Raw genomic sequence first — 461,373 nt, 5'->3', positions numbered from 1 at the left:
TCAACTCGACAGGCAACTGGATTCCATGACGCCTGAGCAGATGATGACTCTGCTATACACGATGAGTAAGTTGGATGGCCCAATGACCTCACTGGCCTCCATGACCCTGGCGCAGGACTTTGATGTCGTTAATCTTACGCATGATAAGATTCAGCATCTCTATTACATCTATTCGGTGATTTCAATCTTGCTGATTACGATGTGTATCACTCTTGGCCTATTGATGCTTCGACAAAATAACAACTTGCGTCGCGCGCATGTGCGAATGAAGCTGTTAGCTAATGATTTACAGCTGTCGAAAGAGAAACTTCAGGTACAGAACCGCCGTTTGCAGTATGACGCTTATCACGATTCGTTAACAGGTATGCCTAATCGCCTCTCTTTCTGGCAGAGGCTACAGGAAGTGGTTAATCACGTGAAACCTTATAATGGTTGCGCAGTGGTTATGTTGTTTGACCTCGATAATTTTAAAGATGTTAATGATACCTTAGGACATGATGCCGGCGATAAGTTGCTGCAGGAGCTCGCCAGCCGTCTGTCGTTCTTTCGTAAAACATCAGAGACGCTGTACCGCCTTGGTGGCGATGAGTTTGCCCTGGTATCGCAGGATCTGAGCGAAGAAATGGCGCTGGAGCGGGCGGATGTGATCCGCGAAAAAATCAGCCAGCCGTACTATATCTACGATTCGTTAATTAACATTGGCGCTTGCATCGGCATCGTTATCTCCGATGGTGAAAGTCGTACTGATTACTTATACAAATGTGCCGATTTAGCGTTGTATGAAGCGAAAAAGTCGGGCGCGGGCAACGTGGAGATTTTTCGTCCCGGCATGTTACAACGTTTACAGGAAAACAAATCCTTTGAGGACGATCTGCTACATGCACTGGAAAACGACCAGTTCAAGGTTTACTACCAGCCGATCGCCGACACGGTGTCGCGTGAAATCTACGGTTACGAAGCGTTGGTGCGCTGGTTTCATCCACTGCGCGGTATGGTGCCACCTACGGAATTTATCCCGGTGGCGGAGAAAACCGGCCTGATTAACCCACTTGGTGAGTGGGTGCTGAAGACCGCCTGCGAGGAGGCGGCTCGCTGGGAGCAACCGCTGAAGGTTTCGGTAAACGTCTCACCGATTCAACTTATCAATACCTCACTTACAGACACGGTAGCGGCGGTGCTAAAGAAGACCGGCCTCGACCCGCGGCGCCTTGATCTTGAGATTACGGAATCTGATGTATTTAACGAGAATACGCGCTCGCTGGAGATCCTCAGCCAGTTGCGCGAGCAGGGGATTCAGATCTCAATTGACGATTTTGGTACCGGCTATTCGTCATTGTCGCGGCTGAGTTATTTCCCTTTTGATAAGATCAAAATTGACCGCTCGTTTGTGGTCAATATACCTATGCAAAAAGATGACCTCGATATCGTGCGCCTGATCATCAGTATGGGGAAAAGTTTACATATGCGCATTGTCGCCGAAGGTGTTGAAACCGAGGAACAGTTAACTTCGCTGCAACAATTAGGTTGCGATCTCGTTCAGGGATATTTAATCGGGAAGCCGGGGCTTTTAAATAACAACTGAAAAAAGATAATCTTCGGTCTTTAAACTGTCGCCTGTGAACTATCACAGGCGCTTTTTTATATTTTAAATAAACCTAATCCGTAATGGGTATAAATAGTGGTAGATAAAATAGGATCAAAAAAATAATACCCTTAACAATTAAAAGGGGTATATGATATGCAATATATCGTTTCATTCGCGGCGCTATTTCACGGCGCGGAAAGAGAGGCAAATCATGCAGCGAATCATTATACCTACCCATTATGTTCAGACCCGCTCCACCCCCATGTGGACCAAGGAGACCGCGCCCGCGTCCATCTGGAAGCGCCATCTTGATGCCGGTACGCGACAGGGCGTCTATCCGCGTTTATCGGTGATGCAGGGTGCAATACGCTATTATGGTTATGCCGATGAAACGAGCCCAGACCCTGTTGAAACGATGACTATTGAAGCGGGGCAGTTTGGTGTCTTCCCTGCGGAAAAATGGCACTGCATTGAGGCATTAACTGACGATACCGTATTTAATGTCGATTTTTACGTCGACCCTAAAATTCTGATTGAGGGATAAGCTGAGTCTATGAACAGTGAAAATAAAGGTTACTCATTAGCGATAGCCAATAACAACAATAATGAAAAAAAAGAGAAAATTTATCTGAAGCCGATGGCGCTTTATGTCCCTGATATTGCGGTTCAGGCAGTAGCGGAGTTGCTTCAGGATCTTTCTGCCGATAACGCACAGGGCAAAGGGTTCAGCCTGGTGGTGACTAACAATAATAATGGTGTATCGGTAGATAAAGATTTCGCCTCAATCGAGGCGCTTCAGGATCCACTGCATGCCGCTGACGCGGTGAAAGAGCTCATCAATATTGTGCGCGGTTATGAATCTGACGAAGAGACTAACGTCTGCGGCTGGTAACACACCGTCTGGCAGATATCGTCCGATATCTGCCTCTTTCTCCGGTTTCAACTCATCGTTATCTGCTGCAGTAGCCAGTCCCGCAACGCGCTGATATCGCCGCGCTGGGCTAACTCTTGTGTCGCCACCAGATAATAGTTTGCTCCCGGTAAGGACATCTCAAATGGCGCCGCTAATACCCCGCGTTGCAACAGATCGCGCGCCAGCAGCTCGCTGGCAATCACTACGCCTTGTCCTGCTACCGCCGCCTGTAGCGCATGCGTCTCATCGCTGAAGGTTAACCCAGCATCGATATTCAGCTGCGGTGGCCCGTAGCGACGCTGCCAGTTTTCCCAGCCCGGCGAATCAGCCGGAACGTGACGATGTTCAACGTGGAACAGGGTTGCGTGATGCAAATCCTCCAGCCGTGTAATACCCAGCGTTGGGCTAGCGACGACGATAAAGCGGTCTTCATGTAGCAAGGTACAGTGCAGTTCGCGCTCCGGCGTTTCACGATAGCGAATCGCGACGTCAACGCTGCGCTGGTTGAGATCCACCCGCTCGACGCTGGTATGCAGCCGCAGGTCAATAGCGGGGAATTCCGCTTTAAATGCTGCCAGCCGTGGTACCAGCCAGTGAGTTAGAAAGTTGGAGGTGGTGGTGACGGTGAGTGACGGCGGCTGGTGTGAGCGAACAATTTGTGTAGTCGCTTCTTCCAGCGCGCTAAAGGCGCGTTGAGTCCCTGCATAGAGAATTTCACCGCTGTCGGTAAGGCTGACTCCCAGGGCATTGCGTTCACAGACGCGGCACTCCAGCACAGATTCCAGTAGTTTTATCTGGTGGCTCACTGCGGTAGCGCTCACCCCAAGCATATCGGCGGCGCGTTTAAAACTGCGACAGCGGGCAACGGCATGAAAGGCGCGTAGCGCGCCCAGCGGCGGGAGGCGGGTTTTTCTCATGGCTGAGTTTTTCTCATCTATTGCTGAAATTTATGCGTTTGCCGTACTTATTATACAGAGGATAGCCTACTGATATGTGAAATAGACACTGAATTAAATTCATCAGTGTTTGCGATTATCAGGAGTGAATAATGAATATCTACCGTAATCAGCGAGCTGGTGGGGCAACCACTTGCGAGGCCCCGCTCACGCAAACTATCGCGCTAAGTGGCGTATTCGCGGCGGGGGCGCTGCTATTGAGCGTTTCCTCCATGATTGGCACTCTCGGTACTCTGGCGTCGCTGCTGACGCTGACGGGAGCTTTTGCTGTTGGCTATGCAATCGCGCGTTGGCAGCTGTGGCCAGCGCATTATAGCGTTAGGGTATCGTGCTACGCCTTTGTGCTGTCCGCTATGGGCTGGTTAATGTTACTGGTGCTGTGGAATAGCGGACACGGTTGGCTATCTCAAATTCCGGGGATCGCCTTTGGTGGATTAGGTGCGGGTATTGTCTGGAAAAACAATGCTACAGCAAGATACTCGTCGGGCATGATGGCGAACATCCCGATGACAACAGGTATCGTTATTATTATCCTGGCGACTCTGCTAACCAATCACTATGCGGATTCGGGAAAGGGAGGTTTTGTCTACGCACTGGCGGTCCTGGTAGATCTGGCATTGCTGGGAGCGGTGCTGATGAAAATTAGACAGCAGGAAATGTCGTAAATCGGCCCGTTATTTACCATAGCAAATCCTACCTATCATCTACGCAAGCGTAACACCACGACGACTTTGGTTCTGGCGTGGCGCCCGTTATCCTCTGTTTGTCAGTGAATCCATTAAATATTATCGTGAACGCTTAGTTATTTTAGTGACAGCAGAATTGAGAGAAAAAGCGGGGTTTTATGTAACGCGGCAACATGTGAAGTGGCTTACATTTTTGACTTTCATCACACTTTATAGTTACGTCATTCTTGGTCGACGCAGTTATTTACTATGGCATCCATTAAAGACGTAGCAATAAAAGCTGGAGTATCTACCGCTACGGTCTCACGCGTGCTGAATAATCATCCCAGCGTGGCGCCAGAAACTCGCAAAGCAGTTCGTGAGGCAATGGATTTCTTATGCTATGTGCCTAGCAAGAGTGCGTTTCAATTGAGTGGGAAATGTTCTGGGCTGATTGCAGTTGTTCTGCCAAACCTTGTCAACCCACATTTTTGTGAACTGCTGGCGACATTTGAAGAAGAGGCAAGATACATCGGTAAAACGGTTATCGTCAAAACTCATCAGAATCAACCGCAGCTAGATAAGCAAATAATATATACGCTTATTAGTATGGGTATTGACAGTTTGCTATGGGTGCCAACAGAAGCCGAAAGCGAACTTGCAGAATGGCTCATCGCGACTAATATCCCCGTTGCAGTGGTTACGCTGGTATCGCGATTTTTCAATTCTGTTTCTATCGATCAAAGTAAAGGGGCGGAAGTTATAGCCGAGCATTTTATTCAGACCGGTCATACCACGTTTGGATTTGTAGCGCAGGAAGGCGCGGATAACCGAAAGGTTTTTTCATGGGCAAAACGAATTACCGCTCAGGGATTGACTATAGATAAAGAGAATCAGTTTTGGATAGCGAAAGGCGAGGGTGAGAAAACATCAGGGCATATTAGTATACTCGATGATATTATTGTCAGGCTAGCCGAGAGAATAAATCATTGTTCATCTCTCTGGGTCTATAACGATGTGGCTGCTAGTTATATTATTGATGGCTTAAAAGAAAAAGGAATATCTGTGCCTAAAGATATTGCCATCGCTAGTTTTGATAATACTTTACTGGCACAAACTAAAAAAATCACTAGTGTGGCGCAACCGATAAGTGAAATCGCCCATCTGGCATTTCAAATGATTAACAACGAAACAAAACAAGAAAGTATTGAAATGCACGAAATTGTCTCTCGGTTAATTATACGGGAGAGTAGCGTGAGTATTAATATTACTTTGCTTTAATCTACATACGCCGTTATCAACTTATAAATATAAACTAACATTGGTTTACTAACCTCTGTTGAACACTTATGACTGTATACTCTAGAGGTCTTCTATGTCTGCAAACTCAATCGAAAGGCAAGGTGTTTACGGCAAACTGCGTTTAAAAGAAAAAATTGGTTATGGAATGGGAGATGCTGGTTCTTGTATGATTTGGAGTGTACTGGCGTTATATCTAACATGGTTCTACACGGATGTTTATGGTTTAGCTCCCGGTGTTGTCGGTACCTTGTTTCTGGTCATTCGTATTTTTGATGCCTTTAGCGACCCGGTTATGGGGGCGATTTGCGATCGTACTCGTAGCCGATGGGGTAAATTCCGACCATGGTTATTATGGATGGCATTGCCATTTGGTTTGGGAGCAGTACTAATGTTCACAACGCCCGATTTAAGCATGAATGGAAAAATTGTTTATGCCTGGGTGACATATCTGGTTATGTCATTAATCTATACTGCTATCAATATTCCATATTGCTCAGTAGCCGGTGTGATCACGCTAAATCAGAAAGAGCGTTTAGGCTGTTTGTCATGGCGATTTTTCCTCAATGGATTGGCGACGCTAATTGTCTCTTCTTCAATTTTACCCTTAACAGACTGGTTAGGTAACGGTAACAGAGCGGCTGGTTTTCAGTTGACTATGGTAATCATGGGAGGAGCTGCGACACTAATGTTCTTCTTTTGTTTTGCCAGTATCAAAGAACGTGTTACTGCAATTAAAGTTAATGACTCTTTAATAAATGATCTAAAAGATATCATCAAAAACGATCAATGGTTATTGATGATTTTTATTACTTTCCTTAATGTTTTTCCGGCGTTTATTCGTGGTGCAGTGACTATTTATTATGCTACCTATGTTATGCAAGCCTCCGTCGGATTTACTACGTTTTTTTTGGCTCTTGGCGTTGCATGTAACATGCTAGGTAGTGTTATAGCGAAACCACTCACCGATCGTTTTGATAAAATTAAGCTGTTCCGTTCGATTAATATCGTTCTTGGCTTCCTTTCTTTAGCTCTATGGTTTGTCGATCCCAGGTCTTTGCTACCACTACTTACACTATTTATCATCATTAACATCCTGCATTTGATTCAATCAGGGCCAATATTATGGGCCATGATGTCCGACGTTGATGACTACGGAGACTGGAAATACGGTAAACGCCTTACCGGTATTTCATTTGCTGGTAATTTGTTTATGTTAAAAATGGGTTTAGCAGTTGCTGGTGCGATTGTTGCGTGGATATTATCATTGACGGGTTACATCGCTAATAAACCTCAACAAAACACAGAGACTATCGAAGGTATCATTATTATGTTTTCTTTACTGCCAATGATTACCTATTTTATTAGCGCATTCGTAGTTAGATACTTTAAATTGAATAACCACTTTCTTGAACAGATTAAAGTGGAACTCGCTAAGCGTGAACTCAATAACGGTTCTTCACCGCATCATGACATCGAGCGAGATAGGACCACAGTGGTTAATCATTAGTTAAAACTCTCCTGACAGAAATCAGGGTCATTATTAATTATTATAATATTCAGAGGTTAATAGAATCGTAATATCTACCTATCCTAATAATGTAGAGGAAAATAACGCATGTCGAGTGAAAATTATTATGATGTAACAGAGTGGAGTGAAGGTAATCCTTTTGAAGATATCGGTTTAGTGATTAATAGTATTATTGCCGATATTAAAAATCGGCAAACAGACACAGATGTAAATGATGGTGGAAAGCCGGGGGCTGTTATCTATATCCCGCCAGGAGACTATCATTTGCTCACTCAGGTAGTAATAGACATCAGTTACTTGAAAGTTAAAGGAGACGGACATGGGTTTACCTCTTCAAGTATCCGTTTTAATACTCCGGAAAGTGATTGGGCAAGCTGGCATGAATTGTGGCCAGGCGGTAGTCGTATACTTGTTGATATAACACCATCATCTACGACTCCGGAAGCGGAAGGGGCGGCTTTTTATATTGAGCGTAGCGGTGACCCAAGAATAAGCTCAGTTGAGTTCGCGGATTTTTGCATTGATGGGTTACATTTTGTGGATGACGGTTCGGGAAGTAACGACCCTGAAAACACCTATCTCAATGGTAAAACGGGTATTTATATTGCCAGTGCGCAGGACTCATTCCGCATTAGTGGAATGGGATTCGTATATCTTGAACACGGCATCACTATATATAATGCCGATGCATTGGCGATACATAATAACTTTATTGCTGAGTGCGGTAATTGTATAGAACTCCGTGGGTCGGGACAGGCTTCAAAAATAACCGATAATTTGATAGGTGCCGGTTATAGAGGATATTCCATTTATGCAGAGAACTTTGGTGGCCTTCTGGTTACAGCAAACAACATTTTTCCCCGCGGTAAAAGCAGTATTCACTTTTCTGGTGTCCTCCGTTCTGCAGTTAGCAGCAACAGATTTCATTCATTCTATCCAGGGATGCTGGTTTTTGAGAATAGCTGTTCAGAAAACCTGGTGACGGCAAACCACTTTTTCCGTGAACATGAACCTTGGGAACCTATGCAGTCCTATAGTAATGGTTTAGATGACTTGTATGGGTTGCTATATATAGAAGGGGAGAATAATTCGATTATTGCTAACCATATTTCTGAATCGATTGATAAACAGTATATCGTTCCTGCTGGTGCGACACCTGTCATAATACGGTTGGCATCAGGAGATAGTAACTATATTTCTGACAATCATATTGTTGCTACCACCGATACATCATTGTTAAAAGGTCATGCAGAATCTTGTTTCTCTGCACAAGTTAGAGCGCTGCTGGCATTAGAGGGGTTGGAAGTTCTCGACGTGACGACCGTACAGGTCGACGCAGCATCTCAACGTAATACCATACTTGATTCCGGAAGCGACGATCAGGTTGTGCTTGATAAAGCGATCAATGCGTTTAGAGCGACGCCGGTACCCGGCTTGTCATAATAGAAAAGCAAAAAGCCTGCTCGTAAGCAGGCTTTTCTAAATCTGGCTCCTCTGACTGGGATCGCCTTTGCCAGTAACAGGCTAATTCATAAGCTAAACTTGAATTCACTTGTTGTCAAGACCACCAGAATGACCACCATTTCACTACGGGACTAATGACATATTTAGGCACTGACTTTAGCCAATTGAACACCAGCAAACCGCGCCAATTATGGTGCAGGCACAATAGTATCAGCTCCGAACCAATTCCCAAGTGTTGCAAGTGCCTCAGGAGACAAAGCTTGTGTAAACAAGATTGCAAGGCGCTTTTGAGGTCTGGAGCAGGCCACGTAAAACAAATTTCGGTTACGCTCAAATGAATCTTCTTTTCCTGCTGGGAGCATTTGCTCTCCAGCAAAGCCCAACATTTCACCAAAGTTATATTGGTTCCACCCTCGTCCAACAACTACCAAGACATTTTCAAATTCAGCACCTTTCACACCATGTTTAGTCTCAAAAGGGGAATGACCATCAAGATAACGGCGAAGTGACTTTACTTCGGAATAGGGAATATCTTTCAATTTTTCCAGTTCTTTTAGCCTTCGGGGTATTTCCGCACCAGCAGTCCTGTCATAATTGCGTAATTCCTGCTCGTGTTTTTCAACATTATCAGGAAGTCTGGGCTTACGATGTGTACGCAAGAATTCAACCACTTCACCGATAGTTCCTGTTTCGCGTATAGCAAGCAACTGCATCATTGCATTGTGCCAACTTTCCTTATCTGAATGGCTACGTAATTGTGGTGTAGCGCCACCAAAAACTTCAAACATCGCACCATATTTACGAGCCTCAAAGGCGTCGCAGGCAGGTTCAAGCTTGTCGATAAAGAAGGCTATATGCTCGTTTTCTTTTTTCGTAAAAGATTCGTTATATCGAAACGTTGCTACTATATTCGAGTAACCTTGCTGATTGGCTAAAAGTCGATGAGTCAGCATGAGAATTTTGGTATGTGCGGGAGAGAAATCCCAACCATCTTGTTGCAACGTTTCTTTGACACGTTCCAGAGTAGCTTGCCCTTCTGCTAAAGGGAGATCTCCACCCCAGTGCAAACCTTTTTGACGTACCCCTTGCCAATTGTTTGTATGGAAAACCCGTACCTGACCTTCAGCTTCGGGGTCTTTGACACACTGCGGTAGCTCAGGCCTCATGAGATTGAGGGCATCGACAATTGTCTTATCCGAACGAAAATTGGCCTCCTTACCTATCCCAACCACATCTGGATGTTCCAGTTTACCACATCCACCACCATAGATTTTTTGCCAATGGTCGCCGAAAAAACCAAATAGAGGAGCTCCAGTTTGCCCAAGAAAATGTCTTTTAATTGCCTCAATCCAGTCTTTGTCTGTGTCCTGGTACTCATCGACCAGAATGATCGGGAAGCGTTCTGTAATCACTTTGCGGAACTTATCGTGTTCCATGAGTGAGATAGTTAAAGAAAGGACATCGTCATGATGAATCGTTATACGATGGTCGCGGATGGAGCGATGTCCAAGATTATACTCAACACTACGATTACTAAGGCTTCCACCAGCCTCTTCGAGCTTTTCTCTCCACTCTGGCATTGCTTCAATCAGTTCTCTCAACGGTTTTTGAAAGCTACTGATTAACGACCAACAGAACGCATGATTGGTATCACAAAAAACGATGGGGCTTCGATCTGTTCGCGCGACGATTTCATCCTTCGCCACGTTAGTAAAGGTAATGCAGGCAATTTGCTGGCTATGTTTTTCAAATAAATCCTTATTTCGCTCAATCAAGAATCGAAGTGCCTTAATAAGGGAATATGTTTTACCCGCACCAGCGCCAGCTTCCAGCCGGAAGCTTCGTCCTTCACTGAGGCAAGCATACATAGATTCCAAAGCTCGCTGGCTAGCAGCTTCGGCGGGCGAATGGATCTCAGACATCAGCGCTGGCTCCTTCTTCAATATTAGTTGTGGCCTCTACAACCTGCGCCAATACTGGATCTTGTGTCATAGGCTCATTGCTGCCAGCTAACCAGCGAATTCCATCGACGATGTATTTGGGGGCGTTCCATTCTGTCTCTGTAATCGCGTATTTCAATGCAAATTCTGATTTTTTCCACTCAGCCGCTTTATCACGGGCTTCTATTTCAAGTTCCTGAGTATTTCTCCCTACCAGCCCGAATAGAACCGAGTTTGCAAGGATAAATGCATCTTCGAATGTGCGTCCGCAGGGGCCATCTGTCACTTCTGCACATTGATAGGCAATACGATTTCCATTACGAGCTTTATCATCGTCACTCCTTGCAATCAAACCAGCTAATGTGAAAGGAGTATCTTCAGAGAACCATGCTTTCAAACAAGCATTACTGGAATATGTGCCAAGATGAACGGCGCACGCTTTACCCCGAGGAGCCAGAACGGCATCCAGATCAGTTATGATCAGGCTCTGAAGTTCAAGAAATGCTAATAACTCGAAGAACAAATGAGCGTAAGCACCACCGACTTCCATCACCGTTGCGTACTGGCTCGACAGCTTCGGTCTTTCTGGTTCGGCTGATTCTAGTTTTTTGATGATAGCAGGAAGCAATAATCGCTCGCTCAATCCCTCGACGAGAATAGCTTTATCTGCGAAAAAGAGATCGCAACGGGTCAGCGTCATGTATTGATGAAGGAAATTTCTATCTTCCGTTGGAATATGTCTAAGCCCTTTACGCAAGTCTTTGATTTTGGTTGTACGAACTCCTTCCTGAGTTCCCTGCACTGTAGCACCGAGAAAATAGCGAATGCTCTCGAAACCAGCTGCGTTGGCAATGTGAGATGAGTGTGTAGAGACAACAAACTGGACGGGCCAGGGGCTCCTGTCCTCAGTGCCGTCAACCAGTTGTTGCACAATCTTGGCAAGTTGACGAATAAAGACCTCCTGCATTTGCGGGTGCAGATGGGCTTCAGGCTCTTCAATGAAGATCAGATGTACACCCGGCTCAGTAACTTCAGCGCGAAATGCCTTATAGAAACCAGCCAGCTGCAGCAGAATAAATATTAAATTACGAGTGCCAAGACCGTTGTACGACTCTGGTAGTGTGACACCGCTATAACCCGAATACCGAACCTTAGTGAAGTTTGATAGTAACTTGCGCACGTCGAGCAATGTTTCGGTGTGTAATTCTTGCCCTCCCAGTCCGGGATATCCAAACGTTTTCAGCGCAGGAATCAGGCTTTTCAGTTGGCTACCAAAGTTTGTGTCAATCTGAGTCTGAATATCTTGAACTGCACCTTTCAACGCATCGGCAATTTGCTTATCTGCTGTATCCGCAGAGGCCGAGGACGCTGTTGCGAAAAGATGTTCTACCGTTTTAGCCAGTACATCCGATTCTCTGGATGTCACATCATCGAGTCCCCGTTGAGCGTTGATAAAGCCCGACTTGACCAGACCGCGCAGTGCGCTAGATTGTAACTCGCGACGATTTTCTGGATCATTGGGATCTTCAGCCCATATTTTTACGCAAAAATCGTTGGGAATACGTTCCCGTAACGCCCGGAAGAAGGCAATCCGAGTCTCCTGAGTTAGTTGTTCTGTGGGCTGTCCTTCGAGAAACCGTGCCAGTTGGCCATCTTTCAATTCATACTTGACTACCACGAGCGCTTCGGTACACGCCGGATCCAAATCAATCACGAAGGGGCTCAATGGGCCTAATTGAGGTTGCGTGGAGTCGTACTGGAATTTCAATCGAAGCTCAATAGCTGGGACGAGATCACGAATAACATGATCCTCTTCCCCTTCGTTTAGCGCTTTCAGTGCATCACAAAAACGGTCATAGCAAGAACTGGAAAAGTCTTCGAGTTGAAAAGTCGCACTGCCGTCTGCTAAAAATCTGCGTATTATCTCTGAGAGCGATGTTTTCCCACTGTTGTTTCGACCAACAATGACTGTCGTCTGTTCCTCTAATACAAGCTCCACGTCAGCTAAAAGTCGGAAATTCTTTATTTGAACCTGATGAATGCGCATACGTCCCTCAATCTGTGTATAGGATATCGACAAAGCTGATGTTATTACATTGCATGTGAACTTCATTCTTCTAATAGCTTAGTTGTTCACAATGCCTCAGGTCCTATATTATTACCTGAGGCATTGAAACTTTACTCTGTCAGTGATACATCACGCACATCATCCAGCTGAACCTGACATTCCTTCCATCGACGCACAAGCGTAGCCACACAGGGATTGCCCGCTAGTTGATTCATTCTGACCCAATCAACATCAACTAGTCCGGCAAGAAGTTCGGAATTAAGTTCACCCTGCAATGCATGCCATTGGCGAATACTGGGTTGACGTTGAATAATAGGTTGAGGGGAGGAAAGACTGCCAACAATGACGTAATTTTGCTCTGGATCATGCCAGAGTCGTGTAATACCTGGTACGTTCTTGAGCCAGTTGCGAGGATCGCCTAAAGGTAAATCGAAGACACGAGATAATAATTTATTCCATGATGCTATTAATGATGTACTGGCTCTTTTTACTGATTTTTTAGCGACTTCCACCATAAGCGCATTTTTCTTTTCAGGCCATTGGGAAAAAACATAATTTTTTAAAACATCATAAGTGACATTGAATTTATTGTCGGAGTAATATTTTCTTAAAGCACATTTCCATAGGTCACACAACAACTCTAGTTCACGAAGTAACGTATTTTTATTTGTATCGGATAATTCACCTTCTTCAGTAAGTTGGTCAATATGAAACATTAGTTCATCCATTTCAGGTAATAACCATTTATTAAGAGGGAGTTGTTGCCGTTGAGAATCCAGAATAGTCATTAAATCGTTTAATTTCTCCGGAAGCATATGAGGTGCTCCATATTGTGGATCCTGAAGGAGGATAGTCACTTCTTCAGTTTTGTGAATTATCACCGTCAACCGATTAATAAATCGGGTCAACTTCTCTGCTTCATTCCAAATCCCTTGTGTAATATCTTGGGGGCGATAATGGTAAGGCCACTTTTCGTTAAGCAAAGCGAGTAGTGCTGTTACAGAGGTATCAAATGAGCAGAGTATATTATCACAGGCCGAAACAGCATCTGGCATAGCTGGGTGGAAAGGTAATATTATTGGGCGGTCTTGTTTAACAGTAAACAAACAGCCATTAGTGATTACAGCGAGACTGCTAGTGAGTAGAGCCTTCTGCTGCGGAAGCGTCACACTAATTTTGGTCTCATTGCATAGCAGCAAATGCTTCAGTGCTAATTCTTTATATACAATTTCAACATTACGTGCCAAAGATTCTTGAACCGCTTTTTTCTCAAAATCACTGATACTATAATCATAGTAACGAGAATCTGTGGCAGGAATAAGCCTCGTGTCACCGTCAGGGGTAGACTGTTCTATTAGTAAGTTATCAGTAATTGGGTCGACTGTGAGATCAAAAGGATTAACATTAATATGCTGGCAGGCAGCTTTTGTTCTTAATATTTGTGTTAATGGATAGCGATCGTCAATGATACCCGGAGTCTGATCCAGCAAAACAAGTAGACACTGTGATCCATCAATTTCTATGTTCACAATCTGATCCGGTTCTATATCAGGTAGTAATGACATGTGTGCATCAGGATATTTTTCATTCAGCAGGGACTGAATGTTATTAACAATGTATTGTGGGGATACATTTTTCGAAAAACGTAGATCAAGAACCTTTATCTCTTGGTCAAGCTGTACACTTGGGAATTTAGCCTTGTCAGCTGTTTTGAATTTTGTTTTAAGCGGTAAAGGGCGTAACTTAAGTACTACTGGAGATAATCCGAAGCCAAATTTTCTTGCTTGCTCAATAAATTCATTTTGAACGGGTTGAAGGATCCAAGGCCAGCTATTTTTGAGTGAGGTTGAAGACGAAAGGTCGAGAAAAGGGCGTAGCTTGCGTTTATCTTTATTTTTGGTTACTTCCCGGTAAATTTGAGATTTAGGTTTTGTCTTTTTTTCCGCTTTCCAGCGGGCAAGAACATTATTTTTATCATAAATCCATAATGGTTGATGAATATTAAATAATTCGTCTTTTATATCGACTGGACGTAGTGGAACATTTTTATGAAATAATATAACCTCAGTGATATTTTTATCTCTTCTTTGTTGAGTGCGACAGTCCAGACTAATTGCATTGATACCGCAACTATTCTTACTTTTCCAGACGTCAGTCTGTAGTAATGGGCATCCTAGTGTATGGCTACCTTTGCAATGTGAACCAAAGGCGGAGACTTTACGCATGATAAGTCGGATCCATACTGGATTCAGCATAGCCTCGTAATGGACACGCGTTGGCTCAACAATAATCCCATCACCATTTTTTATTATTGGTGGCTTGTCTTGCTCTGAGTCCAAAGCAACGTATAGTCCAAATTGATCCTTATGAGATTTCATCAAATAAGGATAATAACGACTGCCTAACTCATCATCAATTCGGCTTTGCCATTCATTCCAGCGATAGTTTTTACTTAACGGATAATGATAGACAACTAGTTTTTCAGCTTTCTCCCGATCGATCTCGTTGTCCCGGTAAATCATGTGTGAAAGAGGGAGAGAACGGATTATTTCGTCATTACGTTTCGCCATGATTTTATGCTCTTTCCATAATGTTTTGATTGATAATTTTTTTGAGTTGCCCGAATCCGGGTGTTTCCACTGAAATGGTGTCTGGGGTCACGCATCCGCCGAGAATCAGAATGTCCGCCTCATAAGGATTTTGAACAGGGGTTAATTGGTGAGAGAAACCCAGTAATTGACTATCAGCATGTGGAGCAACAAAGTTGGCGATAACCAATTTGGTTTTATTACCCTCGATAGCGCGAATTTGTGCCAGTTTTTTACTCAGACCCAGAGGGGTATGCTCTTGATTTGCGCCAGATGACAACCATTGTTGATATTCTTCATCTGCCTTATCGAGAGTATCTTGTCTCCAAAACTTAGCATCCACACGATAATCAGAATTTTTTATGCTGAAATCATACTGCTCAAAAAGCCGGTGATTGCTCACTTGGCTGGTGGTAATGATGCTCTCTGAATAAAGAAGTGCCCGGATAGCTTCTTCTCCCAGACGTCCCATCAGTAGGCGTTGTATAACTAGTGGATGGAATGCGTAACGCTCTTCCAAATCGTTCGCGAAGGGCATAATAGACGTTCTGTAACCCTTACGGTTGAACCAGTCAGTAATGACAGGATGACGTTGGATATACTGATACAGTTTCTGAGGGTTGTATTGGCGCAGCCCTTCTGCTGTTTTGTCAAAAAACTGCCATGTCTGTGGGGAGTACCAGATTTTGCCGTCAGTATTAGCTAATTTCGGTTTTTCAAAGCAAGCCCATTTATATAATTCAAGATCAATGTCGAAAACGTTTTTTCCCGGTTTCCAGGCTAAATCATGTTGAAGTACTGCTTTACCGAGTTGTCGCCAGAGTAATGGGATGTCATCTCTTGGTGTTGACTGTTCCCGTAACAACCGAATAGCCGGAACTAGTCGCTGATCGATATAATCCACTGCTAGTTTTCCCGGCTGTGTCGGCGTCATGAGCTGGCTGAAGAAATTATTCTGTGTCAGTTCATCACGCTCCCGAAGTGTATCCAGTAATTGACGATTGAGTGCCGAAAGCTGTCGACGATTTGATGTATAGATAGGTAATGAAGCAAAGCGGGACAGGTCTTTTGCTAGTTCAGCATCAAGGTGAATCTCAGCGTTGGGTACTTCGCACCAGGCTCTCTCAATACGACCAACCTGCTGTTGAACATTGGCTGCCGTATTTTTTATATAATCGCTGGTTTTCTTATACTCTCCGTTTAACCGGGAGATTTCGTTCTTCCTGTTCAACATCAGTGGCAGGATGAAGCGCTGATGCTGTTTACGTGAAATTTCCCCTGCTCGTAGTAGTTTTTCCAGATTGCGTAACTGGAAGCCTGCATGTGCCATATCATCATTGCTATCTGCACTGGTCTGGAAAGCGGAAAAGTAAAAATGCCGTGATTCCAGTAAATATAAACAGGTCAAATCCATATTTTTGCCGGATTCAGGCAGGCTGAAATCCAGATTTATACCGTTGGTGGCAGAGGCAGTTTGTGTCAGCACAATAACAATACGTCGGGAAGCAAATGCAGCCTGATAGGCATCACTGAAGCCCTTTTTTTTCTGACATTCTGCGGTTAACAGACAGATTAGTGCGGGCTCGTTATGTATAGTCAACGGGATAAATACATCAGTAAAATTCTTTAGCAGAAGATTGTCGGATAAAGGCGGATCCAGCTTTAACCATGTGAGGCAATCTCTACTTTGTGTCGCTATTGCAGCGGTTAGCCATTTTCTTAAATAAGATATGGAATTAACAAAAGCCAGATGCCCTCGGTGCTGAGGCCTTTTTCCTGCTAGATCCAGCACATCAAGCAGTTTAAGTAGAATATTCTGGCGATACTCTGATTCGAAATCTGTTGAAGGTTCATCATCATTCTGGAAAAAATCGGGGGGCAGAGAAGCGAGAAGATCGGCTGAATGCGGGCTGTTCTTTGTTCTATTAAAATCATGGATCTCAGTATTCAGTTGTGTCTTTCTGATGCTTTCCTTGCTGCTATTGATTTCTTCAATCGCGGTATTTTGTAACTGAAGGTCATCATCGGTCTGAACGTAGGGCATCGGTTCTTTAAACCAGGAATCAGGTCGGCTTTCAAAAGTAGTTCCGAGAAAGCTTTTCGTAACTGTAGGGTTACGTGCTTCTGCAATATAGCGTAAGGCTGAGTTTATCCACCGGACATCAAAGTGGTTGCAGGCTCTTTCAATATATGATGTGGCCGACAGTGCAAAAACGAGATTACGGCTGGCTAGTGACAGTAGTAAACCTTCTGCTGTTGTTGGCAAGAACGCACGCTTGATCTGTATTCGTAATGGATCGATATCGGTATCCACAACATTTTGTTTCAGCAACCAGTTAGTTAACCCAAAAATACTGGCATGTGTATTGGGCAAAATATTACTTTTTCTTAGTTCCCGCAGTTCAGGCAGATCGGTACGTGGTAACAAAAACCGAGACATATTTGGCAGGGTTGAACCATAATATGACGGTCTGTAGTCATTAACCGGGTCGAACAGAAGTCGGGTTAACTTTTTGATGTATTCATACGTTTCATCTTCGCTGGCTGTCAGGTCCGTTAACATCAGACTGAACTTTCGAATAAACTTTTCCATCAGGCGCAAAAAATCACTGATGTCGATAGCCTGATCGTTATCCTGAAATGAGGAATCTGGTCTGATAATTTCGTAGCCATGTTCAGCCTGTCGCATGATAAGGCGCTCACTGGTTACCAGTTGATCGGAGCGAAATAAATAATGTTCACCGAAGGGTTTATTATCCAGATATCTTTGCAGAGGAATTACTAGCGATCTGGCATGTGTTAAATCAATTTTTTTTCCTTTTAAGGCGTCATCCAGTTCGTTAAGAAATGTCCCAAGACGTTCACGGATCATCGGTGCAGGTGCTGTTTCAACATACTGCATTCGTTGCAGTAATCTGCGTCCCCCCTCGAGTAACTGCCCCAAGCATTCAGGCGGTTCCTGAACCCATTGAGCTTGCGCCAGATATTCCTGTAGTACCTCAGCCTGATAATCAAATTCATCAATAAAAATGACATAATTGCGCAGCTCTTTGCTGGACATTCGTACTTTGCGCCGCCCATCGTAAAATGATGAAACGAGCTTTTGGGTTGTCATAATCAGCAGGTGTTGTTTTTCGTCGCGCCAGGCGATGGCGGGCAGAATGCGTCTGACCCAGGCATGACGACGGAAGTCATCAACTCGTTGCTTGGCGGCCTGCAAGAGTTCATGTTCTTCACCATATTTTTCTTTTTGCTTCCTGGCTTCTTTTTTCAGCAATTTGATATTTTGAATTAACGATATCTCAACTGCCGCACATGATTTTATTAACGCCTCTTTTTCACTGGCGATAGCTGTACGTAAATGTGCCGGGTATCCTTTCAATAATTTATTGATATATAGGATATTCCTGCAATTCTTACGCAGTTTGTCTGCAATATCTGGGTCGACAAATAAGTTTTTTCCCTCAAGTTCGTTGATGGAATTAAAGGGATCAGGGAGTGAATCTGCGGAAATATCTTTCTCATGAGGTAGTGGCGTAACCTCGATTGCAGAAACAATTTGTTCATCCTGCGCATAAAGCACACTAACGTTAAATGGTTTTCCATTGCTGTCTTCATGTGAACCTGTTTTTTCGTAAATGTCGTGGAGTATATTCCAGCGATGGGTAACCAGTATGGCCTGAGAGCCTGATTTTTTTATTGTCTCCAACGCCGGAGGGACGTTATCGGCGAAGCCAGAACGGTAGAGAGCGCTAGTTTTTCCACTGCCCGTGGGCCCCTGTAACTGACAAAAACCGGCAATGTGTTTCGTTGTTCTGGATTTTTTTGCTTGGGATAACGTATGTTCGATAACGGCATTATAGGAACGCAGTAAAGGGGGATTCACATATCACCTCATCTATCTCGACTTTTCGACGACTAATATTTCAACAATTTATGTTACGCCGCTCGGATGACATTGCAATAGTTGTGGTTAATTTTTCTTTATAAATCAATGAGCATGATATATTTTGTAACGTTATGATTAGTCTTGATGCCATATTGTTACTTTAGGTCATATGTTCTCTGTAAACGCGTGTTCGTCCTTTTTTCTCTTGCCTAATTGCCGGGTGTCACATCTGAACTAATTTGGCCTTTGCGCTATCGCTGATACTTCTCCGAAGAAGGTCCGTGTCGGAAGCTGCGCCGCATTTCGTTTATCTGATCCGCCATAAACCTTTGAACCGCAAAAACAGTTTTCTATTATCGGCTTTCTTACCACGAACTAAGCTCCCGCCTGCACAAAATGCTTCATGACCTGGAAGAAGCGCCTGATGTATCAGGATGGTCGCCGTTTTACCGGTAATGCAGCCTTTGAAAACTGCCGGATCTGTCTTAGGACGGAATAAGGCCTCCTTTACGCTTAGCCACACTAAGGAAACCATAATGAATCTGACTAAAAATTGCGCTCCGCCAGCCATTGATGTTATATTAAAATATAATATCCGGAGGTGCTCTATGTATACCACTCGCCTGAAAAAGGTTGGCGGATCCGTCATGCTGGCGGTTCCTCCCGCCGTGTTGAAAACGCTGGCTCTGTCGACAGACAGCGAGGTGGGAATGACCATTGATAATGGCTGCCTGATTATTGAACCCCAGAAACGGCCTCGTTATTCGCTTGAGGAACTGCTGGCACAGTGCGATCCGCACGCCGAAATGAGCGACGAGGATCGGGAATGGATTGATGCGCCTGCGGTGGGCAAGGAGATCCTGTAAATGGACAGAGGGGAAATCTGGCTCATCTCACTGGATCCTACAGCCGGACATGAACAAAGCGGAAAACGTCCGGTACTTATCGTTTCTCCGGCATCATTTAATAAGTTCACCCGGCTACCCATTGTTGTTCCCGTCACCAGCGGCGGAAACTTTGCCCGCGCAGCCGGTTTTACCGTCTCTCTGGACGGGGTGGGAACCAAAACAACGGGCGTTATTCGCTGCGACCAGCCCAGAACGATTGATATGGGTGCCCGGAATGGTAAGCGTCTGGAACGTATACCTGACACTGTAGTGAATGAAGTTCTGGCCCGACTGGAAGCCATTCTGAGCTGATATTTTTTATGTAACTTGAACGAGGGCGCTGTCACATATGGCGCTCTCTTTTTTATATCGACAATTGATTGAAAACCCTTTTGCAGATAAAAACAGTTTCTTCTTCCCGCGCAGTCGCCCCTGAATTAAACTCTCTCCTGCACAGAAAGCTTCATGGCCTGAAAGAAGCGCCTGAGGAACTCAGGATGGCAGCCCCTACCGGTGAATACCTCCGCAAACGCCGGCTCGCAGTTGACTGCGACAGAGGTCAAATTTCACGCTTATCCTTTTAACTGCACCAGCCTGCTGGTGAATGTTCTTTCACGCCGAAGTAATCCGGCCAGTCTGTATCTGCTGATAGTCATCAATACGCCGGAGCAGTTCAGGTAATTGTTCCAGTGGCAGGGCAGGATAATGATTTTTTACCGGCGGCGCGGTGACGCCTTCCAGATGCAGCGCCGGGTTGTTTTCGGTCAGTCCCTGCTGAACGGCGTAACGCATGATGTTGCAGAGTTGCTGCCGGGTACGGGACGCGACTTCCAGAAAGCCTTTATCCTCGATAACTTTCAGTAACGCCGTGAAATGTTGCGTTTTCAGCAGTGTGACGGGCATGTGACCAATTGCCGGAAAGATATGGTTTTTCATACTGGCAAGGATGCGCTCTGCATAGTCAGCCGACCACTTTTTGTTGGTTTTATGCCATGCCACCGCAACGGCCTCAAAGCATTTTTCCGGTGATGCGGCGGCTTTTTCAGTCATGCGTTGTTGTGCTGGATTGATATTCTGTGCCAGCAGTTTACGGATACCGTCGCGCTGTTGGCGGGCCTCAGCGAGAGAAACCAGTGGATACGCGCTCAGACTGACGCGGGACTCTTTGCCATTGAAGCGATATTTGAGATACCAGATACGTGAGCCGCCGGGATTAACCAGAAGATACAAACCGTGTGAATCAGACAATTTTACGGGTTTGGAAGGGGACTTTAAGTTACGGATTTTTGAATCGTTTAAAGACATTTGGGGGTCACTCCAGAATCGAACCAACCTGACCCCAAATCTGACCACCAAATTAACCGGATGCGGAGGGAAAACTGAAAACGCATCGGGAAAGATTTTTACGCTAACTTATTGAATAACAATCGAATAAGTACTCATAAGGAAGCGTAAGAATCGGAATTTGGCTCCTCTGACTGGACTCGAACCAGTGACATACGGATTAACAGTCCGCCGTTCTACCGACTGAACTACAGAGGAATCGTGTGAACGGGGCGCATGTTAGCGAGTGAGTAACGGGATGTCAAAGGAGATTGCGCCATTTGCGATTGTTCGCTGGTAAAATCATCAGTAGTAGAGGTTTTTTCAGCACTGAAGCGAAAATTTAAGCAATAAAAAGGCGAGGGGGGCACTAGCAGATCCGAAAAACTCTGCCTTCAGTGGTTGCTGCAAAGAGTCATTTGAACGGTGAATGTACAATCGTCATCCGGTTACACCTGTTTACAACGCAGGTGTAACTTTAGAAGTGAATGGATTATTTTTCATCGGGTTCTGCATTTAGCAGCCAGGGCTGCAAATGACCATTTTTAATTTTGGTCAAATAATCTTCAATTAAACTCTTGGTTTGCGGGGTGAGGGTATAAAATTCATATAACGTACAAGCTATATTAGATTGTAAATCTATAGTGCCGGAGATATCTTCAGGAATAAAGTACATTTGGCGGTTTGTCATGGTTCTAATGTATAATCTTTTGCCAATAATAGGATTGTCGCCGAATAAATTAACGCCAATTTCCATGGCGCCGTCTATAGGGAAATATAAAACGTACCACTGTGTTTTGTTATGGTTGTTAATTAAAGATTCAACCATTTCGGTAGCAGATAGCCGTTTCAAATTATCAACACAACGCAGAATGTATCGGCGCATTACAAACTGTTTTAGTAGCGCCATGAACATCCCGGATAAAAATAAAAGGGTAAATGTCGATGCTATTACTACTAAAAACCATAGTCCTGTTGATAAAGCCGAAAAGGAAGATGCGATAACTAAACTTATTATGAGCGAAAAGATAAACATTAAGCTTTGTAATTTATATTTGTCTTTTGCTAATTTGAATAAGAAATAAGTCAGGAAAAATCCAGCCAGGCAATAAAAAAATAATAATGATCTATCCATGTATTTAATCCTGGTATGTATGTGTTAACAATATTTTCTCAAAGCATCTAAATATTTCAGACTAACTTGATTCTATGCTACCACGAAGACAGTAAACCTTGCTATTCCTGTTGGCGCGTAAACGCACCAGGCAATATTCATTTCGACTTTGCTCAACAGGTTTTGTCGTTATGTTTGATGTCTGTGGAAGACGCGAACGAACAGAAGAGGGTAGAAAGCAAAAAAGCAGACGTCGCTGAACGTCTGCTTTTCTTAAAACTGGCTCCTCTGACTGGACTCGAACCAGTGACATACGGATTAACAGTCCGCCGTTCTACCGACTGAACTACAGAGGAATCGTGTGGAATGGTATCTTAGCGGCGAAAAAATTTTTGTCAAATATCAATTCAGTTGTGGCGAGCCGCTTGCTGCATCTATCGACAATTTGTCGTAATTGCCAACAAATTACCAGGAAAAATACTTTGCAGGATTAGCAGTTCTCAATCATCATTTGAAATGTTGTTTCAACTCTTCTCACTAAGGTCTCCCTTGAACGTCACTTCAGCAGTACGCCAGGCCGTAGCGCGCACGTCCTGGTTTAAAAAACGCAAGAGCTATCGGGTGCTCTACTGGCGTGAAATTAGTCCCCTTGCCGTACCGATCCTGTTGGAAAATGCCTGCGTGTTGTTGATGGGGGTTCTGAGTACTTTCCTTGTTAGCTGGCTCGGTAAAGAAGCGATGGCCGGGGTGGGCTTAGCCGATAGCTTTAATATGGTCATTATGTCGTTTTTTGCCGCGATTGACCTGGGCACCACCGTGGTGGTGGCCTTCAGCCTCGGTAAGCGCGATAGAAAGCGGGCGAGGGCGGCCGCGCGTCAATCGCTGGCGATCATGACCTTGTTCTCGATCGTGCTGGCGGCGATTATTCACGCCTTTGGTGAGCAGATTATCGATATCGTTGCCGGCGACGCCACGGTTCAGGTTAAGGCACTGGCCCTAACCTATCTTGAGCTGACAGTGCTGAGCTATCCGGCGGCGGCGATTGCCTTAATTGGTAGCGGCGCGCTTCGCGGCGCGGGGACCACCAAAATCCCGCTGTTAATTAACGGTGGGATGAATATTCTCAATATTATTATCAGCAGTATCCTGATTTACGGCCTCTTCTCCTGGCCGGGGCTTGGCTTTGTCGGCGCCGGGCTGGGGCTGACTATTGCCCGCTATATTGGCGCATTGGCAACCATCTGGGTTCTGATGACAGGCTTTAACCCGGCGCTGCGCATTTCGCTGAAGAGCTACTTTAAGCCGTTTAACTTTGCCATTATCTGGGAGGTGATGGGCATTGGCATCCCGGCGAGCATCGAATCGGTACTGTTTAATGGCGGCAAGCTGCTGACGCAGATGTTTGTTGCCGGGATGGGGACCAACGTCATCGCCGGGAACTTTATTGCCTTCTCGGTGGCTTCGTTAATTAACCTGCCGGGTAACGCGTTGGGTTCGGCCTCAACTATTATTACCGGAAAACGACTGGGGAAAGGGCAGGTCGGCCAGGCGGAACGTCAGGCCTGGTTCGTGTTCTGGTTGTCGACTATTATCCTGACGCTTATTGCCTGGGGCACCGCACCGTTCGCAGGCCTGATCGCTTCGTTCTACACCAGCGAAGAAGACGTAAAAGTGGTGGTTAAAGAGTTATTGTGGCTCAATGCCCTGTTTATGCCAATTTGGTCGCTTTCCTGGACCTTGCCCTGTGCCTTTAAAGGCGCACGCGACGTGCGTTACACCATGTGGGTTTCGATGCTGGGTATGTGGGGATGCCGGGTGGTTGCTGGCTATACGCTGGGGATCATGCTGGGCATGGGCGTCATCGGTGTCTGGCTGGGTATGGTGCTTGACTGGGCGGTGCGCGGCCTGTTGTTCTATCGCCGGATGATCACCGGCCGTTGGCTGTGGAAGTACCCGCGATTAAAGGCGCGGCTGGAAGAAAAGTCATGAATATCCTGAAAAAGTGTTACTTTTTAGTCGAAGTGAGGAATAAATCGGCAAACGGTCGTTATTATTAAAAACATCTTTGACATGGCTGAGCGTGGTCGTTAGTATTCGCCCCGTTCACACGATTCCTCTGTAGTTCAGTCGGTAGAACGGCGGACTGTTAATCCGTATGTCACTGGTTCGAGTCCAGTCAGAGGAGCCAAATTTAAAAAGCCTGCTTTCGAGCAGGCTTTTTGCTTTTCTGTATCCGTACAATTTTGCCCTACGCAAATAGCGCGCAGGGCTTGCCCGGGATTAACGGAACGGTGGTTCGTTGAAGGTACGTAGCTTGCGGGAGTGCATGTGGTCGCCCTCGGCGCGCAGCAGATCGATGGCGCGGATCCCTATCTGCAGATGCTCGGAAATCGCCCCTTCATAGAAGCGGTTTGCTTGTCCCGGTAGCTTAATCTCGCCATGCAGCGGCTTATCGGAGACGCACAGCAGCGTGCCGTAAGGTACGCGGAAACGGTAGCCCTGCGCGGCGATGGTGGCGCTTTCCATATCTATGGCTACCGCCCGGCTGAGGTTAAAGCGCAGCGCCGAGGCGGAATAACGCAATTCCCAGTTGCGATCATCGGTGGTCACCACCGTACCGGTACGCAGACGTTGTTTGACCTCTTCCCCCGGCATGCCGCTAACCTGTTTAGTGGCGTCATACAGCGCGCGCTGCACTTCGGCGATACTCGGGATGGGAATATCCGGCGGCAGCACCGCATCCAGTACGTGGTCGTCACGTAAATAGGCATGCGCCAGTACATAGTCGCCTATCGACTGGCTCTCACGCAGACCGCCGCAGTGGCCAATCATCAGCCAGACGTCAGGGCGCAGCACCGCGAGATGATCGCAAATATTTTTGGCATTGGCCGGGCCGACGCCGATGTTGATCAATGTAATGCCCTGACCGTCGTTAGTGATTAGGTGCCAGGCCGGCATCTGGTGTTTTTTCCATGCCAGATCGGAAATCGCCTCTTCCGGTGCCTCCGTGTCGGCGGTGATCCAAATTCCGCCCGCACAGGAGAGGGCAATGTACGGGCTATCCGGATCGAGGATCTGGCTACAGCCCCAACTGACGAATTCATCGACGTAACGGGTGTAGTTGGTAAACAAGACATACGGCTGGAAGTGCTCAACCGGCGTGCCGGTGTAGTGCTTCAGGCGTGCCAGCGAAAAATCGACGCGGCGGGCGTCAAAATGCGACAGCGGATAATACTCGGTGGCGTGGAACAGACCATCGGCGGTTTCATCGCCAATTTGCGACAGTTCGGTGGTCGGAAAATAACGCGTTAATCCGGCGCTCATCGAGCGATCCAGCGTCAGCGCAGAGCCATCAATCACGTAAGGGAAGGGAATTTCGTGCTGCGAATTGCCGACGCTAATATGCGCGCCGTAATCCTGATACAGCAGAGTTAATTGCTCCAGCAGATAAGCGCGAAAGAGTTTTGGATTGGTAATGGTGGTGGTGTAGCAGCCTGCATGGGTGAATCGCCCCCAGGCTCGGGTTTTTAAGGCTTTGTGCTCGGCGCCATCCCACGAGACAGACAATTGAGGATAGACGAATAAGCCTTCAGCACGGGCTATTTCATCAGGAAGAATATTGTGGTGAATGTACTCGCCAATGGCCTTACGCAACGCGTTAACCGCTCTTTCATACTGCGCTTCCAACTGGGAAAGCGCCTGCTCCGGGGTCAGACTGACGGCCTTCTGGTTCATCATTCGCTCCTTGTTTCAGGTCTGCTGATACTGTCGATAGTATGCTACAGCGTGAAAATGGCGAAGGAAAATTACTGTCCCGGATAAATATTCAAACTCGTTGATAATAAAAGCTTAGCCACCCAGGATCAGGCAGTCTGTGCCCAGCGTTCGGCGCTAAAATTACTTGCGCTTACCACTCTTAATGTCGCCGCGTCGTTATTGTTGATGTAATAAAGTGCATTAGGACCAGGCGTTAGCTTATCGCCTTCCTGTAGTCTGCATCGGCTTTCGATTTCAGCAATTACCACGATCTGGCCACTCTGTAGAACCACGCAAGTTGTTGCTGTAGAGGAATTTTTCCGTACTTTCTTGACCCACCACTCCATGTTTTCACCCAGGCTTGTTACACTCAGAATGATAATTGACGCGTTAGTGCTTTAAAGACAACTGAAACTACCCATTGGTTTAATTTACGTTTAGCTGAAGTTGTTAAATCTTAACTCTGCGATGCAGCGGGACAGGCAAATACCACCTATGGCTTTGATGCGATTTAACAAGCTTCTGAATCAATCTGGATTAAGGATAGTCTCGCTGGCGAAAAAAGCGCTGGCAGCGGCGGTTATTGTAGCGGTGGTATTTTTCATCGGACGAATATATGAATCGGAACGTGGCCCTGCATTGCAGCGCTGGCATACCTGGTCTGGGGATGAGATGACCGCTGATGAAATCGACCGAGCCAGTTTTGCCAGCTATCTCAAACGGGAAGATAAGATATTTGCCGATTTGCGGCGTGAGGTCAGCGACCAACTGCCTGCCGCTGACAAAACGCCGATAAATCGCTTTTATCGCGACAGTCTGGTCTATCCGCAACGTTTTACGCCAGACTGGAATCGCTCCTTTATATTACTGCCATCCGGCAAACCGCGTGGTGCGGTGGTGTTGCTGCATGGATTAACCGACTCCCCCTACAGCGTGCGCTATCTGGCGGAAGAGTATCAACGGCAAGGTTTTGTCGCGGTGGCGCCGCGCTTACCCGGCCACGGTACCGCGCCGGGCGCATTAACCCGCGTTGATTGGCAACAATGGCTGGCGACAACCCGCCTGGCGGTTCGGGAAGCGATGCGACGTGCCGGTGGGGATGTGCCGCTACATCTGGTGGGATATTCTAACGGCGGCGCGCTGGCGCTGAAGTATGCGCTCGATGAATTGACCGATAAATCGCTGGTCAGGCCGCAGCAGATAATACTGTTATCGCCGATGATTGGCGTAACCGCTTTTGCCCGGTTCGCCGGACTGGCTGGCCTGCCTTCGATATTTCCCGCCTTTGCGCGCGCGGCGTGGCTAAACGTCGTTCCGGAGTTTAATCCCTATAAATACAATTCCTTTCCGGTAAAGGCAGCGCGCCAGTCGTGGCTGCTGACCCAGGCCTTGCAAAAACAGATTATCAAGGCGGCGCAGAGCCAGCGCTTAGCCTCTCTCGCGCCGGTGTTAACTTTTCAGTCGGTGATTGATTCTACAGTCAGTACCCGGGCGGTGGTTGATTCGTTATACCGCTATTTGCCGGACAACGGCAGCGAACTGGTGATTTTCGATATTAATCAGGCGGCGAACCTGCGGGCGCTGTTTCGCCCGGCGACTTATTCGGCGGTGAATACCTTGTTACCTCCGGCGCCGCGTCCGTACTCCACGACGATCGTGACGAATGCGACTCCGCACACCCTCGATACCGTCGCGCGCCTGACGCTGGCGGGGCAAACTGCCGAGAGAACGCAGGCGCTGCATCTGGCCTGGCCGCAGGATATGTACTCGCTTTCGCATATCGCGGTGCCGTTCCCCATCACCGATTCGCTGTATGGCCGCGAGCCGACGGAGAAAAACCTTAGCGGTATTAGCCTTGGCACCATTTCGCTACGCGGCGAGACCGCGACGCTGAGCGTCGGCCTTGATACGTTAATGCGCGCTACTTCTAATCCATTTTTCCCCTACCTGCTGCAGCGGGTTAATCAGCGTCTGCCGTCGTTCTCAGAACCACAGGATGTGCAGTACCGTGCGCAGCGCAATACCGATGAGGGCGGCAGGGGCGACGAAGCGGAAAAGACGCACAAATCTTGAGCTGACGCCAAGGAAAATGCCGATGCCGGGTAGGTCGAAGGTCTGGATGAGCAGCCCCGCGGAGGCGTTAATCTGACTGAGCGTCACTTTACCCTGCTGCGCCAGCTCGGAGATAACCCCGAAATAGGCGGTGCCGCCCGCCACACATTTCACCAGCGCGGGCAGGACGAAGTTTTCGGGGATATGTAGCCATAGCAGCAGCGGCATCAGTACGCGCTGCAGCATCTCGATGACGCCGGCCGCCTGCATCAGGCCGACGATGGTCAACGATAAAATCAGCATCGGCACGGCGCCAAGCGCCAGACGGATAGCGTCGGCGCCGGCGCTATTGATCACCGCAATCAGCCCGTGATTATTTTGTTCGCTTTCCGGGAGCGCTTCTGCCCGGCTGCTCTCGACAATGGATAACTTACGTCCGGTGGCGTACCAGCAGACCGCTGCGGCGCAGAGCCCGCCGATAATAGAAATGGCGATCGCGGCCAGCCAGTGCAGGCCGAACGGCGTTAAGGGATAGAAAACGTTGCCCTGACCCATGGCGAAGACCATCGCCAGGGTGGCGGCCATTTGTCGGTCAGAGACGCCGCGTTTATCCATAATTGCCAGCGTGGCAAGTGGGGCCGCAAAGCTGACGAAATTTATCTGAATCAGCGCGAAGGCGCTCATACCGGTCAACCCAAAGGGCTTCAGCAGCGGCGCCAGCCAGCGCACGATGATGTCGAGAATTCCGCGGACTTCGAGATATTTCATTATGATCAGCATGACGACCATAATGGGTAACAAGGTATAAAGCGCTACGTCGACGGAGGATTTTCCCGCTGACATAATGATGCCGATGACATCCATTTATCTATCACTGTATGCAGGTCAAATAGTTAGCGTCATCATAATCCCGAAGTGGCGAAATGAACAGCTAGCGCAGACAGGTAAGAACAGTGCCTTCACTGAAGTAATACTCGCCGCTGAACTGGCTACCTGCGGGGAAGGCGTCGCTGAGGGTTTTATTAAGGCGCAACGTGAAACGCTGATTTGCCGGGTCGAGAGCGACCATGGCGGCGGCATCGAAATCAAACATCTGCTGCACGCGCGGATAAAGCGCTTTGAACAGGCTTTCTTTGGCTGAGAAAGCCAGCAGCAGTGCCCATTCCTTATCCAGGCCGCAGCAGGAAAGCAGCGCCTGTTCCGTTCTTGAGACAAACATATCGGCGCTTTCCAGCATGATCTCCGGTTGCAGATGCTCGATATCGACCCCTGGATGCAGGCCGTCGTCCTCGGCGCTAACCACCGCGATGGCGATATCTTCGCTATGTGAGACGCTTCCTCGCCAGCCTGCCGGCCAAATTGGCGCGCGGTCCGCGGCGATTAACACCGGCTCTAAGCAGCCGGCTTGTCGCAGCAAATAGTGCGCGCAATAGCGCCCGGCCAGATATTCGGCTTTACGTTTGGCGACGGCGCCAGTAAGAGAAGGCGGGAGCGGGATGGCGTACTGGCTAAAAAGAGCGTCCTGTAGTTGCGACCTGGCGAAACGTACCCGACAAAATTTTAACGCCGGGTCAGCGCGAAGATAGCCGCACTCGGCATGCTGAATAAAGGGTTGATCGTGAAAGGTGTCGGTAACGATAAACATGCAGGCTCATCAGGCAAAACAATTATGGCGCTACCATATCGCAGGTGATGAACGAAGCAGAAGAGTTATGTGAAATATAAAGCAAAAAGCCCGCTCGAAAGCAGGCTTTTTAAATTTGGCTCCTCTGACTGGACTCGAACCAGTGACATACGGATTAACAGTCCGCCGTTCTACCGACTGAACTACAGAGGAATCGTGTGAACGGGGCGCATATTATCGATGACTTGCGGTGTTGTCAAAGGCTGATTCGACATAAAACGTTCGACTGCTGACAATTTCAACAATCAAAAGCCTTTTATGGCAAAGCTCGCTGGAAATGCACCACGATGGTGCATTTATACCCCTAATGGGGCATATCATGCGCTCATGGAAGCCACCTGTATTATCACAAACCCTTATTTTGCCGCACCGGAAGGGCAATGGCCCAACGACGTAAAACCTGGCAAGCATCTTGCAAAATCCCTGTAACTTAATGGCCAGTAGTGGCATTCCCTTACAGGAGGCAAAATGAACTTAAGACGACTGAAGTATTTTGTGAAAATCGTCGATATCGGCAGTCTGACCCAGGCCGCTGAAGTCTTGCATATCGCACAACCGGCGCTGAGCCAGCAGGTAGCGACCCTGGAAGGTGAACTGGAGCAGAAACTGCTGATCCGCACCAAACGCGGCGTTACGCCAACCGAAGCGGGGAAGATTCTCTATACCCACGCGCGGACCATTTTACGCCAGTGTGAGCAGGCGCATCTGGCAGTACATAACGTTGGCCAGACGCTGAGCGGGCAGGTGGCAATTGGCCTTGCGCCGGGAACGGCGGCTTCGGCGATCACCATGCCGCTGTTGCAAACGGTGCGTAATGAACTGCCCGAGGTGAACGTATATCTGCAGGAGTGCAGCGGCAGCGTATTGAATGACAAGCTGCTTGGCGGCCAACTGGACATGGCGGTGCTGTATGAACGTTCGCCGGTGGCGGGCGTGGCCAGCCAGCCGCTGCTGAAAGAGGATTTGTATCTGGTCGGCACGCAAAACTGTCCGGGACAAAGCGTTGATCTTTCAGCCGTTGCGGAAATGAGCCTGTTCTTACCCCGCGACTATAGCGCCGTTTGCGCACGAGTTACGGAGGCTTTCACCTTACGCCGCCTGTCGGCTAAAGTGATTGGCGAGATCGAATCCATCACCACGTTAACTGCGGCAATCGCCAGCGGTATGGGCGTCACCGTACTGCCGGAATCGGCGGCGCGCGCGCTGTGTGGGACGGCTAATGGCTGGATGGCGCGCATCAGCACGCCGTCGATGAGCCTGTCGCTATCGCTGAATACTTCGGCGCGCGGCGGCTTATCTCCTCAAGCGCAGGCGGTCAAAGATATCCTGCTGTCGCTGGTCAGTCGTCCGTCCCTGGAGAATCGTGAATTACAGCTGGTCAGTTAGGTTATATTCTTTTAAGGAATAAGTTGCTGGTTTTTATTATTTGTTTGCCGGGTAAACAGACTTTAACAATAGACATTATGTTATGTCTGAAGACCTGGGGGAAAAGGTGAATTTCCAGCAACTTAAAATTATTCGCGAGGCGGCCCGTCGGGATTACAACCTGACGGAAGTCGCTAACATGCTGTACACCTCGCAATCTGGCGTCAGCCGCCATATTCGTGAGCTGGAAGAAGAGCTGGGGATAGAAATCTTTATCCGCCGCGGTAAACGCTTGCTGGGGATGACCGAGCCCGGTAAAGCGCTGCTCTCCATTGCCGAAAGGATCCTCAACGAAGCCAGCAATGTCCGCCGGCTTGCCGATCTTTTTACCAACGACGCTTCAGGCGTATTAACCATTGCCACCACGCATACTCAGGCACGTTATAGCCTGCCACCGGTGATTAAAGGTTTTCGCGAACTGTTCCCCGATGTGCGGCTGGAGTTAGTGCAAGGAACGCCGCAGGAGATCGAAGCGCTGCTGCACAATGGCGGGGCGGATATTGGTATCGCCAGCGAGCGCTTAAGTAACGACCCGACGCTGGTGGCATTCCCCTGGTTCCGCTGGCACCACAGTTTATTAGTACCGAAAGATCATCCGCTGATTGAGGTTACGCCGCTGACTCTCGAGGCGATTGCGCGCTGGCCGTTAATTACCTACCGCCAGGGCATTACCGGGCGTTCGCGTATTGACGAAGCCTTCACCCGTAAAGGACTGATGCCGGATATCGTTCTCAGCGCCCAGGATTCCGATGTCATTAAAACATACGTGGAGCTGGGGTTAGGGGTGGGGTTGGTGGCGGAGCAATCCGGCGATGCTCGCGAAGCGGATACTTTTACCCGGCTGGAAACACGCCATCTTTTTGATGCCAATACCGTTTGGTTGGGGTTAAAACGCGGTCAGTTACAGCGTAACTACGTCTGGCGTTTCATTGAACTGTGCAATGCCGGGTTGTCATTGGATGAGATTAAGCGCCAGGCGATGGAGCCGGAGGAAGTGGCTATCGATTATCAAATCTGAGTGCGGGCAGCAGGCAAGCGGGAGGCGTCAAAGCAGCTATAATTCATTCACGTGAGTCGCGACTGAGGAAGGGAAAATGATGGTGCGGCGTATGAAGTTGCTTTGCTCTCTGGTGATGATGTTGGCCAGCTACAGCGCGTTGGCGGTAAGTTATCCGTTGCCGCCGGAAGGGAGTCGTCTGGTTGGCAGTCCGATTAAAATCAGCGTGCCCGAGCGTAATACCCAGCCGTTGGAAACCTTTGCCGCGCAGTACGGGCAGGGGCTGAGCAACATGCTGGAGGCTAACCCCGGCGTCGATGTCTATTTACCCAAATCCGGAACTTCGTTGATTATTCCGCAGCAATTGATCCTGCCTGCTACCGTGCGTAGCGGTATCGTGATAAACGTCGCCGAGATGCGGCTTTATTATTATCCGCCTGAGGGCACTACCGTCGAGGTGCTACCGATCGGTATTGGCCAGGCGGGGCGCGAGACGCCGCGTAACTGGGTAACGACCGTGGAACGTAAGCAGGAAGGGCCTACCTGGGTACCGACGGCGAATACCCGTCGTGAGTACGCTAAAGAAGGTAAAACCCTGCCGGCGATGGTACCCGCCGGGCCAGATAATCCGATGGGGCTGTATGCTATCTACATCGGCAGGCTGTATGCCATTCATGGAACTAATGCCAATTTTGGCATTGGCCTGCGGGTGAGCCAGGGCTGTATTCGCCTGCGCAACGATGACATTAAATACTTGTTCGATAATGTACCGGTCGGCACGCGAGTACAGATTATCGATCAGCCGGTGAAGTACACCACCGAGCCGGACGGCAGCCGCTGGCTGGAAGTGCATGAACCGTTGTCGCGTAATCGTTCGGAATTTGAGTCAGACCGCAAAGTGCCGCTGCCGTATACCCCGGCAATACGCGAGTTTGTGCAGGGAGCTGGCGTGAACGTCGGGCGCGCGGATTCAGCGTTACAGAGACGTTCCGGGATGCCGGTGAATATTAGTAGCTCAGCGGTGGAAGCCAGTTTTTAACGGCATGAAGGCTAAAAAGCAAAAAGCCTGCTTAAAAGCAGGCTTTTTAAATTTGGCTCCTCTGACTGGACTCGAACCAGTGACATACGGATTAACAGTCCGCCGTTCTACCGACTGAACTACAGAGGAATCGTGTGAACGAGGCGCATACTACTGGCCTCGCATTTTGGTGTCAACACTAAATTTAACCAGCTGATTCAATTGGCGAAATTTAGTTCAAAGCGTGTTTTTAATGAACAACCCGCACGTCGTCTTCATCCAGCAGATCGTTTTGCCGTAAACGTTGTAGCGGATCCTGACGATAGAACTGGCAGAACCGCTGCCATAGCGCCGGGAAACGGGGGGCGAATAGCTCTGGGGCGCTAAAGAAATATTCAGATAGCACCGCAAAGCACTCTGCCGGGTCGGTTGCCGCATAGGCATCAATGCTGGCGGCGCTTTCGCCGACCAAATCGATCTCATCCTGAATGTTGTTCATCGCCGCATGTAGATCGTGCTCCCAACCAGCGACTTCACGCAAGGGAATGAAAGGAACCCCGCTGGCGCGATCGCCGTTACGCGAATCCAGCTTGTGCGCGACCTCATGCACGATCAGGTTAAAACCGGAGGCATCGAAAGAGTCCTGGATATCTAACCAGTTAAGGATAATGGGACCCTGCTGCCAGCTTTGGCCGGACTGGACAACGCGTTGATTATGCACCAGGCCGATGTCATCTTCCCATTCGTCATCAACGACAAAGGGGGCAGGGTAGATCAAGACTTCATGGAAGCCATCTAACCATTCAAGGCCGAGTTCAAGTACCGGCAGGCAAAAGAGTAGTGCGATACGCGCGCTGTGTAGTGGGGTTAACTCAAATCCCTGTAACGGCACCAGACGTTTTTGCTGTAAAAAACGAGCTGCCATTTGGCACAGCTGCTGCTGTTCCTGTTGAGTGAGGTTTGCTAAAACCGGAATGGCAACCGCTTGTTGCCACGGGATTTCGCCATTACCTGTCTGTTCTTCTGCTTTCCACGGCCATTTAAACATCATATCGCTCGCAAAGTCGTCACTTGAACTCAATTTAAGGGACTGGAGCTATTAAAATGCCAAAGAACCTGGCATTATAGCAACCTCAACAGCGGAGAGATGCCGGAGCGGCTGAACGGACCGGTCTCGAAAACCGGAGTAGGGGCAACTCTACCGGGGGTTCAAATCCCCCTCTCTCCGCCACTATTCAATCACTTACGCCAATTCCCTTCAACGACATCCATCACACTTGGTATACTGTTGGTATATTCCGTTGCTATATTTTTATCAATAATCATCTTCTGAATCCTCGATAATTGCTACACCGGGTGTGGGCGAAACGTTGCCTATCTTTGCTCGAACTCTCCTGTTATGAAATGCCTTTCGCTTTCAAGGTTATTTTGAGTTTACGCCCTAACCATTCAGTAGCACCTCCGTGATCCTTTTCACGGCAACCCTAAGAGGCTTCAGTATGGGGAGCAGGTTTGCCGGCAGGCACATGAAAGAGTGTGGTCAGTAGCCCACCTACCGGTATAGAGGTGGTGATGATGAACACATCTCGTCCCGAATCGCCTTGAGAGGCAGTTTACAGTAGCAAAGTTCCATCTGGAGTGGTGCGGTGATAATAGTTCTGCAAAAAGTTATTCACGGAATTTACTGTCGTAAATAGACGATCTTGATAAGTCAGTGTGACGGAATGAATGGACTAACATAAAAAGTTGCAGGTAATCGAAGCTTCAATCCCTGCAACTACAAAATTACCTGATGTATCAATAGCCAGTAAGAAAATTTATTGGCGAATAAGTATACTCCTCCAGAATTCTTCTGTTGTGAGCTTGTTAGTCACTTCTGAGTATTTTTTTCTCTGTGTTCTCGATGCAAGGATTATCTTTAAGGTATTAAACAATATCTCAATAAAACCTGATGCCTGCTGTTTTTTTGATGCCTCAGCAATATAGCCTGTTTTATTGCCGCGGTCGTAATAAAAAACCTTTTTGTACCTGAAAATCTGTCTCAGTGACACGCCTGATGTCTTTTCCTGATAAATGATTTTGTTTTTTGAAGGCGCCAGAAATCCATTTAACGTAATAATTCTGAAAAGTCGCCGTGATTTTGTTTCGAAATTACACTTAAACTCTACGCTGTTATCTGGAGGAGATATCGGTTTCATTTTTTCATTAAAAGTTATAGCATTTAATGCTTCACGAACATCCTTCATGTCTGCATTATTTTTCCAAAAGTCGGGATCGCCATAGACATGTTTGAAAGCTAAATTGATGGCGGCTGCACTACCATATTGATGAGCAAGCAGGCTTTTCAGATGAAAGGAAATATATGTGCCGATTATGTCTTTAACTGGTCGGCCAAAAAATAACATATTTACAAGATGATTGCGCGTATCAAGGTAGGCCGTCAACGGTGAGGTCTTAGAAGAGAAATCTTCCTCCGCATAACAAGCAATGCCATTTGTTGTTAATATATCAAAGTCGTTCATCATGCCGAATAAGATATCATCACCGCGAACAAAAAAAGGAAATGCAAAACTCTTGACGTGATTTATCGGGAATGCAAAGAACCACCACGCGCCATAGTTAGGAAATTGCATGAGGGTTTCTGTTTTTACCAGGGATTCCACATCATTTAATCGCCACCCTGAGTAAATTGGATGACATACCCTATCAAAAAATGCACCTTTTTCAACTAAAGCATCGGGGCGCACACCGGTAAATAATGAACCAGAAACCGCAGCGTTGTCGTTTAATGCATAACTCAGTACAGAGTATGTCTTTTTGATGCATTCGGCTTCGCAACTTGCATCATCATCCATGAATAATGTGTGGGTGAAATCACCTTCATCAATGTAATGAAGTAGACCTCTCATAAATCCACCCGCACCACCAGTATTCTTATTGGGAATAACCCTAATCCCATTAGCCTCGCGAGCCGTTATATTCTTTGAGTTATCAATAACGGTAAAGTCAATGAGTCCGCGATAGTCATCATTTTCTAGTATTTCTCGCTTTATTCTCATCATTGAGGGGATGACATATTTTTTTCTGTCAAAATGTGTTATTGATATTCCGAGCTTTACTTTTCTGCGGGGAGATTGATTGGTAAACCATTCGCCGCTATTAAGGGAGACAATCCCATTTATCGGAGTTATTTCTATATATATAATGCCGCGATTGAGAGTGTCAGCCAAATCCAGAGTGAATATTTCTTGAGACAGGCTATTGAGGGACACGGTTGCTGATGCCAGTTCATATCTTGACATTTCTTCTGTAATAAGCAAGGCGCTGATTTTTGCTAAGCCAGTGCCTGATGCATTGAATGCAAGATCGTGTATTCCGCATTTTTCTTTCCAGAGAATAGTGGAAAAACCATTGTAATAGGTATCAAAAGAAATTTTCCCTCCGGGAAATACGGTAATAATATTTTCCGAAAATGAAAAAAGGCTCCCTCTGATGTACATGCTTTCAGATGCACCAAACCTGGCGTTTGGCATAACCAACCGCTGTAAGCATTTTGCTGTTTCCATTATTCCTCTTTTTATTATTTAATGCCTGGTGAAATTTAATAGGATGGTTGACAACTAACCGAGATTATTATTGGCAAAGCTGCCCGTGGCTATCGCAACCAAATGGCATACCTGAACAATATTATTGACCATCCGTATTAGTCGCTAGTGATATCGCAATTTTAAGAGAAAACGAATCCCATAACTTTCTTCGCTTGCCATGGGATTTTACATGGCATAGCCCTTATCCATGTTAGTTTGAGACGTTTTCCTGCATCGCGGCTGAAATTTAATGTCTCTTGTCATACATGTATTTGCTAACTTTAGAACAACAATCATCACAGAGACGATCCTTCTCAGCCATTAACCTTTCGAAAAACCTAAGCTTCTTACCGCAGCGCATGCAGTATTTACATTTAAATAATTTCACTGTGTAACTATACCAATTTGTTGTTTTTTCAATCAATGCATTTCAGACAGCTAAACCTGCTGTAGTCATGCTCTCATAAGGGTTTTTACGTGTTGTGAAGCGACACGACAAAGCTCCTCACGCTATAAGCTAGCTCGGTTATTACCTGTTTAAGAGTCACAAAATGTCCTTCCCTGTGAAGGGGATATTTTAAAGGCGTATTTTTCATGTGGATAATTGTTATGACAGATCGATTTTGTTAAATCGATCGGTTAAAACGATCGTTTTTGTAAGGGTATTCCGTTCTGGTACTGGAGTGGGGGGGAGATGTAGGGAGTGTAAGAGAGAGGGTCACCCGGCAACCGGAGGGCAAATATCCTGCCTTCTGTGCCAGAGTATTATTGAGCCATTCCCATGACAAAAGTTTGAATTACTTCAGTGGATTGATATATGCCGATGCCGCGAAAAGCTGATCGTTAAAACGAAAAAAGCCTGCACGTGGCAGGCTTTGATAATGAGGGGATATTAGAACTGGTAGACCAGGCCCAGCGCGACTACGTCATCTGTCGCAATGCCGTTGGCGCGGTAGAAGTAGTCGTCTTCGTCCAGCAGGTTGATTTTGTAATCAACGTAGGTAGACATGTTTTTGTTGAAGTAGTAAGTCATACCCACATCAACGTATTTAACCAGGTCTTTGTCGCCGCTGTTGTACAGGTCTTTACCTTTAGACTGCAGATAAGCGACAGATGGACGCAGCGGTAAATCGAAATCGTCGAACTGATACTGGGCAACAACTTCGAAGTTCTGAGTCTTGTTGGCAATACCGCCGCCAAGATAGCTGGTGGATTTACCGAAGGAAGTCATGTTGCGGGTTTCCGCGTACATTGCGGCCAGGTAGATGTTGTTAGCATCGTATTTCGCGCCCACGGTCCAGGCATCGGCTTTATCGCCGCCGGCGTAAGCGCTGTTGGCCGCTGCGGCCACCTGATTGTTGGTACGGTCAGAAGAAGCATATGCCGCGCCGAAGCTGATGCCCATGCCGAGATCGTAGGAAGAGGAGATACCGAAACCGTCGCCATTTTCACGCGCCAGTTTACGACCACCGCCGTTATTGGTGCCTTCGCCGGAGCCAGCGTTTTCGTTATTACCCTGATACTGCAGGGCAAAGCTCAGGCCATCAACCAGGCCGAAGAAATCGCTGTTACGATAGGTCGCCACGCCGTTGGTACGGCCAAGCATGAAGACGTCAGTTTGGGTGTAGCTGTCGCCGCCGAATTCCGGCAGTACGTCGGTCCACGCTTCGACATCATAGATAACGCCGTAGTTACGGCCGTAGTCCAGAGAACCGTAGTCAGCAAATTTCAGACCCGCGAAGCCCAGACGGGTCCAGGAGTTAGCGCCTTCACCTTCAGTGGTGTTAGCCTGAATGTTGTATTCCCACTGGCCGTAGCCGGTCAGCTGATCGTTGATCTGCGTTTCGCCTTTCACGCCTAAACGCGCGTAGGTTTGGTCGCCATCTTCGGAAGCGTCGTCGGAGAAATAGTGCAGACCGTCAACTTTTCCGTAGAGGTCAAGCTTGTTGCCGTTTTTGTTATAAATTTCCGCAGAGTGCGCCGCGCCTGCTGCTAATAACGCTGGCAGCATAATAGCCAATACTTTTCTTTTCATTATGTATTCCCTTTAATCATAATTAATATGAATTGTCTAATTCCCTGTGGAATGACGAATTGATACTAGCCGCTTAAGTTCATTTTTAATTAAATAAAAAATGTAATAAAAGTATATTAAAATATTTCAAAATATTTATTTTATATTCAATATATGTATTTTATATTCTTTGGGTAATATATATTCTCGTGGCTTATTGATGTTTTATTTTGTTTTTTAATGTCGGTCGGTTTTTAATTTCCGGTGATAATGATATCTATGCTGTAAATGACATTACAATATCATCGCTTATAATGTGATAAGTTATATTATTAAATAATTTTGTTTGATAATGAATATCGTTGGATTTCATCAAATCGTCTTATTTAAAAGCATGGCGATATCCGTAGTATATAAAGGTGCTGACCCTAACCAACATTCGTGGATGGCAAAACACGCCCGGTACCATACTCATGCTTCCAGATAAGCACGATAATTGTATAATGTGATGTGCGTCACAGATGTGTGGTTGGCGATGATGCGCTGTGGTTGATATAGGGAGAAGGATTTAATGGACGCTAAAGCGAAACGGGGCCCCGGTGGAAAGCTGGCGTTATGGGCTTTTTACGCCTTTTGCGGTTATTTTGTGTGGGCGATGGTACGGTACTGGTGGATAGTGGGTCGCATTCAAAGCGTCCCCGGCGTCAGCATTGATGGCGAATTGGGGTCAACGGCGGGCAAATGGATTGGCGCGCTGCTGGGTTTTTTGGTGCTGGGAGGAGTGGGGGCAATCCTTGGGGCGATAGCCTGGTACACGCGTCCCCCTATTCAGGTACATGAACAGCGCGATTAAAGTTGCTATGCTCGAGGCTAGTCCAGACATCAGGAAACGCTCATGTTATTAGCTGAATGGCAACAACGATTTGAAAACTGGTTAAATACGCATCATGCGCAGGAGGATGCGGCTCATGACATTTCGCACTTTCGCCGCGTCTGGAGTACCGCGCAGCAGCTGGTCGGCGATAGCGGCGCTGACGAGTTGGTTATCCTGACGGCCTGCTACTTTCACGATATTGTCAGCCTGGCTAAAAACCATCCTCAGCGTCATAACTCTTCGCGGATGGCGGCAGAGAAAACGCGGTCTATCCTGCAAAGCGCTTTCCCCGACTTTCCCGCCGACCGTTATCCTGCAGTTATGCATGCTATTGAAGCGCATAGCTTTAGTGCGGCTATATTACCGCAAAGCGTAGAGGCGAAAATTGTGCAGGATGCGGACCGACTGGAAGCGCTGGGGGCGATTGGTCTGGCTCGTGTTTTTGCCGTTTCCGGCGCGCTAAACACTATCTTGTTTGATGCTGACGATCCCTTTGCTGACCAGCGCGATCTTGATGACAAGAAATTTGCCCTCGACCATTTTCAGTGTAAATTGCTACGCCTGCCTGAGACCATGCAAACGGAGCAGGGGAGAGCGCTGGCGGTGCATAATGCCCAATTTCTGGTGCAATTTATGGCGAAGCTGGGCGCCGAACTGCGTGGCGACCCGTTGTCGTTGGATGAAGCGGTTTTGCGCCGCTTTGCGCCTGCGGTTTAAATCCGTTGCGACTATTTGTGGTACTCTCTGCAAAAATTGTCCGTGCTGGTTGAGGTTATGCCGCAAAAATTATCCAAAGAAAATCTCCTGTCTGAGCCGTCAGGGGAACACGCGCAGGCGTTATTGCGCCAGCTGATGACGATCTATGATGTCAAAACCCTGGTCGCGCAGCTGCTAGCGGTTGGCGATCAGCACTGGAGCCCGGCGATACTCAAACGGGTGGCGACGGTGAGTCATGCGGCAAGCAGGTTAACGAACGCGGAGTGCGCTTTTCTGGCGAGCCTGTTACCGTCTCCGCCGCGCCACCATCCAGACTATACGTTTCGTTTTATCGATCTCTTCGCCGGCATTGGCGGTATTCGCCACGGCTTTGAAGCTATTGGCGGGCAGTGCGTATTTACCAGCGAGTGGAATAAACACGCTGTACGTACCTATAAAGCTAACTGGTATTGCGATCCGCATCAGCACAGCTTTAACGCCGATATCCGAGAAATTACCCTCAGCCAGCGCACCGATATCAGTGATGAAGAGGCGGCGAAGTCTATCCGCGAGGCGATCCCGCAACATGATGTACTGCTCGCGGGCTTCCCCTGCCAGCCCTTTTCCCTGGCCGGGGTATCAAAGAAGAATGCCATGGGGCGCGCCCATGGTTTTGCCTGTGAAACTCAGGGAACACTTTTTTTTGATGTTGTCAGAATTATTGCCGCCCGTCGTCCGCCGATCTTCGTGCTGGAAAACGTCAAGAATCTGAAGAGCCACGATAAAGGCAGAACCTTTCGCATTATCATGCAGACGCTGGATGAGCTTGGTTATGAGGTGGCGGATGCCAATCATGTAGGCGCCGATGACCCCAAGGTTATCGATGGACGTCATTTCTTACCCCAGCACCGTGAGCGTATTGTGCTGGTGGGTTTTCGTCGCGATTTACAATTGCATGAAGGATTTACGCTGCGCGATATCACCAGTTTGTATCCGCCGCAGCGGCCAACCTTCGGCGAGTTATTGGATCCCACTGTCGATGCTAAATTCATTCTGACGCCGGTTCTGTGGAAGTATCTCTATCGTTACGCGCGTAAACATCAGGCGCGTGGCAACGGTTTCGGTTACGGTCTGGTCGACCCGACCAATCCAGGCAGCGTCGCGCGAACGCTATCTGCGCGCTACTACAAAGATGGCGCTGAGATCCTGGTCGATCGCGGTTGGGATAAACCATTGGGCGAAAAGCATTTTGACGATCCACAAAATCAACTACGCCGCCCGCGGCGTTTAACACCGCGCGAGTGCGCAAGATTGATGGGCTTCGAAGCACCGGGAGAACACCGTTTTCGTATTCCTGTTTCCGATACTCAGGCCTATCGCCAATTCGGTAATTCGGTGGTAGTCCCGGTGTTTGCCGCGGTAGCAAAATTGCTGGCGCCGCGGATTGCCGAAGCGGTAAAACTGCGCGTTGCCGGAGATAGCGATGGCGGACGTTCACGATAAGGCCACTCGTAGTAAAAATATGCGCGCTATCGCAACCCGCGATACGGCAATTGAGAAGCGGTTGGCGGCGCTGCTCACGCAGGCTGGATTCACTTTTCGCGTTCAGGAAGCATCGCTACCCGGGCGGCCTGATTTTCTGCTGCCTGACTACCGCTGCGTTATCTTTACCCATGGCTGCTTTTGGCACCATCATCACTGTTATCTGTTCAAAGTACCGGCGACCCGTACCGATTTCTGGCTGAAAAAGATTGGCGCTAACGTGCGGCGCGATCGCCGTGACCTGGCGATGTTGATAGAACAAGGCTGGCGGGTGCTTATTGTCTGGGAGTGCGCGCTCCGCGGGCGGCAGAAATTAAGCGATGAGGCCTTACGCGATCGTCTGGAGGAGTGGATCTGCGGCGGTGGAAATTGCGCGCAGATCGACACTCAGGGCATCGGTTTTATCGATCCGATTGACAAGGAGTAACGGTTGAGCGGGCAGGGAAGAGATATTTACCTAGCGTCACTAATACGACGGCGAAAATAATCACCGCCAGCGCCAGCCACTCGATCATGGAGAGGCTTTCACCGCCAAACCCGGTCCCCAATAGCACGGCGACCACCGGGTTGACATAGGCATAGCTGGTAGCAACCGCCGGCGTCACGTTACGTATCAGATACATATAGGCGTTAATGGCGATAAGCGAGCCAAAAATGGCCAGATAAGCAACGGCCAAAATACCGGACCAGGACGGCATTTGAGTGAGCTTCTCCCCTGAGAACCATGATGCCGCGGAAAGCACAATCCCTGCCGCCAGCATTTCAATCGCGCCAGCCATCATCCCGGTTGGTAATTCAATACGCGAGCCGTAAACCGAGCCAAACGCCCAGCTCAGGGAACCAATCAGAATCAGCAATGCTCCCCAGGGGTTGCCGCTGAGATTGCCGCCGCTATTGAGCATCACAATTCCCGCCAGGCCAATCGCGATACCGAACCATTCCAGCTTGCGCGTGACAATGCCAAAAAAACGGCTGAAGCAGAGCGTAAATAGCGGGACGGTGGCGACCATCACCGCGGCGATACCTGATGGTACATGCTGATGTTCTGCAAGAGTAACGAAGCCATTGCCGACGGCAAGCAACAGGATGCCTATCAGCGCCGCATTAAGTAGCGGTCGTCGGGCCGGGAGTTTATGACCGGTGGCCAGTAAATAGATAAGCAACACGCCGCCGGCAGAGAGAAAGCGGATCCCGGCCATCATCAACGGCGGCCAGCTGGCGACGCCAATAGCGATAGCAAAATAGGTTGACCCCCAAATGATATACAGCGCAAACAGCGCGCCGATAAGGGGTAACAGCTGACGGGTAGACATACTTCCTCGCGACGAAAAGAGATAGAAAGGGAACATATAGTTAACGTGAAAACTAACGTGCTGGCGAGCGCTTTCAATGTGATTTTTTTGTTATATTTTTGTTGACTAATGACATCTCTGGGCGAGAGGGCGCTTTTGCCTCATACTCTATGTTTCATAAACAGAAATTGAAGGAAGCACATTTTGGCGGGAAGTAGTCTTTTAACCTTATTGGACGATATTGCCACGCTGCTGGATGATATCTCCGTCATGGGAAAACTAGCGGCTAAGAAAACGGCGGGCGTACTGGGCGATGATCTTTCTCTCAACGCGCAGCAGGTTACTGGCGTAAGGGCTAACCGCGAGCTCCCGGTGGTGTGGGGGGTAGCAAAAGGCTCGTTTCTGAATAAAGTGATTCTGGTGCCGCTGGCGTTACTTATCAGCGCATTTATTCCCTGGGCTATTACGCCGCTATTGATGCTGGGCGGCGCTTTTCTCTGCTTTGAAGGCTTTGAAAAAGTGCTGCATAACCTGCATGCGCGCAAGAATAAGGAAGACCCGAAACTGCGCCAGCAGCGCCTGGAAACGCTCGCCGCCCAGGACCCGCTGGCCTTTGAACGCGATAAAGTAAAAGGGGCGATCCGTACCGATTTTATCTTATCAGCTGAAATCGTCGCGATAACCTTGGGTATTGTAGCTGATGCGCCCTTGCTTAATCAGATCCTGATTTTATCCGGTATCGCCATTCTTGTGACCGTTGGGGTTTACGGTCTGGTAGGCGTCATTGTCAAGCTGGATGACATGGGCTATTGGCTGGTAGAGAAAAAAAGCGTACTGGCGCAGGGGGTAGGAAAAGCCCTCCTGGCCATCGCGCCGCGGTTGATGAAAATTCTGACTTTCGTCGGTACCCTGGCGATGTTTTTGGTTGGCGGCGGTATTGTGGTTCACGGCGTAGCGCCGCTGCATCATTTCATCGAAAATCTTGCCCATGGACTGAGTGGAATGTTGGCATCCACATTGCCTGTAGTCGCTAATCTGGTGCTAGGATTTATTATTGGCGCTATCGTTTTTGGCGTTGTTAAAGCTATAGCCGCATTACGCGGTAACGCGAAATAAATCCCTGCTTCGGTTACGCAAGATGGGCCGGCGTCGTCTAAGGTGAAACTGTTTCTTCCTGATACCGGAGGCAAAAATGGTCTTGTTGGTCAGTGATGAAGTCAGACGGAAAAGCGGCGGGCCGCGAATGGTCGTCACCGGCATTGCCGGCGACATGGTCGAGTGCCGGTGGTATGACGGTCACGTCGTACAGCGTGAAGCCTTCCGTGAAGATGAGTTGGTCCGCGGCGAAGGGCAACGTTCGCAGCATAATTAGATGTGCAGCGCCCGCTGGTGCGGGCGCTTTTAATATTGATTACGTTCGGACAAGGAGCGTTGATGTTGTTGGTTTCTTTGACCGTACTGCGAGTGAATAATGGATAAGCCGCTGTGGCTAAAAAAGTTCCGTCGCCTCTTCAATCCGGGGCGTGTGGTCAATATCTGTTTCATCGTGGTGCTGTTCTTTTCAACGTTACTCATCTGGCGAGAGATCCGGGTACTGGAAGAAGCGTACGTCGCCAACCAACGTAATAATCTTGAGAACGTGGCCCATGAAATGGATGGGCTGTTGCAATTTAATCTCAACCGGCTGCTCTTTTTTCGCAACAGTATGCAATCGGCGCTGGAGAATCCGCTGGATTTCGCCATCCTGCGCCGGGCCGAGCAGGAGTACATCAGTAAACGGCACGATCCCATCTGGTCAGTCGAGCTAAACAACCGGCGTACTCTGACGGTATACGGAGTCTCCGATTCTTTTGTCGACGCTGACGACTTGTTGTCGCGTAACAATCCTCAGGCCAGCAATGAATTGATGGCTACCCTTGAGCTTGGCTATCTTCTGCGTTTGACCAACAATAACCGAATCTTCAGCGAGCGCATGTCCTACGTTTCTCGTAGCGGTTTCTACACCACCACCGATGCTCCGCGCAGCTCCAGCCAGGTGCTGGCGCAGTTTTCGCGAGATACGGGTTCAGCATGGTTTATGCGGCAAACCCAGCGTGATAATCCGGGGCGAGGGATCCTTTGGCAAACCACTCAACAGGAAGACGGATATACGCAACCGCAGGTGGTTACGGCCTCGATTCCCCTGGACTATGAGCACTACTGGCTGGGCGTGCTGGCGATGGATTTTTCCATCCGCGACCTGCAGAATTTTCTCGTCAGTGCGGTAAAAGGAGGGCAAATGGGCGAGTATCAGCTGTATGACAAGCAGCTCAATTTGCTGGCCTCTTCGGCGCCGGATGATGTGCTGACGCCGCTCTCGCCCACGGAACAAGAAAAACTTCGCTATGCGTTGGCCAATGATAACCATGGCGGCATACGCCAGTTAACTCGCTATATCAGTTGGGAAAAGATCCGTAACTTTGACGGCGTACTTTTGCATATCCATACCCTTAAGGAGGGGGTGCGTGGTGATTTCGGGACCATTTCCATCGCCCTGACCCTGATGTGGTTAATGTTTACCCTCATGCTGATCGTGTCCTGGCTGGTTATCCGCCGCATGGTCATCAATATGAGCGTGTTGCAGGCGTCGCTTGAATGGCAGGCCTGGCATGATGCATTAACACGGCTGTTAAATCGCGGCGCCCTGTTTGAGCGGGCGATTGCGGCGGCACGAAGCTGCTGGCGGAATAATCAACCCATATCCGTCATTCAGCTGGATCTGGATTATTTTAAAGGTATTAATGATAAACACGGACACCAGGCCGGGGACCGTGTTCTGACCCTGGTGGGAAGCACCATTATGGGGCAGATTCGCGAGGAGGATATTGCCGGACGCGTTGGCGGGGAAGAGTTCTGTATCGTTTTACCCAATACGCAACTGTCGCAAGCGCGCGCGATTGCTGAGCGTATTCGTCTGCGTATCCATAGCCGGGAGATATTGCTGCACAACAGCGTTAGTTTACGGATCAGCGCCTCATTGGGGGTCAGTAGTAGTGAGACATCAGATGAGTTTAACTTTGAGGAGCTGCAGTCGATTGCCGATCATCGTTTGTATCTGGCAAAGCAGAATGGACGCAACCGGGTATGTTCGGCCGGATAGACTTTGGTAAGGTGAGAACGCTCACCTTATCTGCGGCGTTGATGTTCTTCGGTATAGGAAAATTCTTAAAAAATACACCGCTTCGCCGCACCGTTCGTAACAGAACGATAAGGGGCAGGCCTTGTCACGCTTGGGTTATTAAATTGGTTGTACATATAAGCCGCATTTCTCAATAATTCTCATCATCAATACTTCTTGTCATGCAAAATAATTGAGGATAATGTCTTCCATGCATCGGATTTCCCGGTGTAACGAATTTTCAAGTGCTTCTTGCATTAGCAAGTTTGATCCCGACTCCTGCGAGTCGGGATTTTTTTCACCTATGCTTAGCGATTGGCTTCAGTAACGCTAAAGTCATGAATATCAAGCTCAAAAGCTTCAGCCAGCTCGCGCCAGGTGTGTTCGTTACGACCATCGATACTGACATGGTGCGGATCATCTTCGCTACGATGCACTTCGCTTTCGCTTATCTCATTGATCGCCGCCAGTAGGGCATCGACATTAACGTCAATCCCGTCTGTATTCGTCACACCGCGGTCTTTAGCGGATTTCATCATCACTACCTCGCTCGGCTCTGATAGGGCCTCTTTAAGTATAGACGGTCTATAAAAACGGCAGTCACGCTGGCTGAACGCTGCGTGATGACGGGTTTTGTTCTACACTGGCTCAAAACGAGAGGAGGCGAGTTATGCAGGTAAACGATCGTGTCACGGTAAAGACCGACGGTGGCCCACGTCGTTCGGGGGTAGTACTGGCAATTGAGTCGTTTAGTGAGGGAACCATGTATCTTGTTGCGCTGGAAGACTATCCGCTTGGGATCTGGTTTTTCAACGAAGTGGGGCACCCGGACGGCATTTTTGTTGAGAAAGCTGAGTAGGTCCACAGGCAGAAACTGGCGGGTATCGCCGCCAGTTTGCTATCAGCGCATATTGACGTAAATCCCGGAAGTAATGTTTTCAGCCAACCGAACAATATGGTAAATCACCTGTTTATTATGCGTCTGGATTTTTTTCTTAATATTACCTTTATGTGACGACACGGTTTTTGCTTTGATATTCATCTGTCTGGAAATATGTGAGGTCGCGTGTCCGGCCATCCACATCTGCAGCATATTCGATTCTGCCTGACTGAGCGATAAAGTAGGAATGCGGGTGCGTAACTGGTTTAGATGATTGGCGGTATCGGTTTGCAGACAATTACCCAGAATGTTATCAAGGTCTTTCGGTGTTAGCGATTTTGAACTGATAAGTAGATTCTTGCGCACAAGTAAGTAGTGGTCAAAATGGATGTTTGCCAAAGACATAAAAATAACAAATAAGGTATCAGGGTTGGTGGTAATGATGTCGCGGATAAGTTGATTGCTCTCATCGTGATGTATAAAACAGTCCTCGTTGAGAAACACAACCGCCGGACGCAGTGATTCGCAGCGCTCCTTCAAACTAAGTGCGCTACGCACCTCAATGATATCGCGCTTCTTTATTCCCCGGCTTGCCAGATATCCGGTTAAACCTAGCCGGGTATAGCTGCACAAATCCATGATAATCGTTGACATGACCCATCCTCAATCAACACGTAACGATAATTCATCTGGCGCCTGGCCGTGTGATGAAGTCCATTTTTATAACGCCTGACTTTATGCGGAAAGCATTAGCCAGACTAAACTATTCGCTAATAATACTCATAATTTGCCAGGAATATTCTTAAAGTAAAGCCATGAAAAAAGAATAAACAGTTCCTGACAGTAATAATGCCCGGCGCTGGGCCATGGCGTCGCCACGATTTCAATTTATTTTCGGATTATCCTTATGGGGCGACCGCCAATTAAATTGGTGCTGTCTGTATTTTATTCAAAAAATGTATTTTTCATTCATGTTTAATACGGCTAATAATAATCGATAAGCGTAAATGCTGAGATTAGCGGCGAGCCTAAGCAACCTGGGCATCGCGTAGGGGTGGCGGCCTTAACGCTTTAATGCCACAATACTTTTTTATCGGTTTGTGGGATGGATGATGAAAAAGATTGTTATGGCTGGCGCGTTGCTTGCTCTGTCCGGATGCGCACAGGTTGATTCCTATCAGGCAGTGGTTAAAGCGCCAGCGCCTGCAGGATTGGAAGGGTTCTGGCAATCGAAGGGCCCGCAAAGCGCGATGGTTAGCCCTGAGGCGATAGCGACGTTGATCGTCACCAAAGACGGGGATACCCTCGATTGCCGTCAGTGGCAACGGGTGATTGCTGAACCGGGAAAATTAATGAACCGCGACGATCAGGTTTATAATGTGACCAGCAGCCTTGATATTTATCCTATTGAACGTAATGGAAACACGCTGGAATACGATCGAATGACGTTGACCCGCGTCGAACGCTTAACGCCGGAGTGCGAACAGGCCTGGAAAAAGAATCAGGCGGCGAGTAAAACCGCACAGTAATCTATTTTGACGGGCCGGCGAAAGCCGGCCCGTTTGCTTTACAGTACCTCTTCAATGACCCACACGCTGACGCTGCCGGCATTACAGGTAAATACGGCATTGCCCTCGTCATCGGTTTCAATTATCTCCTGGCGATTATTAAGAAAATCCGTCCAGCGTTTATTGGCGTAATTTTCGCCAAGCGGGAGCGTTTTCTCGCCGTCATCGCCGTTAGATAGCACCACTACGCAGCCAGGATGTTCATCGGTACCGCTGCGGCTGAAGGCAATACAGTTAGGATGATCGAACCACAGAGTTTGTACGCCGTGAGCAAAACGCTGACGTGCGTCGATGAGTTCATGAAGTTGCTCGATAACCGGCATTTCGATGGCGTAAGTCTGGCCATCTCCGCCGGTATCTTCATAACTGGCGCCGAACAGATCGGCGTAAAATACCGAGGGAACCCCGTTTTCACGCAGTAAAATCAGCGCATAGGCTAGCGGCTTAAACCAGGCTTCGACCGGCGCTTCCAGCGCCTGAAGCGGTTGGGTGTCATGATTCGTGACCAACGTAACCGCATGGAAGGGATCGGCTTCAACCAGCGTGCCGGTGAATATTTGACTCATGTCGTAATCGCGCCCCTGACGTGAGGCTTCGTGGAATTTCATCTGCAGCGGCGCATCGAACAGCAGGGTATTACCGTCAACAAGGTCGATATACTGCTGTAGTTTATCCACTTCGTGCGACCAGTATTCGGCAACAATAAAGAGTGGTTTTTCGCTGGAGCTCTGTACGTGCTCAATCCACTCTTTATAAAACCATGCCGGAATATGCTTGACGGCATCAAGGCGAAAACCATCGCAGCCAGTTTGTTCAATGACCCAGCGGGCCCAGTATTTTATCTCCTCGGTGACGGCATGGTTCCGGAAATCGATGTTTTCGCCCATGAGATAGTCGAAGTTGCCCATTTCATCGTCGACCTGATCGTTCCAGCCGTCGCCGGTGTAGTCATTAACCACTTTGAATACGCCATCTTCATCGGGGTTTTCGATATGGTCGATGCCGCTAAAACATTTATAGTCCCAGATGAATTGTGAATATTGTCCACCACGGGCCGGGAAGGTATAGCGAGTCCAGGCTTCACATTCGATGATCTCTTCCGCAATTTTTGTTCGATCCTGTTCATCAACGCGTTGTACGCGAATGCGCTCTTTCTCATCGGCACCCATCTTATGGTTTACGACGACATCAAGTAGGACGGCAATTTGATGCTCTTTAAGCGCATGTATCGCCGCTAACAACTGAGCCTTATCGCCATATTTGGTGGCAACCGATCCTTTCTGATCGAATTCACCAAGGTCGAAAAGATCGTAACTATCGTAGCCAACCGAATAACCGCCGGAAGCGCCCTTATAGGCTGGCGGCAACCAAATCATATTAATGCCGATTTCATTGAGATTTGGCGCAAGGGCTTCTACTTCCCGCCATAGCTCGCCACCTTCCGGGTAATACCAGTGAAAACATTGCAACAACGTGGGATTTTTCATCTTCCATGCTCCTGGCGTCATCAAGCTGACCTTTGCAGTATGGGAGATAACTGGCAAATATGAATAATTTCGTTGCTTTTTCGCTATACCCTAAATGGCTGCATATATAATAAATTGGCATAAGATGTAGCGGATAGATGTTGGTAGGCTGCTGCTAAACGCCTTACACTACAGGAAAATCTCATCATATTCGGGGTATCTATGAAATTAGCACTTCTGGGTCGCCAGGCGCTGATGGGCGCAATGGCCGTAGCATTGATGGCTGGTGTAAGCGTGAAAACCTTTGCCGCTGAAAATCTGCTTAATCAGGTCAAAGAGCGCGGCACGCTGCGCGTTGGCCTGGAAGGCACATACCCGCCGTTTAGTTATCAAGGCGATGATGGAAAATTGACCGGTTTTGAAGTCGAGTTTGCCAATGAACTGGCGAAACACATCGGTGTGAAAGCAGACCTCAAACCCACCAAATGGGACGGTATGCTGGCTTCTCTTGATTCTAAACGTATTGATGTGGTGATTAACCAGGTCACTATTTCCGACCAGCGTAAGAAAAAATACGACTTCTCCACCCCGTATACTATTTCTGGTATTCAGGCGCTGGTGAAGAAGGGTAACGAAGGCGTAATTAAAACCGCGGCGGACCTGAAAGGCAAAAAAGTCGGCGTTGGCCTGGGCACCAATTATGAAGAGTGGCTGCGCCAGAATGTACAGGGCGTTGATATTCGTACCTATGATGATGACCCGACAAAATACCAGGACCTGCGCGTAGGCCGTATTGACGCTATTTTGGTCGACCGCCTGGCAGCGTTGGATTTGGTGAAGAAAACCAACAATACCCTGGCTGTAACCGGTGAAGCATTCTCCCGTCAGGAATCCGGCGTGGCGCTGCGTAAAGGTAATGAAGATCTGCTGAAAGCGGTGGACACGGCCATTGCAGATATGCAGAAAGATGGCAGCCTGAAGGCGCTTTCAGAAAAATGGTTTGGTGCAGACGTCACTAAGTAACGTCTGCAGATGAAAAAAGGCGCTGATAATGGCGCCTTTTTTTATTTAGCGCGCAACTGCGTGCATAATAAGGATAACTGAGTCTGGAGGTGCCATGTCACTACAAAATTTAACGCGTTTCCCGCGCCTGGAATTTATTGGCGCGCCGACGCCACTGGAATATCTACCACGCCTGTCCGATCATCTCGGGCGGGATATTTTTATTAAACGTGATGATGTGACTCCAATGGCGATGGGCGGTAATAAACTGCGCAAGCTGGAGTTTCTCGCCGCTGATGCGCTACGCGAAGGCGCTGATACGCTGATTACCGCAGGAGCCATACAGTCTAACCATGTGCGTCAGACGGCGGCCGTCGCCGCGAAACTGGGCCTGCACTGCGTCGCGCTGTTGGAAAATCCGATAGGCACTCGTGCTGAAAATTATCTGACCAACGGTAACCGCCTGTTGCTGGATTTGTTCAATACCCAGGTCGAAATGTGTGATGCGTTGACCGATCCTAATGCGCAGCTTGAAGAGCTGGCAACCCGGATTGAAGCGCAGGGATACCGTCCTTATGTCATTCCGGTCGGCGGTTCAAACGCCCTTGGCGCGCTGGGTTATGTCGAAAGTGCCCTCGAAATCGCCCAGCAATGCGAAGGGGCGGTGGAAATCTCGTCGGTAGTGGTCGCCTCCGGTAGCGCAGGCACCCACGCCGGGCTGGCGGTAGGCCTGGAACAGCTGATGCCGAACGCGGAATTAATTGGGGTGACCGTGTCACGCAGCGTTGCCGACCAGTTACCAAAAGTGGTTGCGCTGCAGCAGGCCGTTGCTAACAGCCTTGAACTGCAGGCCAAAGCGGAAATTACTTTGTGGGATGATTATTTCGCGCCAGGCTACGGTACGCCCAATGAAGAAGGCATGGAAGCGGTCAAACTGCTGGCACAACTGGAAGGTATCCTGCTGGATCCGGTTTATACCGGAAAGGCCATGGCCGGGCTGATTGACGGCATTAATCAGAATCGCTTTAAGGATGAGGGGCCGATTCTGTTTATCCATACTGGCGGCGCGCCAGCGCTGTTTGCTTATCATCCGCACGTCTAATGTAGAAAAACAGAATGCAAGAAAGTATCCAACTGGTCATTGACTCCGCGCCTTATCTGTTGAAGGGCGCGGTTTTTACGTTACAGCTGAGCATCGGCGGCATGTTCTTCGGCCTGCTGCTGGGCTTTATCCTCGCATTGATGCGCATGTCGTCAATCTGGCCGGTCAGATGGCTGGCGCGGATGTATATCTCTATTTTCCGCGGAACCCCGCTGATTGCCCAACTGTTTATGATCTATTACGGCTTACCGCAGTTTGGCATTGAGCTGGACCCGATCCCGGCGGCGATGATTGGCCTGTCGTTGAATACCGCGGCCTATGCGGCGGAAACGCTGCGAGCGGCAATTGCCTCTATAGATAAAGGGCAGTGGGAAGCGGCAGCGAGTATTGGCATGACGCCGTGGCAGACTTTGCGGCGGGCTATTTTACCGCAGGCTGCCCGCGTGGCGCTGCCGCCGCTCTCTAACAGCTTTATTAGCCTTGTCAAAGATACTTCGCTGGCGGCGACGATTCAGGTACCGGAACTGTTCCGTCAGGCGCAGTTAATTACCTCCCGTACGCTGGAGGTCTTTACGATGTATCTGGCCGCCTCGCTTATCTATTGGGTGATGGCGACTGTGCTATCGACGTTGCAGAATTATTTTGAAAATCAGCTGAATCGCCAGGAGCGTGATCCAAAATGAGTGCGATTGAAGTCAAAAAACTGGTGAAGAAATTCCACGGGCAGACCGTGCTCCACGGTATCGATCTCGAGGTTCAGGAAGGGGAGGTGGTGGCGATTATCGGTCCGAGCGGATCCGGTAAGACCACGCTGTTGCGCAGCATTAATCTGCTTGAACACCCCGAAAGCGGTACCATTCGCGTGGGCGATGTGACAATCGATACTTCGCGTAGTATTAGCCAGCAAAAAGGGCTAATCCGCCGTCTGCGTCAGCATGTTGGCTTTGTGTTCCAGAACTTCAATCTATTTCCACACCGTACGGTGCTGGAAAATATTATTGAAGGACCGGTTATCGTAAAAGGCGAAGATAAGAACGAGGCCATTTCTTTGGCGCGTCAGCTACTGGCAAAGGTGGGACTATCAGGAAAAGAGAATAGCTATCCGCGTCGTTTATCCGGTGGGCAGCAGCAGCGTGTGGCAATTGCCCGTGCGTTAGCAATGCGTCCGGACGTTATTCTTTTTGACGAGCCGACTTCTGCGTTGGATCCTGAGTTAGTGGGTGAAGTACTCAACACCATACGCCAGCTGGCGCAGGAAAAGCGGACTATGGTTATTGTTACCCATGAGATGAGTTTCGCTCGTGATGTCGCCGACCGCGCCATATTCATGGATCAGGGACGTATCGTCGAACAAGGTAAGGCCAGAGAGCTATTTGCTAACCCGCAGCAGCCGCGTACTCGTCAGTTCCTTGAGAAATTTTTAATGCAGTAAATTTTACCATTCTGGCGCGGCCGACCCTAACCGGCAGGGCGGTCGTGACCAGATAATTGGCGTACCTGCCAGGCGGATGGGGAATTTTAGCCGTTCAGCCAGACCAAATGTCGACCACTCCATCGCAGATTGAAAATCACGACGTTGCAGCGGCGCGAAAGGCATCTCATGTCGTGCGCCTGGCCACTCCATCAGGCTGGCGGCGACGCGAGCCAATGACAGCCGCGCATGATAACCTTTGCCGCTCTCTATGCGTTTCTCTATCCCTTTTAGTACTGCTGCAGCCATCAGATAGCCCGTCGCGTGGTCTAACGCTTGTACCGGAAGCGGGATGGGTTTATCCGCGTCGCGCCAGCGTTGACCGGCATGAGCGATACCACAGGCCATTTGTACCAGGCTGTCGAAACCGCGTCGGTTTCTCCATGGCCCCTCCCATCCCCAGGCATTTAGTGAAACATCAACAATTCCCGGCGATAGTGCGGCTCGGGTATGACAATCAAGACCTAGCGCATCCAACGCATCAGCGCGGTAACCGTGAACAATGACGTCGGCTTGCGAGATTAACGTGATTAAACGTTGCTTATCGGTTTGTGTTTTTATATTCAATCGGGCGCAGCGCTTACCCAGCGTAATCTCTTCTTCGAGCGTTGATTCTTGCCAGTCGACAGGATCAATACGTAATACATCAGCGCCTAACCCTGCGAGAAAACGAGTTGCGACGGGGCCGGCAATAATCCGGGTTAAATCCAGTACCTTGATACCGAGCAAAGGACGTGAGGGGGGGAGGGACCAGGCAACCGACGGCCCCGGCGGTGAATCGGCTTCTATCAGCAGCGGTTGCCGACTGACGGCGATGCCCTGCGGGTGTGTTCGCCACTCTTCCGCGCTGCGCATCGCCGCCGCGCAACCGCCATTTTCCACCACCGCTTGTTCCAGCGCATGCGAGCGCCATTGACGAACTTGTTGAGCAAGTGTTTGTCGCGTCGCATGTTGTCCCAGAATCTGCGCCACGGCGAGTCTGTGATAAGGGGCATTCGTATGCAGTCGGATCCATCCATCTTCGGTTTGATAATCTCCCGCTAATGGATCCCAAAGCTGCTGTGCTGGACGATTATGCGGCTTGGCGCTGGCTGAAAACCAATATGACGCCAGCCGGCGATCCACTATGGGCGTGGCGGATGTTGAACATAAGCGGGCAAGGTAAGCGGCGGCGATCCCCATAGAGGCGGCAGCAAAATCACTGACTGCAAAGCAAGAAGATAAAGCCCCTGGGCGGCGGAAATCGATTGGCGGGACAGCGCTTGCGCTAAAGTCTTGCCACATCCGGGAAAAGAGCTGCATAGACGAGGACGGCGAGAGCATATTTTCCTCCTGAGTTCGATAAATAATCGTCATCGAAAATCGAATAATGCGATGGCTACGTTATTTTATACATATAAATAAGATTTATGTGTTAGTTTTATGTATTTATAATAATGATTATCAATCAGGGGTTATTTGGTAGGTTATGAGGGACATTGATTTTTTCAGCTGGCGGCGGGAAATGCTGCAACAATTCCAGTCAACTCATGATGGGGATTCGGTTTATAACCTGCTCCAGCAGCAAACAGAGGCTCTGGAATACGACTACTACGCACTCTGTGTGCGCCATCCGGTGCCTTTTACGCGCCCGAGACTCACGCTGCAATCAACTTATCCTCAGGCCTGGATGTCTCATTATCAGGCAGAGAATTATTTTGCTGTTGATCCCGTATTGCGCAGAGAAAATTTTCTTCGTGGGCATTTACCGTGGAATGACCAGCTCTTTTGTGATACGCCGGAATTATGGAACGGCGCGCGCGATCATGGTTTAAATAAAGGTGTGACGCAGTGTCTTACCTTACCAAATCATGCGCTGGGATTCTTATCGGTTTCTGCAAAAAATACGCAACCGGGTCCTTATCAGGAGGACGAATTAGAATTACGCCTGAGAACGCTCACCGAACTTAGCCTGCTGGCGTTGCTGCGCCTGGAGGATGAGATGGTAATGCCGCCGGAGATGAAGTTTAGCCGGCGCGAGCTGGAGATTCTCAAATGGACCGCGGAAGGGAAAACTTCGGCCGAGGTGGCGATGATATTGTCTATTTCAGAAAATACGGTCAATTTTCATCAGAAGAATATGCAGCGCAAATTTAACGCGCCCAACAAAACGCAAATCGCCTGTTATGCCGTCGCAACAGGATTAATTTGAGCGAATCATTCGTTCTGCGTGTCAGACGTGAAACCGGCTGTCAGTGATAACTTTCAGCCGGTCCTTTCTTACTGACGGTAAGCTTGTTTAATTTGCTTAACGGTGCTGGAGAATACGGCAGCCTGAGCCTCATCTTCCATCTGCGCGATTTGTTTTTCCATTTTAATAATCACGCGGCCTGCGTCCGCCTGGCCCATAGCCTGAAGCATTAGCGTCAGTAGCGCTTTCAGGCAGGAGACTTCCTGCGCCAGTTGCTGATTATTTTCTGCAGTGGAAAAATCTGGTGTGCTCATCGATATCCTCGTTTGCTATCGGCGCTGTTGCGCAATACTAAATGTTAAGGCGGCGCAGTATACCACAAGCAGTAGAAAAAAAAGGAGCGTGTGATTTATGTTCCTGGCTTCGGGCGCTGAGCGGTTAAATTTACTGAATAATATCTGTTCATCTTAACGGTCGTCGTTAATTTTTGCCGCGGTTTTTGGGATAAGTTAATTATTGTTACATCCTTCGAAACGTATTTATCTGCGGGCTGTTCTGTTGCTTTTTTTGCTCCTTCTGTAGGGCGAATGTTAAAAAAGAAACATAATCCAACTATATGTTCTGTATAGGTTTCCACCTGGTGTGGAGACAAATTGCCATAAATGGGAGAGAAATCTTCTCCAGGACACTTTTTGGGCTTTTAAAGTTACGATAAAACCCGGTAATATATGTGAGATAAACTATCAGTAGCGTTATCCCTAATTCTGGAGATTATTCCTTTGATCAACGTACTTCTTGTTGATGACCACGAACTAGTGCGCGCAGGGATACGACGCATTCTGGAAGATATAAAAGGGATTAAAGTTGTCGGTGAGGCCTGCTGCGGCGAGGATGCCGTGAAGTGGTGCCGTGCGAATCCTGTGGACGTGGTCCTGATGGATATGAACATGCCGGGTATCGGGGGGCTTGAAGCAACGCGTAAAATTGCGCGCGCTATTGTCGATACCAAAGTGATCATGTTGACCGTACATACTGAGAATCCGCTGCCTGCTAAGGTCATGCAAGCTGGCGCCGCCGGTTACTTAAGTAAAGGCGCAGCCCCGCAGGAAGTGGTCAATGCGATTCGTTGCGTTGCTTCGGGTCAGCGTTACATCGCTTCCGACATCGCCCAACAGATGGCGCTCAGTCAAATTGAACCGGAAAAAACGGAATCGCCGTTTGCCAGTTTGTCTGAACGCGAATTGCAGATTATGCTGATGATCACCAAGGGCCAAAAGGTCAATGAGATCTCAGAACAGTTAAACCTGAGTCCCAAGACGGTGAATAGCTATCGTTACCGAATGTTCAGTAAACTAAACATTCATGGTGACGTGGAGCTAACTCACCTGGCAATTCGCCATGGCCTGTGCAATGCGGAGTCGTTAGCAAGTCAGTGAGTGATGTTTTTGACGCAAAAGCTTTCCTCAAGACGGTTACCAGCCAACCGGGCGTTTATCGTATGTATGATGCCGGCGGTACCGTCATTTATGTTGGTAAAGCTAAAGATCTGAAAAAGCGGCTTAGCAGCTATTTTCGCAGCAACCTGGCTTCGCGTAAAACCGAGGCTCTGGTGGCGCTGATCGCGCAAATTGACGTAACCGTTACCCATACCGAAACGGAAGCGTTATTGCTTGAGCATAACTACATCAAGCTATATCAACCACGTTACAACGTGCTGCTGCGCGACGACAAATCTTATCCTTTTATTTTTCTCAGCGGCGACACCCATCCGCGACTGGCGATGCACCGCGGTGCTAAACACGCCAAAGGCGAATATTTTGGTCCGTTCCCTAACGGTTACGCAGTTCGCGAAACGCTCGCGCTGTTGCAAAAAATCTTCCCCATTCGCCAGTGTGAAAACAGCGTCTATCGCAACCGTTCGCGTCCTTGTCTGCAATATCAAATCGGTCGTTGTTTAGGGCCGTGCGTCGCCGGGCTGGTGAGTGAAGAAGAGTATGAGCAGCAGGTAGAATACGTAAGGCTGTTTCTCGCGGGCAAAGACGACCAGGTATTGACGCAACTGATTTCCCGGATGGAAAAGGCCAGCCAGGCGCTGGAATTTGAAGAAGCCGCCCGTATTCGCGATCAGATCCAGGCGGTACGCCGGGTGACTGAGAAACAGTTCGTTTCCAATACCGGCGACGATCTGGATGTTATCGGCGTGGCTTTTGATGCCGGAATGGCCTGCGTGCATGTGCTGTTTATTCGCCAGGGCAAGGTGCTTGGTAGCCGAAGTTATTTCCCGAAAGTTCCGGGTGGTACCGAGTTGGGTGAGGTCGTGGAAACCTTCGTGGGGCAGTTCTACCTGCAGGGCAGCCAGATGCGAACCTTACCGGGGGAAATTTTACTCGATTTCAACCTGGGCGATAAAACCCTGCTTGCCGATTCGCTTTCCGAACTGGCCGGTCGTCGGGTGAATGTGCAGACCAAACCCCGCGGCGATCGCGCGCGCTATTTGAAGCTGGCGCGCACCAACGCCGCCGTCGCGCTGACCACCAGGCTTTCACAGCAATCAACGGTCAGCCAGCGTCTGCAGGCGTTAGCAACGTTGCTGAAACTACCAGCTGTAAAGCGGATGGAGTGTTTTGATATCAGCCACACCATGGGGGAGCAAACCGTCGCTTCCTGCGTGGTGTTCGATAGCAATGGTCCGCTGCGGGCAGAATACCGCCGCTACAATATTACTGGTATTACCCCTGGTGATGATTACGCGGCAATGAATCAGGTGTTACGCCGCCGCTACGGTAAAGCTATAGAAGAGAACAAAATCCCTGACGTTATCCTGATCGACGGTGGTAAAGGCCAGCTTGGCCAGGCCAAAGCCGTTTTTGCCGAACTGGACGTACCGTGGGATAAAAATCATCCTCTGCTACTGGGAGTGGCGAAGGGGAGCGATCGTAAAGCCGGGTTGGAAACCTTATTCTTTGAACCAGAAGGCGAGGGCTTTAGTCTGCCGCCGGATTCTCCTGCTTTACATGTTATCCAGCACATTCGCGATGAATCGCACGATCATGCTATCTCAGGGCACCGTAAAAAACGGGCGAAAGTGAAAAGTACCAGTACTCTTGAAACGATTGAAGGCGTTGGCCCGAAACGCCGACAGATGTTGTTGAAGTATATGGGCGGTCTGCAGGGTTTGCAGAAGGCCAGTGTAGAAGAAATTGCGCAAGTACCGGGTATATCTCACGGACTGGCAGAAAAGATCTTCTACTCGTTGAAACATTAGGGGCTCTGTAGCACCATAGGGCTAATTTACACTTACAACATATAGTTACCTGTTACCATGCAATTTAATATTCCGACGTTGCTCACTCTGTTTCGCGTTATTCTGATACCGTTTTTCGTGCTGGCGTTTTATCTGCCTTTCAGCTGGGCACCTTTCGTTTGCGCGTTAATTTTCTTTGTGGCTGCCGTTACCGACTGGTTCGATGGCTATCTGGCGCGTCGCTGGAACCAAAGCACGCGTTTTGGCGCTTTCCTTGATCCAGTGGCGGATAAAGTAATGGTGGCGATTGCCATGGTGCTGGTTGCCGAACACTACCACACCTGGTGGGTGACATTGCCGGCAGCGACGATGATCGCGCGTGAAATTATTATTTCTGCTCTGCGCGAGTGGATGGCAGAGCTGGGTAAACGCAGCAGCGTAGCCGTATCATGGATTGGTAAAGTGAAAACGACAGCTCAGATGGCGGCGCTGGTCTGGATGCTGTGGCGGCCGAATATGTGGGTGGAGTGGGCAGGTATCGTTCTGTTCATGGTTGCTGCGGTGTTGACGCTGTGGTCAATGCTGCAATATTTGAACGCTGCACGCGGCGATTTGCTTGAACAGTGATCGTTTCGACGCAAATTTCAGCAAACGAGACGAAGTTGCGAAAAATACCGTTGACTCACCGCGTGAGATAAGTAGAATGCAACGCATCGAACGGCGGCACAGTCTTCCAGACGATAACAAAATCAAGTGATTACCTAATCTACTTGATGATGCGGGAATAGCTCAGTTGGTAGAGCACGACCTTGCCAAGGTCGGGGTCGCGAGTTCGAGTCTCGTTTCCCGCTCCAAATTGAAAGCATCGGCAGTAGCGGGTGTTTAGATATTAAAGGCGCGTTAGCAAAGCGGTTATGTAGCGGATTGCAAATCCGTCTAGTCCGGTTCGACTCCGGAACGCGCCTCCACTTTATATCCCGAGCCCGGATGGTGGAATCGGTAGACACAAGGGATTTAAAATCCCTCGGCGTTCGCGCTGTGTGGGTTCAAGTCCCACTCCGGGTACCATTGGGATAAAGTAGAATAATCAAAGCAATAAGCAGTGTCGTGAAACCACCTCCGGGTGGTTTTTTCATTTCTGAATTGTCCTTTTTTGACATCCTTCCCACCAGCCGAGTTAGGCTTTGAGCGCTATAAATCGGTCATGAATACGCTGAAATCTACCGCGTTTCCCTTACCTATTTTTATCAGGAAATTTGCAAACCATTTAAGGTAATATATCACTGACGTTAATGTTAACGCTGTATTGATATCCTTTGGGTATGTGACGCCTTAATGGCAATGATAATTATATATGAGGGATCTTATGGCCACGTTGCTTGAAAGCTACGGGAACTGTTTTCGAAAATACGCCACTTTCCGCGGCCGCTCCGCGCGCCAGGAATATGTGGTTTTTACCATTGCTAACTTTATATTGTCCGCGATCCTGGGATTGATCCCCGTCGTTGGCGGTATCTTCGGGTTAATTATTATCATTCCGGGGATCGCGGTTGCGGTGCGTCGTTTGCACGATCTCAACAAATCCGGCTGGTGGTTGCTGGCGCCCTACGGCATTATGCTGATCGGTCTGATTGGTATTGCCGCTACCGTCGAAGAGGGCAGAGCCGCAGTATGGGTATGGGTGATCGCGCTGGGCGGCCTGGCCGCGTTGATAATGTCGATTTGGATGATTTTCACCCGTGGCACCATTGGCAGTAATCGCTTTGGTGAGGAACAGAACGATGACAACAGCGGCGGTAATACGATGGGCCAGAGTTCTGCCGCGGATGATGTCAGAGAGCGCCTGGCACAGGCTAAGAAAATGCTCGATGAGGGCGTTATAAGCGCAAGTGAATACGAAGTGATGCGTGCTAATATCATTAAAGATATGTAATTGATGCGCCGCCGGGTCTGCCGGCGTTAATAAATTCACCTGTGTGAGCGAGAGCGGGTGGTTTTCTCCTCCCATTTTCGCTACTGTAAGCGCCATTTTTCTACCATCATGAGCCTGTAATGAAAACCGGACCCCTGAACGAAAGTGAACTTGAGTGGCTGGATGAGATCCTGTCGAAATATGCCACCGAGGGCGCCATCCTTGATGTCTCCGAACTTGATGGTCTGTTAACGGCTATCTTATCCGGGCCGAGCGAAATCGAACCCGCGCAGTGGCTGCTGGCTATCTGGGGTGGGGCGGATAACGTGCCGCGCTGGGCTAACGATCGTGAACGCGATCGTTTCGTCAACCTGACGCTGCAGCATATGAGCGACATCGCCGAACGTTTGGCCGACTACCCGGAGCAATTTGACCCCCTGTTCGGCACCCGCGAGTTTGAAGGCCAGGAGCTGACCATCGTTGAAGAGTGGTGCTTTGGCTATATGCGTGGCGTTGCGCTGTGCGACTGGTCGACGTTACCTGCAGAACTGCAGCCACAGCTCGATGCCATTGCGCTGCACGGAACGGAAGAACGTTTCGAAGCGCTCGATACGCTGACCGCGGATGAATTTGTCGAAAGCGTTGATAGCATCAAGCCCGCTGCGCTGGCTTTATATAATTACTGGATGGAAAATGCTCAGCCGACGGCCGTGCAGCAACCGGTAAGAAATGAGACCAAGGTGGGGCGTAATGATCCTTGCCCCTGCGGCAGCGGCAAAAAGTATAAGCAGTGTTGCTTAGCTAAATAAAAAAGGGGCCAAATGGCCCCTTTTGTTATCCCACCGCGGGGAGTAATCCCGCCACAATGCCGAATTGAATGGCCACAATCGCCACTCCACAGCCCAATACCAGCCATAGCGCAATCGAGCCGCCCGGTACACGCCATGTCGCCTGCGGGTGCAGTTTTCGGCTCTTCATTACCAACAATGATGGCAGCATCAGCGCCAGTACGGCGAGCGCCACGCCGGCGTACCCCAGCGCCATCACGAAACCTTGCGGATAAAACAGGGCGAACGCCAGCGGCGGCAGGAAAGTGATGACGCCGCTCTGAACACGCCCGGCAGGCGTATTTTTACGTTGGAACAAATCAGCAAGGTAATCAAACAAACCCAGTGCGACGCCGAGGAAAGACGTCGCCAGGGCGAAATCGGCAAACAGATGTACCGCCACCTCTACATGCGGCGAGGCGACAACATCGCGGATCGCTGCCAGTAGGCCGTTCAGGCCGGAGTTCTTCGCCAGCACGGCGGTAAAGGCCGGAGAGTCAATGCTGCCAAGCGTGGCGAGTTGCCAGAAAATATAGGCGACCAGCGGAATAAAGCTACCGATGATAAACACGCGGCGCAGTTTGCGAATATCGCCATTCAGGTAGCTAACGATGCTGGGAATACTACCGTGAAAACCAAACGAGGTGAAAATCACCGGAATAGCGGATAGCGCCAGGCCCTGCTGTAGCGGCAGCGTCAGAAGATTTATCTGGTGAATATGGGGCAGCAGCAGCACCAGCATCACCGCGAGGAAGATAATTTTGGCGCTAAATAAAAAGCGGTTAAACAGATCGACCAGAGAAGTACCGATGCACACCACCGCGCCACCAATGCCGGTAAAGAGCAATACGCCAGCAGAAGGCGGTAGGCTCCAGTTCAGCCACTGATTAAGACTGGAGGCCAGCAGCTCTCCAGCGCCGCTGATGTAGGCCGCCGTTAGCGCATACATCAGAAAAAGCATACAGAAACCGGTAATCCATTGACCGTAACGGCCGAGATAGCGTGCCGCCAGTGAGCCTAATCCCATATCCGCAGGGACATGTTGATAAACCTCCAGCAGCAGCAGGGCGGTGTAGCACATCAGCGCCCACAGCGAGATCAGTAATACCAGGGTGACGCCAAAACCGACTCCCGCTGAAGCGAGCGGCATCGCCAACATACCGGCGCCAATGGTGGTACCGGCAACGATTAAAATACTACCCAGAGTGCGGTTCTTCACGCTTTTCTCTATCTATGAAGGAATGAACGAATAATTATGTCGCGCAGAGTATGTGAAATGAGTGATTTCGTCAAATGATGGTTACAAGTGGTGTAATTATATCTTTACATTTATGAAGGCAGAAAAGGCTGCGTTGGCGCAAAGCCGCCAGGCGCATGCTGATATATGCTGCACGCTTTACAGGAGGAGTTATGTCATCTATTCATGGTCATGAAGTACTGCAGATGATGATCGCATCGGGCGAGTCGTACAGCGTTGCCAGTCTCGAAGCGGCCATTAAGAGACAATTTGGCGAAGATGCCCGCTTTCACACCTGTTCGGCGCAGGATCTGGACGCGGCGCAACTGGTGACGTTTTTGCAGCGGAAAGGAAAATTCATCGCAGTTGAAGAGGGTTTCAATACCAGCGAGAGTAAAATTTGCCGTCATTGAGCGCGCGGCGGCCGGGGAGGCCGCCGCTGTGGGAATTAGTTTTGCGTATCGAGGGTTGCCAGTTCTTTATCGATAAAGTACAAGCCTTCACCGCTTTTACCGGCAAGGGTCAGTTTATCAATAACAGATTTGAATAATTTCTCTTCTTCATGCTGTTCTGCTACGTACCATTGCAGGAAATTAAAGGTCGGGTAATCCTGGTTGGTCATTGCCGCATGCGCCAGTTCATTAATTTTTTGCGTAATTAACTGTTCATGTTCATAGGTCTGGCGGAACAGTTCATCCAGCGAAGCATATTCGGCAAACGGCGAACTAATGGCATTAATGCGCGGCAGGCTGCCGGTATCGGTCAAATAGTCGAACAGGCGCTGCATGTGCGTCATTTCTTCCTGCGCGTGGCGGCGGAGAAAGGCGGCTGCACCTTCAAAGCTATGGTAGCTGCACCATGCGCTCATCTGCTGATAAAGCAAAGAAGAATAAAGCTCAAGATTCATTTGCTCATTAAGTTTTTCGATCATTTCTGCTTTCAGCATGGCGTCCACTCCGGAAATAAAGATTAAATCATATTGTGCCGTCACTATAATTTGTTAGTAATTTATTTGCAAAAAGTAAATTAAAAAAATCAATTAGTAAAAATGCAAATGGGAATAAAACGCATTGGCAATATAATAATAAATGAGAATGGTTTTAATTTGATATTTATTTCGTAAATTATCGCGCAAAGAGAAACTACAAATATTAAGTGGTGTGAACATGGAACGGTAGGGTCGGGCCGAGTGAGGCTGGAAGTGTGAAGCGCCATGTTTTTTATAAAACACCTTTTCATAAAGTTTGAAAAAGCATTTATGAAGTAGTAGAGTCCTGATAACGCTAACACATATCGGGCAGCGCCCGGACAGTATTCAGGAGAGTTCAGCATGAAAATCGCACTGATGATGGAAAACAGCCAGGCCAGCAAAAATGCTATCATTCTCAACGAGCTTAATGCCGTTGCCGATGAAAAAGGCTTCCCGGTTTACAACGTAGGAATGAGCGATGAACAGGATCATCATCTCACCTATATCCATCTGGGTATCATGGCCAGCATCCTGCTGAATTCCAAAGCGGTCGATTTTGTGGTGACCGGTTGTGGAACCGGGCAGGGGGCGCTGATGTCGTTGAACATCCATCCCGGAGTAGTCTGTGGTTATTGTATTGACCCGGCGGATGCCTTCCTGTTTGCCCAAATCAACAACGGTAACGCGTTGTCGCTGCCTTTTGCTAAAGGCTTTGGCTGGGGGGCGGAGCTTAACGTGCGCTTTATCTTCGAGAAGGCCTTCACCGGCCATAATGGCGAGGGCTATCCGCCGGAACGTAAAGAGCCGCAGGTTCGCAATGCCGGGATTCTGAATAAAGTGAAAGCGGCGGTGGTGAAAGAAAATTATCTTGATACCTTACGAGCTATCGATCCGGAACTGGTAAAAACCGCCGTTTCCGGGCCGCGGTTCCAGCAATGCTTCTTCGAAAACTGCCAGGATAAAGAAATCGAAGCTTTCGTACGCCAGATTATAGGCTAATAGGGCTTTTCAAACAGGCCTGCATCAATATGCGGGCCTGTTTGTTATGGTCGTGCTTTACTGGATACCGTGCTACCGGCATCTCGCGTAAGTCGCAGCGTATCAATCATCCCTATCAAACAAATCAACGCGATAAAGACAAACGCCAAACGGAAATCAATTCCCGGTAGCGTCGTCAGGTTAAACCACTCGCTCAACTGTTCACCGATGCGAATGCCGATAGCGCCGAGAGTGATTCCGAGCCCAACCGCCAGCTGTGAAGCGGTGCTGAACAGCGTATTGGCATAACTCATCTGGGCGGAAGGAACGTCGGCAAAAGCGAGCGTACTGACGCCGGTAAATTGGATGGAACGGAACACCCCGCCAAGATAGAGGATCAACATTATCAGCCATACCGGCGTTTGCGGCGTTAACAGCGCGCAGGCAAGTAGCGAGGCGACATTCAGCGCACCGTTAATCAGCAATAAGCGGCGAAACCCCAACCAGCGGATGAGCGGCGTAGTTGCGGGCTTGATAGTGAGATTGCCGACAAAAACGGCCAGCACCAGTAGCCCGGAATGAAAAGCATCCATACCGAACCCTACCTGGAATAGTAGCGGAAGCAGAAACGGGACGGCGCTTATCGAGGCGCGAAATAGTGAACCGCCGTACATGGTTACCCGGAAAGTAGGAACCCGCAGAGCGTCCAACCGTACCATTGGCCAGGCGGCGCGGCGGAAATGACGTAGCGCAAAAGCCATACATCCAATACCCGTCGCCAATAGCGCCAGCGTTTGCCAGCTTTGCGGCTGTTGGTCGCCGAGTCGTTCCATCGCCGCCACCAGGCTTATCATTGCCAATGATGTCGCCACAAAACCGGGTAGATCGAAAGGGCGACGTTCTTCTTCACGGATATTGGGAATGATGCGTAGCGAAAGCGCCATCGCCAGTAGCCCGAGCGGAACGTTAATAAAAAAGATTCAGTGCCAGCTGGCGTAACTGGTAATGAAGCCCCCGAGCGGCGGGCCGATTATCGGTGCGACCAACGCCGGCCAGGTTAGCGTGGCGATTGCTTTGATGAGCTGATCTTTGGGCGTGGTGCGCAACACCGCCAGTCGCCCGACGGGGACCATTAGCGCGCCGCCGACGCCCTGTAGAATGCGCATTGTCACAAAGCTTTCGAGGTTGCGCGATAAACCGCAGAAAACGGAGGCGAGGGTAAAAATGGCGAGTGCCAGCGTAAACACTTTCCGCGCGCCGAAGCGGTCAGCAATCCAGCCGCTGGCCGGGATCAGCACCGCGAGGGTGATCAGGTAGGCGCTGATGCCAATATTGAGCGCGACCGCCGCTACGCCAAACTCCTTCGCCATATCAGGCAGGGCGGTAGCGATGACCGTGCCATCGAGAAACTCCATAAAGAAAGCGCCAGCCACCAATAATGCCGGGGCGGAAAAAGCGCCTTTTTTCGGCGTAATTGTTGTTGTACCCATTGATTCGTTGCCATAGCAAAGTGAATAAGTATCTTTGCGGTACGTTTTCTTTTCGCCGCTCCCGCACATGTTTTTTTATCTGGTGCGATTTAGGTTACTATTACGCTCCTGAAAATAGGAGTAAAAAATGTCTCAACCTTTCACTGAACAAGATGAGTTGGTATCCGATGTCGTCGCATGCCAGCTGGTCATCAAACAGATCCTCGATGTGATTGACGTTATCGCCCCGGTCGAGGTGCGCGAAAAAATGGCGACGCAGTTAAAAGCGATTGATTTTGCGAGTAACCCTGCTTCGGCGGATCCGGTGACGCTGCGCGCAGTGCAAAAAGCAATTGCGCTGATTGAGCTGAAGTTTACCCCGCAGGGTGAAGCGCACTAGATTATCTCTGAGAAGTTGATTGCCTGGCCGTTGCAGTCTGAAACGGCCAGATTCAATTAGTGCTGTTGAGGCGAGATGAGATTGAGAAGTCGGCGGTCCGTTTGCTCCATACCGAGCCCGGCTTTATCAGCAGTCCGTATTTCTTCAAGAACGGTTTGTAGTAACAGCCCATCTTGCTGCTGCTCTTTCTCCAGCAGCGTCAAAAAACGCCACGTCGTGTCATCGCGCTGCGCTTTGGCTTCCTGCGCCAGACCGGACAGCATGCTGCTACGTTGCTGATACTCTTCAAGGGTTTTGGCAAACACTTCTTCAAGCGTTGTGCATTGCGGGGGATAGCTTTCATCGGCTTTGACAATTGGCCAGGCGCCGGCCTTTTTCATATAGTCAAAAACCTGCATCATTAACGTCACGCTTGATTGAGCTCGGGTACGCAAGAAGGTAGCGGTGCCGTTGAGACGCTGCTGCGCGCACCATTCGCCTAAATGTAGATAAACATTTGATGCGTGAAACTCGAGATTAATCTGGGTATTTAATTTCTGAACCATTCCTGGAACTGCCATAACAATATCCTTATTTATCCGCATGGGAAGTATGACGCGCTACCATCGCCTCACAGGCGAGTTTTGCAAGCGCAACGCAATAGGCAGGAAATAAAAACGGTGCATTCCATTTGCACGTGACTATTTATTTATATCTGCCGATACATTAAGAATACCCTTAGATGTCGAATAAGAAAACTCTCAACATGCGTTATTTACGATTTGTTACAACATCGGTTTTACTGCTTGTTTTTATTGTCTTTTTTGTGGTTTTTAAATCGTAACGAATTGAATTTAAATGGTTATATTTAATAGTTCGTAGAGCTAGTTAATTTGTATTAATGAAGGTGATTTAACGGTAAATTCATATATCGATCATAGCTTATTCATTATTCGGAAATAGCGAGATGATAATGAACTTGTGATAGATCATTTTTTGTTAGAAGTGGAAGAATAACGTATAAGCTGACGGAGAATCGAAGGGTAGAGTAGCCCGGGATGGCGTTAGCGAACCCACAAGGATAAGTCTGCTGGTGATATGGACTATTGTGCCACACATAACGCTAATTGTCTGACAATTAGCGTTTTTTTTATGTCATTTTTTGCTGAATTTATGTACGCAATTACTGTAATTCTGCGGTGTGATGACGCTCTCGTATGGATAAATAATTTCCAGTTAAAACTATTTTAACAACGGCAATGTTGATTGCGTTTTTTCTAATGCCTTGTTTTAAGACTGATAAAAAATTTAAGTCCGATTTTTCCCTACAGAAAAGCGAATTAAAGCTGGAGTTTACCATGCACAAATTTACTAAAGCGCTGGCGGCCATTGGTCTCGCGGCGGTTATGTCACAATCAGCTATGGCTGAAACCCTCAAGCTCGGTTTCCTGGTGAAGCAGCCAGAGGAGCCCTGGTTCCAGACCGAGTGGAAATTTGCTGATAAAGCCGGCAAGGATTTGGGCTTTGAGGTGATTAAAATCGCGGTGCCAGATGGTGAAAAAACGCTTAATGCAATCGACAGCCTCGCCGCCAGCGGCGCGAAGGGATTTGTCATCTGCACCCCGGACCCAAAACTGGGGGCGGCGATTGTTGCCAAGGCTCGCGGCTATGACATGAAAGTTATCACCGTCGACGATCAGTTTGTTAATGCCAAAGGTAAGCCGATGGAGAGCGTGCCGCTGGTTATGATGGCCGCCAGCGAAATCGGCGCTCGTCAGGGGCAGGAATTGTATAAAGAGATGCAAAAACGCGGCTGGGACGTGAAAGATACCGGCGTGATGGCGATTACCGCCGATGAACTAGATACTGCCCGCCGCCGCACCACCGGCTCGATTGACGCACTGAAAGCAGCGGGGTTCCCGGAAAAACAGATCTATCGCGTGCCAACCAAATCCAATGATATCCCAGGGGCCTTCGATGCTGGCAACTCCATGCTGGTTCAGCATCCGCAGGTGAAACACTGGTTAATTGTTGGTATGAACGATAACACCGTGCTGGGCGGCGTACGGGCAACTGAAGGCCAGGGCTTTAAAGCGCCGGATGTTATCGGCATCGGTATTAACGGCGTCGACGCGGTGAACGAGCTTTCGAAAGCCCAGCCGACAGGGTTCTATGGATCTCTGCTGCCAAGCCCGGATATCCATGGCTATAAAACTAGTGAGATGCTCTACAACTGGGTGACCAAAGGTACCGAGCCGCCGAAATTTACCGCCGTGACGGACGTGGTGCTGATTACCCGCGACAACTTTAAGCAAGAGTTGGCTAAGAAAGGGCTGTAAGGCCGGGTTCATTCTGCCTCCCGCACTGGCGGGAGGTTATGCGTAGTTGAGCGGAGTCGTTATGCAACAATCTACCCCTTATCTCTCATTTCGCGGTATCACCATGACGTTCCCGGGCGTTAAAGCACTGTCTGACATTAGCTTTGACTGCTATCGCGGGCAGATCCATGCGCTGATGGGTGAAAACGGCGCCGGGAAGTCCACTCTCTTAAAAATTCTCAGCGGTAATTACATTCCAACCGCCGGGCATTTGCAAATTGATGGCCAGCAAATGGCATTCACGAATACTACCGCTGCGCTGAATGCTGGCGTAGCGATTATTTATCAGGAACTTCATCTGATCCCGGAAATGACCGTGGCGGAGAATATCTATCTGGGCCAGTTGCCGCATAAAGGCGGCATTGTGAACCGGTCATTGCTGAACTATGAAGCGCGGCTGCAGCTGGAGCATCTGGGGCTGGATATCGACCCGGAAACGCCGCTGAAGTATTTGTCGATCGGCCAGTGGCAGATGGTAGAGATCGCCAAGGCGCTGGCGCGTAACGCGAAGATCATCGCTTTCGATGAACCTACCAGCTCACTCTCTGCACGCGAAATCGACAATTTGTTTCGCGTCATCCGCGAACTGCGTGAAGAAGGGCGGGTGATTATTTATGTCTCGCACCGTATGGAGGAAATTTTCGCCCTCAGCGATGCCATTACCGTGTTTAAAGATGGCCGCTACGTGCGCACCTTCGATGACATGCGGCTGGTGGATCACGATGCCCTCGTGCAAGCGATGGTAGGGCGTAATCTTGGCGATATCTACGGCTGGAAAGCGCGTGAATATGGCAGCGAGCGGTTACGACTGGATCAGGTTAAAGCGCCAGGCGTCAGAATGCCGATCAGTTTATCGGTACGCAGCGGCGAAATCGTCGGCTTGTTCGGTCTGGTCGGGGCCGGACGCAGTGAATTAATGAAAGGGCTGTTTGGCGGCAGCAGAATTACCGGCGGTCAGGTCTATATCGACGGTCAGGCGATAAACATTCGCAAACCCGCGCAGGCGATTCAGGCGGGAATGATGCTGTGTCCGGAGGATCGCAAAGCTGAGGGCATCATTCCGGTACATTCGGTGCGCGACAACATCAATATCAGCGCGCGACGTAAGCATATTCATGCCGGCTGCCTGATTAACAACGCCTGGGAAGCGAGTAATGCCGAACAGCATATCAAATCGCTCAATATCAAAACCCCAGGAGCTGAACAGTTAATTATGAATCTCTCCGGTGGTAATCAGCAGAAGGCTATTCTTGGTCGCTGGTTGTCGGAAGAGATGAAGGTCATCCTGCTTGATGAACCGACCCGCGGCATCGATGTTGGCGCAAAGCATGAAATCTACAACGTTATCTATGCGCTGGCGGCTTCTGGCGTGGCGGTCGTTTTTGCCTCCAGCGACCTGCCAGAGGTGCTCGGCGTCGCTGACCGCATCGTCGTCATGCGCGAAGGTGAAGTGGCCGGTGAATTGCTGCATGAAGACGCGAATGAACAGCAGGCGCTGAGCCTTGCGATGCCTAAAGTCAGCCAGGCCGTAGCCTGATTAAGGAGTGAATGATGTCATCTGTAACTACGCCCAGCGCCGCACGATCCTCTTTCAGCTTCGGCCGAATCTGGGATCAGTTTGGTATGCTGGTGGTCTTCGCCGTGTTGTTCATCGGCTGCGTGATCTTTGTTCCTAACTTTGCCTCTTTCGTCAATATGAAAGGGCTGGGGCTGGCGATTTCCATGTCGGGAATGGTTGCCTGCGGTATGTTGTTCTGCCTGGCCTCCGGGGATTTCGATCTGTCAGTCGCTTCGGTCATTGCCTGTGCCGGTGTGACGACAGCAGTCGTTATTAATCTCACCGAAAGTCTGTGGATTGGTATTGCCGCCGGATTACTATTGGGGGCGGTCAGCGGGCTGGTGAATGGTTTTGTTATTGCGCGTTTGAAAATCAACGCGCTAATCACAACTCTGGCTACCATGCAAATCGTCCGCGGGCTGGCCTATATTATTTCCGATGGTAAAGCGGTTGGCATTGAGGATGAACGTTTCTTCACCCTGGGTTATGCCAACTGGCTTGGTCTGCCGGCGCCTATCTGGCTGACGGTTGCCTGCCTGATCGTCTTTGGGCTGCTACTGAATAAAACCACCTTTGGCCGCAACACGCTGGCCATAGGGGGCAATGAAGAGGCGGCGCGCCTGGCGGGGGTGCCGGTTGTTCGTACCAAGATCATCATCTTTGTTCTTTCAGGTCTGGTATCGGCGGCGGCGGGGATTATCCTGGCTTCGCGCATGACCAGCGGGCAGCCTATGACCTCAATTGGTTATGAACTGATTGTGATCTCGGCCTGTGTCCTGGGCGGCGTCTCGCTAAAAGGCGGGATCGGTAAGATCTCTTATGTGGTGGCCGGGATCCTGATCCTGGGTACCGTGGAGAATGCGATGAACCTGCTGAACATCTCGCCATTCTCGCAATATGTGGTCCGTGGGGTAATATTGCTGGCAGCGGTTATCTTCGACCGTTACAAGCAAAAAGCGAAACGTTCGCATTAATTGCGCGCAACTTTTAAGTCTACTCCTAATGTCCCGCCGGCGCCCGCTGCGCTGGCGGTGACTATCAAAAATGGCGAGGCTGGTCACACTGTCTATACTTACATGGCTAACAATTAGTTAACAACCAGCATAACGCTGGCCATGATAAGGAGGAACACAGGGTGGCTGACCAGATATCTGTACCGCCTGAGCTAACCGGAAACCACGCTTTTTTTCTGGATCTTGACGGCACGCTTGCCGATATCAAACCTCATCCCGATCAGGTTGTTATCCCCGAAGACGTCCTTCAGATGTTGCGATTACTGGCACAGCAGCAACATGACGCTGTGGCATTGATTTCAGGGCGCTCACTCGCAGAGCTCGATGCACTTACCCGTCACTGGCGATTACCGCTTGCCGGCGTCCACGGGGCTGAACGCCGCGATATCAATGGAAAAAGACATGATGTATCACTACCGCCGGCGCTCAGCCGTGAAGTCGGCGAAGCATTAACGTCGGCGCTCCAGACGTTGCCTGGCAGTGAACTGGAAGATAAAGGCATCGCTTTTGCGCTGCACTATCGCCAGGCGCCACAACACCAGAGCGCCATCCTGGCATTGGCGCAGGAAATCGTACAGCGTTATCCGATTCTGGCCATTCAGCAAGGGAAGTGTGTCGTAGAGATCAAGCCACGTGGCATCAACAAAGGTGAAGCGATTGCCGCGTTTATGCGGGAAGCGCCTTTTGCGGGACGAACGCCGGTATTTATCGGCGATGACCTGACTGATGAGGCGGGTTTTACTATGGTTAATCAATTAGGCGGAATATCGATAAAAGTTGGACAAGGCGACACACAGGCGCGCTGGCGGCTGGCAAATGTTGCCGCCGTACATCAGTGGTTACGTCATGTCGTCGACAATACGCAATGCCTGGATGTATTCACTAACGGGAGGGATGACCATGGGTCGTTTAGTCGTAGTATCTAACCGTATTGCAACGCCGAATGATAAAAAGGCCAGCGCAGGCGGCCTGGCGGTGGGCATTTTAGGTGCGCTGAAGGCGAGCGGCGGCACGTGGTTTGGTTGGAGTGGGGAAATCGGCGATGATAACCAGCCGTTGAAGAAGGTGAGTAAGGGGGATATTTCCTGGGCCTCATTCAACCTGAGCGAAGAAGACCACGAACTCTACTACAATCAATTTTCCAATGCGGTGCTATGGCCCGCTTTTCACTATCGTCTCGACTTAGTCAATTTTCAGCGTCCGGCCTGGGATGGCTATTTACGCGTTAACGCTGCCGTGGCGCAAAAGCTGCTGCCGCTGCTAGCCGACGACGATATGATTTGGGTTCATGATTATCATCTGTTGCCATTTGCCAGCGAATTACGCAAAAACGGTGTGAAGAACCGCATCGGCTTTTTCCTGCATATTCCGTTCCCGACGCCTGAAATATTCAACGCCTTACCTCCACATGCGGAGCTTCTTGAACAGCTTTGTGATTATGATTTGCTCGGCTTTCAGACCGAAAATGACCGACAGGCATTTGTTGATTGCGTCGCCCAGCAAACCACCTTATGTGAAGTGGGGCATCAGCAATACCGCGCCTGGGGCAAGACGTTCCGTACTGCCGTCTATCCGATAAGCATTGAGCCTCAGGAGGTCGCGCGCAGCGCCAGCGGGCCGTTGCCGCCGAAGTTGGCTCAATTGAAAGCTGAACTAAAAGGCGTTAAGAATATTTTTTCCGTTGAGCGGCTGGATTACTCCAAGGGGTTGCCGGAGCGTTTTCAGGCTTACGAGGCGCTATTGGAAAACTACCCCCAGCATCGTGGGAAAATTCGCTATACCCAGATAGCGCCCACTTCGCGGGGTGATGTTCAGGCGTATCAGGATATCCGCCATCAGCTGGAAACGGCCGCCGGACGAATCAACGGCCACTATGGTCAACTGGGGTGGACGCCGCTGTATTATCTGAATCAGCATTTCGATCGCAAACTGCTCATGAAGGTATTTCGTTATTCCGACGTGGGGCTTGTCACGCCGCTGCGCGACGGCATGAACCTCGTAGCCAAGGAGTTTGTCGCCGCACAGGATCCCGCAAACCCAGGGGTGCTGGTGTTATCGCAGTTCGCTGGCGCGGCTAATGAACTGACTTCCGCGCTCATCGTCAACCCCTACGATCGCGATGAAGTGGCGGCGGCGCTGGATCGCGCACTTACGATGCCGCTTGCCGAGCGAATTATTCGCCATGGCAAAATGCTCAAGGCGATCGAGAGTAATGATATTGATAACTGGCAGGCGCAGTTTGTTGCCGATCTAAAGCGGGTAAAGTCGCATGAAGATAGCTGCCAGCAGTCAACCGTAGTTACTCCCTCCGCGTAGTCAAAACGGCTGATGCTTCGGCATCAGCTTATTCCAGGGAAACCAACAGCACATCAACGCCGCTGCTGCCGACGATATTCTTCGCTGAACAGGTCGCGCGGGAAAACAGGCTCTGGTTATGGTTGCCGCAGATCACCAGGTCGACGTGATGCTGACGACAAAAATCCTTCACGTGATGACAAAGCTCGCCGCTGGCGATAGTCATTTTGCTGATGGGATACTCCGCCTGGGCGGCGAGTTCATTAAGAAAGCTACGTGTCTCCTCCTGCATAATCTCACGCAAATTCTCCATCATCGGCGCGGCGAACTGATTATACATCTCCGGATCTGTCGCCAGCGTGATCAGGCTGACCTGCGCATTGAACGGACGTGCTATAGACACCGCTTTATTGACCAACATGCGGCTTTCCGGCGTTGGGGCGACGGCGACTAACAGATGAGAGTAGGGCATCTAGCCTCCTTGAGATACGCAACGGGACCTTTCTACTTTCTTTACTCCTAATTCCATTTTTCCACAAGGGGTATTCGCGCGGTTGAAAACGCCTTTCTGCGAACGTGTGGTATCAGATTCTGGCAGCTGACTCGCAAAAATGATTCCCTCTTTTGCTTTAAAAGAAACGCTGTTTTATAAATCGGTGACGCATGTTGCCCGGCCCTTTGTTTTTTTGCCACTGAATGATTGGTACTGGCAAAAATGCAAAGGTAAGCCGGTTTTCATGATCTTACTGTAGCCATGTATCCGCAAAACTTCGGTATAGCCCGTGGTAAGACCGAAGTTATCTAATAAAAAAGAGACAGGATTTACGGCGATGAAAACACGAAAAATCGGTTTGGCTAATTATCTCGCCTATGGTTCCGGCGATTTTCTCGGCGCGGGAACCACCGCGCTAACCGCAGCATGGCTACTCTATTTTTACACCACCTTCTGCGGGCTATCGCCCATTGAGGCGACGCTCATTTTCGCCACCGCGCGCGTGCTCGACGCGGTCGTCAGCCCGCTGATGGGCTTCTTAACCGATAACTTTGGCTCTACCTGGCTGGGTAAGCGGTTCGGCAGACGCAAATTTTTTATTTTGCTCGGGATTCCCTGCGTTTTTAGCTACTCAATGATGTGGGTAGGCGATATGGGATTCTGGTACTACCTCGCAACTTATCTGCTGTTTGATATTGTCTATACCATGATTCTGGTGCCTTACGAGACGCTGGTGCCGGAGATGACCGATGATTTCAAACAGAAAACCAAATTTTCCGGCGCGCGTATTTCCATGGCGCAAATGTCGGCGATTTTAGCCTCGTTTTTACCGGGGATCCTGCTCACCCAACTGGGTAAAGATAACGCCAGCTCATTTTTTTACGCAAGCCTGGTCTTTTCGGTGCTGTGCGCGCTAATGCTGACCTTCGTCTGGTTTTTCACCTGGGAACGCCCGCGGGAAGCGTGGTCTGAAGCGGCGCTACGTGCGGAAGAAGAAAAGCGCAACTTAACCCTCGCGCAGAGTCTTAATCGCCTCTTTATTGAACTCAGCTCTACGCTGCGCATTAAAATCTTCCGCCAGCATCTTGGTATGTATCTGGGCGGCTATATCGCGCAGGACGTGTTCAACGCCGTGTTTACCTATTACGTGGTCTTTGTGCTGATGCAGGACGCCTCTGTCGCCTCTAACCTGCTCGGCACGATGGCTATCTTCCAGTTCATCGCGGTTATCGCCATGATCCCGCTCTGCATCCGCTTTGGCCCGGCGCCTTCATACCGCATGGTAGTGGTGCTGTTTGGTTTGAGCTCTCTCTCTTATGCCGTGCTCTATTACGCGGGGCTGAGCGACGTCTATTCATTATTACTGCTCATTTCCGCGATCGCGGGCCTGGGGCGCGGCGGCATTAATTACGTGCCGTGGAATACCTACACCTATATTGCCGACGTCGACGAAGTCATTACCGGCCAGCGTCGAGAGGGCATTTTCGCCGGTATTATGACGCTGACCCGCAAAGCATCCCAGGCGGGGGCGGTGATGCTGGTTGGTATCATCATGCAATTATCGGGCTTTGTTTCCGGGCAAAAAATTCAGCCGGAAGGCGTTAGTCACACCATTCTGTTGATCCTTAGCGTCGGTACTTTAGTGGTGCTGGCCTGCGGCTTCCTGGTCTCCCTGCGCTTTAAACTCAACTTACATACGCACAGTGTGCTCCGCGCCGAGACGCTGGTGATGCGTGATATCGGTTACGCACAGCCCGAGCAGGCGACGGCGGAAAACCGTGCGGTAGTTGAGATGCTGGCGGGAATGCCTTACGACTGCCTGTGGGGTAATAACAACATTGGCTACCTGAATCGCAATAAACCTGCCGCCCCGGCGCTGAATCAGGGCGGCACTTTGAATTCGACATATACCAGAGGTTAAGAACATGAAAGTTTGGCCGGTCAAACATAGCCCATTATTGCGTCAGCCTGAGCGCTTTATCGCTCGCAGTGAGCTTCAGACATTGATCCGTAATGTGACGCAAAACCTGGTGAATATTAAGGATGAAAGCGGGCAGTTTTTACTTCGGCTGGACGACGGGCGGGTCATCGATACCAAAGGCTGGGCCGGTTGGGAATGGACCCACGGCGTTGGGCTGTACGGCATCTACCAGTATTATCAACAAACCGGCGATATCGCGATGCGCGATATCATTGACGGCTGGTTCGCCGACCGCTTCGCCGAAGGGGCTACCACCAAAAACGTCAATACCATGGCGCCGTTTCTGACGCTGGCTTATCGCTATGAAGAGACCGGGCGTCAGGAGTATCTACCATGGCTCGATAGCTGGGCCGAGTGGGCGATGCATGAGATGCCGCGCACCGAGCAGGGAGGCATGCAGCACATTACCCTGGCGGAAGAGAACCATCAGCAGATGTGGGATGACACGCTGATGATGACGGTGCTGCCGCTAGCCAAAATCGGTAAATTACTAAATCGTCCGCAGTACATTGAAGAAGCAACCTATCAGTTTTTGCTGCACGTACAGAACCTGATGGATAAAGAGACTGGCCTGTGGTTCCACGGCTGGAATTACGACGGTCGGCACAACTTTGCGCGTGCGCGCTGGGCGCGAGGTAACAGCTGGCTCACCATCGTGATCCCGGACTTCCTTGAGCTGGTGGATTTGCCAGAGGGCAGTGCGTTACGCCGCTATCTGCTACAGGTGCTGAATGCGCAAATTGCCGCGTTAGCGAAATGTCAGGATGAGAGCGGGCTTTGGCATACCCTGCTCGACGATCCGCATTCCTATCTTGAAGCGTCAGCGACGGCGGGCTTCGCTTACGGCATCCTGAAAGCGATACGCAAGCGTTATGTCGGGGCGGAGTACACCGAGGTTGCCGAAAAGGCGATACGCGGGATTGTGCGACATATTTCACCAGAGGGGGAACTGCTGCAAACCTCGTTTGGTACCGGAATGGGCTCCGATCTCGATTTTTACCGGCAAATTCCGCTCACCTCGATGCCGTACGGCCAGGCGATGGCGATTCTTTGTCTGACGGAGTATCTGCGCAAATATTTCTGATAGCGGCATTGATTCCCCGGCCGCGCTGTGCGGACCGGGGCGACGAATAAAACAAACCCGGCTTTCACCGGGTTTGTTTTTACATCCGCTCTACGGTCTCAATACCCAGAGTATCGAGGCCCAACTTCAGCGTCTTCGCCGTCAGCAGCGCCAGTTTCAGGCGGCTATTACGGGCCTCTTCGCTTTCGGCGCTGAGGATCGGGCAGTGTTCGTAGAAACCAGAGAACAGACCGGCCAGATCGTACAGGTAGGCGCACATTACGTGCGGAGTACCTTCACGGGCGACGACGGCCAGCGTTTCTTCGAACTGCAGCAGGCGGGCAGCCAACTGCGCTTCGCGATCTTCACTAATAACTACCGGCGCGGCAGCCAGCGCGCTTTCGTCGATACCGGCTTTACGGAACACCGACAGCACACGGGTATAGGCATACTGCATGTAAGGCGCGGTATTACCTTCGAACGCCAGCATGTTATCCCAGTCGAAAATGTAATCGGTAGTGCGGTTTTTCGACAGATCGGCATATTTCACCGCGCCGATACCCACCGCATTGGCCAGTTTTTCCAGCTCATCGGCCGGCATATCCGGGTTCTTCTCGGCCACCAGGCGGCGTGCGCGCTCCAGCGCTTCGTCCAGCAGATCGGCCAGTTTTACGGTACCGCCGGCGCGTGTTTTGAACGGTTTACCGTCTTTACCGAGCATCATGCCGAACATGTGATGTTCCAGCGGTACGGACTCCGGTACATAGCCGGCTTTACGGACAATAGTCCATGCCTGCATCAGATGCTGATGCTGACGAGAGTCGATGTAGTAGAGCACGCGGTCGGCATGCAGCGTTTCATAACGGTATTTTGCGCAGGCGATATCGGTAGTGGTGTAGAGGTAGCCGCCATCCTTTTTCTGGATGATGACGCCCATCGGTTCGCCTTCTTTGTTTTTGTATTCATCAAGGAAGACCACGGTCGCGCCTTCGCTCTCGACGGCCATGCCTTTTGCTTTCAGATCGGCAACGATCCCCGGCAGCATCGGGTTGTACAGGCTCTCACCCATCACATCATCGCGGGTCAGAGTGACATTCAGGCGATCGTAGGTGATCTGGTTTTGCGACATGGTGATGTCGACCAGTTTGCGCCACATCTGCAGGAAGTACTCGTCGCCGCCCTGCAGCTTAACCACGTAGCTACGCGCGCGCTCGGCGAAGGCTTCGTCTTCGTCATAGTGCTTTTTCGCTTCGCGGTAGAAACCTTCGAGGTCGGCCAGCGCCATTTCGCCGGCGTTTTCCTGCTGCTGCTTTTCCAGATAAGCGATGAGCATACCGAACTGGGTACCCCAGTCACCGACGTGGTTGGCGCGGATAACGCGATGGCCGAGGAACTCCAGCGTACGTACCGAGGCATCGCCGATGATGGTTGAACGCAGATGGCCGACGTGCATCTCTTTCGCCACGTTCGGCGCGGAGTAGTCAACAACGATAGTCTGCGGCTGTGGTTTCGCCACGCCCAGGCGCTCGGACTGCAGCGCGAGATTGACGTTTTCCGCCAGGAAAGCTGGATCGAGGAAAATATTGATAAAGCCCGGTCCGGCGATTTCGACTTTATTGGCAATGCCGTTCAGATCGAGATGAGACAGTACCTGCTCTGCAAGTTGTCGCGGCGCCATGCCCAGTTTTTTGGCCACCGCCATCACGCCATTGGCCTGATAGTCGCCGAACTGAACTTTTGCTGACTGGCGGACCTGAGGTTCGCAATCGGCAGGCGCGCCTGCCGCGATCAGGGCCTGGCTGACTTTTTCTGAGAGAAGAGCCTGAATATTCACCGGAATACCTTACTTTTAAGGCGCGAGAACCCCTGTGGGGCGGCGCCGGAACATGGACAAATTAAGGCGGGAGTATACTGCATTTGCGCCCAGCCGTCAGCACCGCGCGCAAGTTGAAAATCAGCACGCTTAATGAATAACCATTCGTCATCCCGGCGCGCGGATTGGCGGTTGGTCGGGGCGGCGAAACAGGATAAATTAGCCTTTTTAGCGATCACCGAGGCGCAAGATGGCAAACTGGCAGCAAATTGATGAACTGAATGATATTTCGGCGGATTTACCGCGTTTTAGCGATGCCATACTGGCGCTGGCGGTTCGTCTGGGGCTGGATATGACACCGCTGGACGCCGATCATATTTCGCTGCGTTGTCATCAAAATACGACGGCGGAGCGCTGGCGGCAGGGGCTGGAGCGTTGCGGCACGTTGCTATCGGAAAATATCATTAATGGCCGCCCCATTTGCTTATTTAAGCTTGCCGAACCCATTTGTGTCGCCCACTGGCGCTTTACGGTTGTGGAGTTGCCCTGGCCGGGTGAAAAACGTTACCCGCACGAAGGCTGGGAGCATATCGAAATCGTTCTGCCGGGCGAGCCGGAGACGCTGAATGCCCGCGCCCTGGCGCTACTTTCTGATGATGGACTCAGCCAGCCGGGGATTTTTGTGAAAACCAGTGCGCCGAAAGGGGAGCGTGAACGTTTGCCGAACCCGACGCTGGCGGTCACGGACGGCAAAGTGACCATTAAATTCCACCCCTGGTCGATCGAGCAAATCGTCGCCAGCGAGCGATCCGATACTTAACAGTGTGAAGCCGCGCGGCGTCTGTGAGGATAAATCGTGACATGCTGTGTTGCCCGTAATGAAAATGGAGAAGGGAACGATGTTGCTGGAAGTCTGCTGCTATAGCATGGAGTGCGCGCTGGAGGCGCAGCGTTGCGGCGCCGATCGCATTGAACTGTGCGCCGCGCCGCAGGAGGGCGGATTAACGCCGTCGCTGGGCGTGCTGCGTTCGGCGCGAGCGAGTATCTCGATTCCGGTTCATCCGATTATTCGCCCGCGCGGCGGCGATTTTTGTTACACCGAGGGCGAATTTGCCGCCATGCTGGATGATGTGGCGACGGTCAGAGATCTGGGTTTTGCGGGTCTGGTGATTGGCGTGCTCGATGCTGACGGCCAGGTGGATATCGCCCGCATGCAAAAAATTATGGCGGCGGCGGGGCCGCTGGCGGTGACCTTCCATCGGGCCTTTGATATGTGCGCCGACCCGCGTCAGGCCTGGCATTCGCTTGCTGAACTGGGCGTTGCTCGGATCCTCACTTCCGGTCAACGGCCAACGGCGGAACAAGGTCTTGCAAAAATTATGGAACTAATTGCCCTGGGTGATACTCCAATCATTATGGCCGGAGCGGGAGTGCGGGCTGCCAATATGCAACAATTTCTGCAGGCAGGCCTCAAAGAGGTGCATAGTTCCGCGGGGCAGTGGTTGCCATCGCCGATGCGCTTTCGTAATCCGGGGTTATCGATGTCCACCGACGCAGATGCCGACGAATATTGCCGCTATGCCGTTAACGGCGAGGCGGTGGCGGAAATGAAACAGATTATTTCTGCCGCGCGGGGTTAACCCGCGAAGATGACCGTTTTTTGCTGCACATCATGTCGCCCAATATGATGATTGCCCGTACCAGGCCCCTGCAATTTCAACAGGGGCCTTTTTTTATCCCGCGAGCGCCACCAGTGGTCGGCTGAGGTGAATTACGCCCTGGCCGCGGCCGCTTTTTTGGCCAGCGACTGCTGCGTTTCTGGTTTAGTGGCGACGATCACCGCACGCAGCGGCGCGGGGTAACCTTCCAGCGTTTTGCTGCTGTCACGCGGATCGAGGAAATCGGCGAGTGATTCCGTCGTCATCCATTCGGTGCGGCGCTGCTCTTCGCTGGTGGTCACACAGGTGTCAACAATGCGCACATCGATGAATCCGCACTTCTCCAGCCACTGTTTCAGCGCGGCTGCGGAAGGAATGAAATAAACGTTACGCATTTGCGCGTAGCGGTCACCGGGCACCAGCACCGTATTTTCATCGCCTTCAACGACCAGTGTCTCCAGTACCAGCTCGCCGCCGGGGGCTAGCTGATCTTTGAGCTGCCACAGATGATCCAGCGGGGAACGGCGGTGATAGAGCACGCCCATCGAAAAGACGGTATCAAAAGCTTCCAGCGCCGGCAGTTGTTCGATGCCGAGCGGCAGCAGGTGCGCGCGCTGATCGTTGCCGATGAGTTTACGCACTGCTTCAAACTGGCATAAGAACAGCTGGGTTGGGTCGATACCGACCGCCAGATGCGCGCCGGCGCCGATCATTCGCCACATGTGATAACCACTGCCGCAGCCGACATCAAGGATAGTACGACCGGTGAGATCGGAAAGATGAGGCAGCACGCGTTCCCATTTCAGGTCGGAACGCCATTCGGTATCGATATTAATGCCATACAGCGAATAAGGGCCTTTACGCCACGGCATCAGGTTTCGCAGCAGATTTTCAATTCGCAGCTGGTGGCCTTCGCTGAGTGGCGTTTCGCTTTCCGCCGTGACGCTATGCAATAGATCAAGACGCCAGGGCGACAGTTCGGGCAGAAACTCAACGGCGCGTTCCCATTCACGAAACTTGCCGTGTAGCGCTTCGCGTTGCCAGGCCGCGACCTGAGCGGGCAGGGTTTCCAGCCAGTGGGAGAGCGGCCCTTTCGCGATCAACTGATAAAAATTACTGAAGTCGATCATGACCGATCCCCGGACTTTACCGCCACCAACGAACCAAAGTTAAAACACTGGAACCACAGTTCGGCATGTTCAAACCCGGCCTGGCGCAGACGCGCTTTGTGGGTTTCCACCGTATCCGTCAGCATCACGTTTTCCAGCATGCTGCGTTTCTGGCTGATTTCCAGTTCGCTATAGCCATTGGCGCGTTTGAAGTCATGGTGCATGTTAAACAGCAGTTCGCCGACGTTGGCGTCTTCAAAGCTGAATTTTTCGGAAAGCACCAGCGCGCCGCCAGGATTTAGCCCCTGATAGACTTTATCCAGGATCGCCTGACGTTCGCTCGGCTCGAGGAACTGAATAGTGAAGTTCAAGACGACCATCGAAGCATTTTCAATGGCGATATGGCGAATATCGCCCTCAATAACCTCAACCGGCGTCGGTGCTTTATAGGCATCAATATGACGACGGCAGCGTTCCACCATCGCCGGGGAGTTATCGATGGCGATAATTTTGCATCCCGGATGCGCGATATTGCGACGCACGGAAAGCGTCGCGGCGCCGAGCGAGCAGCCGAGATCGTAAACCTGTGTATTTGGCTGAACAAAACGCTCAGCCAGCATGCCGATCATTGAAATAATATTGGAGTAACCAGGAACGGAGCGCTGGATCATATCCGGGAAGACTTCGGCTACCCGTTCATCAAAGGTCCAGTCGCCGAGACTGGCAATCGGCGCGGAAAAAAGCGTATCGCGGTGAGACATAACGTTAAACCCGAAAAAACGAAAACGGCGTATTGTGCGCTAACGCAGGGAGAAAACCAACTCCCAGGGCATATACCACAGGTTAGCCAGCACCATCAGCAACAGCGAGCACCAGGTAGCGCTCATTCCGGAACGCCGCCAGCGGAACAGGCGATGATGGAAACCGTACGAGTGCATCAGGCGTCCGGCAATCAGCAAGATACCGCAAACGTGCACCATCCAGGTTAGCGCGCCGTTCATTTCCATGAACAGCAGCAAGATAAGCCCAATGGGGACGTATTCCACCGCATTGCCATGAACGCGAATAGCGACCTGTAGTTCGCTAAAACCACCGTCGCCATAGCCGACGCGATACTGCATGCGCAGACGTACCACATCGAAGGAAAACTTGATTAACAATAACGCACCCAAAACCGCATACAGCGCGCTGACCATACCCAAAACTCCCTTTAATTATGTCAGGTGGCTCCGACTATCATAGCAGGATATCAGAAAAGCGAGGATTGCTGCGGAATTGACGGCGCCGCGCCGACGCCCGGCAGCACCGCGCGTAGATCTTCCCATAAGGTATCTACCAGTTCAGGCGCCTGGGCGATATCCGGGGTATGTAGAAACAGCCATGGCGTGGCTGACTGATGCCACTTTGGCAGCGTCTGTAACCAGACGCGAAATAATTCGCGATTCTGCGCCATATCGTCGCTGCCGATAAAACGCACCATCGGCTGCTCCGCGGTCATGACCGCGTGAACCGGAACTTTGGGTTTCTTTTTTTGCGCGTCAATCATCGCCGGGTTGCGCGCGACGGCGCTATGTACCGGGCGGCTATCGAGGATCACGCGGTTGGCGTTGCGCTGGTGCAAGCCACGATTAAGCTGTTGTTCAGCATCGCCTTTGGCGAAAAACTCAGGATGGCGAACTTCAACGCCGTAGGTGAAGTTTTTCGGTAGCGTATCGAGAAACTGCCACAGGGCAGGGAGGTCTCGTGGCCCGAAGGTGGCGGGCAACTGCAGCCAGTACTGGCCGATGCGCGATTCCAGCGGCGCCAGACGAGTAAAAAATTCGTGGCTTAAGTCGTCGCAGTCGCGCAGCGCCGCCTGATGCGAAATCGTGGCCGGGAATTTAAAACAGAAGCGAAAATCATCGTGAGTTTGTTGATACCAGCGATCGACAATCTCGGCCTTTGGTAAGGCATACAGGGTGGTATTACCCTCCACGCAGTTAAAATGGCGGGCATACTCTTCAAGGCTGGTGATGCCAAGGCGCACCCATTTAGGGTGCGACCATTGCGGAAGCCCGATATAAATCATAAGGCGGCGAGAATGTCCTCGGTGCTGCGCACGCGGGCGATGCGCGGGAAGATATGCGTCATACTGCCCTGGTGCTGCTCGGCGGAAGCGGCGCTGCACGCATCCTCGGCAATGACCAGATTAAAACCGAGTTCCCAGCCATTGCGGGCGGTGGATTCCACGCCGATATTGGTGGAGATACCGCAAAGAATAATGGTGTCGATACCGCGGCGGCGAAGCTGCAGTTCAAGATCGGTGCCGTAGAACGCGCCCCATTGGCGTTTCGTCACTTCAATATCGCTATCCTGTTTGCCAAGCGCTGGCGGATAGACCCACCAGTTTTCAGGCAACTTCGCGGCGCCAGCCTGGGCATCCACCGGCTGTTTTAACGCTTCAGCGAAATCGGCGGACCAGCCGACGCGAACCATGATGACGGGCGAATCCTGTTGACGACATTTTTCAGCCAGCTTTGCCGCGCGCGCCACCACCTCGTCGGCGCGGTGCGGGCCGCCGGCAAAGGGTAAAATGCCTTCTTGCAGGTCAATAACGACCAGCGCGGTTTTTTTCGCATTGAGTTCTAACATGGTATCCCCGTATCTTGTTCTGTTGTCAGGCCGCTACAATACCGTTGCTAATTCGGCTCAAGGGTAACAAATTTTGTTAATTTATGTGAGCACAAGCAATAAGCGCGCAGCAAAGCAGCGTACAAACTGCGTCGGGCTTATCGTCAGACAGAATTTCCAGTATAATAGCCGCCTTTTTTCATTCAGTAGTGACATTCAGCAAAGCTGCGACCTCGTCGCCTGCAAGGCAGGCAACATCCGCCTGCGGCTAAGTTAAGGGATATCTCATGCGTACAGAATATTGCGGACAGCTACGTCAGTCCCACGTGGGGCAGCAAGTGACCCTGTGTGGTTGGGTCAACCGTCGTCGTGATCTCGGTAGCCTTATCTTTATCGATATGCGCGACCGTGAAGGCATCGTGCAGGTGTTTTTCGATCCGGATCGTGCGGATGCATTAAAACTGGCTTCCGAACTGCGTAATGAGTTCTGCATCCAAATCACCGGTACCGTGCGTGCGCGTGAAGAGCGCAACGTTAACCGCGAGATGGCCACCGGCGAAATCGAAGTGCTGGCGTCTGACCTGACCATCATCAACCGCGCGGAAGCGCTGCCGCTGGACTCCAACCACGTCAACACCGAAGAAGCTCGCCTGAAATACCGCTACTTGGACCTGCGTCGTCCGGAAATGGCTCAGCGCCTGAAAACCCGCGCAAAAATCACCAGCTTCGTGCGCCGCTTCATGGACGATCACGGGTTCCTCGATATCGAAACCCCGATGCTGACCAAAGCCACGCCGGAAGGCGCGCGTGACTATCTGGTGCCGTCGCGCGTCCATAAAGGTAAATTCTACGCGCTGCCGCAGTCTCCGCAGCTGTTCAAACAGCTCCTGATGATGTCCGGTTTCGATCGTTACTATCAGATAGTCAAATGCTTCCGCGACGAAGACCTGCGTGCCGACCGTCAGCCTGAATTTACCCAGATTGATGTTGAAACCTCGTTCATGACCGCGCCGCAGGTGCGTGAAGTGATGGAAGATCTGGTACGCAAGCTGTGGCAGGACGTGAAGGGCGTAGACCTTGGTCAATTCCCGGTGATGACCTTTGCCGAAGCAGAGCGTCGTTACGGTTCCGATAAGCCGGACCTGCGTAACCCGATGGAGCTGGTAGACGTAGCCGATCTGGTGAAAGCGGTAGAATTCGCCGTCTTCTCCGGCCCGGCTAACGACGCCAAAGGCCGCGTTGCGGCCTTACGCGTGCCGGGCGGCGCGGCGCTGACCCGTAAACAGATTGATGAATACGGCAAATTCGTGCAGATCTACGGTGCGAAAGGGTTGGCCTATATTAAAGTGACCGAGCGTGCGAAGGGCCTTGAAGGCATCAATAGCCCGGTGGCGAAATTCCTCAACGCCGAAATCGTTGAAGCTATCCTTGAACGCACCGGCGCGCAGGACGGCGACATGATCTTCTTCGGCGCTGACAACAAGAAAGTGGTTGCCGATGCCCTCGGCGCGCTGCGTCTGAAGCTGGGCAAAGACCTGAATCTCACCGACGAGACCAAATGGGCGCCGCTGTGGGTTATCGACTTCCCGATGTTCGAAGACGACGGCGAAGGCGGCCTGACTGCGATGCACCACCCGTTCACCTCGCCGAAAGATATGACCGCCGCTGAGCTGAAAGCCGCGCCGGAAGACGCTGTGGCTAACGCCTACGACATGGTCATCAATGGCTACGAAGTCGGTGGTGGTTCGGTGCGTATCCACAGCGGTGAAATGCAGCAAACCGTGTTTGGTATTCTGGGCATTAACGAACAAGAACAGCGTGAAAAATTCGGCTTCCTGCTGGATGCGCTGAAATACGGTACGCCGCCGCACGCCGGCCTGGCGTTTGGCCTCGATCGCCTGACCATGCTGCTGACCGGTACCGATAACATCCGTGACGTTATCGCCTTCCCGAAAACCACGGCTGCCGCGTGCCTGATGACCGAAGCGCCGAGCTTCGCGAATCCTGCCGCGTTAGGCGAACTGGGGATTCAGGTTGTGGCGAAAGAGGCAAAAGAGTCTCCGGAGAACAACTAAGATGTCATTCAAGCTGCCCGTCTCCGTTCTGGTGGTGATTTACGCCGAAGATACGAAGCGGGTGCTGATGTTGCAGCGACGCGACGATCCCGCTTTCTGGCAGTCGGTTACCGGCAGCCTGGAAGAGGGGGAAACCGCGTTGCAGGCCGCCGCGCGCGAAGTAAAGGAAGAGGTCGCCATTGACGTTGCTCGCGAGCAACTGGCCTTAATTGACTGTCAGCGTACGGTGGAGTTCGAGATATTTTCTCACTTACGTCATCGCTATGCGCCGGGCGTCGAGCGCAATACGGAATTCTGGTTCCGTCTTGCGCTGCCCCATGAGCGCCAGATTGTTTTCACTGAACATCTGGATTACCGCTGGGTTAGCGCGTCGGATGCCGCCGCGCTAACTAAATCGTGGAGCAACCGGCAGGCGATTGAAGAATTTGTAATTAACGCCGGGTAACTTCCCGCGGCGTTTGTCGCGGAAAGACGGCTTTTTTGGAGAGTTTTTTATGGCAGGTCATAGTAAATGGGCCAACACCAAACACCGCAAAGCGGCGCAAGATGCCAAGCGCGGTAAGATCTTTACTAAAATCATCCGCGAGCTGGTCACCGCTGCGCGTCTGGGCGGCGGCGATCCGGCATCCAACCCGCGTCTGCGCGCGGCGGTAGATAAAGCGCTGTCCAACAACATGACTCGCGACACCCTGAACCGCGCCATCGCGCGCGGCGTCGGCGGTGATGAAGACGCGAACATGGAAACCATCATTTATGAAGGTTACGGCCCGGGCGGCACCGCGGTAATGGTTGAATGTCTGAGCGACAACCGTAACCGTACCGTAGCCGAAGTGCGCCACGCCTTTACCAAAACCGGTGGTAACCTCGGAACCGACGGTTCTGTGGCCTATCTGTTCAGCAAAAAAGGCGTGATCTCCTTCGAGAAAGGCGACGAAGACACCATCATGGAAGCCGCGTTGGAAGCGGGTGCTGAAGACGTTGTCACCTATGATGACGGCGCCATTGACGTTTACACCGCCTGGGAAGAGATGGGCGCGGTACGTGATGCGCTGGAAGCCGCTGGCCTGAAAGCCGATGCTGCTGAAGTCTCAATGATCCCGTCGACTAAAGCGGATATGGATGCGGAAACTGCGCCGAAGCTGCTGCGTCTTATTGATATGCTGGAAGACTGCGACGACGTGCAGGAAGTGTATCATAACGGCGAAATCTCCGATGAGGTTGCCGCAACGCTGTGATGCCGGTAGCCGGTATTGCGGGTGAGTTAATACTGGAGGCGCGTGATGGCCATTATTCTCGGCATTGACCCGGGGTCACGCGTGACCGGTTATGGCGTGATTCGCCAGGTCGGGCGGCAGTTGAGCTACCTTGGCAGCGGATGCATCCGCACCAAAGTAGACGATCTGCCGTCGCGGCTGAAGCTGATTTACGCCGGCGTCACCGAAATTATTACCCAGTTCCAGCCTGACTATTTCGCTATCGAGCAGGTCTTTATGGCGAAAAATGCCGATTCGGCGTTGAAGCTTGGGCAGGCGCGCGGGGTGGCGATTGTCGCGGCGACGAACCAGGACCTGCCGGTCTTTGAGTACGCTGCCCGCCAGGTTAAGCAAACCGTCGTCGGCATCGGTAGCGCGGAAAAGAGCCAGGTACAGCATATGGTGCGTACTTTGCTGAAACTTCCGGCAAATCCGCAGGCGGATGCGGCGGATGCATTGGCCATCGCCATCACCCATTGCCACCTCAGTCAGAACCTGGCTCAGATTAGCGAGACCCGGCTCAATCTGGCGCGAGGGCGGTTACGATAATCACAAATCAGGCTGGATATTCATCCAGCCTTTTTTTATGATAACGCATTAGACTTTCGGCCCTTTATTCAGGAGCGCTACGTGATAGGCAGACTCAGAGGCATCATTCTCGAAAAGCAACCCCCGCTGGTATTACTGGAAACCGGGGGCGTAGGTTACGAAGTCCATATGCCGATGACCTGCTTCTATGAGCTACCGGAAGCCGGGCAGGAAGCCATCGTCTTCACCCATTTTGTGGTGCGTGAAGACGCGCAGCTGCTGTACGGCTTTAACAACAAGCAGGAACGCACGCTGTTTAAAGAGCTTATCAAAACCAACGGCGTCGGGCCGAAGCTGGCGCTGGCTATCCTTTCCGGCATGTCGGCGCAGCAGTTCGTGAATGCCGTTGAGCGTGAAGAGGTCGCCTCGCTGGTGAAACTGCCTGGTATTGGCAAGAAAACCGCTGAGCGTTTAATTGTCGAAATGAAAGACCGCTTTAAAGGCCTGCATGGCGACCTGTTTACTCCGGCCGCCGATCTGGTGCTGACGACGCCTGCCGGCCCAACTGCCGACGACGCGGAGCAAGAAGCGGTTGCCGCGCTGGTGGCGCTGGGCTATAAACCACAAGAGGCCAGCCGGATGGTGAGCAAAATCGCCCGTCCGGACGCTAATAGTGAAATGCTAATCCGCGAAGCGCTGCGCGCGGCGTTGTGAGGTAAGGGATGATTGAAGCAGATCGGCTGGTATCAGGCGACAGCATTGGTTTCGAAGAGGCCGCTGACCGCGCTATCCGCCCCAAATTGCTCGCAGAGTACGTCGGCCAGCCGCAGGTGCGTTCGCAGATGGAGATCTTTATCCAGGCGGCGAAACTGCGCGGCGATGCGCTCGATCACCTGCTGATTTTTGGCCCGCCGGGTTTGGGGAAAACCACGCTTGCCAATATCGTCGCCAACGAAATGGGCGTGAATCTGCGCACCACCTCCGGCCCGGTGTTGGAAAAGGCCGGAGACCTGGCGGCAATGCTGACCAACCTTGAGCCGCATGATGTCCTGTTTATTGATGAGATCCACCGCCTTTCGCCAGTAGTGGAAGAGGTACTGTATCCGGCGATGGAAGATTACCAGCTGGATATCATGATTGGCGAAGGCCCGGCCGCACGCTCGATTAAAATCGATCTGCCGCCGTTTACCCTGATTGGCGCGACCACCCGCGCTGGTTCATTGACTTCACCGCTGCGCGACCGCTTTGGTATCGTACAGCGCCTCGAGTTTTATCAGGTGCCGGACCTGCAGCACATTGTTGGCCGCAGCGCCCGTCATATGGGGCTGGAGATGAGCGAAGAAGGGGCGCTGGAAGTCGCCCGTCGCGCGCGCGGTACGCCGCGTATCGCCAACCGCCTGCTGCGCCGGGTGCGCGACTTCGCCGAAGTCCGTCACGATGGCACTATCTCCGCTGAGATCGCCGCTCAGGCGCTGGATATGCTCAACGTGGATGCCGAAGGGTTTGATTATATGGATCGCAAGCTGCTATTGGCGGTAATCGACAAATTCTTCGGTGGGCCGGTCGGCCTCGATAATCTCGCGGCGGCTATCGGCGAGGAGCGCGAAACCATTGAAGACGTGCTGGAGCCGTACTTAATTCAGCAGGGGTTCCTGCAGCGCACGCCGCGTGGCCGAATGGCGACGGTGCGCGCCTGGAATCACTTCGGTATTACCCCGCCGGAAATGCCCTGATGAAACCCGGTAGCTTTCCGCTACCGGGTAGTCTCTCAATCAACTCGCCGCTTTCTTCGTCATACTCAGAACAAACAGCGCCGCTGCGCACAGCACAACCGAAGGGCCTGCAGGGGTATCATAGAACGCCGAGAAGGTTAATCCCCCGGTTACCGCCAGCATACCCACGCCAACGGCTACTGCGGCCATCTGTTCCGGCGTGCGGGCAAAGCGGCGGGCGGTAGCGGCCGGGATTATCAACAGCGAAGTGATGATCAGCGCGCCGACGAATTTCATTGCCACGCCGATAGTCAATGCCGTCACCAGCATCAGCAACAGTTTAACCCGCTGCAACTTCACGCCGTCAACAAACGCTAAATCAGGGCTGATAGTCATCGCCAGCAGGTTACGCCATTGCCAGAGCAATATCGCGACCACCACCACTACGCCTAATGCAAAGGAGATTAAATCCTGTGGGGTTACGGCTAACAGATCGCCAAACAGATAGGCCATCAGGTCGACGCGAACGTTCGACATCAGGCTCACCACCACCAGACCGAGCGACAGCGCGCTGTGGGCCATAATACCCAGCAGGGTATCGACCGCCAGGTGAGGGCGTTTTTCCAGCCACACCAGGCCGCCCGCCAGCAGCAGCGTGACCACGATAACCGCATAAAACGGATTCACGTTGAGCAGCAGACCAAACGCCACCCCAAGCAGCGAAGCATGCGCCAGCGTATCGCCAAAGTAGGACATTCTCCGCCAGACCACGAACGAACCCAGGGGGCCTGCCGCGCAGGCGAGCATCATGCCGGCTAACCAGCCGGGTAACAGTAATTCAATCATTAGCGACCATTTCCCCGACGCAGTACAATCCGCCCCTGCAGGTCGTGGCGGTGATTATGTTGGTGACGATAAATGCCAAGCTGTTCCGCGCCGCGCGGGCCGAACATGGAGATAAATTCCGGATGCATCGAGACCACTTCCGGGGTTCCGGAGCAGCAAATATGCTGGTTCAGGCACAGCACTTCATCGGTTTTGGCCATGACGAGGTGCAGATCGTGGGAAACCATTAAGACCGCGCAGTTCAGCTCCTGACGCAGTTGGTTTATTAAATCATACAGCGCCACCTGCCCATTGACGTCGACGCCCTGGGTAGGTTCATCCAGCACCAGCAGTTGTGGTTGATTCAGCAGGGCGCGCGCCAGCAACACGCGCTGGGTTTCGCCGCCGGAGAGCTTTTGCATTGGCGCATCGATTAGATGCCCGGCCTGCACGCGCTGCAGCGCCGGCATAATATCCTGTTTGCGGGTACCGGGACGTAGGCGCATAAAGCGGCTGACCGTCAGCGGCATGGTCGCATCAAGATGCAGTTTTTGCGGCACATAGCCGATACGCAGATTTTTCTCGCGCTGGATAGCACCTTCTGTCGGCGTCACCAGGCCGAGCACTACGCGCACCAGCGTCGATTTCCCGGCGCCATTTGGGCCAAGAAGCGTTAAAATTTTGCCTGGTTTTAGCGTTAGCGAAATGTCAGACAACACGCGCCGCTGGCCGTAGACGACCGCGACTTTTTCCAGCGTTACAAGATTCGTCATGTCAAATTAGGGGTTGCACTAGCGATTGAATGTTATAATATCACATCACTTTCGCTCATTACGATGATTAGTCGCATTATGTTACATAAAAATACGCTTCTTTGCGCTGGACTTAGCGCCGCTTTTTTGTTCGCTCATGCCCCGGTGGCTCATGCTGCCGTCGTCGCTTCCATGAAACCCCTTGGCTTTATCGCTTCCGCTATCGCCGATGGCGTAACGGATACCCAGGTTTTGCTACCTGACGGTGCTTCCGAGCATGATTATTCCCTGCGCCCATCTGATGTAAAACGCTTACAGAACGCAGACTTAGTGGTGTGGATTGGTCCAGAAATGGAAGCATTCATGGACAAGTCAACGCAAAGCATTGCGGAGCAGAAAAAGGTCACCATCGCGCAGTTGGATGGGGTGAAACCGTTGCTCATCAAAGGGACGGATGATGACGATGACGAACATGGTCACGAACATGCTAATGGCGAAAAAAGTGACGGCGATCACCATCACGGCATTTACAATATGCATCTGTGGCTCTCCCCAGAGATAGCGCGGCTCTCAGCGGTTGCAATCCACGATAAATTATTGGAACTTATGCCGCAGAGTCGAGCCAAACTTGACGCCAACCTGAAGGAATTTGAGGCAAAATTAGCCGCAACCGACAAACAGGTGAGTAACGAGCTGGCGCCGGTGAAAGGTAAGGGATATTTCGTTTTTCATGACGCCTATGGCTACTACGAAAAACATTACGGTTTGACCTCGTTGGGGCATTTTACCGTCAATCCTGAAATCCAGCCTGGTGCGCAGCGTTTACACGAAATAAGAACACAGTTGGTTGAGCAAGAAGCGACTTGCGTTTTTGCTGAGCCACAATTCAGGCCAGCGGTTATCGAAGCTGTTGCCAGGGGGACCTCCGTGCGCATGGGAACCCTGGATCCACTTGGAATCGGAATTAAACTGGGTAAAGACAGTTACCCACAGTTCCTGAGCCAGTTGGGGCATCAGTATTCAAGCTGCCTGAAAGGAGATTAACGAGGAAGTGAATACGTGCAACAGATAGCCCGCGCTGTCACTCAGGCATTCAACAACTTGCCGCGACCTCATCGCGTTATGCTGGGGTCGTTGAGCGTTCTAACATTAGCGGTCGCCGTCTGGCGGCCCTACATCTACCACCCGGAATCAGCCCCGATAGTCAGAACGATTGAGCTGGAAAAAAGCGAAATCCGCTCTTTGTTGCCGGAAGCTTCCGAACCCATCGATCAGGCGCCGCAGGAAGAAGAAGCTATCCCGCAGGACGAGCTCGACGATAAATCCGATAGCGACTCCGGCGGCCATGAATATGTGGTTTCCACGGGCGATACGCTGAGCAGTATTCTTAATCAGTACGGTATTGATATGGGCGACATCGCTCAACTCTCCTCTGCTGATAAAGAGCTGCGTAATCTTAAAATCGGACAACAGCTCTCCTGGACGCTAACCGCCGATGGCGATCTACAAAGCCTGACGTGGGAGATGTCGCGCCGCGAGACGCGTACCTATAATCGCGTCGCCAATGGCTTTAAAATGAGCAGCGAGCTGCAGAAAGGGGATTGGGTCAATAACGTCCTGAAAGGCACCGTTGGCGCCAGCTTCGTCTCCAGCGCTCGTGATGCTGGCCTCACCAGTACGGAAATCAGCGCGGTCATCAAAGCGATGCAGTGGCAGATGGACTTCCGTAAGCTGAAAAAAGGCGATGAATTCTCGGTTCTGATGTCGCGTGAAATGCTGGATGGCAAGCGCGAGCAGAGCCAGCTGTTAGGCGTGCGTTTACGTTCCGATGGCAAAGACTATTACGCGATCCGTGCCGAAGATGGCAAATTCTACGATCGCAACGGTACGGGCCTGGCGAAGGGCTTCCTGCGCTTCCCGACCTCGCGTCAGTTCCGCGTGTCGTCCAACTTCAACCCGCGTCGCCTGAATCCGGTGACCGGTCGCGTCGCGCCGCATCGCGGCGTTGACTTCGCTATGCCGCAGGGCACGCCGGTGCTTTCCGTCGGCGATGGTGAAGTGGTGGTGGCGAAACGCAGCGGCGCGGCAGGCTACTATGTTGCCGTGCGTCATGGCCGCACCTATACCACCCGTTATATGCACCTGCGTAAGCTGCTGGTGAAACCGGGGCAGAAAGTGAAACGCGGCGACCGTATCGCGCTGTCGGGCAATACCGGGCGTTCTACTGGCCCGCACCTGCACTATGAAGTCTGGATCAACCAGCAGGCGGTTAACCCGCTGACGGCAAAACTGCCGCGTACCGAAGGTTTAACCGGTTCCGACCGTACCGATTACCTGGCGCAGGCCAAAGAGGTTATTCCGCAACTGCGCTTTGATTAGTCTGAATTATCTTCACTGAAAGCCGGTGCCCGCTATGCGCCGGCTTTTTCTTTTGTGCGATGAGTGACGTATCGCTAAACTAAGCCATTATCTTTATTGATTGAGCAGACCTTCTGCGGACCGGGCATGGAAACGAAAAAAAATAACATTGAATTTATCCCCAAATTTGAGAAATCTTTTTTACTGCCGCGCTACTGGGGCGCGTGGCTGGGCGTTTTCGCCTTCGCCGGAATCGCGCTGACGCCTCCCTCTTTCCGCGACCCCATTCTCGGCAAACTGGGGCGTTTTGTAGGCCGTCTGGCAAAAAGCTCCCGTCGTCGGGCGCAGATTAACCTGCTGTATTGCTTCCCGGAAAAAAGCGAACAAGAGCGTGAAGCTATCATCGATGCGATGTATATGTCGGCTCCGCAGGCAATGGTGATGATGGCCGAACTCGGCATGCGCGACCCGCTGCGCGTGATGTCCCGCGTTGACTGGCAGGGGAAAGAGATCATTGACGAGATGCACCGTAATAATGAAAAGGTCATCTTTTTAGTGCCGCACGCCTGGGGCGTGGATATTCCGGCGATGCTGATGGCTTCAGGCGGGCAAAAAATGGCGGCGATGTTCCATAACCAGGGAAATCCGGTCTTTGATTACGTCTGGAACACCGTACGCCGTCGTTTTGGCGGGCGCATGCACGCGCGTAACGATGGTATCAAGCCGTTTATTCAATCGGTGCGCCAGGGCTACTGGGGCTATTATCTGCCCGACCAGGATCACGGCGCCGAGCATAGCGAATTTGTCGATTTCTTTGCGACTTACAAAGCGACGCTCCCGGCGATTGGCCGTCTGATGAAAGTCTGCCGTGCGCGCGTAGTGCCGCTGTTCCCGGTGTATGACGGTAAAACGCATCGTCTGACGGTACTGGTACGCCCGCCGATGGACGATCTGCTGGAAGCCGATGACACGACGATTGCGCGTCGTATGAACGAAGAGGTTGAGATTTTCGTCAGGCCGCACACCGAACAGTATACCTGGATCCTGAAACTGCTGAAGACGCGTAAGCCGGGCGAAACTGAGCCTTATAAGCGCAAAGAACTGTTTCCGAAGAAGTAAGCTGTATGTGCTGCGCTGAGCAGGGCTATGGCGCCTGTATTTACCAGAATAACCAGCATAAAAAAGCCTCCATAAGGAGGCTTTCCCATCACTGAAGGCGATTACTCGACGGTCAGAATACGGGTGGTGTTGGTGCTGCCAATGGTGCTCATCACGTCGCCCTGGGTGACGACCACCAGGTCGCCGGAGACCAGATAGCCTTTATCACGCAGCAGGTTAACCGCATCGTGCGCGGCGGCAACGCCGTCGTTATGGCTATCGAAATGCACCGGCGTCACGCCACGATAGAGCGCCGTCAGGTTCAGGGTGCGCTCGTGACGGGAGAGGGCGAAAATCGGCAGGCCGGAACTGATACGCGAAGTCATCAGCGCGGTGCGGCCGGACTCGGTCATGGTGATAATCGCGGTAATGCCTTTCAGGTGGTTGGCCGCATACATCGCCGACATGGCAATCGCTTCTTCGACATTGTCGAACTGGACGTCAAGACGGTGTTTGGAAACGTTGAGACTTGGGATCTTCTCTGCGCCCAGGCACACGCGCGCCATCGCGGCGACGGTTTCTGACGGATACTGGCCGGCAGCGGTTTCTGCGGACAGCATTACGGCATCGGTACCGTCCAGCACGGCGTTCGCCACGTCCATGACTTCCGCACGGGTCGGCATTGGATTGGTGATCATCGATTCCATCATCTGCGTGGCGGTGATGACCGAGCGGTTAAGCTGGCGAGCGCGGCGAATCAGCGCCTTCTGGATACCCACCAGTTCCGGATCGCCGATTTCCACACCGAGATCGCCGCGAGCCACCATCACCACGTCGGAGGCGAGAATAACGTCGTCCATGGCATCCTGATCGCAGACCGCTTCCGCACGCTCGACTTTGGCGACGATTTTCGCATCGCAGCCAGCGTCACGGGCCAGGCGGCGAGCGTAGTTCAGGTCTTCGCCGCAACGCGGGAAGGAGACCGCCAGGTAATCAACGCCAATTTTTGCGGCGGTAACGATGTCGGCTTTGTCTTTATCGGTTAATGCTTCTGCAGACAGCCCGCCGCCGAGTTTGTTGATACCTTTATTGTTAGATAGCGGGCCACCAACGGTAACTTCGGTGAAAACTTTCATCCCCTGTACTTCCAGGACCTTCAGCTGCACGCGACCATCGTCGAGCAGCAGGATATCGCCTGGCACGACGTCCGCCGGCAGGCCTTTATAGTCGATGCCGACTTTTTCTTTATCGCCTTCACCTTTACCCAGGTTGGCGTCGAGCAGGAATTTGTCACCAATGTTAAGGAAAATTTTGCCTTCTTTGAAGGTAGAGACGCGGATTTTCGGCCCCTGCAGGTCGCCGAGAATCGCTACGTGACGGCCCAGTTTTGCTGCAATTTCACGGACTTTGTCTGCGCGGAGCTGGTGATCTTCCGGGGTACCGTGAGAGAAGTTCATGCGTACGACGTTAGCGCCCGCGGCGATAACCTTTTCGAGGTTGTTATCGCGGTCAGTTGCCGGACCTAAGGTCGTTACGATTTTGGTTCTGCGAAGCCTTCTGGACATGTAATACTCCGTTGACTAAAACAACTTTGGTGTTGCGTGAACATGGATTCGGTAGCGCCAAATCCGCTAACGGGCGGAACTGCTACGCTGCCGAGACATAATTGGTCTCTGACTTATAATGACTATTATTGTTTATCACTACTCATGAGTAGTTCTTTATCAAAGCGCGATTCCTTCAGCGCTTCCTTGACCCTCTTCAAGTTATCTCTGAATTTTGCTCCGCGGCGCAGGGTGAAGCCGGTCGCCAGCACATCAATTACCGTGAGCTGGGCCAGACGCGACACCATTGGCATATAAATATCGGTGTCTTCCGGGACGTCCAGAGTAATGGCCAGCGTCGACTCCCGCGCCAGCGGGGTGCCGGCTGACGTAATGGCAATGACCATGGCATCGTTTTCACGCGCCAGCTGCGCCAGTTCAACCAGGCTTTTGGTGCGCCCGGTGTGTGAAATGATGACCACCACGTCATCATCGTTACAATTCATACAGCTCATGCGCTGCAGGACAATATCGTCGGAGTAAATGACCGGGACGTTAAAACGGAAAAATTTATTCATCGCGTCATGTGCGACGGCGGCTGAAGACCCCAGGCCGAAGAAGGAAATTTTCTTCGCCTGGGTAAGCAGATCCACTGCCCGGTTGACCGCCGACATATCCAGCGCGTGATGCACCTGATCGAGGCTGGCCATCGCCGATTCGAAAATTTTCGCCGTATAGGATTCGACGCTGTCGTCTTCATCGACATTACGGTTAACATAGAGGATACCGTGTGCCAGACTTTGTGCCAGATGCAGTTTAAAATCGGGGAAGCCCCGGGTTTCCAGGCTGCGACAAAATCGGTTTACGGTCGGCTCGCTGACGCCGGCTTCCAGCGCCAGGGCCGCAATGCTTGAGTGAATGGCCTGCGCCGGGGTGGCAAGAATGACTTCCGCCACTTTGCGTTCAGATTTGCTAAGGTTTTCCAGTCGGGACTGGATTTTTTCCAGCATGTTCATTGTTTACAGGCGCTCATCAATGGAAACGATTTCATTAATGGGTGAAATCATCAGGCGTTTTAGCAAGAATATACCCCTCCGCAATCAGAAGCGGTGAGGAATGACGAGAAAAAATGTCGTTTTTTTTCATTACATGATCAGAGTCGTATTTTACTAACTGAAAACCAGACGAAACAACGAACATTCTTAGCCTGATGCCCAATTTGTCGGCGAACGCTTTTCCTCTATGTGCGGTAACGTCGGGAAAGCACCGCCAAGGGTTTCAGGAAATTCGTAAACACAGTACAGTGCAGCGTAAGAAAATTACAAATTTAGCCTGGCATAAGCACCAGACTATCAACTGAGGAGAATGACATGGCGGTAACGCAAACGGCCCAGGCATGCGATCTGGTCATTTTCGGCGCGAAAGGTGACCTCGCGCGCCGTAAACTGTTGCCTTCCCTGTATCAGCTTGAAAAGGCTGGCCAGATTAACCCTGAAACCCGCATCATCGGCGTAGGTCGCGCCGATTGGGATAAAGACGCTTACACTAAAGTCGTACGTGAAGCGTTAGAAACCTTCATGAAAGAGAAAATCGACGAAGGTCTATGGGATACCCTGAGCGGTCGTCTGGACTTCTGTAACCTTGATGTCAACGATACCAGCGGTTTTACGCGTCTGGGCGAAATGCTGGATCAGGAAAACCGCGTCACCATTAACTACTTCGCGATGCCGCCCAGCACATTCGGCGCTATCTGCAAAGGTCTGGGCGAAGCGAAGCTGAATGCCAAGCCCGCGCGGGTGGTGATGGAAAAACCGCTCGGAACCTCGCTGGAAACCTCGCGTGAAATTAATGACCAGGTGGGTGAGTATTTCGAAGAGTGCCAGGTTTACCGTATCGACCATTACCTGGGCAAAGAGACGGTACTGAACCTGTTGGCGCTGCGCTTTGCTAACTCCCTGTTCGTCAATAACTGGGACTGCCGCACCATTGACCACGTTGAAATCACCGTTGCGGAGGAAGTGGGTATTGAAGGCCGCTGGGGTTATTTCGATCAAGCCGGGCAGATGCGCGACATGATCCAGAACCATCTGCTGCAGATCCTGTGCATGATCGCCATGTCGCCGCCGTCCGATCTGACTGCCGACAGCATCCGCGATGAAAAAGTGAAAGTGCTGAAATCGCTGCGCCGTATCGATCGCTCGAACGTGCGTGAGAAAACCGTCCGCGGTCAGTACACCGCCGGGTTTGCGCAAGGCAAAAAAGTACCGGGCTATCTGGAAGAAGAGGGCGCTAACAAATCCAGTAATACGGAGACCTTTGTGGCCATCCGCGTGGATATCGATAACTGGCGCTGGGCTGGGGTTCCGTTCTACCTGCGTACCGGTAAACGCCTGCCGACGAAATGCTCCGAAGTGGTAGTTTACTTCAAAACTCCGGAACTGAACCTGTTCAAAGAGACCTGGCAGGAGCTGCCGCAGAACAAATTGACCATTCGTCTGCAGCCAGATGAAGGTGTGGATATTCAGGTGCTTAACAAAGTTCCAGGCCTCGATCACAAGCATAATCTGCAGATCACCAAGCTGGATCTGAGCTACTCCGAAACCTTCAATCAAACTCACCTGGCGGATGCCTACGAACGCCTGCTGTTGGAAACCATGCGCGGTATCCAGGCTCTGTTCGTGCGTCGCGATGAAGTAGAAGAAGCGTGGAAGTGGGTTGACTCCATTACCGGCGCATGGGCGGCCGACGGCGACGCGCCGAAGCCTTACCAGGCAGGGACCTGGGGACCGGTGGCGTCGGTGGCGATGATCACCCGCGATGGCCGTTCCTGGAACGAATTCGAGTAAGTGTATCGTTAATCCGGGAGAGTTATTTTACCGGTAACATGATCTGGCGCAGTCTGGCGCATAATTTTTAATCTTTTAAGCCCCGGGAGGATTCACCCCCGGGGCTTTTTTTATTACACTGCCCGTAGACATTTTGCCCCTGAGCCCCAGTGGTGGTGCCATTTACACCATTCTTCGACGTCATCGCGCGGTGGCCGGACAGATAAATTTTGAGGAGCCTCTATGAATTCGACAATGTTACGGGTAACAAATCGCATTATCGAACGGTCGCGCGAAACCCGCTCAGCCTACCTCGCACGGATTAATCAAGCCAAAAGCGATACCGTCCATCGTTCACAGTTGGCCTGCGGCAACCTGGCGCACGGTTTTGCCGCCTGTCAGTCAGAAGATAAAGCGTCGCTGAAGAGCATGTTGCGCAACAACATCGCCATTATCACCTCCTATAACGATATGTTGTCCGCCCACCAGCCTTATGAACATTATCCGGATATCATTCGCAAAGCCTTGCACTCCGCCAATGCGGTAGGGCAAGTGGCCGGCGGCGTGCCGGCAATGTGTGACGGCGTGACGCAGGGCCAGGATGGTATGGAACTGTCGCTGTTGAGCCGCGAAGTGATTGCCATGTCTGCCGCCATCGGTCTGTCGCACAATATGTTCGACGGCGCGTTGTATCTTGGCGTATGCGATAAAATTGTTCCCGGACTGACCATGGCGGCGCTCTCCTTCGGCCATCTGCCGTCGGTATTTATTCCGTCTGGCCCGATGGCCAGCGGCCTGCCGAATAAAGAAAAAGTGCGCATTCGTCAGCTGTACGCCGAAGGTAAGGTTGACCGTATGGCGCTGCTTGAATCCGAAGCCGACTCTTATCATGCGCCGGGCACCTGTACCTTCTACGGTACCGCCAACACCAACCAGATGGTGGTTGAGTTTATGGGCATGCAGTTGCCTGGTTCCTCGTTTGTTCATCCGGACGCTCCGCTGCGCGAAGCGCTGACCAGCGCCGCCGCGCGTCAGGTGACGCGCATGACCGGTAACGGCAATGAGTGGATGCCGCTGGGCAAAATGATTGACGAAAAAGTGGTGGTCAACGGTATCGTTGCGCTGCTGGCGACCGGCGGTTCCACCAACCACACGATGCATCTGGTGGCAATGGCGCGCGCGGCGGGCATTATCATTAACTGGGATGATTTCTCCGATCTTTCCGATGTGGTGCCGCTGTTGGCGCGTCTGTATCCAAACGGTCCGGCGGACATTAACCACTTCCAGGCGGCAGGCGGCGTGCCGGTACTGGTTCGCGAGCTGCTGAAAGGCGGATTGCTGCACGAAGATGTCAACACGGTTGCCGGCTTCGGGCTGTCGCGTTACACCATGGAACCATGGCTGAATAACGGCGAACTGGACTGGCGTGAAGGGGCGACCGCGCCACTTGACGATCAGGTCATCGCTACCTTCGAGAAACCGTTCTCCCGCCATGGCGGTACCAAAGTGCTGAGCGGTAACCTCGGTCGTGCGGTAATGAAAACCTCCGCAGTGCCGGTTGAGAACCAGATTATCGAAGCGCCAGCGGTCGTCTTTGAGAGCCAGCACGACGTGCTACCCGCGTTTGAAGCGGGGCTGCTGGATAAAGATTGCGTAGTCGTCGTACGCCATCAGGGGCCGAAAGCGAACGGCATGCCAGAATTACATAAACTTATGCCGCCACTTGGTGTATTATTGGACCGCCGTTTCAAAATTGCGCTGGTCACCGATGGCCGACTTTCCGGCGCATCAGGCAAGGTACCGTCAGCCATCCATGTTACTCCTGAAGCCTACGATGGCGGGCTGCTGGCGAAAGTGCGCGATGGCGACATCATTCGCGTTAACGGGCAGACCGGCGAGTTGACCCTGCTGGTCGATGAAGCCGAACTGGCCGCCCGCCAGCCGCATATTCCTGACCTGAGCAGCTCGCGGGTCGGTACCGGCCGCGAGATGTTCGGCGCGCTGCGCGAGAAGCTCTCCGGAGCCGAGCAGGGCGCAACCTGCATCACTTTTTAAGACGATTCGATTTGTAGATCTGGCGAGAGAAAACTCTGATGAAAAACTGGAAAACAACTGCAGAAGCAATCCTGACTAACGGCCCGGTCGTACCGGTTATCGTGGTGAAAAAGCTGGAACACGCGGTGCCGATGGCGAAAGCGCTGGTTGCAGGCGGTGTACGCGTTCTGGAAGTCACGCTGCGCACCGAGTGCGCGCTGGAAGCTATCCGCGCTATCGCCAAAGAAGTGCCGGAGGCGATTGTCGGCGCCGGCACCGTGACCAACGTTGAGCAACTGAAAGCCGTTACTGAAGCAGGCGCGCAGTTCGCTATTAGCCCGGGCCTGACCGAATCCCTGCTGAAAGCGGCGACCGGCGAAGGCACTATCCCGCTGATCCCGGGTATTAGCACCGTATCCGAGCTGATGCTGGGCATGCAGTATGGCCTGAAAGAGTTCAAATTCTTCCCGGCGGAAGCGAACGGCGGCGTGAAAGCGCTGCAGGCGATTGCGGGTCCATTCGGCCACATTCGTTTTTGCCCGACCGGCGGCATCTCTCCGGCGAATTACCGCGACTATCTGGCGCTTAACAGCGTGCTGTGCATCGGCGGCTCCTGGCTGGTTCCAGCCGACGCGCTGGAAAATGGCGACTACGATCGCATCACCAAACTGGCCCGCGAAGCGGTAGAAGGCGCGAAATAATTTCTGCGCCTTAAATGACTGAAGCCCGGCGCGCGTGAGCGACCGGGCTTTTTTTATCCCCTCACGACAACCGCGGCGGCGGCGGTTTTGGCGCGGCTGATGGCTTCATCGACGTTATCAGCAACCGCCAGCGTAACGCCCAGGCGACGCGCGCCGGCGATTTCCGGTTTACCGAACAGGCGCAACTGCAGACCCGCGCCGACGGCGGCCTGCAAATTGCTAAAGGTCACGTTCTCACTGGTTAGCTGCGGCAAAATCACCGCCGATGCCGCCGGGCCATACTGGCGGATGGCGCCGATCGGCAGGCCAAGGAAGGCGCGAACGTGCAGGGCGAATTCCGATAGATCCTGCGAGATCAGAGTGACCATACCGGTATCGTGTGGGCGAGGGGAGACTTCGCTGAAGATCACCTCATCGCCGCAAACGAACAATTCAACGCCGAAGAGCCCATATCCACCCAGCGCCAGCACCACTTTGCGGGCGATCTCCTGCGCGCGTTGCAGCGCGAGATCGCTCATCTGTTGGGGCTGCCAGGATTCACGGTAGTCGCCATCTTCCTGACGATGGCCTACCGGGGCGCAAAAGTGGACGCCGTCGACGGCGCTGACGGTGAGCAGCGTAATTTCAAAATCAAAATTTACCACCCCTTCGACGATGACGCGTCCGGCGCCCGCCCGCCCGCCCTGCTGAGCGTATTGCCAGGCGGCGCTGAGCTGGTCAGCCGAGCGGATAAAGCTTTGGCCTTTACCCGAGGAGCTCATCACCGGCTTAACGATACAAGGCAGACCAATTTCGGCGACGGCAGCGCGGAAGCCTTCTTCACTGTCGGCAAAACGATAGGCAGAGGTGGGGATCTGCAGCTCTTCGGCCGCCAGCCGGCGAATGCCTTCACGATTCATGGTGAGTTTCGCGGCTCTCGCCGTCGGCACTACTGTTTGCCCGGCTTGTTCCAGTTCAACCAGAGTGTCGGTAGCAATGGCTTCGATCTCCGGCACGATATAATCCGGTTTTTCTAAGGCGATCAGTTCACGCAGCGCGTCGCCGTGCAGCATGTTGATGACGTGAGAACGATGGGCCACCTGCATCGCCGGCGCATCGGGATAGCGGTCGACGGCGATGGTTTCAATACCCAACCGCTGGCATTCAATGGCGACTTCTTTTCCGAGCTCGCCGGAACCTAACAACATTACCTTCGTGGCCGCGGGGCGCAGCGCGGTACCTAATAAAGTCATAATCTACTCTCAGCGTAAACAGAACATGCCGCGCATTATAAACGAAAACGTTTGCGTCTGTCTTTATACGCGTAAGTTGAGAACGGCGGCGAAATTTGATATACTGTATATAAATACAGTATAAAGAGGCTGCACAATGGCGGTTGAAATCAAATACGTCGTGATCCGTGAAGGTGAGGAAAAAATGTCTTTTGCCAGCAAAAAAGAGGCCGATGCTTACGACAAAATGCTCGATTTGGCAGAGGTGCTCAATGACTGGCTGGTCGCGTGCCCGCTGGAATTAGATGAAGCTCAGCGTGACAATATGTCGATGTGGCTGGCCGAGCGCAAAGACGCCTTACACCACATTCTGAAGTCAGGGAAATTGCCGGAAGCAGAAGATCATGCTGAGGCGGCGGCAGAAATGCCGGAGTCGGCAATTGCCGAGGCTGAGTCCTCTTCCGCCGAAGAAGGCGCCGCAAAAAAACCGCGGAAAGTGAAAGCTGCCTGATAACCGGGCGCAACGGAAATTTTCGCATCTTTAGCCAGCCATAACATTTCCTGACGTCTCGTCGTTTAGGCTGATGGCATCGCATCTCGCGCTATGAGGAATGTTATGGCTAACTGGCTTAATCAACTTCAGTCCCTGCTGGGCCAGCAGGGTAACCCCGTCTCCGCTGAAAAGTCGTCATCCGCTAAAAACCTGCTGCCCGGCGCATTGGGCGGTCTTGCGGGCTTATTGGTCGCCAGCAAGTCATCGCGCAAGCTGCTGGCGAAATATGGCACCGGCGCGCTGCTGGTTGGCGGCGGCGCGGTGGCAGGCAGCGTGCTGTGGAATAAGTATCAGCAAAAAATGCGCGGCCAGCAGGCGGATATCGTGACACAGACATCAACAGCGCCTGCCCAGGAACCGGTTGTGCTTGATGCGCGCAGCGAGCGGCTGATTACCGCGCTAGTCTTTGCCGCCAAAAGCGACGGTCATATTGACGAGCGTGAACGTCAGCATATAGAAGAGCAGTTGCGAGCGGCGAACATCGACGTGCAGGGCCGGGTGTTGATCGACAGGGTTTTAACCCAGCCGCTCGACCCGCAGCGGCTGGCGCAAAGCGTGCGCGATGGGCAAGAAGCGCTGGAAATTTACTACCTCAGCTGTGCGGTAATTGATATCGACCATTTTATGGAGCGCAGCTACCTGGATGCGCTCGGTGACGCGCTCAAACTGCCTGAAGATGTCCGCGAAGAGATAGAACGCGATGTTCAGGCGCAAAAGCAGGCGCTTGATTCTTAAAAGAGAGCGTTCCGCTTGCATCGCTGGCCACTTTTGCCACCCTTATAGACACGACATCGTTCAGGGCGCACGATGCCCTGAGTGATTTTGTGATTCCATAATAAGACGCAGAAGAATAACGCATGCTACCGAAAGCCAAACGGATCCCCCACGCCATGACGCTACATGGCGACACTCGCATCGATAATTACTACTGGCTGCGCGATGACGAACGCGCGCGCCCGGAAGTGCTGGATTATCTCCATCAGGAAAATGACTACGGTAAAAAGGTGATGGACTCGCAAAGCAGCCTGCAGGAGCGGGTGCTGAAAGAAATCATCGATCGCATTCCGCAGCGGGAGGTCTCCGCACCTTATAGCAAAAATGGCTACCGCTATCGTCAGGTCTATGAACCCGGCTGTGAATACGCGATTTACCAACGTCAGTCAGTGCTCAAAGAAGAGTGGGATGAATGGGAGATTTTGCTCGACGCCAACCAGAGGGCGGCGAAAAGCGAATTCTACACTCTCGGCGGATTAGGCGTCGCGCCGAACAACCAGCTGATGGCGGTGGCGGAAGATTACCTTTCACGGCGTCAGTATGGCTTACGTTTTAAGGATCTGAACAGCGGCGAATGGTCGGCTGAAATCCTGGAAAACGTCACGCCAGGATTCGCCTGGAGCAACGACTCGCGCTTCTTGTGGTATGTGCGCAAACATCCGACGACGCTGCTGCCTTATCAGGTCTGGCGGCATGCCATTGGCACCACCGCAGATAACGATGTCCTGGTCTACGAAGAGAAAGACGACACGTTTTACGTCAGCGTGCATAAGACTACCTCCCAGCAGTTTGTGGTGATTTATCTTGCCAGCGCCACCACCAGCGAAGTGTTATTACTTAACCCGGAGCTTCCCGATGCGGCACCGGTGTGTTTTTTGCCACGACGTAAGGATCATGAATATAGCCTCGACCATTATCAGCACGCGTTTTATCTGCGTTCTAATCGCGAGGGCAAAAACTTCGGGCTTTACCGCACCGTGCTCCGCGATGAAGACCAGTGGCAGACGCTGATCGCAGCGCGTCCTGACGTGATGCTCGAAGGCTTTACTCTATTCACCGACTGGCTGGTGGTTGAGGAGCGTCAGCGTGGCTTGACCAGCCTGCGGCAAATCAACCGTAAAACGCGAGAAGTAGTAGGTATCGCCTTTGACGATCCCGCCTACGTCACCTGGCTTGCCTATAATCCGGAACCGGAGACCTCGCGGCTACGCTATGGTTATTCATCGATGACTACTCCGGATACGCTGTTTGAGCTGGATATGGATACCGGCGAGCGACGGGTTATCAAACAACAGGAAGTGCAGGGCTTTGACGCTGCCTGTTATCGCAGCGAACATCTGTGGGTGACAGCGCGTGACGGCGTGGAAGTGCCGGTATCGCTGGTCTATCACCGCGAACACTTTCGTAAAGGGGCCAACCCGCTACTGGTGTACGGCTATGGCTCTTACGGCGCCAGCATGGACGCCGATTTTAGCGCCAGCCGTCTGAGCCTGCTGGATCGCGGTTTTGTCTTTGCAATAGCCCATATTCGCGGCGGCGGCGAACTTGGCCAGCAGTGGTATGAAGACGGCAAATTCCTCAACAAAAAGAATACCTTTAACGATTATCTGGACGTCTGCGATGCGCTGCTGGCGCAGGGATATGGCGACCCTAAATTATGTTATGGCATGGGCGGCAGCGCCGGCGGCATGCTGATGGGCGTGGCGATTAACCAACGACCGGAGTTGTTCCATGGCGTAGTGGCGCAGGTGCCGTTTGTTGACGTACTGACCACCATGCTCGACGAATCTATTCCGCTCACTACCGGTGAGTTTGAGGAGTGGGGAAACCCGCAGGACGAAACCTATTATCACTATATGAAGAGCTATAGCCCCTATGATGGCGTATCTGCCCAGGCTTATCCGCATATGCTAGTGACCACCGGGCTGCATGATTCGCAGGTGCAATATTGGGAGCCCGCGAAGTGGGTGGCGAAGCTACGCGAGCTGAAAACCGACGACAATCTGCTGCTGCTATGTACCGATATGGATTCCGGGCATGGCGGCAAGTCGGGACGGTTTAAAAGCTACGAGGGCGTGGCATTGGAATACGCCTTTTTAATCGCCCTCGCGCAGGGGACTTTGCCCGGCAAGGTGGAAGTGTAGCGTTACTCGCCGAGATAGTGTTTAAGGGTCAGACGCAGTTCCGGGCTCATCCGGTCCAGGTTATTGAACAGCCAACGTAAATAGCCTGGATCGTTTTCCGCCACTTCCGACACCGCTTTGCCGCGATATTTGCCGAAGGTAAAGGTAGTCAGCAGCGTCGGGCGGCCGGTAATGTTGGCCATTTCATCCGGCGACCAGCCGGAGACCTGCATAATATCCAGCAGTAAGGCGGCGGTGATATAGCAGTCGTACAGCGCGCGGTGGTGATGCAAACCCGGCGGGGTAGCTACGCTCAGCTTGCGCGACTTATACAACCCCATATTGCTGTACTTAATCCCCGGCCACAGGCGGCGCGCCAGCTTCATAGTACAAATCCACTCGCCGTTCATTTCCGGTAATACCCGGCGATCGAAACTGGCGTTATGGGCGACATACCATGGGCTGCCCTGGTAGTGCGGCACGATTTCTTCAATCCAGGGCTTATCGGCCACCATCTCTTCAGTAATGCGATGGATTGCCATTGCCTGCGGGCTGATTGGGCGGTCAGGGCGCACCAGATGACTCATGGGATTGGTTATCTGGCCGTCGATGATATCGACGGAGGCAATTTCAACAATGCCGCCCTGCAAACCGCAGGTTTCGGTATCGATTACGCGCAGCATGGCTTACTCCTCGCCAAAAACCCCAGCGTAATAGAATGCGCGGCGGTTGCCAATGGGGGTATCCTCAAGGAATGAGCAATCATTTCGCTTTCGGTTCATACGGCAGGCGGGAAAGTGACACGGATGCCAGACGGTGCGCGATCAGTCGTTCACGAAACCAGTCGCGCAGGTGAGCGGGTTGCTCTCGTTCGACGAGATCGGCAACGACGGGCATATTGTAGCGTTCTTTAAAGGCGACGCCGGCCGCTGCGAGGTCAACGTTGACCTTGTCCATTTCATCTTGCGAAATTTTTGCCAGATTATTTGCCATCAGTACCTCCTTCATTACGGCGCAAAAGTTACTAAGCGTGACGCTGAAAGGCAAGTCCCGGATGCTTAGCTCGACTATGCCATTATACAGGGTTATTCTCTGTCCAACATACATAACAAAAAGGAATGACGTTTATGCGAAACATCGCCGGACGCGCGCTATACGCCGCCGTATTTTTCAGCGCTATGTTAACCACCACCAGCGCTTTTGCTCATGCTCATCTGCAACAACAAATCCCGGCGGCCGATTCGACGGTCTTCGCTTCGCCGCAGGCGCTCACGTTAACGTTTAGTGAAGGCGTCGAGCTCTCCTTCAGCGGCGTATCCCTCAGCGGTCCGCAGAATAAACCAGTGGCTACCGGCAAACTGGCCCGTAGCGACGGTAATAAAGCGCAATTAACGCTGCCGCTGAATGAACCGCTGGCGGCGGGCGAGTACACCGTAGAGTGGCATGTGGTCTCCGTTGACGGCCATAAGACCAAAGGGCAATACCACTTCAGCGTGAAATAAACCATGCTGTCGGGAATATATGTCGGCCTGCGGTTTGTCCACTTCATCTCATTGATGACGGCCTTCGGTTGCGCGCTGTACGGCGCATGGTGGGCGCCAGTCTCGCTGCGTCGCCTGTTGATGCAGCGTTTTTATCCACTGCTGCGCTACCTGCTAATGATTAGCGCTATTTCAGCCACTTTGATGCTGATGGCGCAGGGCGGGTTGATGGGCGATGGTTGGAACGATGTCTGGCAACCTGCAATCTGGCGCGCTGTTATCGGGACGCAGTTTGGCGGCGTCTGGCTGTGGCAGATGGTACTGGCGTGGATTGCGCTGACTGTTGCGTGGATCAAACCGCGTCGCCCGGCGCGTCTGTTGTTGCTGCTATTTTGCGCGCAGTTGTTGTTAATGGCAGGCGTGGGGCATGCGGCGATGCATGATGGTTGGACTGGCGCATTACAGCGTACTAATCACGCGCTACATCTGTTTTGCGTCGCTGCGTGGGCCGGTGGGCTGCTGCCATTTGTCTACTGCCTGCGGCTGGCGCGCGGGCGCTGGCGTCAGGTAGCCATAACCGCCATGATGCGCTTTTCACGTTACGGGCATTTGGCCGTGGCTGGCGCGATTGCCAGCGGGATTGGCAATACGCTGTTGATACAGGGGCGGCTGATTGGCGATTCACCGTGGGGAGTGATGTTGTTGTTCAAATGTGCACTGGTCGCCGGGATGGTAGCAATTGCGCTGGTGAACAGGTATGTTCTGGTACCGCGAATGTCAGGTAACGGCTCGTGGGCGGAACGAACTATTTTACGCACTACACAGCTGGAAATGGCGCTTGCCGCGCTGGCAGTACTAGCCGTCAGCCTGTTCGCGACCTGGCAACCTAATTGAATTAACTGGCTAAATGATGAAAAAAATCGTTCTGACAATGTTGTTACTGGCAAGCTCAGGCGCCGCGTTGGCGGCGCCACAGGTGATTACCGTGAGCCGTTTTGAAGTGGGTAAGGACAACTGGGCGTTCACCCGTGAAGAAGTCATGTTAACCTGCCGCCCGGGTAATGCGCTGTACGCCATCAACCCGAGCACCCTGGTGCAGTATCCGCTGAATGATATCGCCGAGCAGGAAGTGAAGGCCGGCAAGACCAGCGCTCAGCCGATTTCTGTCATCCAGGCCGACGACCCGCAGCATCCGGGGCAAAAAATGAGCCTGGCGCCATTTATCGAACGAGCGCAAAAGCTTTGTTGATAATGACCTATATCACTTTGTTTTAAAGGTAAAAAACCGCCGGCGTTTGGTAAGAGAACGCGGCGGTTTTTTGTTATTTGTCAGCAATTTTTCAACCGCTTTTGTCGCGGACTGGAAAACCTGTCACAGTCAACTATTCTTATAAGGCAAGGCGACTTAGCCTGCATTAATGCCAACTTTTAGCGCACGGCTCTCTCCCAAGAGCCATTTCCCTGGACCGAATACAGGAATCGTGTTCGGTCTCTTTTTATGTATTATTCAGCAAGTTAAAAAATCCATTTCATTATGCCCGGCGTTGCTGCACGGCGAGCTTTTCCCCTTATATCACAACAAAATTATCCTTAACATTCCCTTTACAAAAAAACGTGACAACATAATCAATAGCTCACGGTGACCAACACCGTATCACTGTACACGCCAGCAGGTTGATTACTCTGCGAAGCGTTCACTCTGGCCGTGAAGTTCGTTTGCTGCGCGCCACCGGTTCCGTTCAGGCTGACATTAGCGGTCGGCGTCCAAGCACTACCGTCCATTTTGTAGAGTTGATATTGCAGAAAATAACTAGTGGAATTAATCGTCTGACTCATTTGCCGCCAACTGCCGTTAAGTGCATTGGTGCTGGAGAGGTTGATGCTGTAAGCCGCATTTTGCGTGCAGCGGATGGTTAACTGGCCGCTGACCTCGCGAATAGCGGCGACCAGAGCAGCAGGGGAGAACGCGACATCTGGCGCGTTATCAATATAACAATAGTTGGTCACGTTCATGGTTAGAAGAACCTGTGAGGTTAGCGTGCCATCGTCCGCAACGCAGAGCCCCAGTGCGCCTACCAGACAATAATGATATTTCCACTCAATGGTCAGTGTGTCGTTGTAGGTGCCCGCAGGAATGTTACTTCCGGCCATGGTCTGAAAATAAAGCGGAATGGTTCCGTCACTGGTGTTAAATAAACCTAATAGATCAAGCAGAGCGTTAATAGTCCAGGGGATGGCGCCATCAATTTGATACGCTGGATTACAGCTGGCGTCTTTACAAACGCGATATGGGATCCAGGCGTTGTTAGCACTGTTATAAAGTCGCGGGATTTTGCCACTTTTATTGGCGGAATCTTTGATAGTTGCGGTAATGGTACTGGTCGAAAAAAGCGAAAGCAGGTTGGTACAGCTAAAGCCCGCGCCGGCGCTGACCCCTTGCGGGGTTGCGGCTACGTCAAAAGATCTCACTGAGCCAAAGTTAGGCGAACTTGGTTTAATCTTGCAATCGGCATATATCAATCCGCTGTAGCCCAAAATAAACAGTAATGAACATAACCAGATAATCGATCTCATCGCATCTCCGTTGATTCTTAACCACAGCTAAGTGGGCCGATACGTTGCGGCACGGGGGTTGATTCAGGTAGTTCGAATTGTGCCGTACACTCGCCGGCGGCGGCGTGAATCACTAATCTGTTTTGTCTGCTCAGATGGCTAAACCACACGAGCCCATCGTAGCCCACGAGCCCTGACTGCTGGCTGCTGCTCTCCTCAACCAGCGTGCCCAACGGCAGCGGCTGTCCCATTTTATCGACCAGGGTTATCGAGGCTGAACGGACTCGGGTGACCGGGAAATCAACGAGTGCGCCACTGGCTTCCCTCACCGCAATGCGTTTTTCCACTACCTGTGCCTCAACGTCCGTTGGCAGTGGCAAGGTATCGAGGGTTACTTTACCCGGATACCACGAGGTGGCCCACGGAATGAGCAGGTGGCCGCTATTGTCAGTGGTCCCGACTTTGCGGTTTTCATAATTGACCGCGACATCCGGGTAGCCGGCAGTCGAAACGACGATAAATGAATCGCTAATTCGGCGAGCCAGGAACAGACTGCTGTCCATCAGCACGACCGAGCCTGCCGCTTCAAACCAGCCCTGGTTATTATGCTGTGAACCGTAATAACCGCCGCTTAAGGTTGAAACTTCATTCACCCAGGTCATATCGGCCTGGCTGTAACGATCGCCGCTGATGGAGTGGGCCAGGTTCCAGCCGAATCCACCCTCTGCAGGTGCTGAACGAGTGTAGGCGACATTTTGCCCCCACTCGCCGGAACTGGCGCGCTGACCGCTCAACTGTATTGAACCGAAACTATCGAAGGGAATGGTTATCTGCATCATGCTGGAATAGGTGTTTGCCTGTAAATCGCGGTTGATGCTGATGTTAAAACTGCTGTTCCGCCACAGGCTGCGACTCCATGAGAAGTTCATGAGCCGGGTGCGGCTATCGTCCTGCGCCTGAATATCGAAATAACCCAGACTAAATGAACCAAGGGTTTTTCCCCACGGGCTAAGGCTTAAGGTGGCCTGGTCTGATTTACGGCTGAGCGTTGCCGTCGAACGATAACTGCTAAGATTAGCGAAATTCTCACTACGCTGAATATGCTGATAGTTCATCCCCCAAATATTGCCGTAATACGAGTAGCCAGCGGAATATTGCCGGCCTCGATCGTCGCCCTGGCTAGTACTGGCTGACAGGCTTAACGTGCCCAGCGTGCCGATACCGAAATCGCTACCGATACCGGCGTTAGTTAATCCTTGCCGATCTTCAGTATGCGTTGATACCGTAAGCCAGTTGGTTAATCCGTAGCGATAGATAGCGCTGACGGCGCCTGCACCGTAGTCAGCGTTTTTAACGCCATAATTGTTACGCAACGCACCGAGCGTAAAATCAAAATCGCTGAGTCCCTGGCGCAACAGGGTGTTGGAAACGTAAAAAGGTACGCTGGTGGAGACCTGACGGCCAAGCGCATCGGTCGTGACAATGGTGGCTTCGCCAGCGCCGCTGATATAGGGCACATTGGTTAGGGTATATGGGCCGCCGTTAATTTGCGTTGAACTGGCTTTGTAGCCATTGATAAACAGATCGACGCTGGAGGGTACCGCCGCGCTTCCGGAAAGATTGAGTAATGGATAAGTGACCAGATCCGGGCGAACCGAGAAGTTACGGCTGAGGCGAATACCGCCAACACGTACCGAACTACTCCAGGTTAAAGCATTACTGACCACGTCGCCCGCCTGATAGCTGATCATGCTGCCCGGATCACTATATTTCCATAGCGAATCGTAGCGGATATAGCCCTGCTGGCTATCATCATGGCGAGATGACCAGTTCTGTCTGATAACCGCATTATTAGAAAAGACGCCCGCCGGTCCAAAAAAGCGAAATTCCGTTGAGGTACTAGTGGCGCGGTCGCCGCCAGAAGAAGCCAGACTATAGGAATCGTAATTAAAGAGTAGCCCGGGGGTGCTGATTGCCTGCAGATACTCTTGCTCGCTGCTATTGCCGATATGTTGATCGGGTAGCCAGCTATCCGGGACGGTTAACTTCAGCATCTGGCCTGGTTGATCGTAGGCCACCTTCACGTCTGCTATTTGGCCGACGTCGACCAGCGTTTCATTGCCATTTACTGGGATCCACATCTGCTTTAGTTCTGCGGCGGAAACCCAGTAATGATCGTTTACCACTTTAACCGGCACGGTTCCCACGGGGGTATTGCCGTTAACGGAAATGCCCAAGTAAAGCACATACTCCTGCTGCTGGCTAAGCGCAGCAGCAGGCGCAGGCAATGAGTCGTAGGTAGCCGACCAGGCTGTTGCCGAAACAATAGTCAGCAGACCGCCGGACCCGGTAAGGAACCTCATATTAACGCGCTGCCGGGATTTCCACCGCCTGACTATTATCTGTCAATTTTGCATACAGGCGCATGCCGGATGCGTTCGCCGCGCGGGCTGGTGTCGGGAAACAGACGCGACGTTTCGCCAGTATATAACCCAATAACCCCTGGGTTTGTTCGTTCTGCGGTTTCCCTGCAGATGTTGACCAGTAAACGCTGCTCAATCTGGCGTGCTGATTCCCGGCATTGTTAATACACAGATTTTGGCCGCTAAGGGACCAGTTGAGTGAAGTACGTATCGGCTCAACGCTGCTTTCCAGCTTCAGCGGCTCGGCTCCTTGCCCGTAGGTAAATAGCGGCAGCACATAGCGCATGCGCATATTGAGGCCTGCAGAGCTTTTATCGGTCTGCTTTACCGGCTGAGCCGCAGGGATTTCATCAATGACAATTCGATATGATTTTTCCTCACCGCTGGCGACCGGCGACACGCGCATCAGACGAATAAGCTGACGTTGCCCCGGCTGCACATTGGCAAAGGGCGGGCTGGCGACCACATCGCTCTGATCGGCGTATACATCCCTGGATTCTTTTTGATCCCAGCCGAAGATGCGCAGTTGTAAATTCACCGCGCTAGCACCGCGGTTTTCCAGCCACAGCTCAGAGCCTTTCTCGTTGGCGCTGATGGTTTGAAAAATGGGCCAGACCAGCACTGAGCTAGCGGCCCATGCGCCCGGACCTATTGATAAACTCAGCAACACTACGGCAATGCTACGACGAATCATATTCAGCCTGTCTTATTTTAATAGGTCAATGTGACCGTTACGGTATCGGTATATGAACCCTGCGCCGGGAAGCCATTCGTGGCAAAAAGGCGGCCATAAACCGTATAAGTTTGTGTGGTATTGGGGAAGGACGCGACGCTGTAGGCCTGAGCGCCGGTACCCCAAACGGTAGAGCGGTTAGAGTCCTGAAAAAGCTGATACGCCAGCGTATTGCCGCTGCCGTTGGACATAAAGCGTTGGGATGATGAGCCGCCGTTGACGCCATAATCGAGCGCTACGGAGATAGCCATACCCGGCGTACACGCCACGATGATAGAACCAGCTCCGGCGGAGCTGGCGACATCCACGTTGCTATACAGCGACGACATAGAACCAAAGTTTAAAGTGCCAAAGTCAGAGGCAGGCGTTCCGCTTCCGCTGCCAAGCAGGCAGCCGGTGGTAATCTGCGCCGTCACTTTAAAACTTTTCTGCGCAGTGTCGGCCAATACGCTTGTTGACGAGATAAATACACATAACAGCCCAATTGAGCGCAGCATGACGTCCGTTTCTCCGACCGTTACCAGGTTAATGTTGCGGTCACCATATCCTGGTAAAAACCGGTAGCGGGGGCGGTTACGCCTCCTTGGTCTGCTGGCAGCACGCGAGCATAAATTGGGATCTCCTGAGCAGTACCTGTTCCAGTAATGCCGATTCCGGCACTGGTAAATTCGGCCTGTCGGGTACTATTTGAGTAAAGACGGTAGGCAATTTGATCGCCATTGGCGCTTTCCATTTTACGTAGCGTGCCTGCACCCATATGCAGACCGTTATTTAGCGTTAGCGTTGCCGGTAGGTTGTTACTACAGACAATAGAAACTGCGTTGGCGCCGCCGCTGCCGATCAGTTTGCTATCAATAGCGTTAATCAGATCGCTGTAAGTACCGAAATCAATTGTGCCCCAGCTGTTAACGCCGTTTGCGCTGGAACCATTGGTGACGGTACAGCCGGAGCCAATAGTCAGCTGCACGCCAACCTGGCCGGATAAGGTGCCGGTGGTTAGTCCTGCCGCTTGGACCCATGGCGCCTGAATGAGGAGCGCCGTTGCGATAAAGCCGCCAAGCAGACTACGCGAAATGGTTTTGACGTTCATGATGAACCCCTGGATTGAAAGCCGCTGAGTAAAGCCCTGTTTTTGTGGTTATGAGATTAATCCCATTAATCAACATATAACCGCTGTCGGGAAAAATGCTTATTTTTTTATGAAAGACTAACTTTGATGCTGTTTTATGTTTTATGTTCTTATTTAATTTCTTTATATGGTGTTTTATGTTGATTTTTTGCATTAATTTCTTAGTAAATGCTAACTTGAGCGTGGAGGAGGGATGATTACTCAGTACAATTTTTGCAAATATCGGTACGGCGCATATTTTTAGCGAAATGCCAGGGAAAAAGTTGGTAGGGAGAGAGAGTGAAAAAATAGCAGAAAGAAGACACCTGCACGTAATCAGACCCATAGTGCAGGTGAAAAGTGGGTCTACATCGGAAGCCGCTAGTATACATATTTGTATGATAAATAAAATAAGGCAATGATGGAATGCTATACAATTAATGCGGTTCTCTGGAAGAGCAATGAAGTTATTCTGGGGTGATTAAGGTGGGGTAGAGTGAAGTTTCCAGATAGCTGACCAATACCCATATCTCGTCACTGAAAATAAACCACAGCGCGCTAACTAAAATAAGCAGGATAACCAGCAGCAGGAAAATCTCAGTTTTACTCATGGGTCAATGGCCAACTTAAACCAATTATCAACAGGCCACGATATTAACCAAAGAATGTACAAATGAAAACGCCGTTATTAAAAACGGCGAATCTTTTTCGTAATAAGACGTGAATATTTATTTTACACTTAGCAGATTAGCCACCTGTACGGCCATCTCATCCATGAACTGGAAACGGCGGCGATATTCGGCGCGCTTTTTACTGGCGATACTCTCCAGCGATTTTCTTTCCAGCTTCAGCGGTAGGCGCCAGCGATAACTATCGTCACGCACGCCTTCAATTGATTGCCAGAACTCATCGTAGCTGGCGTGGAAGTGCCGGCCTTTACTTAAACGATAGCGCAGCGCGCGAAACACATGACCATTATCGCTGACGCCGTAAATAGCCTGAATATTGCTTCGGGCGGCCAGCAGCCAGATGAACTCCAACAGCAGGCGTTTGGGAAACAGACCGTAGCAGGCGCGGGTTGCGTGTTTAATGACGTCATGGGAAACATGCCGACGCGGCCCCTGCAGGCCGCCGATGACCAGTTGCCACTGCCCTTGATGGCGGACTACGCTAAACGTGGCGCTGGCCAACAACTGGTGATGGCTATCGCGAAGCCAAAGGGTGGTTTCACCTTCCCGCTCTGCTTTCCCGGCCGACGAGGCAAAGAGCGTAAAGGCCGCATCATCTTTAGCGGACAGGGTCAGTAACGGTCGTTCTGACGGCGATATCATGGCCGTTGCCAATCGGTTCTCGCCCAGCGAGTCGACGTACTGATAGTGGCTAATGATAGCCTGGGAACGCTGACGGGCGTTAAGGTCGCGCACTAAATACTGGCGATGTACTTTACCTGGCAGCGTAGCCTGCGCCGCCAGCAGTTGGCGGAAATCACTACGAGCCGAAAGGGTGTCCAGCATCTCGCGGGTCGGCTGATAGAACAGTGCCGTACGCAGCAAGAATTTGAGCCGATAATTGCGTTTTTGCCAGATTGGCGCAGGCGTGATACGCCCCATTACGAGATCGGCAATCAAATTTGAGCGTTGCTGAAGTGTGCATGATGAATGCAGGCTATTGTCCGTCACGATGTCATACCTCGTCATTATTTTATTTTTATTTTACGGATCTCGCGGGACAAGCTTAATGCTTCGCCAGACTATATTTACGCCTTGTTTAACGTTGATTGACGTATGTATTTCTAACCACGCCTTCAGTCATATTTTGTATAATTAACTGAGGGGGTGGAAATATGTATCAGCGCGTAGAAGGTAGCGCCTGGCGTAATATCTGGCTGGTGGGCGATCTACATGGTTGTTTTGATTTATTAATGTCCCAGCTGCGGCAGCGTAAATTTGATCCCTGGCAGGATCTTCTGATCTCTGTTGGCGATCTGATTGACCGTGGGCCGCAAAGCGTGAAATGTCTGGGCTTGCTGCATTGCCGGTGGTTCAGAGCGGTGCGCGGCAACCATGAGCAAATGGCGCTGGATGCGCTGGCGAGCGGGGAAATGGCGCTGTGGACGATGAACGGCGGCGGCTGGTATCCAACCGCCTCACAGGAACAGAAACGGTTGGCTGATTTGCTGTTTAACCGCTGCCGGGATGTGCCGTTAATCATTGAACTCCGCTGCCAGGATACCACCCACGTGATTGCCCATGCCGACTATCCCGCCAGCGTTTATCGTTGGCAGTTGCCCGTGGACGAGCATCAGGTGCTCTGGGGCCGCCAGCGTTTAACCGATCATCTGGCGGGGCGGCACGGAGAGATAGCCGGGGCGGATCACTTTTGGTTTGGCCATACGCCGCTTAAACGCCGTTACGATAGCGATAACCAACACTACATTGATACCGGCGCGGTGTTTGGCGGAGAGCTAACGCTGGTGCGGCTGCAGTCGGCTGTTTAAAAGTCGCTATATTCCGTCGCCGGACGCCAGAAGCCGTCGATAAAATCTTCTACCGGGAAACAGCCTCCCTGGCGAATTCGTTGGTCGTCCATAGCGACGAGGCATTGTCGTTCGCTATCATAGACATCCACTACGATGTCTTCGCACCCGCCGTCCAGATAGCAAATGAATAATACTAAGGCAAACATCCCGCCCTCATTAGCGAATGAACATAAGGTAAGTGTAGGGGAAGTTAGCGCAGCGGGGGAGGGATATAAATAACCCGTCTCAGGCGACGGGTTCATTTGAGTCAGGCAAGACGCATGACCCAGGCATCGGATTGGCGGTCGTAGTGTTTACGGTAAAGCACAGAATGTTCGCCATTAAGAATGGCGGGAACGCTGGTTTCGGCATCCCAGGCGTCTAATTGCATGCATAAGTCAGGATCGGATTTGCAAGGAATGCTTAACGTTCGCTCACCCTGTGACTCGCCATGCAGCTCGGCGTCGTCGATTTCAAACGCGCCGATTCGTACGTTAGTTTTACTCATCATTCACCCCGTTTGTCTGCTGAGTTGTGGTACGACCAGTTAGGCCGTCATTTTTCAGCGTAGACAACGGGGAGTAAATCGCCAGTCAAAAAGTGCGCTTTTTGGCGCGCGGTCACGACTTTCCGGCGAAAAGTTTGCCGTCGCGCACCAGTTCGCGAGGGTAACTGTTTTTCAACCGCGATCCCACGCGCTTGGCGAGTCCTAATGGCGCGCCCTGGAAAGTGACAATCACTTCATCCTGCCGCGGCGGCGCCTCGGGATAGACATCGCGCCCACGATACCACTCTTCCGCTTCCGCTAAGGTGAGCTCAAACGGCTCCTCTGGCGCAGCAAGCGCGATCGCTGCTTCATGCTGCCAGCGGTAGCCTTTGTTATGCGTTTCAGCGAGGCGAATTCCGATGCGCGAAAAACGAACCCTGCCGATTAACGCTTCCAGTTCTTGCGGGAACAGCCAGATTTCTTTATCGCGTTGCCATAAACGAAGATGCTCTGCCCATTGCAGGCCAACGGCGTTGGCGGCTGCGGTGACAGCCGCTGCCTCACGTCCTTTCATCGGTGCGAAAGGGAACTTGCCAATTTTATAACCTGGCGCAGGTAGGGGATCGATAGAGGTGGTTTTACGCAGGCGGGCAACGAAAAAACCCTCACAATCAAAAATCTGCGGGAACACGTGCAGGAAACCTTCGTCGGTGAGCGCTTCGCGAGCCTGCGGGAAGAGTGAATCCAGGGTCATGACTTCAACAGCCTGCGGGTAGGTTTGCAGCAGCCAGTTAACCACTTCCTCGTTTTCTTCACGGTTCAGCGTACAGGTGGAGTAGACGAGGGTACCGCCAGGACGCAGAGCGTGAAATGCGCTGTCAATGAGTTCTCTTTGCGTGCCGGCAATCTCCTGATTACTTTCTGGAGACCAGTTTTTTAGCGCGTCGGGATCTTTACGCACTACTCCTTCGCCCGAGCAGGGGGCATCGAGCAAAATCGCGTCGAAGCACTCAGGCAGAGCGGCGCCGAAGACGCGCCCATCGAAGTGGGTGAGGGCAACGTTATTAATGCCGCAGCGGCTGATATTGGCGTGCAGCACTTTCACCCGGCTGGCGGAGAATTCGTTTGCCAGGATCCCGCCGCGATTGCCCATCCGGGCGGCGATTTGCGTCGTTTTGGAACCTGGCGCGGCGGCGACATCCATCACTCGCTCCGGCATTTCGCCATCGGCGAACAGCGCCGCCACCGGCAGCATCGAGCTCGCTTCCTGAATATAAAATAGCCCGCTCAGATGCTCGGCGGTGCTGCCCAGCGGGAGTACATCGTCATCATCACGCTCGATCCAGAAACCCTCTGCGCACCACGGGACCGGCGTTAACTGCCAGCCGTAAGGGGCGACCAGTTGCAGAAAATCAGCGACCGTAATCTTCAACGTATTGACGCGAATACTGCGGCGCAGCGGGCGCTGGCAGGCGGCGATGAAGTCATCGAACGAAAGATGCGTTGGCATTGCCGCACGCATTTGAGCGAGGAAGAGTTCCGGGAGAAAGACAGCGTTTTGAGCCACGAGCAGCGCACCACAAGCAAAAAGGGGGCGCAGTTTACCATAAACGCCCCGGAGCGGGACACCGGGGCGTTCAGGCATTGGAGAGAATTAATTAGGCAGCGCCGTTCCCCAATCGCGCCACTCTTTTGGCTCGCTTTCCAGCAGCAAGAAGTGTTTGCCATCCTGCGCTTTCGGCGCCAGCGGCGTTCCCGGCGGGGTGGCAAAGGCGATACCGCCGCGGATAAACTGGTTGAAGGTACCTGTTTTCACCACTCCGCCAATCAGACCGAAGTCGAGGCTATAGCCGGAAGCCAGCCAGAACACCGAGTTATTGCGCACTAAGTACTGATAACGCTTACTGATACGCAGCTTAACCATAACGCGGTCGGACATCGAGCCCAGCGTCAGCCCGGTCACGGTACCCACTTCCAGGCCGCGGAACAGCACCGGCGTACCAATATCGAGCGAACCGGCTTCCGGCACTTCGACGATAATGCTCAGGCCGTCGATGTAGCGCGAATCGGTGATGGTGGTGTCCTGAATCTCGAAGTCGCGGCGCGGCGAACCACGGCCAGGTTCAACGTTGATATACGACTGGAAGATCGTGTCCAGATGTTCAACGCCGGCGGCAGAGATCTGCGGCGTAATCACCGAGAAGCGGGTACCGGCACGGGCAAAGGTGCCGACATATTCCGGATAAAGCACCGCTTTCGCCTGAACTTCATTTTTTGCCGTAATCAACTCCAGCGACTGGATCTGGCCGATGTCGATACCGAGATAGCGAATCGGCATACCCGCCGCCATTTTACCCGCATCAAAAGCGTGCAGCGTAATCTGGCCGCCCACCGCGCGGGCGGCGGTTTCGGAGGCGTACAGGATACGCTTATTGTTCAAGCGCGCGTTGGCGCTGCTGCCGTTGAGGTTATCAAAGCTGATGGCGCCTTTCAGCGCGCGAGCCAGCGGCGACGCCTGCACGGTTAGCCCATTACCGTCGAGTTTTACCTTCGCGCCGCCTTCCGCCCAGAAAACGCTGTTATTGGTTAACAAATGGCGATATTCCGGTTTGATATGCAGATCGATATCGAAAGCGTTGCTGCGCGGTTTCACCGAGATGATCTCGCCGACGGCGAATTTGCGATACAACACTACCGAGCCTGCCTGCACATCGGGCAGCGTTTCCGCGGAAAGACTCAGCGTGGTGGTCGGGATTTCACTGAGGCTATTTTCCTGCGCTTTTTCCAGGTTGGCATACAGCGGATAGCTGTTGTGCATTTCCCCTTTTTCACCGGGAATGATGCGGATCCCGCCATCAACCCATTCGCTGGCGCTGGCGCCAAGTACCTGCACGCCATCCAGCCCAACTTTTACATCAAGGCGGCTGTTGACGACAAATTTGCTATCGCCGCGTACCAGATTGCGATACTCCGGCGAAATGGCGACCTGGAAAGTGACACCCTCTGCGGTGAGCTTGCGTTCCAGCACCTGGCCGACCTTAACGCCGTGTAGCATCAGCGGCTGGCCGGCAGAAATGCCATAGCTTTCCGGCGCCGATAGCGTCACGGTGGCGACGTTGGGCTCTTCCAGTAGCGCTTTATCGGCTGGCATAACCATAAAGTGATTTCGCGGTTCGCCGTCACCAGGGACCAGCTCGAAGGTGTTGCCGGTGAGTAGAGCGCTAACGCTTGGGTTATCCAGCGAGATTTTCGGCTTCTTCATTTGAATCAGTGTCTTATCCCGAAGCAGGGTGACCACGCTCGGGTCGACGGTCATCTCACCGGTAACTTTACCGCCGGGATTGAGATTGAGTTTGGTTAACTGACCTACTTCCAGCCCCTGGTACATTAGCGGCGTAGAGCCCGCCTTCAACCCATCGCCGTCGGGTAGCTCCAGCGTCACCAGCACCCCGCGCTGGCTGTGCGCCAGATCCTCATACAGGTTGTACTCGTCGTTTTGCGCCGCCGCTTTGGAGTCGTCAGGCGAGTCAAAGGCAATGGCGCCGTTAACTAACGCGGAGAGGTTTTCCAACTGGACTTTGGCACCGCTGAGGCTGACGTCGGCTTTAATCCCGGAGACGTTCCAGAACCGACTGCCTTTTTTAACAAGATTGGTGAAGCGACGCTCGATTAATACATCAATCGTCACCCCCTGATTGTTGGCGTTGAGCGTGTAGTCATACACCCGGCCAACCGGAATTTTACGGAAATAGACCAGCGAGCCGCTGTTCAGCGAACCGAGATCCGGCGCCTGCAGATGAATCATCAGTTCGCCGTTGTTGATGCGATATTTTGGCTGAGTATCCAGGGCGACGAAGTGATCTTCCGGTTCGCCTTTACCTGGCATCATGCCGATATAGTTACCGCCGACCAGCGCATCCAGCCCGGAAACGCCGGCCAGTGAAGCCTTTGGCGTCACCAGCCAGAACTGTGTGTCTTTGCGCAGCGCGTCTTTCATATCGCTCTTCACGCTGGCGGAAACTTCGATCTTGCTGAGGTCCTTACTCAAAGAGATATCCTGTACCGTACCAACCTCTACCCCTTGATAGCGGATAGGCGTACGCCCCGGAACAATCCCGTTTGCGGACTGGAAATCGATGGTAATCGTCGTTCCCCGGCCTTCAAAGCTGGTCCAGATAAGCCATCCGGCAATCATCAGCGCGATGACCGGCAACAACCAGAATGGCGAGATACGGCGTTTGGTTTTTATTTTGGCTTCAGTCGGCGAAGCGGGCGTTTCCTGACTCATGAGCGTCCCAAAGTAAGCGGCTGTCCAGCCATTCAACTGCAAGGATAGTTAAAATCACCGCGCCGCCGAAATACACCGCCGCCGGCCCCATGGTAAAAGCCAGGAGCTGATCGCGGTTTATCAACGACATGGTTAATGAGATAACAAACAGATCCAACATCGACCAGCGGCCGATCCAGGTAATCAGCCGCAGCAGCAGGATACGCGTACGTAGCCCCTGTTCGCACTTGAATTGTATGCTGACCAGCAGGGTAAATAACACTATAACTTTGGTGAATGGTACCAAAATACTGGCGATGAACACTACGCCGGCGATTGCGATGTTGCTGTTGGCGAGTGAAATGATCCCCGAAAGAATCGTATCTTCCTGGCGCGCGCCATTGACGTAGATTATCGAAATCGGTAGCAGGTTGGCCGGCAGCAGGAAAACCAGCGACGCAATCAGGGCCGCCCAGCTACGCTGTAGGCTTTGCGGCCGGCGATGATGCAGCGAGGTATGGCACCGGCGGCAGCGGCCGCGGGAGTCGCGATAACCGGTATAGTGACAGCCGGTGCAAACCTGAAGATTGGTGTCGTAGCGCATGGCCGGGCGTTCGGGATAAAAACGCTCCCACAACTCTTCCACGTTCATGTGGATGAGCGTCAGGATGCTGAGTAGGGTCAGTGCGATAAAGGCGATCAAGCCGATGCCGGGCTGCAGGAAGGCATAGTCCTGGACTTTTATGGAGGCAACGCCGATACCGACCAGATAAATGTCCAGCATCACCCACTCTTTCAGTTTGCCGAGCATCAGCAGCACCGGCCGCAGGTTCATCCCCAGCACGTTACCAAGCCAAAGGTAGGCGATGGAAACTACCAGCAGAACGGGCGCAACCACCGCGCAGAAGAGCACCATCGCGGCGGTAATGGGATCGCCCTGGTTGGTCATCTGCCAGATCCCCTGCAAAACGTTGGCGTCAATACGCACGCCGAGCAGATGCAAACGCAGCAGCGGCTCGCTCCAGGCGAACGGCATCAGCAACATCATCGTAAACGCCATACTGGCGAGCCGGGAGAGGGACCAATCGCGGCCGTCACGGACCTTCGCGTTGCACCGCGGGCACCAGGCGCATTGATTTCTTTTCACAACCGGTATGCGGAACAGCATGTCGCACTGCGTACAGCGCTGATAGTGCGCATGCGGCGTTGGCGAACTGACCGAATGAACGGTAATCTTCTTCGTCGGCGTGATTGAGGGTGTTTTTATCAGCATTTATTACGTTCGGGAATGAATGTATCCCACTATATTAACCCAGGAATGAATTCATCTTGAGCCCGAAGGCATTTAATGCTTATTTTAGTAGGCATCTGCAGATGAGATAGTAAGACAACTAAGTGATTAAAAAATGAACAAAACAGAATTCTACGCGGATCTGAACCGCGATTTTCAGGCGCTTATGGCAGGCGAAACCAGTTTTTTGGCAATGATCTCAAATACCAGCGCGTTGTTGTTTGAACGGCTGGAAGAGGTCAACTGGGCCGGGTTTTATCTCCTGGAAGGCGACACGCTGGTGCTGGGGCCGTTCCAGGGTAAGCTGGCCTGTGTACGTATTCCGGTCGGCCGCGGCGTTTGTGGTTCCGCCGTGGCGCAGAACCGCGTCCAGCGCGTGGAAGATGTCCATGCGTTTGACGGCCATATTGCCTGTGACGCCGCCAGCAATTCGGAAATCGTCTTTCCGTTGCAGGTAAACAATCAGATTATTGGCGTACTGGATATCGATAGCACGGCGTATTCCCGCTTCACCGCAGAAGACGAACAGGGGCTTGCAGAGCTGGTCTCGCGCCTTGAAACGCTGATTGCGGCGACCGATTATCAAAAAATCTTTGCCCACGTCGCAGGATAATCAACGGATAACGTAGCATTTAGCGATGACGTCATTATAATGACGCCTGTTCATGCCTGCGGCTTGTTGGCTACGTCCGTTGTAATCAGGAAATTTCATGGAAAATCAACCTAAGTTGAATAGCAGTAAAGAAGTAATCGCGTTTCTGGCCGAACGTTTTCCTCAGTGTTTCAGCGCTGAAGGCGAAGCGCGCCCCCTGAAAATCGGTATTTTTCAGGATCTTGTAGAGCGAGTTGGCGGAGAGATGAATCTCAGCAAAACCCAACTGCGCGCTGCCTTACGTCTTTATACTTCGAGCTGGCGTTATCTGTATGGCGTGAAAGCGGGAGCGATTCGCGTCGATCTCGACGGCAACCCGTGCGGCGAACTGGAAGAGCAACACGTTGCTCACGCCCGTCAGCAGCTCGAAGAAGCCAAAGCTCGCGTTCAGGCGCAGCGCGCCAGCCAGCAGGCTAAGAAGCGCGAAGCCGCTGCCGCGGCAGGCCAGCAGGAAGAAGGGGTACGTCGCGAGCGTAAACCGCGTCCTCAGCCGCAGGCTCGCCGTAAAGAAGGTAGTGAACAGCGTAAGCCGCGTCCTGCAGCTGCCAAAGCACCGCGTGAAGAGCAACGCCTTACCCCGGTGTCTGACGTCTCTGTATTAAGCGTCGGTCAGGCTCTGAAGGTGAAAGCAGGCAACAACGCAATGGACGCCACCGTTGTGGAAATCACCAAAGATGGCGTTCGTGTACAGCTGACTTCTGGTATGTCAATGATTGTACGCGCAGAACACCTGGTGTTCTGAAACGGAGGCCGGGCCAGGCATGAACAAACTTTTTAAGCTCACCGCGCTTGCGGGCCTGCTAGCAATAGCAGGCCATGCCTTCGCCGTGGACGATATCACCCGAGTCGATCAAATTCCCGTGCTGAAAGAAGAGCCGCAGCACGCGACGGTGAGTGAGCGCGTTACCTCGCGCTTTACCCGTTCCCATTATCGGCAGTTTGATCTCGACAACGCCTTTTCGGCAAAGATTTTTGACCGCTATCTGAATCTGCTGGATTACAGCCATAACGTGCTGCTGGCCAGCGATGTTTCTCAGTATGCGGCGCAAAAAAATAAAATCGGCGACGAACTGCGCAGCGGTAAACTGGACGTTTTCTACGACCTGTATAACCTCGCGCAGAAACGTCGCTTTGAGCGTTACCAGTACGCTTTAAAGGTACTGGATCGTCCGATGAATTTTACCGGCAACGACAACTTCAACCTCGATCGCAGCAAAGCGCCGTGGCCGAAGGATGAAGCCGAGCTTAACGCGCTTTGGGACACCAAGGTGAAGTTCGATGAACTGAGCCTGAAGCTGGCGGGTAAAGACGATAAAGAAATTCGTGAAACCCTGACCCGGCGTTATAAGTTTGCGATTCGTCGCCTGGCCCAAACCAACAGCGAAGACGTCTTCTCGCTGGCGATGACCGCTTTCGCGCGCGAAATCGACCCGCATACCAACTATCTCTCCCCGCGTAACACCGAACAGTTCAATACTGAAATGAGCCTGTCTCTGGAAGGTATTGGCGCGGTGCTGCAGATGGACGACGACTACACGGTGATCAATTCACTGGTTGCCGGCGGTCCGGCGGCGAAGAGCAAAGCGATTAGCGTTGGCGACCGCATCGTCGGCGTCGGTCAGCCGGGTAAGAGCATGGTTGATGTTATCGGCTGGCGGCTGGACGATGTTGTCGCGCTGATCAAAGGACCGAAGGGCAGCAAAGTTCGCCTGGAAGTTCTGCCGGCTGGCAAAGGGGCAAAAACCCGTATTGTTACTCTGACCCGCGAGCGTATTCGTCTTGAGGACCGCGCGGTTAAGATGTCGGTTAAAACCGTCGGTAAAGAAAAAGTCGGCGTGCTGGATATCCCGGGGTTCTACGTTGGTCTGACTGATGATGTCAAAGTGCAACTGCAGAAGCTGGAAAAACAGAATGTCAGCAGTATCGTCATCGATCTGCGCAGTAACGGCGGTGGGGCGCTGACGGAGGCGGTTTCGCTCTCCGGTCTGTTTATCCCATCCGGCCCGGTGGTGCAGGTGCGTGATAACAACGGTAAGGTCCGCGAAGATAGCGATACCGACGGTGTGGTTTACTATAAAGGCCCGCTGGTGGTCTTAGTCGATCGCTTCAGCGCCTCGGCATCGGAAATTTTTGCCGCCGCGATGCAGGACTATGGCCGTGCGCTGATCGTCGGCGAGCAGACCTTTGGTAAAGGTACCGTTCAGCAGTATCGTTCGCTAAATCGTATCTACGATCAAATGCTGCGCCCGGAATGGCCGGCGTTAGGTTCCGTGCAGTACACCATCCAGAAGTTCTACCGCATTAACGGCGGCAGCACTCAGCGTAAAGGTGTTACTCCGGACATCATGATGCCAACCGGTAAAGAAGATCGCGATACCGGCGAGCAGTATGAAGATAACGCGCTGCCGTGGGATAGTATCGATCCGGCGACCTACGTGAAGTCGGGCGAAATGAAACCGTTCGAACCAGAACTGCTTAAGCGCCATGAAGACCGTATCGCGAAAGATCCGGAATTCCAGTACATCATTAAGGATATTGCGCGCTTTAACGCCATGAAAGACAAGCGCAATATCGTTTCTCTGAACTACGCACAGCGTGAGAAAGAGAATGAAGAAGATGATGCAATTCGTCTGGCGCGGGTGAACGATCGCCTGAAACGCGAAGGCAAGCCGCTGCTCAAAAAGATTGACGATCTGCCGAAGGATTATCAGGAACCGGATCCATATCTTGATGAGACCGTGCATATTGCGATTGACCTGGCGCAACAGGAAAAAGCTCAGCCTCCGGTAGAGCCGCCGGTAAGCAAATAACTCCTCAACGGGCACAAGTGATTGTGCCCGTTTCTTTTTCTCTCTTCATCTGTCCTTCGACTTTATTCAACAAAATTGTCAACACTCTCATAGGGTGTCAGCGATATGCTACAAAATGTAAAGTTGTGTCTTTCTCGTGACTTAGCAGGGCCTGATAGTTGAAAATTAGCATCTGACCCATACGATATGGGTATCGCATAGTGCGTTTTGTTAAATCGAGGTAAAAAGAATATTATGATGCGAATCGCGCTTTTCCTGCTGACTAACCTGGCAGTCATGGTGGTGTTTGGCCTGGTGCTTAGCCTGACGGGGATCCAGTCGAGCAGCATGACCGGCCTGCTGATCATGGCGCTGCTGTTTGGTTTCGGCGGCTCGATCGTTTCGCTGCTGATGTCGAAATGGATGGCGCTGAAGTCGGTTGGTGGGGAAGTTATCGAACAGCCGCGTAACGAAACTGAACGTTGGCTGATGAGTACCGTCGCGCAGCAGGCGCAGCAGGCGGGCATCGGCATGCCGCAGGTGGCGATTTATCACGCCCCGGACATTAACGCCTTCGCCACCGGCGCGCGCCGCGACGCTTCTCTGGTCGCCGTGAGCACCGGCTTGCTTCAGAATATGAGCCGTGACGAAGCGGAAGCCGTTATCGCGCACGAAATCAGCCATATTGCCAATGGCGACATGGTCACCATGACGCTGATTCAGGGGGTAGTGAACACCTTCGTTATCTTTATCTCCCGCGTTATCGCGCAGATTGCGGCTGGTTTCCTCGGCGGTAATCGTGAAGATGAAGGCGAAAGCAGCAATGGTAACCCGCTTATCTACTTTGCGGTCGCAACCGTACTGGAACTGGTGTTCGGTATTCTCGCTAGCATCATTACCATGTGGTTCTCGCGCTACCGTGAATTCCACGCCGATGCTGGTTCCGCCAAATTGGTCGGTCGTGAGAAAATGATTGCTGCCTTGCAGCGCTTGAAAACCAGCTATGAACCGCAGGAAGCCAGCAGCATGATGGCGTTCTGTATCAACGGTAAAGCGAAGTCGATGAGCGAACTGTTCATGACCCATCCGCCGTTGGACAAACGCATTGAAGCGCTGCGTAGCGGAGAATATCTGAAATAATCTGGCGTACAAACGCTGAAAATAAAAATCCGCAGCTTTCGGGCTGCGGATTTTTTTTGGCCGCGCGCTATCAGGCGGCGCGCGGTTGAGTTACGCGTAGCCCGCTGATGGCGGCGGCAATGACCGCCAGGGAGCCGGCCAGCAGAAGCGCGGTGTGGGTGCCGCTATCGCCTGCCAGGTTAAACAGCAGGGCGACCAGCGCGGCGCCGCTACTTTGTCCCAGTAACCGTGCGGTCCCCAACATGCCGCTGGCGCCGCCGCTGCGATGGCCTGGCGCGGAGGAGACAATGGTATGGTTGTTTGGTGACTGGAACAGCCCGAAGCCTGCGCCGCACAGCGCCATCCGCCAGATAATATCGAGATCGGAAGGGGAAGAGGGTAATAGCGCAAGACCAAACAGGCCACAGGCCATGATCAGCAGCCCCATTGCCCCCAGTAGCCCGGCATGAACTTTCTCTATCAAGTAACCCGCCAGAGGGGCCATCACCATGGTCGCCAATGGCCACGGCGTTAACAGCAGCCCCGTCTCTACTTCACTGCGTCCGATAACGGTTTGCAGGAAAAAAGGCAGGGAGACCATCGCCAGCATCTGAGCGCAAAAAGAACAGATCGAGGTACAGATAGAGAGCGAAAAGATCGGAATTCGCAGTAAATCAACCGGTAACAGTGGTACCGGCATGCGTAACTGCCGGCGCACAAAGAAGAAGCCGATAATCAGCATGGCGATGACTTCCGCGAGCACCAGATAACCGGATTGCCCCTGGGCAAAGCCGCCGAGCGCCGTGATGAGCAGCCCGAAGGTGAGGGCGTTCATTATCGCGCTCGGCAGATCGAAACGGGTAATTTTGCTGGCAGTGCTGTTGGGTGGCAAAAAACGCATGGCGAGGAAGATAGAAATAATCCCCAGCGGTACGTTGATTAAAAACAGCCATTGCCAGGAAGCAAGCGAAAGAATAGCGGCGGCAATGGTTGGCCCCGCGGCGGAGGAGACGGCAACGACGAAAGAGTTGATGCCCATTCCGCGCCCTAGTTGTCTCTTCGGATAGATAAGGCGAATCAGCGCCGTGTTGACGCTCATCAGCGCCGCGCCGCCTAAACCTTGAGCCACTCGCGCCAGCGTCAACATTTCAAGGCTTCGGGAGAGTGCGCAAATCAGCGAGGTGATAGTGAATACCACCAGACCGATTTTATAGATGCGCCGATAGCCAACCATATCGCCAAGAAACGATAGTGGTAGCAGGGCGATGACGATGGCTATTTGGTAGGCGTTGACTATCCAGATTGACGATGCCGGCGAGGCATTAAGGTCGGTGGCAATCGTCGGTAGGGCGACGTTGGCGATAGCGCCGTCGAGTACGGCCATTGTCAGGCCTAACACAATCGTCAGAATGGCGCCGTAGCGCTGCGGTACCGGCAGGCCATCCAAAATTTTTTTATCCATGTGAAGTTTAAGTCTTAGAGGAAACTATTTTCTGATTAATGATTTTAGCATTGATTATTCAACCATAAGTCGCAGATTTGTAACCAACTCGCAGAACAACGATTGCGACGGTCATAATGTGAATTTATAATAAAAAACAGTTCTGAATTTTATAAAACAGTTACGATGAGGTGAACAATGGCAGCTGCTGATATGGATAAACAGCCAGATTCTGTCTCTTCAGTATTAAAAGTTTTTGGCATCCTGCAGGCTTTGGGCGAAGAGCGTGAGATTGGTATCACCGAATTGTCACAGCGTGTGATGATGTCTAAAAGCACGGTGTATCGTTTTTTACAGACGATGAAGTCACTGGGCTATGTTGCACAGGAAGGCGAGTCTGAGAAATATTCTTTAACGTTGAAGTTATTCGAGCTTGGCGCGCGGGCGTTGCAGAACGTTGACCTGATCCGCAGCGCGGATATCCAGATGCGTGAAATTTCTCGCCTGACCAAAGAGACGATTCACCTCGGCGCGCTGGATGAAGACAGCATCGTTTATATCCACAAAATTGATTCCATGTATAACCTGCGGATGTATTCGCGTATCGGCCGACGTAATCCGCTGTATAGCACCGCCATTGGCAAAGTGCTGCTGGCGTGGCGCGACCGGGCGGAAGTCGAGCAAATCATGGAAGGAGTGGAGTACAAACGTAGCACCGAGCGCACCATTACTGATACCAGCGAGCTATTGAAAGTGCTGGACCGGGTGCGCGAACAGGGCTATGGCGAAGACAATGAGGAGCAGGAAGAAGGATTACGCTGTATTGCGGTGCCGGTCTTCGACCGCTTCGGCGTGGTAATTGCCGGCTTGAGTATTTCCTTCCCGACGCTACGCTTCTCTGAAGAACGTTTGCACGAGTATGTGGCGATGCTGCATGCCGCCGCGCGTAAGATTTCCGAGCAGATGGGTTTTAACAATTATCCGTTCTGATAGTCAGAGAGAGCTACAGCGCGATGCTGTAGCTCCAGTTGTTTTAACCCTGATCGATAACCTTGACGCTTTTACGCAGAATCGGGCAGTTGGTAATACCGATAATACCGCTATCAGAGTGAACATATTGTGCGGTGGTGATGCCTTGAGCCGTCAGGTATTTGCACTGTAGTCCCAACCCGCCAGCATTCTGATTGCTGCCAATTAACACGCCATAACCGCTTAATAATACGCCAATCCAGACGATTGCTAGTATGACAATAGAGCGAATGATCAATCGCATTGTTGCCTCGTTATTTGTATGATCCTGACGTTTATTCTGGCATGAACATTATTTGATACAAGTCTATGATTCCTAAACTCGCCTTTCGTATTACAGTTAGCCGCGGTTTAAGAAGGCCATGTTATCCTGGCCACATCTGATTATGGTACGGAGAGTGGAGTGAAAAAATTACGCTGGGTTTTGCTGATCGTTGTCATAGCGGGTTGTTTACTGCTGTGGACTCAGATGCTTAACGTAATGTGCGATCAGGATGTACAATTTTTCAGCGGTATTTGCGCTATTAACAAGTTCATCCCCTGGTAAGACATTTTTGTGCCGACGGATTTTCTTCTGCCGCGTGGGTGGTAGAATGAACGCCTTCTCTTTGAGGTGGTGAAATGAGTGAGTTACTGAATCCTGGGATTGTAAGTCTGGCGTCTCTGGCGCTTTCCGTTGTACTGCTGCTTGTAGGGCTGCTGCTGTGGTTCTTTGTGAATCGTGCCAGTTCACGTAGCAATGAGCAAATTGAACTGCTGCAGTCGCTGCTTGATCAACAAAAGCGGCAGAACGCGCTGCTGCGCCGTCTCTGTGAAGCCAATGAGCCGGAGAAAGAAGAGGTTGTTGAACCTTCAGCGGCTGAGAAGGAGAAAAACGACGACGATTTCATTCGTCTCGTTGCTGAACGTTAAGTTGATGAACAGGTGTGCACATCCTGTGCGCGCCTGTGAGTGTCATAAAATTTTGCTATAACTTATTCTTATGTAATCTCTTATTCCACGCCAAACCGTTTCCGTTTAATAGATTAAACACCTACGCTCTATTTCACATATTGAATAATCTTTTGAGCTAATCAAAAAAAGTAATAACGAAACGTTTCTATTGCCTGATGGCAATACTTTGTCATTAATGTTTCATTATTAACGTCTATTTTAGCGAATATTTGTGTCGTCATGAGTTAGCGTTTTAATTAACACTATGACAGAGACAGTTAAGGCGATTTCCTCTTGTTCTTCAGACTCATTTGCGCATCATTATGCACATTACGCCGCAACGCCCCCTTAAATATGGCAGTTCGTATACGTACGTACCTGGACGAACAGAAGTTGTTGAGCTATGGTAAAAAAGTTGCATTTATCAGGCATACGTTATTGTTTGTTTTGTGACAATGCAAAGATAAGCCAGGCGCGGCAAAGACGCATAAATGTGCAGGCGATCAAATGATTTCCTGATAATTTGTGCGAACGATCGTGACACGTTTAAAAATGGCTTGCCATTATTTACGTTGTGTGTGATAACACGTTTCGGGTTAAACGAGGTACAGTTCTGTTTATGTGTGGCATTTTCAGTAAAGAAGTCCTGAGTAAACACGTTGTCGTTGAATACCGCTTCTCTGCCGAACCTTATATTAGTGCCTCATGCAGTTATGTGTCAGTTTTATCTATGTAAGCACCTGCGGGTGAAGAAAACAGTTTAAGGAATTTTGCAAATGGCAAAGATTAAAGGTCAAGTTAAGTGGTTCAACGAGTCTAAAGGTTTTGGCTTCATTACTCCGGCTGATGGCAGCAAAGACGTGTTCGTACACTTCTCTGCAATCCAGGGTAACGGCTTCAAAACTCTGGCTGAAGGCCAGAACGTTGAGTTCGAAATTCAGGACGGCCAGAAAGGTCCGGCTGCAGTTAACGTAACTGCTATCTGATTCAAGACCACTCATCTTGTAAGAAAGCCTCGCTATAGCGGGGCTTTTTAGCATCTGTTGCAAAGTATTTCCAATTTTTCCCCTCCGACGCGCTTTGTTGCAAAACATCACCCTTATTAGCACTGTTTAGCAGTCTGTTTTGCCAATTTTCTGTTAAATCAGGTGGTTGCAAAATAATGCTGGAGCTACGGTGCAAAAGAATAAAAGTAAGTCGGTCACAAATTTTCTCCCTATCCGTTTTGGGTTGCTGTGTGTGGCGATTTTGGGATGTCTTGGATTTCTGCTGGCGAGGGTAGGTTGGCTGCAAATCGTCTCTCCGGATAATCTGGTTAAACAAGAGGATATGCGTTCGCTGCGTGAAGAACCCATCGCCGTGATGCGCGGAACTATTAGCGATCGTGAAGGACGCCCGCTGGCGGTGAGCGTGCCGGTAAGCGCTATCTGGATAGATCCGCAGACCATGCTGGAAAAGGGCGGTGTCGGCTATGGTCCGCGCTGGCAGGCAATGGCGGAAGCGTTGCATATCGATCTTATTGAACTCTCTCATCGGGTGCAGTCGCATCCGCATGCTCGCTTTCTTTATCTGGCGCGCCAGGTGAATCCGGAACAGGCCGACTGGATCGATAAATTGCACCTGCCGGGCGTTTATTTGCGCGATGAGTCCCGCCGTTTCTATCCCGCCGGGCACGTCGCGGCGAACCTGCTGGGCTTTACCAATGTAGATAATCAGGGCATCGAAGGGGTTGAGAAAAGCTTTAACAAACAGCTAATGGGAACGCCCGGGCGCCGGCTGGTGCGTAAAGACCGTCACGGCCATGTGATCGAGAATATCACCGAGCAGGCCGCCGTTCCGGCGCATAATCTGCAGCTTAGTATTGACGAGCGCCTGCAAACGGTCACGGAGGATGCGCTGGATAATGCCGTGCGTTGGAACAAGGCGGAATCAGGCGCGGCGGTGTTGATCAAGATTGATACCGGCGAAATCCTGTCGATGGCCAGCTACCCGGATTTTAACCCTAATAACCGCGACAGCGCCCAGCTCGATGATTTTCGAAATCGCGCTATCAGCGATACCTTTGAGCCGGGTTCAACGGTCAAACCGCTGGTGATTATGACCGCGTTACAGCAGGGTATCGTGCAGCCGGATAGCGTAGTCGATACCCATCCCTTTACGCTTGATGGCCATCGCATTCGCGACGTGGGTTATTATCCCGAGCTGACGCTCACCGGTATTCTGCAAAAATCGAGCGATACCGGAGTTTCGCACCTCTCGCTGGCCATGCCGGTGCAGCATCTGATTGACACTTACAAGGCCTTTGGCTTTGGCGACCCGACCGGGCTTGGCTTGACCGGTGAAAGCTCCGGGCTGATGCCGCATCGTCGCTATTGGGGCGAGCTGGATCGTGCCACCTTCGCCTTTGGCTATGGACTGATGGTTACACCGCTACAGCTGGCGCATGTCTATGCGACGATCGGCGGTTACGGTATTGAGCGCCCGCTGTCGATAACCCGTATCGATCCGCCGGTTATCGGTACGCGAGTTATGCCGCAAGAGATCGTCCATGAGGTTGAACATATGATGGAGAGCGTGGCGTTACCGGGGGGCGGCGGGACAAAAGCGGCGGTACGTGATTATCGTATCGCGGTAAAAACGGGTACGGCGAAGAAAATTGGCCCTGACGGTAAATACATCGATAAATACGTCGCCTATACCGCCGGCGTGGCGCCGGCCAGTCAGCCGAAGTATGCCTTGGTGGTGGTGATAAACGATCCCAGTAACGGCAAATACTACGGCGGGGCGGTATCTGCCCCGGTATTCAGTCAGATTATGGGCGACGTACTGCGTCTGGAAAACGTGATGCCCGACGGTATGCCGCAAGGCTCTGAGAATCTTATCGTCATGCATAACCGCGAGGATCTGCCTCCCGCGTTGTAACAGTGGTCTGCGAGGGCGAATAGCGCTACACTTTCGCCCTTTCAGCGCCACCGGAGTTATTATGTCTTACACCTGCCCACTATGCCACGCGCCGCTTAGCCGCAGCGCAAATAGCTATATTTGCCCGCAGCGGCACCAGTTCGATCTGGCAAAGGAAGGGTATGTCAATTTACTGCCGGTGCAGTTCAAACGTTCACGCGATCCGGGCGATAGCGCTGAGATGATGCAGGCGCGCCGCGCTTTCCTTGATGGCGGATATTATCAACCGCTGCGCGAGGCGATTTGCGGCTATCTGCGGACTTTCGCCCCGGGCGAGCTGCTGGATATCGGCTGCGGAGAGGGATACTACACGCATGCTTTCGCCGCCATTGCCGCACGCAGTTTCGGCCTCGATGTCTCAAAATCGGCGATCCGCGCCGCCGCTAAACGTTACCCACAGGTCGAATTCTGCGTGGCTTCCAGCCAACGGTTGCCTTTTGCCGATCGGTCTCTGGATGCGGTGGTGCGTATTTATGCGCCCTGTAACGCGGACGAATTAGCGCGTGTAGTAAAAGCAGGCGGTTGGGTGATTACCGCCACGCCGGGACCGCGCCATCTGATGGAGCTGAAAGGGCTAATCTACGATGAAGTTCGTCTGCATGAACAGAACCGGGAAGCGATGCCGGGCTTTACGCTGCGTCATGAGAAGCAGTTAGCTTATCCGATGCAGTTGAGCGGCGCGCAGGCGGAAGCATTACTACAGATGACGCCGTTTGCATGGCGAGCGAAACCGGAAGTCAGGGAGTCGTTACGCCAGCAGGAAATCTTTGGCTGCCAGACCGATTTCATGATTCACTGCTGGCAGCGCGAGGGGTAAGGGCTACGGCGCGAAATGGCCCCACAGAATCTGCGCGCCGATACCGATTAGCACGATACCGCCAAGAATTTCGGCCCGTTTGCCGAGCAGCGGGCCGATAAAGCGGCCAACCATAATTCCCAGCGTTGACATGGTAAAGGTGGCGCAGCCGATAGCCAGCGCGGTGGCGATAATATTGACCTGCAGGAAAGCAAGCCCCACGCCAACGGCCATCGCGTCAAGACTGGTAGCGAATGCGGTGGTCACCAGCAGCCAGAAGCCGTGGCGACGCGGCGCTTCACATTCATCGTCATCGCCGCCGCGAAAACCTTCAATGACCATACGCCCGCCGAGAAACACCAGCAGCACGAACGCGATCCAGTGGTTCCATTCCAGCACAAACTGGCTGGCCAACATGCCCAGGCCCCAGCCGACCAGCGGCGTCAGGGTTTCGATCGCGCCGAATATAAGACCGGTGCGTAGCGCTTCGGAGAACTTAGGTTTATGCAGGGTGGCGCCTTTACCGATAGAAGCGGCAAACGCGTCCATCGACATACCAAAGGCAAGAAGGATAGTGGCAGAAATATTCATGAGCGTGTCCTGACCGGGGAGTATCCATATGACACATCGCTGCCCCCAGTAAATATACGCGGAGCTTGAGCATAACGTACAGCAGTGATGTATCTATGGTCTCGCCTGATTGAACGACCGCTCAACCCGTACGTGCCACGTTTTGCAACGAGTATGTTGACACGTACATTTTCCACTTGCGGAAAATCGGCTACTCCCCAACGACGGGCGCAACCTTAACATATTTTTAGAAGATAAAACAATCACAGAAAAATAATATTAGCAACAATAAATGATAACGATTTTCATTTAAAATATTAAGTGAAGGATTGGTTAAATAATATAACGGGGTGAGGGGAGTAAATATAGCCATGGCTATATATTCCGACAACGATGAATGGCGGAAATATAGCGCAGGCTATATCTGTAACTCATTGACTGGTAACGAGTAATTTGTATATTTTTTCCAGGTCGTCGATATTTCGTACGCGGATAAGCAGGCGCCGCTGCTCTAATTGCATCACCAGTACGCCGTCTTCCGACAAATTCATTGCTTTAATACGCGGATATTCAATCCACACGTTGGCAAAGAAAAACCCGCTCTTTTTGAACAGAATTCGCGGCGTACGGATCCAGAACAGATATAACCCCATTAATGCCAGCGCAGATAATAACCAGGTGGTGATTATTTCGCCGTGGCTGGCAATATTGTTGTAGATGAGAATCGCCGTCAGGCCGACGAAAATCATCCCGTCGACGCGTCCACGACGCAGCAGGGGGATTGACAGCAGGGTGGGGCCATTGCGGCGCGGCATGATGAATTGGTCGTAGATAGCGAAAGCCACCAGGGCGACGATAAACAGAATGAGCACCAGCTCCGTGATTGCCATTGATCCTCCAGGCAGCGTGGACCTGCGTACAGGTACACGTTTTTACGCTAAAAAAAAGCCGGGGACAAAGCTGCCCCCGGCCTACTACGTGACGATTATTGACCCAGCAGGCCGACCGCATAGCCGGCGATACCGATGACGAAGAAGCCAACGATGATCCACAGCGGGTTGACTTTCTTACGCAGCAGCCACATACAAGCGAAGGTCAGCAGCAGCGGCACCAGTCCCGGCATCAGCTGGTCAAGGATGGTCTGCACGGTGGTCACACGAGTCTGGCCATCCTGACCGGTGATAGTGGAAACCACTAGGGGAATATTGACATGCGTCCATTTGTTAACCAGGGCCCCCATGACAAACAGGCCGAGGATTGATGCCCCCTCGGTCAGTTTCTGCAGGAAGCCGCCGCCCATATCCTTAACGATGTCCACGCCTTTCCGATAGCCGTATGCTACGCCGTAGTAGCGGGTCAGCAGACGCACGGCATTGAACAGGATGAAGAACAGTAGCGGACCAAGCAGGCTACCGCTCATCGCGATACCGGCGCCGAGCGCGGCGAATACCGGACGCACGGTACCCCAGAAGATCGGGTCGCCGACGCCTGCCAGCGGCCCCATCAAACCGACTTTGATACCGTTGATTGCGCCATCGTCGATTTCCGCGCCGTTAGCACGCTGTTCTTCCATCGCCAGCGTTACGCCGAGTACCGGCGCCGCGACGTATGGATGGGTGTTGAAGAACTCAAGGTGACGCTTAATAGCCTGCTTACGCGCATCGTTGTTCTCCGGGTACAGGCGACGGATTGCCGGAACCATAGAGAAGCAGAAGCCCAGCGCCTGCATACGTTCGAAGTTCCATGAACCCTGGAACAGGTTAGAACGAATGAACACGCCACGAATATCACTCTGAGTGAGTTTTTTCTCGGTGGTATTTTTAGTCATATCAACCATTTCGCTCACCTGTTAGTCCAGTTCGTTATCGAGATCGTTGTTACCAGCCGCCTGAGCCGGGGCACCCGCTACGCGGTTATATTTCGGGCTCAGCTGAATGTAGAGAATGGCCATGACGGCACCAATCACACCCAGCGCAACCAGGTTGAAATTGGTGAAGGCCGCGGTGACGAAACCGAGATAGAAGAACGGCATCAGGTAGCCCGCGCGCATCATGTTGATGACCATCGCGTAACCGACGACGACGATCATGCCGCCTGCGATATTCAGACCGCCAGTCACCACTTCCGGAATGGCGTTCAGCAGACCCTGAACTTCGCTGGTGCCGACAGAGATGGCTACGATAACCGCCGGGATGGCGATACGCATCGCCTGCAGGAACAGCGAGGAAACGTGCAGCCAGGAGATGGCCGTCAGGTTACCGTTTTCAGCGGCTTTATCCGCCGCGTGCTGGAAGGCAACGGTAATGGTACGAACGATAATGGTCAGAACCTGGCCTGCCGCCGCCAGCGGGATAGCCAGCGCGATACCGGCGCCAATGCTTTGGTGGCCAGCGATAACCAGTACGGTAGAAATAATGGATGCCAGCGCGGCATCAGGCGCAACCGCCGCACCGATGTTCATCCAGCCGAGGGCGATCATTTCCAGCGTACCGCCGATGATGATACCGGTTTTCATGTCACCGAGAACGGCGCCGATTAACGTACAGGCGACCAGAGGACGGTGGAACTGAAATTCATCAAGTACCGACTCCATACCCGCAATACACGCGACGATGAACACCAGCACAATCTGAAGAAGGGTAATCTCCATTGTACTTCTCCTGTTGATAAAGTCTTAAAGTGAAAATTGGCTCACGAGCGCCGGGTTATTTATCCACCTTGGCGATCAAATCCATCATTTTCAGTTTCTGGTCGGTGGAAACTTTGCGCGCTTCCAGTTCAATACCGCGGGCATTCAGTTTTTTGAATGCTTCGATATCGGTTTCATCGACCGAAATTGCGTTATTCACCTGCGTTTTACCCTGACGGAAAGCCATACCGCCAATGTTGACGCTGGTAATTTTCACGCCGCCTTCAACAATACGTTCAACGTCCGTTGGGTTAGTGAACAGCAGCATGACGCGCTCGCCGGCGTATTTCGGGTTGTTGTAGACGCGAATCATTTTCGCGACATCAACAACGTGAGCGGTCACGCCCGGAGGAGCCACCTGGGTCAGCAGCGTTTTACGCACCGTATCGGCGGCAACTTCATCACTGACCACGATAATGCGGGTGACGTTGGTCTCTTTGGTCCAGCGGGTCGCAACCTGGCCGTGGATAAGACGGTCATCGATACGCGCCAGGCCAATCACCATGTAATCATTTGGCCCCATCGGTTTAGCGGGTGCCGCCGCTTTCGGCGCTGCGGCCTGTACCGGCGCCGCTTTTTCAACCGGTTTGGCTTTCAGCGCTTTCACGCCTTCGCTACCGGTTTCCACCGCCAGCGCCACCAGCTCATCAAACGACGGATCGTCATCGCGGGCCATGAAGGTTTCAACCAGCATCGGGACGTTGACGCCAGCGATCACTTCATAGTTTTCTTTATCAACAACAATGCGGCTTGCCGCGTTGAATGGACTACCGCCCCACGTATCGACGAGGAACAGCACGCCTTTTGTGGTATCCAGTTTTGCCAGCTGTGCATTGTACTTTTCGATTAGCGTTTCGGCATTTTCGCCGGGAACGAAATCGATCCAGCCAACGTTTTCCTGCTCGCCCAACAGCATTTCTGCGGTTTTCAGCAGTTGTTCTGCAGCCCAACCATGTGTGCCTATTACAATAGCAATCGTCACTTGCTACCTCCGTTATTATGGTGAATGCATCATCTGGTCTGATACATCCTGAATCACTCTTGTGGAAAAATCGATTCAGTAAGGGTGTAAGATCTAAATTAATTACTACCGCGAATTATTTTAGATAGTGAAAAAATAATTAATGTGATGGAGCTCCGTAAATTACGCTTCAATAATCAATAATTTCGCAGCGCAAAAAATAGCCTTAGCTATTGCAAAGACAGGTAAATTTTTGCCAATTCTGCGCTATATTTTGCTATGTTTAGCTTCCGTTTAATTACTCAGGAGTATAGGGCATAGCCCGCCGTATGGACCGTCATCGACGTCTTTTCACCCTCAGGCACTCGTCTGCCGCCTCAACCACACACGCTTTTTTACCAGCAACTATTGTTTCGCCGGTGCATGACATCGCGATGACTACCGCTGTCGTTAACGGGAGCCGCTCATGGAATTCTTAATGGATCCCACCATCTGGGCTGGCCTGCTGACGTTGGTAGTCCTCGAAATTGTTCTGGGTATCGATAACCTGGTCTTTATCGCCATCCTTGCCGATAAACTGCCGCCAAAACAGCGTGATAAGGCTCGTATCATCGGCCTGTCGCTGGCGCTGATTATGCGCCTGGGACTGCTCTCGGTTATCTCGTGGATGGTCACGTTGACCAAGCCTTTGATAAGCATAGGCGATTTTTCGTTCTCCGGGCGCGATCTGATCATGCTGGTCGGCGGTATCTTCCTGCTATTCAAGGCGACGACAGAACTTCATGAACGACTGGAAAACCGCCAGCATGATGCCGGTCACGGCAAAGGCTATGCCAGCTTCTGGGTGGTAGTGCTACAAATTGTGGTGCTGGATGCCGTCTTCTCGCTTGATGCGGTGATTACCGCCGTCGGCATGGTGAACCATTTGCCGGTGATGATGGCTGCGGTCGTTATTGCGATGATCCTGATGCTGCTGGCCTCGAAGCCGTTAACCCGCTTCGTGAACCAACATCCGACGGTTGTCGTGCTGTGTCTGAGCTTCCTGCTGATGATTGGTCTGAGTCTGGTGGCTGAAGGCTTTGGCTTCCATATTCCGAAGGGCTACCTGTACGCGGCAATCGGCTTCTCGATTACCATTGAATTCTTTAACCAGGTGGCGCGGCGTAACTTTATCCGCCACCAGTCGACGTTGCCGCTGCGTGCGCGTACCGCTGATGCGATTCTGCGCCTGATGGGCGGTCGCAAACAGGCGACCGTGGCGCACGATAGCGATAGCCCGGCGGCAGTGCCGGTGCCGGAAGGCGCGTTTGCTGAAGAAGAACGCTATATGATTAACGGCGTGCTGACCCTGGCGCAGCGCTCATTGCGCAGCATCATGACCCCGCGAGGCGAAATTAGCTGGGTGGATGCTGAGCAGAGCGAAGAAGAAATTCGTCGCCAGCTGCTTTCGTCTCCGCACAGCATGTTCCCGGTTTGCCGCGGCGAGCTTGATGAAATCATCGGTATCGTACGCGCCAAAGAGATGCTGGTGGCGCTGGAAGCGGGCGAGAACGTTGCCGCAATGGCTTCCGCTTCTCCGGCGATTGTGGTGCCGGAAACGCTGGACCCGATCAACCTGCTGGGCGTGCTGCGCCGGGCGCGCGGTAGCTTTGTCATCGTCACCAACGAATTTGGCGTGGTGCAGGGGCTGGTGACGCCGCTGGACGTCCTGGAAGCGATCGCCGGTGAGTTCCCGGACGCCGACGAAACGCCGGAAATTGTGCTGGATGGCGAGGGTTGGCTCATCAAAGGGTCAACCGACCTTCATGCGCTGCAGCAGGCGCTGGGGCTGGACGACCTGGTCAACGAAGACGATGATATCGCGACCGTTGCCGGGCTGGTTATCTCCGCGAACGGTCATATCCCGCGGATAGGCGATGTTGTCGAACTGCCGCCGCTGCAGTTCACCATCGTTGAAGCGAATGATTACCGCGTCGATCTGGTACGGGTTATTAAAACCGTCCACGATAACGACGAAGAAGAGTAATGCCGAACCCGCCGGGCTAAACCTGGCCGGCGGGTTGTTTTTTACTCCCAGTCGCCGCCAGACGGTGCTTCTCTTCCGCCAGCCAGCGCGGAAAATCCTCTACCGGTAACGGGCGGGCATAATAATATCCCTGTAGTAAATCCACGCCGTGGCTGCGCATGTAAATCTTCTGCTCCTGAGTTTCCACCCCTTCGGCAATGGTGACGATTTTGAGCCGGTGCGCCAGGGCGATAATCATATCGGTCACCGTCGCGTTGACGCCGTCAATACCAATGGCGCCGGTATAAGATTTATCAATTTTCAGTACATCCGGGCGGAGTTTTTCCAGCCAGGACAAAGAACTGTTGCCGGTGCCGAAGTCATCAATGGCCAGCTGGACGCCTTTAAAATGCAGGTGCTCCGCCATGTGATGATCGCCCTCACGCAGGACATCGCGTTCAGTCAGCTCGACCACCAACTGCTGTACCGGATTAGCGCTGAACCAATAGGTGTGCAGATCGCGCAGCAGCTCGCCGTTGCTGAAATGACGCGCCGCCACGTTAATACCAATATGAAAATTGGCATCCTGCGGGAAATAATGCAGCCGACGGGCGGTTTCAGCGATGACGTAGCGGGTGAGGGGGACTATCAGGTTGTAGCCTTCAGCAATAGGGATAAAAACATCCGGCGAGATATTTCCGCGGCGCGGATTGTTCCAGCGCAGCAAAATTTCCACGCCGCAACATTCCTGAGTACGTAAATCCTGCAGCGGCTGGCACCATACCTCGAACTCGTGGGCGGCGATACCCAGGGTAATTTCGCGCGAGAAAGTCATTCGTCCTGCGGTCGTCAGCCAGGCGATACCGGTCATCAACAGGCTGAACATCAGCGCCAGCGGTAATTCAGCGGGCAGCTCTTCTAAGGCCACCGCGGAGGCTCCCGGGCCGCTGATGTTGATGGTAAAGGGGAACTGGCTGGAACTTTGCCGGTAAATTATCGGCAGACCCGGCAACTGATGACTTTCGACGACGCCGACATCGCTGAGAAAACTCTTGTTGCCGACCGTGAGGCTGATGTCGCTTATGAGCGATGATTTTTCTTTGAGAATCAATTCGCCAAGCAGCTCGATATTGATAATTAACAACGCGCCGTCGGCGCCGCTCACGGTGGAGGGATACCACTGGATCAGTACCGGCGTGCCTTTGAGCAGCGAGTTATCGGTTGAAAAGGCCAGCAGCGGCTTTACCGTCGGCAGCGTGGGCTGTAGCTGATGAATGGCCACATGGCGCGGGCCAAAAATGCTGGAGCAGTAGGCCATCCCGGACTGAACAAGGATGATTGAGCGTACGGTCTGCAGAGTGGCCGCGGTTTTACGCAGCTCAAGATGCACATCCTGACAGGGTTTGCCGACCATACTCAGCAGGGTAGCGTGTTTTGCCGCCAGCGGCTGCAGGATATTGTCCATCGCGATCACCATATTGCGGGTCACCGTCTGGATGCGCTGTTGATTTTGGCTACGCTGTGAAATAAATCGGATTGTCAGGGTGACGGCAAGCGTCAGAAATGCAACGGCCAGGCACACCAGAATGCGCTTGCGGCGGTACGTCGAAATGACCTTCTGTGCATTTTGCATGCGAGGCGCCCTGTCGGCTAAATAGAGGAATAAGAGTAACAGCCGGCTTAAAGCAAGTGTAGTGGGTAAGATAAGTTGGTGGGAGAAAAAGAAAAATGCGCCCGGAAAGGGCGCATTTCACAGACGTGTTTTAGTCACACTGGACTTTGATCGCCAGGCCGCCGCGAGAGGTTTCGCGATATTTGGCGTTCATGTCTTTACCCGTTTCGTACATGGTCTCGATAACTTTATCGAGAGAGACGCGCGGTTCGCTGGTGCGGCGCATCGCCATACGCGCGGCGTTAATCGCCTTCACGGAGGCGATAGCGTTTCGCTCGATGCACGGCACCTGAACCTGGCCGGCGACCGGGTCGCAGGTCAGGCCGAGGTTATGTTCCATGCCAATCTCCGCCGCCACGCAAACCTGCTCCGGGCTGGCGCCGAGCAGTTCAGCCAGCCCCGCCGCCGCCATTGAACAGGCCACGCCGACTTCGCCCTGACAGCCGACTTCGGCGCCGGAAATGGACGCGTTCATCTTGTACAGCGCGCCAATCGCGCCGGAGGCCATAAAGTAGCGAATATAGATATCCGGGCTGACGGACTCGATAAAGTGATCGTAGTAGGCGAGCACTGCCGGAACGATACCACAGGCGCCGTTGGTCGGCGCGGTAACGACGCGGCCGCCTGCGGCGTTCTCTTCATTGACCGCCAGCGCGAACATGTTCACCCAGTCGACAACATTCATCGGGTCGTTAGACAGTTTATCGCTGGCGACCAGCAGACGACGCAGCGCCGAAGCGCGTCGCGGCACGCGCAGCGGCCCCGGCAGCACGCCTTCGGTGTTCATGCCGCGATCGATACAGGCGCGCATGGTTTGCCAGACGTTTTCGAAATAGGCTTCGATCTCTTGCTTGCTGTGCAGCGCCAGTTCGTTTTGCATCACCATGCCGGAGAGCGACAGACCGGTTTCTTTGCAGTAGCCCAGCATTTCCTGCGCCGATTTAAACGGATACGGAACCTGCAGTTCGCTCGCGTCTTCTTTGCCGAAATGCTCTTCGTCGACGATAAAACCGCCGCCGATTGAATAGTAAGTCTTGCTGTAAATTTCTTTCTCGCCGGCCCACGCATGGATAGTCATGCCGTTTTCGTGCAGCGGCAGGTTGTCGCTACGAAAACGCATGCCGTCATCCGCCGGGAAGTCGACTTCGTGTTGCCCGTTTGCCAGCAGCAGACGGCCGCGGGTTTCTACGTCGCGGATAAATGCCGGGATCGCGTCAATATCGACCGTCGCAGGCAGATTGCCCGCCAGTCCCATGATAATGGCGATGTCCGTATGGTGGCCTTTGCCGGTTAATGAAAGCGACCCATAGACGTCAACGGCGACGCGCGTCACTTCATTAAGCAATCCCTTTTCGACCAGGTCATCGACGAACTGTTTACCGGCCTTCATCGGCCCTACAGTATGGGAAGATGAGGGACCAATCCCCACCTTGAACATGTCGAATATACTAATCACGATAACACTCCTGACAGGGTTACCGCGGTTGCGGTAACGATGTAATAACTGCGCATAGTGTAAGAGGGAACCGGGTTGTCAGCTTAACTATTCACATGAATTAAACTAATGGATAACCTTGGTTTTACTAATAGTGCGAGCGGCTTCTCATTACTTATTATAGCTAAGGACGGGTGCCGATTTGCAGCGCCAGCTCGCGAATAATGCCGGCGGTCATTCCCCAGACAAAATAATGTTGGTACCACGATAGCCAGACGCGATGTGAATTACCGCGCCGATGGATGTCCAACGGGTGGTAGCGACCCAGGCGCAGCGCTTCTTCAAGCGGCATTTCAAACACCGCAGACACCTCGTCCTGACTGGCATGATAGTGCAGGTTCGGGGGGATTATGCCGACAACCGGCGTCACCTGAAAGCCGGTGACGCTGTCGACCGGCGGCAGCACGCCGATCACTTCAACGGCTTCCGGCGGGATCGCCACTTCTTCCTGCGCCTCGCGCAGCGCGGCGGCGATTAACGTTGCGTCGGTGTTATCAACTGCGCCGCCGGGGAAGGCGACCTGGCCCGCGTGCTTGCGCAGCAGCGGCGAACGCTGGGTCAGCAACAGTCCCGGCTGCGGGCGACGGACAATCGGCACCAGTACCGCCGCCTGGCGCTGGTTCAGCGACTGCGGCGAGGGCTGCGGGCGCAGCAGCTGAAAACGGGAAAGAAAGTCGTCCAGGTCGAGGGCGTTAGCCGCCATGTTCTAGCTCTCCAGTTGATGCAGAATACGGTTAACTTTATCAAAAGTTTCCTGATATTCCGCTGCCTCTTCGCTGTCCGCCACGATACCGCCGCCCGCGGAACAGTACAGCTGACCCTGCCAGGCGGTGATCGTACGGATAGTAATACTGGTATCCATATTGCCGCACAGGCTGAGATAACCAATGCTGCCGCACCATGCGTTGCGTCGCTGCGGTTCAAGTTCATCGATAATCTCCATAGCGCGAACTTTTGGCGCGCCGGTAATGGAGCCGCCAGGGAAGGCCGCGCGCAGCAGATCGCTGGCATCAAGCGTAGCAGGCAATCGTGCGGTGATGGTGCTCACCAGGTGATGCACCGCCGGGAAAGGTTCAACCACAAACAGTTCCGGTACGCGCACGCTGCCCGGCACGGCGACGCGGCCGATATCATTGCGCATCAGATCGACAATCATCAGGTTTTCTGCGCGATCTTTCGGTGAGTGGGCAAGCGTTACCGCCTGGCGCGCATCTTCTTGCGGAGAATCGAGTCGCGGCAGCGTGCCTTTAATGGGGCGCGTCTGGATGTCGCCCTGATACAATTGAATAAATCGCTCCGGAGACAGGCTTAAAATCGCCCCTTCCGCCAGGCGAATGAAGGCGCTGAACGGCGCGCGGTTAACGGCATTAAGCTTACAAAATGCCTGCCATTCGTCGCCGCGATAGCGGGCCTGGAAACGCTGCGCCAGGTTGACCTGATAACAGTCGCCGCTGCGCAGATACGCCTGCACCTGGCGGAATTTTTCGCCGTACTGCTGGCGGCTCATATTTGATTGCCAACTGGAGGTCAGGGAGAAAGATTCAGCCGGCTGGCGCGTTTGCGATTCCAGCCACTGCAGGCGCTGTTGCGGATTGTCGTAGCTCAGTAGCGATACCTGCTGGCGTTGATGATCGACGATCAGCGCCCAGTCATAAATGCCGACCGCCATCTCCGGCAGAGCAATATCAGCCTGCGCTTGCGTCGGCAGACGTTCAAAGCGGCGGCCAAGATCGTAGCCGAATAACCCCAACGCGCCGCCGAGAAACGGCAGGTTTTCATCGGCCTGAGGCGTTAACTGACAGCGATCCAACTGCTGTTGCAGCAGCTGCAGCGGATCGTCCTGCGAGACAAATTCGCCTTCACCGTCGTTGACCCAGGTTTGCTCGCCGCGGGTAACCAGCGTCGCGCGCGGTTCGGCGACGATAATATCGAAACGGCTATACGGATGATCGGCAAAGCCGGAGTGCAGCAGCATCGCCCACGGCATCGCGCTTAACGGCGCGAAATAGCGTTCGGCGGCATCCGCACGCCAGGGCAGGGTAATAATAGCGGGGGACAACATTAACCTCGATCCTAATGTGCCGCCCACTGGCGAAATGGCGGACGGCGTGAAATAATTACGCCCCACAATGTAGCAGGAGTGAGTGATGTTTGCAGGTTTACCTTCGCTGAGCCATGAGCAACAGCAAAAAGCGGTCGAACGTATTCAGGAATTGATGGCGCAGGGGATGAGCAGCGGCCAGGCAATCGCCCTGGTGGCCGATGAACTGCGCGCCACGCATACCGGCGACCGGATAGTAGCGCGCTTCGAAGATGACGAAGAAGACGAGTAACTACGCCGCGGCGATGATTTTAATCTCAACTTTATACTGCGGCTTCATCAGGGTCGCCTGTACGGTACAGCGCACCGGCGCGTGACCGGCAACCACCCAGGCGTCCCAGGCTTTATTCATCGCCGCAAAATCATCTTTATTGGCCAGGAAAATGGTGGCATCAAGAATACGTGACTTATTGCTGCCCTGTTTTTCCAGCACCGCGTCAATTTGCGCCAGGGTGTTGGCGGTCTGTTCAAACGCGTCGGCGTCGAGGTTTTCCGGCACCCCGGTGTAGTAAATGGTTTGGTTGTGAATGACCACATCAGACCAGCGGGCTTCGGCATCAATACGCGTAATTGTCATTTATCTTTCCTCGTTGTTCTATCCATTTGGCTGCGGCAAGACTGCCATAATGTTCCGTCCGCGTCACTACCCGGGCTGGCGAAACGCCGTCCTCCCTGACATAATCACTGTCCAAATAACCAGGGGGCAACGTGATCGACGATTTTGCAGCAGACGGCCAGCTGGCCATGGCGATACCGGGATTTAAGCCGCGCGAGCCGCAGCGCCAGATGGCGGTAGCGGTGAGTGAGGCCATTGAAGCCTCCCGGCCGCTGGTGGTGGAAGCAGGGACCGGCACCGGTAAAACCTACGCGTATCTGGCGCCCGCGCTGCGTGCGAAGAAAAAGGTGATCATCTCCACGGGTTCGAAAGCGCTGCAGGATCAGCTCTACAGCCGCGATCTACCGACCGTTGCTAAAGCGCTTAAATTCACTGGCAAACTGGCGTTGTTAAAAGGGCGCTCAAACTACCTGTGCCTTGAACGCCTTGAGCAGCAGGCGCTGGCGGGCGGCGATCTGCCGGTACAAACGTTAAGTGACGTTATTCTTCTGCGCTCCTGGTCTAATCAGACGCAGGATGGCGATATCAGCACCTGCGCCAGCGTCGCCGAAGATTCTCAGGCCTGGCCGCTGGTCACCAGCACCAACGATAACTGTCTCGGCAGCGACTGCCCGTTATACAAAGATTGTTTTGTGGTTAAAGCGCGTAAGAAGGCGATGGATGCTGACGTGGTGGTGGTCAACCATCACCTGTTTCTTGCCGATATGGTGGTAAAAGAGAGCGGCTTTGCCGAACTGATCCCCGAAGCGGAAGTGATGATCTTCGATGAAGCCCATCAGTTGCCGGATATCGCCAGCCAGTATTTTGGCCAGTCGCTCTCCAGCCGCCAGCTGCTGGATTTGGCCAAAGACATTACCATTGCCTACCGTACCGAACTGAAAGATACCCAACAGCTGCAAAAATGCGCCGATCGTCTGGCGCAAAGCGCGCAGGATTTTCGGCTGCAGTTGGGCGATCCGGGCTATCGCGGCAACCTGCGCGAACTGCTGGCGGATAGCCACATTCAGCGCGCGCTGCTGCTGCTCGATGACGCGCTTGAACTGTGTTACGACGTCGCCAAACTCTCCCTTGGCCGTTCGGCGCTGCTCGACGCCGCCTTTGAGCGCGCGACGCTCTACCGGGGCCGCCTGAAGCGGCTCAAGGAGATCAATCAGCCTGGCTATAGCTACTGGTATGAATGCACGTCGCGTCATTTTACCCTCGCCTTGACGCCGTTAACGGTGGCAGAGAAGTTTAAAGAGGTAATGGCGCAAAAATCGGGGAGCTGGATCTTTACCTCGGCGACGCTGTCGGTGAATGACGATCTCCACCACTTTACCGCTCGTCTCGGCATTGATGACGCGCAGACGCTGCTGTTGCCCAGCCCATTTGATTATCAGCATCAGGCGCTGCTCTGCGTACCGCGTAACCTACCGCTACCGAATCAGCCTGGCGCTGCCCGTCATCTGGCGGCAATGTTGAAACCCTTGATTGAGGCCAACGATGGACGCTGCTTCATGCTCTGCACCTCGCATGCCATGATGCGCGATCTGGCTGAGCAGTTCCGCGCCACCATGACGCTGCCGGTACTGCTGCAGGGAGAGACCAGCAAAGGCCAACTGCTGCAGCAGTTTGTTAGCGCCGGCAATGCGCTATTAGTGGCGACTAGTAGCTTCTGGGAAGGAGTTGACGTGCGCGGTGACGCGCTGTCGCTGGTGATTATCGATAAGCTGCCGTTTACCTCGCCGGACGATCCGCTGCTCAAAGCGCGAATGGAAGATTGCCGCCTGCGCGGCGGCGACCCGTTCGATGAAGTTCAGTTGCCGGATGCCGTCATTACCCTCAAACAAGGCGTGGGTCGCCTGATCCGCGATATTGACGATCGCGGCGTTCTGGTTATCTGTGACAACCGGCTGGTGATGCGCCCCTATGGCGCCGTGTTCCTGGCTAGCCTGCCACCCGCGCCGCGGACCCGTGATATCCGCCGGGCGGTACGCTTTCTCGCCGTGCCGCCGGCAAGGTAATCCGTCACAAAATGTGGTAAGCTGCGCGCCATTTTGTTAATCAGCTATCCCCAATGGATTTCGGGCGGTGCGGCGGCGGTGAGTCCGTCAGCCGATGAATTTACCGCCCTAAAACCTGGATTATGTAACGAGAGCGTGACCACCCATGCGAATTTTGGCTATCGATACCGCCACGGAGGCGTGCTCCGCGGCGCTGTGGAATGATGGCGCCCTGAGCGCCCATTTTGAAATTTGTCCCCGCGAACACACCCAACGTATCCTGCCTCTGGTGCAGGAGGTCCTCACTGAAAGCGGCACTACGCTGAATGAACTTGACGCGCTGGCCTTTGGCCGCGGTCCGGGCAGCTTTACCGGCGTACGTATTGGTATCGGCATTGCGCAAGGACTGGCGCTGGGCGCTGAGCTGCCGATGATCGGCGTTTCTACGCTGGCGACGATGGCGCAGGGCGCGTGGCGCAAAACCGGCGCTACTCGCGTGCTGGCAGCCATCGACGCGCGTATGGGAGAAGTGTACTGGGCTGAGTATCAGCGCGACGAAAATGGCGTCTGGCACGGTGAAGAAACTGAAGCGGTTCTCAAACCGGCTGCGGTTGCCGAACGCCTGGCGCTGCTTTCTGGCGAATGGGCTACCGTCGGCACCGGCTGGCAGGCGTGGCCGGATCTGGCGAAAGAGAGCGGGCTGATTTTAAGCAGCGGCGAGATTGAACTGCCGGCGGCTGAAGATATGCTGCCGCTGGCCATTCATCTGTTGGCGGCAGGAAAAACCGTGGCCGTTGAGCATGCGGAACCAGTTTATTTGCGAAACGAAGTGGCGTGGAAGAAACTTCCTGGCCGCGAGTGAATCTCAGTAGAGAGAAGACTGAGAGAAGGAGTCGCATCATGGCGGGTCAAAAACAGGGCGTCCGTTGGCTGTTAGCCGCGGCGGTTGCCGTTGCGCTAAGCGGTTGCGTGTCGGTGCCGGATGTTATTAAAGGCACCAGCCCTACGCCGCAGCAGGATTTAGTGCGGGTGATGAACGCGCCGCAGCTGTATATCGGCCAGGAAGCGCGTTTTGGCGGTAAGGTCGTCAACGTGCAGAATCAGCAGGGGAAAACCCGCTTAGAAATTGCCACCGTACCGCTGGATAGCGGCGCGCGGCCGGAACTGGGCGAACCTTCACGCGGCCGTATCCTCGCCGACGTGAGCGGTTTCCTTGACCCGGTCGATTTCCGCGGCCAGCTGGTAACCGTGGTTGGGCCGATTAGCGGCGTTGTCGACGGTAAAGTTGGCGCAACGCCGTATAAATTCATGTTGATGAATGCCACCGGCTATAAACGCTGGAACGTGGTGCAGCAGGTGGTGATGCCGCCGCAGCCCATTGACCCGTGGATGCTCGGCCCGCGCCCATGGGGCTACGGATACGGCGGCTGGGGTTGGTATAACCCGGGCCCGGCAGAGGTCAGAAACGTCGTAACGGAATGATTTTGTTGTTTTTATAATGGAATAGAAACAGCGGCTAGCCCGCTGTTTCGTGTTTTTTAGTCTCATAAGAAAAATAAATAGTGACGCGCTTCGCAACCTGAAAAACGCCTAATTAATAAACTGGTACGCTGAGTTAATATAATGTTAACAAAATGTTTGTTGATCAGGGGCTGTGATGACGACGAATAACTATTTCAGAGGTGAAGCAGTGAAAAAGGTTTGGCTAAACCGTTATCCCGCCGATGTTCCGGCGGAGATAAATCCTGACCGCTATCAATCCCTGGTTGAATTGTTTGAGCACGCCACTACCCGTTATGCCGATCAGCCGGCATTTATCAACATGGGCGAGGTGATGACCTACCGTAAGCTGGAAGAGCGCAGCCGCGCTTTCGCCGCTTATCTCCAGCAAGGATTAGGGCTACAGAAGGGCGATCGCGTCGCGCTGATGATGCCTAACCTGCTGCAATATCCGGTGGCGCTGTTTGGGATCCTGCGTGCCGGAATGATTGCCGTCAACGTTAACCCGCTGTATACCCCGCGCGAACTGGAGCACCAGCTCAATGACAGCGGCGCGGCGGCGATTGTGATCGTTTCCAACTTCGCACATACCTTGGAGAAAGTAGTCGATAAAACCCAGGTAAAACACGTCATCCTGACGCGAATGGGCGACCAGCTCTCTACCGCCAAAGGGACGTTAGTCAACTTTGTGGTGAAGTACATTAAGCGGCTGGTGCCGAAATATCATCTACCGGACGCCATCTCATTTCGTAGCGCCCTGCAGCATGGCTACCGTATGCAGTACGTGAAGCCGGAAATCGTCGCGGACGATCTTGCCTTCCTGCAGTACACCGGCGGTACCACCGGCGTGGCGAAAGGGGCGATGCTGACCCACCGCAATATGCTGGCTAACCTTGAACAGGTGAATGCGACCTACGGTCCGCTACTGCACCGTGGTAAAGAGCTGGTAGTGACCGCGCTGCCGCTGTACCACATCTTCGCCTTGACCATGAACTGCCTGCTGTTTATCGAACTCGGCGGGCAGAACCTGCTGATTACCAATCCGCGCGACATTCCGGGCCTGGTAAAAGAGCTGGCAAAATATCCCTTCACCGCGATGACCGGGGTGAATACCTTGTTTAACGCGCTCTTGAACAATAAAGAATTCCAGCAGCTTGATTTCTCTTCACTGCATCTTTCCGCCGGCGGCGGCATGCCGGTGCAGCAGGTGGTAGCGGAGCGCTGGGTGAAACTGACGGGTCAGTATCTGCTGGAGGGCTACGGCCTGACGGAGTGCTCGCCGCTGGTGAGCGTCAACCCGCATGATATCGACTACCACAGCGGAAGCATCGGCCTGCCGGTGCCGTCGACCGAAGCTAAGCTGGTCGATGATGACGATAATGAAGTCGCGCCGGGTGAGCCGGGCGAGCTTTGCATCAAAGGGCCGCAGGTGATGCTGGGCTATTGGCAGCGTCCGGATGCCACCGATGAAATCATTAAAGATGGCTGGCTCCATACCGGCGATATCGCGGTGATGGATGATGAAGGCTTCCTGCGCATCGTCGATCGCAAAAAAGACATGATTCTGGTTTCCGGTTTTAACGTCTATCCGAATGAAATCGAAGATGTTGTGATGCAGCACGCCGGCGTACAGGAAGTGGCCGCCGTCGGCGTACCGTCCGGCAGCAGCGGCGAAGCGGTAAAGATTTTCGTGGTGAAGAAAGATGCCGCGTTAACCGAAGAAGCGCTGATTACTTTCTGCCGTCGCCATTTGACCGGCTACAAAGTACCGAAGCTGGTGGAGTTCCGTGACGAGCTACCGAAATCCAACGTCGGAAAAATTTTACGACGAGAACTGCGTGACGAAGCCCGTGCTAAAGTAGACAATAAAGGCTAAGTAACGAGTGAGTCGCCAGGCGCCGGCGAAGCCGGCGTCAAGATTACTGACAAAGAAGGAAAAAGCGTGGTTTTTCCTTCTTTGTGGTTATCAGCCGAAAATCAATAAATTGATTTTCCTTGTTATTTGTCTGGTGCAATCTGCAAGCCCAACGATTGCATGAGGTTTGTCATTAATCTCGCGCCGGCTAAGCCGGCGTTTTTTATGGGCGCAAGTTAAGAGAGTATGATTTGAACTATCAGATGATCACCACCGACGATGGCCTGCGCGCTATCTGTGAAGCGGCAAGCTCGGCACCCGCGGTTGCGCTGGATACCGAGTTTGTTCGCACCCGCACCTACTACCCGCAGCTTGGTTTGCTGCAGCTGTTCGACGGCAAACAGGTTTCTCTGATCGATCCGTTGACCATCAACGACTGGGCGCCGATGCGCGAGCTGCTGCTCAACCAGGATGTCACCAAATACCTGCATGCGGGCAGCGAAGATTTAGAAGTCTTCCTCAACGCGTTCAACCTGATGCCGCAGCCGCTTATCGACACCCAGATTCTGGCCGCCTTCTGCGGGCGCCCGATGTCGTGGGGTTTCGCTTCAATGGTTGAAGAGTATTCCGGCGTTGCGCTGGACAAAAGCGAATCACGCACCGATTGGCTGGCCCGTCCGTTGACCGAGCGTCAGTGCGAATATGCGGCCGCCGATGTCTGGTATCTGTTGCCGATAGCCAGCAAATTAATGGCGGAAACCGACCACGCGGGCTGGCTGCCGGCCGCGTTAAACGAGTGCCACCTGATGCAGCAGCGCCGTCAGGAAGTACTTGACCCGGCGGATGCGTGGCGGGAAATCGGTAACGCCTGGCAACTGCGTACGCGTCAGCTGGGCTGCCTGCAGTTGCTGGCGGAGTGGCGTCTGCGCAAAGCGCGCGAGCGTAACCTGGCGGTGAACTTTGTGGTACGCGAAGAGCATCTATGGAGCGTGGCGCGCTATATGCCGACCAGCCTCGGCGAACTTGATAGCCTCGGTTTATCCGGGAGCGAAATTCGCTTCCATGGTAAGACGCTGATTAGCCTGGTTGAGAAAGCGCAGGCCTTGCCGGAATCGGCGCTGCCTGAGCCGCTGCAAAACCTGATCGATATGCCGGGGTACCGCAAAGCCTTTAAAGATATTAAAGCGCTGGTACAGGAAGTGAGCGCCGAGAAGGGGGTGAGCGCCGAACTGCTGGCGTCGCGCCGCCAGATCAACCAACTGCTGAACTGGCACTGGCAGCTGAAAACGAAAAACGGCGAGCCAGAGCTGGTTTCCGGCTGGCGTGGTGAATTGATGGCCGATCGTCTGAAAGCGCTGCTCAACGACTATCCTCGCTAGCGCCGGGCGCTATTCAGGCCATAAAAAACCGGCCGCGCGTGGCGTGGCCGGTTTTTTTAATCCTACGGCGAGATGCCGTTAATAAGACAACAGGGTCAGGGTTTCGACTCTTCAGCTTCTGGCAGGGTCACGTTCAGCTCGAGAATCGAAATATCACCATCGCGCTGTTCCAGCTGTACGCTGACCATCTCAGGATCTATCTGTACGTATTTACAGATGACCTCCAGGATATCTTTGCGCAGCTGCGGCAGGTAATGTGGCTCCGCGTCGCCGCGGCGGCGCTCCGCGACGATGATTTGCAGGCGTTCTTTCGCAATGTTAGCCGTGTTCTTTTTTCGCGAGAGAAAAAAGTCGAGTAATGCCATAATTTATCCTCCGAACAGGCGTTTGAGGAAACCTTTCTTCTCTTCTTCTATGAAGCGGAAAGGACGTTCTTCTCCGAGCAGACGATCCACAGTATCCGCATAGGCTTTACCCGCATCTGAAACGGTATCCAGAATGACCGGCTCGCCCTGGTTCGATGCGCGCAGCACGGACTGATCTTCCGGAATCACGCCCACCAGATTGATGCGCAGAATTTCCAGCACGTCTTCCATGCTCAGCATGTCGCCTTTGTTCACGCGGCCTGGGTTATAGCGCGTCAGCAGCAGGTGCTCTTTGATCGGCTCGTCGCCATTTTCCGCGCGGCGGGATTTGGAGGCCAGAATGCCAAGGATACGGTCGGAGTCGCGCACGGAGGAGACTTCCGGGTTAGTGGTGATGATGGCTTCGTCAGCGAAGTACAGCGCCATCAGCGCGCCGGTTTCGATGCCCGCAGGGGAGTCGCAGACAATAAAATCGAAATCCATCTTTTTCAGTTCTTCAAGAACTTTATCTACGCCTTCGCGGGTCAGCGCGTCTTTATCACGGGTCTGAGAAGCCGGAAGGATATAGAGATTTTCAGTACGCTTATCTTTGATTAGCGCCTGATTGAGAGTGGCATCGCCCTGGATAACGTTGACGAAGTCATAAACCACCCGACGCTCGCATCCCATAATCAGGTCGAGGTTACGCAGGCCGATATCGAAGTCGATAACGACAGTTTTCTTTCCCTTCTGGGCCAAACCAGTAGCGATGGCCGCGCTGGAGGTGGTCTTACCAACGCCCCCTTTACCCGAAGTCACAACAATAATGCGTGCCATAGAAATTCCTTGTTAAAAAGGGATTAATTGAACGGTTGAATTGTCAAAGCGCCGTCGCCTAAACGCAGGCGCGCCGCTTTGCCATAAAATTCAGCTGGGATGTTATCGCTCAGCCAATATTCCCCTGCGATGGACACCAGTTCCGCCGCGAGGTTAGTACAAAATATTTGGGCATCTCTGTCGCCGCTTGCGCCAGCGAGCGCACGTCCCCGCATCATGCCATACACATGGATGTTACCATCAGCGATAAGTTCCGCGCCGGCACTCACATGGTTTGTAACAATTAGATCACAGTGTGGCGCATAAATGCGCTGACCGGAACGTACCGGCAGATCAATCAAACGCGTTTTTGTGATCGGCGTAGCAACTGGTGGCGGTGCGACGGGTTCCGGCGGCGGCGCCTGACGAACGATTTTCTCTTTTCCTTCCGTCAGTAGCGGGATCCCGGCGCGGTCGATTTCCGTTTTCAGGCGGGAAATTTTACACCCGCTCACGCCTATGATGCGTAAACCGGTGGCGACGATAGCTTCATGCATCGGGCGCCAGTCGACGCTCTCTTCAATACTGCTGATGTTGACCACCACCGGCGCATGACGTAAAAAAGCGGGAGCCTGGGCGATTTTGTCTTCTAACGCCTGACGAATAACCTCGGGATTTGCATCGTGCAAATGAACGACAGATAAGGTGAAGCTACTGCCCTTAAGTTCGATTGGCGTATTTGACATCCTGGCCTTACTCAATTTGCTGTTTATCATCCGCCGAAGTGCGGTGATATTCCGAAGACTAAAAGGCATGTTATAGTCACTCATATATTGAGGCAAGTGACCACGGGTCTAATTCCGAGTAAATCTATGTTTTGTGTGATCTATCGAAGTACTAAACGTGAACAAACCTATTTATATGTCGAAAAAAAGGACGATTTCTCGCGCGTCCCGCCGGAACTAATGGCAAGCTTCGGCACCCCGCAGATGACCATGCTGTTGCCGCTCGACGGGCGCAAGACGCTGGCTAACGCTGACCTCGAGAAAGTAAAACAAGCGCTCGTCGATCAGGGCTATTACCTTCAACTTCCTCCCCCTCCTGAGAATTTACTTAAGAAACACCTCGCGGAACAGGGGAATAAATCCGATTAACCCATTGAGGGAAAATAATGTACCAACATCATAACTGGCAGGGTGAGTTACTGGATTATCCAGTGAGCAAAGTGGTTTGCGTTGGCAGTAATTACGCAAAACATATTAAGGAAATGGGCAGCGCGATGCCGGAGGAACCGGTGCTGTTTATTAAACCTGAAACGGCGCTATGTGATATCCGCCAGCCGTTGGTACTGCCTGAAGGATTGGGCTCGGTGCACCATGAGGTTGAACTGGCGGTGCTGATCGGCAGTACGCTGCGCCAGGCCAGCGAAGATCACGTGCGTAAGGCGATTGCCGGTTATGGCGTGGCGTTGGATCTCACCCTGCGTGATATTCAGGGCAAGATGAAAAAGGCCGGACAACCGTGGGAGAAAGCCAAGGGGTTCGATAACGCTTGTCCAATCTCTGGTTTTATCCCTGCCGCCGAGTTCAGCGGCGATCCGCAAAATACGCCGCTAAGCCTGAAGATTAATGGTGAAGTTCGCCAGCAGGGGACGACCGCCGATATGATTCATAAGATCGTACCGCTGATTGCCTATATGTCGCGCTTCTTTACGCTGAAAGCGGGCGATATCATTCTGACCGGGACTCCGGACGGGGTCGGGCCGCTCGCCAGCGGAGATGAGTTGGAAGTCGGCTTCAATGGTTTGACGTTATCCACCCGCGTGCTGTAACCTCCGCTTGCCGCCTTTTGGGGCGGCAAAACTTGCATCGTCGTGCCAGACTGGTTATAAGGTGCACCCTGAATTGTAATGACGGACATCCCAATGAGCGAACAACCTTTCTGGCAACAAAAAACACTGGATGAAATGACCGACGCGGAGTGGGAATCACTGTGCGACGGCTGCGGACAGTGCTGCCTGCATAAGCTAATGGATGAAGATACCGACGAGATTTACTTCACCAACGTCGCCTGCCGTCAGCTCAACATTAAAACCTGCCAGTGCCGTAACTACGAGCGTCGCTTCGAGTACGAACCGGACTGCATCAAACTCACGCGTGATAATCTGCCGACCTTCGAATGGCTGCCTCACACCTGCGCCTATCGCCTGCTGGCGGAAGGTAAAGCGCTGCCGCACTGGCATCCGCTGCTGACCGGTTCTAAGGTGGCGATGCACGGCGAACGTATTTCCGTGCGCCATATTGCGGTTAAAGAGTCTACCGTTGTCGACTGGCAGGACCATATTTTAAACAAACCAGACTGGGCGCAGTAAACGCGTCAAAACACTGAACCGGGCATTCCCTGCCTGCGCGGCCCGGTTCTTTATTCGCATTAATATCCCATCATTCTCAATGCCAGCCAGATAATTCCTGCCCACAATAAAGCGCATGGAAAAATAACAACACTAAGAGAACGCCAGCCGTTTCTACTCATCGGAAACCCCACATTTAAGTCATCATCACCAGGTGCGTTTGGCATTTCATCATCGGCGCGGGGGCGGGGAACTTTAGGAATATTTGTAAAGCAGATGTAGATAAAAATAGACCCGGCGCGATGGCCGGGCTGAGGGGGCGTTGACGAGCTGTCAGGTCTCCCCGGCGCGATGGCTGCTTGCGGCGATCAGATGGGCAGGAAACTCATCATTAAATACGCCACGACAATGCAGATTAGCGTCATATACCAGACTATGCTCATGGTGACTTATCCCATTTCAGACTCAAGAAAGACGAGCCTTTCGGGTAACGACTTTAAACATCCGGATGTCGATGATCAACCGCTTGCGCATCAGGGGATTAGCTTTTCTTTGCGTGGAACAGGCCGTCTTCGCCGTGGGCTTCATCTTCAACCCAGAAGTTAATGTTGAACTGGGCATCATCGCTGAGTTCGATACGATGCCAATATTGCGGCGGGCTGGTGGCGAACTGCCCGGCGTTAATGACGACTTTCACCTCCGGCTCGGTAGCCTGCTCGTCATGAAAACCGTAGTAGGTTACCGTTCCTTCCATAACGCACAGCTGGCCGAAAACGTTAGCGGCAGTATTGTGATGGGTGAGCAGAGCCGCCGGAACATTTTCTTTAGTGAAGAACGGAGTGGAGCGTTTAACTTTCCAGTTAGCTGGGATTCGCAGATGAGACATGGTGAGCTCCTTAGTGGATGCAAATAAGATGTATTTAATATGAAACTTTAAAGGGGCATCGTCAACTTACAGACATAAAAAAACGCCCCCGGAGGAGCGTTTACCATTTGGCAGGGTCACTTAACGGCCGAAAAGATCGCGTTTTTTAGCTTTAAATGGCTGAGCGATCAACACCAGCAGTCCGATAACCAGATAAGCGGCAAAGATGCCTACCAGCCACTGCGGCATTTCCAGCGTCAGGAATTCCCACTGGCGCACGGAACAGTCGCCGGTGGCGACGAATACCTGCGGCAACCATTTATCCAGCGGCAGCCACGTCGGGAAACGCGCAGCGAAATCGCAGGTCTGGAACGGGGAAGGATGCAGCTGAATCATGGTGTGCTCCCATGCTAGCTGCAGACCGCGCAGGGCGCTGTACAGCCAGATCAGCAGCGCGACGTAGCGCAGCGGGGTTTTCGGCGCGATAGCGCCCACCAGACCGGCACCCATAATGCCAAACAGGGCGCAGCGTTCATAAATACACAACACGCAGGGCTGCAGCAGCATCACGTGCTGGAACCACAGCGCCACTAATTCAAGTATAAAAGCGGTTAACGCCATCAAGAGCCAGGCGCCGCGTCCCCTTGAGCACTGGTTTAAGTATTGCAACATAATCATTTCCCTGGAACATGCTAAATCATGGCAGTGTAAACGAAAACTACCGCGACGCCATCCGCTAGTCGGAAAATATTACGTAAATGAATATTCGTTACCCGGGCGAACCCGGGTAACGGGCCGGGCAATTACGGCAGTATCGGCGTGGTCAACCAGCCGTGGCTGAGCATCCACTGGGTGGCCGGCATTAACAGGGTTTCGACGCACAGCAGGCCGACCAGCGTTAGCACGATGGTATAAGGCAGCGCCATCCACACCATTCTGCCATAAGAGAGGCGGATCAGCGGCGCCAGCGCCGAGGTCAACAGGAACAGAAACGCGGCCTGGCCGTTGGGGGTGGCGACGGAAGGCAGGTTGGTACCAGTGTTAATGGCGACCGCCAGCATTTCAAACTGCTGCAGGCTGATAACGCCATGTTCAAGCGCCGCTTTTGCTTCGTTGATATACACCGTACCGACAAAGACGTTATCGGAGATGGACGACAGCAGGCCGTTAAACAGATAGAACAGCGATAGCTGGGCATGCGGCGATGCCTGCAGGACGAACTTAATCACTGGGGCAAACAGATGCTGATCGATAATCACCGCCACAATGGCGAAAAAGACCGTCAGCAGGGCGGTAAACGGCAGCGCTTCGGTAAAGGCTTTACCGATGGCGTGTTCGTCGGTCACGCCGGAAAAGGTGGTCGCCAGCACGATGACGGAGAGGCCAATCAGGCCAACTTCCGCCAGATGCAGGGCGAGGGCGGCAATCAGCCACACGCCGATGATCCCTTGAGCGATAAGGCGCATCCGATCCTGGCGGCTGCGGCTCTGGCGGCTACGGTCGTCGAAATCCTGCAGGACTTTGCGCACCGGGACTGGCAGCGGCTCGCCGTAGCCAAACAGGCGGAATTTTTCCAGCAGCAGGCAGGTCAACAGGCCGCATGCCAGTACCGGCAGCGTGACCGGCGACATGCGAATGAAAAATTCGCCGAAGTGCCAGCCGGCGGCTTTGGCGATAATCAGGTTCTGCGGCTCGCCGACCATGGTCATCACGCCGCCGAGCGCGGTACCGACGCCGGCGTGCATCATCAGGCTGCGTAAAAAGCTGCGGAACTGTTCGAGCACGTCGCGGTAATGCTGATCGATATGGCTGTCATCAAGCATGTCGTTATCATCAGGGCGCGCGGAGGCGACGCGATGATAGATACCGTAAAAACCGACCGCCACGCTAATGACTACCGCCACGACGGTGAGCGCGTCGAGGAAGGCGGAGAGAAACGCGGCGGCAACGCAGAAGGCCAGCGACAGCAGCATCTTGCTGCGGATCCCCAGCAACAGGCGGGTAAAAATAAACAGCAAGAGCTGCTTCATGAAATAGATCCCGGCCACCATAAACATCAGCAGCAGCAGGACTTCGAGATTATTGGCTATTTCTTCGCGAATATGTTCGGGGCTGGTCATACCGATCACCACCGCTTCTATCGCCAGCAGGCCGCCTGGTAGAAGAGGGTAGCATTTGAGCGCCATCGCCAGGGTAAAGATAAACTCCACCACTAACAGCCAACCGGCAACAAACGGTTGAAGATAAAACGCCAGCGGGTTAACCACCAGGAAGATAATCAGGAGAAGCTTGTACCAGTCTGGCGACTGGCCAAGAAAATTGCGCCACAGGGCGCGGCCATAAGACATTTCCACGACAGAGGTCCTTCCGTCAAACAATATGATTTTATGCGTAACTATTGCAAGATTACCAGTTGAGCAAAAAGGGAAGCAACTTTCTTCGCGGCGCATTACAGGTAATGGAAGGCGTTAAGCAAAAGCTGAAAATGAAACGGCGATCCCCTTTTAATTACTTTCAGATGCTATCTGGCGTATGGCTGCTCTGGTATGATGAGTGCAAATTGCAACGCTGTGTAATGGAAATCTTACTATGGTCATTAAGGCGCAAAGCCCTGCGGGTTTCGCGGAAGAGTACATCATTGAAAGTATCTGGAATAACCGTTTCCCGCCTGGATCCATTCTCCCTGCTGAACGTGAACTTTCTGAACTGATTGGTGTGACCCGAACCACTCTGCGCGAAGTGTTGCAACGTCTGGCCCGTGATGGCTGGTTGACTATCCAGCACGGTAAACCGACGAAAGTGAACAACTTCTGGGAAACCTCCGGACTGAATATCCTTGAGACGCTGGCGCGCCTAGACCACGATAGCGTGCCGCAGCTGATTGATAACTTGCTGTCGGTGCGTACCAATATCTCAACGATTTTTATTCGTACCGCCTTCCGCCAGCACCCGGACAAAGCGCTGGAGGTACTGGCTACCGCGCGTGAAGTTGAAGATCATGCCGATGCTTTCGCCGAACTGGACTACAACATCTTCCGTGGTCTGGCGTTTGCCTCCGGCAACCCGATCTACGGTCTGATCCTCAACGGCATGAAGGGGCTATATACCCGTATCGGCCGTCACTATTTTGCTAACCCGGAAGCGCGGAGCCTGGCGCTGGGCTTCTATCACCAGTTGGCGAAAGTGTGTGAAGAGAGTCAGCACGATAAAGTGTACGAAATCGTCCGTGCCTATGGCCACAACAGCGGCGAGATCTGGCACCGGATGCAAAAAACGCTGCCCGGCGATTTAGCCATCAATATGCGCTAAGCACGGCCCATAATATAAAAAATGCCCGGATAATCCGGGCATTTTTTTCAGCCTTACAGCGCGTTCTGCCGCGGCGGCGTGCGATCCAAAAGCTCAACGCTGCCGTCGGCATTCTGTTGTTCAAGGATCACGTCAAAGCCCCACAGGCGGTGAACGTGTTTGAGCACTTCGCGGCGGCTCTTATCCAGCGGCACGCGGTTATGCGGCACATAGCGCAGCGTCAGCGAACGATCGCCGCGCAGGTCAACGTTCCAGACCTGAATATTCGGCTCGAGGTTGCTGAGGTTGTACTGCGCCGACAGCTTAGAACGAATTTCCCGATAACCTTCCTCATTATGAATGGCGGAAATTTCCAGGTAATTGTTGTGGTCGTCATCGAGTACCGTGAATAAGCGGAAATCGCGCATCACCTTCGGCGACAAGAACTGGCTGATAAAGCTCTCATCTTTAAAATCGCGCATGGCGAAATGCAGCGTCTCCAGCCAATCGGAGCCGGCGATATCCGGGAACCAGTAGCGATCCTCTTCCGTAGGCGACTGGCAGATACGCTTAATATCCTGGAACATGGCGAAACCCAGCGCGTAGGGGTTGATCCCGCTGTACCACGGGCTGTTGTAGGGCGGCTGGAACACCACGTTGGTGTGGCTGTGCAGAAACTCCAGCATAAAGCGTTCTGTCACTTTTCCCTCGTCATACAGATGATTGAGGATGGTGTAGTGCCAGAACGTCGCCCAGCCCTCGTTCATAACCTGAGTCTGTTTCTGCGGATAAAAATACTGGCTGACCTTACGAACGATACGCAGGATCTCGCGCTGCCACGACTCAAGCAGCGGCGCGTTCTTCTCCATAAAGTACAGCAGGTTCTCCTGCGGTTCGGAAGGATAGCGGCGGCTTGCCTCGATGGCTTTTTCCTCTTCCCGTTTTGGCAGGGTGCGCCACAGCATGTTCACCTGGCTTTGCAGATACTCTTCTCGGCTTTTCTGCCGTGCCTTCTCCTCCTGCAGCGAAATTTTCTGCGGACGTTTGTAGCGGTCGACGCCGTAGTTCATCAGCGCATGGCAGGAGTCGAGCAATTTTTCGACTTCATCGACGCCGTAGCGCTCTTCACATTCGGTAATGTATTTACGCGCGAATATAAGGTAGTCGATGATTGAGCTGGCATCGGTCCAACTGCGGAACAGATAGTTGTTTTTAAAGAAGGAGTTATGTCCATAACAGGCGTGCGCCATCACCAGCGCCTGCATGGTAATCGTGTTCTCCTCCATTAAATAAGCGATACAAGGGTTGGAGTTAATGACTATCTCATAGGCCAGACCTTGCTGGCCGTGTTTATACGCCTGCTCGGTTTCGATAAATTTTTTGCCGAACGACCAGTGCGGATAATTGATCGGCATCCCGACGCTGGAATAGGCGTCCATCATCTGTTCGGAGGTGATCACCTCGATTTGATGCGGATAGGTATCGAGACGATACAGTTTCGCCACCCGATCGACCTCGGCGAGATAGGTTTCCAGCAATTCAAAAGTCCAGTCGGGTCCATCGCTTAACCGGGTGGTGTCCCTGTTCATGGAATCAATCGTAGCCATTAGCGCGCCCTCGTTGTTGGTGGTTCTCTCTTTGTGGAGAACCTCTTATCAAGCATAGAACACGCCATAACAAACTGCGTCTGCGGGTAATTTCTTTTCTTCGCGATTTCGCAATCCTAAAGGCCTAGATTTAACATTTACTTAGCATTTTATGCTGAGGAAAAATAAAGCGCAGCACGAGATCGTAAATCTCTGGTGTCAGTGCTGGTGCGGTTTGGTGTGAGATAAGTCACCATAAATAAAGCGTATGTTGAATAATATTTTCATCTGGGTTATCAATTTGTAATTAGATGATTGTTCTTTAACTATTACGGAGTGGCTATGCGAGTCGTCATACTGGGAAGTGGGGTGGTTGGGGTAGCGAGCGCCTGGTATTTAAGCCAGGCGGGACATGAGGTGACGGTTATCGACCGTCAGCCAGGGCCCGCTGAAGAAACCAGCGCCGCCAACGCCGGGCAGATCTCTCCCGGCTACGCGGCGCCGTGGGCGGCGCCGGGCGTGCCGCTGAAGGCAATTAAATGGATGTTCCAGCGCCATGCGCCATTGGCGATTGGCCTTGACGGCACGCAGTTCCAGCTCAAGTGGATGTGGCAGATGCTGCGTAACTGCGATACCCGCCACTATATGGAAAACAAAGGGCGTATGGTGCGCCTGGCGGAATATAGCCGCGATTGCCTGAAGGCGCTGCGTGAAACCACCGGTATTCAGTATGAAGGCCGCCAGGGGGGCACCCTGCAGCTTTTCCGCACCGAAAAACAGTATGAGAACGCCACTCGCGATATCGCCGTGCTGGAAGAGGCCGGCGTGCCGTATCAACTGCTGGAAGCCAACCGCCTGCTGGAAGTTGAACCGGCGCTGGCGGAAGTCAGTCATAAACTGACCGGCGGCCTGCGCCTGCCAAACGATGAAACCGGCGATTGCCAACTCTTCACCACCCGTCTGGCGGCGATGGCCGAGGCGGCAGGAGTGACTTTCCGCTTTAATACCTCCGTCGATGCGCTGCTTTACGAAGGCGATCAAATCGCCGGTGTGAAATGCGGCGAGGAAATTATTAAGGGCGACGCCTACGTGATGGCGTTTGGTTCTTACTCCACCGCGATGCTCAAAGGGCTGGTGGATATCCCGGTCTATCCGCTGAAAGGCTACTCGTTGACTATTCCGATTGCCGAAGAGAGCGGCGCGCCGGTATCGACTATCCTTGATGAGACTTACAAAATCGCGATTACCCGTTTCGATAAGCGTATTCGCGTTGGCGGGATGGCGGAAATTGTCGGCTTTAATAAAGAGCTGCTGAAGCCGCGCCGCGAGACGCTGGAGATGGTGGTTCGCGATCTGTTCCCGCGCGGCGGCTACGTTGAGCAGGCGACCTTCTGGACCGGCCTGCGGCCGATGACGCCGGACGGTACGCCGGTGGTTGGCCGTACGCCGTACAAAAACCTGTGGCTGAACACCGGGCACGGTACGCTGGGCTGGACCATGGCCTGCGGGTCCGGGCAGCTTCTGAGCGACCTGATCTCCGGGCGTACGCCGGCGATCCCTTATGATGATCTGGCCGTGGCGCGTTACAGCCCGGGCTTTACGCCGGCTCGCGCTCAGCATCTGCACGGCGTGCATAACTAAGGAGCCTCCATGTCTCGTCCGGTAAAAGCCAGCATTGATCTGTCGGCTTTACGTCAGAATTTACAGATTGTTCGCCGCGCCGCCCCTGGGGCACGCGTTTGGGCGGTGGTGAAGGCGAATGCCTATGGCCACGGCCTGGCGCGGATGTGGCAGGCGCTAAACGCCGCAGATGGATACGCATTGCTCAATCTCGAAGAGGCAATCTTGCTGCGGGAAAAGGGCTGGAAGGGACCGATTCTACTGCTGGAAGGGTTCTTTCACGCCGATGAACTGGCGCTGCTTGATAAGTATCGTCTGACCACCAGCGTACACAGCAACTGGCAAATTAAAGCCCTGCAGCAGGCTAAACTGCATGCGCCGCTGGATATCTATCTTAAAGTGAATAGCGGTATGAATAGGCTGGGCTTTATGCCCGAGCGAGTGCATACCGTCTGGCAACAGCTGCGATCGCTCGCCAACGTCGGTGAAATGACGCTGATGTCGCATTTCGCTGATGCGGAAAACCCGGAGGGCATCGTGGAGCCCATGCGCCGTATCGAGCAGGCGGCGGAGGGGCTGGACTGCCCGCGTTCGTTGTCGAACTCAGCGGCAACGCTGTGGCATCCGGAAGCGCACTTTGATTGGGTGCGTCCGGGAATTGTGCTGTATGGCGCATCGCCGTCGGGTCAGTGGCGGGATATTGCCAATAGCGGCCTGAAAGCGGCGATGACCCTCAGCAGTGAAGTGATTGCCGTACAGACGCTGAAAAGCGGCGAACGGGTGGGCTATGGTGGGCTGTATCAGGCATCCGGCGAGCAGCGCATCGGCATTGTCGCCTGCGGTTATGCCGACGGCTATCCGCGCGTCGCCCCGAGCGGCACGCCGGTGCTGGTCGACGGCGTACGCACCACCACCGTCGGGCGTGTTTCGATGGATATGTTGGCGGTAGATCTGACGCCTTGGCCGCACGCGGGTATTGGCGCGCCGGTCGAGTTATGGGGACAGGAGATTAAGATTGACGATGTCGCTGCGGCCAGCGGCACCGTCGGTTATGAATTAATGTGCGCCCTGGCGCCGCGTGTGCCGGTAGTGACAGTGTAACTTTGTGTGAGGCGGGTCACTCCGCCTCATCTTCCGCGACCCGCACACCCACCTTCAGTACGTGGTCGTCCTCTTTTTCGGCGACCGTCCACACCATACCGGCAAACTCCACCTGATCGCCAACGACCGGCGCGGCGCCCAACAGCTGCTGAATCACATCGCCCAGCGACTGCTGATGCTCGCGAAACTCTTCACCGCCGTCGAGGCCATAAATCTGCGCCACATCGGCGAATTTAGCTTCCGCATCAAGGATGAAGTCGCCAAAGAATCGCTGATCGAGCGAGACCGGCGGCGACTGGCTGAACATTTTACCCAGCGCCGGCAGATCGCGCTCGCGGCCGATAACGCAAAGAATATCGCCATCCATCAGCCGCGTGCTGCCGGTAGGATGCAGCAGTACGTTGTCGCGGAAGAGTGCGGCGATACGCGTCTCCGGCGGCATGTGGAGATCGCGCAACGCTGCGCCAACGCACCATTTATCATCACCCAACTGGTACACAAATTGCTCCCACGGATTTTCCGGATGGATATCCAAACCGACGCGAGAGATAGGCCAGCCGACCGGCGGTACCACGACCTTCGCTTTTTTCGCCGCCCAGGACAGTGAGGTTCCCTGTAATAGCAGTGAAATCAGCACCACGAAGAAGGCGACGTTAAAGAACAGCCGCGCGTTCTCAAGCCCGGCCATCATCGGGAAAACGGCGAGGATAATCGGCACCGCGCCGCGCAATCCGACCCAGCTGATAAACACCCGCTCGCGCAGATTAAAACCGCGGAACGGCAGCAGGCCGGCGAATACCGACAGCGGACGCGCGATGAAGATCATCCACATAGACAGCAGTAGCGCCGGAATCGCTATCGGCCACAGGTCGGACGGCGTCACCAGCAGGCCGAGGACGAGGAACATGGCGATTTGCGCCAGCCACGCCAGGCCGTCAAAGTTTTGCAGAATGCCGTGGCGGTTGCGAATAGGTTTATTACCGAGCAGGAAACCGCAGAGATAGACCGCGAGGATACCGCTCCCATTCAGGGAGGTGGTGACGGCGAAAATCATGATCCCGCCGCTTAGCGCCAGCAGGGGATAGAGCCCGGTGGGCAGAACAATACGGTTAATCATCTGCAGCAGCAGATAACCGCCGCCGAGACCAATAGCGATGCCCAGGCCAAACTGTTGAATGATATGCACCACAAACATCCAGCTCAGTCCTGCTTCGTGCTGTTGGATCATCTCAATCAGGGTAATGGTGAGGAATACCGCCATCGGGTCGTTACTGCCGGATTCAATTTCGAGGGTCGAGCCAACGCGCTCGTTAAGCCCTTTACCGCCGAGCAGCGAGAACACCGCCGCCGCATCGGTGGAGCCGACGATGGCGCCAATCAGCAGCCCTTCGATTAAATCGAGCTTGAACAGCCATGCCGCCATCATTCCGGTGAGGGCGGAGGTTATCAGCACGCCGACCGTCGCCAGCGACAGCGCGGGCCAGAGCGCGACGCGAAACGAACTGGCCTGGGTGCGCATCCCGCCGTCCAGCAGGATCACCGCCAGCGCGAGGTTACTCACCATATAGGCGAAAGGATAGTTATCGAAAGGAATGCCGCCGATACCGTCAACGCCTGCCAGCATACCGATGGCGAGGAAGATAACCAGAATCGGGATGCCGAGGCGCGAGGAGAAAGAACTCAATAAAATACTGCAGGTTACTAAAACAGAACCCAGGATAAACAGACTAATGACCGCAGCGGCGTCCAATGTTCACGTACTCCTTGTCAGCGTGAAGGGGTGAAAATTACACCATTTTAACAATCCGCGCGTTTTCAGGATACTCGCGGAGAGGAATTTTTATTCCGCCAGCACCGGATGGCCGCTTATCGTTAACGTTGCGACAGAGGCGTTGTTGACCAGCCGTGCCTGTGCGCCGAGAGGTAAAGTCACGGTGCGCTGTTCATGACCGAATTCGAGTCCAGTCAGCAGCGGGATGGCGAGTTGCTGACGTAGCCACGCGTAGACGGTGGGTAGATCGTAACCGTCGTCGTAGTCGTTGGGCTGCGCGCCGGTAAAGCTGCCGAGCACAATGGCCCGTTGGCGGGCAAGGATCCCGCTGTTGAGCAACTGTAGCAGCATACGCTCCACGCGGAACGGGTGTTCGTTGATATCCTCAAGCACCAGAATACCGCCATCAATCTGCGGTAGCCACGGCGTGCCGATGAGCGACGTGACCATCGCCAGATTGCCGCCCCACAGGGTGCCTTCGGCGCGGCAGGCCGGGCCATCGCTTTGCCATTCGAGGGTAAACTCCGGTTCGCGCAGCGCCTGCCAGAAGTGATGTTCAGTAAACGCATTCAGGGTTTCTGCGCCGAAATTGCCCGCTAACATCGGCCCGCTGAAGCTGATAGCGTTGGCTTTAGCCAACAGTCCCATCTGGATGGCGGTGAAATCACTGTGGCCGCAGATAAGCAGCGGATCCTGACGCTGGCGCGCGGACAAGGCCTGCCAGTCGATATGCGATAGTAACCGGGTGGCGCCATAGCCGCCGCGCACCGCCAGCACGATGCGGTTTTTTCCCTTAAGGGCCGCAAGTTGGTTAATATCGGCCAGGCGTTCGCTGTCGCTGCCGGCGAAACGCTGCTGTCGACGGGAGATCGCCTGTTGGTTCAGTACCTGATGACCGGCCTCCTGCAGACGGGCCACGCCAAGGGCCGCAGCCTGTTGATTGATACAGTAACCGGAAGGGGCGACCAGATAAAACTGAGACATGGCAATTCCTTGCAAAGAATGAAAGGGTTATCATGCCGCCTGGAACGTTTATTGTCATCTCCGTGCGGCAAACTTCAGCCAATAAGGATAGATGTGTGAAATTGAGATGGTTTGTTTTTTTATTTGTATTGTTGGCCGGTTGTAGCTCAAAGCACGATTACACCAATCCGCCGTGGAACCCGGAAGTCCCGGTGAAGCGGTCGATGCAGTGGATGCCGATTAGCGAAAAAGCCGGCGCCGCGTGGGGAGTAGACCCGCAGCTGATAACGGCGATCATCGCGATTGAGTCCGGCGGTAATCCCTCGGTGGTCAGTAAATCCGGCGCGGTAGGGCTGATGCAGTTGAAGCCGTCGACCTCCGGGCGCGATGTTTATCAACGGATGGGCTGGCGTGGCCAGCCTTCGGTAAGCGAGCTGAAGAATCCGGAACGCAATATCTCGATGGGCGCCGCTTACCTGAGCATTCTGGAAAACGGCCCGCTGGCGGGGATTAAGGACCCGCAGGTGATGCGCTATGCGGTCGTGGTCTCTTATGCCAACGGCGCGGGCGCGCTGCTGCGCACCTTCTCGTCGAATCGCCAGGACGCCATTGACGAGATTAACGATCTCGATGCCGATGAGTTCTTTGAACACGTGGCGAAAAAGCATCCAGCCCCACAGGCGCCGCGCTATATCTGGAAACTGCAGAAAGCGCTGGACGCGATGTAGCGTCTCCTCTCACCCCGCCGGGCAGGATTCGCCTTGCGGGGTGCCTTTCAGATAATCCTAACTCTCGTGGCGAATTGAACTGATGTAGCTGACGGGACCAATCAAATCTTTGTAATCCCGGTAACTTTCAGGAAGGGACTCGATACCACTAACCGCCACCGCCAGCATAGCCGTGGCCTCATCCATTTCATCGCCAGTCTGGGCTAATTTATCGCGTAATAATCTGATAAGCGCATGAGAATTATTATGTGAGACCCCATTAAAATCCAGACGATTATGATCCCAGACGTTGCAACCCCATGCCGTGAACCACAACAGGCTGCCTGTAACCATCAATATCCAACAAAAAGTGTTTTCAGCGACATCGACGTAGATAAATATTCGACAAGCTAATATTGCCGCTAAGATGAGTGAGGGGATACTGAACAACAGAAAATTGCATCGGCGGCGTAGCATACTTAAGGTTAACTCTGGGCTTTTATGCTGATGCTGCCAGATGTTAAGGTTGGAGATATGCAGGCTAGTAGGCAGATCTTCATGACATGGTTTTCGTACCTCAAAATGGTCAAATAAAATTCTTTCAATGACGTTCATTTCATTGCTTGCATAGCGTCCGTTAGCCAACATTTGCCCGGGTTCGGGGATCCACAGATATCCTTTATGTAACAAACTGAACATCGCTAACTGAATGACCCGCGTGCCGCCGCCGTCAACCCAGGCAAGAAGCCATGGGTCGTTCCCGGGCGTTAACTGTTGGGCTTTAACCGCAGGCCGCGTCAGGGCGATAATGATTCCTATAGAAAGATAAATAGCCGGGACGATGACGATAAAACAGCTGAGAAACAGCAGAGGGTGCATATGCATAATAAGAGTCCACATGATGCGTTTCCCTGTTAATCAAGTTTTACGACTGAGCCGGGATAGTTTACTTGCTTGACGATTTTCACATACTCGCGATATCTTTCAGGCAGCAAATTTGTCCTACCGATGGCGATATAATAATCAGCTGTTTCATCCGTTGTTGTCTCTGCGTCGGCGATAAGGGTGTCCTTTAATTTATCAATATATAAATCAAGTATATTAACCGAGATACCCTCCTGATCCAGACGAGTGGCATTTAACGTGGTTATTATCCACAGCAATAACCACAGGCCGGTACCAATAAACATGGTAAGCCAGCTGAATACTCCGGAGTGAATAATGGTATGGTTATTAAAAAGAACTTTCCACGTATAGGTGGCAATTAAAATAATCGATGGCACGAATATCAGGATCATATTCCACGTGTGTTGTGCCGGACTGAGCATCAGGCCTCTACAGTGGGGATCGTCTGACCAATGGTTTTTATCGGCAACGTAAAGAGAAAGGGGTAAATTCTGGGCGCTGGGTTTTGGCGTAGAAAAATGGTCAAAGAGTATTTTTTCTACACAAGTCATCTTGCACTCCGCATACTGCTGATTGGCGTGCAGTTCGATATTCTCAGCGGAATAAATAATGGTTACGTAGTTTTTTCTTAAAAGCCTGAACATGGCTAATTGAATAACGACGGTGGCTTTTCCCCGTAGCCAGGCGAGAAATGACGGTGATAGGGAGTAAGGTGGTGGTATCGGCGTGTTTTTCTCAGAGGGACGAGTGTTTGCGATAATAATCATCACCAGAATATATATCACTATCGTTGATAATATATGGTAACCCATAAAGGACAGCGGGGATAAATCAGAGATAAAGCTGATTAAATTGTTCAATTCTCACTCCCTGTGATAGCCGTAACGTAGCGCGTAGACCTTTATCTAGTTTAATAGTGGAGTTCTGGTTAAACAACAAATTTAGTTTGTCTGGCGGCTTTTATTAAAAAACATTAACCAGCTATTTACGTGACTTATTAAACTAAGCCTCCGAATTATTTCAGGAGGCTTATATTGTTGAGGGAAATTAAAAATCGTAACCCACGGTAGCCGTGACGCTGCGTTCAGCCCCCCAGTAACAGTTGCCGGTGCCGTAGCAGCCGGAAAGATATTCACGATCGCCGATATTATTCGCGTTAACCTGAATGTAGGCGCCTTTCATCGCTGTCGACCACGCTCCGAGGTCGGCGCGCGCCATCGCATCTATCAGGGTGACCGAAGGTAAACGTTCGGTATTTGCGTCATCGGCCCACTGCTTACCGATATAGCGCACGCCCGCGCCAAGGGTAATGCCCGCCGGCAATTGATAGCGCGCCCAGAACGAGGCCATCTGATCTGGCGACAGCTGCGGCGTATTACTATCGGTGCCGTCTTTCGTGTCCTGGAAGCGCAGGCGATTCCAGGTATAAGAGGCAATAGTGCTCAATTGCGGTGTAATTTGATTATGCGCTTCCAGCTCTACGCCCTGCGAATGCACTTTTCCGGCGGGAATATAGGTGGCGGTGGCGATGTTCGGATCGCGGGTGGCGACATCCTTTTGCATCAAGTCGTAAATCGCGATGCTATACAAATCGCTGCTGCCCGGCGGCTGGAATTTCAGGCCGGCTTCCACCTGTTCGGCGGTGGTGGGTTTTAATAACGTGCCGTCGGCGCCCGGCAGCATCGCCGGGGTAATCGCCTGGCTGTAGCTTAAGTAGGGCGAAAGACCGTTATCGAGCGCGTACAGCAGCGAGGCGCGGCCGCTGATGTGATCGTCGGAGCGGCGGTTTGACGTGCCTGAGGTGTCGCTTACCTGCTGTGAAACGATGCGGTCGTAGCGCCCGGAAACATCAAGATGCCAGCGGTTCCACACCATTTCATCCTGCAGATAAAGCCCGGTCTGGTAATAACGGCGATTATTATTATCGCTGTAGGTGATGGTATGCCCGGTTTGCGGCGTATAGCCGGTGAACGGATTGAGCGGCGCCGCGCCGCCAGCGCCGGTCCACAAATCGTTGCGGAAGCGATGATACTCAGCGCCGAGGATCAGCGTATGCGCCAGTTCACCGGTGGCGAAATCGGCGCGCAGGCGGTTATCGGTTGACCAGGCGTCCAGCGACCCGCGGGAACCGCTGTAGCCGCGGGAAAGCATGTCGCTGTCACCTACCCAGCCAACCTGATAAACCTGATCCAGCGAGACATTCGTATGGGTATAGCTGCCCGCGGAGTAGGCCGACCAGACATCGCTAAACTGGTGATTGAACTCGTAGCTGTAGATCTGTTCGCGGCGCTGGTAGCCATCACCCGGATCGCCTTCATTAGTGCTGGGTGAAAGTTTACGGCCGTTGTGCGCGTAACGGGTGCCATCCAGCGGCAGAGAGCCGTGGTAGCCTCCGGAGGGATCTTTTTGCAGGTAGGCGCGCAACAGCAGCGAAGTATCGCTATCCGGTTGCCACAGCAAGGAAGGCGAAATCGCGTAGCGCTCTTCGCGGGTATGGTCATACTGCGTATCGCTGCTGCGGGTCATGCCGATGAGCCGCCAGGCCCACTGGTCACTGATAGCGTTGGTATAGTCAAAAGCCGCGCCCTTAGTATTTTGCGTACCACCGGTCAGGCGGAAGTGACCCTGCTGGCTGAACTGCGGCCGTTTGGAGGTCAAATTGACCACCCCGCCTGGCACACTCTGGCCGTAAAGGGCGGAAGAGGGGCCACGGATGACGTCGACGCGCTCAATAAACCATGGGTCGATCTGCAGTACGTTATGGCTGCCGCCGTCGCTCATCAGGCGCATGCCGTCAAGGAACAGGTTATCGACATCGCCGCCGTGGTAGCCGCGCAGCGAGATAGTATCAAAGCGCGTCGCGCCGCCGCCAAAACTGGAATAAACCCCCGGCGTATACTGTAGCGCCTGGCTTACGGTATTGGCGCCCTGATCGGCGATTTGCTGGCGGGTGATCACCGATACCGACTGGGCGGTAGTTATCAACGGCTGATCGGTTTTCGTGGCGCCGGTTGACGTTTTGGCGCTATAGCCTTGAGTCTGCGCGCTGGCGGAGTCGTCAGGCTTTGCGGTAACGATTAGAGTATCTTCCGCCTGCGCGGCGAGAGGGAAGGCGGCCGCGAGGGCGCATACCAGCGCGGAGCGTTTGAAGTCAACAGAGGAGATCATGCCATAATCCTGAATAGCGCGGTCTGGCACTCCTGTGCGCCGCCGCGGAAATAAACGAAATGCTTTTTCGTTAAAAATAATGCGAATTATTATCGTTTGCTTTTGCATGATCAAGCAAAATAGTCCTCCTCAGAGCAAGAAGACATTTTGCTGGCTGTCGAGCGGATGATGGGGTGATGTCGATGGTAATAGCGCGGCGAAGATATCGCCGCGCGCAGGGGATTATTGGGCTTTTTTCTCCGCAGCCGCCACGGCATCGTTCGCGGCTGGCTGCTTACCGGCAGCGCTTTCTGCCGGCGTTGGACGGGTCGCCGGCAGGGCATCACATGGTTTTTCCTGCGGGCAAAGCAGGTCGAGCATTTTCAACGTCACGCCATTGGTCCAGCCAAAGCCGTCCTGCAGGGGATACTCTCCGCCGCCGCCGCCGGTACCCGTTGAACTCACGTCATATTTCTCTACCAGCTTCTGCTTGCTGTCATAGGTGTGCTGTACGTTGCTGAGGAAGCGCCAGGTGACCTCCATGGCCACTTTTTTCTGACCGTAGTTCTGCAGACCCTCCACCGCTACCCACTGCAGCGGGGCCCAGCCGTTTGGCGCGTCCCATTGCTGGCCGCTATTGACCGTGGTGGTGGTGAGTCCGCCGGGCTTCAGCAGGCGGCTTTCCGCCGCCGCGGCGACTTTCGCGGCGCGTTCGCTGGAGGCCGCTTTGACGTACAGCGGGAACAGCGCCGCGGCGGTCAGCTGATTCCGGACTTTATGGCTCTTCAGATCGTAATCGGCATACCAGCCTTCTTTATCGTTCCACAGATATTTTTCCAGCGCTTTCTGGCGGGCGTTCGCTAACGTATCGTACTGCCCGGCTTTGGCGCTGTCGCCAGCGGCCTTACTGGCGCGGGCGATGGTTTTCTCCATGTGGAACATCAGCGCATTGAGATCGACCGGAATGATGCTGGTGGTGCGGATAGTCCCCAATTGCTGCGGATTATCCATCCAGCGAGAACTGAAGTCCCATCCAGAGGCCGCGGCGGAACGTAGGTCGCGATAGATTTCGGTGGCCGGGCGGTTAGGATTGTTTTTGGCGGTGGTAACATCGTCCAGCCAGGATTCCGGGCGAGGCGTATCGTTATCATCCCAGTAGCGGTTAAGCAGCGCGCCATCTTCCAGACGCACCACGCGTTTATTGGCGTTGCTGGGCGTCAGCGCCTCGGCGCCTTCCATCCAGTAGCGATACTCTTTTTCCATCTGCGGCAGCCAGGTCTTTAGCGCCCGATCGCCATCGTGGCTGGCCAGCAGCTCAACCATAAAGGAGAAGAACGGCGGCTGCGAACGACTCAGGTAGTAGCTGCGGTTGCCGTTTGGAATATGGCCCCAACGGTCTATTTCGGCGGCGAAGTTGGCCACCATGTCTTCCACTTTATCCCAGTGCCCGCTTTCGGCGAGACCCAGCATGGTGAAATAGCTGTCCCAGTAATAGACTTCGCGGAAGCGTCCACCGGGCACCACATAAGGTTTCGGCAGCGGCAGCAGCGAATCCCATTTTTCTACCTCGACGATGCTGCGGGTTAATACCGGCCATAGCCCATCGATGTGTTGACGCAATGTTTGCCCTTTCGGCGGCACGTATTGATCGTTATCACGCGGCAGGGTGAAGTTGATCTCGACGAAATGGCGCAGATCGAAGCTGGCCTGGCTTTTTTGCATCCGATAGTCGGCAAGGATCATTAGCGGATCGCTGTTCGGTACCGCATCGGCGAAGGTTTTTTGGTCAGCGAAGAGTTTCGCGCTTTGCACGTCGTTAAATAGCGGGCCTAAAAGTTCATCAGGCGATTGCGGCACCGGGGCGGGGTTTTCATCAGCCTGAACGGCAAATGTCGCCAGGCTTAACATTGCGCCTCCCAGCGCCAGTTGAATGAGGTATGTCAGGGTTTCCGGGCGACGTAGAACCGATCTCGTCATCGATAATTCTCCATTTTGCGTTTTGCTGACTTCGCGCCACTGCGAACGGCCATCAGAAAACCTTAGCCGAATATCGGCCGCTTCGCGTGTTGGAGTTAACATTTTGGCCGAAAACAGAGTATTTACCTGGTGAAGTATTGTCCCGGCGTTTTGCCGGTCTGGGTACGGAAGAAGTAGATAAAGGCGCTATCGCTGGCAAACTCCAGCGCCTGGGCGACATCCGTGATGCGCTGGCCGCAAGACAGCAATTCTACAGCTTTCATTAGCCGCCACTGTTGGCGCCATTGTTGATAGGACATGCCGGTTTCGCGCTGAAACAGGCGGCTGATGGTCTTTTCTCCGGCGCCGCATTGCGCAGCCAGTTGCTGAAGTAGCGGTGGTTGCGCATTGCCGTTGAGATGACGCAGGCGTTTATCCTGCGGCAGCGTTAGCATCATCGGTTCCTGTTTTGCCGCGCCGATTTCCGCCACGCAGAGCGCCGCCAGATGCCGGGCCGGGCTCTGTCGCCAGTCGGTATCCCACGGGCTGGCGCTAATGCGTTCGAGCAACTCGCGCAGCAGCGGCGTAACGTTGAGAATCGCAGGCTGACGGGGCAGCTGCGGGTATGAGGTAGTGGCGAACCACACCGAACGGTAATCAACGATGTGCTGCATTTCGGCGCGGTGGGTGACGCCTGCGGGGATCCACGCCGCGCGGGTTGGCGGCAACATACACAATAGCGCGCCATCGTTTAACGTCAGCCGGATACAACCCTGACGGGTAAATAGCATCTGCCCCATTTGATGATGATGCAGACCATCGTCATGATCGCCGTTAAGGGTCGCTTGCACGCCAACCAGCGGCGTATTGAGCGTATCAGGGTCAAAGGATGCATCCGCGCTGAGCCATGCCATGATGTCTGATTCTCGATGTTAAAAGTCATTATATTTATAATCGCCGATTATGCCGCTCCCTACAATGGCGCCTCTGATAAGGGAGGTGGATATGTTAAGTCGTTCGGCGATGGCGCTGGTTACCGCACTACTCATGTTTCCGCAAATCGCGGAAACCATCTATAGCCCGGCGCTGACTGATATCAGCGCACATTTTTCCGTTAGCGCCGCCGATGCGGCGCAGACGCTGGCGGTCTATTTCATCGGCTTTGCCATCGGCGTGCTGTTCTGGGGCTGGTTCAGCGACCGGCGTGGACGGCGGCCGGCGTTATTGCTCGGTCTGGCGGTGTATACCGCAGGCTGTATGCTGGCGCTGGCGGCGCCAAATTTTAGCGTGCTGCTGGCGGCTCGCATCGTAGCGGCTTTCGGCGCGGCTATCGGGTCGGTGGTTGGGCAAACGGTATTGCGCGATGCGTTTGATGGCCGGCAGTTGGCGGCCATCTTTTCCTTCGTCGGCATGGCGCTGGCTATCAGCCCGGCCATTGGCGTTTATCTTGGCGGCGTGCTGGCGGGGTGGTGGGGAATGTATGGCGTCTTCGGGGCGTTGGCGCTGCTGGCGGCGGCATTATTGCTGCTGTGCGCAGTGGTAATGCCGGAAACCCGGCCGCCGCGAACAGGGGATCAGACGCTCTGGCCGTTAATGCTGCGCATGCTGGCGGATGCGAAAATCCGTTTAGCGGTAGTGTTAGTTGCGGTATTGAATATCGGTTTGTTCAGCTATTACAGCCAGGGACCTTTCCTTTTTGCCCGGCAGGGACTGGATGCGCAGGCTTTTGGCTATAGCGGTATGGCGCTGGCGGCAGGGGCGTTAGCCGGCGCGCAGGGGAATCGTCTGTTGCTACGACGTGGAGCCGCTCAGCGGCACATTTTTATCTGTGCCGGTCTGCTGTTACTGCTCTCCAGCGCAGGCGTCGGCCTGTCAACGCATTCATTGTTCTTTTTACTGCCGATGATGGGGGTGGCGGCGGCATATGCCATGGCGATCCCCGTGGTGTTGGGTACGGCGCTTAGCGACTACGCCGAATGTCGTGGTAGCGCCGGCGCGCTTTTTGGCCTGGCCTATTATTTGATTATCGGCTTGGGGCTGGCATTTGTGGGGTGGGGGGAATCGTTGGGTATCACGTTGGCAATCTGCGCGGTGGTTAGCGCGCTAACCGGTTGGCGTTATCTGCGGCACATGCTTGATGAGTTTTCCTGATTTGTGATGATTAGCACAAATCACTATTTAGTAGCTCTGTGGGTAGATGAAAAATCGACATTGATTTTAATCAAGGAATTACCTGCTATAAAATAGCCAAAAAATGAAGTTAAAATAATGTTTAAAATGATGGATTATTGTTTGTTTTTGTTTTCAATTAAATTAATGAAATATATCTTTACATACAAATAACGTGAAAAATTGTGACCTCATCCCGTAATGAATCGAAATAAATACAGTTTTCTCATTTTATTTGATTGTTTACACCTGAGGTTTAATCATAAAATAATGTGAAGTACCTCATTTTATTGGTTGAAAATTACCCTTTCCCTGCTCATTTTTAGCTTAAGAATTAACCTTTTTTATCCCCATAAATATTTTTTATCCCCTCATATTTCTTTGACTAAAATCATGCTTAATTTCATGTTTTTTATTTTATGTTATTGATTATAAATGTTTTTATTTGTTTTGTAGATAAGGTTGATTATAGGTGGAAGGGCTTTGTGAGTAGTCTCACACAACCAGCGGATCATCATTTGATACACTTCCCGCCGTCAACAAAGTCATTAACGTGGATAACCAATATGAATACTATTCCGCTCCCTAAAACTCAGCACCTGGTTGTATTCCAGGAGGTGATCAGAAGTGGTTCGATTGGTTCGGCAGCGAAAGAGTTAGGATTAACTCAACCTGCAGTCAGTAAAACGATTAATGATATTGAAGACTATTTCGGCACTGAGCTTATTGTCCGTAAAAATACCGGTGTTACGTTGACGGAGGCCGGACAGGTGCTGTTGAGCTGGTCGGAGTCGATTACCCGCGAAATGAAAAATATGGTTAACGAAATGAACAGCATGACCTGCAGCACCGTCGTTGACGTCTCTTTCGGTTTCCCGTCGCTGATCGGCTTCACTTTTATGTCGGATATGATCCATAAATTCAAAAAGTTATTTCCCAAAGCACAGGTCTCGATGTACGAAGCGCAGCTTTCATCGTTCCTGCCGGCGATTCGCGATGGCCGTCTCGATTTCGCCATTGGCACCTTGAGCGATGAGATGAAGTTGCACGATCTGCATGTCGAACCGCTATTTGAATCGGAGTTCGTGCTGGTGGCCAGCAAATCGCGAACGCGCAGCGGCAGTGCCACGCTGGCATCGTTACAGCACGAACAGTGGGTATTGCCGCAAACTAATATGGGTTACTACAGTGAACTCCTCGCCACGCTTCAACGCAGCGGCATCAACAATGAAAACATCGTTAAAACAGACTCTGTCGTTACTATTTATAATCTTGTTCTCAATGCTGATTTCCTGACGGTTATTCCTTGTGATATGACCGCACCTTTTGGCTCTAATCAATTTATTACCATTCCTGTCGAGGATGCGTTACCGGTGGCGCATTATGCTGCGGTGTGGTCGAAAAATTATCGCATTAAAAGCGCGGCCTCGGCGTTAGTTGAATTAGCGAAAGAATATTCAGCCCATAGCGGCTGCCGACGACGACAATTAATTACCGTGGACTAATTGTCTTTTTATATTAATTGAAACTTAAGCTGCGATCTGTTTATCAATCGCTGCCCATTAACGCTATTTTTTAATTCCAGGTTAAGAGGTTCTCATGCATATTACATACGATCTTCCGGTTGCTATTGAAGATATCCTCGAAGCGAAAAAAAGATTGGCAGGTAAAATATATAAAACGGGGATGCCGCGCTCAAATTATTTCAGTGAACGATGCAAAGGCGAAATCTTCCTTAAGTTTGAAAATATGCAGCGCACCGGTTCTTTTAAAATTCGCGGCGCGTTTAATAAACTCAGCTCGCTGACCGATGCCGAAAAGCGCAAAGGCGTGGTGGCGTGTTCCGCCGGTAACCATGCGCAGGGCGTTTCACTCTCCTGCGCTATGCTCGGCATCGACGGCAAAGTGGTAATGCCGAAGGGCGCGCCAAAATCAAAAGTGGCCGCCACCTGCGACTATTCGGCGGAAGTGGTGCTACATGGCGATAATTTTAACGACACCATCGCCAAAGTCAGCGAAATTGTCGAAATGGAAGGGCGTATATTTATTCCTCCCTACGATGACCCGAAAGTGATAGCCGGCCAGGGGACGATTGGTCTGGAGATCATGGAGGATTTATATGATGTCGATAACGTTATTGTGCCGATTGGCGGCGGCGGTTTAATTGCCGGCATCGCGGTGGCGATTAAATCGATTAACCCGACTATTCGTATTATTGGCGTGCAGTCGGAAAATGTTCACGGCATGGCCGCCTCGTATTACGCCGGAGAAATTACCAATCATCGCACTAATGCCACCCTGGCTGACGGTTGCGACGTTTCTCGTCCAGGGAATATTACCTATCAAATCGTGCGTGAATTAGTGGACGATATTGTGCTGGTCAGCGAAGACGAAATTCGCAACAGTATGGTCGCACTTATTCAACGCAATAAAGTCATTACCGAAGGGGCCGGGGCGTTAGCCTGTGCCGCATTATTAAGCGGTAAACTGGACAGCTATATTCAAAACCGAAAAACCGTCAGCATTATTTCCGGCGGCAATATCGACCTGTCTCGCGTATCGCAAATTACTGGTTTAGTTGACGCTTAATCTTTTTGATGAGGAAAGGATATGAGTACTACAGATAGCATTGTATCCAGCCAGACAAAAGAGTCGTCCTGGCGCAAATCGGACACCACCTGGACCCTGGGCTTATTCGGCACCGCCATTGGCGCCGGGGTATTATTCTTCCCGATCCGCGCCGGTTTCGGCGGCCTGATCCCCATCTTACTGATGTTAGTGCTGGCCTACCCGATCGCCTTCTATTGCCATCGGGCGCTGGCCCGGCTGTGCCTTTCCGGCTCAAATCCTTCCGGCAATATCACTGAAACGGTAGAGGAGCACTTTGGTAAAACCGGCGGGGTGGTGATTACTTTCCTTTATTTCTTCGCGATTTGTCCGCTACTGTGGATTTACGGCGTGACGATCACCAATACCTTTATGACCTTCTGGGAAAACCAGCTGCAGCTGCCGGCGCTGAACCGCGGTTTTGTCGCGCTGTTCCTGCTGCTGCTGATGGCGTTTGTCATCTGGTTCGGTAAGGATCTGATGGTGAAGGTAATGAGCTATCTGGTATGGCCGTTTATCGCCAGCCTGGTGCTGATTTCGCTGTCGCTGATCCCTTACTGGAACTCTGCGGTTATCGATCAGGTGAATTTAAGCGAGATCTCGCTGACCGGTCACGATGGTATTCTGGTGACCGTCTGGCTGGGTATTTCGATTATGGTGTTCTCGTTTAACTTCTCGCCAATTGTCTCTTCATTCGTAGTCTCCAAGCGCGAAGAGTATGAAAAAGACTTTGGTCGCGAGTTCACCGAGCGCAAATGTTCACAGATTATCTCTCGCGCCAGCATGCTGATGGTGGCCGTGGTAATGTTCTTCGCCTTCAGCTGCCTGTTTACCCTGTCGCCGCAGAATATGGCGGATGCCAAAGCGCAGAATATCCCGGTTCTCTCTTACCTGGCGAACCACTTCGCCTCGCTGTCCGGCACCAAATCCACCTTTGCTACGGTGCTTGAATATGGCGCGTCAATCATCGCGCTGGTGGCGATTTTCAAATCCTTCTTCGGCCACTATCTCGGCACCCTGGAAGGCCTAAACGGTCTGGTGCTGAAGTTTGGCTACAAAGGCGATAAAACCCGCGTTTCCAGCGGCAAGCTCAACACCATCAGCATGATTTTTATCATGGGCTCAACGTGGATCGTCGCTTACGCCAACCCGAACATTCTCGACCTGATTGAAGCGATGGGCGCGCCGATTATTGCCTCGCTGCTGTGCCTGCTGCCGATGTACGCCATCCGTAAAGCGCCATCGTTGGCGAAATATCGCGGCCGCCTGGACAACGTTTTCGTCACGGTAATCGGTCTGCTGACCATTCTGAACATCGTTTACAAACTGTTTTAATTAAGCTCAGGACGAGCGGAGTGATGACATGAATGAATATCCGGTAGTACTGGTCATTAACTGCGGCTCGTCTTCAATTAAATTTTCAGTACTGGATGCCGCCAGCTGTGAAGTATTAATGGCTGGTATTGCAGATGGCATTAATTCTGAAAATGCGTTCCTGTCAATAAATGGGGGAGAGCCGGCTAAGCTGGCTCACCGCAGTTATGAAGGTGCATTGAAGGCGATCGCATTTGAATTAGAAAAACGCGATTTAATGGATAGCGTGGCGTTAATTGGCCACCGTATCGCGCACGGCGGCAGCATATTTACCGAATCGGCGATCATTACCGATGAAGTTATCGACAATATTCGCCAGGTGTCGCCGCTGGCACCGCTGCATAATTACGCCAATCTCAGCGGTATTGAATCAGCGCAGCAGTTATTCCCGGGCGTACAGCAGGTGGCGGTCTTTGATACCAGCTTTCATCAGACGCTGGCGCCAGAGGCATTTCTCTACGGCCTGCCGTGGGACTATTACCAGCGATTGGGCGTGCGTCGCTACGGTTTCCACGGCACTTCGCACCGTTATGTGTCTCAGCGCGCGCTGGCGCTGCTTGATTTACCCGAGCAGGATAGCGGGCTGGTCATTGCCCATCTTGGCAACGGCGCGTCGATTTGCGCGGTACGCAACGGCCGCAGCGTCGACACCTCGATGGGCATGACGCCGCTGGAAGGCCTGATGATGGGCACCCGCAGCGGGGATGTCGATTTTGGCGCGATGGCGTGGATTGCCGGCGAAACTAACCAGACGCTCAGCGATCTGGAGCGCGTGGTGAATAAGGAGTCCGGCCTGCTGGGGATATCCGGATTGTCATCCGACCTGCGGGTGCTGGAAAAAGCCTGGCATGAGGGGCATGAACGCGCGCGGTTGGCGATTAAAACCTTCGTGCATCGTATTGCCCGCCACATTGCCGGCCATGCCGCCTCGCTACGCCGCCTTGACGCGATTATTTTTACCGGCGGTATCGGCGAAAATTCGGTATTAATCCGCCAACTGGTGATTGAGCATTTAGCGGTATTCGGCGTCAGCCTGAATGATGCGCTAAATAAACAACCCAACTCCGCCGGTGAACGCGTTATTTCTTCCCGCGAGGCACGCGTGATATCTGCAGTCATCCCCACTAATGAAGAGAAGATGATTGCGCTCGATGCTATTCATTTAGGCAAAATTAACACATCCCTGGAATTTGCTTAATTACGTTGTGGTCCTGTAGAGAGATTATTTTCATGAAGGTAAATATCGATACCAGCGATATGCTGTACGCCGAAGCATGGCACGGATTTAACGGTACGGACTGGAAAGAAGAAATTAATGTCCGTGATTTTATTCAGCACAACTATACGCCATATACCGGGGATGAATCGTTCCTTGCGGAGGCGACGCCGGCGACGACCGCGCTGTGGGAAAAAGTGATGGCCGGCATTCGCGTAGAGAACGCTACCCACGCGCCGGTTGATTTTGATACCAATATCGCCACCACCATTACCGCCCATGATGCCGGCTATATTGAGCAAGCGTTGGAGAAAATTGTCGGTCTGCAAACGGATAAACCGCTCAAGCGCGCGCTGCATCCGTTTGGCGGCATTAACATGATTAAAAGCTCGTTTGATGCCTATGGCCGGGAAATGGATAGTCAGTTTGAATATCTATTTAGCGAGCTGCGTAAAACCCACAATCAGGGGGTATTTGACGCCTATTCGCCGGATATGCTGCGCTGCCGTAAATCCGGCGTGTTGACCGGGCTGCCGGACGGCTATGGCCGCGGGCGTATCATTGGCGACTACCGCCGGGTGGCGCTATACGGCATCCGCTATCTGGTGCGTGAACGTGAGCTGCAGTTTGCCGATCTGCAGGCAACGCTCGAGCGCGGGCAGGATCTGGAAGCCACTATTCGTCTGCGTGAAGAGCTGGCGGAGCACCGCCGCGCGCTGCTGCAAATGCAGGAGATGGCGGCGAAATACGGCTGCGATATCTCCCGCCCGGCGCGCAACGCCCAGGAAGCGGTACAGTGGTTATACTTCGCCTATCTGGCGGCGGTGAAATCGCAAAACGGCGGCGCGATGTCGCTGGGGCGTACCGCCTCTTTCCTCGATATCTATATCGAACGCGACTTCCACGCCAGGATCCTCAATGAACAACAGGCGCAGGAGCTGATCGACCACTTCATTATGAAGATCCGCATGGTGCGTTTCCTGCGTACGCCGGAATTCGATACGCTGTTCTCCGGCGATCCCATCTGGGCAACCGAGGTGATTGGCGGGATGGGGCTGGATGGCCGCACGCTGGTGACTAAAAACTCCTTCCGCTATCTGCATACGCTGCACACCATGGGCCCGGCGCCGGAACCTAACCTTACCGTATTGTGGTCGGAAGCGCTGCCGATTGCCTTTAAGAAATACGCCGCCCAGGTCTCGATCGTCACCTCCTCGTTGCAGTATGAAAACGATGACCTGATGCGCGCCGATTTCAACAGTGATGATTACGCCATTGCCTGCTGCGTCAGCCCGATGGTTATCGGCAAACAGATGCAGTTCTTCGGCGCTCGCGCCAACCTCGCCAAAACGCTGCTGTACGCAATCAACGGCGGGGTGGATGAGAAACTCAAAATCCAGGTCGGGCCGAAAACCGCGCCGCTGATGGACGAAGTGCTGGATTACGACAAAGTGATGGCCAGCCTCGATCATTTCATGGATTGGCTGGCGGTGCAGTACATCAGCGCGCTGAACATCATTCATTACATGCACGATAAATACAGCTATGAAGCCTCGCTGATGGCGCTGCACGACCGCGACGTATACCGCACCATGGCCTGCGGGATTGCCGGGTTGTCGGTGGCGGCGGATTCGCTTTCGGCTATTAAGCACGCGAAGGTGAAACCCATCCGCGACGACAGCGGCCTGGCGATCGATTTTGAGATTGAAGGCGATTATCCGCAGTACGGCAATAACGATCAGCGCGTCGATAGTATTGCCTGCGATCTCGTTGAACGCTTTATGAAGAAAATTAAGGTGTTGCCGACGTACCGTAACGCGGTGCCCACGCAGTCGATTCTGACGATTACCTCAAACGTGGTGTACGGCCAGAAAACCGGTAATACCCCGGATGGCCGCCGCGCCGGTACGCCGTTTGCGCCGGGAGCAAACCCGATGCATGGCCGCGATCGCAAAGGGGCTGTCGCTTCGTTGACTTCCGTGGCGAAGTTGCCGTTCACCTACGCGAAGGATGGAATCTCTTATACCTTCTCGATCGTCCCGGCGGCGTTAGGCAAAGAGGCGAGCGTCCGACAAACCAACCTCGTCGGTCTGCTTGACGGTTACTTCCACCACGAAGAGCGGATCGAGGGCGGCCAGCATCTGAACGTCAACGTGATGAACCGCGAAATGTTGCTGGATGCCATTGCTCATCCGGAAAATTATCCGAACCTGACCATCCGCGTCTCTGGCTATGCGGTGCGCTTTAATGCGCTGACCCATGAACAGCAGCAGGATGTCATTTCGCGAACCTTCACCCAGGCGCTGTAACGCAACGGGGCGACGATCATGGTCGCCCCATTTTTTATCATCGGTGTGAAACCTGGTCTTCACTGCACGGTAAACCGAGGTGTAGATATGATTAGCGCTTTCGATATTTTCAAAATTGGTATTGGCCCTTCGAGTTCCCATACGGTGGGGCCGATGAATGCAGGAAAAAGTTTTATCACTGAGCTGGCGAGCAGCGGCGACCTGACGCAGACTTCGCGCATTGTCGTCGATCTGTACGGTTCGCTATCGCTGACCGGCAAAGGGCATGCGACCGATGTCGCCATCATCATGGGGCTGGCGGGCAATAGTCCGCAGGATGTCGATATTGACGCCATCCCGGCTTTTATTCAGCAGGTGACCGCGAGCGGCCGTCTGCCGGTGGCGAAGGGGAGTCGGCAGGTCGATTTCCCGCTGCCGGAGAGCATCGTATTTCATGATAGCGCGCTGGCCCGCCATGAGAACGGTATGCGTATCAGCGCCTGGGATCATCAGCAGCCGCTACTCAGCAAAACCTATTACTCAATTGGCGGCGGGTTTATCGTTGAGGAAGCGCGTTTTGGCCAGACTCACGATGTCGCAACGCCAGTCCCCTTTGATTTTCGCTCCGCCCATCAACTGCTTCAGCTGTGCGAGCATAATGGTCTTTCCATCTCTGGCCTGATGATGCAAAACGAACTGGCGCTGCGCGATAAGGGGCAAATCGATGCTGGTTTCGCCGCCATTTACGCGGTGATGCGTAACGGTATTGAGCGGGGAATGAATACCGAGGGCGTGCTGCCGGGGCCGCTCAACGTGCCGCGTCGGGCGGCGGCGCTGCGCCGACAGCTGGTGGCCAGCGACAGCCTCTCCCGCGATCCGATGAACGTCATCGACTGGATCAATATGTTCGCGCTGGCGGTGAGCGAAGAGAATGCCGCCGGTGGCCGGGTCGTCACTGCGCCTACCAATGGCGCATGCGGGATTATCCCCGCGGTTCTGGCCTATTACGACAAGTTTCGCCGTCCGGTCAATGCCAACTCGATTGCTCGCTATCTGCTGGCTGCGGCGGCTATCGGTTCACTGTATAAGATGAATGCCTCTATATCTGGCGCAGAAGTTGGCTGCCAGGGAGAAATTGGCGTGGCCTGTTCCATGGCGGCGGCGGGGCTGACGGAACTCCTTGGCGGCAGCCCGGCGCAGGTATGCAACGCCGCGGAGATTGCGATGGAACATAACCTCGGTCTGACCTGCGACCCGGTGGCCGGGCAGGTGCAAATCCCCTGCATCGAACGCAATGCTATCAATGCGGTGAAGGCGGTTAACGCCGCGCGGATGGCGCTCCGCCGAACCAGCGAGCCGCGGGTCTGTCTCGACAAGGTCATTGAGACGATGTATGAAACTGGCAAAGACATGAACGATAAATATCGTGAAACTTCGCGCGGCGGGCTGGCGATAAAAGTGATTTGCGACTGACGAATCAGAAAGGAGTGGGCTGGCGCGCCGCTATCGCTTCACCGCTGACCGGATGGTGAAAATGCAGTTCGCTGGCGTGGAGCATCAGGCGTGAGGCCTGATGTGCCGCCAGCCCTCCGTAGAGATCGCAGCCGAGAATCGGATAGCCGAGATGCTGGCAGTGGATGCGTAGCTGATGGGTGCGTCCGGTTTCCGGTTGCAATCGTACGCGAGTTACCGCCAGCGAATCACTGGCTGTTGGCAACCATTCTCGTGATAGCACCTGAAAGCGCGAGCGCGCCGGTTTACCGTTACGCGCGCTAATCGCCATCCGTGGAAACAGCGCCGGATCTTTGGCAATCGGCGCGTCTATCACCCCTTCATCTTCCTCTGGATGCCCACACAACAGGGCGTGATAAACCTTGCTTACCGCCCGCTGGCTGAACTGCTGACACAGCGCGGCGTTGATCGTTTTGTTACGCGCCACCACCATCAGCCCGGAAGTCCCGAAATCGAGCCGATGCACCAGCGTGCACCCCGGAAAATCCTGCACCAGGCGATGATGGACTGAATCCAGGTTGTGCGGGTTCTTCCCCGACAGGCTGAGCAGACCGCTGGGTTTGTCGATCAACAACAAGTGTTCGTCCTCGTAGAGGATCTTAATCTGCGCGGAACAAGGTGGGGCGATAAAGGTATCAATTACGGTAGGCATGGGCAGGCGCTGCTTAAGGGTGAGGGCGGATGATAGCGAAATTACCGGCCACAGGCGAATGAATTTGATGGTTATCAAAGGAGATTGGATCGGCTAACAATTCGGATTGCGCTCACAGGTATTATTAGATATTCAACTTGCAGCGTAAATATTTCGCGGTAAATGAAAAGGTTTATTCATGATATTGCTAATTAAGGATAGTATTTATTCTTGCGTTAAATGGTTACTATTATTAATTAGCCTGACCGCAGGATTATCCGCTGCGGCAAGCGAAAATATGCCGGATAATTTTTATCGCGTCACGCCTGAGTTGTATCGTTCGGCGCAACCCAATCGACTGCAGATGCAGAGCCTGGAGCGTATAGGAATACGCTCAGTGTTAAATTTGCGCCAGTGGCACAGCGATGCTTACGAAGCGCAGGGCACGGGGCTTATTTTGTATAGGGTGCCGATGAACGCGGCTGCGATTAACGACGATGATGTGGTGATTGCGCTGAGCTTTTTACATCGTGCGGTAAAACCGGCGCTGGTACACTGCTGGCACGGCAGCGATCGTACCGGGATGATTGTCGCGCTCTACCAACTGCTGTTTAGCCATGCGACAAAGTCAGAAGTGCTGGCGGAACTGCACCGCCCGGAATATGGCTATCACCAACAGTATTATCCCGACATTGCCCGCTATATTGAGTCGATCGATGTAGAACAATTGCGAGCACGGGTGCTGAGTTTATCCGCAGGAAAATTTTAGCGAGCCGTAATTTTTAACGCACAAATTATCGTCATAAAGATTGTTATCGCCATATAGCCAAACCATAGTGCGGCAGTTATCCCTGTGATTATGGTGAGGAATAGTTATTGTTATGTTTAATGAGTAAATAAGAGCTGCCAACAGGAGATACAGCGAAAAAAGCCTGATCGAAAATTTAATTTGTCATTATTTTAGTGTGGGTATATTCCTCGAATCGTTAGTAAAAAATCCACAGGCGCGGAATTGCAGTTGGTAGGCGAACGTGGTACAACAATTGTTATGTTATAACATAGCTTATGAATCATATGAACGAACCTGCGATCCTGCACGTTGACGGGATAAGTCTTAACGCCCGGCGTGGTACAACGATACTTGATGATATCCAGTTCACGCTCCATACCGGCGAAAAGCTGGCGGTCATTGGCCCCAACGGCAGTGGTAAATCAAGCCTGCTGCGGACGATCATTGGCGACGCTCGCCCGGATAAAGGAACGCTGTACTGGGAGGGGTGTCCACTACGGCAACTGTCGCCTCAAGCGCGTGCGCGGAATATTGCTTTCCTGTCACAAAACGATACCCCTGATTTGCGCCTGACGGTGGAAGAGTATGTTCAATTGGGGCGTTTACCGTATCGTGAATCACCCTCCTCGGCACAGGGACGGCGCATCGTGGATAGCGTGATTAGCGATACGGGGCTGCAGCCTTTACGCCATCGCCCGCTGGGCAACCTCTCCGGCGGTCAGCGCCAGCGCGCCGCGCTCGCCCGCGCGCTGGCACAATCACCCGCATTACTCCTGCTGGATGAACCGACCAATCACCTCGATCCGCTGGCGAGGAGCGAGTTGCTTACCCTGGTAAAGCGCACAGAAGTTGCGGTGATTGCGGTGTTACACGATCTTGCCGCGGCTGAAGCCTTTGCCGACCGAATGTTGGTTATCCACCACGGCAAGCAGATGATTTGCGACGTACCCGAGGCTGCGCTGCACCCCACCGTAAGCTATCCGGTTTTTGGCATGACCAGTTTTCGCGTGGCGCATCCCGTTAGCGGTAAAGCGCTACGCATTTTTGAAGTTCCTCATCGCGCTTAATGATCTCGAGTAAATATGAACAGACTTTTAACTATCTTATGGCTGCTGTTAAGTAGCCCGTTAGCGTTAGCTAATCCCTTTCCCGTTACCGTGGACAGCTGCGGTAAGCCCATCACCTTTAATCAACCCCCGCAGCGTGCGGTGATTAACGATCTTAATATGGCGGAAATGGCCTTCGCGCTCGATCTCCAGAATCGTATTGTGGGGCTAACCGGCATCACCGGCTGGTACAAACTTACGCCACATTTCAAAGCGGCGATGGGGACCATCCCCGAGCTGGCGCCTAAATACCCGTCGCTGGAAACGCTGCTGGCGGTTCGGCCGGACTTTTTCTTCGCCGGCTGGAACTACGGCATGAAAATCGGCGGCGATGTGACGCCGCAGACGCTGGCGCCATATGGGATTAACACGCTGGTACTCAGTGAAAGCTGCGTCCAGGCCGGCGGGCGCGGGAAGAAAGCCGATATGAGCTTGCTGTACAACGATGAACTCAAGTTGGGCAAGATTTTTGGCAAGCAACAACAGGCCGAAGCGCTGGTGGAAGGGTGGAAGCGTCGCCTGGCGAATCTGCCAGCCAGGGCAGCGGATATGCAGCCGCTGCGGGTCTTCGTCTATGACTCCGGCGAAGATAAACCTTTTACCAGCGGCAAGTACGGGATGCCGACGGCCATTATCGAGGCGGCCGGGGGACGCAACGTGATGGATACTCTGGACGCGAACTGGACCACGACGACGTGGGAGGCGGTGGCGGCCAGCGAACCACAAGTGATTATTCTGCTCGATTACCAAACCGGCACGGGAACCGAGGCACTGCAGCACGTGCTGGAATCTCATCCACTGATGAAATTGACGCCCGCCGTCCGGCAGCAGCGTTATCTTAAGCTACAGTATGCTGAATTGACTCCGGGCCCGGCGAATATTGCGGCGGTTGAGAAGCTGGCGCATCTCTTATATGCCACGGACGTGAAATGAAGCCGTCAGTGCAACGTTTTCTTCTGTGGACGGCGCTGGCATCCGTGGTTTTATGCGGCTTGATGATTTCGAGCCTGCGGTTGGGGAGTGTGGAACTCTCATGGCAACAAGTGATATCAGCGTTAGGGATATCATCCGCTCCCGTTCCCGAAATTTTGAAAACTATCGTCATTGACTTACGTCTACCACGGAGCCTGCTGGCGGCGTTGACCGGCGCAGGACTGGCGATCGCCGGCTTGCTGTTACAGACCACGACACGTAATGAACTGGCCGATCCATTTTTGTTTGGTCTCTCTTCAGGCGCTTCCGCCGGCGCGGTGCTGGTGATCACCCGCTTCGGCGATGTACTGGGGGCGTTTACGCTGCCGGTCTCGGCCTTCGTCGGCGGGATATTATCCGCGCTGGCGGTGATGATATTGTTTCGCGTCAATCAGCTAAGGCGGGCGGAACAGTTAATTATCTGCGGCCTGGCGGTGTCGTTTCTTTTCAGCGCGCTGACCAGCTATCTGGTCTTTTCCGGCGACCAGCGAGCGGCCGGTTCGTTGCTATTCTGGTCATTGGGCGGTCTGGGACTGGCGCGATGGGACAACTTGTTCATTCCATTATTGAGCCTGGGGTTGTTGAGCGGATTTACCCTGCGTCGCTGGCGGGCGTTGGATGCACTGCTGGCGGGGGAGCAGACGGCCTGCTCGCTGGGCGTCGATGTACAGCGTTTGAGAAGCGAAACCTTTCTCTGCTGCGCGTTGGCTACCGCTTTACTGGTCTCTTTAACCGGGGTCATTGGTTTTGTCGGCCTGATGGTTCCTTATCTGGCGCGTCGGGTCGTTGGCGTCAGGCACCGGCTGGCCGTACCAATGTGCGGTCTGCTGGGTGCGATATTGCTCATTGGCGGCGATATACTTAGTCGAAGTCTGATAGCGAATCAAGAATTACCGATTGGTATTATTACTGCCGGGCTTGGCGGCGCGTTTATTGTTAGTCTGCTAATGCGGGCAACACGATAAGCCGAGCCACGGGAAAATAGCGGTTGACCCATTATTGCGCGCAAATAATGGGTTCTATTATTTAAATGAATGTGACTCGCCGATTATAAAGGCACTCTCCGCCGTTGAAGGGGGAACTTTTCTGGATAGAGCGCTTTTGGACGAGGTGGATTTTTTTAAATGATTCGCCAAAAATATAATTGGACAGAAATTTTTTTCAGGCCACGATTGTTGCGGCATGGCGGTAAGTAATGATTTATATCAATGAAACAGACATCATTGGCGCATGACCCGTTAGTTGGTAAGTTCCTGGTTTAATTCCCTGCTCAAAACGCATGCGGCCACGCGATATATTGAGATATTGCAATTGTTGGTTATTTTATTCGTTATTCCCGTGATGAATATTCTTGATATCAATCTAAATATAGTTCATTAATTCGGGTGGTTAACGGTAACCAGTGATTCATTCTGATGTGGTTCAGATATATAAGGGGTGTAATGAACAGCGCTTTCCCAGGTGAGCGACTCAATACCCGTATTCCTTCACTGTTGTCACTGCATATCGAAATTGAACAGAGGGCCGTCAAACTGACGCTTAAATCCCAGGCCGTTAGTCGTTCCGGTAATATTAAAGCCCACCCAATATTCGTTCAAGAAAAAATAAATACCAATAACAATAATTCAAGTTTTTCTGTTTCTGAGTGCCGTTCGCCAGTGAGTTAGCAAGGTGAAATTAAATTTGGAGTTTAAGAACACCTTATTAGAGAAGCGAGAGTAACGCACAGGAGGTGCGATGAAGACATTACGACCACTGTGGGGCAGGGGTCAGATGATCTCCCCACAACATTTTCAACAACAGGTGAACCAGGCGGCCTGGCAAAGCGAATGTATCGCCCGTCTGGGAGTGATGAATCCCTGGGGCGTCATCCGCGTCGAATTTGACGCCGCTCTGCTAAAGCAAGGGACACTGAAAGCCAGCCACCTGTACGTACGCTTTCCTGATGGAACGCTAATTGACAGTGATAATGCTGATGCGCTGCCTGAAGCCATGGTATTGCCGCAAGCGGACTGCCATGAATTAACGGTGGTGCTGGCGTTGCCCCATGAGCATGGCAACGGCGGCAACTGCCTGCAGGTGGAGCAACGTGCAGAGCGTCCGGTACGTTGGCGCCAGGCCTGGCGAGAAGTGCGCAACAGATATGGCGAAGACAGTCGACAAATTGCGGTGATGCTTGCGCAACTGACGCTGCGCGCTGCGGATGACGATAACGGCGATTATCAAACCGTCGCCCTCGCCAGGCTACGTCGCGACAGTCAGGAGTGCTGGTCGCTGGATGAGGACTTTATCCCACCGCTACTGAAAGTGTTAGCCAGCCGCTGGCTGCACGAACAGACGGAACAACTGACGAATCAGCTGCGCACGCGCCTGCAACGTCTGATGGCCATGCGCCGGGAGAGCAACGCCAGGATGGCGGATTTTGCGGTGGCGGATGTATCACTGTTCTGGTTGCTGAACGCGCTCAACAGCGCGGAGCCGGTGTTGAGCCATTTTCTGCGTCATCCCCAGGTACATCCGGAACGGCTGTATGAAGCGCTGGCCAGCCTGGCGGGCAGCTTGCTGACTTTCTCCCTTGACCACACCACGGCGGATATCCCGCCCTATCGCCATCAGGCGCTGACCGAAGTCTTTCCACCGCTATTCAAATTACTCGGCGTGCTGCTCGAAGCCAGCCTGCCATCCCGGGTTGTGGCGATTGAAATGACGCACAATGACCGGCGTAAGCGCTGGCATGCCCGCCTGCATGATCCAAGGTTGCGCGAAGAAGCCGATTTTTATCTCTCGGTGCGTTCCGCGCTGCCTGCGTCGCAACTGCTGGAGCAATTTCCGCAACAGTGTAAAACCGGCAGCCCCGATGAGGTTGACCGGGTGGTCAACGGTTCGCAGCCGGGCATTCCGCTGAAAGCCATGAGCCATGTTCCCGCCGCTATTCCGCTGCGCCTTGAGAATCAGTATTTCACCCTTGATATGACTCATCCGGCGGCGCAGGCGATGCTGGCGGAAGGGAGTTGCGTCTTTTACGTGCCCGGCCTGCTGGGCGATCCTGAACTCGAACTGTATGCGGTGCTGCGCTCATGACCCAGGATATCAATATTGATGCTCTGCTGGCGGATAGCTGGCTAACGGTGACGGAACTGCGTCTTGGCGCCAAACTGGCCGAGGGGGAGGGGAAACTTCTTTGGCAGCGTTGTGTAGATAACATTGAACAGGTGATGGCGCAGCTGGTCGCCGCTGATGTCAGCGAGACGAACCGCCAGCACATCCTCTATGCGTGGTGCGCGCTGCTAGATGAAACCGCGAAAGGCCGCAAAGAGGAAGATGACGCCTGTATCGCCTGGTACGACCGGCCGCTTGAGGTCAAATATTTTGGCGGCATGGAAGCCGGAGATGCGCTTTATGAGCGTATACGCCAGACGTTGCGCGAACCGGCGCCGGATATAGCTGTACTGACCTGTTTTCATCGGGTACTGGCGCTGGGCTTTAAGGGGCGCTATAGCCTCAATGATCCGGCGCGCGCAGCGCTTGTCAGCGCGCTTGGCGAGCGTGTACCGCCGTTTGCGGGCGATCCTCAGCAGCCGATTCTGGCCTCCCTCTCCGGGCGCCGAGGCATGGCTGACTGGCTGCGCCGTTGGCCGGTTTGTCTTGGATTGTCGCTGGCGGCGGTAGCCGCGTTGTGGTTGGGATTAAACTACTGGCTGGATACCCTGGTGGCGGCGTTGCGACTGGGAGGCGGACAATGAGCGCGCGCTATCAGCGCCTGCTATGGCTGTGGGGCGGGCTGCTGGCGGTGTTGATGATCCTGCTGTTTCTGCCGTTATCCACCGGCGGCCGGGTGCTGGCTGTTGGGTTGACGGCGGCGGGCGTAGCGGCCGGGCTGGTCTACGTCGGGCGCCAACAACGTGAGCGACCTGCGGATGCCGACTGGCTGGTTGAGCTACCGTCGGCGCCGTATCGACAGCCGGTTGTGCTGGTCTGCGGCGACACGGCGGACTGGCCGGGAGAAGGGGCGGTTTACCGTACGGCGCAGGGTTGCTGGCTGAGAGTCGCCACCGCCGCGTTGCAGCAGACGGCGCGTTATTTGCAGCGTGAGCGGCCGGCGCTCATCGCCCAGCTGGCGGTGATGTACTGCGTGCAGCCGCAACAACATGATGATGACGCGGCGCTGACGGCCCGGCTTCGCGAGCTGCGCTGGCAGCTTGCTCAGGTGCGGCGTGATACCCGTCGGGCGATACCGTTACTGCTGAACAGCACCTTGTTCGGCACATCGCTGGAACCGTTATGGCAGACAGCGCGTGCCGAAGAGACGATGCAGATGTGGCTGCCTGACGGCGTGCCGTGCAGCAGCGCAAGTTGGCTGATGCAGGCTGAGGGCGCTCATCGCCTGGCGGCGCTGGTGAGGATGAATGCGTTTGCCCGCTTTACGCAGCAGATAGCGTTTAGCGTACTGACGGCGGCCACCGACGATGTTCCCCCGATCGCTCCGGCGGTCGTACTGTATCATTTCACGCCAGCCGGGGCGCCTGCCGTGGCGGATAATCTATGGCAGCGTTGGCTGTCTGAGCATACTTCCCTCAACTCACTCCCGGGCTGGTTGCCGAAAATTGCTGCCGATGCGCGGAAACTGCCGGATTTTATTTTGCCGATACTGCCGCAGGGCGGCGGCATTACGCCAAAAAGCCGTGCTCTGCGGCGGGCATTCTGTCTGTTCTCCCTCGCGGCTCTGATTGCGCTGTGCTGCAGCGCATGGAACAACCATCAACTCCTCCAGCGGGTTGGTTTTGATGTTCAGCGTTATGAACGGACGGCGATGGACGACCATGCCGCAAAAGCCCGCGCCGTACAGATTTTACGCCAGGATGCGGCGCAACTGGACGCCTTCGCGCGTGACGGCGCGCCGCTGGCGCTCAGCCTTGGGCTCTATCGCGGCGAGCGTCTGCGCCAGCCGTTACTGGAAGCGATTCGCTCCTACGTCCCCCCGCCTCCGCCGAAAGCGGTAGAAAAAATCGTGCCGAAAATTATCCGCCTCGACAGCATGTCTCTTTTCGATACCGGCAAGTGGACGCTGAAACCGGGCTCCACAAAGCTGCTGGTGAACTCGCTGGTGGGGATAAAGGCCAGGCCAGGTTGGCTTATCGTCATCGCCGGGCATACCGACAGCGTGGGTGATGATAAATCCAACCAGACACTCTCTCTGAAGCGTGCCGAATCGGTGCGCAACTGGATGCGCGACACCGGTGACGTGCCGGAAAGTTGTTTTGCGGTACAGGGCTATGGCGAAAGCCGTCCTGTCTCCGGCAACGAGACGCAACAAGGCCGGGCACTCAACCGCCGGGTTGAAATTAGCCTGGTGCCGCAGGCTGATGCCTGCCGGGTTGCGACAACCTCCGCTTCATCCCCGGCGGATGGCGCTTTCTAAACCGACCATCTCATGACGCTCTGCGCGGACAGGTTTTCCTGTCCGTCGTTTTTGTTGCCGGGTACCGGGGTCAACACAATCTGCCCAACCTTGTGCGCTTTTGGGCTCCTTATCAACAGGAAACAGCGACGGGCGGTAGCGTGGCTGAAAGCGATGGAAGGGAGATAAAGAGAATGGCGTTTGATAAAGGAAAATAAACCATGAATGACATAAAGCCTTTGTTTTTCAACCACAGTCATCATCTTTTACAGGTGCATGGTTGTCACTCCTTGCTGGACGTTCTGTGCTTCGAAGGCGAGGAAAACTTAAGCGAGCCTTTCCGCTATACCATTGAATTTACCAGCAGCGATCGTGCCATCACCCCGCAGCAGATGTTGCTGAAAAATGCCTCGCTGACCTTGCAGGCGCCGGTTGACCAGGGATTTGGCATTAAGATCCAGCAACCGGTGCGCGTTGTGCAGGGAGTGATCACCGCTTTTGAACGGCTTTCCACCTCAAAAGAGGAAACGCGCTACGCCTTGACGTTACAGCCGCGTCTGGCGCTACTGTCGAAGAGCCATCAGAATCGGATTTATCAGGACATGTCGGCGCCGCAGATTGTGGAGCACATCCTCAGAACCCGTCACCAGATGCGCGGTGAAGATTTTGTCTTTCAACTGGCGCATGAATATCCGCGGCGTGAACAGGTGATGCAATACGGTGAGGACGATCTGACTTTTATCTCCCGCCTGTTGGGCGAGGTGGGGATCTGGTTTCGTTTTATCGCCGATACCCGGCTCAATATTGATGTAGCGGAGTTCTACGACGACCAGCAACACTACGAGGCGGGGTTGGTATTGCCCTCGGTCGCCCCCTCCGGGCAGCATGACGGCGGGAGCGAATCGGTGTGGGATTTACAAAGCCGACACCGCGTGGTTGAGCGTTCGGTCTTCACCCGTGACTACAACTATCGTAACGCGCCGGAGGATATGAATCTCAATGTCAATGTCAGCCGGGGCGATAGTACCACCTACGGTGAAGCCTATCACTGGGCGGACAACTACCTGACGCCAGGTAATCGCTATCAGCATACTCCGGACCCGGAGAGCGGGGCCTTTTATGCCCGTATTCGCCATGAGCGCTATCTCAACCAGCAGACGCGGCTGAACGGAGAAACAAACTGTGCGGCGTTGTCTCCCGGACAGCAGCTAAAAGTGAGCGGCGGCGAGGAGGTGACGGACCTCTGGCGCCAGGGCGTGGCGATCACCGCAATTCACTGTCGCGCCCGCCGCGACCGCAGCTTCGAAGTGACATTTCAGGCCATTCCCAGTGTTGAGACCTACTGCTTTCGCCCGGCAATCATCAGTAAACCCAGCATGGCCGGGACGTTACCGGCGCGCGTCACCAGCACCAAAATCAACGATCTCTACGGCCATATCGATCGCGACGGACGTTATCGGGTGAACTTATTGTTCGACCGCGATCGCTGGCAGCCGGGCGAGGAAAGCCTGTGGGTGCGGCAGGCGCGCCCTTACGCCGGTGAAACTTTTGGCCTGCATCTGCCGTTGTTAGCGGGTACCGAAGTGGCGATCGCTTTTGAGCAGGGCGATCCCGATAGGCCCTATATTGCCGGCGCCCTGCACGATTCCACGCACCAGGACCACGTGACGCTTTACAACTACAAGCGCAACGTGCTGCGCACGCCGGCGAATAACAAGATTCGCCTTGATGATACACGGGGCAAAGAGCACGTTAAGGTCAGCACCGAATATGGCGGCAAGAGCCAACTCAACCTCGGCCACCTGGTGGATCATCAGAACTCGCCGCGCGGTGAAGGGTTTGAGTTACGCACCGATAGCTACGGCGCGATCCGCGCAGGCAAGGGGATATTTATCACCGCCGATGAACAGCTGAAAGCGATGGGCGCGACCGTGGAAATGGATCCCGCGAGTCAACTGCTCAGCGCCGCCGTTGTCCAGCTCAACGACTGGCAGGAGATAGCCCGCACCCACTACAACACCCCGCCGGATGTCAGCACGTTAAAGCAGTTCGTCGGCAAAGCCGTCAACCTCGCGAGCCCCGTCCTGCTAATGAGCGCGCCGAAAGGGATCGGCATCGTGACGGCGGAAACGACGCTGCTGCAGAGTGGTAAAGGACTGTATCTGCAAAGCGCCAGCGATATTGCGCTGGCCAGCGGCAATCGGCTGTCGGTGAATAGCAAAAACGCTATCTCGCTGCTGTCCCACCGCGAAGGGATGCGTATGGTATCGGTGAAAGGTCCGCTGGCGATAGAGTCGCACGGCGATACCCTGGCGCTCACTTCACTGAAGGATATTACCGTTCAATCAACGCAGGGACATCTGCAGCTTACCGCCAAAAATGGCATCACCCTGGGCTGCGGCGGCGGCTACATTCGCCTGACGCCGCAGGGAGAAATCCATCTTCACAGCCCCGGTCTGCTCAGTTTTAAAGGCACGCATAAGATGCAGGGGCCAGCCGGCGAGACGTTTCCGCTTCCCGACCTTCCCACATCGATATGTAAAGACTGCCTGATTCATGCGCAAGAACTGGCTCAGACCTTTGTTCCGCGTGCCGCCTGACAATCGCCCATTGATATAACTTACCCGGAGGAACAGACCTTGAAACCCATTATTCGGCAGGGTGATACCTTGCGTGAGCATGGCGGTACGGTGATCGGCGGCCATTATCTCTGTTTTGGTAAAGGCATCGCCTGCAAAGGCGACCAGGTGAGCTGCAATGAACATGGCCTGACGGTCATAGCCGAAGGAAGCTCTCTGTATGAAGTGGATGGTTCTCCGGTGGCTCTTGACGGGCATCGTTGCGCCTGCGGCTGTACGCTGGTGAGCTCACGCCCTGATTGCGACGTCGCGTTATGAGACAGCTCACCGACTATCTGCCTTACAAAACCGCCACGCCGCCCCGCAACGGACGGTGGTTATCCGTCGGCGCGGGGCTGACGCTGATTAGCGGTGGAGGCGCGGCGTTAATGCCTGGCGAAGCGCGTGGCGGGGCGTTAATTACCGTCGCAATCGTTGGCGCCATGCTTTTGGTTTTCATCATCTGGATGTTGCGTCTGCTTTATTACCGCCTGTCGGTCCACTATACCCAGTACTACCAGCAGTTGATCGATTTCGATCATCAGACGTGGTGGGCCCGGCATCAATATAGCGTTGGGCTGGTGGAAACGGTGCTGCTGGGGCCGGTGGGGTGTGAACCCGAGCACTGGCATGCGCTGCTGAAGCGAGAACATCAGACGCCAAAAGAGAAACTGGAGGCCGGTGCGCGGGCGCTGCGGCTGATTCACTCGGATATCGTTGATATCGACCTGCGCGAACAGCAGCTGGCCAGGATGCTGGCGCAACAATGGCTGGCGCAGCGAGGCGACCATCAATTTCCCTGCCTGAGCGGCTGTTACTGGCAGGGCAGCGAACCGGCATGGCGAGAATTTTGCGCCGAGCTGCGCAAGCGCTATCCCACCGCTCAGTTGCCGCATATGGCTGAACCCTGGCAGGGCGAGGCCAGCTTATCGGAGATTACCGCACGAATGAATGCGGCCGGCGACGGATGTTTCTTTCTGGTGGCGGGGTGCCAGTCGGTGGCGGTGACGGCGGATTCCGCGAGACCGGCGGGTGAATCTGCCGTGCTGTGGTTACTGGCCCGGGAGGGGGAGGCGAGACTGACCCGCGGCGAGGTTTATGAAGGCGCTGCGGTGGAAAATATCCAGCAGGTCTGTCAGCGGGCGATGCAGCAAAGCGGGGCCGAACGTCCGCCCGATCCCTGTATCGCATTTACACAGCCGCAAATCCCGGAACTGGCGCAAAGCGGCTGGAACATCAACCAGCTGCTGCAGGATGAAAACTGGGGGGAGACGGGGCTGATGGAGCAGCTCATCACGATTACGCTGGCGGCGATATTTGCCTGTCGCTTTCATCAGTCTTGCGGCTGGATCGCCCGCGATCCGCGTCATCCTCTCTCACTGGGCATCGTCATCGCAGCAGTCCCGGCACCGCAACCTCAAGACAAGAAGGAATGAACATGTCGTTAATGAATCAGGAATGGATTAGCAAGCTGGAACAATTTGCGCGAAAACTCGCGCTGCGCGACGTCTATCTCATTGCCGATCAAGGTGTTTTAAGCAATCCATTGTTGGATGGCTTAAATAGACTTTCTCCTCCGGTGCAGTGGTTCTCGCTCTATCAGGGGCAACCGGAAGAGCCGCTGCTGGAGATGGCGCCTTTATTGATGCGGCTGGAGCCAGCTTGCTGGCAGCATCGTCAATGGATCGCCGATCTGATCGCCGCATTTTCCTACAAGCCGGGTCTACTGATCATCCTTTCACCACTGAGTTTTTCAACGCTCGCCGCCCACTTGCGCAATCTGGCCGACGGCGCATGGGAAGACCGTTCTGGTCTGGTGCGTTATTACGATACCCGCATGTTCCCGTTGTTGATGCAGCATGTGCTCACTGAAGAACAAAAAGCATGGTTTTTAGAACCGGTTTATCTCTGGAGCTACCGCGATAGAGACAACAAGATCTGCTGGCTGGAAGGCGAATGTTCGCCAGTTCAGGCAGCGATCCCGGAGGCGATCAAGATTAATTTCAGCGATGAGCAAATGATGAAACTGGATGTCGCTATCGATGCCCAGCGATTTACGGTTTCTGAAAAATTCAGCACCTTTTTTGCCACCCAGGAGGACAAATTTAACACTCTTTGGCAGCTCGGCTGGCAGGCGCATCAGCAGAATTTTGTCGGCGATTTAGCTTCCTGGTTTGAAAGCCACTTTAAGGAATAAAACATCCTCCCTTTTGATAATCAATAGGTGATGATCAGTTCTGTAAGGACACATCAATGATAAAGCATATTCGTATTTTGCCCGGCAGGCTGGCGGTGCTGACCGCCGGTTTTCTCTGCCTGCTGACGGCCTGCCGTGACCACAGTCGCGACGGCATGAGCGGCGCTGATATAAATGTCTATAACCACGGCCCAGACGCCATCGTTTCGATGCAGGTGAACGGTTACGGCGGGCCAAGAGCTAATCCCTACGGCGGCGGCGGCGGCTTCTGCTGTGTGATGGTGCCCAACGACTGGCGGCCGGGGCTGACGGCAAAAATCACCTGGACTTCCGACCCTAACTCCTGGATGAAATCAAGTGAGATGCCAGATGATTATGAGACTCACTATCAGAAACATGGGCCGATTATCGTCCCTATCGAACGCTGGGAAGAGGATCAGGCCTGTGGCTTTGATGTACATATTTTTCCCTGCGATAAGGTGCGGATAGTGCGTTCCTGTCATATGCGTGACTCTCCCGAATATCCGGTACAACCTGAACCTGACGAAGAAAAAAAAGCAGATAACGTTATTTTCAAACATATTAAGGAGGACGTTATATGTCCGACACCGCAGACTCCACGCTGAATGCCCTGAAGGCGCTAATTGCCGCCTTTCAGACCGGCGCCACTCCGGTCACGGTTAAAACCTCCACTGTGGAAGCATCTGGAAACCGGTATTAATGTCTGTAGCGGCCAATTTTATTTGACCGCTACAAATATCATTATCACAAATATTCGGGAGGTATATATCAGCAAAAATATAATTCTGTCATCACGTCATCTCTTAATAGCGACGTATTTAATTTCTTTTGTAAGGACACATCAATGATAAAGCATACCCGTATTTTGTCCGGCGGGCTGGCGGTGCTGGCCGCCGCTTTGCTCTGCCTGCTGACGGCCTGCCGTGACCACAGTCGCGACGGGATGAGCGGCGCTGATATAAACGTCTTAAACCACGGTCCGGATGCCATTGTCTCGTTGCAGGTGAACGGCTACGGCGGACCGGGAGCCAATTCCTACGGCGGCGGCGGCGGCTTCTGCTGTGTGATGGTGCCAGATGTCTGGCGCCCGGGTCTGACGGCAAAAATCACCTGGACCTCCGATCCTAACGCATGGATAGACCCGAAACATATCCCTGACGATCATGCGAGTCATTATCAGAGTCATGGACCGATCACCGTTCCCATTGAGCGCTGGGGGAAGGGACAGGCCTGTGGCTTTGAAGTGCATATTTTTCCCTGCGATAAGGTAAGAATTATACGCTCCTGTCACGATCGCTCATCTCCGGAATATCCGATACGGCGTGCGCCCGATGAGGATGAAAAAGCGAAAAAAATATTATTCGACCATGTTAAGGAGAACATCGTATGTCCGACACCGCCGACTCCACGCTGAATGCCCTGAAGGCGCTTATTGCCGCCTTTCAGACCGGCGCCACTCCGGTTACGGTTAAAACCTCCACTGTGGAAGCATCTGGAAACCGGTATTAATGTCTGTAGCGGCCCATTTTATTTGAACGCTACAAATATCATTATCCCAAATATTCGGGGGGTATATATCAGCAAAAATATAATTCTGTCATCACGTCATCTTTTAATAACGACGCATTTAATTTCTTTTGTAAGGACACATCAATGATAAAGCATATTCGTATTTTGCCCGGCGGACTGGCGGTGCTGGCCGCCGTTTTTCTCTGCCTGCTGACGGCCTGCCGCGATCACAGTCGCGACGGGATGAGCGGCGCTGATATAAACGTCTTAAACCACGGTCCGGACGCCATTGTCTCGTTGCAGGTGAACGGCTACGGCGGACCAGGAGCCAATTCCTACGGCGGCGGTGGCGGCTTCTGCTGTGTGATGGTGCCCAACGACTGGCGGCCGGGGCTGACGGCAAAAATCACCTGGACTTCCGACCCTAACTCCTGGATGAAAATAAGCGATATGCCTGACAACTATTCACAATACTATCAGCGCCATGGACCGATCACCGTTCCCATTGAGCGCTGGGAGAAGGGACAGGCCTGTGGCTTTGAAGTGCATGTCTTTCCCTGCGATAAGGTAAGAATTATACGCTCCTGTCACGATCGTTCATCTCCGGAATATCCGATACATCGTGCGCCCGATGAGGATCAAAAGGCAGATAACGTCATTTTTAAACATATCAAGGAGGAAGTTGTATGTCCGACACCGCAGACTCCACGTTAAGTGCCCTGAAGGCGCTTATTGCCGCCTTTCAGACCGGTGCCACTCCGGTCGCTGTTAAAACCTCCACTGCGGAAGCGGCCAGCTTACCGCCAAAGTTTCCCGGGCCGGATGATAAAAAGGGGAAAACGTCAGCGGATAACTCCACGCAGCAGAAAACCGAATACAACGAGCGCGGCCGTCTGCCGGCGAGCAGAACGCAGACCGAAGGCAACTACGCCAGGCAGTACCTGGAGGGGTATGTTAAAGGGTCAGAACATCCCTCGGACAAAAAAACGCAACCGGGCTGCCCGGCCAGCCTGCATATCAGCCTGTTCTTTGACGGTACCGGCTGTAACGAAGAAGATGGTGATGAAGTCTACGGCTCGCGAAACCCGCCGCTGACCAATATCGGCCGTCTCTACCATGCAGCAAACTGGTTAGATAAGGCGGAGAATGATGGTTACTTTTGTTACTACTTTCCCGGCTGTGGCGCACGCTTTCCGGAGATTGGTGAAGAGCACTACTCCCTGGACGGCGAGTTGTTTGCCAACGGCGGTGAGGATCGTATCAACCAGGCGCTGCTTAAAACCTACAGCAGCATTTGTTATGCGGTGAAAAAGGAAAGGATAGAGGACAGCGAACTGACCAGATACCGGAACAGTATGGCCACCGTCTGGCCCTTCTCGCGGCTGACCCAGAAGTTCAACCGTAAAAGCGCACTTGACAAATTCTGCGACGACCATCTGGAGGCTGTGGTCAACCAGTGGCCGCGGCAGCCGACGCGGCTGTATATCCAGCGCTCGCAGCGGCGCATCGCCAAAATCAAGCTGTTCGTCTACGGCTACTGCCGGGGGGCCGCTACCGCCCGTGCCTTCGCCCGCGGGCTGGAGTCGCTGCTCGATGACGCCAGAATGCCGCTCGATGCGACAAATATGCTGCCGGCGGGGACGGTGGTACCCCCCGGCCCGACCCTGCTGGGCATCCCCATCAGTATTGAGTTTATGGGGTTGCTGGATACGGTCTCCGCGGTTGGCGTGCCGCATATCCTGCCGTCGGCCACCGGGCATCTGGGCTGGGCGGCCAACAGCCTGCGGCTGCCGACCACCAAAGGCTTCTTAAAAAGCTGCTACCACTTTGTCGCCGGCCACGAGCAGCATGGCGACCTGCCGCTGGACTCCATTCGCGGTCCGGACGGTAAATACCCGGCAGGAGCGGTGGAGGTGGTCTATCCCGGGATGCATGCCGATGTCGGCGGCGACTGTAAACCCACGGAACTCGGCAAAGTGCAGACCGATGCCGCCAGCCTGCTGTCAAAGATTGTGCTGCACGATATGTATGCCGCCGCCTTTGATGCCGGGGCGCCGCTGAGCGTGCCTCCTGAGGTGTTGCCTGGCGGCGCCAAAGAGAAAACTTATCGAATGATGTCTGTTTATGTATTGGAGCAATTCAAAATCTCCGAACAGGCGATCGCCCTGTTTAACGCCTGCAGCAGGCGGCGGCGCCCGCGGAAAGCGAAGGGCCGCGAGAAGTGCCGTTTATCGATAAGGATCGGCTGGACCGCGCGGCGTGGGGCTATGACTTTGCCCATACCGGTATCGTGGCGCTGCTGGATATTATTCCCACCACGCAAGCCAGCGGGTAAAAATGATTATTGATATTAATATCGGCGATATAATAGTGCAGGCGCGAACGGATATGAAAATACAGCTGAAGATATTTATAGCGGCCAATTTTATTTGACCGCTATAAATATCATTATCAGTTATATATGGAGGTTCATATATTAGCATAAATACAGTTATTTAATTACGTCATTTATTAATAATTCATCAATTTATATTTGTAAGGACACATCAATGATAAAGCATATCCGTATTTTGCCCGGCGGGCTGGCGGTGCTGGCCGCCGTTTTGCTCTGCCTGCTGACGGCCTGTCGCGATCACAGTCGCGACGGCATGAGCGGCGCTGATATAAACGTCTTAAACCACGGTCCGGATGCCATTGTCTCGTTGCAGGTGAACGGCTATGGGGGACCAAGGGCCAATTCCTACGGCGGCGGCGGCGGCTTCTGCTGCGTGATGGTGCCAGATGTCTGGCGCCCGGGGCTGACTGCAAAAATCACCTGGACCTCCGACCCTAACTCCTGGATGAGACTGAGCGATATGCCTGACAACTATTCGCAATATTATCAGCGCCATGGCCCGATCACCGTCCCCATCGAACGCTGGGAGAAGGGGCAGGCCTGCGGTTTTGATGTGCATATTTTCCCCTGTGATAAGGTGCGGATAGTACGTTCCTGCTACGGTCGCGCAGATCCGAAATACCCTATACTTCCTCATCCTGATGAGGATAAAAAAGCAGATAATATTATTTTTAAACATATCAAGGAGGAAGTTGTATGTCCGACGCCGCAGACTCCACGTTAAGTGCCCTGAAGGCGCTTATTGCCGCCTTTCAGACCGGTGCCACTCCGGTCGCTGTTAAAACCTCCACCGCGGAAGCGGCCAGTTTACCGCCGAAGTTTCCAGGGCCGGATGATAAAAAGGGGAAAACGCCCGCGGATAAATCTACGCAGCAGAAAGCCGAATACAACGAGCGCGGGCGCCTGGCGGCGAGCAGAACGCAGACCGAAGGCAACTATGCCTCTCAGCATACACAATCCGCCGCTGACTAATATTACCCGATTTTATCATTTGGAAAACCGGTATTAATGTCTGTAGCGACCAATTTTATTTGACCGCTACAAATATCATTATCAGTTATATATGGGGTTCATCTATTAGCATAAATACAAGCATTTAATGACGTCATTTATTAATAAGTCATCACTTTATATTTGTAAGGACACATCAATGATAAAGCATATCCGTATTTTGCCCGGCGGGCTGGCGGTGCTGGCTGCCGTTATTCTCTGCCTGCTGACGGCCTGTCGCGACCACAGTCGCGACGGCATGAGCGCTGCTGATATAGCCGTTTTAAACCACGGCCCGGACGCCATCGTTTCGGTGCAGGTGAATGGCTACGGCGGGCCAGGCGCCAATTCTTACGGCGGCGGCGGCGGCTTCTGCTGTGTGATGGTGCCAGACGTCTGGCGGCCGGGACTGACGGCAAAAATCACATGGACCTCCGATCCTAACGCATGGATAGATCCGAAACATATCCCTGATGATCATACGAGTCACTACCTGCACCATGGACCGATTACCGTGCCGATTGAGCGCTGGGAGAAAGGACAGGCTTGTGGTTTTGATATCCATATTTTCCCTTGCGATAAAGTGCGGATAGTGCGTTCCTGCTACGGTCGAGCAGCCCCTGAATATCCGATACAGCCTGAGACTGACGGACTAAAAAAAGCGCAAAACGTGCTTATAAATCATATTAAGGAGGAGGTCGTATGTCCGACACCGCAGACTCCACGCTGAATGCCCTGAAAGCACTTATTGCCGCCTTTCAGACCGGCGCCACCCCGGTCGCTGTAAAAACCTCCACTGCGGAAGCGGCCAGCTTACCGCCAAAGTTTCCCGGGCCGGATGACAAAAAGCCGGCGGATAAAACCACACAGCAGAAAACCCAATACAACGAGCGTGGCCGCCTGCCGGCGAGCAGAACGCAGACCGAAGGCAACTATGCCAGGCAATACCTGGAGGGGTATGTTAAAGAGTCCGATCATCAATCGGATAAAAAAACGGAACCGGGCTGCCCCGCCAGCCTGCATATCAGCCTGTTCTTTGACGGTACCTGCTGTAATGAAGAAGGGGCTGATGAAGTGTACGGCTCCCGCAATCCGCCGCTGACTAATATCGGCAGACTCTACCATGCGGCAAACTGGAGTGGACAGTTGCCACCAGCGGAGGATGACGGATTCTTTTGTTACTACTTTCCCGGCTGCGGAGCGCGTTTTCCGCAGATAGGCGAAGAGCACTACTCGCTGGACGGCGAACTGTTTGCCAACGGCGGTGAGGATCGTATCAACCAGGCGCTGCTTAAAACCTACAGCAGCATTTGCTATGCGGTGAAAAAGGAAAGGATAGAAGACAGCGAACTGACCGGATACCGGAACAGTATGGCCACCGTCTGGCCCTTCTCGCGGCTGACCCAGAAGTTCAACCGTAAAAGCGCGCTTGACAAATTCTGCGACGACCATCTGGGGGCTGTGGTCAACCAGTGGCCGAGGCAGCCGACGCGGCTGCATATCCAGCGCTCGCAGCGGCGCATCGCCAAAATCAAGCTGTTTGTCTACGGCTACTGCCGGGGGGCCGCCGCCGCCCGCGCCTTCGCCCGCGGGCTGGAGTCGCTGCTCGATGACGCTAAAATGCCGCTCGATGCGACAAATATGCTGCCGGCGGGGACGGTGGTTCCGGGGGGAGCCACGCTGCTGGGCATTCCCATCAGTATCGAGTTTATGGGGCTACTGGATTCGGTCTCCGCGGTTGGCGTGCCGCATATTCTGCCGTCGGCCACCGGGCATCTGGGCTGGGCGGCCAACAGCCTGCGGCTGCCGACCACCAAAGGTTTTTTAAAAAGCTGCTACCACTTTGTCGCCGGCCACGAGCAGCACGGCGACCTGCCGCTGGACTCTATCCGCGGTCCGGACGGTAAATACCCGGCGGGAGCGGTGGAGGTGGTCTATCCCGGGATGCATGCCGATGTCGGCGGCGACTGTAAGCCTGCGGAGCTCGGCAAAGTGCAGACCGACGCCCGCAACCTGCTGTCAAAGATTGTGCTGCACGATATGTATGCCGCCGCCTTTGACGCCGGGGCGCCGCTGAGCGTGCCTCCTGAGGTATTGCCCGGCGGCGCCAAAGAGAAAACCTATCGAATGATGTCTGTTTATGTATTGGATCAATTCAAAATTTCCGCCCAGGCCATCGCCCTGTTTAACGCCTGGCAGCAGGCTGGGGCGCAGCAGGCGGGGGCGAAGACCGAAACGCCGGCCGTCAATGAGGCGGAGGTGGTGGCCATCGCCGTGGCTCAGGGCCGGGATCCGGTTGCCGCGCTGAAGGCGGCTCACGACAAGGCGGATAGCGATAAGGCGAAAGCCGCAGCCGCCGCCGCGAAGCCGCCGGAGAACGGTCCGCTGGGCAAACTGCCGGATCCGGTGTATGTGCCGCTGAAGGCCAAAGCGCTGGAGGTGATGCTGGCGGACCAGCTGAGCTGGATCACCGCCTGGCGTACCGAGCGCTTTGCCAGCCCGCAATACGCCGATAAGTATTATCAGCGCAAGCCTTTTTATCAGCAGGCGCTGAATGAGCAGGTCAGCGCGCTGCCGTCGGCGGCGGCGCCCGCGGAAAGCGAAGGACCGCGAGAAGTGCCGTTTATCGATAAGGATCGGCTGGACCGCGCGGCGTGGGGCTATGACTTTGCCCATACCGGTATCGTGGCGCTGCTGGCCCAGGTACTGCTGGATATTATTCCCACCACGCAGACCAACCAGCTCGGCGGTCCGCTGGTGGCGGCGCAGGAGTCGGAATATATCCAGATCAAGAAAAGCGGCGATGCCCGGCGGGCGGCGCTGATGGGCTCGCCGACGATGCTGGATTTTTACGATAACTACGTGCATGACACGCTGGCTAAGTATAATCACGACCCGCTGCACTCCTCGTTTTCCCACGGTTATTTTGCGTCGCGGACGATTTACGATAACGATGACGATACGTGGGATTCGGTGAAACAATTTGGCCAGCGGGTAAAAGCGATTATAGATATTAATGTTGGCGATATATTAGTGCAGGCGCGAACGGATATGAAAGATCTGAATACGGTATCGGGCGTGCTGGGTAAAATATATCGCGATATAAAAAGCGAGGCTTTTAAAATACTGCTGCCTTAATTCGTTATCGCCATATTCATTATATCCGCTAAGTATCCTTAATAACGCTATACGGGCGTGATGATGCACGCCCGTGGCTAAGGGAATCATCAATTTTATGTTCAAGGAAAAAAATGCCGCGGTAATGACCGTAGCGGCTACCGCGACCCTGTGTCTTGCCGTCTGGACAATTGTGGTCCTGCTGAGCGGTCTGGGATGGTGGAACTGGCACGCCAACCGCACGCTGCAGTGGACGGCGGTCCGCGAGATAGTGACCGTCTGTGGCCTGATTTGGGCGTATGGTCTCTGTCTCTGGATACTGGGCTTTATTGCTTTCCACCTGTTTATCAGGCAAAAAGCCGATGGGCAACAGCGTCAGACGCGGACTTTTATTAGCCAGCAGACAAAACCGGCGCAGCCGTTTGCGTCCTTAAAGCACACTCTTCGTCGCCGCTACGGCCGATTGTGGCGCAATAAGGTCCGCCTGCTGTGGGTCGCTGGCGAGGCGGCGCAGATTGCCGCCATCGTTCCCGGCCTTGCGCAACAGCAATGGCTGGAGGGGCGCGGTACGGTGCTGATCCACGGCGGTAGCCTGTCGGCGAAGGTGGATAACGAGCGGCTCAGCGCCCTGCGTCGGCTGCGCGGCCGCCGGCCGCTGGATGGTATCGTGCTGGTGCTGGACAATGCTCAGGCCACCGCCGCGAATCTGGACGAGTATTTGCGTACGCTGGAGCAGGTTACGCAGGTCCTGCGCTACCAGCCGCCGGTCTATCTGTGGCAACTCCGCGACAGCGACTGGCCGCAGGATACGCGCATTACCCAGACGCTGGGGGCGTTGTTCCCGCCGCGGGCCGTCCCGCAGGATGTTGAACGGCAGCTTCGCGCCATTCTGCCCGCCATGCTGGCGCAGGGTACTCAGCAGTTGTGCGCTGATTCGTCCCACGATTACCTGCTGCGTGTCGCTAAATGGCTGAAGGAGGGCGGTATCAGCGGCTGGAAGACGCTACTGATGCCGTGGCTTACCGGGCATCTGCAACAGATCCCGCTCCGCGGTCTGCTGTTCAGCCCCTCGTTAAAGGCGGAAGAAGCGGTGGACAATGGGCTCTATCCCCACCGTTGGCCGGCCCCGGCCGTCTGGCAGGGGATCATCGCAGACTGCGGCCGCGCGCGCGGCCTGCCGGTGGGGGTGGCGTGGCGCCGCTCCCTCGGCGTCGGCCTGCTGGCGCTGATTGCCCTGTGGGCGGCGGGAAGCCTGCTCTCTTTTATCGTCAACCGCCAGCAAATTGTCAGCGCCACCCAGCGGGTACAGCTGCTGCGGCAGCCCGTCGTTAACGACCAACAGCTGATCGATTTGCAGATGCTGCGCAACGATATCGGCCGTCTACAGAATCGGCTCGCCAACGGCGCGCCCTGGTATCAGCGCTTTGGTCTTAATCATAATGCGCCGCTTTCTGCCGCGCTGCTGCCGTGGTATGGGCGGGCTAACCAGCGTCTGATCCGCGACGCGGCGGCAGAAGCGCTCACCCGGCAACTGACGGTGTTGGTCAACCTGCCGCCGCGCAGCCCGCAGCGGGCGCAGCTGGCGAAAGCGGGTTATGACCAGTTAAAGGCCTATCTGATGATGGCGCGTCCGGACAAAGCCGATGCGGCGTTTTACCGCCAGACAATGACCGCCGCGCAGCAGACGCGTCAGGGAGTCGCCCCGGCGCTATGGCAGAGTATCGCCCCTGATTTATGGGCCTTCTATATGCGTAACTTGCCGTCGCAGCCGACGTGGAAAATCACCCCGGATGCCGCACTGGTGACGCAAGCGCGTCAGGTGCTGCTGGCGCAAATCGGGCGGCGCAACGCCGAAAGCACGCTTTACGAGAACATGCTGCTGCAGGTGCGCCGTAATTATGCCGACATGATGCTGGAAGATATGACGCCGCAGACCAATGCCAGCCGGTTGTTTACCACGGAAGAGGTGGTTCCGGGGATGTTTACCCGCCAGGCGTGGGAGGGCGGCGTGCGCGAGGCGATCGATAAGGCGGTGGCGGCCAGGCGCGATGAGATCGACTGGGTGCTGAGCGATAGCCGCCAGACCGTCAGCGGAGATGTCTCCCCGGAGGCGTTGAAACAGCGGCTGACCGATCGCTATTTCACCGATTTCGCCGGGGCGTGGCTGGGCTTTCTCAATAGCATCCGCTTAAATCCGGCGCGCAATATTGCCGATGTTACCGATCAGCTCACGTTGGCGGGCGACGTTCGTCAGTCGCCGCTGATTGCGTTGATGAATACCCTTGCCTGGCAGGGGCAGACCGGGCAGCAGCGTGAGGGCGTGGCGGATTCGCTGGTGAAGTCGGCAAAAAATCTACTCGATAAGGACCAGCAGCCGTTTATCGACCAGCAGGCCGGCGGCGTGCGCGGCCCGCTGGATAGCACCTTTGGGCCGCTGCTGGCGCTGATGGGCAAAAATCCCTCTCAGAGCGTGGTTGCCGCAGACAGCACCCTCAGTTTACAGACCTGGCTGACGCGCCTGACCCGCGTACGCCTGCGGCTCCAGCAGGTGGCAAACGCCCCCGACCCGCAGGCGATGATGCAGCAGCTGGCGCAGACCGTGTTTCAGGGTAAAAGCGTCGACCTGACCGACACCCAGGAGTACGGCAGCCTGGTGGCGGCCAGCCTCGGCGAAGAGTGGAGCGGTTTCGGCCAGACCATGTTCGTCCAGCCGCTGACGCAGGCCTGGGAAACGGTGCTGCAGCCATCGGCGGCCAGCCTGAACGAGGCGTGGCAGCGTTCTGTGGTCGCCAACTGGCATTCGGCTTTTGACGGCCGCTATCCGTTTGCCGCGGGCAAAAACGATGTCTCGCTACCGATGCTGGCGGCATTCATCCGTCGCGATAGCGGGCGGATCGACCAGTTTCTCGCCCGACAGTTGGGCGGCGTGCTCAACCGGGAGGGCAGCCGCTGGGTGGCCGATAGCACGCACAGCCAGGGGCTGACTTTCAATCCGGCCTTCCTGAAGGCGATTAATCAACTGAGTTCCTTGTCCGACATCCTGTTTACCGACGGCAGCCAGGGAATGGGATTTGAACTACAAGGGGTGGCGACGCCGGGCATTGTTGAAACGCAACTCACCCTCGACGGCCAGAATCTGCACTACTTTAACCAGCTTGCCGAATGGAAAAGTTTCCGCTGGCCGGGGACTATCAACAAACCCGGCGCGATGCTGAGCTGGAGCTCAACGGCGGCGGGCGCCCGGCTATTGGCGAACGACAGCGGCCCGTGGGGCACGCTGCGTATGCTGGAGAGAATGAAGCGCCAGCAGATCGGCGATGGGCTGTTTCGTCTGACGGTCAATACGCCGGATAACCGGCAACTGCAGTGGCTGCTGCGTACCGAACTCGGCGATGGCCCGCTGGCGTTGCTGAAACTGCGAAACTTCACGTTACCGACACAGATTTTCATTGTGGAGGCTCCCCGAGCAGAACCGTTTGCTGACGGTGACGTAGAGGAATAAGGGCCGACATTCACGCTGCAAGCGCTGCTTTACAAGCGGCGAGTTTTCCAATTCTGACATTTGAGATATTCCATGGACGATTTAACTCTGCGTTATTTTGACGCTGAAATGCGCTACCTGCGCGAAGCTGGCGAGGAGTTTGCCCGCGCCCATCCCGATCGCGCCGCGGCGTTAAACCTCGATAAAGCTGGCGCCCGCGATCCCTATGTTGAGCGCCTGTTCGAAGGTTTTGCTTTCCTGATGGGGCGGCTGCGCGAAAAGCTCGACGACGACCTGCCAGAGCTGACCGGCGGGCTGGTGAGTATGATTTGGCCGCATTATCTCCGTACCATTCCGTCATTGGCGATGGTGGAATTCAGCGTCGACTGGCGGGAGATGAAAGAGCCGCAGCGGCTGAAGAAAGGGACGGAGGTGATCTCCCGGCCCATCGGCGAGACGGGCACCCGCTGCCGTTACACCACGACCCAGCCGCTAACCTTACAGCCGCTCGCGCTCTCCCGCGCCAACGTCAGGACGCTGGCAGATGGCCGCCAGGCGATTTGTCTGCGTTTTGACTGTAGCGCGCTGGTGGACTGGCGGGCGCTCGACCTGAGCCGTATTCCGTTGTACCTGAACGCCGATGCGCCGTTGGCCTGCGCGCTGCATGAAGCGCTGACCCTGAATGTGGCGCACATCGGCATACGTCTGGCGGGGGAGGCCGATAGCAGGCCGCTGGCGGCCCATTTTGCCGTTTGCGGTTTTGGCCATGATGATGCGCTGCTGCCTCAAAGCGGCGGGTTCAGCGGCTACCAGTTGCTGCTGGAGTATTTCAGCTTTCGTGAAAAGTTTATGTCGGTCGCGCTGTGCGGGCTGGAGAATATGACGTTTCCTGATGCGCCGGGATGGTTTGAGATCGAGGTCGTGCTGGATAAACCGTGGCCGCAGGAGTATGCGTTGTCAGAGAAACATTTGCGTTTACACTGCAGCCCGGTTATTAACCTGTTCCCGCTGGAGTCGGACCCGCTGCATCTGGATTCACTACAAAGTGAGTATCTGCTGCGCCCCATGCGCGTTCAGGATGGGCACACCGAAATCTATTCGGTGGAGTCCGTCACCTCTTCCCGCCTTTCCGGCACCCAGGCGTATGTGCCGTTTACCAGTTTTCGCCACAAAGGCGGCATGTTGCGCCATGATGCGCCGGAATATTATTACCACACGCGCGTTAAACGTGGCCCGTCCGGGCTGCATGATACCTGGCTGACGCTGGGCGGCGAGGCGTTTGACCAGCATCGCGTGCCGCAGAATGAAACCCTGTCATTGAGCCTGATCGGCACCAACGGCCAGTTGCCGCGCCGGGCGCTGCAAAGCACGCTGCTGGACACGGTGGTCAAATCCACGACGTCGCGCCTCCAGGTGCGCAATCTCAGCGCGCCGACGTTGCCGTGTTATCCACCGGATCGGGATCGTTTTCACTGGCGGGTGCTGAGCCATCTCGGCAGCAGCTTCCTGTGGATGATGGATAACGCCGAAGTGTTGCGCGGCGCGCTGGCGTTGTATGACTGGACGGACAACGAAATGAACCGCCGTCGCCTGCAGGCGATCGTCGACGTGAGCCACTGTGAGGTGGAGCGTTTTGCCGAGGGGCATTTTCTACGCGGCGTGCAGATAGAGGTGACGCTCGACGGTAACGGCTTCGCCGGACACGGCGACATCTGCCTGTTTGGCGAGATGCTCAACCGCTTCTTTGCCCTGTATACCGACATCCATCTGTTTAATCGTCTGATTCTGATACTGCAACCTACCGGAGAGCGTCTCGAATGGCAGGAGAACCACAAACGCCGCATTCCCGGCTGAGCCCGCGGCTTGAGCGGGATATTCAGCGCATCAACTTTTACCGTTTCTGCCAGCTACTGGAAAAATCGCGACCTGGCGCGCCGGCATTAGGCAGCACGCTGAACCCGGCGGATGATCCGATACGCTTTCGCCCGCATCCGGGGATGGGTTTTCCGGTCAGCGAACTCAAAGCGGTGGAGTATGATGAGGCGCATCCCGACGCGCCGCCGACGCTGCGCACCACCTTTATGGGGCTATACGGTGTCGATTCGCCGTTGCCTACCGCCTGGCTGGATGATATTGCGCAGCAAAGAGAAGGGCATGAGGCGCAGGAAGCATTTCTCGATATTTTTAACCACCGCATTCTGAGCCAGTTTTATCGCATCTGGCGCAAATACTCGTATCCGGCAACCTTTGAAGACGGCGGTTGCGACCGTACTTCGCAGAGCCTGCTGGGGCTGATCGGGCTGGGCATTCCCGGCACCGCTCAGCATATTGCCGCGCCGGTATCTCGCTTTCTGGCATTACTCAGCGTGATGCGCCTGCCCGCGCGTACCGAAGAGGGAATTCAGGCGCTGGTACGATTGTTGGCGCCCCATACGCGGGCGGAAGCGTCGCCGTACTGCCCACGGACGGTGTACCTGGCGCAGCCGCTGGGTTTTTACGGCGATAACGATTTCCTGCTTGATGGCTACACGGTGCTGGGCGATGAAACGACCGAGATTGCCAGCCAGTTGCTGATCGCGCTGTATACCGATGATATCGCCGAGGTCGCAGGCTGGATGCCGGAAGGGCAAATCTATGCGGACTTTCTGGTTCTGCTGCGGGTTTATCTCGGCTGGCGCTATAAGGCCAAAATCACCTTAACGCTTCCCACGCCGCTGTTGCCCGCGCCGGTACTTGGCGAAACGCCGTTTATGCTCGGCATCACCGGCGTTCTGGGCATGGAGGGGGACGCGGTCCCGCCGGATTTACCGGCCACGTTTACCACGGAACTGGGCGGCTACCGCGGCATGCCGCTTGCACCATTATCACAAGGAAACCAACGTGTTGCATATCACTTCGCTTAAACTATCCGCACTGATTCTTCTGCCGTTCATGCTGGCGGGTTGCGGGCTAACACAGAAAATCAGCGACGGCGCCTCGTCCGCCGTAAAGTCAGTATTTTATCGCCAGGTGAAAACGCTGCGTCTGGATTTTAGCGCGCGCAATGCGTTAAACACCGATAACCGCGAGGATAACAGCGCCTCCCAGCCGGTGATGGTACGGGTCTATGTGCTGAAGGATCGCAAGACCTTCGATAAGACGGTTTACCAGCAGCTGGCGGCGGAGGGGGAGGAGATATTAAAAGACGATCAACTGGCCAGCCGCAGCCTGGTGCTCAAACCGGGAACGGAGATGAGTCTCACCATGCCGCTGGATGAACAGGCGCAGTATGTTGCCGTGGTGGCGCTGTTCCGGGCGCCGGATCTGACGAAAAACGACTGGAAGCTGGTGCTTGCCCGTGAGGATCTTGACCTGGACCGCGCGCGCGTCATTGAGGCCAGCCATCATCAACTTGTTCTGCAACCGCGGAAGGACAAGTGAGAAACGCGCTGCGCAATTTTTATTTTCAATAAATAATGTCAAGGATATCATGATGGATAAAAGAGAAACTGAAGTTCATGTACTGGAACTTTCCCGGCCATTACTACATAAAATTTATGGTGGATACAGCATTGATAAAAGTCAGATTGACCGACCGGATGCTGCAATTTGTGTTAAAAAACCGCACAGGGCATTTTGTAAATCACGAGTTCCATTTAGGGTAGGAATCGAAATTACTACTTGCGACAAGTGTGGTGATCTTGGCTATTTAAAGGATGATAAATTTGGCAAAGATAAGGTCGATAACCAAATTAATGATTTTATTCATGGGATAGATAGTAAAACCCCAAATAAAAAGGTCGATGTTAAAATTCCTGTTGATTATATATATGAGGGGGTTGTCAGAAAGAATGGCAAGTTCAATGACTACGTCCGCGCCGGGGTGTTTAAAGAGGTTGTGCTTATCTGTTTTAGTGAAGTAATAGGAACTGACAATGTTATTTTCAAAAATGGGCTGAGACAATGGTCTGAATACTTAATATCTAAGTCTAATTCTATGTTTGATAAGGTTATTTTTGTTGATCTCTTGGGGGGGAGACCTGTCTGTATCTATGATAAACAGAATCCACATTTGATTCAGCCATTACCTTATGCTTATGAAAATAGTTCGATTACCGTGATGCAAAGCCCAATGTTACGCTTTGATCAACAACATAATTTAAATGAAATTTATGCTAACGAACCATTGATTGCAAAAAGAATCGACAAACCGCGGTCGAAAAAATAAACAACAACATTTTGCCATGATGGCCAAACCTGATTTTATTTAAGGTTTGGCCTGTCGGGGAATCATTTAACCGTGGGCAGATCGCTATATCGGGTAGTGTATCGCGGGGAGAGCATTTCCCGCTTCATCTGCCACGGTTGCTGGATACCCTGGCCGGCGAAGTAAAGCGTTCCACGTCCGTCCTCAGCATTCAGGCGGTCCAGCACCTCCATCAGTTTTTGGCTATTTTTTCGCGGCGCATTTTCGTCAAACAGATTAAGTTGCGCGACGCCCTGGCTATAAAAATCGCCCAGCATCACCCCGGCTTTCTGGTACCGGCAACCACTTTGCCAGATGGCATCCAGACAACGCGTCGCGGCGGCGATAATATCCCTGCTGTCCTGCGTTGGGGTAAGCAGGGCCACCGAGGCATTATTGGCGTAATACCGTTCGTCAGGCGCGAAGGGCGACGTTTTTACAAAGACGGAGATAAACCGGCAGTATTGATGTTCCTGACGAAGTTTCTCTGCAGCCCGGGAGGCGTAACTACAGATGGCCTGGCGCATTTCTTCGTACTCGGTGATGCGATGGCCGAACGAACGGGAACAGATAATCTCTTGCTTTACCGGGACAAACTCTTCCAGCTCGAGGCAGGGCTCGCCGCGTAATTCACGGACGGTTCTTTCCAGTATGACATTAAAGTGTTTTCTGATGAATCGGATATCCGTGTCAGCCAGCTGCAATACCGTCCGGATCCCCATCGTTTCAAGCCTCTTCGCGATGCGTCGACCCACTCCCCAAACCTCTTCCACCGGTAGCGCCGCCATTAATTTTCTTTGCCGCTCCGCATTCGACAGGTCAACCACGCCTCCTGTCTGCTGTTGCCAGCGTTTTGCCGCATGATTCGCCAGTTTAGCCAGCGTTTTTGTCTGGGCTATTCCGACGCCCACCGTCAGGTGCGTGCGTTGCCGCACCGTGGCTCTGAGCTCATGTCCAAACTCGGTAAGAACGCGGCAGTTACGCACGCCGGTAAGATCGCAAAAAACTTCATCAATGGAGTATTTTTCGCAGCGAGGCGACATCTCTTCAAGCGTCGTCATTACCCGGTTGGACATATCGGCGTAGAGTTCATAGTTGCTACTGAAGCAAACCACGCCATAATGCCTGAAGATATCTTTTTGTTTAAAGTACGGTTCACCCATTTTCACAAACGGTTTGGCTTCCGCAGAACGTGAAATCACACACCCGTCATTATTGGACAAAACAACCACCGGGCGGCCGCGTAAGTCCGGGCGAAAGACGGTTTCACAGGAAGCATAGAACGAGTTCACATCACACAGGGCAAACACGATCAGCCCGCCGATTTCACGATGTAGGTCACCACGCCAAAAATTTCCAGACACTCTTCACTGCCTGGCATAATCGGCTGGTAGGCGGGATTATCAGGTTTGAGCATGACAACAGGATGTAACTGGAGGCGCTTAACCGTGAATTCCCCATCCACCGCGGCAATAACGATGCTGCCATGGACGGCCTTGCGGGAGCTATCCACCACCAGTAAATCACCATCGCCAATGCCAGCGCCAATCATTGAGTCACCGCTTGATTTCACAAAGTAGGTGGCGCCTGGATGCTGAATCAGCAGTTCATTCAGGTCGATACGCCGTTCAACATAATCCTGCGCGGGGCTAGGAAAACCGCAGGGAACAAGGTCGCTGAACAGAGGTAATGCCACGATCTGGCGTAGCTCGGTTAGTGTGAAAAACTGCATGATGATCACCGATTATCTTTACTGTATGTATATACAGTATTGTAGATCGATGGCAGAGATCAAGAGGGTCGTACCTTATCAAAACCTGCGCCAGCGCCCGCAGGCGGGGGGGGGGGTTATGCCTGAAGCCGATTGATAAACAATAGATTACCTCATCGCTAATATTAGCGACTGCGCCGTTTAGCTGGCGAAAATAGCGTGACGATTTTATGTAAAAACAATCTGAATATGACTGAGGTAAAGAATCTGATATTAACGAGGCAGGGGATGTCTGAGCGATTAACGCGCAGGGATTGCTCACCGGCCGACCGTATGCAAGAGCAGGCCGGTGAGCAAATGGCTGTGATGGCAGTTCGCAGCCGTGGTTATTTTAAAGCGTCCGGGCCGGTTTAAACATATTTCTTCGCGCCAGGAGACTATTTTCAGACTTACCTCATTACCGTTTCTAATAAGTCAAACCAGTAATTAACGCCTGTTAAGAAAGCTCCACTACTAATAATGACGGTATAAAGATGAACAAAAGCACAGAGTTGAATAATTAAGAGTATTCCTGGGTGAAATCTCGGGCAGAGAGATGACTTCTGATAAATATTCAGGATAATTTATCAATCTTAAGGAATTAGCCCCGCGGCTGCCTGCACCATAAAGGAATCCATATGGTTAATCGGATATCGATCCTGTCATCTGTCGACAGCTCCTCGTTATTATTCTGGAAATTCAGCGGGCAGGAGAAACTGTCCGAACCTTTCCACTTTCAGGTCGATTTACTCAGCCAGGATTTTGCTATCGACCGTCAGGCCATGCTCGGCAAAAACATGACGGTGGCGGTTCCCGGCCAATGGGGACAGGAGCGTTATCTTTCCGGCAAAATCACCGCCGTAACCGTGCGCGCCGAAGATCTTGGCGAGACGCGCTACGCCGTCTATCAGACCACGCTGGAACCCGATTTCTGGCCGATGATGCGCGACCGCAACTTCCGTATTTTCCAGCAGCAGCGGGTGCCGGATATCGTGGCCAAACTGTTTAGCGAGCATAACGTTAAGTTTGAGGACAAACTTACGCGTAGCTACCGGCAGTGGGATTATTGTGTACAGTACGCGGAAAGCAGCTTCCATTTCATCAGCCGTTTGCTGGAGCTGGAAGGTATTAGCTATCTGTTCCGCCACGATAAAGACGGCCATACCCTGGTGCTGATGGATGACTATCAGCAGGCTGAATCCTTCCCCGGTTATGAAACTATTCCCTGGCATGCGCAGCCGGGCGGCGGCGCGGTCGGCGAAGAGGGCATCAGCCAGCTGATGGCGAGCCACGTCGTCACGCCGGGGCTTTACAGCACCGATGACTATGATTTTCGCAAGCCCCACGCCTGGATGCTGCAAACGCTGCAGAATCCGGTCTCGCCGACACCGGGCAAAATCGACGTTTACGACTGGCCGGGGCGCTTTATGGAGCACGGCGACGGCGAAGCCTACGCCCGTATTCGTCAGCAGTCCTGGCAGGCCGAACAGCAGCAAACTCAGGGTATCGCCACCGCGACCGGTATCGTCCCGGGACACACGTTTACCCTGACGCATGCGCCCAATATGGCAGATAACGCTAAATGGCTGGTGGTGGGCGCCCGCTATGATATTGAAGAGAATCAGTATGCCTCCGGCGGCGGAAATACCGCGCAGCACCGCATCGCATTCACCGTTATTCCCGCCGCGACGCCATTTGTCCCCGCGTCAAGGACCGACTGGCCGCGCACCTACGGGCCGCAAACCGCCCGCGTGGTAGGGCCGAAAGGAGAATCGATCTGGACCGATAAATATGGCCGGATTAAGGTGAAATTCCACTGGGACCGCGAAAGCCAGGGCGATGAAAATAGCTCCTGTTGGGTGCGCGTTTCCAGCGCCTGGGCCGGCCAGGGTTACGGCGGGGTGCAGATCCCACGCGTCGGTGATGAAGTGGTGGTGGACTTTATTAACGGCGAGCCGGACCGGCCGATTGTCATTGGCCGCGTCTATAACGAAGCCAGTATGCCGCCGTGGGCGCTACCGGCGGCAGCCACGCAAATGGGCTTTATGAGCCGCTCAAAGGATGGTTCGCCGGACAATGCCAACGCCCTGCGTTTTGAAGATAAACCCGGCGAAGAGCAGCTCTGGCTGCACGCTGAGCGCAACATGGATACTGAAGTCGAAAACGACGAGACCCATGATGTCGGCAATAACCGCACCAAAACCGTCGGCAAAGACGAAACCAGCCATATCAAACAGAACCGCACCCGCACGGTGGATGGCAATGAAAGCGTTACCGTCGGCAAAGATCGCAGCAAAACCATCAATGGTAATGAAACCACCACCGTTGAGCAGAACCGTACCGAAAGCGTGAAGGGGAATGAGACCCTAAGCGTTGAGCAGAACCGCGATGAAACCATCAGCGGCAACCATACCACCACGGTGAAAAGCGACCATACCGCGACCGTCGAAGGCAAGCAGTCACTGACGGTCGTACAGGATCGCACCCGTCAGGTACAGGGTAACGAAAGCGTCAGCGTCCAGCAAAATCGTAACGTGCAGGTCACCGGCAATCAGACGCTGGGAGTGACCGGCAATCACGATATTTCCGTGACCGGTAAGCAAACGCAGACCATCACCAGTAAGCAAGAGGTGACGATCGGCGCCGGGCGTACCCTGAGCATCACCGGCGGTGATACCCGCTTTACGCAAGGGAGCGTAACCGACAGCGCTACCGATACCGTACATATCAACGTGGGCGAAAGCGGCATTCTGATAAGCAACGGCAGCGTGGAGATTACCGCTGGCGGCTCGACGATCACCATTAACGCCGCCGGCGTGATGGTGAATGGTAAGAAGATTGAGCTCAATGCCTGACAGGAAAAGGGAATGAACGCGGCGAAGAATCCGACCGAAAAAGTAATGAGCGAGCTTGAGCTTAGCTGGCTGGACGCCAGCGAGCAGGCGGAGCAGATCCGCTTATTTATCTGGCGGGTGCCTGCCGGCGGCGAGTCGCTGCTTGATGGTTTTATCGCGCTGCAGCAGCACCCTGAAGGGCGCTCGCTGCCGGATCTGTTGCTGGGGCTAACCACGCCGTTTGAGACCGGCTATGGCTACAGCGACGCGCTCGGGCGCGAGTTTGTGGAACACTACGAAGCGACGCCGGATGCCGCCATATGGGATGCCGAACGCTTTCTCCCAACCTATAGCCCGGCGCAGTTGCGGCAGATGCTGCAGGATTTTGCGACGACATTTCATGACGATTTACGTTATCTGGTGTTGGTGCTGAAACCCTCCGCCGTCAGCGATGAAAAGGCGTTGAACCGCTGGTTGAACGGCTGGCTGGCGCAGGAGGCGTGCAACGCCAGACTGTTACTTATCGACACCCTTGAGCAACCGATCTGGCAGCCGCTGTATGAGGCGCATCCGCGCAGGGTACGGCTGCTGACCGATGATGTCGACAGTATGAAAGTGATGCATCAAACCGCGCGCGGACAGAGCGATCCGAATCCCGATCGCTTGCTGTTTCGCCGCTATCTGGCTGACGCCATGCTGCTGCTGGAAAAAGGCAGCGCCGCGCAGGTGGCCGCGCGCGGCGGCATGGCGCTCGGCGTCGCCCAGCGCTGCGGTTGGGCCGAGCAGCAGGCGATGATGCATAACCTGATCGCCGGCGGTTGGCTGAAAGGTAACGATCATCAACGGGCCGTCGATCACTACCGCCAGGCGCAAAACATCAGCGGCGAAATTGCCGACCCGGCGCTTAAAGGGCAATTGCGTACCCAAAGCACTTTTGGCGAGGCTGGCGCCTGGTTCGCACGAAAAGAGTATCTCCAGGCGGCGAAAGGCTATCGCCGGGCGGCGGGCGAAGCGCAAACCATTCCACACCCGGTATTTGCCGTGGAAGGCTGGCGGATGTCCGGTTTTTGTCTCAACCTCGCCGGGCACCGGGCAAAAGCGATGGAGGAGTATGCCCACGCTATCCAGGCGGCGGAGCCGATCCCACGCCAGGAGCGCGCCCAGACTACGCTGCCGCTGGCATTTCAGGATCTGCTGCGCATCCATGATAAACGGCGGACCGAAGCGCTTGAGGCCTGCGCGACGCGCTGGCAAAGCGAAAAACAGCGCTTAATCCAGCAGGCGGAAGACCGCTTGCCGTGGGAACCCGTCGTCGAACAGGTAAAACGCGTGGACCGACAGTTACAGCTACAGCTGGAAGCCGCGTTCGCGCTGATCCGCGAAGCGCGGGAAAAACTGATCCGCGGCGGCGATGACAGCTTTCGCCGCGTGATCCGCCTGGCGCGGGAGACGCTGCATCCGCACTGGAACGGCCTGCCGGAGATCGCCCACCCCTTTGATGCCCCGCCGGGTGAATGGCAAAGCCTGCCAGCCTGGGGAAATACCGATGCATCATCCACTGAAACTGCAGGGAGCAACCCGCTATGAAGACCCGGATTATTATTATTGTTGCCGTGACGCTGCTGGCAATCCTGTTTTTAAGCTTCTCGGACGGCGGTTTCGCCACCGAAGTGCGTACCTTCCTGCGCGCGCTGCTGCGCGCCATGTTCTGAGGCGCGTCTGATGCATTCCGGCGCTCACTTCGACCCGCAGCTTGGCCTGGATATCCATACTTATCCCTGGCCGCTGCCGACGCCGCATATTGGCATCGTTTTCGACGTGTTTGATTATCTGCCGCTGCTGGGGACTACCGTGCACGTCAACAGCATCAAACGCGCCAGCGCGGGGACCGGCGGTATTGCGGTACATATCCCGGTCGGCGGGGTGTGGGTGCCGCCGCTGCGCGCGCCTGGCGGCCCGCAGATGGAAGACGAGCTGTTTATGGGCAGTAAAACCGTCGCCGTCGACGGCGAGCCGTTTTCCCGCATCGGCATGCCGGTACTGAGCTGTAACATCCTCGGAATGGTGCCGCCCTTCCGCCTGAAGCGGCTGAGTAAACCAAAGCCGCTCTCGCTAACGCTGCCGCTGACGTTTAATCTCGCCATTCCCAACAACGTCATTGTCGGCGGGCCGCCAACCATCAACCTGATGGCGCTGCTGATGCGCGCCGGGTTAAGCGGGTTGGGCAAGGGGTTGAAGAAAGTTAAAAAAACGCCGCAGTGGCGGCTGTTTATGCGGCGGTTTAAAAAGCTGCGCCAGAAGCTGTTTCGCAACATGGATCCCGGCGTCCTGAAATGCCGGGTGCTACGCGCCGAACCGGTTGATATCCGCGACGGTAGCGTGAGCCTGGAGCATGAGGATTTTCTGTTACCCGGCCGCCTGCCGCTGGCGTGGACGCGAAGCTACTCGTCGGCGGATCTCGATGAAGAAGGGCTGTGCGGTTACGGCTGGTCAACCCCAGCGGACACCCGCCTTGAAATACTGGCCGATGAAGGCGTCGCGGTGCTGACTCAGCCGGAAGGGATGACGCTGTTTGCGGCGCTGCCGCAGTCCGACGGCCGCGAGCAGGGTATTGTCGGCCTGCCGGACGGCAGCCGCCTGTGGCGGGAAACCCGCAATGGCGAATGCTTCTGGCATGTTGAGCAGGAAGGGAGCGCGCGGTTGCAGTTTCGCGGTAAGCGCGGGCCGCTGGCGATTTACCGGCTGGCGGACCGTAACGGTAACGGCTGGCAGTTCGACTGGCAGGGGCGCGAGCTTGAGCGTATTCGCGAGTTCAGCACGCGCGGCATGAGCGGCAGGGAGATCCTCGTCACCTGGCAGGATGGCCGCCTGCGGGCGCTACGCCTGCGCAACGCGCTGGATGACGAAATCACGCCGCTGACCCGCTATGAATACGATAGCGATAATCAGTTGAGCGCGGAGATCGATGCGCTTTCGCATCCGCGGCGCTTCTACTATCAACAGCGCCATATGACCAGCCATGTCGACCGTAACGGCCAGGGCTTCCACTACCAGTTCAATGACGAGTGGCGGGTGGTTCACGCCTGGGGCGACGGCGGCGTATGGGATTACCATTTCGCCTGGCACGACTTGCTCAACGAAGTGGAAATCACCGATTCCAACGGCCATGTAACGTCTGTCAGCTTTGATGATAACGGTCTGCCGGTTTCGGAGATCGATCCGACCGGCGGCAATACCGTCTTCCACTACGATGATTTTGGCCGCACCGTCGAACTCATTGAGCCGGACGGCAGCACGCGTCGTTGGGAGTATGATGAACAGGGGCGAATGATCGCCGAACATCTGCCGGACGGTAGCCAGATTCAGGCGGCCTACAATGAAGACGGCGATGTGCTGGCGCTGATTGATGAGAAAGGCGCCTGCTGGCGTTCGGACTATGACGAACGCGGCAACCTGCTGGCGGGAACGGACCCTACCGGCGTCACCTCGCGCTATCAGTATGATGAGTACGGGCAGCTGAGCGCGGCGGACGTGCCGGGTTCCGGGCAGAGTCGCTATCGTTATGATCGGTTTGGTTTTTTGCAGGCGCTGAGCCAGGCCGGCGCGGGAACCACTCAACTGCGGCATTCCGTGCGCGGCACCCTGCTGGAGCGTATTGACGCCAGCGGCGGCAGCAGCCGTTTCCACTGGGACAGCAAGGATCGGCTGGTGGCGATGGTCAATCCGCAGGGCGGCGAAATTCGCGTCGCTTACGACCGGGAAGATTCACCGCTTCACTTCACCGATGAAGCCGGCCAGATAACCCGTTTTCGTTATAACCGCACAGGAATGCTGGCAGCCTGCGAGACGCCGGATGGCGCGACGCTTGGCTATCAGTACGACCTGGAAGATCGCCTGCTGGCGGTGATCAACCAGAACGGTCAGCGCTGGCAGCTGGACCGCGACGCGCTGGGGCGCATCGCCGCGGAGACCGATTACTGGGGACAGGTAACCCGTTATGGCTGGGATAAAGGCAACCGGCTGATCAGCCGTGAGGATCCGCTGGGGCGGCAGGTGCGCTACGGTTACGACCGCGGCGGGCGGCTAAGCGAGCGGCGCAGCGGCGATACCCTGCAGGCGAAGTATCATTACGATCCCTGTGGGCGGATGGTGCTGTGTGAGAATCCGTGGCGGCGGCTGGCGTGGCGCTATGATGACGCCGGGCGGGTGCTGCTGGAGGAGCAGGACGGTTTTCAGCTGCATTTTGGCTATAACGAGCGCGGCCTGCTGGTCTCCCGGCGCAGCGACAGCGGTCATCAGGTGCGTTACGCCATGGATGAGTATGACCGGCTGAGCCAGATCCAGCTGAATGACGATGCGCCGATCGTGCTGGGTTACGATGAGGCCGGGCGGCGGGTCAGCGAGCAGCTGTCGGCGGAGGTGACGCGTCATTTCACCTACGACCGGCTCGGCCAGCTGACATCGCAGCAGGTGTTGCAGAATGATTTACCGCTGTTCGCCAGCGGTTTCAGCTGGGATCGGTTGGGTAACCTGACCCGGCGCGATGACAGCCTGTGGGGCAGCGATCGTTACGCTTACGATCCGGTGGGGCGCTTGACGGCCCATACCGCGCCGGACGGTACGCTGCGGCAGTTTGTGCAGGATGCGGCGGGCAGCCACCTGCAGACGCAGACCCGGGCGGTGAATGAGAGCGCCGGGGGCTGGTTCCGCGAGGGGCAGCAGCGCGGGGTGCGTTATGTATTCGATCGCGCGGGCGAGCTGCGACAGCGGCGCGATGTCCGGCATAACGGCGAGAAAGAGGATTTCAGCTGGGACGATAACCGCCAGCTGGTGGCGGTGCGCAAGGGCGAGCGGCTGGTGCGTTACGGCTATGACGGGCTGGGGCGCCGGGTGTTCAAGCAGACGGCGGAAGAGACGCGCTGGTTCTACTGGCAGGGCGACGCGCTGGCGGGGGAAACGGTCACTATCACCCGCGAACCGCTGGCGGCACAGAGCATTTTTGATACCGGCAGCCGGCTGCAGCGGCAGAAAGCGCAGGAAACGCTGTTCAGCAGTATGCGCGAGTACGTGTACTATCCGGGAAGTTTTCAGCCGCTGGCGCTGCTGACGCAGGAAGCGGGCAGGAAGGAGAGCTGGCACTATCATTGTGATCCGAACGGCGCGCCGGTCCGCCTGACGTCATTACAGGGCGAGATAGTCTGGTCAGAGAAGACGGGCGTATGGGGAGAAAAAGGGGAGGTCTACGCCGATCGTATCAGCAACCCGCTGCGTTTCCAGGGCCAGTATTTTGACGCTGAAACGGGGCTGCACTATAATCGACATCGTTACTATGATCCTGAAATTGCGGGATTTATTAGCCAGGATCCGATTGGATTAGCCGGCGGGCTGAATGTTTATCAGTATGCGCCGAACCCGCTGGGATGGGTGGATCCGTGGGGGCTGACTGGAAAACCGTTAAACTCACCTGATATAAGCAAGTGGCTTAATAAAGGGGGAACGGTTTGGCAAGAAGTTGAAAGCAAAGTTTGGGTATACCAAGATAGTGCTGGCAATGTTGTTCGCTATCCAGAAGGGTTTCCAGATTTTACACCATATGAAAGGCAGAGTGTTAATGTTCCAGACTTAAGGGGAGATCATAGTAAGTCACCTGGAGGAGATTTTGGTAAAGCAGATGCATTAGCGCCAAAAGGCCAGGCGAATTATGATCTTAATACGTGGCATCATCATCAAAATGGCATCACAATGCAGGAAGTGCCCAAAAATATTCATCGCCGGTTCACCCATAGAGGCGGTGTATCTAAAATAAAAAGCAACTGTCAATAATATCAGGAGTTATAGAATGCCTATTTTGACTGGATTAAGTATTGATAAACAAGATATTAGTTATCTGGAGGGACATTTCTCTGTTGCTTTTCCTGATGATTACAAAGATTTTTTAAAAAAATACAATGGATATAGAATCGTGGCACCTGACTATTGCGATCTACCATTCGACAAAGTTGATAATGATTTTATTTCATTCGATGTGCTTCTTGGTTATAAGACTAGTAATAGTAATTTTGATATAGTTGAAATTAATGAAGAGTTACTAGATGAAATATCGTTTATTGATGGTGCACTAATAATTGGCATGGATCCAAGTGACAATGGCTATGTCCTGATAACTAAAAATAATTTGGCCGGAGTTTATTACTGGGACCGGACTTGCCTACATGCTGAGGATAATAAACAAAGCTATGATATTAGTGATGATGATGATTTAAATCATCTTTATCTTATAAATAAAACCTTTTCAGATTTTTTTGGAAGTATAAAGAATCTAACAGTCAATAAAGGAATGAAGTTATCTACGGGATTGTAATGATACTCTTAATTTAAGGATGTACTTCTTTAATACCCTGCATGGTTAATTATCATGCAGGGTTTAATAATAAATTGGATTGCACATCTATAATGTCAAGTATTAAAAATTAATAAATGGGATCATAAGATTTAGGGAGTCTTGCTTCCTGACAGATATAAACATTCTGGAAATTTTATTGGTCCAGAAGAAAAATATCAGTATTTCCAGTAAAGGAGTATTGCTCTATGAAAGAACTCGAAAATCCAAGAATTGAATCCAAAGTTAACTCCTTTGTTGAAAAAGGAAATGAGTTGCATGATGACAAAAAATATGCACAGGCGTTAGAGCAATATGAAAAAGCCTGGAGTATTTTGCCTGAACCAAAACCAGAATGGCAAGTTGCTAACTGGATTTCCGCAAATATATTCAGCGCTTATTTTGACCTTGGTGATTACAATGAGGCAAAAAAATGGGGCGAAATGACGTTGCAAACGAGAGGGGCGGAGATAGATACAGCGCCATCGATCGATCTGGGTATGGTTTGTTATGAGCTAGAACAATTTGATGAAGCTTACAAATATTTTAACGATGCTTATAGCTATGGAAAAGAGAGAGCATTTAAAGGCAGACCTAAGAAGTACCTTGAGTTTTTTTTAAATAAAAGGGCATAGTGGAAATTTTATAAATTAATCGAAAATGAGAGAGTTTATTTTTTAGCGAGAGTAAGAACTATTTCTTTAAATGATAAAAATCCACGCTACTGGTGGTTTTTGCAATGCGAAAGCCCTTTTAGCAAATGGAATAATGTCGGGAAAAAAGATTCCAGCCGGCGGCACAGGGTATTTTTGATACTGGCAGCCGGCTGCACCGCCTGACGCCATTGCAGGGCGAGATAGTGTGGTCTGAGAAGACGGGCGTATGGGGAGAAAAAGGGGAGGTCTACGCCGATCGTATCAGCAATCCGCTGCGTTTTCAGGGCCAGTATTTTGACGCTGAAACGGCTGAATACCTTACTTACCTCTCTCGCGGCGTCCCCTTCTTACTACTGTACATCGCTTTATCCGCACTGTTCAGCAATGTATCGGCATCTGCGGCATCGTGAGGGAAAAGCGCAATGCCGATGCTGCCGGAAATCGTAATAACATGCTCGTGGATCAAAAATGACTGAGTCAACGCATTGCTGATTTTTTCCGCCGTTTGTCGGGGGAGCGGATCGTTTGCCTTTAAACCGGGGAGCAGGGCGATAAACTCATCGCCGCCGAGGCGGGCCACCGTATCACCTTCTCGTAAAACGCTTTGTAGACGGAACGCCACTAGCCGCAGCAGTTCGTCACCCACGGCGTGGCCGTAAACGTCATTCACCGGCTTAAAGCGGTCGAGATCGATAAAGAGCAGCGCTACCTCTGTCTCATTGGCGATGGCCTGCGTAATCGCCAGCTCCAGGCGATTAACCAACAGCCTGCGGTTTGGCAATCCGGTCAGCGCGTCGAAGTTGGCGTGCAACCAGACCACCTGCTCCCGCTGTTTACGGTCGGTGATATCGCGAATAAACGCGGAGAAAATCTGCTTGCCTGATTGTTGATGCGGCCAGATCGACAGCTCGATAGGGAACTTGCCTTTAGTACGATGCAGGGCGGTAATTTCAATAGTTCGATTAAGAATATTCGACGGCTGAGCCGCCTGAAAGCGCATTAAACCACGTGCGTGCTGCTCGCGAAACTCTTCCGGCACGATCATCTCGCCCAGGTTGTTGCCGATTGCCTCCCCTGCGGACCAGCCGAACATTCTTTCCGCAGCCTGGTTCCAGTTAATCACCACGCCGACATGATTGATGGTAATCACCGCATCTTGTGCGGTTTCAACCAGCTGCCGATGGTTCTCCTCGCTTTCGGCCAGCGCTCGCTGCATCGACTCAATCTCGCTGATGCTTTCCTGCAGCTCACGATGCATTTCCGCAAGCGAAAGCGAGAAAAAGCGAATACGCTCCTCTACGGACATATTTTTCATTTCGGCGTACAGATCGCTGGCGCTACGTGGTGGCATAAGGCGTTCCTGATGGGTCGAAGAGAATATTCAGCCAATTTAACAATAAGTGTAGTTAAAAAAAGATCGGCTGCTGACATCTCAGCTATTTTATCTATTAAATAAAATCTATTGTAAATTTGTCCAGATTTAAATTTAACGCTTAGTTACAGATGGATCATATTTCGGAGGTAATAATCCGCACTCTTTATAAAGCGTATTAAGGACAATTTATCGTGAATACTTTCTTGCGTAACACCCTGGCCGCCGTAGTGATGGCTGCGGGTCTTTCCGTCGCCGCTCAGGCCGCGACGACAGCCGAAGTGCCGCCGTTATCCCAGGACCCGGTGGTGCAACATCTCAAGCTGAGCAACGATCAGGTCAGCAAAATTCAGGCCCTGCGTCAGGAGCTGGAAACAAACCTCAAAAATATCAAAATTGGTGGTTACCAGGATGGCGCGCTGGTTGACGTAATTCAGTCCGGTAAATGGGACGATGCGAAAGTAAAACAGCAGCTAGCCGCTTTTGCGCAATTGGATCAGCAGACGCGTTATTACCGCGTGAAATATTACTTCGGCATTAATCAGGTGCTGACGGCTGAACAGCGCGAGCAGGTAAAAAAAGATCTGCAGCAGGCACTCAACTAAGCGATGTCCTAATGCTCCGCAGCCCGGCGGAGCATTGATAGTTGACTTTCCGCAATGAAAAGACAAGGGTGTCATCATGAAGAAGTTTCTCTTTATTGCGCTGGGAATGGCCGCGTTGTTTAGCCAGGCTGGCGTCGCCGGGACTAAAACGTTGGTTGATTATGGCGTCGTACAGGAAAGCCATATTATTAGCACTCCGCATCAGCGCCAGCCGCTTCGCACGCTGGCGGCAGGAACGCTGGGCGGCGTGGTCGGCCATCAGTTCGGCAACGGCAAAGGGCAGACGGCGATGACCGCCGCAGGCGCTCTGGCCGGTGCTGGCGCCTCTCGCTATCACCAGGATCGGCAGCAGGGCGCTCAGCAGGTCGAACTGTTAATCAAAACCAGTAGCGGTCAGGTGATACAGGTGCTACAGGGTTACGACGGTCGGCTTATCTTCAATAAGGGAGATAAGGTGCGCATCCTGACGTCGGGAAATGATACCCGGGTGGACAAATCGGTGTAATGCGCCAAGCGGGAGCCGATACACTCCCGTTTGGGGTGACATGTTATGCCGATTTCAGCATATCAAAGCGGATAATTCGCGAGCGTCCCAGCTCTTTCGCCCGATACAACGCGGCATCTGCGGCACGTAGCAGGCTGTCGCTTTGTGCGTGTTGCGGATAGCTGGCGATACCAATAGAGACATTCACCTGGCCTATATCCGTCAGCCCGCAGCGTAAGGTCATATTTCTCACGTTGTTGTAGATTTCAGTCGCGCAGGTTTCCGCTCTGGCCTCATCGCTGCCGGAAAGCAGCACCAAAAACTCTTCGCCGCCATAGCGGAATGCCATGCCAATATCGCGAACCGCGCGCTGGATGATCGCCGCGACGTTTTTAATCACCAGATCGCCCGCCTCATGGCCGTAATTATCGTTAACCGCCTTAAAGTGATCGATATCAATCATCAGGCAGCTCAGCGGGCTGTTGTTGCGTACCGCGAGATTCATCTGCGTATGCAGCGCTTCCTCAAGATGATGGCGGTTTCGCAACCCGGTCAGAGAATCAAACAACGCTTTTTCCAGCAGAGCGTTGCGCAGACGCTGATTGGACAACGCCAGACCCAGCGCTTCCGCCATGAGTTCAAGATAGGCGCGGGAAGGGGCTGTCTCACTGGTGACATTACGGAAAGAGAGCAGGCCAATGGCTTCACCCTGCGCGATCAGTGGAACGCATAATGATTGCTCGTTGCATTCTTGCGGCAGATGATAGCAGGCGATGTCCGGTTCGCCGTTAACCGGCGGATGGCTGAGGCCTCGGCGTACTGCCCAGCAGTTATCGGGATAAAACACGGCCTCCTCGTCAGGTGGCGAAAGCCACTGCGCGACGCAGCGCATCTGCCAGGGATCGGTATCCAGAATATACAGCCGGCCAGGAACGTCAGGCGCGATATTGGGGGCGAAAAGTTCAGCGACCTTCACCACATCCTCAAATGACTCACATCCCTGCAAGCGTTGAGTCATGCGCGCCAGCAGTTCACGAACGGCCCAGTCGGCATCGCGTTGTTGTTCAAGGCGCTGGCGGGCAAGGCCATTTTCGCGAAAGATGCGGATCGCCTGCGCCATATCGCCAATTTCATCGATCTGTTTGAAGTGCGGTGGTTCGACGGCATAATCCTGCGATGCCAGACGTTGTACCACATCGCTGAGTCGTACCACAGGGGTGAGCACCCGGCGTTTGAGAATAAAGCCGAGAACAAATAAAAACATCAAGGCGGTCAGGCCAACCATCGCTTCCGAAAGCGTCCGCCAGAGGCGCGATTTTTCAGTCGCCTGCTGCATGGCGTTGTTCGTTCGGCCTTCCAGCAGCAGGCGGAAATGATCGATTTGCGTTTGCACACGCTCCAACTCCTGCTCATAAGGCTTACCGTAAACCTGCAAAATAGCCTCTTTCTCTTCGCCGCGAGCGACGCGATCGATGGCGGTCTGCTGTTCATCTTGTAATTCATCGGCAATACGCAGACCGTCGCGCAACAGCGCCAGCTCCTGCTGGCTGGCGCCAATGTCTTTTAGTTTAAGCAACCGATTTTCAATTGATTTGAGAGTTTGGATCTGCTGACGATACTGTTGCAGCGTCTCTGGTTGTTTTTCGATGACGTACAGTCGCGCGAGGTCTGAAAGCTCCCACGCGTCGCTTTCTATCTCATCGGCAAGACGAACGAACGTATCCCGTTGTTGTACTGCCTGGCGTTCAGCGCGATCGGCGCCGGAAGCCATTAGCATCGCAATACCGGATGCAATGGTCAGCCCTACGGTGATCCCGTAGGCCCAGTTAGTCATGGTGGCGATTCTCACCGAGTATTTCCTTGCAGGCAGATGAATGAGCGATTCGTATTTTTATTATAGAACCACGCCGCCAATCAGAAGATTCAAAGGCGCGGTATGCGGGTGACGAGGTGATGTAGCGCCTGGGCATGCTGGCGCAAAACAAGATACACATCGTTATCCAGAGCGCCATTTATAACATCAGCTTCGATAAGATGTAATGCCTCTTGATACGGCATTCCGAGCCGATACGGGCGATCCTCAACGAGCGCGGTAAAGATATCCGCAACGGCGATAATTCTGTCTGGAAGGTGTAAATAACGATGATTTAAATGAAGTGGATAGCCGCTGCCATCGAGTTTTTCATGGTGATTAGCGGCCCAATCGATGATTTCCGCCAGATCGGTGAAATCTCGTAATATTTCACCGGTCATATAGCTATGTTCGCGGATCAATAGCGCTTCGTCATCGCTAAGTTCAGCCTGTTTTTCGAGGATCGCCAGTGGAATATATATTTTGCCGATATCATGCAAATAGCCGGCAATTTCAATTTTGCGGCATACCAGCGGCGGTAAATTCATATAGACGGCGAGGGCATAAGAAATTTCGCCAACCATAATGCTGTGGCTGGCGGTGAAACTACTGTAAGTATCGACAATTTTCGCGATCAGCAAACAAATATCTTTCAGACCATCGATGTCAATAAATACGTCATTAATCGGTCCCACAATTTCCAGCAGCCGCTGAATATGTTCTGCTTGCATATGGCGCCAGAAGGTAGGGTGTTGCGCCAGTTCACACAGGGTATCGCACAGTGGCGGATCGATATCGCGATAGTCATCGACAAAGCGGGCGATGAGCGCTTTTTGTTGGTCCGGGGCAACGACGCCTTGCGTAGGAAGGAGCCGTTCAAAGCAGTCCGCAAAATAGACGATATGCTGCTCCAGATTACCTTTGCGAGTAGGGCTAAAGTGGTGATCGCCAATAATGGGGCTGATAAGAGTAAAAGTATCCAGGCCGGCAAGCATCTGTACGCCGCGGATTTGGTGTGGGTCATAAAGATTATCTATCGCATTCAGTGAGTCAATGCGCCGCTTATCGCCAAGTACGCCGATATCATGCAGCAGCGCGGCCAGAAAGACGGTTTTTTGCTGGGGAGCTGGAAGATCCAACGCCAGTGATAATTTGTAGCTTATCAGCGCCGTGCGCTGTAAATGCAGATCCAGCCTCGGGTTGATGGCATTAATGACGCGCGTGATCAGCATTAAAGCCGACTTTAAGGCAATACGCATTTTTTTCTCCGTCCATGCAATCCGCTGTTGCCGTTAATCCTGTGGCATCCGAAAGTGCGCTCAAACGCCTCCCGGACGCGGCGCGAGTGAAGCGACGCATATCTGAGGCTTCATCCACGCTCCGTAAACAATTCATTTTAGCTCACATAGTCGCTTTCATTCTGGTAATCACATGATGAATCACTTCACAGTTTGATTCATATCTAGTTGCGGTGAGGAGTGATGGCTTTTACATCACCTTTCAGGAGACGGTAAACGCGGACTGGACAATGCCCAAATCCGCGATAATGTTTTGTCAGTCTCAATTTTGTGAGATGGCATCGGCAATGCCGCATTATTGCCTGGAGTGCATCGAAGAGTAATCAAGAGGGGATGAGGTCGATATTCCTGCGAACGTGACTACTAGCTGCAACGCTATACTTTTGTCAGCATTTATCAGTAAGCATAAATAATCCTGTTCTTATTTATATTTATTAATTACTAACATTTTAATCGGCCAGCGCGGTATGTGAATATTATTATCTACAGTGATTGTTTGTATTGAACGCATTTGAGGTATGTATGTTTTTTGGTCGTTACTGTTCGGGGCTTGATGCGCTGGGAGGCAGCGTCAGTAGCGGCCTGCGTGAATCAACGCTTGTAAAATCGCCAGATGGCAGTTTAAGTCCATTCCTATATCAGAAAAAATCATTAGCGCGAAAATGATTATCAGTGTGAATATGAATGAACGGACCTCAATTCTGCTTTACAATTTGTAACACCTGTGAATCTATTATGTATTTTAGCGTTAAGTGTAATTTTTTCTTGCTGCCGTGAATTTACCAGGATTACTATTGTCTGACTTGCTGTATCGCCTAATGACGGATGAAGGGACTCGTTTTTTCCTTAAGCGTTACCCTATATTTTAATGTTTACAGGAAAAACCATGTCTTGCGCCTTTAAAAAACATCTATTGCTTCCCCGTTATTGGGTGACCTGGTTTGGCCTGGCCATTCTTTGGTTAATCGTCCAACTCCCTTATCCCGTGTTACATACGCTCGGCACCAGCGCAGGGCGGCTATCGCGTCGCTTTCTGAAACGTCGGGAACACATCGCCCGGCGTAACATTGAGCTATGCTTCCCGGAAATGTCCAGCGCTGCCCGCGAAAAGCTGCTGGAAGAGAACTTTATGTCCCTCGGCATGGGGCTTATCGAAACGGGTATGGCGTGGTTCTGGAGCGATGAACGCGTTAAAAAATGGTTTGACGTCGAAGGCATCGCTAATCTGAACGCTGCGCTTAGCGCCGATAAAGGCGTGATGGTTGTTGGCATTCACTTTATGTCACTGGAGCTGGGTGGCCGCGCAATGGGCTTGTGTCGTCCGATGATGGCGACGTATCGCCCGCACAATAGCCCGCTTATGGAGTGGGTGCAGACTCGCGCTCGTCTGCGCTCGAATAAAGCGATGATCGACCGTCGTAATCTCTCCGGGCTGGTACATGCGTTGAAATCCGGTGAGGCGGTGTGGTTTGCGCCGGATCAGGATTACGGCCCGAAGGGCAGCGTTTTTGCGCCGTTCTTCTCGGTACCACAGGCGGCGACGACTAATGGTACTTGGGTGTTGTCGCGCCTCTCCGGTTCGAAAATGCTGAGTATCAGTATGGTGCGCAAGCTGGATCGTAAAGGCTACAGCCTGCATATCAGTGAAGTTATGAATGATTATCCCGGTGAAGATAAACAGATTGCCGCCAGCTATATCAACAAGGTCATTGAACGCGAAATTCTGCGTGCGCCGGAGCAGTACCTGTGGGTGCATCGCCGGTTCAAAACCCGCCCGCTTGGCGAAACTTCGGTATATTAGTACCACAGTTGCGCTCCACGCTTTCAAAATGACCGCAGTTGCGTTAACGTGAGCCGGATCATACTTTTTGTTGAAAGCGAAGGAGTGCAGCGTGTTCGCTGAGTTTGGTGTTTTGAATTATCTGACCTACCTGGTCGGGGCTATTTTTATCATTCTCGTACCTGGTCCCAATACCTTTTTTGTACTGAAAACCGGTATCGCGCACGGCGTTAAGAAAGGATACCTTGCCGCCGCCGGCGTGTTTATCGGCGACGCGGTTCTGATGTTCCTGGCATTTGCTGGCGTTGCGACGCTTATCAAAACGACGCCGGTGCTGTTTAATATTGTGCGCTATCTCGGCGCGATTTATCTGCTTTGGCTGGGCGCTAAAATGCTCTACTCGGTATTTAAACAGCGCGAGGGGCATGATGCCGCCGATGCTGAGCCGGGGAGCGCGATCCTCAAACGCTCGTTAACCCTGAGCCTGACCAACCCGAAAGCGATCCTTTTCTATGTCTCTTTTTTCGTCCAGTTCATTGACGTTAATGCGACATCGCCGGGCGTCGCGTTCTTTATCCTGGCGCTGACGCTGGAGATCATTAGCTTTGTCTACATGAGCTTCCTTATCCTGTCTGGCTCGTTTGTTACGCGCTATGTGAAAACCAAAAAGAAACTGGCGAAATTGGGCAACAGCCTGATCGGCCTGGTCTTTGTTGGCTTTGCCGCACGCCTTGCGACGCTGCAGTCCTGATCCCGGAATCGGTTTGCCAGCGATAATCGCTGTGTTGTAACAAAAACCCTTCAATTTTTATTGCATTGGTGTTACATATACAGCCGATTATCGCTCACAGAGAAGGGAACCCGGATGATTCTGCAAAAAATCCTCAGTAATAAAAACGGCAAGAAGTTTCTGTTGTCGATGGCGACGGTATTTGCTATTGCGCTTGCCGTCGTGGGCCGCGCAACGTTCGGTGGCGTGGTGAGCGAGTACAATATGCCGTACTCGGAGTGGACAACCTCGATGTTCTTCCTGCAAGGCGCGATGGTGATGGTTTACAGTACCGTGTTCACCGTATTATTTGCTATCCCGCTGGGCTTTCTGTTTTTAGGTTCTGACCGTCAGGACTAAAAGCAACAAGGCGAACACTAGTTCGCCTTTTGCGTGATCCCGTCTGTCACCATCCTCGATCATGATGATGATGGTGGTGGTGCCGATGATGGTAACCATCATCTACGATACATCCCGATAACAGCGTGCACAGCGCAATAATCAACGGTAACACCATCGGTTTTTTCATTACTCACTTCTCCAGTTAATGCCCGCTTTGCTGCATAAATACAGCGAAGCGGCTGATGAAATGAGTGTATCGTCCTAACTTATTGAGTAGATAAGACAACTCTGCAATAGCGGGGCGGCGGGAAAAATTGAGATTACCACCAGCCCAATTCGGTGCCGGCAACCACCACGATGGCGACGATAATCATAATGATGGTCGTCTTTTTCATGATGCCCCCCCTGGCGCCGCATAGCCGCCAACAAAAAACCAGCCCAGAAAGACCACGGCGACGATGAAAATCACCACCGGAAAAAGAATACCCAATTTCATGCTTAGTTCCTGTCTCTTAACGTTATGTTATCTATCATACTGGAAAGTTATGCTTTCTGGTCAATATCGAAAATGGTCAGCTTGCGGCGTGAGTTTTTATCGTGATACATGGCTTCATCCGCTGCGCGCAGCGCCTGCTCAACGTCCATATTTTGCGGATCGACTTCGATCACTCCAAAGCTGGCGCCAGGGTATTCTATACCGTGTCCGGCCAGACGGTAACGCCCGGTAAGCTGCTGGCGCAGGTGGGCAATAAATGCCTCCTGCTCAGATGATTCAAGCGCCGGGCCGATGATTAAAAATTCATCGCCGCCGAGGCGGCCAACGGTATCTTCGTTACGTACGTTGACACTTAATCGTTCACCTATCTGGATGAGAAAACTGTCGCCGCAGGGGTGGCCCAGTTTATCGTTAATCGCTTTAAAATCGTCGAGGTCGATAAAAATAAGCAGGAGCCTGCGCTGCTGGGCGCGAGCTTGAGTAAACAGCGTTTTAAGATGTTTAAACAACGCGCGGCGGTTAGCCAGACCGGTCAGCTCATCGGTATAGGAGTGCATCTCCAGCGCCGCATTCGCGCTGCGCAGCTGCTGAACCAGCGTCTCTTTCTCCACGTAATGGGAGATCAGGCTGGCGAACAGGATCATTACCTGCTCGCCTTCAAGATTATAGGGCTGCTTGACGCGGCTGGTGGCGCACAACGTACCATATAACGAACCATCGGCAAGATGGACAGGAATACTAAAGAACGTGGCGATCCCGAGTTCCTGCGCGGCGGTGCAGGAGCGCCAGCGTTGGCCAACCTCGTTGCAAAATATACAGTTATCATCGATTGCGCGTTTGCAGAGCGACTCGTCCCAGGGAACGGAAAAGCCTTCCGGGATCTGCATTTCGCTGCTGTTGTGGGCATACATGACTAACTGGCGCTGCGCTTCTAAATCAATCCGTGTCAGATAGGTGGACTCCATACGAGTCACCAGCTCCAGCATTTCCAGCAGTTGTCGCACCAACGTTTCGAGCGTTCGTTCGGTAGCAAGCGTCTGTGAGACGCGGGCAAGAATGAAGTCTGACATGAATGAAACGGCCCCCGGAGGTTAGCGCAGTACTGCGAGCTGGCGCAGCGAACAGCTAATAACAAACAAATTTATAACGAATGTATCACATTTAGCAGGGGGATATCTGCTATCGCGACGGTAAAAAAAAGCCCCATCGGGGGCGATGGGGCAAAACTCATTGATTATGGAATGATCTGTTCTCTGGTCAATTCGAGAACGAGCGCTACTCTAAAGGGCAAAAGTGTAGTTAAAATGGAGAAACCGTGGAGATTCAGGGCGAAAGGTCGCTTTGAATAAAACAGGAGTAATTATGAAGTGGATAGTAATGATGTTGCCGCTGATGCTAGCGGGCTGCGCTCAGTCACAACAGCCTGATGCGCCGCCGCCGCCAAATTCGATCGGTATGGCCAATCCGGCCGCCGTCTATTGCGACCAGAAGGGCGGTAAGCAGGTTCCGGTCCAGACGCCTCAGGGCGTACGCACCGACTGTAAACTTCCCAGTGGCGAAACGCTTGATGAATGGGAACTGTGGCGGCGCGATCATCCGGCGAAGAAATAATTCGCCGCCGCTAAATTAAGCTCTTCAGCCACTCCGCCAGCACCAGCGCATGATTTTGTTGCGTATCTTTTGCCGCATAGAGCAGGGTTAATGGCTGCTGGTTGGCCAATTTGGCGAGCCGTAGACCTTCATCGCGATGGGTTTCCAGTTCTTCGCGGTACTGCTGGCGGAAGTGAGAGAAGTCAATCGCTTCTCCGTGCAGAGCCTTGCGTAAATCGCTGGAAGGCGTCAGGCTTTTACACCATTCGTCATAATGCAAATCCTCTTTTTTTATCCCCCGTGGCCACAGGCGATCGACCAGCACGCGGTAACCGTCGCTGGCCTCTGTAGGGTCATAAACGCGTTTACATTGAATCATCATTATTCTCCCGTCGTTATGTCATTCTGGCGGCAAGCCCGTGCAGCGCGCCGCTAAATAACCATTGTGTTCCGCGAATGATATCGCTAATCTGAGGTTCCTTGTGTTGCCCGATAATCCTCAGACATAAGGATCCTGCTATGAACACCCCTTTGCGCATTGCCCTTGTTGGCGATTACAACCCTGACGTGATTGCCCATAAGGCTATTCCGCTGGCTATTGATGATGCTGCCGCGGTCCTGGAACAACCGGTGAGCTATGACTGGTTAGCCACCAGCGAGATTGTCCGCGCAGACCAGCTCACCGATTATGACGCCATCTGGGTGGTTCCCGCCAGCCCGTATAAAAACGCCGATGGCGCATTCATCGCCATTCGCTACGCCCGCGAAAATAGCATTCCGTTCCTCGGCACCTGCGGCGGTTTCCAGCACGCGATTATCGAATATGCCCGTAATGTTATGGGATGGCAGGATGCGGCGCACGCCGAAACCGATAGCGAAGGGCGAATGGTCATTGCGCCATTAAGCTGTTCGCTGGTGGAAAAATCAGATGCTATCGAACTGCGCGCGAACACGCTGATCGCCCGCGCTTATGGCCGGGACAGCATTGAAGAGGGATATCATTGTAACTACGGTATTGCCGAAAGCTTTGCCCATGAACTGGAGCAGGGCGCGCTGCGGGTGACCGGTTGGGATGAGAACGGCGAGATCCGCGCCGTGGAGTTAACAACCCATCCGTTCTTCGTCGCCACGCTGTTCCAGCACGAGCGCAACGCGCTGGAAGGGCGTCCGGCGCCGCTGGTACAGGCTTTCCTGCACGCGGCCCGGCAATAAAAAATCGGCAGCCCTGGCTGCCGACTCTTGTGATTAATGAATTTCCCGCGCCCTGCCGGCAAGGGCGCCGAACAGCGCCATGACCACTGCGATGAGTGCGACGATGATTAACGGTATATGCCAGTCGCCGTAAGCATCATGGATTTTACCGATGAGCGGCGGTCCGCAGGCAGCCAGCAGATAACCAATAGTCTGCGCCATGCCGGAAAGCGCCGCGGCCTGATGCGCTGAGCTGGCGCGTAGACCAATAAACGTCAGGCCAAGGATCATGGTAGCGCCGGATCCGAAGCCAAAAATCAATGTCCAGATCACCGCCTGACCGGGCAGTAACCACAATCCCAGCGTGCTTACCACGCACATTAAGGCTACCAGAACGGCGATGCCGCGCTGATCTTTTAGCCTGTGGAGTACCAGCGGGATGGCCAGGCCCGGCGCGGCGGTTGCCAGCTGCAGCAGGCCATGTAGCGAGCCAGCCTGCGCTTCGCTATAGCCCATACTCTGCAGGATTGCGGGCAGCCAACCAACGATAACGTAATAGACCAGTGAATTAATCCCAAGGAACAGCGTGACCTGCCAGGCCAGCGCCGAACGCCAGATCCCCCGATTGTGCGCAGCGCCCGATCCGGTCATCGGCGTGGAAGCCTGACGACGGGCCTGCGGCAGCCAGAGTAATAGCGCCAGCAGTGGGAAAACCATCAGTAGCAGCAGCGCGCCGCGCCAGCCAAACCCCGCCAGCGCCAGCGGCACCACCATCGCGGAACCTGCCGCCGCCGCCGCGCCCATGGTAATGGAGTAGGCGCCGGTCATCCGGGCGACATGGCCGGAAAAATCACGCTTAATTAATCCTGGCAACAGCACGTTACCCAGCGCGATGCCGCAGCCAATGAGCGCTGTACCGATATATAGCCAGGCTGCTGAGGGGAGGGAACGTAATCCGATCCCGAGGCAAATAATCACCATCGCCAGCAGCAGGCTACGCTCAATGCCGAAACGGCGGGCGACGCCGGCCGCCAGCGGAGAGACCAGCCCGAAGGCCAGCAGCGGCAGGGTCGTGAGCAGCCCGGTTTGCGCCGTCGTCAGTTGGTATTCAGCGCGTATCGCATCCAGCAGTGGGGCGATACCGGTGAAAGTTACCCGTAGCGTGGCGGCGATAAATAAAATTCCGACAATCAGCAGCAGTTTGTTGCCGTTGGCAGAGGAAGAAACAGGACTCATAACATTCTCAGACTAATAAACAGGGTCGTAACAATAGCCTGTTTAACGGCTGTTTGAATCAAGCTAAAATGACAGATTATCGCTAATATCGGACAATTTGATGATTGGACTGGGTTTAGACGGCTATGAACCAGATAGCGGCCATGAAGCGGCGCTGGCGTTTCGCATTCAGGTGGTGGACGACGAGCAGTTTATTCCGCGTCATCAGCACCGCAAAGGTCAGCTGATCCTCGCGTTGCACGGCGCTTTAACCTGCGAAGTGGATAACGCCATGTGGATGGTGCCGCCGCTGTATGCGGTATGGGTACCGGGTCAACTCCCGCACAGCAATCGCGCAACGCCAGGAGCGCAGGTGTGCTTTTTGTTCATTGAACCGGGGGCGGCGCCGATGCCTGAGCATTGCTGCACGTTAAAAATCTCACCGCTGGTGCGAGAGTTGATTATGACCCTTGCCGAACGCGGCAGGGAGGCGCTTGACACGTCGCCTACGCAGCGCCTGGTGCAGGTATTATTTGATGAGCTACCGCAACAACCGCAGGAACATCTGCAGCTGCCGGTTTCAGGACATCCGAAGATCCGCCGGATGGCCGACACCATGGCCCGCGATCCGGCGCACTGGCAGACGCTCTCGCAGTGGGCGGCGGCGTTCGCCATGAGCGAACGCAATCTGGCACGGCTGGTGGTGCGGGAGACCGGGCTTAGCTTTCGCCGCTGGCGGCACCAGCTGCAGCTGATCCTGGCGCTGCAGATGCTGGTGCGCGGACAGACGGTACAGCAAACCGCCCAGACGCTCGGTTATGATTCAACAACCGCCTTTATCACCATGTTTAAAAAAGGATTAGGGCAAACGCCTGGCCGCTACCACGCCAGTTTATCTAAGCCTTTCCGATAAAAAGCGAAATAATGCCGGCGGCGATAAGCGGCCCGACCGGGACACCGCGAAACAGCGCAACGCCCAGTACGGTACCCACCAGCAGCCCGGCGACCAGCTGAGGCTGCGAACCCATTAGCGCGACGCCACGTCCGCCGAGCCACGAGACGAACACGCCCACGGCAATCGCCAGCAGTGACTTCCAGTTCACAAAAGAGTGGATCAGCGTTGAGGGCGGTAGCGTTCCGCTGGCGATGGGAGCCATCACGCCGATGGTCAAAATGATGATACCGATGGTCAGCCCCTGCTTTTCAATCCAGGGAAAGAAAACATTAAGCGGCGTCACCCGCACGATGATGAGCACCAGTATTGAGATAGCGACCGTGGTGTTATGACTGATAAAGCCGAGCGCCGCCAGCCCCAGCAAGATAAACAGGGTTGTATCGAACATTCCAGAGGTCCTTGCCAAAATAAAAAAGAAACCTGCTTACTCTACGCATAATCGCGTGAATAAACAGGCTTTTAATTTATTTACTGCAAATCAGTCTACCAGTGCCGCCCGCGAATCTTGTCGCACACGGGCGATGTGCTAAATGACGCGACGGAACGCTGCCAGCTCAGGGCGGGCGATACGCAGATAGTCGTCGGTATTCATAATGATCGATTTTTCCAGCAGGCCGGCATTAAAGGCTATCTCGGTAAAACGTTCGAACAGCAGCGGGTCGGCGACCAGTTTTAGCTTAGGGTGAAAGCTAAACGGCGGAATGGCGCCAAATACGCAGGCGGTAAGAGCATCGACCTCCGCCGGGCTGGCGAGCGACGCTTTACTGCCGCCAATATGCTGCGCCAGACGGGATAAATCGGCCTGCTGATCGGCGGCAAGGATAGCCAGTACGTGCTGGTTTATCCCATTACCTTTCACTTTACAGACCAGCGCTTTGGCGCCCTGTCCCAACGCGGTACCGCGGATTGCAGATACGGCTTCACATTTGCCAACGGCTTCATGTTCCATGACCCGATAGCGAGCCTGCTGCTCATCAAGGAGGCGGCATAACCGCTGGTGTATGTCGGCTGTCTCTGGCGATTGCATATTGCGATGGTTCCTCTGCTGAAAAGGGCAAGCTTAACTCCGCGCGGCGGCAATGAAAACTTATCAGCGAATGCCGGGGATTTTTTTCTGCTTTTTGTTTATATACAGGCGCGCATCGGCTGCTTTCATTGCTTCACCGAGTGAGTGTTCTGGCGCGAGATGTTCCGCTCCCCAGGAGAAATCGACGCGCTGTTGATGGTCATGAATCGCCAGATATTGCCGGATCCTCGCCGGGATATTTTCCGCTTCATCTTCCGGATAATCGATCAGAATTAGAAAGAACTCATCGCCTCCTAAGCGCACGCCATAATCGCTGCTGCGAATAGAAGCGGAAATAGCCTGCGCCAGAAGAATAATCGCTTCGTCGCCGGCGTTATGCCCCCAGGTATCGTTGATCTTTTTCAGTCCATCGCAGTCAAGGGCTATTGTAACGACGTTAACCCCTTGCGCGGTAAGTCGTTGCAGGCGTGATTCCAGCATCGGGGTAAGGATCTTACGATTATAAAGGCCGGTCATGGTATCGCTGATATTCTCTTTCGACACCGAGTTGTAGTGGCGGAAATGAACCCGCACCAGGTGCAGTAACGCGGCGGTTGAGAGTAAATAAAACAGGAAGAGTTTCCACGAGCTGAGCAGAAAATACATAATATCAAGAGATAAGGTTATCCGTAAGTTTTCTGCTACCTGATGGGTGTAATGGGCGTAATTCAACAGATGTGTTTTACTATTATGTACCTCAATGAGCGCGCCGGTATCGGAATCCTTCAAGGTAATATCCAGATAGCGCCATACCAAAGGCCGGTCGCTGGTGTATAACAAGGCCTCAATCTCTTGCGCGGTCACATCGACCATCACTACGCCTTTCAGCTTATCCTTGAAATACACTGGCGTTAAAAACGATAAAATATTCTTTCCCGTCATCGCATCAACATACACGGTCGAGATGAGCGAACGACCCTGTTCTAAACCATCAAGGCTGGCCTGGCTAATACCCAGTTTACTGTCCTGAAGAAAATTCCAGTTCTGTATCGGATTACTTTTAATTCTGACGGGCGCATAAAAGTAGATGTATTTATTTACCAGATCTATGTAATAGCGAAAGCGTTTTTCTGATTTGAGCGTCGCAGGAACCTCTGGCTGCCAGCTATCATTTCTGGCAACCGCGCGATCGAATGCCTGGAGCGCAGGAATATCTCCACGCCATTTGCCGCAGTCGGCATGTGCGGCGCTTAGGGTGCCATGCAATTGGGGATAGGTATAGCCGGCGATATTCAAACCACTGACATCCCCGTTGTGTTGTACGCTATTACAGACCTGTTCTAACTCTGTTTGGTTTGGGGGAGTATCCAGCTTGCGCAGAAACTGAGAGATGATGAGTTGATTCTGATACTTATCATAGAGAAAGGTCGATTCTCCTTTTTCTATGATGTATCGCATATAGCCTGACATATCGCGATGGGTAGCGATTAATTCGTATACGAGAAATGAAGACGTCAACACCACGACGCCTGCGGAAATAACATGTCGCAGTAATTTATTCTGTAATTTCATGATGTTTGCATTCGTCCTACCCGTTTAGCTGATTTTATCATAGTGGATAAACTGGCTACCAGAGCGTGGGTGAACGAACGGCTGGTCAGAAAACTATGCTGACAGATAGTTCAGGAGTGGAGAATAGGGCAAGGCAGGCTGGACTAAAAAGCGGCACTCTTCATGACGCGTGTCTGAAGAGTGCGCAGGACTGGCCTAAGGCCACTCATGAGGCGGCGGAGGCAAACATTTTGCCGCTTCCGGCGAGCTGTGACATGACAGGCTGATAAACATCGATAGATTCGATATTGTCAAAAGTCACCATGTCGGATTTACAAAAAATGCATTTCGCGCCGAAGGGATTTTTTTCGCTCACATCAAAATGTGAGGTTCTGTACTGTGACCCATGGCAGCACGGGCATCGGAAATGAATATTGTTAATCATAATTTTATCCTTTTATATTATTATGTTTTTTTTTCATTTTGTCACTCATCCACAGATTATAAATACGTAAAGTTTCTGGTGGGCTGAGCTTCAAAACGGAAATATCTTTAATGTTACTACTAAAAATAGCATGCCTGACAAATTATGTTATCAATTTATGCCATTTTGTGGTGATTTGAATGAGATGCTTCTTATTTATCTACTCAGGTCAAAGCCGTCATCGTTATCGTAAATCAGAAGTTCGCATCAAATTTAGCCGGCGTTTAACCGTCTTACTAAGCCATTACTCTTATTAGTCATCTTCTATCCAGTTTTTTAATGTATCAAAGCATACAGGATTTGATTTGCAGAAGAATCTTAATACTATTGGAGAGACTCAGGAAAGGTGGTATCAGCGATAGCGCCTGGAGGTGTGAGTAACTGCTTGGGTAATATCTTTCTGTCTTTCAAATCGACGTAGCCATTAACGCATAGTAGAAAAAATAGTGCAACATTTATTTTAGCCATCCAGAGGCCCAATGCGTAAAGGATTAATTCGGTAATTATCTAAATGTAAATGAGCGGAGCCTGAACCTGGCTATTTATGTGTTTGTGGAACAGAAAAATCAGCCAGAATGGGTATTTATCTGGCTGATTAATGAGGCTAAGTATTGCTGGTGGTGCCTTGTTTATGGAACAGTTCACGGAACACCGGGTAAATATCTTCCTGATCGCGAATATGCTGCATAGCAAAATTCTCAAATGTTGCCTGCAGATGTTCATACTCGCGCCACAGAGTCTGGTGGGCGCGGCGGGTGATTTCGATATAGCTGTAGTAACGAACCACCGGCAGTATTTTCTTCGCCAGCAGTTCATGACACAGCGGCGAGTCGTCTGCCCAGTTATCGCCATCCGACGCCTGCGCGGCGTAAATATTCCACTGCGCCGGGTCATAGCGGGCTTTAACAACCTCATCCATCAACTTCAGGGCGCTTGAAACAATCGTGCCGCCGGTCTCCTGGGAATAGAAAAACTCATGTTCATCCACCTCTTTCGCCTGGGTGTGGTGGCGGATATAGACCACTTCAACGTTTTTATAGGTCCGGCTGAGGAACAAATACAGCAGAATGTAAAAACGTTTCGCCATGTCTTTTGTGGACTGGTCCATTGAACCAGAAACATCCATCAGGCAGAACATCACCGCCTGGCTTGAAGGCTCCGGTCGTTTCTCATAGTTTTTATAGCGTAAATCAAACGTGTCGATAAACGGCACGCGCTCAATTTTAGCCCGCAGTTCCGCAATCTCTTTACGTAGCCGCTCCTCTTCCAGCAGCTGCGCTGGTTCGCTTTTGGCAATGGTATCGAGACAGTCTTCCAATGCCCGCAGTTCGCGCCGTTTACCGGCGGTCATCGCGGTTCGCCGCGCCAGCGAATTCTGTAATGAACGCACCACGCTGATATTGGCCGGCACGCCGTTGGCGGTAAAACCCGCACGATGGGTTTTGAACTCGTTCAACTGGCGTTGCTGGTTTTTCTTCAGGTTGGGAAGGGCAAGATCTTCAAACAGCAGGTCAAGATATTCATCTTTGGAAATCTGAAAGACGAATTCATCCTGGCCCTCGCCATCGGCGCTGGCTTGCCCCTGACCACCGCCGCCTCCACCGCCGCCGCCCTGTGGGCGTTCAATGCGGTCGTTCTGCACAAAGTGATCGTTGCCGGGATGGACGCGATTACGTAGCCCGCCGCGCCCCTGATGAAACATTGGCTCGTTAATATCGTCCGTCGGAATGGAGACGGATTCACCGCTGTCGATATCGGTCACCGAACGTTTATTGATGGCTTCGGAGATCGACTGCTTTATCTGCGCCTTGTAACGGCGCAGAAAGCGCTGACGATTGACAGCGCTTTTGTTCTTCCCGTTCAGGCGTCGGTCTATGAACCAGGTCATATGCCCTCCTGTACTGCATTTGCCAACTGTACCCTGATGTTGCTTAGGGTAGATGTCTTTCGTTATACGAGCAGTGGTGCTGAAACCCGGCAGCCGCGGCTACCGGGTTTGTCGCTATCAGGACGATTTACGTACCCGCAGGTACCATTCGCACAGCAGGCGCACCTGTTTACGGGTATAGCCTTTTTCCATCATGCGATCGACAAAGTCATCGTGTTTTTTCTGCTCGTCGGTAGACGTTTTGGCATTGAACGAAATGACCGGCAACAGCTCCTCGGTATTGGAGAACATTTTCTTCTCAATAACCGTGCGAAGTTTCTCATAGCTGGTCCAGTTCGGATTACGTCCGCTGTTATTCGCTCTGGCGCGCAGCACGAAGTTGACGATTTCGTTACGGAAATCTTTCGGGTTGCTGATCCCGGCGGGTTTCTCGATTTTCTCCAGTTCCGAATTCAGCGACTCACGGTCGAACAGTTGCCCGGTATCCGGATCGCGGTACTCCTGATCCTGAATCCAGAAATCCGCATAAGTGACATATCTGTCAAAAATGTTCTGTCCATATTCGGAATAAGACTCAAGATAAGCAGTCTGGATCTCTTTACCGATAAACTCGGCGTATTTCGGGATCAGATAGCCTTTGAGGAATTCCAGATAACGTTCGGCCTGCTCCTGCGGGAACTGTTCGCGTTCGATTTGCTGTTCCAGTACGTAGAACAGATGGACCGGGTTAGCCGCCACTTCGGCATGATCGAAGTTAAACACCCTTGAGAGAATTTTAAAGGCAAAACGGGTAGAGAGACCGTTCATCCCTTCGTCAACGCCGGCGTAATCACGATACTCCTGGTAGGATTTCGCTTTCGGATCGGTATCTTTTAAGCTTTCGCCGTCATAGACGCGCATCTTCGAGTAGATGCTCGAGTTTTCCGGCTCTTTCAGGCGCGACAGGATTGAGAAGCGCGACAGCGTTTCGAGCGTTCCAGGGGCGCATGGCGCATGGGTCAGTTCACTGTTATTCAACAATTTTTCATAAATACGGATCTCTTCCGAGATGCGCAAGCAATAAGGCACTTTGACGATATAGACACGGTCAAGGAACGCCTCGTTGTTTTTGTTATTACGGAAGGTCACCCACTCGGATTCGTTGGAGTGCGCGAGGATAATACCGTTGAACGGCAGGGCGGAGATACCCTCGGTACCGTTATAGTTGCCTTCCTGGGTCGCCGTCAGCAGGGGGTGCAATACTTTAATCGGCGCTTTAAACATCTCGACGAATTCCATGATCCCCTGGTTGGCGCGGCACAGCGCGCCGGAGTAACCATAGGCATCCGGATCGTTTTGCGCATAGTGTTCCAGTTTACGGATATCCACTTTCCCCACCAGCGCCGAAATGTCCTGGTTATTTTCATCACCGGGTTCCGTTTTGGCGATGGCAATCTGTTCGAGGATTGACGGCCACACTTTCACGACGCGGAATTTAGTGATATCACCGCCGAACTCGTGCAGGCGTTTAGCCGCCCACGGCGACATAATTGTGCCGAGATAACGGTTAGGAATGCCGTATTCTTTATTGAGGATCTGCGCGTCCTCCTGCGGGTTAAACAGGCACAGCGGATGATCGTTGACCGGGCTGCGTTCGCCGTTGGCGCTCAGCACGTAGATTGGCACTCGCTGCATCAGCGATTTCAGACGTTCCGCCAGCGAGGATTTACCGCCGCCGACCGGCCCCAGCAAATACAGAATCTGTTTTTTCTCTTCCAGACCCTGCGCAGCATGTTTCAGGTAGGAAACAATCTGCTCGATGGCATCTTCCATACCATAGAACTCTTCAAACGCCGGATAGCGTGCGACAACCCGGTTTGAAAAGAGGCGGGACAGCCGCGGCTCCAGGGCCGTATCGACCATGACTGGTTCACCAATGGCCGTCAATAGCCGCTCTGCCGCGTTGGCATAAGCACTGCGATCTTGCCGGCAGATGGTAAGAAACTCCTGCAGTGTGAACTCTTCGTCCTTGGCAGCTTCATAGCGCTGGCGATAGTGATCGAATATATTCATGGCATGCCGTCCTTTCGTATACTATGGGAACATTTTGATTTAATACTTTTAGCGTAGTTCTTCAACGGGATAAAAATTATGCTCCGTCCTATATGTTATGAGCGAGTATCTTCCATTCAGCAACTCGAAGGAGGAGGCGGTCTGGATGACCAACGTTCAGTTCTGGAAGCTTATTTAGATAGAAATGCTGCATTATTTAATAATGACAGGGTGTTTATTCGGGATCTGGGGGTTAGTGCATTCAGAAATTCCAATATATCACCAGAGTCACAACTTGGGATATTTTTGCAGGATGTGCAAAATCGCAAGTATGGAGAAGGTGATGCACTCATAGTTATGTCACTCGACCGTATTAGCCGCCGTTCCAGTTGGGCAGAGGATACTATCAGGTTCATCGTGAACAGTGGCGTCGAGGTTCATGATATTTCTGCCAGTACTGTGTTACGAAAAGATGATCCACACTCGAAACTTATCATGGAACTGATACAGATGCGTTCACACAATGAATCGTTGATGAAGTCAGTACGTGCAAAGGCTGCGTGGGATAGAAAGATCAAAGAAGCCATCAAAGAAGGTAAGGTTATATCAAATAGAATGCCTGTATGGCTAGTCAATGAGGGAGGTAAGTACGCGATCAATGAAGAGAAGGTAGAGTTGATTCGTTCATGTTTTAAGATGTACGCCGCTGGCATGAGCACTGGTGAGATTGTGAAGCATTATAAACAGAAGGGTGTTTTGCTTCAGATGGTGACTGTTTCAAACTGGGTTCGTGATCGTCGTTTGTTGGGTGAGCACAAACGTTATAACGATGAGGTATATCGTGGCGTATATCCAGTTGTGATTGATGATGAGCTATTCCTTACAGCTAATCGTATGATGGATCGCGTTGGTCTTGAGAAGAAGAAACCACGTGAAGACTTACTATTAGACCATGCAGTTGTGAAGAAGATTTTCCGACTATTTGAAGATGGTGTTGGCACTGGTTCAATAGTTAAACAGTTAGAAGCAGGTTGGAGTACCGTAAATGTCTTAAGAGTCTTGAGGGATAAGAAGGTTGTTAAGATGAAAATTATCGACAACTTAACATTTGAACGAGTAAACCAGAAGTTATCATTGAATGGTGTAGCTAATCGCATCAGAAAAGATTTATCTATTGCTCAAGATGATTACATAACAAACTTGTTTCCTAAGATTCTCAAGTGCGGTTGCTGCGGTGGGAATATTGCTATTCACTATAATCATGTAAGAACAAAATATGTTATCTGTCGTACACGTGAAGAGAAGAAAGCTTGTGATGCTAAATCAATTCAATATATCAGGATTGAAAAGAATATTCTGGAAACAGTGAAGAATGTCAATTTTGAACAATTGATGAAAAAAGAAGAAACCAATAGTTCTCCAGTAGATACATTACGTGAGGAACTATCTTCATTACGCGAGGAAGAAAAAGCATTTATTGCACGTATTGAAGAGCGTAAAAAGAAGGGACTACTGACAGGTATAATGCTTAGTGATGGCTTAACAGAGGTTCAGGATAGAATAGTTCAGGTAGAGGATGAACTAATAGGATTACAGGATATCCGAGAGATACCAAAACTCGATTTCAATATTGATGAGGTATTAGATCCTATGAACGTAGAGTTACGAGCTAGGATTCGTAAGGAACTACGATTAGTGCTTAAGGCGATAAGATATAGAGTTATTGCTAATGCTATCTTTGTGCACTTGGATTATTTTAATGACTACCTTACACATGTTTTAGTGATTAATAATAAACGTGGTGGTGGTGAGATGCTGACTGAATTCATAATTGAGCATCGTAATGATGTAAGAATTTATAAGAGTGACTCCTTCTGCTTAACATACACAGAAGGAGATAAACTACCAGCGTTTAGCACGCTAGATAGTAAACCTATCAATTTTATTGAATATATATTGTTACGTGATTATATACGTGAATTAGAGGGTGAGGAGTCAGTGACAGCTATTTGGATGGACCGTAATGAGAAATTTATATTCCAGTCTTAGTCGGGCTGAGGATAATACAGTGGAATTACTGAATGGAGTAATAGAAATGCTGAATGTCATAAACGATGAATGGTCAGGATGTATCTAAACGATTAATGCCACCAGAAATTACAAAAGAAATGATATGAATACTATGCCCCATGCTTTTTGGCTTATATCATGACAGGAACATTAAGATGAAAAGAATACTTATTCTTGCTCTACTATTCAGTACTGAGTCATTTGCACATATCGTTACGGATCGTGAAGCATGGGATAACTGGTCTGGTGGTTCTCTACATACATCAACTACCCTATATGAATGTGGTAGTTATGTGATTGAGGATGACAATAGCCAGATTATCAAAGTTAATGGATATCCACATGAACTAACTAAATCGGTACTCAAGGCCGATGGGCTGTACAATACATATGATAATGGCCTTACATTAGCTATTCTTTCAAAGAAGGGAATAGTACAGCTATACAAGGATGGAAAACTTATAGTTAATAATTGTAGTTTAACTTCTAAATAATCAATGCCGGGTATATCCCGGTTTTGGATTTCAATATATCCAATCAAAAATATTTTCGAACAAAATAATTATATTGCATATAATGTTATTAGGCCGCATTTGAACGGCTTTTTTAATATCTATGATAAATAAGTACGTACAGTAGGAGAATATATGAAGGGAACTGAATCAAAAACAGAACGTGTGGATCTACGTGTAACGCCGAGTATCAAGAAATGGTTAAGAGAAAATGGTGGAGCACAGAAGATAATCGATAAACTAATACAGGAAGCAAGAAACAAATGATTTCATTTATATGTGGATTAATAGTAGGAGCAGTACTGGTAAAGGTGAAATTATAATACCCAAGAGTAACGAAATGGTATAAAACTTTCGACAATATAACTCACAGGAAGTGAGTTTGATACATGGATGTAATATGAATATCAGCCTAAAAAACACAACAAAGGATGGTGTAGTAACAATTCATACTTTCAGTTATAAAGATAATGGAAGTTATTTTTCCACTGGGAATTTTGAAATATATAAAAATGGTGAACTTGTTCGTAATATCAGTACTGGAATTGATAGGGTTTTAACACCAAATAATAAAAACCATAATGGAAATGGTAATGGATATAAACAATTATGTCTAACAATTGATGGTAAACTATTCAATTATCCAATCCATAAATGGTTAATGGTCATGGATTATAAAGGCCAAATTCCCGAAGGTTTTGAAGTGGATCATGAGGATGGCAACATTCATAATAATGATATTTCAAATCTACGAATTGTAACACGCGAATATAACCGTAATGAAGGCTATAAAAAATTAGTAGATAGTGCAATGAGTAAGTTTTTCATAAAATAAAAAATGCCAGTACTGCGGAGAATTCAGTACTGGCAACATGGAGTAAAAAATATAACAAACTACGGAGGTATTTATGGCTAGACCAAAAGCAACACGTGATAATTCGAATGTCGTTACATTTCTAAATGGTAAGTCCTATTCAAGATTGTCCAACAAGTACAAAGCGATTATTCTAAGCAGTACCGATAAATCTAATTTCGGTAATACTAAGGGAATAAAAGTAAGATACGTATTCGATGCATTAAGAAAGGTATCAGTACTGACAAATGAAAATGTTGGTAAATGCATTAATGAATTCATTACAGAAACATATCTTTCAAAGGTAATTAATAAATTTAGTAATGAAGATATCAAATATATTCGTAATAGTATGCTTGATTCTGATGGTTTCGTTAACATCCAATGGTTGAAATGGTTTAGTACCGAATTTGAAGGACTGAAATTATTAGGTAGGGCTAGTATTGAAAATTATGGAAAAGCATGTAGAGAGGCAAGTATGAACATTGAGAAATTGATTAAGGTTCCGGTACTGGATGATTCAGTTAAACAGTACCTGGATAATCTATTGGCAAATGGGGTTGAACCAAAGCTAATAATGGATTATTTAAAGCGTAAGTGATGATTAAGGTGGTAGGAAAACCACTACGGTAGAATGCGGGTTGCAGGGGTTTTCCTACCTATTAAAGATATAATATGTGTTGTAATAAATGGTTTAAACTGCCCGCAGGGGCTACTGTCCATATCTCATTTCTTGAAGGTCTGCCTTACGTCAGCCCTTTAAAAATTAAGATAAGATCGTTTTTATTTGGCTTTTCGCCGTCGCCTCCGGCAACTGCGACAAATACAATAAAATGGTTTTTAATTGACTTCTAGAGATCAGATACTTTTTTTTTGTTTTCTAGTACCTGATTTAGAGAAATACTTATTTGGGGATCTTATTTTGGAGTAAAGAAGGTCAAGAGATGGAAAGGCTAAAGCCATTACTTCAGTACTGATATACTTCTTCTTAAAAGCGATAGCAATACTGATTGGCGAAGCCATTATATTAAAGTGTTACGCAGTCGCCACAGGAAGCCCGCCACGCGATTTAAACGGGACGACAGTACCGAATTATCACAAACAACTAATAACTGCTCATAGAGCCATACAGAAGGAATTAAAATGTTAAATTTAAAAGATCATTACATCTATACAATGGCAGTTGAAACACGCGATGTAACTCTAATTAAAGTTGGATATTCAAAACAGCCAGAAGTGAGATTATTTGGAATTCAAGAAACAACTCTCATTAAAGTTACTCTAATGACTAAATCAGTGGCAATGACCGAATCAGATGCCATTTCACTAGAGCAAGAGATACATCAAAACTTTGAATGTGTTGATCCAATTACTGGACAGTATTTCATTCAAGACGGATTCTCGGAGTTACATTCATTGGATCAATACCAATCAATACTCGATATGATGCCAAATTGTGAAGAGGTAATATTAACCACTAAAGACTATCCAGAAAGATTACGTGTAATGTATCAGGATCAAGTAGACAAGTATAAAAAAGGGAAAGAAATTACATTAAAGGAATATCTTCACACTATGCCCGAATTCAAAAGCACTGGTAACGCAGCCGCCGATGACCTGATGATGAAAATCCGTGGTGGTAAAACTGGTTCATATAAATTATAACAGTATACGGTACTGAATTCTGGAATGATAATTTACTACTATAAATTTTAGTAATGAAAGTAATTCTTCACCTATCTCAAATGATAAATAGTAGTATATGCGGTAGGTTATGGTGACAAGAAAAACTTCCGATTTTTTCCAGCGGGGATCGTTGCCCCGGTACCGCTCCAAATAAGAAAATATGAAACATTATGAAATCGATTATTGTGCATTTCATAAATGCATTCGTGTTCAATGTTGGATCAATAATCAATATGAACCGTTGTTATCGAAGATAATCCCCGTAACCAATTTAGTACTGTATGAATGGTACAAACAAGCCATAATAACAGCCATCAGGTTAATATGATGCAATCAATGCGAAGAAATGATCCCACCCATGAGGTGGGATTTTTGTGGCATAAGATAACTTGGTGCATGGATTCCAAATGAAATATCATGTGTTACTATTTTTATTGTTGGAATTTGAAGATATCATCGATATCACGAAGAAAAAACTCTCTATCATTGATAATCTCATCTCGTATACCAGTTAAATCTTGTTGCAATTGAAATGCCCTATTATAATCACCAAACTGCTGGATGGCAGCAACGTCTAATGCCTTTGAATAAAAATCAAGAATTTTTTTGAAGTGCGTCTCTACTTCAAGTGGGTACTCGATTTTCCATCTTTTACAAGCTTTAAGTTTTGATTCTAATGAGAAATAATTTTCAGTACATTTGTTAATATTATTCCTTATTTCTTGTTGGTTAGAAACAGTAATAGCACCAGGGAACACATCCCAGTAAATATTACGCAATTCCAAAACAATGCTATCATAGTCTCTAAGCATCGAGCTAACATGATTGAAACCTTCTTCATTTTGCTTTTCACGAATCCATAGTGGAGCCGATTTATACGCGAGATAAGCAATTACTAGAGTACCGAGGGTACTCAAAGAACTTATGATATCTGTAAGGCTACCTACCTCGATAGTACTAATCAAGTTTGTAATACCAGTTCCATAACCTAAAACTTTAATAAATGTAACTATAGCTACAATGAATAATACAAGAACGGTAGAAAGCAGTATGTTATTCCAAAATTTCATGAGTGAGGATACTTATTAATAATAAAAGATAAATGATGCAGAAATAATTATCTTAATCATAAAGCCATTTTCCAGCCTTAGCACGTTCAATAAACATTTGTACCCGGCAATACTGGTAGTATAAGCCCAATCCTTGCATGGTTTCGACTAAATGGTTAGTGTCTTCTTACGTGTCTCAAAGGAACCAGTGAACACCTTACGAAAAACAAGGGAGAGTGGGCTTGTACCTCTAGTTGCACGCCGATAGTCAACCTTGTCCCGTACTGGAACAAGAGGAAGACGTATAGTAACGTACTCAGTGTGTTTTTATAATCATTTTTATTATGTATAACCAAATTTTAGGTCTTAACGGGATTTGCTATTCCACAATGATACGTTAAACCAAAAGAGTAGTACAATGAAAGCGTTGCAAGTTTTTGATGTACAGTTCATACTTTCCAAGTACCCAACTCTTGAATAATTGTGGTGGTTTGTCTCTAACTAGGGTCTTGAGTTGGGTACAACATCGTTTATAGGAATCGTTTATATAATGAAAAAAATATTAATTTTAATGCAGTTACTACCAATTACAGCATATGCCAATGTTCCTGATTTTAAATGTTGGGATATTAGTGGGATAATAACGAGCACAGATGATAGTCGATATGTGACTAGGTATTATGATAGGAAATATGATTCATATCGGTATATGACCGCCCCTGACATCAACGATGAATATAGAGAATACTTAATATCAAGTAGGGTGAGTGATGATGGGTACTATTATGGGAATGTGTATAAGGATGAAAAAGGAATGATGTATTATGATATAAAATGTAAGTTAATGCATTAAGCGTGTTATATGTGCTTTAAGTACAGATGTACTAGCGAACGATGGTAAGTTTAGATGGTTGATTTGAAGAGGTCATTGTGATCTATTTTACTAGATTTTGGGGCATGTGTAAGAAATATTTTTTTGCATTTGCAGCAGGCGGAATTGCCTGGATGTTATTGGATGTTTATGTTTCGAAAGGAATTGATAAGGGGAGCTACCCTGATTGGATTTCTTCAGTTTGTAACATAGTCATGGCTTGTGCAACTGTGGGAGCTGTACTAACGGCAAGAAACTATTTAGCCCAATTCACGGCACAAGAGGGTTATAAACTTGCTATTAAGTTCTTTAATGAATCATTTCATGAAATATTACCATTGTCCATTAAATTGGAAGAATCAATTGGTGATGTTGTGAAATTCTATAATGATATTGCTGATGAAGGAATTTCAGATGTTGAATTGAACGGTTTCATTTCTAATGCACATAATATTAGTGCTAAATTATTCAAATTTAATGAGTATAAGAAATCTTTAGATAAAGAACTAAATTCCATTGCAACTTATGGGTTGCACCTTAATGATGAATGGAGTTTTTTATATAAACAATTAACTGAGGATCTAAACGATTTAGGGAAAATGTTTTCGGAATTTTCAGAGCAAAACCAATGCTATATTGAGGCAATAGAAAGAGAATTCAAAATTAGCATATCTAATCACTTTGGTAATATACGAGTACCGAAAAAGAAATTCATAAAACAAAATGACACTGCATATAATAAACTGGTTAATTATACTAATGGTATGAAAACTAAATCAAAAAACATCAAAAAAGTATGTAATGGCTTCATTAATAAACCTGAAGTGATTACAAATGTTTTCTGCGTTTGAGGTTCTTGTCATGAATAAGGATACAGTGCTAATATATTCCGCACTAATTGCACTTAGTGGTGTTATACTATCGGCTGTGATTAATTTATGTATTAATCATATTAATAGAAATAAATCACGTAATGAATGGAAGCGAGATAAACTATTAGCACTAACAAATGAATTTATAGAGTCTTTTTATAAAGACGTCAAGTATGCACGTGAAAATGGAGATGCGAGCGGTATTAGTGATGTCCAGGATTATGTACCTACTCTTTTTACCAGTAGTGAAAAGGCTCTATATCACATTTGTATGTTGTTAGATGAAAATGCTAGTAATAAAGCGTATGCTATATATAGCGAGATGCGAAAAATAGCTTCTACGTTTGTTACTGATAGGATATTGAAAATGCATCTGGGTGAATATTATGTTCAGTTTGAGGCAATGAAAAATGAGGAAATTAAAAAATTCATTAAATTTATTAGTGAATATATTAATGGATTAAAATGAATCAATGGTTAAATACGAGAGGGGAATAAGGATAAAAATAAGATTCCTATCTAAGAATACTACAATGAAATACGCCCCAATAAGATAATTGGGGCGTATTTATCAGGAGCGGTTATTCATAAATGAATCGCAGTACAGAAGCTAATTTTGCTTCACACTTTGGATTTAGAGTAATACTTCCATCAAGGAACGAGCGAACGCGTTTCCAGGCATTAAACGGTTTACCTCCTTCAGATGGAGCATTACCATCTTCAGTCGGATCCCAAAGTAAATGTTCAAAGGTATCATCAACAGAAAATACTTTATCGTGACCAACAATATTGGCAATTTTTTCATTCGCTCGATAGGCATTAATTGCAGATATAGTGGCAATTTCGGCATCGCTCATATTTTTTCTGTCAGTATCATGTACAACTTTAAACGGAATGTTAAGTTTTGAGAGTATTCTTGCGATTGCTGGAATTGTCCATTTCCCTCCGGCAGATACAATTGTAGTATCTCTAATAAGACTGCTCTCGATACCGAATTTATCGCACAATTCCGAGGCAAATCTGAGAATTGCCACTTCAGTGTCTCCTTCGACAACAACAACCCTCTTTGCAAAGAAAGCTTCACAAACAGTTGGATGAAAATCTAGGGCAGCTCTGAGCATTTCCCTTTCGTTATATTCGGCATCCATATGAAAAATAGTATCATCTATTTCATGTACAGTTCGCTTTCCTTCATGGTTGTCTTTTATTAACTTCAATGAAGAAGGGTTTTCAGCGATATCGATTAAAAATGGTGAATGTGTGCTAACAATAACTTGGCAAGCAGATACAGATGATTTCTCTCTAAGTTTATCTCTAAGTAATCTCATTAAATGAGGATGAATATATAGTTCTGGTTCCTCGTAAAGAATTAGTGTTGAACGTTGTGATTCTGTTACTTCGAAAAGAGCATTTGACTCGAGCAAGGCATAAGCCAATGCTCTTTGAACACCACTGCCTTGATATTCAAGTTGAGTTTCTAATTTATCTTCAATAACTAACGTCGCTGCTTTCATCAATGCAGCATTAATATCTATTTCAGTGAGGCTCAATTTTACCTTAGATTTGAGATCCATTACCTGATTCAATGATTCAGTAATGGATTCCATTAGCTCCTGCAAACCTTCAATCAGTTCACCATCCAATTCACCTTTCATTTTTTTATGTAGCTTGTCAAGTGAGGATGTATATTGTTCGAATGATGAATCAGCCTGTAAAACAGGGTATACTCTATTTGAAAATAAAAATCCAAACGGTGTCCCTTTTTGAGATTTAAGATCATCCTCAATTTTAAAGCATGCAGGGATGTATAGAACGTGTGGTAATGCTTGTTGTAAGCTATTTTTGAAGTTAATACCATCAGATGTCCAACATAATGAAGATGTAACTTTTTCGGGGTATCTTTGTTTAATCACCCCAATTACATCATCTTGCATTTCTTTATATGCTTTACTGTTAGTGCATCCAAGTTCTTTAATGATTTCAAATAACCAAGGAATGTTTTTTGCAGTAGTTATTGATGCAGAGTAATTTTCGATTTCTTCTTTATTATAATATACTTCATATATTGGTGAACCCATGCATTCATTATCATGATCCCATTTGGTTCTAACTCTAATGGAGAGTTTGTCATCATGAATGAGGTTGGAGATTGCAGGTTTATAACGTTCGGCCTCTTGTATATCTGAAAAATGCCCCGTAATAATCATCTCATCATCACTAGCAGTTCTAAACGGCCAATCGTCAGAAGTGGGATTTGTCGTATCAACTAATATTTTAATTGCTTTGAGTATTGTTGATTTTCCGATGTTATTAGAACCGATTAAAGTAGTGAAGTTTTCAAGATTAATCGATGCAGAAGTAATGCCTCTAAAATTCTGAATATCAATACGCGTAAGTTTCATATAAATCCCTATAAATTGAAAAGGATTATGATGAGGATTTTCAATGTGATAGTAAAATATAATATATTGAAAATGTGATATAGGTATATATTTTACATGGTTATATTGCTAATGATTTTATAGTGTGATTATTTTAATGTAGGCGAGTGCTTAAAATGTATACAAAATATACTGGCTTTCAGTACTGATATATCATAACTATATGAATGATATAGTGTGCTGTTGCATCTCTTTGTAAATGATAAATATATAAGTAGAAATGTGATCATATCTAGGTGATAGATATGATCGCTCAAAGAGTTTACAGGGAGATATAATGATTTCACAACAATATGAAGAACACCTTCGACAATACGAAATCTCGGTTAAATCAGTAGTACAGATGTGTTTGCACGAACAACTACTAGATATCAAGAATAAAATTGAAGACTTGCAAAACGTTTCGGATATTGTAGATACAGAGCAGGCAGTAAACCAGTTGAAAACGCAATACAACAAAATAGATACAACCTACATGCTATTTGTCAATGAAAACACCAACGAAGAAGCGAGGGCAGCACTACAAAAATATATGTACGGAAATGAGGAATAGTTATACGTTTTTATCATATCCTGCGTAATACAGTGGGCTTTTGTGTTTTCTACATTTTATTATCTCTCAGTGCGAATAAAAATATTCTTGACAATGTAAGGTCCATTGATATGGTCCAAGGAAAAAGCAATCAAAAATAAGGTAAAAGATATGAACATTATAGCTGTACTTAATAATGAAATTAAAAAAAAAAAACAATGCTTTTCAACAAACCATATCAATAACTTTGTAATTGAATTCACTACTAAAATAGGTAAGACTGCAAACTTCTTTATGGGGCTATGTGTAGTTATCTGCACTGTATCCTGTAGTTCTAATGCCAATATTATGAAAAATGCAGTTGTAGGTTATGTGGATGGAAATCCACGCCCCCTAGTTATGTTCCCCATTACTGAGGGGAAAACATATAGACCACAATTTACTAGTGAATGTCCTGTGAATTATTACTATGACGACAATAATAGTTCTACCTGTGTAATTCGTATAGAACGCATAACTAACTTACATTCATATAGGGAACATGTTCCAACTAAATATCGAACTGTTAATAATCATATATTGAATGGAAGGTGATATAACAAAACATATGCCCAGAATAACTGGGCTTTTGTATGCCACAAACCCCCCTCCAAACGTTCTGTAACGTCCTGTACGGCATTATCTCACTTTATCCAGTACTACCCACAGCCTACTCATAAATATCGTTATGGAGGGTACCACATGATTCACGAAGATTATTATTATGGTAATAACTGTATTGAATACTATTACCGATGCAATGATTTTAAAATAATTGGTATCAAGTATTCTGAAACCGATTATGAATTCTATATTAATGATTACAATGGCAGTACTATCGAATTGGACATTAATACATTCATCGATATTGATGAAGCAATGTATTTTCAGCAGATGACAGTGCATCCACATATTGATCATATTATCTATGCTGCCAATAAGATTTATAATGCAAAGGAACCTCCAAATGATTACATATCTACATTATGAAAAGGGAACTACTATCATTGATGAACATGGGGAGTATTCACGGATATGACAGTACAAGACATGATGAACTAATCAATGCCGAAATTGTTTACCCCAATGGTGTTAACTTCATTCGAATATTCATTGATAAATATAATGTGATAATCAAATACAAATACATTCAGTACTATCCAGTTGATGGGAAGATTATTGTATCTGGTAAGGAAGTTAAAAAACCTAACGAACGAAAACACATCAGGTATATGAGAGATATAGCCAATGAACTCATTTATAATACAAGAGTTAACGGTGAGCAGGTACATCATAGGGTAGCAGTACTGTTAATTTATATGGAGAGCAATTAATGAAAACTGGTGATTATATTGACCATAATGGATATAGATATGAATTACAGTACATTGGGGTACGAAATGGTGATGGATATATTGTTAATAGGAATCATCATATTCATATAACAGATCATGAGTCATCATATGTTGGAACTGTATCTATTTTCGAAGTTAATTCAGTACTGGATACTATTCATTATATACCGGTAGTGAGATGTATAGCTCAATTACGTGAGTGAACTAATTACTCATTAGGTTCCTCCTGAAGTGGGCATAAAGCGAGTTTTGGCCGCGAATCCTTTTGTTTTCGTATCAAAAATACACGGATTCATCAACAATGGGATCTTATACTAAATAATTCAGTACTGAATACTTGCATGGAATAAAATATGAACAACATTAAATTAACTCCAACAATACTTTCCAAAATATATGGGATGGACGTTGCCGTGATATCACGTTGGCAGAATGACGGGCTTAATATGGAATGGGATAACGAATTAATCTTTGGATGGATTATTCAAAATAAAATCGATCCATTGCGTAAGGCCGATCCCGAATTGAAACGTCAGAATCTAATGGAAGATACTCGACTTAAAAAGGCCAATGCCGATCTAAAGGAAATGGAAAAGCAAATACTGGAAAAATCGGTAATTAAACTCGAAGATATCGAGAGTGATTTACTTACATGGACTACCGATCTAAAGAATAAGATTAGGAGTATTCCAGTACTGATAAGTGATGATCTGAGGATTGAGGCCGAAGATCCAGTAAAGTTTAAATTCATCTTTCAGGAAAAGATTGATGAAGTATTGGAGGACGCAGGAAGCGTAAAGTATGAACGAGAAATTGAAAGCCCTATTAAACAAGGCAAACGAAGCACTAAGACCACCAAGAAAAATTAAACCCTCGGATTGGGTAGAAGAACATCTGTACTTTCCCGATGGTGTGGCAGGTGGTCAGAAGATGAAACTATTCGAGTTCCAAAAAGAACCGATAGACCAGTGTATTAATCCCGAAGTGAGGAAGATTGTCGCCGTATCTAGTGCACAGCTATTAAAGACTACAGTACGGAATGAGTATTGCACAATACCTACTAGTTAACCGTCCAGCAAATACCATCATTGGTATGGGGGCATTAGACCTACTACGAAAGTTTCGTAAGGGTAAATGGGAAAACAGTATTAACTATTCCCCCATCATGCAATCAATCATGTCATCCAAATCGGATAAGAATAGTACTAACTCAGAAGTACAGCAAAAGTTAAAGGATGGTACAGATATCTTCTTTACTAACCTGAATGCCCCAAGTGGTTCCCGTTCTGTATATGCCAAATATTTGATATTGGATGAAGTTGCTCCCCTAAAGGCCGATGAAAGGGAAGGTGATCCCATTGCACTAATCAGCGAACGTAGTAAGACCGATAACGCCTCATTGATGGTGATCACCAGTACGCCCCTGGAACCAGACGATACCATAATGAAACAATGGGCTATCTCTAACCAGTCTAAATTTCATGTCCCATGCCCACATTGTGAAACCTTTCATGAATTAGTATGGGAGAATGTACGATTCCAGTTTAAAGAGGTGGAAGGTTCGCGTGGGAGAGCCAAGGCAGATCCCGAAACTGCCGAATTACATTGTCCTCATTGTGACGGCATTATCAATGAAATCCAACGTGCAAAGATGATTACATTGGGTAAATGGATACCAACACGCCCAGAAATTAAGGATGTAGTACGGATATCATATAAGCGAGTTGTATTCACCATTCAGTACTATCAAACAGATTGTGGGTGTATTTGCCGAGAAACATTATAACTTTGATTTGAAGTCATTCTACAATTTGAATCTCGGATTACCATATGAAGATCCAATGTCCAAGCAAATTGAATTTACCCACCTCGAAAACAAACGAGACTTTACCTTTAACCTGGGTAACATTCCCGACGATGTTTTATATCTAGTGTCCGGTACTGACCAACAATTAGAGAGACTTGAAACTACAATCATTGGTATTACGGACAATGAGAAGAAGATTTATGTACTGGATCATCGTAGTAATTTCGGAATTGATTGTACTAAGGTTGAAAGTCCCGTATATCAGGAATTGGCAAACTTTCTGAATCAACCATTCAAGACGGTAAGCGGTAGGGAAATACCACTACTGGGATCATTCATCGATAGTTCGAATGGTAATGCCACAGATACCATATACCGCATTAGTTATAAGTTTGCATCACGACAAGGTAAACGCCTATTCACCCCCATTAAGGGTGCACCAAGCGGGAGTAATGGTCATCCACTATTCAAGAAAACCAAAACCGAGGGTAAGGAACATTGGAACCTGAATGTAAACTTGGGTAAGGATAATATCTATAGACTTATACAACAATGCCTGGTAGATCCCGATGATACCGACAAAACGCAAATATATTTCAGTGCAACCGTACCGGATGATTACTTTATGCAATTGACCAGTGAAGTACGCGTACTGAAAGGTGGCAATTACTTCTGGGAAAAGAAACTAAGTGGAGAGAGAAACGAGTCACTGGACTGTTTATGCTATGCATTAATTTGCAATAAGTGGGTTCAGGCAAACCTTGCAGTAAATGGTAGAAATCCATTTCATGAATTGAGACTCTATACCGAAAACCGAAGCAAACTTGCAAATATCAGTACTGAAACAATACAACCTAAACCACAGGCCAATCTAATAAAACCACAACAAAATTTATTAGGTAGTCGTCCACGTGGAATAAGGTTCACATAAGGAAATATCATGGCAATAATTAGAGCAGTACCATTTAATTTTTCTGGTCAGATGTATAAGGGTATTCCAATCATGCCAACGTTTGATGATGCCAGTATTAATGCATTCAAGGTTATTCTCGGAGATGGAACCGAGATTGAGTATGAAGCTCCATTTACCGTAATTGATACTACTGCTTGGGCGGCAATGGTCGCCACTGCCGTATTATATGGTAATACTCCCGTAGTTAATCAATTTATGGTAGTTGATCCAACCGAAATATCCAGCGAGATCGACGAAATCAAAAAATTACTTGATGAAATTGATACCGTAATACTAAATAAACTAAAAGGTGATGGAGTTCAAAGTATAAATATTAACAATAAACAATTGATGTATTACTCCCCCGATGCACTAACCAGTTTACGTGCACAATATGTTAAACGTTTAAATGAATTACTTGCTAAGGCAAAATTAAATGCGGGTAATGATCCATTCAAGAGTATTACCCAACTAACAATTAGAGAAGATTTTTATGGCAAGAAAACGAAACTATAAATTTAGTACTAAACCAGTAACACCAAAAGCCCGTAAATATCATTACAGTACTAACCAGAAAATGACACGTGGAATACCAGAAGGGGATTACGCAGCCTATAACCTTTTCAATAACGGTATCTATATGGATACAACCGATATTAATAAGGTAATTAATGGTTTTCTACGTCCATTCCGCATGAGTTCACGTAACCTAAAAATGACTAATGGGATTTTTTCCAATTATGTTACCGTTTCAGTACGTGAGGTAATAGGTAGTGATGGGATCTACATTAGACCAATGGTTAACATGTTTGACGATATGGAAAAAAATATTGAATTGTCCCAGGAACTAGAAAAACGATTCTATAAATGGGCTACTGATGCCAACCAGTTTTCAGTACAAGGCAATATGGATATTGTCACCATGCAACATTTGATGGAAGAAACGCGAGCCGTTGATGGTGAGTCATGGCTACATGTTGAAAGCATTAATGGTGTATTAAAGGTTGAAATGATTGATTCGGCACGTGTACCCACCACAAACAATAATATGTTGGCTGGTGGTCGATACATTAGTAACGGAATAGAATTTGATAAGAATGGCAAGCCAATTGCCGTATATGTGATGCGATATAATCCAATTATGTACACCTATGAAATGGAAAACTTCGAACGTATTCCCTTCGAAAATATGCTCCATTACTTCAAACCTGCATGGGTGAATCAACAACGTGGTATACCAGATGTTGTGAATGGTGTTGAATCCCTAAAGAATATGCAAAAATTCCTGGATAGTTCACTATCTAGTAAGGTTCTCAGTACTAGCCTGATGGGATTTATTACTACTCCCAATACCAACGATCAGTATGTCAATCTTAATACAGAAGAAATTGCACAATATCAACATGACTATGCACCTGGTGCAATGATCGAATTACAGGAGGGTAAGGACATTAAGGAATTTAATCCAAAACTTGCCGTAGATGGTATCAAGGAATATACCAGTGAACTTTATAAAACTATTGCAATGAGTCTGAATATTACACCACAGGCATTAACTGGTGATGTAAGTGATGCCAGTTTTTCACGGAGCTAAACTTGCCGAGAATATTCAAGCTGGTGCATTCGCAGTACGTTCAAATCTATTCAAAAGTAAAGTATTGAAACCACTATATGAAATGTGGGTAAAGAATGAACTACTAAATAATAGATTGGAGTTTAGTTTTACTCAACTTGATCAATTAAATGACTGTGAATTCATCAACCAGCGTAAACAATCCCTAGACCCAATTAAGGATGCACAAGAGGTAATCATGCTGGTAGAGGCTGGCCTAATGTCCAAACAGGAAGCAATTGCCAAACGTGGTGGAGATCCAATCATTACTTTCCAACAAATCGAGCAAGAGAAAATACTAACTGACAATAAGGAAATTGAAAGTGAAACAGACCCAAACGAGGGAGATGATACTAACCCAAGTGAATGACGATAGAACGGTTGAACTATCGTTTATGTCAGAGGAACCAGTACCACGAGAATATAATGGTCGTGTACTGAATGAGATTCTAATGACAACGAATGATACCGTTAATATTGACCGCTTAGTTAATAATGGCCCAGTACTATTCAATCATGACTTTGACGAACCAATTGGCGTAGTTGAAAAGGCATGGATTGATGATAACGAACGTAAAGGACGTGCAATTGTTCGTTTTGGTAGTGTTGGCAAGTCCGCCGAAATATACGATCTAATTCGCGAAAAAATCCTCTCCAAAGTATCAATTGGTTATTCAGTACTGAATAGTGAAGTATCTGGAAATAACCTTATCTGTACTGACATAAATATATATGAGATTAGCATTGTTTCAGTACCTGCCGATAATTCAGTGGGGATTGGTCGAGGGATAAATACAACTAATATACTAACTAAAGGTATGGAAATGGAAGAAAATCAAGAAATGGAAAAAGAACGCTCGGAGGAAATGGAATCCGTAACCGAAGAACGTGTCGAAACTTCTACCCCAGAAAATGATCCAGACCATGACGGCGATAATGATGAATCTGCCGAAGGTGATTTTGATCATGATCACGAAATGGATGATGAAGTTAATGCCGATGATGAAGTTCGTGCACTCGAAGCCGAACTAAAACAGATTCGCAAAAGTAAGGTTATCGAAGCCAAGAAACGTGAATTAACCGAACAAATTAAGAATGAACGTGCAATCGAAATTAAGGCCATTGCCGAGGCATTCAATGTAGAAATTCCACAGGAAGATATTTCCGTAGAAGAATTTAAACGCATTATTACAGATAAACAATCCAAAGTTAATATTAAGGAAGAAATCCAAATGGAAAAAAACCAATCTTATGAAAATGCAGTTCGTGGTCTAAAAGGTCTATCCGTAGAGGAAATGCCAATGGTAGAAACTATCCTTGGTCGTCGTATGTCACGGAGTAGTACCGAAAGAACTACTAATCACCAATAAACGTGCACAGGATTTTACTGGTACTGTAACTGGTGCGGGTGATATTCAGACATCATATTATGGTTCATATATTGATAGTCTATTCCCAAATACCATTCTAGATCGTCTAAACATTTCTCGTCGTGCGGGTGCAGGTCACTCCCTAACCATTCCAGTACTGGATTCTATGGGTACATCTACCGATCCACTAGAACTAGGTAAGTTCCTGGATGAAGGTGAGGCCATTGTTGATGATTTCGGTAACTTCTCCAATGTAGTCATGATGCCAAAACGTTTTGGTGCCGCAATTCGTGAATCAAAGCAATTCCTACTAGTTTCTCCAACTGGTCAGGCAGATCTACAGAAAGCAATGAATGATCGTGTTCAGTATAAACTACAGAAACTCGTATTGGGCGTAGTTTCCACCGCAGCAAAACAGGCAAATACTGCAACCGCAGGTACTATTACCGCACAGGATATCGAAGATGCCGTAGAATATCTGGCAACCAATAATGTCGATATTACTAAGTGTGTGGCAATCTGTACTCCGGCGATGTATAACCGTCTACGCAGTACTGCACCATTATCAAATACTATCAATCAGGGTATTATTTCTTCTGGTTATCAATATGGTGAAGGTTTTTGGTTAAATCAGGAAGTATTTGTAATGCCAAGTACCCTTGCACCAAAAGATTCCATTCTAATTGGTGATTGGAGTGATGTTCTATTTGTCGATTGGCAAACTACTACCCAAATTTATGATATCTACACCCTAATTCCACAAGGTCTTGTACGTCTACAACAAGAATCATACTTTGATGTTAAGGTTCTACATAGTAAAACCGGTACTGGTGATGCAAAAACCTTCATTCAACTGAATCTAGGTACTGTTTAATATGTCAAGGGCATTTAATAGCAATCAAATTGATTCATTTCTAAATGCCTTTGGAGAAACAATTAACGTGGACGGTATATATGTACCGTCCATTGTTGAAATGAGAAATATCGAAATTGAAACGGGTGATGGATTTATTGCCGTTGATGAACATTGGTTCACATGCCGCCAATCCGATGTACCCGATATAGATATGGGTAGTACCGTAATCATTCGAGGTCAAACTCTAAGCGTATTCGATATTATTGATGATTTGAGTGGTATTATCGACGTTACAGCGAGGAGAAAGTGATGAAAGATGATTTAGTATCGAAGGTACGCGATGTAATGAACATTCTTATGGATGGTTCAGTACTGAATACCAAGATAAAACGTACCGAAAAAAACAAAGATATCTATAAACAAACCTCATTCAATTTCGATACTGCATTGGTAAACCTCTCCAATAGGCGTGGTGGAACATTCAATATTCAATATCTTTATTCGTCCGATCCAGTAGATGGGGCAGATCCCTATGCAATGTATGATACATTAAAGGGAAATTTTGACGATAATAAAGATAAGATATTCAATGATAATGGATTAAGACTAATTACAACCGATTATGTAATGAATGACATGATCACCGATCCACAAACGGGTTCGCAAAGCATTAGTTTCGCAATAAATATCCAAGTAATCGAAAAAAGGAAATAAAATGAGTAATATTTTTACGGGTGCAAGACTTCATATCTTTTATAATGAAGATGTACAAAACACACAGCTTTATTCGAAAAATAATATAGAAATTAATGAAGTAGCCGAATTCCCCCAAATTAATACAAATAATGGTGTCGTAGATGTCGATACCTATGATTCCGAGTATAATAGTAAACTACTGGGAGAAATTAGCGTAGAACCATTTAATATCGTGGTTAACTACTTACCCGACGATCCAACGCATCAATTCCTAATGGAACATGCAAAGGATCAAACCGAATTCCAAATGATTGTTCAATACCGGACAGGATGAAACACATGCATATTATTCATTAATTCCGGGAACAATCACACAATATAGCATAACTGGGGATAAAGATGCCGTTGTTCAATTGGATATGACATTTACCCCAACACTAGACGTTACCGAAATGTTAGCGATCATTCCTACACCACTTAATGTTGGTGATTTTGGTGTGGGTAGTAATGGCAATGATATACCACAATATCAACCGAGCACCCCCGATGGTAACTCATTCTATAAAGTTCCGGCAGGAAAGACCGATTCTCCCGATACCAGTACTGATTATATTGGTATTGCAACCGTCGATAATGGAAACATTAATAAGTTGGTAATGTCCGAAACTGGCGAATTGAAGGTATTTGTACAGGCGGGAGAAGGTACCGACTGGAAACAGTTATTCACCGACGATCAGGCAAATAATAAATTCGTACCCGTAACACGTAAAATTAGTGGTCATGATCTAACTACTGATATCAATCTTACCAATAAAGATGTTGGATTGGATAAGGTAACTAATGATGCACAATTAAAGATTTCCTCAAACCTTGCAGACCTAACCGATCCACAGGCCGCACGTAAGAATTTACAATTAGGTTCGATGGCAGTGCAACAGGCCGCAAGTGTAGCCATTACTGGTGGTACTGCAACTCTCGATACTCTAACCGTAAGTGGTAAGTCATCATTGAATGGTGGTTATATCGGTACCGAATATGCCATTGTATTGGATAACACAACTAGCGATCTGAATACTCTACTATTCAATAAAAAAGGTGGTGGAGAACGACAACTATATATCTGCAATACCGATGGTGCAGGTACCAATATTACCAATAAACCTACCAATGTTAAGGGATCATTTAATCTCGTAGTAGAGCGTGTACGTTATGCAAGCGATACGGACAATCTAACCAAGCAAACTCTATCAAGTCAGAATGGCGAACGTGTATGGTACCGTTTTGGTGGTAATAAGAGTGGTGCAACCATCCCAACATGGAATGACTGGAAACTCATTACTGTAAGTGATGATCTCGGTACTATGGCAAAACAGAATGCCGATGCAGTCAATATTACTGGTGGTACAATCGTAGTTGATAAGACTACTACCAATACACTTGGTGTTAGTAACGCCGCAACCATTGCAAATCTAACCGCACGTGGTAATACCATGAATGTACAGCCAGATACGGGCGGTACAACGGTTGGAGTACAGATCGGCTCGACAACACAATTAGTACAATCATATATTGATTTCAATACCAGCGGCCTAAATGTGAATTATGACTCTCGCATTATTGCAAGTGGTGGTACTGCGACGGATGGTAATGGAATTCTATCCCTAATCGGTCGTGAAATTAGATTAAATGGAGATGTAATCCTAAGTACCCCCCTTGGTATTAATAGTGGCGGTACTGGTGCCAATAATGCCACCAATGCCCGTACTAACCTTGGTGTATATTCGACAAGTCAAACCGATAATAAAGTTAGAGATATTGCCATCCCGTCAACAACTGGTGGCGATAACTACTATCTAGTGGCAACACTGAAGGATTCGCAAAGCGGAAGCGGTTTTGTACAATTCCGTGTCAATGGTGCCAATAACTATGGTGCACCAGTAAGTACATGGGATTATGTAAGCCTATCGGCACGTGGAATTGCAAATGGATTGAATACTACCAATGGCGATAGTTTCTTTACGCACATGCAAATGATGCGAGATAAGAGCAGTGCACCATTAGAACTTGGTTATGCAATTCAGGCCGATAAGAGCGTAAACATTTATCTACGTAGTCAATCGTATTGGCAAGGAACGCGAATTCAGGTTGATGCAATTGCCAATGGCGGTACTTTCATTCTGGGAGTATTGGCAACATATGATGGTAGTTCACAGGAATGGGTTAAGACAGTACCGACAGGATATACACCAATCGTTCCCAAGAATATGATTACCGAACGTGATAGTCCTGCATTCATGAATAAAGATAATAATTTCAGTACTAAACAATCTTTCAATGCCGATATTACGATCAATCCCGGAAGTGATGCCAACTCAATTCTAACTCTTGGACAATCTACCATACGTGATAACGGTACAAAGGCATTAATTATTAGTTCCAATAGTGGTACTACTACGGGTAGTCAGGGAATTTTCTTCCGTCCAAATGGTGATACAGATTCCAGTATTCAATATAATGGGAATTCACAAGGACATTACTTTACGGGTGTGACAAATTTTAATGGATTAGTTACTCTTGGAAGTATAACCAGTAGCGGTACGGCAACATTCAATATGTACAGTGGTAAGCGAATTGCCATTGATTTAACTGGCACTACTCGCGATCTCAATACTCTCATTTTCGTCGGTACTGACCAAGGTAATGAAAATCTATTTGTATGTAAGACGAGCGGAGGTGGTGCAAATATAACCAATATGCCGCCGGGTGTAGATGGAAACTTTACACTACGTGTTGAATCCATGCGTCAGAATACCGCAAATGATGCAACCAGTAGACAAACACTTGCAAGTAGTACTACCAATAAAACTTATGTTCGTTATGGTAAGATTACTACGAGTGGTAATGTATGGTCTGTATGGGCAGAATTATTGGATTCCGAAAGTGATTATACTCTAAATGGGGTTATAACATTTGGTGGTGCTACCAATTTCGATAATACTGCAACATTCAAACAAAATGTAACTACCAATGGTATTATCAATGCAGCGGGTGGTATCAGTTCTACCAAATATGCAACATTTAGTGGTTCGACAACCGTATTCAATAGTACTGCACAGTTTGGCGGTGGTATTAACTGCTATTCATCATTCAACTGTACCGAGCCTGGAACATTTGCAAGACAAGTATATTCGAAGGCAACCGTAACCACATCACAGCAAATTAATATTGGTGGTCTATTCCAAATGAAAATGGATGGTCGCGGAGGTTGGTCTGGTGGTGATGCATCCGGTGCATATTGTAATCTATGGTTAGAAGAAAATACCGGTAGTGAGCATTATATGTCATTAAGATTAAATGGATTCGGTAGTGATAGAATTTGGAGATTCCGCAGTGGTGGACAAACTACATCCCCATTGGGAGACTTACAGGTAGCAGGTTCGGATCGCCGTCTAAAAGAAGATATTGTACCGATTAGTACTGATGATGCCGTAAATGCACTTGACCGAATCAACCAAGTTAAGATTAGTGAATTCAAATTCAAGAGTATTGACCGTGTGCAACGTGGTTGGATTGCACAGGATCTTGATGCAATTCCGGGTGCCAAATATGCATATCTAGGTGGCACTACCACCGATGATATAGGTACCGAATTCCAAATAATGAACGTAGATAGTAATGCAATGATTGCCGACTTAATATTGGTAGTACAGAAACTATCTCAGGAACTAAATGAATTAAAGAGTAAATATAATGAAGGGGAATAACATTCCCCACAACCTTAAGGAAATATATTAATGGCAAGTAAATTTGATATTTTTAGTGGTGCTAATATTAGCCTCGAAGTTGGTACTGCAACCACAGATGGTACTGTAGCAACCGATTTTGTAATGGTACCGGAAGTTGCCGAATTCGTAACATCACGGATTCGAATCTACTGTAATTGATGTAAAGACATTTAATAGTGCATATAACCGTACTCTACTCGGTACTAAGAAAGTTCCCGATATCGAAGTAACGGTAAACTGGCTACCAGATAACACAGTACATCTAAAACTAAAACAACTAGCAGACGATCAAAAGCGTGCACAATTCCGCGTTACCTATTTTGATGATGCCGCACATACCAATGGTTATTTTGAGGTATATACGGCATTTGTTTCAACTACCACCAAGGCGGGTGATAAAGATCAAGTAGTAACTATGGCAGTTACACTTGCCGTTGATGGCGGTGCAGTTGCCGAGGGTGTATACGTTCCACCAAGTCTATAATGGATATCCACTAAATAATGGGAGAGTGAAATATTTCACTTTCCCTTTTTTATTGGAGAATGGAATGAATATTGAAGCATTAAAGAAAAAACTAAAACCAGAAAATCATGATTTTGAAATTGAAGGATTTACCATTAAGATTCATGTACCAAAAAGTGGTGACGTGGAAAAATGTACTGACTATTTCAGTACAGTAGTATTCTGTACAGAAGATGAAAATGGACAACCAATCTTTTCATTAGAACCGAGTGAAAAATATATTGATATACATGAAGTATCATATGATTATGTACTGAAAATTTGGAATGCAATTATGGAACTTACTTCGAAAACCAATAAGGTTGAAGAAATCGAAAAAAAATAAGGGCAGATAGTCAGCTAAAACTATACCTAAAATTAATAATGGCTGGTCATAGTCCATCTACAATCGAATCATTCCCCGATGGGCTATTTGATTATCTGCAAGTTTATGATTCAAACGTAGAACCATCGGGTACCCGAATCGATATGATGTATCATGCATGGAGTAATTATAATCTTACAATGAATAATCCAAATCTCGATTCCAAGGCACGTAAGAACCTTAAGATGACCGATTTTGATTTTCTCGATGTGATTGAATATCCGTGGCTTACTACACAAGGCAAGGAAGAACAGAGGATATTGGATAGACAAAATGCAACAATCGAAGAAGGTAATAGACGCCGTGAAGAAATAAAGAAACGAATTGAGGAAAGGAAGAATGGCAAAAAATGAAGAAATTGTAGTCAGGATTAATGGTGATACAACCGGATTACAAAAGGCATTGAAAGGTGGTCAAAAAAGCCTTGATGATTTTGGTAAAAATACTGGTAGTGGTTTTGCGAGTGGAATTGCCGATGGTTTAGGTAAGGCAAGTTTTGCACTAACTTCATTCACTGGTGCAGTACGGCCTTGCTGCAACTGTCGTTGGTGGTCTGGTAATCCAGTTAAATGATCAGGTTCGTGTACTTAACCAGTTATCCAAACAATCGGGATTATCAGTAAGTGAAATACAAAAACTTGGTAAGGCATTTCGTGAAACGGGGTTAGATTCCGAAAAATTATTGGACATAAACCAGGATGTTTTAGATCATTTGGGAGATGCATTTCGTAATGGTGGTGGTGTTGCCGATGATATAAAATCGGTTGGATTGGACGTTAAAGACTTTACCAAATATCTAAATCAGGCCGATGGTGGTATTAAGGCCATTATCGATACCTATTATAGAATGAAGGAAGGAAATGCAACCATTGCCGATCAAAAGTTCCTATTGGAATCTCTAGGAAGTGATGCTAGTAGATTAACTTCAGTACTGGATAAGTATAAAAACACTCAAGATGCATTGAATGCCATACAAAGTGAATCGGTGACAATTACCAATGAGACTGCCGCAGCATTTAGTACATTTGATGGTAATCTTAATACTGTAACCACTTCATTACAGACATGGCTTTATAGTGCAATTACTCCTACAGTAGAGGAACTTAATACATTATACACATTGATGAATAAAGATTGGACCAGTACCGATTTTATGAAGATGTTGTATCGTGGTGCAGATAATTTCCTATTGGGTGGTAAGGGGGTTATTCCCGATACACTTAAAAAATTACTAGGTAAGGATTCATTAGATAGTGCCTTTATTTCGGGATCTGCCGAGAATGATTTCATCAAAAGAAGTCAGGCAGGATATGAAGCCAACAAGGGCAAGTTTACCAAACCAGCGGCAAAACCTTTAACTGGTGGATGGGTAGACCCCAATGCAGCCAAAAACGCCGCAGATAAGGCAGCACGCGACGCAGCCGCCGCAGCCAAGAAAGCACAGGCCGAAGCCGAAAAAGCCGCTAAGGAACGCACACAAGCCCAAGAGAAGTGGGATAAGTTATTGGTGGATTCCATCGCCGATGGTGGTAAACGCCAATTGGATGAAATCATTCGACAAGGAGAAGCACAAGCCAAGGCAATCACCGAATCCGGTACTAAATTGGGTAAATCTAAGGCCGAGATCCAAAAGTTACTTAATGCAAATAGTGCAGCTACTTCCAAAAAGACTAACTACGAATTAATGCGTCAACTTGGTTTAAGTAATCCAAATCAATCATTAGTTGACCAAATTAATACCATCAAGAATGGTGGTGTCACAAAGGATATGGCTAACCAGATGGGTAATAGTCTCAATAATGAACTTCATGGAGAAGACACAATTGAAACGCAAAAGGCCAATATGGAAGCCCGTTATTCGGCATTATCAGAAGTACAGCAAGCATTATATGACAAGCAGTTAATATCATGGGATGAATTCCAGAGACGTAAACAGGATATTCAGAATAGTTATGAGGCCGAAAGTTTAGACCTACAACAAAAGACATCATTGCAGACATTGGATAGTTATGCCAGTACTGCCGGATCTCTTGCCGATATTGCCGCCAAGGCATTTGGTAAACAGAGTGGAGCCGCCAAGGCATTCGTAATGGCACAGGCAGGATTTAATATTGCCTCCGCAACAATGAGCATGTATACGGCAATCTCAAAGGCAATGGCAGAGGGTTTAACTCCCGCAGATCGTGCCGCCGCAATGGCAAGTGTTGCCGCACAGGGTGCAACATTAATTGCAGGGATCTCAAGCGTTGCAGGACAATTCCATGATGGGATCGATTCAGTACCGCAAAGTATGAATAACAAATCATTCCTACTTGCAGGGGGCGAACGTGTCGTAAATAAAACCAGTAATGACAAACTTACCCGTTTCCTCGATTCCCAAAACTCCAATAGTAATGGTCAGGGGATTGGCAATACTACAATCAATGCACCATTAATAATCAACGGTAGTGATGGTAGTGACGATAAGAAATTTAATGAGATGCTACAGAAACATAAAAACAGTGTAATGCAGGCATTCAATCAATCGCAACAAAGGAATAGATAATGAGTGATATTCAAAAATTTTCCGATGCAATTAAGGTGAATGTTTCACTTAAAAGCATTGAGCCACAATATGCAAATACTTCATGGACTGGTCAAAGGGTAACACGTAGTACACGGAATCCAGTACTATGAAGTTTCCATGACACTACAGTTCAATAAGAAAAGCTATCCAGAATTTAACATGTTCATGGCAATGTATTCCCAATCAAGACCATTCATGATTGGCCTTGGTCTATATGGCAAGTATTCGGGAATACAAACGGGTGTACTGAATGTAACAACCACTACCGCAGCAGGTAACAGTACATTCCCATGTAATAATAAACTTGAGGTGGGTTCTCTAATTCAATTTAGTAATCATAACAAGTTATATCGAGTAATGCCCGGTACTACATCCACTTCCATTACCGTATTCCCATTTCTACAGCAGAATGTACAAATGGGTGAGGTGGTAAAATATGATAATCTGATGGTAGAAATGACAATCGATCCAGATAATGACTGGACAATGCCAATTGCAAATAAGGTTGACGTGAGTATTAAGGGTAGGGAGGTTATCAATGGATGATTTCCTAACAAATCCAGATATTATTGCATATTATAATGAACGATATGGTACTGATAAAACCGAGTTATCATTTCCAGATCTATTTGGAATTAATGTAGTCGTATTCTGCTATGATTTATTTCCCGATGGTATGAGTGGTTTTCACTGGACGGATTCATTAATTGATCTTGATGTGGATGGATATCGTTATACAAGTTTTCCATTTATCATTGGTGATTCACTTAAATCTGTAACCGAAGAAAAGGGCATTAATAACAATCAATTATCTCTAAAGATCAGTAATGTAAATACTTCTGTAAGGTCACTTGCCCTATCTAATGCATTTCGTAATGCCCAATTTAATATCAAGTTGGCAATTATGAATCCACAGACGGCAACTATAATCGGTACCATCCTTATATATTCTGGATATGTCGATTACTTCCAGAGCGTTACCGATCCCATTCAGGGAAAGAATGAATTAACCGTATATCTTAATAGTGTTTATCAGAAACTGGATATACAACCATCATTGATTGCCGCCAATAGTGCATATCAATCATATTATCCGGGGGATGAATTCTTTTCCCTTCTTGGTCAAGTTAACCAAAATCAAATATGGAAATACAAATAATGTTGAATAAAATATATGAAATTGCAAGTGATGTAATTGGAATGCAACACGAATACGGCAGTGATGCCGATTGTAATATTATAGCCCTTAAGGTACTGGATCATATCGCGGGTACTGATTGGGTTAGCAAGGCACAATATACATCTCTTAAATCTGGAATATCAAATCTTAAGAAGGTTGGCTATGCCTCAGTACAGGAAATCATAATTCAGTACTGTGATGAAGTACAGAGAGAACATACTATTGATGGTGATCTACTCTTTTTCGATGATCCCATGAATATTGGATTGGTGGTAAGTGGTCACCTACTCACTGCGACAAATGAACATACTACATTTAGATTAATTAATAAGCCCAAGGGCAAATACTATAGAGTAAGGAGTGATACATGAGTGGTGGAATTGGTGGTTTCATTAGTGCGGTACTTACTGCCGTAGTTGTCGCAGCCGCCGTATATTTTAGTGGTGGTACTGCATTGGCTGCATTGGGATGGGGAGCCGCCGCAGGTGCATTATCCCTTGCAATGACTTCCCTAATGCCAACATTAGGTATTACTCCCTATAGTGATGTATCGGATTCTCTATCTCGTAGTACAAGTCCAACCACACGGATTACCCGTCATATATGGTGGAGACTTACCACATAAAAACGGTGTTGATGGTGGTTCATTTATTCTAACTGGTACTATCTGTAGTTGGGTTAATATCCTTAATGACCAGAGTCAATATCTATTCAGTGAACAAACGTCATGTTATGCGGGTATCGAAAAGCACATACAACAAATTTATATCGATCAAGAACCAGTATTGGGAGTACCCATTACTACGGATGGTATTGTACCAGATAGCTATCTATTAGAACGTTATCGTGGATTACTACAATTGGAAGTTCGATTTGGTGGTAACTATACCAATACAAAAACTCTTGCCAAACAATATGCAGGTTCTAAATGGAAGGATAACTTCTATGGTAAGGGCGTTGTAAGTATCAGTACTGTAATCAAGAAAACGCAAAAATCATTAGAAAGCAATACACTTGTAAATGATCAATTTACCATGACCGTTGAGTTAAAGGGTCAGAAAATTATGGATCTTGCCGATGGTATAGAGAAATGCAGTTCCAATCCACCAAGTATTATCTATGATATTCTCACCAATAGTATATATGGAATGGGCGTCAATCCTGCATTGATTAATGTGGATACATTTATGGAGGCTGCATCCTATTGTAAGGCAATGCACTACTATGCAAATGGTTCTCTATCATATCAATCTACCTATAAGGAAAATATTGATTTAGTACTGCAATCGTTCAATGGATTGCTTTATACCTATATGGGTCAGATCTGCATTTCTGCCGATTATAAGAAACTTGCTGTTAGAGATTTTGATGAAAGTATGATGTTTGGAGATTTTACCGTTATTGGTTCTGGTCAAACTGATTACTTCAATACAATGGATTTGAAATATACAAATACATCAGATCTTGCGATGTATAATACGGATGTATTGCGTCTTCCAAGCGATATTAATGATCCAATCGTAATGAAAGATGGTAAGGTAATTGCCATAAGCCGTGATTATTCCTGGGTATATGATACTGAAACACTTGCAAAGTTGGGTAATATCGAATTACGTAAAGGGCAATTTATATTACGTACCGTCACATTCACTACCAATGATGCAATGGATCTAAAGGTAATGGACTGCATCAATATCAAGAATTCCGAATGTGAAATTAATGGTAAGTTCAAGATTGTATCCAAGGAAATTCAGACTACCCAAAGTAGTGCGGGGTATGTTTCCCTAACATGTGTGGAATGGCCTGATGCCGTTTATGATGGAACAGATCAAGGTATTTGGTCTCCACCAGGAGTGATCATTAATCCGGCGTTAATCGTAGTACCACCAAGTAATGTTGACGTTGTAAAACGTGGAAATACACAATACGGTACCGTAATCGATGTTACATGGACGGCAAGCCCAGATATTCACCTACGTGGATATTATATCTATTATAAACTATCCACTGCCGATACATGGACATATGCAGGTAGTGCATCCAAGTATGAAACACTGTTTACCATATTTGGTATTGCCGACCAGGAGAAATACGATTTTGCCGTGGCAGCATATAATGATATTGGATTGTTATCCGAGAAGGTAACGAAGGATGGTATTGTACCCGAATATGATTTTGCATTACCTCCGATCACTGGTCTTGTACTATCCAATGGTACCGGATATGTAACGCCATATAGTAACTTCAATCTCGTATGGGATAATCAGAAACCTATTCCCCTTAATGGACGTACATTTGCCGATTATTTCAACTACTATCAAGTACAGATATATGATGGGAGTACCGTAGTATCTACATATCGAACTACCGATAATACATTTGATTTTACACTGGATAAGAATATCAATAGATTGCGTAAACCTACCATCGGTATTACGGCAATTGGATTTAGTGCAGGGACATATTCTCCCGAAGTTAAAATAACCGTAGAGAATAAACAGGCATTACCCCTTAAGAGTCTAACCATTACTGGTGGTTTTGGTAATCTCTTTGCAAGTTGGGAACAGGGCGGAAATGAACCAGATTATGCGGGTGTGGTAGTACAGATCCGTTCCGGTACTACCAGTACTACATATATTTCGAATAAGCCAGAATTTGATAGTATTCCAAATATCTCCGATGGTACCTACTATGTTAAGGCGGGTGCATATGATGTATTTGGAATGGACAATATCACATATACTGCCGAACAAGAAATCACCATAAATTCAAAATATCAATTTACACAAGAAGATGCCGATGCCATTAATGGTATTTTGGATCTGGATACACGTCTTAGTAATACACTAGATACTGCTGTAAATGAGAGTAATGCATATACGAATGTACAAGTTGATAAACTACAGAATAATATTGATGGTAATACGGCAAGTATTGGTGAACTAAGCAAAACCGTAGTAGATATGGATAGTGCATTCTCCCAGCAGATTACACAGCTACAGGCACAAACGGATGATGGTTTTGCAACCGTAAGTCAGGAACTATCCGCCAAGGCCGATACAGATAATGTAAATGCGAGTTATTCACTAAGTGTAAATGCAAATGGTACCGTTGCAGGTATGCGACTTATTGCCGATAGTTCTATTCCTGATAACACGGCAATCTATTTTGCCGCAAATAAATTCGTAATTTCTGGTAGTGATGCCGCAGCCGTGGGGGGTACACCACCATTTGTAGTTAAGAATAATACTACATACCTTCAAACGGCGATGATACAGCAGGGTAGTATCGGTACAGCATATATACGGAGATTTAAGTGTTACGAATTCTAAGCTCGCCAATGCCAGTATTAATGGTGCCAAGATTATTGATGGAGAAATAACCAACGCGAAGATTGGAAGTTATATCCAAAGTTACAACTATCCTAATAATGGTTGGAATCTAGATAAGAATGGTACATTAAATATTCTTGGTAGTGGTGGTACTGGAAGAATGCAAATAAATAATAATCTAATACAAATTTGGGATAATAATAACGTACTGCGTGTACGTATGGGGTTATGGTAATGGCACAGGGGTTACAATGTTGGGACGCCTCCGGGCGTCTGGTAGTGGATATTGGAGATTATAATATGCGTTATATGGGAACTTACTCAATTATTTCTCAGGGCGGTGTGGATAACTTCAATATTAATGTACCGGGAATGCATCATAATGGATGGGTGGCATTTCCCGTAAATAAATATAATATGAATGAATGGTACTGCGATTGTCAGGAAGGATTCTTTACAGCAAAGTACCTGCCAACCGGCGGTATATATGGAACATACCAATTCGTCGTCTATAAGTGGGAGGTATAATGTCTGGATTCGAAGTCTATAATTCGGCAGGTGCATTAACCATCGATAGTAATAATCGCAGTACTGTATCTAGTCAGTTAAAATATATTGATAGACCACTGATGGATTATGGATATTATACAGCGGTAAAATCTGCATTTGGTACTGGTGCTCAATTGGGCTTTCTTCCATATCAATTTTTTGAAACTAACAATCCAACATTATCCGTATGGTGTCAAATGACAATTGATGGTGAATATGCATTTCCAGGTGCAGGAATGTTCCATGCAACTAATAGTGCAAGGTTCATGATTACTCGTAATGATACTGCAATATCTAGTGGATATTTGGATTGTTTTGATGGTTCTGGGCGTTTGGTTTGGTCAGCAAGTGCAGCGGGAACAATGCCACGTATTGTAGGCTTTTTTACAATACCGGCAGGTTATAATCTGGCAAATACAATTACAATTAACACTCCAGCGAATCCTTGGTTTTTATATAGTGCAATGCCTTTCAATGTTTCTGATGGTGAAGGTGCACTTGGATATAGTGGTATTGCAGTAAAAAGAGTTAATGCAACTACATGGCAATTACAATATCCAAATCAATATCAACGAAGTTACTTGGATGCGGTTGGTAATAGAGAGTTACGTATTCCATTGGCATACTTTACAGGTTATTAAATGATAAATATTTCTGAGTCAATTAATAATGGAATATAATATATGAATACAGTTATAGTTATCATTCCAATTGTAATATCATTAGTTGCATTAGTATATTCAATTGTCCGAGATAAGGCGAATGATACTGCTGATTTAATTGATAAGATTACCAAATTGGAAACTGATAAATCATTAATGGTAAAAGATATCGATTATCTTAAAGAAGGGATGAAAACTCACAATTCGGTACTGAATTCGTTAACGGACAATGTTAATGATATTAAGGTTAAACTTGAGAGAGTATTGGGTATACTCACACAAAAGGCCGAGGCAGCATAAAAACAAAGGGATAACCAAGCGGCTATCCCTATTTTTATTTGTTTTTTAGGTCGGCAATCATTGCATCAACTCGATTTGGCGTTTGTACATACCATGCCGAGGACTTTGCCTGTACTACTGCCTCTTTATAGTCGCCTTTCTTCAATGCAGCAATCATTTTTTTGAATTGTCGAGTTTTGGTAATTCCCAATTGGAATACCATTAATACCATAAAATCTTGCCAGTCATTAGGAAGGGCAAGACCCAATTTATATGAATCATTTCGTGCCGAAACCATATCATTATATAGAATTTTATCGGCAGTCTCCTCGGTAATTCCATTAGGGAAACTTTCGCCCGGTTTTAATAGGTGTCCATATCCAATCGTGGGAAAGCCGAGACTATCTTTATATACACGAAACATTCCATTTCGATAATAACCCATATGGGCTTGGTATTCTTTTGTTCCGTTCGTATTGCTTCAATTTTGAAATAATGTCCATTCGATATCTCCCGAATAAATAATGATATGGTATTTAGGGGGATGTATGGAATGGGAATTTAATCCGAACGACTGGAACGAAGACGAATTAACCAATGGAAGTTATTGTACTTTCGTCTATTTAATATTATTTGACGATGGATATTTTTATGTAGGCAAGAAAAATATATATCGAGGTATAAAGGATGCAAAAAATATCAAGAAGACCACCAAGGAAAGTAACTGGCGTGAATACGAATCGAGTTCCAAAACAGTACAGAATCGTATTGCACAAGGTTATGCATACCGCAAGATCATTCTATGGGCGTATACCACATGCAACGAAGCGACATTTACCGAATCCATGTTGATTGGCGAAACATGTCGTAGTTCATATCGACTCAATAAAGCAGTAATGGAGAAGTACCGAATCGAGACAATCAAACCCCGTACAATGATAGTACTGGATTATTTGAAGGAGACATATATCAATGGCAGGTAAGGGAATTCAAATAACCAATCTTGGAAATACCAAGAAATATCTCAATAATGCCGTGGGTAAGGTTATTGATAACTTTGATGGTGAATTTATACGCCAGACAAAGGCATTGAGTGTACATCTACAGCAGGGTATGAATAATGCCATTGATAAAGGGGCGGTATCTTTCACACAAAGAGCAGTACTGTACTTTTATAATAAACATAGTGATGGAAGTATTACAGCGACAATCAAGATTAAGGAGCTACAGGCAAAGTATCTCTATGACGTAATTGTACAGCCAGATATCATCGAAAAATTCGTACCTACAAGTTCTGCACGACTTACCGCACAGGGAAACATTCCACGACTGAAAAGTAATATTGATAGTGGTAGATATAAGGTGGTAAAGAGCGGTGGCAAGGAAAGATTAATTGATACAAGTAAAAAAGCCAAGACCGAGGCAGGACGACGTAAGAGGGTAATTGGTGTACGTGAGAATAAGAAGCGTAAAATTGTATATGACTTCTATAAGAATGCCGAAATTGGAGTAGAAAAGATTATTGCCACAATGCGTGGTACTTACAAATTTACAAGAGGAATATGATGTACGATAAACACTATGACGAAATGACGCCATACATATTAGTTGATGGAATTACACCATTTGCCAATAGTATAGCAACGCATAATGTACATATTGCCGAGGGAAGTAATAGGCGATGCAAGAAGAAACTTAAACACTTCAGCAAGAATTACAATGGTGAATATCATATGAATATCATTTTCGAGAAGAATCAATCATTCTCAGAAGGTGACATACTTACATGGAAATTACACGACGAAGTAATGAAACTATGTGTAATCGATAATGGAAAGTTATTTGTGAAGGGTAAACACTACTATAGTTTTTGTTGTCTAATTATTGAGGAATGAAAATGTTAGATATTATCAAGAAAATAATCAATATTTTGATGGGTATGACCGCCAGTACTAATGCTACTAGTACTGAAAATGTTACTACAACCAAGACCGTTGATGATAATGCACCCATTAAGGAAACGAATGAAACCAATAGAGAGGAAATAAAAAATGGTTTAACGTGGCGTAATGCGTTAGGTTACATTTGCGTTGCTATACTTGCTTACTCCTATATATTAATCCCGATTGCAGATTATTTTGGTATTGCATTAATCCAAATGCCATTGGGTGATATTATTAGAATTATCATTTTATTGACCAGCGGAGGTTGATATAAAGCCGTTTGCATATAGCATAACGGCTTTTTTGCTACTTACCAATCCCAACTTACCGTAGTGTCTAAGCCCCTTAGATTTGTATGCTCGGTTCTGGTTGCCTGAAGAACAACTTCACCAGTCTCTTTCGATTTTATATCAAAATACTCAATCTCGGTTTGTCCCATTGTTCCTTTAGTTCGCATCCGAGTTCTCACATACTCATATTTTTCACGTGGATAGCTTAATTCAAACTGTGCATCTGTCATTTTATTTCCCTAAATATCCGTACAAGATTTGTACAAGGATATTATATGGCAAGAATTACAAAAAAGGAATCTACATTACATATTAAAGTAATGGATTTAATTCATTCAGACAAAGCATTAACACAAGATGATAAAGAGTTTATATTTAATAACTATAAAGGTGATGGAATAGGTGCTACTGGTGCTTTTTTCACACCAGAAATGCTCGCATGGGATTTCATAATTGATGCTGGTTGTACTGGTCAGTGTATCGAACTATGTGCGGGTATCGGTCGTCTCAGTTACTACCAGTACCTAAGAAACAAGCCAACACACATTACATGCGTTGAACTGAATCCCGAATACGTGATGATCGGGAAAAGGGTGTTACCAGAGGCAGAATGGATAACTGGTGATGCTCTCCAATTCACTCCTGACCGTTTTTATGATGTTGCCTATGGTAATCCTCCATTTGGTAAGATCAACACCTCAGAAGTGCATACAGGCCGTTACACTGGTTCAGAGTTTGAATACAAGATTATCGACCGTGCTCGTGAGTATGCATCATTTGGTGCATGGATTGTTCCACAAGGCTCTTCTGGTTTTGTGTACAGTGGTGCACAGTACTATGACAATAGTAGGCCATCTGCTAAGTACCTACGTTTTATTAATGACACTGGTTTAGAATTGCATTCTGGTGTGGGTATCGATACGAGCATTTACAAAGATGAATGGAACGGTACAAAGGTTATATGTGAAAGTGTGACTGTAGAATATTAAAAACGTGAGCATAAGCAAGCGGAACGCAAGATATTGGGTCTATAATTAATTATTGCACCGTATGGTGTATTTCACACAGCAGGTAATTTGTATGGGTAAGAACCAACATGTAGTGACACATCCTGATGGATGGGCTGTAAAAGGTGAAGGTAATGAACGAGCAACTTCTGTACATTCAACACAAGCTGAAGCTATAGAAGCTGCTCGTGAGATAGCTCGCCACCAACAAAGTGAATTGTTAATTCATGGTCGTGATGGTCAGATACGTGAGAGAGATTCTTACGGGAATGATCCGTTCCCTCCAAAGGGTTGATATACATAAAGAGGCCAGATGGCCTCTTTTTTACGTCGGTGTGAATGTTCCCATTGATTAACGTATGCGTCCTTTCGTTTTTTAGCACAGGTTGAGAGCCGTTCATATGAATAGTAGGGGCCCCCGGAAGGAGCAGGCTGAACGACATCCTTTACTTATCAGCAACCCTCGTGCCAGGTTACAGAAGCGATTTGGATAACGTGCTCTGCGACTACACCTTCTAAATTTAAGCGTAGATGCATTTAGAAAACTTGCATGCCGCTAAAACTCAATTTCAATGACATATCAATAACTCATCCGGAAACCAGGCAATTTTTCGCATATCTTGCCAAAGCCTTCCATTAATCTGTCATGAAGTCGCAAAAGGGCGGTCATTAAGCAGTGGGAAATTGTTCGGTTTAGTGTAAGAGCAAGTAAAGCATTTGAGGCATGACCTCTACGACGTTAAACTGCACGCGCTAATTATTTGACAACAGGAATATGGATCGTGACTAAAATCAAACTTCTGGCACTGGGTGTGTTCATCGCGACGTCAGCTAGCGCAGTGCACGCTGACGGGAAGTTAACGCTGGGGGCCGGCGTGGGCGTCGTCGAGCATCCTTATAAACAATATGATGCAGATGTTTACCCGGTACCTGTCATTAGTTATGAAAGCGATAACTTCTGGTTCCACGGTTTGGGTGGTGGCTACTACCTGTGGAATGATACCAACGACAAACTGTCCGTGACCGCTTACTGGTCGCCAATGTATTTCAAGCCGGGCGACAGCGACAATTCGCAGATGCGCAAGCTGGATCGCCGCAAATCCACCATGATGGCGGGTTTAAGCTACGTTCATAACACTCAGTACGGATTCCTGCGTACGACGCTGGCCGGCGATACGCTGGACAACAGCAACGGCATCACCTGGGATTTGGCATGGCTGTATCGTTATACCAACGGCAACCTGACCCTGACGCCGGGTATTGGCGTGGAGTGGAACAGCGACAATCAAAACGAATACTACTACGGCGTCTCGAAGCATGAGTCGAATCGTAGCGGCATGCGCAGCTACGATCCTGACAGCAGCTGGAACCCGTATCTGGAGCTGGCGGCGAACTATCGTTTCCTCGGCGACTGGAGCGTTTACGGTATTGCCCGTTACACTCGTCTGTCTGACGAAATCACCGATAGCCCGATGGTGGACAAATCCTGGAGCGGCCTGATTTCGACTGGGATCACCTACTCCTTCTGATAGTGCACTTCCACAGACTTTTTTATGCATCAAAACAGGGCGTTATGCCCTGTTTTGCTATACGGTGGTGCGGAAGTGGCGACCTCCCACGACAATTCGCGTTTATGCCGGGTGGCGGCTACGCCTTACCCGGCATACGGGTCGAGCCCACTGTCGCCTGGAAAACACGGTGTTAAGTAGGCCGGATAAGCGAAGCGCCATCCGCTCACGCCAGACGCTTGTCGGTCTTAACGCTTCACAACGCGAATGGTCTGCGCCAGGCGAGTGGGTTTCTCTTCGCTGGCTTTCTGCGGCGCGGTAACGCAGCAGGTTTCCACGCACACGAAAGTTTTGTAGCCGTCATCCGGCATATCACCCATGCTGACGGAAAGCGCCGGGCCCGGGTTCCAGGCAACGACGTTACCGTGGTGGCGATGGATCACATCGATGTTGCGCTTCAGGACATCATCATGAATCACGCTGCAGGCTTCGGCATTCAGATAAACGCGGTCGGTACGGTCAGGGAAGGTCTGGATGCCGTCTTTCAGCACGCCTTCTTCGGCATTCAGCACTTTATCAACATAGCGGTCGCCAAGGCCGCTAACTTTCACCGCCGCGATATCGCCAACGTTGAAGTAGGTGTGCAAGGCGGATGTGGTTTCAAACTCGCCGTGGGCTTCCAGTTCGATCTCGCAGGTCTTACCCAGCTTGAAGCGCGCATACAGCGTAAAGTCGTGCGGCCAGTATTTGCGGGTTTCGTCACTGCTCTGCAGTTCGAAGGTCAGCATCACGCCGTTTTCATCTTCGTCCTGGCATTTTAGCGCCCACGGCAGGTTGCGTGCGAAACCGTGCGACGGTAGCCCCTGCTGCGCTGACGGGCCGAACCATGGCCAGCAGATGGGTACGCCGCCGCGCAGGGCGACGCCGTTTTTAAATGGGGTATTGTTGCTTAACCACAAAACTTCTTCTTCACCGGCCGGTTGCCAGGAGAGCAGGTGAGCGCCCTGTAGGGCGACGGAAGCTTTTACCTGCGGGTGGTCAACGACGATAAGTTCAAGATCGTCCAGCTTACGGCGGGAGAATGCAGGAGAAAGTTGTTCAATCACCGGGAGAGCAAAAATTTTATTAATCATTACGCCATCCTCTTTCAGGCAAAAAAAAGAGCGACCGAAGCCGCTCTTATTGATTACTTATTCATCTCAACTTATTTGGAGATGTGAGCAATCAGGTCCAGAACTTTGTTGGAGTAACCAGTTTCGTTGTCGTACCAGGAAACCAGTTTCACGAAGTTGTCGTTCAGTGCGATACCAGCTTTAGCATCGAACACGGAAGTGCAAACTTCGCCGTTGAAATCGGTAGATACAACGTCGTCTTCGGTGTAACCCAGAACGCCTTTCATTGCGCCTTCAGAAGCCGCTTTGATTGCTTTCTTGATTTCTTCGTAGGACGCTGCTTTTTCCAGACGAACGGTCAGGTCAACAACGGATACGTTCGGAGTCGGAACGCGGAACGCCATACCGGTCAGTTTGCCGTTCAGTTCTGGCAGTACTTTACCTACCGCTTTAGCAGCGCCGGTAGAGGACGGGATGATGTTCTGAGCTGCGCCGCGGCCGCCGCGCCAGTCTTTGTGAGACGGGCCATCAACGGTTTTCTGAGTGGCGGTAGTCGCGTGAACGGTGGTCATCAGGCCTTCAACGATACCGAAGTTGTCGTTGATGACTTTAGCCAGCGGAGCCAGGCAGTTGGTGGTGCAGGATGCGTTAGAAACGATGTCCTGGCCTGCGTAAGTGTCGAAGTTAGCGCCGCGAACGAACATCGGAGTGTTGTCTTTGGACGGGCCAGTCAGAACGACTTTTTTCGCGCCAGCGGTGATGTGTTTACGAGCGGTTTCGTCGGTCAGGAAGATACCGGTTGCTTCAGCAACAACGTCAACACCAACTTCGTCCCATTTCAGGTTAGCCGGGTCACGTTCAGCGGTAACACGGATTTTTTTACCGTTAACGACCAGATGACCGTCTTTCACTTCAACGGTGCCGTCGAAACGACCGTGAGTGGAGTCATACTTCAGCATGTAAGCCATGTACTCTGCGTCTAACAGGTCGTTGATTGCAACGATCTCGATGTCAGAACGTTTCTGAGCAGCACGGAAAACAATGCGACCGATACGGCCAAAACCGTTGATACCTACTTTGATAGTCATATATTCCACCAGCTATTTGTTAGTGAATAAAAGGTTGCCTGTAAAATTACAAAAACCTTACGCAGCGTCAAGCGGAATCGTGTCAATCATTGCGACAAATCAATCCTGAGCAGACCTTTGCGCGATTGATTTGCCTCACTCTCCCTTTGAGCCCAATTCCATATGGGGACTGCGTCCGGAATTTTAAAGGTCATATAAGATAAAAATGTGATTAGCATCACAATTATCTGGCTGCCTGATGGCATCGGATAAGTTTAGAACAAAAGTACAGGTTTCATTGTTAATGTTTTGTTAGAATCGACGGGTAAAGTTGCCCTTTCAAAGCGAGAAGTAATCACATGGCTAATAAACCATCTCCTGACGAGCTCAAACAAGAATTGAGCGAGATGCAGTTTTATGTGACGCAGAATCACGGTACCGAACCGCCGTTTACCGGACGGCTGCTGCATAATAAAAAAGACGGCATCTACCACTGCCTGGTCTGCGATGCGCCGCTGTTTCACTCACAATCCAAGTATGACTCCGGCTGTGGCTGGCCGAGCTTCTATGAGCCGGTGAGCGACGACGCGATTCGTTATCTCAATGATTACTCGCACGGAATGCAGCGTACGGAAATTCGCTGCGGCAATTGCGATGCGCACCTGGGGCATGTCTTCCCGGATGGCCCGCAGCCGACCGGCGAGCGTTTTTGCGTCAATTCGGCCTCTTTAAGCTTCACCGATGACCAAAACGGCGAACGAACTAAAGGCTAAGAAACGATTCAGCAAATTATTCCAAGACGGATGAGCAGATGATGGATATCGAGCAAATTATTGCCAGTATGACGCCGGAACTGTACCAACGTTTAGCCACCGCGGTGGAGTTAGGAAAATGGCCGGACGGCGTTGCGCTGACCCCGGAACAAAAAGAAAACAGCATGCAGCTGGTGATGTTGTGGCAGGCGCGCAACAACACGGATGCGCAGCACATGACCATCGACACCAACGGTCAGATGGTGATGAAGAGTAAACAGCAATTGAAAGAGGATTTCGGTATCGTGCCGAAGCCGATTGCAACGTTCAAACCGCAGTAACCTGCCGTACTGAGCGCCCGGTCTAGCCGGGCGGCTCTTCATGTCACCCCGGTTGCGCAGGGCTTCCGGGGCTCATGCTTTATTGCGTCTTAATGCCTAACGACTCGGCCAACTGGCGGGCAAGCTGGTTTTTATCATCAGCGCCATACTCCCAGAACATACCGCCTGCTAACCCTTTGCTCTTGATGTACTCGGCTTTGATCGCCACCGAACGAGGGTTCTCGTAGGACAGGGCGAACAGCGCTTTGCCATCGGCAGAATTTACCGATAACCACGGCACCTTCGCTTCGTCATCCCAGTGCTCAGTAAAGCGTTTCTGCGGATCGTTGAGCAGTTTGGCAACAATATCGTTGTATTTCACATAGGTATCTTTGCTCAGGTCATAACCCAGCGATTTAAACAACTCGATTTGCTGCGCCCCGAAGTAAGGTTGGGTAGCCGGGTTTTTCTGCGCGTCTGGCTTACTCCAGTCAATCCCTGGCTCGACGGCACGTTTCGGTACCCGGCCATAGAAACCAATCCCGAGATTCAGCTGACTCGGTTTCAGACCCGCTGCCAGATAGTTATTCACCACTAAATCGGCGCTGTATTTATCCGCTGCGGCTACGGTCGGCCAGTGGCGGGAGTCATAGAGATTTGAGTTAAAATATTGCGTGCCATAGGCCATGTCGTAAGTCATCAGATTGATGTAGTCCAGCTGCGGGGCGACCGCTTTCACGTCGACCCAGCTTTTTGGACTTTCAACATTAGCGCCCACGGCGATGGTCACCAGTTTCTTAGTGCCGACGGCGGCACGTAGTTCTTTCAGCAACGCGGTAAAGTTATCGCGATCCGCCGGCTGGCTGGCCACCAATCCCCAGGCGCCGTTAACCGGAAACTCCCAGTCAAGGTCGATGCCATCAAGGCCATACTGGTTAATGACCTGCTGGACCGAACGGATAAACACCGCCCGGCTTTCCGGCGTGGCCGCCGCGCCGGAAAATCCACGCGCGCCCCAGCCGCCGACGGAGAGCAGAACTTTCAGATCGGGATTTTGTTGACGTAGGGCCGGCAGTTTTTGTAAATCCGCCTGTACTTTCGGCGACAGCCAGATTTGATGGAGATGGTCAGGATCTTTCAGCGCATCGTTGGTCTCGTCTTTTTCATCGTTGTAGATAAGGCCGAACGAGTAGTTAAGGTGGGTTATTTGTCGGACATCCAGCTTGTCGATATCGCCGCCGGGGCCTGCGGTGACGTCGCCGCCGCCGTTAAAGTAGCCGACCGACATATAAGATTGCGCGGAAACGACAGAGGCGCAGAGCAGGGGGAATGCTGCCAGCAAGGGCAAAAGTTTCATCGGAGTTCCTCTTTGACAATAATAAATAAGCACACGCCACGGAAATGGCGTGGCGAAAAAACAGCCTGCCCACAGTATCAGCCCTTATCCGGGGAAACTGCGAGACAGCTCAATTTATCGAGGTCAACGAGGCGGTAAATACCGCCCGGCGTAAGGTACGCCGGGCGTGAGGTCAGGGCTGAGTTTCCAGCCAGTCATCGAGGGTGTAGAGCGTGGCTCCGGCGGCGGCCATTTCCATAAAGGCAACGGCGCTGTCCTGCGGTTGCAGGTTGACGCCGCGACAGCCGTCGGTGATAACGTTAACGGTGTAGCCTAAATCCAGCGCATCGAGCACGGTAAATTTAACGCAGTAATCCGTCGCGAGGCCGAGAATGTTCAGCTCCGTCACGCCGTGCGCGCGCAGCCAGCCATCCAGTTCGGTTTTCTGCCGGTGACCGTTGTCGAAAAACGCGCTGTAGCTGTCGATTGCCGGGTTTTGCCCTTTATGAAACACGGCGTTGATGGCCTGCTGTTTCAGTAACGGGTGCAGCGCGGCGCCATCGCTATGCTGCACGCAGTGATCGGGCCAGAAAGTCTGCGGTAGGCCATCGAGCTCTCCCTGGGCATAGGGCTCGGCCTGATGCTGACTGGCAAAGCTACCATGGTTGGCCGGATGCCAGTCCTGGCTTGCGATGATGGCGTCGCCGCGCGCCAGACTCCAGTCGATCAGCTGATTTGCGATATCAATGGTGCTGTCGCCTTCGGGGACGGCGAGTGCGCCGCCGGCGCAGAAATCATTTTGCAGGTCGACCAATAGCAGTGCGCGGTGGCTCATGGCTTGCTCCTTACTCATCGGGGGTCAATTCGCCGCGCAGGTTTTGCTGCATGGCGTTTCGAATGGCCGCACCATCAAGGTTCTGACTGAGCAGATAGTGTAGCTTGGTCAGCGTCGCTTCCACGGTCATATCAAAACCGCTAATGACTCCGGCCTGCGCCAGCGCGTTGCCCGTGGCATAGCCACCCATATTCACCTTACCCGACATGCATTGCGTCAGGTTCACCACCACAATGCCGCGCTGGCTGGCTTCCGCCAGGACCTGAATAAACTCGCCGTTCTGCGGCGCATTGCCTACGCCATAGGAGCGCAGGATCAGCGCTTTCACCGGCTGACGCAGGAAATTACGCACCACATCGGCAGAAATCCCAGGATAGATAGTAACCACGCCGATAGGCTGCGGCGTAATCGGGTGGACGATCAGCTCGCCATTTCCGTGCGGCGCCGGCGGGGTACCGAGACGGCGGATATGGATGCCGGCTTCCAGCAGCGGCGCCAGGTTTGGCGAAGCAAAGGCATCAAAACCGTCTGCGTGGGCCTTGGTCGTGCGGTTACCGCGATACAGACGATTATTGAAGAACAGCGAAACTTCGTTGATGGGATAGTTGGCGGCGACGTACAGCGCATTGAGCAAGTTGATTTGCCCATCGGAACGCAGCTCGGCTAGCGGGATTTGTGACCCTGTCACAATGACCGGCTTACCTAAGTTCTCCAGCATGAACGACAGCGCCGAAGCGGTGAAGGCCATGGTATCGGTGCCGTGCAGGATAACAAAACCATCGTACTGGTCGTAGTGGTCGCGAATGTCGTCAGCGATATGCTGCCAGTCTTCCGGCGTCATATCAGACGAGTCCATTAACGGCGCATATTCATGAATAGTGAAGTCCGGCATCTCCGGGCGGTGGAACTCGGGCATTAGCGCCAGCTGGCGCTGCAGGTGGCCGGAAACGGGGATATAACCGTGATCGGAGCGCTGCATACCGATGGTCCCACCGGTGTAGGCAACGTAAATCGATTTCTTTTGCATAGCATCGCTTAGGTTGGACGTGAACAGGCGCAGTATAAAGTGGCAGGCAAAAAAATAAAGCGCTAACCCTGGGAGTTGCAGAGAAGCGCTTGAATTTAATGTCGTTGAAACGCTGCCCCACGGTGGGGGCAGACGGGGGATTAACGAATATTGGCGCAGGTCAGACAGAAGGCATAGCGGTTCTGCGGATCGTTAAATGCCGCCAGTTTATCGCTTTCCGTTTTCACAACGTCCGCTGCAGCCGCAACCGGCGCAGGCAGATATGCCTGAATCGCGGCCGGCAGAGCAGCGCGCACCGAACCGGTCAGACTATCCATCACCATCGCGAAGAACGTTGGTTCTTCCTGATACCAGGTGATATGCCATTGTTTCAGTTTCGCCAGCTCCGCGGCTTTCGCCACCGCGTCGTCGAAATCGCCAAGGCTATCTACCAGGCCGTTGGCTTTGGCGTCTTCACCGGTCCAGACGTGGCCTTGTGCGATTTGGTCAATCTTCTCCGGCGTGCTCTTACGCGCGTTGGCGACCAGAGTGATAAAGCGCTTATAGCCGTTCTCGATGCTCATCTGGATCAGCTGCTGAACTTCCGGCGGCAACGATTTGGTGGTCGAGACATCGGCCAGCGGCGAGGTGGCGACGCCATCGGTATGGACGCCAATTGAACCGAGCGTATTTTCCACCGTGTTAATCACGCCGAAGATACCGATGGAGCCGGTGAGGGTGCTCGGGTTCGCCACGATGTAATCCGCCGGGGTGGAGATCCAGTAACCGCCGGATGCCGCCATGCCGCCCATTGAGACGACCACCGGTTTACCCGCCGCTTTCGCCGCCGCCAGTTCTTCGCGAATCACTTCCGAGGCGCTGACGCTGCCGCCAGGGCTGTTGACGCGCAGAACGATCGCTTTCACTTTCGGATCCAGGCGCGCGTCGCGGATTTGCGCCGCGGTGGTGTCGCCGCCGACGTTACCCGGCGTTTCTTCACCATCCATGATGGCGCCGTTCGCAAAGATAACCGCTACCGCTGAACCCTGTTCAGCAGGCGCTTTGACGTTGTAATCGTAGTAGCTAATGGCGCGATAGTTGTTATCCGCTTTGCTCCAGCCAAATTGCTTAGTCAGCGCTTTTTCCACTTCCGTCGAAGTGGCCAGCTCGTCGACCAGCTTGTTATCCAGCGCGTATTTCGCGGTATCGCCATCGACTTTACGCAGACCGTCGATCACGCCCTGCGCGCCGGGGAACAGCTGCTGCGCAGTGATCTGGCGGTTAGCGGCAATGGTGTTGAGATAGTTCTGCCACAGTTCGCCAATCCAACGGCTGTCCGCTTCACGCGCCGCCGGGGACATGTCGTCGCGAATGAACGGCTCGACGGCGGATTTGTAGGTACCGACGCGGAAAACATGGGTCGAGACTTTCAATTTATCCAGCAGCGACTTGTAGTACAGGCCGTTGGTGGCAAAACCGTGCAGGTCGACTTCACCCTGCGGCGAGAGCCAAATTTTATTGGCGAAGCTCGCCAGGTAGTATTGCCCCTGGGTGTAGCTGCTGCCGACGGCATATACCGGTTTACCGCTGTCGCGGAACTCGCGTAGCGCTTTACCGATGTACTGCATTGAGGGCTGATCGCCGCCGACGAAGTTTTTCAGATCCAGTACGATACCGGTGATATTACGGTCGTCTTTCGCCTGGCGAATCGTCTGTACGATATCGAACAGCGAGTTCTCCTGCAGACGATCGGAACTGGCGCCGAACAGCTGGCGGCCGATGACTCCCAGTTTGCTGCTGGCGGAAGGTTTATCAACGACCACGCCGGTGATGTTCATCAGCAGCGCGCCGCGCGCGGTATGTTCCGCGGTACTGCTGCTAAACTGCGCCCAGATGCCGACGCAAATCAGCACCAGTGCCAGGAACACCAGGTTCAGCGCGAATTGGCGAATGAAATTGAGTATTCGCCATGTCCATTTAAAAAATCCGGCAAGAAATCGCCAAAGGGTTCGCATGTATTCTCCCTAATATTTTGATGATGGGTCAGCCGCAGGGGCTGCCGCGTCAGGCTATCCTAAAGAGAGTGCCGACGCTTGTCAGCAGGAATCACCCATCGGGCTGTAACAAAATCCATGCGCATGTTAATTTTATGCAAAATGACATCACAGGAGTTACACAGATGGATGCTCTCGAACTACTGGTAAATCGCCGCAGCGCGTCGCGCCTGACCGACCCGGCTCCGGCTGGCGAACAGCTGGAAAATATCCTTCATGCGGGGATGCGCGCGCCGGATCACGGTACGTTACAGCCGTGGCGGTTCTTTATTATTGCCGATGATGGCCGCGAACGCTTTAGCCAACTGCTGGAAAAAGGGGCGATGGCCGCCGGGCAGGATGAAAAAGCCATTGAAAAAGCACGTAATGCGCCGTTCCGTGCGCCGTTGATTATCGCGGTAGTCGCACGCTGCGAAGAACATCCGAAGGTACCGCTGTGGGAACAGGAAATGTCCGCAGGATGTGCGGTGATGGCGATGCAAATGGCCGCAGTGGCGCAGGGCTATAACGGTATCTGGCGTAGCGGCGCGTTAACCGAGAGTCCGGTTGTCCGCGAAGGCTTTGGCTGCCGCGAGCAGGACAAAATTGTCGGTTTTCTCTACCTCGGCACGCCGCAGTTAAAAGCATCGACCACGTTTGCGCGTCCGGATACCGCGCCGTTCGTCACGCGCTTCTGAGTCAGCGCTTGTTCCGCCGGGCGGCTCTTGCTTACCGGCTACAGCGCTGTGCGATTTGGTAGCCCGGAGAAGGCGCGTCAAGCGCCGCCTCCGGGAGTTCAACGGCGATGACGTTACTTCTGCGTTTTGGCGAATTCATCTTTGGCTTTCTGCAACTGCTGCTGGAAGGCCGGGTTGGTGTGCAGGGTCGCCACTACCGCCGAGCCGACAATACGCGCCGCATCGACGTCGCTCTGCCAATGATAGCCGCAGATAACCCGGCTTTCGCCCAGCTCATAGCCGCGCTTAAGAATTTCGTTTTGCCGCTGCGGATTGATCTCTGCCAGTACCAGCGCGGTTGCCCAACCGATAGAGGTGTGGCCGGAAGGGTAAGAGCCATTTTTCGACAGCTTGTCCTGCTCGGTGGTGTTACAGGTTGAAACGCCGTAGAACGCAAACGGGCGAATGCGCATATATTTCTCTTTCGCGCTGCGGGTGGCCAAATCGCCGGCATCCTCAATCATATTTGTCAGCAGCTTATGTAACTGCGGCGCGTCTTTTTCGGTGATGGGCGAACCAAAGGCGCTGGAGAAGGCATTCGCCACGCCGCCGGCGCTCAGGTTGGCATCTTCAGCCGCCAGTTTACCGCGTTCAGTATTACGCAGCAGCCGTCCCTTCTCATACATCGCCTGATCGTTCAAAAATGCAATGCTGCCGACTTCCGGCGGCGGCGGCAACAGCGCCAGACTATCGATGGCCTGGGCATTTTTCAGATAATAGAGATCGGGTTTAGTGGTTGCATCGTTGCCGGCAGGGACCAGTGCGAAAGCGTTAACGGAAAACAGGCTGGCGAGGCAGAGGGCGAGAACGCGCTTTTTCATCTACATTTCCTTACGGTGTTATATGTCCAGAACAATGGTTTTGTTTTTAGTCACATTTTTGTCATCTGTAAGTAAAAGTTAAAATCACATTGAAAAAATTGTTCGGTATCGCAAAAACGCATATTTGTCTGCTTAATGAGCAACCACTCGCGATTTCGGACTGTCGCACTTATCACCTTGCCGTTTGGGCGCTACCATAGCGGGATTGCAATGACAGGAGATGTCCATGAGCGAGCAAGCTATTCGTTTAACGCAATACAGCCACGGAGCCGGTTGCGGTTGTAAAATTTCCCCTAAAGTGCTGGAAACCATTCTGCATAGCGAGCAGGCGAAGTTTGTCGACCCGAACCTGCTTGTCGGCAACGAAACCAGCGACGATGCGGCGGTCTACGATTTGGGTAACGGGACGTCGATCATCAGCACCACCGATTTTTTCATGCCGATCGTCGATAATCCTTTTGATTTTGGCCGTATCGCGGCGACTAACGCCATCAGCGACATTTTCGCCATGGGCGGCAAACCGATTATGGCGATTGCGATACTTGGCTGGCCAATCAACACGCTGGCGCCGGAGATTGCTCGCGAAGTGGTTGAAGGCGGGCGTTTTGCCTGCCAGCAGGCCGGGATTGCGCTGGCGGGCGGTCACTCTATCGATGCGCCGGAACCGATTTTCGGGCTCGCGGTGACCGGCGTGGTACCAACCGAACGTATCAAGAAAAACAGCACCGCGCAGGCGGGCTGCAAGCTGTATCTGACCAAACCTCTGGGTATTGGCGTGCTGACTACCGCCGAGAAGAAATCGCTGCTGAAGCCGGAACATCAGGGGCTGGCGACGGAGACCATGTGTCAGATGAACCTTGCCGGCGCCGCATTTGCCAATATCGAAGGGGTAAAAGCGATGACGGACGTCACCGGTTTCGGCCTGCTGGGGCATCTCAGCGAAGTCTGCCGCGGCGCGGGCGTTCAGGCGCAGCTAAACTACGCCGATATTCCTAAACTCCCGGGCGTTGAAGCCTATATCGCCGCCGGAGCGGTGCCGGGCGGCACCGGACGCAACTTTGCCAGCTACGGCCACTTGATGGGCGAGATGCCGGCGGCATGGCGCGATCTGCTGTGCGATCCGCAAACTTCCGGCGGCCTGCTGCTGGCGGTAACGCCGGAAGCTGAAGCCGAAGTCCAGGCCGCTGCCGCGGAATTTGGCATCAAGCTTGCCGCCATTGGCGAGCTGGTAACCGCCCGCGGCGGGCGTCCAATGATCGAGATCCGTTGATTAGATGCGGTTGTTTATTGCAGAAAAACCGAGTCTCGGTCGCGCTATCGCCGATGTGTTGCCTAAACCGCATCGTAAAGGCGATGGCTTTATTGAGTGCGGCAACGGGCAGGTGGTCACCTGGTGTATCGGCCACCTGCTGGAGCAGGCGCAGCCGGATGTTTACGACGGCCGCTATGCGCGCTGGAACCTGCTCGACCTTCCTATCGTACCGGAAAAGTGGCAACTGCAACCAAAACCGTCGGTCACGAAACAGCTGAACGTCATCAAGCGCCTGCTTGGCGAGGCGCAGGAAGTGGTTCACGCGGGAGACCCGGATAGAGAAGGGCAACTGCTGGTCGATGAAGTGTTGGACTACCTGCAGCTGGCGCCGGAAAAGCGCCAGCAGGTGCAGCGTTGCCTGATTAACGACCTGAACCCACAGGCGGTTGAACGGGCAATTAACCGCCTGCGCGCGAACAGCGAATTTGTCCCGCTGTGCGTATCGGCGCTGGCCCGCGCTCGCGCCGACTGGCTATACGGCATCAACATGACCCGCGCCTACACCATTCTCGGGCGTAATGCCGGCTATCAGGGGGTGTTGTCGGTTGGCCGCGTACAGACGCCGGTATTGGGGTTGGTGGTACGTCGTGATGAAGAGATAGAGAACTTCGTCGCCAAAGATTTCTTTGACGTCAAAGCGCATATTGTCACGCCAAAAGACGAGCGGTTTATCGCCACCTGGGTGCCAAGCGAAGCCTGCGAACCCTATCAGGATGAAGAGGGGCGTTTACTGCATCGTCCGCTGGCCGAGCATGTGGTTAAACGTATCGAAGGCCAGCCGGCAATCGTGACCGGCTATAACGATAAGCGCGATTCCGAACCGGCGCCGCTACCGTTTTCGCTGTCAGCATTACAGATCGAAGCGGCCAAACGCTTCGGCTTCAGCGCGCAGAACGTGCTGGATATCTGCCAGAAGCTGTATGAGACCCACAAACTGATTACCTATCCGCGTTCGGATAGCCGCTACCTGCCGGAAGAACATTTTGCCGGCCGCCATGCAGTACTGAATGCGATTAGCGTCCATGCGCCGGATCTGCTACCGCAGCCGGTGATGGATCCGGAGATCCGCAACCGCTGTTGGGATGATAAAAAGGTCGATGCGCACCACGCGATTATCCCAACCGCGCGCAGCAGTCAGGTCAAACTCAACGATAACGAAGAGAAAGTCTATAACCTGATTGCCCGGCAATATCTGATGCAGTTCTGCCCGGATGCGGTATTCCGCAAGTGCCAGATTGACCTTGATATTGCTAACGGCAAATTTGTCGCCAAGGCGCGCTTCCTCGCCGAAGCGGGCTGGCGCGCGCTGCTTGGTAATAAAGAGCGTGACGAAGAGAACGATGGTACGCCGCTGCCGGTGGTCGCCAAAGGCGATGAGCTATTGTGCGAAAAAGGTGAAGTGGTGGAGCGACAGACCCAGCCGCCGCGCCACTTTACCGACGCCACGCTACTGTCGGCGATGACCGGTATTGCCCGCTTTGTGCAGGATAAAGAACTGAAAAAGATCCTCCGCGCGACCGACGGTCTGGGGACGGAAGCGACCCGCGCCGGGATTATAGAGCTGCTGTTTAAGCGCGGTTTCCTGAATAAAAAGGGGCGCTATATCCACTCATCGGACGCCGGTCGGGCGCTAATCCATTCTCTGCCGGAAATGGCCGCGCGCCCGGATATGACCGCCCACTGGGAATCGGTATTGACGCAAATCAGCGAAAAACAGTGCCGCTATCAGGACTTTATGCAGCCGCTGGTGGGGACGCTGTTCCAGCTTATCGATCAGGCGCGGAGCACGCCGGTGCGCCAGTTCCGCGGGCTGGCCGCGCCAGGCGGAGCGAAAAAGTCGTTTAGTAAAGGGAAGGGCAAGCCGAAAGGGAAAAAGCCGGCGGCGGATATCGCGCCGGAAAGTCCGCAATAATGTCTCCGCCCCTCGCCACGGAGGGGCTTAGCTAAAACGCCCTTCCGTCTGAGGGCGCTTAACCCGGTTGAGGGTTTTCCCGCATATCATTTCCGCCTCCCTGCTCTAAAATAGGGTCATTGATGTTAAAGAAGGGATGATGATGGCAAACGATCCAATGGACAGTATCCTCAAAATCAGATTGGTCAGCACCATGGCTGAACTGCAACGACACGTCAGAAACGTGATGTCCGCTTTTGGCTATGACCGGATCGTACTATTTTCTATTTCCCCACTACGTACTCCCTATATTGAACGCATTTACTGGATTGAAGGGCACTGGTTTGACGATGAGGTAGATGAACAAACCTACCTGCAGCGCTGTCCGGTCAACCAGCATTTCATCCATACCTCCCGGCCATTTTTGTGGCGAAAAACCGGTAGTGACACGGCCAGCGGTGAGTATCAAATTGTCGACGTTCCCCTGAAAGGCGCGCTTCATGGCATGCAGATCCCTATTTTCGGCCGCACGGGGATTGAAGGGGCGCTGAGCCTTGGCGGCATGGCCATCGACGCTTCTCCACGAGCCGAAATGCTGCTGATGTTACTGGGCATAGAGGCATTTCATTGCGCGCGGAGATTGTTGAGCTCTGTCGAGGAAGGTAACGCAACCGTACTGACCCGCAGAGAAATCGAAGTACTCACTCTGGTAGCCAAAGGGCTTAGGCAGGGAGACATTGCCGCCGTGCTGGGGATCTCTGAACGTACGGTGGAGAATCATTTGCGCCATGCGCGCGGTCGCCTGAGAGTGGTGACCACGGCGCAGGCCGTCCAGGTGGCGATGCTGAACGGTGAAATATCGCCGCCACACAGTGAATAATCGCTATATCCGCAGATGAAAAGGAAAAGATGATGAGCGAACAAATCAGTAAACAACCGCAAGTGGACCATGCTGAAGAGAATGCTTTTTTTCCTTCGGCCTATTCCCTCAGCCAGTTTACCAGTCCGGTGTCTGACCTTAGCGGCGCTGATTACACGCGGCGCTATAATGGACGGCGGAAAGTGCTGGTTATCGCCGCCGATGAACGTTATCTGCCCACCGATAACGGCACGCTCTTTTCGACCGGTAATCATCCGGTAGAGACGCTGCTGCCGATGTACCATCTGCACGCCGCAGGTTTCGATTTTGATATTGCGACGCTCTCCGGGCAAATGGTCAAGTTTGAATACTGGGCGATGCCGCGCGAAGACCAAAAGATTATGCCGTTCTTCGAGCGTTATCTTCCGCAGTTCCGCCAGCCTCTGGCCCTTTCTGACGTCGTAGCGCAGCTGGATGCTGATAGCGATTATGCGGCGGTATTTATTCCCGGCGGCCACGGTGCGCTTATCGGCCTGCCGGAGAGCGAAGCCGTCGCCGAAACGCTGCGCTGGGCGCTACGACACGATCGGTTTGTGATTTCGCTCTGTCACGGCCCGGCGGCGTTCCTCGCGTTACGACAGGGGGAGAATCCGTTAAACGGTTATGCTATTTGCGCGTTTCCGGATGCCGCCGATAAACAAACGCCTGATATCGGCTATATGCCCGGTCACCTGACCTGGTATTTTGGCGAAGCGTTAAAAGCAATGGGGCTTGAGATCGCAAATAGCGATATCAAAGGTCGTGTGCATCAGGACCGTAAAGTGCTAACCGGGGACAGTCCATTTGCGGCTAATGCGCTCGGTCAACTGGCGGCAAAAGCGTTGCTCGACGAATATGCAAAGTAACAGCAATCTGATGATGAGGGGGAGCAGTGAAGTATATCTCAATTAGTCAACCGGGCGGCCCGGAGGTTCTTCAGATTGGTGAAGGCGACATCCCCTCGGTCGGTGATAACGACGTCCTGATCCAGGTTAAAGCCGCTGGCGTCAATCGGCCGGATATCTTACAGCGACAGGGCGTTTATCCGATGCCGGAAGGGGTAACGCCGATACCCGGACTGGAAGTCGCTGGGGTGGTCGCGGCGGTAGGATCGCAGGTGACGGATTTTCATCCCGGCGATAAGGTTTGCGCCCTGACCAACGGCGGCGGCTATGCGGAGTATTGTGCGGTACCGGCGGGGCAAACGTTGCCAATACCGCCTGGGCTGAGTTTTAGCGAAGCGGCGGCGATACCTGAAACTTTCTTCACCGTGTGGGCGAACCTGTTTCAGATGGGCCGGGCGCAACCTCATGAAAGCGTCCTGATTCACGGCGGGGCCAGCGGCATCGGGACGACGGCGATCCTGTTGTGTCATGAGTTAGGTATGAAAGTCTATACCACCGTCGGGCAGGAAGAAAAAGTGGCGGCGCTGCGTCCTTATGCCACGGCCATCAATTATAAAACCGATGATTTCGCAGAGAAAATCACTCAGCTGACCGATGGTAAAGGCGTCGACGTTATTCTCGATATCGTGGGTGGACCCTATTTTAATCGTAACCTGGAACTGCTGAAGCGAGACGGGCGGTTGGTTATTATCGGCTTTATGGGCGGGCGAATCGCCCATGATGTTGATATTCAAATCTTGATGCTCAAGCGCGCGACCGTGACCGGTTCAACGATGCGCGGCAGAAGTGCGGAAGAAAAAAGGCAGATCGCTCAGGCGCTGAAGGACCACGTCTGGCCGCTGCTGTCGCAGGGTAAATGTAAGCCGCTGATTTACGCCAGCTATCCGATGGCTGAAATCGCGCAGGCGCATGCCTGCCTCGATAGCGGTAATCATCTGGGGAAAGTGGTGATTACCATGGAGTAGCGTTGATATCCCCGACGCCGGGCGTCGGGGATAAAGGCACAGATTAAATCACACCCTGCGCCAGCATGGCGTCAGCGACCTTGACGAAGCCGGCGATATTGGCGCCGCGAACGTAGTTGGTCTGTTTCTCTTCACCGCCGTATTCGACGCAGGCGTGGTGAATATCCAACATAATGTGGTGCAGACGCGCATCCACTTTCTCCGCTTTCCAGCCCATACGCGCGGCGTTTTGCGCCATTTCAAGGCCGGATGTGGCGACGCCGCCAGCGTTGGCTGCTTTGCCCGGCGCGAACAGCACGCCAGCGTCGAGGAACAGATCGGTGGCGGCAATGGTGGTGGGCATGTTGGCGCCTTCGGCAACCGCTTTAACGCCATTGGCGATCAGCATTTGCGCGGCATCGACGTCCAGTTCGTTCTGGGTCGCGCACGGCAGCGCGATATCTACCGGCACTGACCACGGCTGCTGGCCTTCGAGGTAGGTCAGACCGAATTCGCGCGCGTAGTCGGCGACGCGGCCGTGGCTACGCTCTTTAATATCGATCAGGCGGGCCAGTTTCTCTTTGGTGAAGCCGGCTTCATCTACCACCGTACCGTTTGAATCGGAGGCGGTAATGACGCGCGCGCCGAATTCCATGGCTTTCTCAATGGCGAACTGCGCCACGTTGCCGGAGCCGGAGACCGCGACGCGCATCCCTTCGAAGCCAAGACCGTGGCGCTTGAGCATCGCTTCTGTAAAGTAAACCAGACCGTAACCGGTGGCCTCGGGGCGGATGAGACTGCCGCCGAAGGAGAGACCTTTGCCGGTGAAGACGCAGGCGCTATTGTTGGAAAGCTTGCGCATCATGCCGGCCATAAAACCGACTTCGCGGCCGCCAACGCCGATATCGCCCGCCGGCACGTCGGTGTCCGGGCCGAGATGACGATATAGTTCGGTCATCAAAGCCTGGCAGAAGCGCATCACTTCGCCGTCGCTTTTACCTTTCGGGTCGAAATCGCTGCCGCCTTTACCGCCGCCCATCGGCAGCGTGGTGAGGGCGTTTTTGAAGGTCTGTTCGAAGCCCAGGAACTTAAGGATCGACAGGTTGACCGACGGGTGGAAGCGCATGCCGCCTTTGTACGGGCCAATCGCGGAGTTGAACTGCACGCGCCAGGCGCGGTTAACCTGAACCTGATTGCGATCGTCAACCCAGACGACGCGGAACTGGATGACGCGCTCCGGTTCGACCAGGCGTTCCAGCAAATTGAGCTGACGATAGCGCGGATTCTGTTCAAGGAACGGCCACAGAGTGGTCATCACTTCGCGGACGGCTTGAGCGAATTCAGTTTGATGCGGGTCGCGCTGTTGAACGCGGGCGAGAAAACTTTCCAGAGTACACGCCTGATCCATAGATGTAATTTCCCCTTACGGTTGTGGTTGCTTGTTATTTTTTATACCCGGCCTTGAAAATGCCGTTTTTCCGACTATAACACCGGAAATCGTTAGGCTGACAAGGAAAAATTGAGCGCGGAGAAAAATTTATAATTCGACCTGGGTCATAACTAAAAACGATGACCCAGGTCGGATAGGGGGAAGAGAAACTAACCTGCCTGTTGAGCGATAAAGGCATTCAGCAGAGGAATATCCGCTGGCGCCAGATCAAATGCTAATGCTTGCGCCGGGGTACACCAACGCAGTTCGCTATGGTAACGGGCGACGGGTTCACCGCGAAATTCGGCGACCCACCAGGCATGCAGGTGGATCAAACGCCCGGAGACTTCCCGCTGATGGCTGGCGATATAGCGGGTTGGCCTCGCAACAATTGCCAGTTCCTCTTCCAGTTCGCGGGCTAACGCCTGCGGCTGGCTTTCGCCATGTTCGACTTTGCCGCCGGCGAACTCCCACAGCCCCGGTTGGTCGGCGTGCGGCGGGCGCTGCGCCAGGAGAATTTTGCCGTCACGTTCAATAATGGCGGCGACGACATCAATCGTTTTTTGCATAGTTATCCTGAATCATTCAAATACCGGGCTTGCGCATAATGGCGTATTATCTCCGTCTTTCCCCTGTACCGACAACCTTTTAGCCTGATGGAGCGTCACCGTGCTTGATAGCCGCCTGCATCCCCGATTGAAGCCCGTACTGAATGCTATCGCCCGCGTGCTCGACCGTCCGGGGATCTCCCCTGACGGCCTGACGCTTTTCGGTTTTGCTATCGGCGTGCTGGCGCTGCCGTTTCTGGCGCTCGGCTGGTACGGTGCTGCGCTGGCGGCCATTGTGCTGAACCGGTTGCTGGATGGCCTGGATGGCGCGCTGGCGCGGCGGCGTGGTCTCAGCGACGCCGGCGGGTTTTTGGATATTTCGCTCGATTTTTTGTTTTACGCGCTGGTGCCGTTCGGTTTTATTGTTGCCGACCCGGCGCAAAATGCGCTGGCGGGCGGCTGGCTGCTATTTGCATTTATCGGCACCGGCAGCAGCTTCCTGGCATTTGCGACCCTTGCGGCAAAGCATCAGATTGCCAATCCGGGCTATGCGCATAAATCATTTTATTATCTAGGCGGGTTGACTGAAGGAACGGAGACAATCCTGCTATTTGTGCTGTGTTGTCTGTTTCCGGTGCACTTCCCCTGGCTGGCGTGGTGTTTTGGCGCGCTATGTTGGCTGACAACCTTCACCCGTATCTGGAGCGGCTACCTGACGCTGAGGGAGGCGCAAAGCCAGAACCTCCCTCAGTAGTCGGATTATTTGCTGCTGTCCGGGCCACGTTCGCCGGTGGCTACCGGGTTTTGCGGATTACCGCTCCATTCGTACCAGCCGCCGTCGTAAACGGAGACGTTTTTCCAACCCATCGCACGGGCGTACATAAAGGTCTCTGAGGCGCGCCAGCCTGTGCCGCAGTAAAATGAGACCTGCTGGTTGGGCAGAATGTTCCACTGTTTCCACATCGCCGCGATATCATCGGCGCTGCGCATCGTGCCGTCCGGATTATGGAAGTCTTCCATATGCGTGGAATCGCTGCCGGCATGACCCCAGCGGGCGCCGGCAATATCGCCCTTCGGCTTGATGTAGCTGTAGCCGCTGGTGGTGCCGATAAATTCCGGCCACGAGCGGACGCTGACCAGCGAAGCATCCTGGCGGTGTAGTAACCCGCGCGCCTGTTCGGTATCGAGCATTAACTGTGGCTGACCGGGGATCGGCGCGCCGAAATCCGGCACCGCTTTTTCTTTGGCTGGCATGCCGCGCTCGACCGGCAGATTCGCGTCGGACCAGCTTTTCCAACCGCCGTCGAGCAGGCGTACATCTTTCACCCCGGCATACAGCATGATCTGCGCGACGCGCGCGGCGGCGTAGACGTCGCGGCCGTACAGAATCACCGTGGTGTCATGGCGAATACCGTGTTTAGCCAGCATCGCTTTTAGCTGTTCATCGGACACTTTGTTCCACAGCGGCTCGCTTTCCACTTCATTGGTATCAATATAACCGGCGCCGGGAATATGATTCAGCAGATAAAACTTCGGCGCGCCCCAGGCCACTTCAAACAGTTTCCAGTCGCCCTGCGGGGCGGCGGTAACGGTTTTACCTTGCTGTAAATCGTGGATCCACTGCGGATACACCAGCTGCTCAAAGTGCGGCAGCTTCTGCAGGCGCTCGCTCTGACTGAAGGCGTCGCTAAGCGTGCTGAGCTTCGTGAATCCGGCTTCTTTCAGGCGTGCCGCAACCCTGGCGTTATCGTCAGCGCCGCCATATAACGCGATTGGCGTATCGGCCTGCAACTGGTGCTGAGTAGCCCAGGCACGCAGTTGTTCGTCGCTCATTGCGCCAAGCCAGCTAGCAGAGAGGTTTAGCGCCTGCGGTTCATGGCCCTGCGGGCCGTTGGCACTTTGCGGCCAACCGTTATAGAAAGCGCTGAGGCGGGTGTCTATCGCCACGCCGTGCCGCTGTTGCAGCGTTGAAAAGTCCAGCGTTGGCATGGTATCAGCGGCGAAAGAAGAGGAAGCAGCAAGCCCCATGAGCAGGGCGAGTGCGGTCAATTGAGAAACACGTTTCATCGAAATGCCCGACGGTAGAAAGAGGAGGGCTCATTCTCTGCTCCTGATAAGGGAATTTCTTTGCGATAACGCAGGTTAGGCGGAATTTGCCTGCCAGGCGGCAATATTAATACAGCGTCCGCCCGGTGGGAGATCCTGGCTGTCGTGAGTTACCAGGAGCGCCGGGATTGCCAGCCGGTCAATTTCCGCAAACACCCACTGGCGAAAATCGGCGCGAAGTTCTGCATCCAGGCGATTAAAAGGCTCATCCAGCAGCAGCGCTTGCGGCCTTGCCAGCAGGGCGCGCAGCAGGCTGACGCGCGCGCGCTGTCCGCCGGAGAGCGTGGCCGGATCGCGCGAGGCGAACCCCGGCATGCCGGCGCGCGCCAGCGCCTGTTCAACTTCAACCTGGCGCGCCGCGCCGCGGAACTCCGCAGGCAGGGCGAGCTGTAAATTGTTGCCCACGCTGAAGTGGTCAAACAGTAGCGCATCCTGAAACAGGATGCCAATGCGCCGCGCTTCGGTGGCGAGCCTGTCGCAGCGGCGTTCGTTGAGCCATAATTCACCTTCGGCGCGAAAAGTGTCGGCAAGCGCGCCGATCATCCAGGCAAAAAGGGTTGATTTACCGCTGCCGGAAGGGCCCATCAGGGTCAACACTTCGCCAGGGGCGACAGAAAAATTTACTCCACATAACAGCGGTTGGCGGTGGAGGGTTAATGTCAGGTTGTGAACGGTTAGCATTAGCGTAATCCCCGGCGGCGACGGCCTATAAACCAGGCCATCAGCGCAGTAACCATAAAGCAGATCGCCGGTAGCAGCAATTGCCATAACGCTTGCGCGGCAAGCCGCGTGCTGTCGCCGCCGCTGCTCAACGCTACCGCTTCGCTGGTCAATGTTGGCGTCCGTCCGCCACCGAGCCACACGGTCGGCAGATATTGCGCGATACTCACCGAAAATCCGACCGCCAGCGCGGTGAGCAGCGGGCGCGCCATTGACGGCAATTTGACCCACCAAAACAGGCGGCCGCACCGCCAGCCAAGCGTACGGGCAATCAATAACAGCCGTGGATCAAGATTGCGCCACGCCGGGGAGAGGATAAACAGCATCCATGGCACGACCCATAACAGATGCCCCCATAATACCGTCATCAATTGACCGTCGAGCCAGCCCGCGAGCGCTAATTGATATTGACCATCGGCAAGCGGCAGCGTCGGGATGATTAATGGCAGCCAGAGTCCGTTATATCTGGCGGGACCGAACTCCAGCCACAGCAGACACAGCGCGGCCCCCAGTATCGCCGCGCCTAACGCCAGCCAGAAGCTGTTGCCGATCGCCTCAGCCGTTGGCAGCGTCCATTGTGAAATGCCAGCCAACAGCAACGCGCAAACCAGACCGCAGGCGGGTACCGCCTGCGCCAGAATATGTCCCGTCGCTGCATTGGCAGGGGCGGCACGCTTGCCGCGTAGTGCGGGAATGCTTTGCCGCCAGCGGCGCCAGCCTACCGATGCGATGGCCGCGAAGATTAACGTGAAGGCAAGCAGCAGCAGGCTGGCCAGCGCGCCTTTCGCCTGTTGCAGCGGATCGCCCTGATTAAGCCACTGCCACGCCAGTACCGCCAGCGTTGGCGGATTTCCCGGACCGATCACCAAAGCGACATCCACCGCCGACAAACTCCAGGCGACGGTGGCCAGCAGAACAAGGCTCATCGATGGCAGCAGTGCCGGCACAATAATCCACTGCAAACATTGCCAGCGGTTGTAGCCGAGGGTTTTCATCACTACGCTTTGGGCCGCCAGCTGTTTTTCACCCAGTACGCCATACGCCACCCACAGTAAAAAAGCGCTCTCTTTAACCGCCATTGTCAGGCCCAGCCCGATACCGTAGCGATCGACCGGTGGGCTCAATGCGGGAAACAGACGATACAGCCAGCCGCCTTCGGCAAATAGCAGCAAGGCGGCGGTGGCGAAGGCGACATGGGGTACCGCCAGCAGCAGCGGTAATCTTCTCGCCAGGCGCTGCCAGCCAGTAGCTGGCCATAATGCGCCAATCACCGTCAGGGTGATGAACAGCGCGCCGCCCACCGCCAGCAGCGTAGAGACTAGCGTCGCCGCCAGCGCCTGCGGCAACTGCGGATCGCTAAATAGCCCCCGCCAGGCCGCGGCGTCGACGGCGGGTATCGCCATCAAAGCGGCGGCGGGAAGCAGGGGGAGGTAGATAAGCGCTATCGCTCCCCACGTCAGCGCAATTAGTGGGTACCGTAGCGGCGCAACCATTCCTGCTCCAGCGCGTCAACCCAGGCGGCGTGCGGTTCTGCCAGCATCGGCGGCGTCGCTTTCGGTTGTACGGCGTACAATGCGGCGCGCTGGGCGTCGTTGAGTTTTTCGGGATCGAGTACGCTGGGATCGCCCCAGATTTGCGGATCGGCTTTGCGTAACTGAGCCTGTGGCGACAGCAGGAAGTTGGCAACCACCTGTGCGCCTGCCGTCGCGCGGGCGTTGGCGGGGATAGCGACAAAATGCACGTTGCCGAGCATTCCTTGTTTAAAACCAAAGCTATAACTGTCTTGTGGAAGTTCGCCGCTGACGGCTTTTTGCTGCGCATGCAGCGGATTGAAGGTCAGCGATAGTTGTAGCGTGCCTTGCGCCAGCATCGCGTCCATCCGCGCCGGCGACAGCGGAAAATCGCGGCCCTGGCGCCAGAGCAGCGGGTGTAGCCTGTCGAGATAGGCCCAAAGCGGCGCGGTCACCGCGGCGAAACTTGTCTCCTGCGGCGGCTGGCGCAGGGCCTCCGGCCGATCGGTCAACGCAACCAGCAACTGCTCAAGGAAAGCGGTGCCGGTAAAATCCGGCGGCCGCGGATAGGTGACACTGCCTGGATGCGCTGTGGCGAAAGCCAGTAGCGCCTGTGCGCTGTTCGGTGGTTCAGCCAGCTGCGATCGGCGGGCGATAAAAGTCAGCTGCGCGCCGCCCCACGGGGATTCCGCGCCGTCGGTGGCGAGGGAGAAATCTTCCCGAACCGGTTTTCGCGTATCGACGTAGCGCCAGTTAGGCAGTTTTTCAGCCCAGCCGCTGCGCAGTAAATTCGCCTGCTTCAACGTGCGGAAATTCTCGCCATTAACCCACAATAAATCGATTGAACCGCCGCGGGAACGCCCGGCACGCGCCTCGGTCTGAATACGCTTAACCGCATCGGCGGCATCGGCGATATGTACAATACGCAGATCGACGGCGTAATCCCGTTTCACCTCGGCGCTGACCCAGTCGAGGTAGCGGTTAACCGCCGGGTCGCCGCCCCAGGCGTTGAACCACACCGTCTGGCCGCGCGCCTGCTGGCTGATGCTCTGCCAGTTCTCGTCGGCGTTGGCGAGAGTCGGGGCCAGCAGCAGTGCGGCAAGCCAAATTAAACAATAACGCAGACTGCGCATATTGACTCCTTAGGGATGAGTGTCGGAAACATCGGGCTTCGGGATTTGGCACAGGCCTTGCGCCGGGATCGCCAGCGCGGAATTAAAGCGTGCGGATAAATTTTGCAAGCCGATCAGCGCGGTTAGCTCGGTTAACGCCTGGGCATCGAACTGCTGCGCCAGCCGGGCGCGCAACGCATCATCGACGGTGGGCGGCGTCATGCTCGCCGCTTCGGCATATTCCAGCGCCAACCGTTCGCTATCGCTGAATAATCCGCTGTTGCGCCAGTCGTTAACCGCCAATAGCTTTTCGCTGCCGCCGGCGCGCTGCGCCAGTTTCATACTGGTGATATCAATGCAAAATTCACAGTGACACAACTGGGCGATACGGGCGCTCACCAACGAGCGTAGCAGCGGATCGAGCGGCGAGCGCCGGCGTTCCAGATATCCGACAAACATTGAGACCAGATAAAACGCCAGCGGGATGCGCCCCCACCAGCGGATAGGGCTGAGTACCGCGCCATAATGGCGACGGTGTAGCCACGCCTGCGGGCGCAGGATCAATGGAATCGACGTTAACGGCGGTAGATTCATGGCGATTTCCTGTTGTGATGCGCAACGTATTGCGCTTTGACTATCGCGACTACGATAGCTAAAGCGAACAAAATAGATAAACCGCTGAGCAGCCAGAACCGCCCCCCCGTCAGCAGGCTTCCGGCCCACGAGTAGACGATAGTCGCCGGTAATTGGCCGACGCCGGTGGCAACCATAAAATGGCGAAAGCGGATTGAGGTTAGGCCAGCGGCATAGCTCACCGGATCGAAAGGGACGAAGGGCAGCAGGCGGCAAACCAGGATGGTGTGCTTGCCGTAGCGCCTAAAAAAGCCATCTACGCTCTGTAATACCGTCTTGCCGGTCAGTTTTTCTACCACTTCACGGCCCAGTACGCGGGCAATAAAAAAACACAGCGCCGCGCCAGCCATCGCGCTGACCCATGACAACACGCCGCCCCACAGTGCGCCGAACAGCGAAGCATTGGCGAAGGTAATTAAAAATGCCGGCAGCGGCGCGACAATCGCCTGCAGGATCATCAGCCCGAAAGAGACCAGCGCCGCCAGCGGGCCATAAGCGTGAATAAAACGCTCCAGCGCCTGCTGATCGAGGGTGGCAAACGCGCTAAGGCTATGTTGCACAAAGGAGCGTACGCCCGGTATTAACCACCAGCCGATGAACGCCGCCAGCGCCAGCAGGACGATAGCGCCGCGTGAGAGCCACAGCCGTTTTCTGTTATCCATTTTCATCGCTTACCGCGGATGTTGCGACACTAATGCGTTTATAGCGGCCATACCGCCTGGCGGCCTGGGTTAATACAAAAAGCGCCAGGCCGGCGATGCTGAGTTTGCCAATAAAGGCCAGGGTGATGCCATCGCGGGCCAGTTCGCTGGCCATAAAAGTATAAATAAACAATCCCGGTAGGGTGGCGATGGTGGAGATAAACGTAAAGGACCAGAAGGGGATCGCCGTCAGCCCATAGGCATAGTTCTGCAGATTATAAGGAAACAGCGGCACCAGCCTGGTGAAAATCAGAAAATCGCAGCCGCTGCGGGCAATGCCGCGCTCGAACGCCTGAAAAACGGCATGGTGACCGCAATAGCGCTGCAGCGCTTCGCGCCCCAGCCAGCGGGCCAGCAGGAACGACAGCGATGAGGCGATAGTCGCGGCGATAAGCGAGAGAAGCGTGCCCAACCAGGGGCCGAATATCATACCGCCGACGATGACCAACGCGCTGCCGGGCATCAGGCACAAGGCGGCGATGATAAACAGCAGGATATAAAGCGCATAGCCTGCGCTACCGCTGTGCAGAATAAGTAATTGAAGATCGTGAAGGTGGCTGAGCAGTCGCGTCAGCCCGGCGTGATGAACAAGCCATGCCAGCAGGGCAAACAGGAGTACGGCAAACAGCAGTTTATAGCGTGTTGGATAACGGCTTCTTTTGCATAGGGGTCTCCTGTCTTCGTTTTGCCCGGCAGGAAACGCCGGGTGCGCGCGACAGTATAGTAAATTGCCGTGAGCGACAATGTATACCGTTCACTTTATTGATTTTGCTCAGGATAGCGGGGCTCCGCGCCGGAGCCCCAAGAAGCATTACGGCTTAAAGGTTGCCCATACCGGCGCATGATCGGAAGGCTTTTCCATTCCGCGGATGTCGTAATCGATGCCGGTTTCGACGCAGCGCTGAGCCAGCGGCGAGCTTGCCAGCAGCAGGTCGATACGCAGACCGCGGTTGTCATCAAAACCTTTAGAGCGGTAATCGAACCATGAGAAGCGCTCATTATTATCCGGGTTGGCGTGACGCCAGGTATCCACCAGGCCCCAGCCCAGCAGACGATCCATCCATTCACGCTCTTCCGGCAGGAAGGAACACTTACCGGTGCGCAGCCAGCGTTTGCGGTTCTCTTCACCAATGCCGATATCAAGGTCGGTAGGGCTAATATTCATATCGCCCATGATAAGCACCGGATTTTCTTTGTTCAGCTCGGTATCGAGGTAGTTCTGCAGATTCTGATAAAACGCCGCTTTCGCCGGGAACTTGGTCTCGTGGTCACGGCTCTCTCCTTGCGGGAAATAGCCGTTAATTACCGTGACATTGCCAAACGGTGAGGGGATTTCCGCCATGATGATGCGGCGTTGCGCATCTTCGCCGTCGCCCGGGAAGCCGCGACGCACGGCTATCGGAGTCTCTTTGGTCAGCAGCGCGACGCCGTAATGGCCTTTTTGCCCATGGTAAAAGACGTTGTAGCCCAGCTTCGCCACCTCTTCGAGAGGAAACATATCGTCGTGTACTTTGGTTTCCTGGAGGCCGATAACATCGGGCTGATGTTTATCGACGATGGCGGCCAGTTGATGGGGGCGGGCACGCAGGCCGTTGATATTAAAAGAGATGAATTTCATAGTCGCTGCCACTGTGCAAGGTGAATAGTGCAAGGATGTTAGCAGAATTTCATCATGGTGGCTGCCGGCAGGTGGTTAATTCTGCCGATTACTGCGGTTGGCGAGCGAATCGCACAAATTATGCACCGCTTTGGCGCATGTCGCGCCAAAAAAGCGCAGATATCTACGATAAATTTCGTAGAGGATCACAATTACAGAATTATATCTTATCGCTGCATAACTTCTCGTCGTTTTCGTCTATCCATCGCCGTTTATTTGATGATTATTCACTAAATATGCATTTTTATTGAATAATTAGTGTCTGTAACTCATTGATATCACGTGATTGAGCTCAATTTATGCATTTTTGCCTCTGGCTGGCACGATGCGTGCAATCTACATTTACAGCGTAATAGCTCATAAATTTTAACATTGTGCTTACTTTTAATTTACCGGAAGAGGTCGATATGTCTCAGTCAATTACGCGTAGCAATTTTGATCAATGGATGATGCCGGTATATGCGCCGGCGGCTTTTATTCCGGTACGCGGCGAAGGTTCACGGTTGTGGGATCAGCAGGGGAAAGAGTATATCGATTTTGCCGGCGGTATCGCGGTGAATGCGCTGGGACACGCTAACCCACAGTTAGTAAAAGCGCTGACCGAGCAGGCGGGAAAATTCTGGCATACCGGTAACGGCTACACCAACGAACCGGCGCTACGCCTTGCCAAACAGCTTATCGACGCCACCTTTGCCGACCGCGTTTTCTTCTGTAACTCCGGCGCCGAAGCCAACGAAGCGGCGCTGAAACTGGCGCGTAAATACGCCCACGATCATTACGGCAGCCACAAAAGCGGCATTGTCGCGTTCAAAAACGCCTTCCACGGGCGCACATTGTTCACCGTGTCCGCTGGCGGCCAGCCTTCCTATTCGCAGGATTTTGCGCCGCTGCCGCCGCAGATCCAACATGCTACCTATAACGACCTCGACTCGGCGCGCGCGATGATTAATGACGACACCTGCGCGGTGATCGTCGAGCCGATGCAGGGCGAGGGCGGCGTGGTGCCGGCGAAAGCGGAATTTTTGCGCGGCCTGCGCGAACTGTGCGACCAGCACAACGCGCTACTGATTTTTGATGAGGTACAAACCGGCGTCGGGCGTACCGGCGAATTGTATGCCTATATGCACTACGGGGTGACGCCGGACGTCCTGTCGACGGCGAAAGCGCTGGGCGGCGGCTTCCCGATCGGCGCGCTGTTGGCGACGGAAAAATGCGCCAGCGTGATGACCGTCGGCACCCATGGCACGACCTACGGCGGTAACCCACTCGCCACCGCTGTTGCCGGGGAGTTACTGTCTATCGTCAATACCCCGACGCTTTTGAACGGCGTTAAACAGCGTCACCAGTGGTTTAGCGAACGCCTGAGCGCGATTAACGCCAAATACGGCCTGTTCAAGGAAATTCGCGGATTGGGGCTGCTGATTGGTTGTGTACTGAACGACGAATATGCCGGGAAAGCTAAAGCCATTAGTACCCAGGCGGCGGAAGATGGACTGATGGTACTGATTGCCGGGGCAAACGTCGTTCGCTTCGCTCCGGCCCTTAACGTGAGCGAGGAAGAGGTGAACACCGGTCTCGATCGCTTTGAGCTGGCCTGCCGTCACTTCCTTGCGGGAGTTTCATCATGATGGTGATCCGACCGGTTGAAAAAGCCGATTTGCCGGGGCTGATGGCCCTGGCGGGGGAAACCGGCGGCGGCCTGACGTCGCTGCCGGCGGACGAACCCACGCTGGCTGCCCGCATTGAACGCTCCCAGCGCACCTGGCGCGGCGAACTGCCGAAAAGCGAGCAGGGCTATGTCTTTGTGCTGGAAGATAGCGTCAGCGGCGCGGTCGTTGGGATCTGCGCGATTGAAGTCGCCGTTGGCCTCAACGATCCCTGGTACAACTATCGGGTCGGCACGCAGGTACATGCATCAAAAGAGCTCAACGTTTATCACGCGCTGCCAACGCTGTTTCTTAGCAACGATCACACCGGCTGTAGCGAACTCTGCACGCTGTTCCTCGATCCGGCATGGCGTAAAGAGGGCAATGGCTACCTGTTGTCGAAATCACGACTGCTGTTTATGGCCGGTTTCCGCGACCACTTTAATGACAAAGTGGTCGCCGAGATGCGCGGCGTGATTGATGAGCATGGCTATTCTCCGTTCTGGGAAAGCCTCGGCAAGCGCTTCTTCGCGATTGAATTTTCCCGCGCCGATTATCTCTCCGGCACCGGTAAAAAAGCGTTTATCGCCGCACTAATGCCAAAACATCCGTTATATATCGACTTTCTTTCCGATGAAGCGCGGGCGGTCATCGGCCAGGTTCATCTGCAAACGGCGCCTGCGCGTGCAGTACTGGAAAAAGAAGGTTTCCGTTTTAACAACTACATCGACATTTTTGACGGCGGCCCGACGCTGGAGTGCGAAATCGACCGGGTGCGGGCGATACGCAAAAGCCGCCTGCTGACGGTGGAAGAAGGGCAGCCTGCGCCGGGAGAGTGGCCGCAGTGTCTGGTCACCAACGAGCAGTATCATCAGTTCCGCGCCATTTTGGTCCATGCCGATCCGGATAGCGAAACGTTGCAGCTGAGCGCGCGCGAGCTGGATACGCTGAAATGCCATCCAGGCGACCGCGTACGGATGGTCCGCCTGATCCCGGAGGAGAAAACATCATGAGTTTATGGATTAACGGCGAATGGCAAAGCGGGCGCGGCCTGCAGCGCAGTAAATATAATCCAGTCAACCAGGCGCTGCTGTGGCAGGGAAATGACGCCGACGCCGGGCAGGTCGCGCAGGCGGTTAGCGCCGCGCGTCAGGCTTTCCCCGCCTGGGCCTGCCTGCCATTTAGCGCGCGTCAGGCGATCGTCGAGAAGTTTGCGGCGCTGCTTGAAGAGAACAAAAGCCAGCTGACGGCGATTATTGCCGCCGAGACCGGTAAACCGCGCTGGGAGGCGGCCACGGAAATTACCGCCATGATAAATAAGGTGGCAATCTCAGTGCGCGCCTATCATAGCCGCACCGGCGAGAGCGAGACGGCGATGGCCGACGGCGCCGCCACGCTGCGCCACCGTCCCCACGGGGTACTGGCGGTGTTCGGGCCGTATAACTTCCCGGGCCATTTACCTAACGGACATATCGTGCCGGCGCTACTCGCCGGTAATACTGTCGTCTTTAAGCCCAGCGAGCTTACGCCGCAAAGCGGCGAAGCGGTGGTGAAGCTATGGGCGGAGGCGGGCTTACCCGCTGGGGTCTTGAATCTACTGCAGGGCGCTCGGGAGACCGGCGAGGCGCTGAGCGGGCAGGCGGATATCGATGGACTGTTGTTCACCGGCAGCTCCGCGACCGGCTTCCAACTGCATCGCCAACTGGCCGGGCAGCCGCAAAAAATCCTCGCTCTCGAAATGGGCGGCAACAACCCGCTGATTGTTGACGAACCGCAGGATATTGACGCTGCGGTCCACCTGACCATCCAGTCGGCATTTATCACCGCCGGGCAGCGTTGTACCTGCGCGCGCCGCCTGTTGGTGAAGCGCGGCGCGACGGGCGATGCGTTTTTGCAGCGTTTAGTGACGGTGTCACAACGTCTTATTCCCGGCGAGTGGGATGCGCAGCCGCAGCCGTTCCTGGGCGGACTGGTATCGCCGCAGGCCGCGCAAAAGGTGCATCAGGCCTGGCTTGGGCATGTGGCGAGCGGCGGACAGACGTTACTTGAGCCGCGTCTACTGCGCGACGGTACCTCTCTGCTGACGCCGGGGATCATCGACATGAGCAACGTGCAGCAGGTGGCGGATGAAGAAGTTTTTGGCCCGCTGTTGTGCGTGTGGCGCTATGACGATTTCACGCAAGCGATCGCGATGGCTAACGCCACCCGGTTCGGTCTCTCCTGCGGATTGATTTCTGCCGAGCGCGACAAATTTGAGCGCCTGTTGCTGGAGGCCCGCGCCGGGATCGTCAACTGGAACAAGCCGCTCACCGGCGCCGCCAGTACCGCGCCGTTTGGCGGAACCGGCGCTTCGGGAAATCATCGTCCAGGCGCCTGGTACGCCGCCGATTATTGCGCCTGGCCGATGGCCAGCCTGGAATCTGCCGAACTGACGCTACCGGAGACGCTCAGTCCGGGTCTGGATTTTTCATCGCAGGCAAGCTGATTAAGGCACGCGAGGCCAGACTGTCGGCCTCGCGTGCTTTCCTCGATCCGTTTCAGTAATAGAGGAGGCGTCGTGGACGACTTTCTGGCATTAACTCTGGCGGGGCGCTGGCCGCATCAATTTCATGGCGAAACCGCCCATTTTCGTTGGCACTGGATCGATTGCGGCATCCTGCTGTTGACCCCGCATGCGCGCTGCGAACGTTCACTGGTGCTTTCGTGCGGTATTCACGGCAATGAAACCGCGCCGGTGGAGATGGTTAACGCTTTGCTTCAGCAGTTATTTAGTGGTGAACTGCCGCTGCGCTGGCGTGTGCTGGTGATATTCGGCAACCCGCCGGCGCTGCGGCAAAATAAACGCTATCTCGAAAGCGATATGAACCGCATGTTCGGCGAGCGATGGCGCAAATTCGCCCCCGGTGGTGAAACAGTGCGGGCGCGGCAGTTGGAAGGCGCTGTGACGCGTTTCTTTAGCGATAGCCATGGCGTGCGCTGGCATCTGGATATGCATACCGCTATTCGCGGCTCGCTGCATCCGCGCTTTGGCGTATTGCCGGCACGCGAGGAGCCGTGGAGTGAAGATTTTCTCAGCTGGCTTGGCGCGGCCGGGTTGGAGGCGCTGGTGTTTCATCAACAACCGGCGGGAACCTTTACCCACTTTAGTTGCGAACGTTTTGCCGCGCTGGCCTGTACGCTGGAGTTGGGCAAAGCGCTGCCTTTTGGCGACAACGATTTAACCCAGTTCTCAGCGACGCGGCGGGCGTTAAGTAGACTGTTGGTGGGCGATTTAGCCGTGGAAGAGGCGCCTGCGCCGCTGCGCTACCGGGTGGTGCAGCAGATCACGCGCCACAGCGACCAGTTCCGGTTGCATATGTCAGGGGAAACGCTCAATTTTACGCCGTTCAGCGCCGGGACGCTGCTGGCGGAGGATGGCGAAACGCGCTATGTCGTCGAAAAGGCGCAAGAGTACGTGCTGTTTCCCAACCCCGGCGTGGCGCCAGGGCTACGGGCTGGGCTGATGCTGGAACGGTTGTAATTCCCTTTCTTAACTATTCACAGCCGTTGTTGTTCGCGGTTGTGAATATCGAGTGAAATATGGCTGCGCACTGATCTTATTTATTTGTGCCATTGGCATAGTTTGCGGATTATTCCTGGTTAAATGCTTTGTTTTTAATCTCTACTGTTTTATAATCTTCACAGTTTCCTTATAAAACAGCTTGTTATTTATTTTTTGTTGCATATCCCTCCTCATTTTCCTTATTTTCTCCACAATTGGTGAGAAAATGTTTTTTACACTTTCATTGTTTTACGCTTGCACTGACTAATTGACGATAAAGCGCGTAAAGTTAATCTCGTCAACACGGCAATGCGCCGTCAGAATAACTGATAGTAAGGACATAACCATGAAGAAGATTACTGCTCTGTTTGTTGCCTCTACGCTGGCTCTGGGTGCTGCTAACCTGGCTCACGCAGCCGATACTACCGCTACCACCCAAACCGACAGCAAACCGATGATGCACCATAAAGGTATGCCGGGTCATCACGATATGATGTTCAAAGACCTGAACCTGACCGATGCGCAAAAGCAGCAGGTTCGCGACATCATGAAAAGCCAACGCCAGAACATGAAACGTCCGTCCCTTGACGAACGTCGCGCCATGCACGATCTGATCGCCAGCGATACTTTCGACAAAGCGAAAGCCAGCGCGCAGATTGATAAGATGGAAGCACAGCATAAAGATATGATGCTTTCCCGCATGGAAACCCAGAACAAGATTTACAACATCCTGACGCCGGAACAGAAAAAACAGTTCAATGCGAATTTTGAGAAGCATCTGACAGAACGTAAAGCGCCGGAAGGTAAAATGCCTGCACCTGCTGAGTAATCAGCGCCAAGAATGAAGACCGCCGGTCTTGCCCAATCATTGCCATTAAGGCTTTGGGCAGGGCCGGCGGTTTTTTACGTTTAATCCCGTTGCGTTCAGCCTGCTCGTCTGTTTCTGCGAGTGCTCGCCATTATCGGAATACATCTATAAAGATACGGTTTATCTCCACTGTTGATGCACGCTAATATCCCCTTTTGAAGAATATTTGTATTTCATATCAATGGATTATATATATTAATGTAAGGGTGGGGTTGCTGAATGGTATCTGCTGGGAGTCAACCGGTTTTAATTGAGTGCAATGTTTTGGCGCTAATCGCCCTCATCTCTTTTTATTTTTATCGCCGGCAAAAGGGAACCGGGCGACGACTTGCTATAGAGCCCAAGGAGCTTCTGGCGGTGGTACCAGGCTTGCTATTAGTCGTGCATCCGGAGTGATGTCATGGCGAAATTACTCCTTAAGTTATCGCAACTACTTACTGTCCTATTGTTTTTAATGAATTATATGGCTTTCGCCGCCGATGGTATTGGTGATGTAAAAAAGCCGCGACAGTTCTCAACCACAGCAATACCTTCTTTTGAGCATATCCTTTCATATGACGTTCTGGCCAGCTTTAACCCCGATGGGAGCATGGAAGTCCAGGAGAATATAAGCGTTTTAGCTATGCGTGGAAGGATCCGCCAGGGCATTTTCCGAACGTTGCCTAATATTTGGGAGCGACGTGATGGTAGAATATTCCGTGCCAACTATACGGTAATGTCAGTATTACGAAACGGCGTTCCAGAGCTTTTTCAGCTTGATCAACAACCGCAAGCAGTGATTGTGCGTATTGGCAGTCCTGGACATATCCTCAGGTCCGGTATCTATCATTATCAAATACGCTATAAAGTGAGTAACCATTTCAGCCGTTCTCATGGCATCGATGAGCTTTACTGGAATGTCACCGGGAGTAGCTGGCCCTGGCCTATCAGTAGGGCCAGCTTTCGTCTGCAGCTTCCGAACGCAAGTGAAAATCTGAACGCGCAAGCAAAAGATCGCCGGTTACACTCAATAGAAGCGTTTACCGTAATGGCCGGGGCGAAGCGACCTGTTGCGACAGTATTACCAGACGGCAGTGTCCGCGCTATACGTCCTATGGCAAAAGGTGAGGGGCTAACGGTTGTCTATAGCTGGCCGCAAGCGGTACTGGCTAACGCTCCCCCGCCGAAGGCCGTTGTGCCATTAGTACATTTGTTGATACCTACGCCCGAAACCCTGGTGATATGGCTGCCATTATTACTAATGATTGGCTATTACTATTGCTGGTGGCAAAAAAATGTTATTCAAACCGGCTTAAAGATGCCGTCTATTATCTCGCTTGATCATGTAACAAATGGTATGACTCCGGGCTATCTGCGTTTCCTTATCCGCCGTGACTATGATGATATTGCTTTCAGTAGCGATGTGCTTGGATTAGTAACTAAGAGGGCGGTCGCATTGGCAAGTGGAAAACGGGATGCTCTGAGGGAGGCCGGTGTAATACAACGGCTCTCGCTATTAACCACCGCAGGAAATAGTCGTTTAGATCATGCTGACAAAGTGCTCGTTAGTCAGATTTTTAGTGGAAAGCGCAAAAGTCTTTCTCTTCGTACAGGGCATCAGCCCTCACTACATAAAGCTCGTCGCAATCAGGAAAAATATTATGATGCACAGCGTGAGAGGCTTTTTCGTAAGTGGGGGCTGCCGCTCAGGCATTGTATTTACCTGGCGCTTTTGATGCCTGCGTTTTGTGCTATTTGGGTGGATTACCGCATTGCGCTTATCACTATTCCCGTGCTTTTCTTCTGGCTGGTTGGTGGGGCTATTTGGTTTTTCCTGTTGAGATTTTTATGTCATCGCCGTGACATGTGGAAGTTTTGGGGGCCGGTTCCCCTTGTCTTAGGATTAATTTTTGGGTCCTTAACGACGTGGGGAGGCTACGCTCTCATGTTTATGCAACCGATTAACCGGCTTCCGGCTGGATACATTGGCGGTATGGCGATGGCGTTTGCATTTCTCGTCTATGTCAGTTGGCGAACACCGCGCTATACCCAGCGCGCCTTGAATGAACTCGCCGTTGCTAAAGGTGTGAAACTGTATCTGGAGTCAGCACAAAAAGAAAACTTCCATTATCGATACCCGCCAGCGCAAATGATGTCGCATTTCGAAACGCTGTTGCCCGTGGCGGTAGCGCTCGGCGTGGGTAAAGAATGGATGGGAGCGTTTACGGACTACCTGAGAAACCACGGTATGACCTCTCAATTATTCGCTGGCATCGAGTGGAAAGACATAACTCAATTTTGCGACTGCTGCCAGGCGTGCTCAATGGCTGCAGCTAAACCTGATTCGGGAGCTGTTTCACAGGATTTGCCTGATAGCAGTTATAGCTCCAGCGATAGTGGTTCTTCAGAGAGTAGCTCTGGGGGAGATGACGGTGGAGGCGGTGGCTGGTAGTAAAGTTATGGTCTGATAATTTGCGCCAGAATCAGGCGCAAATTATCTCTTTAAAATAAATGCAGCTGATACTCACCGCTGAGCAAAGGCTTACAAAGGATCTTGTAGCCATCGTGATCGAAACCGGCTGGCAGTGTGGTGAGTTCAGTGGCCTGCATCAGTGAATCCACCGCGCCCAGCCACAGCCAGTTATGAATGATGTGATACTGAACCATATCCGGACCGCGCTCTTCCAGCGCCACCGGGCCTGCCCACGGCCAGCATACCAGCTGAAGCTTACTCATCTGCGCCAGCAGCCGCTGATTATGCTCTTCGACGCGCTCTCTACCGCAGCAGGCGCCGGCGCAGCGCCCCAGCGCGGAACGAAAACAGGCGCGCCCGCGACTCAGCGGCTCCAGCCCCAGAATGCCATAACACAGACGGTGCTCATCGGCGATGCTCTGCAGCGCCTGGAAGGCCGCGCGGCGGTTAGCGAACAGGCCGTAGAGGTGCTGTTGATGGGAGAAATCGACTTCTCGCGCATACACAATTTGCGGTTTACCCGCCTCCAGCAGCCAGGAGCAGAGCTGCTTATTACGCCGCAGTCGTTTATTAAACAGCGGCTGCTGTTCTTTAATTAACCGCGCTTCAAGTAACAGCGCGCCTAATTCCCCGGCGGTGCGTTGCCAGCTGATGCGCCGCGCCTGCCGCAGCATGGAGGCTTCGTCAGCGGTACGCAAGTGCGACAGCACCCGGCTGCGGATATTCACGCTCTTACCGATATAAAGCGGCAATGTTTCGCTTTCACCATGAAACTGATATACCCCCGGCAGCTTTGGCAAGGCCTCCAGCCATGGGCGCAAATGTTCGGGATACTCATAGATTGCCGCCGCCTCAAATTCCAGACGCGGGGCTGATTGCTTTCTGGCCACAACAACTCCTGGTACTGTTTATGTATCCAGTATAGCAGGCGAATTTTGCGGCGAAAAGGACAAAAAATAACCCCGGCGCTGGCCGGGGTGTTGGGGAATAGTTACTTCTTCCAGAAATCGTCGAAAACGGTAATTGGTGGGCGGCGCTTATGCTCGGTTTTCAGATACCAGCCTTCGATGGTTTTGGCGATGTTCTCGTCCAGGGTTTTGCCTTCCAGATAGTCATCAATGTTTTCGTAGGTCACGCCTAGCGCGACTTCATCCGGCAGAGAAGGGCGGTCATCTTCGAGATCGGCGGTCGGCTGCTTCATATAAAGGTGCTCAGGACAGCCCAACTGCGCCAATAGCTGTTTACCCTGACGTTTATTGAGGCGGAAGATAGGGTTAATGTCGGTTCCGCCATCGCCGTATTTCGTAAAGAAGCCGGTGATCGCTTCTGCGGCATGGTCAGTTCCCACGACCACGCCTTTGGTCATGCCGGCGATACTGTATTGCGCTTTCATTCGCTCACGGGCTTTCTCGTTGCCGCGAACAAAATCGCTCAGCTCAATACCCGCTTCTCGCAACGCCTGCTCGCTGGCCAGCACCGCGCCTTTGATATTGACGGTCAGCACGCGGTCAGGTTGGATAAATTCGATGGCATCCTGGCAATCCTGCTCATCGGCCTGGACGCCATAGGGCAGGCGCACGGCGATAAATTGCAGGCTCCGATCGCCGCTTTCAGCGCGCAGCTCATCGATCGCCATCTGACAGAGTTTGCCGGTAAGGGTCGAATCCTGACCGCCGCTAATCCCGAGCACCAGTGATTTAATGAACGGATAGGTCTGCAGATAGGATTTCAGGAAATCCACGCTGCGGCGAATTTCGCCTTCGACATCAATCTGCGGCTTCGCGCCCAGCGCCTGAATAATTTGTTGTTGAAGCGTCATTACGCCCTCCGGAAAGTGAGCCTGTATGGCAACCAGCATGGTCTAAAACTACCTCTTTGCTGCTGAAACGACAAGGCTGGTACCGCTGACTGACGGAAAAGAAGGCAGCCAATGACATAGTCTTTACTTATGGTGTATCAGGAAGTCCGTAGAGGAGTTCGTTCCGTCGCTGTTTTTTTGCACATATCTGGTTACCAGAAAAGTTCTGAATTTACATGAATTCGACGTTTGGCTTGAAAAATAACGCTTTTTATTCCAGGCTTAAAACACGCCGATTACATAATGAGGACGGAATATGAACAAAAAATTAGCAGGATTGATGGGCGCAGCGGCAGTATTAACCATGCTGGCAGGGTGTACGGCCTATGACCGCACCAAAGACCAGTTCACACAGCCAGTTGTTAAGGATGTCAAAAAAGGCATGACCCGCAGCCAGGTTATGCAGATTGCCGGTAAACCGTCGTCTGAAGTCACCATGATCCACGCGCGCGGAACCTGCCAGACTTATATCCTGGGTCAACGGGATGGTAAAATTGAAACCTACTTTGTCGCGCTGGACGAAACCGGTCACGTGATGAACTCTGGCTACCAGACCTGCGCCGAGTACGACACCGATCCACGTAACAGCAAATAACTACGCGTCATAAGCTGAGAGCTACGAAAGCCCGACCATTGGTCGGGCTTTTTTATGGCGGCTAATGCTTATTTAATTGCGCGAATTATTTGGGGGAAATGTGAGGGTAGTCAAAACGCGAGGTCAATGAGAGACAATTCTGTTCAACAGGGAATTATCCTGCCGCCAAATGTTGCCGTATACTCAATGCATAAACAAAACTAACCGAAAGTTACCAGTCTTACCGGCTCTCAGCCAGCGCTGAAGCCCTGGTCCTACACATTGAGGAAGCGTTCATGGAAAAGAAACATATCTATCTGTTCTGCTCGGCTGGCATGTCCACTTCATTACTGGTCTCCAAAATGCGCGCCCAGGCGGAAAAGTATGAGGTCCCGGTTATTATTGAAGCGTATCCTGAAACGCTGGCCGGCGAAAAAGGTCCGGAAGCGGATGTCGTATTATTAGGGCCACAAATTGCTTATATGTTGCCGGAAATTCAACGTCTACTGCCGAACAAACCGGTAGAGGTAATTGATTCGATTCTGTACGGTAAAGTTGATGGCTTAGGTGTATTGAAAGCGGCCGTCGCGGCCATTAAGAAAGCTGCTGCACAATAATTTTATTTTTTAAACTCGCGATATTCTGGCGTCTGGTAGTTAATTAATACTAGCCGCCACGATATTCAACAGTTTATTTTCCCGTCAAAGAGTAATTTCATACATCATCGCCGTAATATTTTATTGCGGCTTTTAAGGGTATTTACTATGAGTAAAGTGATCGATTCGCTTGAAAAGGTACTCCTTCCTTTTGCAGTTAAAATAGGAAAGCAACCGCACATTAATGCGATTAAAAACGGCTTTATTAAATTAATGCCGCTGACCCTCGCCGGGGCCATGTTCGTATTAATCAACAACGTTTTTCTGAGCTTTGGTGAAGGTTCTTTCTTTTATTCAATGGGGATTCGTCTGGATGCCTCCACCATTGAAACCTTAAACGGCTTTAAAGCCATCGGCGGTAATGTCTACAACGGTACATTGGGCATTATGTCGCTGATGGCGCCGTTCTTTATCGGCGCCGCGCTGGCCGAGGAGCGTAAAGTCGACCCCATGGCAGCAGGTCTGCTGGCGGTTGCCGCCTTTATGACCGTCACGCCTTATAGCGTGGGTGAAGCCTACGCCGTCGGCGCCAACTGGCTCGGCGGGCAGAACATCATCTCCGGGATGATTATCGGCCTGGTGGTGGCGGAACTGTTCACCTTTGTTATTCGCCGTAACTGGGTCATCAAACTGCCGGATAGCGTACCGTCATCGGTATCACGTTCCTTCTCGGCGCTGATCCCGGGCTTCCTGATTTTGTCAGTCTTCGGCATTATTTCGTGGATTCTGTCAAACTACGGCAGCAACTTCCATCAGATCATCATGGATTCCATCTCCACGCCGCTGGCGGCGATGGGCAGCGTCGTTGGCTGGGCGTACGTTATCTTTAACTCCCTGCTGTGGTTCTTCGGGGTGCACGGTTCGCTGGCGCTGACCGCGCTGGATAACGGCATTATGACGCCGTGGGCGCTGGAAAACATCGCGCTGTATAACCAGTATGGTTCTGTCGACGCGGCCATCGAAGCCGGCAAACAGTTCCACTTCTGGGCGAAGCCGATGCTCGACTCCTACATCCTGCTGGGTGGTTCCGGTGCGACGCTGGGTCTGATTATCGCCATCTTCATCGCTTCTCGCCGCGCCGATCATCGTCAGGTCGCTAAGCTGGCGCTGCCGTCAGGCATCTTCCAGATTAACGAACCGATTCTGTTCGGTCTGCCGATCATCATGAACCCGGTTATGTTCATCCCGTTCGTGCTGGTACAACCGATTCTGGCCGCGATTACGCTGGCCGCTTACAGCCTCGGCATTATCCCACCGGTGACCAACCTGGCGCCTTGGACGATGCCAACCGGTTTGGGCGCTTTCTTTAACAGTAACGGTAGCGTTGCTGCCCTGCTGGTCGCGCTCTTCAACCTTTGTATCGCTACTGCCGTGTACCTGCCGTTCGTCATCCTGTCGAACAAAGCGCAGAGCACCATCGAGCAGGAAGAGAGCGAAGAAGATATTGCTAACGCACTGAAATTCTGATGTCGAGCGGTACGGGTTCACCCCGTACCGCCTGAGAAACGAGGGAAATATTATGTTTGATCTGGATAACATCGACGCGGTAGAAACCCCGGAAAATGACCTCGAAGAGGTGGTGATGGGGCTGATTATCAACTCCGGGCAGGCGCGTAGCCTGGCTTATGCGGCGCTGAAGCAGGCAAAGCAGGGGGATTTCGCCGCCGCGAAATCGATGATGGAGCAATCGCGGATGGCGCTGAGCGAAGCACATCGCGTCCAGACCCAGCTGATTGAAAGCGATGAAGGCGAGGGCAAGATGAAGGTAAGTCTGGTGCTGGTTCATGCGCAGGATCATCTGATGACCTCAATGCTGGCCCGTGAACTGGTGGCCGAATTGATCGAGCTGCATGAGAAGGTACAATAGGCTATCCGAACGATGAGGCAGCCGAAAATGATGACCACCGAGATCAGTACCGCCAGGGAACAACAGCTCTTCAACGGGAAAAACTTTCATGTGGTCATCTATAACAAAACGGAGAGCGTGAGCGGGCTTCACCAGCATGATTACTACGAATTCACTATCGTTTTAACCGGGCGCTATTATCAGGAAATTAATGGCAAACGGGTGTTGCTGGAGCGCGGGGACTTTGTCTTTATCCCAATGGGGTCGCACCATCAGAGCTTTTACGAGTTTGGTGCGACGCGCATTCTTAACGTTGGCATCAGCAGACGCTTCTTTGAGAAACATTATCTGCCGCTGCTGCCGTTCGGTCTGGTCGCCTCTCAGGTCTATGCGGTGCAAAGCGCCTTTCTCAGTTATATCGAGTCGGTTATTGCTTCACTAAATTTTCGCGAGACTGAATTTGACGAATTTATTGAACTGGTCTCGTTTTACACCATTAACCGCTTGCGTCATTATCGTGAAGAGCCCGTTGAAGATGTGATCCCTCACTGGCTGAAAAATACCGTAGAGGATATGCACGATAAAAATAAATTTGGCGAAAGCGCGCTGGAAAATATGGTGCAATTGTCCGGGAAAACGCAAGAATATTTAACCCGGGCGACCCAGCGCTATTATGGTAAGACGCCGATGCAGATCATTAATGATATCCGCATCAATTTCGCGAAAAAACAGCTGGAAATCACCAACTATTCGGTCACTGATATTGCGTATGAATCAGGATATAGCAGCCCAAGTCTGTTTATTAAAACTTTCAAGAAGCTGACCTCATTCACGCCAAGCAGTTATCGTAAACAGCTGACCAATATTAATTAACTCGCAGCGGTATTTACCGCGCGGTTTATTCATTCAAGTTAACTGTCCGCATTTATGCGGAGAGCGGTCTACGTCTACGCGTAGCGCCTAAGGGAGAAAGATATGAGCCAGAAATTAAAAGTCGTGACTATCGGCGGCGGTAGCAGCTATACCCCGGAATTACTGGAAGGTTTTCTCAAACGCTATCATGAGCTGCCGGTAACGGAACTGTGGCTGGTGGACGTGGAAGAAGGGCAGGAGAAGCTCGATATCATCCATGCGCTGTGCCAGCGGATGGTAGAAAAAGCCGGCGTGCCGATGAAAGTCTACAAAACGCTGGATCGCCGCGCGGCGCTGGAAGGGGCGGATTTCGTCACCACGCAGCTGCGCGTTGGCCAGCTGAAAGCGCGTGAAAAAGATGAACGTATCCCGCTAAGCCACGGCTATCTGGGCCAGGAAACCAACGGTGCGGGCGGTCTGTTTAAAGGTCTGCGTACCATCCCGGTGATTTTCGATATCGTCAAAGATGTGCAGGAAATTTGCCCCGATGCGTGGATCATTAACTTTACCAACCCGGCGGGTATGGTCACCGAGGCGGTTTACCGCCACACCAACTTCAAGCGCTTTATCGGCGTGTGCAACATTCCAATCGGTATGAAGATGTTTATTACCGATGTGCTGCAACTGAATCCGAGCGATGAGCTGAATATCGATCTGTTCGGTCTTAACCACCTGGTATTTGTTCGCGATGTACTGGTCAATGGCGTGTCGCGCTTCGATGAACTGCTGGACGGTGTGGCTTCAGGCCGCCTGACCGCGAACTCGGTGAAAAATATCTTCGATCTGCCGTTTAGCGAAGGATTGATTCGCTCACTGCGCCTGATCCCATGCTCGTATCTGCTTTATTACTTCAAGCCGAAAGAGATGCTGGCGATTGAGATGGGTGAGTACTACAAAGGCGGCGCGCGCGCTCAGGTGGTGCAGAAGGTTGAAAAGCAGCTGTTCGAACTTTACAAAAATCCGGATCTGAACATTAAGCCGAAGGAGCTTGAGCAGCGCGGCGGTGCTTACTACTCTGATGCCGCCTGCGAGGTGATTAACGCCATCTACAATGATAAGCAGGCCGAGCACTATGTGAATATTCCGCACCATGGCCATGTTGATAATATTCCGGCCGACTGGGCGGTAGAAATGACCTGTACGCTGGGCCGCGACGGCGCGAAACCCACACCGCGAATCACGCATTTTGATGAAAAAGTGCTGGGACTGATTTATACCATCAAAGGCTTTGAAGTGGCGGCCAGCCAGGCGGCAATGAGCGGCGAGCTCAATGATGTGCTGCTGGCGCTCAATTTAAGCCCGCTGATTCATTCGGATCGCGATGCCGAGCAGCTGGCGCGGGAGATGATCCTCGCCCATGAGAAGTGGCTGCCGAATTTTGCAGCGACTATCGAAAAACTGAAACAGTAATGGGAGCGGCCGATGGAACGCGTATTGATCGTTAACGCCGATGATTATGGCCTGAGCAAAGGGCAGAATTACGGCATTATCGAAGCCTGCAAGAATGGACTGGTGACGTCGACTACGGCGTTGGTCAACGGCGCGGCTATCGGCCACGCCGCCCAATTAAGCCGCAGCCTGCCCGAGCTGGCGGTGGGCATGCACTTTGTGTTGACGCTGGGCGAGCCATTATCGGCGATGCCGGGGTTAACCCGCGACGGGCGGTTGGGCAAATGGATTTGGCAGATGGCGGAAGAGGACAGCCTACCGCTGGATGAGATCGCCCATGAACTGGAGTGTCAGTACCGGCGTTTTATCGAACTGTTTGGTTGCGAACCGACGCACATCGACAGTCACCACCATGTGCATATGATTGCGCAGATCTACCCCATCGTCGCCGCCTTTGCGCGCGAAAAGGGCATCGCTTTGCGTATCGATCGTCAGGTGGCGGCGCTAAATGGCCTCGACCAGGATGCGGCGCGCAGTAGCGATGGCTTCAGCAGCGAATTTTACGGTGAAGCGGTTTCACAAGCGCTGTTCCTGCAAACGCTGGATGCATCGCTCGAACGGCAAGAAAACTCGCTGGAAGTGATGTGTCATCCGGCATTTGTCGATAACACCATTATGGGCAGCGCTTACTGCTATCCGCGGCTGACCGAACTGGACGTGCTGACGTCCGGCGAACTGAAATACGCGATCGCGGAACGCGGCTACCGGCTGGGAAACTATCGCGACGTATAAAGAGAGGAAAGCCCGGCAGCCATGAACTGCCGGGCTTTTTACTATGCGGGTATGGCCGCAACTTTACTGCTTCTTGACCAGATGCGATGCGCGGCCAGTAGCGTCAGCAGCTTATCGACGCTAAGCGTATTAATCGCGTCACATTCGATAACCCCTTCTTCACCCGCAGCGGGCACCTGTAGCAGCGAACTAAACTGCCGCGCATCGCCCGCCAGTAAAATGGGCTTCAGATGCTTATAGGCTTCCAGCAGGTAGTAGCGGGCATCGCCGTTATCGCTGATGCTGCTCAGGTCGCCGCCGGGAACAATAACCGCATCAACCGTCAACGATGGCGAGCCGGCGAAGGTTCCGGCGATCGGTAGCTGCGATCCATCATCGGCGCTGACTTCGCCCATACGCGAATAGAGAAGTTTGCTGTGGACGCCTCTGGCCTGCAGCGCCTGCAACAGGTTGAGTACATCCTGCGCGCAGGTCTTCTCATTGAGTAATACCGCGACAATTCGCCCTTTTACATCGCCATCGCCATCGGCGTAAAGACTGAGGGTAGGATCTTTCTCCACGCCGTTAACCGGCGCTGGTGGAGCAATATTCCGCTGCTCATCGCTGAGTTCGATACCGAGATTGTTGGCTACCGCTTCCGCCAGCCCGATATCAATATGCGCCAGATGATCGACCACCCGCTCGCGGATCCAGACTCTCACCACTTTGCTCAGCTCAAAACTAAAGCCGCCGATAATGTGCTGTTGCTCGATCGGCGTCTGGCTGAGCCAGAACAGGCGAGGTTGGGCGTAGTATTCGCCGAAGGAGGGACTACGGTTACGGATTTTCTCGCCATCAACGCGTTCCGCCAGCGATTCAAAGCCGCCGCGTTTCGGCGCCGGCGGCGTTTCGCGAGGCCAGTTATCGTTGATAGAGTTAGGCTCATAGTTTGCCGGATTGGTATCAATCTCCATTCGGTGCATGCCGTCACGCTGGAAATTATGATACGGGCAGGTGGGGCGGTTAATTGGAATTTCGTGGAAATTTGGCCCGCCGAGGCGGCTAATTTGCGTATCGGTATAGGAGAAAAGTCGCCCTTGCAGCAGCGGGTCGTTACTAAAATCGATACCCGGCACAATATGACCAGGATGGAATGCCGCCTGTTCGTTCTCAGCGAAGAAGTTGTCGGGGTTACGGTTAAGCACCATTTTGCCGACTCGTTGTACGGGTACCAGCGCTTCCGGAATGAGCTTGGTCGGATCCAGCAGATCGAAGTCGAAATCGAACTCGTTTTCCTCCGGAATTAACTGCAAGCCGAGCTCAAACTCCGGATAATCGCCAGCCTCAATGGCTTCCCATAAATCGCGGCGATGGAAGTCCGGATCGCGGCCGGTCAATTTCTGCGCCTCATCCCACACCAGCGATGCTTTACCGGCCACCGGTTTCCAGTGGAAGCGCACAAAGGTGGCTTTACCTTCGGCGTTGATCAGGCGGAAGGTATGAATGCCGAAACCTTCCATCGTACGATAACTGCGCGGTAAGCCGCGGTCTGACATGGCCCACATCACGTTATGCAGCGTTTCCGGCTGTAGCGAAACATAATCCCAGAAGGTGTCATGAGCGCTTTGTCCCTGTGGGATTGCCCAGTGCGGTTCAGGTTTCACCGCATGGACAAAGTCGGGAAATTTAATCGCATCCTGGATAAAGAAAATTGGCGTGTTGTTGCCCACCAGATCGAAAATGCCCTCTTCGGTATAGAATTTGGTGGCGAAGCCGCGGATATCGCGCACGGTATCGGCTGAACCCGCGCCGCCCTGAACGGTAGAGAAGCGGACAAAAACGGGGGTGATTTTTTCCGGTGCGGACAGAAAATCGGCTTTGGTAATCTCTTTCAGGCTTTTGTAAGGCTGGAAATAGCCGTGTGCGGCGGAACCGCGAGCATGAACGATACGCTCGGGAATGCGTTCATGGTCAAAATGGGTAATTTTCTCACGTAAGATAAAATCTTCCAGCAACGTTGGCCCGCGGTTGCCGGCGCGCAACGAGTTTTGATCGTCGGCGATGCGTACCCCCTGATTGGTGGTCAGCGGAAAGTTTTCACCACCTTTACGCTGCGGCTCGAGGGTATCTAATTTTATGCTGTGAGTATCCGGCGCTTTCAGGCTACCCGGCGCCGTCGGTTCCTCCCCGGGCGCGGTTGGCTGGGGAGTAGGGCGCCACTCGCGATCTTCTGGCGCCAGTGAATCGAGGCCCGGTTTTGCTTCATCGCTATCGTGTACCGGAGCCTGTCGGCTGTGTGGGTCGTGGTGCTTTTCTGACATCTGCTCGTCTCCTGCTTTCATTGCTAAAAGTGGTCGTTGCTAAACCAAAACCCTTCTAACTATAGAACATTGTGCTGAGGATGCCGCTCTGAAAGGAATGGAGTTATCCTAAAATGCGCATCGTGCCAGGAGGGGCGACGAAAAGGGGGGCGATCGGATATGATAGGGGTTTATGTTCCCGCTTTGCTTAGTGAATCCATCTGTTATGAAAACATTGCGCCAACAAAATCGCCCTGTCATTAGCTACGTGCCGCGCGTCGAGCCTGCGCCGCCGGATCATGCCGTTAAAATGGACCATTTTCGCGATGTCTGGATATTGCGGGGCAAGTATGTCGCCTTTGTACTGATGGGCGAGCGTTTCCGCCGTTCTCCGGCGTTCACCGTGCCGGAATCGGCGCAGCGTTGGGCTAATCAGATACGCCAGGATGGTGAAATAGAGGCTTGAGCTTGTAGGCAAAAAAAAGCCGCTGAATTTCAGCGGCTTTTTTGTGGCTGTTAACGTTAGCGATGCGCCAGCTCGGCGTCTTCTTCACTATCGAGGATAGCTTTATCCGTCTGGCGCAGCCACTGGCTGGTCAGCGTGCCGGCGGTCATTGAGCCGTTAACGTTAAGGGCGGTACGGCCCATATCAATCAGCGGCTCGACGGAAATCAACAGTGCGACCAACGTGACCGGCAGACCCATCGCCGGCAGCACGATCAATGCCGCGAAGGTGGCGCCGCCGCCAACGCCGGCTACGCCCGCGGAGCTCACGGTGACGATACCCACGAGGGTGGCAATCCACATTGGATCCAACGGGTTGATGCCAACGGTCGGGGCTACCATTACCGCCAGCATTGCCGGATAGATACCGGCGCAGCCGTTCTGACCAATCGTCGCGCCGAATGAGGCGGAGAAGCTGGCAATAGATTCTGGTACACCCAGACGGCGCGTCTGCGCTTCCACGTTCAGCGGAATAGAAGCCGCGCTGGAACGGCTGGTGAAGGCGAAGGTAATCACCGGCCAGACTTTACGGAAATACTTCAGCGGACTGACGCCATTGACGGCTAACAGCAGACCGTGCACCACAAACATGATGCCCAGCGCGATGTAAGAAGCCACGACGAAACCGCCGAGCTTGATGATGTCGTGCAGGTTGGAACCGGCAACCACTTTGGTCATCAGCGCCAGCACGCCGTACGGAGTTAACTGCATCACCAGACGCACCAGCTTCATCACCCAGCCCTGCAGCGTGTCGATGGCGGTCAGAACGCGTTGACCTTTCTCCACATCGTCTTTCAGCAGCTTCAGCGCCGCAACGCCAAGGAACGCCGAGAAGATAACGATGCTGATGATAGAAGTCGGGTTCGCGCCGGTCAGATCGGCAAACGGGTTCTTCGGCACAAACGACAGGATCAGCTGCGGAACGCTCAGATCTGATACTTTACCGACATAGTTGCTCTGAATGGCGTTCAGACGGGCGGTTTCCGCGCTGCCCTGCACCAGGCCTTCAGCGGTGAGGCCAAACAGGTTGGTCACCAGCACGCCGACCAGCGCGGCGATGAGAGTGGTGAACAACAGCGTACCGATACTCAGGAAACTGATTTTACCCAGCTGTGAGGCATTGTGCAGACGAGCCACCGCGCTCAGAATTGAGGCGAAGACCAGCGGCATGACGATCATCTGCAGCAGCTGCACATAACCGTTACCGACGATATTGAACCACTGAATAGAATCTTTCAGAACCTGGCTGTCGGAGCCGTAAACCAGCTGCAGGCCGAGACCAAAGATAACGCCGATAACGAGACCGACCAGTACTTTTTTAGCGAGGCTCCACTGTTTGTGGCGGGTTTGAGCCAGCGCAAACAGTAAAACCGCGAACACGACAACGTTCGCTATTAATGGAAAATTCATCCCCGTTCTCCTGATATCTTGTTACCTGGGTTGGTCTGAAACCAACTCTTATGGCGCCAAGAGTAGCAGAAGGCCTTATTGCTTTCTTATACTCAAATGGAATGGGTTATAACCAAAAAACCATTTAGCGTATTTATCGTTCAGCCTGATGGTTAATAAAGCGATTAAAGGTTATTTGCAGCGAATTAATCATATTTGATGACCAGCGCACGGCGCTATTTTCGGCCATGCTCTGCGGCATCCAGACGGCGTAAATGAACAGCGCCATGCACAGCGCGCGTTCTAGCTGATTGCCTTTGCGCGGCGCGAGGATTGGTAGGCGGAACCGCCAGCGGCACGGCCACAGCAGCGGTACGCCAGCCGGGGTGAGCATATCGGCAAGTATATGACTGAGGTAGCCCAGCACTAAACCCTGCAGCGCATCCGCTGGGATAATCCAGCTCTCAGGTACTTTCAGGTAGAACAGCGCCAGCGCGCCGAATACCGCCAGCAGACTGTGGGTAAAACCGCGGTGGCCAAAGGCGCGCGCTACCGGTTTCGAGACCCAGCTTAAGCGCTGCCCGAGGAAAGATTTTGGATGGTCGATGTCGGGCAGCAGGCAGGTTAGCACGGCGGAAGGAACGATATGCCACCAGTCCCCCTGCGCCAGCACGGGGGTTAGTTCTGCATTTTTTGCAAATACCGCACAGGCGATAGAAAAGAAGAGGTGGCCTTCCGCCGTCATGATAAAAACCCTAAACTGTCAATTCATACAGTATAGGGTTTTTATACAGTATACGGAAGAGGTGACGGTGTAACTCTTTGTCACAAGGTTGACATATTTTGACGACACCCATGCCTGCGCACGTCGCTTAGCCGCGCAGGTCCGCTACCGTCAGCTGCTGCAGAGACGCCAGTTTCACATCGGCCAGTACGAAGCGCGGATCGCGGCTGTTTTCTGCTTCCGGAACGACAATCGAACGCATACGCGCCGCTTTGCTGGCAATCATACCGTTAACTGAATCCTCCAGCGCCACGCAGGCCATCGGCGCGACGCCAAGCTTAGCGGCGCAATCGAGATAGACCTGGGGGTGCGGTTTACTGTATGGCAGGTGCTCGGCGGAAGCCAGCGCGTCAAACTGGTCGCGCAGTTCAAACATCTCCAGCACTTTTTCCAGCATATGCAGCGGCGACGCGGAAGCGAGGCCGATTTTTAGTCCTTCGGCCTTACACAATGCCACGGCTTCACGCACGCCGGGCAGCAGCGGCCGTGACTCCTCGACCAGCTGAATGGCCCTGCGGATAATGCTGGCGGTAACCTCAGCGCGATCCGGGCCTCGCCAGGGCTGTTGAGCAAACCACAAATCAACCACCAGGTCGATGCGCAGCCCCAGCAGGTCCGGCAATTCATCACGGCGGCTAATATCCACTCCGAGGCTGTCCAGTACCTCCAGCTCTGCGCGGTCCCATAGCGGCTCTGAATCGATAAGCAGGCCATCCATATCGAAAATAGCGGCAAGAATCTGGCGCTTCGCTGACATAAGTTCCTCTCCATTGGCGTAAGTAGATAACGAAATTGTCCATATGGTATATCATACCGCGCTTAAGCAGGCGAAATTCGCTGACGAAGATAGACTTATACCTGACTCTATGTCGGCATGAAGAGTCTGGCGTTTTAAACAAGGGGAACTCATGACGTATCAACAAGCTGGACGCATTGCGGTCATTAAACGCATTTTGGGATGGGTCATCTTCATTCCAGCCGTGCTGTCTACGCTGATTTCCGTACTGAAATTTATGTACGAGCATAGCGAAAAGAAACCGGGTATTGATGCGGTGATGATGGACTTCGCCCACCTGATGATTGAGATGGTGCGTTTTAATACGCCGTTCCTGAATTTCTTCTGGTACAACTCGCCGCTGCCGGAGTTCAAACATGCGTTGAACATCGGTTTCTGGATTATCTACGCGCTGGTGTTTGTCGGCATGGCGTTGCAGGCTTCCGGCGCGCGAATGGCCCGCCAGGCGAAGTTTCTACGCGAAGGTGTGGAAGATCAGTTGATTCTGGAACAGGCTAAAGGAGCGGAAGGCCTTTCTCGTGAACAGCTTGCCGAACGTATTGTCGTGCCGCGTCATACGATCCTGAAGCAGTATTTCACGCTGTACGTACTGCCGATTGTGGTGATTGTGATTGGTTATATTTTCTTCTCGCTGTTGGGTTTCCTTTAAGCAGAAGAGCTGCCCGGCGAACCGGGCAATTTCCTACTCGGCAGGCAGCGCTCGCGGCTTGCCTTCATTGTCTACCGCCACATAAATAAACAGGGCTTCCGTCGCCTTGTAACGCTGGCCCAGTGGTTCCGTCGATACTTTTTTCACCCATACCTCAATATTAATGGTGATTGAGGTGTTGCCGCGTTTTACGCAGCGGGCATAGCAGCACACGACATCGCCAACGGCGACCGGGCGTAAAAAAGTCATACCATCAACACGGACGGTCACAACGCGGCCGCGGGCAATCTCTTTGGCCATAATCGCGCCGCCGATATCCATCTGCGACATCAGCCAGCCGCCAAAAATATCGCCGTTCGCGTTGGTATCCGCCGGCATGGCCAGGGTGCGTAAAACCAATTCGCCCTTCGGGGCGAGATCTGTTGTTGTCATTCTATACTCTGTACTAGTCAAAGAAGATCAGGCGCGATGCTACTATGAAAACGGCGCAGAGAGAATAGGGGAATACGCCCGTCGGTACGGGCGTCGGCAGATTAGAAACTTAGGGTAACGCCGGCGTAATAGGCGCGCCCCGGCTCGTTGTAAGTTGAAGCACCGGCGTTCTCGCGATAAATCTGCTTATCAAACAGGTTGCTGATGCCGGCGTTGAGGCGAATATCTTTCATCAACTGATAGTTGCCGCCGATCCCTACTATCGAATAAGCGCCGACTTCATTGGTGGCGAGAACCCCGGTCTCGTTGCGAATTTCTGCGTACTGACGCGGCTTTTGACGGCCATACATTGTCCAGTTTATGTTAGCCGACAGTTTGCTGTTTACCTGCCAGTCGAACATGGTATTGATAGTATATTTCGGGATCACCGACAGCGGATTGCCGGTATCTTTACTTTCCGATTTAATCATCCAGGTCGCGTTGGTGCGCCAGTTCAGGGTTTCGGCAATCAATGGGATCAGCACGGTCCCTTCCAGTCCTTCTACTACGGCTTTGCCGCCGTTCTGCCACTGTAGAATGTTGTTGCCGCTGGAAGTGTAGCCAAGCACCTCGGTGCCGGAGACGATTTTGTTTTTGTAATCATTACGGAACCAGGTGATCCCGGCGTTATAGCCGCCGGCGTTGAATTCCAGCCCAAGCTCTTTATTGATGCTGATTTCCGGATCCAGATCCGGGTTGCCGAGCAGATAGCAACTGCCTGTTGCAATGGCGTTCGGGCATCCGTTGCCGCGGGTGGAGAGCAGATAGCCTTCGCTGGATTGATATAAATTCGGTGCTTTAAATACCCGTGCAATACCTGCTTTTACTTTAAACCACTCACCTAATGCCTGCGCCAGGTTGAGGCTTGGGCTCCAGTTACTGCCGAACTGGTTGTGGTAATCGAAACGCAGGCCGGGAATGATGTTAGTTCCCGGCGTGGCCTCGATATTATCTTCCAGGTAGATCCCGGTTAACGTGGCGCTGTTTTTGCTACTACGATCGGCGGCATTGCCGCTGGTGCCGGCGATGGTTTCACCGCTCACGTCAGTGGCCTGCATCGACGCCGGATCGTTGAGTTCGTCGCGGTTCCACTCCATGCCAAGCGTCAACGTTTGATCCGCCAACCAGTAGAACGGAATGTTTAACTCGCCTGTGGAGCGCCATGATTCCAGACGGCTGGTGGCGTATTCATCGCTATTGATCATCCCCTCGACGCGGCCGGTTGATCCTTCCTGCAGGCGGGTATTATTGGTTTTTTCATAATAAACGCCGGCTTTTGACTGTCCCCAATCCCAAATTCCGTTATAGGTTAGCCCCCACGACTGGCGATACAGGCGGTTGGTCTCATGGCCGTAGAGTGAATCAACCAGGCCATTGGGGCTAAGGTTGCCGTTACTGTACTGGGTATCGCCGGCATAAATATTGCCCTGGCGGCTGTAGGCATAGTTGAAATCGAGGATCTGTTGTGGGGTCATTTTCCACGACAGCAGGGCGTTAATATCTTTATTACGCACGCCTTCGCGACCGGCGGCGTATGAGCCATTCTGCGCATGGTTGATATCCCAGGCGTCAGCATCGGTTTTATTGATGTTGCCGTACAAACGCATGGTGAGGGCATCGCCTGCCAGCGGCCCGCTGAGGTTAAAGTTGGCCCGGTTGGTGGCGCCTTCTTTGTTATTCTCCGGTTGATTGGTGAAGAACGACAGTGAGCCGTGCCAGTCGTTGGTTGGTCGTTTGGTAATGATATTCACCACGCCGCCGGCCGCGCCGGACCCATAGCGGGCCGCAGCGGGTCCGCGCAGGACTTCAATTCGTTCAACCATTTCAGCGGGTACCCAATTACTATCACCGCGGGTATCGCGTTCACCGCGCCAGCTGTAACGTACCGAATTTCGTGAGGTAACCGGTACGCCATCGATCAAAATCAGCGTGTTTTCGGGGCCCATCCCGCGAATGTCGATTTGACGGTTGTTACCGCGGCTACCGCTGGCGCTGTTGCCGGTCAGATTCACGCCGGGCATCTTACGGATGATTTCTGACAGGTCATTAACCGGCGGCTCTTTGGCAATATCTTCGGCAGTGATAATCGAAACGCCGGGCTGTTGTTTTAACGCTTCTTCGGCGGTGCTGTAGACCACCATAGTTTCAGTATCCTGTTCGGCTTCTTCGGCCAAACTCTCCGCTGAAAAGAAGCTGGCGATAATGATGGTAAGGGGAGCGAGGGGGAATGCGGTGTTCGTTCTCATTGTAAATATCCGTATCAAAATAAAACAAGAACGTGAATATTAATAATAATCATTATCATTACAATCAGGCGAGACGAAACTTCATCAAATCCTCACAATTGGCGCAATTTTTCCTGTTTGATGAAGAAAGCGTGAAGGCGAGCCGTTGGGGAATGGCGTAATAAGAGGTGGCTTACCCACTCTTTCGGAAGTTAAATTTGAACTGAACGGGATAGGAGGTAGAGAAAAGAAATGAAAAGCACAACGGAGGCGGTACGCGCCGGCTAGCGCGTACCGTTGAGAGGTATTAGTGCTTATCGTCCTGTGGCATGTGGCGGTAGATATAAACGCCGCTCAACAGGGTAAAGACCAGGGTCAATGCCGTTAAACCGAAGACTTTGAAGTTGACCCAGATATTCTGCGGCAGCCAGAACGCGATGTAGATATTGGCCAGCCCGCAGAGAATGAAGAACAGCGCCCAGGCCAGATTCAGCCGTGACCACACCTGCTGCGGCAGCGTCAGCTCTTTACCAAGCATGCGTTGGATCAGCGGCTTTTTCATTACCCACTGGCTGAACAGCAGGGCACCGGCAAACAGGGCGTAGATGACGGTCACTTTCCACTTAATAAATTCATCGTTGTGGAAGAAGATTGTCAGCCCGCCGAATACGGCGACCAGCACAAAAGTGATCAACGCCATCTTTTCAACTTTACGATAGCGCACCCAGCTATAAATGAGGACCACCGCGGTGGCGACGATCAGCGCGGTGGTTGCGGCGTAGATATCGTAAATCTTATAAAAAGCGAAGAAGACTACGAGCGGTAAAAAATCGAGAAACTGCTTCATACATCAATTCCGTCGTTCAGGAAGGGCCGGAATGCCCGGCCCTGATTAAAGTTAGTTGCGAATAAGCATATACAAGCGGAACAAATAGATCAGCAACAGCGTAGAGAACAGATTGCTGATGGTATTAATGACCACGGCGGCAACGTTTGGCGACAGCGTTGCAAAGCTTGAAGCAAGCAGCAGTAGCGCCGTTTTTGCCAGCAGCCAGCCGAGTACCGCTGGCGCCACCAGGCGCATGTTCGCCCACGCCAGACGCATACTGCCGCGCATTGCGCTAAAGATGCCGATTTTATCCTGCACCAGCATCACCGGCGCGAACGCCAGGACAATCGCCAGCAGCACGCCCGGCACCAGCACCAGCATCATCCCCATCTGTACCACGAAGGTGGTGAACAGAATAAGCAGCAACAGCTTCGGCAGAACCGGCGCCGCCGCGCCGATTGCCCGCAGCGCGCTGACGCGATGCCCGGCGGAGATTAGCTGAATCAGCAACAGTACGCCGCCGACGAGGATGGCATTCCCCACCAGGCCCGAGAAGGTTGAGGCTGCCGACGCGCGCAGCAGGATCTGCTGCTGTTCCGGCGTCATGTTTTGCACCAGCTCAAACAAGCCGGCGCTGCCCGCCAGGTTATCGCCCTCGCTGAGGATCGATAACTGCTCGTCACTGGGCGAAAAGGCATGGCCAATAACTACCGTGATGAACGCGCATAACAACGCAATCAGCAGAATAGTAACGAACTGATTACGAAAAAAATTCCCCGTGTCACGGTAGACGGACTTCGCCGTGATAGACATGCATTCTCCTTGAGTCTTGCAGGTGTTTTAACTAGCCGGGGATTGTACCGCAAAACGTGGTTGGGTAGCAGTCTCTGCCGAGGTCACGGTAGGTATATCTTTGTAAAGAGTTCCCAGCGGCGGCAGGCCGTAGCGGGCACGGGCGCGATCGCACGCTTCGTTGAGTTCGCCGCCTTCGCCTGACATAGCAAACTCGCGGCAGGGGGAAGGCCGCTGGTGATAGATGGTGCAGTGCACCGATTCGCCGATTTCACCGCTTAAGGCGGTACAGCGGCTTTGCCGCTGATTGGTACCGCTCATGCAGCGCAGAAAAGGGGTAAGGGGTTCGGTGAGCTGTGTGGGTACCACGCCGCCGGCGTCGTCGGCTTCAGCCCAGTAGAAGGAGACTCGAAAATACGCACAACAGGCACCGCACGTCATGCACGGGTTGATTTCACTCATAATTACACCTGAAAAAAACGCATCAACACAAATTGTCGGCAATTAAATTAGCTATCCGCACGATCGGCGACAAGAGGGGCAAGCAAAAATTTTTCTCATGGGTAAAAATTGATGTAAAGACGAATCAGTACGTTACTAACTGCTGCAAAAATTAATCTGGATCAATAAATGTTAAATCTAATGGCCTGGTGTGATCTAAAACAGATCAAAGCTAACTCATTGTAGGTATATTTGCAGCCGCTGATAAAAACCATAATGGGGACATGGATATGAAGAAAATAGCAGCGGCGGCATTGATCTTAGGTACGCTTTCTGGTGGTAGCGCCTGGGCGCATGAAGCGGGGGAATTTTTTATTCGCGCGGGCTCGGCGACGGTTCGCCCCACTGAGGGTTCTGACAACGTGCTGGGTAGCCTCGGCGGTTTTAACGTCAGTAATAACACCCAGTTAGGTTTAACCTTTACTTACATGGCGACCGACAATATCGGTATCGAACTGCTGGCGGCAACGCCGTTCCGCCACAAGGTCGGTACCGGGCCGACCGGCACTATCGCCACCGTACACCAGTTGCCGCCGACGCTGATGGCGCAGTGGTACTTTGGCGATGCGCAAAGCAAAGTGCGCCCGTATATCGGCGCCGGTATTAACTATACGACCTTCTTTAACAATGATTTCAACGATACCGGTAAGGACGCCGGGCTTTCCGACCTGAGTCTGAAGGATTCATGGGGCGCGGCAGGACAGGTTGGTCTGGATTATCTGATTGATCGCAACTGGCTGCTGAACATGTCAGTGTGGTACATGGATATCGACACCGATGTGAAATTCAAAGCCAACGGCGTTGACCAGAAAGTCAGTACCCGTCTGGATCCGTGGGTGTTTATGTTCTCTGCTGGTTATCGCTTCTAATGCTTTAAAAAAACTGGCCGCTTGCGGCCAGTTTTATCCTCTTCAGACCAGCCGGTGGGCGTGCAGTTTAGCGCTTTCCATTATGCTATCCATTATCACCTGTACACGATGCGGCAACACGCCGCGCTGACGATAAATCAACCACGCCTGCATATTCACGCCGCGTTCCCGTGGCAGACATGGCTGTAACGTACCGGCCTCTAATTCCGCCGCGACGGAGTAAAAAGGGGCATATACGATGCCCAGTCCCTGTTTAGCAAGCTCGATTGCCGGCAAAATGTTATCGCATACGCTGGAACCGTTGACCTCTACCTGAATACTCTCACCCGCGGCGTTATAGCAATGCCAACTGTTGCGGATCCCGCCCAACGTACGCAAAGTGATACAGCGGTGCTGCGCAAGCTCATCAACATCGTGCAGAGGCGACTGCGCAATATAATCCGCGCAGGCAAACAGCCCCATGCGAAAGCGGGTGAGAGGCCTTGCGATCAGGCTTTCGTCCTGCGGTTGGAAAAAGCTAATCAGCAGATCGCAATCGCTATCGAAAAGCGTCCCGTGTTTCTGTTCGCGCTCGTCGGGATTGCGGGTGAGAAGATTGACGGTTAATTCCGGCGCCGAGCGCAGCACCGGCGGCAAAAGGTATCGGGCAAGGAAAGCCTGAATGCCGATTGGCGCGCCGAGCGTCACCATGCCGTTAAGGCTGCGTTTCCAGGTACCGGACATATCAAGCAGGTCATTATGCTTATCCAGCAGGATGTCCGCCCGGCGCAGGAACTGCTCGCCAAACTCGCTCAGAATTAACGCTCGAGGGTGGCGGATAAAGATTTCCAGCCCCAGGCGCCGTTCCAGCGCGTTCAGCGCCCGCGACACATTCGACTGCGGCATGTCCAGTAGCTGGGCGGCTTTGCTAACGCTTGCCGTTTCGGCAATCATGCGGACGATACGGAGTTCGTCAATACGCAGGTCTTTTTCTTTCATGAGATGGCTTCTTTCGGTTTGCTATATCAAAAATGATATATATCTTTGCTGTCATTGTCATATGACTTCTGGTCAGTCGCTGGGTATTATTTGCGAAGATTATTTGTTACAGCCGAAAATACAGAGAAATAATCGATGAAAATAACAAGAATGGCTGCGTTATCTGTGATGTTGCTGCTGGCGGCGTGCGCTACCAGCGTAACCGAAGAAGAAAAAAAGATTGAATATGACGATATTATCAAAGGGCTATCGGTCTCGGGAGAAGAGATTTTATATCGGAAAGATAAAACTACTGATTTTTACCGTTATCAATATTTGGTCTATCAGTCGGCAAACTATCATTCTCGACTAAGCCCCAATATTAAATCGAGTGGTATTGCTAATTATAAAACAGCGTAGTCAGCACTGTTTTACCGTTTATTGTCAGGAACCATTATGTTTCTTAACTACTTTGCCTTAGGCGTATTAATAGCCGTGTTTTTGATTTTATTTTACGGCATTATTATTATTCATGATATTCCCTATTTATTGGCCAAGAAACGCCAGCATCCTCACCAGGATGCGATCCATGTCGCCGGCTGGGTGAGCCTGTTCACCCTACATGCGATTTGGCCGCTGTTATGGATCTGGGCCACGCTGTATCGCCCCGAGCGCGGGTGGGGAATGGCGCATAAAGGCGAAGATAATGCCGAAATGCATCAGCGAATCAGGCAACTTGAAAGCGAGCTCAAGCGTCTACAGGAACAACAAATAACTGTTACGACAAACTCGTCAAATAAACGCTGAGGCCAATGTATGGATTTACTCATTATTCTTAGCTATGTGGCGTTGGCCTATGGCGTATTTAAAATTTTTCGTATCCCGGTAAATAAATGGACGGTGCCAACCGCGGTCCTTGGCGGCGTGTTTATTGTCGGCGCGCTAATTCTGACTATGAATTATAATCACCCGTACACCGACCGGGCGCAAAAAATAGCTCTGTCGATCCCGATTGTGCCGCAGGTGTCGGGGGCCATCGTAGAAGTTACCGATAAAACGAATGTGTTATTACGCAAAGGCGAGGTACTGTTTCGTCTTGATGATAGCCGCTATCGCGCGCGACTGAATAAACTGGAGGCGGATCTCAGTGCCGCCGAAGCGGATATCAGAACCCGGAAAGCGGCATTAAGTGAATCCGCCGCTAACGTCCAGCGGATGACGGCGGAATATGAACGTGCCCGTCAGGATTATCAACGCTATGCGAAAGGCGCGGCCATGCCGGTTAACCCTTTTTCCGAGCAGGACGTGAATCACGCCGAGCAGCAATATCAGGCGCAATCCGCGGCCCTGCGGGCGGCTAAGGCACAGTATCAACAGGAGTTAGAAAGACTTTCTGCGCGTTTCAATGGCGAGGATGCGCAAATCGCCAGCCTGAAATCGCAGATTGCCGAGGCGCGTTATGACCTTGAACAGACGGTATTCCGCGCGCCCAGCGATGGTTATGTTACCCAGGTGCTGGCGCGACCGGGAACCACGGCAGTTCGTCTGCCGTTCAAACCGGTGATGATTTTTATTCCGCAGCAGAAACGGCAGGTGGTGGCGGTATTTCGCCAGAACGCTATCCTGCGCCTGGAGCAGGGGGACGAGGCAGAGGTGGTATTCAATGGTCTACCGGGGCAGGTGTATGCCGGCAAGGTCACAAAAGTATTGCCAACTATTCCCGACGGCAGCTACCAGGCCAGCGGCGCGTTACAGGGTTTAAGCGCCACGCCCGGTCGGGAAGGGGTTTATGTGATGATTGACCTCGCGGCGAGCCGCGATCTCGCCCATCTCCCTGATGGCGTCAGTGCCCAGGCGGCGGTGTATACCGACCATTTTGCCCACGTGTCGGTGATGCGTAAGGTGCTGTTACGGATGACCAGCTGGTTGCATTATCTGTATCTCGACCACTAAAAGCTGAAGTTGAGCGAAAAAAAGCCCGCGATAAACGCGGGCAAAAATACTGGAAGCAATGTGAGCAATGTCGTACCGAATACCTGAGTTGTTCACTCAACTATTCGGTAATGAGAAAGATAATATTTCTCATTTAAGATATCAACCCCAGAGTTTGTGCGGAGGCGAATTTTTTTAATCAAGGGTGAAAACCGTGCGTTTCTGGCTGTTATCACGCGGCCAGGCCGCCGCGACATCGCGGAGCGGCAGCGGCGTGGTGGCGATGGTAAACTGACCGGGAACCGCAGCCTGCAGCATCTCCCCGGTTGCCGCCAGCAGTTGCGGCATGGTCAGGCTGCCGATGCCGCTGCCCATAAGCTGTAGCGGCGCGGCGCGCAGCACGGCGCCATTTAACGTGATATCCGCCCCGGCAAGGGAACCCACCTGCACATAACGCACCGGCTTATCGCCGGGGGTATATTTCGCCAGCATGGGCAGCAGCAACTCTGCGCTGCGTCCCCACAAATAATCCACGATCGCATCAACTTGCCCGGCGCTGGCGGCGGCGAATTGTGCGCTAAGCGTCTGCTCATCGGCGGTTAAATCAATACACTCATCGGCTGCGAGGGCGGCCAGCGCTTGCGCATTGCGCCCGGTGGCAATGATTTTTTTCGCACCGAGGTGGCGGGCAATCTGCACCGCCAGCTGCCCGGCGCTGCCGGTGGCGCCGTTAATCAGTACCGTTTCGCCGGCCTGAAACTGCGCCCGCTTTACAAGCGCAGCCCAGGCAGACATGCCCGGATTGGCCATGGCCGCGGCGCTGATATCGTCAAGTTCATCCGGCAGCGGCAGGTAATTCCGCATTGCGACCGGCGCGCGTTGCGCCATACTGCCGAACGGGGCGCTGGGGAAAGCGAAATAGACGCGCTGGCCGTCAGGGGTCATACCGACGCCATCGATACCGACGACAAACGGCAGAGTGCCGTCAAAACTATAATGATGTCCTGATGCCCGGCCTTTAACCACGTGGCTAATGGCGGCGGCGCGAACGTCGATCAGCGTGTGTCCGACGGCGGGCTGCGGTTCGCTAAAATCGGCCCATACCGGGCCTTCGCTTAGATCAAATACCACGGCGGCTTTCATAACATTATCTCCTGATGATAATTATGTGTAATATGCACATATTCTTCAGGAGCACTATACGCGGTTAACTAATACATGCAAGATGCACATAATAATTACGACATCACCGACTTTCACGGCGCACTGCTGGATATCATTAGCGTGATGAATCAACCTCTTCGCGATGAGCAGATATTGCAGGCGGCAGGGGTGCAGCTTGAACAGATACTATTTCCGCTACTGGTGGCGGTAGGGCGCTATGGCCCGGTGGGGGTAGTTGAACTGGCGGATCATTTAGGCCGCGATTACACCACCGTCAGTCGTCAGGTGAAAAAGCTGGAGGCTCAGGGGCTTGCCTGCAAGCAGGCCAATGCCAAAGACCGGCGGATTAGCGAGGTGACGCTCAGCGAAAAGGGGCAGCGGATGATCGACGCTATTGCCGTTGCGCGGCGGCAGTTAATGAATCAGGTGCTGGCTGGATGGTCAGAAGACGAGGTGCTGGCGCTGTTTCGCTTAACGCGAAAATACGCCAACAGCCTGCAGCGGAAATAGCCGCCCGGCGTGAGGCCGGGCGACAAAGGGTCAGATGGTTTTGGTCGCCGCTTTCAGACCGTGCACGAAGGTTTTTAGCTCTTCGAGCATTTTTTGCGGCTGCTCGAGGTTGCGCTCGATAATCTTAACGATGGCCGAGCCGGATATTGCCCCGGCGGCACCGGCGTCAATAGCGGCCGAAACCTGCTCCGGCGCCGAGATACCAAAGCCCTGCAGAGGCGGCGCGGCGTTATATTCCGCTAGTTTTTCAATCAGATGATGCAGCGGCAGCGCGGCGCGGTTTTCCGCGCCTGTCACGCCAGCGCGTGATAGCAGGTAGGTATAGCCGCGGCCATAGGAGGCAATCTGGCGCAGTAAATCGTCATCGGCATTTGGCGGGCAGATGAAAATCGGCGCAATGTTATGGCGCAGCGCTGCCTGACGGAACGGGGCGGACTCTTCGACCGGCACGTCGGCGACCAGCACGGAATCCACGCCAACACGCGCGCATTCGGCGTAGAACTCATCAATCCCCGGGCTGAACACCAGGTTCGCGTACATCAAAAGGCCGATTGGAATGGTCGGATGCTTGTGGCGGATCGCCGCCAGCATCTCGAAGCACTGCGCCGGGGTGACGCCGGCGGCAAAAGCGCGTAATGTCGCGCCCTGAATCGTCGGGCCGTCGGCCAGCGGGTCGGAGAAGGGGATCCCCAATTCCAGCGCATCGGCGCCGGCTTCAATCAGCGCATCGATGATTTTTAGCGACTGCTCCGGCCCCGGATCGCCAAGGGTGACGAAGGGAACAAAGGCGCCTTCCTGGCGGTTTTTTAACTGTGCAAATAGCGTCTCGTAACGTTCCATCAGATTTCCCCTCGCGCTTTCAAAATGTCGTGTACGGTGAAGATGTCTTTATCGCCGCGGCCGGACAGGTTAACTACCAGCAACTGCTCTTTATCCGGGTTCTCGCGCATCATCTTCAGCGCGTGCGCCAGAGCGTGGGACGATTCCAGCGCCGGGATAATGCCTTCATGGCGGGAGAGCGCTTTAAAGGCATCCAGCGCTTCGTTGTCGGTAATTGACACATACTCGGCGCGCCCGGTGCTGTTAAGGAACGCATGCTGCGGACCCACTGACGGGAAATCCAGCCCGGCGGAGATAGAATAAGATTCTTCGATCTGCCCGTCGGAGGTTTGCATCATCGGCGACTTCATGCCGAAGTAAATGCCGACGCGACCGTGCTTCAGCGGCGCGCCGTGCTCGCCGGTTTCGATACCGTGGCCGGCAGGCTCGACGCCAATCAGGCCAACGCGGGATTCATCAATGAAATCAGCGAACATGCCGATGGCGTTAGAACCACCGCCAACGCAGGCGATCACCGCGTCCGGCAGGCGTCCTTCTTTCTCAAGGATCTGCGCTTTAGTTTCTTCGCCGATCATGCGCTGGAATTCACGCACGATAGTCGGGAATGGGTGCGGGCCAGCGGCGGTGCCGAGCATGTAGTGCGCCTTCTCGTAGCTGCCGGACCAGTCGCGCAGCGCTTCGTTACAGGCATCTTTCAGGGTGGCGGAACCGCTGTGCACTGGAATGACCTCCGCACCCATCAGGCGCATGCGGAAGACGTTCGGCGACTGACGCTCGACGTCTTTGGCGCCCATATAGATGCGGCATTTCAGACCGAGCAGGGCGCTGGCCAGCGCCGAGGCGACGCCGTGTTGGCCGGCACCGGTTTCGGCGATAATTTCCGTTTTGCCCATACGTTTGGCCAGTAGCGCCTGGCCCAGCACCTGGTTGGTTTTGTGCGCGCCGCCGTGGAGCAGATCTTCACGCTTGAGGTACAGCGTGGTGCGGGTGCCTTCGGTCAGATTGCGGCATTTGGTCAGCGCCGTCGGGCGGCCCGCGTAGTTTTTCAGCAGGTCGGTGAATTCAGCCTGAAACTCAGGATCTTTTTGCGCGCTGACGAAAGCTTCTTCCAGCTGGCGCAGGGCGGGCATCAGGATCTGCGGAACGTACATACCGCCGAATTCGCCGAAATACGGGTTCAGTAAAGTGCTCATTATTGCATTGCTCCTTAATATGCGCGCAGCGTCTGGAAAACGGCAGCCACCAGGCTTGCCTCTTTGATTCCCGGCTGCGACTCTACGCCTGAGTTGAAATCGAGTCCGGCACAGCCGCTTTTCGCGGCTTCTACGCAGTTATCGGCGCTGAGGCCGCCTGCCAGCATCACGTTACGCAGGTCCTGGCCCTGCAGCAGCGACCAGTCGAAGCGTTGACCGCTCCCGCCTTGACCGTTGTCAAAGACATATCTGTCCACATGATTGAGGTTACGCGGCGGCAGTGTTTCGCCGACGCTCAGCGCCTTCCAGATTTGGATCTGCTCCGGCAGCGCCGCGCGGAGGGCATCAATCCAGGCCTGATCTTCGCTCCCATGAAGCTGGACCGCGGCGAGTTTCAAGTTGGTCGCACGGGTGACGACCTCTTCAATGGCTGCATCGCGGAATACGCCAACGAAGCTGAGCGGCGCGGCGGCCATTACCGCCTGTGCCTGCTGGTCGTCAACGGCGCGCAGCGAACTGGCGACGAAAATCAAGCCGCCGTAGATAGCGCCCGCCTCCCAGGCGACTTGCGCATCCTGCGGACGAGTCAGGCCGCAGACCTTGTTCTCACCTAACAGCACGCGCTTCACCGCAGCGCTGAGGTCCGGTTGCTCCATTAGCGCCGAGCCAATCAGGAAGCCGTTGGCAAAGTGGCTCAGTTCGCGGACTTCGCCGTAGGTATGGATTCCGGATTCGCTTATCACGGTGACATCCGGGCCGAGACGCGGCGCCAGTTGACGCGTGCGGTTCAGGTCAATCGACATATCGCGCAGATCGCGGTTGTTAATGCCGACGACTTTGGCCTTCAGCGCAATCGCGCGTTCCAGCTCCTCTTCGTTGCTGACTTCTGTCAGAACGCCCATATTGAGGCTGTGGGCGACGGCGGCGAGCTGGCGATATTGATCGTCATCGAGCACCGAGAGCATCAGCAGGCAGGCATCAGCCTGATAGTAACGCGCGAGGTAAATCTGGTAAGGATCGATGGTGAAGTCTTTACACAGTATCGGCTGCGGCGCGACTTTGCTGACAATCGGCAGAAAATCAAAGCTGCCCTGAAAATATTTCTCATCGCACAGTACCGAAATTGCCGAGGCGTAGTGCTTATAAACCCCGGCGATGGTCGCCGGGTCGAAATCTTCACGAATCAGTCCCTTCGACGGCGACGCCTTTTTGCATTCAAGAATAAAGGCGGTGCGGGCGCCGGCCAGCGCATCGTAAAAATGGCGTTCGGACGGCACGATGTCATTCTGAAAACTGGCTAACGGTTGTTGTTGTTTGCGGGCTTCTACCCAAATCGCTTTGTCGGCAACGATTTTTGCTAAAACGGTCTGCATTATTTACCCTCTTGCCGCTAATGCGGTCACTCTGTCATAGGCCGCTCCGCTGTGCAGCACATCCAGTACCTGCCGGGCGTTGGCTTTCAGGTCTTCATGCCCGTGTAAACGCATCAACATGGCGACGTTGGCGGCGACGGCGGCTTCGTGAGCGGCTTCACCTTTACCTTGTAGCAAGCGCGTGAGAATGTCACGGTTTTCTTCCGGCGTGCCGCCAGCCAGTTGATCCTGATGATAAGGCGTCAGACCGAAGTCGGCGGCGGTCAGCTGATAGCTCTGGATTTCGCCGTTATTGAGTTCGGCGACCACGGTCGGCGCATGCAACGAGACTTCGTCCATGCCGCCGCTGTGTACCACGGCGGCGCGTTGATAGCCGAGTACCCGTAAGGTTTCGGCAATCGGCAACACCAGTTCCGGGCTATAGACGCCAATCAACGCCAGCGGCGGGTGCGCAGGGTTGATAAGCGGCCCCAATACGTTAAACAGGGTGCGCGTTTTCAACTGCTGGCGGACCGGCATCGCGTGGCGGAAACCGGTGTGGTACTTCGGCGCGAACAGGAAGCAGACGCCCAGTTCATCCAGCGCGGCGCGCGATTTATCGGCATTCATATCCAGGTTGATGCCAAACGCGGCCAGCAGGTCGGACGAGCCCGATTTACTGGAGACGCTGCGGTTGCCGTGTTTCGCCACCTTTAAACCGCAGGCGGCGGCGACAAAGGCGCTGGCGGTTGAAATATTAATGCTGTTGCTGCCATCGCCGCCGGTGCCGACAATATCGGCAAACTGATAATCCGGGCGCGGGAACGGCGCGGCGTTTTCCAGCAACGCGGTAGCGGCGCCGGCAATTTCCTGCGGTTGCTCGCCGCGCACTTTCATGCTTACCAGCGCGGCGGCCAGTTGTTCTGGCTTCACTTCGCCGCGCACGACGGCGGAAAACAGCACGTGGCTCTCCTGCTGGCTCAGCGTCTCTGCCTGGTACAATTTTTCCAGAATCGGTTGTACGACATTGGTCTGTTCCAGTTTCTGCAGCGCCCATGCCAGCGTTTGCTCCAGCAGCAGCGCCCCTTGAGTAGTCAGAATCGACTCCGGATGGAACTGGAAGCCGCAGACGCGATCGGCGTCATGGCGAACCGCCATCACCATACCGTTGAAATTGGCGTTAATGGTGAGCCCGGCCGGAATATTGCTGCCGACCAGTGAATGGTAGCGGGCCACCGGCAGCGGGTTGGCAAGACCGGCGAACATCGCCTGGCCGTCATGCTCAATGCTGGAAGCTTTGCCGTGAAGGATTTCGCCCGCTTGGCCGACATAGCCGCCGTAGGCTTCCACGATGGCCTGGTGGCCGAGGCAGATACCGATAATCGGTAACTTGCCGCGCAGGCGGGTCAGCAGCTCCGGCATGCAACCGGCTTCGCTTGGGGTACCCGGCCCCGGAGAGAGCATCAGCACCGGATTATCCATAGTGCCGATACGTTCAATCAGCGATTGCGCCGGAACGGTATTACGATAAATGACCACGTTGTGGCCGTTAGCCCGCAGCTGGTCGGCGAGGTTATAGGTAAAGGAGTCGATATTATCGAGCAGCAGGATGTCGGCCATTAGAAAGTCTCCTTCGCGTGATGGGCCTGAGCAATGGCGCGCAGCACGGCGCGAGCTTTATTACGGGTTTCATCCGCCTCGGATTGCGGAACGGAATCGAGCACGATACCGGCGCCCGCCTGCACGGTGGCAATGCCGTCCTCTACGTAGGCTGAGCGGATCACGATGCAGGTATCGAGGTCGCCGTGGGCGGTAAAGTAGCCGACCGCGCCGCCGTAGCTACCACGACGCTTGCCTTCCGCGGCGGCGATTAGCTGCATGGCGCGAACTTTCGGCGCGCCGCTAAGGGTGCCCATATTCATGCAGGCGCGATAGGCGTGCAGGACGTCGAGGTCGCGGCGCAGTTCGCCAACCACGCGGGAAACCAGATGCATCACAAAGGAGTAGCGATCGACTTTGGTCAAATCCGCCACGTAGCGGCTACCCGGGGTACAGATGCGGGCGAGATCGTTACGGGCCAGGTCGACCAGCATCAGATGTTCAGAGAGCTCTTTGTGGTCGGTACGCATCTCCAGTTCAATACGGCTATCGAGGTCGCGATCCAGCGAACCGTCGGCGCGGCGGCCGCGCGGACGGGTGCCGGCAATGGGGTAGATCTCAATCTGGCGGCTGACGGCGTCGTATTTGAGCGAGCTTTCCGGCGAGGCGCCGAACAGCGTGAAATCGTTATCCTGCATAAAGAACATATACGGGCTGGGATTGCTCTTTTTCAGCACATCGTACGAGGCCAGCGGCGACGGGCAAGGGAGGGAGAAGCGGCGCGACGGCACAACCTGGAAAATTTCGCCCGCTCGAATGGCGCGCTGCATTTTGCGCACCACGGCGCCGTACTCTTCATCGCTCTGATCGACGTCGCAGCGCATTTCGGCAACCGTCGTCACCGGCAGCGGCGCGGGCGGCTCATTTAACTGCTGGCGTAGCTGGGCGATACGTTGCAGAAGACGCTGTTTCTCATTCTCCAGCGGCGTGAACAGGCTCGCCTGAATGCGGGTGTTTTTGGTCTGGTGATCGATAACCAGCAGCGTCTCCGCCAGGTAGAAACAGTAATCCGGGCAGGCGGTATCGGCGTTAAGCGGTGGTAAATCTTCAAAACCGGCCACCAGGTCGTAAGCGAACAGGCCGCCGAAGAACATCGCTTCGCGCTCGGCCTGCGGGACGCTGACCAAATCCTGTAACAGACGAAACGCATCGAACACCGATAACGAACACAGGCGAGCGTCTTCATCCAGCAGGGCGCTAACCGGTGGGAAGGTGAGTACCCGGCTGTTCGGCTGGCGCAGATTCTCAATGCCGGACGGCAATGCGTTATCCAGCAGTTCAAGCAGCGCGGCGCCGTTCGCTGACAGCGCCTGGACAGTGACGGTATTGCCAAGTGCGGTAATACGCAGGGCGCTATCCACCAGCAGCAGGCTTTTTAAATCGTCTTTACTATCGATGTCGGCCGATTCCAGCAGCAAGGTTGCCGGGCGCGCGCCGCATAATTGATGGAATAACGCCGTCGGGTTTTCGCGATAGATAGCGTCGCTGGTGAGAAGCTCGAGCGCTGGTTTTGATGTTTGCATTATCATTCTCGCCTGTTCTGTTCATTATTTTGTTCAAAAAAAAGCCCGCTCAGTGGCGGGCCCGGTATCTGTTTGCTGAGTGCAAAACGCGATCACGCCGCCCGATTCCAGGAACGACGCCACCAGCTATGAAGAGTAATAATTTGCGTTTTCATCAGAGATACCCGTTGTGTGAACTTGCGTACTAGTTAACTAGTCCATGAAAATAAAGTCAACCCTTGTTTGCAGATTTTCTTTCTCAGTCGTTATCATAATGCGCTTATTTCAGTTCAGGTCCACCAGGAGCCATTTTGAGCGACACTAATTACGCGGTCATTTATGACCTGCACAGCCATACCGTCGCCTCCGATGGGCGATTGACTCCAGAAGAGCTGGTACATCGCGCGCATGAGATGCGGGTGGGGACGCTGGCAATCACCGATCACGATAGCGTGGCGGCCATTCCGGCAGCGCGTGCCGAAATTGCGCGGGCTGAACTGCCGCTCACGCTTATCACCGGGGTAGAAATTTCCACCCTGTGGGAAAATCACGAAATTCATATCGTCGGACTGAATATTGATATCAACCATCCGGCGATAACGCAACTGCTCTGCGAACAGAAAGCGCGGCGCAACCAGCGCGGGCAGATGATTGCCGAACGGTTGGAGAAAGCGCGTATCCCCGGCGCCTGGGAAGGGGCGTTAAAGCTCGCCGATGGCGGCGCGGTTACCCGCGGCCATTTTGCCCGCTTTTTAGTTGAAGCCGGCTTTGCGAGCAATATTGCCGATGTATTCAAAAAATATCTCGCCCGCGGGAAAACCGGATACGTTCCGCCGCAGTGGTGTACAATAAAACAAGCGATTGATGTCATTCATCATTCTGGCGGCAAAGCGGTGATCGCCCATCCGGGGCGTTACGATCTTTCCGCCAAATGGTTGAAACGGCTGTTGACCCATTTTAGCGAGCAGGGCGGCGACGCGATGGAGGTCGCCCAATGTCAGCAGGCGCCGCATGAGCGCGCGCAGCTGGCGGGCTACGCGAAACAGTTTGGTTTGATGGCGTCGCAGGGTTCGGATTTCCACCAGCCCTGTCCGTGGATCGAACTGGGGCGCAAACTTTGGCTACCCGCTGGCGTAGAAGGGATCTGGCGCAGTTGGGAAGTGGCCGCTGAACAAATTGAGAGGGAAGTATGAGCCAGTTTTTCTATATCCACCCCGATAACCCGCAGGCGCGGTTGATTAATCAGGCGGTGGAAATCGTACGTAAGGGCGGGGTTATCGTTTATCCAACGGACTCTGGTTATGCTCTGGGGTGCAAAATTGAAGATAAAGGGGCGATGGAGCGGATCTGCCGTATTCGTCAGTTGCCGGATGGCCACAATTTCACCCTGATGTGCCGCGATCTCTCCGAGTTGTCGACCTATGCGTTTGTCGATAACGTGGCGTTTCGTCTGATCAAAAACAATACCCCGGGCAACTACACGTTTATTCTTAAAGGAACGAAAGAGGTGCCGCGCCGCCTGTTGCAAGAAAAGCGTAAAACCATTGGTATGCGCGTGCCGGCAAATCCTATCGCCCAGATGCTGCTGGAAACGCTTGGCGAGCCGATGCTCTCGACATCCTTGATGCTGCCGGGTAATGAATTCACGGAGTCCGACCCGGAAGAGATTAAAGACCGTCTTGAGAAGGTGGTCGATCTGATTATTCACGGCGGTTATCTCGGCCAGCAGCCGACGACGGTTATCGACCTGACCGAAGACGCGCCGGTGGTGCTGCGTGAAGGCGTTGGTGATATTAAACCCTTCCTGTGATGTTTCTCGCGGGCGGCGTTTCATGCGTCGCCCGCGGCTTAAATTTATTTTAAAATTCTTTCCGCATTGAGTCGCTCCTTTCTTCTTTATATTATTAGTCCGCTTACGATATCACTCACTGATATTGCTTCCAGAAAGAAATTCAACATTATGTATAAGCTGACTATTTAACCCTCCGACGTGTTTAAGAGGAAGAAAGTACTGTTGATTTTTTTTATGTTTTCCAGTGTTGCCGTTACCTTATATCTGGCGGGTAAAGTCATACATTAAGCCCTGGTGGTATTCAGTGATAATAATCTTATAATAGTGATTAAATACCGTTAATATATGCCAAAGCTGACCTCAAATACCTATCCCATCACCCTGGTAAAAAGCGTACTGGTTGTTTCGCTGCTGGCGTTAATGCTGATTGTTGTCAGCCTGACCAGCCTGTTTAACTATCAGTCGCGTCAGGTCAGTAGTTCCATTGATAAAAAAATCATTGGTTCTCAGTATACGTCTATTCAGCTTAAACTTGAGGATGCTGTCGATCGCCCACGACAAATAACGAATCTATTTTTACAATATATTCAGGGCGAAAGTAACAACATCGATAAGGATACTTTAGTTCCTGAAATGGTGTATTTGACGGCGAGCGCGTTCAAAACCATGCCCGCCTTCCAGAGCCTGTCGTGGTTTGCGGAAAATGGCTCCAGTATTGCTGTTATTCGCGATAATCATAGTAATCAAATTTATTTACAGCGAACCCAGCGCGATAATCATCACTCCCTGGTTAAATACAGCGGGTTAAGCCCGCAGACCAATATTGTCAACGTCAATAACGCGTTTAATGTTGCTGATTTACCGCAGTTTCGCCGCGCTCGCCAGCAAACGCACGGATTCTGGCAACGCTCTCTCTTTACCGGCAGTTTGATCATGAGCTGGAACCAGCCAGTGTACGATAAACAAGGCCGCTTCGTCGGGGCGATCGCCAGCGGCGCCACACCTGCGGATATGACCGCTTATTTACAGAGTCTCCTGCCGGATAAAAGCTATGCTCTTCTACTTATCGATGACAACAATCGCATTGTCGCGCGTTCCGGCAACCAACATAAATGGCAGCAGGATCGCCAACTGATAGCAAAGCTTACCTCGGCGCAGCCGTCGCCGACGTCATTTTCCTTGCGTACTGAGGACGAGTCTTTGTTGGCGACCGCCTTTAGCGTGCAGGACCGCCAACATCTGCTGAACTGGAAGGCGGTACTTATCGCACCACAGCATGCGGAAATGGCGGAAATGAATAAACAGCGTCTACTTGTGACCTTCGCCACGACACTGTTTATTTTTATTCTGATGTTGATTCTGTTGATGATTATTTCTCATTTCACCGACGCCTTAAAAGACGTTACAGATAAAGTGCATCTGGGGTTAATGCCGTGGAAGAAACCAACTAAACGAGTTTTTCCGGAAATAGCCTCGTTGGATGCAGCATTGAGCAACCTATATGCAATTATTCCAGACACTTTCGAATCTAAACGTCGGAAACTGGAAGAAGATAGCGAAACCGGTTTTTTAACCCGTAGCGGTTTACTGCATTGTGAGTCGCTGTACCGTCATCGCAATATGCTGGCGATGGTATACGTTAACAACTACAACTCGGTTAAGAATGTGCTCGGTACGACTCAGGCCCGACAGTTTATTCACCAGTTTACTTTACGCATTCGCAAAATATTGCCTGAAGGGGCACTATGTTGTCGTGATCGAGAAGACTTGTTCATTATCGCTTTTGATGGCATGTATGCCGAAAAGGATGTCGACTGGTACAGCGCGCTACTTGCTTCTGTTTTTCGTATGTCTGCTTCTGATATGTCAGGCGAATCGCATATATTTACTGGCCATATTGGCATGTTGATTGAATCATTAACCCCAGAGAACATCGGCGAATGTCTGATGAATGTTAGTCTGGCTTTACAGCATGCCCAGATGCAGCGTAGCGGTACGAGTAAACTTTTCACGGCCGCCATGCGTGAAGAGGAAGTGAATAATCTGCGTCTGCATCAGGCGTTATGCGACGATCTCCATTCGGAAGGTTTCCATCTCGTTTTGCAGCCGATCGTTTCATTTGAATTGCAGCGGCCGTGTAAAGAAGGTGAATGCCTGATCCGCTGGCAATCAAATGTGTCGGGTTTCGTGCCGCCCGACAAATTTATCGCCCTTGCCGAGCACACCGGCATGATTGTGCCGTTAGGGAAATGGATAATTGAAACCGCCTGTCGTGAACTTGCCGCGTTTATCACGCGCGGCGCGCCGCGTGATTTTAAACTGCACGTCAATATCTCGGCAATTCAGCTTCAGCAACCTGATTTTGCTCAGCATTTGCTGGAGTCAATTCACGCTAATGATTTGATGAACAGCAATATTTGTCTCGAAATCACCGAAAGCGTTTTGCTACATGACACGTGGCGGATTGTCGAAATACTGGCTTATTTACGCCGCCTCGGCGTTTGCGTCGCGATTGACGATTTTGGTTCCGGTTATTCCAGCCTCTCGTATCTGCATTCACTGCCGTTTGACTGTCTGAAGATTGACCGCGGGTTTGTTAGCAATGTGCTAGACGATAAAAAAAGCGAAGCGGTTATTGCCTCAGTGTTAATGCTGGCGCGAAGTTTTTCCGTGCCGCTGGTGGCCGAAGGCGTTGAAACGCGCGAAATGGCGGAAAAACTGCAGGAGATGGGCTGTGATTTGGCCCAGGGATATCATTATTCCCGGCCGAAAACGTTTGATAGTTTTGACGTCGCCAATGGGTTTTTCGTTGTTGAACCGGAATGATGACAAAGACGAGCGGCGATAATAACGATGCAAATATTAAAAAAACAGCTTTCGGTCAACAGTTACCCGTTCACCCTAACTCAGGCCATCATATTTACCTTAGCCACGACAATTCTCGTCGTGCTGCTGACGACATATGCTTTTCTCTACTACGAAGGTTATGCTTTTTTTGATGAGGTGAGTGAGGATATTCTGCGTGCGAAAAGAGTCAATATCGAGGAAGTCATCCACGATTATATTGATGTTCCCGCGCAATCGAACGCGATACTGGTTCATGCGATCGGACGTCAATCCAGTACTGCGATCCCGGTTCGCAGCCTGATCGGCGAAATGGTCAATACCACCAATAACGTCTTCAGCAACAAACATTATCTCAATCTGGTCGGATTTGGCGCGATCAATGGCGATTTTATTCAAGTGGCGCGCGGCCAGGCCGAGTCGAATGATTATCTTGCGGTAAAAGATGAGCAAACAGGTCACCATCTGACGGCGTATAGCCACCTGACGGTGAACTCATTGGTAAAATCGGTGCTAGCGGATTATCAAACAACGCAGCGCGAATGGTATGCGGCGGTTGCCAAAGACCAGAGCTCGCACTGGACAAAACCCTTTCGCGATTATGAATATGAAAATGAAATTGGCGTTGCGTTCAGCTCGCCGGCATTCAATCGCCAGGGACAGTTTGTTGGCGTCGTCGCCAGCGAGTTGCACCTCAACGAACTAAATAAAAGCCTGGAAAAATTTAAACCCCATCCGGAAAGTATTCTGCTGATTGTTAATGAAAAAAATGAGCTCATTTCTTCATCAGTGCCATCATTGACGCGAAATATGCTGGCTGGGGGAAAACACTCACGGTTGAATCTACAAACGCTTGAAAACACTCATTTACCGGTTGTTGTGGCAGCCAGTCACACCTTAAAAACGCATAACCGCACGGGATTGCAGTTTTTTAGCTCCGGCAAAGAAGAATATTATGTTGATGCTTTCCCAATCACCGACCGTGATGACATACTGCACTGGACGGGGATTGTGATTAGCCCAGCGAGAATGATTACCCGTACCATCGTTAAATATATAGCTATCACCATGAGCATGCTGTTTGTCATTTTTACACTTGGTCTGCTGGTGGTTTTCTGTGGCCTGGCGAAGGTGGTAAAACCGCTGCGGGATATTGTCCGTAAAGCGGATCAGCTTGCGACGCACCGCTGGACGCCGCCAGATAATAAGCGTCATTTCCCGGAAATAGCCTCTCTGGAAACCACATTTATGGCGCTATCGCATAAGCTGGCGGAAAGTTTCGACGCCCAACGGCGCGAAATAGAAGAGGATAGAACCACCGGATTATTCTCGCGGACGGGGTTACTGCGTCAGACATCGCTATATCAAGGTAGAAACTTGCTCGCGCTGCTGCATATCAGTAATATGAACGCTATTATCAATTCCTTAAGTACGGAGTATGGTGAAAAATTCATTAGCGATTATATTCTTCGCCTGCGTAATTTACTGCCGACGAATACGCTGATCGCCCGCGATACAGTAGATAAGCTTATCGTGGTTTTTCCAGGACAAACTCAGCCAAAAGAGCATCAGCGCTACAGAGAACTGCTCTCCTCACTATTTATCGACGTCAATAATGAAGCGTCTCCTACGGCAAGCAAATACGTTTATACCGGCAATATTGGCCTGGTGACGACTGAGATCCACGCAGAGAATATTGAACAAACGTTGCGTGAGGCATGGATTGCATTACGCCATGCGCAGAAACAGGGAAACGGCGTCGCGACGTTTTTCAGCGGCGAGATGCATGAGGCTGAGCTTTATAATATCCAACTCCATGAGCATCTTCATGATGCGATCCAGCAACATGAATTTCATCTGATGCTACAGCCAATTGTGGATTTGCAGGATCAAAGCGCTTTTCAGGAAGGAGAATGTTTGCTTCGCTGGCGCTCCGAAACGGTAGGCGAAATTCCTCCCGAGCGTTTCATCCCACTGGCGGAAGAGAGTGGGCTGATAATCCCGCTGGGGCGCTGGGTTATTGAAGAGGCCTGTCGGGAACTGTCCGCTATGATTCTCCGCGGGGCGCCGGCGAACTTTATTCTGCATATCAACGTATCGGCGATTCAACTCCTGCAACAGGATTTTGCCTGGCATTTAATGGATGTTATCTATCGTAATGGGCTGGTCACGGGCAATATTTGTCTTGAGATAACCGAACGGCTATTGATGAACGATGCTACCCGAATGAGCAGAATGATTGCTTATTTACGTCGCCATGGTATTGCCGTCGCGCTGGATGATTTTGGCATCAATTTATCCAGCCTCTCTTATTTACATACGCTGCCATTTGATAGCATCAAAATTGATCGCCGTTTGATCTGTCAATTCGCCGATGATGACAAAGCGGAATCGGTGATTGCATCGCTGATTGTGCTGGCACAGGGTTTTAAGGTGCCCGTCGTTGCTGAGGGTATTGAAGATGAGGAGATAAAAGACCAGTTACGCGACCTCGGTTGCCAGAAAGCGCAAGGATACCTGTTTAGTCATCCGGCGCCATTTGCCCACTTTCCCCTCAAGGCAAGTTCATTGACGGCGAGCGATAATCCATAGACAGAGAAATGTATCGCAGTGAAGCATTCATTTTGAAGTTAGTGTAGTATGTTCGCCCACGCAGGCGCGCGCGCTGTTTAACAGTGCTGACGAACGGCGCCTTAAAATGTGTAAAGTATTTATATAACAACAGGTTGGTGGTTTTAATGGCCTGTTGTCGCCAAAGCATATCAGACGCCTGGGAAGGCGACACCTAAAGGAAGCTCTATGAGCGAGAAATTACAGAAAGTGCTGGCTCGTGCTGGCCATGGCTCCCGCCGTGAAATTGAAACTATCATCGAAGCTGGCCGCGTCAGCGTGGATGGTAAGGTCGCAACCCTCGGCGATCGCGTAGAGATCGTGCCTGGTTTGAAAATTCGTATCGACGGCCATCTTATTTCGGTAAAAGAATCTGCCGAGCAGATTTGCCGCGTATTGGCCTATTACAAGCCAGAAGGCGAACTCTGCACCCGTAACGACCCGGAAGGGCGCCCGACGGTATTTGACCGTCTGCCGAAACTGCGCGGCGCGCGCTGGATCGCGGTAGGTCGCCTTGATGTGAACACCTGCGGCCTGCTGCTGTTTACCACCGATGGTGAACTGGCGAACCGTTTGATGCACCCAAGCCGCGAAGTCGAGCGTGAGTACGCCGTTCGCGTTTTCGGCCAGGTTGATGAAGACAAACTGCGCCAGCTGGCGCGTGGGGTACAGTTAGAAGATGGCCCTGCAGCATTTAAAACGATTAAGTTCACCGGCGGTGAAGGGATCAACCAATGGTATAACGTCACTCTGACCGAAGGCCGCAACCGCGAAGTGCGTCGCCTGTGGGAAGCGGTCGGCGTTCAGGTTAGCCGTCTTATCCGCGTACGCTACGGCGATATTCTGCTGCCGAAAGGCCTGCCGCGCGGCGGCTGGACGGAACTGGATTTGGCTCAGACCAACTATCTGCGTGAACTGGTGGAGCTGCCAGCGGAAACCGAAAGCAAAGTGGCGGTGGAGAAAGATCGCCGTCGCATGAAAGCGAATCAGATTCGCCGTGCCGTCAAGCGTCATAGCCAGACTAGCGGCAATCCGCGTCAGGGTAATAACGGTAACCGCCGTTCCAGCACCCGCAACAAGACTAACGGCTAATGCTGTCCGTTCCGGCGGTCTCCCGCCGGAACGCTCCTCCTTTATCCCTTCGCTTGTGACATTTTTCACACTTTTGCATAAAGACAAGAAACAGGAATTACGCAGACAAATAACGCAAAGTGATGTTATTAGCGTCGCCATATACTGTCGGCACTGATTACAAAACAGGTAGCCCGCAATGAGTACAACAACAAAGTTATCGGCAAGCTATGTGGTCATCGGCGTAAAAGAAAAGATAGGCTATGGCTTAGGTGATTTCGCCTCTAATTTATCGTTCGGTTTTGTCTCGTTATTCTTACTGTTTTTTTATACAAATATTTATGGCATCAGCGCGGTACAGGCGAGCCTGATCTTTGTGATCGCCCGGGTGATTGATGCAATATTTAATATTTTGATTGGTTTTGCAATTGATAAGACGCAGAGTAAATATGGCAAGCTGCGTCCCTGGCTATTATATGGTGCGGTACCGTTAGGTTTTTTAACCGTGTTGTGTTTTGTGCCATTTGGCGGGGAAGCTAAATTTTATTTCGCGCTGGCTTCCTATACCATTTATTGCCTGGCATATACGGCGGTTAACACGCCTTATTCAGCATTGACCAACCGCCTGACGCAGCATGAAGCCTCGCGCTCGTCGCTGTCCGTGTACCGCTTTGTGTTGGCGATTGTCGGGTATCTGATTGTTTCCACAACCGCCGACTGGCTGATTTCGCCCTTTAACGACAAACAGATGGGCTATGTCTTTGCCGTTTCCTGCTTTGCGCTGTTAGCGACTTTTATGTTTCTTGCCTGTTTTGCCATGACCAAAGAACGAGTTGGCGAAGAGGATGAAATGAATGCGCCGACGCTTCGTGAAATGTTCCGTGCGGTATTAGGCAATGCTCCACTGATTCATCTGTCATTATTTACCGTATTTTTCTATATCGCCTATACCGTCTGGATGGCGATCGCCATTTACTTTATTAAATACATTATCGGCAGCGAAGGGTTTACCGCAACTTTCTTCATGATTCAATCAGGTGCTTATATCGTTGGAACCATCATTTCCGAGAAAGTGATTGCGCTGATAGGAAAAAAGAAAATGGCGCTTCTGGCGTTGTTAATTGGCGTGCTGGGGGTGCTGATGCAATATTTCATCGCTGGTAATAACCTGTGGCTGATAATGAGCGGTGTATGTCTTTACAGCATCACATTAGGTATGGGCTTTGTCGCCATGTGGTCGATGATTGCCGACACTGTCGAATATGCTGAATGGCATCACGGCGTACGCTCTGAAGGCGCAATCTACGGTTTCTTTAACTTTATCACCAAAATTGCGATGGCTATTGGCGGCGGTTGCGCGGGCTGGATGCTGGATCTCTATCACTATGATGCGGGTAATGTGACCAGCGATGCGATTAATGGCATCAATATTCTGATGACGCTCTTCCCCGGCGCGATGTTCGCTATCAGCGCCATCTTCGTAGCCTGCTACTCGTTGGATGAAAATACCTATCGCGATATCGTGCAAAAAATCAGCCTGCGTAAGCAAAACGCGCTTTAACCTCAAGGAGTCAGAGAGATGAATAACGATTTTAGTACCCTTATTGCCGCCATGTCGGTAGAGGAAAAAGTGGCGCTGCTGACCGGCAGTGGCCTGTGGCGTACGGCATCGTTGCCGCAGCATGGTATCCCCGATATCGTGATGACCGATGGTACCTACGGCGTGCGCTATAGCAGTGCGCAAATAGATGGCAATGAAAAGTGGAGTATGGATGACTTCATCTCGGTGATAACTCAAACCGCCGACCAGGCCAGCGCCGACGAGCCTGTCGCCAAGGGCGGCAGCGAAGCGTTGTTCAGCGCCTCGCTGCCGGCCACCTGTTTTCCGAATGGCTCCAGTCTGGCCTGTAGCTGGGATGTTGAACTGGTACGGGAGATGGGCGAAGCGCTGGGTCGCGAATGCCAACAGATGGGGGTGGGTATTCTATTGGGGCCGGGAATTAACATTCGGCGCACCCCGCTGGCTGGACGCGGCTATGAATACTATTCAGAGGACCCGGTCGTTAGTGGGGATATCGCCGCGGCGCTGATTAACGGCTTACAGGCCGAAGGCGTCGGCGCCAGTCTTAAACATTTTGCCGCCAATAACTCCGAGTATCGGCGAACCGAAATGGATTCGATTATTGAGGAGCGGGCGCTGCGCGAAATCTATCTCGCCGGTTTTCAACGAGCGATTGCCAAATCCCGGCCCTGGACGGTGATGTCTTCTTATAACCGTCTTAATGGCGTTCAAACATCGCAGGATCCGTTCTTACTGACCCAGGTATTGCGTGATGAATGGGGGTATGACGGTCTGGTGATGTCCGACTGGTACGGTATTAAAGATCGCCCGGCATCGCTGCTTGCCGGCAATGACCTGGCGATGCCGGAAACCCGCCGGGACAAACAAACCCTGCTGGCGGCAATCTCTTGCGGCGAGGTTCCAATGCCGGTGGTAGACCGGGCTTGTTTGCGGATGCTTGAACTGGTCGATAAAGTGCAACGACATCGCCGGCCGCAAATGCGCGCTGACTTTGCCGCACACCATGCGTTATCGCAGCGTTTAGCGGCAGAATCCATCGTATTGCTGAAAAATGAAGACAACCTGCTGCCGCTGAAACCACATAAAACCCCGCGCATCGCGGTGATCGGTAAGCCCGCACAGGAGCCGGTTATTCAGGGCTCAGGTTGTGCCACCACGGTTCCGTATTTGCTGGACCGTCCGCTGGATGAGATTTTCGATCTTGCCGGGGATGACTTTAAGGTCTCGTGGGCGCCGGGCGCGCCAGACGACAATCAAAGCGATGAGCAGGCTCTGGCGCAGGCGCGCGATGTCGCCGGTGCCGCCGATGTAGCAGTGGTTTTTGTCAGCACGGCGGTCGGTGAGGATGGCGAGAATGGCGATCGCCAGGATCTGAATATTCTGCCCGCGCATGAACGGCTGATCCGCGAGGTCGCTGCGGTACAGCCAAACGTGGTGGTGGTGCTGGCCAACAGCGACGCGGTGGTGATGCCATGGCTTGGCGAATGCCGGGCGCTGCTGGAAACCTTCTTCGCCGGACAGGGGATGGGGCGCGCCGTTGCTGAAATTCTGTTCGGTAAATGTAACCCCTGCGGTAAGCTGACCGTAACGGTGCCAAATACGCTCGAAGAGACGCCCGCCTGGCTACAGTATCCGGGGGAAAACCTGCGCCATCATTATGGCGAGGGATTATTTGTCGGCTATCGCTATTACGATAAACGCCGTCTTTCGCCGCGTTTCCCGTTTGGCTTTGGCCTGAGCTATACCCAATTCCGCTATGCCAATCTTTCGCTCTCCGCCTCGCGGCTTGCCGAAGGCGAAACCCTGCATGTAGCGTTTGATTTAACGAATATCGGCGACTGTGAGGGCAAGGAGATTGTACAACTGTACGTTGCGGCCCCGGAGGGAGAACTGATCCGCGAGGTTCGCGCGCTGAAAGCCTTTAGCAAAGTGTCGTTGCTGGCGGGAGAAACGCGTCGTGTCGCGCTCGCGCTGCCCGTCGCTGATTTAGCTTGCTATCATCCGGGGCTGGCGGATTGGCTGGTGACGCCAGGGCAGTGGCAAATCTACGTGGGCGCCTCGTCACGCGATCTTCCATTAACGGCAAGCGTTGAGATTGATTGCCCTGCGCGCTATGTACCGCTGTGCGACGACAATTCTCTCCAACAGCTTATTCAACAGCCGGAAGCCTTTGCCCGCGTGGTGGCGCTGATTTCGGCGAAAAGCGGCGTAGCGCCAGACCAGGTACGTGAAAAGCTTATCCGCCTGGCGCCGGATCTGTTCTGTGGTTTGCTCATTGCATTGACTGAATTCCTGGCGCTGGATATCGACCGCGATGAACTCAATGCCGTGCTGGCGGATCATCAATAACAAAAGTTCAGGAGGTAACCCGTGTTCCCGTTTTCAGTGACGCATCCTCGTCAGGTAACGCAAAGCGGGCAGCCGGCGACCGGTAGCGGTTATGAGCTGATCGCCTTCGACGCTGAGAAACTCAACGTTTTTGCCGCTGAGGTGCGCTACTGCGAACCTCACTGGCACCCGGCGCCGGAGCTTATCACCGTCCTTCATGGCGGTTTTACGCTGGCCGTCGGCCAGCGGGAGTGGCTACTACGCGAGGGCGATATGTTGTATATCAACGCGGAGGAAGTGCATTCACTCAGCGCGGAGATGGCCGGTAGCCAGCTGGTCACCGTACAGTTTTCGCCGGGTCTGTTTGATGAAATGCATCCCTCTCCGCGGCTGGAATGGTGCACCGCCGGGCGTGTTGCGCAGAACGCGGATTGGCAGGTGCGCCAGCGGCTCACGGCGCTGCTGCAACAGCTAGTCGATAACCGTACGCCATTCCAGCGTATCGCAGCGATATATTTGCTGCTTGATGCATTGGTGACGGCAGGCGAGCCGCAGGAGCGGGAGGAGAGTTCGCTACGCGAAGAGTCGATGATTAAAAAAGGCATCGATTATATTAATCTGCATTACGACCGGCCACTGACGTTAAGCGAAGTGGCCGAGCACAGCGGGATGAGCTATTCGTGGTTTTCCCGGCTGTTTAAGCGGGTGAGTCGTTACAACTTTAAAGAGTATCTGACCCTGGTACGGCTGAATAAGGCTCGTAATCTACTACGCGATACGCGCACGCCGATCACCGAAATCAGCCATAGCTGCGGTTTTCAGGAGCACAAATACCTGATAGCCGCCTTTAACAAATACTGCGGACTGACGCCGACCGAATACCGCAAACGCTTTGTTTCGCGGCAAAACGTCCTCGACCAGCAACTGGCGCTCGGCGAGGACTGTTTGTGTCTGCCGCTCAATAGCCAGCTCCTGGCCCGACTGGCGCTTAGTAATCAATCCCCATCTGCGCTTTAACCCCGGCGTCAAAGGCGTGTTTTACCGGGCGTAACTCGCTGACGGTGTCGGCTATCTCGATGATCTCGCGGTGGCAGCCGCGGCCGGTAATCATCACCGTTTGATGCGCTGGACGGTTGCGCAGCGCCGTCAGCACCTCTTCCAGCGGCAGATAATCATAGGCCACCATGTAGGTAAGTTCATCCAGCAGCACCAGATCCAGGCTGTCGTCGGCCAGCATTCGGCGCCCGTGCTGCCAGACATCGAGGCAGGCGGCGGTATCGCTGTCGCGATTTTGCGTATCCCAGGTAAAGCCGGTGGCCATGACCTGAAACTCCACGCCGTGCGGCTCCAGCAAATTGCGCTCGCCGTTAGGCCAGGTACCTTTGATAAACTGCACCACGCCGGCTTTTTTGCCGTGTCCAACCGCGCGGGTGACGGTACCGAAGGCGGCAGTCGTTTTGCCTTTGCCGTTACCGGTAAAGACCATGATTAGCCCGCGTTCTTGCTGGGCGGCGGCGACCCGCGCATCGACTTTGTCTTTTACCCGCTGCTGGCGCTCGCGGTAGCGTTGATCGCTCATTGGGAGATCCCTGGTTTACGCCCCGGCTGGGCATCAAAGGTCATACCGGTTTTACGCCGGCTATCGTCGCCCATCAACCATAAATAGACCGGCATGATATCGGCGGGGGTTTTCAGCTTTTGCGGATCTTCGGTCGGGAAGGCGCTGGCGCGCATTTTGGTGCGAGTCCCGCCAGGATTGATACAATTTACCCGCAGATGACGGCTTTGGTACTCTTCGGCCAGAACCTGCATCATCCCTTCGGTGGCGAATTTAGAGGCCGCGTAGGCGCCCCAGTTGGCGCGGCCCTGGCGGCCAACGCTGGAAGAGGTAAACACCAGTGAGCCGGAATCGGACTTGAGTAATAAAGGAAGAAGCGCCTGGGTGAGCATAAACGTGCCGTTAACGTTTACCTGCATCACCTGCTGCCATACCTCAGGATCCTGCTGATCCATCGGACATACGTCGCCGAGCAGGCCCGCGTTATGCAGTACGCCGTCAAGGCGCGGGTAGTGAATGGCGATTTTCTGCGCCAGCTGCTGGCACTCCTGCGGCGTGCATGTCAACAGGTCGAGAGTGAACCAGCGCGCGGCAATGCCGCCGGCCTGTTCAATTTCTTGCGCGACGGCGCGCAGCTTTTCTTCATTACGGCCGACCAGTACTACGCTTGCGCTGTAGCGCGCATAGGTGAGGGCGGCTTCGCGGCCGATGCCGTCGCTGGCGCCGGTGACCAGAATGATACGGTCTTTAAGTAGGTGATATTGCGGTTGATAATGCACGGCGACTCCTCTGCTGGCCTGCGTACGGCCACATCTTATTCGGTATCTTACTTTTGCGCTTTATGCCTTAAACGATTGATGATTGCAATCAGTCAAAGGGAAAGTCTTCGCAGAATTAATATCTTGCAACGATTTCATTGCGACAAAAAAAACGGGAATGCGCCTCGCAGCGCACGGAAAGCGCAGAGACTTGATGATAAAGGCTGATGTACACTGTGCGTCAACGTCAGTGCTTTACACAAGGTGAAAACGTGGAATTACTTGCTCAATACGGCTTATTTTTAGCCAAGGCTGCGACTATCGTCGTCGCCATTGCGGTTATCGCCGCCATAATCGTTAATCTGACTCAGCGTAAGAAGCAGCGCGGCGAGCTGCGGGTAACGAATCTTAGCGAGCAATATAAGGAGATGAAAGAAGAGCTGGCGGTGGCGCTGCTGGATGGCCCGCAGCAAAAACTCTGGCATAAAGCGCAGAAGAAAAAACATAAGCAGGAAGCCAAAGAGGCCAAAGCGCGGGCAAAATTGGGCACCGCGGAACCCAGCGGCAAGGCGCGTATCTGGGTGCTGGATTTTAAAGGCAGCATGGATGCCCACGAGGTAAGCGGTCTGCGCGAAGAAATCACGGCGGTGCTGGCTTCGGCGAAGGCGCGTGACCAGGTGGTGGTGCGTCTGGAAAGCCCCGGCGGCGTGGTTCACGGTTATGGTCTGGCAGCTTCGCAGCTGCAGCGCTTACGTGATAAACAGATCCCGCTGACGGTTGCGGTCGATAAGGTCGCTGCCAGCGGCGGCTATATGATGGCCTGTGTGGCGAACAAAATCGTCTGTGCGCCGTTTGCTATTCTTGGCTCGATTGGCGTAGTGGCGCAGATCCCCAACATCAATCGCTTCCTGAAAAACAAAGATATCGATATTGAACTCCATACCGCCGGGCAATATAAACGCACGTTAACCATGTTGGGCGAAAATACCGAGGAAGGTCGGCAGAAATTCCGCGAAGATCTCAATGAAACCCATCAGCTTTTTAAAGATTTCGTGCATCAGATGCGCCCGTCGCTGGATATCGAAAAGGTGGCGACCGGCGAGCACTGGTACGGCGTGCAGGCGCTGGAAAAAGGGCTGGCGGATGCGGTACAAACCAGCGATGAACTCCTGTTGAGCATGATGGATAACCACGATGTGATTAGCGTGCGTTACCAGCAGCGTAAGAAATTGCTCGATCGCGTTACCGGGAGCGCGGCGGAAAGCGCTGACCGTCTCTTGTTGCGCTGGTGGCAGCGTGGACAAAAACCGTTAATGTAATGAAGACAACGCGAGGCTGATACCTCGCGTTGCTGTTTCTGGCTGGCTTAAGCCGAGAGCCGGTCCATCAATGACTGGCGATTAATCGACCAGGTGATACTTATCTGACAACTCATGAGCGAGATACTTGAACATGTTGAATACGGCAGTGCTCTTCGCCGTCGGTAAACCTTGTTCATCAAGATAAAACTCGCCGCTGAACACCAAAACCCCGTTACGCTGAACGACGTTGGTGGCTTCAATTCCGGCTAACGTATCTTCATGATCGCGAATGAGTTGGTTGGCAATTTCAAGTAACGCCTGGCGTTCGATGGGTTGGGTTGTACCTTGCATAACTGACTCCTGTAGTTCTTCGCGGGTAGTCTACGCCGCGAGAGGGCAACGGGCAAATTTTCCATTGATTGTGCAGGGGTAATTGTAACCGGCTAAGAAACATCACTTTACTGGCGGAGTTGGCTTTTGCATGCTAATAAAGTTGCGTAACGAATTTTATCAGGTACAGTGTGACGCTTTCAGCGATCTGGCAACAGATTTGCTTGACATTCGGCCAAAAATTCTTCGTGCTATGCAACCTGGCTCGCAAAAGCCAGCAAACTCAGCTATCTGGTTTTATGGATGTGAAACTGGGCGTGCAGAGGGTTGATATCCATCGACGTGGCCGCAACATATCAGGCACGTCGCTAGTGGATGGTGAATCAATGTGCGATGTATTCCTGGATGAATTAAATTAGGTAAAGGTGAATATGGGTAAAGCTCTCGTTATCGTTGAGTCCCCGGCAAAAGCCAAAACGATCAATAAGTATCTGGGTAATGACTACGTGGTTAAATCCAGCGTCGGTCATATCCGCGATTTGCCGACCAGTGGCTCAGCTTCCAAAAAGAGCGCCGACTCTACCTCCACCAAAGGGGCTAAAAAGCCTAAAAAGGATGAACGTGGCGCTCTGGTCAACCGCATGGGTGTAGACCCATGGCACGACTGGAATGCGCATTATGAAGTACTTCCGGGTAAAGAAAAGGTAGTTTCAGAACTCAAACAGTTGGCGGAAAAAGCCGACCACATCTATCTCGCAACCGACCTTGACCGCGAAGGGGAAGCCATTGCCTGGCACCTGCGGGAAGTTATCGGTGGTGATGAGCAACGTTACAGCCGCGTGGTGTTCAACGAAATCACCAAAAACGCGATTCGTCAGGCCTTTGAGAAGCCGGGCGAGCTGAATATCGATCGTGTTAATGCCCAGCAGGCGCGCCGCTTTATGGACCGTGTGGTGGGGTATATGGTTTCTCCACTGCTGTGGAAAAAAATTGCGCGCGGTCTGTCCGCTGGCCGCGTGCAGTCTGTCGCAGTCCGTCTGGTCGTTGAACGCGAACGCGAAATTAAAGCCTTCGTTCCGGAAGAGTTCTGGGAGATCGACGCCAGTACTACCACGCCGGGCGGCGATGCATTACCGCTGCAGGTAACTCACAAGAATGACAAGCCGTTCCGTCCGGTTAACCGCGACGAAACCATGGCTGCCGTCGCGCTGCTGGAAAAAGCGCGATATAGCGTGCTGGAGCGCGAAGATAAGCCGACCAGCAGCAAGCCGGGCGCGCCATTTATCACCTCCACGCTGCAGCAGGCCGCCAGTACCCGTCTTGGCTTCGGCGTGAAGAAAACCATGATGATGGCCCAGCGTTTGTATGAAGCCGGCCATATTACCTACATGCGTACCGACTCTACCAACCTGAGTCAGGATGCGCTGAACATGGTTCGCGGCTATATCGGCGACAACTTCGGCAAAAAATATCTGCCTGAAAGCGCTAATCAGTACGCCAGCAAAGAAAATTCACAGGAAGCGCACGAAGCGATACGTCCTTCTGACGTGAACGTGATGGCGGAATCACTGAAAGACATGGAAGCCGATGCGCAGAAATTATACCAACTGATTTGGCGTCAGTTCGTCGCCTGTCAGATGACGCCGGCAAAATACGACTCAACCACCCTGACGGTACAGGCTGGAGAGTTCAAACTGAAAGCCCGCGGTCGTACGCTGCGCTTTGACGGCTGGACGAAAGTGATGCCAGCGCTGCGTAAAGGCGATGAAGACCGTACGTTACCGGTGGTCAATCAGGGCGACAGCCTGAGCCTGGTGGAACTGACCCCAGCGCAGCACTTCACCAAACCGCCTGCGCGTTTCAGCGAAGCCTCGCTGGTGAAAGAGCTGGAAAAACGCGGCATCGGTCGTCCGTCCACTTATGCGTCGATCATTTCGACCATCCAGGACCGCGGCTATGTACGCGCCGAGAACCGTCGCTTTTACGCTGAAAAGATGGGCGAAATCGTCACCGATCGTCTGGAAGAGAACTTCCGCGATCTGATGAACTACGATTTTACCGCACAGATGGAAGACCGCCTCGATCAGGTGGCTAATCATCAGGCCGAGTGGAAACAGGTACTGGATAACTTCTTCGGCGATTTCACCTCCCAGCTACAAACGGCTGAGAAGGATCCAGAAGAGGGCGGCATGCAGCCGAACCCAATGGTGCTGACCAGCATCGACTGTCCGACCTGCGGGCGTAAAATGGGCATTCGTACTGCCAGCACCGGGGTATTCCTCGGTTGCTCTGGCTACGCGCTGTCGCCGAAAGAACGTTGCAAAACCACTATCAACCTGGTACCGGAAAACGAAGTTCTCAACGTGCTGGAAGGCGATGATGCCGAAACCAACGCGCTGCGCGCTAAACGTCGCTGTCAGAAATGCGGCACAGCGATGGACAGCTACCTTATCGATCCGAAGCGTAAACTGCATGTCTGCGGCAACAACCCGACCTGCGATGGCTACGAGATTGAAGAGGGCGAGTTCCGTATCAAAGGTTATGACGGCCCTATCGTGGAGTGTGAGAAATGCGGCTCTGAAATGCACCTGAAAATGGGGCGTTTTGGTAAGTACATGGCTTGCACCAACGACGAATGTAAAAATACGCGTAAGATTCTGCGTAATGGCGAAGTGGCTCCACCGAAGGAAGATCCGGTGCCTTTACCGGAACTGCCATGCGAGAAGTCCGACGCTTACTTCGTCCTGCGCGATGGCGCGGCGGGCGTTTTCCTGGCGGCAAACACCTTCCCGAAATCACGTGAGACGCGTGCGCCATTAGTGGAAGAGTTGTACCGCTTCCGCGATCGTCTGCCTGAAAAGCTGCGCTATCTGGCCGATGCGCCGCAGCAGGATCCGGAAGGCAATAAAACGCTGGTACGCTTTAGTCGTAAGACCAAGCAACAGTACGTCTCCTCCGAGAAAGAGGGTAAAGCGACCGGCTGGTCCGCCTTCTTTATCGACGGTAAATGGACTGAAGCGAAAAAGTAACCTTCTGAATGGGCCGCAATGCGGCCCATTTTCTCTCCTGTTTTCCTCGTATTACCGCCTCGTGGCTCCCACGTTATAACCGAGTTATTATTTTTTGTTAGCATCTATACACTGTAGATATAAATGATATAGTGGTTATAGCGAATCACTTTTTTATTATCAAATCGTCTTATACATCATCGTTTTCAGGACGCATTGTGGCGCTGGTTCGGCGCGCCGCAGGGAATGTCTGGCGTTTTGCCGCCGGCAGACAGCAGTCTGAACGTAATGGGTATTAAGCGGATTCATTTGACGCGTTTACGGATATCAGCCATGAAACTACAGCAACTCCGCTACATCGTTGAGGTTGTTAACCATAACCTGAATGTCTCCTCTACCGCCGAAGGCTTGTATACTTCGCAGCCTGGCATCAGCAAGCAGGTGCGCATGCTGGAAGATGAGTTGGGAATTCAGATATTTGCCCGCAGCGGTAAGCATTTAACTCAGGTCACTCCAGCCGGGCAGGAAATTATTCGCATCGCGCGCGAAGTGCTGTCCAAAGTTGAGGCTATTAAATCCGTGGCAGGGGAGCACACTTGGCCGGATAAAGGCTCATTGTACGTTGCCACCACCCACACGCAGGCGCGTTATGCGCTGCCTGGGGTGATTAAGGGCTTTATTGAGCGTTATCCTCGGGTTTCTTTGCATATGCATCAGGGATCGCCGACGCAGATTGCAGAAGCGGTTTCTAAGGGCAATGCTGACTTTGCGATTGCTACCGAAGCGCTGCATCTGTACGACGATTTGGTGATGCTGCCGTGCTACCACTGGAACCGTTCCATTGTGGTGACCCCGGATCACCCGCTCGCTTCTAAAGGTTCGGTGACCATTGAAGAGCTCGCGCAGTACCCGCTGGTGACTTATACCTTCGGCTTCACCGGGCGTTCCGAGCTGGATACGGCGTTTAATCGCGCCGGGCTCACTCCGCGTATCGTCTTCACGGCGACTGATGCCGATGTTATCAAAACCTATGTGCGTTTAGGGCTTGGCGTTGGGGTCATTGCCAGCATGGCGGTCGATCCGGTGTCCGATCCGGACCTGGTAAAACTTGATGCCAATGGTATTTTCAGCCATAGCACCACCAAGATAGGCTTCCGCCGAAGCACTTTCCTCAGAAGTTATATGTATGATTTTATTCAGCGTTTTGCGCCGCATCTGACGCGGGATGTGGTAGATACGGCCGTGGCGCTACGTTCGAATGAGGATATAGAGGCGATGTTCAAAGATATTAAACTGCCGGAAAAATAATCGTATCGATAAATGGCATTTCCTCTGGGGAGTGCCATTTTCTATTATGGACCTTATCAGAACTTATAAACCTCGTTGTAATCACATTTCTGCGGATTTTACCTCATCCCTTTTCCATTATACCCGCTGCGATCAAAATAACGGTTAAAAGCCTTTTAGCTATTCCTGAATTAGCTGGATCTATTTTATATATCTTATTAAGATTTATCTGTACCTGATGATTTTAGCAATTGGTGGTGATGAAATGATAAACAATATCGATTATGCAAAGCTCGCGATGTCGTACGAACGTCATAAAGCGGAAATCGATCCAACGCTGCGCAGTCAGGTTTGGGGCTCGCTACTGATGGGGCTTAGCGCTTTCTGGTGCATCGTTGCATTATTCATCTGGATTATTAGCTAAAGCAGTTTATCAGAGAAGGTTATATTTCACTTTTGTGACAAAAGGAGGTTGGTAAAATTAGCACCCGGAATTGTGGAACACGGTGGAAGAAATTATTTTCCGACTTATCAGCTTTAAATGTTAATCCATCCTGAGCTAATCATTGCATATCGGTGATTAGCTCTTTTTCTATTCCCGCTTAGTGAACAGGTTCGGAACTTACTCACCCTCATCAAATATATCCGTGCTGTAATACTATTCTCGTCAAAATTTCTGAACTGTACGGTTTTGTCAATTTTAGCAATTTGAGTTGTTATCAAAGTGTTATGCCAAGTTTGTGTTATCTTTAATAAAGACCCTGAGGAGTTCAGGGCATGTATCCCTGTGATAAAGGAGGAGCTATGTCGTCAACACTACGAGCAGCCAGTAAGGATACGCTACAGGTCAAAGACAAAACCTACCATTACTACAGCCTGGCGCTGGCCGCTAAACACCTGGGCGATCTCACCCGACTGCCCAAATCTCTCAAAGTTCTGCTTGAAAACCTCCTGCGCTGGCAGGACGGCGACTCGGTGACGGAGCAAGACATTCAGGCGCTGGCCGGTTGGCTGGCGACAGCGCACGCCGACCGCGAAATTGCCTACCGACCGGCACGCGTGCTGATGCAGGATTTCACCGGGGTACCGGCGGTGGTGGATTTAGCCGCTATGCGCGAAGCGGTAAAACGCCTGGGCGGCGATACCGCGAAGGTGAACCCGCTCTCTCCGGTTGACCTGGTCATCGACCACTCGGTGACGGTAGACCGTTTTGGTAATGAAAACGCTTTTGAAGACAACGTGCGTTTTGAAATGGAACGGAACCACGAGCGTTATGCATTCCTGCGCTGGGGGCAGCAGGCCTTCAGCCGCTTTAGCGTCGTGCCGCCGGGAACCGGGATCTGCCACCAGGTAAACCTTGAATATCTTGGCCGTGCCGTCTGGAGCGAACTGCAGAATGGCGAATGGGTGGCTTACCCGGATACGCTGGTGGGTACCGATTCGCACACCACCATGATCAACGGTCTCGGCGTATTAGGGTGGGGCGTAGGCGGGATTGAAGCGGAAGCCGCGATGCTTGGTCAGCCGGTATCCATGCTCATTCCCGATGTCGTTGGTTTCAAACTGACCGGGAAACTACGTGAAGGGATCACCGCGACCGATCTGGTGCTGACAGTGACCCAGATGCTGCGCAAACATGGGGTCGTTGGCAAGTTCGTAGAATTCTACGGCGACGGCCTTGACTCGTTACCGCTGGCCGACCGGGCGACCATTGCGAATATGTCGCCGGAATATGGCGCGACCTGCGGATTCTTCCCGATCGATGCAGTGACTCTCAGCTATATGCGCCTCAGCGGACGCAGCGAAGAGCAGGTGGCGTTGGTTGAAGCGTATGCCAAAGCGCAGGGCATGTGGCGCCAGACGGGCGATGAGCCGGTCTTTACCAGCACCCTGGCGCTGGATATGGGGACGGTTGAGGCCAGCCTCGCCGGGCCGAAACGGCCGCAGGACCGCGTCGCGTTGGGCGATGTGCCGAAAGCGTTTGCCGCCAGCAACGAACTGGAAGTGAATCAAACGCAAAAATCGCGTCAACCGGTTGATTACACTCTCGATGGGCAACGCTATTCGCTGCCGGAAGGCGCGGTGGCGATTGCGGCAATCACCTCCTGCACCAACACCTCCAACCCAAGCGTGTTGATGGCCGCCGGCCTGCTGGCGAAGAACGCGGTTGAGCGCGGCCTTAAACCTCAGCCGTGGGTAAAAGCTTCGCTGGCGCCGGGTTCGAAAGTGGTTTCCGATTATCTGGCGCATGCGGGGTTGACGCCTTATCTTGATGAGTTGGGCTTTAACCTCGTTGGCTACGGTTGTACAACCTGTATCGGTAACTCCGGGCCGCTGCCGGAACCTATCGAAGAGGCAATCAAAAAAGGAGACCTGACCGTGGGGGCGGTACTCTCCGGCAACCGCAACTTCGAAGGTCGTATCCATCCGCTGGTGAAAACCAACTGGCTGGCGTCGCCTCCGCTGGTCGTAGCCTATGCGCTGGCCGGCAATATGAACATCGATCTGACCCGCGAACCGCTTGGGGTTGGTAAAGACGGTAAGCCGGTGTTCCTGAAAGATATCTGGCCGAGCGGCGAGGAGATTGCTCGCGCTGTGCAGCAGGTTTCTACCGAGATGTTCCGTAAAGAGTATGCCGAAGTCTTTGAAGGTACCGAGGAGTGGAAAGCGATTCAGGTTGAGCGTTCCGATACCTATCGCTGGCAGGATGACTCTACCTATATTCGCCTGTCGCCATTCTTTGATGAGATGGGGGTTGAGCCGAAACCGGTGGAAGATATTCATGGCGCTCGGATCCTGGCGATGCTTGGTGATTCCGTCACCACCGACCATATTTCCCCGGCAGGAAGTATCAAGGCTGACAGCCCGGCAGGACGCTACTTGCAGGAGCACGGCGTGGCGCGCGGCGATTTCAACTCTTATGGTTCGCGACGCGGTAACCATGAAGTCATGATGCGCGGCACCTTTGCTAATATTCGTATCCGTAACGAAATGGTGCCAGGTGTAGAAGGGGGGATGACGCGTCATTTGCCGGACACGCAGCCTATCGCCATCTACGATGCGGCTATGCTGTACAAAGCCGAAGGTACGCCTCTGGCGGTAATCGCCGGTAAAGAATATGGCTCAGGCTCCAGCCGCGACTGGGCGGCAAAAGGGCCGCGTCTGTTGGGCGTGCGGGTGGTCATTGCCGAGTCCTTCGAACGTATTCACCGCTCCAACCTTATCGGCATGGGGATATTACCGCTGGAGTTTCCACAAGGCGTGACGCGTAAAACGCTACAGTTGACCGGCGAAGAGCGGATTGATATCAGCAACCTGCAGGCGCTGCATCCCGCGGCACAGGTTCCAGTCACGATTACCCGCGCCGATGGACAGCAGGAGGTCATTCAGTGTCGCTGTCGTATTGATACCGCGACTGAGCTGACTTACTATCAGAACGACGGCATTCTGCATTATGTGATTCGTAATATGCTGTAAAAGAAAGGGCCAGCGAATGCTGGCCCTGATTCATTCTGGAACTGAATTATTTATTCAGCAGATGCCCCATCTTGGCAGCCTTGGTATCGAGATAGTGTTCGTTTTTCGGGTTACGCCCGACGATGAGCGGCACGCGTTCGACGATATTGATCCCCGCCTCGGTAAGAATTTCGACTTTCTTCGGGTTGTTAGTCAACAGGCGAACCTGCTCGACGCCGAGCAGCTTGAACATGTCGGCGCACAGCGTAAAGTCGCGCTCATCGGCGGCAAAACCAAGCTGGTGGTTGGCTTCGACGGTATCGTAGCCTTGATCCTGTAGCGCGTAGGCGCGAATTTTATTCAGTAAACCGATATTTCGGCCTTCCTGACGATGATAAAGCAGGATCCCGCGTCCCTCTTCAGCGATGTGCGACAGCGCCGCTTCCAGCTGAAAACCGCAATCACAACGCAGACTAAAAAGGGCATCGCCCGTCAGACATTCTGAGTGTACGCGAGCCAGTACCGGGGCTTGCCCCGAAATATCGCCATACACCAGCGCGACATGATCCTGCCCGGTTGCCAGTTCTTCAAAGCCCACCATCAGGAAATCGCCCCAGGGGGTTGGCAGTTTGGCTTCTGCCACACGTTTAAGCTGCATGTGATTCTCCAGATTCTGACAGCACCTGAATGTGCTTTCTGTTTACTACTATTTTGCCACAACGCCGCGACGTTCTCCTAATTACCAACGACCGCCTGCGCGGAAAGCGCACAAACGATCTACTTTCCGTTATGATATTCAGAAGGAAAGAGAAGGAGATACGATGCTGTTAATTGCCAAAAGGACCGCCATCGGGGCGGCGCTATTGCTTGTTATGCCCGTTATGGTCTGGCTCTCCGGCTGGCAGTGGCAGCCAGGTCAAGCCCCGGCCATGTTGAAAATGTGGTACTGGGTGACTGAAACCGTCACCCAACCGTGGGGAATCATTACCCACGTAGCGCTATTTGGCTGGTTTTTGTGGTGTTTACGTTTTCGTCTGCGCGAAGCGCTGGTGCTGTTTCTCATTCTCGGCGCTGCTATCCTGGCAGGACAGGGGCTAAAATCCTGGATCAAAGAACGGGTGCAGGAACCACGGCCGTTTGTGATTTGGTTAGAAAGAACCCAGCAGGTTCCGGTGGCGCAATTCTATGAGTTAAAACGTAAAGAACGCGCTAAACTGGTGCATGAGCAATTGGCTGAACAACAGACAATACCGGGGTTCTTGCGTAAACACTGGCAAAAAGAGACCGGTTTTGCCTTTCCGTCCGGCCATACCATGTTTGCCGCCAGCTGGGCGCTGCTGGGCGTCGGGCTGTTGTGGCCGCGTCGGCGCTGGGTGACTATCGGTGTGCTGTTAGGATGGGCGACGGCGGTCATGGGCAGCCGCCTGGCGTTGGGCATGCACTGGCCGCAGGATCTTATCGTGGCGACCAGCCTTTCGTGGCTGCTGGTTACCGCGGCGACCTGGCTCACGCAGCGTTTTTGCGGCCCGTTAACCCCGCCTGTCGAAGAGGCGACGGATATCAAAAAACGCGCAACCTGACGCTGTTTATGTTGATTTTCGCGACACCCGGCCGCATATCATGACGGGTGTCATGCTTTTCCATTTCACCACTGCGGTGAAAATGATACTTTATAGGGCTTGAACGCGTTTTACTCGCGCAACCCACAGAACGGGAAGTCATGTGAAATATTTACTTATTTTCTTACTGGTGTTAGCTATCTTCGTCATCTCTGTGACGCTGGGTGCGCAAAATGACCAACTTGTCACGTTCAACTATTTGCTCGCGCAGGGTGAATTCCGCATCTCCACGTTGCTGGCGGTGTTATTTGCTGCCGGGTTTGCGATTGGCTGGCTGATTTGCGGCCTGTTCTGGTTACGGGTACGAGTATCGCTGGCCCGCGCCGAGCGTAAAATTAAACGCCTGGAGCAGCAGATCGCGCCAGTGACCGTAGCGCCTGCTGATGCCGGCGTCCCTGCGGTCAAGGAATAACCGTCTATGCTGGAGTTGTTGTTTCTGCTTCTTCCCGTTGCCGCAGCCTATGGATGGTATATGGGGCGCAGGAGCGCACAACAGTCCAAACAGGACGATGCTAATCGCCTGTCGCGCGATTATGTCGCTGGGGTCAACTTCCTGCTGAGCAACCAGCAGGATAAAGCCGTGGATCTGTTCCTTGATATGTTGAAAGAGGACACCGGCACCGTTGAAGCCCACCTGACGCTTGGCAACCTGTTTCGTTCTCGCGGCGAAGTTGACCGCGCTATCCGCATTCACCAAAGCCTGATGGAGAGCGCCTCGCTCACCTACGACCAACGCCTGCTCGCCGTCCAGCAGTTGGGCCGTGATTACATGGCCGCGGGCCTGTACGATCGCGCGGAAGATATGTTCAAGCAGTTGGTAGATGAAACCGACTTCCGCCTGGGCGCGCTACAACAACTGCTGCAAATTTACCAGTTAACCAGCGATTGGCAGTCCGCTATTGAAGTTGCCGAACGGCTGGTAAAATTGGGCAAAGAAAAGCATCGCAGCGATATCGCCAACTTCTGGTGTGAGCTGGCGCTGCAGCAGATGGCCAGTAACGATCTCGATAAAGCAATGACGCTGCTAAAAAAAGGCGCGTCGGCGGACCGCAACAGCGCCCGCGTCTCGATTATGATGGGGCGCGTGTGGATGGAAAAAGGCGACTACGCGAAAGCGGTAGAAAGCCTGGAACGGGTGATTGGCCAGGATAAAGAACTGGTTGGTGAAACCCTGGAAATGCTGCAAACCTGTTATCAGCAGTTGGGTAAGCATGAGGAGTGGGAAGCGTTCCTGCGCCGCTGTGTAGAAGAGAACACCGGGGCGACCGCGGAGCTTATGCTGGCGCAAATTATCGAGCAGCAGGAAGGCGCCGAGGCCGCGCAGAGCTATGTGACTCGCCAGTTGGAACGCCACCCGACGATGCGCGTATTCCACAAACTGATGGACTACCATCTTAATGAGGCGGAAGAAGGGCGCGCGAAGGCGAGCCTGGGGGTTCTGCGCAATATGGTTGGCGAGCAGGTGCGGAGCAAACCGCGTTACCGCTGCCAGAAATGCGGTTTTACTTCTCACACCCTGTACTGGCACTGCCCGTCCTGCCGTTCTTGGGCGACTATCAAGCCGATTCGTGGCCTTGATGGCCAGTAACTTCTAAAAAAAACCTGACTTTAGTTACAACATACTTGTCTTGGTTTTAGCGTATCCATTTCTGCAGCCGCGTGCCCGCTTTTGTCTGTAGACGGGCAAAACCAGCCTGTCATTTTCCCCACTTCGCAGGTAGAATGCTGCCCGTTTACCTTTTTTGCGCCCTGGCGGCGCTCATCCACAATTAAGGTCCGGTCATGACGTCTACTGCTAGCTCTTCTCCTCGCGTTATCACATCCTCTCCCGTCGTTGTTGCGCTTGATTATGATAACCGTGACAAGGCGTTAGCCTTTGTTGATCGAATCGATCCGCGCGACTGCCGGTTAAAGGTAGGTAAGGAGATGTTCACGCTGCTGGGGCCGCAATTTGTTCGCGACCTGCATCAGCGCGGCTTTGAAGTGTTCCTTGACCTGAAATTCCACGATATCCCGAACACCACCGCACGCGCGGTCGCCGCAGCCGCGGAGCTTGGCGTATGGATGGTGAACGTTCACGCCTCCGGCGGCGCGCGCATGATGACGGCTGCCCGCGAGGCGTTATTACCGTTCGGAAAAGAGGCGCCGCTACTGATTGCGGTCACCGTATTGACCAGCATGGAAGCCAGCGATTTGCAAGACCTTGGCATCACGCTTTCACCTGCCGATCATGCTGCTAAACTGGCGGCGCTAACCAAACGCTGTGGTCTCGATGGCGTAGTTTGTTCCGCGCAGGAGGCCGTCCGCTTTAAACAAGAGTTAGGACAAGAATTTAAGTTAGTTACCCCGGGGATCCGCCCCACAGGCAGCGATGCGGGCGACCAACGCCGGATTATGACTCCGGAACAGGCGCAGCAGGCGGGGGTTGATTACATGGTGATCGGCCGGCCGGTTACCCAGTCTGCCGATCCGGCTGCAACGCTTGCGGCTATCAACGCGTCGCTGAAATTGGAGGCGTAATGAGCGATTCTAACAGCCGCCTGGTTTACTCTACCGATAGCGGGCGTATTGAAGAGCCGAAAGCGGCGCCGCAACGTGCGAAAGGCGATGGTATCGTGCGCATTCAACGCCAGACCAGCGGGCGCAAAGGGAAGGGCGTCTGCTTGATTACCGGCATCGATCTCGATGACGATGCGCTGGCGAAGCTGGCCGCGGAGCTGAAAAAGAAATGCGGCTGCGGCGGTTCACTGAAAGATGGAGTGATTGAAATTCAGGGTGATAAACGCGACTTGCTGAAATCACTGCTGGAAGCTAAAGGGATGAAAGTAAAATTAGCGGGTGGCTAAGATAATTTCTACGAAATAAACAACAAGGCCACGGTAAATACCGTGGCCTTAATTATTGGTAGATGCGTGAGTCAGTAACTACGAAATTATTATTAATTTAATACGCGGGGTGGTTATTTACCAACCTGGTGGCCAATGATGCCGCCAACCGCTGCGCCGCCCAGGGTACCCAGGGTGCTGCCGTCGGTTAATACCGCGCCGCCCAGTGCGCCAGCGCCTGCGCCGATTGCGGTATTACGGTCGCGTTTAGACCAGTTGGAACAAGCGCTCAGGGACATTACTACAGTAACCGCCAGTACGGCCGCAGCCATTTTTTTGCTCATTGAAGTCATCATTTTATTCTCCTGAATAATCTATTCATGGATACACCTTCCTTTAAGCATAGCAACTGGCTATGACTTAAGGGTTATTCCATGAAACTTAAGTTGCGCAGGTGTTGCTCTAATCACGCAGGTGATAGTCACTTCCTGTTATATCGCTAATAATAATTCTACTTATTTTAAAATTTAACGTCAGGTAAAAAATCTTAATTGCGGGTCAGAATACTCTCAGACGCAGAAAGGCTGCCAACGCCATTCTACGGGCGCTGGCGGAAGCGATCAGGCGGGGTCGACTATATCGAGCGTTAAACCGCTCCCGGAGAGCTGCCGGCGGATAGTTTCGCTCAGGTTGTTGTCGGTTATGACGCGATTGAAACGGGCAATCGGGCCCAGTGGATAAGGATGCACGACGCTGAACTTCGAACTGTCGCTGAGTACGATAGCCTCGCACTGCTTTTCCAGCACCGCGTTGACCACATCGGCGCGCATCATGTCGCGGCCGGTAAAGCCGGTTTCGGTCTGCCAGCCGTCAACGCCGATAAACGCCTTGCTGAAGTGCACCTGCTGGATGCATTGACGGGTTAATGGGCCAACCATGCTTTCACTGCGCTTCTGATAAATACCGCCCAGCAGGATGACCTCGCCCGGCGTTTCCTTGAGTAAATGTGCGATATAGCTGCTAACGGTGATGATAGTGATATCACCGCGTTCCGCCAACGTGCGGGCCAGAAGGGCGTTTGAGCTGCCATTTTCGATGAACACCGTCTCTCCGGCTGCCACCAGCGACGCGGCGCGCGCGGCGAGTTCACGCTTAATGGCAAAGTTGGTCATCATGCGGGTTTCGACGTCTTCGCTATCAAGCGGTACCGCAAAGCCGTGGGTGCGGCGCAGATAGCTTTGTTTTTCCAGCGAATTCAGATCCTGACGAATAGTGACTTCGGAGACACCGGTCATCCTGGCCAGATCGGCAACGCTCATGCGGCCTTTATCAATGACCATTTGTAAAATACTTTGTTGTCGGGCGTTCATAGCTACATCACAGTTAGAGGTCTATACGGCGTCCAGCAGGCCTTAAGGCGTGCTGGGGGACAGGAATCAATCAGATTTCCCACGGCGCTTTTGATTGCCCTGAATCCTTCTCTGGCTCGTCGTGAGACAATGCCTGCAGTTCGGCTTTGAGGATCTCCAGATTATGGATCGCCGAGTGATAATCTCCGGCAACCAGAATATCCAGCACGGTATCGATACGTTGGGCGAGCAGGCGGGCATTCAGATCAGACATAGCATTATCCTGGTTACAAAAATGAATGAAATCAATGATGCAAAAAACGGTTGCAAAAGAGAAGCGAAAAAAACGCACATCCTTGCGCAGCTGGCGATATTCACTCAAAACGAGAAATGCATGGCCCCTGGGCAGGGGCCATAAAAGCGTTACGCCGCCGGACGGGCGATGACGCTGCGGGTTTCCATACGAACTTCAGCGATAGTCACGTCGATAACATCGGTGACTTTATAAACCACTTCACCTTTAATCTGTACGGTTCCGTTCTCCTGGCTGCAGACCAGTTCATCGCGCACCGCGTGCAGGAAAGGTGCCGGAATAAAGGCGACAGCGCCGTTATCGACCAGGCGCACGCGCATGCCGCCGCGGCTGACATCAATGATTTCTGCCGCGTAGCGGGTATCGGTTCCGGCTTTATCGTTGAGGAAGCGAGCATACAGCCAATCTGCGACGTCACGTTCCGCCATACGGTTCAGACGACGACGTTCCGCCATCTGCACGGTGATATCATCCTGCGGGCGACCAATGGTCTCGCCTTTAATGATGGCCTTTAACAGACGGTGGTTGATCATATCGCCGTATTTACGGATTGGCGAAGTCCAGGTGGCGTAAGCTTCCAGGCCAAGGCCGAAGTGCGGGCCCGGCTCGGTACTGATCTCCGCGAACGACTGGAAGCGACGGATGCGGCTATCGAGGAAACCTGAAGGCTGAGCATCCAGTTCGCGGCGCAGTTTACAGAAACCGTCCAGTGTCAGGACTTCCAGCGGATCGACGTGTACATCGTGCGTTTTCAGCAGCGCGGCCAGTTGCTCGGTGTTAGCTGGGTCGAAACCGGTATGCACGTTATAGACGCCAAAGCCCAGGTTATCGCGCAGCACGCGTGCCGCGCAGATATTAGCGGCAATCATTGACTCTTCAACAATGCGGTTGGCGATGCGGCGCGGTTCGGCAACGATATCCAGCACTTCACCTTTCTCACCCAACACGAAGCGATAATCAGGGCGGTCTTTGAACACCAGGGCGTGGGTTTGACGCCATTCGCTGCGGCGCAGGCAGACTTCCTGCAGCAGTTTGATTTGCTGCGCGATAGCGTCATCAGCAGGCTGCCATGAGCCGATATTTTCCAGCCAGTTGGAGACGTCGTCATAAGCCAGTTTGGCTTTAGATTCGATGGTCGCGGCGAAGAATTCGATATTATCTTCAATAGCGCCGTCAGCCGCCAGAGTCATGCGGCAGGCGAGTACCGGACGCACTTCGTTGGCGCGCAGCGAGCACAAATCGTCAGACAGTTCGCGCGGCAGCATCGGGATATTAAAGCCCGGCAGATAGTTGGTGAAGGCGCGAATTTTCGCCGCGTTGTCCAGTTTGCTGCCCTCGGCAATCCACGCTGTCGGATCGGCGATAGCGACGGTCAGCAGAAGTTTACCGTCGTCGGCGCGCTCTACAAACAGCGCGTCGTCCATATCTTCGGTGCTGGCGCTGTCGATGGTTACAAACTCAAGCGCCGTCAAATCGCGACGTTCCAGTCCTTCATCGAGCATCTCGGTGGCAACGCCATTCGGCGCTTCTTTTTCCAGGTTATGACGCGCCAGCGTCACCCACCACGGCACGAAATGATCGTCGCTAAAGGTGATGAATTGCGTTAATTCGGCATAGAAACCGCGGTCGCCTTTCAGCGGATGGCGACGCATTTCAGCCACCGCCCAGTCACCCTGTTTGAAATCGTGTTCTACGCCACGCGCGGCGCGGCAAGGGATGGCGTCTTTCAGCAGCGGATGATCAGGAACAATAGACAGACGATCGTCTTTTTTCTGCACTTTGCCGACAAAACGGGTCAGGAAAGGCTCAACCAGCTCTTCCGGCTCGGCGCTTTCACGTTCTTTTTCCGTATGGACCACAGCGATAATACGATCGCCATGCATCACTTTTTTCATTTGCGGCGGCGGAATGAAGTAGCTTTTCTGCGAGTCGACTTCGAGGAAGCCAAAACCTTTTTCCGTACCTTTAACGACCCCTTCAACGCGCGGGGTCTGGGAATGCAATTGCTGTTTAAGCTGCGCTAGCAGCGGGTTGTCCTGAAACATAATTAGGTTTTTTCGTGGCTAAAAGAGCGGCTGACATTTTTACGCGAATATGCCTGCCTCAGCAAGCGCTGTTTCAGCATTTTACGTCGCTTGACGTACCTCGCCGAGGGCGACTTTAAGCCGATTCAGCCAGCCGCACAGGCCGCACCACGCCAGCAGATCGATAGCCTCAACGCGGGAAAGCCCATATTCAGTGAGGGGAGTTAGCTGCGCGGCGCTAAAACGGTCCGGCGCACGAGTCAATAGCTGCGCCGCCTGCAGGAAAACGTGTTCCAAAGAATGGCTTTGCGCCCAGTGCTGAATCATTCGTTCATCGCCGCGCAATGCCTGCAACAATCCGTTGTCACCTGTCCAGCGCGCGGCCCAGGCGTTAAAACAGCTGACGCTGCCGTTGATTCGCGCCGCCAGCAATGCCGCCATTGCGCTTAAGGGCTGCGCAGAGTTATCCAGTTGATTCAGCAGTTGATGCAGCAGTGCCAACGCGCCTTCATCCGTTGCCAGAAGGGGGGCGAGAGGCTGCAGGCCGGGATGACGGTGCCATGCGGCGAGCCTGGCTTGCCTGTCATCATTGGCGTAACGCAGGTCGGCATCATCGATATCCAGTGACCACTCTCCGGTAACATCAGTAAAGCGTTCTGCCGGGGCATCATCCTGCTGCGGCATACCTGGAAGCCAGCGTACCGGCTGGCCGAGCGCGGCCTGAAATGCGGCCACCGCGCGGGCCTGAAAACCCACGAAGCCAATAATTTGGTTAATTAACACAATATCGCGGCTGGTCAGTCCTACCTCATCAAGCTGACGGCGGGAGACCTCGTTGATAACAGAAGGGGAACTGGCTAACTGGCGGGCGTACTGGGTTATCTGCGCCAGCCGGTGATTACTCTCTCGTGAAGAGTCTGGGCCCGGTAACGGCGCCAGACGCGCGGCGTAGTGGTTACACAAGCGCTGTACGCCGTAGACCTGAGCGACGGTCAGGGCCGTGCTGAGACGGTCGTAGGCATTAAAGGTTTGTAATCGGGTGACCGTGACGCTGTCCGGGAAAAGTACCTTTGCCAACTGACGCGCGGGCGCCAGCCAGCCTTCATGAGGGTGGCTAAGATCGGCTGCGAGTGGCAGATCGAGCAAAAAACGGTCATCAACGTCAGCGGCCTCCGGGACCAGAGGAAGAACCTCGACCGGGCTATTGGTTGACTGGGTCTCGTGATACCAGTGGTTTTTGCCATACACGCGGCGTTGCTCCATGGGCGTTCCTTGTTCGGTAGGTGGCGAACCGCCGTTTCGCGGTACCTCTTTGCACAACTATCCTGGCGTAACCCTGAAGCAGGAGAAAATATTGATACGTACTAATAAATAGCGGATTGGAATAACAGAAGAGAAGCGTAAGCAGAGAAGGGAGAGAGATCCTCCTCACCGGGGTGAGGAGGATAGGGAACTTATTTCAGTTCCAGTTCGTTCATCGCAGCGATGCTGAAACCGCCGTCAACGTGAACGACTTCACCGGAGATGCCCGCAGACAGGTTAGAGCACAGGAAGGCCGCGCTGTTGCCGACGTCTTCGATGGTGACGGTGCGACGGATCGGGGTGACCGCTTCGCAGTGCGCCAGCATTTTACGGAAATCTTTGATACCGGATGCCGCCAGGGTGCGGATCGGACCCGCAGAGATGGCGTTAACACGAATACCTTCCGGACCCATCGCGTTCGCCATATAGCGGACGTTGGCTTCCAGAGACGCTTTTGCCAGACCCATAACGTTATAGTTCGGGATCGCGCGCTCAGCGCCCAGATAGGAAAGGGTCAGCAGCGCGGAGTCCGGGTTCAGCATTGAGCGGCAGGCTTTTGCCATCGCCACGAAGCTGTAGGCGCTGATGTCGTGGGCGATTTTGAAACCTTCGCGGGTGACGGCATTAACATAGTCGCCATCTAACTGGTCAGCTGGCGCATAACCGATAGAGTGCACGAAACCATCAAATTTCGGCCATACTTTTTCAAGTTCAGTGAACAGCGCGGTGATGCTTTCGTCTTCAGCCACGTCGCACGGCAGCACAATGTTAGAACCCAACGCAGCAGCAAACTCTTCTACGCGGCCTTTCAGTTTTTCGTTCTGATAGGTGAATGCCAGTTCAGCCCCTTCACGGTGCATTGCTTGCGCAATACCGTAGGCGATGGACAGTTTACTGGCCACGCCAGTGATCAGAATGCGCTTACCGGAAAGAAAACCCATAGCTTTAATCCTTATCGTTATTGCTTATTTTTACTCTAACAATCAAACGGTTAACGTTGTTATTTCAAAATAACTCAAATTTAGCCAGGAATTATATCCCACTGAAGACCCCTTGTGTCACGATTTTTTGTGCCGCCTATCGCAACGCAGCGCGTAAGGACAAATGCGCTCACTCCAGTATATCACCGGATAATCACTACGTTTTACCGTGAGATCACGACGCGTTACCGATATTTCTGCGGTTAACGGCGCACGATCGTGGTGAGTAACAGTAGGGCGTCTGTCGTGAGCGGCGCGAGTTCGCCCGGCGCTTGCTGATGCCAGAAAATACCCGATTGCGCTTCACATTGCCGTTCACCAAGTTGCCAGCGACCCTGTAATACCCACGCGACGCCTTCGTCGCCGGGAGTCTGTACATCGTTCACGACCCGAACCTCGGCGGCGGCGCGACTGCGCTGGGTCATGATATTAAAGTCGAGACCGCGCTCGCGGATCCCTTCGCTACGCAGCGGCCACTCGCCGGCAAAAGCCCAGGGTTGCCACAGCGCTAAAGGGTAATCGATAGCTTCGCCTTTCAGGCGCAGCGGCTGCCCGGTCAGTAGGGTAATGACACGATCGACGCCGGGAAAGCAGGAAAACGGACCATCATTTTGTAGGGTGGCAATGCTGGCTCGCCACAAAAAAGGGGCATCAGGAGAAGGTACACAGACTATCTCACGGGTCTCGCCAGCGCCATTTTTCCAGGGTGTGACGGGCAGAGTGGATAGTTGGACGGGAACGATCATGAGCGGTACACCTCGTTAAGCTCTGCCTGCGCAGGCGTTAATCAACGTTATTGTTATGGTTTTGTTACTTTTTGCAATACAAAGAATTTACATATTCATCACAAAAATAGGATGCGTGCGGTGCGGGCAGTTGTCAATGCTTGTATATACAGGATCGGTCAGATGGGGAGTCAATGAAATAATAATAGCGAGGTACCTATGTCTTCTTTTTCGTCTACAGACGGGCAACCAAAAAGTAATGAGGCAGGATTAAAGGAAACGCGGTCGATTGATTACATTCCCGAACGCGAGAGGCATGGGCATCCGTTTAGCCAGTTTACTCTGTGGTTTGGCGGCAACCTGCAAATTACCGCTATTGTCACCGGCGCTTTAGCCGTGGTGCTGGGCGGCGACGTGGTGTGGTCGCTGATAGGCCTTCTTCTTGGACAGGTGTTGGGGGCGGCGGTGATGTCGCTGCATGCCCTGCAGGGACCGCGGCTGGGTTTGCCGCAGATGATAATCAGCCGCGCCCAGTTTGGCGTCTTTGGCGCGGTAGTGCCGCTGGTACTGGTCTGCGTCATGTATGTTGGCTTCTCCGCCAGCGGTACCGTACTGGCCGGGCAGGCGATGGCAAAACTGTTAAGTATCAGCAACGTTGCCGGCATGCTGCTATTCAGCGCGATTATTATTGTTATTGCGGTACTGGGTTATAAGGTGATTCATAAGCTGGGTAAACTGGCGAGCATTATCGGCATTCTGGCTTTTGTTTATATGTTCGTTACGCTACTGATGTCGGCGGATCTCACGGCCCTGGCGCAAAATAACCATTTCTCCCTGCCGATGTTCCTGCTGGCCGTGTCGCTGTCATCGTCGTGGCAAATCGCGTTCTGCCCGTATGTGTCCGACTATTCGCGCTACCTGCCACGCAATGTATCGGCAACGAAAACGTTCTGCTCGGTATTTTTCGGTACCGTATTAGGAACCCAGACATCCATGACGCTAGGGGTATTTACCGCCGCGATTGCCGGCAGCGCTTTCCCCGGTCATGAAGTGAGTTATCTGGTGGGATTGGGTAAAAGCCAGGTGATGGCGATGGTCATCTACTTTGCTATTTGCTTTGGCAAAATCACCTTCACGACGCTTAACGCCTACGGCAGTTTTATGTCTCTGACCACCATTGTTTCCGGTTTCCGTCGCCAGACGGCATTGTCGCAGAAATGCCGTGTCGCTTTCGTCGTCCTGATGGTCGCGGCTTCGTGTATTATCGCGCTGCTCAGTGAGCCAGCTTTCTTAAAACACTTCACCCATTTCCTGTTATTCCTGCTGGCTTTTTTCGTTCCCTGGAGCGCCATCAGTCTGACCGATTACTACATTATCTCTAAAGGCGCGGTCGATATTCCGGCGCTTAGCGACCCGCATCAGCGCTATGGTTTCTGGAATCTGTATGCCATTACCATTTATATCATTGGCGTGCTTATTCAACTGCCGTTTATTGAGAACCCGCTGTTCCATGGTTCGCTGACGTGGATATTCGCCGGCAATGATGTGTCATGGATTATCGGCTGGGTAGGTACAGGATGGTTGTATTTTGCGCTGCGCCGCTTTGACCGCCGACCATTACCGGCGCAGAGCGTGTTCCCGCAGTCATAAAGGGTAGGGGCGGCTATTATGCCGCCCCTGAAGGAAAGTTAACGCTATTTGCCATCTTTTCGCCAGGCGTCGGCAGTCAGCGCTTCGCCAAAATGGCCGGCGATCAGCCGCTTGGTCAGATCATGCAGAGGCGAGGCCAGTACATCAGCAGTGCTTCCGCGCTCAACCACTTCGCCCTCATGCATCACCAGCACCTGATCGCTGATGTGCTTCATCATCCCCAGATGCTGAGTTACGTAGATGTAGGATATTCCCTGTTTTTCCTGTAGTTCCAGCATCAGGTTGATTAGCTGCGAGCGCATTGACATATCCAACGAGGCCAGCGCCTCATCGCAGATAATCACTTTCGGACGCAGGATCAAGGCACGAGCAAGACCCAGGCGTTGTTTTTGCCCAGGCGCCAGCATATGCGGATAGTAGCTGACGTGGTCAGGTAGCAGACCCACCATGCGCATCGTCTCGATAATCTGCTTTTCCCGGGCTTCTGGTTCAAGATCGGTATTGAGGCGCAGCGGGAAATCGAGGATCTGCGAAATACGCTGACGCGGGTTAAGCGAGGTCGAGGGATCCTGAAAAATCATACGAATACGCTGGCTGCGGAATGAGTAGTCGCCAAACTCCAGCGGATGGTCGTCAATCAACAGTTCACCGGTGGTTGGCTCAACCATCCCGGCCAGCATTTTGGCCAGCGTTGATTTACCGGAGCCGTTTTCACCAATAATTGCCAGCGTCTGACGCTCGCGCAGGGTAAAGCTCAGCGGCTTCACCGCCTCTACCGTCTGACGGTGGAACCAGCCGGTACGATAGCGAAAGGTCTTACTCAGATTGCGAACTTCCAGCAATGTTTCGACCATTTCACTCTTTCTCCATGTTCAGCGGGAAATGACAGGCGTACAGATGATTACGCGCGCCGGTCAAACGCGGCGTGACGATACACTCGCGTTGCGCATAGGGACAGCGCGGCCCCAGCCGACAGCCGATCGGCAGTTGTTCCAACAGCGGAATGGCGCCGGGCAGGGTATTCAGCCTGCTTTTATGCGGCATTGAGCTGCCGAAGTCCGGGATCGCGCGAATCAGCGCTTGAGTGTAGGGGTGATGAGGGATGGTCACCAGCTCTTCGCTCGGCGCGGTTTCCACCGTCTGCCCGCAATACATGACGTTAATTTTATCCGCCCATTTGCTGAGCATTTGCATATCGTGACTGATCAGCAAAATAGTGGTGTTGTTGTTCTGGTTGAGCCGGGTCAGCAGGCGAATAATCTGCGCCTGAGTAGTCGGTTCCATGGCATTAGTGGGTTCATCAGCAATCAGCAAGCGCGGCTGGTTGGCAAGCGCGATGGCGATCATAACCTTCTGACATTCGCCGTCGGTCAGTTCGTAGGGGAAGCTGCGCATAATATCTTTGTGATCTTTAATCCCCACCCGGTGCAGCAGTTCGATGGCGCGGCGCTTGCGCCAGCCAAAGCGTTGCCACCAGTGGCCTTTAAAGGTCCAGCCGGGGATATTTTGCATCAACTGCAGCCCAATACGCTCGGAAGGATCGAGACAGGATTGCGGCTCCTGGAAGATCATCGATACGTTGTGGCCAATCAGTTTGCGGCGCTCGCGGTTAGACAGGCGCAGCAGATCGATATCATCAAAACGCATACGGTCGGCGGTGACCCGCCAGTTATCTTTAGTGACGCCGCAAATCGCCTTGGCGATTAAGCTTTTGCCGGAACCTGATTCCCCCACCAGACCACGGACTTCACCTTCAGCCAGCGTCAGGCTGACCCTATCGACGGCCTTTACCCAGCCTTCGTTGGTTTTAAACTCAATGGTGAGATTACGTATATCCAGTAACGGCATTATTGGACCCCGGCAATAATTGCGCGGCGAATACCGTCGCCCAGCAGATTAATGAGCAGTACGCTTATCATAATGGCCGCCCCCGGCAACATGACCGTCCAGGGAGCGACGTAAATCAGTTCCAGCGCGTCGCCGAGCATGGCGCCCCATTCCGGAGAGGGTAGCTGGGCGCCGAGGTCGAGAAAACCGAGCGCGGCAATGTCGAGGATCGCCATCGACAGCGCGCGGGTAATTTCGGTGACCAGCCCGGCGGTAATATTAGGCAGAACCGCAAACCAGAGAATATTGAGCGTGGAAGCGCCGTCGAGGCGGGCGGCAATCACATACTCTTTTTCCAGTTCATCGTGCACCATGCTGTAGACCGAACGCACCATGCGCGGCAGCAGAGCCAGCCAGACGGCGAACATCGCATGGCTAAGATGCGGTCCGGCGAAAGCGACGACGATAATCGCCAGCAGCAGCGACGGAATCGATAGCAGGGTGTCGAGAATATGGTTCATTACCGCTGAACGTAAACCATGGGTGGAACCAGCAATCACGCCAAGCACCAGGCCGAACAGCGCGGCGCCGAGCGTGACCACAAAGGCGCCGCCGACGGTCGGCGCCGCGCCGCTGAGTAGTCGACTCAATACGTCGCGGCCAAGGTCGTCGGTGCCGAGGAAGAACGACACTTCACCGTAGCGCGACCATGAGGGCGGCAGCAGCTGGTAGCCAAGGAACTGCTGATCGATGCCATAGGGCGCGAACCAGCCGCCGAATACGCATAGCAGCACCAGCGCGCCGCAGCCGTATAAACCAATCATCGCGGTGGTATCGCCGTAGAACTTACGCCATACGGTGCGCAATGCGCCCGGCGGGCGCTTTTCGAGATAGACGCTATCGTAGGGCATATGAATCCGTTTTAAGTTTGTTAGTCATGCTTTATGTCTTTTCAATAATCCCGCTAGTACCAACGCTTTGCCAGCATGGAACGTTTAACTTTTGTGTGTTCTGCATTGATCAGAAGGTTATCTACTTCCGCAAAATCTGTGTGTTGATGTGTATATCTTCTTCCGGGAGGTACACATTGCTTACCGACACAAAATTAAGAAAAGCTTATGGCAAAAAAGAGACCAAATCGCAGTCATTTCAGACGCACATGGTCTGATTGTCAGGTTGTCTACACTCGGCAGTATAACATTGTTTTACCGCTACAGATGGAACGGGAAAGCCGCTCAGCTAACGATTGGTGATTATCCGACCACCTCCATAGCTTTTGCCCGGGAACGTAGATAGCGGTTCAGGGGTTGGTTAACAGAAAGGCTTGATCCGAGACGGCAGGTCGTTGTGGAGTAGCAGAAAAAGCACTAATTCGAGCAAAATATGCGCCGGTAGTCCGGAAACTGGACCGGTTTGGGCGCAGCGTGCGTGAGTTCATAACCATGGTATACGGCATGATATGCCGATTTACTTAAAGTGAGTTGAGTAAGGAGATCCTCTAAAATTTGAATAAATATTCAACACTCAGGATTGAGTTTTCGATATTCATTTGCCTCAATATCGTAACGCTTTAATTTATTGTAAAGTGCACCACGTGAGAGATTAAGTGCGATAGCAACCTGCCTCAGATTACCTTTTTTCTCCATCAGGCAACGTTCAATAATCATTTTTTCGCTATCTTTAAGGTTATAGTTTTTTGTGCGTGCATCATGTAGAGCCAGGGCGCCAGAAATGGAAGTCTGTAATTCCTCGGGTAGGTCTTTATCAGTTATTACACCATTTTCAGTGAGGTTAATTGTTCGTTCGACGATGTTCTCTAGTTCTCTCACATTACCTGGCCAGTCGTAGTTTTCCATAAGACTGAGAGCTGAATCTGAAAATTTCACGCGGTTTCGATTGAGTGCTCGACAGATTTTTTCACAAAACCATTCTACAAGCTCTTTTAGGTCTTCTTTTCTTGCTCTTAATGGCGGAATGGGCAAGCTAATAACATTAAGTCTGAAATAGAGGTCACGGCGAAATGATCCATGATCGATATCTTTTTTCAGATCCCGGTTGGTCGCCGCAATAATTCTGACGTTAACCTTCATCGGGCGTTTGCCCCCAATACGCAACACTTCACCTTCTTGCAAGACTCTCAAAAGGCTGGCCTGCGCTTCAAGTGGCATATCGCCTATTTCATCCAGAAATAGTGTACCACCATCAGCAAGCTCGAATTTCCCCGCTGCGCCACCCCGTTTAGAACCTGTATATGCGCCATCCTCATAGCCAAATAATTCACTCTGTACGAGATCTCGGGGAATAGCACCACAATTAACCGCGAGAAACGGTCCTGAATTACGATGACTACCGTTATGAATTGACTGAGCAAAAAGCTCTTTTCCTGTTCCGCTTTCGCCAGTTAGAAGGACTGTACTATCACTTCGCCCGACGGTTCGGGCCTTATTACGTGTATCCTGCATCACACGTGACTCACCGAGAATCATATCGAAGTTGTAGATGGCGTTACTACCAATAACACGATGAGCCATATCGCGTACGCGTCGATTGTCACGCATCGAAATCACCCGACCACCTTCAGGCGTGATGACAACAGAGATCACACATGAAATACGGGAATCAGATGCGGGGCAGAACGTAATATTACGATCTTTGCTGGCTGGCAAATCTTTTACTGAACATCCTTCTGGGCATAATACTTCGTCAACATCGCGATAAAGGACATCTTCCTGAATACCTAATACGTTACGGGCATAGCAATTTAACTGACGAATTAATCCCAGCTCGCTGATAACCAAAACCCCTTCATTAAGTGATTCCATCACCGACTCCTGCTCATTAACCAAACGACGCAGAATAAGTTGCTGGGATATCGCTTCTGCGGCAGCCTGAACGGTGCCTAACGTATGGTAATGGAAACAATCCGGATTAGCAGTAAGGGTCAGAATGCCAAGCATTGCACCGTTTTCATCTCTGATGGGAGCAGCCGCGCAATGTTTGCCTCGTACGCGTAGCGCTTCTTTATAGTTCTCAGAGCTCAGTAAATAGACCAGCCTGTTCTCTTTAAGACACCGCCCAGTACAGTTTGTACCTTGTACCGTCTCGCAAAGAATACTACCGATCGGCGTCAAGTCCTGGCCACAATAATGCAGGGTCACGCCGTTAGCATCTGTCAGGTTAATATGCCCATCGGGGTTGTAGGCAAGCAGGTTACGCATGATCTCACGAGCGATGGAAATCAGTAGTGAATTTCGCGCCATGATTCTGCGCAGTTCTCCCTGTTCGCAAAATTGATATTCGAAGTTATAAGCATCTATGCCATCGGTATGGCTGCGTAGCCATGAAGCATGAATAACAGAGCGTAGTCCTTCCGGTTTTTCCCCCTTTTCGAAGTCTGCCCAGGCTCTATTCAGCTCATCGGTGTAGTGAGCAAAACCTTGTTCATGGTTAAGCCGGGCGATCCGCTCGCATTCTTCATCCCAGATATCACTAATGCTTTGGCTCATCTATTTCATTCTCGATTTAATTTAATGTGTTCATTCTATATACATGTTGTGTCATTGTGTCTTTTTTATGAACACATTGTGATCGTTATCTATTTTTATTTCTTTATGAAACATCGAGATGTGTTTTGGCACGTCTGTTGCTATTAGAACTGTGTCTCCCTACAAAGACATAAACTATAAAAACCAATATGGAGTAAAATGAAATGTCTATACGAAAGCACAACGTGCCTTACCTCATATTTATATGTGCCATCGCATCTATCAGCGGGATCATCCTCGGTTACGATGCTTCCGTTATTTCTGGCGTCATAGATCCGCTTACTGAACATTTGTCTCTCTCACCTGCGGAAAGCGGATGGGCAGTGTCAAACGTCATTCTGGGTTGTATTGCGGGGGCTTGGGGGGTTGGACGTTTCACCGACCGTTTTGGCCGCAAAGCAACCTTGATCGTCACCGCTATTCTGTTCACCATTTCAGCTATCGGGTCGGCATTAGCCAATGATCTTACCTGGTTCGTTGTCTACCGCATGATTGGCGGATTGGCAGTGGGCATGGCATCAGCTGTAACCCCCCTCTATATCGCGGAAGTATCCCCGAAAGACCTTCGCGGGCGGATGCTGGGAATGCAGCAGATGCTGATGGTAGGGGGCCAATTAGTGGTTTATATCGTAAATTACCTGATTGCCAGAGGAATGGCGCATGAATGGGTGGTGTCTATGGGCTGGCGTTGGATGCTGGCATCTGCCCTCATTCCCTGCGTGCTATTCCTTGTAATGGCTTTCTTTATGCCGGAATCGCCACGCTGGTATGCGATGCGCAACCAGAAAGAAAAGTCACTCAAGGTACTGACCTCGCTGTCCAACTCAGGACATGCCGAGCGCTTATATGCTGAAATTCGTACCTCCATCGCCACCGATTCTGCTTTGCAGAGTACACCAACATCTCATGGCATTCTGCGGGATAAAAAATCGTCTTACATCCTGTGGATAGGCTGCGCTATCGCCGTATTACAGCAGGTTTCCGGCATCAATATCCTGATGTACTTTGCGCCCTCACTTCTACAAAACGTTACCGGAAACACACAGGATTCCCTCTTTCAGAGTATTTTTCTCGGCCTCGCACTATTGGCTGGTGTGAGTATTGCGCTGGTGGCCTTTGACCGCGTCGGACGAATCCCGTTGCTGCGCTGGGGGGCATTGGGCTGTGCCGCATTCCTGTTATTCACCTCATGGGCCTTTATGAGTGAAGCAAAAGGGTATCTTCCGGTCGTCGGCTTAGTCGGATTTATTTTTGTGTTTGGTATGTCCTGGAGCCTCGGAGCCTGGTTGCTGATTTCTGAGATCTTCCCTAATCGCATGCGTGCCGTTGCCATGGGTTATGCGTTTTGCTCCCTGTGGATTTCGAACTTCATCGTTACTCAGAGCTTCCCGATGATGAACCGTAATCCTGTATTGATGGAGCACTTCCATGGGGCTTTCCCTCTGCTGTTATGCAGCGGATTCAGCATTATCGCTTTCTGGTTTGTTGGACGTTTCCTGCCGGAAACCAAAGGTGTTTCGCTGGAACATATAGAACCGTTAATGCTTTCAAAATCCCGTCGTTTTGGCGGCGTGCAGGCGATGCTCGTCACGCCAAAATCTGTTTCGCAAAAATAATTAACCAATACCCTATATCTAAGGAGAATGAGATGTCAGTTAAAAACATTGTACGCATCGGTCTTATTGGCGCAGGTCGTATGGGCAGCTTTCATGGTGAAACAGTTGCTCAACGCGTACCGGGCGCAACTCTGATTGCCGTTGCCGACCCGGTACCGGGTGCCGCCGAGAAACTGGCCGCCAGATTGGGTGCAAAAAAATCGTATACCGATCCACAGGATCTGCTGAACGATCCTGAAATCGATGCCGTTGTGATCGCATCTCCTGCGCGTACCCACGCTGAACTGGTCGTCGCCGCAGCCAAAGCGGGCAAAGGTGTATTTTGTGAGAAGCCTATGGCTGTCACCCTGGAAGATGCAGATAAAGCCATTAATGCGGCTAAAACAACTGGAGTTGCTCTACAGGTAGGTTTCAACCGTCGATTCGTGAGTGGTTTTGCTGCAGCGTATGAAGAGATAAAAGCAGGAAAAATTGGCGTGCCACAACTGTTGCGCTCAACGACTCGCGATCCTGGTTTGGGCGATCCTACGCCAATCCCACACTGGACCATTTTCCTTGAAACACTGATCCACGATTTTGACATCCTGCTGCACCTTAATCCGGGGGCGAAACCCACCCGCGTTTATGCGGTTGCCGATGCATTAGTGCGCCCCGATTTTAAAGATCGTGGTCTGCTGGATACTGCTGTTGTGAATATTTGCTTCGACAATGGCGCGTTCGCCACTGCTGAAGCAAACTTCCAGGCAGTGTATGGCTATGACGTTCGTGGTGAGGTCTTCGGTAGTAAAGGGATGTTACAGGCAGGAAATATCAATGTGAACAACTGCGTGCGTTATACCGCAGACGGTATATCCATTGACACAGCGCGTCGTGATACCGACCTGCTTCATGATGCCTATGTTGCCGAAGTGACCGACTTCGTACGTTGCGTTGCAACGGGCGCCACCCCGAAAGCGACCGGTGAAGATGCGCGTAACGCATTGGAAGTCGCGCTGGCATGTATCGCATCAGTTCAACAGTCTCAGCCGATTAAGCTCTAAGGATTAAAACATGTCTAATTACTCACTGTCGGTCTGTGCTGAAATGGTATTCCTGGATCTGCCATTCATTGAGCGCGTTGAACGCATTCACGCCATGGGTTTTGGCGTGGAGATATGGGACTGGACCCAAAAAGATATTGATGCGCTGGTGAAAACCGGTGCTCGCTTTACCTCAATGACAGGCTACATCTCTGGCAACCTGACCGATGATGAAGAAATTGATCATCTGCTTTCCAGCGCAAGTCAGTCACTTGAGGCCGCTCGCCGCCTTAGCTGCCCGTCTCTCAACTTGCACGGCACAGGACTGAACAATGTTGGTCTGCCGGTGAAGCCAGTTGAAATTGTAACGGGTGAAATGTGGCTGAAAGCCAAGAGGACGCTGGATGCCCTTGCCGCTATGGGGGAGAAAGCAGGTAAGGTATTCACTTTGGAAAACCTGAACACGGCCGTTGATCATCCGGGAACACCTTTCGCTAAAGCAGAGGACACAATGGCCCTGGTGAGTGCGGTGAACAGCCCATATCTGAAAATGAATCTGGATATTTATCACGCGCAGATCGGTGAAGGTAACCTGGTCGAGCTTATCCGCAAATGTGAGAAACATATCGGTGAAATTCAGATTGCCGATGTTCCTGGTCGTAAGGAGCCGGGCACCGGTGAGATTAACTATAAGGCTGTAGCCCGCGCGTTGAAAGGGATTAACTATCAAGGTGTGGTCGCAATGGAAGGTTGGGCATCGGGTGATTCTGTCATCGCGCTTGAAGCTTTCCGCGAAGCGTTCACGCTATAAGAGTCAACATCCTTAGGGGCTCATTTTGCATCGCTTCTAAACAGCTCAGGAAGCGATGCATTTATTGTGAAGGATAGAACGATGAACATATCAACACGTATTCATGTTGGCGTTAGCCCGCTCTCCTGGACTAACGATGTACTGGAAGATCTCGGTGGTGATATCCCGCTGGAAACCTGTCTGGCAGAAGCGGCAGAGGCGGGCTATGAAGGAATTGAGCTTGGCCGAAAGTTTCCGCGAACCATTGACACTCTAGAGCCAGTACTGAATCAGGCAAAGCTGAAGCTTGCATCCGGTTGGTATAATGGCCTGATGGCTGAACGCAGTTTTGAGGAGGAGTTAGCTGCGGTACACGATCATGCCATGTTGCTGAAATCAATGGGCGCAAAAGTCATGGTATATGGTGAGTGCGGCGCAATGCCCGGGCTCACGCCACTCGATGAGCCTCTGTCGAAATCTCCTGCCTTAGGGCATATTGATCTGCCTCAGTACGCTGAAAAAGTGAATAAGTTGGCCGTCTCTTTATTGGAGAACTATGGTTTACGCCTGGCTTATCATCACCATCTGATGATGGTTGTTGAAACCGACGATGAGTTGAAAGCCTTCCTGAAAGCGACCAATGACTTAGTCGGTATTGTCCTGGACTGTGGGCATGCAACCGTGGCAGGAGTAGATATCAACTGGGTGCTGGAAAATTATGGCAACCGTGTGGCGCATGTCCATCTGAAAGATGTGCGTGGTGAAGTGCTCGATAACGTCATTAATAATAACCTGAGCTTCAATAATGCAGTAAGAGCAGGCCTGTTTACTGTGCCTGGCGAGGGGATAGTTAATTACGCTCCGGTTATTCATTTCCTTAAAAACTCAACCTACGAAGGTTGGATTATCATTGAAGCCGAACAGGATCCAGAAAAAGCACCACCTTTGGAGACAGTGAAAAAGGCACGGGCATGGGTAACGAATAAATTAGGTATTTAGCGAATTAGATTAATTTATTACCTGTAGGGGGTTTGGCGCTCATTGAGCGCCTTTTTTGAATTGTATTCTTCTGCATATAAATCATAGGATTAACGAATTACTCGGTTGTTAAATTAATCCCTCTTGCACGAAGGCTACGCCGGTTTGACTGGATAGATGCCAATAGGCGATTGCGACTTTCCGCCAGATGGCAGGAAAGTAATAATGCAGCTTTTTCAATATCCTTTTCTCTAAGAGCATAAATAATGTCTAAGTGTTCTTTCCATGCAGGATTATCAGGTTCTTTATCCAGCCAGCGAGCTCGTGATAATCGAATCAAAGCATCCTTGATACCGTCAAGAATAAAGGAGTTGCCGCATAACTTTGCCAGATTTAGGTGAAATTGTGTTCCGGTATCGTTTAAGTCCCTCTCCATATCACTCTGCTCGTGAGTAGCTAACAACGCTTCCAGATTATCTAAATCATCTTCAGATAACATATTAGCTGACAGGCGAAGAGCGGCTACTTCCAGAACCTCCCGATAAATACTCAGTTGTTCAATTTCCTTAATGTCTATAGGTGCAACGATCCAGCGTAGCCCATCACGACATACAAGTCCTTCAGATTCCAATTTTTGTAGTGCAGCACGAACTGGCGTTCGCGATGCGTTAAAACTTGCCTCGGCCCATCGCTCTGTCAGTCTTTCTCCTGGTCCTATATCCATGCTGAGGATCATTTTTCTTAACTGGTTTTCAACCTCTGATGCTTGACTCATGATGGCAATACTCTCCTGGCAATTGACAGTTAATGGGCTCATCTATATGGTATACCAAAATGGTATACCAAAAAAGGTTTCAATATGATGCAATCATACAACAGTTACTGGCAGCGTAATCTGCTGGTCTGTTTTATCGGCTCCTTCTCAACTGTTTTCGCCATGACCCTGATGCTTCCGTTTTTGCCACTTTATGTTGAAGAACTTGGCGTTCAAGGGCATGCCGCCATCGTCCAGTGGTCGGGAATGGCCTTCAGCGCCACATTTGTTACCGCCGGTCTGATTGCTCCGGTATGGGGGAAGCTTGGCGACAGGTATGGGCGCAAATCTATGCTTGTAAGAGCCAGCCTTGGTATGGCAATTACTGTTTCACTTATGGGCCTGGTGACAAATATCTGGCAACTTGTCGGTTTGAGATTATTAGTTGGCCTGGCTGGTGGTTATTCCTCTGGCGCAACCATTCTTATAGCGGTCCAGGCACCCAGAGAGCGTGCCGCCTGGGCGCTTGGGATTGTTTCATCCGGTGTTATGGCAGGCAATCTGGTTGGCCCACTTGCCGGCGGTTGGTTGCCTGCTCTGATTGGTATTCGGTCCACGTTTTTTTGCGCAGGCGCGTTAATATTTCTGGCTTTTATCATGACCCTCACTCTCATCCGGGAAGAGGTGAAACCGAATACAGATGCTGCGGCGAAAAAGCGAGTGAGTTGGTCTCAGTTGCCTCATCGTTCTGTCATTGTCTGCATGCTTTGCACCGGTCTGCTACTGATGCTGGCCAATATGTCGATAGAGCCCATTATTACAGTTTATGTTCGTACCCTCGTAAGTGACTCTTCTCAGATTACTAAAGTTGCAGGATATGTAATGGCTGCTGCTGCACTTGGCAGCATTATTTCCGCCACTTGGCTCGGAAAGGTGGCAGACAGGATAGGACACATACGCATTATCACGCTGGCGCTGGCTGCGGCCGGTTTACTGCTGATCCCTCAGGCATTTGTCTCCTCCGGCTGGCAGCTAATAGCATTGCGCTTTCTTATGGGGCTTGCTCTGGGCGGATTACTACCCTGTATTGCGGCTGTGATACGCCATCACGTACCAGAAGGAATGGTTGGCAGCATCCTGGGGTATTCAGTAGCAGCCCAGTTCGCGGGTCAGTTTATAGGACCGTTAATCGGCGGGGTAGTTGGAGGTCATATAGGAATGCGCGCTGTATTTCTGGCAACCAGTATCATCCTGTTGCTCGGCGCGTCCTGGAACTTCAAGCTCACTCGCAAGTCAGTTACATCCTGAAAATAGCATTCGCATTCACCTGTAAATTTTGGAGATTTTATGATGGCTCAACTTAACAATACCGAAAAAAATAGTGCTCTGTTAGTGATGGACTTTCAGAAGATAATCCTTAATAACTTTTTGCAACCAGAGAGCGCTACAAACGTCATCAGGAACACAGCATCACTCATTTCTACTGCGCGAGCAGCAGGTGTAACAGTTATCTATGTCAGTGTCGGGTTCCGCAATGGCTATCCTGAGGTTAGCCAGAACAACACTATTTTCTCGGCGATTAAAGCCAATGGAATTTTTATAAACGATAGTGAAGAAACGGCGATTCATGAAGGTGTTGCTCCCGCAGAAAATGAGGTCGTCATTGTTAAACGCAGAGTGGGAGCTTTCTCGTTTACTGAACTCGATATGGTGCTTCGGGCACAGCGCATAGAAAATTTGATCATTGCTGGGGTAACTACCAGTGGTGTGGTACTTTCCACGGTCGGGCAAGCTTTTGACCTGGATTACCGCCTGGTAGTGGCGAGTGATTGCTGCGCTGACCCTGATTATGATAAGCATGTTTTTTTAGTCGAAAAAATCTTACCCCAACATGCTATTGTAACTAGTTCATCTGAAATATCAGATAATTGGATATAAAAACATTGGGTTGTGATTACGTAAAGCGTCCGCACAAGGTTACCTCCTGTCTTCATACTGAAAATATCGAAGGTATGGGTGAAAGGCAGGGAGGTAATACCGACAGCCATCGAAACGAGGACTGCCGGATTGAACATTAAAACGATGTGTACAAAGTTGTGTATTAAAACCCAAGGAAATTCAGTTTAACGCATTGAATTTAATGCATTAAATTAAAGTTGCCGGGTGCTATCGTAGGGCATACCATTCCTTATGTTTCAGTGGGTTAGCCATCGCTCCTAAAATATCCGAGATCACGTTGACGATAATGACCAGCGCGCCGATCACCATCACTCCGGCGGAAATCGCCGCGTAATCCTGCTGGCGGATAGCGTTGATCAGCCAGCGCCCCAGCCCCGGCCAACTGAAGACCATTTCGGTAATCATTGCCAGCGTTAACATAGTGGAGAACTGCAGCCCCAGGCGCGGGATCACCGGCGGCAGGGCGTTGTGCAACACGTGGCGGTGGAGAATCGTCCTGCGGGTGACGCCACGGGTCGCCGCGGCTTTAACATAGTTTGTATCATAGACTTCGCTGGTACTGATGCGCATCAGACGGATCACTTCGGTGGTCGGCGCGACGGCCAGGGTTAACACCGGCAGGACCATATGTCGTGCGGCGCTAACGATCATCTCATGGCGCCAGGGTGAATCGGATAGCCAGGCATCAATGAGCGCGAAACCGGTCACCGTTTTTACTTCGTACAACAGATCAAAGCGGCCGGAGACAGGTAACCAACCCAGCGTTAGCGAGAAGAAAAGGGTAAACAGCAACGCCAGCCAAAATACCGGGATAGAGAAGCCCACCAGCGCCAGGGCGCTAATGAGCGTATCCGGCCATTTATTACGCATGATCCCGGCAATCATTCCCACGGGAATGCCGACCAATAACGCAAAACCAAATGCCAGAATGCACAGCTCCATCGTTGCCGGGAAGACCACTTTCAGCTGTTCGGAAATCAGCTGGCCGTTGATGCTGGAGACGCCAAAATCCCAGTGCAGCACCCCTTTAAACCAAAACAGCCAGGCATTCCACAGCGATGCGCCCTGCAGCGGCGCGTGCGGCGTGAAATAGCTGAGACTAAAGCCGATAAAGGTGAGGAAAAACAGCGTCACAAGCAACAGCAGCAGGCGGCGCAGGGTAAAAATAATCATGGTTTTTTCACCTCTTCTTTTTCGCGCGACACGCCTGCGAAGGAGGCGTTGCCAAACGGACTCAGCACCAGTCCTTTCATATCATAACGATAAGCCTGCAGCCGCAGCGAAGAGGCCAGCGGCAGCACCGGCAGCTCGCGGGCGAGAATATGCTGCGCCTCTTTATAGGCTTCGATGCGCGAGGCCAGCTGCTGCGAAATCAGCGCTTTCTGTAATACCTCATCAAACTCGCGGTTGCACCAGTGGGCGAGGTTGGTCTGCGACCCAATCGCCGCGCAGCTTAACAGCGGGCGGAAGAAACTGTCCGGATCATTACTGTCGGTGGCCCAGCCGGAAAGCGTTAAATCGTGGCTCATGTCCATCAATCGCGCCTCCTGGAAACGGCCTTCAACAGGAATAATAATCACTTTGACACCCACCTGCGCCATATCCGCCTGTATCAGCTCGGCGGTTTTCAATGGGCTGGGGTTCCACGCCTGGGAACTGGTCGGCACCCACAGTTTTAAAGTCAAATTACTCAAACCCAGGGCCTGCAGGCGACGACGCGCCTCCGCGGGGTTGTATTCGGTAATTTTAGCGTCGTTGTCGTAGGCCCACGAGGCGCGAGGCAGCATCGAGGCCGCGGTTTCCGCGGTGCCGTAGTAGATCGATTGCATCAGACGCTGGTTGTTGATCGCCAGCGCCAGCGCGTGGCGAACTTCCGGGTTATCCAGCGGCGGTTTAGCGGTGTTGAAAGCCAGCCAGGCGATATTCATACCCGGGCGCAGCGTCAGACGCAGGCGCGGATCGTCGCGCAGGATGGTGAGCTGGCTGGCGGCCGGCCAGGCGAGCACGTCGCATTCGCCGGTTAGCAGTTTTGACAGACGACCGGTGCCGCCGGAACCGAGATCCACTACCACCTGAGGCATCAAGGGTTTGCCGCGCCAGTAGGCCGCGTGGCGCTGCAGGCGGATGTACTGCCCGGTGCGATACTCTTCCAGCTTAAACGGACCGGTGCCGACGGGCTCGCGGTCAAGTTGTTCTTCGCGGTCGCTTTTGGTCAATTGCGCGGCATACTCCGCCGACATGACCGAAGCATAGTGTGTTGCCAGATGCCACAGGAACGAAGCATCCGGCCGTTTCAGGCGAAACTCGACGGTATGGTTATCCAGCTTACGAACGCTTTCTACGGTATCGGCGAACTGCAGGCTATCGAAATAGGGGAAGCTACTGCCGTTAACGCTGTGCCACGGGTCGTCGCGGTTAAAGATGCGCCCGAAGGTAAAGATGACATCATCAGCGTTAAAGGCGCGGGTCGGTTTAAACCAGTCGGTGGTCTGGAACTGGACCTTATCGCGCAGATGGAAGCGGTAGGTGGCGCCGTTATCAAGCACTTCCCAGCTTTCCGCCAGTTCAGGTACCAGACGATAGGTATAGGGGTCGACGTCGAGCAGGCGATCGTAGATCTGGGCGGCTAGGGTGTCGACAATCAGGCCGCTGCTGACTTTTTGCGGGTTAAAGGTATTTACCTGCCCGCTGACGCAATAGACAAATCCGCTATCGCGGATATCGGCATTAGCTGGCAGAGCCGGAGTCAAGGCCGGTGCGGCAAAAGCCTGCCCGCACAGCATCGAGGCTGCCGCTAAAAGAGAGGACAATTTCAGGCGCATATTTTCTTTTTGATCATAGAGCAGAGCTCTATCTTATTAATATTAAATGACATTTACCACCACCTTTACGACATCGAGGGGGATAATGCGGTCACCGGCAGCGCATGTTGTCCAGCCAGTTGGTCAATTTAGTGTCGGAAATAAACCAGTATTATGAAACATGGTATCTTTTTATCGCCAATTTCTCCAGTTAGCCATCTGCTGGCGTTCTGCAATCGGCGGGCGCGAGTGGCGGGGATCAGAGCGGAAGGAGCTGATTGTAGCGGGCAATATAATCTTTTGGCGTGATCTCCAGTTCTCCGCCGTCGCGATGGATGGCGACGAAAGTACGCAGTACCAGCCCGCTTTTACGTTCTGATATTTCCCAGCCTTGTTCGCTGTAGGCATCACGCGTGGAGCGCACGCAGAGATCCGAAAAAATCATCATTAAAGAGAGGGCTGGCGCATGATGATTTTTCATGGTGTGAATCAGACTGGCATGGGCGGCATAGCGGGTTAGCGTATGAGAATTAACCGGAATCACGTGAATTTTCAGTCCATTGAATATAATTGCCGCAGATGATAATTCACATTAAGACATCTTACCAGTTACATATTATTAACTCCTCGCGTTTTCATACATGAAATGATAGTGACGTTGTCACGCTTCAATCATTCAGCGGTGTGAATTCATATAATGCCAGCGCATTGCTCTGCAGCGAATCCACCCGAAGCCAGCCATCATCCAGTTGTTCCTCATGCACGCTCAGCGCCGGACGAGCGTGGTGCTGGAGCCAGCGATAATCTTCTTCGTCCGGGCCGCTGCGGCTACGGAATGCCTCGAACAGCGGAAATAGCGCGCCGTGATGTTGATCGAACAAATGCTGTTTGATGCGCCAGCGTCCCTCCAGTCCTGCAAGCCGCAGGGTATAGGGTTGGCGAAAGCGCTGAGTAAAGGCCTCTTCGCTCGACAGCCAGGGGTTGAAAATCACCGTATTGCGCAACAGCAACTGGTAATGTCCGTTATGACGTAACAACAACAGGTTTTTGTCATTGATTAAGACTTCGCCGTGCAGACGCCGCCACAGCCATAATACCCAGTAAACCGGGCGCGGCAGACCATGCAGGTAATGCAGCGCCAGGCTGGAGGTGTCAAGTTTACCGTTGTCCCGCGCCTCCCCCTGCAGCCCGGAATTAAGCCAGAAGCCTGCCAGCCACACCTGTTCGGCAATGCCCAGCAGGTTATCCATCAACAGCGCGCCGCGGAAAAAACGCCCGTTGGTATCGCGGGTATCGCCGGTTAACGTATTCCACGATAGCAGCCACAGCGGCAACGAGAGCTGCCGTTGCCGCAGGGCATTATGGATTTGGCGTAATTTCTGTCGCGGATAGCTTTCACTGGCGGCAAGTTTGCTGCTATCGGCCTGCGCCAGGTCAAGCAGTTCATTAGCATCCGCCTGGCAGGCGAGAAAATCGGCCTCGTTGAGCAGCGGGGAAGACAGTAGCGGATCGTCGGCAATACCGCTTTGCGGGAAACGATGCCAGATACCCATTTGCGGTTGTTGCAAGGTGGACGCAAGCACTTCGCGCTGTTGTCGCCAGGCCAGCTGTCGCGCGGCTTCACCGGCCTGCGGCGACCAGTGCCAGACAAAGCGCCAGCTCGCAAGCGTCGCGGGTGGGAAGTGATTGGCGGCGAGCCGAAGAAAACGCTGCAATAAATCGCAGCGGGTGGTTAAACCGGTATGGAGCAGCACCGTCCAGCCTTTCTGCGCCAGCCAGCTAAACAGCTGCTGAAGATTGTACCAGCAGGCATAGCCCGCGAGCGTCGGGTCGTCCCAGCCTTCGCCAAACAAGCGGCTGCTGAGAAACGGATCGTGAATATCAATGCCGTAGACGGGTAGCGTCTGCTGCAGTTGCTCCAGCTCGCGGCGGACATCTTCGCGGAGTAAATCATCGAGTTCACGGACGGTAACGATGGTACGGGTATGGCGCAATACCGGCGCGCGCGCTGGCAACTGGCGGATATCCACCAGCCTTGTCTGACGCGGGTTGAGCAGCAGCGGCGGCGTATTATCGCTGTTTTTTTCCGCCTCATTCAGGCGGGCGTAAAGCCGCTCAACCGCGACCGGATGCCAGACCTCACTGGCGTTGACTCGCGGACGAGCGGCGGGCTGCGGCTGCTGTTGGCGAAATTGCCGCGGTGTGACGCCATGCTGACGCTTAAACAGATCGCTCATGATGCGGGTACTGGCGAAACCGTTGTCCTGCGCCACCTGCTGCACCGAGCGGCGGGTGGCCAGCAGTTGCTCGGCGGCCTTGCCGAGACGCAGGGCGGTAATGTACTGCACGAAGCTGACGCCGACCTCTTTATGAAACAGGCGGGAAAGCCAGGCCTCCGAGACAAACTCAGCGGCGGCCACTTCCTGCAGCGAGATCCGCCGCTGATAGTTGGCTTCGATGCGCGCTACTACGTTGATAATTCGTCGGCTCCAGTTTTCGGCGCCGCGGCGCAGGCTGGGTACGATGGGCTGCGTAAAGCGAGTCGCCAGCAGCAGGGCGATTTCGCTGAGCCAGCGGTTGGCTTCTAAGCGGTAGCGCGACTGATGATTGACCAACCCGGCTACCAGCAACTGGCGCATCAACTGGCGCAGGTTATCTGCCGCATCCATGTTTTCGCCGTTAACCCGATAATCACAGGCAAAAAAATCACTATCAAGGCGGGTGAGCCAACCGGCGGCAAGGTTGAGGATCATGACCGCATTGGCCTCTTCGCCGGTAATCTGCCAGCGTTGGCGGCGGTTAACGATCGCCAGTCCATCAACGCGCATCTGTTGTGGCGCTTCGCTGAGTTGCAACATCGCGCTGCCTTCCAGCAGCCACAGCAGCGTTAATCCGTCGCTTTCCGGTGGGCAGAAATGACGAATATCGCGAACCGTGAGGCTGAAATCGCCGAGATGATGTTCCATGCGCCGCTCCTTCAGAGACAAAAAATAACAGGGTATTTTTTGTCATAACAGAATTGTATAGAAAACAGTCATTGATAATTCGTCAATATAAAACAAAAAAGCGCATTTTAAAGCCGGGTGGGGCGCATAAACTCGAAAGTGTCGTGCCAACACAACACAGGAATAATAAAAATGACACATCCATTGATTGAATCTTTGCAAGTTAATGAAGCGCAGTTTGTGGCGTTACGTCGCCGCTTCCACCAACAGCCCGAGATTGGCTTTGAAGAACATAAAACCAGCGATGAAGTCGCCAGGCTGCTTGCTGAGTGGGGATATGAAGTGCATCGCGGCCTCGCCGGTACCGGCGTGGTCGGGACGCTGAAAGTCGGCAGCGGCGAAAAACGTCTGGGTCTACGCGCGGATATGGATGCGCTGCCGATGCAGGAAATGAGCGGTAAAGCATGGGCAAGCCAGGTCGACGGGCGTTTTCACGGCTGCGGCCATGACGGTCACACCACCACGCTGCTGTATGCGGCGGAATATCTGGCGCGCACGCGTCAGTTTAACGGTACGCTGCAGTTAATTTTCCAACCGGCAGAAGAGCTGCTGTACGGCGGACGGGTGATGGTCGAAGATGGCCTGTTCACAAAATTCCCCTGCGACGCCATCTTTGGCCTGCATAACATGCCGGGCCAGAAACTGGGCAAAATCGGCCTGCGCGACGGCGCGATGATGGCCTCTTCCGATACGCTGCATATCGAGGTGAAGGGCGTTGGCGGCCATGGCGCAGTGCCGGAACATACCGTCGATGCGACGCTGGTGGCCTGCCACATTACCCTCGCGCTGCAATCAATCGTTTCACGCAACATCACGCCATTTGAACCCGCGGTAGTCACCGTCGGCAGCATTCAGGCGGGCCATGCGCCGAACATCATCAACGATAAGGTATTGATGAAGCTAACCGTACGTACCCTTAACCAGCAGGTGCGCGAGACGGTGCTGCAGCGTATTCATGATATTGCGGTCGCTCAGGCGGAAAGTTTTAACGCCAGCGCTACCTTAACCCACGTCAACGGTAGCCCGGTTTTGCGTAACGATCCGGCGGCTAATGAGCTGGTTCGTGAAGTGGCGACCTCGCTTTTTGGCAAAGAACAGGTTGGTACCGTGAATCCATTCATGGGTAGCGAAGATTTCGCCTTCATGCTGGAGAGCAATCCAAACGGTTGCTACTTCACTATCGGCGCGGGTGATGAAGCCGACCGCTGTATGGTGCATAACCCGGGATACGATTTTAACGATCAAATCCTGCTTACCGGTGCGACGCTGTGGTGCGGCCTGACGGAACGCTATCTGCGTTAACCTATCGCGACGGGGGGACCCGATTATGAGTTCTGTATCGTTAAGCGAATCTCAGTTCGTCGGCAGCGATCGCCTGCTAGCGGGTATTGTGCTCAGCGTGCTGACGTTCTGGCTGTTTGCGCAATCGGTTATCAATGTTGTTCCGGCGATGAAAAGCAGCCTCGATATTTCACTGGAGACGTTAACCCTGGCGGTGAGTCTCAGCGCTTTATTCAGCGGCTGTTTTGTGGTGGCCAGCGGCGGGCTGGCGGATAAATTCGGCAGGGTGCGGATGACCTATCTCGGCCTGGCGCTGAGTATTATCGGTAGCGCGTTTCTGGCGGCGTCGCAGGGGCCGGGACTATTTATCACCGGCCGTATCCTGCAGGGGCTCTCGGCGGCCTGCATTATGCCGGCGACGCTGGCGCTGATCAAAACCTGGTATGAAGGTAGGGCGCGGCAGCGGGCGGTGAGTTTCTGGGTCATTGGCTCCTGGGGCGGCAGCGGGCTTTGCTCGTTTGTCGGCGGCGCGATTGCCACCGGTCTTGGCTGGCGATGGATCTTCGTGTTTTCGATTGCGGTGGCGCTGCTGGCGTTATTGCTGCTACGTGGCACCCCGGAGAGCCGCAGCGCCAGCGCCGAGCGGCATAAGCTGGATGTGGGCGGATTATTAAGCCTGATTGCTTCGCTGGTGCTGCTTAATCTGTTTATCAGCAAGGGTCATCAATGGGGCTGGAGCAGCGGTTTAACGCTGTCGATGTTGGGCGGCGCGGTGGTTATGGGAGGTTTGTTTATTCGCAGCGGTTTGCGCAAAGGTGAAGCGGCGCTGATCGACTTCGCTTTATTTCGCAACCGAGCCTACGGCGCGGCGGTGCTGTCGAACTTCATGCTTAATGGCGCTATCGGCACGATGATGATCACCAGCATCTGGCTACAGCAGGGGCATCATCTCACCCCGCTGGAAACCGGCATGATGACGCTGGGCTATCTGGTGACGGTACTGGCGATGATTCGCGTCGGAGAAAAACTGCTCCAGCGCTATGGCGCGCGGTTGCCGATGATGACCGGGCCGGTGTTTACTGCTATCGGTATTCTGCTGATCTCCTGTACCTTCCTCGATAAGTCGCTGTATATCGGGACCGTCTTCTTCAGCAATATTCTGTTTGGCCTCGGTCTTGGTTGTTATGCCACGCCTTCGACCGATACCGCCGTCGCCAATGCGCCGGAGAATAAAATTGGCGTCGCGTCAGGGGTTTATAAGATGGGAAGCTCGCTTGGCGGTGCGATGGGTATTGCCGTGACGGCGTCACTTTTTGCGCTGTTCCTGCCGTTGGGGATGGCCAGCGCCGCGCAGTACGCGCTGTGGTTTAACGCCGCGCTGTGTTTAGGCTCAATGCTGGTCAGCGCGGCGATGCTGCCGCGCGTCGCTCATAGCTGATGCTTCTTCAGTAATGCGCGTAGCTGGTGGTAGGTAAGCCCCAGCAGGTCCGCCGCCTGCTTTTGATTGTACTTCGCCTGCTGCAGGCTTGACTGCAGCAGGCTTTTTTCTTGCTCCAGCTGAAAGGCGCGCAGGTCCAGCGGCAACGCGGGAAGCGCATGTTCGGCGACCGGAGCAGGCGCAGGAGCGGCGCTGTTAAATGGGTTGATAATGATATTATCCAGCTCGCTATCACTGCTGCCGTGGCGGTAAACTGAACGTTCAACCACGTTTTTCAGCTCACGAATATTGCCCGGCCAGCGGTATGCAAGCAGCGTGTCGACGGCTCGCTCGCTAAAGCCGGGAAACAGAGGGAGCCCCAGTTCGCGGCACATCTGAATGGCAAACTGGTTGGCAAGCAGCATGATGTCGCTCTGGCGCTCGCGCAGTGGCGGTAGTTGCACGACATCAAACGCCAGCCGGTCGAGCAGGTCGGCGCGGAAATGACCTTCCTCGACCATTTTGGGCAGATCGGCGTTGGTGGCGCACACCAGCCGTACGTTAACCTGCAGCGGCTGGCTGCCGCCGACGCGTTCGAGCTCGCCGTATTCAATTACCCGCAGCAATTTTTCCTGCACCAGCATCGGAGCGGTGGCCAGCTCATCGAGAAACAGCGTGCCGCCGTCGGCACGTTCAAAGCGCCCCGGATGCCGTTTGCTGGCGCCGGTAAAGGCGCCGGCTTCATGACCAAACAATTCGGAATCGAGAAGGTTTTCATTCAGCGCCGCGCAATTCAGCGAAATAAACGGTCCCTGCCAGCGCGAAGAGAGAAAGTGCAGTCGGTTGGCAATGAGCTCTTTGCCGGTCCCGCGCTCGCCGATCACCAGCACCGGTTTATCCAGCGGTGCCAGCTGCGAGACCTGTTCGAGCACCTCCAGAAAGCTGTTTGCCTCGCCCAGCAGGTTATCCTTGTATTCCGCCATGATGAATTTCGCCATTAAGTAGTGTGATTCGCCAACTCACTGTAGCAAGCAGGCGGCCATATCTCAACCACCTTGTTTAAAATCAATAAGATAAAAGTTGGCACGCCATTTGTATTAACTACTACACAGGCCGCTGCCTGCTATCAGAACTATGAGGATTGAAATTATGGGTATTTTTTCTCGCTTTGCCGACATCGTGAACGCCAACATCAACTCCCTGCTGGAGAAAGCGGAGGATCCGCAGAAGCTGGTCCGTCTGATGATTCAGGAGATGGAAGACACGCTGGTTGAAGTGCGTTCTACCTCCGCCCGCGCGCTGGCGGAAAAGAAACAGCTGACCCGCCGTATCGAACAGGCGCAGGCGCAGCAGCTGGAATGGCAAGAAAAGGCCGAGTTGGCCCTGCGTAAAGAGAAAGAAGATCTGGCGCGTGCGGCGCTGATCGAAAAACAGAAGCTGACTGACCTTATCGGCAGCCTGGAGCACGAAGCGCAACTGGTGGATGAAACCCTGGCGCGGATGAAAAAAGAGATTGGCGAGCTGGAGAATAAGCTCAGCGAAACCCGCGCTCGTCAGCAGGCGCTGATGCTGCGCCATCAGGCGGCCAGCTCTTCGCGTGATGTTCGCCGCCAGCTCGATAGCGGTAAAATGGATGAAGCGATGGCGCGTTTTGAGTCTTTCGAACGCCGAATTGACCAAATGGAAGCCGAGGCGGAGAGCCATCGTTTTGGCAAACAACAATCGCTGGATCAGCAGTTTGCCGAACTGAAAGCGGATGATGAAATCAGCGAGCAACTGGCGGCGCTGAAAGCCAAAATGAATCAGAATAACCAGTAATGCATATTGCGCGGCGCGGTGTTGCGCCGCGGCTCACCACCTGTAAGGAGTACACATGAGCATGCTTTTTCTTGCCATCCCGCTCACGCTGTTTGTGCTGTTCGTGTTGCCGGTCTGGTTATGGCTGCACTACAACAATCGCTCGGCGGACGGGGCGTTAACCCAGAACGAACAGCAGCGCCTGCTGCAGCTGACCGATGAGGCGAAACGGATGCGCGAGCGTATTCAGGCGCTGGAAGCGATCCTTGATGCGGAACATCCGAACTGGAGAGACAAATAATGGCCGGATTGGACTTTAATAAAAAACTGTGGCGCATTCCGCAGCGCGGAATGGTGAAGGGGGTCTGCGCCGGTATTGCGCAGCACCTGGATGTGCCGGTGAAGCTGGTGCGTCTGATAACCGTGCTGGCGATGATTTTTGGCCTGTTCTTTTTTGTGCTGGTGGCCTACATCATTCTGACTTTCGCGCTGGACCCGATACCGGATAGCGAACTGTACGGCGAAAAAGGGCCGAGCAATGGTGATTTACTGGCCGCCGTGGATGCCGAACTGGCTTCCGGCGAACAGCGCCTGCGTGATATGGAGCGTTATATCACCTCCGATACCTTCACGCTGCGCAGCCGTTTTCGTCAACTGTAAAACTTTTTCCATATAACCACGAGGCAACGCATGAATATGAAATGGCAACAGGCAGGGCAAAAAGTGAAACCGGGTCTTAAGATCGCCGGTAAGCTGGTGCTGCTGACCGCGCTGCGTTACGGCCCGGCGGGCGTTGCCGGTTGGGCGGTGAAATCGGTGGCGCGTCGGCCGCTGAAAATGTTGCTGGCGGTAGCGCTTGAGCCGCTGCTCAGTCGGCTGGCCAATCGTTTTGCCCGCGGAATGAAATAATTCCTCAGGGGGAGGAATACCGGCGCGCTTTATATTGACCCTGATTATCCCCATCTATTTAGCTTATCATTAAACGACATTCCTTCTGGGCATAACGGACTGGCGATGAAGCGACTCAAAACTGAATTCAATGCGCTGGTCAACCGCGGGGTTGACCGGCATTTACGTCTTGCCGTAACCGGGCTAAGCCGTAGCGGTAAAACGGCTTTTATCACCGCGATGGTTAATCAACTGCTGAATATCCACGCCGGGGCCCGGTTGCCGCTGCTGAGCGCGGCGCGCGAAGAACGTCTGTTGGGCGTGAAACGGGTTCCGCAGCGTGATTTCGGCATTCCGCGTTTTACCTATGATGAAGGCCTGGCGCAGCTTTATGGCCAGCCCCCGGCCTGGCCGACGCCAACCCGCGGGGTGAGCGAAATTCGCCTCGCACTGCGCTATCGCTCTAACGATTCTCTGCTACGTCATTTCAAAGACACCTCAACCCTGTATCTGGAAATCGTGGATTATCCGGGCGAATGGCTGCTCGACCTGCCGATGCTGGCGCAAGATTATTTAAGCTGGTCGCGGCAGATGACCGGGCTGTTACAGGGTCAGCGCGGAGAGTGGTCTGCCCGCTGGCGGCAGCTGTGCGAGGGGCTCGATCCGCTGGCGCCCGCCGACGAAACCCGGCTGGCGGAGATCGCCGCCGCCTGGACCGATTATCTGCACGCCTGCAAGCGCGAGGGGTTGCACTTTATTCAGCCGGGGCGGTTTGTGCTTCCTGGCGACATGGCGGGCGCGCCGGCGCTGCAGTTTTTCCCATGGCCGGATGTCGATGCGGCTGGCGAAGCCAGGCTGGCGCAGGCTGATAAACACACCAATGCGGGGATGCTGCGCGAGCGCTTCAAATACTACTGCGAGAAAGTGGTGAAAGGCTTTTATAAAGACCACTTCCTGCGCTTTGACCGCCAGATTGTACTGGTGGACTGCCTGCAGCCGTTAAACAGCGGGCCGCAGGCGTTTAACGATATGCGTCTGGCGCTGACCCAGTTGATGCAAAGTTTCCATTACGGCCAGCGAACGCTGTTCCGTCGCCTGTTTTCACCGGTTATCGACAAGCTACTGTTCGCCGCCACCAAAGCCGATCACGTGACCGTCGATCAGCACGGCAACATGGTGTCGCTACTTCAGCAACTGATTCAGGACGCCTGGCAGAATGCCGCCTTTGAGGGCATCAGCATGGATTGTCTGGGGCTGGCGTCCATTCAGGCCACCCAGGGCGGGCTTATCGAGGTTAACGGCGAGAAGATCCCGGCGCTGCGTGGCGATCGTCTGAGCGATGGGCAGCCGCTCACTATTTTCCCAGGCGAGGTGCCGGCGCGGCTGCCGGGTCAGGCCTTCTGGGAACAGCAGGGCTTCCAGTTTGAGAACTTCCGCCCGAGAGCGATGGATGTCGATAAACCGCTGCCGCATATACGCCTCGACGCGGCGCTGGAATTTTTGATTGGAGATAAATTGCGATGAGCGAGCCGATAAAACCGCGGATCGATTTCGATGGCCCACTGGAAACGGAAAAGAGTCAGACCTTAAAATCGGCCCGCGCCTTTGACGCGGCCGATGCGCAAACCTTCGCTCCGATGCTGCCTGAAATGGTCGCTGAAGAGGAGGGGGCCGCCGAAGCGGTGGTGGAATCGGTACTGCGCCCGAAACGCAGCCTGTGGCGACGGATGGTTAGCGCCGGGCTGGCGATTTTTGGCATTAGCGTGGTGGCGCAGGGCGTGCAGTGGACGGTGACGGCGTGGCAGACCCAGGACTGGATTGCGCTTGGCGGCTGTGCGGCCGGGGCGCTGATTGTCGGCGCGGGCGTGGGATCGGTAGCGACCGAATGGCGTCGCCTGTGGCGGCTGCGCCAGCGCGCGCACGAACGCGATGAAGCGCGGGATCTGATGCATAGCCACGCGGTGGGCAAAGGGCGCGCGTTCTGTGAGAAGCTGGCGCAGCAGGCCGGGCTGGATCAATCGCATCCGGCGCTGCAGCGCTGGTATGCGGCCATCCATGAAACGCAAAACGATCGCGAAGTGGTGAGCCTGTACGCGCAACTGGTGCAGCCGGTGCTGGACGCGCAGGCGCGGCGGGAAATCAGCCGTTCGGCGGCGGAATCGACGCTGATGATCGCCGTCAGCCCGCTGGCGCTGGTCGATATGGCGTTTATCGCCTGGCGTAACCTGCGATTGATTAACCGTATCGCCACCCTCTACGGTATTGAACTTGGCTATTATAGCCGCCTGCGTTTATTCCGCCTGGTGTTGCTGAATATCGCCTTTGCCGGCGCCAGCGAACTGGTGCGCGAAGTCGGAATGGACTGGATGTCGCAGGATCTGGCGGCCCGCCTGTCGGCGCGCGCCGCCCAGGGTATCGGCGCCGGGTTGTTGACCGCCCGTCTGGGGATTAAAGCGATGGAGCTGTGCCGTCCGCTGCCGTGGATCGCGGATGATAAACCGCGGCTCGGCGATTTCCGCCGAGAGCTGATCGGCCAGTTGAAAGAGACGCTGCAGAAAAGCAAAACCGGCGCGGAGAAATAACGTCGGCAAGGGTAAATGCCGGGTGGTGGCCTCACCCCCCGGTGGCGCTGCCGCTTACCGGGGCTACAGCGCTGCGCGATTTGGTAGCCCGGAGAAGGCGCAACGCGCCGCCTCCGGGAAAACCCCTGGCGACCAGAGCCTTCTGTGCGCTCTCTGTGCCATGCGAGCCATAACGCAAAAGAAATGCCCGCATAACTTTACGGCATAAAGCCCATTTTTCCGCCATACTGTCAATAATTGTTGACAGCTATCTTCCCGTAAGCACATATCTGTCCTATCATTCATCCGTCATTGGCCTTTTTAGGGTGAAAACTCCTATGCGTCTGGAAGTCTTTTGTCAGGACCGTCTTGGTCTGACCCGTGAATTACTCGATTTGCTGGTGCTGCGCGGTATTGATCTGCGCGGTATCGATATCGACCCGATTGGCCGAATCTACCTTAATTTCGCCGAGCTGGAGTTCGCCAGTTTCAGCAGTTTAATGGCGGAAATCCGCCGTATCTCCGGCGTAACCGATGTTCGAACCGTGGCGTGGATGCCGTCAGAGCGGGAACATCTGGCGCTGAGCGCGCTGCTGGTGGCAATGCCGGAACCGGTGCTGTCGCTGGATGCCAAAGGCAAAGTAGAACTTGCCAACCCGGCCAGCTGCCAGCTGTTTGGTCAAACTCAGGCTCGTTTACGCAGCCATCCGGTGGCGCAGCTCATTACTGATTTCAACCTGCAGCGCTGGCTGGAAGGTAACCCGCTGGAGTCGCATACCGAGCATGTGGTCGTGAATGGCCAAAACTTTATGCTGGAAGTAACGCCGGTGTATCTGGAAGGCGAACACGCCGAACGCGTGCTGACCGGCGCCGTGGTGATGTTGCGCTCCACCGTACGTATGGGGCGTCAACTGCAAACGCTAACGACCCAGGATACCAGCGCCTTCAGCCAGATCCTCGCCGTTGGGCCGAAAATGCGCCACGTCGTAGAACAGGCCCGCAAGCTGGCGATGCTTAGCGCCCCGTTGCTGATTGTCGGCGATACCGGTACCGGTAAAGATCTGCTGGCCCATGCCTGCCATCTGGCCAGCCCGCGCGCCAGCAAACCGTATCTGGCGCTGAACTGCGGTTCGATTCCGGAAAATGCGGTGGAGAGCGAGCTATTCGGCGATGCGTCGCAGGGGAAAAAAGGTTTCTTTGAGCAGGCCAACGGCGGCTCTGTGCTGCTGGATGAGATAGGCGAAATGTCGCCAGGCATGCAAACGAAGCTGTTGCGCTTTCTTAACGATGGTACTTTCCGTCGCGTCGGTGAAGATCACGAAGTGCATGTCGATGTTCGGGTTATCTGCGCGACGCAAAAAAACCTCGTCGAACTGGTGCAGAAAGGGCTGTTCCGCGAAGATCTTTATTATCGTCTGAATGTGCTGACGCTGAACCTGCCGCCGCTGCGTGATTGTCCGCAGGACATCATGCCGCTCACCGAACTGTTCGTCGCGCGCTTTGCCGATGAGCAGGGTATCCCGCGGCCAAAACTTTCTGCCGACCTTAATACCGTGTTGACCCGCTATAGCTGGCCGGGCAACGTGCGTCAGTTGAAAAACGCAGTGTACCGGGCGTTAACCCAGCTTGATGGCTTCGAACTGCGTCCGCAGGACATCCTGCTGCCAGATCACGATGTGTCGTCGTTGCCGGTTGGCGAAGAGGCGATGGAAGGATCGCTCGACGATATTACCCGCCGCTTTGAGCGTTCGGTATTGACCCAGTTGTATCGCAGCTTCCCCAGCACGCGTAAATTAGCCAAACGTCTCGGCGTTTCGCATACCGCGATTGCTAACAAGCTGCGCGAGTATGGTCTGAGTCAGAAGAAAGGCGAAGAGTAAATCACTGCTTGCGGCCGGCTCGGCGCGGCCGCAATTATCGGCGTTTTTTCAGCGATAATTCTGTATATACTTATTTTATTATTCTTTTTCCGGGAAGGTGACGGTTGGTGCTGCAACGGGATTGGCCTCAGTGGATGATATTACTGGCACTCTCCGCCGTGCTCTCCTTTGTGCTGTTCTGGCTCCACCTTCCTGCCGCGCCGCTGCTTGGCCCGCTTATCGCCGGAATTATCCTGAGTTTGCGCGGCGCCACGATTCGCCTCCCTCGTCCTTTCTTTATCGCCGCTCAGGCTATCATCGGCTGCATGATCGCCCGCGCGCTAACCCCGTCGATTTTTGGCGTTCTGGCCGCCAACTGGGCGATAGTATTGATTATCCTCCTTTCCACGTTGGCCATCAGCGCGTTGACCGGCTGGCTACTGGTGCGTTACAGCTCGCTGCCCGGTGCAACCGGCGCGTGGGGAAGCTCGCCGGGCGGCGCATCGGCGATGGTGGTAATGGCGCAAGAGTATGGCGCCGACGTTCGTCTGGTGGCCCTGATGCAGTATCTGCGGGTACTGTTCGTGGTCGGCGCGGCGGTAATGGTGGTGCGTTTGGCGCTCGGCGGCGAGGCGCAGGAAATGACCCAGCATATCGTCTGGTTCCCGCCGTTGACTTTTAATCTACCGTTAACGCTGCTATTGACCGCGGTCGCCGGTTGGTTGGGGTTACGTTTACGCATCCCTTCCGGGGCAATGTTGTTACCGATGCTGGCCGGCGCGCTAGCCCATGGCGAAGGCGTACTGTTGCTGGAGCTACCGGAATGGTTACTGGTGCTGGCCTATACTGCGCTCGGCTGGACGGTTGGCCTGCAGTTTAATCGCGATATTTTTATGCTGGCGCTGAAGACGCTACCGCAAATCATCGTCGCCATCGTCGGCTTGATCGCATTATGCGCGCTGATGGCTTTAGCGTTGACGCACCTGCTGCCGCTGGATTTTCTCACCGCCTATCTGGCGACCAGCCCCGGCGGTCTGGATACGGTGGCGATAATTGCCGTCGGTACCCGGGCGGATATGTCCTTTATCATGGCGATGCAAACGCTGCGCCTGTTTACTATATTGCTCACCGGCCCGGCCACCGCGCGGTTGATTTCGCGCTATGCGCCGCGCAAAGAAAAAAGCCTCCGTTGAAGGAGGCTTGATAACAGAAAGAGGGCGATTACGCTTTCAGCGCAGCCAGCGCCGCATCGTAATCCGGCTCTTCGGTGATTTCGTTAACCAGTTGGCTGTAAACCACCTGGTCGTTTTCATCGAGAACAACGACTGCACGTGCTGCCAGACCGGCCAGCGGGCCTGCGGAGATAGCAACGCCATAATCTGCCAGGAACTGCGGCGCGCGCAGGGTAGACAGGGTGATCACATTGCTCAGGCCTTCTGCGCCGCAGAAACGGGACTGCGCGAACGGCAGGTCAGCGGAGATGCACAGCACGACGGTGTTGTTCAGCTCAGAAGCCAGTTGGTTGAATTTGCGAACCGATGCCGCGCAGACGCCGGTATCGATGCTTGGGAAAATATTCAGTACTTTACGTTTACCAGCGTATTGGCTCAGCGTGACGTCAGAGAGATCTTTGGCGACCAGCGTAAACGGCTGCGCCTTCGCGCCAGCCTGCGGAATGGAGCCCTGAACAGACACTGGGTTACCCTGGAAATGTACGGTTTGCGACATGGTTATCTTCCTGTTTACATATAGTTAACGTCGTAGTTAGTGTATGACATCAGCCAGCAACACGGCAAACTCTATTTAACATTTACCTAAGAGGCCCAGGGAATGCGCAACCTTCGAGTTTTTGAAGAATCATGGCCGCTACACACGCCGTTTGTTATCTCTCGCGGCAGCCGCAGCGAGGCCAAAGTGGTGGTGGTGGAAATAGAAGAGGATGGCGTAAAAGGGGCCGGAGAATGTACGCCTTATCCGCGCTACGGGGAAAGCATCGCCTCGGTGATGGCGCAGATTATGGCGATCGGCGAGCAGCTTGAGCGCGGCGCCACCCGCGAGCAGGTACAACAGCTACTGCCGGCAGGAGCCGCGCGCAATGCCGTTGACTGCGCGCTGTGGGATCTGGAGGCGCGCCGCGAGGGGAAAACGTTGCCACAGCTGCTTGGCGTCAACCTGCCGCGCGAAGTGGTGACGGCGCAAACCGTGGTTATCGGCACGCCGGAGCAGATGGCGGCCAGCGCCGCCGCGCTGTGGGAGAAAGGCGCGCGGCTGCTGAAGGTCAAGCTCGACGATCATTTGATTAGCGAGCGGCTGGTTGCTATTCGCGACGCGGTGCCGCAGGCGACGTTGATCGTTGATGCTAACGAAGCGTGGCGTGGAGAAGGTCTGGCGGCGCGCTGTCAGCTTTTGGCCGATCTTGGCGTGGCGATGCTGGAGCAGCCGTTACCGGCCGGCGCCGATGAGGCGTTGGAAAACTTTATTCATCCGCTGCCGATCTGCGCCGATGAGAGCTGTCATACGCGGGAAAGCCTGCCGGCTCTGCAGGGTCGCTACGAAATGGTCAACATTAAGTTGGATAAAACCGGTGGTCTGACCGAGGCATTGCTGTTGGCGCAGGAGGCTGAACGGCTGGGGTATAAGAGGATGCTGGGCTGTATGCTTTGTACTTCACGGGCCATTTCCGCCGCGCTGCCGCTGGCGCCGTTGGCCCGTTTCGCGGATCTCGATGGTCCGACGTGGCTGGCGGTGGATGTGGAGCCGGCGCTGCAGTTCAGCACCGGCGTGCTTCATCTGTGAGTGTGCCAGTGCAGTAAATCGGTCATCGCCGCGAGGTACTTTTCTGTCGCTTCATCGGCGGAGACGGGCGGAAATTCGGCGGTAATGCACGGCAGGCCGATATCGGCGCACCAGCTGCCAAAAGAGCCCGGCGTTTCGTAACCAACGCTGCCTACCAGCGGTAAATTAAAGGCCCCGGCGAGCCATTGTCCCAGCTCGCTGTGGCCGGGGTCCTCAATGCAGGCTAGCGGATCGTGGAAGGAGACTACCCACGCCGGATGGATCTGGTGGATCAGCTGGCACAGCGCCTGGGTTTCGGGCTCCGAACCCGGTTTTTCACCGGTCAGCAGAACCACATCACGCTCTTCGGCTGCGCTATTCCAGCGATACACCGTTTCTCCCGCCTTCCAGTTAGCGGCCGGGAAGTTTCGATTGAGATCGATACCGCGGGCGTTGGCGCGTAACCCTAGCTGACAGCCGTCAGGGTTGACCGTTAATACCACGTGATGGCGACGCAGCTCCGGTTTTAGCGTGCGCAACGCGCAGGAGAGGGTGACGATCGACGAGTTTTCGTCGCCGTGCGTGCCGGCGATAATCAGACCGCTGCGGCTATCAGCCAGCGGAGCGGGGAACCACAGCAACGGCGCGCCGAGATGCGACTGGCCGTAACGTTGCGTGCCTGGCGGGAAAGCGCCGCGCAGGGGGCGAGGACGTGAAACGGGCATAGGGTATCCTGTCATCAGGTTATTGTTAGCAGTGTTGTAGAAAAGCGTCCCGGAATCAAACGCTTTCCTTCTCTGGCGAAAAAACTCGTCATGTCAATTTTCTATCATAAGCCGTTTGCAATTTCAGGTGGGGAAACAAATAATTATCGCTCTGCCAGCACTGGTTTGTTCATTTAAAAGGGGATCTCATGAAGTATCCTGTCACATTGACATGCGGCGCGCTGTGGTTAGCCAGCGTTTCTTCTCTTGCCTGGGCGGCGGATGTGCCTCCAGGAACCGTATTAGCTGAAAAACAACAGCTGGTACGCCATATAAAAGACGAGCCCGCTTCATTAGATCCCGCTAAAGCCGTCGGCCTGCCGGAAATTCAGGTTATCCGCGATTTGTTCGAAGGGCTGGTAAACCAGGATGCGAAGGGCAATATCATCCCTGGCGTGGCGACCCGCTGGCAGAGCAACGATAACCGCGTCTGGACCTTTACCCTGCGCGATAACGCGCGCTGGTCCGACGGTACTCCGGTGACGGCGCAGGATTTCGTCTATAGCTGGCAGCGTCTGGTGGATCCGAAAACCACTTCGCCATTCGCCTGGTTTGCCGCCTTAGCGGGTATCAGTAATGCGCAAAATATTATTGATGGTAAAGCGGCGCCGGACACTCTCGGTGTGACGGCGGTCGATGCCCACACGCTCCGCGTGCAGCTGGATAAACCGCTGCCGTGGTTCAGCAACCTGACAGCCAGCTTTGCGTTCTACCCGGTGCAAAAAGCGAATGTCGAAAGCGGCGCTAACTGGACGCGCCCGGGCAGTCTTATCGGCAACGGCGCCTATGTGCTGAAAGACCGGGTGGTGAATGAGAAGCTGGTCGTCGTGCCGAATACACAGTACTGGGATAACGCCAAAACGGTGATTAAGCAGGTGACTTTCGTGCCGATTAACCAGGAATCGTCGGCGACCAAACGTTATCTGGCGGGTGATATTGATATCACCGAATCCTTCCCGAAAAATATGTATCAGAAACTGCTGAAGGATATTCCCGGACAGGTCTACACGCCGCCGCAGTTAGGTACCTATTATTACGCCTTCAATACCCAGAAAGGGCCAACCGCCGATGAACGCGTGCGTCTGGCGTTAAGTATGACCATCGACCGGCGGATTATGGCGGAGAAGATCCTCGGCACCGGTGAGAAACCGGCCTGGCGATTCACCCCTGACGTTACCGCAGGCTTTACCCCGCAGCCTTCGCAGTTTGAGAGCATGAGCCAGGCCGAGCTGAATGCCCAGGCTAAAGCGCTGCTATCGGCGGCAGGATATGGCCCGGACCGTCCGCTGAAGCTGACGCTGCTGTACAACACGTCGGAAAATCACCAGAAAATCGCCATCGCCGTGGCGTCGATGTGGAAGAAAAACCTCGGTGTGGATGTGAAGCTACAAAACCAGGAGTGGAAGACCTATATCGATAGCCGAAATACCGGTAATTTTGACGTTATTCGCGCATCGTGGGTAGGGGATTACAACGAGCCGTCGACCTTCCTGTCGCTGCTCACATCAACCCATACGGGCAATATTTCGCGCTTTAACGATCCGGCTTACGATAAGATCCTCGCCCAGGCGGCGCAGGAAACCTCGGAAAAAGCGCGTAACGATGATTACAACGCGGCAGAGAAAATCATCATGGCCAAAGCGCCCATTGCGCCAATCTATCAGTATACCAACGGCCGCCTGATCAAGCCGTGGTTAAAAGGATACCCGATCACCAATCCGGAAGACGTGGCCTACAGCCGCACGATGTATATTGTGAAGCACTAATCGGTACTCCGGTATTGCTGGCGCTTTTTGCGGGAGCGGTTCGCAATCAGCGTCAGCATTTCCATTCGTATTGCCGGACACCATTTCCGGGATGACTTCCCCCTGAAAGACGTGAGGTCGCAGCGAGACGTCCGGCCAGAGGGTGGCGGGAGACAGTTTCAGTAGCATCAGCGGCGTGCCTGGCGTCCAGCCAGTGGCATCACGTATATCACAGCGCCAGATGGCCCGATCGCCGTTTGGCAGCAGCAACCGTTGCGCCAGTAGTTCGTCAAACAGTCGGCTGTTGTTATCCGGTACGCCATTCACACCATGTTGCAGTAGCCAGGCTCTTAGCTTATCGGCGCAGGTCTTGCTCACCAGCCATAAGGCGTCATCGGTAAGCCAGCCATCGGAACCGCACGCCTGACGATTGAGCGCCAGCTCATGCTGCAACAACCAGCGGATCCCAATAAGGCACTGCTGCGGCAGAGCAGGGCGAGGCTGGTTCAGCGCGGTGTTGATATCGCCGCCCAGGCTGGCGGAGACCGAGGCGCAGTCAGCCTGTTGTACCAGTTCGCCAATGGCCACTGATTTATCGGGATGCCCGGTGAGTGCATAAAGAAAAGCGGCGAACAGATCTGGCGATTCCGCCAGCCAGCGTAAAACCGCCTCCGGCAGGAGAGAAGGGAGCTGGCATCCGGCGGCGACGGGATGCAGATGATAATCCCGCCCCGGCAAATATCTCAGCCGGTAAGGTAATTCTGGTGCGCCTGACCACGGAAACCAGCGTTCACCGTTGCTGAGCTCTGTTTGTACATCCGCGATGAGCTTACCACTGTCGTGCAACAGCGCAGCCAGCGCGACCGCCGCTGTCCATCTGTCGGCTATCCGGGCCTGTTCCTCTGGAGGCGCTCCGGGGGGAAGCAGCCGACTCTGGCGCAACCGGACGGCGTAAACGGCCACTTCCAGACTGTGATCCAGCAGTCCGCCGGGGTAAGCGTGATGGTGATGTTCCGATGCCGGGAATTGCTGTGTCAGTGCGGCGTAGCGTGCTACTGGCGTCAGATACAGCGAGCGAAACAAGGGGTCAGGCAGCGCGACAAGCTGACGCAACTGGTGGATGAGCGACTGTCGCAGCGGAGAGGCCAGTAACTGTTGCGCGGGGAGTGGTGTGAACCAGCCTTCGGGTAACGTGGCTTCTGGCGCAGGGTGTGGTGTTTCCTCGTGTCTGAACAGCCATTTCATCATGATAATCCCCCTTTTCGGGAAGGCCCGTTCCCCTTGTCCTCCCTTCCTTTGTCTTTCGCCCTTATCCTTAAAAAATGACCGGCATCGCGCTGCCGGTCAGTCAAAAAACAACATAATTTTCAATTCAGGCAGAGAGCCGTTGCGGTTGTTCCGTCTGTTTCAGCAACCAGTCACAGGCGTTACGGGCCTGCCCGCTGGCGCGGAAGATGGCCCGATTATCCTCCTGCAATATCTGCAACCAGCTTGCGATATAGCTGGCATGTTGCAGCCTGCCGGGGATCCCCGCGTGGGCGCAGAGAAACGCAGAACCCAGCTCCGCCGTCAGCTCTTCGGCGGCATACATCGCATTACCAAACTGCGCCGCGCCAGAGGTTATCGCTTCCCGGTTGAGCCGCGAGGCATGTCCGGTCGCGTGGGTCAGTTCATGCAGCAGGGTACTGTAATAGTGCGCCTGACTCTCGAACTGTTCCGGATGCGGCAGTACGACAATATCCCGCGAAGGATAGTAATATGCCCGCTGCTGGCGGCGATGGATTACCGGCACCCCGGAGTATCGCCTGATCGCTTCTGCTGTCTCCTGTGGCGCATCAACCTGGGCTATCGGCTCAAAAAAGGCGGCAGGCAGTCCTTCACACTGTGCCACGTTAAACAACCGGAACTCCCGTACGAGCGCAAAATGGCGAACCTGAGGGTTGCCATCTTTATCCGCTACGGGCGCACCGTTGCTGTCCAGTACCTCTTTCTCCTGCGGCAGATACAGCACCGCCAGCGAGGATTTCTCACCCTTGCGGACATTTCCGCCTGCTTCAATGGCCTGGTGGAAGGTCAGCCAGCGGTCATTTTCATAACCGTTTTTGTCGGCACTGCGCCATAAAAGCGGCACGTTGATGCCGTGATAGGCCCGACCGGAAGCGGCGTTAATCGGGAACACCGGTTCACCATCCCGCCAGGGGCGTACCCAGGGCGGACATCCCTGTTGTAGTGCCTCGATAATTTCATCCGTCACTTTCTGGTAAATATTGTTGCTTCTGTCCATATCGCTATCCTCATGGAAAGAAGCCGGTGTTCTTCCCCAACCGGAGAGAACCCCGGCAAAGGGAAGATTCCGCGCTCTGATGAACGCAGGTTATGAACCGCACCGTAATGGTGTGCAGCCTGTCGGTTCTGGCTGCGGGCGCTGATCGGATCAGCCTGAAACAGGGAAAGTGTCTGGCGGAGTGGCGGACAGGGGAACAAAGAATTGAAACAGCGATGAAAAGATTTCTACTACGAATAAGCGGACGGTCGCGACAGTTGATGGCCGAACGAAACATCCCGCGATGCCCCGTTCGGCCACTTAGAATGAAGTTTTTTATGTAAACAAAAACGATTCAGGGGCGGAGTTCTCCGTACTTATAAGAGGCCGTCACGCCGCCATCAATCAGAATATCGCTGCCGCTGATGTACGTTCCCGCTGGCCCGAACAGAAATTCGGCTAACGCGCCAATCTCATCCGGCGTTCCGCCGCGCCCGGCAGGTGACTTTTCAAGCATGTTTCGGTAAAAATCGCCACGTTCAGCGCTTGTCAGTTCATCGTAGGCCAGAGGGGTGAAAACAATTCCCGCGCTGATACAGTTGATGCGAGCCCCGCGTTTCCCCCATTTTACGGCCTCGGCCATCACCCGCAGCGCATTCCCGCGTTTAGAGATTTGATAGGCATACAGGCTGTCATCAATTTCTTTAACCAGCGGCAGTTCCAGCAATGCCTCCGGTGACAGGGTTGCCAGCGCATCAGCCTGTGCCTGTGAAAGCGCATCAATATTCAGGCGGTGGCTGGACTGAGAGCCAATCACCACGGCGGAGCCACCCGGTGCAATGACTTTTCCGAACTCTTCAAATACCACCGCAGTGCCATACAGATCCACACGCAGAATATCCTGTGCTTTGGCCTGTGAAGGGGATAAGCCTGCCGTGTTGATTACCCCTTTAATTTGGCCATGTCGGGTCGCTATCTCGACTAGATCCTGTACGGATTTTCGGCAAGCAATATCGACAATCGCTGTACTGACCGTGAAACCGGCGCGGGACAGGATGTTTTCAGCTTGCTGGGTATTTTCGGATTTGATATCTGCCAGCAAAATATGCTTACCCACGCCGACTCTTCGCGCAATCGCCTGGGCAATGGCCCCACTGCCAATAACAACAATGACTTCTTTCATGCAAAATACCTCAATCTCATGGGCGAATGTGCGCCGTGCTTTTTCGCCAGCGCACACCTTTGCGGTTTAGTGTTATAACGCCAGTTTAAGAATGGTGGTCAGCGTTTCCTGAGTATAGGTCTCCGCCAGGCCAAACCAGCGGGTATTTCCTTTCAGGTTTTCCAGTATGGCTGGCATATCGGCCTCTGTAATGCCTAACTGTGACAGACGGGTCGGTGTGCCAATTTTATCGAACCACGCTTCGAGCGCGGCAATGCCTTCTTCTGCGGTTCCTTTACCAAATAGCGTCCGGGCAAAGCGCGCAAACTGTGTCGGGTTTTGGCTGTGATACCACTTCATCCACGCAGGCATGACCACCGACAATCCCGCCCCGTGCGGGACGTTAAACAGCGCGGAAAGTGAGTGTTCAATCATGTGGTTAGGGTAGCTGAAGCCCGAGGTCCCGGCATAAGTCAGCCCATTTAGCGCCAGCGTGGACGCCCAGGCAAATTCGGCGCGGGCGTTGTAATCTCCCGGATCTTTTAACAACATTTCTGTTGTCTCCAGTACCGTGGCAATCACTGACTCAACCAGACGCGACTGGATTTTGGGTTGTACCGCTGCGGTGAAATAGCCTTCAATCGAATGGGCGATAATGTCGGCGGCGGAATAGACCAGATAATCACGGGAAACGGTCTGCATCAGCGTCGGATTGACGACAGAGACCTTCGGAAATGTATGTACAGATTGAAGAGCAAACTTCTCCCGGGTGACGTCATTGGTGATGACGGCGCCGCTGTTCATTTCGCTGCCGGTTGCCGCAAGCGTCATAATCGAAAATACCGGTAACGCCGCATTGATCTGCCCTTTACCAATAAACAGATCCCAGACATCCCCCTCATACAGGGTACCTGCTGCAATGGATTTGGCGCTATCAAGCACCGAGCCGCCGCCCACGCTCAACACCGCATCAACCTGATGTTCCCACGCCGCCTGAATACCTTCCCGAACCTTAGAGAGTAACGGGTTACTGACAATGCCGCCAAACTCAACATAGCGGATCCCATGCTGCGTCAGGCTCTGGCTAATCGTCGCAAACAAGCCATCGTGTTTGATGCGCTCGCTGCCGTAAGCCAGCAGGACATTTTTGACGTTATGTTCAGCCAGAATCTGGCCAATAAGCTTTTCTTTGTCTGAGCCGAACTCAATACGGGTCGGATTATAAAAACTGAAGTTATCCATCTCACTGCCTCTCTGAAATTAAGTCCTGATATTTGCGAAGTGCCACTACTATAAGAAAATGATTTACAACCAACTAGACGGTAACTGGATGAATCAGTTACAACTAAATGATGTAAATAAGCGGAAGCGACCATGATTAATGAATTGCGCTCTATGACGACGTTTGTCCGTACGGTTGAGCTGGGAAGCCTGAGTAAAGCCGCAGATGCTCAGCAGATATCACCCCAGGCGGCGAGCAAGGCCTTAAAACAACTGGAAACGCATCTGGGGGTGAGGTTGTTCCACCGTACCACGCGAAATATGTCATTAACGGAGGAGGGTCAACGTTTCTTTGAAGCGGCAAAACCTGCATTAATGGGGCTGCAACAGGCGCTGGCGACGGTGCAACAGACGCGCGAGGAGTTTGCCGGACCGTTACGTATCGTCGGTCCGCGTTCAGTTGTTCAGCAGGTTATTAAGCCCGTGCTGATTGAATACAGCCGACTCTACCCGGAAGTTCAGCCCGATGTGCAACTTGATGACGGGATAACTAACTGGGTTGAGAAGCGAGTGGATGTCGGTTTTCGTATCAGCGTTTCGCCGCAGGAAGGGCTGATTGCCCGTCGCTTGTTCCCCCTACAGTTGATCATTTGTGCTTCGCCAGCCTATTTGCGTAAATATGGCGTACCGAAAACGCTGCACGATCTCAGCGCCCACCGGTGTAGCGTGTTTCGCCATGCCGCAACCGGGCGCCTGATCCCCTGGACAGTGAAGTCCGGGGACAATGTGCAGGATCATCATGTTAACCCTGCCATGTCGACCAATGATGAGATGCTGGAGTTACATGCTGTATTGATGGGAGAGGTCATTGCGCAACTGGCCGGGCCGACGGCAGCGCAATACATTCGAACAGGTCAGCTTGTTCCGCTGTTACCTGAGACTATTACCGATATACACAGCTTATTTTTGTATTACGGAAGTCGTGTCGCACAACCGCTCAGGGTTCGCCGCTTCATCGACCTTGCGATTGAACGCTTAGCCAACAGGCAGGACGTGGTGTTATCAGCAGAGGAAATCAGCCTTGCGCATATTCAGGGGACAACCAGTTACTCATAGTTATCCTGCCGTATTCGGCGGGATAACAAATCAATAAATATGTCGCCAACGCTACTGCTTTCTGGTGCTGGCGCGAACTTGTAACGCTGAGGGTAATTCAATGAATTTATCCGTCGAATTACCCGCCAGTAGCTCAAGCAATGTTTGTCCTGCGAGGGTTCCCGTTTCACTCCAGGGGAATTCGACGGCAGTCAGCGCCGGTGAGCAAACGGCGGCAAGAGTCCCCCCGCTCAGGCTTGCCAGTGCCAGAGAGTCGGGCACTTTTTGCCCCGCGCCATGGCAGGCCATAATGCAACCGCAGGCGATTTCATCGGATGTGCAAATCAGCGCATCAAGCTCAGGCCAGGTGATACGAATATCGCCGATCAGGTTCAGGCCGGTCGTAATGCCTGCCGGCAGGTGAGAGGTCACCACGCGATGCGGGGAGTGGTTAACGGAGAGCATCGCGCTGTTCCAACCGCTTAGTACCTGGCGAAACATAATGTTATTGGAAGCCGTGCAAAGCAGGCCGATATTTTTATATCCGGTCTGTACAAGCGATGTGACCAACTTTTTGATGGCTGCGGCATAGTCAACGCCAATGCTGACCCAGCTCGCATCGCGATTGATGGCACCAATCTCAACCACCGGCACGCCGGTGTTACTTATCATTTGCGAACAACTGCTGATGTTATCAATATTGAATTGAACAATCGCAGCCGGGTTGTAAGCGAGCATTTGCGCAAAAGCTTTTTCTTCACTCTGTCCACCCTGGCCGGACTCGATAAACATCATGCTATAGCCCTGGGTCGTGAGCACGGTCTGCAGTGTTTCGGAGACGGCAAGAAAGCCCGGGGAGGAAAAAGAGGGAACCACGCCCATCACCAGACTGGAGTCAGCAGAGGCAAGGTTGCGGGCCTGCAGATTTGGCACATAGCCCAGCTCGTTTACCGCTGCTTCAATACGTGTACGCAGTTCAGGATTCACTTTTTCAGGCATGCGTAACGCGCGTGACACGGTCATCGTGCTCACGCCGACCAGTTTTGCCACTTCAGCAAGCGTAATTTTACCGGTGTTTTTCCTGCGTTTTTCTCTCGCGCTATCGTCCGCTTCTAACGTCTGCACTGGTGTCCTCCTTTCGCCTGACTGGGCAGCCATTGTAAATGATGTTTGGCATTTTGCGCATTGCCCAACTGCAAAGTAATGATAAGTATGGATAACAAAGTTAGCGGTAACAAGAATTTTAACATTATTGCCGTGTTAGCGCTAACTTTGAGATGAAGATCACGGTAAGCCGCGAAGAGATTCCACTATAGTAGGCTCACTTTCAATGCTATCGGGGAATTTATGATCACGACCTGGTTACCAACGGAAAATATCCAGATTGTGGATTCAGTCAGTGACTGGAAACAGGCAATTACGTTATCGGCTCAACCCTTATTGGCGAAAGAGGCGATTACTGAAGATTATATTCAGGCCATTTTTAACAGCCATGAAAAACTTGGTCCTTATTATGTTTTAGCGCCTGGTCTGGCGATGCCTCATGCTCGCCCGGAGCAAGGTGCAATTAAAAATGGTTTATCGCTTTTGCATATTAAAAAAGGCGTTTCTTTTGGCTCGGAAGAGAATGACCCTATTTACGTCGTGATTATGCTGTGTGCGCTTTCGGGAGATGAACACATCAATATGATTACAGCCCTGGCGGACATTTTTAGCGATGATGAACGACTCTCAGCACTGCTGAAAGCCTCATCAATGACGAAAATTCAAGCCGTTATCAATGGATAGTGAGGTAGAGATGAAAAAGGTTCTGATTGTTTGCGGTAACGGGTTAGGTAGTAGCTTTATCGTTGAAATGAATGTAAAAAAAATTATTAAAGAGCTGAATAAAGAAGCAGAGGTTTCCCATACCGATCTGACTTCGGCAAAAAGCGAAACTGCCGATATTATTCTTAGCGCCAGGGATATAGCTGAACATCTGTCCAGCCATTCTGCGCAGGTTTTTGGTTTATCTAACCTGCTGGATAACAATAAAATAAAAGAAATTCTTTCCGAGAATCTCTGATTAATTATTTGCGGCCTTACGGAGTCATTCTATGCTGCAGTTTATTATTCATGATGTGTTGGGCACACCAGCAATACTGGTCGGTCTGTTTTCCCTGATCGGCTTATTATTGCAGAAAAAAGCAGTTTCCGACGTTATTTCCGGAACCCTCAAAACCATTATGGGGTTTGTGATATTAACATCCGGGGCGGCGATTGTCGCCACGACGTTAACGACGTTTAGCCAGCTGTTTGAGCACTCCTTCCATATTCAGGGTGTTGTCCCCAATACTGACGCCATGGCGGCGCTGGCGCAGAAAAACTATGGTACCGCGACAGCCATGATCATGGTGCTGGGGATGTTGTTTAACATTGTCCTTGCCCGAATTACGCCGCTGAAATACATCTTCCTGACGGGCCACCACACGCTGTATATGTCGGCGATGCTGGCTGTCATTCTCTCTGTCGGCGGTCTGTCGCCGTTCTGGGTGGTACTGGTGGGGGCGGTGATCCTCGGCATCATGATGGTGGTCTCTCCGGCTATTCTGCAGCCATTTACCCGCAAAATTACCGGCACTGATGACCTGGCGCTGGGCCACTTTGGTTCAACCGGGTATCTGCTTTCGGCGCTGGTGGGAAAAGCGATCGGTAAAGGCAGCCCGTCGATTGAAGAGCTGAAGGTGCCGAAAACGCTGAACTTCCTGCGTGACTCCTCGGTGGCCATCTCACTGACGATGATGATCCTGTTCCTGATTCTGGTACTGGTCGCAGGTAAAGCGTTTGTTGAGACCAGCATCAGCGGTGGTCAGAACTTTATCATCTTCGCCATTATCCAGTCGCTGACCTTCGCGGCAGGCGTGTGGATCATCCTTGCGGGTGTTCGCATGATTATTGCCGAAATTGTTCCGGCCTTTAAAGGCATCGCCGACAAGCTGGTGAAAGACGCTAAACCGGCGCTCGACTGTCCAACCGTCTTTCCGTTCGCCCCGAACGCGGTGATAGTCGGCTTCCTGTCAAGTTTTGCCGCTGGTCTGGTGAGTATGTTCCTCTGCCCACTGCTTGGTTTAAGCGTCATTGTTCCCGGCCTGGTGCCGCACTTCTTCTGCGGCGCGACGGCGGGCGTTTACGGCAACATCTGCGGCGGTCGTCGCGGCGCGGTGGTGGGGGCATTCGCTCACGGTCTGTTGATTTCTTTTTTGCCCGCGATTTTGCTGCCTCTGATGGGCGACCTTGGCTTTGCATCCACCACCTTTGGCGATGCGGACTTTGGCGTTGTTGGCATCATTCTTGGGCATGTCGTGTCACTGTTTAACTAACTAATTTTATAGAGGTGAGGTATGGCAGCTAAATTTTCGCCCTCGTTAATGTGTATGGATTTAACGCAGTTCAGAGAGCAAATTACGGCAATGAACGGTAGGGCTGATTTTTATCACGTCGATATAATGGACGGTAACTATGTGAAGAATATTACTCTATCTCCGTTTTTTATCGAAAACCTGAAAAAAATTACCGATGTGCCGATCGACGTACATCTGATGGTGAATCATCCGGAAGATATTATTCCAATGTGTATTGATGCCGGGGCCGATATTATCAGTTTCCATCCTGAGACGGCGAATAACAAAATATTCCGTCTGTTGAACCAGATTAAAGATGCGGGTCGTCGCTGCGGTGTGGTGTTGAACCCGGCTACTCCGGCAGAGGCTATTAAAGAGTACGCGCACCTGCTGGATAAAGTGACCGTCATGTCGGTTGACCCAGGCTACGCAGGCCAGAAGTTTATCCCGGAATCGCTCAATAAAATTAAACAACTGATTGCGATGCGCGAAGCGCATGGTTACCACTATCTGACCGAAATTGACGGCTCCTGTAACGAGAAAACCTTCAATGTTATCTCCCGGTCGGGCGTTGACGTCTTTATTGTGGGAACCTCGGGCCTGTTCTCCCTGGCGGATAACGTCAGCGATGCATGGGATAAAATGGTCGATATATATCAGCGCGAAGTCGCTGCCTGAAAATTGCAGCGCGCTCAGCCGTATTGAGCCATTGTGCAGTGCAAAGAGTCTATTTAACCGGTCTGTCTCTTTGCCTTCGCGTTAGATTTATATGGTTGAGAGCGCTGTAACCCTTTTATATCTGGAGTTCGTGACGACTCATCGCACGCTTGCGAATGCTTTCTTTTGATGCTGTGGGCCCCGGCGGGTTTGGCAGACTGCGTGGTGGTAGAAGCCGGTATTGCTGATTACTGATGATCATTTATTTACATTAACGAAGGTGACTTATGGACATTTCGAGTGTGCTGAATGTAAGAAATATCAAATTGAACATGATGGCTAAAAGTAAAGAAGAAGCAATTGAAGAATTAACTGACTTATTAGTGCATGATGGCGCAGTTATTAATAAAGATGTTTTTCTGAAAGATGTCTGGTTACGTGAGGAGCAGGGCTCTACTGGGTTCGAAAATCATATTGCGATCCCGCACGGTAAATCCTCAGGAGTAGTCCGTACGGCATTGGCCATTGGACGAACCCAACATCATATCCCCTGGGAAACGATGGATGGTAGCGACGTTCGCTGTATTATTTTGTTTGCCGTATGCCTGGTCGACCAAAATGCCACCCACATCCGATTGTTATCGCAAGTTTCGGGTTCACTTGCCGATGAAGAGATAGTGGACAAATTACTGATGGAAGATTCCCCTCAGAAAATCATTGATCTTTTAAACGCTGAAGGTGCCAGCGCTTAATTTAATCATCATAGCATCGTAAATAATCAACTCCTGGAGAGTAGTGATGAATATTGTTGGGATTACAGCTTGTACTGTAGGCATTGCACACACTTATATTGCGCAAAAGAAAATTGAAATAGCAGCAAAAAAAGCCGGGCACAATGTCAAAATTGAAACGCAAGGCACTATAGGTATCGAGAATGCCTTGACCGCTGAAGAAATTGCCCAAGCCGACATCGTCCTGTTAGCCGCCGATGTTAAAGTTTCCGGTGAAGAAAGGTTTGCCGGCAAGAAAGTCGTCAAAGTACCTACGGAAATGGCCGTTAAATCACCAAATAAGCTTATTGAAAAGCTTGGTGAATTAGTCAATTCATAACACCTACCTATGCGTATCCTATATAAAATAAAGGGCGTAATTTATGAATATAAAAGAAATATGGAAAGCAGCAAACCCTAAAGGTCATCTGCTGACTGCCATCTCATTCTTGATTCCGATTGTCTGTGGTGCTGGGTTTATTATTGCCATCGGTATGGGTTTTGGAGGGACGGTTCAGGACTCTTTAGTATCGGGTCAATTTGACCTGTGGCAGGCTTTCGCTACCATGGGGGCTAAGGCGCTCGGACTATTGCCCGTCGTTATTGCTATCGGAATTTCCGGTTCAATCGCGGGTAAGCCGGGTATTGCCCCTGGTTTTGTTGTCGGTCTGGCAGCTAATGCTATTGGTGCGGGTTTTATCGGTGGCATGATCGGCGGCTATATTTCCGGATATATTGCTGTTGCTATCATTAAAAATGTAAAGGTTCCCGGCTGGGCCCGGGGTTTAATGCCTACATTGATTGTGCCTTTTTTTGCATCCATTTTCAGTGCTCTGCTCATGGTCTATATCATCGGCACGCCTATTGGTATTTTTACCGATGCACTCACATCGTTCCTGAGAAGTATGGGTACTTCATCTAATTTACTATTAGGTGCTGTTATTGGAGCGTTGTGTATCGTTGACTTTGGTGGGCCGATCAATAAGACGTGCTTCGCATTCGTCTTAACTCTCCAGGCACAGGGTATAAATGAGCCAGTTACGGCCCTGCAGTTAGTTAACACAGCAACACCCATCGGTTTTGGGCTTGCATTTTTTATCGCCAAACTGTTTCGCAAAAACATTTATAATAACGAAGAAATCGAAATGCTAAAATCGGCGGTTCCTATGGGGGTAGTGAATATTGTTGAAGGAGCTATACCTATAGTGATGAATGATATCGTTCGCGGTATTGCAGCAGCGGCAATCGGCGGTGCTTGTGGCGGTGCAATCACCATGGTATATGGCGCAGATGCAACTGTACCTTTTGGTGGTGTATTGATGCTGCCAACAATGTCAAACCCCATGGCGGGTATTATGGCGTTGATAGTTAATATATTAGTCACAGCAACCGTCTATGCTGTCATCAAAAAAGATGTACCTCGCGATGTTGTTATAAACAATGATCAAGAAGAGGAAGATATCAACTTCGATGACATTAAAATTAGTTAAGTATATACATAATGGTATGCAGTAACATGCTGTCGCGCTCACAATGAATTGTGATAATAGAATATTATTATCGCGCTATATACTATTTGCTGCATTCTCTTTTAATCGTCACGAGTAAGAAATGGGTCGCCAGGGTGACCCATTTCTTACAGGCATATCATCACAATTACTTAGAAAGAGTATCGCTTAGCTGCCAGTATAGCGGCGAACCGAATGCTTCTACGTAATAATCAATTACGGCCCTGACGTTTAACGTTGGATGACGAGTATGTGGATAAATAGCAGCAATATTTTGTGGCTCGGTCTTAATCGCCGTTTCCATATCCGGCATTAATTCAATAAGCTCGCCGCTCTGTAGCGTTTCGCCAATCAACCAGTCCGGAAAAAGGACTATCCCCATACCGCCCAATGCTGCAATAAGTAAAGTCTCGGCATTATTAGAAGACATCAACGCAAAGACCGGATAGTGTATCCACTCTCCACCTTTTCGACGCAACAGCCAGCGATTCGGCCCGGATGAACCACGGTAAACGAGACACTTATGTCGGCTTAAATCCGCCGGGTTATCAGGTACGCCATACTTTTGAAGATAAGCCGGTGATGCTGCCAGGCGATAGCACTGCTGTCCAAAAATGCGTGCATGAAAAGATGAGTCAGTAAGCTCACCGATACGAAAAATGACATCAGCAGCATCTTTATGAGGGTCAATGTAATCATCAGTTAACGTCAGCTCAATACTGAGGCGTGGGTAACGTTCCGTCAGCCCCGCCAATTTGGGCGCGACATGCTTTTGCCCAAAAAAAACGGGAGCATTTATGCGTATTAGCCCCGAAGGCTCAAGCGTCCTTTCATTGAGTTCCCGTCGGGCAGCGTCCAGGCTACTGGTAACCGCCCGAACATAACGGATAAAAATATGACCGTTCTCTGTCGGAATAATGGCGCGCGTATTGCGATAGAAAAGTTGCTGACCGACCGCATCTTCTAACTGATGAATGACGCGTGAAACCTGAGAGGCAGAAATGCCTTCGCGACGAGCCACAGTGGAAAAGTTCTGCACTTCATACACTGCAATGAAAATGAAGAGCGATCGGATATTGATATTGCTTAAATCATACATTAATGCAATTCCTGCACAGGTGTTTATTACATTATGGCATTTTTCTCATTCATGTTCAGGCGTAGTCTTCATCGCCTGCACATCTGGAGATTGTTTGCTATGCAATTTGTACTGATTTTGTTAGTTATCGCTGGCGGTATGGGGCTGTCAGTCGAGGCAGGCTTACTGGGGCCGCTAGGGGGGGAGGTTGGTGATTTATGGGCAACGTTCAGCATATTTGGCGTAGGCGCTGCACTGACTTTCCTGTTGATGCTTTTTTTCAGCCCACGCAATAGCCCGTCATTTTTCTCTTTGCCTGGGTGGCAGCTACTTGGTGGCGTACTCGGGCCAATTTATGTCGTTATTCTGACCGTGGCCACGCCAGTCATTGGGATAGCGATGACGATGATCGGTATCTTAGCTGGTCAGGTATTTAAGAGCCTGATAATAGACCATTTTGGTTTACTCGGTACACCCCGTAGGAAAATAGACAGTAAGCGAATTATCGCCCTTATTTTTATCATCGCTGCATTAATTCTGGTTGCCAGAGGATAAGTGAGACTATGACATTTATTATGATCGTTTTAGCCGTTATAGGCGGCTCCATGTTGAGTATTCAGGCGGCCGTTAATGGACAATTGGGTAGTCAGGTAGGGGTATTTAAAAGCGCATTCCTGACCTTTTCCGTAGGCGCACTTATCACCGCTTTGCTTATTTTCTTTTTTGAACCAAAACAGGTTGTTACTCTGATGGATGTCCCTAAGTGGCAACTGCTGGGCGCCATGTTCGGCGTACCCTATATCGTTATCATGGTTTTAGCCGTACAACGAATAGGGACCGCGATTGCCACAGTCGCCGTGATCTTCGGACAGTTAACCATGAGCATGTTAATCGATAACTTTGGCTGGTTGGGAAATCAATCCATTTCGTTTTCGATGAGTCGTCTGGGGGCCATCCTCTGCTTAGGTATCGCGCTTTTCTTCATTTACTCAAGTAATAAAGTAAAGGCGACCGCCTTAAAACAAGACGTTCTGTCATCGAGCTAAATAGAATCAGTCACGTTCATCTATAAGGGATACGGACTAAAAATATCTGCATCCCTTATGAAAAGTAAATGCTCCGTTGATGATATCCAGAGCTAATATCGCCAAATTGATGAATATACCTAATAAACCCTAGCTAATTACCCCATCTAATCGAATAAATCACTTCGCGTTATGCTTTTTCTGAACAACAGCCAAAGGATAACGTGATGCAAACTGTAAAACTGAACAACGGTATTGAAATGCCCCTGCTGGGCTTTGGTGTGTTTCAGATGTCTGATGCCGCTGAATGCGAAAGAGCCGTTATCGATGCCATCGATACGGGATACCGCCTGATCGATACCGCCGCGTCTTACCAGAATGAAACCCAAGTCGGGAATGCACTGAAACAGACTGGCATCGCCCGTGACGAGCTCTTTGTAACGACCAAGCTATGGCTTCAGGATACTCATTACGAAGGCGCTAAAGCACAGTTCGAACGCTCCCTGAATCGACTGCAACTTGATTATGTTGACCTGTACCTGATTCACCAGCCTTACGGTGATGTCCATGGGGCATGGCGTGCCATGGAAGAATTGCAACAGGCTGGCAAAATTCGCGCCATTGGCGTCAGCAACTTCCATCCTGACCGACTGGCCGATCTTATTGCTTTCAACAACGTTGTCCCTGCGGTAAACCAGATTGAAGTTAACCCCTTCAACCAACAGCTGCATCCCGTGGCGTGGATGCAAAGCCGGGGTATTCAGCCGGAAGCCTGGGCGCCGTTTGCAGAAGGTAAAAATGGTCTGTTTGAGCATCCCGTATTAACGGCGATTGGCCAGAAGTACGGTAAAAGCGTGGGACAGGTTGTGCTGCGGTGGATTTTCCAGCGAGGCATCGTTTCGCTGGCAAAAACAGTGCGAAAAGAACGCATGGAAGAGAACATCAACATTCTCGATTTCGAACTGAGTGATGAAGATATGTTGCAGATTACTGCTATCGACACCGCAACAAGTGCTTTCTTCTCACACCGCGATCCTGCCAGAGTTGAATGGTTGGCCGGTCGCAAACTGGATGTTTAAGTCGCGATAAAAGAGGCAATTAATCAATGCAAAAACGTTATCTGGGTCAATCAGGACTCGAAGTGTCCGCGCTTGGGCTCGGTTGCATGGGCTTAAGCCATGGCTACGGCCCGGCGACAGATACGCGTCAGGCTATCGAACTTATTCGCGCCGCGGTTGAACGTGGCGTCACCTTATTTGATACCGCCGAAGTGTATGGCCCTTTCCTTAATGAAGAGGTTGTAGGCCTTGCCTTAAAACCGTTTCGTGACCGTGTGGTCATCGCCACCAAGTTTGGTTTTACCTTCGGTGCGGACAACAAGCAGCAGATTTTAAACAGCCGTCCGGAGCATATCCGTGAAGCCGTGGAAGGGTCATTACGCCGCCTTAAGACGGATGTTATTGATCTGCTGTATCAACACCGTGTCGACCCGGATGTCCCGATTGAAGAGGTTGCGGGAACAGTGAAAGACCTGATAGCGGAAGGCAAAGTTAAACATTTCGGCCTGTCCGAAGCGGGTGCGCAAACCATCCGTCGTGCGCATGCGGTACAACCCGTAACAGCCCTGCAAAGCGAGTACTCCATGTGGTGGCGTGAACCTGAGCAGGAGATCCTGCCATTGCTGGAGGAACTGGGTATCGGTTTTGTGCCATTCAGTCCGTTAGGCAAAGGCTTCCTGACGGGAGCGATTAAGTCAGGAACGACGTTTGGTCAGGATGATTTCCGCAGCCGTGTGCCACGCTTCGCCGAACAGGCGATTGCAGCCAATGAAAAGCTGGTCTCGTTGTTGGGTGAACTGGCTGCAGAAAAAGGTGTGACATCTGCGCAAATCGCGCTGGCATGGCTGCTGGCGCAAAAGCCGTGGATTGTTCCCATCCCTGGTACCACGAAATTGCACCGGCTGGAGGAAAACCTGGGGGCTGCTGACATCATTCTTTCGTCGGATGCGTTGCGACAGATAACCCGGGCGCTTGAATCAATTAAAATTGTCGGCGAACGTTACTCGCCTGAGCATCAGGCTCGCGTGGGTCGTTAATAGCCGGGCGGGTCCGCACGAATGGCGGACCCGTTATTCCTGGTAGCGAAGCGCATCGATCATCAGCGCAAAGGCCGGTGGATGCTGTTTGCGGCTGGGGTAATAAAGGTAATATCCAGGGAAGGAAGGGCACCATTCCTGCAGAATCTGAATGAGCTCTCCTGACTTTATATAGTCCTGCACCCTGTCCTCAGGTATACAGGCGATGCCAAAACCGGATAAGGCAGCATCAAGCCTTTCCGCCAGCAGATTAAACGTTACCTGTCCTTCAACTCTGACCCGTAAAGGTTTTCCTTCCTTCTCAAATTCCCAGTGATAAAGACCACCGGCAGTCGGTAACCGCATATTGATGCAGCGATGATGCTGTAGCTCGTGCGGCGTGTGAGGTGCAGGGTTCGTGGCGAAATAGGATGGGGCACCGACAATAGCCATGCGCATGTCCGGGCCAATTCGCACCGCAATCATGTCTTTATCAACGCTTTCACCCAGTTGTATCCCGGCATCAAAGCGCCCCTCGACAATATCGACAAAACCGTTATCGACCACCAGCTCCAGGTTAATTTCCGGATATTCCCTGAGGAAAGGTTTCAGTTTTGGCCATACCACGCTCCGCGCAGCATGCTCCCCGGCGGATAAACGGATATTACCGGAGGCGGTGCCGTTGAGTTGCACCAGCGCTTCCAGCTCCTGCTCAAGGGAGGCGATACGGGGTTCAAGGCAGGCAATAATTCTCTCACCGGCTTCTGTCGGGGCGACGCTTCGGGTGGTGCGGGTCAGAAGGCGGATATTTAGCCTTTCCTCCAGTGCCTTCATCGCATGGCTGAGAGCTGACTGAGACACACCGAGCTTACCCGCTGCTTTGGTAAAACTTCGCTCTCTTGCCACCACAAGAAAGATCTGGAGTTCATTGAAGTTTTCTTTGAGCATCGGTGATTTCCTTAGGGAAGCATACCCTTCAATATGCATTCAGGAAGGGGGTTCATAGACACAATCATTTTAGCCCCATTACTGACAATAATGATAATTGATATTCTGACTGTATCGAAAATAAGTCTGAACTTTCAGAAGGTTTATCATGAAAATACTCGTGGCGGGGGCAACAGGAAGCATTGGCCTTCATGTCGTCAATATCGCTATCGAAATGGGCCATCAGCCCGTTGCGCTGGTCAGAAATAAGCGCAAAGTAAAATTGCTTCCTCGTGGAACGGAGGCATTTTACGGCGATGTTTCAATGCCTGAAACACTCATCGATCTGCCAAAAGATATTGATGCCATCGTCTTTACGCTCGGCTCAGATGGCCAGGGGCGTATTGGCGCCAGAGCGATAGATTACGGCGGTGTGCGTAACATTGTACGAATGTTCAGGGAGACGACTGTTCACATCGCCTTAATGACCACGATAGGCGTAACTGAACGGCTCAGCACCTGGAATCAACGCACTGAAGTTCATGACTGGAAAAGGCGTGCCGAACGTCTGGTCAGGGCCAGTGGTCACCCCTATACCATCGTCAGGCCCGGCTGGTTTGATTACAACAATGATGATGAGCATAAAATCGTTATGCTCCAGGGGGATCGACGCCATACAGGAACACCAGAAGATGGTGTGATATCCCGGGAGCAAATCGCCCGGGTTCTGGTCAGTGCCCTGGGCAACAACGCGGCAAAAAATAAAACGTTTGAGCTGGTGGCTGAACGAGGCGAAGCGCAGCAGGATCTTACGCCTCTATTTGCAGACCTGCAGGCGGATAATCTGCAAAAAAATGATGGGGTTTTAGATATGGACAATATGCCACTCGTGGAAGAACCTGAGTGCATTATTAACGAGCTGAATTTCTATTTAAAAAATTTAACCAATCAAAAAGCCTGACAATTTTGTTAAATAGTGGGCAGTCTTATGATAGCTGAGGTTTGTATATTTAAATATACAGACTTAGAAGGTTTCTCCTGATATGTGTCCGGCTTCAGATATATTTTATAAACAGTCATTAGAGATGAAAACACTGCTTATTACTACATTGGTCATAGGATTTATTTCTGCAAATACCGTATCTGCTGCTCAGCAATTAAATTATGCAGATGGAAAGAAGAGATGATCATAGTCTCAGCCAGAACGTCTGCGGTGCCCGTCCCAGTTGGGGCGCGGCTTCACAAGACTTCAGCGTCTGCCGCATTGATCTATTCCCTGCGATGAATGCTGGCAACGCGTTTACGATTTTCCCCATCAGAACATTATCAGGACATTATGAACAAGCAAAAAAACATTTCTCCGGCAGGGCGCGCTGCGACATCCGGCGTCTTTTTTATCGTTATTCTCGGCGCATTAATGGCCTTTACCTCTCTTTCCACCGATATTTATCTGCCTTCCATGCCGATGATGACCTCTGAATTGCAGGGGAATGTGGAGCTGACCATTACCGGTTTTCTGATAGGGTTCTCGCTGGCGCAGTTGATTTGGGGACCAATCAGCGATCGTATCGGGCGCCGCGTGCCATTGTTTATCGGCATGGTATTGTTTGTGATCGGTTCAGCCGGATGCGCGATGTCTTCCAGTATGCCGCAGATTGTTTTCTGGCGCGTGTTTCAGGCCTTTGGTGCCTGTACCGGACCAATGCTGGCAAGGGCGATGATCCGCGATCTCTATGTCCGCACGCGCGCGGCGCAAATGCTTTCGACGCTGGTCATCATCAGTGCTATCGCGCCGGTGATTGGCCCTCTGCTGGGCGGACAGATTGTCACCGTTGCCTCCTGGCGCGCCGTGTTCTGGCTGTTGGTGGTACTGGGTGGGGCGATGTTTATTGCGCTCTGGTGGTTACCGGAAACGCTGCCGGGTGAAAAGCGCCTGACAACGCCGCTGAGCAGCGCCTTCGGCAACTATGCTTCGTTACTGCAAAATCGCGAATTTATGCGTTATACCCTCTGCGTCAGCTTTTTCTACGTGGCCGCTTACGCCTTTATTGCCGGTTCGCCGTTTGTCTACATCAGCTATTTCCATGTTGACCCACAGCATTACGGCTGGCTGTTTAGCATCAATATCATTGGTGTGATGGGACTGAGCTCCATTAATCGCCGTCTGGTGCAGCGTCATCCGTTGCATACGTTGTTGCGGGTTGCGGCGCTTGTTGCCGCTCTGGCAACTGTTGTGCTGGCCGCTGGCGCGAAAATGCAGACTGACGGCATGGCGATGATGGTCGTGACGATTTTTATCTTTTTCTCCATGAACGGCATTATTGCCGCAGCATCGACGGCGGCGGCGCTGGATACCGTGCCATCCAATATGGCGGGGTCGGCTTCTGCGCTGATCGGCTCGTTGCAGTACGGCAGCGGGATTGTGTCATCGCTTTTGCTCTCGGCGATGAGCGACGGCACGCCGTGGACAATGTCGTGGATCATGATGGTATTTACACTGTTGAGCCTGGTGATGGTAATCAAACGAAAAGTGCATTGATGGCGGAACGGTCCGTTTGTTGTCCCTTCATGCGGGCTGATACCCTGCCACCGTTTTTACCCGGCGTTTGCAGGAGACAATGCGCGGGTGCCAGCTTTCGTATGCGATAGCTCTCCCATTCTCTCTCGCAGTGCGTGAAATGTAGGCTAAGTTCGCCACAGTGGCGGGTTGAAACGCCGGGGATTCCGACTCTTTATAAAAAATATGTAATGACGCTGATTTTTATAATATTGTCTATACGAATGCTTTAGAATTAAGCGTGCTTACAAAAAATTATTGATGTGGTGGATATTAATATATTCCTAAAAATTAAATTCTGGGATGTGTGTCTAGATGATATTTATCAGTGCTTGTTCTCTGCATCTAGTGGAGAGGTGTCATTGATGATAAAGTAACGTAGTTGTTATTCATAATTGCAGTCGCAGTTTACTATTGTAGTCATAACAAGTATCAGCGTTACTCTTTTTCTCGGCATTAGAACTTATTTCGCGCTGGATGTTATATAATTGCTCTCGGGAATATTTTAATTCTATGTTCGATGAAAAATGGATATTAAAGTATGAAATATAGATAGTTGTAGCTTTGGTAAGTAATAACGCCTGCTTTTTTAATGGGTTAATGTCAATGTTAATAAAAGTAATTTAGTTCAATGTTCTCTTGCGCTGTATAAATAGCTGTAAAGAATAAGTGGAGCCTTTAACCATTCGCTATTTATATTTATCAAATAAATCGATGCAATCAACCCGTATCTGCAGCGCGGGCAAGAATGTCATCCCCGGGAATGAGTATCTATAAAATTTATCGTATTAACGATGATGCGTAGAGTCACTTTCCGGATTAACGACCGAAAGGATTGTTCAAAAGATAACACAATCATCTGAACGTATCGATTTCCGTAGTGAGAAGATCTCAGAGGGCTATAAATACGTCAATCTCATACCCCCCGGTTGGTGGACTGAGCGCTGCTCTGCCTGATAACAGGGGAAAACAGGATACAGTCTTTTCTTCTCACAGATTCAAGGGGGGGCTTTTGTATCCCTGGTACACAAAACGTGATCACAATTTAGTGTGATACAAACCTGATGGGCACGAGGTTATGGCTAAGGGCGGTAGCGTGTCTGAATAGTTATCTAATGACAAGGAAAACCTGGGTCCGCACGCCCATAGTTAGCCACGTAACTTATAATGATATCTCATCGAATAAAAGACCTGACGATAGCGGATGTTTTGATACTTGTTCCAAAAATGTCGCGTTCGCAAGCGGTGAGTATTTATTACTAATGCATTAGATAATGTAGTCACTCCGGTATATTCGAACTGTAAAAATTTCTTGAAGTTTAATAGGGCCAGTTGAAATGTTCAGGGTAATAATTACATTGGTGCCTTGCATAATTGGCGACTATGACTTTAACTAGTTGTGGATTTTATGGATGAAGATTGGCTTAATTAAATATATAAGATGTTTTTTTCGAAAAAAAGCTCTACTAAGGGATTTTTTTATTAAAGATAATTTTTATTTTCACTTGTCAGAAGGTGGGTATCCAGTATTTATTTCCATAGAGGTGGAGGGGATATATGCTTTTCATTCTATCTTTGCTTGCTCGAAGGAGGAATTAGCAAAGGTAAAAAGAAACATTTCTCATGTATTCAGTGTCGATGAAAATAGCCTTGAAGAAGAAGGTGTGGTTAGTGAAGGGATTGCTTTGGCGCAGCCTTATTATAGTGATGCGCTAGCTATGAGGGAGAAATGTGTATTGATATATTCATTCCGATGCAGGATGGATAATAATTTAATTAGCGTTATGACGAATTCTTCTATGTTTATAAGTACCATGTGCGAATTAAATATAAAACAACCGTTGCCATGGGTGGTTTTTCCAAATTTGGAACCTGATACTTTTGGTAGCCTACAAGGCGAGGTTGATTTCTGGTGGGGGAATATATGGCGGCCATTCTGGGATAGTTTATCTATTGAAGAAAAAAGAAAATTCCTGGCGAGACATAATGTCAGTCAGAAGTGGCGAGATTTTATCTTACGGCACTAAATAACTGGGTGGGATTAATTTTGAATCAGGATGAGAAATGAAGGTGTTTTTTCATGTGTTAATTATGGTGTGTGTTGTTGTTATTTTGTTTTTTATGTTGAATTACGGGTATTATAGAGGGGGGTTAAAATGTTACGATGCTGTTGGTGTTGGTAATTTAACATATTGTCTTAATTCCAAGTTGAGGTTTGTTCTGTTAGTTTTAGTTTTTAATATGTTTTTTTATTTTTTTGGGAAAAGGTTTTTGTTAAAGGTTAAATCAATTGGCAATGTAACTAAATCATGTATTTTAATCATTCTTTGTGGTGTTAATGTTATTAATGGCTTTGCCTTTGCAGTTGAAAATTACATAAGTAATTATTGTGAAGTTTCCGAGCTGAATGTTTTTCCTGAATTACTTGATAAATATGGAGTGGTCGTTAATTTGATCTTTATCGCTCCGCTGATCTTGTCAGTTCTTGTGTTTTGTGTGTTTATTCGTCTTTTAAAACGAATTAATTAGTTCTCTTAAGTTTTTTTGGAATTTTCCACTTATTCAAGCAAGTAGCTCTCTTTTTTGTCACATATTTTTATGTACCTGAAAGTAAGGTAATTAAAACATAGTCATAGATATTGTCTGCGATACAGTACCGTATCAGATTAATATCCGCCAGTGGTTAATTAATAACTACTATACTCGTAAGATTCTACGGGGGGGCGGGTAACATTAGTGGGGGATTGATCCTACTTTGCAGCAACTGCTTTCCCGTCACACTCATGCAGGAACTTATAAATTTGCTACATAGTCAACCTGACGCGCCATTGATGGTAGATAGGATGATTTTGAAGAATCAATTAGGAAAAATACATGAGACCGATAAAAACAGCTAAGCGGAAAGTAGTTGCGGCAATGGCGTTACTGGTTGTTTCTTTATTGTATATATCTTTTTACTTAAGGGTTGATGATGTATCTTGTGAACGTTATAAAAACAGCAGGGGTTTAAGTGATATTTTCCTTGAAGCTATAAGTAACTCCTCTGAGAGTGTTTTGGGTTCGTGGCGTTATATGAATAATAAATATGGCATTCTTTTAAATGGTATCGCTTTAGAAATTACCAAAAATCCAAAAGATTATATAGTTAATGCTATAGATGTTATTGCTGGAGAAGGCTATGATCAAACTCAAAAAATGTTTACCGTTATTTTGATGCAGAACTTACCAATTAGAGAATATATGTGTTTCATGGATGTAGCAAACAGGTCATTTGAAAAAGGTATTATTGATAAAGAAGTGGTAAGATTTGCTATTTTACCTGATGTTAATGTACACGGCGCATCGCTCTACTATTGGTGGTTGCCTGACTGGAGAAAACGATTTCTGAAAAATGCTGACTATTTATTTGATAAAAATATGATAAATGATGTACTTAGTGGTGATTATTTTTTTTATTCTTTGCGCGAGTAAGATGCTTGAGAATGTAGAATAATTATTTAAGGTAAATAAAAATGTTATTTTTACTCTGGGCTTTGGCTATTCTCGCTACAAACATAATATATGTACCTTAACAGCAATTTTGATGTGTATCATTGGCAGGGCGTGAGCCGTCCTGAGTGAGTCGTCAGGGATGGCATGCAGTTTACTAAAATAATGAGGCGATCGAGATCTACGATGACCGGAGTGGGTAAGAGCGTGGAGTGACGTTGGCGTAATGCCATCATTTGGGGATGAGTGAGAGTGCAATGGAAGCTGTGCGGGGACTGAACACGCCGTACACATGGTATAAAGGTCCGTTACAACGCGTGACTACAACTACCGCGACGTGCAGGGAGATAAAAGCATGTGTATCTTGTGCCCATCCAGAGTTATTAGTTAAACGAATTGCGGATCCCGGTGAACAACGAAATCCGGCTGAATGAGTTGCAGAGACCACGATGATGAATTGAGCCTTTGGCGTAATTTATTTATAGAGATGATATAAACTTCATTTAATAAATGGGGGTTAATAATGCTATGCGTAATTTAGAAAAAAGGTCTTATTATTTACTGCCATTGATGGTAGTGATATTGCTGTCGGCTGTTTTTTATGGCTATAAAAAGGTCATTCAGACGGATTATTCAATAAAGCCCGCCATGTTGCCACAGGATGAGTTGTGGACCGTTGAGCATTCATGGCAGATGGTTGAAAGTATTACGCCGGAAATTCCACAGATTGATAATGAGGAAGAGCTGCTAGAGTTAATCCGGCACGCATGGCAGTGGGATAAAAATGCCATGATCCAGTATGCCCGAATTCAGAAGCTGCTTTTTGGTGACCCCATCCTTGATGACTTTATCAGCAGACAGGCTCACCGGCTGACGGGCCGGGACGGCCAGCGCCTCCGGCGGCCCGATATATTTGATATGGATTGCAGCGAGTTTATCAACCGGCTGGCTGATATGCAGTACCCTCTCGCGGCACGGCTCAGGGCTTCTGGATTACTGTGGAGCGCCGGGGAAACGGGGATAACATTCAATCCACTGACGCTCGAGAACCGCGCTCAGCTGATTCATTATACGCGGTATGCCATACAGGGCGGATACCGCATCCATTCCTTTCTGGCCGACTATATTCTGTTTGATACCGGGTTTGCTTTCAGAGACAGTAATGATAACCAGCTAAATACCCTGCCGAACAGAATTCGGGATTTATCACAAAAAGAGCTGGAAGAGAGTGTTGCAGGTTATAAGGTGAGTGCGTTACATGGCTCACAGTACGCGCAAATCAGAATGAGTGAGTTTTATTTATATGGAGTGGGTGTTCAACAGGATCTCGAAGCAGCCAGCGCCTGGTCGCAGATTGCCAGAGAGAGTTTTGAAAACCGGGGACGTTATTCTTCACTGACATACAGAAAGAATGAAAATGTGCTGAATACCTATAACAGCACGGTGCTGTTTCCCCTGATGCAGCAGCATATGACCCAAAAGCAAAGGGATAAAAGTACGCAGCTGGCATCGCAGATAAAGCGCGATATCACGGAGACAGATTATTATACTTGGCTCGCAGGTATGGATGCGGTTCCACCAAAACCATGACGGTTTCGGTGTCTCTATCTACTCTACAAAGGCGATCGCAGACGCGGGAAGTGAATAACGCAGCGGTGAGCATTGGAGATTTAACAAATAGTGGGCTAATATCCGAAGACGAATTTTCATGCTAGGGGTATTAACCGTATTAGTAGTTTCCGGGTTAAATGTTTTTTGCTTGCATGTTAAATGTTAAATGTTAAATGTTAAATGTTAAATGTTAAATGTTAAATGTTAATTTTATAACTGTCATTGGTTTTTTGTGGTGTTTATTATCATCAATTATAGGTAATCATGGGGAATGACCAGGCTGTATGTTATTTTTTTATGTTTAATCAGCGGGTGCACTATGCAAAAGTATTATTTGGCGCATATCTATATAATCAATCCTTGCGATGTGCCCTTAGAGTTTGTAGTTGAAAATAACTCACAATATATATCAACTCCCTATACGGGAATATTAACAGATAAAGGCAATAGGGGCGGTTTTTCCCTTGCCAAAGGTGAGAGAAAGCTACTTGCAAATTTTAGACTAGCAAAGAATCAAAAATACATTAGCTATTTCAATAATCCCGGTGATTTTTCCCTAAGTGTTTCATATGGTAGAGCAAGTAAAGTTATTTCTGGTGAGCAGATATTTCTTATTTTAGAAAAGAATGCTCCAAAGAAAGATAGGTACGTTAATGATTATTTACCCCTGAACTATTTGAGTTTATGTCCGTTGTAAGAGTTTCGTCATCGGTATATTAATGCCTTGGTTTGAATTATAAATCATGGAGTCTCTTATTATTTTAAACGTCAGGAAGGCATGGTGAGAGGATGGTGAAAGTAATTTTCGCACTCGTATTTTCTATTTGTTTGTATTGTGGTTATTTCAACAATATGGAGTGTCATGCAGAAAGTTATAGCGGTCTGGAGAATAATGATTTTTATATTCTAATCGGTCAGTATGTTGAAAAAAGAAACATGGCAGGCGGTACTGCTCAACGGATAGTATCATGGAAAGAGGCGACAAATATTTATGACATATATTATTATGACATTGCTCGCGATATTAATAAGAGACCAGCGCAATATCTTTCTGATGCTATAAGGGTATTGTCTGACTCACATTATGATCAGAGTCAAAAGTTATATTCAATTTTATTAATGCAACATCTTCCGATAAATGACTACATTTGTTTGATGCGCGTTGCTAATGAATCATTTGAAAATGGTAATATTGATAAAGAAGTTATGCGGTTTGCGTTGTTTCCTGATCCAAATATAAAGAGTGGCACATCTGTTTATTATTGGTGGCTACCAGCCTGGAGAGATCAATTTATGAAGAATGCATATAATGTGGCAGATCAAGAATCTGTTGATGAGGTTTTAAGTGGTAAGTGGTCATTAAATCTTATTATACAGTAAGGATGAGAGGGTAATACAGGGTCCATGCGCTTACCTGGCTATTTTTCAAATTAGTCAATGCTCTCGCTTGTATCCGTTTCACAAAGGCAACATCTTTATCGGCAGTTATTAAGTCATATTTTAGGAGGGTGCTTATAGAGAAAGGGATATTCTGCCAGCGACCCTGAGGTTGATAAGACATTAAATTAATAGACATCCTTAGCTACTAGTGGTGTTCCGTACTAAAAATGAACGTGCAATTTTTGGGGGAATATATGCTTGGTGATAAGCCAACTGCTGATGTCGGTTGTATCAAATCTTTTTCAGTGAAATTAGGTTAAAAGCGGGATGTCAGGCTGGAATTATGTTGCAGGATATCCGTTGGAAGAGTTCAGCGTTAATTTGATAAATCTCATGTTCAGTTTGATGAGTAGTAATAACTGAAGAATGGCGGATTGGTGTGGCCTCATGGGTTCAGCAGGCAGATGAGAATAATGTTGGCCATTTAGGTGTACTTGGCTTGTCTAATGATGCCTTGACTGACTACGGCACGAAATTGAAAAAGAATAGGAATTAGTAGTTTTTGGAGGAAGGAGCAATGAGATATCTGTTATTATTTTTTCTTTTTTTAAGCGATTTTGCATTTTCAAAGCCAGTAAATATAACGTTGAATGATGTTAGGGAGTTAAGTCTTAAAGAGTGTTTGGATATAAATTATTTGAGATTGGGAAAAGCCAACTCTGTAGAATTGAATGATAAGTCATATCTTTTGGTGTGGTTTTCTATTGATAACGATTCAACAAAAAAATCAAAGGAACTAAAAAAATTTATAAAGGATAATACAGGGCATTATTTTATGATGAAGCCTCCTGTGAAAACCTCAGAAAGCAATATGATTTTTTCATTATGTATGCGCTTTTACGAATCGGATAAACTGATTAATTATATTGAGAATTATGTTTTTGATTAGTTAATGCCTGTTGCGAAATGGCTGACGCCTCAACAAATGGCGAGATAAGAATGTATGACATGTTAGTGAGGGGGCGCTTTGTTTATATTTCTTTCTGATGGTTGTTAGTATGACCGTATATGCATGCTTCTTGATAATGCTCTTGTGTCATGGTGACTGTGAATATTAATCTCAGACAATGATAAATTATGGTGATTTGAAAACTAATGAAAATACAGTATTTATTATATGCATTTCTTTTTCTTAATGCATCGACCTGTTTATCGGTTGAGATTGATGGCGCCCTTATGAGTAATAATAATTCTGATAGGGGGCAGGTTATAATCAATGCGATTGGCATAGCGGAAAATTTAATTGGTGGAAAGACCACTTTAGAAGAAGTAAAGCGATCACGATTTTTTGATAGAATGCTAACGATTAGTCCAAAAACAAAACAGCAAGTAGAAAGAATAACATTTACAAAAGATCATGTGTTGTCGCTGACTATTGAAAGGGAATATAAGAATACCTATATAAATGGAGCAGAGGGATGGTATGAAGCAGTTGTTATTATACATAATGAGGCTACTCCTTTTTTATTCGAAAATTGTAATTTTATTATGGAATTGAATCTGTCTTTAATGAGTGTTTATAAAGAGAGGTTTAACTACGGACCTAATAATGATGAGGCTTCATATTATGTATATGATTATGAGAAAAAATCTGTTGATAACATGGCTTTTCATTTTATTGTTCCGCCAGATTTCTTTGTTAGTGATAGTTTTTGTCCGGATAAATTTTACACGGTGAGGCTGTTTTTACGATAAACCTATTTATTACGCTTTTCTTAAGGTGGTTTTATACTTGATTGATTTTGTTGTATATCCAGCACGCTTTATTCCTTCAGAACCTCAACGTTTTCAATATGGAGGGCAATACCATAAAGGATTTGCAACAGACTCGTGAAATTGATGAATTTAAATGTGATTAACATTCTCTATATATTTGATGTTTGCCTGTGTGAGACACATTATTGTTTTAATAAAGGGTAGGGTATGTAAAGCAGGAGAACTGGAAGTAAAAGCTTCGCTTTATCAAGATACTTGTCGTGCTTTTTAGTCGTTCTTTTGCTGACAATCTTATGTGGTGGGGGGATATGTTATACATCAACAGCAATACAGAATGGCGGTTCTCGTGACTCCGGAGAGTGAAAACGATCCGGAGTGGCCGTCGAAAAAGAAGTGGTTTAATGCCAGTAAATGGTTAAGTACGCCACAGTACATAAAAATTAGAGATTATTATGTGATAAATACCCAGTATGCCCCGATTGATGTTGACAGCAGTCGAATAATATCGGAGTTGCAGGAGGCAATTAAGAGTTCGAAAAGAAGATTTCTGGAGTTGACCGTGTTATCTGAACTGGAATGGCAGAAATTTCATGATGTGATGAAATACAATCATTACTGGATGCGCGGGTATTCAGTGAAAAATGCTGGCTACTGGCATGAAAAGTTCCCTGCATCCTATTCATACCGAAACCATCTGAACAAAGAGAAGATTCGATGAACGTGTACGTAAGTCTGTAAGGCAAATGATATTGGAGTATCCCGGTCGCGTCATCCTCATAAAGCTGGTTTTTTGGATATAGGGTAGCGGTACTGTGTAATACACAGCACAAGTTCTAAGGGCGATGAAGCAAGTTTACTTTATAGTCAGGGTAATAAACCTGATCGCTGAGTCCTGATTCTTTCCTGGGGTTCTGGCGCCTTTTACCAAAATAACCTGTCTGTATTTATGAATTCGCTGCATAGGTCAAATCATAAATGACGGGCTAATCATGGTGGCGTTCCTCGCCTAAAATGGTGTTTTAACATAACGGGAGCTTTGCCGTGGAATACTCAGTATTAAGTAACAACCTCAAAATGCCGATGGTCGGTTTTGGCGTGTTTAAGGTCACCGATAAGGAAGAGTGTAAGCAGTCGGTGTTAAGCGCTATTCGTACCGGTTATCGCCTTATTGACACCGCAGCCGTCTACGGTAATGAAGATGCCGTGGGTGACGCGGTTCGTGAGGCCATCGCCGAAGGGCTGTGTACCCGTGAGGAATTATTTATTACCTCAAAACTGTGGGTTCAGGACATGGCCAACGGCGATATGGCCAAAGCCGGTATCGAGGCGTCGCTGAAAAAATCGGGTCTGGAATACTTTGATCTCTATTTGTTGCATCAGGCCATGGGCGATTATTTCAGCGCCTGGCGCGCGTTGGAACAGGCTTATGAAGTCGGTAAATTGAGAGCCATTGGCGTATCCAACTTCTATGCGCATGTCTTAGCCAATTTCTGTGAAACCGTCAGAATTAAGCCTATGGTGAACCAGGTCGAATTACATCCTTACTTTGCGCAACCCGCCGCGCTGGAAACCATGAAGCGCTATAACGTTCAGCCTGAAGCCTGGGCGCCGTTAGGCGGTGGCAGACATAAACCGTATGAAGATGAAATGCTTCAGGGGATTGCCGCTGCCCATCAAAAAACCATTGCTCAGATTGTTCTGCGCTGGAACGTGCAGCGCGGTGTCACGGTAATTCCTAAATCTACCCGGCAGGAACGTATTGCAGAAAATTTTGCCCTCTGGGATTTCTCATTGACTGATAGCGAAATGGCGCAAATCAGCGCACTGGATTTAGGCTATGTGGGTGAAGCGGTGAAACATTTTAATCCTGAATTTGTTCGCGGTTGTCTGGGGGTTAAAATCCATGACTGAGCGGGTAGAAAAGGGCGCGAGATCGGATAGCGAAGTACTATTTATCCCACGGTACAAAAGTGGCTGCCTGCAATAATGCGACAACCGCAGCCAAAAACGCGGAGAAAAAGTAAGCCGAACGTTGTAAACCAACCCACCACTTCTTCAGGGCATCTGTATCGTTGGATGACCGTAGACCTGTTTCTTATGATATTGTAATAACGATTACAATATGCTTCGAAAGATCATGTCTTCAAGGAGTAATGTCGTGAGCACGACGAAAGCGAATCGAACCCCAGGGCGCCCACGTAAGTTCGATCCAATGCAGGCGGTGGAAACGGCGCAACACCTTTTCCACTCGCGAGGTTATGACGCGGTGAGCGTTGCCGACCTGACAAAAGCGTTCGGGATTAACCCGCCCAGCTTCTATGCCGCTTTTGGCAGTAAATTTGGGTTATATACCTGCGTACTGGATCGCTATAGCCGCACCGGCGCAATCCCTTTTGCGACGCTTTTACGTGCCGATCGTCCGGTGGTTGAATGTTTGATTGATGTTCTGCATGAGGCGGCAAGGCGCTACGTTGCCGACCGGAGCGCTGCTGGTTGCCTGGTACTGGAAGGAACCCATTGCAACGATCCTGAGGCACGTGAAGCGGCTTGTGGATTGCATGTTGCTGCCGAAGAGAGTATTCGGAACTATATTGCGGAGCAATATCCGCAGGATGCCGTTCGCTTAACTGACTTTATGAGTACGTTGATGTCCGGACTTTCTGCGAAAGCGCGGGCAGGGGATAGCCTGGAGCGGTTACTGGAAACCGTGCGCCTGGCGGGGCTGGCGCTGCGTCAAATACTTTCACGGTGACACAGGCCTTGCTTCTGCGGGTGAGAAGGTTTGTCCGCGCGACACCTCGCTGCGGGGCGCAAAACTGCGCGTGAGCATCGGTGTTGTCGCGGACCAGGCTACAGCTACAGTATTGTGTGAGTTAAATAACGGTTTTAAGCCAGGCTTCAATATCCTGGGTCGCTATATGATTCTGTACATTCCAGGTGTCGCTCATTGGCCACCACATGCCATCTCCTCGCGCGAAAGCCGCGCGATAGCGAAGCATCGGATCGTCAGGATTTAAATGCAGGGCGTCCAGTAAGCCTGAGAGTGTTAATACGCTCTTGTCAAAGGTGTGTTTGGTCACGCGTTCAACCGTTTCAGCCAGCTTTCCATAAGAAGTCGTCTCTCCTGCGACAAAGAGCACTTCGTTAGCGATCCGCGGCTGATGCAAATAAATTTCGCTGGTTAGCCGACCAATATCTTCCGGTGATGTCACAGTGACTTGAGTTTCCCATCCTCCTAATGCCTTGATGGTTTTTTCAGATAGGTTCACCACATCAAATGCGGGTTCGAAGAGAAAACTGGTGAACATGCCGGTTGAAACAATGACCCATTCCGTGGTCTTCTGTGCCCGCAGCAGTATTCTGACGTCATACTGTTCATCCCAGACGGGCTGACCGCTGCCTTTACCTACCACATCGTAATTTACGCCAAACTGCCAGGGGAAATAGCGGTTAACGCCAGCATCCACGACGGCGTGTGCGATCTTTATCTGTGTTCCCGGACCGGCGACAAAGCCCATGCAGTTGATAATGGTTTCAAAATTCATAAAGCAGGTTGTTAACGCTTCAGTCGTGCTGGCGGCGACATCAAGAGAGATAAACTCAGCTCCCGCGTCAGCCAGTTTTTGATGAACATCAGAAAACAATTTACCCTGTTCATCCATGGCGCCTGGCGACACAATAACGCAGATGCTGCCATTACGCGCTATGACCTCTGGAAGCAGATAGTGCAGCACAGCAGCGCCCAGTTGTCCCGCGCCAAGCACTAATACTTTTTCACCCGTTGTAATATCACGCTCTTTCATATTGAACCTCTTTTGGTAAATCGCCGGTTACTAGCGAGTAGAGAGAGGTTATGTCAGTGTTCTGTATTCGATAAGACAATGAATGCAGGTTAGACTGTTCGTATAAATGGGATAATCAATGCGTTCAGGCGCGGTGGGTATATGGATAAGCTGGAATCAATGCAGGTCTATGTTTGCGTGGTAGATGTCCATAGCTTCGCAAGGGCGGCAGAAGTGCTGGGACTACCGCGTTCAACGGTATCGCGGGTCGTTAAGGAACTTGAGACGTACCTGGGTATTCAACTATTACAACGCACCACCCGCAAACTCAGCGTGACCGCCGACGGCCGACGTTACTATCATGAATGCAAAAAGGTGCTGGCTGATATTGCGACGATGGAGTCTTCATTTCCCGGCAGGTCTGCACAACCCAGAGGCCGTTTCAAAGTCGGAATGCCGCAGTCGCTCGCCCGCCATTGCATACTTCCCCGGCTGCCTGCATTTCTGCATCAGTATCCTGAGCTGGAATTGATACTTTGTTCCAGTGATAACGTCGAAGACATCATTCAGGAGGGATATGACTGCGTGATCCGCGCCGGCAGGATCGAAGATTCAACGACGCTGGTCGCCCGCCCGCTCGCGAACTTCAGATGGATGGTTCTGGCTTCGCCAGACTATATTGCCGCCCATGGTAAACCGGATAACGTAGACAGCCTGCAAAGACATCACGCCGTTGGCTACCTGAATCATCGCACCGGGCGTACCACCGACTGGTTTTTTACGTTGGATGATGGTGACTGCGCGCTCCGTATGAAAGAGACGCTGATCGTTGATGATACTGACGCTTACATCCAGGCTGGAATACAAGGCTTTGGTTTGATTCGTGTCGCCAGCTATCTGGTTGCGCCCTATGTGCAAAGCGGAGCGCTCGTTCTCTGTATGGAGCACCTCTCTTTTGATTTACCGCTTTCGCTGGTTTATCCGCAAAACCGCTATCTTCCTCCTTCGGTACGCGCTTTTTATGAGTGGAGCAGAGCGGTTTTGCATCAAACCATTAACGGATGATTAAAATCGTGGCATGCCTGATTCAAACTAGCGTTGCTGAAGTGAGAAGAAAGCTGGCGGAAGCCAAAAAATGCATCGCTACGGATATCCGTGTGGGGATTAAAAAAACAGCAAAAAATGCAGGGGATAAGAAGAGTACCAGGTTTCCGAAAATATATAAAACGTCATTGTTTATGGTTTTTATATAATCAGCTCCGTCTAAACGAAATCCTAATTGTTATTATTTTCGAGGCAAGGTATAGAATTGTTCGTGGTTTTATTTCAGTATGCATAGCGCAAATAGTAAGCCTGAGTACTGCGTAATGTATTTGCTGATATTATATTTTAAGGATTAATGTTAAGGGACTATACATATGAATAAAATCTGTGTGGCGGTATTACTGACAACGGCGATGGCAAGCGGCATGGCGTTGGCTGATAATCATACGGTATCAATCGGTTATGCGCAAAGTAAAGTGCAGGACTTTGATGATATCAATGGTGTAAATCTGCAATATCGTTATGAGTTTAACTCCACGTTAAGTGTCGTTGCCTCTTTTTCTTATATGCAGGGCGACGGTGAGCAGAATTATTTATACTATGGCGACTCAATAAAAAATAGTGTCGATGTGAAATACTACTCCTTTCTCGTGGGGCCAGCGTACCGCATTAACAATTATGTCTCGTTATATGCGCTGGGCGGTGCGGCCTATGTTAAAGCTACAGGCTCGACGAAATGGATAAATGCAGGAGATATTACTGCTAATTATGAAGATATCTCTGAAAAATCGACCTCTTTCGCTTACGGCGCCGGTGTGATTATTAATCCTGTGGAGAACCTTTCCGTTAATATCGGATATGAAGGAACTCAGGCCGACCTGGCAGGTAATTACTCAATTAATGGCTTTAACGTTGGCATTGGCTATCGTTTCTGATAATAAAAACAGCCTCCCTCCCGGTCGGATCTTCCGCTCGGGAGAATTTTATTGCCCGCCTACAAAACGGGCAACAGAGGTGACAGGTTTACGCCGGAGGAGTCCGGCGGTGTCACAGTCGGTCAGGAACCGGCTTGCCAGGCCAGTTCATGCCTGTAGTGATTTTAAACCGCCACAGTGCTGGTTAATTAGTTCGTCGTTCCCCGGCCTCCCAACTATAAACATCCGTGCCAATTAACGAGTCGCCAAGCTCTTGATAATCGAAATCATAAAAATCAGCACTGGCGCCGTAGCCGGAGTAGTCTACTGCCGCAAGCCCTACAAATGCCCCGGTAAAGAAACCGCCATAGCTCTGTAGGACATAGTCATCAGAAAGAACGGCGGCATCTAAAACTACCGGAATTTCAATAAACTCGACGCCGTCAAAACTATACTCATAGCTATAGGTCTGCTTTCTGACTTTCGTCCGTAACCATACGTATTCGACGTTGTCAGGAACCTTAATTGCATTATCTTTCAGGTACGAAGTATATTTTCCGCGATTGTTCTCGGCGACCTCGATGACTCTACCGTTAATTTCATTCCAGGTAACAAAAGCAAAGCTCCAGTGGCGATCGTTGTAGTAATTGGTTAATCCGGCCATCTGTTGGTAACTGAAAGGATTAAAGGCGACTTTAACCTGGGCATTAAAATAAAAGGCTTGCCAGCGGCGGGCAATCAACGACAGATCATGGGTATTCGCTAATGATCCCTGGCCGATTAAGGTGAGCTTTCCGTCGCCTGTAGTACCCATTTTTTCGCTAAAAGGGACCCGCAGGGTATTCCAGTTAAGATTAAGCGTTGGCGTTGTAAATTCATCGTGCTGGCTATTATCTTTCGCGCTTTCGGTATAAATGGCGTCTTTTGGCCCCTCGACAAACGTTTTACCGCCGTGACCGCCTACAATGCGCGGCCAGCCATCTTCATCCCAGTACACTTTTTGGATAGCCGTTTCCCGGCCAAGCGTGGACCAGCCGCGAGGATCATAGATTGATTCCCCAGGACGATTCCACGGACGCGCGCACAGCGAAGCATAATACCACTCGCCTTCGGGCGTCGAAACCAAAGCGCCGTGTCCTTGCTTCTGGATATAGCTGTCAGGGGTATCAACGTTAGTTAAAAATACTTCTCCTGGTTCAGTTTCGAAGCTGTCCGCGTTTAACGTCGTGGAACGGGCAACCACCTCCTGATGAGTAAATACCGTCCCCCCTTGAGCGGCAAAGAGATAGTAATAATCGTTCAGTTTGTAGAGATGCGGTCCCTCAACGAGCGCCACCGCGGTACCGCGATAGATGGTACGCGCAGTTTCCGGCATTAATTTTAAAGTTGTTGTGTCAAGTTCTGTTAAGGTAATCCCATCAAAAGGATGGTGGTACTCCCGATGGTCCCACGTCTGTTGCACGATATATTTACGGCCATCATCGTCATGGAAAAGTGAAGCGTCAAAACCTACGCCATTCAGTTTTATCGGCGAACTCCACGGGCCGCGAATATCTGTTGCGGTAGTCAGGTAGTTTGTCATGTCTTTAAAGGCACCTTCGGTGACTTTCACATCGGTATACACTAACCAGAATTTGCCATCCGCGTAAGAGAGCGCCGGAGCCCAGATGCCACCTGAAGACGGATTGCCTTTCATATCTAAAAGAGTAGTGGTCGACAATGGTGACGGCAGCAGATTCCAGTGCTGTAAATCCTTTGACTCATGCAAACGGACGCCGGGAAACCACTCAAACGTTGAGTTGGCGATATAGTAGGTGTCCTCAACACGGATAATGCTGGGGTCGGCATTAAAGCCACGCAAAATAGGGTTTTGGATAAGAGACATATCATTACACCTTTATAAATTTAAAATTTAATTCGTATTGGTTTTACACCCGAATCTCATCAAGCTGGCGGTTAATGTCGCCGACGTGTTTGTCTGAGATAGGATAAATTTGCATGACGATCATCGAGACAACCGCTAAGGCGATGGGGATCCAAACCGCTGTCATCATGATCCCGTCGATAGCGCTCGCGCTTTGTTGTGCGCCGGTTTCATTAAAACCGTAGACGGCCAGCAGCCACAGAGGAATGGCTCCGCCGATGGTAAAGCCAATCTTGAAAAAGAGTCCCATAATGGCGTTGATGATTGCCGCATTTCGCTTACCAGACTTTAATTCGCCATAGGCAATAACTTCAGGTACCAGTGCCCACATAAATCCGGTGGCTGAGGTTAAGCCCCACTGTTTAATAAATGTGGCGATATAAGCAAGCCACAGCGCATCGTGCATACCTTCCCGTGACCAGACATACGTTAATAACTCACCGACAATAAACATCCCCAGGAAAATGTGGAAGAAGCCTTTCTTTCCAAAAATTTTCTTGAGTTTTGGCCAAAAAATGGGGAACGCAATACCCGGTATTGAGGCGACCAGGCCAACGGCACCCATCCACTCAGAGTGACCAACCACATATTGATTGAAAAAGCCATTAACCGTGTTCATAAAGAACATGAAGGTAAAGGCCAGCATAAAAAATAATCCAAGAATGACAAGGGGACGGTTATTTTTGAGCTCAAGGAACAAATCGGTTGTTTTGACGTTTGCCGTCTGCTCTGCGGTTGCAACGACACGTTCTTTAGTGAATTTATAGCAAATAAAAAGTGCCACCGCGCCTAATAACATATAAACAGAGTAGACGCCGAACCATGCGTAATTTGCGGATGGGTCGGTATAGTTTCCCAGATTGAGTTCTATGCCAAAAAAACCAGTATCCTTTAGGTTACGATCTTTTGGTGACGCCATTTGCACGAACATTGGGAACAGGGTATACACCAGAAGATTGGCGCTATTAGCCAGCATCATTCGCGTACTGGTTAATTTATCAATCGACTCCGGGTCTCTTGTTAGCGAGGCATTAAGAGAACCGTAAGGAATATTGACTAGGGAATAAACTAAATCCAGCGCTAAATAGATGATAAAAGCAAACGGTACGGAGCCTCTGACGCCCGGAATAGGGGCAAAAAGCAAAGCGGAAAGGATCACTAGCGGCACGCCGGCTCTTAATAGCCAGGGACGATATTTCCCTGCCGCGGATGTCCTTTTGTCCACATAGGTTCCAACCATCGGATCCCAAAAAACATTGATGATTCGGACAAAAAGAAAAATGAACCCCGCAGTGGCTGTACTGATCGTATTTACCGTCAACATATGTAGAGCAAGAAAGCCGCCGATCGTGCCAAAAACCAGGTTTTGCGCAAAATCGCCCATACCGTAGCCAATACGTTCCCCGCGAGTTAATTTATGATATTCATCATTGCGATTTTGCATTATGTTTTTACTCATTCTGAGCAGACTCCGGTTTGTTGTGTGAATGTGAAACACTTTCTGACACAAATGATCTCGAAGAATCTATTACGTTTTTAAATTAATTAATTATGTTTTTTTACTTCTGTGATCCTCAAAGCAAAGGTCGTTTGGCATTATCTCTGTACTCTATATGGATTTTATGATGTTGATTATATGAAAGTGATATTTGCGAGATGGCTCACATTTGAGTGTTTTCTCAATCGCTGAGTGAAATAACGTAATTGAGCAACCGGTTTATAGAATACAGGATGTGTCATAGTTGTTACATTTCTTACATCCACCAATATTGGAGCGTTCATGCAATCTTAGGTCAAGTGCAGCACGATTAATGGTTTTGTTCACCATACAATGAAATCCATGCGGCAAGTCTCTGCGGCGTTGCTTGTTTTAGCGCTAATCATTAATTTAATTGTGGGAAAGGAGAACGTTATTCGTATAAAACCTCTGTAGCCGTACAAAATAAAAATTAAATTGTTCTCACAGTAGCAACATATTCTGCGTGGCCAGAGTGAGGTTGTTATTGCCTGAATAAAATTAACCTCTATTGAGATAATGATGACAATGATAAGAAAGCTTCCATTAACTATGGCGGTCATCGCCGCGTTTTCTCCGTTTACCTCTGTAACAGCCCAAGAGTTTACCCAAGAGCAGATCGACGCCATCGTCGCGAAAGCCGTCGATAAAGCGCTGGCCGACCGCCAGGCGAAAATCGACGCCGCGGCCAATAAAAAGGTCGATGTTATTACCAACCCGCAAACCACCGCCCCTTCGCCGGATCTGGCGATCCCTTTCGGCCTGAAATTTAGCGGTTACGCCCGCTATGGCGCCCACTTCCAGACCGGCGACCAGAAATATGTCGGCGTCGACGGCTCCTATAACGGCGCCTCGGCTATTGGCCGTCTCGGCAACGAAAGCAACGGCGGCGAATTCCAGATCAGCAAAGCGTTCAAAAGCGCGCAGGGGGCCATCTGGGATCTCAACGTCATGTTTGACCACTGGAGCGACGAGGTTAACCTGAAAAAAGCCTACGTCGGCGTCACCAACGTCCTTGAATCCAACCCCAACGCCTATATCTGGGCCGGCCGTGATTTCCACCAGCGCCCGCAACAGGGGATCAACGACTACTTCTGGATGAACCACGACGGCCAGGGCGCCGGGGTGAAGAATTTCGATATCGGCGGCGT

The 461,373-nt window shown here is 51.6% G+C and carries 435 protein-coding genes, 9 tRNA genes, 7 pseudogenes, 1 riboswitch and 1 other annotated feature (1 of these 453 only partly in view); of the genes and pseudogenes, 280 read left to right on the top strand and 171 right to left on the bottom strand.

The annotated features are described in order from the left end of the window. From PGR10_RS07585 to PGR10_RS07575, 3 genes are all read left to right on the top strand, one after another. Positions 1-1,582, top strand: the 3' portion of a protein-coding gene (locus PGR10_RS07585) for a putative bifunctional diguanylate cyclase/phosphodiesterase (protein ID WP_113373525.1). Its footprint begins 335 nt before the window's first position; only the last 1,582 of its 1,917 coding nucleotides appear in the window; its start codon lies off the left edge, out of view; its stop codon occupies positions 1,580-1,582. Between the two features lie 214 nt (positions 1,583-1,796). Continuing rightward, positions 1,797-2,129: a DUF1971 domain-containing protein gene (locus PGR10_RS07580; RefSeq protein ID WP_087860660.1), complete on the top strand. Its 333-nt coding sequence runs from the start codon at positions 1,797-1,799 to the stop codon at positions 2,127-2,129. 9 nt (positions 2,130-2,138) lie between these two features. Beyond that, on the top strand, positions 2,139-2,477 hold the full coding sequence (locus tag PGR10_RS07575) for a DUF1869 domain-containing protein (RefSeq protein ID WP_430923277.1): 339 nt from the start codon (positions 2,139-2,141) through the stop codon (positions 2,475-2,477). A gap of 47 nt (positions 2,478-2,524) precedes the next feature. Here PGR10_RS07575 and PGR10_RS07570 read toward each other — a convergent pair whose 3' ends face one another. Then, positions 2,525-3,415 carry a LysR substrate-binding domain-containing protein gene (locus tag PGR10_RS07570; protein WP_430923276.1) on the bottom strand — a complete coding sequence of 297 codons (891 nt, stop codon included), beginning with the start codon at positions 3,413-3,415 and terminating at the stop codon, positions 2,525-2,527. Between the two features lie 131 nt (positions 3,416-3,546). On the opposite strand from PGR10_RS07570, the gene PGR10_RS07565 reads away from it, so the two are divergent. The 4 genes from PGR10_RS07565 (at position 3,547) to PGR10_RS07550 (ending at position 8,392) form a co-directional block, all read left to right on the top strand. Further along, positions 3,547-4,119: a hypothetical protein gene (locus PGR10_RS07565; protein WP_430923275.1), complete on the top strand. Its 573-nt coding sequence runs from the start codon at positions 3,547-3,549 to the stop codon at positions 4,117-4,119. A 270-nt stretch (positions 4,120-4,389) separates the two neighbouring features. Beyond that, positions 4,390-5,400, top strand: coding sequence for a LacI family DNA-binding transcriptional regulator (locus tag PGR10_RS07560; RefSeq protein ID WP_348854152.1), 1,011 nt, complete (start codon positions 4,390-4,392; stop codon positions 5,398-5,400). A gap of 94 nt (positions 5,401-5,494) precedes the next feature. After that, the gene (locus PGR10_RS07555) at positions 5,495-6,928 is read left to right on the top strand and encodes a glycoside-pentoside-hexuronide (GPH):cation symporter (protein WP_213794507.1); all 1,434 of its coding nucleotides are present in this window, start codon (positions 5,495-5,497) and stop codon (positions 6,926-6,928) included. Between the two features lie 108 nt (positions 6,929-7,036). Further along, complete coding sequence (locus PGR10_RS07550) at positions 7,037-8,392, top strand: right-handed parallel beta-helix repeat-containing protein (protein WP_430923274.1); 1,356 nt, start codon at positions 7,037-7,039, stop codon at positions 8,390-8,392. Positions 8,393-8,601: 209 nt separating this feature from the next. On the opposite strand, the gene PGR10_RS07545 is transcribed toward PGR10_RS07550, so the two are convergent. The 4 genes from PGR10_RS07545 to PGR10_RS07530 form a co-directional block, all read right to left on the bottom strand. Then, on the bottom strand, positions 8,602-10,335 hold the full coding sequence (locus PGR10_RS07545) for a UvrD-helicase domain-containing protein (protein ID WP_430923273.1): 1,734 nt from the start codon (positions 10,333-10,335) through the stop codon (positions 8,602-8,604). Further along, on the bottom strand, positions 10,328-12,400 hold the full coding sequence (locus PGR10_RS07540) for an ATP-dependent nuclease (protein ID WP_430923272.1): 2,073 nt from the start codon (positions 12,398-12,400) through the stop codon (positions 10,328-10,330). Before PGR10_RS07540 ends, PGR10_RS07545 begins: the two co-directional genes overlap by 8 nt. Before the next feature lie 131 nt (positions 12,401-12,531). Next, a complete protein-coding gene (locus PGR10_RS07535) occupies positions 12,532-14,991 on the bottom strand; it encodes a hypothetical protein (protein ID WP_430923271.1) in 2,460 nt (819 codons plus the stop codon). A 4-nt stretch (positions 14,992-14,995) separates the two neighbouring features. Next, positions 14,996-18,895, bottom strand: a complete 3,900-nt coding sequence (locus tag PGR10_RS07530; protein ID WP_430923270.1) for a hypothetical protein — start codon at positions 18,893-18,895, stop codon at positions 14,996-14,998. Between the two features lie 611 nt (positions 18,896-19,506). Between PGR10_RS07530 and PGR10_RS07525 the strand changes: the two genes are divergently transcribed. Next, positions 19,507-19,764, top strand: a complete 258-nt coding sequence (locus tag PGR10_RS07525) for an AbrB/MazE/SpoVT family DNA-binding domain-containing protein (RefSeq protein WP_105279008.1) — start codon at positions 19,507-19,509, stop codon at positions 19,762-19,764. After that, the gene (locus tag PGR10_RS07520; protein ID WP_430923269.1) at positions 19,765-20,097 is read left to right on the top strand and encodes a type II toxin-antitoxin system PemK/MazF family toxin; all 333 of its coding nucleotides are present in this window, start codon (positions 19,765-19,767) and stop codon (positions 20,095-20,097) included. A 330-nt stretch (positions 20,098-20,427) separates the two neighbouring features. Here the strand turns inward: PGR10_RS07520 and PGR10_RS07515 are convergent. The 4 genes and pseudogenes from PGR10_RS07515 to PGR10_RS07500 form a co-directional block, all read right to left on the bottom strand. Beyond that, positions 20,428-21,090 (bottom strand): annotated as a pseudogene (locus PGR10_RS07515) (tyrosine-type recombinase/integrase); the annotation flags it as partial. A gap of 161 nt (positions 21,091-21,251) precedes the next feature. After that, a tRNA-Asn gene (locus tag PGR10_RS07510) sits at positions 21,252-21,327 on the bottom strand. Positions 21,328-21,601: 274 nt separating this feature from the next. Further along, entirely contained in the window at positions 21,602-22,243 is a 642-nt protein-coding gene (locus PGR10_RS07505; RefSeq protein WP_430923268.1) for a hypothetical protein, read from the bottom strand. A gap of 259 nt (positions 22,244-22,502) precedes the next feature. Further along, positions 22,503-22,578 (bottom strand) — tRNA-Asn (locus PGR10_RS07500). 5 nt (positions 22,579-22,583) lie between these two features. Between PGR10_RS07500 and PGR10_RS07495 the strand changes: the two genes are divergently transcribed. From PGR10_RS07495 to PGR10_RS07485, 3 genes are all read left to right on the top strand, one after another. After that, a complete protein-coding gene (locus PGR10_RS07495) occupies positions 22,584-22,676 on the top strand; it encodes a DUF5951 family protein (protein ID WP_373431808.1) in 93 nt (30 codons plus the stop codon). A 95-nt stretch (positions 22,677-22,771) separates the two neighbouring features. Continuing rightward, a complete protein-coding gene (locus PGR10_RS07490) occupies positions 22,772-24,211 on the top strand; it encodes an EmmdR/YeeO family multidrug/toxin efflux MATE transporter (protein WP_183269053.1) in 1,440 nt (479 codons plus the stop codon). A 123-nt stretch (positions 24,212-24,334) separates the two neighbouring features. Further along, positions 24,335-24,410, top strand: a tRNA-Asn gene (locus PGR10_RS07485). Between the two features lie 92 nt (positions 24,411-24,502). On the opposite strand, the gene PGR10_RS07480 is transcribed toward PGR10_RS07485, so the two are convergent. Together PGR10_RS07480 and PGR10_RS07475 are read right to left on the bottom strand one after the other, a co-directional pair. Further along, on the bottom strand, positions 24,503-25,957 hold the full coding sequence (locus PGR10_RS07480) for an AMP nucleosidase (RefSeq protein ID WP_015365878.1): 1,455 nt from the start codon (positions 25,955-25,957) through the stop codon (positions 24,503-24,505). Between the two features lie 128 nt (positions 25,958-26,085). Then, entirely contained in the window at positions 26,086-26,325 is a 240-nt protein-coding gene (locus tag PGR10_RS07475) for a histidine kinase (protein ID WP_213316851.1), read from the bottom strand. A 148-nt stretch (positions 26,326-26,473) separates the two neighbouring features. Here PGR10_RS07475 and PGR10_RS07470 point away from each other — a divergent pair, with 148 nt between their 5' ends. Beyond that, the gene (locus tag PGR10_RS07470; protein ID WP_430923267.1) at positions 26,474-28,051 is read left to right on the top strand and encodes an alpha/beta hydrolase; all 1,578 of its coding nucleotides are present in this window, start codon (positions 26,474-26,476) and stop codon (positions 28,049-28,051) included. Here PGR10_RS07470 and PGR10_RS07465 read toward each other — a convergent pair. From PGR10_RS07465 to PGR10_RS07455, 3 genes are all read right to left on the bottom strand, one after another. Continuing rightward, the gene (locus PGR10_RS07465) at positions 27,962-28,894 is read right to left on the bottom strand and encodes a nucleoside recognition domain-containing protein (RefSeq protein WP_047050690.1); all 933 of its coding nucleotides are present in this window, start codon (positions 28,892-28,894) and stop codon (positions 27,962-27,964) included. The genes PGR10_RS07470 and PGR10_RS07465 overlap by 90 nt on opposite strands. A 67-nt stretch (positions 28,895-28,961) precedes the next feature. Beyond that, entirely contained in the window at positions 28,962-29,675 is a 714-nt protein-coding gene (locus PGR10_RS07460; protein WP_430923266.1) for a 4'-phosphopantetheinyl transferase family protein, read from the bottom strand. Positions 29,676-29,791: 116 nt separating this feature from the next. Then, positions 29,792-29,867, bottom strand: a tRNA-Asn gene (locus PGR10_RS07455). A gap of 315 nt (positions 29,868-30,182) precedes the next feature. Here PGR10_RS07455 and nac point away from each other — a divergent pair. The 3 genes from nac to ldtA all read left to right on the top strand — a co-directional run bounded on the left by nac (position 30,183) and on the right by ldtA (position 33,175). Beyond that, positions 30,183-31,100: a nitrogen assimilation transcriptional regulator NAC gene (gene nac, locus PGR10_RS07450; RefSeq protein ID WP_430923265.1), complete on the top strand. Its 918-nt coding sequence runs from the start codon at positions 30,183-30,185 to the stop codon at positions 31,098-31,100. A gap of 106 nt (positions 31,101-31,206) precedes the next feature. Next, complete coding sequence (gene cbl / locus PGR10_RS07445) at positions 31,207-32,157, top strand: HTH-type transcriptional regulator Cbl (protein ID WP_213316920.1); 951 nt, start codon at positions 31,207-31,209, stop codon at positions 32,155-32,157. 76 nt (positions 32,158-32,233) lie between these two features. Next, positions 32,234-33,175, top strand: a complete 942-nt coding sequence (ldtA, locus tag PGR10_RS07440) for a L,D-transpeptidase (RefSeq protein ID WP_087860504.1) — start codon at positions 32,234-32,236, stop codon at positions 33,173-33,175. Between the two features lie 53 nt (positions 33,176-33,228). On the opposite strand, the gene PGR10_RS07435 is transcribed toward ldtA, so the two are convergent. Beyond that, positions 33,229-33,304, bottom strand: a tRNA-Asn gene (locus tag PGR10_RS07435). A 100-nt stretch (positions 33,305-33,404) separates the two neighbouring features. Beyond that, entirely contained in the window at positions 33,405-34,205 is an 801-nt protein-coding gene (gene mtfA / locus PGR10_RS07430; RefSeq protein ID WP_183269054.1) for a DgsA anti-repressor MtfA, read from the bottom strand. A gap of 90 nt (positions 34,206-34,295) precedes the next feature. Between mtfA and PGR10_RS07425 the strand changes: the two genes are divergently transcribed. Continuing rightward, a tRNA-Ser gene (locus tag PGR10_RS07425) sits at positions 34,296-34,385 on the top strand. Between the two features lie 586 nt (positions 34,386-34,971). Here the strand turns inward: PGR10_RS07425 and PGR10_RS07420 are convergent. Both PGR10_RS07420 and ompC read right to left on the bottom strand, forming a co-directional pair. Next, the gene (locus PGR10_RS07420) at positions 34,972-36,720 is read right to left on the bottom strand and encodes a glycosyltransferase (protein WP_087860505.1); all 1,749 of its coding nucleotides are present in this window, start codon (positions 36,718-36,720) and stop codon (positions 34,972-34,974) included. A gap of 913 nt (positions 36,721-37,633) precedes the next feature. Next, positions 37,634-38,776, bottom strand: a complete 1,143-nt coding sequence (ompC, locus tag PGR10_RS07415) for a porin OmpC (protein WP_213794517.1) — start codon at positions 38,774-38,776, stop codon at positions 37,634-37,636. Between the two features lie 550 nt (positions 38,777-39,326). Between ompC and drpB the strand changes: the two genes are divergently transcribed. The 4 genes from drpB to PGR10_RS07395 are packed head-to-tail and all read left to right on the top strand — an operon-like array spanning position 39,327 to position 42,294. Next, positions 39,327-39,608: a cell division protein DrpB gene (drpB, locus tag PGR10_RS07410; protein WP_213316858.1), complete on the top strand. Its 282-nt coding sequence runs from the start codon at positions 39,327-39,329 to the stop codon at positions 39,606-39,608. Between the two features lie 42 nt (positions 39,609-39,650). Then, complete coding sequence (locus tag PGR10_RS07405; protein ID WP_087860508.1) at positions 39,651-40,346, top strand: phosphohydrolase; 696 nt, start codon at positions 39,651-39,653, stop codon at positions 40,344-40,346. 57 nt (positions 40,347-40,403) lie between these two features. After that, a complete protein-coding gene (locus PGR10_RS07400) occupies positions 40,404-41,828 on the top strand; it encodes a DNA cytosine methyltransferase (RefSeq protein WP_430923263.1) in 1,425 nt (474 codons plus the stop codon). Next, positions 41,809-42,294 (top strand): very short patch repair endonuclease, encoded by a 486-nt coding sequence (locus tag PGR10_RS07395; protein WP_087860510.1) that lies wholly within the window; start codon positions 41,809-41,811, stop codon positions 42,292-42,294. Before PGR10_RS07400 ends, PGR10_RS07395 begins: the two co-directional genes overlap by 20 nt. Here the strand turns inward: PGR10_RS07395 and yedA are convergent. Beyond that, positions 42,269-43,180 (bottom strand): drug/metabolite exporter YedA, encoded by a 912-nt coding sequence (gene yedA / locus PGR10_RS07390; RefSeq protein ID WP_113373549.1) that lies wholly within the window; start codon positions 43,178-43,180, stop codon positions 42,269-42,271. The two genes, PGR10_RS07395 and yedA, sit on opposite strands and share 26 nt — an antisense overlap. A gap of 183 nt (positions 43,181-43,363) precedes the next feature. Between yedA and PGR10_RS07385 the strand changes: the two genes are divergently transcribed. The 3 genes from PGR10_RS07385 (at position 43,364) to dgcQ (ending at position 46,298) form a co-directional block, all read left to right on the top strand. Beyond that, positions 43,364-44,275, top strand: coding sequence for a DUF808 family protein (locus tag PGR10_RS07385; protein WP_113373550.1), 912 nt, complete (start codon positions 43,364-43,366; stop codon positions 44,273-44,275). Between the two features lie 76 nt (positions 44,276-44,351). After that, the gene (locus PGR10_RS07380) at positions 44,352-44,531 is read left to right on the top strand and encodes a YodC family protein (protein WP_045390229.1); all 180 of its coding nucleotides are present in this window, start codon (positions 44,352-44,354) and stop codon (positions 44,529-44,531) included. A gap of 99 nt (positions 44,532-44,630) precedes the next feature. After that, positions 44,631-46,298, top strand: coding sequence for a cellulose biosynthesis regulator diguanylate cyclase DgcQ (dgcQ, locus tag PGR10_RS07375; protein WP_213316859.1), 1,668 nt, complete (start codon positions 44,631-44,633; stop codon positions 46,296-46,298). Between the two features lie 326 nt (positions 46,299-46,624). Here dgcQ and yodD read toward each other — a convergent pair whose 3' ends face one another. Next, positions 46,625-46,852 carry a YodD family peroxide/acid resistance protein gene (gene yodD / locus PGR10_RS07370; protein WP_045390235.1) on the bottom strand — a complete coding sequence of 76 codons (228 nt, stop codon included), beginning with the start codon at positions 46,850-46,852 and terminating at the stop codon, positions 46,625-46,627. Positions 46,853-46,986: 134 nt separating this feature from the next. On the opposite strand from yodD, the gene dsrB reads away from it, so the two are divergent. Then, positions 46,987-47,175 (top strand): protein DsrB, encoded by a 189-nt coding sequence (dsrB, locus tag PGR10_RS07365; RefSeq protein ID WP_015365898.1) that lies wholly within the window; start codon positions 46,987-46,989, stop codon positions 47,173-47,175. Between the two features lie 42 nt (positions 47,176-47,217). On the opposite strand, the gene rcsA is transcribed toward dsrB, so the two are convergent. Next, positions 47,218-47,850, bottom strand: coding sequence for a transcriptional regulator RcsA (gene rcsA, locus PGR10_RS07360; protein ID WP_087860515.1), 633 nt, complete (start codon positions 47,848-47,850; stop codon positions 47,218-47,220). A gap of 455 nt (positions 47,851-48,305) precedes the next feature. Between rcsA and yedD the strand changes: the two genes are divergently transcribed. Further along, positions 48,306-48,725, top strand: a complete 420-nt coding sequence (gene yedD / locus PGR10_RS07355; RefSeq protein ID WP_162750162.1) for a lipoprotein YedD — start codon at positions 48,306-48,308, stop codon at positions 48,723-48,725. Between the two features lie 38 nt (positions 48,726-48,763). On the opposite strand, the gene amyA is transcribed toward yedD, so the two are convergent. Beyond that, on the bottom strand, positions 48,764-50,251 hold the full coding sequence (gene amyA / locus PGR10_RS07350; protein WP_087860517.1) for an alpha-amylase: 1,488 nt from the start codon (positions 50,249-50,251) through the stop codon (positions 48,764-48,766). Positions 50,252-50,452: 201 nt separating this feature from the next. On the opposite strand from amyA, the gene tcyJ reads away from it, so the two are divergent. From tcyJ to tcyN, 4 genes are all read left to right on the top strand, one after another. Beyond that, positions 50,453-51,253 carry a cystine ABC transporter substrate-binding protein gene (tcyJ, locus tag PGR10_RS07345; RefSeq protein ID WP_045376245.1) on the top strand — a complete coding sequence of 267 codons (801 nt, stop codon included), beginning with the start codon at positions 50,453-50,455 and terminating at the stop codon, positions 51,251-51,253. A gap of 94 nt (positions 51,254-51,347) precedes the next feature. After that, complete coding sequence (gene dcyD / locus PGR10_RS07340) at positions 51,348-52,334, top strand: D-cysteine desulfhydrase (protein ID WP_087860518.1); 987 nt, start codon at positions 51,348-51,350, stop codon at positions 52,332-52,334. 14 nt (positions 52,335-52,348) lie between these two features. Then, positions 52,349-53,017: a cystine ABC transporter permease gene (gene tcyL / locus PGR10_RS07335; RefSeq protein WP_015705981.1), complete on the top strand. Its 669-nt coding sequence runs from the start codon at positions 52,349-52,351 to the stop codon at positions 53,015-53,017. Next, positions 53,014-53,766, top strand: a complete 753-nt coding sequence (gene tcyN / locus PGR10_RS07330) for an L-cystine ABC transporter ATP-binding protein TcyN (RefSeq protein WP_113373554.1) — start codon at positions 53,014-53,016, stop codon at positions 53,764-53,766. The genes tcyL and tcyN overlap by 4 nt, the downstream gene beginning before the upstream one ends. A gap of 3 nt (positions 53,767-53,769) precedes the next feature. Here tcyN and PGR10_RS07325 read toward each other — a convergent pair whose 3' ends face one another. Further along, entirely contained in the window at positions 53,770-55,128 is a 1,359-nt protein-coding gene (locus tag PGR10_RS07325) for a CoA transferase (RefSeq protein ID WP_430923262.1), read from the bottom strand. Between the two features lie 145 nt (positions 55,129-55,273). Here PGR10_RS07325 and sdiA point away from each other — a divergent pair, with 145 nt between their 5' ends. Further along, positions 55,274-55,996 carry a transcriptional regulator SdiA gene (gene sdiA, locus PGR10_RS07320; RefSeq protein ID WP_087860520.1) on the top strand — a complete coding sequence of 241 codons (723 nt, stop codon included), beginning with the start codon at positions 55,274-55,276 and terminating at the stop codon, positions 55,994-55,996. A gap of 68 nt (positions 55,997-56,064) precedes the next feature. Here the strand turns inward: sdiA and PGR10_RS07315 are convergent, their stop codons facing one another. Then, positions 56,065-56,289, bottom strand: a complete 225-nt coding sequence (locus PGR10_RS07315; protein ID WP_015365908.1) for a DUF2594 family protein — start codon at positions 56,287-56,289, stop codon at positions 56,065-56,067. Between the two features lie 465 nt (positions 56,290-56,754). Here PGR10_RS07315 and uvrY point away from each other — a divergent pair, with 465 nt between their 5' ends. The 8 genes from uvrY to PGR10_RS07275 all read left to right on the top strand — a co-directional run bounded on the left by uvrY (position 56,755) and on the right by PGR10_RS07275 (position 61,940). Further along, a complete protein-coding gene (gene uvrY, locus PGR10_RS07310; protein ID WP_087860521.1) occupies positions 56,755-57,411 on the top strand; it encodes a UvrY/SirA/GacA family response regulator transcription factor in 657 nt (218 codons plus the stop codon). Further along, complete coding sequence (uvrC, locus tag PGR10_RS07305; protein ID WP_087860522.1) at positions 57,408-59,240, top strand: excinuclease ABC subunit UvrC; 1,833 nt, start codon at positions 57,408-57,410, stop codon at positions 59,238-59,240. Before uvrY ends, uvrC begins: the two co-directional genes overlap by 4 nt. Positions 59,241-59,297: 57 nt before the next feature. Beyond that, positions 59,298-59,846, top strand: coding sequence for a CDP-diacylglycerol--glycerol-3-phosphate 3-phosphatidyltransferase (gene pgsA, locus PGR10_RS07300; RefSeq protein WP_045390257.1), 549 nt, complete (start codon positions 59,298-59,300; stop codon positions 59,844-59,846). Positions 59,847-59,997: 151 nt separating this feature from the next. Further along, positions 59,998-60,073, top strand: a tRNA-Gly gene (locus PGR10_RS07295). Between the two features lie 40 nt (positions 60,074-60,113). Continuing rightward, positions 60,114-60,187 (top strand) — tRNA-Cys (locus tag PGR10_RS07290). A 13-nt stretch (positions 60,188-60,200) separates the two neighbouring features. Continuing rightward, a tRNA-Leu gene (locus PGR10_RS07285) sits at positions 60,201-60,287 on the top strand. A 298-nt stretch (positions 60,288-60,585) separates the two neighbouring features. Then, positions 60,586-61,152 carry a DUF805 domain-containing protein gene (locus PGR10_RS07280; RefSeq protein WP_430923261.1) on the top strand — a complete coding sequence of 189 codons (567 nt, stop codon included), beginning with the start codon at positions 60,586-60,588 and terminating at the stop codon, positions 61,150-61,152. A 119-nt stretch (positions 61,153-61,271) separates the two neighbouring features. Then, positions 61,272-61,940 (top strand): YecA family protein, encoded by a 669-nt coding sequence (locus tag PGR10_RS07275; RefSeq protein ID WP_015705973.1) that lies wholly within the window; start codon positions 61,272-61,274, stop codon positions 61,938-61,940. A gap of 25 nt (positions 61,941-61,965) precedes the next feature. On the opposite strand, the gene tyrP is transcribed toward PGR10_RS07275, so the two are convergent. Further along, complete coding sequence (gene tyrP, locus PGR10_RS07270) at positions 61,966-63,177, bottom strand: tyrosine transporter TyrP (RefSeq protein WP_113373557.1); 1,212 nt, start codon at positions 63,175-63,177, stop codon at positions 61,966-61,968. A 191-nt stretch (positions 63,178-63,368) separates the two neighbouring features. Between tyrP and PGR10_RS07265 the strand changes: the two genes are divergently transcribed. Further along, positions 63,369-63,608, top strand: coding sequence for a YecH family metal-binding protein (locus PGR10_RS07265; RefSeq protein WP_047037243.1), 240 nt, complete (start codon positions 63,369-63,371; stop codon positions 63,606-63,608). Between the two features lie 35 nt (positions 63,609-63,643). On the opposite strand, the gene ftnA is transcribed toward PGR10_RS07265, so the two are convergent. After that, on the bottom strand, positions 63,644-64,141 hold the full coding sequence (ftnA, locus tag PGR10_RS07260; protein WP_015365960.1) for a non-heme ferritin: 498 nt from the start codon (positions 64,139-64,141) through the stop codon (positions 63,644-63,646). Between the two features lie 384 nt (positions 64,142-64,525). On the opposite strand from ftnA, the gene PGR10_RS07255 reads away from it, so the two are divergent. Then, positions 64,526-65,164: an RpiB/LacA/LacB family sugar-phosphate isomerase gene (locus tag PGR10_RS07255; protein ID WP_430923260.1), complete on the top strand. Its 639-nt coding sequence runs from the start codon at positions 64,526-64,528 to the stop codon at positions 65,162-65,164. A 44-nt stretch (positions 65,165-65,208) separates the two neighbouring features. Here the strand turns inward: PGR10_RS07255 and PGR10_RS07250 are convergent. Continuing rightward, positions 65,209-66,633 (bottom strand): annotated as a pseudogene (locus PGR10_RS07250) (MFS transporter). Between the two features lie 127 nt (positions 66,634-66,760). Between PGR10_RS07250 and PGR10_RS07245 the strand changes: the two are divergent. Further along, positions 66,761-67,012: a DUF2766 family protein gene (locus tag PGR10_RS07245; protein WP_015365964.1), complete on the top strand. Its 252-nt coding sequence runs from the start codon at positions 66,761-66,763 to the stop codon at positions 67,010-67,012. A 56-nt stretch (positions 67,013-67,068) separates the two neighbouring features. On the opposite strand, the gene PGR10_RS07240 is transcribed toward PGR10_RS07245, so the two are convergent. Beyond that, a complete protein-coding gene (locus PGR10_RS07240) occupies positions 67,069-67,572 on the bottom strand; it encodes a non-heme ferritin-like protein (protein WP_032711938.1) in 504 nt (167 codons plus the stop codon). A 777-nt stretch (positions 67,573-68,349) separates the two neighbouring features. On the opposite strand from PGR10_RS07240, the gene PGR10_RS07235 reads away from it, so the two are divergent. The 5 genes from PGR10_RS07235 (at position 68,350) to otsA (ending at position 74,256) form a co-directional block, all read left to right on the top strand. Then, positions 68,350-69,330, top strand: coding sequence for an arabinose ABC transporter substrate-binding protein (locus PGR10_RS07235; protein ID WP_087860664.1), 981 nt, complete (start codon positions 68,350-68,352; stop codon positions 69,328-69,330). Positions 69,331-69,391: 61 nt separating this feature from the next. After that, a complete protein-coding gene (gene araG / locus PGR10_RS07230) occupies positions 69,392-70,906 on the top strand; it encodes an L-arabinose ABC transporter ATP-binding protein AraG (RefSeq protein ID WP_430923259.1) in 1,515 nt (504 codons plus the stop codon). Positions 70,907-70,920: 14 nt separating this feature from the next. Continuing rightward, positions 70,921-71,901, top strand: a complete 981-nt coding sequence (gene araH, locus PGR10_RS07225; protein WP_045390289.1) for an L-arabinose ABC transporter permease AraH — start codon at positions 70,921-70,923, stop codon at positions 71,899-71,901. A gap of 161 nt (positions 71,902-72,062) precedes the next feature. Then, a complete protein-coding gene (gene otsB, locus PGR10_RS07220; RefSeq protein ID WP_113373560.1) occupies positions 72,063-72,866 on the top strand; it encodes a trehalose-phosphatase in 804 nt (267 codons plus the stop codon). Next, entirely contained in the window at positions 72,841-74,256 is a 1,416-nt protein-coding gene (otsA, locus tag PGR10_RS07215) for an alpha,alpha-trehalose-phosphate synthase (RefSeq protein ID WP_430923258.1), read from the top strand. Before otsB ends, otsA begins: the two co-directional genes overlap by 26 nt. Before the next feature lie 28 nt (positions 74,257-74,284). Here the strand turns inward: otsA and uspC are convergent, their stop codons facing one another. Beyond that, positions 74,285-74,707, bottom strand: a complete 423-nt coding sequence (uspC, locus tag PGR10_RS07210; RefSeq protein WP_113373562.1) for a universal stress protein UspC — start codon at positions 74,705-74,707, stop codon at positions 74,285-74,287. Between the two features lie 358 nt (positions 74,708-75,065). On the opposite strand from uspC, the gene PGR10_RS07205 reads away from it, so the two are divergent. Together PGR10_RS07205 and PGR10_RS07200 are read left to right on the top strand one after the other, a co-directional pair. Further along, positions 75,066-76,649: an MFS transporter gene (locus PGR10_RS07205; RefSeq protein WP_032714837.1), complete on the top strand. Its 1,584-nt coding sequence runs from the start codon at positions 75,066-75,068 to the stop codon at positions 76,647-76,649. Between the two features lie 4 nt (positions 76,650-76,653). Then, positions 76,654-77,793: a glycoside hydrolase family 88/105 protein gene (locus PGR10_RS07200; RefSeq protein WP_430923257.1), complete on the top strand. Its 1,140-nt coding sequence runs from the start codon at positions 76,654-76,656 to the stop codon at positions 77,791-77,793. Positions 77,794-77,872: 79 nt separating this feature from the next. Here PGR10_RS07200 and argS read toward each other — a convergent pair whose 3' ends face one another. Further along, positions 77,873-79,606: an arginine--tRNA ligase gene (argS, locus tag PGR10_RS07195; RefSeq protein WP_113373564.1), complete on the bottom strand. Its 1,734-nt coding sequence runs from the start codon at positions 79,604-79,606 to the stop codon at positions 77,873-77,875. 229 nt (positions 79,607-79,835) lie between these two features. Between argS and PGR10_RS07190 the strand changes: the two genes are divergently transcribed. Continuing rightward, positions 79,836-80,405, top strand: a complete 570-nt coding sequence (locus PGR10_RS07190; RefSeq protein WP_213316868.1) for a VOC family protein — start codon at positions 79,836-79,838, stop codon at positions 80,403-80,405. A 79-nt stretch (positions 80,406-80,484) separates the two neighbouring features. Beyond that, on the top strand, positions 80,485-81,225 hold the full coding sequence (cutC, locus tag PGR10_RS07185) for a copper homeostasis protein CutC (protein ID WP_316424171.1): 741 nt from the start codon (positions 80,485-80,487) through the stop codon (positions 81,223-81,225). Positions 81,226-81,356: 131 nt separating this feature from the next. Here the strand turns inward: cutC and cmoB are convergent, their stop codons facing one another. Genes cmoB through PGR10_RS07160 form a run of 5 tightly spaced genes read right to left on the bottom strand, consistent with a single transcriptional unit; the run spans position 81,357 to position 84,983 of the window. Beyond that, entirely contained in the window at positions 81,357-82,373 is a 1,017-nt protein-coding gene (gene cmoB, locus PGR10_RS07180; protein ID WP_316424170.1) for a tRNA 5-methoxyuridine(34)/uridine 5-oxyacetic acid(34) synthase CmoB, read from the bottom strand. After that, positions 82,370-83,113, bottom strand: a complete 744-nt coding sequence (gene cmoA, locus PGR10_RS07175) for a carboxy-S-adenosyl-L-methionine synthase CmoA (protein ID WP_430923256.1) — start codon at positions 83,111-83,113, stop codon at positions 82,370-82,372. The genes cmoB and cmoA overlap by 4 nt, the downstream gene beginning before the upstream one ends. 39 nt (positions 83,114-83,152) lie before the next feature. Further along, positions 83,153-83,548 (bottom strand): MAPEG family protein, encoded by a 396-nt coding sequence (locus tag PGR10_RS07170; protein WP_015365982.1) that lies wholly within the window; start codon positions 83,546-83,548, stop codon positions 83,153-83,155. A 53-nt stretch (positions 83,549-83,601) separates the two neighbouring features. Next, positions 83,602-84,420, bottom strand: a complete 819-nt coding sequence (locus PGR10_RS07165; RefSeq protein ID WP_430923255.1) for a DUF72 domain-containing protein — start codon at positions 84,418-84,420, stop codon at positions 83,602-83,604. Next, the gene (locus PGR10_RS07160) at positions 84,417-84,983 is read right to left on the bottom strand and encodes a hydrolase (protein WP_430923254.1); all 567 of its coding nucleotides are present in this window, start codon (positions 84,981-84,983) and stop codon (positions 84,417-84,419) included. Before PGR10_RS07160 ends, PGR10_RS07165 begins: the two co-directional genes overlap by 4 nt. Positions 84,984-85,249: 266 nt before the next feature. On the opposite strand from PGR10_RS07160, the gene aspS reads away from it, so the two are divergent. From aspS to ruvB, 6 genes are all read left to right on the top strand, one after another. Beyond that, complete coding sequence (aspS, locus tag PGR10_RS07155) at positions 85,250-87,037, top strand: aspartate--tRNA ligase (RefSeq protein ID WP_020078458.1); 1,788 nt, start codon at positions 85,250-85,252, stop codon at positions 87,035-87,037. A 1-nt stretch (position 87,038) separates the two neighbouring features. Beyond that, complete coding sequence (gene nudB / locus PGR10_RS07150; protein WP_015365986.1) at positions 87,039-87,482, top strand: dihydroneopterin triphosphate diphosphatase; 444 nt, start codon at positions 87,039-87,041, stop codon at positions 87,480-87,482. Positions 87,483-87,531: 49 nt separating this feature from the next. Next, a complete protein-coding gene (locus tag PGR10_RS07145; RefSeq protein WP_015365987.1) occupies positions 87,532-88,272 on the top strand; it encodes a YebC/PmpR family DNA-binding transcriptional regulator in 741 nt (246 codons plus the stop codon). A gap of 45 nt (positions 88,273-88,317) precedes the next feature. Then, positions 88,318-88,839: a crossover junction endodeoxyribonuclease RuvC gene (gene ruvC / locus PGR10_RS07140; RefSeq protein WP_015365988.1), complete on the top strand. Its 522-nt coding sequence runs from the start codon at positions 88,318-88,320 to the stop codon at positions 88,837-88,839. An 81-nt stretch (positions 88,840-88,920) separates the two neighbouring features. Then, a complete protein-coding gene (ruvA, locus tag PGR10_RS07135) occupies positions 88,921-89,532 on the top strand; it encodes a Holliday junction branch migration protein RuvA (protein ID WP_430923252.1) in 612 nt (203 codons plus the stop codon). Between the two features lie 8 nt (positions 89,533-89,540). After that, positions 89,541-90,551 (top strand): Holliday junction branch migration DNA helicase RuvB, encoded by a 1,011-nt coding sequence (gene ruvB, locus PGR10_RS07130; protein WP_015365990.1) that lies wholly within the window; start codon positions 89,541-89,543, stop codon positions 90,549-90,551. A gap of 39 nt (positions 90,552-90,590) precedes the next feature. On the opposite strand, the gene znuB is transcribed toward ruvB, so the two are convergent. Both znuB and znuC read right to left on the bottom strand, forming a co-directional pair. Beyond that, on the bottom strand, positions 90,591-91,376 hold the full coding sequence (gene znuB / locus PGR10_RS07125; RefSeq protein ID WP_430923251.1) for a zinc ABC transporter permease subunit ZnuB: 786 nt from the start codon (positions 91,374-91,376) through the stop codon (positions 90,591-90,593). Beyond that, positions 91,376-92,128, bottom strand: a complete 753-nt coding sequence (gene znuC / locus PGR10_RS07120) for a zinc ABC transporter ATP-binding protein ZnuC (RefSeq protein ID WP_015705955.1) — start codon at positions 92,126-92,128, stop codon at positions 91,376-91,378. The genes znuB and znuC overlap by 1 nt, the downstream gene beginning before the upstream one ends. Before the next feature lie 78 nt (positions 92,129-92,206). Between znuC and znuA the strand changes: the two genes are divergently transcribed. The 3 genes from znuA to lpxM all read left to right on the top strand — a co-directional run bounded on the left by znuA (position 92,207) and on the right by lpxM (position 95,584). Beyond that, the gene (gene znuA, locus PGR10_RS07115; RefSeq protein ID WP_430923250.1) at positions 92,207-93,151 is read left to right on the top strand and encodes a zinc ABC transporter substrate-binding protein ZnuA; all 945 of its coding nucleotides are present in this window, start codon (positions 92,207-92,209) and stop codon (positions 93,149-93,151) included. Between the two features lie 15 nt (positions 93,152-93,166). Next, positions 93,167-94,486 (top strand): murein DD-endopeptidase MepM, encoded by a 1,320-nt coding sequence (gene mepM / locus PGR10_RS07110; protein WP_045376156.1) that lies wholly within the window; start codon positions 93,167-93,169, stop codon positions 94,484-94,486. A gap of 126 nt (positions 94,487-94,612) precedes the next feature. Then, the gene (gene lpxM / locus PGR10_RS07105) at positions 94,613-95,584 is read left to right on the top strand and encodes a lauroyl-Kdo(2)-lipid IV(A) myristoyltransferase (protein WP_430923248.1); all 972 of its coding nucleotides are present in this window, start codon (positions 94,613-94,615) and stop codon (positions 95,582-95,584) included. Positions 95,585-95,685: 101 nt separating this feature from the next. On the opposite strand, the gene pyk is transcribed toward lpxM, so the two are convergent. Further along, positions 95,686-97,128, bottom strand: a complete 1,443-nt coding sequence (gene pyk / locus PGR10_RS07100) for a pyruvate kinase (RefSeq protein ID WP_015365996.1) — start codon at positions 97,126-97,128, stop codon at positions 95,686-95,688. Between the two features lie 125 nt (positions 97,129-97,253). After that, positions 97,254-98,158 (bottom strand): annotated as a pseudogene (locus PGR10_RS07095) (MurR/RpiR family transcriptional regulator). Positions 98,159-98,477: 319 nt separating this feature from the next. Here PGR10_RS07095 and zwf point away from each other — a divergent pair. The 3 genes from zwf (at position 98,478) to PGR10_RS07080 (ending at position 102,667) form a co-directional block, all read left to right on the top strand. Then, complete coding sequence (zwf, locus tag PGR10_RS07090; protein WP_045390321.1) at positions 98,478-99,953, top strand: glucose-6-phosphate dehydrogenase; 1,476 nt, start codon at positions 98,478-98,480, stop codon at positions 99,951-99,953. 222 nt (positions 99,954-100,175) lie between these two features. Beyond that, a complete protein-coding gene (gene edd / locus PGR10_RS07085) occupies positions 100,176-101,987 on the top strand; it encodes a phosphogluconate dehydratase (RefSeq protein WP_430923247.1) in 1,812 nt (603 codons plus the stop codon). A gap of 38 nt (positions 101,988-102,025) precedes the next feature. Continuing rightward, on the top strand, positions 102,026-102,667 hold the full coding sequence (locus PGR10_RS07080) for a bifunctional 4-hydroxy-2-oxoglutarate aldolase/2-dehydro-3-deoxy-phosphogluconate aldolase (RefSeq protein WP_015366001.1): 642 nt from the start codon (positions 102,026-102,028) through the stop codon (positions 102,665-102,667). A gap of 53 nt (positions 102,668-102,720) precedes the next feature. Here PGR10_RS07080 and purT read toward each other — a convergent pair whose 3' ends face one another. Continuing rightward, positions 102,721-103,899, bottom strand: a complete 1,179-nt coding sequence (purT, locus tag PGR10_RS07075) for a formate-dependent phosphoribosylglycinamide formyltransferase (protein ID WP_430923246.1) — start codon at positions 103,897-103,899, stop codon at positions 102,721-102,723. Positions 103,900-104,035: 136 nt separating this feature from the next. On the opposite strand from purT, the gene PGR10_RS07070 reads away from it, so the two are divergent. The 3 genes from PGR10_RS07070 to ptrB all read left to right on the top strand — a co-directional run bounded on the left by PGR10_RS07070 (position 104,036) and on the right by ptrB (position 107,349). Continuing rightward, positions 104,036-104,389, top strand: coding sequence for a YebG family protein (locus PGR10_RS07070; RefSeq protein ID WP_087860543.1), 354 nt, complete (start codon positions 104,036-104,038; stop codon positions 104,387-104,389). 105 nt (positions 104,390-104,494) lie between these two features. Beyond that, on the top strand, positions 104,495-105,166 hold the full coding sequence (locus PGR10_RS07065) for a tellurite resistance TerB family protein (RefSeq protein ID WP_113373572.1): 672 nt from the start codon (positions 104,495-104,497) through the stop codon (positions 105,164-105,166). Between the two features lie 122 nt (positions 105,167-105,288). Continuing rightward, positions 105,289-107,349, top strand: a complete 2,061-nt coding sequence (ptrB, locus tag PGR10_RS07060; protein WP_430923245.1) for an oligopeptidase B — start codon at positions 105,289-105,291, stop codon at positions 107,347-107,349. Between the two features lie 2 nt (positions 107,350-107,351). On the opposite strand, the gene exoX is transcribed toward ptrB, so the two are convergent. Both exoX and PGR10_RS07050 read right to left on the bottom strand, forming a co-directional pair. Next, complete coding sequence (gene exoX / locus PGR10_RS07055; RefSeq protein WP_430923244.1) at positions 107,352-108,011, bottom strand: exodeoxyribonuclease X; 660 nt, start codon at positions 108,009-108,011, stop codon at positions 107,352-107,354. A gap of 79 nt (positions 108,012-108,090) precedes the next feature. Beyond that, positions 108,091-108,321, bottom strand: coding sequence for a DNA polymerase III subunit theta (locus PGR10_RS07050; RefSeq protein ID WP_015366007.1), 231 nt, complete (start codon positions 108,319-108,321; stop codon positions 108,091-108,093). Positions 108,322-108,455: 134 nt separating this feature from the next. Between PGR10_RS07050 and yobA the strand changes: the two genes are divergently transcribed. The 3 genes from yobA to PGR10_RS07035 are packed head-to-tail and all read left to right on the top strand — an operon-like array spanning position 108,456 to position 110,058. After that, the gene (gene yobA, locus PGR10_RS07045) at positions 108,456-108,830 is read left to right on the top strand and encodes a CopC domain-containing protein YobA (protein WP_430923243.1); all 375 of its coding nucleotides are present in this window, start codon (positions 108,456-108,458) and stop codon (positions 108,828-108,830) included. A 3-nt stretch (positions 108,831-108,833) separates the two neighbouring features. Continuing rightward, a complete protein-coding gene (copD, locus tag PGR10_RS07040; RefSeq protein WP_213316876.1) occupies positions 108,834-109,703 on the top strand; it encodes a copper homeostasis membrane protein CopD in 870 nt (289 codons plus the stop codon). Positions 109,704-109,716: 13 nt separating this feature from the next. Further along, entirely contained in the window at positions 109,717-110,058 is a 342-nt protein-coding gene (locus PGR10_RS07035) for a YebY family protein (RefSeq protein WP_430923242.1), read from the top strand. Positions 110,059-110,435: 377 nt separating this feature from the next. On the opposite strand, the gene PGR10_RS07030 is transcribed toward PGR10_RS07035, so the two are convergent. The 7 genes from PGR10_RS07030 to PGR10_RS07000 form a co-directional block, all read right to left on the bottom strand. Beyond that, complete coding sequence (locus PGR10_RS07030; protein ID WP_087860550.1) at positions 110,436-111,383, bottom strand: Csu type fimbrial protein; 948 nt, start codon at positions 111,381-111,383, stop codon at positions 110,436-110,438. A gap of 17 nt (positions 111,384-111,400) precedes the next feature. Then, the gene (locus tag PGR10_RS07025) at positions 111,401-113,725 is read right to left on the bottom strand and encodes a fimbria/pilus outer membrane usher protein (RefSeq protein ID WP_087860551.1); all 2,325 of its coding nucleotides are present in this window, start codon (positions 113,723-113,725) and stop codon (positions 111,401-111,403) included. A gap of 1 nt (position 113,726) precedes the next feature. After that, positions 113,727-114,479 (bottom strand): fimbrial biogenesis chaperone, encoded by a 753-nt coding sequence (locus PGR10_RS07020; RefSeq protein WP_213316877.1) that lies wholly within the window; start codon positions 114,477-114,479, stop codon positions 113,727-113,729. Positions 114,480-114,496: 17 nt separating this feature from the next. Next, on the bottom strand, positions 114,497-115,015 hold the full coding sequence (locus tag PGR10_RS07015) for a Csu type fimbrial protein (protein WP_430923241.1): 519 nt from the start codon (positions 115,013-115,015) through the stop codon (positions 114,497-114,499). Between the two features lie 20 nt (positions 115,016-115,035). Then, on the bottom strand, positions 115,036-115,608 hold the full coding sequence (locus PGR10_RS07010; RefSeq protein WP_087860554.1) for a Csu type fimbrial protein: 573 nt from the start codon (positions 115,606-115,608) through the stop codon (positions 115,036-115,038). Between the two features lie 485 nt (positions 115,609-116,093). Next, positions 116,094-116,237: an Ecr family regulatory small membrane protein gene (locus PGR10_RS07005; RefSeq protein ID WP_123273275.1), complete on the bottom strand. Its 144-nt coding sequence runs from the start codon at positions 116,235-116,237 to the stop codon at positions 116,094-116,096. Positions 116,238-116,354: 117 nt separating this feature from the next. Next, positions 116,355-117,323 (bottom strand): VirK/YbjX family protein, encoded by a 969-nt coding sequence (locus PGR10_RS07000; protein ID WP_430923240.1) that lies wholly within the window; start codon positions 117,321-117,323, stop codon positions 116,355-116,357. Between the two features lie 146 nt (positions 117,324-117,469). Here PGR10_RS07000 and pphA point away from each other — a divergent pair, with 146 nt between their 5' ends. Continuing rightward, entirely contained in the window at positions 117,470-118,123 is a 654-nt protein-coding gene (pphA, locus tag PGR10_RS06995; protein ID WP_113373578.1) for a protein-serine/threonine phosphatase, read from the top strand. Here pphA and PGR10_RS06990 read toward each other — a convergent pair. The 5 genes from PGR10_RS06990 to yebS all read right to left on the bottom strand — a co-directional run bounded on the left by PGR10_RS06990 (position 118,120) and on the right by yebS (position 124,171). Then, on the bottom strand, positions 118,120-118,311 hold the full coding sequence (locus tag PGR10_RS06990) for a YebW family protein (protein WP_045376105.1): 192 nt from the start codon (positions 118,309-118,311) through the stop codon (positions 118,120-118,122). The genes pphA and PGR10_RS06990 overlap by 4 nt on opposite strands. A 101-nt stretch (positions 118,312-118,412) precedes the next feature. Continuing rightward, a complete protein-coding gene (locus PGR10_RS06985) occupies positions 118,413-118,652 on the bottom strand; it encodes a YebV family protein (RefSeq protein WP_015705939.1) in 240 nt (79 codons plus the stop codon). A 112-nt stretch (positions 118,653-118,764) separates the two neighbouring features. Next, positions 118,765-120,198 carry a 16S rRNA (cytosine(1407)-C(5))-methyltransferase RsmF gene (gene rsmF, locus PGR10_RS06980; RefSeq protein ID WP_430923239.1) on the bottom strand — a complete coding sequence of 478 codons (1,434 nt, stop codon included), beginning with the start codon at positions 120,196-120,198 and terminating at the stop codon, positions 118,765-118,767. 87 nt (positions 120,199-120,285) lie between these two features. Then, positions 120,286-122,919, bottom strand: a complete 2,634-nt coding sequence (locus PGR10_RS06975) for a PqiB family protein (RefSeq protein WP_087860558.1) — start codon at positions 122,917-122,919, stop codon at positions 120,286-120,288. Next, complete coding sequence (gene yebS / locus PGR10_RS06970) at positions 122,888-124,171, bottom strand: membrane integrity lipid transport subunit YebS (RefSeq protein WP_015705937.1); 1,284 nt, start codon at positions 124,169-124,171, stop codon at positions 122,888-122,890. The genes PGR10_RS06975 and yebS overlap by 32 nt, the downstream gene beginning before the upstream one ends. 133 nt (positions 124,172-124,304) lie before the next feature. On the opposite strand from yebS, the pseudogene PGR10_RS06965 reads away from it, so the two are divergent. From PGR10_RS06965 to htpX, 4 genes and pseudogenes are all read left to right on the top strand, one after another. Then, a pseudogene (locus PGR10_RS06965) lies at positions 124,305-124,818 on the top strand (GAF domain-containing protein). 81 nt (positions 124,819-124,899) lie between these two features. Then, entirely contained in the window at positions 124,900-125,583 is a 684-nt protein-coding gene (gene proQ / locus PGR10_RS06960) for an RNA chaperone ProQ (RefSeq protein ID WP_316424145.1), read from the top strand. 19 nt (positions 125,584-125,602) lie between these two features. Then, entirely contained in the window at positions 125,603-127,651 is a 2,049-nt protein-coding gene (prc, locus tag PGR10_RS06955) for a carboxy terminal-processing peptidase (RefSeq protein ID WP_430923237.1), read from the top strand. A gap of 234 nt (positions 127,652-127,885) precedes the next feature. Then, positions 127,886-128,770 (top strand): protease HtpX, encoded by an 885-nt coding sequence (gene htpX, locus PGR10_RS06950; RefSeq protein ID WP_087860560.1) that lies wholly within the window; start codon positions 127,886-127,888, stop codon positions 128,768-128,770. Between the two features lie 70 nt (positions 128,771-128,840). Here htpX and PGR10_RS06945 read toward each other — a convergent pair whose 3' ends face one another. Further along, a complete protein-coding gene (locus tag PGR10_RS06945) occupies positions 128,841-130,211 on the bottom strand; it encodes an MFS transporter (protein ID WP_087860561.1) in 1,371 nt (456 codons plus the stop codon). 177 nt (positions 130,212-130,388) lie between these two features. On the opposite strand from PGR10_RS06945, the gene kdgR reads away from it, so the two are divergent. Next, positions 130,389-131,180 carry a DNA-binding transcriptional regulator KdgR gene (kdgR, locus tag PGR10_RS06940; protein WP_316424143.1) on the top strand — a complete coding sequence of 264 codons (792 nt, stop codon included), beginning with the start codon at positions 130,389-130,391 and terminating at the stop codon, positions 131,178-131,180. 43 nt (positions 131,181-131,223) lie between these two features. Here the strand turns inward: kdgR and PGR10_RS06935 are convergent, their stop codons facing one another. Further along, positions 131,224-131,463: a YobH family protein gene (locus tag PGR10_RS06935; RefSeq protein WP_015705933.1), complete on the bottom strand. Its 240-nt coding sequence runs from the start codon at positions 131,461-131,463 to the stop codon at positions 131,224-131,226. A 159-nt stretch (positions 131,464-131,622) separates the two neighbouring features. On the opposite strand from PGR10_RS06935, the gene mgrB reads away from it, so the two are divergent. The 6 genes and pseudogenes from mgrB to rlmA all read left to right on the top strand — a co-directional run bounded on the left by mgrB (position 131,623) and on the right by rlmA (position 135,930). Beyond that, positions 131,623-131,766, top strand: coding sequence for a PhoP/PhoQ regulator MgrB (gene mgrB / locus PGR10_RS06930; protein WP_015366032.1), 144 nt, complete (start codon positions 131,623-131,625; stop codon positions 131,764-131,766). Positions 131,767-131,840: 74 nt separating this feature from the next. After that, positions 131,841-132,131, top strand: coding sequence for a YebO family protein (locus PGR10_RS06925; protein ID WP_087860564.1), 291 nt, complete (start codon positions 131,841-131,843; stop codon positions 132,129-132,131). A gap of 640 nt (positions 132,132-132,771) precedes the next feature. Next, positions 132,772-132,916 (top strand): annotated as a pseudogene (locus tag PGR10_RS06920) (DUF2627 domain-containing protein). A 12-nt stretch (positions 132,917-132,928) separates the two neighbouring features. After that, positions 132,929-133,138 (top strand): transcription antiterminator/RNA stability regulator CspE, encoded by a 210-nt coding sequence (gene cspE, locus PGR10_RS06915; protein ID WP_001062678.1) that lies wholly within the window; start codon positions 132,929-132,931, stop codon positions 133,136-133,138. Positions 133,139-133,328: 190 nt separating this feature from the next. Then, positions 133,329-135,074, top strand: coding sequence for a peptidoglycan glycosyltransferase FtsI (ftsI, locus tag PGR10_RS06910; protein ID WP_213316883.1), 1,746 nt, complete (start codon positions 133,329-133,331; stop codon positions 135,072-135,074). Between the two features lie 61 nt (positions 135,075-135,135). Then, positions 135,136-135,930 carry a 23S rRNA (guanine(745)-N(1))-methyltransferase gene (gene rlmA, locus PGR10_RS06905; protein WP_430923236.1) on the top strand — a complete coding sequence of 265 codons (795 nt, stop codon included), beginning with the start codon at positions 135,136-135,138 and terminating at the stop codon, positions 135,928-135,930. 3 nt (positions 135,931-135,933) lie between these two features. Here rlmA and mntP read toward each other — a convergent pair whose 3' ends face one another. The 5 genes from mntP to manX form a co-directional block, all read right to left on the bottom strand. Then, complete coding sequence (gene mntP, locus PGR10_RS06900; protein ID WP_015366036.1) at positions 135,934-136,500, bottom strand: manganese efflux pump MntP; 567 nt, start codon at positions 136,498-136,500, stop codon at positions 135,934-135,936. A gap of 61 nt (positions 136,501-136,561) precedes the next feature. Further along, positions 136,562-136,711, bottom strand: a riboswitch (yybP-ykoY riboswitch). Positions 136,712-136,910: 199 nt separating this feature from the next. Beyond that, the gene (locus tag PGR10_RS06895; RefSeq protein WP_015366037.1) at positions 136,911-137,369 is read right to left on the bottom strand and encodes a DUF986 family protein; all 459 of its coding nucleotides are present in this window, start codon (positions 137,367-137,369) and stop codon (positions 136,911-136,913) included. 95 nt (positions 137,370-137,464) lie between these two features. Then, a complete protein-coding gene (locus PGR10_RS06890; RefSeq protein WP_015366038.1) occupies positions 137,465-138,316 on the bottom strand; it encodes a PTS mannose transporter subunit IID in 852 nt (283 codons plus the stop codon). 12 nt (positions 138,317-138,328) lie between these two features. Then, positions 138,329-139,129 carry a PTS mannose/fructose/sorbose transporter subunit IIC gene (locus PGR10_RS06885; protein WP_015366039.1) on the bottom strand — a complete coding sequence of 267 codons (801 nt, stop codon included), beginning with the start codon at positions 139,127-139,129 and terminating at the stop codon, positions 138,329-138,331. Between the two features lie 55 nt (positions 139,130-139,184). Beyond that, positions 139,185-140,150, bottom strand: coding sequence for a PTS mannose transporter subunit IIAB (gene manX, locus PGR10_RS06880; RefSeq protein ID WP_087860567.1), 966 nt, complete (start codon positions 140,148-140,150; stop codon positions 139,185-139,187). 445 nt (positions 140,151-140,595) lie between these two features. On the opposite strand from manX, the gene yoaE reads away from it, so the two are divergent. Beyond that, positions 140,596-142,155: a CNNM family cation transport protein YoaE gene (gene yoaE / locus PGR10_RS06875; protein WP_125992483.1), complete on the top strand. Its 1,560-nt coding sequence runs from the start codon at positions 140,596-140,598 to the stop codon at positions 142,153-142,155. A 16-nt stretch (positions 142,156-142,171) separates the two neighbouring features. Here yoaE and PGR10_RS06870 read toward each other — a convergent pair whose 3' ends face one another. From PGR10_RS06870 to pabB, 4 genes are all read right to left on the bottom strand, one after another. After that, positions 142,172-143,767 (bottom strand): EAL domain-containing protein, encoded by a 1,596-nt coding sequence (locus PGR10_RS06870; RefSeq protein ID WP_308958432.1) that lies wholly within the window; start codon positions 143,765-143,767, stop codon positions 142,172-142,174. Positions 143,768-143,897: 130 nt separating this feature from the next. Beyond that, positions 143,898-145,262 carry an L-serine ammonia-lyase gene (gene sdaA / locus PGR10_RS06865; RefSeq protein WP_015705929.1) on the bottom strand — a complete coding sequence of 455 codons (1,365 nt, stop codon included), beginning with the start codon at positions 145,260-145,262 and terminating at the stop codon, positions 143,898-143,900. Between the two features lie 163 nt (positions 145,263-145,425). Further along, on the bottom strand, positions 145,426-146,004 hold the full coding sequence (locus PGR10_RS06860; RefSeq protein ID WP_087860569.1) for a CoA pyrophosphatase: 579 nt from the start codon (positions 146,002-146,004) through the stop codon (positions 145,426-145,428). Between the two features lie 3 nt (positions 146,005-146,007). Continuing rightward, the gene (pabB, locus tag PGR10_RS06855) at positions 146,008-147,363 is read right to left on the bottom strand and encodes an aminodeoxychorismate synthase component 1 (RefSeq protein ID WP_430923235.1); all 1,356 of its coding nucleotides are present in this window, start codon (positions 147,361-147,363) and stop codon (positions 146,008-146,010) included. 85 nt (positions 147,364-147,448) lie between these two features. Between pabB and PGR10_RS06850 the strand changes: the two genes are divergently transcribed. After that, the gene (locus tag PGR10_RS06850; RefSeq protein WP_045376054.1) at positions 147,449-147,634 is read left to right on the top strand and encodes a YoaH family protein; all 186 of its coding nucleotides are present in this window, start codon (positions 147,449-147,451) and stop codon (positions 147,632-147,634) included. Here the strand turns inward: PGR10_RS06850 and PGR10_RS06845 are convergent, their stop codons facing one another. Then, positions 147,635-147,979 carry a RidA family protein gene (locus PGR10_RS06845; protein WP_015366047.1) on the bottom strand — a complete coding sequence of 115 codons (345 nt, stop codon included), beginning with the start codon at positions 147,977-147,979 and terminating at the stop codon, positions 147,635-147,637. Positions 147,980-148,110: 131 nt separating this feature from the next. Here PGR10_RS06845 and PGR10_RS06840 point away from each other — a divergent pair, with 131 nt between their 5' ends. From PGR10_RS06840 to rnd, 5 genes are all read left to right on the top strand, one after another. Further along, positions 148,111-150,021, top strand: a complete 1,911-nt coding sequence (locus PGR10_RS06840) for an ATP-dependent DNA helicase (RefSeq protein ID WP_087860571.1) — start codon at positions 148,111-148,113, stop codon at positions 150,019-150,021. Positions 150,022-150,166: 145 nt separating this feature from the next. Beyond that, a complete protein-coding gene (tsaB, locus tag PGR10_RS06835) occupies positions 150,167-150,862 on the top strand; it encodes a tRNA (adenosine(37)-N6)-threonylcarbamoyltransferase complex dimerization subunit type 1 TsaB (protein WP_087860572.1) in 696 nt (231 codons plus the stop codon). A gap of 38 nt (positions 150,863-150,900) precedes the next feature. Next, positions 150,901-151,482 (top strand): Slp family lipoprotein, encoded by a 582-nt coding sequence (locus PGR10_RS06830; RefSeq protein WP_045390409.1) that lies wholly within the window; start codon positions 150,901-150,903, stop codon positions 151,480-151,482. Between the two features lie 208 nt (positions 151,483-151,690). Continuing rightward, on the top strand, positions 151,691-153,376 hold the full coding sequence (gene fadD, locus PGR10_RS06825; RefSeq protein ID WP_087860573.1) for a long-chain-fatty-acid--CoA ligase FadD: 1,686 nt from the start codon (positions 151,691-151,693) through the stop codon (positions 153,374-153,376). Positions 153,377-153,618: 242 nt separating this feature from the next. Further along, the gene (gene rnd / locus PGR10_RS06820; protein WP_213794575.1) at positions 153,619-154,734 is read left to right on the top strand and encodes a ribonuclease D; all 1,116 of its coding nucleotides are present in this window, start codon (positions 153,619-153,621) and stop codon (positions 154,732-154,734) included. Between the two features lie 95 nt (positions 154,735-154,829). Here the strand turns inward: rnd and minE are convergent, their stop codons facing one another. From minE to minC, 3 genes are read right to left on the bottom strand one after another with little or no spacing between them, the layout of a single operon-like run. Continuing rightward, the gene (gene minE, locus PGR10_RS06815) at positions 154,830-155,099 is read right to left on the bottom strand and encodes a cell division topological specificity factor MinE (protein WP_015366053.1); all 270 of its coding nucleotides are present in this window, start codon (positions 155,097-155,099) and stop codon (positions 154,830-154,832) included. Between the two features lie 3 nt (positions 155,100-155,102). Continuing rightward, entirely contained in the window at positions 155,103-155,915 is an 813-nt protein-coding gene (gene minD / locus PGR10_RS06810; protein ID WP_015366054.1) for a septum site-determining protein MinD, read from the bottom strand. 23 nt (positions 155,916-155,938) lie between these two features. Beyond that, on the bottom strand, positions 155,939-156,640 hold the full coding sequence (gene minC / locus PGR10_RS06805; RefSeq protein ID WP_430923419.1) for a septum site-determining protein MinC: 702 nt from the start codon (positions 156,638-156,640) through the stop codon (positions 155,939-155,941). A 126-nt stretch (positions 156,641-156,766) separates the two neighbouring features. Here minC and PGR10_RS06800 point away from each other — a divergent pair, with 126 nt between their 5' ends. The 3 genes from PGR10_RS06800 (at position 156,767) to PGR10_RS06790 (ending at position 158,265) form a co-directional block, all read left to right on the top strand. Then, a complete protein-coding gene (locus tag PGR10_RS06800; protein ID WP_026612271.1) occupies positions 156,767-157,048 on the top strand; it encodes a YcgL domain-containing protein in 282 nt (93 codons plus the stop codon). A 17-nt stretch (positions 157,049-157,065) separates the two neighbouring features. Further along, on the top strand, positions 157,066-157,725 hold the full coding sequence (locus PGR10_RS06795; protein ID WP_087860576.1) for a fumarylacetoacetate hydrolase family protein: 660 nt from the start codon (positions 157,066-157,068) through the stop codon (positions 157,723-157,725). Between the two features lie 93 nt (positions 157,726-157,818). Continuing rightward, complete coding sequence (locus PGR10_RS06790) at positions 157,819-158,265, top strand: YcgN family cysteine cluster protein (protein ID WP_015366058.1); 447 nt, start codon at positions 157,819-157,821, stop codon at positions 158,263-158,265. Between the two features lie 520 nt (positions 158,266-158,785). Here the strand turns inward: PGR10_RS06790 and PGR10_RS06785 are convergent. The 3 genes from PGR10_RS06785 to nhaB all read right to left on the bottom strand — a co-directional run bounded on the left by PGR10_RS06785 (position 158,786) and on the right by nhaB (position 161,463). Beyond that, positions 158,786-159,130 carry a DUF1971 domain-containing protein gene (locus PGR10_RS06785; protein WP_087860627.1) on the bottom strand — a complete coding sequence of 115 codons (345 nt, stop codon included), beginning with the start codon at positions 159,128-159,130 and terminating at the stop codon, positions 158,786-158,788. Positions 159,131-159,250: 120 nt separating this feature from the next. Then, the gene (gene dsbB / locus PGR10_RS06780; protein ID WP_015705844.1) at positions 159,251-159,781 is read right to left on the bottom strand and encodes a disulfide bond formation protein DsbB; all 531 of its coding nucleotides are present in this window, start codon (positions 159,779-159,781) and stop codon (positions 159,251-159,253) included. Positions 159,782-159,912: 131 nt separating this feature from the next. Then, a complete protein-coding gene (gene nhaB, locus PGR10_RS06775; protein WP_430923233.1) occupies positions 159,913-161,463 on the bottom strand; it encodes a sodium/proton antiporter NhaB in 1,551 nt (516 codons plus the stop codon). Positions 161,464-161,698: 235 nt separating this feature from the next. Here nhaB and fadR point away from each other — a divergent pair, with 235 nt between their 5' ends. After that, the gene (gene fadR, locus PGR10_RS06770; protein ID WP_045390428.1) at positions 161,699-162,418 is read left to right on the top strand and encodes a fatty acid metabolism transcriptional regulator FadR; all 720 of its coding nucleotides are present in this window, start codon (positions 161,699-161,701) and stop codon (positions 162,416-162,418) included. 53 nt (positions 162,419-162,471) lie between these two features. Here the strand turns inward: fadR and PGR10_RS06765 are convergent, their stop codons facing one another. Beyond that, positions 162,472-164,004 carry a SpoVR family protein gene (locus PGR10_RS06765; protein WP_015705842.1) on the bottom strand — a complete coding sequence of 511 codons (1,533 nt, stop codon included), beginning with the start codon at positions 164,002-164,004 and terminating at the stop codon, positions 162,472-162,474. 321 nt (positions 164,005-164,325) lie between these two features. Here PGR10_RS06765 and PGR10_RS06760 point away from each other — a divergent pair, with 321 nt between their 5' ends. Both PGR10_RS06760 and dadX read left to right on the top strand, forming a co-directional pair. Then, positions 164,326-165,624 (top strand): D-amino acid dehydrogenase, encoded by a 1,299-nt coding sequence (locus PGR10_RS06760; RefSeq protein ID WP_087860629.1) that lies wholly within the window; start codon positions 164,326-164,328, stop codon positions 165,622-165,624. A 9-nt stretch (positions 165,625-165,633) separates the two neighbouring features. Continuing rightward, complete coding sequence (gene dadX / locus PGR10_RS06755; RefSeq protein ID WP_430923232.1) at positions 165,634-166,704, top strand: catabolic alanine racemase DadX; 1,071 nt, start codon at positions 165,634-165,636, stop codon at positions 166,702-166,704. A gap of 16 nt (positions 166,705-166,720) precedes the next feature. On the opposite strand, the gene PGR10_RS06750 is transcribed toward dadX, so the two are convergent. Further along, on the bottom strand, positions 166,721-168,454 hold the full coding sequence (locus PGR10_RS06750; RefSeq protein ID WP_015366069.1) for a potassium/proton antiporter: 1,734 nt from the start codon (positions 168,452-168,454) through the stop codon (positions 166,721-166,723). A gap of 90 nt (positions 168,455-168,544) precedes the next feature. Next, the gene (gene ldcA / locus PGR10_RS06745) at positions 168,545-169,459 is read right to left on the bottom strand and encodes a muramoyltetrapeptide carboxypeptidase (RefSeq protein ID WP_087860631.1); all 915 of its coding nucleotides are present in this window, start codon (positions 169,457-169,459) and stop codon (positions 168,545-168,547) included. Positions 169,460-169,554: 95 nt separating this feature from the next. On the opposite strand from ldcA, the gene emtA reads away from it, so the two are divergent. Next, on the top strand, positions 169,555-170,166 hold the full coding sequence (emtA, locus tag PGR10_RS06740; RefSeq protein WP_015366071.1) for a membrane-bound lytic murein transglycosylase EmtA: 612 nt from the start codon (positions 169,555-169,557) through the stop codon (positions 170,164-170,166). Between the two features lie 57 nt (positions 170,167-170,223). Here the strand turns inward: emtA and PGR10_RS06735 are convergent, their stop codons facing one another. The 5 genes from PGR10_RS06735 to PGR10_RS06715 form a co-directional block, all read right to left on the bottom strand. Further along, a complete protein-coding gene (locus PGR10_RS06735; protein ID WP_430923231.1) occupies positions 170,224-171,045 on the bottom strand; it encodes a TIGR04222 domain-containing membrane protein in 822 nt (273 codons plus the stop codon). Positions 171,046-171,059: 14 nt separating this feature from the next. Beyond that, on the bottom strand, positions 171,060-171,911 hold the full coding sequence (locus tag PGR10_RS06730; protein WP_430923230.1) for a hypothetical protein: 852 nt from the start codon (positions 171,909-171,911) through the stop codon (positions 171,060-171,062). A gap of 187 nt (positions 171,912-172,098) precedes the next feature. Beyond that, positions 172,099-174,219: a TonB-dependent siderophore receptor gene (locus PGR10_RS06725; RefSeq protein WP_430923229.1), complete on the bottom strand. Its 2,121-nt coding sequence runs from the start codon at positions 174,217-174,219 to the stop codon at positions 172,099-172,101. A 222-nt stretch (positions 174,220-174,441) separates the two neighbouring features. Next, positions 174,442-176,175 (bottom strand): alpha,alpha-trehalase, encoded by a 1,734-nt coding sequence (locus PGR10_RS06720; RefSeq protein WP_430923228.1) that lies wholly within the window; start codon positions 176,173-176,175, stop codon positions 174,442-174,444. Between the two features lie 122 nt (positions 176,176-176,297). Next, positions 176,298-177,068 (bottom strand): AraC family transcriptional regulator, encoded by a 771-nt coding sequence (locus PGR10_RS06715; protein ID WP_113373596.1) that lies wholly within the window; start codon positions 177,066-177,068, stop codon positions 176,298-176,300. A gap of 91 nt (positions 177,069-177,159) precedes the next feature. Here PGR10_RS06715 and PGR10_RS06710 point away from each other — a divergent pair, with 91 nt between their 5' ends. From PGR10_RS06710 to tdcG, 7 genes are all read left to right on the top strand, one after another. Next, positions 177,160-178,305, top strand: coding sequence for an MFS transporter (locus PGR10_RS06710; protein ID WP_430923227.1), 1,146 nt, complete (start codon positions 177,160-177,162; stop codon positions 178,303-178,305). A gap of 584 nt (positions 178,306-178,889) precedes the next feature. Further along, positions 178,890-179,828, top strand: a complete 939-nt coding sequence (gene tdcA, locus PGR10_RS06705) for a transcriptional regulator TdcA (RefSeq protein WP_015366078.1) — start codon at positions 178,890-178,892, stop codon at positions 179,826-179,828. Positions 179,829-179,922: 94 nt separating this feature from the next. Beyond that, positions 179,923-180,912 (top strand): bifunctional threonine ammonia-lyase/L-serine ammonia-lyase TdcB, encoded by a 990-nt coding sequence (gene tdcB / locus PGR10_RS06700; protein WP_015366079.1) that lies wholly within the window; start codon positions 179,923-179,925, stop codon positions 180,910-180,912. Positions 180,913-180,933: 21 nt separating this feature from the next. Next, the gene (tdcC, locus tag PGR10_RS06695; protein WP_045390456.1) at positions 180,934-182,265 is read left to right on the top strand and encodes a threonine/serine transporter TdcC; all 1,332 of its coding nucleotides are present in this window, start codon (positions 180,934-180,936) and stop codon (positions 182,263-182,265) included. Between the two features lie 28 nt (positions 182,266-182,293). Further along, complete coding sequence (gene tdcD, locus PGR10_RS06690) at positions 182,294-183,502, top strand: propionate kinase (protein ID WP_113373600.1); 1,209 nt, start codon at positions 182,294-182,296, stop codon at positions 183,500-183,502. Between the two features lie 32 nt (positions 183,503-183,534). Continuing rightward, on the top strand, positions 183,535-185,829 hold the full coding sequence (pflB, locus tag PGR10_RS06685; RefSeq protein ID WP_430923226.1) for a formate C-acetyltransferase: 2,295 nt from the start codon (positions 183,535-183,537) through the stop codon (positions 185,827-185,829). 87 nt (positions 185,830-185,916) lie between these two features. Next, positions 185,917-187,281, top strand: coding sequence for an L-serine ammonia-lyase (gene tdcG, locus PGR10_RS06680; RefSeq protein WP_213316899.1), 1,365 nt, complete (start codon positions 185,917-185,919; stop codon positions 187,279-187,281). 4 nt (positions 187,282-187,285) lie between these two features. Here tdcG and PGR10_RS06675 read toward each other — a convergent pair whose 3' ends face one another. Next, positions 187,286-187,972, bottom strand: a complete 687-nt coding sequence (locus PGR10_RS06675) for an RluA family pseudouridine synthase (protein WP_087860642.1) — start codon at positions 187,970-187,972, stop codon at positions 187,286-187,288. Between the two features lie 178 nt (positions 187,973-188,150). On the opposite strand from PGR10_RS06675, the gene PGR10_RS06670 reads away from it, so the two are divergent. The 26 genes from PGR10_RS06670 (at position 188,151) to PGR10_RS06545 (ending at position 216,752) form a co-directional block, all read left to right on the top strand. Continuing rightward, on the top strand, positions 188,151-188,720 hold the full coding sequence (locus PGR10_RS06670; protein WP_411325082.1) for a tyrosine-protein phosphatase: 570 nt from the start codon (positions 188,151-188,153) through the stop codon (positions 188,718-188,720). 305 nt (positions 188,721-189,025) lie between these two features. After that, positions 189,026-189,808, top strand: coding sequence for an ABC transporter ATP-binding protein (locus PGR10_RS06665; protein WP_430923225.1), 783 nt, complete (start codon positions 189,026-189,028; stop codon positions 189,806-189,808). Positions 189,809-189,823: 15 nt separating this feature from the next. Further along, positions 189,824-190,780, top strand: a complete 957-nt coding sequence (locus tag PGR10_RS06660) for an ABC transporter substrate-binding protein (RefSeq protein ID WP_430923224.1) — start codon at positions 189,824-189,826, stop codon at positions 190,778-190,780. A 62-nt stretch (positions 190,781-190,842) separates the two neighbouring features. Next, positions 190,843-191,784, top strand: a complete 942-nt coding sequence (locus PGR10_RS06655) for a FecCD family ABC transporter permease (RefSeq protein ID WP_375156932.1) — start codon at positions 190,843-190,845, stop codon at positions 191,782-191,784. A gap of 477 nt (positions 191,785-192,261) precedes the next feature. Then, a complete protein-coding gene (locus PGR10_RS06650) occupies positions 192,262-192,486 on the top strand; it encodes a hypothetical protein (protein WP_228306513.1) in 225 nt (74 codons plus the stop codon). 70 nt (positions 192,487-192,556) lie between these two features. Beyond that, entirely contained in the window at positions 192,557-193,900 is a 1,344-nt protein-coding gene (gene tssK / locus PGR10_RS06645) for a type VI secretion system baseplate subunit TssK (protein WP_430923223.1), read from the top strand. Continuing rightward, complete coding sequence (gene tssL, locus PGR10_RS06640; protein ID WP_430923222.1) at positions 193,897-194,562, top strand: type VI secretion system protein TssL, short form; 666 nt, start codon at positions 193,897-193,899, stop codon at positions 194,560-194,562. The genes tssK and tssL overlap by 4 nt, the downstream gene beginning before the upstream one ends. After that, the gene (locus PGR10_RS06635; RefSeq protein WP_430923220.1) at positions 194,559-196,238 is read left to right on the top strand and encodes an OmpA family protein; all 1,680 of its coding nucleotides are present in this window, start codon (positions 194,559-194,561) and stop codon (positions 196,236-196,238) included. The genes tssL and PGR10_RS06635 overlap by 4 nt, the downstream gene beginning before the upstream one ends. A gap of 200 nt (positions 196,239-196,438) precedes the next feature. Further along, the gene (locus PGR10_RS06630; protein ID WP_430923219.1) at positions 196,439-198,817 is read left to right on the top strand and encodes a type VI secretion system Vgr family protein; all 2,379 of its coding nucleotides are present in this window, start codon (positions 196,439-196,441) and stop codon (positions 198,815-198,817) included. 39 nt (positions 198,818-198,856) lie between these two features. After that, on the top strand, positions 198,857-199,114 hold the full coding sequence (locus PGR10_RS06625; RefSeq protein ID WP_087860650.1) for a PAAR domain-containing protein: 258 nt from the start codon (positions 198,857-198,859) through the stop codon (positions 199,112-199,114). After that, the gene (locus tag PGR10_RS06620; protein WP_430923218.1) at positions 199,111-200,271 is read left to right on the top strand and encodes a hypothetical protein; all 1,161 of its coding nucleotides are present in this window, start codon (positions 199,111-199,113) and stop codon (positions 200,269-200,271) included. Before PGR10_RS06625 ends, PGR10_RS06620 begins: the two co-directional genes overlap by 4 nt. Before the next feature lie 11 nt (positions 200,272-200,282). Further along, positions 200,283-201,032: a DUF4123 domain-containing protein gene (locus PGR10_RS06615; RefSeq protein WP_430923217.1), complete on the top strand. Its 750-nt coding sequence runs from the start codon at positions 200,283-200,285 to the stop codon at positions 201,030-201,032. A gap of 56 nt (positions 201,033-201,088) precedes the next feature. Next, positions 201,089-201,658 carry a DUF3304 domain-containing protein gene (locus PGR10_RS06610; protein WP_430923216.1) on the top strand — a complete coding sequence of 190 codons (570 nt, stop codon included), beginning with the start codon at positions 201,089-201,091 and terminating at the stop codon, positions 201,656-201,658. A gap of 239 nt (positions 201,659-201,897) precedes the next feature. Continuing rightward, a complete protein-coding gene (locus PGR10_RS06605) occupies positions 201,898-202,467 on the top strand; it encodes a DUF3304 domain-containing protein (protein WP_430923215.1) in 570 nt (189 codons plus the stop codon). Then, positions 202,440-202,562, top strand: a complete 123-nt coding sequence (locus PGR10_RS06600) for a hypothetical protein (RefSeq protein WP_430923214.1) — start codon at positions 202,440-202,442, stop codon at positions 202,560-202,562. Before PGR10_RS06605 ends, PGR10_RS06600 begins: the two co-directional genes overlap by 28 nt. A gap of 144 nt (positions 202,563-202,706) precedes the next feature. Continuing rightward, a complete protein-coding gene (locus PGR10_RS06595) occupies positions 202,707-203,276 on the top strand; it encodes a DUF3304 domain-containing protein (protein ID WP_430923213.1) in 570 nt (189 codons plus the stop codon). Continuing rightward, the gene (locus tag PGR10_RS06590; RefSeq protein ID WP_430923212.1) at positions 203,249-204,910 is read left to right on the top strand and encodes a T6SS phospholipase effector Tle1-like catalytic domain-containing protein; all 1,662 of its coding nucleotides are present in this window, start codon (positions 203,249-203,251) and stop codon (positions 204,908-204,910) included. The genes PGR10_RS06595 and PGR10_RS06590 overlap by 28 nt, the downstream gene beginning before the upstream one ends. Positions 204,911-205,111: 201 nt before the next feature. Then, entirely contained in the window at positions 205,112-205,681 is a 570-nt protein-coding gene (locus PGR10_RS06585) for a DUF3304 domain-containing protein (protein WP_430923211.1), read from the top strand. Further along, positions 205,654-205,929: a hypothetical protein gene (locus PGR10_RS06580; protein WP_430923210.1), complete on the top strand. Its 276-nt coding sequence runs from the start codon at positions 205,654-205,656 to the stop codon at positions 205,927-205,929. Before PGR10_RS06585 ends, PGR10_RS06580 begins: the two co-directional genes overlap by 28 nt. A gap of 178 nt (positions 205,930-206,107) precedes the next feature. After that, on the top strand, positions 206,108-206,677 hold the full coding sequence (locus tag PGR10_RS06575; RefSeq protein WP_289578610.1) for a DUF3304 domain-containing protein: 570 nt from the start codon (positions 206,108-206,110) through the stop codon (positions 206,675-206,677). After that, positions 206,650-209,085 carry a phospholipase effector Tle1 domain-containing protein gene (locus tag PGR10_RS06570; RefSeq protein WP_430923209.1) on the top strand — a complete coding sequence of 812 codons (2,436 nt, stop codon included), beginning with the start codon at positions 206,650-206,652 and terminating at the stop codon, positions 209,083-209,085. The genes PGR10_RS06575 and PGR10_RS06570 overlap by 28 nt, the downstream gene beginning before the upstream one ends. Positions 209,086-209,182: 97 nt before the next feature. Further along, the gene (locus PGR10_RS06565) at positions 209,183-212,566 is read left to right on the top strand and encodes an ImcF-related family protein (RefSeq protein ID WP_430923208.1); all 3,384 of its coding nucleotides are present in this window, start codon (positions 209,183-209,185) and stop codon (positions 212,564-212,566) included. A 72-nt stretch (positions 212,567-212,638) separates the two neighbouring features. After that, positions 212,639-214,399, top strand: a complete 1,761-nt coding sequence (gene tssF, locus PGR10_RS06560) for a type VI secretion system baseplate subunit TssF (RefSeq protein ID WP_430923207.1) — start codon at positions 212,639-212,641, stop codon at positions 214,397-214,399. Continuing rightward, the gene (gene tssG / locus PGR10_RS06555) at positions 214,363-215,448 is read left to right on the top strand and encodes a type VI secretion system baseplate subunit TssG (protein WP_430923206.1); all 1,086 of its coding nucleotides are present in this window, start codon (positions 214,363-214,365) and stop codon (positions 215,446-215,448) included. The genes tssF and tssG overlap by 37 nt, the downstream gene beginning before the upstream one ends. Next, the gene (tssJ, locus tag PGR10_RS06550) at positions 215,426-215,965 is read left to right on the top strand and encodes a type VI secretion system lipoprotein TssJ (RefSeq protein WP_411325077.1); all 540 of its coding nucleotides are present in this window, start codon (positions 215,426-215,428) and stop codon (positions 215,963-215,965) included. Before tssG ends, tssJ begins: the two co-directional genes overlap by 23 nt. Positions 215,966-216,014: 49 nt before the next feature. Next, positions 216,015-216,752 (top strand): hypothetical protein, encoded by a 738-nt coding sequence (locus PGR10_RS06545; protein ID WP_430923205.1) that lies wholly within the window; start codon positions 216,015-216,017, stop codon positions 216,750-216,752. A gap of 62 nt (positions 216,753-216,814) precedes the next feature. Here PGR10_RS06545 and PGR10_RS06540 read toward each other — a convergent pair whose 3' ends face one another. Together PGR10_RS06540 and PGR10_RS06535 are read right to left on the bottom strand one after the other, a co-directional pair. Then, complete coding sequence (locus tag PGR10_RS06540; RefSeq protein WP_430923418.1) at positions 216,815-218,080, bottom strand: Y-family DNA polymerase; 1,266 nt, start codon at positions 218,078-218,080, stop codon at positions 216,815-216,817. Positions 218,081-218,082: 2 nt separating this feature from the next. Next, a complete protein-coding gene (locus PGR10_RS06535) occupies positions 218,083-218,502 on the bottom strand; it encodes a translesion error-prone DNA polymerase V autoproteolytic subunit (RefSeq protein WP_015705808.1) in 420 nt (139 codons plus the stop codon). Positions 218,503-219,158: 656 nt separating this feature from the next. Between PGR10_RS06535 and PGR10_RS06530 the strand changes: the two genes are divergently transcribed. From PGR10_RS06530 to PGR10_RS06505, 6 genes are all read left to right on the top strand, one after another. Then, positions 219,159-221,375 carry a type VI secretion system Vgr family protein gene (locus PGR10_RS06530; protein ID WP_430923204.1) on the top strand — a complete coding sequence of 739 codons (2,217 nt, stop codon included), beginning with the start codon at positions 219,159-219,161 and terminating at the stop codon, positions 221,373-221,375. Positions 221,376-221,387: 12 nt separating this feature from the next. After that, positions 221,388-222,941 (top strand): hypothetical protein, encoded by a 1,554-nt coding sequence (locus PGR10_RS06525; RefSeq protein ID WP_430923203.1) that lies wholly within the window; start codon positions 221,388-221,390, stop codon positions 222,939-222,941. Further along, positions 222,938-223,066, top strand: coding sequence for a hypothetical protein (locus PGR10_RS06520; protein ID WP_080961905.1), 129 nt, complete (start codon positions 222,938-222,940; stop codon positions 223,064-223,066). The genes PGR10_RS06525 and PGR10_RS06520 overlap by 4 nt, the downstream gene beginning before the upstream one ends. Positions 223,067-223,076: 10 nt before the next feature. Further along, entirely contained in the window at positions 223,077-227,177 is a 4,101-nt protein-coding gene (locus PGR10_RS06515; RefSeq protein WP_430923202.1) for an RHS repeat-associated core domain-containing protein, read from the top strand. A 16-nt stretch (positions 227,178-227,193) separates the two neighbouring features. Next, positions 227,194-227,715, top strand: coding sequence for an SMI1/KNR4 family protein (locus tag PGR10_RS06510; protein ID WP_430923200.1), 522 nt, complete (start codon positions 227,194-227,196; stop codon positions 227,713-227,715). Between the two features lie 227 nt (positions 227,716-227,942). Continuing rightward, the gene (locus tag PGR10_RS06505) at positions 227,943-228,368 is read left to right on the top strand and encodes a tetratricopeptide repeat protein (protein WP_045397978.1); all 426 of its coding nucleotides are present in this window, start codon (positions 227,943-227,945) and stop codon (positions 228,366-228,368) included. A gap of 343 nt (positions 228,369-228,711) precedes the next feature. On the opposite strand, the gene PGR10_RS06500 is transcribed toward PGR10_RS06505, so the two are convergent. Beyond that, positions 228,712-229,740, bottom strand: a complete 1,029-nt coding sequence (locus PGR10_RS06500; protein WP_113373624.1) for a diguanylate cyclase domain-containing protein — start codon at positions 229,738-229,740, stop codon at positions 228,712-228,714. A gap of 215 nt (positions 229,741-229,955) precedes the next feature. Between PGR10_RS06500 and PGR10_RS06495 the strand changes: the two genes are divergently transcribed. Together PGR10_RS06495 and PGR10_RS06490 are read left to right on the top strand one after the other, a co-directional pair. Continuing rightward, positions 229,956-230,366 (top strand): Spy/CpxP family protein refolding chaperone, encoded by a 411-nt coding sequence (locus tag PGR10_RS06495; protein ID WP_430923198.1) that lies wholly within the window; start codon positions 229,956-229,958, stop codon positions 230,364-230,366. A 76-nt stretch (positions 230,367-230,442) separates the two neighbouring features. Further along, complete coding sequence (locus tag PGR10_RS06490) at positions 230,443-230,871, top strand: glycine zipper 2TM domain-containing protein (protein ID WP_015705797.1); 429 nt, start codon at positions 230,443-230,445, stop codon at positions 230,869-230,871. A gap of 43 nt (positions 230,872-230,914) precedes the next feature. Here PGR10_RS06490 and PGR10_RS06485 read toward each other — a convergent pair whose 3' ends face one another. Together PGR10_RS06485 and PGR10_RS06480 are read right to left on the bottom strand one after the other, a co-directional pair. Next, entirely contained in the window at positions 230,915-232,699 is a 1,785-nt protein-coding gene (locus PGR10_RS06485; RefSeq protein WP_113373625.1) for a diguanylate cyclase, read from the bottom strand. Positions 232,700-232,773: 74 nt separating this feature from the next. Further along, positions 232,774-233,961, bottom strand: coding sequence for an HD-GYP domain-containing protein (locus PGR10_RS06480; RefSeq protein WP_087859313.1), 1,188 nt, complete (start codon positions 233,959-233,961; stop codon positions 232,774-232,776). Between the two features lie 925 nt (positions 233,962-234,886). Here PGR10_RS06480 and lpxP point away from each other — a divergent pair. From lpxP to PGR10_RS06465, 3 genes are all read left to right on the top strand, one after another. Continuing rightward, on the top strand, positions 234,887-235,801 hold the full coding sequence (lpxP, locus tag PGR10_RS06475; protein WP_087859314.1) for a kdo(2)-lipid IV(A) palmitoleoyltransferase: 915 nt from the start codon (positions 234,887-234,889) through the stop codon (positions 235,799-235,801). A gap of 91 nt (positions 235,802-235,892) precedes the next feature. After that, the gene (leuE, locus tag PGR10_RS06470; RefSeq protein ID WP_087859315.1) at positions 235,893-236,531 is read left to right on the top strand and encodes a leucine efflux protein LeuE; all 639 of its coding nucleotides are present in this window, start codon (positions 235,893-235,895) and stop codon (positions 236,529-236,531) included. 114 nt (positions 236,532-236,645) lie between these two features. After that, positions 236,646-236,909 (top strand): DUF2534 family protein, encoded by a 264-nt coding sequence (locus PGR10_RS06465; RefSeq protein ID WP_015366132.1) that lies wholly within the window; start codon positions 236,646-236,648, stop codon positions 236,907-236,909. 46 nt (positions 236,910-236,955) lie between these two features. Here the strand turns inward: PGR10_RS06465 and PGR10_RS06460 are convergent, their stop codons facing one another. The 4 genes from PGR10_RS06460 to PGR10_RS06445 all read right to left on the bottom strand — a co-directional run bounded on the left by PGR10_RS06460 (position 236,956) and on the right by PGR10_RS06445 (position 238,457). After that, positions 236,956-237,078, bottom strand: a complete 123-nt coding sequence (locus tag PGR10_RS06460; RefSeq protein ID WP_015366133.1) for a hypothetical protein — start codon at positions 237,076-237,078, stop codon at positions 236,956-236,958. Between the two features lie 133 nt (positions 237,079-237,211). Then, on the bottom strand, positions 237,212-237,286 hold the full coding sequence (gene yoaJ, locus PGR10_RS06455; protein WP_100279139.1) for a protein YoaJ: 75 nt from the start codon (positions 237,284-237,286) through the stop codon (positions 237,212-237,214). Continuing rightward, a complete protein-coding gene (locus PGR10_RS06450; protein WP_045374857.1) occupies positions 237,283-237,387 on the bottom strand; it encodes a YoaK family small membrane protein in 105 nt (34 codons plus the stop codon). The genes yoaJ and PGR10_RS06450 overlap by 4 nt, the downstream gene beginning before the upstream one ends. A 47-nt stretch (positions 237,388-237,434) precedes the next feature. Further along, complete coding sequence (locus PGR10_RS06445) at positions 237,435-238,457, bottom strand: sensor domain-containing diguanylate cyclase (RefSeq protein WP_430923197.1); 1,023 nt, start codon at positions 238,455-238,457, stop codon at positions 237,435-237,437. 292 nt (positions 238,458-238,749) lie between these two features. Here PGR10_RS06445 and PGR10_RS06440 point away from each other — a divergent pair, with 292 nt between their 5' ends. Further along, positions 238,750-238,998 carry a putative hemolysin gene (locus PGR10_RS06440; RefSeq protein ID WP_015366135.1) on the top strand — a complete coding sequence of 83 codons (249 nt, stop codon included), beginning with the start codon at positions 238,750-238,752 and terminating at the stop codon, positions 238,996-238,998. Between the two features lie 10 nt (positions 238,999-239,008). On the opposite strand, the gene PGR10_RS06435 is transcribed toward PGR10_RS06440, so the two are convergent. Further along, positions 239,009-239,356 carry a DUF488 domain-containing protein gene (locus tag PGR10_RS06435; protein WP_087859627.1) on the bottom strand — a complete coding sequence of 116 codons (348 nt, stop codon included), beginning with the start codon at positions 239,354-239,356 and terminating at the stop codon, positions 239,009-239,011. Between the two features lie 140 nt (positions 239,357-239,496). Here PGR10_RS06435 and PGR10_RS06430 point away from each other — a divergent pair, with 140 nt between their 5' ends. Continuing rightward, positions 239,497-240,189: a CTP synthase C-terminal region-related (seleno)protein gene (locus PGR10_RS06430; RefSeq protein WP_430923196.1), complete on the top strand. Its 693-nt coding sequence runs from the start codon at positions 239,497-239,499 to the stop codon at positions 240,187-240,189. Positions 240,190-240,222: 33 nt separating this feature from the next. On the opposite strand, the gene PGR10_RS06425 is transcribed toward PGR10_RS06430, so the two are convergent. After that, a complete protein-coding gene (locus PGR10_RS06425) occupies positions 240,223-241,404 on the bottom strand; it encodes a CynX/NimT family MFS transporter (RefSeq protein WP_087859318.1) in 1,182 nt (393 codons plus the stop codon). 97 nt (positions 241,405-241,501) lie between these two features. Between PGR10_RS06425 and PGR10_RS06420 the strand changes: the two genes are divergently transcribed. Then, positions 241,502-242,296 carry an AraC family transcriptional regulator gene (locus PGR10_RS06420; RefSeq protein WP_162750167.1) on the top strand — a complete coding sequence of 265 codons (795 nt, stop codon included), beginning with the start codon at positions 241,502-241,504 and terminating at the stop codon, positions 242,294-242,296. On the opposite strand, the gene PGR10_RS06415 is transcribed toward PGR10_RS06420, so the two are convergent. The 6 genes from PGR10_RS06415 to yeaG form a co-directional block, all read right to left on the bottom strand. Beyond that, the gene (locus PGR10_RS06415) at positions 242,280-242,726 is read right to left on the bottom strand and encodes a DUF441 domain-containing protein (RefSeq protein ID WP_045393296.1); all 447 of its coding nucleotides are present in this window, start codon (positions 242,724-242,726) and stop codon (positions 242,280-242,282) included. The two genes, PGR10_RS06420 and PGR10_RS06415, sit on opposite strands and share 17 nt — an antisense overlap. Positions 242,727-242,864: 138 nt before the next feature. Beyond that, on the bottom strand, positions 242,865-243,365 hold the full coding sequence (locus PGR10_RS06410; protein ID WP_087859320.1) for a YbaK/prolyl-tRNA synthetase associated domain-containing protein: 501 nt from the start codon (positions 243,363-243,365) through the stop codon (positions 242,865-242,867). Positions 243,366-243,428: 63 nt separating this feature from the next. Next, positions 243,429-244,916, bottom strand: a complete 1,488-nt coding sequence (dgcJ, locus tag PGR10_RS06405; RefSeq protein WP_087859321.1) for a diguanylate cyclase DgcJ — start codon at positions 244,914-244,916, stop codon at positions 243,429-243,431. A 205-nt stretch (positions 244,917-245,121) separates the two neighbouring features. Further along, entirely contained in the window at positions 245,122-245,340 is a 219-nt protein-coding gene (locus PGR10_RS06400) for a cold-shock protein (protein WP_087859322.1), read from the bottom strand. Positions 245,341-245,983: 643 nt separating this feature from the next. After that, complete coding sequence (locus PGR10_RS06395; protein WP_087859323.1) at positions 245,984-247,267, bottom strand: YeaH/YhbH family protein; 1,284 nt, start codon at positions 247,265-247,267, stop codon at positions 245,984-245,986. A 117-nt stretch (positions 247,268-247,384) separates the two neighbouring features. Then, a complete protein-coding gene (yeaG, locus tag PGR10_RS06390; protein WP_015366145.1) occupies positions 247,385-249,319 on the bottom strand; it encodes a protein kinase YeaG in 1,935 nt (644 codons plus the stop codon). Positions 249,320-249,397: 78 nt separating this feature from the next. On the opposite strand from yeaG, the gene PGR10_RS06385 reads away from it, so the two are divergent. From PGR10_RS06385 to PGR10_RS06365, 5 genes are all read left to right on the top strand, one after another. Next, positions 249,398-251,347 carry a recombinase family protein gene (locus PGR10_RS06385; protein ID WP_142689095.1) on the top strand — a complete coding sequence of 650 codons (1,950 nt, stop codon included), beginning with the start codon at positions 249,398-249,400 and terminating at the stop codon, positions 251,345-251,347. Between the two features lie 176 nt (positions 251,348-251,523). Further along, a complete protein-coding gene (locus PGR10_RS06380; RefSeq protein WP_430923195.1) occupies positions 251,524-251,862 on the top strand; it encodes a hypothetical protein in 339 nt (112 codons plus the stop codon). 418 nt (positions 251,863-252,280) lie between these two features. Beyond that, a complete protein-coding gene (locus PGR10_RS06375) occupies positions 252,281-252,715 on the top strand; it encodes an HNH endonuclease signature motif containing protein (RefSeq protein ID WP_430923193.1) in 435 nt (144 codons plus the stop codon). 73 nt (positions 252,716-252,788) lie between these two features. Beyond that, positions 252,789-253,334 (top strand): hypothetical protein, encoded by a 546-nt coding sequence (locus PGR10_RS06370; protein WP_047065595.1) that lies wholly within the window; start codon positions 252,789-252,791, stop codon positions 253,332-253,334. Positions 253,335-253,876: 542 nt separating this feature from the next. Further along, complete coding sequence (locus PGR10_RS06365; protein ID WP_430923192.1) at positions 253,877-254,398, top strand: hypothetical protein; 522 nt, start codon at positions 253,877-253,879, stop codon at positions 254,396-254,398. A 452-nt stretch (positions 254,399-254,850) separates the two neighbouring features. On the opposite strand, the gene PGR10_RS06360 is transcribed toward PGR10_RS06365, so the two are convergent. After that, positions 254,851-255,489, bottom strand: a complete 639-nt coding sequence (locus PGR10_RS06360; RefSeq protein ID WP_430923190.1) for a hypothetical protein — start codon at positions 255,487-255,489, stop codon at positions 254,851-254,853. Positions 255,490-255,541: 52 nt separating this feature from the next. After that, the gene (locus PGR10_RS06355) at positions 255,542-255,628 is read right to left on the bottom strand and encodes a DUF1493 family protein (protein ID WP_430923417.1); all 87 of its coding nucleotides are present in this window, start codon (positions 255,626-255,628) and stop codon (positions 255,542-255,544) included. A gap of 770 nt (positions 255,629-256,398) precedes the next feature. Between PGR10_RS06355 and PGR10_RS06350 the strand changes: the two genes are divergently transcribed. Further along, positions 256,399-257,190: a hypothetical protein gene (locus PGR10_RS06350; RefSeq protein WP_430923189.1), complete on the top strand. Its 792-nt coding sequence runs from the start codon at positions 256,399-256,401 to the stop codon at positions 257,188-257,190. Positions 257,191-257,200: 10 nt separating this feature from the next. Beyond that, positions 257,201-257,680, top strand: coding sequence for a hypothetical protein (locus PGR10_RS06345; protein ID WP_396275368.1), 480 nt, complete (start codon positions 257,201-257,203; stop codon positions 257,678-257,680). 112 nt (positions 257,681-257,792) lie between these two features. Here PGR10_RS06345 and PGR10_RS06340 read toward each other — a convergent pair whose 3' ends face one another. Beyond that, on the bottom strand, positions 257,793-259,613 hold the full coding sequence (locus PGR10_RS06340) for an ATP-dependent nuclease (RefSeq protein WP_047065578.1): 1,821 nt from the start codon (positions 259,611-259,613) through the stop codon (positions 257,793-257,795). Positions 259,614-259,929: 316 nt separating this feature from the next. Here PGR10_RS06340 and PGR10_RS06335 point away from each other — a divergent pair, with 316 nt between their 5' ends. The 29 genes from PGR10_RS06335 (at position 259,930) to PGR10_RS06195 (ending at position 282,132) form a co-directional block, all read left to right on the top strand. Beyond that, on the top strand, positions 259,930-260,205 hold the full coding sequence (locus PGR10_RS06335) for a hypothetical protein (RefSeq protein WP_430923188.1): 276 nt from the start codon (positions 259,930-259,932) through the stop codon (positions 260,203-260,205). A gap of 150 nt (positions 260,206-260,355) precedes the next feature. Beyond that, positions 260,356-260,778, top strand: coding sequence for a hypothetical protein (locus PGR10_RS06330; protein ID WP_430923187.1), 423 nt, complete (start codon positions 260,356-260,358; stop codon positions 260,776-260,778). Positions 260,779-260,925: 147 nt separating this feature from the next. Further along, on the top strand, positions 260,926-261,213 hold the full coding sequence (locus PGR10_RS06325; protein WP_430923186.1) for a hypothetical protein: 288 nt from the start codon (positions 260,926-260,928) through the stop codon (positions 261,211-261,213). Positions 261,214-261,931: 718 nt separating this feature from the next. Further along, a complete protein-coding gene (locus PGR10_RS06320) occupies positions 261,932-262,447 on the top strand; it encodes a hypothetical protein (protein ID WP_193126297.1) in 516 nt (171 codons plus the stop codon). Positions 262,448-262,617: 170 nt separating this feature from the next. Then, positions 262,618-263,364, top strand: coding sequence for a phage terminase large subunit family protein (locus PGR10_RS06315; protein WP_411324730.1), 747 nt, complete (start codon positions 262,618-262,620; stop codon positions 263,362-263,364). Then, positions 263,336-264,316, top strand: a complete 981-nt coding sequence (locus PGR10_RS06310) for a terminase gpA endonuclease subunit (RefSeq protein WP_430923185.1) — start codon at positions 263,336-263,338, stop codon at positions 264,314-264,316. The genes PGR10_RS06315 and PGR10_RS06310 overlap by 29 nt, the downstream gene beginning before the upstream one ends. Positions 264,317-264,325: 9 nt before the next feature. Then, the gene (locus tag PGR10_RS06305; protein WP_430923184.1) at positions 264,326-264,853 is read left to right on the top strand and encodes a hypothetical protein; all 528 of its coding nucleotides are present in this window, start codon (positions 264,326-264,328) and stop codon (positions 264,851-264,853) included. Then, entirely contained in the window at positions 264,831-265,931 is a 1,101-nt protein-coding gene (locus tag PGR10_RS06300) for a phage portal protein (RefSeq protein ID WP_080958017.1), read from the top strand. Before PGR10_RS06305 ends, PGR10_RS06300 begins: the two co-directional genes overlap by 23 nt. After that, complete coding sequence (locus PGR10_RS06295) at positions 265,906-266,319, top strand: hypothetical protein (RefSeq protein WP_156094524.1); 414 nt, start codon at positions 265,906-265,908, stop codon at positions 266,317-266,319. Before PGR10_RS06300 ends, PGR10_RS06295 begins: the two co-directional genes overlap by 26 nt. After that, positions 266,273-267,319 carry an HK97 family phage prohead protease gene (locus tag PGR10_RS06290; RefSeq protein WP_430923183.1) on the top strand — a complete coding sequence of 349 codons (1,047 nt, stop codon included), beginning with the start codon at positions 266,273-266,275 and terminating at the stop codon, positions 267,317-267,319. Before PGR10_RS06295 ends, PGR10_RS06290 begins: the two co-directional genes overlap by 47 nt. Continuing rightward, positions 267,267-268,193: a phage major capsid protein gene (locus PGR10_RS06285; RefSeq protein WP_072058523.1), complete on the top strand. Its 927-nt coding sequence runs from the start codon at positions 267,267-267,269 to the stop codon at positions 268,191-268,193. Before PGR10_RS06290 ends, PGR10_RS06285 begins: the two co-directional genes overlap by 53 nt. Before the next feature lies 1 nt (position 268,194). Further along, a complete protein-coding gene (locus tag PGR10_RS06280) occupies positions 268,195-268,485 on the top strand; it encodes a head-tail joining protein (protein WP_047065557.1) in 291 nt (96 codons plus the stop codon). After that, complete coding sequence (locus PGR10_RS06275; protein WP_430923182.1) at positions 268,485-268,889, top strand: hypothetical protein; 405 nt, start codon at positions 268,485-268,487, stop codon at positions 268,887-268,889. Before PGR10_RS06280 ends, PGR10_RS06275 begins: the two co-directional genes overlap by 1 nt. A gap of 1 nt (position 268,890) precedes the next feature. Next, positions 268,891-269,205: a hypothetical protein gene (locus PGR10_RS06270; RefSeq protein ID WP_052766025.1), complete on the top strand. Its 315-nt coding sequence runs from the start codon at positions 268,891-268,893 to the stop codon at positions 269,203-269,205. Then, a complete protein-coding gene (locus tag PGR10_RS06265) occupies positions 269,183-272,635 on the top strand; it encodes a tail fiber domain-containing protein (protein ID WP_430923181.1) in 3,453 nt (1,150 codons plus the stop codon). Before PGR10_RS06270 ends, PGR10_RS06265 begins: the two co-directional genes overlap by 23 nt. 30 nt (positions 272,636-272,665) lie before the next feature. Further along, a complete protein-coding gene (locus tag PGR10_RS06260) occupies positions 272,666-272,815 on the top strand; it encodes a hypothetical protein (RefSeq protein ID WP_226938388.1) in 150 nt (49 codons plus the stop codon). Then, entirely contained in the window at positions 272,811-273,140 is a 330-nt protein-coding gene (locus PGR10_RS06255; RefSeq protein ID WP_227505263.1) for a phage tail tube protein, read from the top strand. The genes PGR10_RS06260 and PGR10_RS06255 overlap by 5 nt, the downstream gene beginning before the upstream one ends. Before the next feature lie 64 nt (positions 273,141-273,204). After that, positions 273,205-273,504: a hypothetical protein gene (locus PGR10_RS06250; RefSeq protein ID WP_193126307.1), complete on the top strand. Its 300-nt coding sequence runs from the start codon at positions 273,205-273,207 to the stop codon at positions 273,502-273,504. A gap of 38 nt (positions 273,505-273,542) precedes the next feature. Further along, positions 273,543-273,896: a hypothetical protein gene (locus tag PGR10_RS06245; RefSeq protein WP_180244149.1), complete on the top strand. Its 354-nt coding sequence runs from the start codon at positions 273,543-273,545 to the stop codon at positions 273,894-273,896. After that, positions 273,883-274,116, top strand: coding sequence for a hypothetical protein (locus PGR10_RS06240; RefSeq protein ID WP_193126308.1), 234 nt, complete (start codon positions 273,883-273,885; stop codon positions 274,114-274,116). Before PGR10_RS06245 ends, PGR10_RS06240 begins: the two co-directional genes overlap by 14 nt. Next, positions 274,061-276,088 carry a hypothetical protein gene (locus PGR10_RS06235; RefSeq protein ID WP_430923180.1) on the top strand — a complete coding sequence of 676 codons (2,028 nt, stop codon included), beginning with the start codon at positions 274,061-274,063 and terminating at the stop codon, positions 276,086-276,088. The genes PGR10_RS06240 and PGR10_RS06235 overlap by 56 nt, the downstream gene beginning before the upstream one ends. Positions 276,089-276,226: 138 nt before the next feature. Beyond that, entirely contained in the window at positions 276,227-276,655 is a 429-nt protein-coding gene (locus tag PGR10_RS06230; protein WP_193126310.1) for a hypothetical protein, read from the top strand. After that, complete coding sequence (locus tag PGR10_RS06225) at positions 276,648-277,268, top strand: DUF2163 domain-containing protein (protein WP_193126311.1); 621 nt, start codon at positions 276,648-276,650, stop codon at positions 277,266-277,268. Before PGR10_RS06230 ends, PGR10_RS06225 begins: the two co-directional genes overlap by 8 nt. After that, on the top strand, positions 277,268-277,660 hold the full coding sequence (locus PGR10_RS06220) for a DUF6950 family protein (protein ID WP_396275352.1): 393 nt from the start codon (positions 277,268-277,270) through the stop codon (positions 277,658-277,660). Before PGR10_RS06225 ends, PGR10_RS06220 begins: the two co-directional genes overlap by 1 nt. A gap of 174 nt (positions 277,661-277,834) precedes the next feature. Beyond that, a complete protein-coding gene (locus tag PGR10_RS06215) occupies positions 277,835-280,621 on the top strand; it encodes a phage tail tip fiber protein (protein WP_430923416.1) in 2,787 nt (928 codons plus the stop codon). Further along, positions 280,590-280,856: a phage tail tip fiber protein gene (locus tag PGR10_RS06210; protein WP_419339546.1), complete on the top strand. Its 267-nt coding sequence runs from the start codon at positions 280,590-280,592 to the stop codon at positions 280,854-280,856. Before PGR10_RS06215 ends, PGR10_RS06210 begins: the two co-directional genes overlap by 32 nt. Then, positions 280,856-281,149, top strand: coding sequence for a hypothetical protein (locus tag PGR10_RS06205; protein ID WP_430923179.1), 294 nt, complete (start codon positions 280,856-280,858; stop codon positions 281,147-281,149). Before PGR10_RS06210 ends, PGR10_RS06205 begins: the two co-directional genes overlap by 1 nt. Continuing rightward, positions 281,149-281,811, top strand: a complete 663-nt coding sequence (locus tag PGR10_RS06200) for a hypothetical protein (protein ID WP_072058522.1) — start codon at positions 281,149-281,151, stop codon at positions 281,809-281,811. The genes PGR10_RS06205 and PGR10_RS06200 overlap by 1 nt, the downstream gene beginning before the upstream one ends. A gap of 42 nt (positions 281,812-281,853) precedes the next feature. Continuing rightward, complete coding sequence (locus tag PGR10_RS06195) at positions 281,854-282,132, top strand: hypothetical protein (RefSeq protein ID WP_142515272.1); 279 nt, start codon at positions 281,854-281,856, stop codon at positions 282,130-282,132. A gap of 34 nt (positions 282,133-282,166) precedes the next feature. Here the strand turns inward: PGR10_RS06195 and PGR10_RS06190 are convergent, their stop codons facing one another. Further along, entirely contained in the window at positions 282,167-282,535 is a 369-nt protein-coding gene (locus PGR10_RS06190; protein ID WP_430923178.1) for a glycoside hydrolase family protein, read from the bottom strand. Between the two features lie 124 nt (positions 282,536-282,659). Here PGR10_RS06190 and PGR10_RS06185 point away from each other — a divergent pair, with 124 nt between their 5' ends. From PGR10_RS06185 to PGR10_RS06175, 3 genes are all read left to right on the top strand, one after another. Continuing rightward, positions 282,660-283,094 carry a hypothetical protein gene (locus tag PGR10_RS06185; RefSeq protein ID WP_430923177.1) on the top strand — a complete coding sequence of 145 codons (435 nt, stop codon included), beginning with the start codon at positions 282,660-282,662 and terminating at the stop codon, positions 283,092-283,094. Continuing rightward, positions 283,084-283,677, top strand: coding sequence for a hypothetical protein (locus tag PGR10_RS06180; RefSeq protein ID WP_180244152.1), 594 nt, complete (start codon positions 283,084-283,086; stop codon positions 283,675-283,677). The genes PGR10_RS06185 and PGR10_RS06180 overlap by 11 nt, the downstream gene beginning before the upstream one ends. A 331-nt stretch (positions 283,678-284,008) precedes the next feature. Further along, a complete protein-coding gene (locus PGR10_RS06175) occupies positions 284,009-284,323 on the top strand; it encodes a holin family protein (RefSeq protein ID WP_257766358.1) in 315 nt (104 codons plus the stop codon). Between the two features lie 41 nt (positions 284,324-284,364). Here the strand turns inward: PGR10_RS06175 and PGR10_RS06170 are convergent, their stop codons facing one another. Then, on the bottom strand, positions 284,365-284,574 hold the full coding sequence (locus PGR10_RS06170) for a hypothetical protein (protein ID WP_142515274.1): 210 nt from the start codon (positions 284,572-284,574) through the stop codon (positions 284,365-284,367). A gap of 45 nt (positions 284,575-284,619) precedes the next feature. Between PGR10_RS06170 and PGR10_RS06165 the strand changes: the two genes are divergently transcribed. The 3 genes from PGR10_RS06165 to PGR10_RS06155 all read left to right on the top strand — a co-directional run bounded on the left by PGR10_RS06165 (position 284,620) and on the right by PGR10_RS06155 (position 286,880). Then, positions 284,620-285,333, top strand: coding sequence for a methyltransferase (locus tag PGR10_RS06165; RefSeq protein ID WP_142689113.1), 714 nt, complete (start codon positions 284,620-284,622; stop codon positions 285,331-285,333). A 91-nt stretch (positions 285,334-285,424) separates the two neighbouring features. Next, complete coding sequence (locus PGR10_RS06160; protein WP_000517707.1) at positions 285,425-285,646, top strand: DUF2188 domain-containing protein; 222 nt, start codon at positions 285,425-285,427, stop codon at positions 285,644-285,646. 487 nt (positions 285,647-286,133) lie between these two features. Then, complete coding sequence (locus tag PGR10_RS06155; RefSeq protein ID WP_430923176.1) at positions 286,134-286,880, top strand: MipA/OmpV family protein; 747 nt, start codon at positions 286,134-286,136, stop codon at positions 286,878-286,880. 227 nt (positions 286,881-287,107) lie between these two features. On the opposite strand, the gene PGR10_RS06150 is transcribed toward PGR10_RS06155, so the two are convergent. Continuing rightward, the gene (locus PGR10_RS06150) at positions 287,108-287,992 is read right to left on the bottom strand and encodes a D-hexose-6-phosphate mutarotase (RefSeq protein WP_087859325.1); all 885 of its coding nucleotides are present in this window, start codon (positions 287,990-287,992) and stop codon (positions 287,108-287,110) included. Positions 287,993-288,063: 71 nt separating this feature from the next. After that, the gene (gene gapA / locus PGR10_RS06145; protein ID WP_004203784.1) at positions 288,064-289,059 is read right to left on the bottom strand and encodes a glyceraldehyde-3-phosphate dehydrogenase; all 996 of its coding nucleotides are present in this window, start codon (positions 289,057-289,059) and stop codon (positions 288,064-288,066) included. Positions 289,060-289,397: 338 nt separating this feature from the next. On the opposite strand from gapA, the gene msrB reads away from it, so the two are divergent. Continuing rightward, positions 289,398-289,811: a peptide-methionine (R)-S-oxide reductase MsrB gene (gene msrB / locus PGR10_RS06140; RefSeq protein ID WP_045393286.1), complete on the top strand. Its 414-nt coding sequence runs from the start codon at positions 289,398-289,400 to the stop codon at positions 289,809-289,811. A gap of 41 nt (positions 289,812-289,852) precedes the next feature. Beyond that, positions 289,853-290,131 carry a YeaC family protein gene (locus PGR10_RS06135; RefSeq protein ID WP_015366149.1) on the top strand — a complete coding sequence of 93 codons (279 nt, stop codon included), beginning with the start codon at positions 289,853-289,855 and terminating at the stop codon, positions 290,129-290,131. Between the two features lie 79 nt (positions 290,132-290,210). Here the strand turns inward: PGR10_RS06135 and PGR10_RS06130 are convergent, their stop codons facing one another. The 4 genes from PGR10_RS06130 to sppA form a co-directional block, all read right to left on the bottom strand. After that, positions 290,211-291,467 (bottom strand): glycoside hydrolase family 18 protein, encoded by a 1,257-nt coding sequence (locus tag PGR10_RS06130; protein WP_087859326.1) that lies wholly within the window; start codon positions 291,465-291,467, stop codon positions 290,211-290,213. Between the two features lie 172 nt (positions 291,468-291,639). Continuing rightward, positions 291,640-292,281, bottom strand: coding sequence for a bifunctional nicotinamidase/pyrazinamidase (gene pncA, locus PGR10_RS06125; protein ID WP_047036894.1), 642 nt, complete (start codon positions 292,279-292,281; stop codon positions 291,640-291,642). Between the two features lie 10 nt (positions 292,282-292,291). Next, entirely contained in the window at positions 292,292-293,308 is a 1,017-nt protein-coding gene (gene ansA / locus PGR10_RS06120) for an asparaginase (protein ID WP_045393280.1), read from the bottom strand. A 140-nt stretch (positions 293,309-293,448) separates the two neighbouring features. After that, positions 293,449-295,302 carry a signal peptide peptidase SppA gene (gene sppA, locus PGR10_RS06115; RefSeq protein WP_087859327.1) on the bottom strand — a complete coding sequence of 618 codons (1,854 nt, stop codon included), beginning with the start codon at positions 295,300-295,302 and terminating at the stop codon, positions 293,449-293,451. A 164-nt stretch (positions 295,303-295,466) separates the two neighbouring features. On the opposite strand from sppA, the gene PGR10_RS06110 reads away from it, so the two are divergent. Next, positions 295,467-296,018: an NAD(P)H nitroreductase gene (locus PGR10_RS06110; RefSeq protein ID WP_072383763.1), complete on the top strand. Its 552-nt coding sequence runs from the start codon at positions 295,467-295,469 to the stop codon at positions 296,016-296,018. Between the two features lie 113 nt (positions 296,019-296,131). On the opposite strand, the gene phoC is transcribed toward PGR10_RS06110, so the two are convergent. Further along, positions 296,132-296,878 (bottom strand): acid phosphatase PhoC, encoded by a 747-nt coding sequence (gene phoC, locus PGR10_RS06105; protein WP_015705781.1) that lies wholly within the window; start codon positions 296,876-296,878, stop codon positions 296,132-296,134. A 226-nt stretch (positions 296,879-297,104) separates the two neighbouring features. On the opposite strand from phoC, the gene selD reads away from it, so the two are divergent. From selD to PGR10_RS06080, 5 genes are all read left to right on the top strand, one after another. After that, positions 297,105-298,148 (top strand): selenide, water dikinase SelD, encoded by a 1,044-nt coding sequence (gene selD / locus PGR10_RS06100; protein ID WP_032708315.1) that lies wholly within the window; start codon positions 297,105-297,107, stop codon positions 298,146-298,148. Between the two features lie 4 nt (positions 298,149-298,152). Beyond that, positions 298,153-300,102 (top strand): DNA topoisomerase III, encoded by a 1,950-nt coding sequence (locus PGR10_RS06095; RefSeq protein WP_430923175.1) that lies wholly within the window; start codon positions 298,153-298,155, stop codon positions 300,100-300,102. Positions 300,103-300,241: 139 nt separating this feature from the next. Next, positions 300,242-300,961 (top strand): PA1136 family autoinducer-binding transcriptional regulator, encoded by a 720-nt coding sequence (locus PGR10_RS06090; protein ID WP_430923174.1) that lies wholly within the window; start codon positions 300,242-300,244, stop codon positions 300,959-300,961. 32 nt (positions 300,962-300,993) lie between these two features. Further along, positions 300,994-301,845: a glyoxalase III HchA gene (gene hchA / locus PGR10_RS06085; RefSeq protein ID WP_430923173.1), complete on the top strand. Its 852-nt coding sequence runs from the start codon at positions 300,994-300,996 to the stop codon at positions 301,843-301,845. 26 nt (positions 301,846-301,871) lie between these two features. Then, positions 301,872-302,849 (top strand): NAD(P)H-quinone oxidoreductase, encoded by a 978-nt coding sequence (locus PGR10_RS06080; protein ID WP_430923171.1) that lies wholly within the window; start codon positions 301,872-301,874, stop codon positions 302,847-302,849. A 43-nt stretch (positions 302,850-302,892) separates the two neighbouring features. On the opposite strand, the gene gdhA is transcribed toward PGR10_RS06080, so the two are convergent. Continuing rightward, positions 302,893-304,236: an NADP-specific glutamate dehydrogenase gene (gene gdhA, locus PGR10_RS06075; RefSeq protein WP_015705776.1), complete on the bottom strand. Its 1,344-nt coding sequence runs from the start codon at positions 304,234-304,236 to the stop codon at positions 302,893-302,895. Positions 304,237-304,427: 191 nt separating this feature from the next. Then, positions 304,428-304,826, bottom strand: a complete 399-nt coding sequence (locus PGR10_RS06070; protein WP_087859332.1) for a pyrimidine (deoxy)nucleoside triphosphate diphosphatase — start codon at positions 304,824-304,826, stop codon at positions 304,428-304,430. 100 nt (positions 304,827-304,926) lie between these two features. Here PGR10_RS06070 and PGR10_RS06065 point away from each other — a divergent pair, with 100 nt between their 5' ends. Further along, entirely contained in the window at positions 304,927-305,559 is a 633-nt protein-coding gene (locus tag PGR10_RS06065; RefSeq protein WP_213316355.1) for a CDP-alcohol phosphatidyltransferase family protein, read from the top strand. Between the two features lie 5 nt (positions 305,560-305,564). Here PGR10_RS06065 and PGR10_RS06060 read toward each other — a convergent pair whose 3' ends face one another. The 8 genes from PGR10_RS06060 to xthA all read right to left on the bottom strand — a co-directional run bounded on the left by PGR10_RS06060 (position 305,565) and on the right by xthA (position 313,206). Next, a complete protein-coding gene (locus PGR10_RS06060) occupies positions 305,565-306,872 on the bottom strand; it encodes a rhodanese-like domain-containing protein (RefSeq protein WP_430923170.1) in 1,308 nt (435 codons plus the stop codon). Between the two features lie 75 nt (positions 306,873-306,947). Further along, entirely contained in the window at positions 306,948-307,592 is a 645-nt protein-coding gene (locus PGR10_RS06055) for an ATP-binding cassette domain-containing protein (protein ID WP_430923168.1), read from the bottom strand. Beyond that, positions 307,592-309,124 carry a thiamine ABC transporter permease gene (locus tag PGR10_RS06050; RefSeq protein WP_430923167.1) on the bottom strand — a complete coding sequence of 511 codons (1,533 nt, stop codon included), beginning with the start codon at positions 309,122-309,124 and terminating at the stop codon, positions 307,592-307,594. Before PGR10_RS06050 ends, PGR10_RS06055 begins: the two co-directional genes overlap by 1 nt. After that, positions 309,097-310,275 carry an ABC transporter substrate-binding protein gene (locus PGR10_RS06045; RefSeq protein WP_430923166.1) on the bottom strand — a complete coding sequence of 393 codons (1,179 nt, stop codon included), beginning with the start codon at positions 310,273-310,275 and terminating at the stop codon, positions 309,097-309,099. The genes PGR10_RS06050 and PGR10_RS06045 overlap by 28 nt, the downstream gene beginning before the upstream one ends. Positions 310,276-310,284: 9 nt before the next feature. Then, positions 310,285-310,848, bottom strand: coding sequence for a carboxymuconolactone decarboxylase family protein (locus PGR10_RS06040; protein WP_087859338.1), 564 nt, complete (start codon positions 310,846-310,848; stop codon positions 310,285-310,287). Continuing rightward, complete coding sequence (locus PGR10_RS06035; RefSeq protein ID WP_183269065.1) at positions 310,845-311,555, bottom strand: TVP38/TMEM64 family protein; 711 nt, start codon at positions 311,553-311,555, stop codon at positions 310,845-310,847. Before PGR10_RS06035 ends, PGR10_RS06040 begins: the two co-directional genes overlap by 4 nt. After that, positions 311,542-312,162, bottom strand: coding sequence for a TVP38/TMEM64 family protein (locus PGR10_RS06030; RefSeq protein WP_260841583.1), 621 nt, complete (start codon positions 312,160-312,162; stop codon positions 311,542-311,544). Before PGR10_RS06030 ends, PGR10_RS06035 begins: the two co-directional genes overlap by 14 nt. A gap of 237 nt (positions 312,163-312,399) precedes the next feature. Further along, positions 312,400-313,206 carry an exodeoxyribonuclease III gene (gene xthA / locus PGR10_RS06025; protein WP_045393250.1) on the bottom strand — a complete coding sequence of 269 codons (807 nt, stop codon included), beginning with the start codon at positions 313,204-313,206 and terminating at the stop codon, positions 312,400-312,402. 446 nt (positions 313,207-313,652) lie between these two features. On the opposite strand from xthA, the gene astC reads away from it, so the two are divergent. The 6 genes from astC to PGR10_RS05995 all read left to right on the top strand — a co-directional run bounded on the left by astC (position 313,653) and on the right by PGR10_RS05995 (position 321,731). Further along, positions 313,653-314,873 (top strand): succinylornithine/acetylornithine transaminase, encoded by a 1,221-nt coding sequence (gene astC, locus PGR10_RS06020; RefSeq protein ID WP_430923165.1) that lies wholly within the window; start codon positions 313,653-313,655, stop codon positions 314,871-314,873. Then, entirely contained in the window at positions 314,870-315,904 is a 1,035-nt protein-coding gene (astA, locus tag PGR10_RS06015) for an arginine N-succinyltransferase (RefSeq protein WP_430923164.1), read from the top strand. Before astC ends, astA begins: the two co-directional genes overlap by 4 nt. Then, on the top strand, positions 315,901-317,376 hold the full coding sequence (astD, locus tag PGR10_RS06010) for a succinylglutamate-semialdehyde dehydrogenase (protein ID WP_113373640.1): 1,476 nt from the start codon (positions 315,901-315,903) through the stop codon (positions 317,374-317,376). Before astA ends, astD begins: the two co-directional genes overlap by 4 nt. A 72-nt stretch (positions 317,377-317,448) precedes the next feature. Further along, positions 317,449-318,411: a succinylglutamate desuccinylase gene (astE, locus tag PGR10_RS06005; protein WP_113373641.1), complete on the top strand. Its 963-nt coding sequence runs from the start codon at positions 317,449-317,451 to the stop codon at positions 318,409-318,411. Positions 318,412-318,778: 367 nt separating this feature from the next. Next, positions 318,779-319,261 (top strand): ATP-independent periplasmic protein-refolding chaperone Spy, encoded by a 483-nt coding sequence (gene spy, locus PGR10_RS06000; RefSeq protein WP_430923163.1) that lies wholly within the window; start codon positions 318,779-318,781, stop codon positions 319,259-319,261. Between the two features lie 439 nt (positions 319,262-319,700). Continuing rightward, positions 319,701-321,731: a DUF2207 domain-containing protein gene (locus tag PGR10_RS05995; protein WP_430923162.1), complete on the top strand. Its 2,031-nt coding sequence runs from the start codon at positions 319,701-319,703 to the stop codon at positions 321,729-321,731. Between the two features lie 50 nt (positions 321,732-321,781). On the opposite strand, the gene cho is transcribed toward PGR10_RS05995, so the two are convergent. Further along, complete coding sequence (gene cho / locus PGR10_RS05990; RefSeq protein ID WP_430923161.1) at positions 321,782-322,642, bottom strand: excinuclease Cho; 861 nt, start codon at positions 322,640-322,642, stop codon at positions 321,782-321,784. 101 nt (positions 322,643-322,743) lie between these two features. After that, positions 322,744-323,571: an ammonia-dependent NAD(+) synthetase gene (nadE, locus tag PGR10_RS05985; RefSeq protein ID WP_045393234.1), complete on the bottom strand. Its 828-nt coding sequence runs from the start codon at positions 323,569-323,571 to the stop codon at positions 322,744-322,746. A 295-nt stretch (positions 323,572-323,866) separates the two neighbouring features. On the opposite strand from nadE, the gene osmE reads away from it, so the two are divergent. From osmE to chbG, 8 genes and pseudogenes are all read left to right on the top strand, one after another. Further along, complete coding sequence (gene osmE, locus PGR10_RS05980) at positions 323,867-324,205, top strand: osmotically-inducible lipoprotein OsmE (RefSeq protein ID WP_045393231.1); 339 nt, start codon at positions 323,867-323,869, stop codon at positions 324,203-324,205. A gap of 275 nt (positions 324,206-324,480) precedes the next feature. Then, positions 324,481-324,801 (top strand): PTS N,N'-diacetylchitobiose transporter subunit IIB, encoded by a 321-nt coding sequence (gene chbB, locus PGR10_RS05975; RefSeq protein WP_015366183.1) that lies wholly within the window; start codon positions 324,481-324,483, stop codon positions 324,799-324,801. Positions 324,802-324,871: 70 nt separating this feature from the next. Next, a pseudogene (locus PGR10_RS05970) lies at positions 324,872-324,937 on the top strand (hypothetical protein); the annotation flags it as partial. An 11-nt stretch (positions 324,938-324,948) separates the two neighbouring features. Further along, on the top strand, positions 324,949-326,307 hold the full coding sequence (gene chbC, locus PGR10_RS05965) for a PTS N,N'-diacetylchitobiose transporter subunit IIC (protein WP_087859348.1): 1,359 nt from the start codon (positions 324,949-324,951) through the stop codon (positions 326,305-326,307). A 52-nt stretch (positions 326,308-326,359) separates the two neighbouring features. After that, on the top strand, positions 326,360-326,707 hold the full coding sequence (gene chbA / locus PGR10_RS05960; RefSeq protein WP_015366185.1) for a PTS N,N'-diacetylchitobiose transporter subunit IIA: 348 nt from the start codon (positions 326,360-326,362) through the stop codon (positions 326,705-326,707). 12 nt (positions 326,708-326,719) lie between these two features. Beyond that, positions 326,720-327,559 carry a transcriptional regulator ChbR gene (gene chbR / locus PGR10_RS05955; RefSeq protein ID WP_045393229.1) on the top strand — a complete coding sequence of 280 codons (840 nt, stop codon included), beginning with the start codon at positions 326,720-326,722 and terminating at the stop codon, positions 327,557-327,559. 102 nt (positions 327,560-327,661) lie between these two features. Further along, a complete protein-coding gene (locus PGR10_RS05950; RefSeq protein WP_087859349.1) occupies positions 327,662-329,008 on the top strand; it encodes a 6-phospho-beta-glucosidase in 1,347 nt (448 codons plus the stop codon). A 12-nt stretch (positions 329,009-329,020) separates the two neighbouring features. Further along, positions 329,021-329,779, top strand: coding sequence for a chitin disaccharide deacetylase (gene chbG / locus PGR10_RS05945; protein WP_087859350.1), 759 nt, complete (start codon positions 329,021-329,023; stop codon positions 329,777-329,779). Positions 329,780-329,820: 41 nt separating this feature from the next. Here the strand turns inward: chbG and katE are convergent, their stop codons facing one another. Next, positions 329,821-332,079 carry a catalase HPII gene (katE, locus tag PGR10_RS05940; protein ID WP_087859351.1) on the bottom strand — a complete coding sequence of 753 codons (2,259 nt, stop codon included), beginning with the start codon at positions 332,077-332,079 and terminating at the stop codon, positions 329,821-329,823. A gap of 205 nt (positions 332,080-332,284) precedes the next feature. On the opposite strand from katE, the gene cedA reads away from it, so the two are divergent. Next, positions 332,285-332,524, top strand: a complete 240-nt coding sequence (gene cedA, locus PGR10_RS05935) for a cell division activator CedA (RefSeq protein ID WP_259678455.1) — start codon at positions 332,285-332,287, stop codon at positions 332,522-332,524. 56 nt (positions 332,525-332,580) lie between these two features. Here the strand turns inward: cedA and PGR10_RS05930 are convergent, their stop codons facing one another. The 3 genes from PGR10_RS05930 to hxpB all read right to left on the bottom strand — a co-directional run bounded on the left by PGR10_RS05930 (position 332,581) and on the right by hxpB (position 335,492). Continuing rightward, entirely contained in the window at positions 332,581-333,972 is a 1,392-nt protein-coding gene (locus PGR10_RS05930) for an L-cystine transporter (RefSeq protein ID WP_015366191.1), read from the bottom strand. Between the two features lie 133 nt (positions 333,973-334,105). Then, the gene (locus PGR10_RS05925) at positions 334,106-334,696 is read right to left on the bottom strand and encodes a metal-dependent hydrolase (protein WP_015705758.1); all 591 of its coding nucleotides are present in this window, start codon (positions 334,694-334,696) and stop codon (positions 334,106-334,108) included. Positions 334,697-334,823: 127 nt separating this feature from the next. Continuing rightward, a complete protein-coding gene (gene hxpB, locus PGR10_RS05920; protein ID WP_087859353.1) occupies positions 334,824-335,492 on the bottom strand; it encodes a hexitol phosphatase HxpB in 669 nt (222 codons plus the stop codon). A gap of 151 nt (positions 335,493-335,643) precedes the next feature. Between hxpB and PGR10_RS05915 the strand changes: the two genes are divergently transcribed. Then, positions 335,644-336,180, top strand: coding sequence for a YniB family protein (locus tag PGR10_RS05915; RefSeq protein ID WP_047045057.1), 537 nt, complete (start codon positions 335,644-335,646; stop codon positions 336,178-336,180). Positions 336,181-336,213: 33 nt separating this feature from the next. On the opposite strand, the gene yciA is transcribed toward PGR10_RS05915, so the two are convergent. The 5 genes from yciA to PGR10_RS05890 all read right to left on the bottom strand — a co-directional run bounded on the left by yciA (position 336,214) and on the right by PGR10_RS05890 (position 340,959). After that, positions 336,214-336,612 carry an acyl-CoA thioester hydrolase YciA gene (gene yciA, locus PGR10_RS05910; RefSeq protein ID WP_015705756.1) on the bottom strand — a complete coding sequence of 133 codons (399 nt, stop codon included), beginning with the start codon at positions 336,610-336,612 and terminating at the stop codon, positions 336,214-336,216. A gap of 101 nt (positions 336,613-336,713) precedes the next feature. Next, positions 336,714-338,897 (bottom strand): TonB-dependent siderophore receptor, encoded by a 2,184-nt coding sequence (locus PGR10_RS05905; RefSeq protein WP_087859354.1) that lies wholly within the window; start codon positions 338,895-338,897, stop codon positions 336,714-336,716. A 286-nt stretch (positions 338,898-339,183) separates the two neighbouring features. After that, positions 339,184-339,723, bottom strand: coding sequence for a septation protein A (locus PGR10_RS05900; RefSeq protein WP_015366196.1), 540 nt, complete (start codon positions 339,721-339,723; stop codon positions 339,184-339,186). A 51-nt stretch (positions 339,724-339,774) separates the two neighbouring features. Then, positions 339,775-340,518, bottom strand: a complete 744-nt coding sequence (locus PGR10_RS05895; RefSeq protein ID WP_087859355.1) for a YciC family protein — start codon at positions 340,516-340,518, stop codon at positions 339,775-339,777. 27 nt (positions 340,519-340,545) lie between these two features. Further along, a complete protein-coding gene (locus PGR10_RS05890) occupies positions 340,546-340,959 on the bottom strand; it encodes a YkgJ family cysteine cluster protein (protein WP_087859356.1) in 414 nt (137 codons plus the stop codon). A 269-nt stretch (positions 340,960-341,228) separates the two neighbouring features. Here PGR10_RS05890 and ompW point away from each other — a divergent pair, with 269 nt between their 5' ends. Next, positions 341,229-341,867 carry an outer membrane protein OmpW gene (gene ompW / locus PGR10_RS05885; RefSeq protein ID WP_045374891.1) on the top strand — a complete coding sequence of 213 codons (639 nt, stop codon included), beginning with the start codon at positions 341,229-341,231 and terminating at the stop codon, positions 341,865-341,867. 42 nt (positions 341,868-341,909) lie between these two features. Here ompW and PGR10_RS05880 read toward each other — a convergent pair whose 3' ends face one another. Continuing rightward, positions 341,910-342,845, bottom strand: coding sequence for a LysR family transcriptional regulator (locus PGR10_RS05880; protein WP_087859357.1), 936 nt, complete (start codon positions 342,843-342,845; stop codon positions 341,910-341,912). A 135-nt stretch (positions 342,846-342,980) separates the two neighbouring features. Here PGR10_RS05880 and PGR10_RS05875 point away from each other — a divergent pair, with 135 nt between their 5' ends. From PGR10_RS05875 to PGR10_RS05865, 3 genes are read left to right on the top strand one after another with little or no spacing between them, the layout of a single operon-like run. Then, on the top strand, positions 342,981-343,244 hold the full coding sequence (locus tag PGR10_RS05875) for a hypothetical protein (RefSeq protein ID WP_259678456.1): 264 nt from the start codon (positions 342,981-342,983) through the stop codon (positions 343,242-343,244). Between the two features lie 36 nt (positions 343,245-343,280). Beyond that, positions 343,281-343,631, top strand: a complete 351-nt coding sequence (locus tag PGR10_RS05870) for a DUF3302 domain-containing protein (RefSeq protein WP_047054019.1) — start codon at positions 343,281-343,283, stop codon at positions 343,629-343,631. Between the two features lie 9 nt (positions 343,632-343,640). Then, positions 343,641-344,777 (top strand): HlyD family secretion protein, encoded by a 1,137-nt coding sequence (locus PGR10_RS05865; RefSeq protein WP_200111386.1) that lies wholly within the window; start codon positions 343,641-343,643, stop codon positions 344,775-344,777. A 174-nt stretch (positions 344,778-344,951) separates the two neighbouring features. On the opposite strand, the gene PGR10_RS05860 is transcribed toward PGR10_RS05865, so the two are convergent. Then, on the bottom strand, positions 344,952-345,899 hold the full coding sequence (locus PGR10_RS05860; RefSeq protein ID WP_430923160.1) for a quinone oxidoreductase family protein: 948 nt from the start codon (positions 345,897-345,899) through the stop codon (positions 344,952-344,954). A gap of 75 nt (positions 345,900-345,974) precedes the next feature. Between PGR10_RS05860 and PGR10_RS05855 the strand changes: the two genes are divergently transcribed. After that, positions 345,975-346,430 carry a MarR family winged helix-turn-helix transcriptional regulator gene (locus tag PGR10_RS05855; protein WP_430923159.1) on the top strand — a complete coding sequence of 152 codons (456 nt, stop codon included), beginning with the start codon at positions 345,975-345,977 and terminating at the stop codon, positions 346,428-346,430. A gap of 30 nt (positions 346,431-346,460) precedes the next feature. On the opposite strand, the gene trpA is transcribed toward PGR10_RS05855, so the two are convergent. Genes trpA through PGR10_RS05830 form a run of 5 tightly spaced genes read right to left on the bottom strand, consistent with a single transcriptional unit; the run spans position 346,461 to position 352,997 of the window. After that, the gene (gene trpA, locus PGR10_RS05850) at positions 346,461-347,270 is read right to left on the bottom strand and encodes a tryptophan synthase subunit alpha (protein WP_113373650.1); all 810 of its coding nucleotides are present in this window, start codon (positions 347,268-347,270) and stop codon (positions 346,461-346,463) included. Next, a complete protein-coding gene (gene trpB, locus PGR10_RS05845) occupies positions 347,270-348,463 on the bottom strand; it encodes a tryptophan synthase subunit beta (protein WP_015366207.1) in 1,194 nt (397 codons plus the stop codon). Before trpB ends, trpA begins: the two co-directional genes overlap by 1 nt. A gap of 14 nt (positions 348,464-348,477) precedes the next feature. Next, entirely contained in the window at positions 348,478-349,836 is a 1,359-nt protein-coding gene (trpCF, locus tag PGR10_RS05840) for a bifunctional indole-3-glycerol-phosphate synthase TrpC/phosphoribosylanthranilate isomerase TrpF (RefSeq protein ID WP_430923158.1), read from the bottom strand. A 3-nt stretch (positions 349,837-349,839) separates the two neighbouring features. Beyond that, on the bottom strand, positions 349,840-351,435 hold the full coding sequence (gene trpD, locus PGR10_RS05835; RefSeq protein ID WP_015366209.1) for a bifunctional anthranilate synthase glutamate amidotransferase component TrpG/anthranilate phosphoribosyltransferase TrpD: 1,596 nt from the start codon (positions 351,433-351,435) through the stop codon (positions 349,840-349,842). Then, a complete protein-coding gene (locus PGR10_RS05830; RefSeq protein ID WP_087859366.1) occupies positions 351,435-352,997 on the bottom strand; it encodes an anthranilate synthase component 1 in 1,563 nt (520 codons plus the stop codon). Before PGR10_RS05830 ends, trpD begins: the two co-directional genes overlap by 1 nt. 35 nt (positions 352,998-353,032) lie before the next feature. Continuing rightward, positions 353,033-353,128, bottom strand: a sequence feature (Trp leader region). A gap of 159 nt (positions 353,129-353,287) precedes the next feature. Between PGR10_RS05830 and rnm the strand changes: the two genes are divergently transcribed. From rnm to PGR10_RS05790, 8 genes are all read left to right on the top strand, one after another. Beyond that, positions 353,288-354,169 carry an RNase RNM gene (gene rnm / locus PGR10_RS05825; protein ID WP_430923157.1) on the top strand — a complete coding sequence of 294 codons (882 nt, stop codon included), beginning with the start codon at positions 353,288-353,290 and terminating at the stop codon, positions 354,167-354,169. Continuing rightward, positions 354,166-354,786 (top strand): L-threonylcarbamoyladenylate synthase, encoded by a 621-nt coding sequence (locus PGR10_RS05820; protein ID WP_020078571.1) that lies wholly within the window; start codon positions 354,166-354,168, stop codon positions 354,784-354,786. Before rnm ends, PGR10_RS05820 begins: the two co-directional genes overlap by 4 nt. A 327-nt stretch (positions 354,787-355,113) precedes the next feature. Continuing rightward, positions 355,114-357,594 (top strand): bifunctional diguanylate cyclase/phosphodiesterase, encoded by a 2,481-nt coding sequence (locus tag PGR10_RS05815; RefSeq protein ID WP_430923156.1) that lies wholly within the window; start codon positions 355,114-355,116, stop codon positions 357,592-357,594. Positions 357,595-357,621: 27 nt separating this feature from the next. Further along, positions 357,622-360,204 (top strand): bifunctional diguanylate cyclase/phosphodiesterase, encoded by a 2,583-nt coding sequence (locus PGR10_RS05810; RefSeq protein WP_430923155.1) that lies wholly within the window; start codon positions 357,622-357,624, stop codon positions 360,202-360,204. A 207-nt stretch (positions 360,205-360,411) separates the two neighbouring features. Next, positions 360,412-361,314 carry a 23S rRNA pseudouridine(2605) synthase RluB gene (gene rluB / locus PGR10_RS05805; RefSeq protein ID WP_045393170.1) on the top strand — a complete coding sequence of 301 codons (903 nt, stop codon included), beginning with the start codon at positions 360,412-360,414 and terminating at the stop codon, positions 361,312-361,314. Between the two features lie 178 nt (positions 361,315-361,492). Next, on the top strand, positions 361,493-362,854 hold the full coding sequence (locus tag PGR10_RS05800; RefSeq protein ID WP_411325046.1) for an MFS transporter: 1,362 nt from the start codon (positions 361,493-361,495) through the stop codon (positions 362,852-362,854). Positions 362,855-362,872: 18 nt separating this feature from the next. Beyond that, positions 362,873-365,224, top strand: coding sequence for a beta-glucosidase family protein (locus tag PGR10_RS05795; RefSeq protein WP_430923154.1), 2,352 nt, complete (start codon positions 362,873-362,875; stop codon positions 365,222-365,224). Positions 365,225-365,245: 21 nt separating this feature from the next. Next, on the top strand, positions 365,246-366,220 hold the full coding sequence (locus tag PGR10_RS05790; RefSeq protein ID WP_271032385.1) for a helix-turn-helix transcriptional regulator: 975 nt from the start codon (positions 365,246-365,248) through the stop codon (positions 366,218-366,220). Here the strand turns inward: PGR10_RS05790 and cobO are convergent. Together cobO and PGR10_RS05780 are read right to left on the bottom strand one after the other, a co-directional pair. Further along, entirely contained in the window at positions 366,192-366,782 is a 591-nt protein-coding gene (cobO, locus tag PGR10_RS05785; RefSeq protein WP_015366219.1) for a cob(I)yrinic acid a,c-diamide adenosyltransferase, read from the bottom strand. The two genes, PGR10_RS05790 and cobO, sit on opposite strands and share 29 nt — an antisense overlap. Continuing rightward, positions 366,779-367,540: a YciK family oxidoreductase gene (locus PGR10_RS05780; RefSeq protein ID WP_087859373.1), complete on the bottom strand. Its 762-nt coding sequence runs from the start codon at positions 367,538-367,540 to the stop codon at positions 366,779-366,781. The genes cobO and PGR10_RS05780 overlap by 4 nt, the downstream gene beginning before the upstream one ends. A gap of 251 nt (positions 367,541-367,791) precedes the next feature. Between PGR10_RS05780 and sohB the strand changes: the two genes are divergently transcribed. Beyond that, entirely contained in the window at positions 367,792-368,838 is a 1,047-nt protein-coding gene (sohB, locus tag PGR10_RS05775; RefSeq protein WP_348854755.1) for a protease SohB, read from the top strand. A gap of 81 nt (positions 368,839-368,919) precedes the next feature. Here the strand turns inward: sohB and PGR10_RS05770 are convergent, their stop codons facing one another. Then, positions 368,920-369,171: a YciN family protein gene (locus PGR10_RS05770; RefSeq protein WP_015366222.1), complete on the bottom strand. Its 252-nt coding sequence runs from the start codon at positions 369,169-369,171 to the stop codon at positions 368,920-368,922. Between the two features lie 410 nt (positions 369,172-369,581). Between PGR10_RS05770 and topA the strand changes: the two genes are divergently transcribed. From topA to acnA, 4 genes are all read left to right on the top strand, one after another. Further along, positions 369,582-372,179, top strand: a complete 2,598-nt coding sequence (topA, locus tag PGR10_RS05765; RefSeq protein WP_045393156.1) for a type I DNA topoisomerase — start codon at positions 369,582-369,584, stop codon at positions 372,177-372,179. A gap of 312 nt (positions 372,180-372,491) precedes the next feature. Then, the gene (gene cysB / locus PGR10_RS05760; RefSeq protein WP_015705738.1) at positions 372,492-373,466 is read left to right on the top strand and encodes an HTH-type transcriptional regulator CysB; all 975 of its coding nucleotides are present in this window, start codon (positions 372,492-372,494) and stop codon (positions 373,464-373,466) included. 244 nt (positions 373,467-373,710) lie between these two features. Continuing rightward, on the top strand, positions 373,711-373,869 hold the full coding sequence (locus tag PGR10_RS05755) for a YmiA family putative membrane protein (RefSeq protein ID WP_072056445.1): 159 nt from the start codon (positions 373,711-373,713) through the stop codon (positions 373,867-373,869). 380 nt (positions 373,870-374,249) lie between these two features. Continuing rightward, positions 374,250-376,922, top strand: coding sequence for an aconitate hydratase AcnA (gene acnA, locus PGR10_RS05750; RefSeq protein WP_430923153.1), 2,673 nt, complete (start codon positions 374,250-374,252; stop codon positions 376,920-376,922). A 46-nt stretch (positions 376,923-376,968) separates the two neighbouring features. Here the strand turns inward: acnA and ribA are convergent, their stop codons facing one another. Beyond that, positions 376,969-377,559 (bottom strand): GTP cyclohydrolase II, encoded by a 591-nt coding sequence (gene ribA, locus PGR10_RS05745; RefSeq protein ID WP_015366227.1) that lies wholly within the window; start codon positions 377,557-377,559, stop codon positions 376,969-376,971. Between the two features lie 163 nt (positions 377,560-377,722). On the opposite strand from ribA, the gene pgpB reads away from it, so the two are divergent. From pgpB to yciH, 5 genes are all read left to right on the top strand, one after another. Then, entirely contained in the window at positions 377,723-378,481 is a 759-nt protein-coding gene (gene pgpB, locus PGR10_RS05740; protein WP_087859376.1) for a phosphatidylglycerophosphatase B, read from the top strand. A 142-nt stretch (positions 378,482-378,623) separates the two neighbouring features. Next, positions 378,624-378,932 carry a LapA family protein gene (locus PGR10_RS05735; RefSeq protein WP_045374686.1) on the top strand — a complete coding sequence of 103 codons (309 nt, stop codon included), beginning with the start codon at positions 378,624-378,626 and terminating at the stop codon, positions 378,930-378,932. Positions 378,933-378,938: 6 nt separating this feature from the next. Next, positions 378,939-380,108 carry a lipopolysaccharide assembly protein LapB gene (gene lapB / locus PGR10_RS05730; protein ID WP_087859378.1) on the top strand — a complete coding sequence of 390 codons (1,170 nt, stop codon included), beginning with the start codon at positions 378,939-378,941 and terminating at the stop codon, positions 380,106-380,108. A 194-nt stretch (positions 380,109-380,302) separates the two neighbouring features. Beyond that, positions 380,303-381,040, top strand: coding sequence for an orotidine-5'-phosphate decarboxylase (pyrF, locus tag PGR10_RS05725; protein WP_045393148.1), 738 nt, complete (start codon positions 380,303-380,305; stop codon positions 381,038-381,040). Further along, entirely contained in the window at positions 381,040-381,366 is a 327-nt protein-coding gene (gene yciH / locus PGR10_RS05720; protein ID WP_015705734.1) for a stress response translation initiation inhibitor YciH, read from the top strand. The genes pyrF and yciH overlap by 1 nt, the downstream gene beginning before the upstream one ends. A 113-nt stretch (positions 381,367-381,479) precedes the next feature. Here yciH and osmB read toward each other — a convergent pair whose 3' ends face one another. The 7 genes from osmB to PGR10_RS05685 form a co-directional block, all read right to left on the bottom strand. Beyond that, entirely contained in the window at positions 381,480-381,698 is a 219-nt protein-coding gene (gene osmB / locus PGR10_RS05715; protein WP_032688354.1) for an osmotically-inducible lipoprotein OsmB, read from the bottom strand. Between the two features lie 267 nt (positions 381,699-381,965). Continuing rightward, entirely contained in the window at positions 381,966-382,715 is a 750-nt protein-coding gene (locus PGR10_RS05710) for a DNA-binding transcriptional regulator YciT (RefSeq protein WP_087859379.1), read from the bottom strand. 70 nt (positions 382,716-382,785) lie between these two features. Beyond that, entirely contained in the window at positions 382,786-382,968 is a 183-nt protein-coding gene (locus PGR10_RS05705; protein WP_015366235.1) for a hypothetical protein, read from the bottom strand. Positions 382,969-383,117: 149 nt separating this feature from the next. Continuing rightward, a complete protein-coding gene (locus PGR10_RS05700) occupies positions 383,118-385,052 on the bottom strand; it encodes an exoribonuclease II (protein WP_113373659.1) in 1,935 nt (644 codons plus the stop codon). 81 nt (positions 385,053-385,133) lie between these two features. Beyond that, positions 385,134-386,294: a CMD domain-containing protein gene (locus tag PGR10_RS05695; protein WP_213794813.1), complete on the bottom strand. Its 1,161-nt coding sequence runs from the start codon at positions 386,292-386,294 to the stop codon at positions 385,134-385,136. Between the two features lie 191 nt (positions 386,295-386,485). Continuing rightward, positions 386,486-387,274, bottom strand: coding sequence for an enoyl-ACP reductase FabI (gene fabI / locus PGR10_RS05690; RefSeq protein ID WP_061154898.1), 789 nt, complete (start codon positions 387,272-387,274; stop codon positions 386,486-386,488). 242 nt (positions 387,275-387,516) lie between these two features. Then, the gene (locus tag PGR10_RS05685; RefSeq protein WP_087859382.1) at positions 387,517-388,059 is read right to left on the bottom strand and encodes a HutD/Ves family protein; all 543 of its coding nucleotides are present in this window, start codon (positions 388,057-388,059) and stop codon (positions 387,517-387,519) included. Positions 388,060-388,257: 198 nt separating this feature from the next. Between PGR10_RS05685 and PGR10_RS05680 the strand changes: the two genes are divergently transcribed. Continuing rightward, positions 388,258-389,688, top strand: a complete 1,431-nt coding sequence (locus tag PGR10_RS05680) for a purine-cytosine permease family protein (RefSeq protein ID WP_113373661.1) — start codon at positions 388,258-388,260, stop codon at positions 389,686-389,688. Positions 389,689-389,732: 44 nt separating this feature from the next. Here the strand turns inward: PGR10_RS05680 and sapF are convergent, their stop codons facing one another. The 3 genes from sapF to sapC are packed head-to-tail and all read right to left on the bottom strand — an operon-like array spanning position 389,733 to position 392,426. Continuing rightward, positions 389,733-390,542 (bottom strand): peptide ABC transporter ATP-binding protein SapF, encoded by an 810-nt coding sequence (sapF, locus tag PGR10_RS05675; protein ID WP_047044986.1) that lies wholly within the window; start codon positions 390,540-390,542, stop codon positions 389,733-389,735. 1 nt (position 390,543) lies between these two features. Next, entirely contained in the window at positions 390,544-391,536 is a 993-nt protein-coding gene (sapD, locus tag PGR10_RS05670) for a putrescine export ABC transporter ATP-binding protein SapD (protein WP_015366243.1), read from the bottom strand. Further along, on the bottom strand, positions 391,536-392,426 hold the full coding sequence (gene sapC, locus PGR10_RS05665; protein WP_015366244.1) for a putrescine export ABC transporter permease SapC: 891 nt from the start codon (positions 392,424-392,426) through the stop codon (positions 391,536-391,538). Before sapC ends, sapD begins: the two co-directional genes overlap by 1 nt. 146 nt (positions 392,427-392,572) lie before the next feature. Between sapC and PGR10_RS05660 the strand changes: the two are divergent. Continuing rightward, positions 392,573-392,808, top strand: a pseudogene (locus PGR10_RS05660) (Arm DNA-binding domain-containing protein); the annotation flags it as partial. Positions 392,809-393,032: 224 nt separating this feature from the next. Here PGR10_RS05660 and PGR10_RS05655 read toward each other — a convergent pair. Then, positions 393,033-395,021 carry a sigma-54-dependent Fis family transcriptional regulator gene (locus tag PGR10_RS05655; RefSeq protein WP_430923152.1) on the bottom strand — a complete coding sequence of 663 codons (1,989 nt, stop codon included), beginning with the start codon at positions 395,019-395,021 and terminating at the stop codon, positions 393,033-393,035. 203 nt (positions 395,022-395,224) lie between these two features. Here PGR10_RS05655 and PGR10_RS05650 point away from each other — a divergent pair, with 203 nt between their 5' ends. The 4 genes from PGR10_RS05650 to iolE all read left to right on the top strand — a co-directional run bounded on the left by PGR10_RS05650 (position 395,225) and on the right by iolE (position 399,484). Continuing rightward, a complete protein-coding gene (locus PGR10_RS05650; protein ID WP_430923151.1) occupies positions 395,225-396,676 on the top strand; it encodes a sugar porter family MFS transporter in 1,452 nt (483 codons plus the stop codon). A 32-nt stretch (positions 396,677-396,708) separates the two neighbouring features. Next, positions 396,709-397,716 (top strand): Gfo/Idh/MocA family oxidoreductase, encoded by a 1,008-nt coding sequence (locus PGR10_RS05645; RefSeq protein ID WP_430923150.1) that lies wholly within the window; start codon positions 396,709-396,711, stop codon positions 397,714-397,716. A gap of 10 nt (positions 397,717-397,726) precedes the next feature. Beyond that, entirely contained in the window at positions 397,727-398,506 is a 780-nt protein-coding gene (locus PGR10_RS05640; protein ID WP_430923149.1) for a TIM barrel protein, read from the top strand. 81 nt (positions 398,507-398,587) lie between these two features. Beyond that, entirely contained in the window at positions 398,588-399,484 is an 897-nt protein-coding gene (gene iolE, locus PGR10_RS05635) for a myo-inosose-2 dehydratase (RefSeq protein ID WP_430923148.1), read from the top strand. Between the two features lie 97 nt (positions 399,485-399,581). On the opposite strand, the gene PGR10_RS05630 is transcribed toward iolE, so the two are convergent. Next, entirely contained in the window at positions 399,582-400,238 is a 657-nt protein-coding gene (locus PGR10_RS05630) for a GntR family transcriptional regulator (RefSeq protein WP_020078596.1), read from the bottom strand. A gap of 84 nt (positions 400,239-400,322) precedes the next feature. Here PGR10_RS05630 and PGR10_RS05625 point away from each other — a divergent pair, with 84 nt between their 5' ends. Continuing rightward, positions 400,323-401,525, top strand: a complete 1,203-nt coding sequence (locus PGR10_RS05625; RefSeq protein ID WP_020078597.1) for an MFS transporter — start codon at positions 400,323-400,325, stop codon at positions 401,523-401,525. A 39-nt stretch (positions 401,526-401,564) separates the two neighbouring features. Further along, positions 401,565-402,155 (top strand): cysteine hydrolase family protein, encoded by a 591-nt coding sequence (locus tag PGR10_RS05620; RefSeq protein WP_430923147.1) that lies wholly within the window; start codon positions 401,565-401,567, stop codon positions 402,153-402,155. 228 nt (positions 402,156-402,383) lie between these two features. Here PGR10_RS05620 and sapB read toward each other — a convergent pair whose 3' ends face one another. The 4 genes from sapB to PGR10_RS05600 form a co-directional block, all read right to left on the bottom strand. After that, positions 402,384-403,349, bottom strand: a complete 966-nt coding sequence (gene sapB / locus PGR10_RS05615) for a putrescine export ABC transporter permease SapB (RefSeq protein ID WP_015366265.1) — start codon at positions 403,347-403,349, stop codon at positions 402,384-402,386. Next, positions 403,346-404,998, bottom strand: coding sequence for an ABC transporter substrate-binding protein SapA (gene sapA, locus PGR10_RS05610; protein ID WP_087859384.1), 1,653 nt, complete (start codon positions 404,996-404,998; stop codon positions 403,346-403,348). The genes sapB and sapA overlap by 4 nt, the downstream gene beginning before the upstream one ends. 238 nt (positions 404,999-405,236) lie before the next feature. Further along, positions 405,237-405,521, bottom strand: a complete 285-nt coding sequence (locus PGR10_RS05605; RefSeq protein WP_015366267.1) for a hypothetical protein — start codon at positions 405,519-405,521, stop codon at positions 405,237-405,239. Positions 405,522-405,645: 124 nt separating this feature from the next. Then, positions 405,646-407,943: a helix-turn-helix domain-containing protein gene (locus tag PGR10_RS05600; RefSeq protein ID WP_430923146.1), complete on the bottom strand. Its 2,298-nt coding sequence runs from the start codon at positions 407,941-407,943 to the stop codon at positions 405,646-405,648. 171 nt (positions 407,944-408,114) lie between these two features. Here PGR10_RS05600 and PGR10_RS05595 point away from each other — a divergent pair, with 171 nt between their 5' ends. Both PGR10_RS05595 and PGR10_RS05590 read left to right on the top strand, forming a co-directional pair. Beyond that, positions 408,115-409,284 carry a M20 aminoacylase family protein gene (locus PGR10_RS05595; RefSeq protein WP_335209768.1) on the top strand — a complete coding sequence of 390 codons (1,170 nt, stop codon included), beginning with the start codon at positions 408,115-408,117 and terminating at the stop codon, positions 409,282-409,284. A gap of 25 nt (positions 409,285-409,309) precedes the next feature. Next, positions 409,310-410,701 carry an MFS transporter gene (locus tag PGR10_RS05590; protein ID WP_348854743.1) on the top strand — a complete coding sequence of 464 codons (1,392 nt, stop codon included), beginning with the start codon at positions 409,310-409,312 and terminating at the stop codon, positions 410,699-410,701. Here PGR10_RS05590 and pspF read toward each other — a convergent pair. Next, positions 410,692-411,678 carry a phage shock protein operon transcriptional activator gene (gene pspF / locus PGR10_RS05585; protein WP_271032392.1) on the bottom strand — a complete coding sequence of 329 codons (987 nt, stop codon included), beginning with the start codon at positions 411,676-411,678 and terminating at the stop codon, positions 410,692-410,694. The two genes, PGR10_RS05590 and pspF, sit on opposite strands and share 10 nt — an antisense overlap. A 151-nt stretch (positions 411,679-411,829) precedes the next feature. Between pspF and pspA the strand changes: the two genes are divergently transcribed. From pspA to PGR10_RS05545, 8 genes are all read left to right on the top strand, one after another. After that, positions 411,830-412,498, top strand: coding sequence for a phage shock protein PspA (gene pspA, locus PGR10_RS05580; RefSeq protein WP_087859389.1), 669 nt, complete (start codon positions 411,830-411,832; stop codon positions 412,496-412,498). Positions 412,499-412,553: 55 nt separating this feature from the next. Further along, positions 412,554-412,778: an envelope stress response membrane protein PspB gene (gene pspB, locus PGR10_RS05575; protein WP_045393114.1), complete on the top strand. Its 225-nt coding sequence runs from the start codon at positions 412,554-412,556 to the stop codon at positions 412,776-412,778. Further along, positions 412,778-413,137, top strand: a complete 360-nt coding sequence (gene pspC / locus PGR10_RS05570) for an envelope stress response membrane protein PspC (RefSeq protein WP_015366274.1) — start codon at positions 412,778-412,780, stop codon at positions 413,135-413,137. Before pspB ends, pspC begins: the two co-directional genes overlap by 1 nt. Before the next feature lie 30 nt (positions 413,138-413,167). Next, positions 413,168-413,386, top strand: coding sequence for a phage shock protein PspD (gene pspD, locus PGR10_RS05565; protein WP_015366275.1), 219 nt, complete (start codon positions 413,168-413,170; stop codon positions 413,384-413,386). A 105-nt stretch (positions 413,387-413,491) separates the two neighbouring features. Continuing rightward, a complete protein-coding gene (locus PGR10_RS05560; RefSeq protein ID WP_113373168.1) occupies positions 413,492-414,889 on the top strand; it encodes a YcjX family protein in 1,398 nt (465 codons plus the stop codon). Beyond that, entirely contained in the window at positions 414,886-415,947 is a 1,062-nt protein-coding gene (locus PGR10_RS05555; protein WP_045374644.1) for a TIGR01620 family protein, read from the top strand. The genes PGR10_RS05560 and PGR10_RS05555 overlap by 4 nt, the downstream gene beginning before the upstream one ends. A gap of 317 nt (positions 415,948-416,264) precedes the next feature. Further along, positions 416,265-417,806 (top strand): transcriptional regulator TyrR, encoded by a 1,542-nt coding sequence (gene tyrR / locus PGR10_RS05550; protein WP_045374638.1) that lies wholly within the window; start codon positions 416,265-416,267, stop codon positions 417,804-417,806. Between the two features lie 134 nt (positions 417,807-417,940). Next, positions 417,941-418,978: an AbrB family transcriptional regulator gene (locus PGR10_RS05545; RefSeq protein WP_430923144.1), complete on the top strand. Its 1,038-nt coding sequence runs from the start codon at positions 417,941-417,943 to the stop codon at positions 418,976-418,978. A gap of 28 nt (positions 418,979-419,006) precedes the next feature. Here PGR10_RS05545 and tpx read toward each other — a convergent pair whose 3' ends face one another. Further along, the gene (gene tpx / locus PGR10_RS05540) at positions 419,007-419,513 is read right to left on the bottom strand and encodes a thiol peroxidase (RefSeq protein ID WP_087859393.1); all 507 of its coding nucleotides are present in this window, start codon (positions 419,511-419,513) and stop codon (positions 419,007-419,009) included. Positions 419,514-419,615: 102 nt separating this feature from the next. Between tpx and ycjG the strand changes: the two genes are divergently transcribed. Then, entirely contained in the window at positions 419,616-420,581 is a 966-nt protein-coding gene (gene ycjG, locus PGR10_RS05535; protein WP_113373172.1) for an L-Ala-D/L-Glu epimerase, read from the top strand. Here the strand turns inward: ycjG and mpaA are convergent. Then, a complete protein-coding gene (gene mpaA, locus PGR10_RS05530) occupies positions 420,572-421,285 on the bottom strand; it encodes a murein tripeptide amidase MpaA (RefSeq protein WP_015366282.1) in 714 nt (237 codons plus the stop codon). The two genes, ycjG and mpaA, sit on opposite strands and share 10 nt — an antisense overlap. Positions 421,286-421,473: 188 nt before the next feature. Here mpaA and PGR10_RS05525 point away from each other — a divergent pair, with 188 nt between their 5' ends. Continuing rightward, entirely contained in the window at positions 421,474-423,090 is a 1,617-nt protein-coding gene (locus PGR10_RS05525; protein ID WP_308958408.1) for a peptide ABC transporter substrate-binding protein, read from the top strand. Here the strand turns inward: PGR10_RS05525 and mobH are convergent. The 4 genes from mobH to PGR10_RS05505 form a co-directional block, all read right to left on the bottom strand. Beyond that, the gene (gene mobH / locus PGR10_RS05520; RefSeq protein ID WP_430923143.1) at positions 423,019-424,317 is read right to left on the bottom strand and encodes a MobH family relaxase; all 1,299 of its coding nucleotides are present in this window, start codon (positions 424,315-424,317) and stop codon (positions 423,019-423,021) included. The two genes, PGR10_RS05525 and mobH, sit on opposite strands and share 72 nt — an antisense overlap. 124 nt (positions 424,318-424,441) lie before the next feature. Continuing rightward, positions 424,442-425,353, bottom strand: coding sequence for an ArdC family protein (locus PGR10_RS05515; protein WP_430923142.1), 912 nt, complete (start codon positions 425,351-425,353; stop codon positions 424,442-424,444). Between the two features lie 334 nt (positions 425,354-425,687). Continuing rightward, positions 425,688-426,515 (bottom strand): SDR family oxidoreductase, encoded by an 828-nt coding sequence (locus PGR10_RS05510; protein ID WP_430923141.1) that lies wholly within the window; start codon positions 426,513-426,515, stop codon positions 425,688-425,690. A 72-nt stretch (positions 426,516-426,587) separates the two neighbouring features. Then, the gene (locus tag PGR10_RS05505) at positions 426,588-427,736 is read right to left on the bottom strand and encodes an iron-containing alcohol dehydrogenase (protein WP_430923140.1); all 1,149 of its coding nucleotides are present in this window, start codon (positions 427,734-427,736) and stop codon (positions 426,588-426,590) included. 132 nt (positions 427,737-427,868) lie between these two features. On the opposite strand from PGR10_RS05505, the gene PGR10_RS05500 reads away from it, so the two are divergent. Then, complete coding sequence (locus PGR10_RS05500; RefSeq protein WP_216655603.1) at positions 427,869-428,831, top strand: LysR family transcriptional regulator; 963 nt, start codon at positions 427,869-427,871, stop codon at positions 428,829-428,831. A 51-nt stretch (positions 428,832-428,882) separates the two neighbouring features. Here PGR10_RS05500 and PGR10_RS05495 read toward each other — a convergent pair whose 3' ends face one another. Then, positions 428,883-429,935 (bottom strand): LacI family DNA-binding transcriptional regulator, encoded by a 1,053-nt coding sequence (locus PGR10_RS05495; RefSeq protein ID WP_430923138.1) that lies wholly within the window; start codon positions 429,933-429,935, stop codon positions 428,883-428,885. Positions 429,936-430,157: 222 nt separating this feature from the next. On the opposite strand from PGR10_RS05495, the gene PGR10_RS05490 reads away from it, so the two are divergent. The 7 genes from PGR10_RS05490 to PGR10_RS05460 all read left to right on the top strand — a co-directional run bounded on the left by PGR10_RS05490 (position 430,158) and on the right by PGR10_RS05460 (position 435,107). Continuing rightward, complete coding sequence (locus PGR10_RS05490) at positions 430,158-430,598, top strand: PTS sugar transporter subunit IIA (protein WP_020078611.1); 441 nt, start codon at positions 430,158-430,160, stop codon at positions 430,596-430,598. A 10-nt stretch (positions 430,599-430,608) separates the two neighbouring features. Beyond that, positions 430,609-430,875: a PTS sugar transporter subunit IIB gene (locus tag PGR10_RS05485; protein ID WP_087859397.1), complete on the top strand. Its 267-nt coding sequence runs from the start codon at positions 430,609-430,611 to the stop codon at positions 430,873-430,875. A gap of 31 nt (positions 430,876-430,906) precedes the next feature. Continuing rightward, entirely contained in the window at positions 430,907-432,169 is a 1,263-nt protein-coding gene (locus tag PGR10_RS05480; protein WP_087859398.1) for a PTS ascorbate transporter subunit IIC, read from the top strand. A gap of 21 nt (positions 432,170-432,190) precedes the next feature. Beyond that, a complete protein-coding gene (alsE, locus tag PGR10_RS05475) occupies positions 432,191-432,868 on the top strand; it encodes a D-allulose 6-phosphate 3-epimerase (protein ID WP_213316255.1) in 678 nt (225 codons plus the stop codon). Positions 432,869-433,134: 266 nt separating this feature from the next. After that, positions 433,135-433,599: a PTS sugar transporter subunit IIA gene (locus tag PGR10_RS05470; RefSeq protein WP_213316254.1), complete on the top strand. Its 465-nt coding sequence runs from the start codon at positions 433,135-433,137 to the stop codon at positions 433,597-433,599. Between the two features lie 46 nt (positions 433,600-433,645). Beyond that, positions 433,646-433,957: a PTS fructose transporter subunit IIB gene (locus PGR10_RS05465; protein ID WP_001028229.1), complete on the top strand. Its 312-nt coding sequence runs from the start codon at positions 433,646-433,648 to the stop codon at positions 433,955-433,957. 43 nt (positions 433,958-434,000) lie between these two features. Next, positions 434,001-435,107, top strand: coding sequence for a PTS fructose transporter subunit IIC (locus PGR10_RS05460; protein WP_430923137.1), 1,107 nt, complete (start codon positions 434,001-434,003; stop codon positions 435,105-435,107). A gap of 166 nt (positions 435,108-435,273) precedes the next feature. Here PGR10_RS05460 and PGR10_RS05455 read toward each other — a convergent pair whose 3' ends face one another. Continuing rightward, positions 435,274-436,224, bottom strand: coding sequence for a LysR substrate-binding domain-containing protein (locus PGR10_RS05455; protein WP_430923136.1), 951 nt, complete (start codon positions 436,222-436,224; stop codon positions 435,274-435,276). 99 nt (positions 436,225-436,323) lie between these two features. Here PGR10_RS05455 and PGR10_RS05450 point away from each other — a divergent pair, with 99 nt between their 5' ends. The 4 genes from PGR10_RS05450 (at position 436,324) to PGR10_RS05435 (ending at position 439,323) form a co-directional block, all read left to right on the top strand. Then, entirely contained in the window at positions 436,324-436,758 is a 435-nt protein-coding gene (locus tag PGR10_RS05450) for a DMT family transporter (RefSeq protein WP_430923135.1), read from the top strand. Between the two features lie 8 nt (positions 436,759-436,766). Further along, entirely contained in the window at positions 436,767-437,249 is a 483-nt protein-coding gene (locus PGR10_RS05445; protein WP_430923134.1) for a DMT family transporter, read from the top strand. A gap of 206 nt (positions 437,250-437,455) precedes the next feature. After that, entirely contained in the window at positions 437,456-438,307 is an 852-nt protein-coding gene (locus PGR10_RS05440; protein WP_411325020.1) for an aldo/keto reductase, read from the top strand. Between the two features lie 26 nt (positions 438,308-438,333). Continuing rightward, complete coding sequence (locus PGR10_RS05435) at positions 438,334-439,323, top strand: aldo/keto reductase (RefSeq protein ID WP_430923133.1); 990 nt, start codon at positions 438,334-438,336, stop codon at positions 439,321-439,323. Between the two features lie 33 nt (positions 439,324-439,356). Here PGR10_RS05435 and PGR10_RS05430 read toward each other — a convergent pair whose 3' ends face one another. Continuing rightward, on the bottom strand, positions 439,357-440,250 hold the full coding sequence (locus PGR10_RS05430; protein ID WP_430923132.1) for a LysR family transcriptional regulator: 894 nt from the start codon (positions 440,248-440,250) through the stop codon (positions 439,357-439,359). A gap of 148 nt (positions 440,251-440,398) precedes the next feature. On the opposite strand from PGR10_RS05430, the gene PGR10_RS05425 reads away from it, so the two are divergent. The 13 genes from PGR10_RS05425 (at position 440,399) to PGR10_RS05365 (ending at position 453,794) form a co-directional block, all read left to right on the top strand. After that, positions 440,399-441,190 carry an SDR family oxidoreductase gene (locus tag PGR10_RS05425; protein WP_430923131.1) on the top strand — a complete coding sequence of 264 codons (792 nt, stop codon included), beginning with the start codon at positions 440,399-440,401 and terminating at the stop codon, positions 441,188-441,190. A 375-nt stretch (positions 441,191-441,565) separates the two neighbouring features. Then, positions 441,566-442,768, top strand: a complete 1,203-nt coding sequence (locus PGR10_RS05420) for a multidrug effflux MFS transporter (protein ID WP_430923130.1) — start codon at positions 441,566-441,568, stop codon at positions 442,766-442,768. Between the two features lie 1,430 nt (positions 442,769-444,198). Further along, positions 444,199-444,813, top strand: coding sequence for a hypothetical protein (locus PGR10_RS05415; protein WP_430923129.1), 615 nt, complete (start codon positions 444,199-444,201; stop codon positions 444,811-444,813). Between the two features lie 37 nt (positions 444,814-444,850). Then, on the top strand, positions 444,851-445,315 hold the full coding sequence (locus PGR10_RS05410) for a hypothetical protein (RefSeq protein WP_430923128.1): 465 nt from the start codon (positions 444,851-444,853) through the stop codon (positions 445,313-445,315). Positions 445,316-445,660: 345 nt separating this feature from the next. Continuing rightward, entirely contained in the window at positions 445,661-446,257 is a 597-nt protein-coding gene (locus PGR10_RS05405) for a hypothetical protein (protein WP_430923127.1), read from the top strand. Between the two features lie 546 nt (positions 446,258-446,803). Continuing rightward, positions 446,804-447,865: a hypothetical protein gene (locus tag PGR10_RS05400; RefSeq protein ID WP_430923126.1), complete on the top strand. Its 1,062-nt coding sequence runs from the start codon at positions 446,804-446,806 to the stop codon at positions 447,863-447,865. A gap of 340 nt (positions 447,866-448,205) precedes the next feature. Then, the gene (locus PGR10_RS05395) at positions 448,206-448,583 is read left to right on the top strand and encodes a hypothetical protein (RefSeq protein ID WP_430923125.1); all 378 of its coding nucleotides are present in this window, start codon (positions 448,206-448,208) and stop codon (positions 448,581-448,583) included. 92 nt (positions 448,584-448,675) lie between these two features. Then, on the top strand, positions 448,676-449,266 hold the full coding sequence (locus tag PGR10_RS05390; protein ID WP_430923124.1) for a hypothetical protein: 591 nt from the start codon (positions 448,676-448,678) through the stop codon (positions 449,264-449,266). A gap of 577 nt (positions 449,267-449,843) precedes the next feature. Continuing rightward, positions 449,844-450,215, top strand: coding sequence for a hypothetical protein (locus tag PGR10_RS05385; protein WP_430923122.1), 372 nt, complete (start codon positions 449,844-449,846; stop codon positions 450,213-450,215). 287 nt (positions 450,216-450,502) lie between these two features. After that, complete coding sequence (locus PGR10_RS05380) at positions 450,503-451,021, top strand: hypothetical protein (RefSeq protein ID WP_430923121.1); 519 nt, start codon at positions 450,503-450,505, stop codon at positions 451,019-451,021. 355 nt (positions 451,022-451,376) lie between these two features. Next, entirely contained in the window at positions 451,377-451,760 is a 384-nt protein-coding gene (locus PGR10_RS05375; RefSeq protein ID WP_430923120.1) for a hypothetical protein, read from the top strand. 323 nt (positions 451,761-452,083) lie between these two features. Beyond that, a complete protein-coding gene (locus tag PGR10_RS05370) occupies positions 452,084-452,953 on the top strand; it encodes an aldo/keto reductase (protein WP_086630274.1) in 870 nt (289 codons plus the stop codon). 247 nt (positions 452,954-453,200) lie between these two features. Continuing rightward, positions 453,201-453,794, top strand: a complete 594-nt coding sequence (locus PGR10_RS05365; RefSeq protein WP_430923119.1) for a TetR/AcrR family transcriptional regulator — start codon at positions 453,201-453,203, stop codon at positions 453,792-453,794. Between the two features lie 121 nt (positions 453,795-453,915). On the opposite strand, the gene PGR10_RS05360 is transcribed toward PGR10_RS05365, so the two are convergent. Continuing rightward, on the bottom strand, positions 453,916-454,845 hold the full coding sequence (locus PGR10_RS05360; protein ID WP_430923118.1) for an aromatic alcohol reductase: 930 nt from the start codon (positions 454,843-454,845) through the stop codon (positions 453,916-453,918). A 141-nt stretch (positions 454,846-454,986) separates the two neighbouring features. On the opposite strand from PGR10_RS05360, the gene PGR10_RS05355 reads away from it, so the two are divergent. After that, positions 454,987-455,889: a LysR family transcriptional regulator gene (locus tag PGR10_RS05355; RefSeq protein WP_087859411.1), complete on the top strand. Its 903-nt coding sequence runs from the start codon at positions 454,987-454,989 to the stop codon at positions 455,887-455,889. Between the two features lie 353 nt (positions 455,890-456,242). Continuing rightward, positions 456,243-456,803 (top strand): Ail/Lom family outer membrane beta-barrel protein, encoded by a 561-nt coding sequence (locus tag PGR10_RS05350; RefSeq protein ID WP_430923117.1) that lies wholly within the window; start codon positions 456,243-456,245, stop codon positions 456,801-456,803. Positions 456,804-456,987: 184 nt separating this feature from the next. On the opposite strand, the gene PGR10_RS05345 is transcribed toward PGR10_RS05350, so the two are convergent. Both PGR10_RS05345 and PGR10_RS05340 read right to left on the bottom strand, forming a co-directional pair. Then, complete coding sequence (locus PGR10_RS05345) at positions 456,988-458,667, bottom strand: glycoside hydrolase family 43 protein (protein ID WP_430923116.1); 1,680 nt, start codon at positions 458,665-458,667, stop codon at positions 456,988-456,990. 43 nt (positions 458,668-458,710) lie between these two features. After that, positions 458,711-460,150 carry an MFS transporter gene (locus tag PGR10_RS05340; RefSeq protein WP_162750133.1) on the bottom strand — a complete coding sequence of 480 codons (1,440 nt, stop codon included), beginning with the start codon at positions 460,148-460,150 and terminating at the stop codon, positions 458,711-458,713. Between the two features lie 594 nt (positions 460,151-460,744). On the opposite strand from PGR10_RS05340, the gene PGR10_RS05335 reads away from it, so the two are divergent. Continuing rightward, a partial coding sequence (locus tag PGR10_RS05335) for a carbohydrate porin (RefSeq protein ID WP_430923115.1) occupies positions 460,745-461,373 on the top strand: 629 nt, incomplete at its 3' end.

It is taken from the genome of Klebsiella sp. 141198 (assembly GCF_050600785.1).
Lineage (GTDB): Bacteria > Pseudomonadota > Gammaproteobacteria > Enterobacterales > Enterobacteriaceae > Klebsiella > Klebsiella aerogenes.
This window is presented reverse-complemented; position numbering and strand designations above follow the sequence as displayed.

Excerpts from the sequence above, each read along its gene's own strand:
- PGR10_RS05515 (WP_430923142.1), bottom strand. The coding sequence starts at position 425,353 with ATGGACAGAAGCAACAATATTTACCAGAAAGTGACGGATGAAATTATC.
- PGR10_RS06760 (WP_087860629.1), top strand. The coding sequence starts at position 164,326 with ATGCGAGTCGTCATACTGGGAAGTGGGGTGGTTGGGGTAGCGAGCGCC.
- PGR10_RS06035 (WP_183269065.1), bottom strand. The coding sequence starts at position 311,555 with ATGAAAATGGATAACAGAAAACGGCTGTGGCTCTCACGCGGCGCTATC.
- ldcA (WP_087860631.1), bottom strand. The coding sequence starts at position 169,459 with ATGTCTCAGTTTTATCTGGTCGCCCCTTCCGGTTACTGTATCAATCAA.
- minE (WP_015366053.1), bottom strand. The coding sequence starts at position 155,099 with ATGGCATTACTCGACTTTTTTCTCTCGCGAAAAAAGAACACGGCTAAC.
- PGR10_RS05915 (WP_047045057.1), top strand. The coding sequence starts at position 335,644 with ATGACGTATCAACAAGCTGGACGCATTGCGGTCATTAAACGCATTTTG.
- PGR10_RS06345 (WP_396275368.1), top strand. The coding sequence starts at position 257,201 with ATGAATAAGGATACAGTGCTAATATATTCCGCACTAATTGCACTTAGT.
- cysB (WP_015705738.1), top strand. The coding sequence starts at position 372,492 with ATGAAACTACAGCAACTCCGCTACATCGTTGAGGTTGTTAACCATAAC.
- PGR10_RS07580 (WP_087860660.1), top strand. The coding sequence starts at position 1,797 with ATGCAGCGAATCATTATACCTACCCATTATGTTCAGACCCGCTCCACC.
- PGR10_RS05425 (WP_430923131.1), top strand. The coding sequence starts at position 440,399 with ATGAAAATACTCGTGGCGGGGGCAACAGGAAGCATTGGCCTTCATGTC.
- PGR10_RS06180 (WP_180244152.1), top strand. The coding sequence starts at position 283,084 with ATGGCAGGTAAGGGAATTCAAATAACCAATCTTGGAAATACCAAGAAA.
- PGR10_RS06340 (WP_047065578.1), bottom strand. The coding sequence starts at position 259,613 with ATGAAACTTACGCGTATTGATATTCAGAATTTTAGAGGCATTACTTCT.
- drpB (WP_213316858.1), top strand. The coding sequence starts at position 39,327 with ATGGACGCTAAAGCGAAACGGGGCCCCGGTGGAAAGCTGGCGTTATGG.
- PGR10_RS05595 (WP_335209768.1), top strand. The coding sequence starts at position 408,115 with ATGACACATCCATTGATTGAATCTTTGCAAGTTAATGAAGCGCAGTTT.
- PGR10_RS06195 (WP_142515272.1), top strand. The coding sequence starts at position 281,854 with ATGAATACAGTTATAGTTATCATTCCAATTGTAATATCATTAGTTGCA.
- trpD (WP_015366209.1), bottom strand. The coding sequence starts at position 351,435 with ATGGCCGACATCCTGCTGCTCGATAATATCGACTCCTTTACCTATAAC.
- PGR10_RS06060 (WP_430923170.1), bottom strand. The coding sequence starts at position 306,872 with ATGAAACGTGTTTCTCAATTGACCGCACTCGCCCTGCTCATGGGGCTT.
- zwf (WP_045390321.1), top strand. The coding sequence starts at position 98,478 with ATGGCGGTAACGCAAACGGCCCAGGCATGCGATCTGGTCATTTTCGGC.
- PGR10_RS05870 (WP_047054019.1), top strand. The coding sequence starts at position 343,281 with ATGTTTCTTAACTACTTTGCCTTAGGCGTATTAATAGCCGTGTTTTTG.
- trpCF (WP_430923158.1), bottom strand. The coding sequence starts at position 349,836 with ATGCAGACCGTTTTAGCAAAAATCGTTGCCGACAAAGCGATTTGGGTA.
- PGR10_RS07460 (WP_430923266.1), bottom strand. The coding sequence starts at position 29,675 with ATGTTTATCGTTACCGACACCTTTCACGATCAACCCTTTATTCAGCAT.
- amyA (WP_087860517.1), bottom strand. The coding sequence starts at position 50,251 with ATGAAAAATCCCACGTTGTTGCAATGTTTTCACTGGTATTACCCGGAA.
- PGR10_RS06505 (WP_045397978.1), top strand. The coding sequence starts at position 227,943 with ATGAAAGAACTCGAAAATCCAAGAATTGAATCCAAAGTTAACTCCTTT.
- PGR10_RS07165 (WP_430923255.1), bottom strand. The coding sequence starts at position 84,420 with ATGATTTATATCGGGCTTCCGCAATGGTCGCACCCTAAATGGGTGCGC.
- PGR10_RS05795 (WP_430923154.1), top strand. The coding sequence starts at position 362,873 with ATGAATAACGATTTTAGTACCCTTATTGCCGCCATGTCGGTAGAGGAA.
- pspB (WP_045393114.1), top strand. The coding sequence starts at position 412,554 with ATGAGCATGCTTTTTCTTGCCATCCCGCTCACGCTGTTTGTGCTGTTC.
- PGR10_RS06260 (WP_226938388.1), top strand. The coding sequence starts at position 272,666 with ATGGCAAGTAAATTTGATATTTTTAGTGGTGCTAATATTAGCCTCGAA.
- PGR10_RS07325 (WP_430923262.1), bottom strand. The coding sequence starts at position 55,128 with ATGCTCTCGCCGTCCTCGTCTATGCAGCTCTTTTCCCGGATGTGGCAA.
- PGR10_RS07555 (WP_213794507.1), top strand. The coding sequence starts at position 5,495 with ATGTCTGCAAACTCAATCGAAAGGCAAGGTGTTTACGGCAAACTGCGT.
- PGR10_RS06275 (WP_430923182.1), top strand. The coding sequence starts at position 268,485 with ATGAAAGATGATTTAGTATCGAAGGTACGCGATGTAATGAACATTCTT.
- PGR10_RS07205 (WP_032714837.1), top strand. The coding sequence starts at position 75,066 with ATGAAAACACGAAAAATCGGTTTGGCTAATTATCTCGCCTATGGTTCC.
- pyrF (WP_045393148.1), top strand. The coding sequence starts at position 380,303 with ATGACGTCTACTGCTAGCTCTTCTCCTCGCGTTATCACATCCTCTCCC.
- edd (WP_430923247.1), top strand. The coding sequence starts at position 100,176 with ATGAATTCGACAATGTTACGGGTAACAAATCGCATTATCGAACGGTCG.
- PGR10_RS06785 (WP_087860627.1), bottom strand. The coding sequence starts at position 159,130 with ATGTCTCATCTGCGAATCCCAGCTAACTGGAAAGTTAAACGCTCCACT.
- rluB (WP_045393170.1), top strand. The coding sequence starts at position 360,412 with ATGAGCGAGAAATTACAGAAAGTGCTGGCTCGTGCTGGCCATGGCTCC.
- chbB (WP_015366183.1), top strand. The coding sequence starts at position 324,481 with ATGGAAAAGAAACATATCTATCTGTTCTGCTCGGCTGGCATGTCCACT.
- PGR10_RS05485 (WP_087859397.1), top strand. The coding sequence starts at position 430,609 with ATGAAAAAGGTTCTGATTGTTTGCGGTAACGGGTTAGGTAGTAGCTTT.
- PGR10_RS06535 (WP_015705808.1), bottom strand. The coding sequence starts at position 218,502 with ATGCAGTTTTTCACACTAACCGAGCTACGCCAGATCGTGGCATTACCT.
- PGR10_RS06660 (WP_430923224.1), top strand. The coding sequence starts at position 189,824 with ATGAACAGACTTTTAACTATCTTATGGCTGCTGTTAAGTAGCCCGTTA.
- PGR10_RS05710 (WP_087859379.1), bottom strand. The coding sequence starts at position 382,715 with ATGAACGCCCGACAACAAAGTATTTTACAAATGGTCATTGATAAAGGC.
- sapB (WP_015366265.1), bottom strand. The coding sequence starts at position 403,349 with ATGATTATTTTTACCCTGCGCCGCCTGCTGCTGTTGCTTGTGACGCTG.
- PGR10_RS06650 (WP_228306513.1), top strand. The coding sequence starts at position 192,262 with ATGAACAGCGCTTTCCCAGGTGAGCGACTCAATACCCGTATTCCTTCA.
- cedA (WP_259678455.1), top strand. The coding sequence starts at position 332,285 with ATGAAAACATTGCGCCAACAAAATCGCCCTGTCATTAGCTACGTGCCG.
- copD (WP_213316876.1), top strand. The coding sequence starts at position 108,834 with ATGCTGTCGGGAATATATGTCGGCCTGCGGTTTGTCCACTTCATCTCA.
- PGR10_RS06335 (WP_430923188.1), top strand. The coding sequence starts at position 259,930 with ATGATTTCACAACAATATGAAGAACACCTTCGACAATACGAAATCTCG.
- PGR10_RS07475 (WP_213316851.1), bottom strand. The coding sequence starts at position 26,325 with ATGGAGTGGTGGGTCAAGAAAGTACGGAAAAATTCCTCTACAGCAACA.
- tdcA (WP_015366078.1), top strand. The coding sequence starts at position 178,890 with ATGAATACTATTCCGCTCCCTAAAACTCAGCACCTGGTTGTATTCCAG.
- PGR10_RS06190 (WP_430923178.1), bottom strand. The coding sequence starts at position 282,535 with ATGTTTCGTGTATATAAAGATAGTCTCGGCTTTCCCACGATTGGATAT.
- gdhA (WP_015705776.1), bottom strand. The coding sequence starts at position 304,236 with ATGGATCAGGCGTGTACTCTGGAAAGTTTTCTCGCCCGCGTTCAACAG.
- fabI (WP_061154898.1), bottom strand. The coding sequence starts at position 387,274 with ATGGGTTTTCTTTCCGGTAAGCGCATTCTGATCACTGGCGTGGCCAGT.
- PGR10_RS06400 (WP_087859322.1), bottom strand. The coding sequence starts at position 245,340 with ATGATTAACAATATTCATTTCCGATGCCCGTGCTGCCATGGGTCACAG.
- PGR10_RS06615 (WP_430923217.1), top strand. The coding sequence starts at position 200,283 with ATGAATCAGGAATGGATTAGCAAGCTGGAACAATTTGCGCGAAAACTC.
- PGR10_RS05925 (WP_015705758.1), bottom strand. The coding sequence starts at position 334,696 with ATGACGGCGGAAGGCCACCTCTTCTTTTCTATCGCCTGTGCGGTATTT.
- dadX (WP_430923232.1), top strand. The coding sequence starts at position 165,634 with ATGTCTCGTCCGGTAAAAGCCAGCATTGATCTGTCGGCTTTACGTCAG.
- PGR10_RS07405 (WP_087860508.1), top strand. The coding sequence starts at position 39,651 with ATGTTATTAGCTGAATGGCAACAACGATTTGAAAACTGGTTAAATACG.
- PGR10_RS07000 (WP_430923240.1), bottom strand. The coding sequence starts at position 117,323 with ATGACGAGGTATGACATCGTGACGGACAATAGCCTGCATTCATCATGC.
- PGR10_RS07400 (WP_430923263.1), top strand. The coding sequence starts at position 40,404 with ATGCCGCAAAAATTATCCAAAGAAAATCTCCTGTCTGAGCCGTCAGGG.
- pabB (WP_430923235.1), bottom strand. The coding sequence starts at position 147,363 with ATGTTGTCCCCCGCTATTATTACCCTGCCCTGGCGTGCGGATGCCGCC.
- PGR10_RS06130 (WP_087859326.1), bottom strand. The coding sequence starts at position 291,467 with ATGAAACTTTTGCCCTTGCTGGCAGCATTCCCCCTGCTCTGCGCCTCT.
- mpaA (WP_015366282.1), bottom strand. The coding sequence starts at position 421,285 with ATGCCCGTTTCACGTCCTCGCCCCCTGCGCGGCGCTTTCCCGCCAGGC.
- PGR10_RS06250 (WP_193126307.1), top strand. The coding sequence starts at position 273,205 with ATGAATATTGAAGCATTAAAGAAAAAACTAAAACCAGAAAATCATGAT.
- chbC (WP_087859348.1), top strand. The coding sequence starts at position 324,949 with ATGAGTAAAGTGATCGATTCGCTTGAAAAGGTACTCCTTCCTTTTGCA.
- PGR10_RS06280 (WP_047065557.1), top strand. The coding sequence starts at position 268,195 with ATGTCAAGGGCATTTAATAGCAATCAAATTGATTCATTTCTAAATGCC.
- dsbB (WP_015705844.1), bottom strand. The coding sequence starts at position 159,781 with ATGTTGCAATACTTAAACCAGTGCTCAAGGGGACGCGGCGCCTGGCTC.
- phoC (WP_015705781.1), bottom strand. The coding sequence starts at position 296,878 with ATGAAAAAGCGCGTTCTCGCCCTCTGCCTCGCCAGCCTGTTTTCCGTT.
- gapA (WP_004203784.1), bottom strand. The coding sequence starts at position 289,059 with ATGACTATCAAAGTAGGTATCAACGGTTTTGGCCGTATCGGTCGCATT.
- yebS (WP_015705937.1), bottom strand. The coding sequence starts at position 124,171 with ATGCTGATAAAAACACCCTCAATCACGCCGACGAAGAAGATTACCGTT.
- PGR10_RS06325 (WP_430923186.1), top strand. The coding sequence starts at position 260,926 with ATGATTCACGAAGATTATTATTATGGTAATAACTGTATTGAATACTAT.
- yeaG (WP_015366145.1), bottom strand. The coding sequence starts at position 249,319 with ATGAATATATTCGATCACTATCGCCAGCGCTATGAAGCTGCCAAGGAC.
- PGR10_RS06220 (WP_396275352.1), top strand. The coding sequence starts at position 277,268 with ATGTTGAATAAAATATATGAAATTGCAAGTGATGTAATTGGAATGCAA.
- pgpB (WP_087859376.1), top strand. The coding sequence starts at position 377,723 with ATGCTGTTAATTGCCAAAAGGACCGCCATCGGGGCGGCGCTATTGCTT.
- nac (WP_430923265.1), top strand. The coding sequence starts at position 30,183 with ATGAACTTAAGACGACTGAAGTATTTTGTGAAAATCGTCGATATCGGC.
- PGR10_RS06885 (WP_015366039.1), bottom strand. The coding sequence starts at position 139,129 with ATGGAGATTACCCTTCTTCAGATTGTGCTGGTGTTCATCGTCGCGTGT.
- PGR10_RS06135 (WP_015366149.1), top strand. The coding sequence starts at position 289,853 with ATGGATATCGAGCAAATTATTGCCAGTATGACGCCGGAACTGTACCAA.
- pspF (WP_271032392.1), bottom strand. The coding sequence starts at position 411,678 with ATGGCGAAATTCATCATGGCGGAATACAAGGATAACCTGCTGGGCGAG.
- PGR10_RS06935 (WP_015705933.1), bottom strand. The coding sequence starts at position 131,463 with ATGCGATTGATCATTCGCTCTATTGTCATACTAGCAATCGTCTGGATT.
- PGR10_RS06370 (WP_047065595.1), top strand. The coding sequence starts at position 252,789 with ATGGCTAGACCAAAAGCAACACGTGATAATTCGAATGTCGTTACATTT.
- PGR10_RS06320 (WP_193126297.1), top strand. The coding sequence starts at position 261,932 with ATGAACAACATTAAATTAACTCCAACAATACTTTCCAAAATATATGGG.
- PGR10_RS05440 (WP_411325020.1), top strand. The coding sequence starts at position 437,456 with ATGCAAACTGTAAAACTGAACAACGGTATTGAAATGCCCCTGCTGGGC.
- PGR10_RS06315 (WP_411324730.1), top strand. The coding sequence starts at position 262,618 with ATGAGTATTGCACAATACCTACTAGTTAACCGTCCAGCAAATACCATC.
- PGR10_RS05800 (WP_411325046.1), top strand. The coding sequence starts at position 361,493 with ATGAGTACAACAACAAAGTTATCGGCAAGCTATGTGGTCATCGGCGTA.
- sapF (WP_047044986.1), bottom strand. The coding sequence starts at position 390,542 with ATGGTCGAAACATTGCTGGAAGTTCGCAATCTGAGTAAGACCTTTCGC.
- PGR10_RS06055 (WP_430923168.1), bottom strand. The coding sequence starts at position 307,592 with ATGCTAACCGTTCACAACCTGACATTAACCCTCCACCGCCAACCGCTG.
- PGR10_RS05930 (WP_015366191.1), bottom strand. The coding sequence starts at position 333,972 with ATGAATTTTCCATTAATAGCGAACGTTGTCGTGTTCGCGGTTTTACTG.
- PGR10_RS05350 (WP_430923117.1), top strand. The coding sequence starts at position 456,243 with ATGAATAAAATCTGTGTGGCGGTATTACTGACAACGGCGATGGCAAGC.
- xthA (WP_045393250.1), bottom strand. The coding sequence starts at position 313,206 with ATGAAATTCATCTCTTTTAATATCAACGGCCTGCGTGCCCGCCCCCAT.
- PGR10_RS05900 (WP_015366196.1), bottom strand. The coding sequence starts at position 339,723 with ATGAAGCAGTTTCTCGATTTTTTACCGCTCGTAGTCTTCTTCGCTTTT.
- PGR10_RS07065 (WP_113373572.1), top strand. The coding sequence starts at position 104,495 with ATGGCTAACTGGCTTAATCAACTTCAGTCCCTGCTGGGCCAGCAGGGT.
- PGR10_RS05405 (WP_430923127.1), top strand. The coding sequence starts at position 445,661 with ATGAGACCGATAAAAACAGCTAAGCGGAAAGTAGTTGCGGCAATGGCG.
- PGR10_RS06170 (WP_142515274.1), bottom strand. The coding sequence starts at position 284,574 with ATGACAGATGCACAGTTTGAATTAAGCTATCCACGTGAAAAATATGAG.
- PGR10_RS07245 (WP_015365964.1), top strand. The coding sequence starts at position 66,761 with ATGTCTCAACCTTTCACTGAACAAGATGAGTTGGTATCCGATGTCGTC.
- PGR10_RS07145 (WP_015365987.1), top strand. The coding sequence starts at position 87,532 with ATGGCAGGTCATAGTAAATGGGCCAACACCAAACACCGCAAAGCGGCG.
- PGR10_RS07170 (WP_015365982.1), bottom strand. The coding sequence starts at position 83,548 with ATGGTCAGCGCGCTGTATGCGGTTTTGGGTGCGTTATTGTTAATCAAG.
- PGR10_RS05395 (WP_430923125.1), top strand. The coding sequence starts at position 448,206 with ATGCAAAAGTATTATTTGGCGCATATCTATATAATCAATCCTTGCGAT.
- PGR10_RS05830 (WP_087859366.1), bottom strand. The coding sequence starts at position 352,997 with ATGCAAACATCAAAACCAGCGCTCGAGCTTCTCACCAGCGACGCTATC.
- PGR10_RS05420 (WP_430923130.1), top strand. The coding sequence starts at position 441,566 with ATGAACAAGCAAAAAAACATTTCTCCGGCAGGGCGCGCTGCGACATCC.
- PGR10_RS06375 (WP_430923193.1), top strand. The coding sequence starts at position 252,281 with ATGAATATCAGCCTAAAAAACACAACAAAGGATGGTGTAGTAACAATT.
- PGR10_RS05345 (WP_430923116.1), bottom strand. The coding sequence starts at position 458,667 with ATGTCTCTTATCCAAAACCCTATTTTGCGTGGCTTTAATGCCGACCCC.
- aspS (WP_020078458.1), top strand. The coding sequence starts at position 85,250 with ATGCGTACAGAATATTGCGGACAGCTACGTCAGTCCCACGTGGGGCAG.
- dgcJ (WP_087859321.1), bottom strand. The coding sequence starts at position 244,916 with ATGAAATTACAGAATAAATTACTGCGACATGTTATTTCCGCAGGCGTC.
- tssF (WP_430923207.1), top strand. The coding sequence starts at position 212,639 with ATGGACGATTTAACTCTGCGTTATTTTGACGCTGAAATGCGCTACCTG.
- PGR10_RS07395 (WP_087860510.1), top strand. The coding sequence starts at position 41,809 with ATGGCGGACGTTCACGATAAGGCCACTCGTAGTAAAAATATGCGCGCT.
- pspA (WP_087859389.1), top strand. The coding sequence starts at position 411,830 with ATGGGTATTTTTTCTCGCTTTGCCGACATCGTGAACGCCAACATCAAC.
- PGR10_RS06765 (WP_015705842.1), bottom strand. The coding sequence starts at position 164,004 with ATGGCTACGATTGATTCCATGAACAGGGACACCACCCGGTTAAGCGAT.
- PGR10_RS06230 (WP_193126310.1), top strand. The coding sequence starts at position 276,227 with ATGACACTACAGTTCAATAAGAAAAGCTATCCAGAATTTAACATGTTC.
- tdcB (WP_015366079.1), top strand. The coding sequence starts at position 179,923 with ATGCATATTACATACGATCTTCCGGTTGCTATTGAAGATATCCTCGAA.
- PGR10_RS06800 (WP_026612271.1), top strand. The coding sequence starts at position 156,767 with ATGTTTTGTGTGATCTATCGAAGTACTAAACGTGAACAAACCTATTTA.
- purT (WP_430923246.1), bottom strand. The coding sequence starts at position 103,899 with ATGACTTTATTAGGTACCGCGCTGCGCCCCGCGGCCACGAAGGTAATG.
- PGR10_RS05890 (WP_087859356.1), bottom strand. The coding sequence starts at position 340,959 with ATGAGTGAAATCAACCCGTGCATGACGTGCGGTGCCTGTTGTGCGTAT.
- PGR10_RS06045 (WP_430923166.1), bottom strand. The coding sequence starts at position 310,275 with ATGCGCAGTCTGCGTTATTGTTTAATTTGGCTTGCCGCACTGCTGCTG.
- PGR10_RS07010 (WP_087860554.1), bottom strand. The coding sequence starts at position 115,608 with ATGAACGTCAAAACCATTTCGCGTAGTCTGCTTGGCGGCTTTATCGCA.
- PGR10_RS06795 (WP_087860576.1), top strand. The coding sequence starts at position 157,066 with ATGTACCAACATCATAACTGGCAGGGTGAGTTACTGGATTATCCAGTG.
- PGR10_RS06600 (WP_430923214.1), top strand. The coding sequence starts at position 202,440 with ATGTCCGACACCGCCGACTCCACGCTGAATGCCCTGAAGGCGCTTATT.
- pflB (WP_430923226.1), top strand. The coding sequence starts at position 183,535 with ATGAAGGTAAATATCGATACCAGCGATATGCTGTACGCCGAAGCATGG.
- PGR10_RS06215 (WP_430923416.1), top strand. The coding sequence starts at position 277,835 with ATGTATCGGATTCTCTATCTCGTAGTACAAGTCCAACCACACGGATTA.
- PGR10_RS05880 (WP_087859357.1), bottom strand. The coding sequence starts at position 342,845 with ATGAAAGAAAAAGACCTGCGTATTGACGAACTCCGTATCGTCCGCATG.
- PGR10_RS06710 (WP_430923227.1), top strand. The coding sequence starts at position 177,160 with ATGTTAAGTCGTTCGGCGATGGCGCTGGTTACCGCACTACTCATGTTT.
- PGR10_RS06790 (WP_015366058.1), top strand. The coding sequence starts at position 157,819 with ATGAGCGAACAACCTTTCTGGCAACAAAAAACACTGGATGAAATGACC.
- PGR10_RS05555 (WP_045374644.1), top strand. The coding sequence starts at position 414,886 with ATGAGCGAGCCGATAAAACCGCGGATCGATTTCGATGGCCCACTGGAA.
- PGR10_RS05410 (WP_430923128.1), top strand. The coding sequence starts at position 444,851 with ATGAAGGTGTTTTTTCATGTGTTAATTATGGTGTGTGTTGTTGTTATT.
- PGR10_RS05505 (WP_430923140.1), bottom strand. The coding sequence starts at position 427,736 with ATGGATAACTTCAGTTTTTATAATCCGACCCGTATTGAGTTCGGCTCA.
- PGR10_RS06410 (WP_087859320.1), bottom strand. The coding sequence starts at position 243,365 with ATGCAATCGCCAGAGACAGCCGACATACACCAGCGGTTATGCCGCCTC.
- PGR10_RS07570 (WP_430923276.1), bottom strand. The coding sequence starts at position 3,415 with ATGAGAAAAACCCGCCTCCCGCCGCTGGGCGCGCTACGCGCCTTTCAT.
- PGR10_RS07030 (WP_087860550.1), bottom strand. The coding sequence starts at position 111,383 with ATGAGATCGATTATCTGGTTATGTTCATTACTGTTTATTTTGGGCTAC.
- PGR10_RS05895 (WP_087859355.1), bottom strand. The coding sequence starts at position 340,518 with ATGTCTATCACGGCGAAGTCCGTCTACCGTGACACGGGGAATTTTTTT.
- selD (WP_032708315.1), top strand. The coding sequence starts at position 297,105 with ATGAGCGAGCAAGCTATTCGTTTAACGCAATACAGCCACGGAGCCGGT.
- PGR10_RS05600 (WP_430923146.1), bottom strand. The coding sequence starts at position 407,943 with ATGGAACATCATCTCGGCGATTTCAGCCTCACGGTTCGCGATATTCGT.
- PGR10_RS06655 (WP_375156932.1), top strand. The coding sequence starts at position 190,843 with ATGATTTCGAGCCTGCGGTTGGGGAGTGTGGAACTCTCATGGCAACAA.
- PGR10_RS05465 (WP_001028229.1), top strand. The coding sequence starts at position 433,646 with ATGAATATTGTTGGGATTACAGCTTGTACTGTAGGCATTGCACACACT.
- PGR10_RS05865 (WP_200111386.1), top strand. The coding sequence starts at position 343,641 with ATGGATTTACTCATTATTCTTAGCTATGTGGCGTTGGCCTATGGCGTA.
- PGR10_RS06925 (WP_087860564.1), top strand. The coding sequence starts at position 131,841 with ATGAGTGAGTTACTGAATCCTGGGATTGTAAGTCTGGCGTCTCTGGCG.
- araG (WP_430923259.1), top strand. The coding sequence starts at position 69,392 with ATGCAACAATCTACCCCTTATCTCTCATTTCGCGGTATCACCATGACG.
- PGR10_RS06520 (WP_080961905.1), top strand. The coding sequence starts at position 222,938 with ATGAAGACCCGGATTATTATTATTGTTGCCGTGACGCTGCTGGCAATC.
- PGR10_RS06985 (WP_015705939.1), bottom strand. The coding sequence starts at position 118,652 with ATGAGTAAAACTAACGTACGAATCGGCGCGTTTGAAATCGACGACGCC.
- fadR (WP_045390428.1), top strand. The coding sequence starts at position 161,699 with ATGGTCATTAAGGCGCAAAGCCCTGCGGGTTTCGCGGAAGAGTACATC.
- PGR10_RS07025 (WP_087860551.1), bottom strand. The coding sequence starts at position 113,725 with ATGAGGTTCCTTACCGGGTCCGGCGGTCTGCTGACTATTGTTTCGGCA.
- PGR10_RS06415 (WP_045393296.1), bottom strand. The coding sequence starts at position 242,726 with ATGTTCGATACAACCCTGTTTATCTTGCTGGGGCTGGCGGCGCTCGGC.
- PGR10_RS06040 (WP_087859338.1), bottom strand. The coding sequence starts at position 310,848 with ATGAATCTACCGCCGTTAACGTCGATTCCATTGATCCTGCGCCCGCAG.
- PGR10_RS07550 (WP_430923274.1), top strand. The coding sequence starts at position 7,037 with ATGTCGAGTGAAAATTATTATGATGTAACAGAGTGGAGTGAAGGTAAT.
- PGR10_RS06175 (WP_257766358.1), top strand. The coding sequence starts at position 284,009 with ATGTTAGATATTATCAAGAAAATAATCAATATTTTGATGGGTATGACC.
- PGR10_RS06395 (WP_087859323.1), bottom strand. The coding sequence starts at position 247,267 with ATGACCTGGTTCATAGACCGACGCCTGAACGGGAAGAACAAAAGCGCT.
- tcyL (WP_015705981.1), top strand. The coding sequence starts at position 52,349 with ATGCAAGAAAGTATCCAACTGGTCATTGACTCCGCGCCTTATCTGTTG.
- msrB (WP_045393286.1), top strand. The coding sequence starts at position 289,398 with ATGGCTAATAAACCATCTCCTGACGAGCTCAAACAAGAATTGAGCGAG.
- dsrB (WP_015365898.1), top strand. The coding sequence starts at position 46,987 with ATGCAGGTAAACGATCGTGTCACGGTAAAGACCGACGGTGGCCCACGT.
- PGR10_RS06620 (WP_430923218.1), top strand. The coding sequence starts at position 199,111 with ATGAGACAGCTCACCGACTATCTGCCTTACAAAACCGCCACGCCGCCC.
- PGR10_RS06425 (WP_087859318.1), bottom strand. The coding sequence starts at position 241,404 with ATGAGTCCTGTTTCTTCCTCTGCCAACGGCAACAAACTGCTGCTGATT.
- PGR10_RS06330 (WP_430923187.1), top strand. The coding sequence starts at position 260,356 with ATGAACATTATAGCTGTACTTAATAATGAAATTAAAAAAAAAAAACAA.
- trpA (WP_113373650.1), bottom strand. The coding sequence starts at position 347,270 with ATGGAACGTTACGAGACGCTATTTGCACAGTTAAAAAACCGCCAGGAA.
- PGR10_RS05810 (WP_430923155.1), top strand. The coding sequence starts at position 357,622 with ATGCAAATATTAAAAAAACAGCTTTCGGTCAACAGTTACCCGTTCACC.
- tdcG (WP_213316899.1), top strand. The coding sequence starts at position 185,917 with ATGATTAGCGCTTTCGATATTTTCAAAATTGGTATTGGCCCTTCGAGT.
- astD (WP_113373640.1), top strand. The coding sequence starts at position 315,901 with ATGAGTTTATGGATTAACGGCGAATGGCAAAGCGGGCGCGGCCTGCAG.
- PGR10_RS05415 (WP_430923129.1), top strand. The coding sequence starts at position 444,199 with ATGAAGATTGGCTTAATTAAATATATAAGATGTTTTTTTCGAAAAAAA.
- pspD (WP_015366275.1), top strand. The coding sequence starts at position 413,168 with ATGAATATGAAATGGCAACAGGCAGGGCAAAAAGTGAAACCGGGTCTT.
- ompW (WP_045374891.1), top strand. The coding sequence starts at position 341,229 with ATGAAGAAAATAGCAGCGGCGGCATTGATCTTAGGTACGCTTTCTGGT.
- PGR10_RS07575 (WP_430923277.1), top strand. The coding sequence starts at position 2,139 with ATGAACAGTGAAAATAAAGGTTACTCATTAGCGATAGCCAATAACAAC.
- PGR10_RS06575 (WP_289578610.1), top strand. The coding sequence starts at position 206,108 with ATGATAAAGCATATCCGTATTTTGCCCGGCGGGCTGGCGGTGCTGGCT.
- ruvC (WP_015365988.1), top strand. The coding sequence starts at position 88,318 with ATGGCCATTATTCTCGGCATTGACCCGGGGTCACGCGTGACCGGTTAT.
- PGR10_RS05480 (WP_087859398.1), top strand. The coding sequence starts at position 430,907 with ATGCTGCAGTTTATTATTCATGATGTGTTGGGCACACCAGCAATACTG.
- znuA (WP_430923250.1), top strand. The coding sequence starts at position 92,207 with ATGTTACATAAAAATACGCTTCTTTGCGCTGGACTTAGCGCCGCTTTT.
- PGR10_RS06845 (WP_015366047.1), bottom strand. The coding sequence starts at position 147,979 with ATGACAATTACGCGTATTGATGCCGAAGCCCGCTGGTCTGATGTGGTC.
- PGR10_RS05560 (WP_113373168.1), top strand. The coding sequence starts at position 413,492 with ATGAAGCGACTCAAAACTGAATTCAATGCGCTGGTCAACCGCGGGGTT.
- PGR10_RS06530 (WP_430923204.1), top strand. The coding sequence starts at position 219,159 with ATGGTTAATCGGATATCGATCCTGTCATCTGTCGACAGCTCCTCGTTA.
- ruvB (WP_015365990.1), top strand. The coding sequence starts at position 89,541 with ATGATTGAAGCAGATCGGCTGGTATCAGGCGACAGCATTGGTTTCGAA.
- PGR10_RS06360 (WP_430923190.1), bottom strand. The coding sequence starts at position 255,489 with ATGAAATTTTGGAATAACATACTGCTTTCTACCGTTCTTGTATTATTC.
- PGR10_RS06630 (WP_430923219.1), top strand. The coding sequence starts at position 196,439 with ATGAATGACATAAAGCCTTTGTTTTTCAACCACAGTCATCATCTTTTA.
- ycjG (WP_113373172.1), top strand. The coding sequence starts at position 419,616 with ATGCGCAACCTTCGAGTTTTTGAAGAATCATGGCCGCTACACACGCCG.
- PGR10_RS06605 (WP_430923215.1), top strand. The coding sequence starts at position 201,898 with ATGATAAAGCATACCCGTATTTTGTCCGGCGGGCTGGCGGTGCTGGCC.
- PGR10_RS07540 (WP_430923272.1), bottom strand. The coding sequence starts at position 12,400 with ATGCGCATTCATCAGGTTCAAATAAAGAATTTCCGACTTTTAGCTGAC.
- PGR10_RS05640 (WP_430923149.1), top strand. The coding sequence starts at position 397,727 with ATGTCTAATTACTCACTGTCGGTCTGTGCTGAAATGGTATTCCTGGAT.
- PGR10_RS06430 (WP_430923196.1), top strand. The coding sequence starts at position 239,497 with ATGAACACCCCTTTGCGCATTGCCCTTGTTGGCGATTACAACCCTGAC.
- PGR10_RS05950 (WP_087859349.1), top strand. The coding sequence starts at position 327,662 with ATGAGCCAGAAATTAAAAGTCGTGACTATCGGCGGCGGTAGCAGCTAT.
- PGR10_RS06225 (WP_193126311.1), top strand. The coding sequence starts at position 276,648 with ATGGATGATTTCCTAACAAATCCAGATATTATTGCATATTATAATGAA.
- PGR10_RS06435 (WP_087859627.1), bottom strand. The coding sequence starts at position 239,356 with ATGATTCAATGTAAACGCGTTTATGACCCTACAGAGGCCAGCGACGGT.
- PGR10_RS07015 (WP_430923241.1), bottom strand. The coding sequence starts at position 115,015 with ATGCTGCGCTCAATTGGGCTGTTATGTGTATTTATCTCGTCAACAAGC.
- sapD (WP_015366243.1), bottom strand. The coding sequence starts at position 391,536 with ATGCCGTTACTGGATATACGTAATCTCACCATTGAGTTTAAAACCAAC.
- PGR10_RS05655 (WP_430923152.1), bottom strand. The coding sequence starts at position 395,021 with ATGAGCCAAAGCATTAGTGATATCTGGGATGAAGAATGCGAGCGGATC.
- nadE (WP_045393234.1), bottom strand. The coding sequence starts at position 323,571 with ATGACGCTTCAACAACAAATTATTCAGGCGCTGGGCGCGAAGCCGCAG.
- tcyJ (WP_045376245.1), top strand. The coding sequence starts at position 50,453 with ATGAAATTAGCACTTCTGGGTCGCCAGGCGCTGATGGGCGCAATGGCC.
- tssK (WP_430923223.1), top strand. The coding sequence starts at position 192,557 with ATGAAGACATTACGACCACTGTGGGGCAGGGGTCAGATGATCTCCCCA.
- dgcQ (WP_213316859.1), top strand. The coding sequence starts at position 44,631 with ATGGATAAGCCGCTGTGGCTAAAAAAGTTCCGTCGCCTCTTCAATCCG.
- PGR10_RS06245 (WP_180244149.1), top strand. The coding sequence starts at position 273,543 with ATGGCTGGTCATAGTCCATCTACAATCGAATCATTCCCCGATGGGCTA.
- PGR10_RS05645 (WP_430923150.1), top strand. The coding sequence starts at position 396,709 with ATGTCAGTTAAAAACATTGTACGCATCGGTCTTATTGGCGCAGGTCGT.
- proQ (WP_316424145.1), top strand. The coding sequence starts at position 124,900 with ATGGAAAATCAACCTAAGTTGAATAGCAGTAAAGAAGTAATCGCGTTT.
- PGR10_RS05815 (WP_430923156.1), top strand. The coding sequence starts at position 355,114 with ATGCCAAAGCTGACCTCAAATACCTATCCCATCACCCTGGTAAAAAGC.
- tdcC (WP_045390456.1), top strand. The coding sequence starts at position 180,934 with ATGAGTACTACAGATAGCATTGTATCCAGCCAGACAAAAGAGTCGTCC.
- PGR10_RS06240 (WP_193126308.1), top strand. The coding sequence starts at position 273,883 with ATGGCAAAAAATGAAGAAATTGTAGTCAGGATTAATGGTGATACAACC.
- minC (WP_430923419.1), bottom strand. The coding sequence starts at position 156,640 with ATGTCAAATACGCCAATCGAACTTAAGGGCAGTAGCTTCACCTTATCT.
- ansA (WP_045393280.1), bottom strand. The coding sequence starts at position 293,308 with ATGCAAAAGAAATCGATTTACGTTGCCTACACCGGTGGGACCATCGGT.
- PGR10_RS07480 (WP_015365878.1), bottom strand. The coding sequence starts at position 25,957 with ATGAACCAGAAGGCCGTCAGTCTGACCCCGGAGCAGGCGCTTTCCCAG.
- alsE (WP_213316255.1), top strand. The coding sequence starts at position 432,191 with ATGGCAGCTAAATTTTCGCCCTCGTTAATGTGTATGGATTTAACGCAG.
- PGR10_RS05510 (WP_430923141.1), bottom strand. The coding sequence starts at position 426,515 with ATGAAAGAAGTCATTGTTGTTATTGGCAGTGGGGCCATTGCCCAGGCG.
- PGR10_RS05450 (WP_430923135.1), top strand. The coding sequence starts at position 436,324 with ATGCAATTTGTACTGATTTTGTTAGTTATCGCTGGCGGTATGGGGCTG.
- astA (WP_430923164.1), top strand. The coding sequence starts at position 314,870 with ATGATGGTGATCCGACCGGTTGAAAAAGCCGATTTGCCGGGGCTGATG.
- PGR10_RS07200 (WP_430923257.1), top strand. The coding sequence starts at position 76,654 with ATGAAAGTTTGGCCGGTCAAACATAGCCCATTATTGCGTCAGCCTGAG.
- PGR10_RS06150 (WP_087859325.1), bottom strand. The coding sequence starts at position 287,992 with ATGATTAATAAAATTTTTGCTCTCCCGGTGATTGAACAACTTTCTCCT.
- osmB (WP_032688354.1), bottom strand. The coding sequence starts at position 381,698 with ATGACTTCAATGAGCAAAAAAATGGCTGCGGCCGTACTGGCGGTTACT.
- PGR10_RS06465 (WP_015366132.1), top strand. The coding sequence starts at position 236,646 with ATGATTCTGCAAAAAATCCTCAGTAATAAAAACGGCAAGAAGTTTCTG.
- PGR10_RS06110 (WP_072383763.1), top strand. The coding sequence starts at position 295,467 with ATGGATGCTCTCGAACTACTGGTAAATCGCCGCAGCGCGTCGCGCCTG.
- PGR10_RS05705 (WP_015366235.1), bottom strand. The coding sequence starts at position 382,968 with ATGTCTGATCTGAATGCCCGCCTGCTCGCCCAACGTATCGATACCGTG.
- PGR10_RS06990 (WP_045376105.1), bottom strand. The coding sequence starts at position 118,311 with ATGTTTGCCTTAGTATTATTCATTTGCTATCTGGACGGCGGGTGCGAA.
- katE (WP_087859351.1), bottom strand. The coding sequence starts at position 332,079 with ATGTCAGAAAAGCACCACGACCCACACAGCCGACAGGCTCCGGTACAC.
- PGR10_RS06270 (WP_052766025.1), top strand. The coding sequence starts at position 268,891 with ATGAGTAATATTTTTACGGGTGCAAGACTTCATATCTTTTATAATGAA.
- minD (WP_015366054.1), bottom strand. The coding sequence starts at position 155,915 with ATGGCACGCATTATTGTTGTGACTTCGGGTAAAGGGGGCGTTGGTAAG.
- PGR10_RS06675 (WP_087860642.1), bottom strand. The coding sequence starts at position 187,972 with ATGCCTACCGTAATTGATACCTTTATCGCCCCACCTTGTTCCGCGCAG.
- PGR10_RS07275 (WP_015705973.1), top strand. The coding sequence starts at position 61,272 with ATGAAAACCGGACCCCTGAACGAAAGTGAACTTGAGTGGCTGGATGAG.
- PGR10_RS06460 (WP_015366133.1), bottom strand. The coding sequence starts at position 237,078 with ATGAAAAAACCGATGGTGTTACCGTTGATTATTGCGCTGTGCACGCTG.
- yedA (WP_113373549.1), bottom strand. The coding sequence starts at position 43,180 with ATGTCTACCCGTCAGCTGTTACCCCTTATCGGCGCGCTGTTTGCGCTG.
- znuC (WP_015705955.1), bottom strand. The coding sequence starts at position 92,128 with ATGACGAATCTTGTAACGCTGGAAAAAGTCGCGGTCGTCTACGGCCAG.
- PGR10_RS06665 (WP_430923225.1), top strand. The coding sequence starts at position 189,026 with ATGAACGAACCTGCGATCCTGCACGTTGACGGGATAAGTCTTAACGCC.
- PGR10_RS06185 (WP_430923177.1), top strand. The coding sequence starts at position 282,660 with ATGGAATGGGAATTTAATCCGAACGACTGGAACGAAGACGAATTAACC.
- tssL (WP_430923222.1), top strand. The coding sequence starts at position 193,897 with ATGACCCAGGATATCAATATTGATGCTCTGCTGGCGGATAGCTGGCTA.
- PGR10_RS06715 (WP_113373596.1), bottom strand. The coding sequence starts at position 177,068 with ATGGCATGGCTCAGCGCGGATGCATCCTTTGACCCTGATACGCTCAAT.
- znuB (WP_430923251.1), bottom strand. The coding sequence starts at position 91,376 with ATGATTGAATTACTGTTACCCGGCTGGTTAGCCGGCATGATGCTCGCC.
- rnd (WP_213794575.1), top strand. The coding sequence starts at position 153,619 with ATGATCACCACCGACGATGGCCTGCGCGCTATCTGTGAAGCGGCAAGC.
- PGR10_RS05380 (WP_430923121.1), top strand. The coding sequence starts at position 450,503 with ATGAGTAATAATAATTCTGATAGGGGGCAGGTTATAATCAATGCGATT.
- osmE (WP_045393231.1), top strand. The coding sequence starts at position 323,867 with ATGAACAAAAAATTAGCAGGATTGATGGGCGCAGCGGCAGTATTAACC.
- yobA (WP_430923243.1), top strand. The coding sequence starts at position 108,456 with ATGCGAAACATCGCCGGACGCGCGCTATACGCCGCCGTATTTTTCAGC.
- PGR10_RS07240 (WP_032711938.1), bottom strand. The coding sequence starts at position 67,572 with ATGGCAGTTCCAGGAATGGTTCAGAAATTAAATACCCAGATTAATCTC.
- yciA (WP_015705756.1), bottom strand. The coding sequence starts at position 336,612 with ATGACAACAACAGATCTCGCCCCGAAGGGCGAATTGGTTTTACGCACC.
- PGR10_RS05620 (WP_430923147.1), top strand. The coding sequence starts at position 401,565 with ATGATGGCTCAACTTAACAATACCGAAAAAAATAGTGCTCTGTTAGTG.
- lpxM (WP_430923248.1), top strand. The coding sequence starts at position 94,613 with ATGGAAACGAAAAAAAATAACATTGAATTTATCCCCAAATTTGAGAAA.
- PGR10_RS07315 (WP_015365908.1), bottom strand. The coding sequence starts at position 56,289 with ATGAGCACACCAGATTTTTCCACTGCAGAAAATAATCAGCAACTGGCG.
- PGR10_RS06200 (WP_072058522.1), top strand. The coding sequence starts at position 281,149 with ATGTCTGGATTCGAAGTCTATAATTCGGCAGGTGCATTAACCATCGAT.
- sapC (WP_015366244.1), bottom strand. The coding sequence starts at position 392,426 with ATGCCCTACGATAGCGTCTATCTCGAAAAGCGCCCGCCGGGCGCATTG.
- PGR10_RS05695 (WP_213794813.1), bottom strand. The coding sequence starts at position 386,294 with ATGGAGCAACGCCGCGTGTATGGCAAAAACCACTGGTATCACGAGACC.
- PGR10_RS07505 (WP_430923268.1), bottom strand. The coding sequence starts at position 22,243 with ATGGATAGATCATTATTATTTTTTTATTGCCTGGCTGGATTTTTCCTG.
- tsaB (WP_087860572.1), top strand. The coding sequence starts at position 150,167 with ATGCGAATTTTGGCTATCGATACCGCCACGGAGGCGTGCTCCGCGGCG.
- araH (WP_045390289.1), top strand. The coding sequence starts at position 70,921 with ATGTCATCTGTAACTACGCCCAGCGCCGCACGATCCTCTTTCAGCTTC.
- PGR10_RS06860 (WP_087860569.1), bottom strand. The coding sequence starts at position 146,004 with ATGGCGGCTAACGCCCTCGACCTGGACGACTTTCTTTCCCGTTTTCAG.
- PGR10_RS05680 (WP_113373661.1), top strand. The coding sequence starts at position 388,258 with ATGTCTTCTTTTTCGTCTACAGACGGGCAACCAAAAAGTAATGAGGCA.
- chbA (WP_015366185.1), top strand. The coding sequence starts at position 326,360 with ATGTTTGATCTGGATAACATCGACGCGGTAGAAACCCCGGAAAATGAC.
- cmoB (WP_316424170.1), bottom strand. The coding sequence starts at position 82,373 with ATGATCGACTTCAGTAATTTTTATCAGTTGATCGCGAAAGGGCCGCTC.
- PGR10_RS06545 (WP_430923205.1), top strand. The coding sequence starts at position 216,015 with ATGATGGATAAAAGAGAAACTGAAGTTCATGTACTGGAACTTTCCCGG.
- PGR10_RS07160 (WP_430923254.1), bottom strand. The coding sequence starts at position 84,983 with ATGTTAGAACTCAATGCGAAAAAAACCGCGCTGGTCGTTATTGACCTG.
- iolE (WP_430923148.1), top strand. The coding sequence starts at position 398,588 with ATGAACATATCAACACGTATTCATGTTGGCGTTAGCCCGCTCTCCTGG.
- PGR10_RS07050 (WP_015366007.1), bottom strand. The coding sequence starts at position 108,321 with ATGGCAAATAATCTGGCAAAAATTTCGCAAGATGAAATGGACAAGGTC.
- PGR10_RS05355 (WP_087859411.1), top strand. The coding sequence starts at position 454,987 with ATGGATAAGCTGGAATCAATGCAGGTCTATGTTTGCGTGGTAGATGTC.
- PGR10_RS06610 (WP_430923216.1), top strand. The coding sequence starts at position 201,089 with ATGATAAAGCATATTCGTATTTTGCCCGGCAGGCTGGCGGTGCTGACC.
- spy (WP_430923163.1), top strand. The coding sequence starts at position 318,779 with ATGAAGAAGATTACTGCTCTGTTTGTTGCCTCTACGCTGGCTCTGGGT.
- tpx (WP_087859393.1), bottom strand. The coding sequence starts at position 419,513 with ATGTCGCAAACCGTACATTTCCAGGGTAACCCAGTGTCTGTTCAGGGC.
- PGR10_RS05375 (WP_430923120.1), top strand. The coding sequence starts at position 451,377 with ATGGCGGTTCTCGTGACTCCGGAGAGTGAAAACGATCCGGAGTGGCCG.
- sdiA (WP_087860520.1), top strand. The coding sequence starts at position 55,274 with ATGAGGGACATTGATTTTTTCAGCTGGCGGCGGGAAATGCTGCAACAA.
- PGR10_RS05685 (WP_087859382.1), bottom strand. The coding sequence starts at position 388,059 with ATGATCGTTCCCGTCCAACTATCCACTCTGCCCGTCACACCCTGGAAA.
- chbR (WP_045393229.1), top strand. The coding sequence starts at position 326,720 with ATGAGGCAGCCGAAAATGATGACCACCGAGATCAGTACCGCCAGGGAA.
- PGR10_RS06050 (WP_430923167.1), bottom strand. The coding sequence starts at position 309,124 with ATGGTTGCGCCGCTACGGTACCCACTAATTGCGCTGACGTGGGGAGCG.
- PGR10_RS07005 (WP_123273275.1), bottom strand. The coding sequence starts at position 116,237 with ATGAGTAAAACTGAGATTTTCCTGCTGCTGGTTATCCTGCTTATTTTA.
- PGR10_RS05400 (WP_430923126.1), top strand. The coding sequence starts at position 446,804 with ATGCGTAATTTAGAAAAAAGGTCTTATTATTTACTGCCATTGATGGTA.
- PGR10_RS06570 (WP_430923209.1), top strand. The coding sequence starts at position 206,650 with ATGTCCGACACCGCAGACTCCACGCTGAATGCCCTGAAAGCACTTATT.
- yoaE (WP_125992483.1), top strand. The coding sequence starts at position 140,596 with ATGGAATTCTTAATGGATCCCACCATCTGGGCTGGCCTGCTGACGTTG.
- yodD (WP_045390235.1), bottom strand. The coding sequence starts at position 46,852 with ATGAAATCCGCTAAAGACCGCGGTGTGACGAATACAGACGGGATTGAC.
- PGR10_RS06070 (WP_087859332.1), bottom strand. The coding sequence starts at position 304,826 with ATGCAAAAAACGATTGATGTCGTCGCCGCCATTATTGAACGTGACGGC.
- PGR10_RS07070 (WP_087860543.1), top strand. The coding sequence starts at position 104,036 with ATGGCGGTTGAAATCAAATACGTCGTGATCCGTGAAGGTGAGGAAAAA.
- ompC (WP_213794517.1), bottom strand. The coding sequence starts at position 38,776 with ATGAAAAGAAAAGTATTGGCTATTATGCTGCCAGCGTTATTAGCAGCA.
- PGR10_RS07380 (WP_045390229.1), top strand. The coding sequence starts at position 44,352 with ATGGTCTTGTTGGTCAGTGATGAAGTCAGACGGAAAAGCGGCGGGCCG.
- PGR10_RS07280 (WP_430923261.1), top strand. The coding sequence starts at position 60,586 with ATGGCCACGTTGCTTGAAAGCTACGGGAACTGTTTTCGAAAATACGCC.
- prc (WP_430923237.1), top strand. The coding sequence starts at position 125,603 with ATGAACAAACTTTTTAAGCTCACCGCGCTTGCGGGCCTGCTAGCAATA.
- PGR10_RS07560 (WP_348854152.1), top strand. The coding sequence starts at position 4,390 with ATGGCATCCATTAAAGACGTAGCAATAAAAGCTGGAGTATCTACCGCT.
- htpX (WP_087860560.1), top strand. The coding sequence starts at position 127,886 with ATGATGCGAATCGCGCTTTTCCTGCTGACTAACCTGGCAGTCATGGTG.
- PGR10_RS05390 (WP_430923124.1), top strand. The coding sequence starts at position 448,676 with ATGGTGAAAGTAATTTTCGCACTCGTATTTTCTATTTGTTTGTATTGT.
- PGR10_RS06445 (WP_430923197.1), bottom strand. The coding sequence starts at position 238,457 with ATGTCAGACTTCATTCTTGCCCGCGTCTCACAGACGCTTGCTACCGAA.
- tcyN (WP_113373554.1), top strand. The coding sequence starts at position 53,014 with ATGAGTGCGATTGAAGTCAAAAAACTGGTGAAGAAATTCCACGGGCAG.
- PGR10_RS05360 (WP_430923118.1), bottom strand. The coding sequence starts at position 454,845 with ATGAAAGAGCGTGATATTACAACGGGTGAAAAAGTATTAGTGCTTGGC.
- tssG (WP_430923206.1), top strand. The coding sequence starts at position 214,363 with ATGGCAGGAGAACCACAAACGCCGCATTCCCGGCTGAGCCCGCGGCTT.
- PGR10_RS06595 (WP_430923213.1), top strand. The coding sequence starts at position 202,707 with ATGATAAAGCATATTCGTATTTTGCCCGGCGGACTGGCGGTGCTGGCC.
- PGR10_RS06510 (WP_430923200.1), top strand. The coding sequence starts at position 227,194 with ATGCCTATTTTGACTGGATTAAGTATTGATAAACAAGATATTAGTTAT.
- PGR10_RS07465 (WP_047050690.1), bottom strand. The coding sequence starts at position 28,894 with ATGGATGTCATCGGCATCATTATGTCAGCGGGAAAATCCTCCGTCGAC.
- uspC (WP_113373562.1), bottom strand. The coding sequence starts at position 74,707 with ATGCCCTACTCTCATCTGTTAGTCGCCGTCGCCCCAACGCCGGAAAGC.
- cutC (WP_316424171.1), top strand. The coding sequence starts at position 80,485 with ATGTTGCTGGAAGTCTGCTGCTATAGCATGGAGTGCGCGCTGGAGGCG.
- mobH (WP_430923143.1), bottom strand. The coding sequence starts at position 424,317 with ATGATGAAATGGCTGTTCAGACACGAGGAAACACCACACCCTGCGCCA.
- PGR10_RS05470 (WP_213316254.1), top strand. The coding sequence starts at position 433,135 with ATGGACATTTCGAGTGTGCTGAATGTAAGAAATATCAAATTGAACATG.
- mntP (WP_015366036.1), bottom strand. The coding sequence starts at position 136,500 with ATGAATATTTCTGCCACTATCCTTCTTGCCTTTGGTATGTCGATGGAC.
- PGR10_RS07020 (WP_213316877.1), bottom strand. The coding sequence starts at position 114,479 with ATGATTCGTCGTAGCATTGCCGTAGTGTTGCTGAGTTTATCAATAGGT.
- PGR10_RS05770 (WP_015366222.1), bottom strand. The coding sequence starts at position 369,171 with ATGCAAGGTACAACCCAACCCATCGAACGCCAGGCGTTACTTGAAATT.
- astC (WP_430923165.1), top strand. The coding sequence starts at position 313,653 with ATGTCTCAGTCAATTACGCGTAGCAATTTTGATCAATGGATGATGCCG.
- PGR10_RS06720 (WP_430923228.1), bottom strand. The coding sequence starts at position 176,175 with ATGACGAGATCGGTTCTACGTCGCCCGGAAACCCTGACATACCTCATT.
- sppA (WP_087859327.1), bottom strand. The coding sequence starts at position 295,302 with ATGCGAACCCTTTGGCGATTTCTTGCCGGATTTTTTAAATGGACATGG.
- hchA (WP_430923173.1), top strand. The coding sequence starts at position 300,994 with ATGAGCGAACAAATCAGTAAACAACCGCAAGTGGACCATGCTGAAGAG.
- PGR10_RS06165 (WP_142689113.1), top strand. The coding sequence starts at position 284,620 with ATGGCAAGAATTACAAAAAAGGAATCTACATTACATATTAAAGTAATG.
- PGR10_RS05490 (WP_020078611.1), top strand. The coding sequence starts at position 430,158 with ATGATCACGACCTGGTTACCAACGGAAAATATCCAGATTGTGGATTCA.
- hxpB (WP_087859353.1), bottom strand. The coding sequence starts at position 335,492 with ATGTCAGCGAAGCGCCAGATTCTTGCCGCTATTTTCGATATGGATGGC.
- PGR10_RS06945 (WP_087860561.1), bottom strand. The coding sequence starts at position 130,211 with ATGGATAAAAAAATTTTGGATGGCCTGCCGGTACCGCAGCGCTACGGC.
- PGR10_RS05855 (WP_430923159.1), top strand. The coding sequence starts at position 345,975 with ATGCAAGATGCACATAATAATTACGACATCACCGACTTTCACGGCGCA.
- PGR10_RS06830 (WP_045390409.1), top strand. The coding sequence starts at position 150,901 with ATGGCGGGTCAAAAACAGGGCGTCCGTTGGCTGTTAGCCGCGGCGGTT.
- PGR10_RS05700 (WP_113373659.1), bottom strand. The coding sequence starts at position 385,052 with ATGTTTCAGGACAACCCGCTGCTAGCGCAGCTTAAACAGCAATTGCAT.
- PGR10_RS07190 (WP_213316868.1), top strand. The coding sequence starts at position 79,836 with ATGGCAAACTGGCAGCAAATTGATGAACTGAATGATATTTCGGCGGAT.
- PGR10_RS06440 (WP_015366135.1), top strand. The coding sequence starts at position 238,750 with ATGAAGTGGATAGTAATGATGTTGCCGCTGATGCTAGCGGGCTGCGCT.
- dcyD (WP_087860518.1), top strand. The coding sequence starts at position 51,348 with ATGTCACTACAAAATTTAACGCGTTTCCCGCGCCTGGAATTTATTGGC.
- PGR10_RS07265 (WP_047037243.1), top strand. The coding sequence starts at position 63,369 with ATGTCATCTATTCATGGTCATGAAGTACTGCAGATGATGATCGCATCG.
- pspC (WP_015366274.1), top strand. The coding sequence starts at position 412,778 with ATGGCCGGATTGGACTTTAATAAAAAACTGTGGCGCATTCCGCAGCGC.
- PGR10_RS05820 (WP_020078571.1), top strand. The coding sequence starts at position 354,166 with ATGAGCCAGTTTTTCTATATCCACCCCGATAACCCGCAGGCGCGGTTG.
- kdgR (WP_316424143.1), top strand. The coding sequence starts at position 130,389 with ATGGCAGCTGCTGATATGGATAAACAGCCAGATTCTGTCTCTTCAGTA.
- PGR10_RS06450 (WP_045374857.1), bottom strand. The coding sequence starts at position 237,387 with ATGAAATTGGGTATTCTTTTTCCGGTGGTGATTTTCATCGTCGCCGTG.
- PGR10_RS07080 (WP_015366001.1), top strand. The coding sequence starts at position 102,026 with ATGAAAAACTGGAAAACAACTGCAGAAGCAATCCTGACTAACGGCCCG.
- PGR10_RS06365 (WP_430923192.1), top strand. The coding sequence starts at position 253,877 with ATGTTAAATTTAAAAGATCATTACATCTATACAATGGCAGTTGAAACA.
- PGR10_RS06500 (WP_113373624.1), bottom strand. The coding sequence starts at position 229,740 with ATGCCACCACGTAGCGCCAGCGATCTGTACGCCGAAATGAAAAATATG.
- PGR10_RS06515 (WP_430923202.1), top strand. The coding sequence starts at position 223,077 with ATGCATTCCGGCGCTCACTTCGACCCGCAGCTTGGCCTGGATATCCAT.
- pncA (WP_047036894.1), bottom strand. The coding sequence starts at position 292,281 with ATGAGCCACCGCGCACTGCTATTGGTCGACCTGCAAAATGATTTCTGC.
- PGR10_RS07255 (WP_430923260.1), top strand. The coding sequence starts at position 64,526 with ATGAAAATCGCACTGATGATGGAAAACAGCCAGGCCAGCAAAAATGCT.
- yedD (WP_162750162.1), top strand. The coding sequence starts at position 48,306 with ATGATGAAAAAGATTGTTATGGCTGGCGCGTTGCTTGCTCTGTCCGGA.
- PGR10_RS05445 (WP_430923134.1), top strand. The coding sequence starts at position 436,767 with ATGACATTTATTATGATCGTTTTAGCCGTTATAGGCGGCTCCATGTTG.
- lpxP (WP_087859314.1), top strand. The coding sequence starts at position 234,887 with ATGTCTTGCGCCTTTAAAAAACATCTATTGCTTCCCCGTTATTGGGTG.
- PGR10_RS06590 (WP_430923212.1), top strand. The coding sequence starts at position 203,249 with ATGTCCGACACCGCAGACTCCACGTTAAGTGCCCTGAAGGCGCTTATT.
- PGR10_RS05340 (WP_162750133.1), bottom strand. The coding sequence starts at position 460,150 with ATGCAAAATCGCAATGATGAATATCATAAATTAACTCGCGGGGAACGT.
- mtfA (WP_183269054.1), bottom strand. The coding sequence starts at position 34,205 with ATGATGTTTAAATGGCCGTGGAAAGCAGAAGAACAGACAGGTAATGGC.
- rcsA (WP_087860515.1), bottom strand. The coding sequence starts at position 47,850 with ATGTCAACGATTATCATGGATTTGTGCAGCTATACCCGGCTAGGTTTA.
- PGR10_RS06355 (WP_430923417.1), bottom strand. The coding sequence starts at position 255,628 with ATGCAAGGATTGGGCTTATACTACCAGTATTGCCGGGTACAAATGTTT.
- pyk (WP_015365996.1), bottom strand. The coding sequence starts at position 97,128 with ATGTCCAGAAGGCTTCGCAGAACCAAAATCGTAACGACCTTAGGTCCG.
- topA (WP_045393156.1), top strand. The coding sequence starts at position 369,582 with ATGGGTAAAGCTCTCGTTATCGTTGAGTCCCCGGCAAAAGCCAAAACG.
- PGR10_RS07035 (WP_430923242.1), top strand. The coding sequence starts at position 109,717 with ATGATGAAAAAAATCGTTCTGACAATGTTGTTACTGGCAAGCTCAGGC.
- lapB (WP_087859378.1), top strand. The coding sequence starts at position 378,939 with ATGCTGGAGTTGTTGTTTCTGCTTCTTCCCGTTGCCGCAGCCTATGGA.
- PGR10_RS05435 (WP_430923133.1), top strand. The coding sequence starts at position 438,334 with ATGCAAAAACGTTATCTGGGTCAATCAGGACTCGAAGTGTCCGCGCTT.
- PGR10_RS06850 (WP_045376054.1), top strand. The coding sequence starts at position 147,449 with ATGTTTGCAGGTTTACCTTCGCTGAGCCATGAGCAACAGCAAAAAGCG.
- pgsA (WP_045390257.1), top strand. The coding sequence starts at position 59,298 with ATGCAATTTAATATTCCGACGTTGCTCACTCTGTTTCGCGTTATTCTG.
- PGR10_RS05875 (WP_259678456.1), top strand. The coding sequence starts at position 342,981 with ATGAAAATAACAAGAATGGCTGCGTTATCTGTGATGTTGCTGCTGGCG.
- pphA (WP_113373578.1), top strand. The coding sequence starts at position 117,470 with ATGTATCAGCGCGTAGAAGGTAGCGCCTGGCGTAATATCTGGCTGGTG.
- otsA (WP_430923258.1), top strand. The coding sequence starts at position 72,841 with ATGGGTCGTTTAGTCGTAGTATCTAACCGTATTGCAACGCCGAATGAT.
- PGR10_RS05650 (WP_430923151.1), top strand. The coding sequence starts at position 395,225 with ATGTCTATACGAAAGCACAACGTGCCTTACCTCATATTTATATGTGCC.
- PGR10_RS07235 (WP_087860664.1), top strand. The coding sequence starts at position 68,350 with ATGCACAAATTTACTAAAGCGCTGGCGGCCATTGGTCTCGCGGCGGTT.
- ldtA (WP_087860504.1), top strand. The coding sequence starts at position 32,234 with ATGATGGTGCGGCGTATGAAGTTGCTTTGCTCTCTGGTGATGATGTTG.
- PGR10_RS06870 (WP_308958432.1), bottom strand. The coding sequence starts at position 143,767 with ATGCAAAATGCACAGAAGGTCATTTCGACGTACCGCCGCAAGCGCATT.
- PGR10_RS06380 (WP_430923195.1), top strand. The coding sequence starts at position 251,524 with ATGAAAAGAATACTTATTCTTGCTCTACTATTCAGTACTGAGTCATTT.
- PGR10_RS06525 (WP_430923203.1), top strand. The coding sequence starts at position 221,388 with ATGAACGCGGCGAAGAATCCGACCGAAAAAGTAATGAGCGAGCTTGAG.
- PGR10_RS06090 (WP_430923174.1), top strand. The coding sequence starts at position 300,242 with ATGATGGCAAACGATCCAATGGACAGTATCCTCAAAATCAGATTGGTC.
- PGR10_RS05860 (WP_430923160.1), bottom strand. The coding sequence starts at position 345,899 with ATGAAAGCCGCCGTGGTATTTGATCTAAGCGAAGGCCCGGTATGGGCC.
- PGR10_RS05755 (WP_072056445.1), top strand. The coding sequence starts at position 373,711 with ATGATAAACAATATCGATTATGCAAAGCTCGCGATGTCGTACGAACGT.
- PGR10_RS07565 (WP_430923275.1), top strand. The coding sequence starts at position 3,547 with ATGAATATCTACCGTAATCAGCGAGCTGGTGGGGCAACCACTTGCGAG.
- exoX (WP_430923244.1), bottom strand. The coding sequence starts at position 108,011 with ATGCTGCGCGTAATCGATACCGAAACCTGCGGTTTGCAGGGCGGCATT.
- PGR10_RS06305 (WP_430923184.1), top strand. The coding sequence starts at position 264,326 with ATGGCAATAATTAGAGCAGTACCATTTAATTTTTCTGGTCAGATGTAT.
- cmoA (WP_430923256.1), bottom strand. The coding sequence starts at position 83,113 with ATGTCTCACCGCGATACGCTTTTTTCCGCGCCGATTGCCAGTCTCGGC.
- PGR10_RS05525 (WP_308958408.1), top strand. The coding sequence starts at position 421,474 with ATGAAGTATCCTGTCACATTGACATGCGGCGCGCTGTGGTTAGCCAGC.
- cobO (WP_015366219.1), bottom strand. The coding sequence starts at position 366,782 with ATGAGCGATCAACGCTACCGCGAGCGCCAGCAGCGGGTAAAAGACAAA.
- PGR10_RS05590 (WP_348854743.1), top strand. The coding sequence starts at position 409,310 with ATGAGTTCTGTATCGTTAAGCGAATCTCAGTTCGTCGGCAGCGATCGC.
- PGR10_RS06385 (WP_142689095.1), top strand. The coding sequence starts at position 249,398 with ATGCTCCGTCCTATATGTTATGAGCGAGTATCTTCCATTCAGCAACTC.
- PGR10_RS06095 (WP_430923175.1), top strand. The coding sequence starts at position 298,153 with ATGCGGTTGTTTATTGCAGAAAAACCGAGTCTCGGTCGCGCTATCGCC.
- PGR10_RS05995 (WP_430923162.1), top strand. The coding sequence starts at position 319,701 with ATGGCGAAATTACTCCTTAAGTTATCGCAACTACTTACTGTCCTATTG.
- PGR10_RS05455 (WP_430923136.1), bottom strand. The coding sequence starts at position 436,224 with ATGTATGATTTAAGCAATATCAATATCCGATCGCTCTTCATTTTCATT.
- PGR10_RS05905 (WP_087859354.1), bottom strand. The coding sequence starts at position 338,897 with ATGAGAACGAACACCGCATTCCCCCTCGCTCCCCTTACCATCATTATC.
- PGR10_RS05385 (WP_430923122.1), top strand. The coding sequence starts at position 449,844 with ATGAGATATCTGTTATTATTTTTTCTTTTTTTAAGCGATTTTGCATTT.
- tyrR (WP_045374638.1), top strand. The coding sequence starts at position 416,265 with ATGCGTCTGGAAGTCTTTTGTCAGGACCGTCTTGGTCTGACCCGTGAA.
- cspE (WP_001062678.1), top strand. The coding sequence starts at position 132,929 with ATGGCAAAGATTAAAGGTCAAGTTAAGTGGTTCAACGAGTCTAAAGGT.
- PGR10_RS06890 (WP_015366038.1), bottom strand. The coding sequence starts at position 138,316 with ATGGTTGATATGACTAAAAATACCACCGAGAAAAAACTCACTCAGAGT.
- PGR10_RS06205 (WP_430923179.1), top strand. The coding sequence starts at position 280,856 with ATGGCACAGGGGTTACAATGTTGGGACGCCTCCGGGCGTCTGGTAGTG.
- PGR10_RS06670 (WP_411325082.1), top strand. The coding sequence starts at position 188,151 with ATGATATTGCTAATTAAGGATAGTATTTATTCTTGCGTTAAATGGTTA.
- sapA (WP_087859384.1), bottom strand. The coding sequence starts at position 404,998 with ATGCGCCTGAAATTGTCCTCTCTTTTAGCGGCAGCCTCGATGCTGTGC.
- PGR10_RS07420 (WP_087860505.1), bottom strand. The coding sequence starts at position 36,720 with ATGGAAACAGCAAAATGCTTACAGCGGTTGGTTATGCCAAACGCCAGG.
- PGR10_RS06580 (WP_430923210.1), top strand. The coding sequence starts at position 205,654 with ATGTCCGACGCCGCAGACTCCACGTTAAGTGCCCTGAAGGCGCTTATT.
- ptrB (WP_430923245.1), top strand. The coding sequence starts at position 105,289 with ATGCTACCGAAAGCCAAACGGATCCCCCACGCCATGACGCTACATGGC.
- PGR10_RS06160 (WP_000517707.1), top strand. The coding sequence starts at position 285,425 with ATGGGTAAGAACCAACATGTAGTGACACATCCTGATGGATGGGCTGTA.
- PGR10_RS07470 (WP_430923267.1), top strand. The coding sequence starts at position 26,474 with ATGGCTTTGATGCGATTTAACAAGCTTCTGAATCAATCTGGATTAAGG.
- PGR10_RS05430 (WP_430923132.1), bottom strand. The coding sequence starts at position 440,250 with ATGCTCAAAGAAAACTTCAATGAACTCCAGATCTTTCTTGTGGTGGCA.
- rlmA (WP_430923236.1), top strand. The coding sequence starts at position 135,136 with ATGTCTTACACCTGCCCACTATGCCACGCGCCGCTTAGCCGCAGCGCA.
- PGR10_RS07520 (WP_430923269.1), top strand. The coding sequence starts at position 19,765 with ATGGACAGAGGGGAAATCTGGCTCATCTCACTGGATCCTACAGCCGGA.
- PGR10_RS06585 (WP_430923211.1), top strand. The coding sequence starts at position 205,112 with ATGATAAAGCATATCCGTATTTTGCCCGGCGGGCTGGCGGTGCTGGCC.
- PGR10_RS06895 (WP_015366037.1), bottom strand. The coding sequence starts at position 137,369 with ATGGCAATCACGGAGCTGGTGCTCATTCTGTTTATCGTCGCCCTGGTG.
- PGR10_RS06735 (WP_430923231.1), bottom strand. The coding sequence starts at position 171,045 with ATGTGGACTCTTATTATGCATATGCACCCTCTGCTGTTTCTCAGCTGT.
- PGR10_RS06565 (WP_430923208.1), top strand. The coding sequence starts at position 209,183 with ATGTTCAAGGAAAAAAATGCCGCGGTAATGACCGTAGCGGCTACCGCG.
- PGR10_RS06635 (WP_430923220.1), top strand. The coding sequence starts at position 194,559 with ATGAGCGCGCGCTATCAGCGCCTGCTATGGCTGTGGGGCGGGCTGCTG.
- yciH (WP_015705734.1), top strand. The coding sequence starts at position 381,040 with ATGAGCGATTCTAACAGCCGCCTGGTTTACTCTACCGATAGCGGGCGT.
- PGR10_RS06725 (WP_430923229.1), bottom strand. The coding sequence starts at position 174,219 with ATGATCTCCTCTGTTGACTTCAAACGCTCCGCGCTGGTATGCGCCCTC.
- PGR10_RS05630 (WP_020078596.1), bottom strand. The coding sequence starts at position 400,238 with ATGAGTCAAGCATCAGAGGTTGAAAACCAGTTAAGAAAAATGATCCTC.
- chbG (WP_087859350.1), top strand. The coding sequence starts at position 329,021 with ATGGAACGCGTATTGATCGTTAACGCCGATGATTATGGCCTGAGCAAA.
- PGR10_RS06480 (WP_087859313.1), bottom strand. The coding sequence starts at position 233,961 with ATGCGTATTGCCTTAAAGTCGGCTTTAATGCTGATCACGCGCGTCATT.
- trpB (WP_015366207.1), bottom strand. The coding sequence starts at position 348,463 with ATGAGCACTTTACTGAACCCGTATTTCGGCGAATTCGGCGGTATGTAC.
- ftnA (WP_015365960.1), bottom strand. The coding sequence starts at position 64,141 with ATGCTGAAAGCAGAAATGATCGAAAAACTTAATGAGCAAATGAATCTT.
- ribA (WP_015366227.1), bottom strand. The coding sequence starts at position 377,559 with ATGCAGCTTAAACGTGTGGCAGAAGCCAAACTGCCAACCCCCTGGGGC.
- tdcD (WP_113373600.1), top strand. The coding sequence starts at position 182,294 with ATGAATGAATATCCGGTAGTACTGGTCATTAACTGCGGCTCGTCTTCA.
- PGR10_RS05625 (WP_020078597.1), top strand. The coding sequence starts at position 400,323 with ATGATGCAATCATACAACAGTTACTGGCAGCGTAATCTGCTGGTCTGT.
- PGR10_RS05460 (WP_430923137.1), top strand. The coding sequence starts at position 434,001 with ATGAATATAAAAGAAATATGGAAAGCAGCAAACCCTAAAGGTCATCTG.
- PGR10_RS06975 (WP_087860558.1), bottom strand. The coding sequence starts at position 122,919 with ATGAGTCAGGAAACGCCCGCTTCGCCGACTGAAGCCAAAATAAAAACC.
- PGR10_RS07535 (WP_430923271.1), bottom strand. The coding sequence starts at position 14,991 with ATGGCGAAACGTAATGACGAAATAATCCGTTCTCTCCCTCTTTCACAC.
- acnA (WP_430923153.1), top strand. The coding sequence starts at position 374,250 with ATGTCGTCAACACTACGAGCAGCCAGTAAGGATACGCTACAGGTCAAA.
- nudB (WP_015365986.1), top strand. The coding sequence starts at position 87,039 with ATGTCATTCAAGCTGCCCGTCTCCGTTCTGGTGGTGATTTACGCCGAA.
- PGR10_RS07525 (WP_105279008.1), top strand. The coding sequence starts at position 19,507 with ATGTATACCACTCGCCTGAAAAAGGTTGGCGGATCCGTCATGCTGGCG.
- PGR10_RS06490 (WP_015705797.1), top strand. The coding sequence starts at position 230,443 with ATGAAGAAGTTTCTCTTTATTGCGCTGGGAATGGCCGCGTTGTTTAGC.
- PGR10_RS05545 (WP_430923144.1), top strand. The coding sequence starts at position 417,941 with ATGATATTACTGGCACTCTCCGCCGTGCTCTCCTTTGTGCTGTTCTGG.
- PGR10_RS05500 (WP_216655603.1), top strand. The coding sequence starts at position 427,869 with ATGATTAATGAATTGCGCTCTATGACGACGTTTGTCCGTACGGTTGAG.
- PGR10_RS07545 (WP_430923273.1), bottom strand. The coding sequence starts at position 10,335 with ATGTCTGAGATCCATTCGCCCGCCGAAGCTGCTAGCCAGCGAGCTTTG.
- PGR10_RS06300 (WP_080958017.1), top strand. The coding sequence starts at position 264,831 with ATGGCAAGAAAACGAAACTATAAATTTAGTACTAAACCAGTAACACCA.